Raw genomic sequence first — 461,373 nt, 5'->3', positions numbered from 1 at the left:
TAAACGCCTGAAAACCACTGCGATGCGCGGTGAGGCTCACGTCAAGACCGGCACTCTGAACACCGTGCGCGCGATCGCCGGCTTCAGCCGTGATGTGAATGGCAACACCTGGGCAGTGGTGGCGATCCTCAACGACAAGGCGCCGTTTGGTGCATCGTCGGTGCTCGATCAGGTACTGCTGGATCTGTACAAACAGCCGAAACTGGCGCAGACCGCTTCGGTCCTGTAACGCCGTTCAAGCAACACCACAAAACCCTGTGGGAGCTGGCTTGCCAGCGATTGCGGAATGTCAGCCACTGAATATGCTGACTGAAATGACGCTATCGCTGGCAAGCCAGCTCCCACAGGGGTTGCGGCGTATTGAAGTCAGCTCATCTGCTCGACGCGATCACGCCCGCGCTGCTTTGCCATATACACGCCCGAATCCGCCCTCAGCAACAGCGCATCCGCGCCCTCCCCCGGTCGCCAACTGGCGATACCAAAACTCGCGGTCACCACGCCAACCACATCCACCGGCGCACTGCGCAAACCCTGCCATAACTCGATCGCCAGCGTGTGCGCATGCTCGCCGTCGATGTCCGGGCACAGCACCATGAACTCTTCGCCGCCCAACCGACAAAACACATCGGTACGCCGCAGACGATGGCCGATGCGCTCGCACACCGCTTGCAGCACCCGGTCGCCCACAGCGTGGCCGTACTGATCGTTGATACGTTTGAAATGGTCGATGTCGAGCATGATCACCGACAACTCGCCGCCGCCGCGCTCGACCCGGGCCATTTCCGTGGTCAGGCGTTCCTGGAAGTAGCGGCGGTTATGGATGCCGGTCAACGAGTCGGTCACCGACAATGCGCGCAATTCTTCTTCCACGCGTTTCAGGTCGGAAATATCCGAGATATAGCCGTGCCAGAGTACGCCGCCGCCCGGCAGTTCTTCCGGCGTCGCCTCACCGCGCACCCAGCGCAGGCCGCGCTCGGGCAGTTGCACGCGATATTCCTCGCGCCACGGGCTGAGGCTGTCGGCCGAGGCGCGAATGGAAGAGCGCACACGAGTAACGTCCTGTGGATGAATGCGCGTGAAGATCGCCTCGGCGTTGAACAGCAGCACGTCCGGCTCCAGTTCGTAGATCTCGCGGATGCCGTCGCTGGCGTAGATCACGCTGAAGCGCCCATCGAATTCCATCTTGAATTGATAAATGCCTCCGGGCACGTGCGCGCTGAGTTTCTTCAGCAACACATCCCGCGCCGCCAGCACCTCGTGCACGCGCTTGCGCTCGGTGATGTCGATGCAGATCGCTAGGTGTCCGACCCACAACCCCTGCTCATCCAGCACCGGCGTGGCGAGCATGTTCACCGGAATATGGCTGCCATCGCTGCGCACCAGCGTCCACTCGCGGGCCTCGTGTCCGCCGACCTCACCGCCCTCGACCAGCATCGCGTGGCAGGTCGGGATGCTTTTCCCGTAGCGCGCACTCAACTCGGCAGCGCGGGCCATCAGCTCACGGGGCAGGTGCAGGTTTTCCAGGGTCATGTGACCGACGACATCGGCGCTGCTGTAGCCGAGCATTTGTTCGGCACCGGGGTTGAAGGTGTTGATCACGCCGCGCAAGTCGGTGGCGATGATTGCCACCTGCGTCGCCGCATTGAGCACGCCGCGCAACTGACCGTGGGTGCCGCGCAATTCCTGTTCGCTGGCGTGCAGCTCCTGCGTGCGCAGTTCGACCATGCGCAAGGCGCGCTGACGCTGACTGACCAACACGTAGAGCAAGGCGCTGAGCAGCAAACTGAGCAAGCTGCCCAGAATGATCACGCTACCGACCGACGAATGATTGGCCTGCGCGAAGGCGTCGCTCGGCAGAATATCGACCTGATAGTCGTGATCGGCCATGCGCAGTAACCGCGTGGCCGACAGGTCGCTCGGCGCCGGCTCGTTGGTCGACTCGAACAACACTTCGTGCTGATCATGGGTCGACATGTCGAGAATGCGCACCGACAGATAGTCATGGAAGGCATCAGGCAGACCGTCGGCCAGCAACTGGCGCATGCTGATTACCGCCATCACGTAGCCAAAGGATTGGCGCTCGCCACTGTGGCTCACTGGCGCCACCAGCAGCACACCGCGCGCATAGGACGGCTCGATACTGACTAGGTGCATCGGTTGCGACACCGCCAGCCCGCCGCGTTTGTCGGCACGTTGCAGGGTGTCCCGGCGCAAGGGTTGCGCCAGCAGGTCATAGCCTAACGGTGAGCCGAGCCGACTTTGCGTCTGGCTATAGAGCACCGGCACGTATTCATCGCGCACGCCAGCCAGTTGCAGCTCGCCCTGAGCACTCAATTCTCGGAGGGAAAAGTTGGTCAGACCTTCATCACGCACCCGCTGCTCGAATGCGGCGCGCTCGGCTCCATTGACCTTGAGGGCAAACGAATAGGCCTGGGTACGCATCAATAAGGGTTGGGTGTAACCGTCGAATTCGGCGCGAGACACCGATTCAGAGTTGGCGAAGAAGCGGCGCAGGCCGTCTAGGCGTTGTTCCTGATCCTGAAAGCGTTCTTCGATGCGGGTGTAACGTTCGTTGGCCAGCAATTGGAAACGCTGACGGGTTTGTTGCTGGAACTGATTGAGAGTGGCCCAGGCGAGCAGCCCCGTGAGAATCCCGCCGGCGAGCAATACCAGCAGCGCGACCAGCCAGGCCGAGACGTCTTCACTGATGAAACCCAGAATCTTTGGGCGCACGGGGTGCAACGACATAAAGACAACTCACACTACGCCAGCATTTACGGGAAAACCCCATTGACCGTGTGTGAGTTATAGCTATTAGCCACTAATTTAGCTAGCGCGGGCAGATCCACGGAGCCTTTAAAAATCAAGGCTCTGTGGATCCAATTGCGCAAAGCGTCAACGAGCCGTGATTTTCCAGGCGCGGTGGATCTTGGTGTTACGGGCGAAATCCGGATCAATGGTCTGCGCGCTGATTTCCTCGACCGCGTAACGCTCGGCGAGGTTTTCTTCCAACTGGAACTTGCGGAAGTTGTTGGAGAAATACAGCACGCCACCGGTTGCCAGACGGGCCATGGCCAGGTCGATCAACTGTACCTGGTCACGCTGCACATCGAAGATGCCTTCCATGCGCTTGGAGTTGGAGAAGGTCGGCGGATCGATGAAGATCAGGTCGTACTCGTCACGGCTGCTTTCCAGCCACGCCATCACATCGCCCTGCTCCAGACGGTTCTTGTCGGAGTAACCGTTCAGCGACAGGTTACGGCGTGCCCAGTCGAGGTAGGTTTTCGACAGGTCGACGCTGGTGGTGCTGCGCGCGCCGCCCTTGGCCGCGTGCACGCTGGCGGTCGCGGTGTAGCAGAACAGATTGAGGAAGCGCTTGCCGGCGGCCTCTTTCTGAATGCGCATGCGCATCGGGCGGTGGTCGAGGAACAGACCCGTGTCGAGGTAGTCGGTGAGGTTGACCAGCAACTTCACGCCGCCCTCGCTGACTTCATTGAACTTGCCCTGTGCAGCCTGACGCTCGTACTGCTTGGTGCCGCTCTGGCGTTCGCGGCGTTTGACCACCACGCGGCTCTTGTCGACGTTCAGCGCCTGCGGAATGGCGGCCAAGGCGTCGAACATGCGCGCCGAGGCTTTTTCCGGATCGATGGACTTCGGTGCGGCGTATTCCTGGACGTGCACCCAATCGTGGTACAGGTCGATGGCCATCGCGTACTCAGGCATGTCGGCATCGTAGACGCGGTAGCAATCGATGCCTTCGCGCTTGACCCACTTGCCCATGGCCTTGAGGTTCTTTTGCAGGCGGTTCGCAAACATCTGCCCGCCTTCGCTCAAGCGCGGTTGCTCGATCACCGGTGCCGGAGCTGGCGTTGGCTTGATCGGGTTACCGTTCTTGTTGAACTTGCGTTCTTGCGGCTCGTCCGGGGTCTGATCGTAAGCCGCTTGCTCACGCTCGGCCTGACGCTGTTCCGGGGTACGACGCTCGCCGGTGACGAACTGATCCGGCAGCACTTTGATCAACAGCAGTTTGCACGGCAGCGCGCCGTTCCAGAACGAATACTGTTTGTGGCTGCGAATGCCCATGCGCTTGCCCAGATCCGGCGCGCCGGTGAACACCGCCGCTTCCCAGTTCAGGCAAGCCTGACGCAGACGCTCGCCGAGGTTCTGGTAGAGATACAGCAGGCTGGCTTCATCACCCAGACGCTCGCCGTACGGTGGGTTGCAGATGACCAAACCTTTCTGGTTCTGATCCGGACGCGGCTCGAAGGTCGCGACTTCGCCCTGGTAGATCTTGATCCACTCGCTCAGGCCAGCACGCTCAACGTTGTTGCGGCCTGGCTGAATCAGACGTGGGTCAGCTTCATAACCACGAATCCACAGCGGTGGCTTGGCCAGACCGGCAGCGGCACGCTCAACGGCTTCTTCATGGAGTTTTTTCCACAGCGCCGGCACGTGACCGAGCCATGCGGTGAAGCCCCACTGCTCACGGCGCAGGTTCGGCGCCATATCAGCGGCGATCATGCCGGCTTCGACGAGGAACGTACCGACACCGCACATCGGGTCAGCCAGCGCGCCGCCTTCAGCGGCAATGCGCGGCCAGCCGGAACGGATCAGGATCGCCGCCGCGAGGTTTTCCTTCAGCGGTGCAGCGCCCTGCTGCAAGCGATAGCCGCGCTGGTGCAGGCTGTGGCCGGACAGGTCGAGGGAGAGAATCGCTTCGCCGCGATCCAGACGCAGGTGAATGCGCAGGTCCGGGTTGAGCTTGTCGATCGACGGACGGTCGCCCTGCGGCGTACGCAGTTTGTCGACGATGGCGTCTTTGACTTTCAGGGCACCGAAGTGGGTGTTGTCGATGCCTGAGCCGTGGCCGCTGAATTCAACGGCCAGGGTGCCGTCGCTGAGCATGTGATCCTGCCACTCGATGTCGAGCACACCGTGGTACAGGTCTTCAGCGTCTTTCATCGGGAAACGCTTGAGTACCAGCAACACGCGGTTGGCCAGACGCGACCAGAGGCACAGGCGATAAGCGGTTTCCATGGTCGCCATGCCACGCACGGCGGAAGTGTGCTCGCGCGCTTCTTCAAGGCCAAGCCCGACGGCTTCCTCGATGAGCAGGCCTTCGAGACCTTTAGGGCAAGTGAGGAAGAGTTCGAAACGGTCGGACATGGTATTTCCAGAGCCTTTGGCTAGTGAATCGGCAACGCATTGCCGATCCGGTTTTCAATCAGGCGCTTTTCTAAAAGAACGCCCGCGTGGCACGAAGGTGTGCCGTTCCATCCCCGCTGCTCGGGTTAAAAGAGCTTAGATGCCGGGACAGATAAAAAAGTTGATGAAACAAAAAGTCTTAAAGCGACCCTTCGTCGCTTTATACCCCAGCGCAAACGTGGGTCATTCTCACTAAAGAATTAACCCCATCATCCAGCGCGGGGCCGATCATACCGGGGTTTGCTGAAAAACCGTGCATGAAACCCGTCGTTACTTATGGCTGTAGCACCAATTTCGTTACGTCCTTATGACAAAACGATCATTCCCTCGGTGTGACTCATTGGTTAGAACTGAACACAGGTTGACGTCGCAACGGCGTCAACACCTTGGCTCGCCACGCCGGCAGCGAGCCGCACCATGGCAGGTTTTTTCTGCCAGACCTCGGTTGAGGTCAACGCGATACAAAACAGTCAACAAGTGAGGGAAACACCCTATGAGAAGACTTAAGCGTGATCCGTTGGAAAGAGCATTTTTGCGCGGATATCAATATGGCGTTGGTGGCAAATCCCGTGAGCTTTGCCCATTTACTCTACCGTCGGTACGCCAAGCCTGGATTAACGGCTGGCGAGAAGGACGCGGCGACAACTGGGACGGTATGACCGGCACTGCGGGAATCCACAGACTCAACGAACTTCACGCCGTCGGCTGACACAGGGCATTAATTCCGACACGACAATCTGAATTTGTAACGACTTACCATGCACGTCCTTCCCGGACGGCGGGCTGCGGCCCAGGGGCTCCTTCGAGGAGCCCTTTTTTATGCCTGTCTGGCTGACACACATCTCGTGTAGGAGCTGCCGAAGGCTCGGGCCGCGTTCGGACGATCTTTTGATCTTGATCTTAAAAACAGGATCAAGAGATCGCAGCCTGCGGCAGCTCCTACATTGACCGGGTCAGCCTGGGTTATGTGCGCAGGGCGGCGATCGCGTCTACCGATTCACGAATCAGCGCCGGGCCTTTATAGATGAAGCCGGAGTAGATCTGCACCAGGCTCGCACCGGCCAGAATCTTCTCGGCAGCATGCTTGCCTTCGGTAATCCCGCCAGCCGCAATGATCGGCAACCGCCCAGCCAGCTCACCGGCCAGCACCTTCACAGTATTCGTGCTCTTCTCCCGGACCGGCGCGCCCGACAGACCGCCCGCCTCGTCGCCATGCTCCATGCCTTCAACGCCAACACGGCTCAGGGTGGTGTTGGTCGCGATCACTGCGTCCATGCCGGTTTCGATCAGCGCTTGAGCAACCTGCGCGGTTTCTTCATCGGTCATGTCCGGCGCGATCTTGATCGCCAGCGGCACATGCTTGCCATGACGCAGGGCCAGTTCAGCGCGACGCGTGGCCAGATCGGCGAGCAATTGCTTGAGCGAATCGCCGAACTGCAAGCTGCGCAGGCCAGGGGTGTTTGGCGAACTGACGTTGACCGTCACGTAGCTGGCGTGGGCGTAAACCTTGTCCAGGCAGATCAGATAATCATCGACCGCACGCTCGACCGGGGTATCGAAGTTCTTGCCGATATTGATGCCCAGCACGCCTTTGTACTTAGCCGCCGCCACACGCGCCAACAGGTTATCGACACCGAGGTTGTTGAAACCCATGCGGTTGATGATTGCCTCGGCTTCCGGCAATCGGAAGATCCGTGGTTTCGGGTTGCCCGGCTGCGGGCGTGGGGTCACGGTGCCGATTTCAACAAAACCGAAACCCAGTTGCGCGAAGCCATCGATGGCCGCGCCGTTCTTGTCCAGACCGGCCGCCAGCCCCACCGGGTTTGGGAATTCGAGGCCCATGACCGTCACCGGCTTCTTCGCCGGCGCCTTGCACAGCAAGCCGTTTAAGCCCAAACGCCCACCCGCGCCGATCAGATCCAGCGACAGATCGTGGGAGGTTTCCGGGGAAAGTTTGAACAACAGCTGACGGGCCAGGGTGTACATGGGCGGCGATGACTCGGGCGGCGAAAAGAGGCGGCGATTATAGCCGGGCATCGACCTGCGGCGCGAGGCGCACGCGCAAATCACTGGCACTGGCATATGCCTTGCACCCTCCAGGCTATCAGTGCGCAGGCCAATGACGGCAGGCGGGCAAGGACAATGGCGTCGTCCCGGGTTTTGCCTGCGCAAAGTCCGCGGCGGCGCTTTTTTTTCGAGGTACGTTGGATGAATGAACCTTCGGTAGGGCCACTGGCCTGGGTCAATGGCAGCGATGCCCCGGAAAAAAGCGCGATCAACCTCGGCTTCATGGCCCTGAGCGATTGCGCGTCGGTGGTGGTCGCAGCCACACAGGGCTTCGCCCAGCCTTACGGATTGACGCTGAACCTCAAGCGCCAGACATCCTGGGCCAATTTGCGCGACAAACTGGTCAGCGGTGAACTGGACGCCGCGCACAGTCTGTATGGGCTGATCTACGCCGTGCACCTGGGCATCGGCGGTATCGCCCCGACCGATATGGCCGTGTTGATGGGCCTGAATCAGAACGGCCAGAGCCTCAACCTCTCCCACGGTCTGCAAAACCTTGGCGTGAGCAGTCCTGAAGCGCTGGACCGCCACGTGCACCAAAGCCGCGCAAAACTGACTTTCGCGCAGACCTTCCCCACGGGCACGCACGCGATGTGGCTGTATTACTGGCTGGCGAGTCAGGGCATTCATCCACTTCAGGATGTCGACAGCGTGGTGGTGCCGCCGCCACAAATGGTCGCGCACCTGCAAGCCGGGCGTATCGACGGTTTTTGTGTCGGCGAGCCTTGGGCCGCCAGCGCGGTGCAGCAGGATCTTGGTTTCACCCTGGCCACCAGCCAGACCATCTGGCCCGATCACCCGGAAAAAGTCCTTGGCTGCACTCGCGAATTTGTCGAGCAGTATCCGAACACCGCACGGGCGTTGGTGATGGCGATCCTTGAAGCCAGCCGCTTCATCGAAGAAAGCCCGGAAAACCGCCGCAGCACCGCGCAGTTGCTTAGCGCGCCGGAATATCTCGATGCGCCAGTGGCGTGCATCGAACCGCGTTTTCTCGGTGACTATGCCGATGGTCTCGGCAATCGCTGGCAGGATCCGCACGCGCTGCGCTTTCACGGTAACGGCGAAGTGAATCTGCCGTATCTGTCGGACGGCATGTGGTTCATGACCCAGTTCCGCCGCTGGGGCTTGCTGCGTGAGGATCCGGATTACCTCGCCGTCGCCCGCCAGGTTCAGCGGCTGGACGTCTACCGCGACGCCGCCACCGCTGTCGGCGTCGCCGCATGGGGCACCGACATGCGCAGCAGTCAGTTGCTCGACGGCAAGGTCTGGGACGGCAGTGACCCGGCCGCTTACGCGCGCAGTTTCAAGTTGCACGCGTTGAACGACGACGCCCCCCTTCTCGCCCGCCGCTGACAGGAGACCGCGAACATGTTGCGCATTCTGTTGATCAACGACACAGCGAAAAAAGTCGGTCGCCTGAAAGCTGCGTTGACCGAGGCCGGTTTCGAGGTGATCGACGAGTCCGGCCTGACCATCGACCTGCCCGCGCGCGTCGAAACGGTGCGCCCGGACGTGATCCTGATCGATACCGAGTCACCGAGCCGCGATGTCATGGAGCAAGTGGTGCTGGTCAGCCGCGACCAACCACGGCCGATCGTGATGTTTACCGACGAGCATGATCCGGGGGTGATGCGCCAGGCGATCAAGTCAGGGGTCAGTGCGTACATCGTCGAAGGCATTCACGCACAACGTTTACAGCCGATTCTCGATGTAGCAATGGCGCGCTTCGAAAGTGATCAGGCCTTGCGAGCGCAGCTGCAGGCGCGTGATCAGCAACTGGCTGAACGTAAGCGTATTGAGCTGGCCAAGGGGTTGTTGATGAAGATGAAGGACTGCAATGAGGAAGAGGCGTACACCCTGATGCGGCGCCAGGCCATGAGCCGCCAGCAGAAGCTGATTCAGGTGGCGGAGCAGATTATTGCGATGAGTGAGTTATTGGGCTGAGGTGTTCTGAAAGCTTAAGAGCCCCTCACCCTAGCCCTCTCCCAGAGGGAGAGGGGACCGATTGGGGGATGCTCACGAAGTACACCGACCTGTGATTTCTGCTGTGAATCCATAATCGACTCGGTCTTTCAGGTCGATGTTTGGCGCAAGACACCTCGGTCAGTCCCCTCTCCCTCTGGGCGGTCCGACGTTTCGGGAGGGCTAGGGTGAGGGGCTTTTGATTTTCCGGCTGTTGGCACAAATCTCGCTAAGTAAAACGCACAGGTAACCAACGGCGGTTGCCCCACCCACGACAAAGACGTCGCTCACCCGTTCGCCCAACCGGCGCATCAGGTAGCGGCGTTTTTGCGTTTTGGCCCCACAGCCCGGGGCCGGTGGTGCGGCCGTGGCGGCGCCCCACCTGCTGTTGCATGACTCCTTTCGAGACTCTTTTCAGCTGAGGTGCGCGATGAATTCAAGCTTCTGGAAATCCGGCCACACCCCGACATTGTTCGCAGCCTTCCTGTATTTCGACCTGAGCTTCATGGTCTGGTACCTGCTCGGCCCGCTGGCGGTGCAGATTGCCGCCGACCTGCAGCTAACCACGCAACAACGCGGTCTCGTCGTCGCCACGCCGATCCTCGCCGGCGCGGTGCTGCGTTTTGTGATGGGCATGCTCGCCGATCGGCTGTCGCCGAAAACCGCCGGTCTGATCGGCCAGGTCATCGTGATCTGTGCGCTGTTCGGCGCCTGGAAACTCGGCATCCACAGTTATGAACAGGCGCTGATACTCGGCCTGTTTCTCGGCATGGCCGGCGCGTCGTTTGCTGTTGCACTGCCGCTGGCGTCGCAGTGGTACCCGCCGCAGCATCAGGGCAAAGCCATGGGCATTGCCGGTGCGGGCAACTCCGGCACGGTGTTCGCCGCGCTGCTCGCGCCGGTGCTCGCCGCCGCGTTCGGCTGGAGCAATGTCTTCGGTTTCGCTCTGATCCCGCTGATTCTGACCCTGGTGCTGTTCGCCTGGCTGGCAAAAAACGCCCCTGAGCGGCCGAAAGCCAAAGCCATGGCTGACTACTTCAAAGCCCTGGGCGACCGTGACAGTTGGTGGTTCATGTTTTTTTACAGCGTGACCTTCGGCGGCTTTATCGGCCTGGCCAGCGCCCTGCCCGGCTACTTCAACGATCAGTACGGTTTGAGCCCGGTGACCGCTGGCTACTACACCGCAGCCTGCGTGTTCGGCGGCAGTTTGATGCGGCCATTGGGTGGCGCCCTGGCTGACCGTTTCGGTGGCATCCGCACCTTGCTGGCGATGTACACCGTCGCTGCCGTCTGCATCGCGGCCGTCGGTTTCAACCTGCCAAGTTCCTACGCCGCGCTGGCACTTTTCGTCTGCACCATGCTCGGTCTGGGCGCCGGCAACGGCGCCGTTTTCCAACTGGTACCGCAGCGTTTTCGTCTGGAGATCGGCGTGATGACCGGGCTGATCGGCATGGCCGGCGGCATCGGCGGTTTTGCCTTGGCCGCCGGTATGGGCGCGATCAAGCAGAGCACCGGCAGCTATCAGTTGGCGTTGTGGTTGTTCGCCAGCCTTGGCGTGCTGGCGTGGTTTGGCCTGCACGGCGTCAAGCGTCGCTGGAGAACCACCTGGGGTTCGGCGGCAGTGACGGCGGCGCGGGTCTGAACCTTCGATGGCCCTGCAACTGAGCTTTGCCGAAGCCAGCGCCACCGGCCCGCGCGCGGAGAATCAGGACGCTTTGCGTCTGGTCACGCCCGCGCCGGCGCTGGCGGCGAGCAAGGGTTATCTGTTCGCTATCGCCGATGGCGTCAGCCAGTGTGCCGATGGCGGACTGGCCGCGCGTTCAACCTTGCAAGCCTTGGCGCTGGACTACTACGCCACACCGGAAACCTGGAGCGTGGCCCAGGCACTGGATCGCCTGCTGCTCGCGCAAAACCGCTGGTTGCAGGCCAACGGTGGTGGGCAACCGTTGCTCACCACGGTCAGCGCCTTGGTCATGCGTGGTCGGCGTTTCACCCTCGCCCACGTCGGCGATTGCCGGGTGTATCGCTGGCACGCCGACAGCTTGCAGCGAATCAGCGAAGACCACGTCTGGGATCAGCCGGGCATGCAGCATGTGCTCAAGCGTGCGCTAGGGCTGGATCAGCATCTGGTGCTGGACTTCCTTGATGGCGAACTGCGCGACGGCGAGTGCTTTGTTTTGCTCAGTGACGGTGTCTGGTCGACACTCGGCGATACCGCTATTGCGGCGATTCTGCGTGATCAACCGGATCTGCACAGTGCCGCGCAGACGCTGGTCAACGCCGCGCATCTTGCGGGGAGCCAGGACAATGCCAGTGCTTTGCTGGTGCGGGTGGATGCTTTGGGTGAGGCCAGTATCGGCGATGCGCTGATTCATCTGCAGCAATGGCCCCTGCCGCCACCGTTGAAACCCGGTCAGTCGTTCGAAGGCTGGCAAGTGCTGGACGTTGTCGCTCAGAGCCAGCAATCGCTGCTGTATCGGGTGATTGATGGACAAGGTCAGACGTGGCTTCTGAAAACCCTACCCACGCGTTCCGCCGATGATTCCTACGCCGGGCAAGCACTGTTGTCCGAGGAATGGTTTCTGAAACGCGTAGCCGGTCGCCACTTTCCTGAAGTCCATGCCTGCCAGCAGCGTCAGCATTTGTACTACGTGATGCGGGAATATTCCGGGGCGACGCTGGCGCAGCTGTTTCAACAGTCAGGCCCGTTGTCGTTGGCACAGTGGCAGGACATCGCCGAGCGCCTGTTGCGTGCGGTCGGGCTGCTGCATCGGCGGCAGATCCTGCACCGGGACATCAAACCGGAAAATCTGCACGTGGGCGACGACGGCGAATTGCGTCTGCTGGATTTTGGCCTGGCGTACTGCCCAGGCTTGTCCGAAGACGCGCCGTCAACGTTGCCGGGAACGCCCAGCTATATCGCCCCGGAAGCGTTTCGTAGGGCTCCGCCGAATGTGCAGCAGGATTTGTATGCGGTCGGTGTGACCCTGTATTTCTTGCTCACCGGGCATTTTCCCTATGGCGAGATCGAAGCGTTTCAGCGGCCGCGATTTGGTGTGGCAGTGAGTGCCAGTCGATTTCGGCCGGATCTGCCGGAATGGCTGGCGCAGAGTCTGGAGCGCGGGGTGGCGGCTGATCCGCAGCAACGGTTTGAAACGGCTGAGGAATGGCTGTTGGTGTTGGAACAGGGCGAGCGGCGCAGTTTGAGTGTGCGGCCCAGACCATTATTGGAGCGTGAGCCGTTGAAGGTGTGGCGGACGATGGCGATCGTGGCTCTGCTGGGGAATCTGGTGCTGCTGGTTTTGTTGTTTCACGGCTGACACCGCATCGCGTCCATCGCGAGCAGGCTCACTCCTACAATTTGAAATGCGTTCCCCTGTAGGAGTGAGCCTGCTCGCGATGACGTCAGCCCAATCACAACAATTCTGTCTGCCTGAATGCCCCACGAACGAGCAACCCGCGTCGATTCGGTGCAAAAAATCCCCGTCAATTACCGCTCCCGCCCAATAAACACGCCATTCCCCCACTTGGCACAACCACTGCATTAACCCAACCAACACACACATAAAGCCCAACCTTCAACGACGAAGGCTGCGCTTCCCGAGAGAACGGGACCAGGACAAAGGCGTCCTCGCTAGGCAACTAGCGGGACGCCTTTTTTTGTTTGCGCAAAATTTGTCGAGCAAGGCCTGACTGCCCACAAGAGGCCAGCCGCAGCTCCCGGAGAACCTGATGAAAAAACTCAAACTGGTGATGATCGGCAATGGCATGGCCGGGGTCCGCACCCTGGAAGAACTGCTCAAGCTGAGCAACGAGCTGTACGACATCACGGTCTTCGGCGCCGAACCGCACACCAACTACAACCGCATCCTGTTGTCGCCGGTGCTGGCCGGTGAGCAGACCTTCGAAGAGATCGTCCTCAACGACCTCGACTGGTACCTGGAAAACAACATCAAGTTGCTGCTCAACCGCAAAGTGGTGGAGATCGACCGGGTCAAACGCCGGGTGATCGCCGAGGACGGCACCGAAGCCGAATACGATCGCCTGCTGATCGCCACCGGCTCGACGCCGTTCATCCTGCCGATCCCCGGCAACACCTTGCACGGGGTGATCGGCTATCGCGACATCGCCGACACCCAAGCCATGATCGACACCGCCAAAACCCACAAACACGCGGTGGTCATCGGTGGCGGTCTGCTCGGTCTCGAAGCCGCCAATGGCCTGATGCTGCGCGGCATGCACGTCACCGTGGTGCACATCGGTGAGTGGTTACTGGAACGTCAACTCGACAAAACCAGCGGCCAACTGCTGCAAAACGCCCTTGAATCCCGTGGCCTGCACTTCCGTCTGTGCGAACAGACTCAGGCGCTGCACGACGCAGGCAATGGCCGGGTCGGCTCGGTGCAGTTCAAGAACGGCGACATCATCCCCGCCGATCTGGTGGTAATGGCTGCCGGTATTCGTCCCAACACAGAATTGGCGGAAAAGGCCGGCATCCCGTGCAATCGCGGGATTCTGGTCAACGACACGCTGCAAACCTACGACCCGCGCATTTACGCCATCGGCGAGTGCGCCAGCCACCGCGGCATTGCCTACGGTCTGGTCGCGCCGTTGTTCGAACAGGCCAAGGTCTGCGCCAACCACCTCGCACAACTGGGTTTCGCCCGTTATCAGGGTTCGGTGACCTCGACCAAATTGAAAGTCACCGGCATCGATCTGTTTTCTGCCGGCGATTTCATGGGCGGCGAAGGCACGGAAACCATCACCCTCTCCGACCCGATTGGCGGCGTGTACAAAAAACTGGTGATCAAGGATGACGTGCTAGTCGGCGCCTGTCTGTACGGCGATACGGCAGATGGCGGTTGGTATTTCCGGCAGATTCGTGAGAATCACGCCATTGGCGAGATCCGCGATCACCTCATGTTCGGAGAAAACGCACTCGGAGACGTAGGACATCAGGGCCAGGACAAAGCCATGGTCATGGCCGACAGCGCCGAAGTCTGCGGTTGCAACGGCGTGTGCAAAGGCACCATCGTCAAAGCCATTCAGGAACACGGCCTGTTCAGCGTCGACGAGGTGAAGAAACATACCAAAGCGGCCAGCTCCTGCGGCTCGTGCGCCGGGCTAGTCGAACAGATCCTGATCAACACCGTCGGCGGCGCGGCGGACGTCAAACCGAAAAGCGAAAAAGCCATCTGCGGTTGCAGCGATCTCAACCACGGCCAGATCCGCCAGGCTATTCGCGAACAGCATCTGCTGACCATCGCCGGGACCATGAGCTACCTCAATTGGCGCACGCCGAACGGCTGCGCAACCTGCCGCCCGGCCCTCAACTATTACCTGATTTCCACCTGGCCCGGCGAAGCCAAGGACGATCCGCAATCGCGCCTGATCAACGAGCGTGCACACGCCAACATCCAGAAGGACGGCACGTATTCGGTGGTACCACGGATGTGGGGCGGCGTGACCAATCCTTCGGAACTGCGGCGGATTGCCGACGTGGCCGACAAGTACAACGTGCCGATGGTCAAGGTCACCGGCGGTCAGCGCATCGACTTGCTCGGCATCAAGAAGCAGGACTTGCCCGGCGTCTGGAAAGACCTCGACATGCCGTCCGGGCATGCCTACGGCAAATCCATCCGTACCGTGAAGACCTGCGTCGGCAGCGAGTTCTGCCGCTTCGGCACGCAAAACTCGACACAACTGGGCATCGAGCTGGAGCATGATCTGTTCAACATGTGGTCGCCGCACAAAGTGAAACTCGCCGTCTCCGGTTGCCCACGCAACTGCTCGGAAGCGGGGATCAAAGACGTAGGAATTATCGGTGTCGACTCCGGTTGGGAGATGTACATCGGCGGTAACGGCGGAATCAAAACCGAGGTCGCTGAGTTTTTCGTCAAGCTGAAAACCGCCGAGGAAGTCCGCGAATACAACGGCGCGTTCCTGCAGCTCTACCGCGAAGAAGCCTTCTACCTCGAACGCACCGTGCACTACCTGCAACGGGTCGGCATGGAGCACATCAAGAAAGCCGTGCTCGAAGACCCCGAGCGTCGCAAGGCCCTGAACGAGCGCCTGCAATTCTCTCTGTCGTTCGAGCAAGACCCTTGGAAAGAGCGTCTGGCGCAGCCGCAACTGAAGAAAGAATTCGATGTGATCCCTGTGAAGAATCTGGAGGTGCCGGCATGAACTGGCTAGATATCTGCGCTCTCGACGAGATCAATGCCCTCGGTTCGCGAATCATTGCCGGGCCGAAAGGTGACATCGCGATTTTTCGTACAAGCGACGATGAGGTTTTCGCCCTCGACGACCGCTGCCCGCACAAGGGCGGGCCATTGTCGCAAGGTTTGATCTACGGCAAACGTGTGGCCTGCCCGCTGCACAACTGGCAAATCGACCTCGAATCTGGCGAAGCTCAGGCGCCGGATATCGGTTGCGCGCACCATCACCCGGCACGGGTCGAAAACGGTCGTGTGCAACTGGCCCTGCGGGACGCCATCTGATGAGCCGCCAGACGACCGCCTCGACCTGCTGTTATTGCGGGGTCGGCTGCGGCGTGCTGATCGAGCATGACGGCGAGCGCATCCTCGGCGTCAGCGGCGATCCGGCGCACCCGGCCAACTTCGGCAAACTGTGCAGCAAAGGCTCGACCCTGCACCTGACCGGCGACCTGGCAGCCCGCGCGCTGTACCCGGAACTGCGTCTGGGCAAAGGCCTGGCGCGCAGCCGAACGGATTGGGATACGGCACTGGAACACGCTGCCAACGTGTTCGCCGAGACCATTGCCGAGCACGGCCCGGACAGCGTGGCGTTCTATATCTCCGGGCAGTTGCTGACCGAGGACTATTACGCCTTCAACAAACTGGCGCGGGCGTTGGTCGGGACCAACAACATCGACAGCAATTCGCGCCTGTGCATGTCTTCAGCGGTGGTCGGCTACAAGCGCAGCCTCGGCGCCGACGCCCCGCCGTGCAGCTATGAGGATCTGGAACTCAGCGATTGCGTGATGATCGTCGGCAGTAATATGGCCTACGCCCATCCGGTACTTTTCCGTCGGCTGGAAGAGGCAAAATCCCGCCGCCCGCAGATGAAAGTCATCGTCATTGATCCACGGCGCACCGATACCTGCGATCTTGCCGATTTGCACTTGGCGATTCTGCCGGGCACAGATGTCGCTTTATTTCATGGGATTTTGCATCTGTTGTTGTGGGAAGACTGGATCGACCGTGACTTCATCAAGGCGCACACCGATGGCCTCGCCGACTTGAAAAATCTAGTCCGTGATTACACCCCGCAGATGGTTTCGCAACTGTGCGGGATCAGTGTCGAGCAATTGCAGCAATGCGCGGAATGGGTGGGCACCTCGCCGAGTTTTCTGTCGCTGTGGTGCATGGGCCTGAACCAGTCCACCGCTGGCAGCGCGAAGAACAGCGCGCTGATCAATCTGCATTTAGCCACCGGGCAAATCGGCCGTCCGGGTGCAGGACCTTTCTCCCTCACCGGTCAGCCGAATGCCATGGGCGGGCGCGAAACGGGCAGTTTGTCGAATCTGTTGCCGGGCCATCGAGACGCGGCCAACCCTGAACATCGCGCCGAAGTAGCGGCATATTGGGGCGTTGATCGGTTGCCGGAAAGTACCGGTCTCAGTGCCATCGAACTGTTCGAGCAAGTGCGCAACGGCAAGATCAAGGCGTTGTGGATTGCCTGCACCAACCCTGCCCAATCGATGCCGGACCAACATGCTGTGCGAACAGCGCTTGAGACCTGCCCGTTTGTGGTTCTGCAAGAAGCCTTTCGCACCACCGAAACCGCTGCATTCGCCGATCTCCTGCTACCCGCCGCCAGTTGGGGCGAGAAAGAAGGCTCGGTGACCAATTCCGAGCGACGCATTTCCCACGTGCGTAACGCCATCCTCCCACCGGGTGAGGCGCGGCCGGACTGGGAGATCACGGTAGATTTCGCACAACGTCTGGAGAAACGTCTGCGTCCCGCTGAGTCGAGCCTGTTTACGTTTAACCAACCTGCGCAGTTGTTCGATGAATTCAAAGGGCTGACGCGTGGACGGGATCTGGATATGTCCGGGATCAGCCACACGCTGATCGACGAGATCGGACCGCAGCAATGGCCCTTCCCTGTCGGAGCGCGGCAAGGAACGCCACGACTGTACGAGGACGGTATTTTTCCTACGGCCAACGGTCGGGCTCAGTTTATTTCCGATCCGTATCGCGCCGCCAAAGAGCAGCGCGATGCTCGCTTTCCACTGACGTTGATCACTGGCCGCTTGCGCGATCAATGGCACGGTATGAGCCGCACTGGCACGGCAGCGCAATTGTTCGGGCATGTCAGCGAAGCGGTGTTGAGCCTGCACCCGGACGAAATGCGCCGGCATCGTTTGCAGCCGGGCGATCTGGTCAACCTTAAAAGTCGTCGCGGCGCGGTAATCGTCGCGGTTGGCAGCGATGACAGCGTACGTCCGGGGCAAGCGTTTCTGCCGATGCACTGGGGCGACCGTTTTCTCAAGGGCGGTGTGAACAGCCTGACCCTGCCGGACTTTGATCCGCTGTCGAAGCAACCGGAACTCAAACACAGCGGTGTGCGCCTCGAGCCGGTCAGTCTGCCGTGGCAACTTTTCGCACTGATCGAGGGTGATGTTCAACGGCATTTCGAGACGCTACGACCGCTCTGTGAGGCATTTTCCTACGTGAGTCTCAGCCTTGTCGGACGTGAACGATCGGCATTGCTGATACGCGCGGCCAGCAGCGAAGCTCCGAATGCGCAATTGCTCGGTGAAATCGACCAATGCCTGTCACTGATCGACGGCCCGGTATTGGCCTATGACGATCCTCGCCGCGCCATTGGCAAACGCGTGCGCATTGAAAACGGCCGGATCACTGCGATCCGATTGGCCGGTGAAACCCTCGCTCAGCATTGGCTGCAAGGGTTGTGGCTGGAAGGCCGTGCGGATGAGCAACTGCGGCGCTGGCTATTGGCGCCAATGAGTGCGCCGCCGGGCAGTGTCGGGGCGCAAATGGCTGTGGATAAAACCCTGTGCAACTGCAAGAACGTCAGCCTCAACGCGGTCTGCGCCGGCATTCGCCAAGGCCTGGATCTGCAGGGCTTGAAAAACCAACTGGGCTGCGGCACGCAATGCGGCTCGTGCGTCCCGGAAATAAAACGTTTACTGGCTGCCGACGTGCAGCCAGCCGCCGTCATCTGATGAGGAAAACACCATGAACGCAAAAGTCTGGCTGGTGGGTGCAGGTCCTGGTGATCCGGAACTGCTGACCCTCAAAGCGGTGCGCGCCCTGCGCGAGGCCGATGTGGTGCTGATCGATGATCTGGTCAACGACGCGGTGCTGGAACACTGCCCTGACGCCCGCATCATTGCAGTGGGTAAACGCGGCGGCTGCCGTTCGACACCGCAAGCGTTTATCCATCGGCTGATGCTGCGCTATGCCCGCCATGGCAAGTGTGTGGTGCGGCTCAAGGGCGGCGATCCGTGCATTTTCGGCCGAGGTGGCGAAGAGGCGCAGTGGCTGCGTGAAAGAGGCGTTGAGGTGGAACTGGTCAATGGCATTACCGCCGGGCTGGCCGGGGCGACGCAGTGCGATATTCCGCTGACGTTACGCGGTGTGGCGCGCGGGGTGACGCTGGTGACTGCACACACGCAGGACGACAGCCAGTTGAACTGGCAGGCGCTGGCACAGGGGGGGACGACGCTGGTGGTTTATATGGGCGTGGCCAAGCTGGGGGAGATTCGCGATCAACTGCTGGCAGGCGGGATGGCGGCGGATACGCCGGTGGCGATGATCGAGAATGCATCGTTGCCAGAGCAGCGCGAATGCCGGAGTGATCTGGCGAGTATGAGTGATGATGCGTGTGCGTTTGGATTGAAAAGCCCGGCGATTCTGGTGATCGGGGCGGTGGCGGCTGTTGTTGAAGATCAAAAGATCGCAGCCTGCGGCAGCTCCTACTTTGGATCTGCATTGGTCCTGTAGGAGCTGCCGAAGGCTGCGATCTTTTAAAGCTGCAAAGCCAAATCGCAGGCAAAGAAAAGCCCGGCCTAAGCCGGGCTTTTCTCAGAGCGGCAGCTAATTACTTAGCTTGAGCTTCAACCTGCGCTTCTACGCGACGGTTTACAGCGCGGCCAGCTTCAGTTTTGTTGTCAGCAACTGGGCGGGATTCGCCGTAGCCAACAGACTGAACGCGGGACGATTCAACACCGTACTGGTTGGTCAGAACTTGCTTAACGGCGTTTGCACGACGCTCGGACAGTTTCTGGTTGTAAGCGTCAGGACCGACGGAGTCAGTGTGACCTTCAACAGTAGTGGTGGTGGATGGGTACTGCTTCATGAAGTCAGCCAGGTTTTTGATGTCGCCGTAGCTGTTTGGCTTCACAACCGACTTGTCGAAGTCGAACTTAACGTCCAGCTCAACACGAACAACTTCAGCAACTGCTGGGCAGCCGTCAGCGTCAACAGTTACGTTGGCTGGGGTGTCCGGGCACTTGTCAACGTTGTCGCAAACGCCATCGTTGTCGCTGTCGGAGCAGACTTCAGCTGGTGCTGGAACTGGAGCAGCAGCAGGCTTGGAGCCGCCACCGAAGTTCACACCGATACCGACGCTAGGAGCCCACTCGGTGTCGCCCTGGTCGATGTTGTACTGAGCTTCAACGCCAGCACGGGCGTAGAAGTTCTCGGTGAAGTACAGCTTGGCACCGCCACCAACGTTAGCGAAGGTAGAACGGTTACGACCGTTCGAACCGTTCTGGTCGATGCTCTGGTCGGAGAAACCGGCCGAGACGTATGGACGCAGCATGTCGCCTGGGTTGTTGAAGTGGTACAGAGCGTCCAGAGCGGTGTTAGCGCCTTTTACGTTCTTGCCATCATCGGCACGTACGTTGTGCACTTCGTCGTAGCCCAGACGCAGTTCAACGTCGTCGGTCAGGAAGTAACCGATCGAGCCGCCGAACAGGTTGCCGTTGTTCTTGAAGTTACGAGCGCTGTCGAATTGTTCTTTCTTTGCGAAGCCTTCGATTTCAACTGCGCCTTGGCCTTGTGCCAGAGCGCCGAACGAAGTGGCGGCAATCAGAGAACCAATGGCCAAGCCCAAGGTGTTTTTCAGTTTCATCCGTTAAATCCCCATCTGGTGATTGTGAAGCAGTCCCGCAAACCGGGGGACAACTCGGCGGCAAGTCTATCAGAACTTGCCTACACGTAAGAGATATTTGCGCTGAACTAAGTTTCAGCAATGCCTGCAAATTTCTCACGCAATTTATCTAGAGCACGTTTGTAACGCATTTTTGTCGCACTCAAACCCATGTGCATGATGTCTGCGATCTCCTGAAATTCCAGCTCTGCGACAAATCGAAGCACCAGAATTTCGCGGTCAATCGGGTTCACATACACCAGCCAGCGATCAAGCCCGCCCTTCTCCTCGGGTTTCGGCGCCTTTTCTTCGGACGCTTCCTCGAGGGGGTCAAGACTCAATGCGTCCATCAAGCGACGCTTTCGTCGTTCCTTCCGATACTGCGTAATACATTCGTTGTACGTGATGCTGTAGAGCCACGTTTTGAACTTCGATTTCCCCTCGAAGTTCTTCAGGCCATACAGCACCTTCAACATGACTTCCTGACAGACATCGTCTGCGTCGCGATCGTTCCCAAGATATCTCGCACAAACGTTAAATAATGTTCGCTGGTAACGCCGCATCAGTTCTTCATAGGCGCGCGTTACGTGAAAAAGCTCGGTATGCGAGCGCGCGACCAACTCCTCATCAGAGAGCTCGCGGGGGTCGTAGCGCGTGGATAGCGTTTGGGCTTTATTCAAAACAAGTCGTGCCGACAGTCAGGTCAATGTCCGCCGCAACCAGCATCAGCTGGCATTTTGCGGCGGCATACATTAGCAGGGTTTGCCGGATTAGCGGCTACTCACATGCTGTTCCAGCAGGATCCGATTGGAAAGAGAGACTAGCTCACCCTCATCGGTCAGCAATGTGGTTTTAACCGTGCCGATCTCCTCGATCTGGCCTTCGACCTCGCCAACACGCACTTGTTGCCCAACCTGATACAACTCACGCACATAGATTCCCGCAAGAATCTGACCGGCAATTTCCCGGCTTCCCAAACCCATGGCCAGCGCAACGGCCAGACCAACGGTAATCAAAACGATGACGATCACATGGTTCAGCAGGTCAGTCTTGACCTCAAGCTGACTGATCGCGACCGAGATGCTGATGATGATCACCAGCCCCTGAGCAATTCGCCCAAGCCCCGAAGCGTAGTCCAGGCCGACGCCTTCTGCCGCCCCGCGCACCAGCCCATTGGCCAGTTGCGCGAGCAAAACACCTACCAGCAACACCAGCGCCGCGCCGAATACTTTCGGCAAATAGAGGGCCAACATATCCAGCGTAGCCGAAACTCGCTCAAGGCCAAGGGATTCTGCTGCAGAAACCAGGAAAATCAGCAGAACGAACCAGTAAACGATTTTACCGATCAGGGTCGAGATCGGAACTTGCAACCCGGCGCGCGACATCAACTTGGTCAGCCCGGTGCCGCCCATCAGGCGATCAAGACCGAGCTTGGCGAGCAGTTTGGACAGCAGGGTATCGAGCAGCTTGGCCACGACGAAACCCAACAGCAGCACGACCAGTGCGCCGAACAGGTTCGGGATGAAGTTGGCGACTTTGGTCCACAACGCAGTCATTGCAGTGACGAGGCTCTGAGTCCAGAGATCAAGTTCCATATTCAATCAGCCTTATCAGCAGTGCGAGCGGTAGGTTTACGAAGACGGGAAACCGGCGAGACATGCGCCGATCCATTATTCAGGGCGATCATCAGCGCGGGCAGCCAGCGGCCCAGCAGGCTGAACAGATCACCGGCGCCAACCTGGCGGTTGGCGGTTTTGAGTACGCGGCCCAGGCACGCATCGTCGTCGCGGCTGGACGGCGAAGCGTTGAGCATGTCGCGCAAAGACTGTTCAAACGGATCGTGCATACGCACCTCTCGTGATGTCTGTGAAAGACGCGGGCAGATTTGGTCGGGTCACATGCGCCATCTTCATACCCAGCGCAAACGACGGAATAACCACCACTGACCGAAGGCCAGGGTGAGCACCGTCAAACAGGCAATCAGGAAACCATAAGGGCTGCTGGAGAACGGAATTCCGCCGACGTTTATACCCAGCAGACCGGTGATAAAACTCATCGGCAAAAAGATGCAGGTGATGATCCCGAAGCGGTACATCGTGCGATTCATACGCTCGCTCAAGCGTCGGTCTTCAGCCTCAAGCACAAGCCCCACGCGCTCTCGGGTCAATTCGAGCTCTTCGAGATAGCGGGTCAGACTGTTGTTCAGTTCGTTCCAGTAATCGGCATCGTCATCGACAAACCAAGGCAGTTTTATCCGCGTGAGTTGTCCGAAAATATCCCGCTGCGGCGCGAGAAATCGCTTTAGTCCGGCCGCCCGGCGACGGATGTGCAAAATGGCGCCATGCTCGGGAGTATACCGTTCGTCGGCATCCATCTTTTCTTCTTCCTCATCGGCGATTTCCGAGAGGCAAGTGACCAGATCCTGCACCTTGTTGGTGAGGAACTGCGCCAGATAAAGGATCAGTTCGGAGGAGGTTTTCGGACCGTTGCCGTCGGCCAATTGCACCAACAGCTCATCAGTGGCGCGCAACGGGCGCAAACGCAGTGAAATCACCCGTTGGGCAGAAGCGAAAATCCGCACCGAGACCATGTCTTCCGGCTCGGCGCCCGGATTCAGATTGACTCCGCGCAGAAACAGCAACAGTTCGGCATCCGGCAGCGGCAACAGGCGCGGCCGGGTGTTCTCTTCCAGCAGCAGATCGCAGGTGAATTCATTGAGCCCGCTGGATTTGCGCAGCCAGGTCTGGGTCTGCGGATGGCTGCGATCCCAATGCAGCCACAGGCTTTCATGGGCCTGCAGCTGCAAATCGTCGAGCTCAGTCCGGGCTATCGAACGCGCACCGCCTTTTCCGTCCAGCACCAGGGCATGCACCAGCCCCCACTGCGCGTTTTCTTCCTCGAACATCCGCATCCCTTTGTCGAAAAGCTTATTCAGGCATCTTCAGCGGACTCGGCGAGATGATCACGCCGTTGTTGTCCGCATAAATGTAGTGGCCCGGGTGAAATGTCACGCCGGCAAACGTCACCGGGACGTTGAGGTCACCAATGCCGCGTTTTTCGGTTTTCATCGGATGGCTGGCCAGCGCCTGCACGCCCAGATCGGTCTGCGCGATGACGTCAACGTCACGGATGCAGCCGTAGATCACCAGCCCTTCCCAACCGTTTTTCGCAGCCTTTTCGGCGATCAGGTCCCCCAGCAATGCACGGCGCAGCGAACCGCCGCCATCGACGACCAGCACCTTGCCGTTACCCTTGAGTTCAGCCTGTTCCTTGACCAGCGAGTTGTCTTCGAAGCATTTGATGGTCACGATTTCGCCGCCGAACGAATCACGGCCGCCGAAATTGCTGAACATCGGTTCCAGCACCTGTACCAGCTCCGGATAGGCGTCGCACAGATCAGGCGTAAGGTAATGGTTCATCGAAAAACTCCTGTAAAAAGGAAAACGATCGAGGATGCTGCGTTCTGAAGAGACGAGTTTCGGTGGTCGCTGTTTACCTTAGTCCATCCCATGGTCGCTGAACGAACCTGAACAAACCCTGAAACGTAATAGCTAAACCGCCACCAAAAATGACCAGATCCGCACATTGCGTCATATCTTAGCCGCAAGCCAACCCGAACGAAATCCCTTCAAGGCCTTCGCACTCACACAGCAGCGGCCAGATCCGGCTTCTCGCCCAGCAATGGCGTGTGCTGATCACTCAACCAACGCGCCACCAGTGGCCACACCTCGGTCTGCGCCGCTTTGCTCACCAACATCTCGACATGGCCGAAATTATCGTTGAAGCCCTGCTCGCGACCCAGATTGATGAACTGCTTGTGCTCGGAGCCGATCTGCTCGAACAATTTGCGACAGGCCCAGGCCGGATCCTGATGATCCCCTGCTGCGGTCACCGCCAGCACTGGCACTTGAACATCGGCCAGCCCCGCCCACCAATCCTTGTCCTTGTCGCCAAAACGACCGAACAAGCCGTACCAGCGCATGCTTTCCAGCGCCAGACCGATCGGCTCATCTTCCGGGCCACGTTTGAGACGCGAACCCGACAGCTGCGCGAAACGCTTGAGAATGAAGCGCCCGCTCCACTCCACCGGCGGAATCTTCAACGGCCAGTAAGTGCGGCTGACTTGTGTGCCGAAAAACGCAGCCGAAGCCACGGCGGGTTCGCCAAGGTACTCACCACCGAGCGCGGCGGCCAGGGTGATGCCGCCCAGCGAATGGCCGATCCAGTGCGGAATCTGCCCGCTCTGCTCTCGCACGAATGCGGCAATCGCCGGCAGATCGTAACGGGCATAGTCGGCGACCCGGTTGCGTCGGTATTCCTCATTGCGCTGCGACAGGCCGTGACCGCGCATCTCCGGAATCCAAACGTCGAACCCCAGTCGCGTCAGATACGCGCCCAGGCCCAGGCCTTTCGGTGAAAACCAGAAGCGTCGATTGGAAAAACTGCCGTGCAGCAAAATCACCGGCACACCGCGAGGCGCCGAGTCATCGGCCATGCCCAAGCGGGTCACAGCGATTTCCACGGACCAGTCGGGACTGTTGCCGGGTTTCAGTCGATACACGTCTTCGCTCAGATCGCCGCGCCGTTCGGCGCTGATCAGGGCGACAGGAAACAGGTTGCTGCTGCTTTGCATAATGCTCTTGCACAAAAAAGGGCGGCATCCGGAGACCCCGCCCTGTTTGAATCATAAGGAACCGAACCGTGTAGGAGTGAGCCTGCTCGCGATGGCGGTGTGTCATTCGAATCGATGCTGACTGTCATGACGCTATCGCGAGCAGGCTCACTCCTACAGGGAGACGCGGCCCGTTCACATGTTGATCAAGCCGGGGCTTGGCCTTCGGCGAGGAAGAACCAGGTTTCCAGCACGGAGTCCGGGTTCAGCGACACGCTTTCGATGCCCTGCTCCATCAGCCACTTGGCCAGATCCGGGTGGTCCGAAGGACCCTGACCGCAGATACCGATGTACTTGCCGGCCTTGTTGCACGCGGCAATCGCGTTGGCCAACAGCTTCTTGACTGCCGGATTACGCTCGTCGAACAGGTGCGCGATGATACCGGAATCGCGGTCCAGACCCAGGGTCAGCTGAGTCAGGTCGTTGGAACCGATCGAGAAACCGTCGAAGAATTCGAGGAACTCTTCAGCAAGGATCGCGTTGGATGGCAGTTCGCACATCATGATCACGCGCAGACCGTTCTCGCCGCGCTTCAAGCCGTTCTCGGCGAGCAGATCAACAACCTGGCTGGCTTCGCCCAGAGTACGGACAAACGGCACCATGATTTCGACGTTGGTCAGGCCCATCTCGTTGCGCACACGTTTCAGCGCGCGGCATTCGAGTTCGAAGCAGTCACGGAACGATTCGCTGATATAACGCGAAGCGCCACGGAAGCCCAGCATCGGGTTTTCTTCTTCCGGCTCGTAGAGCTTGCCGCCGATCAGGTTGGCGTATTCGTTGGACTTGAAGTCCGACAGACGCACGATGACTTTCTTCGGTGCGAACGCAGCCGCGAGGGTGCTGATGCCTTCAACCAGTTTCTCGACATAGAAGCCGACCGGATCGTCGTAACCGGCGATACGCTTGTCGACGCTGTCCTTGATTTCCTGCGGCAGACCGTCGTAGTTCAACAGCGCTTTCGGGTGGACGCCGATCATGCGGTTGATGATGAATTCCAGACGGGCCAAACCCACACCAGCGTTCGGCAGTTGCGCGAAGTCGAAGGCGCGGTCCGGGTTGCCGACGTTCATCATAATCTTGAACGGCAGCTCTGGCATGGCGTCGACGGAGTTCTTCTTGATGTCGAAGCCCAGTTCGCCTTCGAAGATGTAACCAGTGTCGCCTTCGGCGCAGGACACGGTCACGCCTTGGCCGTCCTTGAGCAGTTGGGTAGCGTTGCCGCAACCAACCACTGCCGGAATCCCCAACTCACGGGCGATGATCGCCGCGTGGCAGGTACGGCCGCCACGGTTGGTGACGATGGCGCTGGCGCGCTTCATCACCGGTTCCCAGTCCGGGTCGGTCATGTCGGAAACGAGCACGTCGCCCGGCTGGACTTTGTCCATCTCGGAGACGTCTTTGATGATGCGAACCTTACCGGCGCCGATGCGCTGGCCAATCGCACGACCTTCCACCAGCACGGTGCCGGTTTCTTTCAGCAGGTAACGTTCCATGACGTTGGCCTGGGTGCGGCTTTTCACGGTTTCCGGACGCGCCTGCACGATGTACAGCTTGCCGTCGTCACCGTCCTTGGCCCACTCGATGTCCATCGGGCAGCCGTAGTGCTTCTCGATGATCATCGCTTGCTTGGCCAGCTCGCTGACTTCAGCGTCGGACAGGCAGAACCGCGCACGATCAGCCTTGTCGACGTCGATGGTCTTGACCGAACGACCGGCCTTGGCCTCGTCGCCGTAGATCATCTTGATGGCTTTGCTGCCGAGGTTGCGACGCAGGATCGCCGGACGACCGGCCTCCAGCGTGCCCTTGTGTACGTAGAATTCGTCCGGGTTGACCGCGCCTTGTACGACGGTTTCGCCCAAGCCGTAAGCGCCGGTGATGAACACCACGTCACGGAAACCGGATTCGGTGTCGAGGGTGAACATCACGCCGGCAGTGCCGGTTTCCGAACGCACCATGCGCTGCACGCCAGCCGACAGGGCGACCAGTTTGTGGTCGAAGCCCTGGTGCACGCGGTAGGAAATTGCACGGTCGTTGAACAGCGAAGCGAACACCTCTTTGGCGGCGCGGATAACGTTTTCAACGCCACGGATGTTCAGGAAGGTTTCCTGCTGACCGGCGAACGAGGCGTCCGGCAGGTCTTCGGCGGTGGCGGAAGAACGCACGGCCACGGCCACGTCAGGGTTGCCGGCCGACAGCGCGGCAAACGCGGTGCGGATTTCGGCATTCAGTTTTTCGGGGAATTCGGCTTCCATGATCCATTGACGGATCTGTGCGCCGGTTTTGGCCAGGGCGTTGACGTCGTCGACGTCGAGCGCATCGAGGGCCGCGTGGATCTGGTCGTTGAGGCCGCTCAGTTCGAGGAAATCACGATAAGCCTGAGCCGTCGTGGCGAAGCCGCCGGGGACCGAAACACCGGCGCCTGCCAGGTTACTGATCATCTCGCCCAGGGATGCGTTCTTGCCCCCCACATGCTCAACATCGTGTTTGCCGAGCTTATCGAGGGAAACTACGTACTCTACCAAGGTGATCTCTCCACTAACTGTGTTGGAAAAGCTCAGAAACCGGCGGCCCGGGGGAGCCTTGGCCGGTTGTATGGCCTGGACCTGGAAAATAAGTGAGAATGCGGGCCAATGGCGGCCGGCAAATCGCGCCTATCATATCCAAGATTGATGACTAGCTTAAGGCCCAAGGTGCAAATGAAACGATCTGCTTTCTTCATCTCCGATGGCACCGGCATCACTGCCGAAACCCTGGGTCAAAGCCTTCTGGCGCAGTTCGAAAACATTACCTTCAGCAAATTCACGCGACCGTACATCGACAGCGTTGAGAAAGCGCGGGCCATGGTACAACAAATCAACAAAGCCGCTGAAACCGACGGCTTTCGCCCGATCATCTTCGACACCATCGTCAATCAGGACATCCGTGAGATTCTCGCAACGTCCAATGGTTTCATGATCGACATTTTCTCGACCTTTCTTGCCCCGCTGGAGCAGGAACTGACCGAGCACTCTTCCTACACGGTCGGCAAGTCGCACTCGATCGGGCACAACTCCAATTACATGGAGCGTATCGAGGCGGTTAACTTTGCCCTCGACAACGACGACGGCGCGCGCACGCACTATTACGACAAAGCCGATTTGATACTAGTGGGCGTGTCGCGATGCGGCAAAACGCCGACGTGTCTGTACATGGCCATGCAGTTCGGCATTCGCGCGGCCAACTATCCGCTGACCGAAGACGACATGGAACGCCTGACCCTGCCGACGGCCCTGCGCGCTCATCAGCACAAGCTGTTCGGCCTGACCATCGACCCCGACCGCCTCACCGCGATTCGCAACGAGCGCAAGCCCAACAGCCGTTATTCGAGCTACGCCCAGTGCGAATTCGAAGTGCGTGAAGTAGAGAATCTGTTCCGCCGCGAGAACATCCCGCACATCAACTCCACGCATTTTTCGGTGGAAGAGATTTCGGCGAAGATTCTGGTCGAGAAAGGTGTGGAGCGGCGGTTCAAGTAGATTTGTGGTGTCTGGGCTGACGCTTTCGCGAGCAGGCTCGCTCCCACAGTTTGATCGCGTTTATCCCGTTGAAATGCGGTCGAATGTGGGAGCGAGCCTGCTCGCGAAGAACGATTACACGGTGTCTGTTAATGCCTTGGCCAGAGCTTCAAAACCTGCCAGCAACAAGCGATCATCCCCCACCGCATTACACACACTCACCCGAATAAATTGCGGCACCGCTGCATGCCCCACCGCAAACGCCTCAGCGGTGGCCACCAGATAGTTGTTCTCCTTCAACTCCGCCGCAATCTGTGACGCCCGCCACAGCTCAGGCACCTCCACCCAGAAGTGCGGACTGTAAGGGTGAGTCTTGTAGTTCAAACCCTGCAGAACAGGCGCCACCAAGGTCTTGCGCCGAGTGATCTCGCTGATCTGCTCGTCCAGTAAACGCTCGGCCATGCCGCTCTCAATCCACAGACTCGCGACTTCCATCGATAACGGATTGGCCATCCAGCATGTTGCGCGGATGGCGGCACTCAAACGCCCGATCAAGGCTTGCGGCGCATGCAGATAACCGACGCGCAGCCCCGCCGAAACAGCCTTGCTCAGGCTGCCGATCAACACCGATCGCTCCGGCGCAAAATAGCTCAGCGGTAACGGGCGTTGGCGATCCAGAACGGCATGGGCCTCGTCTTCGATAATCAGCAGATTGTGTTGACGACAGAGGTCGGCTATCGCCTCGCGCCGTGGGATCGACATTACAGCGGCCGTAGGATTCTGGATCGTCGGCGTGCAATACAGCGCTGAAACACGATGCTGACGACAAATGTCCTCCAGCGCCGACGGTAAAAGCCCTTCGTCATCCATTGCTGCGCCAATGAGTTTTATCCCGAGCTGGCGTGCGACGCCGATCAATCCCGGGTAGGACAAATGCTCGGTCACAACGGTGTCGCCGACCTTGAGCAAGCCCATCAACGTACACAGCAGACCATGCTGGCCACCGTTGACGCACAACACCTGATCGGCATGCGGGACATAAGCCGCATGCTGCAACCACACCGCCCCCGCCACACGATGCCGCGCCAACCCGGCTTCAGCGGTGTACCCGGTCAACTGTTGCAGCACCCGAGGATCGCTGGCCAGTTCCTGCAGACTCTGGCTCATGAACGCCGCTTCCTGTGCGGGAATCGGCTGATTGCGGCTCATATCGAAACAGGCTGACGGCTCATCGCTGACATTACGAAAGCCTTTGTCCTGCGGCCGTTCTATCCCGCGCTGACACACATAAGTGCCATCTCCGACGCGGGCGACGACCAACCCCACGCGCTCCAATTCGCCGTAGGCACGGCTGATCGTACCGATGGTCACTCCGAGACTGTCGGCCAACAACCGGTGCGGCGGCAGTTTGCTACCGGCATCGATAATGCCTTCATCGATGGCTTGCGCGACGGCATTCGCCAGGCGTTTGTACTTCACGCCCACGCCATTGGCGAGACCATCACGGAGGATTGACACCATGGCAATACTTACTTTGACAGTCATTCTCGCCCCGAATAGCGTGCTTAAAACAGGTTCAATCAGAAATAGCCCGTTTTCGCGATCAGGTCAATTCCACCGTTCGGAGTACGCCACATGTCGACAGCCGTCAGCACACCGATGCACATCAGCAAACCCTGGCTCGCCGGATTGATCACCAGCACGCTGTTTCTGATCGTCTGCCTGAGTTGGGGCACGACGTGGCTGGGGATCAAGATTGCGGTGGAAAGCGTGCCGCCGCTGACGGCCGCCGGGCTGCGTTTTCTGATTGCTTTTCCGCTGTTCCTGAGCTTCGCGCTGTTGCGCAAGGAACCGCTGTTGTTTCCTCGACAAAGCCGCTGGTTCTTTGTGTTTGTCACGCTGTCGTATTTCAGCCTGCCGTACTACTTGCTCAACTATGGCGAAATGCACGTGTCGTCAGGACTGACAGCGCTGCTGTTCAGTTGCATGCCGGTGTTTATCCTGTTGTTTTCCGCGTTGTTTCTGCGCGAGAAAATCTACCCCTCGCAGATGCTCGGCATCGCCATCGGTTTTGGCAGTCTGTTGATGATTATTCGCAGTCAGGGTCTGCATCTGGATCAGGCGGAGTGGCTTGGCGTGTTGGCGATTCTGTGCGCAGCGGTGATGCATGCGCTGTGTTACGTGGTGACGAAAAAACATGGCAGCGCGATCAGCGTGATCACCTACAACACACTGCCGATCGGTATCGCCGGGCTGATGTTATTTATTGTCGGCTTGAGCGTTGAAGCCCCTGAGTTTGCGCAGGTGACAGCACGTTCCTGGGGCGCCCTGCTGTATCTCGGGTTGGTGGCGTCGGTGGGCGGATTCATCGTTTACTTTTTACTGCTTAAACGCTTGAGCCCGATCATTCTGTCGTTCGTGTTTATCATTTTCCCGGTGTTCGCCGTGATCATCGGCGCCTGGTACGAGGGACAAACCCTGTCCGAGGAGTTGATGATCTATTCGGCGGTTTTGCTGAGTGGTTTTGCGCTCACCAAATTGCCTATCGAAAGGTGGCGCAAATCGTCCATGTAGGAGCTGCCGCAGGCTGCGATTTTTTGATCTTGTTTTTTTACAATCAAAGTCAAAAGATCGCGGCCTGCGGCAGCTCCTACATGGGTTGGTTTCATTCAGTGAGTTCGATCGTCAGATCACGAACAGGTCGACGAAACGGTTTACCGGGGTGGACTCCAGCTGCGTCCGGTCTTTGCACAACGCCAAGATCTCACCGCTACGCTGGCCGGTGAAACGTGTGGTCAGGTTGGCCTTGAACTTGTCTTCCAGCAATGGAATGCCCTCGACACGGCGGCGACGATGACCGATCGGGTATTCCACCACGACGTTTTCGGTGCTGCTGCCATCCTTGAAAAACACTTGTACGGCGTTGGCGATCGAACGTTTGTCGGCCTCGAGATACTCGCGGGTGAAACGTGGCTCTTCAACGATGACCATTTTCTCGCGCAGCACATCGATGATCGGGTGCGCCTTGTGGAAATCATCTTCGTATTGCTCGGCGACCAGATTGCCAAACGCCAGCGGCACGGCGGTCATGTACTGGATGCAGTGGTCGCGGTCGGCAGCGTTGGCCAGCGGCCCGACCTTGGAAATGATGCGAATCGCCGATTCGTGGGTGGTGATGACGATGCGGTCGATTTCATGCAGACGATTGCGCACTTGCGGATGCAACGTCACCGCCGCCTCACAGGCGGTTTGCGCGTGGAATTCGGCGGGGAAGCTGATCTTGAACAGCACGTTTTCCATCACGTAACTGCCGAACGAGCGCGAGAAACTGAAGGCGCGTTTATTCTCCGGTTTCAGCGCCAGATCGCTGTTGGTGTGGCTGAACAGCACGTCATAAAAGCCCCACTGCTTTGCCGTCAGAACCCCGGGAATGCCCATTTCGCCGCGCATGGCGATGTCGGCCAGGCGCACACCACGACTCGACGCATCCCCCGCTGCCCAGGATTTTCGTGAACCGGCATTCGGTGCATGGCGATAAGTGCGCAGCGCCTGACCATCGGCGAATGCATGGGACAACGCCGACAGCAATTGCTCGCGATTGGCACCCATGAGTTTGGCGGTAACGGCTGTGGAGGCGACTTTCACCAAGATGACGTGATCGAGTCCTACCCGGTTGAAGGAGTTTTCCAGGGCAATCACGCCTTGTATCTCGTGGGCCATGATCATTGCTTCCAGCACATCGCGAATCGTCAGCGGTGACTCACCGTTGGCCAGACGTTTTTGCGAGAGGTGATCAGCCACCGCAAGAATTCCGCCGAGATTGTCAGACGGATGCCCCCACTCGGCGGCGAGCCAGGTGTCGTTGTAGTCGAGCCAGCGGACGATGCAGCCGATGTCCCAGGCGGCCTTGACCGGGTCGAGGCGATAGGAGGTGCCGGGAACGCGTGCGCCGAACGGGACGACGGTGCCTTCGACGATCGGGCCCAGATGCTTGGTGCATTCGGGAAAGCGCAACGCCAGCAGGCCGCAGCCCAGCGTGTCCATAAGGCAGTTGCGGGCGGTGTCGAGGGCTTCGGCGGAGGTGACTTTGAAGGTGAGGACGTAATCGGCGATGTCCTGCAGGACATGATCGTAGTCGGGGCGGTTGTTCAGGTCGACGTTGGCGCTCATTGCGGTACTCCTGTGCGGGAATGATGAGTGGGTGCGGTCTTCCTCGGGGCTTGGCGGGTTTGGTCTGGTTGATTGCAGGTCTGGGGTGCCTGCTTGTTTTGGGTTTCTTCAGTGAGTGGCCCCTCACCCTAGCCCTCTCCCGAGGGAGAGGGAACCGATTGGGGGATGCTGTAGAGGTTCACCGACGTGAGCGATCTGCGCTGAATCCATAATCGACTCGATCTTTCAGGTCGATGTACAACCCCAGACACCTCGGTCGGCCCCCTCTCCCTCCGGGAGAGGGCTGGGGTGAGGGTAAAGCTCTTGGATCAGAACGAATCTCCGGGAATGCGCACGTAACCCTCCATCAGGACACGCGCGCTACGGCTCATGATGGCTTTTTTGACGATCCACTCGCCGTTTTCCAGACTGGCTTCAGCGCCAACGCGCAACGTCCCGGACGGATGCCCGAAGCGCACGGCATTACGTTCAACGCCACCGGCCGCGAGGTTTACCAGGGTGCCGGAGATTGCTGCAGCGGTGCCGATGGCCACGGCCGCCGTGCCCATCATCGCGTGATGCAACTTGCCCATCGACAAGGCGCGCACCAGCAAATCCACATCACCGGCGCCGACCGCTTTACCACTCGACGCCACGTAATCAGCAGGCTTGGCGACAAACGCGACTTTCGGCGTGTGCTGACGTTTGGCCGCTTCATCGAGATTCGATATCAGACCCATGCGCAACGCGCCATAAGCCCGAATCGTCTCGAACATCTGCAGCGCTTGCGGATCGCTGTTGATCGCACCTTGCAACTCGGTCCCGGTGTAACCAATGTCTTCAGCATTGACGAAAATCGTCGGGATGCCAGCATTGATCATGGTCGCCTTGAACGTGCCAACACCCGGCACTTCCAGCTCATCGACCAGGTTGCCGGTAGGAAACATCGAGCCACCGCCACCCTCTTCTTCCGCCGCCGGATCCATGAATTCAACCTGCACTTCGGCCGCCGGAAAGGTCACGCCGTCGAGTTCGAAATCACCGGTTTCCTGCACTTCACCGTTGGTGATCGGCACATGGGCAATGATGGTCTTGCCGATGTTGGCCTGCCACACGCGCACCACCGCAACACCGTTGTGCGGAATGCGGCTGGCGTCGACCAGACCGTTGCTGATGGCGAACGAACCGACCGCTGCCGAGAGGTTGCCGCAATTGCCGCTCCAGTCCACGAACGGCTTGTCGATGGAGACCTGACCGAACAGATAATCGACGTCGTGATCAGCCTTGATGCTTTTCGACAGGATCACGGTTTTGCTGGTGCTCGAAGTCGCGCCGCCCATGCCGTCGATTTGCTTGTCGTACGGGTCGGGGCTGCCGATCACGCGCAGCAGCAAAGCGTCGCGGGTCGGGCCGGGAATCTGTGCCGCTTCGGGCAAATCCTTGAGACTGAAAAACACGCCTTTGCTGGTGCCGCCGCGCATGTAGGTCGCAGGGATTTTGATTTGTGGTGCGTGAGCCATGGTGCTCCTTAACCACAGGCGTGAGACCCAAGCCTCACGCCTGCATCAGTAGATTTAAACGGCAACCGCCGACTCTTCGAGGAAGTCCTGAGCGAAGCGCTGCAACACGCCGCCAGCCTCATAGATCGACACTTCTTCAGCGGTATCCAGACGGCAGGTCACCGGCACGTCAACGCGCTCGCCGTTCTTGCGATGGATCACCAGCGTCAGGTCCGCACGCGGTTTGCGCTCGCCGACCACGTCGTAGGTTTCGCTGCCGTCGATGGCCAGGGTGTGACGGTCAGTGCCCGGCTTGAACTCCAGCGGCAACACGCCCATGCCCACCAGGTTGGTGCGGTGAATGCGCTCGAAACCTTCTGCGGCAATCGCCTCGACACCGGCCAGACGCACGCCTTTCGCCGCCCAGTCACGGGACGAACCCTGTCCGTAATCGGCGCCGGCAATGATGATCAGCGGCTGCTTGCGTTCCATGTAGGTTTCGATGGCTTCCCACATGCGCATGACCTTGCCTTCCGGCTCGACGCGCGCCAGCGAACCCTGTTTGACCTTGCCGTTTTCCACGACCATTTCATTGAACAGTTTCGGGTTGGCGAACGTCGCGCGCTGTGCGGTCAAGTGGTCGCCACGGTGGGTTGCGTACGAGTTGAAGTCCTCTTCCGGCAGGCCCATTTTCGCCAGGTATTCGCCGGCGGCGCTGTCGAGCATGATCGCGTTGGATGGCGACAGGTGATCGGTGGTGATGTTGTCCGGCAGCACCGCCAGCGGGCGCATGCCCTTAAGCGGACGGGCGCCGGCCAGCGCACCTTCCCAATACGGTGGACGGCGAATGTAGGTGCTCATTTCGCGCCAGTCGTACAGCGGCGTGACTTTCGGACCGGTGTCTTCATGGACAGCGAACATCGGAATGTAGACCTGACGGAACTGCTCAGGCTTGACCGAAGATTTCACCACGGCGTCGACTTCTTCGTCGCTCGGCCAGATGTCCTTCAGGCGGATTTCCTTGCCGTCGACCACGCCCAACACATCTTTTTCGATGTCGAAACGGATGGTCCCGGCGATGGCGTAAGCCACCACCAGCGGCGGCGACGCGAGAAACGCTTGCTTGGCGTACGGGTGAATGCGGCCGTCGAAGTTGCGGTTGCCCGAGAGCACGGCGGTGGCATACAGATCGCGGTCGATGATCTCTTGCTGGATCACCGGATCGAGCGCGCCGGACATGCCATTGCAGGTGGTGCAAGCGAAGGCGACGACGCCGAAACCGAGCTGCTCCAGTTCAGTGGTCAGCCCCGCTTCGTCGAGGTACAGCGCCACGGTTTTCGAACCCGGCGCCAGCGAGGATTTCACCCACGGCTTGCGGGTCAGGCCAAGCTTGTTGGCGTTGCGCGCCAGCAGTCCGGCGGCAATCACGTTGCGCGGGTTGCTGGTGTTGGTGCAACTGGTGATGGCGGCGATGATCACCGCGCCGTCGGGCATTTGCCCGGGCACGTCCTCCCACTGCCCGGAGATGCCTTTGGCCGCCAGATCCGCCACCGCAACGCGCGCGTGCGGATTGCTCGGACCGGCCATGTTGCGCACCACCGACGACAAATCGAAAGTCAGTCCGCGCTCGTATTGCGCGCCTTTCAGGCTGTCGGCCCACAGTCCGGTAAGCCTGGCGTATTGCTCGACCAACTGCACTTGCTGATCTTCGCGGCCAGTGAGTTTCAGGTAATCGATGGTTTGCTGGTCTATGTAGAACATCGCCGCCGTGGCGCCATATTCCGGGGCCATGTTGGAGATGGTTGCGCGATCGCCGAGGGTCAGCGCCGCCGCACCTTCGCCGAAGAACTCCAGCCAGGCGCCGACGACTTTCTGTTTGCGCAGGTATTCGGTCAGCGCCAGCACCATGTCGGTGGCGGTGATGCCCGGTTGCAGCTTGCCGGTCAGTTCGACGCCGACGCTTTCCGGCAGACGCATCCACGACGCGCGACCGAGCATCACGCTCTCGGCTTCGAGGCCGCCGACACCAATGGCAATCACGCCCAGCGCATCAACGTGCGGGGTGTGGCTGTCGGTGCCGACGCAAGTGTCGGGGAACGCCACGCCTTCACGCACCTGGATCACTGGAGACATTTTCTCCAGGTTGATCTGGTGCATGATGCCGTTGCCCGGCGGGATCACATCAACGTTCTTGAAGGCTTTTTTGGTCCAGTTGATGAAGTGGAAACGGTCTTCGTTGCGACGGTCTTCTATAGCGCGGTTCTTCTCGAACGCCTGCTTGTCGAAACCGCCCGCCTCCACCGCCAGCGAGTGGTCGACGATCAATTGCGTCGGCACCACCGGGTTGACCTGCGCCGGGTCGCCGCCCTGCAAGGCGATCGCGTCGCGCAGGCCGGCGAGATCGACCAGCGCGGTCTGGCCGAGAATGTCGTGGCAGACCACACGGGCCGGAAACCACGGGAAGTCGAGGTCGCGTTTGCGTTCGATCAGTTGCTTGAGGGAGTCGGTGAGCGTGGCCGGGTCGCAGCGACGCACGAGGTTTTCCGCCAGCACGCGGGAGGTGTACGGCAGGGTGTCGTAACTGCCGGGCTGAATCGCTTCGACCGCCGCACGAGCGTCGAAATAATCCAGAGGGCTGCCGGGCAGGGTTTTACGGAATTCTGTGTTCATCGGGTCAGGACTCGGGTCACGGTAGTTTCAAAGGGTGGGCAGACGCCAGACTCAAGATTCACACCGTCCCTTGTAGGAGTGAGCCTGCTCGCGATAGCGGTAGATCAGTCGACATCAATGTTGAATGTCAGTCCGTCATCGCGAGCAGGCTCACTCCTACAGGGTTTGCGGTGGCTTTCGGGATCGGGTCAGCTCACCATTTCAGCGACGTTCGATTGGCACGAACTTGCGCTGTTCAACGCCGACATACTCGGCGCTTGGACGAATGATGCGGTTGTTGGCACGCTGTTCGAACACGTGCGCGGCCCAACCGGTCAGGCGCGAGCAGACGAAGATCGGCGTGAACAGCTTGGTCGGAATGCCCATGAAGTGGTACGCCGAGGCATGGTAGAAATCGGCGTTGGGGAAGAGTTTTTTCTGCTCCCACATGGTTTTGTCGATGGCTTCGGAAACCGCGAACAACACCTTGTCGCCGACCTCGTCTGCGAGTTTTTTCGACCAGCCCTTGATCACCTCGTTGCGCGGATCGCTGTCCTTATAGATCGCGTGGCCGAAGCCCATGATCTTGTCCTTGCGCTCGAGCATGCCGAGAGTGCCCTTGATCGCCTCTTCCGGCGACGAGAAGCGCTCGATCATTTCCATCGCCGCTTCGTTGGCGCCGCCGTGCAACGGGCCACGCAGCGAACCGATGGCGGCGGTCACGCAGGAATAAAGATCAGACAGGGTCGAAGCGCAAACGCGCGCGGTGAAGGTCGAGGCGTTGAATTCGTGTTCGGCGTAGAGGATCAGCGAAACGTTCATCACTTTGACGTGCAGTTCGCTTGGCTTCTTGTCGTGCAGCAGGTGCAGGAAGTGACCGCCGATAGTCGGCTCGTCACTGACGCAGTTGATGCGTTTGCCGTCGTGGCTGAAGCGATACCAGTAGCACATGATCGCCGGGAACGCGGCCAGCAAGCGGTCAGTCTTGTCGCGCTGCTCGGAGAAGTCTTGCTCCGGCTCGAGGTTGCCAAGGAACGAGCAACCGGTGCGCATCACGTCCATCGGGTGGGCGTCGGCGGGGATGCGTTCAAGCACTTCTTTCAGCGCTTGCGGCAGGTCGCGCAGCTTGCTCAGTTTGCCTTGGTATTCGTCGAGTTGCGCCTTCGTCGGCAGCTCGCCGTAGAGCAGCAGGTACGCGACTTCTTCAAATTGCGCATCGGCAGCGAGTTCGCGCACGTCGTAGCCGCGATAGGTCAGCCCGGCACCGGCCTGGCCCACGGTGGACAGTGCGGTTTGCCCGGCAACCTGGCCACGGAGCCCGGCACCACTGAGTACTTTTGCTTCGGCCATTGTGTTCTCCAATCTTGAATTTGTTAGGGAGTGTGGCGAAAAGATCGCAGCCTCGTTGCACTCGACAGCTCCTACAGGGATCTGTGTAGGAGTTGCCGCAGGCTGCGATCTTTTGATCTTTATTTCTTGGCGGCAAACAACGCATCGAGCTTCTGCTCGAAGGTGTGGTAGTCGATGCGATCGTAAAGCTCCATGCGAGTCTGCATGGTGTCGATGACATTCTGCTGCGTGCCGTCGCGGCGAATGGCGGTGTAGACGTTTTCCGCTGCCTTGTTCATCGCGCGGAACGCCGACAGCGGATACAGCACCAGCGACACATCGGCGCCAGCCAGTTGCTCGGTGGTGTACAGCGGCGTCGCGCCGAACTCGGTGATATTGGCCAGGATCGGCGCTTTTACGCGGTTGGCGAACAGCTTGTACATTTCCAGTTCAGTGATGGCTTCCGGGAAGATCATGTCGGCGCCGGCCTCGATGCATGCCGCTGCGCGATCGAGTGCCGACTCCAGACCTTCCACCGCCAGCGCATCGGTACGCGCCATGATCACAAAGCTGTCATCGGTGCGCGCATCCACTGCAGCCTTGATGCGATCAACCATTTCCTGCTGGCTGACGATCTCTTTATTAGGACGGTGGCCACAACGCTTAGCGCCAACCTGGTCCTCGATGTGAATCGCCGCCGCGCCGAACTTGATCATCGACTTGACCGTGCGCGCCACATTGAACGCCGAGGAGCCGAAACCAGTGTCCACATCGACCAGCAGCGGCAGATCGCAGACGTCGGTGATGCGCCGAACGTCTGTCAGCACGTCGTCCAGACCGGTGATGCCCAGATCCGGCACGCCGAGGGAACCTGCGGCCACGCCGCCACCGGACAGGTAGATCGCCTTGAAACCGGCACGTTTGGCCAGCAGCGCGTGGTTGGCGTTGATCGCGCCGACCACTTGCAATGGATGCTCGCTGGCGACCGCATCGCGGAAACGCTGGCCTGGAGTGTTCAGGTTGGAACTCATGACTCACCTCGTTCAGTGGCTGTCTTATTGTGGGCGCCGTCCTGGTAATGACGGGCGATGTTGCGTTTCGAGGCCCCGATGTGACGGCGCATCAACAATTCCGCGAGTTCGCCGTCACGGTCGGCGATGGCATCGAGAATCCGGTGGTGTTCGGCGAAGGCCTGACGCGGGCGGTTCGGCGTGGTGGAAAACTGGATGCGGTACATGCGCACCAATTGATACAGCTCGCCGCAGAGCATCTGCGTCAGCGTGCGGTTGCCGCTGCCTTGGATGATCCGGTAGTGAAAGTCGAAATCGCCTTCCTGCTGGTAATAGCCAACGCCAGCCTGAAACGCCGCGTCGCGCTCGTGGGTTTCCAGAACCCGGCGCAGCTCGTCGATTTCTTCGACGCTCATGCGCTCGGCTGCGAGACGACAGGCCATGCCTTCGAGGGATTCGCGGATTTCGTAGAGTTCGAGCAATTCGGCATGACTGAGCGACACCACCCGCGCACCGACGTGCGGTACGCGCACCAGCAGGCGCTGGCCTTCCAGGCGATGAATCGCCTCACGCAACGGCCCACGGCTGATGCCGTAGGTGCGCGCCAGCTCCGGCTCGGAGATCTTGCTGCCCGGGGCGATCTCACCTTTGACGATGGCCGCTTGAATGCGCCGGAAGACGTTTTCCGAGAGCGTCTCGGAATCGTCGCCGCTGATGACCGGGGGATCGAGTTGATCCAGCATGATTGTCGACACCTTTAAATCCAATGCGGCAAAAACTAGCCAATTCGCCCGCGTCAGTCAAAGTATAAATAGACATTGTCGACAATCGTCTAATAACCGTAGGCAATCTTCCATTGGTCGATTAACCCCTGTGGAGCCTGCTCGCGAAAGCGTAGTGTCAGTCAGCATCTGCTTGGGATGACGCACCGCCTTCGCGAGCAGGCTCGCTCCCACAGGGAATCCCAAGGGTTATAGACCGGTGCCGGCGCTGGCGCCATAAACCCACCGTGCTAGAATGCCGCCCGCATTTGCTGGCCATTTGTACGGCTTGTCATAAAAAGCTGATAGGCACACGAAGGGCCTTGCGCAAGTTTTGCCAAGGACCTGAACCGAAAACGGAACGCTGCGCACCAGGATTTATGAGACTCAAGCCTTTTCCCACATTCTTTGCCCTGTTTTGCCTGCCCGGCCTCGCCGCCGCGGGGGAAAAAACCGTGTACGGCCTCAACGAATACGCTTCGCTTGACGGCATCAATCTGGAAGTTGCGGCCAAACTCGACACCGGTGCGAAAACCGCATCGCTGAGTGCCCGCGACATCAAACGCTTTAAACGCAACGGTGAGTCCTGGGTACGTTTCTACCTGGCCATCGACGCTGCGCATTCACACCCGATCGAGCGGCCGCTGGCGCGGGTCAGCAAGATCAAGCGCCGCGCCGGCGATTACGACCCGGAGGAAGGCAAGAAGTACACCGCCCGTCCGGTGATCGAGCTGGATATCTGCATGGGCACGGCGATGCGCAGCATCGAAGTGAACCTGACCGACCGAAGTGCGTTCCAATACCCGCTTTTGATTGGCTCCGAAGCGCTGAAACGCTTTGATGCGCTGGTCGATCCAAGCCTTAAATACGCTGCCGGCAAACCCGCCTGCACCATCGCCGCTCATACCGCCGAGTAATTTCCATGCGTTCTCTAACCTTCCACCTGAAAATCCTGATCACCATTCTGGTGCTCCTGGGCGTTTCGGTTACGGCCTATCAGATTTTCGTGCTCGGCATCCCGGTGACCGAAGACGCCACCGACGACTTGTGGAACATCGACGCCAAGGTCGAGTTCGTCGCCAGCACCAAGGATCCGGTGAAGATCCAGATGTTCGTGCCGCCGTTGAGCCGCGATTACGTCAGCCTCAACGAGAGTTTTATCTCCAATAACTACGGTGTCGCCGTCAACCGCGTCGACGGCAACCGCAAGGTTACCTGGTCGGCGCGCCGGGCCAAGGGCAACCAGACCCTTTATTACCGTCTGGTGCTGACCAAGCGTTACACCGCCGAAAAATCCAAGATCAAAGGCCCGACCTTCCGCGACAGCATCGCCATCGAAGGCCCTGAGAAAATCGCCGCCGAAGCCCTGCTCGCGCCGATCCGTCAGCACTCGGCCGACGTCGAAACCTTTATTGGCGAGGCGATCAAACGCGTCAACAACGTCAACGATGACAACGTGAAATTGCTGCTGGCCGGCGATCCGTCGACGCCGCACAAAGCCAAAATCGTCGAACTGCTGCTGTCCATCGCCCACGTCCCGGTGGAAAAAGTCCACACCATCCGCCTCGTCGCCGACCAGCCGCAAACCCCGGAACTGTGGCTGCGCAGCTTCAACGGCAACGACTGGCTGTACTTCAACCCGGAAACCGGTGAGCAAGGCCTGCCGACCGACCGCCTGCTGTGGTGGACCGGCGATGAAAACCTGATCACCGTCGATGGCGGCAAAAAAGCCAACGTGACCTTCAGCCTGAACAACAGCGAGATGAACGCGATTCGTCTGGCCAAGCTGACCGACGAAAACACCGACGCCAACTTCCTCGAATACTCGCTGTACGGCTTGCCGCTGCAGACTCAGCAGACGTTCATGATCATGGTGATGATCCCGATCGGCGTGCTGGTGATCCTGATTCTGCGCAACCTGATCGGCCTGCAGACACTCGGCACGTTCACCCCGGTGCTGATCGCCCTCGCCTTCCGCGAAACGCAACTGGGCTTCGGCATTCTTTTGTTTACCGTGATCACCGCGCTGGGCTTGTCATTACGTTCGTATCTGGAACACCTGAAGCTGCAAATGCTGCCGCGACTCTCGGTGGTGCTGACCTTTGTTGTGGTGCTGATCGCGGCGATCAGCCTGTTCAGCCATAAGCTCGGCCTGGAACGCGGGCTGTCGGTGGCGCTGTTCCCGATGGTGATTCTGACCATGACCATCGAACGCCTGTCGATCACCTGGGAAGAACGCGGTGCCAGCCATGCGATGAAAGTCGCGATCGGCACACTGTTCGCGGCGTCACTCGCGCACCTGATCATGACCGTTCCAGAGCTGGTCTACTTCGTGTTCACCTTCCCGGCGATCCTGCTGATTCTGGTCGGCTTCATGTTGGCGATGGGTCGTTATCGCGGCTACCGCCTGACCGAGCTGGTGCGCTTCAAGGCTTTCCTGAAGAAGGCTGACGCCTGATGTTCGGTTTCTGGAAGACCTGGAAGGCCCTGGAAGCGCGGGGCATCATGGGCATCAATCGGCGTAACGCCGACTACGTGCTCAAGTACAACAAGCGCAGCCTGTACCCGATTGTCGATGACAAGATCATCACCAAGGAACGCGCCATCGCGGCCGGCATTCACGTGCCGGAGCTGTACGGCGTGATCTCCACCGAGAAGGAAATCGACAAACTCGACCAGATCATCGGCGGGCGCAACGACTTTGTGATCAAACCGGCCCAAGGCGCTGGCGGTGACGGCATCATCGTGATTGCCGACCGTTTCGAGGGCCGCTATCGCACGGTGTCGGGCAAGATCCTTGCCCATGAAGAGCTTGAGCATCACATCTCGAGCATCCTCACTGGCCTGTATTCGCTGGGCGGCCACCGTGATCGGGCGCTGATCGAATACCGCGTGACCCCGGATCAGATCTTCAAAAGCATCAGCTACGAAGGCGTGCCGGACATCCGCATCATCGTCTTGATGGGTTATCCAGTGATGGCGATGCTGCGTCTGCCAACCCGGCAGTCCGGCGGCAAGGCCAACCTGCATCAGGGCGCCATCGGTGTCGGTGTTGACCTGGCCACGGGTCTGACGTTGCGCGGCACCTGGCTGAACAACATCATCACCAAACACCCCGACACCACCAACGCGGTGGACGGCGTGCAACTGCCCTACTGGGACGGTTTCATGAAACTCGCCGCCGGCTGCTATGAGCTGTGCGGGTTGGGCTATATCGGTGTTGATATGGTGCTGGATCAGGAAAAAGGCCCGCTGATTCTGGAGCTGAATGCGCGGCCGGGGCTGAATATTCAGATTGCCAATGATTGCGGGCTGACGTTGCGTACCCATGCGGTTGAAGCGCGACTGGAAGAGCTGAAGGCGCGTGGGGTGACTGAATCGGTTGAAGAGCGGGTGGCGTTTACTCAGGAGATGTTTGGGCATATTCCAGCCGTCGAGGGCTGATCTCCCCCGATGATCGTTCCCACGCTCTGCGTGGGAATGCATCCCGTGACGCTCCGCGTCACAGTGGACGCAGAGCGTCCATGGCGGCGTTACCACGCAGAGCGTGGGAACGATCAAAGCATGATGATCGGCTCCCTTTCCCTCGCCAGCTTGAGATATCGAGCCGAACTCGGATCTTGAAAAGCATGAAGATCTGCTCCCTTTCCCCCTCGCCCCCCTGGGGGAGAGGGTTGGGGTGAGGGGGAGGCTTTTGACTTTGATCTGGCATCGGAGAGGACTACAATCCCCACCCCGCCTCAACGGCCGATCTGCCCCGCCCATGTTGACCTGTTCTGTACACCCACTGCCCTACCGCGCCAATCCCGCCGACTACTTCGCGGCCATCCGCAACGCGCCCGGCGCCGTGCTGCTCGACAGCGGCCGGCCAAGTGCCGACCGTGGCCGTTATGACCTGCTCAGCGCCTGGCCGCTGGAACATCTGGCGGTGTTGCCCGACGAAAGCGGCGGAGTTTTCCTGCAACGCCTGCGGGATAATCTGACCCGTCTGGGCGAGGCTGATTTACCAACAGGTTTCGACCTGCCATTCGCCGGCGGTTTGATCGGCTACCTGAGCTACGATTTCGGTCGGCATCTGGAAAACCTGCCGAGCCAGGCGCTGGATGATCTGCAATTGCCGGATGCCCGCTTTGGCCTGTACGACTGGGCACTGATCAGCGATCACCAGAGGGCCAGCAGCCAACTGGTGTTTCACCCGTCCGTGATCGATAGCGAGAAACAGCGGCTGATCGCGCTGTTCAGCCAGCCGCTTGTCGAATCGATGGCGCCGTTCAAACTGAACCAGCCAATGACCGCCGACCTCTGCGCCGACAATTATCGTCAGGCCTTCGAACGCATTCAGCATTATATCCAGGCCGGCGACTGCTATCAGGTCAACTTCGCCCAGCGCTTCCGCGCTGCGTGTCAGGGCGATCCGTGGCTGGCTTATTGCGCGTTGCGCGAGGCCTGCCCGACGCCGTTTTCCGGTTTCCAGAGCTTGCCTGATGGCGGTGCCGTTTTGAGCCTGTCGCCAGAGCGCTTCGTCAAAGTCAGCGACCGTGAGGTGGAAACCCGGCCGATCAAAGGCACCCGTCCGCGTGGCATGACCCCGGCCGAAGATGCCGCGAACGCCGCCGAACTGCTGGCCAGCCCCAAGGATCGCGCAGAAAACCTGATGATCGTCGACCTGCTGCGCAACGATCTCGGGCGCACCTGCCGCATCGGTTCGGTGCGGGTGCCGGAGCTGTTCAGTCTGGAAAGCTATCCGAACGTGCATCACTTGGTCAGTAGCGTCACCGGTGAGTTGGCGGATGATCGTGACGCACTGGATTTGATTGCCGGCAGTTTCCCCGGTGGCTCGATTACCGGCGCACCGAAGATTCGCGCAATGCAGATCATCGATGAGCTGGAACCGACGCGGCGTGGGTTGTATTGCGGGTCGTTGCTGTATCTGGACGTGCGCGGCGAGATGGACAGTTCCATCGCGATTCGCAGTTTGTTGGTCAAGGATGGGCAGGTGTGCTGCTGGGGCGGTGGCGGAATTGTTGCCGATTCGGATTGGCAGGCTGAGTATCAGGAGTCGATTACCAAAGTCAGAATCCTCCTCGACACCCTGCAGAACCTCTGAATGACACAACCCGTGTAGGAGCTGCCGAAGGCTGCGATCTTTTGATCTTGATCCTGAAAAACCAGATCAAAAGATCGCAGCCTTCGGCAGCTCCTACAGGGGTATTCATTACAAACTCAATTCTCTGTTCGAAGCTTTGATGAACTCCTGCTTCAACTCGGCAAAGGTGTGCACCGCGGGAAACTGCGGAAACTCGCGAATCACATTCTCCGGCGCATGGAACAGAATCCCGGCATCCGCCTCGCCCAGCATCGTCGTGTCGTTATACGAATCCCCCGCCGCAATCACCCGGTAATACAGGCTCTTGAACGCCAATACCGACTGGCGCTTGGGATCTTTCTGGCGCAACTGATAGCTGGTCACCCGCCCGGTTTCGTCAGTAATCAGGCGATGGCAAAGCAACGTCGGGAAGCCCAACTGACGCATCAGCGGCTGTGAGAACTCGTAGAACGTGTCCGACAGAATCACCACCTGAAAGCGCTCGCGCAGCCAGTTGACGAACTCCACAGCGCCGTCCAGCGGCTTCAGTGTGGCGATCACTTCCTGAATGTCCGACAGCTTCAAGCCGTGCTCATCGAGGATGCGCAGGCGCTGCTTCATCAGCACGTCGTAATCGGGAATGTCCCGGGTGGTGGCCTTGAGGGATTCGATTCCGGTTTTTTCAGCGAAGGCGATCCAGATTTCCGGCACCAGTACCCCTTCAAGATCCAGGCAAGCAATTTCCACAAGACACTCCCGTTTGTATTGATTATTTGAGTCGAGCGAGGCCGAACTCTAGCGACTCACATGCAGACGCGCAACGCACAGCACGCCCCCGAGCCGTGCAGCTTTTTGTTACCATCAGCGCCATATAGAGCGCCCAGCGCCACCGACCTGTAGGAAGCCGCCCTGATGAGTGCAACGTTCGACGTCGTGGAACTCGCCACGACCTATGCCAACAAATCCGCGCAAGACATCCTCAAACTCGCGTTCGCCGAGTTCGGCGATGACTTGTGGATATCTTTCAGCGGCGCCGAGGATGTGGTGCTGGTGGACATGGCCTGGAAGCTCAACAAGAACGTCAAGGTGTTCAGCCTCGACACCGGCCGTCTGCACCCGGAGACCTACCGCTTCATCGATCAGGTGCGCGAGCACTACAAGATCGACATCGAACTGGTGTCGCCGGACTACACGAAACTCGAACCGTTCGTGAAGGAAAAAGGCCTGTTCAGCTTCTACAAGGACGGTCACGGCGAATGCTGCGGTATCCGCAAGATCGAGCCGCTGCGCCGAAAATTGTCCACCGTCAAAGCCTGGGCCACCGGCCAGCGCCGCGACCAGAGCCCGGGCACTCGCAGTGCCGTGGCGGTGATGGAAATCGATACAGCGTTCTCCACTCCTGAGCGCACCCTGTACAAGTTCAACCCGCTGGCGCAGATGACCAGCGAAGAGATCTGGGGTTACATCCGCATGCTCGAACTGCCGTACAACAGCCTGCATGAACGCGGCTTCATCAGCATCGGCTGCGAACCGTGCACCCGCCCGGTCCTGCCGAATCAGCACGAGCGCGAGGGGCGTTGGTGGTGGGAAGAGGCGACGCAGAAAGAATGCGGGCTGCATGCCGGGAATATCATCAGCAAGGCCTAACTCCCTGCCGCGCTGATTTCCCCCTTGTAGGAGTGAGCCTGCTCGCGATAGCGGTGTCTCAGTCGATAATTTTTTTGGCTGGTACACCGCTATCGCGAGCAGGCTCACTCCTACAGGGGTTTGTAGCGACTCCAAAAATGTGTACACACGAATGTCACCATCGGTGCCATTTATGTGTGCACTTTTTTGTATCCGCGCCCTGAAAAGTTACATCCCTACCAAAAACCTCTCGCCTCCGCCCGCCAACAAAATCCCCCGCCAAAAATAAATACTTGTTCAATCGGTCAATTTTTAACCAATTATTTTCAGGCACTTAGCGCTCATCGATAACTTTTCGAAATGAGCACGGCTGCGCATAGATCAACGACTGGCACAGATCTGGCTTAGGTGCATACATGTTTTGTATACAAAACTGCAAAACATAAACACTTTCGATCCGCAAGCCTGAAGCGCCCTATCCCGTACAGGCTGCAGATGCCCCGTAACCAGTGATGCTTTCACTGCCGCGACGAAGATTTGTCGAGCCCTGTGGCTTATGCACAGTCATCGCGGCCCTGAACATCAGGAGCCTGCCGGAATGCGTACAAGTCTCTCCAACAACATCGCGCTGAATCTGCCCGCCGCTGCTCTCGACCAGCCGTTACCCGATGACGGGTTGACCGAGCCGTTACAACTGAGCCCCCGCCTGCACAACAGCGACCTGGCGCCAACCAAGGCCGAAGGTCGGCGCTGGGGCAAATACAGCATCTTCGCCCTGTGGACGAACGACGTGCACAACATTGCTAACTACTCGTTCGCCATCGGCCTTTACGCCCTTGGCCTGGGTGGCTGGCAGATCCTGCTGTCGCTGGGGATCGGCGCGGCGCTGGTGTATTTCTTCATGAACCTGTCCGGGTATATGGGACAGAAAACCGGGGTGCCGTTTCCAGTGATCAGCCGGATCAGTTTCGGCATCCACGGCGCGCAAATTCCTGCACTGATCCGCGCGGTTATCGCCATCGCCTGGTTCGGCATTCAGACGTACCTGGCGTCAGTGGTATTTCGCGTATTGCTCACGGCAGTCCATCCCGGATTCGCCGCATACGACCACAACTCGATCCTCGGGCTGTCGACTTTGGGTTGGGTGTGTTTCGTGGCGATCTGGTTCGTGCAACTGGCGATCCTCGCCTACGGCATGGAAATGGTCCGCCGTTACGAAGCGTTTGCCGGGCCGGTGATTTTGCTGACAGTTGCGGCACTCGCTGGGTGGATGTACTTCCAAGCCAACGCGACCATTGCCTGGTCGATCCGCGAGCCACTGACCGGTGGCGAGATGTGGCGCAACATTTTTGCCGGCGGCGCGTTGTGGCTGGCGATCTACGGCACGCTGATTCTGAATTTCTGCGACTTCGCCCGCTCATCGCCGTGCCGCAAGACCATCAAGGTAGGAAACTTCTGGGGTTTGCCGGTGAATATTCTGGTGTTCGCCGCGATTACCGTGCTGCTCTGCGGTGCGCAATTTCAGATCAACGGCCGGATCATCGAGAGCCCGACCGAGATCATCGCCTCGATTCCCAACACCTTCTTCCTCGTGCTCGGTTGCCTGGCATTCCTGATCGTCACTGTGGCGGTGAACATCATGGCCAACTTCGTCGCCCCGGCATTCGTGCTGAGCAACCTGGCGCCGAAGTACCTGACGTTCCGTCGCGCCGGGCTGATCAGCGCAACCATCGCTGTGCTGATCCTGCCGTGGAATCTCTACAACAGCCCGCTGGTGATCGTGTACTTCCTGTCTGGCCTCGGCGCCCTGCTCGGCCCGTTGTACGGCGTGATCATGGTCGACTACTGGCTGATCCGCAAAGGCCGGATCAACGTCCCGCAGCTCTACAGCGAAGATCCCGACGGCGCTTATTACTACAGCCGTGGGGTGAATTTCCGTGCGGTGGCGGCATTTATTCCTGCGGCGCTGATCGCCATCGTCCTGGCGCTCGTGCCGGGTTTCCACAGCGTCTCGCCGTTCTCCTGGCTGATCGGCGCCGGGATCGCCGGAATGCTCTACCTGATCATTGCCAAACGCCATGCGCACTACGCCGACATCAGCGGCGAATCGATCGCTGTCGACAACGTCTGCCATTAATTCCCTCGTGGCCCGGACTTCGGGCCGCAGAACTGCCCGCTATAAGGATTTCCCCATGCGTATTCTCGTGGTCAACGTCAACACGACCGAATCCATCACCGAGGCCATTGCCCGCTCGGCGCAGGCTGTCGCCTCGCCCGGTACCGAAATCGTCGGTTTGACGCCGTACTTCGGTGCCGACTCGATTGAAGGCAACTTCGAAAGCTATCTGGCGGCCATCGCGGTGATGGATCGGGTGATGGCCTACGACCAGCCGTTCGATGCCGTGATTCAGGCCGGCTACGGCGAGCACGGTCGCGAAGGTCTGCAGGAATTGCTCAACGTGCCAGTGGTGGATATCACCGATGCGGCCGCGAGCACGGCGATGTTTCTCGGCCACGCCTATTCGGTGGTGACCACGCTGGATCGCACCGTACCGCTGATCGAAGATCGGCTGAAATTGTCCGGCCTGTGGGATCGTTGTGCATCGGTACGGGCCAGTGGTCTGGCCGTTCTGGAACTGGAACACGAGCCACAGCGTGCCTTGGAAGCCATCGTGCATCAGGCAGAACTGGCGGTGACGCAGGACAAAGCCGAGGTGATCTGCCTGGGTTGCGGCGGCATGGCCGGCCTGGATGAGCAGATTCGTCGGCGCACTGGCGTGCCGGTGGTGGATGGCGTCACGGCGGCGGTAACGATTGCGGAATCGCTGGTGCGCTTGCGCTTGTCGACGTCGAAAGTGCGAACGTATGCGACACCTCGGCCGAAGAACATCATTGGCTGGCCGGGGCGGTTTGCCCGCTAAGCTCATCATCGGAAACCGAGTCGCCCCATTCGCGAGCAAGCTCGCTCCCACAGGGGAAATGCATTCCAAATGTGGGAGCGAGCCTGCTCGCGAAGGCCGCAACTCGGTATCAAGGTTGCTCAAATAGCACTAAACCGCCGCGCCAACCCTCTCTCCGCAAACTGTTCAATCACATAATCGACAAACGCCCGCGTCTTGCCCGGCAACAACTTATGTTCGGCGTAATAAATCGAGATGTTGCCATCATCGACAAACCAGTCCGGCAACACTCGCTGCAACGTACCCGCCTCCAGATACCCCACCGCAAAAGGCATGCTCACCAGTGCAATCCCCAGGCCCTGCGCTGCTGTCGCACACGCGGCTTCGGAATCGCTCATGGTCATCCGGGCCTTGAGCATCAACGGACTGTGCTGCTGATCGCGGTGCGTCAATTGCCATGAACGCACACGCCCGGTTTGCGGTGAGCGAATCAGAATTCCGTCGTGCTGCTTGAGATCGTCCGGATGAGTGATCGCAGGATTGCCGTTCAGATAATCCTGCGAAGCGACCAATACCCGATGCGCTGGCGTCAATCTGCGCGCTACCACACCTTGTGGCAGCTCAAAGCCGCCGCCAATCGCCGCATCGAAGCCCTGCCCGATCAGATCGACCTGACGATTATCGAAATGCCAGTCCGGATTGATCGCCGGGAAGCGCCGCAGAAACTCGCCGAGCAACGGCACTATATAAAGGCGCCCGAACACCGTGCCCATGCTGACTTTCAAGGTGCCGATCGGCTGCCCTTCGGCACTGGCCAGATTGGCCACGGCATTCTGGATCGTGGTCAGGCTGGCACTGACTTCACTCAAAAACAGCTGCCCCGCCTCGGTCAGCGTCAGACTGCGGGTGCTGCGCTGAAACAGCCGCACACCCAGCCGCGCCTCAAGCTTTGCGACACTTTTGCCAACCGCTGCCGGGGTCAGGCTCAAGCGCCGCGCCGCCTCGGCAAAGCTGCCGACTTCAGCACTACGGACAAAGCATTCGATACTGCTGAAGGTTTCCATGGCCGCCACTATAAACTTCTGGTTTACACAGACTATAGCAATCAGGGTCTACACGGTTGCGGATCAGAGGTCGATACTCGGCTCCAACAACAAGGCATCCCGCCTTGAATAGTCTGGAGATCGAACATGACCACTCAACACCTCGGCGGCAAAGTCGCTCTGATTCAAGGCGGTTCCCGTGGTATCGGCGCTGCCATCGTCAAACGCCTGGCCGCTGAAGGCGCTGCAGTAGCCTTCACTTACGTCAGCTCCACCGCCAAAGCCGAAGAGTTACAGAACAGTATCACCGCCAACGGCGGCAAAGCCCTGGCGATCAAGGCCGACAGTGCCGACGCCGCAGCGATCCGCCACGCGGTCAGCGCCACGGTCGAAGCTTTTGGCCGACTCGACATTTTGGTCAACAACGCCGGTGTCCTCGCCGTTGCTCCACTGGAAGACTTCAAACTCGAAGACTTCGACCAGACCCTCGCAATCAACGTGCGCAGCGTATTCATCGCCTCGCAAGAAGCCGCCAAGCACATGGGCGAAGGTTCGCGCATCATCAACATCGGCAGCACCAACGCCGACCGCATGCCCTTTGCCGGTGGCGGTGTATATGCGATGAGCAAATCGGCGCTAGTCGGTTTGACCAAAGGCCTGGCCCGCGATCTGGGCCCACGCGGCATCACCATCAACAACGTGCAGCCCGGCCCTGTCGACACCGACATGAACCCGGCGCACGGTGACTTCGCCGAAAGCCTCATTCCGTTGATGGCCGTCGGTCGTTACGGTAAAGCCGAAGAAATCGCCAGTTTCGTCGCCTATCTGGCGGGCCCGGAAGCCGGTTACATCACTGGTGCCAGCCTGACCATCGACGGTGGTTTCGGCGCCTGATTTTCCGAGTTGCCTGAACGCAAAACGCCGCCCCTCTTTTCACAGAGGGGCGGCGTTTTTTTGTCTCAGACGTTTACACCCATTCCAGCGCCGGCAAACCACAGGCACTTGGCGTGAACGCTTTCAAACTCCGAAGAATCCCGTCAGCGTGTGCGTACTTTTCATCGGCCATGGCGGCATCGGGGATGGCGATGGCCGTCATGCCTGCGGCTTTCGCTGCGGTCACGCCAAACGGCGAATCCTCGAACACCAGGCAATCCTCAGGTGCCACACCCAGACGGCGGGCAGCGGTCAGGAAGATATCCGGCGCCGGTTTCGCCGCGCCGACTTCCGGATCGTCCGCCGTGACAATGAAGTCGAACAGCGCGAACCAGTCGCGGTGCAGCGTGGTTTTTTGCCCGAACGATTGCCGCGATGAACTGGTGCCGACGGCGATGGGGATGTTGTGCGCCTTGAGGTGGCGAATCAGCTCCTCGGCACCCGGCATCGCTTGCGCCGTGGGAAAACGCTCGCGCATCAATGGTTCGCGGATCACCAGAAACTCTTCAGCGGTGATCGGCAGATCCAGCGCCTGCACCACGTAGTTCGCCAGATCGTTGGCCCCGCGACCAATGATGTTCTGCTTGACGCTCCAGTCGAAGGTGCGCCCGTAGCGCTGGGCAATCAGCGAAGTGACTTCGGTGTAAATGCCCTCGGTGTCCAGCAACAAACCGTCCATATCAAAAATCACGGCCTTGATCGGGCCGAACGCCTTCAGCGGTGCATTCATCATCGGATCCGTTAACAAAGACATCCCAAGCGGCAGGTGGACCGCTGCTCGGATCTGATTAAAGGGTTCAGCAGCATAACGAGCGCGACAGACATTGAGCAACGGCCAATGTTTATTGAGCGATGAACTACTCGCAGACATTTAGCGAAATGTCCTACAGGCATCGCCTACTCGCCCGACTTCTTTCCTGTTTGATCCCCCGCAAAGTCCCCGCACCTTTTTGATGTGCGCGAGAGACTGCGAATGCTTCCAACCGATCGGCTTCTGGCCCTGAACAACAGCATCGGCCTGCTCGTTGTTGCTGCTTTGAATCCCGATGAGCCGGACTTCGAACACCTGATCCGCGAGTTCCGCCTGTGCCTGAACCACTACGACGCCTGGGCCGAGCAGTTCTGGACAGGCACCGCGCTGGATGTCGAGCAAGTTTTTACGGTCGGCAACGACGTACGCCTCAGCGCGCCGATCACGTCGCGCCAGCCGCTCAGTTCATCGGTGGTCATGTGCTCGGCCAGCGGGTCGCTGACGCTGGTGCATATGTTCGAGGCCGCGAGGTTTGTGCCGATTGGCAACACCCCGGTAATCCTCGAACCGGTGCTTGCCGATGTCGGCGGCGTGTTGACTTTCGGCGAACCGCTGCATTACACCATCGGCCCCAGCGGCATTCTGCAAGTGACCGACTGCGATCGGGGCCAGCGTTATCGCATCACCTTCTTTCCCGATGTGTCCACGGACCATGTGAAGAAGCTGTACGCCTCCTATCAGGGCATCATCGATGGGCTGGAGGGCTGGTTGCGCGGGGAATGGAGTGAATGTCAGCCGCAGTGGAAGGAATTTTCCAGCGCCGGGTTTCTTGAGCGTTACGGTCAGTTGCAACAGGCCGACTGGCGCGGATTCGAGAAAGCCCTGAATGGCGTCTGGGATGACATCCGGCAAGTGTTCGCCCTGCTCGCCGACCTGCAGGCCAACAGTGAAAAATTGCTGGAATACCTCAGCGAGGCCGAGCTTGAGGCGTTGTTGAATGCCTCCAGCGACGCCATTGCCAACGGCTTGCTGATCCTCAGTGACGAACCGCTGCTGTTCATTCATCTGGCCGCGTTTACCAGTTGGCTGAAGATGCTGCCGCCGCAGTATCTGGCCGAAGTGGTGGCCGAGGTGCGGGCCGAACTGCTGATCAGTTTTCTGCTGATGGGGTTGTCGGGGGGCATCGGCGTGCCACTGCGCTTGAGCAGCAAGGTGCTGGCGAAGATCAAGTCGCCGCGCGCGCGGGAGTGGCTGGCGGCCTCGGCGTTGCGCTTGGCCGAACTGACGTCCTCGGCGGATTTGACGCGGCATGCCAGCGTTTTGAAACCGCTGATGCTCAATGTGCGTGACGTTGAGTTGAAACCGACACCGGCGATACCGCTGAACATTCGTCAGGCCGATTCGCTGGTGTTGACCGTGCCAAACCCGGCGCCTGTTGTGCGGGACAAGTCTGGCGGTTCGAGCCGGATCGAGCGGCATGAGCCGCATGACGATTCGCCGGATCAGGCGAAAAACCCCAACGGCGACAGCGCCGATTGCGTGCCGCGCACCTGCACCAACGGCTGCCCGGTGTCGATGGTCACCGGCGAAGAACTGCTGACCCTGAGCGATGCGCTGCTCGATGGCGTGTTGCCGTTTGAGTTCACGCGGTTGTATCGCAGCAGTGCCGCCGAAATCGATGTTGGGTTGGGGTTTGGCTGGAGTCATTCGCTGGCGCATCGGCTGGAATTTTTCGCTGATGAGGTTGTTTGGGTCGATCACGAAAACCGGCGTACCCGTTTTCCGTTGCCGAGCGTTGAGCGGCCGGCGATTCACAACAGTTTGTCGCGGGCGGCGATTTTTCTGGGCGATGAGCCGGAAGAGCTGATCCTCGCACTGGCCGGGGACACCGCGCGGTTCTATCACTTTCGCGCGGGACGGCTGACGGCGATCAGCGATGCCTATGGCAATCGTCTGACGGTGCAGCGTGATCGCTCTGACCGGGTGCAGCGCCTGGACAACGGCGCCGGGCGTTCGCTGCTGTTGCGCTATGAGCAGGCGCAGTTGGTCGGGGTCGATTACCAGGTGTTTCGCGACGGTGCCTGGAGCACTGAACAAGCGCTGGTCAGCTACCGCTACGACGCTTATCGGCACCTGATCGAAGCGACCAACGCCGTCGGTGACAGCGAGCGTTACGACTACGACGACGCTCACGTGATTCTGCAGCGGCAACTGGCCGGCGGCGCGAGTTTTTTCTGGGAATGGGAGCGCTCGGGGAAATCGGCGCGCTGCGTGCGTCACTGGGCATCGTTTTCGCAGATGGACACGCGTTACGTCTGGAACGGTGACGGCAGTGTCGCGGTGCATTACGTCGATGGCACCGAAGAGACCTACGTTCACGACGAACGTGCGCGGCTGGTGCGTAAAGTCTCGGCGGACGGTGGTGAACAGCTCAAGGTCTATGAATCATCGGGGCGGTTGATCGCCGAGCAGGATGCCTTGGGTGCGGTCACCGAATACCGCTACGACGAAGTCGGACGGCTGATCGCGCTGATTCCGCCGGACGAGGCGCCCACGTCCTACGAGTATCGCAACGGTTTCCTGTTTCGGCGTTCGCGCGGCGATGCGGTGTGGATCTACCGGCGCAATGCCGAGGGCGATGTCACCGAGGCGGTCGACCCCGATGGTCAGGTTACGCATTACTACTACGACACCCGGGGTCAGTTGCTGTCGATCCGTTATCCGGACAGCAGCCGGCATCGGCTGGTCTGGAATAGCCTCGGCCAGTTGACCGAGGAAACCCTGCCCGACGGTGGCGTGCGGCGCTTTTCCTACGACGCACTGGGGCGGCGGACGACAACCGCCGACGAACACGGTGCGGTCACCCGCCAGCATTGGGACGCCGTTGGCCGACTGATTCAGACGACTTTTCCTACCGGCAGCACCCGCGCCTACAGCTACGGCGCCTACGGTCAGGTCACCGCTGAACGCGATGAACTGGGGCACATCACCCGTTATGAATATGACGACGACCTGCATCTGGTCTCGCGGCGGATCAACCCCGACGGCACACGGGTGCAGTACCGCTACGACCATGCGCAACTGCTGCTCACCGAGATTGAAAACGAATCCGGGGAAAAGTATCGGCTGGACTACACGTCCACCGGGCTGATTCGTCAGGAGGTCGGTTTTGACGGCCGCCGCACGGCGTACGCCTATGACCTCAACGGGCATCTGCTGGAGAAGACCGAGTTCGGTGATGACGGTTCGCAACTGGTCACCGCTTATGAGCGCGATGCTGCCGGGCGTCTTCTGCTCAAAACCCTGCCCGACGGGATCAAGGTTTCCTACCAATACGACCGCCTCGGCCGACTGATCGGGGTCGACGACGGCCAGCAACATCCTTTGGCCTTCGAGTACGACCGCCAGGATCGGCTGATCACCGAGCATCAGGGCTGGGGCACCCTTCGTTACCGCTACGACGCCTGCGGCCAGCTCAAGCGCATGCGCCTGCCGGACAACAGCGTGCTCGACTACCGCCACGCCAAAGGTGGCGCGCTGACCGACATCGACCTCAACGGCACGCCGCTGACTCGTCACGTCTACCAGTCCGGTCGCGAACAACAACGTCAGCAAGGCCTGCTGCTCAGCGAATACTCTTACGACGATCAAGGACGATTACTCGCCCACGCCGTAGGCCATCAGCGCGATGCGTTGTACCGCCGCGATTATGCCTACAACGCCAACGGCAATCTCGCGCACATCGCCGACAGCCGCCACGGCCAGCGCACCTACGGCTACGACGCCCTCGACCGGCTGATCCGCGTCCGTCACTCACGCGACGAACTGCCGGAATCCTTCGCCCACGACCCGGCCGGCAACCTGCTGATGCAGGACCGCCCCGGCCCCAGCCAGATCCAGGGCAATCGCTTGCTGATGCAAGGCGATCGTCATTACGACTACGACGCCCTCGGCAACCTGATCCGCGAACGTCGCGGCCGCGCGCAGACACTCGTCACTGAATACCGCTACGACTGCCAGCACCGCCTGATCGGCCTGACCCGCCCGGACGGCCAGACCGCCAGTTACCAATACGACGCCTTCGGCCGGCGTATCCGCAAAACCGTCAACGGCGAAACCACCGAATTCTTCTGGCAAGGCGACCACCTCGTCGCCGAAAGCAGCGAAAACGAATACCGCAGCTACGTCTACGAACCCGGCACCTTCCGCCCGCTGGCGCTGCTCGACGGTAAAGGCCCGAAAAAGGCCTGCCCGTTCTACTACCAACTCGACCACCTCGGCACCCCGCAGGAACTCACCGACTACAGCGGCGACATCGTCTGGTCCGCGCAATACGACGCCTACGGCAAAGTCGCCGCGCTGACCCTGGCTGGCGACGACTACCTGAACCAGCCGCTGCGTTTTCAGGGGCAGTACTTCGACGGGGAAAGCGGGCTGCATTACAACCGCCACCGGTACTACGACCCGCGGCTGGGACGGTATCTGACGCCGGATCCGATCAAGTTGGCGGGTGGGCTGAATCAGTACCAGTACGTGCCGAATCCGACGGGGTGGGTGGATCCGTTGGGTTTGAACTCCAACTGCCCGCCGCCGAATAAGCCTGGGTGTGAGGTGCCGGGTGGAAGTGATGGGGCTCAGGTTGATGAGAATGAGCCGAAACTACCGGAAATTGCTCACAATATAGATCCAAAAACTTTGAAGCGAGTACATACAATAGAGGGAAAAACCTCAACCAAGACAGTCGAGGATTATAAAAATAAAATGCGCAACGGATACGATCCAACAGATCCCATCAAGGTCATAGAACATGACGGCAACCTATATATTCTGGACGGACACCATCGCGCAGCAGCTGCACGGCAAACTTCGACTAATGTGACAATCCAACTCATAACCGATCTCAAAGCGTATAACGGAGCGCTAAGAAGCATTGAAGATATATTAGAGTCAGCAAACAATGTGGGCCTGGACAGATTGGAGCACCGGAGAAGAAGATGAGCGACCAAAATGAAACTTTGGACATCCTGATAAATGACTTCATCTCCATGGTGGAGTCCAGCACCCTGATATTTGAGCGCAAATTTGGCACTCGAGACATTCGAAGGCTTTGGTACACCAAGGTAATAAAGCGACGCGGGAGAGTCACTCGAGGCGTTAAATATGAATTACATGGTATTGGCTGCCGCATCAATTTATCGACAGGAAGCGTAGATTTCGACTATGGCCCTAACGGTGAAATCAATGGATTTGATACTTGGCGCCTATACAACTTTGCCCGTGAAAGACCCTCTAAACATAGAAAATATTGCGATGAAGAAACCATTAAAAAAGAACTCAAAGAATATATAGAGCTAAAAAAAATCAAAAAAATGTCAGGCATAAGTAACCTGTATGTATTGGCTGACTCAAAAGATACCGATTAGACACGACCACAAAAAGGGCCTGCTCACTCAGGCCCTTAAAACCAATTCCAGACTTTCAACCCAACCTATTCCCCTCACTGCTCATCCTCATCCTCTTCATACTCCATATCCGCCTCATCCGAATCATTCAACGGCACCGTCGCATCATCCATCAACGATCCCGGGTCCTCATTCCCCGGGTCATTGATAAATGGCAGTCCACTCGAACCTTTCTCTTCCTTGCCTTCGGTTTCAGGAGTCATGGCAACCTCGTCATTTCAGGGAGTGTATGACGTTCGAAAAGCCCTACAGCCAATCGTTCCAGAGTCTGACGAGCAAATGCAAAAAACCCGGCAAAATGCCGGGTTTCCGTTTAACCCACCATCAATGATGGCGGTTTTTATGTTTGTTTTTGTGTTTATGACCGCCGCCCGAATGAGAGCCACCATCGTCACCCAAGTTATTACCGACCGCACCACCCGCCGCACCGCCCAACCCCGCGCCAATGGTCGAACCCGTAGAGCCGCCGAGGCTGTTGCCAACGACCGAGCCACCCGCCGCGCCGAGACCACCGCCAATGGCGGCTTCGGTTCGGTTGCGTTTATTCGCCCCGACGGCACTCCCGGCCGCGCCGCCAACACCCGCACCTACCGCCGCGCCAGTACTGCCACCGAGTTGTCCACCGACCACATTGCCGAGCGCGCCGCCCAAGCCGCCACCCACAGCGGCGGTGCCATCACCAGCGGCCATCGCCCCTTGTGCTACCAGCAAACCGAAAAACAGTGCAGATAATGACAAGCGCATATGAACCTCACAGTTCCCGAAGAGGGACAGTCCGCCCAGACATGGGCCTATGTGAGATTGGAGACGCAAACGGGAAAAACGTTCAGCCATGAAAAAGCCCGACATCGAGCCGGGCTTTTTCTGACAAGGGATTAGTCTCAGTGACGCTTGTGACCTTTGGACAAGTTACTGCCCACTGCGCCGCCCGCCGCACCGCCCAGGCCTGCACCAATGGTCGCACCGGTCTTGCCGCCCAGGCTGTTGCCGATCACCGAACCACCCGCTGCGCCAACACCGCCGCCAATCGCCGCTTTGGTCCGGCTCCCCTTGCGCGCCGCCACTGCGCTGCCCGCCGCGCCTGCTACGCCAGCACCGATTGCCGCGCCAGTGCTGCCGCCCATTTTCTGGCCGACGACATTACCCAGTGCGCCACCCAGACCACCGCCCAGCGCCGCGGTGCCATCACCGGCAGCCATTGCACCTTGAGCAACCAGAAGCCCCAGAACCAGAGCAGGCAGTGTTAAACGCATGACGAAAACCTCAAAAATTGGGATGACAAAAAGGGCCGGGATTTAATGCCGTCGCCGCGCAAAAGTCCAGACGAAATCAGAGGCTTCGCGTACTCGGCGCCGATTGGACAGCGATTCTGCAAAAGGTTTTATGACAGGCAAAAAAAAGCCCGCTGGGGAGACGGGCTGGAGACTTGCTTTCTAACGGATGGCTTCACCCTACCGCGGTAGACGTGAAAAGTTTGTGAAAGCCCCCCCCCCCCGCATTTGCCACCGAAGTGCGTAGGACATTTCTCTCACTCAATCAGCCATAAAAAACCCCGTTCAATGACGGGGTTATGCAGTGACAGATTATTTTCTGGATCGCGCGCTGACCTTGGGTAGAAATTTTGCCTTCGGTCCTTTCGGTGCTGTGGATTTGATCTTGCCGGTCTGCACCCGGTCCTCGCCAAAGCCTGACTGGTACTCGGTCTGACCGCACCGTACACAGTTATTGAAGGAAAATTCAGCGCCATCGTCTTCGATATACGGATCAGTCATACCATCGCCCCTTCGCCACCGGTCGACACCGGCAAAAACCCATTCGCCTGAAAAAATATCGACCTCCAACGCTTTTGAGACTAGCTGGTCATTCCTGGACTTGTTATTCAGATCTCCTGATGCCCGACGAATGGCCTACAAAAACTCAACGCGATGAAGTGCCATTGGTCCTGCACCGCTAAAGAATTGCAGAGACAGGCCGTTGACCTTTTTCATACAAATGAATCTCAAGGAGAGAACATGCAAATCAACGGATTCCCCAATATGCCTGTCGTAAAACTCACGGACGAACAGATCGCAGCCGGCAAGGCTGGCGCTGAAAAACTCAAGGAAAAGATCGCTTCCGGTGAAATCACCATCAAGTCTCCGGGTCCGGATACACCGGTTCTGCAACCAGGGGTCATTTACCATCCCAGCAAGCCAGTCGAACCCAACCCGCCTTCTGATACACCCCCTCTGGTCGCCATTGATACACCACTGACCTATGACGAAAGAGGCACCGTGATCCTCAAGCCACAAGGCTGATCACACAGAAAGATTGAGCCCGTTCAATCTCTGAATGGGCTCACACACCGTCCAACAAACTCAGCGCAACTTCACCGCTGTACCCGTCGCAAACACCACAACCATCCCGCCCTTCCCGCCGGGCATACTGATCTCAAAGTCCACCCCGACTACCGCATCAGCCTGCAGAGCGCGCGCACGCTCCCGTATTTCTTCGGTCGCCTGAATACGCGCCTCCTTCAAAGCCCGCTCCAGCGTCTGCGAACGCCCACCGAAAAAATCACGCATACCGGCAAACATGTCACGGATCACATTGACCCCCTGCACCGACTCGGCACTGACGATGTCCAGATATGCAGTGATCTGCCGGCCTTCAATGGCGTGAGTGGTGGAAATGATCATGGAGTGTCGTCCCTACAAGGATGAATAAATTCGCGATTGTAATGGCTCAAAGCAGACTTCACGCCGCTGCCAATAAAATCCAGACGCCAGAAACCACAAAACCCCTGACTTCTTTCGAAATCAGGGGTTTTGAGTACTGAATATGGCGGTGAAGGAGAGATTCGAACTCTCGATACAGTTTCCTGTATACACACTTTCCAGGCGTGCTCCTTAAGCCACTCGGACACTTCACCGTATCTCTTCAAACATGTTCTGTCTGTCGAGGCGCGCTAATGTAGTCGAAAGCTTTTCCGATGGCAAACTTTTTTTCAGAATTTTCATGCGGTTAAGAGAAAAAGTCGTTTTGCTCGCTGGTAGGCCATGGCAAACCGGCCAATCTTCGGTGGAGGTGACCCTTCTATATAGAAGCAGAATGCCTCGCCGCGCTGGCTACGCCGTGAAACGGTGACTGGCGAGTCAGTCACGGCGCTTTACCTGGCCTGCGGCGGTGGGTAACGTCTGCCCATCTTTCTTACAAGGAATAGCGTCATGAGTGAGTTGATTTCCTACCACCTCGAAGACGGTATCGCGACCCTGACCTTGAGCAACGGCAAGGTCAATGCCATTTCTCCGGACGTGATTGCGGCATTCAACGCGGCGCTGGATCAGGCGGTGACTGATCGTGCCATCGTGATCATCACCGGTCAGCCAGGGATTCTGTCCGGCGGCTATGACCTGAAAGTCATGACCGCCGGCCCTAAGGAAGCCGTATCGCTGGTAACCGCGGGTTCGACCTTGGCGCGTCGCCTGCTCTCTCACCCGTTCCCGGTCATCGTCGCATGCCCAGGTCACGCGGTGGCGAAAGGCGCTTTCATTCTGTTGTCTGCTGATTACCGCATCGGTGTCGATGGCCCGTTCAGCATCGGTTTGAACGAAGTGCAGATCGGCATGACAATGCATAACGCAGGTATCGAGTTGGCGCGTGATCGTCTGCGTCGCTCGGCGTTCCACCGCTCGGTGATCAACGGCGAGATGTTCGATCCGAAAAGCGCCGTGGATGCCGGCTTCCTCGACAAGGTGGTTGCCGCCGAAGAGCTGCAAGGTGCCGCCCTCGCCGCTGCGCGTCAGTTGAAGAAGATCAACATGCTCGCGCACAAGAACACCAAGTTGAAGGTGCGTAAAGCGCTGCTGGAAGCTCTGGATAACGCGATCATCCAGGATCAGGAGCATCTGGGCTAAGCCCGGCTGATGCGCAAAAGAAGCCCGACCGTCGTGTCGGGCTTTTTCTTGCACGCATGGTTTAAAAGTCTGCGACCGCTCTAGGACAGGTCTGACCCTCCATTCTGAAACATGCGCTTAAACATCGGCTATCTCCGCACTCTATAGCGGCAATTGCCGAAAACAGTGCACATCCGTACACTGCGCCACCTTTTGTCCCGGTGGGGCCTGAAAATGCTGTTCGTGTTTCGTATGTTATTGATGGGCCTGCACTTTATTCTGGCCGGCGTGCTCGGGGTGATTCTCGGGATCTGCCGCCCGTTCAATCCGGACAACAGCCGTCTGTGCGCCCGCCTCTATGCGCTACCAGCGATGTGTATTTTGCGTTTACGGGTGAAATCCGATGTCAGCGGTTTGCTGAACAAACCCGATAGCTGCGTGATCATCGCCAACCACCAGTCCAACTATGACCTGTTCGTGTTCGGAAACGTCGTGCCGCGCCGTACCGTGTGCATCGGCAAGAAGAGCCTCAAGTGGGTGCCACTGTTCGGGCAACTGTTCTGGCTGGCCGGCAATGTGTTGATCGACCGTGGCAATGCGCACAAGGCGCGTCAATCGATGCTCACCACCACCAACACCCTGCAGAACAAAGACACCTCGATCTGGGTGTTCCCGGAAGGCACACGCAACCTCGGCGAAGAATTGCTGCCCTTCAAGAAAGGTGCGTTCCAGATGGCAATTGCCGCTGGTGTACCGATCGTTCCGGTTTGCGTGAGCAGTTACATCAAGCACATGCGTCTGAATCGCTGGCGCAGCGGGAAAATCCTCATACGCTCGTTGCCGGCGATTCCTACAGCCGGATTGACCATGGACGACATGCCCATGCTCATCAATCAGTGTCGCGAGCAGATGCGCGAGTGCATTGAATCGATGGATCGGCAACTGCAAGCTGCCTGAAAAGACAACCCGCCCTGTGCGGGTTTTCTTTTACCCGGTGAACTGTACAGATTTCACTGACTCTCAAGCAGCGACACGGCTAAGCTGAAGCCTTGAATTCCCTGCCACCTGCCAAGAAGAAGTGAATCACCACCATGGGTCGAGTTGTTGCTGCTGCGGTGTACAGCGCAGGCAAGAAAGTCACCAATATTACCCTCGACGAAGGCGCTGCCTGGGCTGCGAAAACCGGTCACTTTGTGTGGATCGGTCTGGAAGAGCCGGACGCTCAAGAGCTGTCCAACCTGCAACGTCAGTTCAACCTGCACGAACTGGCCATTGAAGACGCCCTGGAAAAACACAGTCGACCGAAGCTCGAAACCTTTGGCGACGCTTTGTTTATCGTCACCTACTCCCCCATCCGCGAGAACGGCGTTCTGCAATTTATCGAGACGCACATCTTTGCGGGCAAGGGCTACATCATCACCGCGCGTAATGGCCACTCGGCGTCCTACGCCCATGTACGCCAACGTTGTGAGGCACGTCCACTGCTGCTGGAGCACGGGGAAGATTTCGTACTTTATGCGTTGCTCGATTTTGTCATCGAGAACTATCAGCCAGTCGGCGAAGCGATCCATGCCGAGATCGATGAGCTGGAGCGCAACGTGTTGTGCAGCGCGTTGAATGAGCATGACATTCAGAGGCTGCATGGCTTGCGCCGCGATGTCGTACGCCTGCGTCGGTACGCGGCGCCGATGGTGGAGATTGGCGAGGAACTGCAGAAGCTGAGTTTCCCGTTTATCGACAAGAACATGCGCCCGTACTTTCGTGATGTGCAGATTCACGTCACGCGGCAAATGGAAGACCTGACCACCTTGGCCGACATTGCCAGCCAGACCATCGAGATTGGTGTGTTGCTCGAGGCGTCACGGCAAAGCGTGGTGCAACGCAAGTTTGCTGCCTGGGCGGCGATTCTGGCGTTTCCGACGGCGGTTGCGGGGATTTACGGGATGAATTTCCAGAACATGCCGGAGTTGAGCTGGCACTACGGCTATTTCGGAGTGCTGGGGTTTATTACGGTGGGGTGTGTGAGTTTGTGGGCAAGCTTCAAGAGGTCTGGATGGTTGTAGAGCAGACAGAGTTGTCTGGAACATTCGCGAGCAGGCTCGCTCCCACATTGATCGGTGGCGCACCGGAAATCCAATGTGGGCGCGAGCCTGCTCGCGAAGCTTTTGGCCTTAGACAGTTTCTGGTTTGTGCGCCACAAAACGCATCATCCACTCCGCAACCGTAGCGCCATGGTGTTCCTGCTCCAGGCTCGCCACACCTTTGCTGTAGATTTGCGAACCCAGCGCTTCCTGACGCAGATCCAGCAGCGCCCGCGAATAATCATGGATGAACTCCGGGTGCCCCTGGAAGCACAGCACCTGATCGTTGATGTGATACGCCGCAAACGGGCAGAAATCACTCGAAGCAATGACGGTGGCGTTTTCCGGTAGCGCAGTGACCTGATCCTGGTGACTGATCAGTAGCGTCAGCTCTTCGCGTACCGGGTTCATCCACGGCGCCTTGGCCGCGAGTTTGTAGTTGTGGGTACCGACACCCCAACCCTGGGTCGCGCGCTCGCTCTTGCCGCCGAGCAGCAGCGCCAGCAGTTGATGGCCGAAGCATACGCCGAGCAGTTTGTCGCCGCGCTCGTAGCGGCTCAGCAGGTATTCCTTGAGGGTTTGAATCCACGGGTCAGTGCCGAACGAATCGGCCTTGCTGCCGGTGACCAGGTACGCGTCGAAGGTCTGGTCGTCGCTTGGGTATTCGCCCTGCATCACGTTGTAGACGGTGAACTCGGCGGCAATCGGTTGCTGTGAGAACAGGCGCTGGAACATCTGCCCGTAACCCTGATATTGATCGACCAGTTCTGGACGCAGGATGTCGGTTTCCAGAATGCAGATGCGTAGCGACATAAAAAATACCTGACACGTGATGGGAATAATGAACACCCCAGAGCCTGCCTTGAAACCCCCTGGCAAGGCAAGCCCCGGAATGCGCGTTGTCCTTAGAACATTTCACCTTTTGCCGCTTTGTCCAGCAGCAGCGCGGGCGGTGCGAAACGCTCGCCATACTGCTCAGCCAGATACTGCGCGCGGGCGACGAAATCTTTCACTCCGTATTGGTTGATGAACTGCAACGCACCGCCGGTCCACGGCGCAAAACCGATACCGAAGATCGAGCCGACGTTGGCATCCGCCGTCGAGGTCAGCACGCCCTCTTCCACACAACGCACCGTTTCAATGGCCTGCACGAACAACAGCCGATCACGCACGTCTTTAGGCGAAATCTGCCCGTCGGGCTTCTCGAAGCGCGGCTTCAGCTCGGGCCACAAATGTTTCTGCGCGCCGACCGGATAATCATAGAAGCCGCCACCCGCAGCTTTGCCCGAACGCTTGTACTCGTGAAGCAGCAAGTCAATCACGGCGAAGGCCGGGTGTTCAATCAGCGGTTTCCCTTCTGCCTGTAGGTCCTTGGCGGTTTGCTGACGGATATGGCTCATCAGGCTGAGGGAAACTTCGTCAGAGATCGCCAGAGGCCCGACCGGCATCCCGGCCTTGCGCGCTTCGGTCTCGATCATCGGCGCGCTCACGCCTTCGCCGAGCATGGCGATACCTTCGTTGGTGAAGGTGCCGAAGACGCGTGAAGTAAAGAAGCCGCGACTATCGTTGACGACGATCGGGGTTTTCTTGATTTGCAGGACGAAATCAAAACCTCGGGCAAGCGTTTCATCGGTGGTCTGTGCACCTTTGATGATTTCCACCAGCGGCATTTTTTCCACCGGACTGAAGAAATGCAGGCCGATGAATTTGCCAGGATCAGGCACAGCCTTTGCCAGCCCGGTAATAGGCAACGTCGATGTATTCGAAGCGATGACCGCTTCGGCGCCGACAACTTGCTGGGCGGCAGAGGAAACCCTGGCCTTGAGATCGCGATCCTCAAACACCGCTTCGATGATCAGATCGCAACCCGCGAGATCCGCATCACTTTCGGATGGGGTGATCCGCGCCAACATCTCATCACGCTTCAAAGCATCCATCTGCCCACGGGCGACTTTCTTGTCCAGCAACGCCGCAGAATGTGCTTTGCCTTTCTCGGCGGCAACCAAATTGACATCCTTAAGCACCACTTCAATGCCCACCGAAGCACTGACAAAGGCAATACCCGCGCCCATCATCCCTGCGCCAAGCACGCCGACCTTACGCGTGACATACGGCGCAAAACCCTGCGGCCGCGAACCACCAGCATTGATCTCGTTGAGTTGAAACCAGAACGTGCCAATCAGGTTTTTCGAGATCTGCCCGGTGGTCAGTTCGGTGAAGTAACGGGTTTCGATCAAGTGCGCGGTGTCGAAATCGACCTGAGCGCCCTCGACTACCGCGCAGAGGATTTTCTCCGGCGCCGGCATTGTCCCTTGGGTCTTGCTACGCAGAATCGACGGCGCAATCGCCAGCATCTGCGCGACTTTCGGATTCGACGGCGTACCGCCCGGAATCTGATAACCCTTCACATCCCAGCGCTGCACTGCCGTCGGATTGGCAACGATCCAGGCGCGCGCCTTGGCCAGCAATTCATCGCGATCCGCCGCCAGCTCATCAATCAAACCCGCCTGCAACGCCTGTTGCGAACGCACTTTCTTGCCTTCGAGTAAATACGGCAGCGCTTTTTCGATGCCAAGCATACGCACCATGCGCACCACCCCGCCGCCGCCCGGCAACAGGCCGAGAGTTACTTCCGGCAGACCGAGTTGCACTGATGCATCGTCCAGCGCCACGCGGTGGTGACAGGCGAGGCAGATTTCCCAACCGCCACCCAGCGCCGCGCCGTTGATCGCCGCGACCACCGGTTTGCCGAGGGTCTCTAGGGTGCGTAACTGCGCTTTGAGGGTCAGCACCATGTCGTAGAAGGCTTTGGCTTCGGGCTTGCCGATCTTGATCAGCTCCTTAAGGTCGCCGCCGGCAAAGAAGGTTTTCTTCGCCGAGGTGATGATGACCCCGGCAATCTGGTCTTTTTCAGTCACCAGACGGGCAACGCAAGCGGCCATGGCCTCGCGGTAAACGGCGTTCATGGTGTTGGCGCTCTGGCCCGGCATGTCGATGGTCAGCACGACGATCGCGTCCTGGCCTTTTTCGTAACGAATGGCTTCGCTCATAACAAGGTTCCTTGAATTCGGGGCTCAGAGGCGTTCGATGATGGTGGCAATGCCCATGCCGCCGCCGACGCACAGCGTCGCCAGGCCATAGCGCAGACGCCGCGCTTCCAGCTCATCGAGCAAGGTGCCGAGGATCGCGCAACCGGTCGCGCCCAGCGGGTGGCCCATAGCGATGGAACCGCCGTTGACGTTGACCTTGTCCGGGTCGACCGCCATGTCCTTGATGAACTTCAGCACCACCGAGGCAAACGCTTCGTTGACCTCGAACAGGTCGATGTCTTCAACGCGCAGCCCGGCCTTCGCCAGTGCCTTGCGCGTTGCCGGCGCCGGGCCGGTGAGCATGATGGTCGGATCGGTGCTGGTGACCGCCGTGGCGACAATGCGCGCCCGAGGTTGCAGGCCCAGCGCACGCCCCTTGGATTCGGAGCCGATCAGCATCAGTGCTGCACCGTCGACGATCCCTGAGCTGTTGCCCGGGGTGTGCACGTGATTGATGCGTTCGACATGGCTGTAGACCCGCAGCGCCGTGGCGTCAAAACCCATCTGGCCGATCATTTCGAAACTCGGCTTGAGCTTGCCCAAGCCTTCCAGAGTCGACTCGGCACGAATGAACTCATCGTGATCGAGCAGAATGATGCCGTTCTGGTCCTGCACCGGCACCAGCGACTTGTTGAACGAGCCGTCAGCCCGGGCCCGCGCGGCCTTCTGTTGCGAGTGCAGCGCATAGGCATCGACGTCCTGACGGCTGAAGCCTTCCAGCGTGGCGATAAGGTCCGCGCCAACACCTTGCGGAGTGAAATGACTGTGCAGGTTGGTTTGCGGGTCCAGCGCCCAGGCGCCACCGTCGCTGCCCATCGGCACCCGCGACATCGACTCGACGCCACCGACCACCACCAGGTCTTCGAAGCCCGAACGCACTTTCATTGCGCCAAGGTTGACCGCTTCGAGTCCCGAGGCGCAGAAACGGTTGATCTGCACACCCGCGACACTGACGTCCCAATCGGCCACTTGCACTGCGGTTTTGGCGATGTCCGAGCCCTGATCGCCAATCGGCGTCACGCAGCCAATGACCACGTCATCGACCTGACTGGTGTCCAGCGCGGTGCGCGCTTGCAGCGCGGCCAGCAGACCGGCCAGCAGATTCACCGGTTTGACGCTGTGCAGGGCGCCATCGGCCTTGCCTCTGCCACGGGGCGAGCGTAACGCATCGAATATCAAAGCTTGGGTCATGACGTCCTCGAACCTGTGCGGGGAGTGATTGCTTGTGACTCCACTCTTGACCCGTGCGGCCATGGATTCAATGACCACAGCGCTCAATGCGGTTGACGCACACGCTCAGACGGACGGTCATCGGCAGCTGGGTGAACCGGTTCAGGTCGGCGAGTTGTCTAGCCAGCGGCCGGCAAAGAAGCTGGCAATAAGCCTCATGCCTTTTTTATCGCATCTGGCAAGCATTCCATATGAAATGGATCTAAGCCAAGCGTGACGCGGCCCCTAATGTAGAACATGTACGTCAGGGTCGTCGGGTTTTGCCGAGGCAGACGTTCTTCAACAGGAAGTGCAGCGCTTGCCGTCATGGATATGCAGGCAGGCATCAGGAAATAACAATAAAGGCGGTCAAGCCATGTTCAAACAACCGAAAGTTCGTCAAGCAGGGCTCATTCTTTTCGCCACGACGCTGTTGTTGATTTTGCCGAATCTGACCAAGGTCATCGGCTGAGTCGAGCGGCAGGCGCTGTTCATCGCCACTGAAAATGTGACTGGCCCGCTACCCGGGCCAGCGTGGCTGTGCCAACCTTGGCGCACTCTCACGACATGGACGGCGATCATTTGAAAGCGCTCATTGTGTTCGGGGCCATGCTGCTGAGCATGCCCTTGTCTGCCGCCCAGTTGGATCTGCAACTGGGCGCAAGCAGCCGCACCTGGCAGACCGAGGAATTGCTCAAGCATCCTCAAGTGCAAACCCTGACGATCAAAAACGATGTGTCCTACAAGAAGGACATGACTTATCGCGCCGTGCCTGTGGCCGCATTACTGACAGGGATCAAACCGCAGGATCACCTGCAAGCGGTGGCACTGGACGGCTTTGCCGCCGAGTTGTCAGCTGCGCCGTTGCTTAATACAACAGGTGCGCGAGCATGGCTGGCCATCGAAGATCCGGCGCAGCCGTGGCCACCGCTGTCGGAAGGCAAGCACAGCGCCGGGCCGTTCTACCTGGTCTGGACCGATCCGCAGGCCGGCAATATCAGCCCGGAGCAGTGGCCGTTCGAAGTCGCGAGCATCAAGCGCATGGCGCCGGTGGCCGAACGCTTCCCTGCCCTGCTGCCGGATCCTGCGTTGAAGGCAGATGACCCGGTGAATCAAGGGTTTGCGCTGTTTCAGAAAAACTGTCTGGCGTGTCACCGGTTGAACGGTGCGGGTGATGCGCAATTCGGGCCGGATCTGAATATTCCTTACAGCCCGACCGAGTATTTCGGCGCGGACTTCCTCAAGCGCTACATTCGTGATCCGCAGAGTTTGCGTCAGTGGCCGCAGGCGAAGATGCCAGGGTTTTCGGTGGAGGTGTTACCGGAGGGGGATCTGGAAATGCTGGTGGGATATCTCAAGCACATGGCCGGGCGCAAGGTTAAGCCCTGAGCACATTTCCTTAAAGGAGTGAGCCTGCTCGCGATAGCGGTGTATCAGTCAGCACATTTGTAACTGACAGACCGCTATCGCGAGCAGGCTCGCTCCCACAGGGGTACGGCGTTTACTGTTGTTGCACCGAGATGATCGGAGTTGGCGAGACGAACACTTTCGCATGCATCTGCTCACACCCACCGCCCCGGCGCATACCGCGCACCGGGCAGGCATCCAGATAATCCAGACCTACCGCCAGTTTCAGATGGCGCTCGGGCCGCGCCAGTTCATTGGTCACATCAAAGCTGTACCAGGCGTCATCCAGCCACGCTTCAGCCCAGGCGTGGCTGGCCAGATGCTCGCAATCCTCGCTGTACAGATACCCCGACACATAACGCGACGGAATCCCGAGACTGCGTGCGCAAGCCAGAAACGCGTGAGCATGATCCTGGCAAACACCCGCACGCCCGGCGAAGGCCTCGGCGGCGCTGGTGTCGACCTCGGTGGACCCCGGCGTGTAGGTCATGTGCTGATTCAAGCCGTGCATCAGATCGATCAGCGCTGTGCGATCACGCCGCTGCTTGCAGGATTTCTCGGCGAACGCGCGTAACGCCTCATCCGCCTCGGTCAAACGGGTAAAGCGCAGGAACGGCAGCGCCGACTGGCTCTCATGCTCGGCCTCGCGCAGTTCGTCGATATCGACCTGCCCGCGCGCACCAATGATGATCGCTTCGTGCGGCTCGTCCATGGTCAGCACATGCAGGATATTGCCGAACGGATCGAGTTGCGCACGCACCGGGCGCGGCAGATCGAGCTGCCAGCTCAACACGTGTTGACGTTCGCTATCGTGTGGCGTCAGTCGCAGGTACTGGATGCTCGCCCGCACCTGATCCTCGTAGTGATAGGTGGTCTCGTGGCTTATGGAAAGTCTCATGCAGCCTCCAGGTAGGAACTGTGAATGGCGTTGCCCAACTGGCGCACCAGCGGGATGAATTCGGTCAGCCACGCGTGCAGGCCTTCCTCGAGAATTTCGTTGATGCCGGTGTAGCGCAGGCGCGCGTCCATCTCTGCCGCCAGACGCTGTGCCGGACGGCCATTGGCACCGGGCAGTTGCGCGAGAATCTGATCGATCTCTTCGGTGCAGGCACGCAGTGAACGCGGTACATCGGCACGCAACAGCAACAACTCGGCAACATGCCGGGCGCCGGGCGCATCGCGGTAGATTTCGGTGTAGGCCTCGAATGACGACAAGGCGCGCAGCAAGGCGCTCCACTGGTAGTAGGCGTGGGCCGTACCGTCGCTGACTGCTTCAGCCTGATCGCCAGCCATTTCATAGCGCGCATCGAGCAATCGCAGGGTGTTGTCCGCGCGTTCGATGAACGTACCGAGGCGAATGAAACGAAACGCATCATTACGCATGATCGTGCCGTACGACGCACCACGGAACAGGTGCGAACGTTCCTTGATCCATTCGCAGAAACGGCTCATGCCATAGCGACTGAGGCCCTGTTCGGCGATGCCGCGAATTTCCAGCCACGTCGAATTGATGTTCTCCCACATGTCCGCCGTGATGCGCCCACGCACCGCATGGGCACTGGCCCGCGCCGCGCCGAGGCAGCTGTAAATGCTCGCCGGGTTAGCCGCATCGAGGGCAAAAAAATGCAGCAGACGCTCAGCATGTAGCGCGCCATGGCGCTCGAGGTAATCGTCAAGGGTACCGGTGATCAGCAACGGCATGGCCAATTCGTGCAAACCATCGCCACGACCGTCCTGCGGCATCAGCGACAGCGAATAACTGATGTCGAGCATCCGGGCGAGGTTTTCCGCCCGCTCCAGGTAACGCGACATCCAATACAGATCCGAGGCAGTTCTACTTAACATGGCAAGCTTCCTTCAATCCTCGACCACCCAGGTGTCCTTGGTTCCGCCACCCTGGGAGGAATTCACCACCAAGGAGCCTTCGCGCAGCGCCACACGGGTCAAACCGCCGGGAACCACCCGGGTTTCGCGCCCGGACAAGACAAACGGACGCAAGTCGATATGGCGCGGCGCGATGCCGTTTTCGACAAAGGTCGGACAGGTCGACAGCGACAGCGTCGGTTGCGCGATGTACGCATGGGGTTTGGCTTTGATCCGTTCGCGGAAAGTATCGATTTCCGCTTTCGTCGATGCCGGCCCGACCAACATTCCGTAACCGCCTGAGCCTTGGGTTTCCTTGACCACCAGATCTGGAAGATTGGCCAGCACATGAGAAAGTTCAGACGGGTTGCGGCATTGCCAGGTCGGTACGTTCTTCAAAATCGGCTCTTCGTCGAGGTAGAACCGGATCATGTCAGTAACGAACGGATACACCGATTTGTCGTCCGCTACGCCGGTGCCGATGGCGTTGGCCAGCACCACGTTGCCCGAGCGATAAGAGGACAGCAGCCCCGGCACACCGAGCATCGAATCGGGATTGAACGCCAGTGGATCGAGAAACGCGTCGTCGAGCCGACGGTAGATAACGTCCACCGCTTTCGGGCCGTCCGTAGTGCGCATGAAAACTTTGTCGTCGCGAACGAACAGATCCGCGCCTTCCACCAACTCCACGCCCATTTCCCGCGCCAGGAATGCGTGCTCGAAGAACGCACTGTTGAAGCGCCCCGGCGTCAGCACCACCACGCTCGGGTCATCGATCGGACTTGAGCTTTTCAGGGTGTCGAGCAACAGGTTCGGGTAGTGATCGATCGGGGCAATACGCTGCGCGGCGAACAGCTCCGGGAACAGGCGCATCATCATCTTGCGGTCTTCGAGCATGTAGCTGACGCCGCTCGGTGTACGCAGGTTGTCTTCGAGCACGTAATAAGTGCCGTCGCCGTCGCGCACCAGATCGACGCCGGAGATGTGCGAATAGATATCGCGGTGCAGATCCAGGCCTTGCATCGCCAACTGATATTGCTCGTTGGCCAGCACCTGTTCGGCGGGAATGATCCCGGCCTTGATAATGCGCTGCTCGTGATAGAGGTCGGCGAGGAACATGTTCAACGCCTTGACCCGCTGGATGCACCCGCGCTCGACGATTCGCCATTCACTGGCAGGGATGCTGCGCGGGATGGTGTCGAAAGGAATCAGGCGCTCGGTGCCCTGCTCGTCGCCATAGAGCGTGAACGTGATGCCGGCGCGATGGAACAGCAGATCGGCCTCGCGTCGCCGCTGGGCCAACAGCTCATCCGGCGTATCAGCCAGCCATCGGGCGAACTCCCGATAATGCGGGCGAACCTGGCCGCCGGCATCGTACATCTCATCAAAATAGGTGCGGATCATGCCGTACTCCTTGTCACCCGGACATACAGGCCTTCGCAAGGCCCGTGCCATCGGCATAAACGCTTTGATTTCAATCGGTTGGAAATACACGCAGCAGGCACCGCACCATTCCTGTGCGGCAAATGCCCCAACCGGATTGCCCCCGCTTCATTGCGACGCACTGCATCGCCTATCACCAGCATAGTCAGAGTTGATTTCACTGCCCGGCGCTGCCTGCGGATAATCCGCACATTCGCTGCAAATCTTCACCGGCCCCGGCGCCATGAAGCGGCCAGCTCAACTGATTGGGATCGACTCGGCGGCCCGCCCCGCTGTAACCCTGACCGGTTTCCTCTCCTTATCGGTCTTCCCTTTTAGCCACCCTCTCCGGTGGCTTTTTTTTGCCTCGGTTTCTTGTTTCAGGGTTTTGCCACAGCGTTTTGCTTATGCCGGAAATGACAACGGCCAACCCGAAGGTCAGCCGTTGCTCAACAAATGAAACCAGAGATCAGTTCAAACGGTGGCGGTTGCGCACCTCCTGCTTCACACCCCAGCCTTCGATAATGCCACCCAGAGGTTCAACCACGGCAGAGAATCCCTGCTCGAAGTCGCCGATATCGTCATATGTCGCGTACATCACTTTGCTCAATTCCAGCGCCCACGCACCGTCATCACGCAGGCTGACCTGGGCATTGATGGATTCACCGCGAAATTTGCCTGCCGCCCTGCGCGCCCGCTCCTCGTCCGGGAAAATTGCGTAGAACTCGATGGGATGGAATCGGGAAAAATCGAAACCGCCTTCTTTCATGCGGCGCAGAACATTGCTGCTGATGTCTTCTTGATAGGCTGTGCTCATGAATCGTCCCCCTCGCATAGATGGATAGACTTTCCGTATTCCCGCCCCGGGCCTTTGGCCAAAGTACGACGGCAACGTGGTTGCACGCGGGAACAAGCATGTAGCTGACAAGACCAGACCTTAGCGATCCGTTCGCTGATCTCGCTTGCAGAGTAGCCCCAAGATAGAGCTGCTGCCAAGGCCTGGTGTTGAAGGTGACAAGAAGTATTTCAGATTGGGGTGATGCTGCGGATTTCGATGCTGTTCTGGGTTTTCAGGCTTTTGACGCCAGCATCGGCGGTGCGCCCTTCCAGATCGTTCAGATCCAGTTCGGCGGCGACGGGCAGGAGCCGTGCCTTGATCAATCGAGCGGCCTCATCGTCGCTGGGGCATTCCGCGCGCTCGAACACCTCATCGACAATTTCACCATGATCGTCCACGAAAGTGACTTTCCACTTTTGCATCGGTGCCTCCTCGATCAAACCCGCAAATGGGCTTACACCTATCTCGACTGTGTACGCCGAAAGTTGGTTCAAAAGGATTACAACGGGCGAAGATGAAAAAAACGACATCGACTGTAGGAGTGAGCCTGCTCGCGGTAGCGATTTCTCATCCAACGCTGATGTTGGTAGACAAACCGTAATCGCGAGCAGGCTCACTCCTACAAAGACTTGCAGCGATTATTCAGTCGTTGCTTGGCTTGTTGATCGCCTGCAGCACGTACTGCGGCAAGGCGAACGCACCAATGTGGATTTCCGGGTTGTAGTAGCGGGTGACGATGCCGCTGCCGATGAAGCGCTGTTGCAGGGTTTCACGGCTCAGTTTGCGGTACGCCGGATTGGTCGAGCCCCAGGCGAAAGTCATCGAGCCGCCGATGTAGGTCGGCACGGCTGCCTGGTAGAAGTGCCAGTCCGGGAACAGGCTGTTCAGGCGACCGGCAGTGGTTTTCACTTCGTCAATCTGCATGAACGGCGTACCGTTCTGGGTCACGAGGATACCGCCCTCGTTCAGGCAGCGATGGCACGCCTGATAGAAGTTCTCCGAGAACAACACTTCGCCCGGGCCGATCGGGTCGGTGGAGTCGGAGATGATCACGTCGAATTTTTCCGTGGTGGTGGCGACGAAACGCATGCCGTCGTCAATCACCAGGTTCAGGCGCGGATCGTCGTAGGCGCCGCTGGAGTGGTTCGGCAGGAACTCTTTGCACATATCGACCACGGTGCCGTCGATCTCGACCATGGTGATGTGCTCGACACCGGCATGCTTGGTCACTTCACGGAGCATGCCGCCGTCACCGCCACCAATGATCAGCACGCGCTTGGCGCTGCCGTGGGCGAGGATTGGCACGTGGGTGAGCATTTCGTGATAGATGAATTCGTCGGCTTCGGTGGTCTGGATCACGCCGTCCAGCGCCATCACCCGGCCCATGCGCGGGTTCTGGAAAATCACCAGGTGCTGGTGTTCGGTGCGCACTTCGTGCAGCAGTTTTTCCATGCGAAAACGCTGGCCGTAGCCTTCGTAGAGGGTTTCCAGGTACTCGCTGGTTTTGGTGACGGTCATGGTGAAGTGCTCCGATGAATGCGCGGGCGCCAATCGTGGGGACGATTGCCCGGGAAAGGCGCGCATTCTACGTTGCCGAAGATGACAGGTCGAACCTCACAACCACAATCCCCCTGTAGGAGCTGCCGAAGGCTGCGATCTTTTGATCTTGTTTTTTACAATCAACATCAAAAGATCGCAGCCTTCGGCAGCTCCCACAGGGGTATTGCGGTGTTAGCTGATTCAGATCCGCACGTTGCCCCGCGGTCCGGCAATCGCCCAGATGATCAGGCCCAGCACTGGCAGGAGGATGATCAGCAGCACCCAGACGATTTTCATCCCGGTGGTGGCGCCGCTTTTCAGCACATTGATGATGGCCCAGATGTCGAGGGCGAGGATGATCAGACCGATCAGACCGTTGAACGTGGAACCCATGGTGTCGCTCCAGAATAGTGGCATGCACTTTTAGGATAGACGGTCGCGCGCAGGGTTCCCTTTTATTGCTATCTCGCTCAGACGTGCACGGCTATCTTCAGCGCTTCGAGCGATGGCGCAGCGGCGATACCAACTTCGGCGCACAGCTCCAGCACCCGTGACACGTCGTTACCGTAGACCAGCACCAACTGCAGTTCGTCGTCGAGCAACTGGCTGAAGTCCATCAGCGTGTAACCGCCGTTTTCCTTGTTCATGCTGCTCATTTGCACCTGGATGCGGTTGAGTGCAGTCAGGGCTTCGGTCTTGGCCAGTTGCTTGGGTTTGAGGTTGAAATCCACACCAGGGCCGAACGAGGCGACGATCTGTGCAAACAGGTCAACGTAGGTGTCGGCCTGGAACAGCACGGTTTCCGGCAGGCTGCCGACCACGACCCACTCGCCCAACGCAATCGGGAATGTGTCGTCGTAGTTGATGTCCGGATTGGCTGCCAGAAAGGCATCGGCATCGGCGTAGGCTTGCGCGGCTTCGTCAGCCACTTTCACGATCTCGTCCTCGCCCATGCAGCCAGAGCTGATTTTGCTGATGAGTTCGACGAGTGCGGCTTTCATGAGGGCTGATCCTGTGGCGAAGGTGAATTTCGAGGGCGCGGAGGATAGCGCACAAAGCAAAAGATCGCAGCCTTCGGCAGCTCCTACGTTCAGCGCTCATCCACGGAATGGCAGGCCAACGCGTTCAATGTAGGAGCTGCCGCAAGCTGCGATCTTTTGAGGCCCGTCAGGCCAGCAGTTTTTCCAGCTGCGCGGTGGTATCAACCGCCCCCATCGTGCGGGCCGCATCCAGCGCTGTCACGCCATTGGCGTCCTTGGCTTGCGCGTTTGCGCCTTTGCTAATCAGGTAATCAACGATTTCAACGCGGTTGAACATCGCCGCCATCATCAGCGCCGTACGCCCATCAAACGACGAGCCTTCGATCTCTGCGCCCGCTTCGACCAGCGCCTTGACCACCGGCAGATCGCCTTTGAATGCGGCGCCGGCAATCGGGCTCTGGCCGTTGCCATTGCGCATTTCCGGGTCGGCCTTGTGTTTAAGCAACACCTGCACCGCATCCAGATGGCCGTAATAGCTGGCCAACATCAACAACGTGTCACCCTTGCTGTTCTTCAGGTTGACTGGCAAACCGGCCGTGACCAGGCGATCAAGCATCTCGGCATCACCGTCGCGCGCCTTGTTGAAAACCTGCTCGGTGAATTCGGCAGCTTCTTCAGGGGTCATCTGGCGGCTTTGGTCGGACATGGGGCAACTCCACTTTCGGTCAATCGGAAAGCCGACAGTTTCCCGAGCGAGACGGTGGCTGTCACCCCCTTTTTCTCAAGTCGAGCCATAGCCAGATTCAATAACGATGCTTGCCCTGATGAATTTCCGCCAACACTTCATCGGTGACCCGAACGTAAGTCTGCGTGCCGGGCAGCCATGCGAAGATCGGGTCATCTCCCGTCTGGCCGGGATCGAAGCCCTCGTTCTTGAGTCGGGTTTTCTGGTATTTGAAGGTGCCAGTGGTTTCCATCTTGACCTTCACTCGCAGGAACAACGGCACGGCATAAGCTGGCATGCGCTCCCGGGCAAAAGTCAGCAACTCGGCGAAATCCAGCGTCGCAAGGGATTCCGCCGGGGTGATCGCCGCCATACCGGCGCGGCCGTTGGTATTGCAGATCTCCACGCCATAAGCCACCGCCTCGGAAATATGCGGGTGTTGCAGCAGAAGATTTTCGACTTCGGTGGTCGAGACGTTTTCGCCCTTCCAGCGATAGGTGTCGCCGAGGCGATCGACAAATTGAGCGTGGCCGAAGCCGATGTTGCGTAGCAGGTCGCCGGTGTTGAAAAAACGATCGCCTTTGCTAAACACGTCGTGCAACACGACCTTGGCGGTTTTCTGTGGATCGGTGTAGCCGTCCAATGGAGCTTTTTCATCGATCCGTGCCAGCAAAAGCCCCTGCTCGCCTTTGCCGACCTTGCGCATGAATCCGTCAGGACTGCGGATCGGCTCGCCGCTGTCATGATCGTAGGCGACCAATTCCCAAGCCATCAGGGAGAAACCGATGGTGTTGTCGAAGTTGAGAATGTTGGTGAATCCGATGTTGCCGTCGCTCGCCGCGTACAGCTCACAGATGTGCTCGACGGCAAAACGTGTCTTGAACTCGGCCCAAGCGCCGGGGCGCAAGCCGTTGCCGATCATCTTGCGCACATCGTGACGGCTGTCATCGGCGCTGGCCGGTTGATCGACCAGGTAACGGCACAGCTCGCCGACGTAACCAATGGTGGTTGCACGGTAGCGGCGCACGTCGCTCCAGAACTGACTGGCGCTGAACTTGCGACGGATCGCGAAGCCCGAGGCACCGTTTACCGCCGAACCCCAGCACACGCAAAGACCGGTGGCGTGGTACAGCGGCAAAGTGCAATAGACGACATCGTCTGGACTCATGTTAAGGGCGATCATGCCGAAACTGGCGGAGCTGCGCATCCAGCGCCCATGCTTGAACACCCCGGCCTTGGGCAGGCCGGTGGTGCCGGAGGTATAAATGTAGAAACACGGATCGTCGAAGAAGATCTGCTGGCTGCTCGGCGGATTCTCGCTGGAGGCGTCGGCACTGGCGCTGATCAGATTGACGTACCCGTCGGGCGCAATGCCCGGATGGCTGTAGGTGTCCTGATCGGCGACAAACCAGGTGCGCGGTGCAGTGATCGCTACTTGATCGCGAATCGCCGCATACGCCGCAAGCAGTTCTTCGCCCACAATAATCGCCACCGGCGCCACCAGATTCACACTGTGGACAAGTGTGTCACGCGTCTGCGAGGTGTTGAGCAGCGCGCTGACCGCGCCGACCTTGGCCAGCGCCAGAATGGTCACCAGCAGTTCCGGGCGGTTTTCGATAAACACCGCGACCACGTCGCCCTTGCCGATGCCCTGCCCGTTCAGATAGTGAGCGATGCGGTTGGCCCACTGGTTGACCTGCGCATAGGTCAGCCGCACATCGCCGTGCAATAACGCCGGCCCCTCGGGATTGCGCAGTGTCGCTTGCTCGAATGTCCAGCCAAGGCCACAGCTTTGGGTCGGATCCGTGACGTTGGCCACCTTCATGCCCTTGACCACCCGCGGGATGGCTTTGGCAATCATCGGCAGTTTGCGGAGCATCATGCCCCAGGTAATCGTGTCGCTTGGCGCGTGACTCATGACAACTCCCCGTTCGACCTTGACGTGCAGGTCGATGTTTTTATTTTTCGGGCTTTGACTTGAAGCAACCGGCGCATTCGAGCACAGGTCGAGGTCGAAAATACGTCAGCGCTTCTCGGGCTGTACACGCGGTTTTTGCAATGTTTTGTATCCGCTGCTCTTTAGCGAGCGCAGCGGATCTGCGGATCTGCGATTGGTTCAATCGAATCGATATCGATCCCGCAAAATGCAGGATGCACGATGGCCATTCATGCACTTTGCACGACAACCTGAATTTTCATTATTTTTAACTCTTTGTTTTATAACGATTATTTTATTTTCAAATGCTGGCACAATCGCTGCAACCTCCTCTGCATGCTTGCCATTCAAGTGCATACGGAGCTGAAAGACATGAGCCTGATCCAAGAAAAATTTACCTCCCTGTTCTCCAACTTCGACGTCACCACTGCGCCACGTCCCGATGGCGGGATCCTGCTGACCCTGCGCAGCAGCGACGGCAAAGTGTTCAAACGCGCACTGACTTATCAACAACTGCATGCCGGCGACCAACTGTCGTGGGCGATCAGTGCAATTCGTCGTGACCTGGCAGAACAAGCCAGTGAGTTGCCGCAAATTGCCATGCTGCAGAGCCAGCAGCGTTTTGCTCTGCCGACATATCACTCGCTGTAATTTTTAAAGCGCATTAAACAAAACAGGCCGTGGAGCTTTCGCTTCACGGCCTGTTTTTTGTGGCTTATGCAAAACCTGTGGGAGCGAGCCTGCTCGCGAATAGGGTGTGTCAACCACTGAAAATGCTGGCTGAACGCACGCTTTCGCGAGCAGGCTCGCTCCCACACTAGATCGGTGAGGTCAGAAGGCTTCGGGTTCTATTCCGGTGAACGTGTCGACGGTGATGTGGCTGCCCAACTCCCCGCCTTCGCGGGCTAGGCCGCAGGTTTGCAGGCCTGCCGACTGAGCGGCGTCGAGTTCTTCAACAATGTCCGAGAGAAACAGGATCTCCCCCGGTTCAACGCCGATGGCTTTCTGAATATTGGTGTAGGACTGCGCCTCACGCTTGGGCCCTGAAGTCGTGTCGAAATAACCACTGAACAACGGCGTCAGATCCCCCGCCTCCGAGCAGCCGAAAATCAGTTTCTGCGCCTGAATCGAACCCGACGAGTACACAAATAGTTGATAACCGGCAGCATGCCAGCGCTGCAGCGCTTCAACGGCATCCGGGTAAACATGCCCCTTCAATTGCCCGGCGTGATAACCCTGCGCCCAGACCATGCCTTGCAAGGCCTTGAGCGGCGTGGCTTTGCGATCTTCCTCGATCCAGCTCAAGAGAATTTCAACAACCCGTTCAACATCGGCCTGCGGCGCATTGCTGTCACGGCGCACGGCCTCCAGTTGCTCAGCCACATCGGGGCGCTCGGCGTTCTGGCGGACAAATTCCGGCAGGTGTTTAGCGGCAAACGGAAACAGCACGTCGAAGACGAAACTCACCGCGCTGGTAGTGCCTTCGATGTCCGTAACAATGGCTTTGATCGACATCGAATCAGTCCTCCAGACGCGGGAAGCGGCCGGCGATGTCTTCGCCGGTGAAATTGGCAACCCAGCCTTCAGGGTTGTTGAACAGACGGATCGCGACAAAGTGCGGATGCTCGCCCATGTCGAACCAGTGCTTGGTGCCGGCCGGCACCGAGATCAAATCGTTCTTTTCGCAGAGTACGGCGTAGACGTAATCATCGATGTGCAAGGTAAACAACCCACGGCCGGCGACGAAAAATCTGACTTCGTCTTCGCCATGGCGATGCTCTTCGAGAAACTTGGCGCGCAGCTCGGCTTTTTGCGGGTGATCGCTGTTCAGGCTGATGACGTCGACGGTGATGTAACCGCGCTCGGTCATCAGTTGGTCGATCTGCTCTTTATAGGCGCTGATCACCTCTTCCTGGGTGGCGCCGGGCTGGATTTTCGCGGCGGCTTGCCAGCGGTCGAAGCGCACGCCCTGCTCGGCCAGGGTCGAGGCGATGTCTTCAAAGTGGGTCAGCACCTTGTTCGGAATCTCAGGGCTTGAGACGTGATAGACGGACAGGCTGCTCATTGGGGCAATTCCTCGGTATCGGCCTTGCCGTCCGGTTCTTGCAGACCGGTCGGGCACAGCATTTCATCAGGCAAATGGGCTACTTCTGGTGAAGTCAGCCTTGGCGGTTCATGACGCTGCGGGTTTTCAACTCGCATTCAAACAGAAATTCAAAGGCCTCGATCTGCCGCAGCGCGTCGTTCATCTGCGCGCCCCAGGTGTAGAGGCCGTGGCCGCGAATCAGGTAACCGACACAATCAGGATGGGCGTCGAGCCAAGGCTGCACCTTGGCGGCGAGGCGCGCAATGTCCTGATCGTTGTCGAAAATCGGCACGCGCACCCGCGATTCGTGGGTCGAGATGCCACTGAAGGCTTTTTGCAGCTCGTAGTCTTCGAACTCGATAAAGTCTTGCGGAGTCAGGCGCGACAGCACCGTGGCATTGACCGAATGGGTGTGCAGCACTGCGCCGATCTCCGGCCGCCAGCTATACAGCTGGGTGTGCAGCAGGGTTTCGGCGGACGGCTTTTTGCCCGGTTCCAGGCTATTGCCGGAAAGGTCGGTGGCGAGCACATCGTCCACACTCAACTGGCCCTTGTGCTTGCCCGACACGGTCAGCAGCGCTTCGCTTGGCGAGAGGCGCGTCGAATAGTTGCTGCTGGTGGCCGGCGACCAGCCGCGACCATAAAGAAAGCGCCCGGCATCGACGATTTGCTGGGCGAGTTGTTCACGCGTAAGGCTCATGGCCTGTCCTCTTGCATACGTGTGGCAATGATAACGGCAGCAGCGAGCGCCGCGAGACTGGCAATACTAAAGGTCAATGTCGCGCCGAGGGCATTCCAGCTGTAGCCGGAATACAACGCGCCCATGGCGCCGCCGGTGCCGGCCAGTGCGGCGTACAGCGCCTGGCCCTGCCCTTGCTGGCGCGCGCCGAAGCTACGTTGCACGAAAGCGATGGCAGCGGCGTGAAAACTGCCGAAGGTCGCCGCGTGAAGCACCTGCGCAAACAACAGCACCCACAAGAACTCGGCGAACGAACCTAGCAGCAACCAGCGCAGCGCCGCCAGCAGAAAACTTGCCATCAGCACCCGGCGCAGGGAAAACCGCGCAAGAATCCGGCTCATCGCCATGAACATCAGCACTTCGGCAACGACACCCACGGCCCAGAGCATGCCGATGGTGCCGCGGGTGTAGCCGAGGCGTTCAAGGTGCAAGGTCAGAAAGGTGTAATACGGGCCGTGGCTCAATTGCATCAGCGCCACGCAGCCATAGAACGCCAGCACGCCGGGGTTGCGCAGTTGCTTGAGAAAGCCCTCCCCGCTCGGCCGATTGCCTTGCGGCGGTTGCGCGTTCGGCACCCACAAGCTGCTGAGGACGATGCCAGCCATGATCAGCACCAGCGCCGCCGGGTAGATATCGAGGCTGAGCCATTCGAACAATCGGCCAAGCGCGACCACGGTGATGATGAAACCGATCGAGCCCCATAAGCGGATTTGGCTGTAGCGCGAGGTCTGCCCCTGCAAATGCGCCAGGGTGATGACTTCGAACTGCGGCAGCACCGCGTGCCAGAAGAACGCGTGCAGCGCCATGACCATCGCCAGCCAGGCGTAGGTTTTGCTGACGAAAATCAACGAAAAAGTCAGCAGCGTACACACCGCGCCGAAGCGCACGATGGCCAGGCGTTTGCCGGTGTAATCGCCGAGCCAGCCCCAGATGTTCGGCGCCACACAGCGCATCAGCATCGGGATCGCGACCAGCTCACCGATCCGCGCGGGACTGAAGCCGAGGTGGTCGAAGTACAGCGCCAGAAACGGCGCTGTCGACCCGAGCAAGGCGAAATAGAACAGATAGAAACTGGACAGCCGCCAGTAAGGGAGCGCCGTCACGGTTATGCCGCGACGGCTTCAGAGCCCGCCATCAAAGCTGGCTCAGCACCGGGGTGCTCACGCGCACATCGGCGTTCTGGCCACGGTGACGCAGCAAGTGATCCATCAGCACGATGGCCATCATCGCTTCGGCAATCGGCGTGGCGCGGATGCCGACGCACGGGTCGTGACGGCCCTTGGTGATCACGTCCACAGGGTTGCCGTGGATATCGATCGAACGGCCCGGGGTGGTGATGCTCGACGTCGGCTTCAAGGCCAGATGCGCAACGATCGGCTGACCGGACGAGATACCACCGAGGATGCCGCCTGCGTTGTTGCTGAGGAAACCTTCCGGGGTCATTTCATCGCGGTGCTCGGTGCCGCGCTGGGCAACCGAGGCAAAACCGGCGCCGATTTCCACGCCTTTCACCGCGTTGATGCTCATCAGTGCGTGGGCCAGTTCAGCATCGAGGCGATCGAAGATCGGCTCGCCCAGACCCGGCATCACGCCTTCGGCAACGACAGTGATCTTCGCCCCAACCGAGTCCTGGTCGCGACGCAATTGATCCATGTAGGCCTCAAGCTCCGGCACTTTGTCCGGGTCCGGGCAGAAGAAAGCGTTCTCTTCCACCGAATCCCAGGTCTTGAACGGGATTTCGATCGGGCCGAGCTGGCTCATGTAGCCACGAATGACGATGCCTTGGGTGGCCAGGTATTTCTTCGCGATCGCACCGGCCGCCACGCGCATCGCGGTTTCGCGCGCCGAGCTGCGACCACCGCCACGGTAGTCGCGCTCGCCGTATTTGTGGTGGTAGGTGTAGTCGGCGTGGGCTGGGCGGAACAGATCCTTGATCGCCGAGTAGTCCTTGGACTTCTGGTCGGTGTTGCGGATCAGCAGGCCGATCGAGCAACCGGTGGTGCGGCCTTCGAATACGCCAGAGAGGATTTCGACTTCGTCGGCTTCTTGACGCTGGGTGGTGTGGCGGCTGGTGCCTGGCTTGCGGCGATCGAGGTCGCGCTGCAGGTCTTCGAGGGAGATCTCCAGGCCCGGCGGGCAGCCGTCGACAATGGCGACCAACGCCGGACCATGGCTCTCGCCAGCGGTGGTGACAGTGAACAACTTGCCGTAGGTATTGCCGGACATGCAGGACGCTCCGTGAAATCAAACCCAAATTCGTGATGCGCGCCAGTATACGCAGGCTAACCGAGTAGTTCATCCTCGAACCTTAGTGGTGCTGGCGAGTCCAACCGGCACCTTGGCGAATGATGGCGTGATGATGCTGCGAGTTTTGATCTTGAGTCTTACCCTCTTTACGGGCTTTGCCCAAGCGACGGTCCTACAACGCCCGGTCACTTTGGATACCGGCACCGGCGAACTTTTCGGTTCGCTGCTGCTGCCAAAATCTGACAACCCTGTGCCGGTTGTCCTGATTATTTCTGGCTCCGGTCCTACGGATCGCGACGGAAACAACCCCGACGGCGGGCGCAACGACAGCCTCAAGCGCCTGGCGTGGGTGCTCGCCAAACACAATATCGCCAGCGTGCGTTACGACAAGCGCGGTGTTGCGGCGAGCCTGGCGGCAACGCCGGATGAGCGCAATTTGTCGGTGGAGGCCTACGCGGCGGACGCGGTGGCATGGGGGCAGAAGCTCAAGACTGACCCGCGTTTCGGCAAGCTGATCCTGCTCGGCCACAGTGAAGGCGCGCTGATTGCCAGCCTCGCCGCGCCGAAAGTGGACGCCGCTGCGGTGATTTCCCTGTCCGGCAGCGCGCGCCCGGTCGATCAGGTGATCCGCGAGCAATTGGCTCGCAGCCTCCCACCTCCGTTGATGCTACGCAGCAATGAATTGCTCGACAGCCTCAAGGCCGGCCAGACTGACGACAATGTGCCGCAACCGCTGCAGGTGATTTTCCGCCCGAGCGTGCAGCCGTATCTGATTTCGCTGTTCCGTCAGGATCCCGCGAAAGCCTTCGCGCAATTGAAGATGCCGGCGCTGATCGTCCAGGGCAGCAACGACATGCAGGTCGGCGTTGGCGATGCGCGGGCGCTGAAAGCCGCCAAACCCGACGCCGAACTGGCGGTGATCGACGGCATGAACCACGTCATGCGCATCGTCCACAACGATATGAAGCGGCAATTGGCTTCGTACAAGGATCCGAATTTGCCACTGGCGGCGGAACTTGGCGCGAAGATCATCGAGTTTATTGACGGACTTCGCACCCGTTAAGCGCGGTTTACCCTCTAGTCCTGCAAAAAACGGCCGATAAGCCTTTGTCGCCAGCGCAACGGCTGGCGACAAGCAGGGCTTGGACAGGATCTCGCCGTTATGACTGATACCCCGACTTCACCCGACACCACCGCTGAAAAAGACGCACCGCCAGCGGTCGAGCTGCCGTGGGCGGATGTCCACGTCGAGCACCACAAGATGCTCCGCCTGGCCCCATTGCAGACCGACCGCAACACTGGCGGCCGCCCCTTGCGCTTCGTCGAATTCGGCTATGCCGAGCGCAACAGCAAAGAAAAAAGCCTGATGCGCATGACGATCAAGCTGCCCGGCCAGCGTGTGCGCAAAGAGCAGAATCAGCTGGACGTGTGGGTCGATCACACGACCAAACGTGTGCACTTCGGCCCCGACAGTGGCTTGCAGATCGAACCAATGAACCGTGGCATCGGCCGTTACATGGCCGCGCAAGGCATCAATTGGGCGAAAAAGCGCTGGCCGACCTACACCGTTGACGGCATGGACTTGAACAACAAGGACGCGCTGAACGAAGACACCCGTCTGCGTCGCGATCATTTCCTGCGGGTGCATGGTTTTGATGTGGTGTACGCCGATGCCCAGCACTTGAAGGGCAGCGTCAAGGATGTATTGGTCGGCGATTTGCTCGGCGACTGGAACAGCGAAAAGCTGCAGATCGTCGAGATTCTTGAAGCGGCACAGATGCTGCAGCAGGCCGAACAGAATCTGGCTGAGCAGGAAGTGAAGCTGAAGAAACAGGAAGAGAAGGTCAGCAAGTTCAAGCGTGAAGACGCCGGGCTGCGTTTCACCATTACCTGTCTGGTGGCGTTTGCGGTGTTTCAGGCGGGGCTGCTGATCTGGATTGCTACGCACCGGTAGATCAAAAGATCGCAGCCTTCGGCAGCTCCTACATTGGAATGCGGTAATCCCTGTAGGAGCTGCCGAAGGCTGCGATCTTTTGCTTTTAACGGGTCAGATGCGGGAAGCGAACAAGGCCTGATGATCGCGGCACTGCTCCGCCGTCAACATGAACACGCCATGCCCGCCACGCTCGAATTCGAGCCAGGCGAAATCGACTTCCGGGTACAACGCGTCAACGTGTACCTGGCTGTTGCCCACCTCGACAATCAACAACCCCTTCTCGGTCAGATGATCGGCCGCTTCAGCGAGCATGCGTCGCACCAGGTTCAAGCCATCGTCGCCACACGCCAGGCCCAGCTCCGGTTCATGCTGATATTCGTCCGGCATGTCGGCGAAATCTTCCGCATCCACGTAAGGCGGGTTCGACACGATCAGGTCGAAACGCTGGCCCGGCAAGCCATCAAAGCCATCGCCCTGCACGGTATAGACGCGCTCATCGACGCCATGGCGCTCGATGTTCTGGTTGGCCACTTCCAGCGCTTCGAACGACAGATCGGCCAGCACCACTTCGGCGTTCTGAAACTCGTAGGCACAGGCGATACCGATGCAACCGGAACCGGTGCACAGGTCGAGAATCCGCGCAGGCTCGCTGCCGATCCACGGGGCGAAACGGTTTTCGATCAGTTCGCCAATCGGCGAGCGCGGGATCAACACACGCTCATCGACGATGAACGACATGCCGCAGAACCATGCCTCACCCAACAGGTAAGCGGTCGGAATGCGCTCTTCGATACGGCGCTTGAGCAAACGCTGCAAATTGACCAGCTCGTCGTCTTCCAGCGCGCAATCGAGGTAGCTGTCGGCGATTTCCCAAGGCAGGTGCAAAGCTCCCAGCACAAGCTGCCGCGCTTCGTCCCAGGCATTGTCGGTGCCATGGCCGAAAAACAGATCCTCCCCATGGAAGCGGCTGACGGCCCAACGAATATGGTCGCGCAGGGTACGAAGTCGGGAAGTGATCACGGGGCAGAACTCCAGAAAAAACGACTGGCGATTCTAGCAGCCAAAACGCGCGACGACGACGCAGGAAAAACATCGCACCGACGGTAGGAGTTTTCTGTTTTTTGCATCGGCTATTGAACAGAACGTGTAACTTGACAAGGCTGCAGGCCAATAACGACGGTGCCTACGATGGTAGCGATTCACAGAACCGCTCAGCCAGAGGACAATGTCGCAAAAGCCCCACCCCAAGGAGCCCCAGAATGTCCGTTCCAAAAACGATGTTTCAACTCAGCGGTCGCGGTTACGCAGCGGCCACACTGAGCCATGCCACCGTGGTCATCATCGATGCCCAGAAAGAATATCTCAGTGGCCCGCTGGCCCTGAGCGGCATGGACGCGGCCGTCGCAAACATCAAGCAAGTGGTTGCCGCAGCCCGTGCAGCCGGTCGGCCGATCGTGCACGTGCGTCACCTCGGCACCGTCGGCGGCCTGTTCGACCCACAGGGCGAACGCGGCGAATTCATCCCTGGCCTCGAGCCACAGGGCGATGAAACCATTATCGGCAAACTGCTGCCGAGCGCGTTCCACGGCACCGAGTTGCTGGACCGTTTGCAAAACCTTGGCTCACTGGACCTGATCGTCTGCGGTTTCATGAGCCACTCCAGTGTCAGCACCACCGTACGTGCGGCGAAGAATCTGGGTTTCCGCTGCACTCTGGTCGAAGACGCGTGCGCCACCCGCGACCTGCCATTCAAGGGCCGAGTGCTCAGCGCCGCCGTGGTGCAGGAAGCCGAAATGGCGATCATGGCGGACAATTTCGCCACGCTCGCGTTGACTCAAGACCTGATCTGATCGGCTCTGATGGGCGGCTCGCGGCGCCGCTCATCTGCAAAATCCTCTCATTTGCCGCAAATGCCATAGCCTCAGGAACAACCCGGTCAACTCCCGGTCGAAGGGCCGATACCCATTGAGGAAGGTCGGAATGAAGTTATCCGATGGATTTGACGCACGCCGCTTGCGGCCCAAAGGCCAAAGCAACTGGCGTTTTCGATTCGGCGCGGCGATTGCCGCCATTCTGGCGACGTTCGGTGTGCTGCTGGCGATGGCCGGGGCCGCCAGCCTGCTCGGGCGCCCGCCAGCGCTCGGTGATTTGAATGCCACGCCGATGGGTTCGGCGATCATTCTGGCAGTCGGCTTGCTGTTTCTGTATTTCGGTGTCGCCCTGTGGCGTCGTTGCCGGCGTCGCGCCCGGCAATCGCGGGAACTGAACATGTCCCCGCACCTGATGAAAAAACACGACTGAATCACCGGCCTGGCTTTTTGCCGGGCCGTTTTGTTTCGACTTGGGTAAACTGGCCGCCCTTCGCGGAGGCTGACATGCAAGACGACGATTTTTCCCTGTTCAAAAGTGCGATCCAAGGCGTCAAGCCGATCAAGCACGACCGCGCCGACACCGGCAAACCCAAGGCTGACCGCGCACAGATCGCCAAGCTGCGCCAGTCCGCCACCGTGCGCACCGACACTGCTACCGTGGATGGTCTGTCCGACCAGTTCGTGATCGACGTCGGCCCGGAAGACGAGTTGATGTGGTCCCGTGACGGCGTGCAGGAAAGTCAGATGCGCAAGCTCAAGGTCGGCCAGATCCCGTTCGAAGGCAGCCTCGACCTGCACGGCATGAGCGTGGAAAAGGCCCGCGAAACCCTCTGGGCCTTTCTTGCCGAAGCGACTAAATTCGAAATCCGCTGCGTACGCGTCACCCACGGCAAGGCTGTGCGCCTGGACGGCAAGCGGCCGATGATCAAAAGCCACGTCAACACCTGGTTGCGCCAGCATGCCCAAGTGCTGGGTTTCTGCTCGTGTCAGGCGAAACACGGCGGTGCCGGCGCGGTTTACGTGATGCTCAAACGCACCATGATGGAAGGCCGCGACGAATAATCGCGTTACACCGAACTTGCAGGGTTGTGTCCGCCACCGTACCCTTGCCCTTTGCGAAAATCCCCACAGGTAGTTTCATGTCCCTGGAACAGAATTACACCGCGATTCTCGGCCAATTGGGCGAGGACGTGTCCCGCGAGGGCCTGCTCGACACGCCAAAACGTGCCGCCAAAGCCATGCAGTACCTCTGCCGCGGTTATGAACAGACGCTCGAAGAGGTCACCAACGGTGCCCTGTTCAGCTCCGACAACAGCGAAATGGTGCTGGTCAAGGACATCGAGTTGTACTCGTTGTGCGAACACCACCTGCTGCCGTTCATCGGCAAGGCGCATGTTGCGTACATCCCGAGCGGCAAAGTGCTGGGCCTGTCTAAGGTCGCGCGGATCGTCGACATGTACGCCCGTCGCCTGCAGATCCAGGAAAACCTCAGCCGTCAGATCGCCGATGCAGTGATGCAAGTCACCGGCGCGCTGGGCGTAGCCGTGGTGATTGAGGCCAAGCACATGTGCATGATGATGCGCGGTGTCGAGAAGCAGAATTCGTCGATGATCACTTCGGTGATGCTCGGTGAGTTCCGCGAAAACGCAGCGACCCGCAGCGAATTCCTCAGCCTCATCAAGTAATTCGTTGCGCGAAGAAAACCGGCATTCATCGCCGGTTTTTTTTCGTCCATGAAAAATCGGGTAAGCTGCGCGCCTTTCTCAATTTGCACCGTGAGGCTTTAAACGTGTTCGTCAAAGCGCTTCGTGTCGGCCTCGGCCAACTGGTTATCTTCATCGACTTCATCACCCGCCCGGGCAAGAAACAGCGTCCTGCCGAGACTCAGGCCCAGGTCAACGCCGCCGCGCAAGGCCTGACCCTGTATCAGTTCCATGCCTGCCCGTTCTGCGTGAAAACCCGCCGCACACTGCGTCGCCTGAATGTACCGGTGGCGCTGAAGGATGCGAAGAACAACGAGCAGGATCGTCAGACGCTGCTGGATCAGGGTGGCCGGATCAAGGTGCCTTGCCTGCGCATTGAAGAGAATGGCCAGACAACCTGGATGTATGAGTCCAAGGTGATTATTGATTATCTGGATAAGCGGTTTGCCGCTGTCTGATGATTATGTTGTGGGTTGATTGACGCCTTCGCGAGCAGGCTCGCTCCCACCCTTTGGAATGCATTTCCACTGTGGGAGCGAGCCTGCTCGCGAAGGGACCCTCTCAGCCACCGCAAATCCCAGACAAAAATAAACCGGCCCTCGAGCCGGTTTATTGTTTTCAGGCCGCTTTCTCTAGCAGCGCCTGGCGCACCACCGCCGCCAATCGCTTGAGCCCTTCATCCAGTCGCGCCGGATCAATGTGGCTGAAATTCAAGCGCAAATGCCCATGATGGTTATCCGGATCCGGAAAGAACGGCTCCCCCGGCATAAACGCCACGTCATTGGCCAACGCCTCATTGAGCAACGTTCGCGTATCCAGCGGCTGCTTCAACGTCAGCCAGAAAAACAGCCCGCCCTGCGGCATGTTCCAGTCGGCGAGATCAGAAAAATGCGTTTCCAGCGCCGTTTGGAAGGCATCGCGCCGTTGCCGATAGAAGCCGCGCAACTCACTCAGATGCTGCAGATACTTGTCGCTGCCAATCCATTGCAGGGCCTGCCACTGACCGATGCGGTTGGTATGCAGATCTGCCGATTGCTTGAGTTTGAGCAGATGCGGGAACAGGTCCGGGCTGGCGATCAAGTAACCGACGCGTAAACCGGGCAACAAGGTTTTCGACACGGTGCCGGTGTAGATCCAGCTCGCCTTCTGCAGACGCCCGGCAATCGGCTTGGCGCTGCCGCCATCGAAAGTCAGCTCGCGGTAGGGTTCGTCCTCGATCAGGGTGACGCCGAATTCGTCGAGCAATGCCGCTACGGCTGCACGCTTGGCTTCGCTGTAACGCACGGCGGACGGATTCTGGAACGTCGGGATCAGGTAAATGAACGCTGGCCGGTGCTGTTCGAGACGACTGCGCAATTGCGCCAGATTCGGGCCGTCGGCTTCTTGCGGCACGGTCAGGCAATCGGCGCCGAATAGCTGGAAAATCTGCAATGCGGCGAGATAGGTCGGCGCTTCAAGCAGAATTTCCGTGCCCTTGTCGATGTACAGCTTGGCCGCCAGATCGAGGGTTTGCTGCGAGCCGCTGACCACCAGTACCTGACTTGCGGTGCACTCCAGGCCCAGCGCCCTCGCCTCCGCTGCCAAGGCTTCGCGCAATGCCGGTTCGCCTTCGCTCATGCCGTATTGGCCGAGTGACAGCGGCATGTCAGCCCACTCGACCTTCGGCAGCATCGCTTCGGCCGGCAAGCCGCCAGCGAACGACATGACCTCCGGGCGCTGGGCGGCGGCAAGGATTTCACGGATCAAGGAGCTTTTAAGGCGCGCGACACGTTCGGAAAAGGCCATGGAAGTCACCGGTAGCGAGGCATGGGAATAATGAGTCAAACTGGTTGACTGAAATTACGACAGCTTGAGCGAGTACGTCAATATGCTTGACCTTAAAAACCCCGCGAGCCAACAACAGGCGATGGAAGCGTTTTTCTTCGGCTATCAGGCCTTCACTGCCAAGGCTGATGAAATGCTCGAGCGCCGTGGGCTGTCGCGGGTACATCAGCGAATTGTGTTTTTCATCGCTCGATACCCGAATTTGAGCGTGAAGGAATTGCTGGGATTGCTTGGCGTGAGCAAGCAGGCCTTGAACATGCCGTTGCGACAGTTACAGGAAATGCATCTGGTCGACAGCGTGGCGTCCGAGGCCGACAAGCGAAAGCGTCTGCTGGAGTTGACGGCCGAAGGCGCGAAGTTTGAACAGGCGCTGCGGCGTGAGCAGGTGAAATTGCTGGAGCGAGTGTTTGCCGAGGCTGGCGAGGCGGCGGTGAATGGCTGGCTGGCGGTGAATATGGCGCTGGGGAAAAGTCAGACGGCTCTCGACTGAATGGGACTGCCTCTTCGCGGGCAAGCTCGCACACAGGGGCACGCATTTCAAACGTGGGAGCGAGCCTGCTCGCGAAGGGGCCAGTGCAGGCGATATATCGCTATCGACGGAACTTTCGTAAACAAAACCAAAAACAATATTTGCTTTATTTGTACACAAAAGCATAATCCACAGCGTGCGAGTTCCTGACCGCATGGTCAACAAATTCGCGTATGCCTCAAAGGGCCGCTGCCACCCCTCATGGGTCCGGCCCTGGAAATAACAATAAAACTCTTGAGGAGTACTCGCTGTGGAAAGCCGCAAATCCGAAGCATCGACGCTGGACCTCTCGCCGCCATTACGCAGTGGCTTGCTGGAACGTCTGTTTAAACTCAGCTTGCACGGCACCACGGTGAAGACCGAGCTGATTGCCGGTCTGACAACCTTCATCACCATGGCTTACATCATCTTCGTCAACCCGAACATCATGGCCGATGCCGGGATCGATCACGGTGCAGCCTTCGTCGCCACCTGTATCGCCGCCGCGCTGGGCTGCCTGTTGATGGGCCTGTACGCCAACTGGCCAGTGGGTCTGGCGCCGGGCATGGGCCTCAACGCATTCTTCACTTACACCGTGGTCGGCACCATGGGCTACAACTGGGAAACTGCACTGGGTGCGGTGTTCGTCTCCGGTGTGCTGTTCATGATCCTGACTTTCTCGCGAATTCGCGAGTGGCTGCTGAACAGCATTCCAGTCAGCCTGCGCTTTGCGATGGGTGCCGGTGTCGGTCTGTTCCTTGGCCTGATCGGCTTGAAAACCGCGGGTATCGTCGTCGATAGCCCGGCCACACTGATCAAACTCGGCTCCCTGCGCGAACCTGGCCCACTGCTCGCGGCCATCTGCTTTCTGATGATCGCGATCCTCAGCTACCACCGAGTCTTCGGCGCAATCCTCATCAGCATCATCACCGTGACCCTGGCCGGTTGGGGCCTGGGCATCGTGCACTACGAAGGGATCATGTCGACCCCGCCAAGCCTGGCTCCGACCTTCATGGCCATGAACGTCGCCGGCGTGTTTAACGTCAGCATGATCAGCGTGGTGCTCGCCTTCCTCTTTGTGCACATGTTCGACACCGCCGGCACGCTGATGGGCGTCGCCCAGCGCGCCAATCTGGTGAATGCTGACGGCCGTATCGAAAACCTCTCCCGCGCGATGAAAGCCGACAGTGCATCCAGCGTGTTCGGTGCCGTGGTCGGTGTTCCGCCAGTCACCAGTTACGTAGAAAGTGCCGCTGGCGTAGCCGCTGGTGGTCGGACTGGTCTTACCGCAGTCACCGTAGGTGTGCTATTTATAGCGGCGATGTTCTTCGCACCGCTGGCCGGCATGATTCCCGCTTACGCCACCGCCGGTGCACTGATCTATGTGGCGATGCTGATGATGGGCGGCATGGCCCACATCGAATGGGACGAAGCCACTGACGCGATCCCGGCCATCGTCACCGCGATCATGATGCCACTGACCTTTTCGGTCGCCGACGGCATCGCGCTGGGCTTCATCACCTACGTGGCGTTGAAGGCTGGTACCGGCAAGTACAAGGAAATTTCCGTGAGCCTGTGGGTGCTCTGCGCGATTTTCATCGCCAAGTTCATCTTCTTGTAAGCGTCACGCGGTTCAAGCTTCAACACAGCCTCACCCAATCGGGTGGGGCTTTTGCACATTCTTGAGTACAACAAAAAAAGGAGGAAAGTGATGAGTCTGGAAACCTGGCTGCTGTTCAGCGGCGCTGCATTGGTGGTGATTCTGATTCCGGGGCCACTGTCGTTGTTGATGATCAGCAACAGTCTGAATTATGGGTTGCGCCGTTCTTATCCGGCATTTCTCGGTGGCGTATTCGCCTCTATCTGCCTGCTCAGTGCTTCGGCGTTGGGGCTGGGTGCCTTGTTGCTGGCATCGGAGCAACTGTTCAGTGCCCTGAAAATCGTCGGCGGACTCTATCTGTTCTATCTGGCCTGGCAGAGCTGGCAGCAATCGCGCCAGCCATCGGTCGGCGCCGTCGTGCCACAAGCTGCCGCCGTTCCACGGTTTCGCGCGTTGTTCGGGCGCGCCTTTGTACTGGGCGCCAGCAACCCGAAAGACATCCTGTTCTTCGCCGCTTTCCTGCCGCAATTCCTCAGCGCCGAACAGCCCTTCCTGCCGCAGTTGCTGGTGATGATCGCCACCTGGACCCTGCTGGATCTGCTGTGCAAACTGGCCTACGGACTCGGAGCCCACGGCGCAGCGCGTTACTTGCGCAGTGGCAAAGGACAGAGCTGGTTCAACCGGATCAGTGCCGGCTTGTTCGGAGGCGCCGGCGCGGCATCGTTGCTCAGCAGTCACTGAGACATTTGGATCACAAACTTTTTATTTATCTGTAGCCATCCCTGACTTGAAAAACTCAAGTCAGGGATGGCATTCGCAGCGACCGCTCGTGTTGCTCGCGACATCTCCCCGCCGCAACAACTGCATCCCTCAAGCGCAATACACAGCAACAACCCGTTGATGTACATCGTTCAAAAGGCGACCGTACTATCACGACTCAAATAAATAAAAACCCGCCAGAACAAGGAAGTTCACATGGCCACCCTGATACGTAAAGCGTCATTGGAAACTGCAGAGATCACCGACGCCGTCGTCATCGCCGACATGCGTTTCGAGCGCAATGAACATCATGTTTCGACCATTGATTTCAAACCCGAAACTGATGAAACAACCAGCATCAAAGTAAAAAGCAAAGTCGATCAATTGAAAATAGTCGACTCCGTATTCGGCCCGCTGCAAATCGGCAATATTTCAATAACACGAGTGTCACTTTATGCCTTGGGCGCCACGTTTGACGGCCAACCACTGAGTGGCAAAAGCACCTTTTTCCGGGTACCCAAGCGATCTTTCATCAACGCGTTGCAGTTCAGTGCTGTCGACATTGAACACCATATGAAATCGTCAACAGGCAAGGACAGTTATTTGTTGACGACACTGCTTTTCGAAATGGCCAGCGAACGCCCACTGACGGCCCCTCACCTGATAAGAGAAAGTTCGCAAGCTTCTACAGACGAAGGTAACTACCGTAGCAAATTGGTAAAACTACTGGATTCCGCACAGAAACTGGATCTGTATCACGCAAACCTGCCCAAACATAATCCTCGCTGGGTGTCCCTGGCGAAAAGTTACGCCGCGCTCGGTTCGAGTGTCGGCATCCAAGCTTTCGGCATATTCATGGGTTTACGCGGTGTGGTGGATGCTATCAAAGCAAACAACACCACCGAAGTCGCCATCAACAGCTTGGGTATTGGTACGGAAGTGGGTTCCATTGTTGTTGACATCGCCGTCAGCAAAATTGCGTCGAATATGCTCTCGGCCGGGCAAGGCGCCCTTATGGATTTTGCCAAAACCCGGTTTGCCCTGAGGCTGGGTCGCTCCGGCGGTTTGATCGGCGGCGCACTGACATTGCCGTTCGATATCTTCACCGCTGTCAGATCGATCAATGCCGCTGAAAATGCCGTCGGAAAAGAAGCCATGGACCATTACGTGAGCGCTGGATTGAGTATTACCAGCGCCGCCATGACGATCATCCTCGGTGCGGCAGCGTTGGCAGGCTTTTCATTTGCAGGCCCGGTCGGGCTTGCAGCTGGAGCAATCCTGGCCATCGGATCGCAAATTTATGGCGCGGTACGCGTGGTCGACGACATTGATGACTACATCGAACTGACGCTGGACGAGCGCTGGCGCACAGGCTGGTTTTCGTTCTGCATGATGGACCCTGACCAGGCCGTGCAAAACCGCTATCTGCTGGCAAAAACCAGGCTCCAACACGCGAAACAATTGAAAGAAACAGCCAGAAAACTGTTGGATGGGCAACTAAAGGACACAACCGAAGCCATCGTTAATGGCAAGTTTGAAGTCCACCTCAAACCCTCCCGAGTGCGCAAGCGTAACTGGTGGACCAAACAGGACCGTTGGGAAACGATCCAGGTTCCCGAGATCAAGGGAGGCGATGACATCATTGACGCCCGCAACGGGGTTTCCAAGGATACGCCAGGTGCAGAGTTGGGTACGGTTGGCGAAAACAAGGGCATTCTCTGGTTCATCAGCGAGGGCCAGGACTCAATCAAGGGCGTTGAAAACAAACCCAACAGCTTTCACTACCGATCGGGAAAAAAACAGCTGACCGGGGGTGAGAAAGACGACCGCTTCGTGTTCGAGGGTGCAGGGGATCTGCTTGTACAGGATGCCCAGTTTTCTGAGTATTCAACACTGAAAGGCGGCGCAGGCAACGACACGCTTGTTCTGGCTGGAAGCAATTACACACGCCGCACCGATAGAAAAGGCTATGACGTCGATCTGCTGGCCCAAACCCTGCAGGTAATCGCAACCGATCCGTCTGTAGAAGAGGGTGAAAAATATACTCTCCACAGCCTTCTGGAAAGTATCGAGAATGTTGAAACGGTCAGCGGGGCCATCAGTGTTGTGACCGGTTCGGATAAACGCAACATCATTAATTCGCGCGGCCAGGACACCATCAATGCGGGGCCCGGAAATGATCAAATCCATCTGACATATCCCGGAGCAACAGCCTCGGGTGAGGCTGGCATTGACGAATACATCATTGACCACAAACCAGGCCGTATTGCCATCATCGAAGACGGCACAGAAGAAAGTATTGTTTTGCTCAACTGGAAATACGAACTGATCGAAAGCTGGGCAATCGAGAATGGCGCGCTGATCATCAGTTCCCGGTTCGCATTTGCGGACGACCCGAAAAGTGTCGTGATCATTCAAGGCCTGTATAAGAAAGACGCGAACAACTTCGTATTGCAGAATAATAAATTCACGTTCATGACCGGCGACGGCTACTCGTTAAAACTGCCTGACGCCCCAGACCTGCCCGACAGCATCGAAAATGGCCACAACCTCGAAATCGAAGTAGTCGTTGTAAAAAAAGGAACACCCGAAAGACCCCTTATCCTCCACGCTCCCGAGTGCCTGATCGATCATCAGCGTGATGCGAGTTACTACCTGCCAAGGTCCAGGAAAAACACGACAATCCGGTTGGTGAAACGTGCCGAAGCGGTGGTTCGTCTGCATCTTGATTACGACATCAGCGAACTGACACAGGTTGAAGCGCACTTCACCTCGGGAGAGAAGAAGTCAAATGGAGAACTTTTTGCGGGATGCGACCTGATTTATCACTTCGGCCACAACACACTGAAATTTGGCTTGTTCGCCTATGCGGAAGGTGGACTTGCCCCCAGAAACATGATCAGGATCTTGCGAACCATGGCCGCACGTCCCAACTACCGGGTCGTGCTCATTTTTAAAGGTGGCGTCACGGTCAATTTGCAACTGACACCGGAAACCGATGTTTGCCCCCTTGAAAGCCATAATCCGAATGATTTTGATACTTGGACGACGCAGCTCTCACTACCACTGCCACGGCGCACAGATCAGACTCCTTTTGAGTTACCTGAAACCAAACCCTTCAAATTCGACAGGGCGGGATGCGGTTCGCTTTTTTCCTATCCCGAGCAAACCTCGATCCAGAATCTTGAAGGTACTGGTTCCACCTACCTGATTCACCTGGTTGCCGATATAGCGATCAGATTGTCTACCCCGGGAGCACTCGCAAACGCCCCTGCCAGACTGCCTTACTCTTCCACCTGGGACCTCGACGCGACGAAACTCGGCAAGGTCGAGATCAGGCTGGAAAATAACCAGCTGCACATCGGCACCTGCATTATTCATTTGCCGGAGTACGAAAGCGAAGACCTGATCGATCAGGTCCGAGTCATTACCGAGAAAGGGGTTGTCCATACCGTCGATCTCTCTTTCGACAGGGTTTACCTGGATGGTCTGGATGCCCGCTTCTTTGAAGACCCCGGCTCGGCAAAAGACTTGCCCGAGGCTTTTGCAGCAATGGCCAATCAAGAGATCAAAGTGAGAAACATCGTGCTCGCCGACAACCGTCCCGAGGCGCTGAGTTACAACTTTCCCGCACACGGCTGGATCCTGCGCAGAGACAAATCTCGCGTTGAATACTCAGCACTGCAAGTGGTCAATCGGTGCAGCCATCAAGAACTCCCCCTCTTTGCACAGCCGCCGTTGATGACTGCTCCCTCTGCTTGACGCGCGCACCCCCGTCAAAAACCGATAACCACGTGCGCACTCCGAAGTGCAGTAACCGAACGTGTCCACAGGGATGCGGACGAGTGCGCCTGAAAAATGCGCTGAGGCACGTGCCCGCGCATCATCACTCAACGAGTAACTTCACATGGCCAAACCACCCAAAAAAGTTCCTGTGACAGTGGCAGCAGATACCACTGTTACAACCAGACCTGCACAGTCAGGCTCGGGTACTCGCGTCACTGCAAACCTGCCTGAATCAGCACTGCCTGGCGTCGACTCGACCACGGGACCTCCCGGTATCGCCACCACTCGCCCGCCCGTCGTCATCGTCAGTGATATGCCCGATACCTACCGTGCCGCCCGCAGTGCAATCGCCTGGCCACAGGATCGATTGCACGAGCTGATACCAAGCGGAGAAAACACGGGTCTGTTCACCGGCCCGGATCAACGAACCTACGCGCAAATCGGCAACGAAGGCCGGTTTGTCGTCGAACGGGATCTGCAAGGCAACTATTACGTTCCGCTGACCTTTGCACCCGGTGTTCCCGGCCCGGTACTGACCAGGATTGAAGGCCAGGCCAGCTGGCACATCCAGCGCCCTGGCTGGCAATCAACACAGTCTCGACCCGACACCCCTGCCACGCCACCGTCCCTCACCTACCTTGCGCCCGATGACGCAAAAACGCTGACCAGAGCAGAACTCTCAACGGGGGGACTTCGATACAACAAACTCAAACATACCTTCGTCGATACCGCAGACGGCACAGTCATGGTTCGGAAAAACCAGCAAGGTGAATATCAACTGACCTCGGCAACAAGCAGAGACTTGCCCGATGTATTTTTTCAACAGATTCCCGGAACGGTGCTCTGGCGCCGCAAGCATCCGCACTTGCCAACCCCCGACCATCCCGCTGCAGGCAGGTCGCGGCCAATGGCCGAAGCAGACGAACCGCAACCCGGCCCAAGCAAACGCGCGCGGGTCAACGTCCCCGAACAACCACTAGCACCAATAACCTTCGATGCCAGCGCTCCAGCCGAGCAAACACCGTTTTTCTGGCTACCCTGGGGCCATCTGAACAAACCAGCGCAGGTGGAGTCGGTGCAGCTCGGCTGGTTTCATTATCCGGTGGTGCCGAAGGGTTCCACCCCTCACCCCAAAGTCTACTTTGTGCAACATCCTGACTTTGTGCCAACACACTTCGATGCGTTTGAACAAATGCTCCGTACGGCGCCCTCGATGCAGCCTGTTGCAACATTTCGCATCGGTAACGATCCGGGAGAAATACACCCTGGAAAACGTTTCTTCGATGAACCGATCTCGCAGTCGGTAGCCAAGACATTCCCTGATTTCTCTGATGACACGGCACGGGCCGTCGCCAGAAGGCTGTTCGAACTCGCGGACAACACACCGATGATTACCGGCACCGGGCTGGTCAACATTCAGGCAGTCCTGCATCAGTGGAAACAACGGCCATTTCCCACCGCACCTGCGTATGCCGACCCGCTGAACATGCTAGCAGTGGCACCTTCCACCGATTTCCGCGGTAAAAAACTCATCCGTATGCCCTCCCAGGTCGACGGCGAACTGCAACGACTCAGCTTCGATCCCAAGCATTTTCCCGTCGAGTGGAACCACTACAAAACCTACCCGACCGACCTGAACCTCAGACGCCTGCTTGGCGCCCTGTTGGTTCGCAGCGGCTATGACATATTTCCCCTGACATACGAACACCGCATGCCAACGCTGGTATTCAGGCGCGGAACCAGTGAGCGGATTTATTTTATGAAACTGGGTGTGGTGGATCATGTCGGCCTGTCCCACACCCCGGGCAATGAACTGGCAGAACCCAGCCTGCCGGCCAGGATAGGCAACGAGGCGTTTCACGCCCTGGCCACCGCGACCATGGAAAACAAAGTGGTCTGGCTCATCGGGGGCGTATTGAAGGTTGAGTCGACTCCGGATTCGGTGTTCGTGCTCAGGGAGCGCTGAGATCCCGCTACGACTCGCACCGGCCCTGCCGGCGCGAGTCGGCATGACTTTCGAACGCCTCGAAACACCCTGCAGCACTTGCCCTCATCGCCATACATATATACCGCACGCCGTGGCGAGTTTTTGCCGAACATCACGCCTTTGAAGCCAATGGGTCGGGCAAACACGATGCCGCGCAATTGCACATCGAATCCGCTTCCCGAATATCCGGCCGCATCACTGATCAGCGATTCATCGGAGCAAGTCCATGGCAAAACCACCCAGGAAAATTCCTCGCACGGCGTCACCGGAGGCGTCTAGCCGAGCAACCAATCCTTTACCTGTTCCAGTTGCAGCACTTCCCGGTGAACCGGGTCATTCCACTCCGCACACCGAAGCCACTTCATCACACGCGTTGCCAGAAGCACCCGCCGACCGCCCCAGCGTCATCGTCGGTCGTCCGTTCACCCGGCATCGCCAATTGAGCGAAGCGCGAACCTCTGATTGGGTGAGGCAGCAATCCATCGAAACCGGACCGTCTGCGCTGGCCGGTGCTTCCAGCAGCGAAAGACCAGCGCATCCGGTCTATATCGACCCCGAATCGGCAACCCGACTGAAGCTGCAACCAGGCACTGAAGAAGGGTTTCGCTACGACAAACGCAAGAAATCCTACGTCGAAATGGTCGGCGGCATGGTCATGGTGAGCAAAACTGCGGAAGGCTGGCGACAGACACATGCCGGGGAATCAACCCCGACGGGACAAAGAGTGGAACAGATTCCGGGGACAACACTCTGGCGTGAAATCGACACGCCGCAGCAAGGCGACCCAGCCGTAATCAATCCACTGTCCACCGAAGCGACCGATGCCATACCCGGCCAGAGCAAGCGCCAACGCCTGGACGAACAGAGCCATGTTGCAACCGGTACCAGCACGCTGGTCGAACATCTGTTAGCCCAGCCGGGCGTCGCCCTGGATCTTTCCGCCGGTCAGTGGAGAAACTGGGGGAAGTCCACAAAACCCGATTCAGGCGAGTCGATAGAGATCGACGGGCAACACTTTCGGATCGTCATGCAAGGTGTCAGTGCCGATACCGAACTGGTCTATTTGCAACACCCGGGATTTGCACCGGACCGCTATGACGCGTTCGAAAACATGCTGCGTCATGAGCCTTCGCGCCAACCGAAATGGGCACTGAAACGCGAAGGCCAATGGAAGGTTCTGGACAACGCTCCACCGTTCGAAATGTCCGCCACCCAATATGTTTCCGCCGCCTACAACTATCTGTCCGAGCAGGCGACCAGCAACCTCGCGCGGGCGGTATTCGATCGGCTTTCACTGCCTCAGGGCATCAACGCCCATGGACTTTCGGTGATGGCGCTGACCTTCCGCCACTGGCTGGACAGGGTGAATCACGAGCCCCCGCTACACGGACTGGCGGACCCTTTGATGATGCTGCCAAAACTGCCGACATCGCCCGGCCATCTGGCAGGCGGCCGCTTGCTCACACTGCCTGCGCACAACTCAGCCGTATTACAGCGCCTGGATTTCGACCCACAACGGTTTCCTCAAGAGTGGGCCCCCTATGCAGCAGCGCCGACGCCAGGAAACCTGCGCGGATTGATGGCGACCATCCTGCAACACAACGGCTACAGCATTAATCCGACCACGCGCCGACTCAGTGAAGGTGCATTGATTTTTTACCGCCCGGGCGTTGCCGCTCTATTCGTGTTGAAGCTGCCACCCATCGCTGGCAATCAGGTTACTCGCACCACACCCGCAGGTACCGAACTCATCGACCCCGCCTATCTGACGAGGCTCAGCGTGTCGCAAAAACAGGCGCTTGAGGTGCAGTTGGCTCACACCGAAGTCATCCATCTGGTGGGGGGTATACAACCCATATCCGCTGATTACCCGACGCTGTTCATTGTGAGAGAGGCCTGAGCCGCTGCTGAACGCCTGAACGGTGCGTCCGCAAGTCCGGACACCTGCACACCCACAATCCAAATCAAGAGATTCAGTTAATGGTCAAACCACCAAAGCGTGTGGCCGGTGTTATTGCGCCTGACACACGTCCAAATGCCGCTGGCATTGTCCCCAGAATCCCCGGCGAAAACACCCAACCCTCTGCAGACCTGCCGAGCAATTCCGTGCGTCAACCGCCGGTGCGGGTCCACGAGGCATCCACCGTCTACCCCGTGTCGGTAGCGGCCGCTCTGCGCTCCATCAGCTGGCCTGCCGATCAAGTGCACCTGCTACAAAGGCTGGATCCCGACAGCGGATTGTTCACCAGCCCGGAGGGAAAGCTGTACGCCCATGTTGAAAATGCAGGGCATCTGCTGGTCGAAATCCATCACGATGGCCGCTACCAGATTCCCTTCAACTTCACTCCGCATCTGGCGGGTCCTTTCCTGATCAAAACCGAGCGCCAGCCAGTCTGGACCTTCGAACGACCCAGTTGGCTGGCGCACAACCCAGACAATGACGGGCCAGTTGCAGCCGCTGAGCGTATCCCCGGGGAACAGCCGATCTACCTCGCCCCCGATGCCGCCGCCCTGCTCTCCCCCCGCCTGCAAACACCGGACGGCGTTCGCTACGACAAGCACCGAAAAACCTATATCGATACCGCAGAAGGAACCGTCATGGTGCGTAAAAACGCCAACGGTCACTATCAGCAGACCTCCGCGACGGCGCGCAAAGTATCCGCTCTATTGTTCGAACAGATTCCCGGGACGCGACTGTGGCGCCGCAAGACCGGGCTAACCGATTTGGCTACACAACGCCCGCATCAGGAAGAGGGGACAGACGCCACCCGGGCGCTGACCGAAAGCCTGCTCTCGGACAACCCCGACGCGATCAACTTGAGTTTCGGTTTATGGCGAAACTGGGGACACAGTGTCCGACCAGCATTGGGCCAGCATATCGAGATCGACGGGCAGTATTACCGGGTGATGCAACAAGACCTGAATACCAACCCGCGACTGGTTTACCTGCAGCATCCGTTGTTCTCACCCGCCCTGTATGACGCTTTCGAATACATGCTGCGGGACAACCCGTCGCTGCAGCCTAAGTGGGCGGTTAAACAAAACCACCAATGGACGGTCCTCGACAGTGTCGTGCCCTTCGAGATGCCGATCACCCGGTACATCGCCAGAACCTTCAAATACTTGTCGGATCAATCCGTCAATTCACTCGCCCGGGCCATGTTCAATCAGGCGAACCGATCGGAAATCATCATTGCCCCCGGTCTGGCGCTGATGAACCAAGTGTTTCGTTACTGGGCCAACAGGGATCGGCGCAGAGCACCGAATCGAGAGCTGGCCGACCCGCTCCTCATGTTGCGCCCTCTGTCCGGACCGGAACCAACCCTGGCGATTCCTGCCTCGCTGGGTGAAGGCCTGATGCGCCTGGATTTTGATCCCGGGCGCTTCTCTCGCCACTGGAACGAGTACGCCACGACGCCCACTGCGGCCAATCTGCGAAGGCTGTTCAGGCAGATTCTGGAGGATGACGGTTACGTGGTGAGCAACCCGACAAACACGCTTGCGGAAAACGAATTGTTGTTTCACCGCGAGAAAATCGATCACGTGTTCGTACTGAAACTGCCACCTCTTAACGACGGGCGCCTGCAGCGATTTCGGCCTGAGCCTTTTGAGAACAATGAAGTCGTGCTGCAAACATCCAGCAGCGAATCAAAGCCTTTGTCGACTTACCGCACAGAAAAAAAGATCAGCTACCTGCTCGGCGGCACCCAAACAGATGTTCTGGGGCAGACAACGCTGTTCATTTTCAAAGACCAATGACCGCACAGGACAGTCAACCAAAAAACATGAACAGCTAAGAGACACTTCAATGACCAAACCCACAAAGACTACAGTCCGCCCTGCTTCGCCCGACACCTCCGCGATCAACAGATCTACCGCTGGCAATGGCAGCCTCAAAAACACCCAGGGTTCTGACATTTTTGCGCCAGGTACGAAGCAACCGCCCGACACTTCCACTCCCAATACGTCTGGCAGTGAAATGGCAGGCGCCCCACGCGTGGTGGTGAGTTACATAACGGATCCGCTGCTCACCGAAACCAATGCCAGACTGGCCGAGATATCCCTGCCGGTATTACAAACCGCTCTTCTACAGCCGCACATGTCCGTCGACGGGTTATTCGTGACCCCGGGCGGCCAGATTTACGCGCACCTGGAAGACGGCCGGCATTACCGGGTTGAACTCAACACCGCCGGTCACTACCAGATTCCCTGGCCCGCGGCCCCGGGCGTGACACCACCCATTCTGAAAAAAATCCACGGCCAGTCACGTTGGCGCATCGAGGCACAGTGGTACGCGGCTCACTCCAGACAGAGGAGTCTGTCTGCGCAGCAACGGACTGCCGAACCACTACAAGCGATCATCCTCGTCGACCCGCACCTGGCGACCCTTCTGCCTGCCGCGCGGGAGTCCCTGGACGGTATTCGCAAAGGGCCGCGTGGGAAAACCTATGTCGATATCGCCGAAGGAACCGTCCTGGTTCACAGGAACGAACAAGGCGAATACAAACTGGCTTCAGCAACAACGATCAATGTGCCGGATATAGCGTTCGAGCAGATTCCCGGGCAATTCGTCTGGCGCCGTAAATTGCAGACGACTACAGATACACAACAAGCTCCACAAGCAGGCAGTTCCCGTGCCCTCCCCCGGTCGGAAAGGCCCGGCCCGAGCCCAAGTAAACGCCCTCGACTGCCAGAAGACAGTGATCCTCTCAATCCCTTCGTACTCATGGGCATCAGTGAATTATGGAAAGGCTGGGGAACCACGACGAAACCGTCAGCCGGCGACTCCATCGAAATCGGCGGCAAGCACTTTGCGATACTTGACCAGCCGAGCCACGCCATTGACGCCTTTGCCTTCATCAAGCCGCCACAGTTTTCTGCTACTCGTTTCGATGCTTTCGAACAGTTGCTGCTGACCAATCCTGAGTTGCAACCCAGGGCGGCGGTGAAGTGGGAGGGCAATACGGGGCATGGCAATCCGGCATGGAGAATCGTGGAGAGTCGGCCATTTGAAAAAACCCTGACGCAATATGTCAGCGATCAGTTCCCCTACCTTTCCGATCACTCTGCAAGTAAAGCCGCACGGGAGATGTTCAATCGAGCCAGTCACTCCGAGAAAATAACAGGGTCCGGGATCAGTGCATTGTTCGAGACTTTCAAGTACTGGGAAAATCGCTCTATTTTCACGGGCGATAACAGAGTCGCTCGTCAAGACTTGAGCGACCCGCTGATGCTCCTCTCGCCGCTTGCGACTGACGTAAATGGCTACATGCGTATGCCGCTACCTTCCGCTGAAGGTCTGCGAAGAATCGACTTCAACCCGAAATTGTTCTCCGGCTCGCAACACCAAAGGGGTCGCCGAACAACGCGAACACTGTTCAAAGATCTTCTTAGCGCACACGGCTACTACATTGCCCATGATTTCGGCGCCAACCAGGGGAATGCCTTATTGATCAAGCGAACGGGGGTTGATCCTGTTTTCATCCTGTTCATGGACAGGATTCAAAACAACACTGTTTTTCTCCCTGATCCAGTTGCCTGGCTCAAGAAAAGAGTCTTTGTCGACAACATGGACGTGCAGGTCAAAGACGAGTTGATGGTGCATTTGCACACCAACAGAATCATTTTTTTGCTGGGCACCAACGAGCCTCTCCCCACTCACGAACATAACCTTATTGTCACCCGACACAGCTGAATGAGCTCCGGAGTTCTCTGCAGCACAGGCGGGCAGATTACTCAGGCATAAAAAAGCCCGCAGTGTGAGCGGGCGAAAGACCAAAGAAGCTATATGCGCAGTCGCTTCCCGGCGGGGGGCAGCTGCTTGGGGGTCAACTGCCCCGGTACGTGGAATAGCTGTAAGGCGAAATCAGCAATGGCACGTGGTAGTGATCCTGTTCGGCAGAGATGCCGAAGCGCAGTACAACCACGTCCAGAAATGCCGGCTCCGGCAACTGAACGCCGCGGGCGCGGTAGTAATCGCCAGCGTGGAACTGAACCTGATAAACCCCGGTACGATAATCATCGCCTTGCAGCAGCGGCGCATCGACCCGGCCATCGCTGTTGGTTATCGCACTGGCGACCAATTCCAGGTGCGAACCTTCAACGCGGTACAGCTCGACCTTGATCGAACTGCCCGGGCAACCGTGTGCAGCGTCCAAAACGTGTGTTGTCAAACGTCCCATTGATTCTGCGCGCCTGCCTGCGTGGAAGCAGTCAGACCTCGCGCCTCCCGAAGTCAGATAAAAAGGAGACCGCACCGATTCGGAGCACGAAAAGCTGCGGCGAGCGACTGATTAAGACACTTTTCAAAAAAATTGTACACAATAAAAACGACATTTTTCACACCACCCCCGCCAATCGGGGGTTTCCCCGCGTTCTGCCAGCAACACGCCTATACATTGCACCTTCTATCCATTAACTGACTGGTCAGGCAGGTTTCTTGCAGGCTCACGCCAATACCAGGAAAAGATGACAGTCGGCGAAAAATGCGAAAATTCAGGCTTACAAATTGCGAATAAAGTTGTATACAATCAGCCCATCGCTGTGACGCCAGCCTGCCAGGCCGCCACACCCATCTGTCAACGAATAAGAAGGAAGACTGCAGTGAGCGCTGACTACCCACGCGACCTGATCGGTTACGGCAGTAACCCTCCTCACCCACACTGGCCGGGCAATGCCCGCATCGCCCTGTCTTTCGTACTCAATTACGAAGAAGGCGGCGAGCGCAACATTCTGCACGGCGATAAAGAGTCCGAAGCCTTCCTCTCCGAGATGGTGGCCGCTCAGCCGCTGCAAGGCGCGCGTAACATGAGCATGGAATCGCTTTACGAGTATGGCAGCCGCGCCGGGGTCTGGCGGATTCTGAAACTGTTCAAGGAATTCGACATTCCGTTGACCATCTTCGCCGTGGCCATGGCCGCCCAGCGCCACCCGGACGTGATCCGCGCAATGGTCGATGCCGGCCACGAGATCTGCAGCCATGGCTACCGCTGGATCGACTATCAGTACATGGACGAAGCGCAGGAGCGCGAGCACATGCTCGAAGCGATCCGCGTCCTCACCGAAATCACCGGCGAGCGCCCACTGGGCTGGTACACCGGCCGCACTGGCCCGAATACCCGTCGCCTGGTCATGGAAGAAGGTGGTTTCCTCTACGACTGCGACACCTACGACGATGACCTGCCGTATTGGGAACCGAACAACCCGACCGGCAAGCCGCATCTGGTGATCCCGTACACCCTCGACACCAACGACATGCGCTTCACCCAGGTGCAAGGTTTCAACAAGGGTGACGACTTCTTCGAATACCTCAAAGACGCGTTCGACGTGCTTTACGCCGAAGGTGCCGAAGCGCCGAAGATGCTCTCGATCGGTCTGCACTGCCGCCTGATCGGTCGTCCGGGTCGCCTCGCTTCGCTCAAACGCTTTATCGAATACGCCAAAAGTCATGAACAGGTGTGGTTCAGCCGTCGCGTCGACATCGCGCGTCACTGGCACGAAACTCACCCGTACCAAGAGGCCGCGAAATGAGCCGCTTTCAAACCCTGCAACCGTCGACCCTGAGCCGCGACGCTTTCGTCAACGCCTTCGCCGACATCTACGAACATTCGCCATGGGTGGCCGAGAAGGCCTACGACCTGGGCGCAGATGCCTCGATCGACGAGATCGAAACCCTGCACCAGCGCATGAGCGACATCCTGTTGAGCGCCGATCATGCCAGTCAACTGGCCCTGATCAACGCTCACCCGGACCTGGCCGGCAAAGCCGCCGTCCAGGGCCAACTGACCGAAGCCAGCACCAATGAACAGGCTGGCGCCGGTATTCACCAATGCACGGCCGAAGAGTTCCAGCGCTTCACCGAGCTGAACGACGCCTACAAAGCCAAGTTCAAGTTTCCCTTCATCATGGCGGTAAAAGGCAGCAACCGGCATCAGATCCTCGCGGCGTTCGAAACGCGCATTCACAACTCGGTCGATACCGAATTCAAATGCGCGCTGGCGGAGATCAACAAGATCGCCCTGTTCCGTTTACTGACTCTTTAGCAAGCCTGACCCGAGTACATCAAACGCGGAGAGTACCCAGGGTCCTGCAAGCATCCCCAGCCACTTTTTTAAAGGCAGACAAGAAGAATGAAAGCTTACGCCGTACCTTTCGAAAAATTCGTCAACCTGGCCGATGCCCGTCTGGGCACCAAAATCATTTCGGTCACCGATGACTGGTTCGCAGACGCCAATCGTCTGTTCCAACCGACCCCGGCCGTATGGAAGGAGGGCGTGTTCGATGACAACGGCAAGTGGATGGACGGCTGGGAATCACGCCGCAAGCGCTTCGAAGGCTTCGACAGCGCCGTAATTCGTCTGGGCGTACCGGGCTCGATCAAAGGCGTGGACATCGATACTTCATTCTTCACCGGCAACTTCCCGCCATCGGCCTCTCTGGAAGCGTGCTTCCTGGCGTCGGGCGAGCCTGATGAAAACACCCAGTGGACTGAAGTGCTGTCGGCCGTCGAGCTGCAGGGCAACAGCCATCACTACCACGAAATCAGCAACGACCAAGCTTTCAGCCACCTGCGCTTCAACATCTACCCGGACGGCGGTGTTGCCCGTCTGCGCGTGTACGGCATTCCGTTCCGCGATTGGTCGGCGGTTGGCGACAACGAGCAAGTCGACTTGGCTGCTGCCCTGAATGGTGGCCGCGCCCTCGCCTGCTCCGACGAACACTTCGGCCGCATGAGCAACATCCTCAACCCGGGCCGTGGCATCAACATGGGCGACGGCTGGGAAACTGCACGTCGTCGCACGCCAGGCAATGACTGGGTCATCGTCGCGCTGGGTCACCCGGGCGAGATCGAGAAGATCGTCGTCGACACCCTGCACTTCAAAGGTAACTACCCAGACACCTGCTCGATCCAGGGCGCGTTCGTCAAGGGCGGTACTGACAGCCAGATCGAAACCCAGTCGCTGTTCTGGCGTGAACTGCTGCCAAGCCAGAAGCTGGAAATGCACGCCGAACACACCTTCGTCGAGCAGATCAAGGCGCTGGGCCCGATCACCCACATCCGCCTGAACGTGTTCCCGGACGGTGGTGTGAGCCGCCTGCGCGTTCTCGGCAAGGTCGCTAAATAACAACGCAATGATCGTTCCCACGCTCTGCGTGGGAATGCATCACTGGACGCTCTGCGTCCACTCAGGATGTGACGCGGAGCGTCACGGGCTGCATTCCCACGCGGAGCGTGGGAACGATCACTCAACGAAAAGAAGAACAGCATGCGCACACTAACGATTGAACCGCTGAGCAAAGAAGCCTTCGCCCCTTTCGGTGACGTGATCGAAACCGACGGCAGCGATCATTTCATGATCAACAACGGTTCGACCATGCGCTTCCATAAACTGGCGACGGTCGAAACCGCTCAGCCTGAGGACAACGCGATCATCAGCATCTTCCGCGCCGACGCGCAGGACATGCCCCTGACCGTTTGCATGCTGGAACGCCATCCGCTGGGCAGCCAGGCTTTCATTCCGCTGCTCGGCAACCCCTTTCTGATCGTGGTCGCGCCAGTTGGCGATGAACCTGTATCAGGCTTGGTCCGCGCCTTCGTCACCAACGGCAGGCAGGGCATTAATTACCATCGCGGCGTTTGGCACCATCCGGTGCTGACGATCGAAAAGCGGGATGACTTCCTGGTGGTTGATCGCAGTGGCACAGGCAATAACTGCGATGAGCATTTTTTCAAAGAGGATGAGCGTTTGATCCTCGCCCCCCACCAATAAGAGAAGGTCTGATCACTCGACAACAAGAGTGACAGGCGAGAGGTAAAGACTGTGGAAGCACATCTGTTGGAATGGCTGAACCTGAGCGTGCGCTGGGTTCACATGATCACTGGCGTGGCCTGGATCGGCGCGTCGTTCTACTTCGTCTGGCTGGAGAACAACCTCAACCGCGTCAACCCGAAAACCGGCCTGGCCGGTGACCTGTGGGCGATCCACGGTGGCGGTATCTATCACCTGGAAAAATACAAACTGGCCCCACCGGCGATGCCGGAGAACCTGCACTGGTTCAAATGGGAAGCCTACTTCACCTGGATGTCGGGTATCGCGCTGCTGTGCGTGGTGTTCTACTCCAATCCAACGCTCTACCTGCTGGCTCCGGGCAGCACCCTGAGCGGCCCTGAAGGCGTGGCCATCGGTATCGGCTCGCTGTTTATCGGCTGGTTCATCTACTCCTTCCTGTGCGACTCGGCACTGGGCAAACGCCCTGCTCTGCTCGGCTTCATTCTGTTCGTGCTGATCATCGGCGCGGCGTATGGCTTCAGCAAAGTGTTCAGCGGTCGTGGTGCATACCTGCACGTCGGCGCGATCATCGGCACCATCATGGTCGGTAACGTGTTCCGCATCATCATGCCGGCGCAGCGTGCCCTGGTCGCGGCGATTGCTGAAAACCGTACGCCGGATCCGGCGCTGCCAGCCAAAGGATTGCTGCGTTCGCGTCATAACAACTACTTCACCCTACCGGTGCTGTTCATCATGATCAGCAACCACTTCCCGAGCACTTATGGCAGCCAGTACAACTGGTTGATCCTCGCCGGGATCGCGGTGTTGGCGGTGTTGGTGCGTCACTACTTCAACACCCGTCATGACAGCCACAAGTTTGCCTGGACCTTGCCTGTGGCAGCGGTGGGCATGATCAGTCTGGCGTACGTCACCGGCCCGATGCCAATGTCGACCGCGCCGGAAGTGGCCAAGGCGCCAGCCAAAATCGAGTACCAACCGCTGCCGGAAACGGCACTGGGCGGTGGCGCGAAACCGGCTGAAGCAGCACCGGCAGCCCCTGCCGAACCTGCAGCAGCACCGGCGCAAGCCTCCAACGCAGGTCCGGCCTTCGACAAAGTGCACAACGTGATTCAAGAACGTTGCGCGGTTTGCCACTCGGCCAAACCGACCAGCCCGCTGTTCAGCGCAGCTCCGGCGGGTGTGATGCTCGACACCCCTGAGCAGATCCGCCAGAACGCGGCGCGCATCCAGGCGCAGGCCATCACCACGCAGATCATGCCACTGGGCAACATCACGCAGATGACCCAGCAGGAACGTGACCTGATCGGTGCATGGATCGCCCAGGGAGCACAGACCAACTAAGCAGTAAAAGCTTCGCTGGCAAGCCAGCTCCCACAGGGTTTTGCACTGCCTGTGTGGGAGCTGGCTTGCCAGCGATTCGCCGCAACGCGGTTGTTACCTGATGCACAGAAACAGCTGTGAGCAACCCGGCAGCTGTTCAATCACAAGAATAAAAAGATCCGAGGTGTTGCATGTCCGAGCTGTCCAAAGCGCGCATCCCCGACGCACCCGCCATTCAGCGATTGCCCCTTTTGCAACTGATCCTGGTCGGTTTGCAACATGTTCTGCTGATGTACGGCGGTGCCATCGCGGTGCCGCTGATCATTGGACAGGCCGCTGGCCTGAGTCGTGAAGAAATTGCCTTCCTGATCAACGCCGACCTGCTGGTCGCCGGCATCGCCACCATCGTGCAGTCCATGGGCATCGGCCCGATGGGCATCCGCATGCCGGTGATGATGGGCGCCAGTTTTGCCGCTGTCGGCAGCATGGTCGCCATGGCCGGCATGCCCGGTATCGGCCTGCAAGGCATCTTCGGCGCCACGATCGCCGCCGGTTTCTTCGGCATGCTCATCGCGCCGTTCATGTCCAAGGTCGTGCGCTTTTTCCCGCCGCTGGTGACCGGCACGGTCATCACCTCGATCGGTTTGTCACTGTTCCCCGTGGCCGTGAACTGGGCCGGTGGTGGCGCCGCTGCTGCTCAATTCGGCTCTCCGATTTATCTGGCCATCGCCGCATTGGTGTTGGGCACTATTCTGCTGGTCCACCGCTTCATGCGCGGTTTCTGGGTCAACATTTCCGTACTGATCGGCATGTGCTTCGGCTACATCCTGTGCGGCGCGATTGGCATGGTCGACCTGAGCGGCATGGCCAACGCGCCATGGGTTCAGTTCGTCACTCCGCTGCATTTCGGCATGCCGAAATTCGAACTGGCACCGATCCTGTCGATGTGTCTGGTGGTGGTGATCATCTTTGTAGAATCCACCGGGATGTTCCTCGCGCTGGGCAAGATCACCGGCCAGGAAGTCTGCCCGCGCATGCTGCGTCGCGGCTTGCTGTGTGATGCCGGCGCCTCGTTTGTCGCTGGTTTCTTCAACACGTTTACCCACTCCTCGTTCGCTCAGAACATCGGTCTGGTGCAGATGACCGGAGTACGTTGCCGCTCGGTGACCATCGTTGCCGGTGGCTTGCTGATCGTGTTGAGCCTGCTGCCGAAAGCAGCGTTTCTGGTGGCGTCGATTCCGCCGGCGGTACTCGGCGGCGCAGCGATTGCGATGTTCGGAATGGTCGCGGCCACCGGCATCAAGATTCTCCAGGAAGCCGACATCGGTGACCGTCGCAACCAGTTGCTGGTCGCGGTGAGCATCGGCATGGGCCTGATCCCGGTGGTGCGTCCGGAGTTTTTTGCGCATTTGCCGATGTGGATGAGCCCGATTACCCACAGCGGCATCGCCATGGCAACGCTCAGCGCGCTGACGCTGAACTTGCTGTTCAACATTCTCGGCGGCAAAGAGCGCGCGGCGATCAACGACTGCCACGCACACCAGCACTAACAGCAACACCGATGTACCCCCTGTAGGAGTAAGCCTGCTCGCGATAGCATTTTTTCAGTCAACTGATGTGTTGAATGTCATACCGCTATCGCAAGCAGGCTCACTCCTACAAGGGCAAAAAAAGCTCTGCGCCTCAAACAATAAAAACAAGAGGGAGCAACAGATGATTCGCACACAAACCAACGTTCTGTTGAGTGGCGGCCTGCTGGCCGCGAGTCAGGCCATGGCCGGCGATTTACTGCTGTGGCAGACCAACAGCCTGAGCTATCTGTACGGCAAGAACTTCGCGATCAACCCGTCGATCCAGCAGACGCTGACCTTCGAGCACGCCGACAAATGGAAGTACGGCGACAACTTCCTGTTCGTCGACAAAATCTTCTACAACGGCAAGGAAGACGCGAACAAAGGCCCGCACGCCTTCTACGGTGAATTCACCCCGCGCTTCTCGTTCGGCAAGATCTTCGACCAGAAGCTCGAGTTCGGCCCGATCAAAGACGTGCTGCTCGCCATGACTTACGAGTACGGCGAAGGCGACAGCGAGGCCTACCTGATCGGCCCAGGCTTCGACCTCAAAGTGCCCGGCTTCAACTACGTCACCCTGAACATCTTCCGCCGCCAGACCGAAGGCCCGCGTCCCGGCGATGGCGTCTGGCAGATCACCCCCGGCTGGTCCTACAGCTTTCCCCTGGGCAATTCCGATGTGCTGATCGACGGCTACCTCGATTGGGTAGTCGACAACGATGAGAACTCACGCGGCACCTACCACGCCAACCTGCACATCAATCCGCAGATCAAATATGACCTGGGCAAAGCTTTGGGCTGGAGCCACAAGCAACTGTATGTCGGCACCGAATACAGCTATTGGAAAAATAAATACGGCGTCGAGAACACCCACAACTTCGACACCAATCAGAACACCGCCAGCCTGCTGGTCAAGGTGCACTTCTAAGATGGCCCGCAACCGTGCCCCATGCCTGTCGTCGGTGCTCTGTTGCGGGGCACTTGAGACCTGGCCGTTGAGTCAGTATTCTCCGCGGCCTCTTGAATTCGGTCTAAAAAAAAGCCCGGATTTAATTCCTGACCGAAAAGCCAACTTATCCCGGCCCCGGTCAGTACCGAGGCATCCCGAAAACACACTCAATCGACTGTTTTTCAGCAGCCGAGCGGGTGTTTTTTTGCTTTTCGAAAGCCTTGGCTCGGCTCTTGCTAACAGCAACGAAGCTGACCGATCGGATGAGTTTTTTGCAGCAACGAAAAAAGGCGCCACACCAGAGCGCCGATCTTAAAAAAATAACGTGGAACACCTACTTTGGGAGCAACCGAATGAAACGTATGTGCACCAGCCTGATGCTCGCGGGATCGATGTTGGCCGGCGGCCAGGCCATGGCCGAAGGCCTGCTGCAGTGGCAGAACAACAGCCTGACCTACCTGTATGGCAAGGACTTCCAGGTCAACCCGCGCATCCAGCAGACCGTCACCTTCGAGCACGCCGATGCGTGGAAGTACGGGGACAACTTCTTCTTCCTCGACAAGATCTTCTACAACGGTGGCAAGGACTTCAGCAATGGTCCGAACACCTACTACGGTGAGTTCAGCCCGCGCATCTCGCTGGGTAAAGTGCTCGACCAGAAGATCGAGTTCGGCCCGATCAAAGACGTCCTGGTGGCGATGACTTACGAGTTCGGCGAAGGCGACACCGAGTCGTACCTGATCGGTCCAGGCTTCGACTTGGCGATCCCGGGCTTCGACTACTTCCAGTTGAACTTCTACCAGCGCCACACCCAGGGTGCTCGCGCCGGTGACAACGTCTGGCAGATTACCCCGGCCTGGTCCTACACCATCCCGGTCGGCAAGTCGGATATCCTGATCGACGGCTTCATGGACTGGGTCACCGACAACGACTCCAACTCCAAGGGTGATTACCACGCCAACCTGCACTTCAACCCGCAAGTCAAATACGACCTGGGCAAGGCGCTGAGCTTCGGCGAGAAGCAGTTGTACGTCGGTGTGGAGTACGACTACTGGAAAGACAAGTACGGCATCGACGACACCGGTGCGTTCAAGACCAATCAGAGCACCACGAGCTTCCTGGTGAAGTTCCACTTCTGATGCGGGTGTAAGTGGCGTCTGCGAGGACGCCATCGCTGGCAAGCCAGCTCCCACAAGTTCTTTGGTGTAGACAAAATCTGTTTACGACGCAAGGCCCTGTGGGAGCTGGCTTGCCAGCGATTGCCGCACCACCGATCTCAGGCTGGAACCACCGCTTCGGATAGCCCGAGAAACCGGCACAACTCCTCGCGCTTGGCCAACGCATCACGCCGCCCCAGATCAATCAACTCGCTGCAGTACCCCGCCTCGAACAACAGATAACTCAACACCCCTGCCCCACTCGTCTTGGTAGCCCCCGGCCCGCGCAGAAACAGACGTAACGCCGCCGGCAACTCCTGGCGATGCCGTGCCGCAATCTCATCGATCGGCTGACTCGGCGAAATCACCAACACCTCCACCGGTGCCACGCCCAACTCGCGCGTCGGCGTGCCGGCAGGCATCAAGTTGCTGAACTGGTTGAGACGCTGCAGCAACTCGATGTCGCTCTCGAGGCTGTCAATGAACGTGCTGTTGAGCATGTGCCCGCCAATCTGCGCCAGCGTCGGCTGTTGCCCCGTGTAGGCGCGCTCCAGCGGCTGCTGCGGATCAAACCCGCGCGGGTTGCCGCTGACACCGACCACCAGCACCCGGCTCGCCCCTAAGTGCAGCGCCGGGCTGATAGGCGCCGATTGCCGCACCGCACCGTCACCGAAATATTCATCACCGATTTTCACCGGCGCGAACAACAAGGGAATCGCCGAACTGGCCAGCAGGTGATCCACCGACAGCTGCGTCGGCACACCAATGCGCCGATGCCGCAGCCATGAATCGATCTTGCCGCCGCCCTGATAGAACGTCACCGCTTGCCCGGATTCGTAGCCGAACGCCGTCACCGCCACCGCATGCAATTGCTTGCGCGCGATCGATTCGGCGATACCGGGCATGTGCAGTTTTTCATTGAGCAGTGCGCGCAGCGGCGAACTGTTGAGCAGCGCCACCGGCAGTTGCCGGCCGAGGCCGAGCAGGCTGTGGCTGACAAAACGGCTGGCCTGACGGATAACCCCGGGCCAGTCGCTGCGTAGCACGCGATGGCTGCGAAAGCCTTGCCAGAACAAGGTGAGACGCTCGATCGCAGCGCGAAAATCGGTAGCGCCACTGGCGAGGCTGACCGCATTGATCGCCCCGGCCGAGGTGCCAACGATCACCGGAAACGGATTGTCGGCGCCCAACGGCAGCAATTCGGCAATCGCCGCCAGCACCCCCACCTGATACGCCGCCCGAGCCCCGCCGCCGGAAAGAATCAAACCTGTGACCGGTTCAGTTGGGCTCATCGCAACACTCCATGGTGCTTGAAAGGATGGGGGAATCAACCGCGTTTGGCGTACAGCTTCGGCTCGCCCGGTGGCCGGCTCTTGAAGCGTCGATGCGCCCACAGGTACTGCTCGGGGCAGGCACGCAACGCGCTCTCGACCCACTGATTGATGCGGATGCAGTCAGCTTCTTCGGTTTCGCCGGGGAAATCTTCCAGCGGCGGATGAATCACCAAGCGATAACCGCTGCCGTCGGCCAGACGCTCCTGCGTGAACGGCACCACCAGCGCTTTACCCAAACGAGCAAACTTGGTGGTCGCAGTCACGGTCGCGGCTTGAATGCCAAACAGCGGCACGAAGATGCTCTGTTTGGCGCCGTAGTCCTGATCCGGTGCGTACCAGATCGCGCGACCGGAACGCAGCAGCTTGAGCATGCCGCGCACGTCGTCACGCTCCACCGCCAGCGAATCGAGGTTGTGCCGCTCGCGGCCCTGACGCTGAACATAGTCAAACAACGGATTCTTGTGCTCGCGGTACATGCCGTCGATGGTGTGCTGCTGGCCGAGCAGCGCTGCACCGATTTCCAGCGTGGTGAAATGCGCCGCCATCAGGATCACGCCTTTGCCTTCGCGCTGGGCCTTTTGCAAATGCTCCAGGCCTTCAACGTGGGCCAGCTTGGCCAGACGCTCGCGCGACCACCACCAGCTCATAGCCATTTCAAAAAAGGCGATGCCGGTGGAGGCGAAATTTTCCTTGAGCAGGCGTTTGCGCTCAGCGGCGGATTTTTCCGGGAAGCACAGTTCAAGATTGCGCTTGGCGATGCGCCGCCGGTCGCCGGCCACGCGATACATCAGCGCGCCCAAAACTCGACCGATGGTCAGCAAGGCCGGATACGGCAACTGCACGATCAGCCATAAAAGCCCCAGACCGCACCAGAGCGGCCAGAAGCGTGGAGCAAGAAATGCTTTTCGAAAACGCGGGCGATCCATTAAAGCTTCCGTAAATACAGTGGCCGCGCATTCTACATCGTTCGACCCGGCTTGCGGCCTGCGGGCGTTCTCGTTATAAGTCTCGGCACTTTTAGTGACAAGCCGTTGTATGCCGACATGAGCCAAACCGAACCGTTAGACCAAGATCCCGTATTCCAGCTCAAGGGCAGCATGCTGGCCATTACTGTGCTGGAACTGGCCCGTAACGACCTCGAAAGCCTCGATCGGCAATTGGCCGCCAAAGTTGCCCAGGCGCCGAACTTCTTCAGCAACGCGCCGCTGGTTCTGGCGCTGGACAAACTGCCGCCGAGCGAAGGCGCCGTCGATCTGCCAGGCCTGATGCGCGTCTGCCGTCAACATGGCCTGCGCACCCTGGCGATTCGCGCCAGCCGCATCGAAGACATCGCCGCCGCCATCGCTATCGACATTCCGGTGCTGCCGCCGTCGGGCGCCCGCGAACGGCCGCTGGAAACACCCGAAGCCGAAGTCAAAAAGAAACCGGAAAAGCCGCCTGAGCCAACGGTCAAACCGACCCGCGTCATCACCACGCCAGTACGTGGTGGCCAACAGATATATGCCCAGGGTGGCGATTTGGTCGTGGTGTCTTCGGTCAGTCCGGGGGCGGAACTTCTCGCCGATGGCAACATCCATGTATACGGCCCGATGCGTGGTCGGGCGCTGGCCGGCGTGAAGGGTGACACCAAGGCACGGATTTTCTGTCAGCAATTGAGCGCTGAACTGATCTCCATCGCCGGTCACTACAAGGTTTCCGAAGATTTGCGTCGCGACCCTATGTGGGGCTCGGGCGTACAGGTCAGCCTGTCGGGCGACGTGTTGAACATCATTCGGCTTTAACGGATACTGCCGCATTTTCCAAGCATCTCTAAAACGTAGCGAAAACGGCTCAAACGAAGTAGGAAAAAGGCTCAAAGCCAAATTCCAGCCAAGGCTGTCCGACTGCAGTAGTTTTCAAGAGATGTTTTTCAGGGGCTAAAAAGTCCTTCTTCCTTAGGGGTGAAACACCTTGGCCAAGATTCTCGTGGTTACATCCGGCAAGGGTGGTGTGGGTAAGACCACCACCAGCGCCGCTATCGGTACCGGCCTCGCTCTGCGCGGCCACAAAACAGTGATCGTCGACTTCGACGTGGGCTTGCGTAACCTTGACCTGATCATGGGTTGCGAGCGCCGCGTGGTGTATGACTTCGTCAACGTGGTCAACGGCGAAGCCAACCTGCAACAAGCGCTGATCAAAGACAAGCGCCTGGAAAACCTCTACGTACTGGCCGCCAGTCAGACCCGCGACAAAGACGCGCTGACTGTCGAAGGCGTGGAAAAAGTCCTGATGGAGCTCAAGGAACAATTCGAGTTCGTAGTCTGCGACTCCCCGGCGGGCATCGAGAAAGGTGCTCACCTGGCCATGTACTTCGCTGATGAAGCGATCGTCGTGACCAACCCGGAAGTGTCCTCGGTACGAGATTCGGACCGCATGCTGGGCCTGCTGGCCAGCAAATCGCGTCGCGCCGAACGCGGCGAAGACCCGATCAAGGAACACTTGCTGATCACTCGCTACCATCCAGAGCGTGTTGAAAAGGGCGAAATGCTGGGCGTTGAAGACGTCAAGGAAATCCTCTCGGTAACCCTGCTCGGCGTGATCCCGGAATCCCAGGCGGTGCTCAAGGCATCCAACCAGGGCGTCCCGGTGATTCTCGACGACCAGAGCGATGCCGGTCAGGCCTACAGCGATACCGTCGACCGTTTGCTGGGCAAAGAAAAAGAACATCGTTTCCTCGATGTTACGAAGAAGGGATTCTTCGAGCGCCTGTTTGGAGGTAGGTAATGAACCTTTTTGACTTCTTTCGTGCCAACAAAAAGCCAAGTACCGCCTCGGTAGCGAAAGAGCGTCTACAGATCATCGTGGCGCATGAACGCGGCCAGCGCAGCACGCCGGATTACTTGCCAGCCTTGCAGAAGGAACTGGTCGACGTGATCCGCAAGTACGTCAACATCGGCAACGACGACGTACATGTTGCACTGGAAAGCCAGGGCAGTTGCTCGATTCTGGAACTCAACATCACCCTGCCTGATCGCTGAGTCGATTTGGCAGTCGCTACGGCGGCTCGGACTATTGATGCTTGTGTAGGAGCTGCCGAAGGCTGCGATCTTTTGATCTTCAAAGTCAAAAGATCGCAGCCTTCGGCAGCTCCTACAGGGTTATCAGCAGTTCCGAGCCGCCGTTGGCATTTGTTACGAGGCTGTTTTAATGCCGCTGTCCAACATCCACATCATTCATCAGGACGCCGCCGTACTGGTGGTGAACAAACCGACATTGCTGCTCTCGGTGCCGGGTCGCGCCGACGACAACAAGGATTGCCTGATTACCCGCCTGCAGGAAAACGGCTACCCGGAAGCGCGCATCGTCCATCGCCTGGACTGGGAAACCTCCGGCATCATTCTGCTCGCCCGTGACGCCGACACGCACCGCGAACTGTCGCGCCAGTTTCACGACCGCGAAACCGAAAAGGCCTACACCGCTTTGGCCTGGGGTCAGCCGGAACTCGACAGTGGCAGCATCGACCTGCCCCTGCGTTACGACCCACCGACCAAGCCGCGTCATGTGGTCGACCACGAATTCGGCAAACACGCGCTGACCTTCTGGCGGGTGCTGGAGCGTTGCGGTGACTGGTGTCGCGTTGAGTTGACGCCGATCACCGGCCGTTCGCACCAGTTGCGCGTGCACATGCTGTCGATCGGGCATCCGCTGCTCGGCGACGGGCTCTACGCCCACGAGCAGGCTCTGGCCGCCTGGCCACGTCTGTGCCTGCACGCGAGCATGCTCAGCTTCACCCATCCGCAAACCGGCGAACGCCTGCGCTTCGAGTGCCCTGCACCGTTCTGACCACATCACCGTCCCCTGTAGGAGTGAGCCTGCTCGCGATAGCGCTCTGTCAGTCAATCAATAATGATCTGACACACCGCTATCGCGAGCAGGCTCACTCCTACAAGGGCTCCGGTTCGGATTCAATTGTCCGGCCGATGCGTTAAACTCCCGCCCACTGCTGTCTGGAGTTTCTTATGCGCGAAGAGTTGAACCAAGGCCTGATCGACTTTCTCAAGGCCTCCCCTACCCCGTTCCACGCCACTGCCAGTCTGGTGCAGCGTCTGGAGGCCGCCGGTTTCGTGCGCCTCGACGAGCGCGAGACATGGGCCACCGAGCCGAACGGCCGCTATTACGTCACCCGCAACGACTCCTCGATTGTCGCGATCAAAATGGGCCGCACTTCGCCACTGCACGGCGGCATCCGCCTGGTCGGCGCGCACACCGACAGCCCGTGCCTGCGGGTCAAGCCGCAGCCGGAACTGCAGCGTCAGGGCTTCTGGCAACTGGGCGTTGAAGTCTACGGCGGTGCGTTGCTGGCACCGTGGTTCGACCGTGATCTGTCGCTGGCCGGCCGCGTGACCTTTCGCCGCGACGGCAAGGTTGAAAGCCAACTGATCGATTTCAAGGCGCCGATCGCGATCATTCCCAACCTGGCGATTCACCTCAATCGTGAAGCCAATCAAGGCTGGGCGATCAACGCACAGACCGAACTGCCGCCAATCCTTGCGCAATTTGCTGGTGACGAGCGCGTCGATTTCCGCGCCGTGCTCACCGATCAACTGGCCCGCGAACATGGCCTGAACGCCGATGTCGTACTCGATTACGAGCTGAGCTTCTACGACACGCAAAGTGCTGCAGTGATTGGCCTCAATGGCGACTTCATTGCCGGCGCGCGCCTCGATAACCTGTTGTCGTGCTACGCCGGCCTGCAAGCTTTGCTCACCGCTGAAACCGACGAAACCTGCGTGCTGGTGTGCAACGACCACGAAGAAGTCGGCTCCTGCTCGGCCTGCGGTGCCGACGGCCCGATGCTCGAACAGACACTGCGCCGTCTGTTGCCGGAAGGTGACGAGTTCGTCCGCACCATCCAGAAATCCCTGCTGGTCTCGGCCGACAACGCCCACGGCGTGCACCCCAACTACGCGGAAAAGCACGATGCCAACCACGGCCCGAAACTCAACGCTGGCCCGGTGATCAAGGTCAACAGCAACCAGCGCTACGCCACCAACAGCGAAACCGCCGGCTTCTTCCGCCATCTGTGCATGGCCGAAGAAGTCCCGGTACAGAGCTTCGTGGTGCGCAGCGACATGGGCTGCGGCTCGACCATCGGCCCGATCACAGCCAGCCACCTCGGTGTGCGCACTGTCGACATCGGCCTGCCGACCTTCGCCATGCACTCGATCCGCGAACTGTGCGGCAGCCATGACCTGGCGCACCTGGTCAAAGTGCTGAGCGCGTTCTACGCCTGCCGCGAATTGCCTTAAAAGCTTCGGCAAATTGCGATTCAATGTAGGAGCTGCCGAAGGCTGCGATCTTTTGATCTTAAAAACAAAATCAAAAGATCGCAGCCTTCGGCAGCTCCTACTCAGATCAATAGCGGTCGGCAGAAACCGACCTAGACTTACATCATTCATTTCGACAAGGCAGTCTCCATGATCTCGATGTCTTCGTTCCACGCCATGCTCATTCCGATCCTGAGCGGAATGATCCTGCTGGCCATCGGCTTCAACTTCCGCGACAAGAACGCCGGTGTGTTCGCCATGTGGATCGGCATGCTGACGATCCTCGCCACCGTGGTATACAAGATCCTCGCCAAACTCAACGAATAAATCCGCGCCCGGCTCGCATTGAATGGGTGGGCCTCGTACACTCCAGCGAATCCGCCCCTTGCGAGGTTGACCGCCTAGTGTTCGCTCGTCTTTTTGCTTTGCCCAGTCTGTTCCTTGTCTGCCTGATGACACTGCTGCCGATGGCGTCCGCCCACGCGGTCGGTCTGCCGGGCCTGCTCAACACCAACAAGGCGCAACCCGAAGCCCAGGAACCGCTCGGCCAGTCCCTCGACGAAGTCATCAAGTCGCTGGAAAACGACAAGCAACGCGCGCAACTGCTGACCGACCTGAAGAAGCTGCGCGACGCCACCAAAAAGGCCCAGGCCAGCCCCGAAGAAGGCGTACTCGGCCTGATCGGCGGGACCCTCGCCAACTTCGAAAAGCAATTCACCGGTACCGACAGCCCGCTCAACCGCTGGGGCAACGAGTTCGACCTGGCCAAGGAAGAGCTGAGCGGCATGATGTTGCCGGCCAACGAATGGCTGCCGATCATCTTCGGCTTCGCCATGATCCTCGCGGTGTGGAGTCTGCTTGCCGCCGCGCTGATCTGGCTCGGCCATCGCGTGCGCATGCGTTTCGGCCTCACTGAAGAATTGCCGCAACACCCCAAAGCCCTCGACATGCTGCGCTTCGCCCTGCGCAAACTCGGGCCGTGGCTGATCGCTTTAGTGATGACCGTTTACATGAGCTACGCCTTGCCGTCGTCTCTAGGTAAAAGCCTGGCAATGGTGCTGGCCTATGCGCTGGTGGTCGGCACCTGTTTCTCGGCGATCTGCGTGATTGCGTTTTCCCTGCTCGACGGCCCGCACCGCCATCGTGCACTGTACATCCTCCGTCATCAGGCGTTCCGGCCGCTGTGGCTGATCGGCAGCTTCGCCGCGTTCGGCGAGGCGCTGAATGATCCACGCCTGATCGAAAGCCTCGGCGTGCATCTGGCCCACACCGCCGCGACCATCGCCAATGTCCTCGCGGCGCTGTCGACCGGCTTGTTCATCCTGCGTTTCCGCCGACCGATCGCGCATTTGATCCGCAATCAGCCGCTGTCACGACGACTGACCCGCCGCGCCCTCAGCGATACCATCGAAATCCTCGGCACCTTTTGGTACGTGCCGGCGCTGGTGCTGGTCGGCATCTCGCTATTCGCCACCTTCGTCTCCGCCGGCGACACCAGCACCGCCTTGCGCCAGTCGCTGATCTGCACCGTGCTGCTGGTGTTGTGCATGGTGATCAACGGCCTCGTGCGCCGTCATTCCTTGAAACCGCAACGCGGGCCGAAACGTCACGCGCTCTACTCCGAACGCCTGAAAAACTTCTTCTACACGCTCGCGCACTTGCTGGTCTGGCTGGTCTTCATCGAACTTGGCCTGCGCGTGTGGGGCCAGTCGCTGATCGGTTTTGCCGAAGGCGAAGGCCATGACATCAGCGTCAAACTGTTCAGCCTGATTGGCACACTGGTTTTCTCCTGGCTGATCTGGATCCTCGCCGACACCGCCGTGCACCACGCCCTGACCCGCTCGCGCAAAGGCCTGGCCAATGCGCGGGCGCAGACGATGATGCCGCTGATCCGCAACGTGCTGTTCGTGGCGATCTTCATCATTGCGCTGATCGTCGCGCTGGCGAACATGGGCATGAACGTCACGCCACTGCTGGCCGGTGCCGGTGTGATCGGTCTGGCCATCGGTTTCGGTGCGCAGTCACTGGTCGCGGACCTGATCACCGGTCTGTTCATCATCATCGAAGACTCGCTGGCCATCGATGACTACGTCGACGTCGGCGGCCACCTCGGCACTGTCGAAGGCCTGACCATCCGCACCGTGCGCCTGCGCGATATCGACGGCATCGTCCACACCATCCCGTTCAGCGAAATCAAAAGCATCAAGAACTACTCACGGGAATTCGGCTACGCGATCTTCCGCGTCGCAGTGCCGTACAACATGGAAATCGACGACGCGATCAAACTGATGCGCGAAGTAGGCCAGAAGATGCGCACCGATCCGTTGCAGCGGCGCAACATCTGGTCGCCGCTGGAGATTCAGGGTGTCGAAAGCTTCGAGTCCGGCAGCGCGATCCTGCGGGCGCGGTTCAAGACTGCGCCGATCAAACAGTGGGAAGTTTCTCGAGCCTTCAACCTGTCGCTCAAGCGCCATCTCGACGAAGCCGGACTCGATCTGGCAACGCCGCGCATGAGCGTGCAAGTGATCACTGCCGGTGGCGGTCAGCCGAAGGAATAGCACTCAGGCGCGCGGTAGCAGTCACAGGCAGGGAAGCCCGACAACAATAATCAAGGAGAACCCGATGCAACTGACGCGCATTGCCCAAGCCGTTCTACTGACCCTGTTCGCCAGCCACGCCGGCGCCGCGACGCTGGAAAGCACCCGCACGCAAATCGCCGAACAAGCGCAAAAGCTCGAGCCGGAACTGCTGGAAACCCGCCGCGACATCCACGCCCACCCGGAACTCGGCAACACCGAAAAGCGCACCGCCGAACTGGTCGCCAAACAACTGCAAGCTCTGGGCCTGGACGTCAAAACCGGCGTCGCCCGCACCGGCGTAGTGGCCGTGCTCAAAGGCGCCCTGCCCGGCCCGACCGTGGCCCTGCGCGCCGACATGGACGCGCTGCCGGTCAAGGAAGTCGCCGACCTGCCCTTCGCCTCGAAAGCCAAAGGCACCTACCTCGACAAAGAAGTCGACGTCATGCACGCCTGCGGCCACGACGCCCACACCGCGATCCTGCTGAGCACGGCGAAAATTCTCACGGGCATGCGCGACACCTTGCCCGGCACCGTGGTGTTCTACTTTCAGCCTGCCGAAGAAGGCCCAAGCGACTTCATCCCCGACGGAAAAAACACCTGGGGCGCGAAAATGATGGTCGAGGAAGGCGTGATGAAATCACCGAAACCCGATGCGGTCTTCGGCCTGCACGTCTGGGCCGGTGTTCCCGCCGGCCAGATCGCCTTCCGCCCAGGCGCCACCCTGGCCAGCTCCGACGACCTGCGCATCAAAATCCTCGGCAAACAGACCCACGCCGGCCGCCCTTGGGACGGCATCGACCCGATCACCGTCGGCGCGCAAACTATCGTCGGCCTGCAAACCGTGGTCAGCCGCCGCACCGATATCTCGTCTTATCCGTCAGTGGTCAGCATCGGCACCATCAACGGCGGGACGCGCTACAACATCATTCCCGAATCCGTCGACATGACCGGCACGATCCGCTCCTACGACTACGGCATCCGCCAGAAACTGCATGCCGACGTCCGCCAGACCGTGGAAAAAATCGCCGAAAGCGGCGGCGCCAAAGCCGACGTCACCATCATCGAAAAATACGACCCGACCATCAACAACCCGGCACTGACGGAAAAAATGCTGCCGACGTTGAAGTGGGCGGCCAAGGATGATGTGGTGAATGCACCGCTGGTGGGTGGCGCGGAAGACTTCTCGTTCTTTGCCAAGGAAGTGCCGGGACTGTTTGTGTTTCTCGGCGTGACGCCAAGAGACCAGGACATGAGCAAGGCAGCGCCGAATCACAATCCGGGGTTCTTTGTCGATGAGTCGGCGCTGGTGGTAGGCGTGAGAACATTGGCCTCGTTGGCGACGGATTATCTGTATGCCAATGCGGGGGCGGGCAAGTAGGGATGAGGTGACTGTGGGGGCGCCTTCGCGAGCAAGCTCGCTCCCACATTTGGACCCTGTACAGCCTGCCAGAAACAGGTCGGCTGTCAGGCCGCCATCGCTGGCAAGCCAGCTCCCACGAGGATTGAGCCAACCGGTAAACCTGTATCGCTTCGGCTTCTCACCACTCAACACAATGAGCGCAAGCTCGAGTACCGTTCTTGATCTTGATCCACGGGCGACGTCGGAAGGCTGAGTGGAGGGATTGATCCGGGGGTGGGAGCGCAGCGACCGTTTGGCGCAGCCAAACACAGCGAGAGGAGGTGCAGCGAAGCAAACCGTAGGCGCTGCGCCCGGATCGATCCCGGAGCGAAGGAACCCCGAGCCCCAGCGAGCGGGCCGCACGCAGGAGCAAGCCTTTTTGGTTACTTTTTCGGCGTCTGGAAAAAGTGACCCGCCGTAAGGGCGGAACCCTAATCAGCACCACCCGAAGCAACGGATATGCCCCCCAAAACGATCAAACCACATCAACCCCAACGTGAATCGCATCATGCCGCCAAAACTCCAGATCACAATCAATCAACCGCTCATGCTGATCATAATTGACCCGAGCAATCCGTAACCCCGGGCTCCCCACCGACACCCGCAAAGCCGCCGCCGCATCCACCGACAATGACGTAGGCACAATCTCAAAGCGCACCCGCCCATAGTGCAAATCGTAATGCCGCGCATACAACTCGGTGATCGACTGATTCAAATCAAACTCAAGAATCCCCGGAAAAAACTGCGGATTCAAATAATGCTCCACATACAACACCAACCGCCCATCAATCCGCCGCGACCGGCAAATCTGAATCACGCTCGACAACGCCGGCAACTGCAACCACGCACACACCGCCGCCGACGCCGGCTGCAACCGCGCCGAAATCACCTCGGTCGACGGCACCCGCCCCTGCGCACTGACCATCGCGTGAAAGTGACTGCGCTGCATCAGGTTGTACGCCAGACGCGGCGGCGAGACGAACCAGCCACGGCGCTCCTCGCGATAAATCTGCCCCTGCGCCTCCAACTGCAACAACGCCTCACGCACGGTAATCCGCGTCGTGCCGAACAACTCACTGAGCTTGCGCTCGGCCGGCAACTTGCTGCCCGCCGCCAGCAACCCGTGATCAAGCTGCTCCTGCAACACCTGGCCAATCGCTGTCACCGCTTTTGTTGCCTCATCGCGCATCAACGTTACCTATCTGGACTAGACCAGCACTGTTTCGGGGCAAAACCGCACGGCGATCAAGCCGTTTTCTGATGATGCAAGCCTAGGCAGTGCAGATGACCGAGAGATGACAAAACTACCGAACGGTCGTCTTCACGACTTGCAATACATCGGCCAAGTCCCTTGCCCTGCGGGCCTTTGAGCATGGTCTACGCTTATCTGACACCCGCCAATACCGGGCAAATAAAAGGCCTGCCACAAGGCCGCCGACATCAAAGTGTCATCCAGCCCCCTTAAATTGGCTCAGGTATTGCTGACCTAGACCAACACACACCGCAATCGCAGCGTTGAACACGACCAAGGAGCTTTGGAATGAAACAGCTTTTCCTGGCAACACTGTTAGGCTCGACCATTGCAATGTGCACCTCCGCCATGGCGGCCGGCACCGATCTGAAAACCCTCGAAGCCGCTGCGAAAGCGGAAGGCGCCGTCAACAGCGTCGGCATGCCCGATGATTGGGCCAACTGGAAAGGCACCTGGGAAGACCTGGCCAAGACCTACGGCCTCAAGCACATCGACACCGACATGAGCTCGGCTCAGGAAATCGCCAAGTTCGCCGCCGAGAAAGACAACGCCACCGCTGACATCGGCGACGTCGGTGCGGCCTTCGGCCCGATCGCGGTCAAGCAAGGCGTGGTGCAACCGTACAAGCCAAGCACCTGGGATCAGGTCCCGGACTGGGCCAAGGACAAGGACGGCAACTGGGCGCTGGCCTACACCGGCACCATCGCCTTCATCGTCAACAAAAAGCTGCTGCACGGCTCCGAAGTGCCAACCAAATGGGCTGACCTCAAGGGCGGCAAATACAAAGTCTCGATCGGTGACGTGAGCACCGCCGCCCAAGCCGCCAACGGCGTTCTCGCTGCGGCACTGGCCAACGGTGGCGACGAGAAAAACATCAAGCCTGCGCTGCTGCTGTTCGCCGACATCGCCAAACAGGGTCGCCTGTCGATGGCCAACCCGACCATCGCCACCATGGAAAAAGGCGAGATCGAAGTCGGTGTGGTCTGGGACTTCAACGGCCTCAGCTACAAGGCCAAGATGGCCAACCCGGATGACTACGTGGTGCTGATCCCGTCCGACGGTTCGGTGATTTCCGGCTACACCACGATCATCAACAAGTACGCGAAAAACCCCAACGCCGCCAAGCTGACCCGCGAATACATCTTCAGCGACGCCGGCCAGACCAACCTCGCCCGCGGTAACGCCCGCCCGATCCGTGCCGAGCACTTGCAACTGCCGGAAGACGTGAAGGCCAAACTGCTGCCGAACGAGCAGTACAAAAAGGTCACCCCGATCAAAGACGCCGATGCGTGGGAAAAAACTTCGAAGGCCCTGCCACAGCAGTGGAACGAGGAAGTCATCGTAGAGATGAAATAAACCGGCTTATCACTACTGCGTGATCTGTTGAAGATCCAAATGTGGGAGCGAGCCTGCTCGCGAAGGCGTCGTGTCAGTCGACATCAATGTTGAATGATCTGCCGCATTCGCGAGCAGGCTCGCTCCCACAGGGGATCTCGGCTGAATCTGAAATTTCCTGTTTCGCGGAGTTTTTGCCCCTATGAAGCACAACGTCATCCTTGTCGTGCTCGACGGCCTCAACTACGAGGTCGCGCGTCACGCCATGGGGCATCTGCAGGCTTATGTTGGCGCAGGACGCGCCGCGCTCTACCAGTTGGAGTGCGAACTGCCGGCCCTGTCCCGACCGCTTTATGAATGCATCCTCACCGGCGTGCCGCCCATCGACAGCGGCATCGTCCACAACAACGTCTCGCGCTTGTCCAATCAGCGCAGCATTTATCACTACGCCCGCGATGCCGGTCTGAAGACTGCTGCAGCGGCGTATCACTGGGTTAGCGAGTTGTATAACCGTTCGCCGTTCGTGGCAGCACGCGACCGCCACACCGACAATCTGTCGCTGCCGATCCAGCACGGGCATTTCTACTGGAGCGATCACTACCCGGACTCGCACCTGTTCGCCGACGCGGAAAACCTGCGCCTGCGCCACGATCCGGATTTCCTGCTGATCCACCCGATGAACATCGACGACGCCGGGCACAAACACGGCCTCGACTCTTCGCAATACCGCAACAGCGCGCGCTTCGCCGACATCATCCTCGCCGACTATCTGCAGAACTGGCTCGACGCTGGCTATCAGGTATTGGTGACCGCCGACCACGGCATGAACAACGATCGCTCGCACAACGGCCTGCTGCCGGAAGAGCGTCAGGTGCCGCTGTTTGTCCTCGGTGACGCGTTCAGCCTCGACGCTGACGCCGCACCGAAGCAGACCGAAATCTGCGGCACGGTCTGCGAACTGCTCGGCGTGCCCCATGACAAACCGGTGTGCCGGGAGTTGCTCAAGTGAACTCAATGACTCGCGGTAAATGGCTGGCAGCCCTGTGCGTGGTGCCCTTCGCGCTGTTCTTTATCGTCTTCGAAATCGCTCCGCTGACCTGGGTGATGATCAGCAGCCTGCAATCAGAAGAATTCGGCTGGGGCTTGGCCAACTTCAGCAAGATCTTCAGCTCGAAGTTCTATTTGCAGGCGATCCAGTACAGCCTCGAAATCAGTTTCTGGTCGAGCGTGTTCGGCATCATCATTGCCGTACTGGGTGCGTATTCCCTGCGCCGGGTCGATTCGAAACTGCGCAATTTCGTGAATGCCTTCGCCAACATGACCAGCAATTTTTCCGGCGTACCCTTGGCCTTCGCGTTCATCATCCTGCTCGGTTTCAACGGCAGCATCACGATCATGCTGAAGCAGTCGGGGATCATTCAGGATTTCAACCTGTACTCGAAAACCGGGCTGATCATCCTCTACACCTACTTCCAGATTCCCCTTGGTGTGCTGCTGCTCTATCCCGCCTTCGACGCCTTGCGTGAAGACTGGCGCGAGTCCGCCGCACTGCTTGGCGCCAATGGCTGGCAATTCTGGCGCCACATCGGCTTACCGGTGCTGACCCCGGCGCTGCTCGGCACGTTCGTGATCCTGCTGGCCAACGCCCTCGGTGCCTACGCCACGGTGTATGCACTGACGACGGGCAACTTCAACGTCCTGCCGATCCGGATTGCAGCGATGGTCTCCGGCGACATTTCCCTCGACCCGAATCTGGCCAGCGCTCTGGCCGTGGTGCTGGTGGCGCTGATGACCATCGTCACCGTCGTGCATCAACTGCTGTTGAAGAGGAGCTACCATGTCTCGCGCTGAATCCGGCCCGGCCGGCCTCTACCACCGCGTCGTGGTTTACCTGCTGTTTGCCATCCTCTTGCTGCCACTCGTGGGAACGCTGATTTATTCGATCGCCAGCAGTTGGTCGGCGACCATCCTGCCCAGCGGTTTTACCTTCAAGTGGTACATCCAGTTGTGGAGCGATCCGCGTTTCCTGCACGCATTCGGCCAGTCATTGCTGGTCTGCGTTGGCGCGCTGGTGCTGTCGGTGGTGCTGATCCTGCCGCTGCTGTTCGTGGTGCATTACCACTTTCCGAAACTCGATGCGCTGATGAACATCCTCATCCTGCTGCCCTTCGCAGTGCCGCCGGTGGTGTCTTCGGTGGGACTGTTGCAACTTTACGGTTCCGGGCCGATGGCGATGGTCGGCACGCCGTGGATTCTGATCGGCTGCTACTTCACCGTGGCCCTGCCGTTTATGTACCGGGCGATCACCAACAATCTGCAAGCGATCAACCTGCGCGACCTGATGGACGCTGCGCAACTGCTTGGCGCCAGCACCTTTCAAGCGGCGTTTCTGGTGGTGCTGCCGAATCTGCGCAAAGGCCTGATGGTCGCGTTGCTGCTGTCGTTCTCGTTCCTGTTCGGGGAGTTCGTTTTCGCCAACATTCTGGTCGGCACGCGCTACGAAACCCTGCAGGTTTATCTGAACAACATGCGCAACAGCAGCGGTCACTTCACCAGTGCGCTGGTCATCTCGTATTTCTTTTTCGTGCTGGTCCTGACCTGGATCGCCAACATCTTGAACAAGGACAAAAGCGAATGAGCTATGTCAGCGTCCGACACCTGCAGAAAAGCTACGCCGGCACCACCGTGTTCAGCGATATCGACTGCGAAATCAACAAGGGCGAGTTCGTCACCCTGCTCGGCCCGTCCGGTTGCGGCAAGTCCACCCTGCTGCGTTGCATTGCCGGACTGACGCCAGTGGATGGCGGCAAGATCCTGCTGGATGGCGTCGACATCGTGCCGTTGAGCCCACAGAAACGCGGGATCGGCATGGTGTTTCAGAGCTATGCGCTGTTCCCCAACATGACCGTCGAGCAGAACGTTGCCTTCGGTTTGCGCATGCAGAAGGTCAATGCCGACGACAGCCATAAACGCGTTTCCGAGGTGTTGAAACTTGTTGAACTGAACGACTTCGCCAGCCGCTATCCACATCAACTGTCCGGTGGCCAATGTCAGCGCGTGGCCCTCGCCCGTTCGCTGGTCACCCGTCCGCGTTTGTTGCTGCTGGACGAGCCGCTGTCGGCCCTCGATGCACGGATTCGTAAGCACCTGCGCGAACAGATCCGCCAGATCCAGCGCGAACTCGGCCTGACCACTATTTTCGTCACCCACGATCAGGAAGAAGCGCTGACCATGTCTGACCGGATTTTCCTGATGAATCAGGGAAAAATCGTCCAGAGCGGCGATGCCGAAACACTGTACACCGCGCCGGTCGATGTATTCGCCGCAGGCTTCATCGGCAACTACAACCTGCTCGATGCCGACGACGCGTCGAAGCTGTTGCAGCGCCCGATCAACCACCGCATTGCCATTCGCCCGGAAGCCATCGAATTGAGCCTCAACGGCGAACTCGACGCGCAGATCCGCAGCCACAGCCTGCTCGGCAATGTCATCCGCTACCGGATCGAAGCGCGCGGCGTAGAACTGGTGGTGGATGTGCTTAACCGCTCGGCGGCCGATCTGCATCCCGACGGTCAGCGACTGGCACTTTCCATCGATCCAACGGCCCTGTGTGAGGTAGCCTGATGACTTTGCTGACGTTGAAGAGAGAACTGCACTGATGGCCCTGGCAATTTTTGATCTGGACGAAACGTTGATCCACGGCGACTGCGCCACCCTCTGGAGCGAGCAGATGGGGCGCCTGGGCTGGGTCGATCCCGAGTCGTTCATGCGCAAGAACAACGAACTGATGGACGCCTACAGCCATGGCAAATTGCGCATGGAAGAGTACATGGAGTTCAGCCTCGAACCGCTGATCGGCCGTACGCCAGAAGAAGTCGATCATCTGGTCGGGCCGTGGGTGGAAGACTTTATCGAACCGATCATCTTCAGCGACGCGACCAAGACCATCGCCGCCCACCGCAAGGCGGGAGACCGGATTCTGGTGATCTCGGCGTCGGGCACGCATCTGGTCAGACCGATTGCCGATCGATTGGGCATTGATGAAGTTCTGGGGATTGAACTGGAAGTCGCCCATGGCGTTTACAGCGGCCACACCGTCGGCACCCTGACCTACCGCGAAGGCAAGATCACGCGTTTGCTGGAATGGCTGGATGCTGAAGAGGAAAACCTGGAGGGTGCGAGTTTCTATTCCGACTCGCGTAATGATTTGCCGTTGTTGCTGAAGGTGGATTTCCCACACGTGGTGAATCCGGATCCAGTGCTTCTGGAGCACGCCGAAAAAGCCGGCTGGCCAATCCACCTGTGGAAATGACAAAGATTTAATCTGCAATTGCAGGCTGACATTCCGAACCCGAGTTCGACACCATGTGTCAGGTCGATGTACCTCGACAGAACAACTCAGTCAGTCCCCTCTCCCTTTGGGAGAGGGTTAGGGTGAGGGGCTTTTTGCCCTGGTCTCAGCTCAGACTTTCGTCAATCACCAACACCAGTTTGCCAGCCACCTTGTTGCTCGCCAGCTCCGTAAACGCCGCCTCGGCATCCTTCACCGCAAACGCCTTGGCCAACTGCGGACTCAACCGCCCTTCGGCAAACAACGGCCACACCTGCTGGCCCAGATCACTCAACAGATCCGCCTTGAACTGATCGTCACGACTGCGCAACGTCGAGCCCAGCAGTTGCACACGCTTGGCCAAGACCTGCGCCAGATCCAGTTTGGCCTCACGGCCACCCATCAAACCGATCAACACCCAACGGCCGTCCAGCGCCATCAGTTTGAGGTTCAGCGCCGAATAATTGCCGCCGACCGGATCGAGAATCACATTGAACGGCCCGAAATCACGCAGGCTCTCCAGATCATCGGTGCGCAGCACCCCGCCCTGCGCACCCAGCGCCTCACAGTAGGCCAAACGCTCGGCCGAACCGACGCTTACCCAACATGGATTGCCGAACGCCTTGCACAACTGAATGGCGGCTGAACCGATTCCACTTGCGCCGGCATGCAGGAGAACTTTCTCACCCGGTTTGAGCGCCGCAAGTTGAAACACATTCAGCCAGACTGTTGCATAAACCTCAGGCAATGCGGCGGCCTCGATCAGCGAGACGCCTTCGGGAACCGGCAGCACATGCCGGCCGTCGACGACTACCTCTTCGGCCATCCCGCCCCCGGCCAACAAGGCGCAAACCCTATCGCCAACCTGCCAGGCACTGCCGGCGCCGACCTCGCTGATCACCCCGGAGCACTCAAGACCGAGCACTTGGCTGGCACCTGGTGGGGGCGGATAAAGCCCTGCTTTCTGTAATAAATCGGCGCGATTGAGGCCCGCTGCCGCCACTCGGATGCGGACTTGTCCTACATCGCACGTAGGACTCGGCTCTTCAACCCATGCCACTTGACCGTCAACGCCTTGCAATGCCTTCACAGTGCCTCCATAGTGAGTCTGGACTGAGCCCGAAGCTGTAGCGCCGGGCTTTTTGCATTATGCGACCGGCTCTCGTAGAACCGGCGACTTCAAAGACGGCCTAATATGCGTTATCAATTGTCCCCGCGTCGAATCAGCATGAAGCATTTGCTCCCCAGCACCGCCCTCGCTCTTTTCATCGGTATCGGTTTGTTGCCGGTGTCGGGCACTACATTCGCAGCCAACAGCTGGGACAAGTTGCAGCCTGATCGCGATGAAGTCATCGCCAGCCTGAACGTCGTCGAGTTGCTCAAGCGTCACCACTACAGCAAGCCGCCGCTCGACGATGCGCGCTCGGTGATCATCTACGACAGCTACCTCAAGCTGCTGGATCCGTCGCGCAGCTACTTCATGGCCAGCGACATCACCGAATTCGACAAGTGGAAGACCCAGTTCGACGACTTCCTCAAAAGCGGCGACCTCAACGCCGGGTTCACCATCTACAAGCGCTATCTGGACCGCGTAAAGTCGCGTCTGGACTTCGCCCTTGCCGAGCTGAACAAAGGCGTCGACAAGATGGACTTCACCACCAAGGAGACCTTGCTGATTGATCGCAAGGACGCACCTTGGCTCAAATCCACCGCTGAACTCGACGACCTGTGGCGCAAACGCGTCAAGGACGAAGTGCTGCGGATGAAGATCGCCGGCAAAGAGCCGAAGCAGATCCAGGAAACCCTGACCAAACGCTACAAGAACCAGTTGGCGCGCCTGGACCAGACCCGTCCGGAAGATATCTTCCAGGCGTACATCAACACCTTCGCCATGTCGTACGATCCGCACACCAACTATCTGTCGCCGGATAACGCGGAAAACTTCGACATCAACATGAGCCTGTCCCTCGAGGGCATCGGTGCCGTGTTGCAGAGCGACAACGACCAGGTCAAGGTCGTGCGTCTGGTGCCGGCAGGCCCGGCTGACAAGACCAAACAGGTTGCCCCGGCCGACAAGATCATCGGTGTTGCCCAAGGCAACAAAGAGATGGTCGACGTGGTCGGCTGGCGTCTGGACGAAGTGGTCAAGCTGATCCGTGGCCCGAAAGGCACCGTGGTGCGTCTGGAAGTGATTCCGGCAAGCAATGCGCCGAACGACCAGACCACCAAGATCGTGCCGATCACCCGTGAAGCGGTGAAGCTTGAAGACCAGGCCGTGAAGAAGTCCGTGCTCAACCTGAAACAGGACGGCAAGGACTACAAACTCGGCGTGATCGAGATCCCGGCCTTCTACCTCGACTTCAAGGCGTTCCGCGCTGGTGATCCGGACTACAAGAGCACCACTCGCGACGTCAAGAAACTGCTGACCGAACTGCAGAAAGACAAAGTCGACGGCGTGGTCATCGACCTGCGCAACAACGGCGGCGGTTCCCTGCAGGAAGCCACGGAGCTGACCAGTCTGTTTATCGACAAGGGGCCGACCGTCCTCGTGCGTAATGCCGATGGCCGTGTCGACGTCCTCGAAGATGAAAACCCGGGCGCGTTCTACAAAGGTCCGATGGCGTTGCTGGTCAACCGCTTGTCCGCCTCGGCTTCGGAGATCTTCGCCGGCGCCATGCAGGACTACCACCGCGCGCTGATCATCGGTGGCCAGACCTTCGGTAAAGGCACCGTGCAGACCATTCAGCCGCTGAACCATGGCGAACTGAAGCTGACTCTGGCCAAGTTCTACCGGGTTTCCGGTCAGAGCACCCAGCATCAGGGCGTGTTGCCGGACATCGACTACCCGTCGCTGATCGACACCAAGGAAATCGGCGAGAGCGCACTGCCGGAAGCCATGCCGTGGGACACCATCCGCGCAGCGATCAAACCGGCGGCCGATCCGTTCAAGCCGTTCCTGGCGCAGCTCAAGTCCGAGCATGACACGCGCACCGCCAAGGATGCCGAGTTCGTGTTCATCCGTGACAAGCTCGCCCTGGCGCAGAAACTGATGGAAGAAAAAACCGTCAGCCTCAACGAAGCCGAACGCCGTGCCCAGCACAACGACATCGACGCCAAGCAACTGACGATGGAAAACATCCGTCGCAAAGCCAAAGGCGAAGAGCCGCTTAAAGAGCTGAAGAAAGAAGACGAAGACGCTCTTGCGGCCGCTGACCCGGACAAGGTCAAACCGGAGGACGATGCCTACCTGAGCGAAACCGGGCGCGTGCTGCTGGATTACCTGAAGCTGAGCAATCAGGTGGCCAAGAAGTAAGGTGATGGCAATTTAGTGCTGACGATCCCCGGATCGTCATCAAACAGTCATCATTCTGTCGTGCAATAAAGGACTGGGAGCCATTCTCTTCATCGAGAACGCTCCCAGTCCTTTTTTTATCGCCAGAGATTGCCATGACCACGACCGAACAGCTGAGTGCCTTGAGCTCGATCCTGACTCAAAGCGGTTTACACAGCCTGTTCCAACCGATCATTTGTCTCTCGGAACGGCGCATTCTCGGCTACGAAGCGCTCACGCGCGGCCCTTCCAACAGCCCTCTTCACTCGCCGATCGCGCTGTTCGCCGTGGCCCGTCAGGCCGGGCGTTTGAGCGAGCTGGAAATCGCCTGCCGCCAAAGCGCTTGCCGTCGCTTCAACGAGCAACAACTGCCGGGCAAACTGTTCCTCAACGTCTCGCCGGAATCCTTACTTGAAGCCGCCCACCAACCGGGGCGCACATTGCAGTTGCTGCAGGATTTCGGCATTCCGCCCAGTCAGGTGGTCATCGAACTGACCGAACAGACGCCCATCGACGATTTCCAGTTGCTGCAAACCGCCTTGCATCACTATCGAGCGATGGGTTTTTCCATTGCACTGGATGATCTCGGTGCCGGCTATTCCAGCCTGCGTCTGTGGTCGGAGCTGCGCCCGGACTACGTGAAGATCGATAGACACTTCATCGATGGCATTCATCAGGACGCGCTGAAGAGAGAGTTCGTCGGCTCGATCCTGCAAATCGCCAAAGCCTCTCGCGCACAAGTCATCGCCGAAGGCATCGAACTGCCAGAAGAACTCGCGGTGCTGACGGAAATGGGTGTCGATCTGGTGCAGGGTTACTTGCTCGGTCGTCCTCAGGAACATCCGCCCCGCGACGCCCGCGCCTTGATGCCCAAACACGACAGCAGCAGCGTTGCGCTGAACGACGAAGGCAGCGACCTCAGCGCCCTGCTCAACGACCAACCGGCCGTGCACCGCGACACACCCACCGCCAACGTGCTGGAGGCCTTCCGCCGCCAGGCCAACCTCAACTCACTGGCAGTACTCGACGAACAAGGTCAACCCTGCGGCATCGTCCACCGCCACTCATTGTCGGATGCGTTGCTCAAACCGTTCGCCACCGACCTGTTCGCGCGTAAACCGATCAGCCGTCTGATGAACGACGATTTCCTCGCCGTGGAAATGAGCCAGTCGCTGCAACAAGTCAGCCGCCTGATCACCAGCCGCGCGCGGCAACGCATCGAAGAAGACTTCATCATTACTCTTAACGGCGGCTACCTGGGTCTTGGCCGGGTGATCGACGTACTCAAACTGATTACCGAGCTGAAGATTCAACAGGCGCGGTATGCCAATCCGCTGACTTTGTTGCCGGGGAATGTGCCGATCCAGCAATGCCTGACGCGGTTGCTGCAGCAGGGGCGCGAGTCGGTCATCTGCTACGTCGACATCGACAGTTTCAAACCCTTCAACGACATTTATGGCTACGGGCGTGGTGATGAAGTTTTGCTGTGTTTGGCGCAATGCCTCAACGAGCGCGTCGACCCGAGCCGCGACTTCGTGGGCCATATTGGCGGCGACGACTTCCTGCTCGTCCTCGGCCCGGAAGACTGGCGCAAACGTGTCAATCAACTGCTTGATGACTTCCAGAGCCAGTGCCGACGCTTCTATCGCCCTGAACACCTTGAGGCGGGATGTTTTATTGCGCCGAATCGCCAAGGGGTGCGGCAGGAGTTTCCGCTGTTGTCACTGTCCATCGGTGTGGTGCACCTACACCCCGAAGCCTGCGCACAGCTGGATGCCAGTCAACTCGCGGAAATGGCTTCCCAGGCGAAGCATCATGCGAAGAATATTCCGGGGTATAGCGTGCATGTGATTGATAGTCTTTCCACTCCCGACGTCCATTCACCACAGTTAATCGGACAACGTTGACTTGCACCCTGTGGGAGCGGACTTGCTAGCGAAGTGACAACTTACAAACCAATATCTCTGTAGATCAAAAATGATGAAGGCTCATCCAGGAACACCTAAATGTTACTGCGTGAAGCTTCTCTGAAAAGTACAGAAATGTGCTTTAACCACGCATTTCCGTCTTGCCAGTCATGCCAATAGCAGTAACAACATCCAATTTCCTTCAGTAAGAAATCTCGAAACTTATTTTCTGTCATATTCATCGCCAGCAAGGCATCGATTTCCGTTATCACTCTCTCCACTGCGCTACAGTCTGAATCGGCTAAGAAAGATCTGACAACATCATCTGCGAAGGCAAACTCACACATCCAATCCTCATGAAAATAGGCTCCGAGAAACTGGAAAAGGCTAGGAAAATCTTCAGTTGTCATTTACAAAACCCGTCAAAATAAAGTAACCAAGTGGTGAAGTTGCATCCCGTCGCAGCACTAATCTAATACTAAACAACGGTTCTAGTGTTCCACTCTGTCTCAGAACACCCACACCAGCAGGAGCAGACACTCGCTCATTGATCACAAATTTACTTGCGTTACCTGCTAGAAAATTATCAATATCGACTTTGTTGTTCCTGATAACATTCGAGAGTGCAGCTTCAGCCTCTGCCCTATTAAGAAATGTTGACGCAATAGGTATGTTCGGCTCAGCCATTAGTCTAGCTCTCAGTTGAGCCTCCGATCTATTGACATGTCTTGCAATAGCATGTCCACCTCGAGACTCGTGGGCCTCTAATCCCCCACCTGGAACAATTTCACTATAGGGCCCATCTGCCTGTATCGCTCCAGGGCACGGAGTGCAAGCTAACCCCAACGGATCCACCCACCCCGTCGGATTCGGCACGTACTGGTACTGATTCAGCCCACCCGCCAACTTGATTGGGTCCGGCGTCAGATACCGCCCCAGCCGCGGGTCGTAATACCGATGGCGGTTGTAATGCAGGCCACTTTCCGCATCGAAGTACTGCCCCTGAAAACGCAGCGGCTGGTTCAGGTAGTCGTCGCCAGCCAGGGTCAGCGCGGCGACTTTGCCGTAGGCGTCGTATTGCGCGGACCAGACGATGTCGCCGCTGTAGTCGGTGAGTTCCTGCGGGGTGCCGAGGTGGTCGAGTTGGTAGTAGAACGGGCAGGCCTTTTTCGGGCCTTTACCGTCGAGCAGCGCCAGCGGGCGGAAGGTGCCGGGTTCGTAGACGTAGCTGCGGTATTCGTTTTCGCTGCTTTCGGCGACGAGGTGGTCGCCTTGCCAGAAGAATTCGGTGGTTTCGCCGTTGACGGTTTTGCGGATACGCCGGCCGAAGGCGTCGTATTGGTAACTGGCGGTCTGGCCGTCCGGGCGGGTCAGGCCGATCAGGCGGTGCTGGCAGTCGTAGCGGTATTCAGTGACGAGTGTCTGTGCGCGGCCGCGACGTTCGCGGATCAGGTTGCCGAAGGCGTCGTAGTCGTAATGACGATCGCCTTGCATCAGCAGGCGATTGCCCTTTATCTGGCTCGGGCCAGGGCGGTCCTGCATCAGCAGGTTGCCGGCCGGGTCGTGGGCGAAGCTTTCCGGTAGTTCGTCACGTGAGTGGCGTACGCGGATCAGCCGGTCGAGGGCGTCGTAGCCGTAGGTGCGCTGGCCGTGGCGGCTGTCGGCGATGTGCGCGAGATTGCCGTTGGCGCTGTAGGCATAATCGCGGCGGTACAACGCATCGCGCTGATGGCCTACGGCGTGGGCGAGTAATCGTCCTTGATCGTCGTAGGAGTATTCGCTGAGCAGCAGACCTTGTTGGCGTTGCAGTTCGCGACCGGACTGGTAGACATGGCGGGTCAGCGGCGTGCCGTTGAGGTCAATCCCGCTCAGTGCGCCGCCCTTGGCGTGGCGGTAGTCGAGCACGCTGTTGTCCGGCAGACGCATGCGTTTGAGCTGGCCGCAGGCGTCGTAGCGGTAACGCAGGGTGCCCCAGCCCTGATGCTCGGTGATCAGCCGGTCCTGACGGTCGTACTCGAAGGCCAAAGGATGTTGCTGGCCGTCGTCGACACCGACCAGTCGGCCGAGGCGGTCGTATTGATAGGAAACCTTGATCCCGTCGGGCAAAGTTTTAACCAGCAAACGCCCGGCAGCATCGCGCTCATAAGCGGTGACCAAACAAGAGCCGTCATCACCGAACTCGGTCTTTTCCAGCAGATGCCCATTGAGGTCATAGGCGTACGCGGTACGCCGACCATCAAAACCGCTTTCCTGACGAATCAGCCCGGTCGGCGTGTAATCCAGCCGATACTTTTCCCCGGATTCGTTTTCGATCTCGGTGAGCAGCAGTTGCGCATGGTCGTAACGGTACTGCACCCGCGTGCCGTCGGGGTTGATCCGCCGCGAAACCAGGTGCAGATCGTCGTCATACTCATAACGGGTAATACGCCCGAGTTCATCGCGCTCGGCGGTGACCTGACCGTAGGCGCTGTAGCTGTAGGCGCGGGTGCTGCCGGTAGGAAAAGTCGTCTGAATCAGTCGGCCAAGCGCGTCCCAATGCTGACGGGTGACCGCACCGTGTTCGTCCGCAGTCGTGGTCCGCCGCCCCAGTGCATCGTAGGAAAAGCGCCGCACGCCACCGTCGGGCAAGGTCTCTTCGGTCAACTGGCCGAGGCTATTCCAGACCAGCCGATGCCGGCTGCTGTCCGGGTAGCGGATCGACAGCAACTGGCCCCGGGTGTCGTAGTAGTAATGAGTAACCTGGCCGTCGGGGTCGACCGCTTCGGTGACATCGCCCTCGGCATTGCGCCGGTAGATCCACACCGCCTCGCCGCGCGAACGTCGATGCAGGAAACCGTTGCGATACTCGTAGGACGTGGGCGCCTCATCCGGTGGAATCAGCGCGATCAGCCGTCCGACTTCGTCGTAGCGGTATTCAGTGACAGCGCCTAACGCATCCTGCTCGGCGATCAGCCGCCCCGAGGCGTCATAAGCCTTGAGCTGTTCGCCGCCATCGGCCTCGACCTTGCGCACCAGCCGCGCACGCTCGTCGTGGACGTAGGTCTCTTCAGTGCCGTCGACGTAATGCACCGCCACGCTGCCGTCGTCGTTCCAGACGTAACGCGTGTCCATCTGCGAAAACGATGCCCAGTGGCGCACGCAACGGGCAGCTTTGCCCGACCGTTCCCACTCCCAGAAGAAGCTCGCGCCACCGGCCAGTTGCCGCTGCAGAATCACGTGAGCGTCGTCGTAGTCGTAGCGCTCGCTGTCACCGACGGCGTTGGTCGCTTCGATCAGGTGCCGGTAGGCGTCGTAGCGGTAACTGACCAGCGCTTGTTCAGTGCTCCAGGCACCGTCGCGAAACACCTGGTAATCGACCCCGACCAACTGCGCCTGCTCATAGCGCAACAGCAGCGAACGCCCGGCGCCGTTGTCCAGGCGCTGCACCCGGTCAGAGCGATCACGCTGCACCGTCAGACGATTGCCATAGGCATCGCTGATCGCCGTCAGCCGTCCCGCGCGAAAGTGATAAAACCGCGCGGTGTCCCCGGCCAGTGCGAGGATCAGCTCTTCCGGCTCATCGCCCAGAAAAATCGCCGCCCGCGACAAACTGTTGTGAATCGCCGGCCGCTCAACGCTCGGCAACGGAAAACGGGTACGCCGGTTTTCGTGATCGACCCAAACAACCTCGTCGCCGGCAAATTCCAGCCGATGCGCCAGCGAATGACTCCAGCCAAACCCCAACCCGACATCGATTTCGGCGGCGCTGGAGCGATACAGGCGGGTGAACTCAAACGGCAACACGCCATCGAGCAGCGCATCGTTCAGGGTCAGCAGTTCTTCGCCGGTGACCATCGACACCGGGCAGCCGTTGGTGCAGGTGCGCGGCACGCAATCGGCGCTGTCGCCGTTGGGGTTTTTCGCCTGATCCGGCGAGTCGTCGTGATGCTCGTCTTTCTTCAACAAGGTGTTGCGCTGCGCATCCCAGCGCAATTGCATCCGGCCTTTTTTCACCCCGGCGGCGATGCCACGGGCGGCAACGGTTTTGTATTGATCGACGTATTTGATGAACCCTTCGACGATGCCAAACATCGCCTTCACCAAACGCTTTACCGCCGAGAGCAATTGCACGGCGCGATCCGCCAGACGCAGCGTCAGATAAGCGATGCCTGCGCCACCACTGACGAACGTCAAGACGACGCTGATCAGCACATCGATGAGCAACTGGACCATCATCATCGACGCCGCTTCAGCAGTTTTGCCGGCGATTTCACTGGGTGGCAGCATCTCCAGCCAAAAGCTGGCAGTGCGCAGCAATAGACACAGCGCCGCCTCGTCACTGACCAGCAGTTGCAGCTTCTCCATGACCTCGGGCGCGGTTTTCGCCAGCTCGATCAGATCCGCCGCGCCACTGCCCAAGCGCTCAGCAAACTGACCGGGATCCTTGAGGATGTCCGAGAGCAAACCAATGCTGTCCCACACGCCCTCGATCGCCGCCCAACTCCCGGCCAGCATGCCGTTGCCCGCCGCCGTCGCCACCGACTGCGACCACTGTGGCTTGAAACTCTGCCATTCACTGCGCAGCCAGCCATCCAGCTCCGCGGTCAGGCCGTCATAGGCTTTGAACAGGTCCTCGACCTGACCCGAAGTGACAGCGCTGTGCACCTGCACCCGGTAGAACTTGCCAGGTATTCCTTTGAATGAGCCTTTGCCTTGCGCATCAAGGGTGATGGGGGTGGTTTCGCCACTGTCCATGGCGATCACATCGACCACGATGTTGCCCAGCGGAATGTCGTAGACCGACTCGAATTTGCTCTCGATCAGCATCGGGCCACTCTTCGGGCACTGGACGACACCGGAGAAAAACGCGTTGTCGGTGCTGCTGACGGCAGTGCTATCGGAGCCGAAGCGAATGATCCGCTCCATGCCCATCAGTGACGGCAGATCCGCCGCGTGGCTGACCTCGTCCGCCGCGCGACTGGCCCAATGTTTGAGCTGTTCGCGGTAAACGCTGAGGGTGTCGGGAAAGCTGTCGAGTGCTTGCTCGATGCGGGTGACGGCGTCCATCAACGCACGCGGGTGGGCGAAGTGGACTGGATAAGCGGATCAAACATGGGCGTTCCCTCGCGCAAAAAAATTAGGCGCGGGAACTGTGCGGGGGATCAATCGGGAAAGAAGTCAGGCAAGTAGGCGATGACTGTAGGACTTGTCTGTAAAAAACAGCTCACAGATAAACAGGCGCGCAAAACCGCAAACGCGGCGTGAGGAAAACCTCACGCCGCGTTTGTTCGGGCAGACACAAATGGATTTACAGTGTTGAGTCGCGAGTACTCAGCTCTTTCAATTTGAGCTCCGCCAACGGGTGTCCGGCTTTGGCCGCCATGCCCCACCAGCGGGCGGCTTCGACAGGATCCGGCGGTTTGCTCGGCGTTCCGGCCAAACTGATCACGCCGACCTGATAAGCCGCTTTGCCATCACCCGCGAGCGCGGCCAGTCGCAACAGGCGAACACCTTCTTCACGTGCACCCAGGCCGACACCACGAAAGGTCAGGATGTGCCCGTAGAAGCTTTGTGCACCAACATCGCCAAGGTTGGCCATGCGCGCAAACTGCCCTTCAAGCCAGCGCCAGCCTCGCGGTTGGCGGACAAACCACGACCAGTGAAACAGCCTGCGGGCCAGCCAGTAACTGGCCCGCGCCTTGAGTCGTAAAAACACTCAGGCCTCTGCCGATTCCGGGTACTCGTACTCGAAGACCCTGACCACTTCCGAGGCATGCCAGGAAGCCGCGGCAACGCCGTCGGATGGCCCGGAAAAACGCCCCAGACGTTCAACACATTCGAAGAAACCTGTGCGCGGCAGGCGACTGGCGCCCTGGCTGATCACCAGCGAACTGCGCAACGGTTGTTCGGCCTTGGCATCCAGCGCGGCCAGATGTTCAAGCGCGGCCGTCAGGGTTTGCATGGCCGGCGTCGGCAATTGCAACCGCTCGAGCAACGCCCGATAAGTCAGCAGATGGCGCTGGCGACGCGCCTGATCAAGTTCCCCGAGCAATCCGTCCCAATGTTGACGACTGATGCGTACGCTCACGATTCATCCCTCCACCCTGGCACCGTCAATTCCCAGGCCAGGCTGCGGCGAATCGCGGCGTCGGGCTGACGCTCGCCACTTTCGATCATGGCCAGATAAGACGGGCTGATGCCTACCGTGCGGGCCAGCGCCTCAATGGCGATGCCCTTCCCTTCGCGCAAACTGCGTAGTTGATCCAGACCTGGAAGTATCGCGTCTGGTGAGGCCGTGAGCGGCGTGGCTGCCGGACGCGACGGTGTTTCGTTGATGCCTGCTGCTTTTAGTAGAGCCTGATACTGAGCCCACGGCAGAACCGCGTATTCGGGTTCGCCATCGCGTGCAATTATCTGAATATCCATGACTACCCCGTAGGACAACAACACTTAGCGAGTCGGCACTTTTCCCTAGAAGTGTAATCCTAACAGCGGCCAAGGTCGCGGGGGGTATCTATCTGTAGGTGGGTGCTGAGAATCAGGTTTTTTTCGGCCCCTGTAGTTGCAGTTGTTCGGGGGTATCCGGCAGGCGTTCGACGACTGCCAGTTTTTCCGGTTTCTGACGGTTACGCCACAGGCGAAACGCATTGAGTTCATCGTCGAGGGTTTTCATCAGCCAGGCGAGGACGGCGATGTCGTCGAACATGCCAAACACGGGAATGAAATCTGGAATCGCATCCACCGGACTGAGGAAGTACATCAAACCCGCCACCACCGACACCAGGGCTTTGCCACTGATAGCGCGGTACTCGCCGCGCCAGTAGGCCAGGCACAATGCCTGAAGCAAGCGTAAATCGTCCTTGAGTTTACCGAGACGATTGCCTTGCGCGGCGCCTTTGCTGGCAACCGCAAACAGTAAGGTCGGTAAACGGCCACGCGCCAACAGACGGCCGGCCAAGGGCAGGAATCGAGCGAAATTCCACGGAGCTTTCATCTATTCCTCCCGTTGAAATGTTATCCACACAAATTGTGGATAACCTTGTGAACAGAGCTGCATTTCAGCGCTGAAAGCCCCGTTTCATAAGGGCTGCGCTCAGATCGGGCGTTTTTTACTCACATAAAAAACCCCAATATTTCATTGACTTGGCTGCTCAGGGCGGCTAGCGATGGCAGTCTCATTGGCTATGACTCTCCCGACCGCCATCGGTTCGCTCTGTTTACCCTTGGCAGGGTCCAGATGCAACAACGCCCCGCATAAGCGAGGCGTTGTTGTCAGACCCGTTACCGATTACTTGGCAGCAGCGGCTTCTTTAGCTGGATCCTTGATGGCCAGCAGTTCCAGGTCGAAGACCAGAACCGAGTTGGCCGGGATTGCCGGGCTTGGCGACTGAGCGCCGTAAGCCAGATCGCTAGGGATGTACAGTTTGTACTTCTCGCCAACGTGCATCAGTTGCAGACCTTCAACCCAACCCGGGATCACGCCGCTCACCGGCAGATCGATCGGGCTGCCGCGCTCGACGGAGCTGTCGAAGACGGTGCCGTTGGTCAGCTTGCCGGTGTAGTGAACGGTCACTACGTCAGTCGGCTTAGGCTGTGGGCCATCAGCTTTCTTGACGACTTCATACTGCAGGCCGGAAGCGGTGGTCGTCACACCTGCTTTCTTGCCATTTTCTTCGAGGAATTTCTTGCCGGCGGCTGCCGACTCTTCGCTCATCTTGGCCATACGCTCTTCAGCACGCTTCTGCAGCGCGGCGAAGGCTTCGACCAGTTCTTCATCTTTCAGCTTCTGTTCTTTCTTGCCGACGGCATCTTCGATGCCCTGGGCTACCGCTTTGGAGTCCAGATCATCCATGCCTTCCTGAGCCAGGCTCTTGCCCATGTTCAGGCCGATACCGTAGGAAGCTTTTTGCGCCGGGGTTTTCAGCTCTACGCTGGTCTGCGAATCACAACCCGCGAGGACCAGGCTAACCAGGGCAACCGCCGCCGCCAACCGATGCTGTTTCATGCTATTTCCTTGTTCATGCGCCGAAAGGGCAATCGAGTAAAGCCGCGAGCTTATCAGGCCGCCACGACCAATGGCTACCGGCATGAGAGCAGGAATCTTCCGATAAGTTCAGGGATTAAAACGCATTGGCGCGAAGCGACGATGAAGCTTCTGTCATCTCGTCCCGGCAATCGGCGTCGTTTCTTCTTGCATCATCTGGCGTAATGGCCACTTGCCGCACAGGGCCAGGCTCAGGCATAACAGCGGAACAAATCGACAAGGATGTTTATCTTGCGCCTCTTATTCCGTGTGCTGACTCTGATCGTCGTGCTGCTGGGACTGGTTCTCGCCGTGGTCCTGTATTACGTCGCCAATCCGAAACTGCCCTTCTACACCCCCGCCGAGCAGGTGCATTACCTCGATCAGTGGAGTGACGAAGACCGGCAAACCTACTATTTCACGCCCCAGGGTACGCAGGTCAAAGGCCTGCGCTATGAGTGGTTCCAGGCGCTGGAACTGCCCTTCTCGGCGCAACGTTTCGCCTCGCCTGATTACCTGGCGCGTTTCGGTTTTCTGATCGACCCGCAGCAGAAAGCCACGACGACCAACCCCGGCAACCTCCCCGTCGGTTTTGCCCGACATCAGAACCCCGGCAGCACCGAACAATATCTGGACATCACTTGCGCCGCTTGCCACACCGGCGAATTGCGCTTCAAAGGCCAGGCCGTGCGGATTGACGGCGGTACCGCACAACATGTGCTGCCTTCCAGTGTTCCTACTTTACGCGGCGGCAGTTTCGGACAGGCTTTGGTGGCAAGTCTGACCTCGACTTACTACAACCCATGGAAATTCGAACGCTTTGCCAGAACCTTGTTGGGCGACGAATACGACGCGCGCCACGAGCAATTGCGCAAAGACTTCAAAACCTCTCTGAACACCTTCCTCAAGGTCGCCTGGAACGATACCCATCGCGGCCTCTATCCGACCGAGGAAGGTCCCGGCCGCGCCGATGCTTTCGGACGCATTGCCAATGCGACGTTTGGCGATGCGATTTCCCCCGCCAACTATCGCGTGGCCAATGCCCCGGTGGATTACCCGCAACTCTGGGATATGTGGACGTTCGATTGGGTGCAGTGGAACGGCTCCGCACAGCAGCCGATGGCACGCAACATCGGCGAAGCGTTAGGCGTCGGCGCCACCCTGAATTTTTTTGATACCAACGGTCAGCCGCTGCAAGGCGACGCTCGCTATGCCTCCAGCGTGCGCGTGCGTGATCTGCACAAGATCGAAGAAACCCTGCAAAAGCTCAAGCCACCCACTTGGCCAGAGGAGCTGTTTGGCGCCATCGACAAACCCTTGGCAGCCAAGGGACGCGCGCTGTTTGCCGAGAATTGCGCCGGCTGTCACGTACCGCGCCAGACGCAGGAAGGTGAGCGCTGGGTGCAGCATTTGCACATGCTGCCGGTCGATGTCATCGGCACCGACCCGACCGCCGCCACCAATATCGCCAGCCACCGTTTCGACCTGACCGCCCTGCAATGGGACCTGAAGGAACTTGAAACCATGGACGTCAAACTGCATCCGACGCCCACAGAACCTCTGGATCTGAGCCAGTTGTCAGTGGCCAAAGGCCTGGCTTACGTCACCGCCTTCGTCGAAGATCGTGCCTACCGCGAAGCCAACGTCACCGCACAGGAGAAGCCACGCCTGGACGGCTTCGGCTTGCCCATCGGCGTGCGCGAAAAAGTCGCTTACAAGGCCCGCCCGCTGGCCGGGGTCTGGGCCACCGCGCCATTTCTGCACAACGGTTCAGTGCCGAGCATTTATCAGTTGCTGTCGCCGCAGGATGAACGCGTCACGACCTTTTTCAAAGGCACCGTTGAATACGATCCGCGACATCTGGGTTATCGCACCGAAGCGTTTACCAATGGCTTCCTGTTCGACACGCGCATCACCGGCAACCACAACAGCGGCCATGAGTTCCGCGCCGGCGAACGTGGCAACGGCGTGATTGGCCGGCTATTGCAGCCCGAAGAACGCTGGGCACTTCTTGAGTACCTGAAAGTCCTCGGCGGCCCACTGGAGGCGCAACTGCCATGATCTCAACCTTCAAGAAAGAACAGTCGCTGCTGGCCAGAATCTGGTTGTGGCTGGGTCGTGTACTGGGCAAGGTTCTGTTGATAGCGCTCGTCATCGGCCTGTTCGGCTGGGCCATCGCCACAGCATGGTTTGCCTGGCATCACCGCGGCCCGGTGTCGGCGCTGGAGCAGGTTCCGCCTGGCGAAGCGGCGATGACACAGGACGTGATCCAGACCGCCGTGCGCATCGTCGATCAGCATCGCGAAGGCACCCGTTATCTGCGCGACGCCCATGCCAAGGCCCATGGCTGCGTGAAGGCGCAGGTGCAAGTGCTGCCGGAACTGGCGCAACCGCTGCGACAGGGCGTGTTCAGTGAGCCCGGAAAAACCTGGCAAGCGATGATTCGCCTGTCCAATGGCAATGCCTATCCACAGTTCGACAGCCTGCGCGACGCCCGGGGGATGGCGATCAAACTGCTGGACGTTTCGGGAAAACAGCTGCTCGGCAACCGCCAGTCACAGCCTGAGCAGGATTTTGTGATGTTCAGCCACCCGAACTTTTTTGTCAGCGATGTCGCCGAGTATCGTCAGAACGTGTCGGCGCAGGCTGACGGCAAAAAGGTCATGGCATTTTTTCCGGGATGGGACCCGCGCACATGGCAGGTCCGCCATTTGTTTATTGCGCTGGCAACCCTGTCACCGCCGCCGGACAGTCCGACCGCGACCACTTATTTTTCGGTATCGCCGTACAAATTTGGTGAAGCCAATGCAAAGTTTCGGGTGGCGCCGGCCCCGGACAACTGCCCGGACTACACACTGCCAAAACAGAATCATGATTTACCGAATTTCTTGCGCAGCGCCTTAAACCAGCAACTGTCGACGGACCGGATACCGGCGTGTTTCGTCCTGCAGATCCAGCGTCAGGATGCCAACAAGTACATGCCGATCGAAGACACCAGCATCGAATGGCGCGAGCAGGATTCGCCGTTTGAAACCGTAGCGCGGATCACTCTGCCACCGCAGGACTTCGATACACCGGCGCTGAATCTGGCGTGTGACAATCTTTCGTTCAATCCGTGGTTCGGGCTTGAGGCGCATCGGCCGATTGGCGGAATCAACCGCTTGCGTAAAGCGGTGTATGAGGCAGTGAGCGATTATCGGCACAGCCAGAATGCCGCGCAGTAGAGCGGTGTCAAAGCACCTTTGAGGACATGGAATCAATAAATCCAGGACAGCAAAAAGCCCGCACTAGGCGGGCTTTCTGTGGAATCTGGCGTTCAGTGTTCCAGATTCCGAATATGGCGCAGCGGACGGGACTCGAACCCGCGACCCCCGGCGTGACAGGCCGGTATTCTAACCGACTGAACTACCGCTGCGCGAAACGCTTGAAACGAATGGTGGGTGATGACGGGATCGAACCGCCGACATTCTGCTTGTAAGGCAGACGCTCTCCCAGCTGAGCTAATCACCCTTCGCTTCGTTACGGGACGCATTATGCCACAAGTTTTCGTAAAGTGTTGATTTAATTGAATTTTTTTTCAAATAAATCCGAAAACCAGTAAAACGACACATCCCGCGGGTACAACCTTGGAGCAGAAAAAAACCCGCCTTGGCGGGTTTTTCCGTGGTGACCTGGCGTTCAGTGGTCCAGGTTACCGAATATGGCGCAGCGGACGGGACTCGAACCCGCGACCCCCGGCGTGACAGGCCGGTATTCTAACCGACTGAACTACCGCTGCGCTAAACACTTGAAACGAATGGTGGGTGATGACGGGATCGAACCGCCGACATTCTGCTTGTAAGGCAGACGCTCTCCCAGCTGAGCTAATCACCCTTCGCTTCGGTGTGGCGCGCATTCTACGGAGCGACCCAACCTCTGGCAAGCACTTTTTTAAATAATTTTCTCAGGCCTTCCAAAGGCTTAGAGAAGGGTTGGCCTATGGGACGGCGAAGACAATAATGCCCCCCTTTGTATAAAGGAGAGACTCACCCCATGTGGTTCAAAAACCTGCTTATCTATCGCCTGACCCAAGACCTGCCTGTCGATGCCGAGGCGCTGGAAACTGCACTGGCCACCAAACTGGCGCGTCCATGTGCAAGCCAGGAGTTGACCACCTACGGTTTCGTCGCGCCGTTCGGCAAAGGCGAAGATGCTCCACTGGTGCACGTCAGCGGTGACTTCCTGCTGATTTCCGCGCGTAAAGAAGAACGCATTCTGCCGGGCAGCGTCGTGCGCGACGCGGTCAAGGAAAAGGTCGAAGAGATCGAAGCCGAACAGATGCGCAAGGTCTATAAGAAGGAACGCGATCAGATCAAGGATGAAATCATCCAGGCGTTCCTGCCGCGCGCCTTCATCCGTCGCTCGTCGACCTTTGCCGCTATCGCGCCGAAACAGGGCCTGATCCTGGTCAACTCGGCCAGCCCGAAACGTGCCGAAGACCTGCTGTCGACCCTGCGTGAAGTGATCGGCACCCTGCCCGTCCGTCCGCTGACCGTGAAAATGGCACCGACTGCGGTCATGACTGACTGGGTCACCACCCAAAAAGCCGCTGATGACTTCTATGTACTGGACGAGTGCGAACTGCGCGACACCCACGAAGATGGCGGCATCGTGCGTTGCAAGCGTCAGGACCTGACCAGCGAAGAAATCCAGCTGCACCTGAGCACTGGCAAAGTCGTCACTCAGTTGTCGCTGGCCTGGCAGGACAAACTGTCGTTCATGCTCGACGACAAGATGACGGTCAAACGTCTGAAGTTCGAAGATCTGTTGCAGGATCAGGCGGAGCAGGACGGTGGCGACGAGGCGCTGGGTCAACTGGATGCCAGCTTCACGCTGATGATGCTGACCTTTGGCGATTTCCTGCCAGCGCTGGTTGAAGCGTTGGGTGGGGAAGAGACTCCGCAGGGGATCTAAATCCAACCAGTTCCAACTGATGGAACCGGTTCAAATGTGGGAGCTGGCTTGCCAGCGATAGCGGTGTTACAGATGGCTTATAGGGAGTCTGACACGCCGCCATCGCTGGCAAGCCAGCTCCCACAATGTTTTGTGGTGTAACAAACAATAAGGAACAAGCCATGCGCGCACTGGCTGCACTCAGCCGCTTTGTCGGCAATACCTTCGCTTACTGGGTTCTGATTTTCGCGGTGATTGCGTTCCTGCAACCGGCGTGGTTCCTCGGCCTGAAAAGCGCGATCGTACCGCTGCTCGGGCTTGTCATGTTCGGCATGGGCCTGACCCTCAAACTCGACGACTTCGCTGCTGTCGCCCGCCATCCCTGGCGCGTAGCGCTGGGTGTGGTTGCACATTTCGTGATCATGCCCGGTGTGGCGTGGTTGCTCTGCCAGGTGTTTCATCTGCCGCCGGAAATCGCCGTCGGGGTTATTCTGGTTGGCTGCTGCCCGAGCGGCACCTCGTCCAACGTGATGACCTGGCTGGCCCGAGGTGATCTGGCGTTGTCGGTGGCCATTGCTGCCGTGACCACCCTCCTCGCCCCGCTGCTGACGCCGGCGCTGATCTGGCTGCTGGCCTCGGCATGGTTGCCGGTGTCGTTCATGGAGCTGTTCTGGTCAATCCTGCAAGTGGTGTTGCTGCCGATCATTCTCGGCGTGGTTGCCCAACGCTTGCTCGGCGACAAAGTGCGCCACGCAGTGGATGTGTTGCCGTTGGTGTCGGTGGTCAGCATCGTGATCATCGTCACCGCCGTGGTGGCCGCCAGTCAGGCGAAAATCGCCGAATCCGGCCTGTTGATCATGGCCGTGGTGATGCTGCACAACAGCTTCGGTTATCTGCTGGGTTATTTCACCGGGCGCCTGTTCAAGTTGCCGTTGGCCCAGCGCAAATCGCTGGCGCTGGAAGTCGGCATGCAGAATTCGGGATTGGGTGCCGCGCTGGCCAGTGCACATTTCTCGCCATTGGCGGCGGTGCCGAGTGCGCTGTTCAGCGTTTGGCACAATATTTCCGGGGCACTGCTGTCGACGTACTTCCGGCGCATGAGTGAAAAGGAAGATCGCGAGTCGCTGGCGCAGCAAGCGGCCGACTGAGGCGAAAACTTGATCCCCGGGTTAATGCTCGTCACACTATTGCGTAACGCGGGGACGACCCTGCGGCTCGATCGAGTTATTAATCTGGGGACGACCCCGTCTATCGATGGAGGTCTTTCATGTCCTGGATCATTCTGTTTTTCGCCGGCCTGTTTGAAGTCGGCTGGGCCGTCGGCCTGAAATACACCGACGGTTTCACCCGCCCGCTCCCCACCGTTCTGACCGTTGCGGCCATGGCCATCAGCCTTGGCCTGCTCGGCCTTGCGATGAAGGAATTGCCGTTGGGCACCGCCTATGCGATCTGGACCGGCGTCGGTGCGGTGGGCACGGTGATTGCCGGAATCATCCTGTTTGGCGAGTCGATGGCGTTGATTCGGCTGGCCAGTGTGGCGTTGATCATTACCGGGTTGATTGGGCTTAAGGTCAGCGCTTAAGCCACTACCGCTTTCGCGAGCAGGCTCGCTCCCACAGTTGATCGTATTCCTCTGACGGAACGCGATCGAATGTGGGAGCGAGCCTGCTCGCGAAGAGGACCTTAAAATCGCCGGCTATCTAACTGCCCCGCGCAACTCCCCGACCAACCCCTGCAACTTCGCCGGCTCAGCAGCATCAACGCCCACCGGCGCTCCTGCCACCAACGTCACCCGCGACCACAATCGGTGAAAAAACCCTTTGTTCGGATCGCGACTGAAGAAACTCCCCCACAGCCCTTGCAACGCCAGCGGAATCACCGACACCGGTGTCTCTTCGAGAATCCGCGTGAGCCCGCCCCTGAACTCATTCATCTCGCCGTCCGCCGTCAACTTGCCTTCCGGGAAGATGCACACCAACTCACCGGCCTTCAAATAGTGAGCAATCCGGGTGAAAGCCTTTTCGTAGATCTGGATGTCTTCATTCCGTCCGGCAATCGGAATCGCCCCCGCCGTGCGGAAGATAAAGTTCAGCACCGGCAGGTTGTAGATCTTGTAGTACATGACAAAGCGAATCGGCCGACGCACCGCGCCACCAATCAACAACGCATCGACAAACGACACGTGGTTGCACACCAGCAATGCCGCGCCTTCATCCGGAATGGCTTCAAGGTTGCGGTGCTCGACGCGGTACATGGAATGGCTGAGCAGCCAGATCATGAAGCGCATGCTGAACTCGGGGACGATTTTGAAGATGTAGGCGTTGACGCCAATATTCAGCAGCGACACCACCAGGAACAACTGCGGGATCGACAGCTTGGCCACACTCAACAGCACAATCGAGACGATGGCCGAGACCACCATAAACAGTGCGTTGAGAATGTTGTTGGCGGCAATCACCCTTGCTCGCTCGTTCTCGGCGGTGCGCGACTGGATCAAGGCATACAACGGCACGATGTAGAAACCACCGAAAATGCCGAGGCCGAGGATGTCGACCAACACCGCCCAGGTGTGCACGAAGCCCAGCACGTCAATCCAGCTGTGGCCGCTGACGCTGTCGGGAATCCCGCCGGAATGCCACCACAGCAGCAAACCGAATACGGTCAGACCGAACGAACCGAACGGCACCAGACCGATCTCGACCTTGCGCCCGGACAGCTTCTCGCAAAGCATCGAACCCAGCGCAATCCCGACCGAGAACACGGTGAGAATCAGGGTGACCACAGTCTCATCGCCGTGCATCCATTCCTTGGCGTAGGCGGGAATCTGCGTCAGGTAAATCGCCCCGACAAACCAGAACCACGAGTTGCCGACAATCGAGCGCGACACCGCTGGCGTCTGGCCCAGACCGAGCTTCAGCGTGGCCCAGGATTGACTGAAGATGTTCCAGTTCAGGCGCATCTCTGGGGAGGATGCCGCCGCGCGCGGAATGCTGCGACTGGACAGATAACCCAGCACGGCGATCCCGACGATGGCGCAGGACACCAACGGTGCATAGTGCGAAGAGGACATGATGACCCCGGCACCAATCGTCCCAGCAAGAATCGCCAGAAACGTGCCCATCTCCACCAGGCCGTTGCCGCCCACCAGCTCATCCTCGCGCAAGGCCTGCGGCAGGATGGAATACTTCACCGGCCCGAACAGCGCCGAATGGGTACCCATGGCGAAGAGCGCCACCAGCATCAGCGACAAGTGATCGAAGAGAAAACCGACCGATCCTACGGCCATGATCGCGATCTCCGCGAGCTTGATCAGACGGATCAGCGCGTCCTTGGCGAATTTTTCCCCGAACTGCCCGGCCAGTGCCGAGAACAGGAAAAACGGCAGGATAAACAGCAACGCACACAGGTTGACCCAGATCGAACGGTCACCCTCGATGGTCAGCCGATAGAGAATGGCGAGGATCAGCGACTGTTTGAACACGTTGTCGTTGAACGCGCCGAGCGACTGCGTGATGAAGAACGGCAAGAAGCGCCGGGTGCGCAGCAGGTTGAACTGTGAGGGGTGACTCATCTTCCGTGTTTCCCTGATGTTTAAGGTAGAGAGGCCTGGGTACTGCTTATTGGATTCTCGAACCGCGATCCAGGCCACACCTTACCTAAACTTTTCAGGTTATTTCTTCAAACCTGCGATGCACGGCGAGACAAACAGCTCGCCCCGCCAGGCGCCTTGCACGGTACGTTTGCCGACGATCAGCCACATCAGCGCCAGCAACATCACCAACAGCGTGCCGACGACACTGAAAAACGTCAGGTTCAGGGTGCTCGCCAGTTTCAGAGTTGCCAGCGAATACACGCCCAACGGGAAGGTGAAGCCCCACCAGCCGAGGTTGAACGGGATGCCGTCACGCAAGTAACGCACGGTGATCAGCAGCGCCATCAGCATCCACCACAGCCCGAAGCCCCACAGGGTTATCCCGGCAATAAGCCCCACACCCGAGGCGATTTCACCGATACCGGGCAGACCGTTCGCCGCGAATATCGCCGGCGCATCACCGCCCAACAGCAACATGCCCAGCGCACCGGTGCCGATCGGGCCGAGGGCCAGCCAGCTCGACGCCGCCATATTTTCGTGGGGCAGTTTGTGCAGGGCCATGCGCAGCAGCAGGATGGTCAGAATGCTGAATGCTACCGGTAGGGAAAAGGCCCAGAGCACGTAGCTCGTCGTCAGTATCACCAGTTGTGAGTGGGCATCGGTGAGATGCGGTGCGAGCAAACCACCGCTGGCCGCCGCCACCTCTGCCGCCACGACCGGCAGCAACCAGACGGCGGTCATCTGATCAATGCTGTGTTCCTGACGGGTAAACATCATGTAAGGGATCAACACGCCGCAAGCCAGCGACATGGCCACATCGATCCACAACAGCACTTCGGCGAGGTGAATCACGCCGTCACCCCAGCGCGGCAAGCCAAACACCAGAAAGCCGTTGATGATGGTCGCCAGGCCCATGGGAATCGTGCCGAAGAACATCGAAACCGTGGAGTGGCCGAAAATCCGCCGGGCCTCGTCGAAGAACAGCATCCAGCGCGCGGCGTAGGCGACGGTAAACAGGCTGAATAACAGAATGTTGAACAACCACAAACCTTCGGCGATAGCGTGCAGGCCTGGAATGGCCAATGGCAGTTGCGCCAGCGCCAACGCCAGCACACCGGTGCCCATGGTCGCGGCGAACCAGTTGGGGGTGAACTGGCGAATCACTTCACGCGGGTGCTGAAGCTGGCGGAACGGTTTGATGCCGGGTTTGGCGCTGTTGGGGCAAGTCATCATGGAGTCCTCTCCTCTGGTGAGGTTGAGTCCATGGTAGAACCGAATCGAATATCTATATAACGGGTAATTTCTCTAACTGTTATCTGTTTTACCAATAAGCAGTCAGACGCTGCCTTCGCTCTCGATCACCAGAATCCGCGCTGCGCCTTGCGGATGGGCGACATGCTCGGTGCCGACACTCGCATAGAAGATGTCACCGACCTCAAGCTGCACCTGTTTTTCTTCGCCCAGATCGCGGTAATGCATCAGCACTTGGCCATCGAGCACCACAAATACTTCCTCACCATCGTTGATGTGCCATTTGTACGGCTGATCCGTCCAGTGCAGGCGCGTGGTGATGCCGTTCATGTTGGCGATGTCCAGCGCGCCCCAGGCGCGCTCGGCAGTGAAGGTCTTGCTGCGGATAATCTTCATGGGGCGATCCGTGAGAGAAGGCTGGGCAAGGCTAACCGAAATCGAGGGGGTTATGGAGCGCGGCACACTTTGGCTGCGGCTGGGCGCAGGCTGAGTAACAGCGCACCAATGGCCAACACGATCAACACCACCCCGTAACCATCGGTGGTTGCCAGCAAACCGTAGCTACGCGACAAGTGCCCGGCGAGCAACGCCGGCAGGCAGAACGCCAGATAACTGAGCACGTAATAGGCCGCCATCAATCCTGCCCGCTCATGGGGCAAGGCCAGCGGCACCAGGCTGCGCACGGCGCCGAGGAATCCCGAGCCAAAGCCGCAACCGGCCACCAGCGTGCCGAGGAAAAACAGCGACAGGCTGGCGCTGTGCACGCCCAGCAGAATCAATACCAGACCGATCGGCAGCAGGCTCGCACCCAACTGCAACGCCCGTGCGGCGGGACGATTGCGCATCGTGAAAATCATCAATGCACCGGTCACTGTCAGGGCGGCCACGGTTGCGCCGCCGATCAGATTGGAAGTCGAACCGGTGGCGGTGCGCACCAATGACGGTGCCAACGAGGCGTAGAAACCGCCGAGCGCCCAGGTTGCCGTGTTCAGTGGCAACACGCGCCACAAGGTGGCCCGCGCTTGAATCGGCACGTGCAGTGTCGGCCGCAACGAGGCCCACGCCCCCGCTTGCGGAGTGACGCTTTCCGGTAAGCGCCAGACATAAATGCCTTGCAATACAAACAGTGCGAGCAGCAGCCAATAGGTCAGCTGCATAGGTGCCGGCGCAAACTCCGCCAGCAAACCGCAACCCATGCCGCCCAAGGCCATGCCGAGCAACGGCGCGACACTGTTGATCAACGGCCCCTGCTGACGATCCGTGTCGAGCAGGGTCGCGCTTAAAACAGCGGTGGCCATGCCGGTGGCAAATCCTTGCAGAACACGCGCGCTGATCAGCCACGCCACGCTGTCGGCGTAGATAAACAGCAGCATCGCTAACGCGTTGAGCAACACGGCGGTGAAGATCACCGGTTTGCGTCCCAGGTGATCGGAAAGCGAGCCGACAGTTAATAGCGCCGCCAACAGGCTGAGCGCATAAACGCCGAAGATCAGCGTCAGCATGGTTGCCGAGAAGTGCAGCTGATCCTGATACAGGTGATACAGCGGCGTTGGCGCCGTGGAGGCGGCGAGAAAACTCAGTAAAGTAATCGCTAGAAACCACAGGCTGGATCGATTGGAAGCAAGGCTGGTCATGGGCACACTCCGCAAAAGCTAATTTTTTGCTTTTGCGGAGTGTGCTACTGCCTCGCGCTTAAAGCAAATTCTTTGTGTTAAGGTCTGCGCCATGGCTATTAAAGAAGGTTTGCGCCCCGGCGGCCGCAGTGCCCGGGTGCAAGATGCAATTCATTCGGCAGTCCGTGCGCTCCTGCAAGAACAGGAGCGCTCGAGCGTGACCGTCCCGCAGATCGCCGCGCGTGCAGGCGTTACACCGTCGACGATTTACCGGCGCTGGGGTGACCTGTCGGCATTGTTGGCCGACGTCGCCCTCGCCCGCATGCGTCCGGACAGCGAACCGGCGCAAACCGGCAGCTTGCGCAGTGATATTCGTGCGTGGGCTGAGAAGTATCTCGATGAGATGAGTTCGGAGCCTGGGCGCAATATGATGCGCGACGTGCAGGCCAGTGCTACGCCGGGCTATTGCGTGACGATCATTGGCGCGCAGTTGCAGACGATCATTGAGCGGCATCCGGATGAAGTGGCTCCGAGTGTTGATCGGCTGATCAATCTGGTGGTCGCACCGGTGGTGTTCCGGATTCTGTTTTCGGCGGCGGCGCTGGAGGTGGATGAACTGCATCGTCTGATCGAGATTGCATTGCAGCAGGACTGACGCCATCGCTGGCAAGCCAGCTCCCACAGGGAGCTTCAGCGAATCCGGATTTTGTGCTCACCCGAGTAACTGTGGGAGCTGGCTTGCCAGCGATGAGGCCCGACCGGTCACCGCAAAAACCACCCGGCTCTCGCCCTGCGACACCCCGCCACGCCACGACCTTGGTCGACACTGACTAACCGCCCCGCGCATGCGAGACTGTCCGCCCGGGCAGGATTGCCGGGGAGTCTTTTGTCGGGAGTGTTGCATGTCGCTGTCCACCGGGCTGATCGCCGCCGTCGCCCTGGCCTATATGGCCATCATGTTCGCCATCGCCTTCTACGGCGACCGCCGCAGCGCGCCGTTGCCGCCGCGCGTGCGTGCCTGGGTGTACAGCCTGTCGCTGGCGGTTTATTGCACCAGCTGGACGTTCTTCGGCGCTGTCGGTCAAGCCGCCGAGCAATTGTGGTCATTCCTGCCGATTTACCTCGGACCGATTCTGCTGTTGGTCGGCGCGCCGTGGGTCCTGCAGAAAATGGTGATGATCAGCAAACAGGAGAACATCACCTCCATCGCTGACTTTATCGCCGCGCGCTACGGCAAATCGCAATCGCTGGCGGTGGTCGTGGCGCTGATCTGTCTGGTCGGCGTCCTCCCCTACATCGCCCTGCAACTCAAAGGCATCGTCCTCGGCGTGAACCTGCTGATCGGCGCCGGTGCCGACGCCATGGGCACTCGCGCCCAGGACACCGCGCTGATCGTGTCGCTGGTGCTGGCGCTGTTCACCATCGTCTTCGGCACGCGCAACCTCGATGCCACCGAACACCACCGTGGCATGGTGCTGGCGATTGCTTTCGAATCGCTGGTCAAACTGTTCGCCTTTCTCGCCGTCGGCGCTTTCGTCACTTATGGCCTGTATGACGGTTTCGATGACCTGTTCAACCAGGCCATGCTCGCCCCGCGTCTCGAGGAATACTGGAAAGAAACCATCAACTGGCCGTCGATGGTGGTGCAGACCGGCGTGGCAATGATGGCGATCATCTGCCTGCCCCGGCAGTTCCACGTCACCGTGGTTGAGAACATCGACCCGCAAGATCTGCGCCTGGCCAAATGGGTATTTCCGGCCTATCTGGCCTTGGCCGCGCTGTTTGTCGTGCCGATCGCGCTCGCTGGTCAGATGCTGTTGCCACGCGATGTGCTGCCCGACTCCTTCGTGATCAGCCTGCCACTGGCGCAGGCCCATCCGGCGCTGGCCATGCTGGCGTTTATCGGTGGCGCGTCGGCGGCGACCGGCATGGTGATTGTCGCCAGTGTGGCGTTGTCGACCATGGTCTCCAACGACATGCTGTTGCCGTGGCTGCTGCGGCGCAATAACGCCGAGCGCCCGTTCGAAGTGTTCCGCCAATGGATGCTCTCGGTACGCCGCGTCAGCATCGTCGTGATTCTGTTGCTGGCCTACGTCAGCTATCGCTTGCTCGGCTCGACCGCAAGCCTGGCGACCATCGGCCAGATCGCGTTCGCCGCCGTGACTCAACTGGCGCCCGCCATGCTCGGTGCGCTGTACTGGAAACAGGCCAACCGGCGCGGCGTTTTCGCCGGTTTGGCCGCCGGTACTTTCCTGTGGTTCTACACCTTGATCCTGCCGATCGCCGCGCACAGCCTTGGCTGGTCGTTAAGCAGTTTTCCAGGGCTGGCGTGGTTGCACAGCAATCCGCTGAACCTGCCGATTACCCCGCTGACCCAAGGCGTAGTGCTGTCGCTGGCCGGCAACTTCACTCTGTTCGCCTGGGTTTCGGTGCTGTCGCGTACCCGCGTATCGGAACACTGGCAGGCCGGACGTTTCATCGGTCAGGAGATCAGTGCGCGGCCGAGCGCACGCTCGATGCTGGCGGTGCAAATCGACGACTTGCTGCAATTGGCCGCGCGTTTTGTCGGTGAGGAACGTGCGCGCCAGAGCTTCATTCGCTTCGCCTATCGCCAGGGCAAAGGCTTCAACCCCAACCAGAATGCCGACGGCGAGTGGATCGCCCATACCGAGCGCTTGCTGGCCGGTGTACTCGGCGCTTCGTCGACGCGCGCAGTGGTAAAAGCCGCCATCGAAGGTCGGGAAATGCAGTTGGAGGACGTCGTGCGCATCGCCGACGAAGCCTCCGAGGTGCTGCAGTTCAACCGTGCCTTGCTGCAGGGTGCGATCGAGAACATCACGCAAGGCATCAGCGTGGTCGACCAGTCACTGAAACTGGTGGCCTGGAACCGTCGTTATCTGGAGCTGTTCAACTACCCCGACGGCTTGATCAGCGTCGGTCGGCCGATTGCCGACATCATTCGCTACAACGCCGAGCGCGGCCTGTGCGGCCCCGGCGAAGCGGAAGTCCACGTTGCCCGCCGCTTGCACTGGATGCGTCAGGGCCGCGCGCACACCTCTGAACGGCTGTTCCCCAACGGCCGGGTGATCGAGCTGATCGGCAACCCGATGCCGGGGGGCGGTTTCGTCATGAGTTTCACCGACATCACCGCGTTCCGCGAAGCCGAGCAGGCACTGACCGAAGCCAATGAAGGGCTGGAACAACGGGTCAGCGAACGCACCCAGGAGCTGTCGCAACTCAATGTCGCGCTGACTGAAGCCAAAGGCACCGCCGAAGCCGCCAACCAGTCGAAAACCCGCTTTCTCGCGGCGGTCAGCCATGACTTGATGCAACCGCTGAACGCCGCTCGGCTGTTCTCCGCCGCCCTCTCCCATCAGGACGACGGCTTGAGCAGCGAGGCGCAGAAACTGGTGCAGCACCTCGACAGCTCACTGCGTTCGGCCGAGGACCTGATCAGCGATCTGCTGGATATTTCTCGTCTGGAAAACGGCAAGATCAACCCGGACCGCAAGGCGTTTGCGGTCAATGAACTGTTTGACACGCTCGGCGCGGAATTCAAGGCACTGGCGCAGGAACAGGGTTTGAAGTTCCGGGTGCGCGGCAGCCATCTGCGTATCGACAGCGACATCAAATTGCTGCGGCGCATTTTGCAGAACTTCCTGACTAACGCTTTCCGCTACGCCAAAGGCCCGGTGCTGCTGGGCGTGCGGCGGCGCGGCGGCGAATTGTGTCTGGAGGTGTGGGATCGCGGGCCAGGGATCCCGGAAGATAAACAGCAAGTGATTTTCGAAGAGTTCAAACGCCTCGACAGTCATCAGACCCGCGCTGAAAAAGGCCTCGGCCTGGGTTTGGCAATCGCCGATGGTTTGTGCCGGGTACTCGGTCACACCTTGCGGGTGCGCTCGTGGCCGGGTCGCGGCAGTGTGTTCAGCGTCAGCGTGCCGCTTGCCCGCTCGCAGGCCCAACCGGCAAGCGCTGCAGCCGAAATGAATGGCAGGTTGCCAAGCGGCGCGCGGGTGCTATGCATCGACAATGAAGACAGCATTCTGATCGGCATGAACAGCCTGCTCAGTCGCTGGGGCTGTCAGGTGTGGACAGCGCGCAATCGCGAAGAATGTGCTGCGCTGTTAAATGACGGCGTGCGGCCGCAACTGGCGTTGGTCGACTATCACCTCGACCACGGCGATACCGGCACTGAGCTGATGGCGTGGTTGCGCACGAGCCTGGGTGAGCCGGTGCCGGGGGTAGTGATCAGCGCTGACGGGCGACCGGAGATGGTCGCCCAGGTGCATGCGGCGGGGCTGGATTATCTGCCCAAACCGGTGAAGCCGGCGGCGTTGCGGGCGTTGTTGAGTCGGTACTTGCCGCTATAGAAGCAAAAGATCGCAGCCTCCGGCAGCTCCTACATTGGTATGGCGTACATCCTGTAGGAGCTGCCGGAGGCTGCGATCTTTTGATCTTTATTCAGGAAGTTCGACGAGACCATCGACATCGGTCATCGCCCGCTCCAGCAAATCCGCCGGCAAGCTCTTGCTCGCCCGGGCGCCGAGCAATTTCAGCTGCTCACTGCGACTGACCAGATTACCGCGCCCTTCTGTCAGCTTGTTGCGCGCTGAGCTGTAGGCTTTGTCCAGTTGCTGCAGGCGGTTGCCGACCTCGTCAAGATCCTGAATGAACAGCACGAACTTGTCGTACAGCCACCCGGCGCGCTCGGCGATTTCCCGCGCGTTCTGGCTCTGGCGCTCCTGTTTCCACAGACTGTCGATCACCCGCAAAGTCGCCAGCAACGTCGTCGGGCTGACGATGACGATGTTGCGGTCGAAGGCTTCCTGAAACAGCGATGGCTCAGCCTGCAAAGCTGCCGAAAATGCGGCCTCGATCGGCACGAAGAGCAAAACGAAATCGAGGCTGTGCAGGCCTTCAAGACGTTTGTAATCCTTGCCGGCCAGGCCTTTGACGTGATTGCGCAACGACAATACATGCTGCTTGATCGCGATCTGCCCGAGGGTGTCGTCGTCGGCTGCAACGTATTGCTGATAGGCGGTGAGACTCACCTTGGAGTCCACCACCACTTGCTTGTCGCCCGGCAGATAAATGATCACGTCAGGCTGGAAGCGCTCGCCATCCGGGCCTTTGAGGTTAACTTGGGTCTGATACTCGCGGCCCTTCTCCAGACCGGCGTGTTCGAGCACGCGCTCAAGAATCAGCTCGCCCCAGTTGCCTTGGGTTTTCTGGCCTTTGAGGGCGCGGGTGAGGTTGGTGGCTTCGTCGCTCAGGCGCAGATTGAGCGCCTGCAAACGTTCCAGCTCCTTGGCCAGCGAGAAGCGCTCGCGGGCCTCGGCCTGATAACTTTCTTCCACCCGTTTTTCGAAGGACTGGATGCGCTCCTTGAGCGGATCAAGCAACTGCCCGAGCCGCTGCTGACTGGTCTCGGCAAAGCGCTGCTCGCGCTCATCGAAGATCTTCCCGGCCAGCTCGGCAAACTGCGCACGCAGTTCATCGCGCGAGCCTTGCAGGTCGTTGAGGCGTTGCTGGTGGCTTTCCTGTTGCTCGCGCAGTTCGGCGTTCAGTGAAGCGGCTTGTGCGTCGAGGCGGCGCAGCTCAGCTTCCTTGTTCGCGCGTTCGAGGTTCCAGGCGTGGGAGGCATCGCGGGCGTCATCACGCTCGATCTGCAGCAGCTCGACTTCCCGGCGCAGCGCTGCCAGATCAGCCTGCTTGGCGGCGTTGGCCTGGCCGAGATCGGCAACTTCATCGCGGCTCGCGTCGAGCTGCGCGTTGAGTCCGTCCTGCGTCAGTTGCGCCATGGCCAGTCGCTCTTCGAGCAAGGCGACCTCGGCCTGGCCATTGCTCGCCCGGCGTTGCAGTTGCCAGGCCAGCGCCAGCAGTGGCAATCCCGCCCCCGCAAGCCCCAGCAATACGCTGGTCAAGTCCATCGCCATAGCCACTCCCGCCGATCTTATAAAGCCTGAAGGTTAACCAAGGTGTCAGGTCTTGGACAGCTCAGTCTTCGAGCAGACCGAGTTCCTGTTGCGCACGACGGTCACCGGCGCGAGCGGCCTGGCGCAGCAGATCCTGACCGATGCGACGATCCCGGGCGTTACCGCACTCACGGCACATCAACTGACCGAGGCGGCTTTGCGCAGCCACCACGCCTTCACGCGCCGGTTGTTTGAGCAAACACCCTGCGATGTGTTTGGCATTATGACTGTCGCTCAGGCGCGGGCTGTCGAGCAGCCATTCTGCGACGCGAACAGAAAATCGCTTGGGCGGGGTAACAGGAGAAGGTTGTGAGGTAACAGAGTCTGATACTGAGCGAAACTTCATAAAGCACTGTGGGACGAATCGGAAGGCGCGCCACTCTACTCTCTTTTTCTTACAGGTAAAGTCGAAAAACAACCCGGCACGCCCGTCCTAGAGCAAGCGCTCGGGACAATCCACAGAAGCTGTGGATAACTCAGTGGACAACCGCCCTCCAACCGTCGCAAAGCCTTATGGAATGGGGCTCGCAGTCAAACTGACGATTTTTTCACCAACAAAAAAAAGCGATGTTTTTCATTGACTTAAACTTTCGATGCAGGCAGCCAGTGGAGTCAGGATTGGTATGACAGTGCCGTTACAGCTTGCGCAACTAATGTGCACAAGTACCTGTTACCCGGTTATATCGATGCGCTTTTTCGGGTCGTTTTGCTAACCGGTCTGGGGATAAACCGGTCTGGCACGGGACTTGATGAACAAATCTTCACCGACCGACGGTCACTAGCTGCGCTAAATGCGGGCAATTCATCGCCCCCCCCCAAAGCAGACTCAATCGGCGTCTGCAATGTTTTTCTACACGAAGTTTGCTTTACCCGTTTCGATCCGTTAGTATCCGCGGCGTTAGTACCAAGCTGAAAGTCAATTCCGGTCGAACACATCCCCACGGTCTGCCTTCTTCCAAGAAGCTCTACCGAAAAAAGCGGGAACGACCCCTCGATGGTTTCCAGGTAAATCTTGCGACAACACAGCCTTCCAATGACGTGAAGGGTGTTGCGAAGAACACTTACTCTGACCGAACCAACCTGCAAATTGATCAGGATCTTCACCCCGGGCCCAGAACCTTTGCCCTCGTTGTGATGCCTGCCCTCCTAAGTACCTACCTGCCAGCCCAAGCGCGCCAACTTAATAGCGCTTCAAACTGGCTGCTTTGTTCCAGTCGGGTTCTTCGTTCGACCAATGGTGGTCGACGTTACTGGAACGTTTTAACGTTGCACGGTTCTTATCCGTGTCATTTGTAGGAACACCTAATAACTATGTCTACTCAAATCCATACTCAGGATGCCATTCGCACCCTAACCAACGCTTTTGCACCAATGAACTGCCTGATCATGGCCGCTCGCAAAGGCTGCTTCAGCTTCACACTGGTCAACGAACACGGTATCGCCCGCCACAGCGAGCGTCTGTACCCCGATCAGTACTCCAGCGCTGAACCGCTGCAGGCCGTGATCGATCGTACCCGTCAGGCACTGGTTGCCTGAGAGCCGAAAAGGCTGCAAAAGCAAAAGCCCCGCACACAATGCGGGGCTTTTTATTGCCTGATGTTTCGCTTTTACCCCTCAGCGGCTAAGCACCATCGGATATAACGGATATTCCCCGCAGCGGGAAATATTTTAAAAACAGTCCTTTACGTCGCGAATATGACACTACACTTCAACTCAAGCGGCATGATCCGCTTGCGGCGAGCCTGAACCGATCCATAGCTGCCAAGCCCCCTTTCAGGACTCGCCATTAATAACAAGAACCGAGGGTGTTATGGGTATCGCTGCCAGCGAACTGTGCCGCTACGTGATCCGTCCTACGCTGATTTATCTGGGACGCCACAGCGCGACCGCCGAATCTCTCCTGCTGGGCATCGCCGCCAGCCAGTCTGCCCTGGGGTCCGCCCTCCATGACCGCCGTGGCCACGGCCTCTACCGTATCGCCGAGCATCGCCACCAGGCCCTTTGGGATGATTATCTGGCGCTCGATCCGGAACGTGCCAGCCTGGTTCGTGGCCTCGCCAGTCAGCATGCCTTCCTGACCGGTCCGCACCTGGAATTGACAGTAAATCTGCGTTACGCCACGGCCATTGCCTGGCTGCTGGTAGAAGAACAAAACCCCACACTCCCCGATTCCAGCGATTTACTGGGAATGGCGCGCATCTGGCGCCAGACCTTCCAACCCCAAGGTCGTCTGCGCGACTTCACTTACGCCTGGCACACCTGTGTTTCAACGGTGAATCAGGTCGCTTGCTGACCGTCTGGTTTCAAAAGATCTGCCAACAGGTCGCGAATCTGGTCGGATTGTCCTACAAAACCGCTCTAAATCAAGGCATACGAGCTATAGCGCTAGGGCGAAAATGTTGGTAATTTTCGCCCCGGTGATCACCAGGAGTTCTAATAATGAAAAAAGTCATGCTCAAAACCACCCTTAGCCTCGCCGTTACCCTTGCCTCCACTCAAATTTTCGCGGCCGGCTTTGCCCTCAACGAACAAAGCATCAGTGGGATGGGGACTGGTTTTGCCGGGCGATCTTCTTCTGCAGACGACGCAAGCACTGTTTATGGCAACCCTGCCGGCATGTCGCGCATCAAGCGCGAACAAGTCACCGGCGGTGTAGCCGTTGTCGATGCTCATACCGATATCAGCAACGCCAGCTCCAGCCCCAACGGCGGCAGCAACAAAGGCGACATGGTGCCCTTCACCGCTGTACCTATGGGCTTCTACGTCAAACCAATTGATGAGCACTGGGCATTCGGCCTGGGCGTGTACGTGCCGTTCGGCCTGATTACCGACTACGAAAAAGGCTTTGCCGGCCGTTACTTCGGCAGCAAGTCCGAAGTACAAGTGATCACATTCCAGCCAACTGTCAGCTACGCCTTCAACGACAAGGTATCGATCGGTTTCGGTCCGACCATCAACCGCATCGACGGCTCGCTGGAGTCCAATCTGTCGATTTCTCCGGCGTTCCCGGACGGCAAGGTCAAGATCAAGGGTGACGACACCGCGCTGGGCTACAACGTCGGCGTGCTGGTACAAGCCACTGATACCACGCGCCTGGGTCTGACTTACCACTCGAAAGTCGACTACAAGCTCGAAGGCAACACCAAGGTCAACTACGGTGTGCTCGGCGCAATCGGTCTGGGCGCCAACCAGAAATACGACGCTTCGCTGAAGATCACCACGCCTGAATCCATCGACTTCTCGGTCACCCAGGCAATCAACGATCGCTGGAACGTCTATGCCGGTACCACCTGGACCCGTTGGAGCCAGCTGGAAAAAATCACCGTCAAGAACTCCGGGGTACAGCCGTTGCTGGCCGGTCAGTTCGGTTCGATCAACGAAGACCAGAACTGGCATGACTCCTGGGCCTACGCCGTGGGTACGTCGTATCAGTTGAACAAGGAATGGGTATTGCGTACCGGCCTGACGTTCGACCAGTCGCCGACCAATAACGAAGACCGTTCGCCACGTATTCCGACTGGCGACCGCACCATCTTCAGTATCGGTGCCGGCTGGAGCCCGACCGACGACCTGACCATCGATGTCGCCTACTCGTACCTGAAGGAAGAGTCGGTCAAGATCCGCAACGAAAACAACCGTGGTCAGACCTACGATGCCAAGTATGAAAACTCGGCAAACGGTTTCGGTGTCGGCGCTACTTACCGCTTCTGATGCTGCACGGCGAGGCTAACCCCTCGCCTACAAAAAAGCCCCGCTCTCTTTGCAGAGGCGGGGCTTTTTTGATGCCTTGATTTTGCTCACCACCACAACACACTTCCCGCGTGGGGGCGAGCCTGCTCGCGAAGGCGGTGTATCAACCAATACACCTGTCGACTGGCAGATCGCTTTCGCGAGCAGGCTCGCTCCCACAAAAAAACAGCGCTATGGCTTCAGCGGTTTCGAGGCGATAGCCTTCTCGATCGCGGCGATAAACTCCGGATCATCCGGCTTGGTCAGACTGGAAAAATTGGCGATCACCTTGCCTTGGCGATCGACCACATATTTATAGAAATTCCATTTCGGTGCGCTGCTCTGTGCCGCCAATATCTGGAACAGATGCGTAGCGTCATCACCACGAACCTTCTGCGGCTCGGTCATATTGAACGTCACGCCATAGTTGGCGTAGCAGACCTTGGCAGTCTCGGCGCTGTCCTTGGACTCCTGTTTGAAATCGTTGGAAGGCACCCCGAGCATTTGCAAACCTTGCCCTTCGTAGCGTTTATGCAGCGCCTCAAGGCCTTCGAACTGCGGCGCAAAACCGCAGAAGCTCGCCGTATTGACCACCACCAGTGGCTTGTCGGCGTATTGCTTGCACAGATCAATGGATTCCTTGGCTCGCAACTTGGGCAGTGAGCCTTGCAGCAATTCGGGACAGTCGGCGGCCTGGGCCAGACCAGTCAACGCCATCAGCAACGCGGGAACAGCACACCAGCGCATCAGCATGTCGAGCATCCTTGAGCAGTCGTTCAGGATTCGACGTTACTCGTCATGCCCGCTTCTAGCAAATGCTCATGCCCAACTGCATCAAGGCCAGGCCGCCCTGCTGCCAGCCCCACCACACCAGCGCCAGCACAGCGGCGCCGAGTGCAGTGATGGCCAATCGTCGCCAGAATCGGCTCATGCGGCGCTCGCTGCGGCTTGCAGGCGTGCGACCGGACGCTCGCGCACCGGCCAGTTCAGCGCGGCTGCCAGCAGGCTCAGCAGAACCGCCACTTGCCAGATCAAGTCATAACTCCCGGTTCGGTCATACACCACCCCGCCTAGCCAGCCGCCAAGGAACGATCCCAACTGATGGAAGAGGAACACGATGCCACCGAGCATGGACAGGTTTCGCACCCCGAACAAGGTCGCCACCGTACCGTTGGTCAACGGCACCGTCGACAGCCACAGGAAACCCATGGCCATGCCAAACAGGTACGCCGACGTGGTCGTCACCGGCAGCCACAGGAACAACACGATCACCACTGCGCGCAGCAGATACAACGCGGTGAGCAAGCGCGGCTTGGACATGCGTCCGCCGAGCCAGCCGGCGGTGTAGGTGCCGAAGATATTGAACAGCCCGATCAACGCCAGCACCGTGGTGCCGACACTGGCCGGCAGATGCTGATCGACCAGATAGGCCGGCAAGTGCACACCGATGAACACCACCTGAAAACCGCAAACGAAAAAACCAAACGCCAGCAGCCAGAACCCGGAATGCGAGCAGGCTTCGCGCAACGCTTCGGACAGGGTTTGTTCATGGCCAAGCACCGGCAGCGGCTTGTCCTTGAGCATGCTCACCAGCGGCACGATCAGCGCCACCAGCAAGCCCAATACCAACAACGCCGCCGACCAGCCGAGCCAGCCAATCAAGCCGAGGGTACCCGGCAACATAGCGAACTGGCCGAAAGAGCCGGCGGCGCTGGCAATGCCCATGCCCATGCTGCGTTTTTCCGGCGGCACCGCGCGGCCGACGACGCCGAGGATCACCGAAAACGAGGTGCCGGACAGACCAATGCCGATCAGCAGGCCAGCGCTCAATGATAGCGTCACCGCCGAATCAGACAGGCCCATGCACACCAGACCCACCGCGTAGAGCACCCCACCGACGAGCACCACTTTTGCCGCGCCGAAGCGGTCAGCCAATGCACCGGTAAACGGTTGCGCCAGGCCCCAGATCAAATTCTGCAAGGCAATGGCGAAGGCGAACACCTCTCTTCCCCAGCCGAACTGAGCGCTCATCGGTGACAGAAACAACCCGAAGCCGTGCCGCACGCCCAATGACAACGCCAGGATCAGCGCACTCCCCAGCAACACCCAACCGCACGTACGCCACATCGATGTCATTGTTATTCTCCGCTTGCGGGTATATACCCGCTTGAGTTTGGAAAAAACCGGCCTCAGGCCAGTTCATCCAGCAATCTGAGCAAGGTTTCACGCTTCTCGGCGCCCAGTCGGTCGATCAACCGCTGCTGCGCTGCTTCCCAGGCCGGCAGTGCCGCTGCCAGGCGTTGCACGCCGGTCTCGGTGAGTTTGACGATGCGGTTGCGCATGTCCTCGCCTTCGGCCAGCGCCACCAGCCCCTCGCCTTCCAATACCCGCAGATTGCGCCCGAGGGTGCTGCGGTCCAGACCCATTGCCTCGGCGAGTTCGGAAATGCTCGGTTGATCCAGACGCTGCAGATTGCACAGCAAAGAATACTGGGCAACGTTGATCCCGAAGCCGTCGAGAGCGCCGTCGTAATGCCTGCTGACGCCACGAGCGGCGCGACGCAGGTTGGTGCACAAACACTGAGAAGGAAGCATGATGCGTGTATATACCCGCGACTATGTTAAATCAAGTTACAGATGAGTTTACCCATAACATTTGTGGCGCCTGACACACCGCTATCGCGAGCAGGCTCACTCCTACATTTGCAATGCGATCCCCCTGTGGGAGCGAGCCTGCTCGCGAAGAGGCCAGCACAGACAATCCAAAACTGTCAGATCAAAACCAATCCAACCAACACCACCATCTCCAGCAATTCCAGCAACGCCCCCGCCGTATCGCCCGTCGCCCCGCCCAACCGCCGCATCATTACCTGCCGCAACCAGACAAACACACCGACAGCGATCATCAGCGCAACGACGGCACTGAATCCGGCAATCAGCACGCAGACTAATGCACTCAAGCCCAGCACCCACCATCCGGCCTTGCGCGGCAGATGATCAGCCAACGCCTGCCCCAACCCGCCCGCACGCACATACGGCGTCGTCAGAAACAACCCCAGCAGCGCCGCCCGCCCGAGCAGCGGCACAATGATCAACGCCAGCCCATGCCCTTGCTCGATCAACGCCAGCAGTGCAGCAAACTTGAGCAGCAACACCAACACCAGCGTCACTACCGCAATCGGCCCGCTGCGCGGGTCTTTCATGATCGTCAACGTACGCTCGCGATCACCAAAGCCGCCGAGCCAGGCATCGGCGCTGTCAGCCAGACCATCCAGATGAAGTGCGCCGCTGAGCACCACCCAAACCGTCAACAGCAATGCCGCATGCAGCAACAACGGCGCGCCGCTCAAGGCGAGATTCAGCGCCCACAGGATCACGCCGAACAGCAATCCCACCAGCGGATAAAACAGCAACGACCGCCCAAGTTGCTCCGGCTCGGGCATCCCCGGCAGGCGAATCGGCAGGCTGCTGAGAAATTGCAGGGCGATCCACAGCGGCAACATGTCAGTGACCTTCCTTGAGTGAACCGTCAACCTCGACCGTCAGCGCAAACATTGCGCCATGCCCGACCTCGACATTGAGCAGTTGTTCGCGTGGCAGCCCTCGCGCCTGCGCCAACAGCAGACGCATCACGCCGCCATGACTGATCAGCAAAATCCGCTCACCGGCGTACGCAGTGTGCAGGCGCGCAACCGCTGCCAACACTCGCGAGGAAAACGCGCTGACCGGCTCACCTTGCGGTGGAGTAAAGGAATACGGATCAGCCCAGAACAGCCCCAAGGCCTCGGCGTCCGTTTCCATCAACGCCGCTGCGCTCTGCCCTTCCCATGCACCGAAATGCAGCTCCTGCAGATCCTGGTCCAGCTGCACCGGAAGACTCAGCTGTTCGCCCAGTTCGGCGGCGAAGCGCGCACAACGCTGCAATGGCGAACTGACAATCCGCTGCCACGGCCCGCCTTCGACTACCGCCGCACGCATCTGCGCCCAACCCCGTTCGGTCAGCGCATCGTCGAGGCTGCCGCGCAAACCACCGCCGAGTTCAGTTTCACCATGACGCATCAGATCCAGCTGCAGCGTCATGCCGGACGATCCGCCACCGCCGCTTCGGCGAAGGTCGCCATCTGCCCGTGCAGATCGCAAGCAAGACGCAACAACGGCACCGCCAACGCGGCGCCACTGCCCTCACCCAGACGCAGACCGAGTTCCAGCAACGGCTCAGCTTTCAGCGTTTCCAGCACATGGCGATGGCCCGGCTCGGCGCCCCGGTGACCGAACAACAACCACTCGCGGCAGTCCGGATTCAAGCGCACCGCAACCAGCGCAGCGACCGTGCAGATAAAGCCGTCGACCAATACTGCAACACCTTCTTGAGCCGCCGCCAGATACGCGCCGACCAGCGCCGCGATTTCAAAACCACCAAGATTGAACAGGGTCTGCAAGGCATCGCCCCGTTGCGCGGCGTGCAACGCCAATGCGCGCTCGATCACTTGCGCTTTATGGCTGACGCCTTCGGCATTCAACCCGGTGCCGGGACCCGTCAGATGTGCCACCGGGCAATCGAGCAAAGCACAGGCTAAGGCGCTGGCGGCGGTGGTGTTGCCGATGCCCATTTCGCCACCGATGAACAACTGTGTGCCTGCGGCTTTCGCCCGCAACAGACTGTCGCGACCGGCCTGCAATGCCAGCTCGCCTTGAGCCTGAGTCATCGCCGCGCCCCGCACGAAGTTGGCCGTGCCCGGGCCGATATTCAAGTGGCGCACACCCGCCAGGTTCAGCGCTGGATTCACCGTGCCCAGATCAACCACTTCCAGCTGCGCACCGAGCTGCCGCGCCAACACACTGATCGCCGCACCGCCGCTGACAAAGTTGAGCAGCATCTGCCCGGTGACTTCCTGCGGGAACGCCGAAACACCTTCAGCGACCACGCCGTGATCACCGGCAAAAATCGCAATCCAGACCTGCGCCAGCGTCGGTTTGACCTGGCCTTGCAGACCGGCCAGTTGCACCGCAACCGATTCCAGACGTCCCAGCGAACCTGCCGGTTTGGTCAATTGCTGCTGCCGCGCCGTCGCTTGTTCAACGACGTCCAGATCGACCGGTTTACACGGGTTCAGCCACCAGGTTTGAGTCATAACGCAGGTCCTTTCAGAGTCAGGGGCAGGCCGGCGACAGTCAGGACAACACGCTGACAGCGCTCAGCCAGAGCTTGATGCAGCCAACCGGCTTCATCGACGTAGCGGCGAGTCAATTCGCCCAGCGGCACGACACCCATTCCGGTCTCGTTGCTGACAAAAATGATTTCCCCCGGCAGCAAGGCCAGGCAGTCGAGCAGGGCTTCGCGCTCGGCGGCGAGACGTTCGGCGTCATTGAGCATCAGCAAGTTGGTCAGCCACAGGGTCAGGCAATCGACCAGCAGGCAACGCTCGGTGCTGGCGGATTCGCGCAGGACGCGGGCCAATTCGAGCGGCTCTTCGATCAGCGCCCATTCGACGGGACGGCGCGCGCGGTGGTGGGCGACACGGTCGCTCATCTCACCATCGAGGGGTTGGCTGGTGGCGATATAGGTCACCGCCAGGCCGCTATCGCTGGCGAGTTTTTCGGCCAGACGACTTTTACCGGAGCGGGCGCCGCCGAGGATCAGTTGGAGCATGGGGGATATCCTGAAAATTATGGGTTGAGCCGACTGGCGCTATCGCGAGCAGGCGAAGGCCTACAAGGGATCTCGAGCAACCATGAATTTTGTGTAAAACACATAACCCTGTAGGCCTTCGCCTGCTCGCGATGAGGCCATTGAATTCACCTCAAATCCCACAGAGCTGACGCAACAAGCCGGTATCCAGATGCTTCTCCACCAGATCCGCCAAGCGCTCGATATCACGCTCGCGCAAGCCGTGATAATCCACCTGCTGCACATCGTTCAACCCGGACCAGCGCAGCAACGCTGCACTCGCCGTCGGCGATTCAAACAAGCCATGTAGATACGTGCCGAACACCTGCCCGTCAGCGCTCTGCGCACCGTCGCAACGGCCGTCATCAAGATGCACCGCTGCGTTCTCCAGCGCCGCTCCCGTGGTCACGCCCGCATGAATTTCATAGCCACTGACTTCGGCATTTTCCAGCGCCAGCCACCCACGCACATTGCGCAATTGCTTCTCGGCTTCAAGCGTGGTGTCGAACGCCAGCAAGCCCAAACCAGCACTCGTACCCGGCGCACCTTCAAGGCCGAGCGGATCATGCACCTGCTCACCGAGCATCTGCAGACCACCGCAAATCCCCAGCACCTTGCCGCCGTAACGCAAATGTCGATTGATCGCGGTATCCCAGCCATTGGCACGTAAATAAGCCAGATCACTGCGCACACTTTTCGAACCCGGCAGGATGATCAGATCGGCAGCAGGAATCGCCTGCCCCGGGCCGACGAATTGCAGATCGACCTGCGGATGCAGACGCAGCGGATCGAAATCGGTGTGGTTGCTGATGCGCGGCAGCACCGGCACCACCACTTTCAGCACCTGCTCAGCCTTGTCGGTCTGGCGCTGATCGATGCCGTCCTCGGCCTCCAGATGCAGATCCATCACGTAGGGCAACACGCCGACCACCGGTTTGCCGGTGCGCTGTTCCAGCCAGTCAAGGCCCGGTTGCAGCAAAGCGATGTCGCCGCGAAAACGGTTGATGATGAAACCTTTGACCCGTGCCTGTTCGCTCGGCGACAGCAGCTCAAGGGTGCCAACCAGATGAGCAAAAACCCCGCCGCGATTGATGTCGGCGATTAGCACCACCGGGCAATCCACCGCTTCGGCAAAACCCATGTTGGCGATATCACCGGCACGCAGATTGATCTCCGCCGGTGAGCCCGCGCCTTCGACCATCACCAGCGGATACGCGGCACTGAGTCGGTCATGCGAGGCCAGCACGGCTTGCATCGCGATGGCTTTGTAGTCGTGGTAGGCAACCGCGTTCATCGTGGTGATGGCACGACCATGGATGATCACTTGCGCGCCAGTGTCGCTGTTCGGCTTGAGCAGCACCGGGTTCATGTCGGTGTGCGGTTCGAGATGAGCGGCTTGCGCCTGCACCGCTTGCGCGCGACCAATCTCACCGCCATCAGCGGTCACGGCACTGTTGAGCGCCATGTTCTGCGGCTTGAACGGTACGACCGCAACGCCCTGACGAGTTGCCCAGCGGCACAACGCAGTCACCAGTGTGCTTTTGCCGGCGTCGGAAGTGGTGCCTTGCACCATCAGGGTGGTCATGGGTGGTCCTTGGTGAAGGCTATCAAAGCCTGTTCGAGGCGCGTCTCTTCAGTCGCATCGGCGGGCAGACCAAAACGCAGACTGCTGTTGTGGGTGAAAATGCGCAGGAGGATGCCGCGACGGGCCATGAATGCGTGCAGCGTTTCGGCATGCTCGGTGATCAGCCACTGGAACAGCGCGCAACCGCCCTGGGGCTTGAAGCCGTAGCGCTCCAGCAGCGTTGCCAATCGTTCGCTGGCCTCATCGCTGCGAATGCGTTGGCGGGTGTGACCTTCGGTGTCTTGCAGGCACGCCTGGCCAAGCACTCGGGTTGGCCCGCTCACCGCCCAAGGCCCGACCTGTTCGGCGAGCAGTTTGAGCAACTTGCGCTCGGCCAGGACAAAGCCCAGACGCACCCCGGCCAGACCGAAAAACTTGCCGAACGAACGCAACACGATCAGCCCGACTTGATGCGCATGCGGGGCCAGGCTCAACTGCGGTGTGTTGTCCATGAAGGCTTCATCGACCACCAGCCAGCCACCGCGCCGGGCGAGCCGCGCGTGCCAGTCGAGCAATCGTGCCGGGGTCAGGCTCAAGCCGGTCGGGTTGTTCGGGTTGACCACCACCAGCACGTCGAGGCTGTCGAGAAAGAATTCGATTTCCTGCTCCAGCACTTCGCGCACGATGTAACCACTGCGCCGCCACGCTTCGGCGTGTTCGGCATAACACGGCGACAACACGCCGACCTTGCCGGCCCGGCGCAAACGCGGCAGCAACTGGATGGCCATCTGCGAACCGGCCACCGGCAGCACTTGCGCGGCACCGTAGTAATCGCACGCAGCTTGCTCCAGACCGTCATCGGTTTCCGGCAAGCGCGCCCAGGCGCGTAGCGGGACTTCCGGGATCGGAAATGGCCACGGCGCGAGGCCGCTGGACAGGTCAAGCCAGTCCGCCTCGGCAATGCCGTAATCGTGTGCAGCCTTGCGCAGCCGGCCACCGTGCTCAAGCATAGAATTCAGCCCCCACGCAGAGAATCAGCAGCCATAACCATACCCCGCGCTGGACCAATTGCCAGCCACGGTCGATGGAATCGGCATCCGCTGGAGCGCCTTCGCCGAGTTGCGGACGGTCGTGAAGTTCGCCGTGATAGATCGCCGCGCCGCCCAATTCCACGCCCAAGGCACCGGCCCCGGCAGCCATCACCGGACCGGCGTTGGGGCTGTCCCACTTCGGCGCCTGTGTGCGCCAGCACTTCAACGCGAGTCGGGTTTTACCCAGCAGCGCGTAGGTCAACGCCACCAGACGCGCAGGAATGTAGTTCAACACGTCGTCGATTTTTGCCGCTGCCCAACCGAAACGCTCAAAGCGTTCGTTGCGATAGCCCCACATCGCATCGAGCGTATTGCTCAAGCGGTAGAGGACCACGCCCGGCGCACCCGCCACGACAAACCAGAACAGCGCGGCAAACACCGCATCGCTGCCGTTTTCCAACACCGACTCAGTGGCGGCACGGGCGACGGCGGCGCTGTCGAGTTCATCGGTCTGACGGCTGACCAGATAGCCGACACGCTTGCGCGCCTCGTCCAGATCATCCGCGCGCAACGCGGCGGCGACCGGCGCGACATGCTCGCCGAGGCTGCGCATGCCGAGGGCGCAATACAGCGCGAGAATCTCGACGACCCAGCCCACGTATGGCGCCCAGGAAAACGCCGTGGCGAGCAAGGTCAGCGGCAGCACCGCGATCACCCACGCAGTGACCCCATGGCTGCGCCAACCCCGGCCACCGGCGTTGAAACGTTGCTCGATGCGCCCGGCAAAATTGCCGAACGCCACCAGCGGATGCCAGCGTTTCGGTTCACCGAGCAGCGCATCCAGCGCCACCGCGGCGACACTCAACAACGCCACACTCATTGACTCACTCCCCAATAATTTTCGTACAGCAGCTCATTGAGCGGACGCGCCTGCGCCCACCCTTCGAGTACCAGCATCGGCGCCGGATAGAATTCCTTGACCGGCCCCAGACATAAAACCGCCAGCGGCTTGGCACCTTCGGGCAACTTCAGCAAATCGGCGAGCGCCTGCGGCTCGAATAATGAGACCCAGCCCATGCCGAGGCCTTCGGCGCGCGAGGCCAGCCATAGATTCTGGATCGCGCAGGACAGCGAGGCCATGTCCATTTCCGGCAATGTACGGCGACCGAAAATGTGCTTTTCGCGATCATCCATCAACGCGGCGACCAGCACTTCGGCGCAATCATTGATGCCTTCGACCTTGAGCTTCATGAACTCGTCACTGCGCTCGCCGAGGGCTTCGGCTGTGCGGATGCGTTCTTCTTCCACTAGATTCTGGATCTGCCCGCGCAGGCTGCGGTCGCTGATGCGGATGAAGCGCCAGGGCTGCATCAGGCCGACGCTTGGGGCCTGGTGGGCGGCTTCCAGTAGTCGGCGCAACAGCTCCGGCTCGACGCTGCCGCCGGTGAAGTGGCGCATGTCGCGGCGTTCGGCGATGGCTCTATAAACCGCTTCGCGCTCGGCTTCGGAGAATGTGTTGTCGGTCATGACCTCTTCGCGAGCAGGCTCGCTCCCACAGGGGATTGCATTGCTTCAGTCACCACCGTCTCAACTGTGGGAGCGGGCCTGCTCGCGAAGGCGCCTTCGGAATCAGGCGCAAACAGTGCAGCGACAGCCACAGGATTCGACGGAAAATAAAAGTGCACATAAGAAGCCGTCATCCGCCCCTCACGATAAACCGCCTCGGCGCCACGCCCCCCATTCGGGCTCAAGCCACGCGCAATCGGCGTCAACTCAGTCGTCGTCAACGAATGATGATAAGTGTGCCCGCGCAACGACCCTTCCGGCAGATCCACCGCTTGCAACGCCAACGCCGCCAGACGCTTCTGCATCACCGCATCGCCCTTAAGCAGCCCGACCAATTCAGCGCGGGTACCTTCAACGTCAGTCAACGAATCGAGCAGATACAGCATCCCGCCACACTCGGCGAGCAACGGCTTACCCGCCGCATGATGCGCGCGAATCGCCTCACACATCGCGGTGTTCTGCGACAACGCAACGTGGTGCAGTTCCGGATACCCACCGGGCAAATATAGGCTGTCCGCTTCAGGCAATTGCGTGTCGCGGATCGGCGAGAAGAAACTCAACTCGGCGCCCATCGCCCGCAATAGATCGAGACTCGCGCCGTAGGTAAAAGCAAACGCTTCATCACGGGCGACGGCAATTCGCACATTCTTCAGCAACGGCTCGACAGCGATCACGTCCGGTGCAGCAAACTCCACGGCCGGTGGCAGCGCTACCTCGCAACTGCTGGCCAATGCGTCGGCGGCGGCGTCGAGACGCACATCCAGATCATTCAATTCACTGGCCTGGACCAGGCCGAGATGACGACTTGGCAACTCGATGCCCGTCTCACGGGACAATGCGCCATACCAACGCAGGCCTTCGGTGAGGCTGCCTTCGAGCAATTGCGCATGGCGCAAGGTGCCGACACGGTTGGCCAGCACGCCAGCAAACGGCAAGTCCGGCTGATACCTGGCCAAACCGAGCGCCAACGCACCAAAAGTCTGTGCCATGGCCGTGCCGTCGATCACACCGAGCACCGGCACGCCGAAGTGCCGCGCCAGATCGGCGCTGGAAGGCGTGCCGTCGAACAGGCCCATCACGCCTTCGATCAGAATCAGATCCGCCTCATTGGCGGCTTCCCACAACAGACGACGACTTTCCTGCTCGCCGACCATCCACATGTCCAGTTGATACACCGGCGCACCGCTGGCGCGCTCGAGAATCATCGGATCAAGGAAGTCCGGGCCGCATTTGAACACGCGCACTTTGCGCCCCTGATTGCGATGCAAACGGGCGAGCGCGGCGGTGACGGTGGTCTTGCCCTGACCGGAGGCCGGCGCGGCGATGAGCACCGCCGGGCAGTGACGTGGTTGATTCAAAGTTCGACGCCTTTCTGCGCTTTGATGCCGGCCTGGAAAGCGTGTTTGAGCATGCCCATTTCGGTGACCGTGTCGCCCATCTCGATCATTTCCGGCTTGGCCGCGCGACCGGTGACGATCACATGCTGCATCGGCGGACGCGCCTGCAAATCGCTGAGCACCTGATCAAGATCGAGGTAGCCGTGCTTGAGGGCGATGTTCAATTCGTCGAGCACCACCAGGCCGATCGACGGATCACGCAGCAATTCACGGGACACGGCCCACGCGGCTTCGGCGGCGGCGATGTCGCGCTGACGATCCTGGGTTTCCCAAGTGAAGCCCTCGCCCATCACGTGAAAGCGCACTTGCTCGGGGAAGCGCCGGAAGAACAACTCTTCGCCGGTGCTGTTGCGGCCCTTGATGAACTGCACCACACCGCACTGCATGCCGTGGCCCATGGCGCGGGCGAGCATGCCGAACGCCGAGCTGCTTTTGCCTTTGCCATTGCCGGTGAGCACCAGCACCAGGCCGCACTCGTCGGGCGAGTTGGCAATGCGTTCGTCGATCACGGCTTTTTTGCGCTGCATACGCGCCAGATGGCGTTCGTCGCGCTCGGGGGAATCAGTCATGGGGGAGCTCTCCGTTGAGGCTGGATAACGGCGGGCAGGCACAAGAATAGAAGGCAAAAAGCCTGGCATCGCCCACCGTGATGCCGCTGGATGGATCAGGCCGGTCTCCGGGCTCATGAGCGGCGCATGCCTGACTGCGCGCCTTCCCGCTTCTTTCGAGGCAGTGGCTCAAGGCGCAGTTTTCACTCATTTACCGTTGCGGGGGCAGCGCCGGGATCGTGGTGGTTCTTCGTGCGAAGACAACCCTCACCGGCTTCCCTGTTTCACTCTGTCGACGCAGGTCACAGAGCACCTGAAACAAGCCGCGAAGGTTAGAGGGTTGGGGGTGGAGCGTCAATTAAAGAGGCGGCCATCGGGCGAATAACTGCCGCCGATCACTTATCTGCCGCCAATCTTGTGCCACACTGATACAAATGATATCAAAGAGCCATGCTTTTCTCGAAAAGCCCACTACAACAATAAAGGATGATGACGATGCAAGGCATGATCATCAGCAACCCGCGCCTGGAATTCCTGCGCCCGGTGCTTGAACGCTGGTTTGACTGTATCGACCGCTACAACGCCGTGCGCGGCGACAGCGACACCCCTTACTGGCATGACGAGAAAGCCAATCTCGGAGTGCTCTCGGCCGCAGCCTGGATGGCTGAGCTGGTCACTTTGAACGACACTGCCACGCGCAAGCAGAACGAAGAAGGCGAGCGCAATGCCCGCGCCGATCTGTTTCTCGCCGGTGCCGAAGACCGCGCCTTTATCCAGGCCACTCAGCGCTGGCCAAAGGTTACCAACCTGAATCTGACTCAAGCCCTGCTGGACATCACCAACGACGCCAAACGCATCAGCTATGCCAGCGACCTCAAGCTCGGCTGCCTGTTTGTCGCGCCGCAGAAAGCCCAGCACAGCGCCAGCCCCGAAGAACTGCAAGACATGGTCGACGACCTGCAAAAGGAACACACCTGCGCGGTCGCCTGGTATTTCCCCTACGCCTACCGCAAATTGCGCAGCGAAGCGGGCAACTATCACCCGGGCATCGCCGTGCTGTTCAAGGAAGCCCGCGGCTGAGCAGTTGAACCATCGGGCTTGCGCCCTTCTCTATGATTAGGAATGCATTCATAGGGAAGATCAGCAATGCGCAAGCCCCAGCTCGTTTTTGTCATCGCCTTCGCCGGAGGGCTCGCCGCCTGTGGTGAATCCTCCAGCCTGCAAGTCTCCGACGGCACCGGCCCATCACCGAAATTGCCTGAACCAAACAAGACCCTGATTCCGACGGTTAACATTGCCCCGGCGATCGGCTGGCCCGACGGCGGCAAACCGACTGCGGCGGCTGGCACTCAGGTCGCGTCATTCGCCGAAGGCCTCGATCATCCGCGCTGGCTCTATGTGTTGCCCAACGGCGATGTGCTGGTGGCGGAAACCAACGCTCCACCCAAGCCTGATGACAGCAGCGGCATTCGTGGCTGGGTGATGAAGAAAGTCATGGGCAAGGCCGGCGCTGGCGTGCCGAGTCCGAACCGCATCACCTTGCTGCGTGACGCCGATCATGATGGCGTTGCCGAGACCCGCACGGTGTTTCTGCAGAACCTCAACTCGCCGCTCGGCATGACCCTGGTCGGCAACGATCTGTACGTCGCCGATACCGATCGCCTGCTGCGCTTCAACTACGAACCCGGCGCGACCGAGATCAAGTCGCAGCCAATCAAGGTTGTCGATCTGCCCGGCGGCACGCTGAATCACCACTGGACCAAAAACGTTATTGCCAGCAAGGACGGCAGCAAGCTCTATGTCACGGTCGGCTCGAACAGCAACGTCGGCGAAAATGGCCTGGATAAGGAAGAGGGCCGCGCGGCGATCTGGGAAGTCGATCGTGCAACCGGCAATCACCGGATCTTCGCCTCGGGCATCCGCAACCCCAACGGCCTGGCCTGGGAACCGACCAGTGGCGCGCTGTGGACGGCAGTGAATGAGCGCGATGAAATCGGCAGTGACCTGGTGCCGGACTACATCACTTCCGTGAAGGACGGTGGTTTCTACGGCTGGCCGTTCAGTTACTACGGCCAGCATGTCGATGTCCGCGTTACGCCGCAGAATCCGGACCTGGTGGCTAAAGCCATTGCCCCGGATTATGCAGTCGGGCCGCACACCGCCTCGCTGGGCCTGAGCTTTGCCGAGGGCAACACGCTGCCGGCGCAGTTCAAGGAAGGCGCGTTTATCGGCCAGCACGGCTCATGGAACCGCAAACCGCACAGTGGCTACAAAGTGATTTTCGTGCCGTTTACCGGCGGCAAGCCGAGCGGCAAACCGGTGGATGTGCTGACCGGGTTCCTCGACAAGGACGAGAATGCTTTGGGTCGGCCGGTAGGCGTGGTGATCGATCAGCAAGGTGGTTTGCTGGTGGCGGATGATGTTGGCAATAAGGTGTGGCGAGTGTCGGCCACGAAGTGATGCTGAATGTGACCTGAAACAACTGTGGGAGCGAGCCTGCTCGCGAATGCGGAGTGTCAGTCTCCATTGAGTTGACTGATACACCGCTTTCGCGAGCAGGCTCGCTCCCACATTAGGATTGCTGCGATTTTTACTACGGGTTATGCGCCAGATGCTCCGGCTGCAACACCCGCTTGGCACTCAGATAAGCTTTCTGCCAGTACGCCTTCGACAGGCTGTCCAGCTTCACCGTGCCGCCGGTGGCCGGCGCATGCACGAAGCGCCCTTCCCCGACGTAAATCCCTGCATGACTGACCTGCGAGCCGCCATTGGTGGCGAAGAAGATCAGGTCGCCAGTCTGCAAGCCTTCCTTGCCGACATTCGGCGCCTGCATAACGATCAGCTCACGCGTCGAACGCGGCAAAGAGATGCCCGCCGCATCACGGTAGACAAAACCGATCAGCCCGCTGCAATCAAACCCCGAATCCGGCGTGTTGCCGCCCCAGCGATACGGCGTGCCCACCAGGCCGAGCGCGCGAAACAGCACGTCTTCAGCAGCCGGTGAAAAAGCTTGGGATGGGCCGAACACGACCGGTGCGCGAACCACCGGCGCAGGCGGCGGTGTACGACTGGCGCAGGCGCTGAGCAGCGCTGCGAAGAAGATCAATGTGAGGCGGGCCGTCATCGTCATAAGCAGAACATCCTGATCTGGCTGCGGCTTTTTCTGCCGATGGACAGAAAACAAAACCGCCTGCGTGAGCACGCAGGCGGTTTGCCATCAATATAGATACAGGATTCTAGCGGCTACGCGGCAAACTTCAAGTAAGACTTTAACTTCACCTTGTAAAGTCTACGTCTACTCCATTGCAGGGAGCCTGATTGTCGCCGCGAGCGCAGCGACATCGGGGGAATTACTTGCGAGCAGTGACGACGGTTGGAGCGTTGGCCAGAGCGCGTTTCGCTTCGATGAAAGTCTTGCTCCAGTAGCTATCACCCAGGCTGTCGATGCGAACACCGCCGCTGCGACGACTGCTGGAGTGGATGAACTGGTTGTCACCCAAGTAGATCCCGGCGTGACTGACACGACCGCGACGACCATTGGTGGCGAAGAACAGCAGATCGCCCGGCTCAAGGTTGCTGCGCGAGACCAGCGGCGCATCAACGTTGATCATTTCGCGGGTCGAGCGCGGCAGGTTCATGCCAGCTTCTTCGCGGAACAGATAGCCGATGAAACCGCTGCAATCGAAACCGGCTTCAGAGGTACCGCCGAAACGGTAACGGGTACCGATCAGGGACATGCCGCGTTCGAGGATGCTGTCGGCCAGAACAGGAAGCTGATAAGGCTTCTTGCCATTGAATTCGTTGAGTTCTTTTTCGGTGTCCAGCTCTTCCTGGTAAATAACGGAAGACTGAGCCGTGGCAGAATTTTTAACCTGTTGAGGCTGCTCTTGAACTGGAGAATGAGCAGCGCAACCGTACAACAGGGTGACGAGTGCGAGAGGCACGAGGGGTGCGAAGCGCTTTAGCATGGGCACGACCGTGGCTGATAGTTGTAAAGAAGCCGAGACTATGCCCGCTATCAGCCTCATTTGCAAATTCAATCGATCTTTTTGTGACTTCTCGGTTTCTCGTTTACATCTAAGCGCTTAAGCCCATTTGAACCGATACGCGGCCTGCGCACCTCGCAGGAAAGCGGATTTTCTGGCGCCTGAAATATGCCGAAACACGCTACAAGCCACAGAACCAAAGGGATGGCTACCAGCCAAGGGTTTCTTTCAGGAAGGGAATGGTCAGCTTGCGCTGCGCCTGCAAGGAGGCCTGATCGAGCTGTTCAAGCAAGTCAAACAGCGCACTCATGCTGCGAGTGCCGCGAGTCAAAATAAAATGCCCGACTTCGTCAGTCAGGTGCAGACCGCGACGCGACGCGCGCAATTGCAAGGCGCGCAATTTGTCTTCATCGGAGAGCGGACGCATCTGGAAAATCAGCGCCAGGGTCAGGCGGGATTTCAAGTCAGCCAGTTTGACCGGCAATTCACGCGGAGAGGTGGAGGCGGCAATCAGCAAGCGCCGACCGCTGTCACGTAGACGATTGAACAGATGAAACATCGCCTCTTCCCAGTCAGCCTTGCCGGCAATCACTTGCAAGTCGTCCAGGCAAACCAGCTCGTACTGTTCAAGGTTGTCGAGGATTTCAACGCCGCGGTCCATCAACTCGGCCAACGGCAAATACACAGCCGGCTCACCCATCTGCTCGAAGCGCAAGCATGCGGCCTGCAACAGATGCGTCCGCCCTACGCCGTGTTTGCCCCACAGGTAGATCAGGCTTTCTGTCCAGCCGGCGTCGGCTTCGCATAGACGCTCGACATAGCCGAGTGCAGCGGCATTGGCGCCTGGGTAGTAGTTGATGAAGGTGGCGTCGTCACGCAGACGCACACCTAGGGGCAGCTGAATCGGTTTCATGCTGACTGAACAGTTCTCAAGGAACCGTTAGTGGCCTCTGTGTAAAGTTTGCGAAGTTTATACCCGTGAAGCTGAGCGCACAATGCGACAGAGTCCAAGCAAAATCAAAGGTTTGCGTTAACACGCTGGTTTTATGACAGATTCTTTGGCGCCAGAGCCTGCAGGACACGGGCCAACCCGGCTAATCGCCGGGCCGCCCTGCACCGTTACAACTCCGGCTCGTCCACACCGCTATAGATCTCGGAATCCTTGTACAAGTCATGCACATGGCGCACCAGCACCATGATCACCGCCGCCACCGGCAAGGCCAACAGCACACCGGTGAAACCGAACAGCTCGCCGCCAGCCAGAATCGCGAAGATTACCGCCACCGGGTGCAGACCAATACGATCACCCACCAGCAACGGGGTCAACACCATACCCTCAAGCGCCTGACCAACCATGAACACCGCGACGATCCCGACCATCGGGTACAGATCACCACCGAACTGGAACAACCCGGCAATCAGCGCTGCGCCAATGCCGATCACGAAGCCCATGTACGGCACGATCGCCGCCAGCCCCGCGATCAGTCCGATCAACAGCCCCAGCTCCAGACCGACAATCATCAAGCCTGCCGCATAAATCACACCCAGCGCCAGCATCACCAGCAACTGACCACGAACGAACGCGCCCAGCACTTCATGACATTCGCCAGCCAAGGCGACTACACGCTCTTCACGATCACGCGGCAGCAGGCTGCGGATCTTGGCCATCATCACGTCCCAGTCGCGCAGCAGGTAGAAACTCACCACAGGGATCAGCACCAGATTGGCCAGCCAGCCGATCAGCGCAAGACTGGAGGCCGTTGCCTGACTCAGCACCACGCCGACAATGTCGGTGGTCTGACCCATGTGCTCGCTGATCGCGGCCTTGACCTTATCGAACTTCCAGAACCCGTCCGACAACCCCAGCTTCGACTGCGCCCACGGCACAGCTGTGTGCTGCAACCAGTCGAGCATCTGCGGTGCCAGTTCGTACAGACGCAGCAACTGCTTGGCGAGCATCGGCACCAGCACCAGCATCAGTGCGGTGACGATCAGCGTGAACAACGCAAACACCGCGATCACGCCCCAGGTTCGCGACAGCCCGAGTTTTTCCAGACGATCCACCAACGGATCGAACAGATAAGCCAGCAGCAGCGCCACCAGAAACGGCGTGAGGATCGGGTGCAGCAACCACACAAACGCGCAAAGCAGGACTACCCCACCGAGCCAGAACCAACGCCGCGTATCGGCCATGTACCACTCCTGTTGCTTCTATATAAGGAAAGACTTACCAGCGAAACCGCAACGACGGTGCTGCCGGGGTCGGGGCTGGCGCCGCGACAGGTGTTGCGCCACCAGCCACTGGTTGTGGCGCCGCTACCGGAGCCGGCGCCTCGGCCGGCAACTCCTGCAACTTCGCCAGCGACAGCTGCGCACGCATCTGATCGGCACTGCCATTGACCCGATAAACGATACGATCGCCATCAACACTTTGCAGACGCACGCCAAACGGTTCGAGTAACCGCAGCAGCGCCGCGTAATGTTCAAGATTCATGCCTTGGACTTCCAGGGTCTGCTGACCCGAAGCACCGGGCTTGGCAACAAATCGTGGCGCCAGACGCTCAGCCACCGCCAGCATCACCGCATCAGCGACAGCGGCCTGATCGGCGCCCTGCACACTGCCCGCCTCTTTCTGGTCGCCCAGCCACAAGTGCCACTTGGCCTGCCATTGCCCGCCCTCTTCACGGGCATGCACCGCCAGCAAGGCGTCAGCGTTGTAGCGCTCCGAAGCACCGCGCAGTGGCGCCGGATCCGTGCCCTCAAGCGCTGGCGCAGTGGCAACCAACTGCTCACTCAAATCAGCCAGCGGTAAACGCAACGGCAAGCCGCGGTGTTGCGCAGCCGTACGCAACGGCGCCGCAGCGGCCTGACCGTCACCGACCAGGCTAGAACCTTCGGCCGAATCGTTCAGCCACCAACTCAGGATCGACGGCCGACTGGCGCCCCACAACGACAGGCCGGCCCGACGCAGCGCCTGCTCGGTGGTCGCCGGATCAAAATCGACCTTCAGCACCTCCGGCGGCCCGGCATCGAAACCGAACTGACTGATAATTTGCTGCGGATCCTTGCGAATCGCCGCCAGCCCCGGGTTTTGCGCAGCTTTCGGATCGCCCGTCAAACGCAGCACCAACGTGTCGAGCGCCGCCTGCGTGGCGCGATCACGTTCTTCCGGAGCCTGGCCATTGACCGGCTCACGCACTTGATAAAGGCCTTTGAGATTTTCGGCGTGACTCGCCAGGCTGAGCAGAGACAAACAACCCACAAACAACAATTTACAAAAACGCATGGAAAATTCCCGTCGACAGGAGCGGCTGGAACAGGCCGCGTGAACCGGTTAAGCAAGGCTGTGACAATCTGCCATCGCAAAACATTCACACGGTAGCGGTAAGTTTTTGCACAGTGATAACGATAGACGGTTAATCGCCACACCTTATACAGGCGTTCATACGGCTCAATTGCAAAAAATTTCCGCTGATATGGCCCTGCCCGTCGGTGCGAGGATGGCCGCTGCCCCTCAAGCCTGATAAAATCGCGCGCCTTCGCAGACCGGCAACAGCCGGGCACCTCGAAACTCGCGTGAGGCCATCGCCACCCTCGATTTCGACGTTCCCGCTGAACTCGGTCGTTACCCCTGAATCCCCTCCCCTAAAGGCCTGGATCATGAGCAAGCAACCCTCCCTGAGCTACAAGGACGCCGGTGTAGACATCGACGCCGGTGAAGCATTGGTCGAACGCATCAAGAGCGTCGCCAAGCGCACTGCGCGCCCGGAAGTCATGGGCGGCCTGGGCGGTTTCGGCGCCCTCTGCGAAATCCCGGCCGGCTACAAGCAGCCAGTTCTGGTTTCCGGTACCGACGGCGTCGGCACCAAGCTGCGTCTGGCGCTGAACCTGAACAAGCACGACAGCATCGGTATCGACCTGGTTGCCATGTGCGTGAACGACCTCGTCGTTTGCGGCGCTGAGCCACTGTTCTTCCTCGACTACTACGCCACCGGCAAACTGAATGTCGACACCGCTGCCCAGGTGGTAACCGGCATCGGCGCTGGCTGCGAACTGTCGGGCTGCTCGCTGGTAGGCGGTGAAACCGCTGAAATGCCAGGCATGTACGAAGGCGAAGACTACGACCTGGCCGGCTTCTGCGTCGGCGTCGTGGAAAAATCGGAAATCATCGACGGCTCGAAAGTCGCCACTGGTGATGCGCTGATCGCTCTGCCATCGTCCGGCCCGCACTCCAACGGCTACTCGCTGATCCGCAAGATCATCGAAGTCTCCGGTGCCGACATCGAAAACATCCAGCTCGACGGCAAACCGCTGACCGACCTGCTGATGGCCCCGACCCGTATCTACGTGAAGCCGCTGCTCAAGCTGATCAAAGACACCGGCGCGGTCAAAGCCATGGCCCACATCACCGGTGGTGGCCTGCTCGACAACATCCCGCGCGTACTGCCAAAAGGCGCTCAGGCTGTGGTTGACGTGGCTAGCTGGACTCGCCCTGCCGTATTCGACTGGCTGCAGGAAAAAGGCAACGTTGACGAGACCGAAATGCACCGCGTGCTGAACTGCGGCGTTGGCATGGTCATCTGCGTGGCTCAAGAGCACGTTGAAGTAGCCCTGAAAACCCTGCGTGACGCCGGCGAACAGCCTTGGGTCATCGGTCAGATCGCTGCCGCTGCCGAAGGCGCTGCCCAGGTTGATCTGCAGAACCTTAAGGCTCATTAATGTCCGCAACCTGTGATGTCGTGGTGCTGTTGTCCGGCACCGGCAGTAACTTGCAGGCTCTGATCGACAGCACGCGGACCGGCGACAGCCCGGTCCGCATCGCTGCAGTGATTTCCAATCGCGCCGATGCCTACGGCCTGCAACGCGCCAGTGCTGCGGGTATCGCCACCCGCTCACTGGATCACAAGGCATTCGAAGGTCGCGAGGCCTTCGATGCTGCCCTGATCGAACTGATCGACGAATTCAATCCGAAACTTGTGGTGCTGGCCGGCTTCATGCGCATTCTCAGCGCTGATTTCGTTCGCCACTATCAGGGTCGCCTGCTCAACATCCACCCGTCGCTGCTGCCCAAATACAAAGGGTTACACACTCATCAGCGTGCGCTGGAGGCCGGTGACACTGAGCACGGCTGCTCCGTGCACTTCGTCACCGAGGAACTCGATGGCGGACCACTGGTCGTACAGGCAGTATTACCGGTAGAGTTGCACGACACGCCGCAGAGTCTGGCGCAGCGAGTCCACGTTCAGGAACACCTGATCTACCCGATGGCAGTACGCTGGTTTGCCGAAGGCAGACTGGCACTCGGTGAACACGGTGCTTTGCTGGACGGCCAGTTACTCGCGGCCAGCGGCCACTTGATTCGAAACTAGGAGATATTATGCGTCGCGCCCTGCTCTTCGCTTGCGCTCTGCTCGCCCTGCCCTTCGCGCAGGCAGCGGACCTTCAACCGTTCTCCGCCAGCTACACCGCCGACTGGAAGCAGTTGCCCATGAGCGGCACCGCCGAGCGCAGTCTGGTCAAGGAAGCCAACGGCGTCTGGAAGCTCAGCTTCAAGGCCTCGATGATGATTGCCAGCCTGACTGAAGAAAGCACTCTGACCCTGGACAAGGACACCCTGCTACCGCAGTCCTACCACTTTGAACGTGGCGGTCTGGGCAAAGCGAAAAAGGCTGATCTGGATTTTGACTGGAACAGCAAAATGGTCACCGGTACCGACCGTGGCGACGCGGTGAAGATTCCGCTGAATCGCGGCATGGTCGACAAGTCCACTTACCAGTTGGCACTGCAACATGACGTTGCTGCCGGCAAGAAGACCATGAGCTATCAAGTGGTCGATGACGGTGAAGTCGATACCTATGACTTCCGCGTGCTGGGTTCGGAAAAAGTCGAGACCAAGGCTGGCAAGATTGATGCGATCAAGGTCGAGCGCGTGCGCGACCCGACACAAAGCAAGCGCATCACCGTCCTCTGGTTCGCCAAGGATTGGGATTACCTGCTGGTTCGCCTGCAACAGGTTGAAACCGACGGCAAGGAGTACAACATCATGCTCCAAGACGGCACCGTCAACGGCAAAGCCGTTAAAGGCAGCTGATCCGCCGCAAGAACAAAGAGCCCCGCGAAATGCGGGGCTTTTTTTTGGTTCTTCACGGAATCCCGGGAAACACAGAAACAAGAACGCCGATTTGATTGATGATGTTCGTGCGAGCAAACACATCTAACAAACCGGCGTTCTTATGCGCGATATTAATACTTTCCTTCCTTTTTGGGAGGGCTTTTCTGTCGTCACGATCAAGCCTGATGGTGACGCGCTTCAGATCGACCTGATTCCCCACGCCACCCGATTCCCTTCCTGTAGCGGCTGCCAAAAGACCTGTTCAACCACGCATGAGTATTGCGAGCGAACCGTCCGCGATTTACCGATTCTCGGCCGTGCGGTGCGCCTCAGCGTGTTGCTCAGGCGTGTTGGCTGTCGTGATTGCGGTAAACGTATGGAGGCCGTCAGTTGGCTGGACCGCTATGCCCGCATGACGCGGCGTCTGGCCGAGGCGGTTATTCAAGCCTGCGAGCGCCTTCCCACACTGCACGTGGCTCAACTGTTTGGCCTGCACTGGGACACCGTTCGGTTGCTGGAGCGTCGAGCCTTGCAAGCGGCGTTAAGCGTTTTGCCAAAGGCGCAACCGCGACGTCTGGTGATGGACGAGTTCGCCCTGTTCAAAGGTCATCGTTACGCCAGCGTTGTCCTAGATGCGGATACACGGCGAGTGCTGTGGATCGGTGAAGGTCGCAGCCGAGCAGCGGTCAGGCCTTTCTTCAAAGAACTGGGGCCAGAGGGTTGTGCTCGAATCGAAGCGGTGGCGATGGACATGAACACCGCTTTTGACCTGGAGGTTCGTCAGCACTGTCCCAACGCGCGAGTGGTCTACGACCTCTTCCATGTGGTGGCCAAATATGGCCGAGAGGTGATTGATCGGGTCCGCGTCGACGAGGCTAACCGGTTGCGTCACGACAAGCCTGCCCGCAAGGTTATCAAGCAGGCGCGATGGCTGTTGCTGCGCAATCCGCAGAACTTGAAAACGCCGGAACAACAGGTCCGCCTGGAGGATCTGCTGGCGGCCAACCAAGCGTTGATGACGGTCTACTTGATGAAGGCTGAACTCAAAACACTCTGGCCCCCCAGTACTGCCTGGGGTTGGCGATCGGCCTGGAAGCAATGGCTGCGCCATGCGCATGAAAGCGAAATACCAGCTCTGATCCAGTTCGCCAAACGGCTAAAGGGTTACTGGAGGGGCATCGTGAGCCGGGTTCGCTGGCCGATGCACACCGGTCAGTTGGAAGGAATAAACAATCGAATAAAGGTCATCAAGCGGATGGCGTACGGTTACCGAGATAGCGAATTCTTTTTCATGAAGATCAAGAGCGTCTTTCCCGGTAATCCGTGAAGAACCTTTTTTTTGCCTGCGTTTAACTCGACTTTTTGTGTCACCTTCGCCCCTCACCCCAGCCCTCTCCCGAGGGAGAGGGAGCCGACCGAGATGTCTGGCGCTGGGCATCGACCTGAAAAACAGAGTCGATTATGGATTCACCCAAGCAGTTTCAGGTCGACGTATGTGCAGCGCATCGCACGGTCAGTCCCCTCTCCCTCCGGGAGAGGGCTAGGGTGAGGGGCTTTTGAAGGCAAACCTCAAACCGAGAACTTGGCGACCATGCTGTTCAAATCCACCGCCAACCGCGACAGTTCCTGACTCGCCGCGCTCGTTTGATTGGCCCCGGCCGATGTCTGCATCGCCAGATCACGAATATTCATCAGATTACGATCCACTTCCCGCGCCACCGCCGCCTGCTCTTCCGAGGCACTGGCGATCACCAGATTGCGCTCGTTGATCAGCGTGAACGCCGAGGCAATCTCTTCAAGTGCAGCCCCGGCCGCCTTGGCTAACTCCAGCGTCGAGCGCGCCCGCACATTGCTCTGCTGCATCGAACTCACCGCCGAATCGGTGCCCTGCTGAATGCCGCCAATCATCTGCTCAATCTCTTGCGTCGATTGCTGGGTGCGATGCGCCAAGGCCCGCACCTCGTCCGCCACCACAGCAAACCCACGCCCGGCATCGCCGGCCCGCGCCGCTTCGATCGCAGCGTTCAGCGCCAGCAAATTGGTCTGCTCGGCAATCGAACGAATCACGTCCAGCACTTTGCTGATGCTATAGACCTTCTGCGCCAGATCTTCTACTTGGCTGGCATTGGCCGTCACATCATCGGCAAGCGATTCAATAGACAACACCGTTTGATGCACCTGTTCACGACCATGCTGGGCAATACGATCGGATTCCCGCGACGCTTCTGACGTTGCCACGGCATTGCTGGCAACCTCCTCCACTGCAGCAGTCATCTGATTGACCGCCGTGGCCGCCTGTTCGATTTCCAGGCTCTGCTGGTGTAACCCGCGCGTAGCGTCTTCCGTGACGCAACTCAGCTCCTCTGACGCTGAGGCCAATTGGCTGGAGGACTCCGAGATTTGCCGAATCGTCTCGCGCAAGTTGTGCTGCATGCTCTTGAGCGCCTGCAACAGCCGCGCCGGCTCGTCCTTGCCGCTGATGTTGATGTCGCCGGTCAGATCGCCACCCGCCACCACCTCGGCCACGCCCAACGACTGCGCCAGCGGCAACACGATGCTGCGGGTCAGCAACAGGGCCAGGCCGATGGTGATCAGCGCGGTCACGCCAATCATCACCCCGACCCACACCCGCGAATTCATGAACACCAACCGCGCAGCTTCGGTGGCGAGATTGGCATTGTGTTTATTCAGCTCAACCAGTTCGCGCAAAAGCACTGCGATTTCGTCGGCCAAGGGACTCATCTGACCATTGAGAATGGTCGCGGCCTCCTCGACCCGATTCTGCGCAGACAACTGCATGACTTGTGCCTGAAACTCCAGATACTGGTGTTCGGCAACCTTGAAGCGATCGAACAGCTTGCGCTCCTCGGGCAACACGATCAGCACGTCATAACGCTGCTGCGCCTCACTAAGCACACCGCGCAATTCATTGAGTTTGGCAACGTTCTGTTCGAGCGCCTGCGGATCACGATTGAGTAACAGACGCATGGTCAACGCTCGCAGGCGCAGCATGTCCTGACTCATCTCGCCGACCGCCATCACGCTCGGCAGCCAATTGTTATCGACCTCGTCGGACTGCGCGCGCATGTTTGACATTTGCAGCAAAGCGAACGCCCCGAGGGCAAATACCATCAGCGCCAACAGGCCAAAACCGAGGCCGGCGCGCGGGGCAATATTGAGACTACGGATACTCATTGCTCTGGTTCCTTCCAAAAGCGCTGCATCAACCCTGCAGCTGGTTGCTTTAGAAGGTATCGGCCCGGCGAAAATTTGCGTAAGACGAAAAGGCGATATCAAAAGGCCTTGATCCTTCGAACCGTTGGCATTAACGATTCAGCGTGCTTTTGCCGGACTTGAGCACCGTTCGCGGCAAGATTGCCAGGAAGTTATCCCGAGCGACTTTTTGCGCAACGTCTTCCGGCAGCGCATCAAGGAACGGTTTGAAACTGCGCATTTCTTCACCGAGCTTATTGAAACGCCCGACCACGTCAGAGCCGAGCATGAAGCGTTCCGGGTATTTCTCGACCAGCGCCAGCCACTCCGCGCGCGGCGTGCCCTGTTCGTCCAGCAGGTACGGCGTGAGCATGCTCCAGGACAAGTCGATAAACAGGTTGGGATACGCCTCAAGCATGCGCGTCAGCGTGGGCAGCAAGAACTTCAGTTGTGTCTGATGCCGATGAATTTCGGCACTGGTGCCGGCGTGCGCCCAGATAAATCGTGTATGCGGGTGATTACGCAGCGGCTCTTCGATTTCCTTCAGGTACAGCGGATTTTTCTCACGCTTGGAGGTGATGTTGGAATGCAGCATCACCGGCAGATCGTTCTCGGCGGCCAGATGATAGATCTTGGTCATCGCTTCATTGTTGGCCCGCGGCGTGTCGCCGGAGGTCAGCGCCGTGAGATCGTCATGCCGGGTAAACACTTCGCCGATGCCCTGCCAAAGCCCTGGGTAAAGGTCGAGCATGCGCTGGATATGTGCGGCGGAGTTCTTGTCGTTGGGGTTGAAGCCGGCCAGGAACGGATGAAAGTACGGGCGCTGCTCGGCGCTGAGTTTTTGCACGGCATCAGCAACGATCACATCGGTTGCGCTGTACCAGTAGGCGTCAGCGTCGTCACCCGCGTAATAACGCGGACGCTTGGGTTCGTCTTCGTGCCATTTCTTCGCCACCGGAATGCCGGAAATCATCACATGCTCGATGGAATTGTCCTGCATGGCTGTCAGCAGTTTCGCCATGCCTGCGCTTTCCTGGAAAAAATCCACGTAATGCAGGTGCGCATCGCTGTAGGTGTAATCGCGGGCGCTCGCGCTGCCGGCAACCAGAAGAAGACAGGCAAGACTCAGACGATACAGGGACACAAGTAATCTCCGGGAAGTAGGCATAGCCTAGACCGCACCCTGACGACAAGGGTTCATCCCGCAGGAAAGTGGAACGCGTACCGGTGGGAATGCTCTATAACTGCAAGGTCTTTTTTGATCGAACGACTTTTCCTACTGCCTGTGAGGTTCCCATGACTGTTACCGTCAATACCGTCTCCGCTGAAGGTTTTCGTCACACCGTACAGATTGATGATCACGAACTGTTTGCCGACGTGCCGAAAACCGCCGGCGGCGAAGGCTCGGCACCTGAGCCGCACGACTATTTCGATGCGGCCCTCGGCGCCTGCAAAGCGTTGACTCTGAAGATGTACGCGAAGAAAAAAGACATCCCGCTGACCGGTGTCGGAGTCGAGGTCAAACGCGACAACAGTGAAGAGCAGAAAGGCAAATACGCCCTGCACGTCACCCTCACCCTCAAAGGCGTACTCACCGACGCCCAGCGTGAAGAACTGCTGCGCGTCGCCGATCGCTGCCCGATTCACAAACTGATGACCACCAGCGACGTGACGATCGAAACCCACGCTCCGCAAGGCTTCGATAGCCAGTAACCCTCCTGATGCCAGCGGCGGGTTATGCTTCTGGCATCACCCGCTCAGTCTGGAATGCACCATGGACACGCAACCTCTGATCATCCGCCCGCGCGCCGAAGACGTCGAAGGCCAGCCGATTCTGCGCCCGTTGCCGTCAGCCAAATGCCGCAGCGTCGGGCCTTTCGTGTTTTTCGACCACATGCTCGAGACGGTTTATCCGACGGGCAAAGGTATGAATATCCGACAGCACCCGCACATCGGTCTGTCGACGCTCACGTATCTGTTCGAAGGTCAGATCCAGCACAAGGACAGCCTTGGCTCGGATCAAGTAGTCAGAGCCGGTGATGTCAGCTGGATGACCGCTGGTAGTGCGATTGCACACGTCGAGCGCACGCCGGAACCGTTGTGGGACCAGAGTTTCACGATGCACGGTTTGCAGATCTGGCTGGCGTCGCCCAAGGATCACGAGCAAGGCCCGGGGCATTACAGCCATCACCCGGCAGCGACATTGCCGGTCAGCGATAACCTTGGCGTACAGATCCGCATGATTGCCGGGTCAGGCTTTTGCCTGGAATCGCCGGTGCCGGTGCTTTCTCCTACGTTGTATGCGGAAGTGAACATGCAAACCGCGACCACTTTGCTGATTCCGACCGAGCATGAAGAGCGGGCGGTTTATGTGTTGAGTGGGGATGCGCAATTGAATGGCGAAGCGATTGAGCCGCATGCGTTGGTGGTATTGCCGGCCGGGGAAGAGATGAGTCTGTTTGCCGAAAGTGATGTGCACGCGGTGGTGTTCGGCGGCGCGCCGCTGGACGGGCCGCGGCGGATCAACTGGAATTTTGTCGCGAGCGATCCGGCGGCGATTGATGAAGCACGGCGTAAATGGGCGGCCGGGGATTGGCCGACGGTGCCGGGGGAAGTTGAGCGGATCGAGTTACCGCGCTGAAAAGCACCCTCACCCCAGCCCTCCCGAAACGTCGGACCGCCCGTAGGGAGAGGGAGCCGACGGAGGTGTCTGGCGTCATACATAGACCTGAAAAATCTTGGCGATTATGGATTCACCAAGACACTTTCAGGTCGGCGTAACCCTGAAGCATCCCCCATTCAGTCCCCTCTCCCTACGGGCGGTCCGACGTTTCGGGAGGGTTAGGGTGAGGGGCTTTTGCTTTTCAGGCTTCAGCCCTTGAACACTTCATCCAGCAAATCATGCATCGACTTGAACGCGCGCTTCGCGGTTTTCGCGTCGTACATCATCTTGCCCGGCACATTCGCATGCGGATCAGTGAACGAGTGCACCGCACCGCCATAGCTCAGCAGTTGCCAATCGACTTTCGCCGCGTTCATTTCATCCTCAAACGCCGGCAATTGCTCTTTTGGCACCAACGGGTCTGAAGCACCGTGCAGCACCAGCACCGAACCTTTGATGTTCTGCGCGTCGGCCGGATTCGGCGAATCCAGCGTGCCGTGGAACGACACCGCCGCTTTCACCGGCGCACCGGTGCGCGCCAAATCCAGCGCACAGCAACCACCAAAGCAGAAACCGAACACTGCCAGGTTCGAAGTATCCACCGCCGCTTCGCCCTGCTTCTGCAACTGCTCGAACGCCGCTTGCATACGCTTGCGCAGCAGCGCGCGATCATCCTTCAACGGCATCATCGCCGCGCCGGCCTGATCCGCGTTCTGCGGACGCACAGCCTGACCGTAAACGTCAGCGATCAACACCACGTAGCCCTTGGCCGCGACCGATTTGGCGATCTCTTCGGCACCGGCGCTGACGCCCATCCAGTTCGGCGCCATCAACAAACCCGGACGCGCGCCTTTGTGCTCGGCGTCGAACGCCAGACGACCTTCATAAGGCTGGCCGTCGATCTGGTAGACCACGGAACGTACAGTGACTTCGCTCATTTCTGACTCCTGATTTGCTAAACACCAGAATGAAAAAACCCGCCGAAGCGGGTTTTTCTACGACTTGGTTAAACCGACAGTTCAACCAGCAGCTTGTTCAGGCGGCGCACATAAGCGGCCGGATCTTTCAAGCTGTCGCCGGCAGCCAGGGCTGCCTGATCGAAGAGGATGTGCGACAGGTCGCCGAACCGCTCTTCGCTCTGCTCGCCATCGAGTTTCTCGATCAGCGGGTGGCTTGGGTTGAATTCGAAGATTGGCTTCGAATCCGGCACTTTTTGCCCGCTGGCTTCGAGGATCTGGCGCATTTGCAGACCCAGATCCTGCTCGCCGATGGCCAGAATGGCCGGCGAGTCGGTCAGACGATGCGATACGCGGACTTCAGCCACGGAATCGCCCAGCGCGGTTTTCAGACGCTCAACCAGACCTTCTTTGGACTTGGCGACTTCTTCTGCAGCTTTCTTGTCCTCTTCCGAGTCCAGATTGCCCAGATCAAGATCACCACGTGCCACGTCAACGAAAGTCTTGCCGTCGAACTCGCTGAGGTAGCTCATCAGCCACTCGTCGATGCGGTCGGTCAGCAGCAGCACTTCGATGCCTTTCTTGCGGAAGACTTCCAGGTGCGGGCTGTTTTTAACCTGCGCGTAGGTTTCGCCGGTGAGGTAGTAGATCTTGTCCTGACCTTCCTTGGCGCGAGCCAGGTAGTCGGCCAGACCAACGATCTGCTCGCCTTCGTCGCCGTTGGTCGATGCGAAACGCAACAGACCGGCAATTTTCTCTTTGTTGGCGAAGTCTTCTGCCGGGCCTTCTTTCATGACCTGACCGAAGTTCTTCCAGAAGCCTTTGTATTGCTCAGGCTCGTTTTTCGCCAGTTTTTCCAGCATGTCGAGCACACGCTTGGTCAGCGCGGTCTTCATCGAATCGATGATCGGGTCTTTCTGCAGGATTTCGCGCGACACGTTCAGCGACAGGTCGTTGGAATCGACCACGCCTTTGATGAAGCGCAGGTACAGCGGCAGGAACGACTCGGCCTGATCCATGACGAACACGCGTTGCACGTAGAGCTTCAGGCCTTTCGGCGCTTCACGCTGGTACAGGTCGAACGGTGCGCGGGCCGGCACATACAGCAGCGAGCTGTATTCGAGCTTGCCTTCGACTTTGTTGTGGCTCCAGGCCAGCGGGTTTTCAAAGTCGTGAGCGATGTGCTTGTAGAACTCCTGGTATTCCTCGTCCTTCACTTCAGTGCGCGGACGGGTCCACAGAGCGCTGGCGCGGTTGACGGTTTCCCATTCAACGGCTGGTGCTTCTTCGCCTTCTGCTGCTGCCGCTTCTTTCGGCAGTTCGATCGGCAAAGCAATGTGGTCGGAGTACTTCTTGATGATGTTGCGCAGACGCCAGCCATCGGCGAACTCGTCTTCCGCAGCTTTCAGGTGCAGAACGATGCGGGTGCCGCGCTCTGGTTTGTCGATGGTGGCGACTTCGAACTCGCCCTCGCCTTTCGACGACCAGTGCACGCCTTCGCTGGCCGGGGTGCCGGCGCGACGGGAGTACACATCAACTTGGTCAGCAACGATGAAGGCGGAGTAGAAGCCCACACCGAACTGACCGATCAGGTGCGAATCTTTCTTCTGATCGCCCGAAAGATTTTTCATGAAATCGGCAGTGCCGGATTTGGCGATAGTCCCCAGGTGGGTGATCACATCGTCGCGGTTCATGCCGATACCGTTGTCTTCGAGGGTGACGGTCTTGGCGTCCTTGTCGAAGCTCACACGGATTTTCAGATCAGCGCCACCTTCGAGCAACTCTGGCTTGGCCAGGGCTTCGAAGCGCAGCTTATCGACAGCGTCAGAGGCGTTCGAGATCAATTCGCGAAGGAAAATTTCCTTGTTGGAATACAGCGAATGGATCATGAGGTGCAGCAGCTGCTTTACCTCGGTCTGGAAGCCCAGGGTTTCCTTTTGAGTTTCCACACTCATGGTCATCAAACTCCAATCAGATGGCAGTGGCCGCGACCCGAAATGGTCGACGGCGGGATGTCTTGTGAGTTTGGGGCGCTGTTCAGGATTTCAAGGGCTCCTCGATTTTGAAGTGCGCACGCGCGGTGGCAATCGGTTCGCTTTCAGTGCTTTGCCAGGCTGTGATCGCAACGTTGGCGACGCGGCGTCCCTGACGGCAGACCTGACATTTGGCCCAGGTATCGCGGAACTGCCCGGCGCGCAGGTAATCAAGGGAGAAGTCGATAATCTTCGGCACGCCAGGCGCACCGGTGAAAATCAACAGATGCAGGGCGGCGGCCAGCTCCATGAATCCGGCAATCACCCCGCCGTGGATCGCTGGCAATAAAGGGTTACCAATGTTGTCCTTGTTCGCCGGCAGCTTGAACAACAGTTCATCACCGACTCGCGAACACTCGATACCGATTAGCCCGGCGTACGGGATCAGTTCCAGCAACGGCGCGTAATCACCCTCTGCATGGGCCTGCTGCAATTGTTGCTTGAGGTCGTCAATCACTGACTTTCTCCCTTGATCGCGCCGCCGAAACCTTTGGTGCCTTTGAGGCCCTTGCCCATGCGCATGAAGGTGCCGACCACATGGGCGATGGGCTGTTCGGGATCATCCTGATAAGCAAAGCCTCGGGCGAATATCACATCGGTGGTCACTCGGTAGCACTGGGCAAAGCCATACACATCCTTGTTCGGCTCGGCGGCGTGCATGTAATCGATGCGCAGATCGAGGGTCGGACACACCTCGAACTCCGGCAACACGCACAGGGTCGACATCCCGCAGGCGGTGTCCATCAATGAAGTAATCGCCCCGCCGTGAATGACTCCGGTCCGGGGATTGCCGACGATTTTTTCGCTGTACGGCAAGATCACCGTAAGCCCTTCGGCCGAGGCGCTGTGCACCTGCAAACCGAGTACCTGACAGTGACGCAGCGCCGATAGAAACCGCGTCGCACGCTCAAAAACGGTGTTTTCGGCCATTTGATAATTACTCTCGTTAGAGCCTTTTGCCAGTAGTGAGCAAAACAGCAAAAGTTCCGTGTAAAAACAAACTTATATATCTGAAAGAAATGAGGAACTTAACCTGTAGCGCCGAGTTCTTAAGGCCAGTAGTTATTTTCCATAAGGAGAAACACCCCATGCGTAAGACTTTTGCTATTGCCTTGATGTTGACCGCTTCCCTCGGTCTCGCTGCCTGCGATAAAAAATCCGAGGACAAAGCTCAAGATGCCAACCAACATGCTGAACAAGCTCAGCAAGACATGAACAAAGCTCAGGATAAAGTGAACGACGCTGCGAAAGAAAACGCCGAAGCTGCCAAAGCTCAGGCTGAATCGAACGCTGCTGCACAAGAAGAAGCTGCCAAGAAGCAATAATTCGCTTTTTGCTGCAGAAAGAAGAAAACCCGCCAAGTGCGGGTTTTCTTTTGCCTGGCAATTAACGCCAGAGTCGCCTTAGAGCAAGACAGTTCTAAAAGTCGGACTAATCATTAGCAACAGCGAACACAATACGCCGACTATCCAGACCAGACTGCGCAGTTTGGGAAGATCGGCCAGGTAGAACCACAAGTAGAAGAGTCGCGCGATCACGAAGACGATCGCTAATGTGTCGATCAGCCATCCTGCCGTTTGCGTGGTGTGCGCCATCAACACACCGACTGCGAACAACATGAACGCTTCGATGCTGTTCTGATGCGCCGCCAGCGCCCTCGCGCCGTAACCGGTCAATTGCGCCTGTTGCTGACGCGGCAGGTGATTGTTGTAACCACCCTGCTCTTTCATCGCTTTGCCTACCGGCATACGCGCGATATAGATCAACAGCGCACTGATAAACACACACCAGAACGGAATACTCATCAAGCGACCTCTCTGTTTGTTTCGGGAAGGGGGGCTTCTGTAGGGGTATAGACCATGACATCGAGAACGTCGGAATGAAACTCCCGGCGGTACAGAACCACCACGACGCCGGCACTCATCAGCATGAACAACCATGGACTCACAAACCAGGCCAGCATGCTCATGCCGAAGTAGTAGGAACGCAAGCCGAAGTTGAACTGGTTGGCCGCCATTGAAATCACTCGCGCCGCCCGCAAGGCAAAGGCTTTACGCTCCTGCTCCGACACCTGCCGCTCGCCGATCATCGGCGCCGAACCCACCAGTACGGCAGCAAAGTTGTACTGACGCATGCACCAGCTAAAAGTGAAGAAGGCGTAAACGAACACCATCGCCAGACACAGCAACTTGATCTCCGACATGCCCTGCGACGCCTGTTGCACCATCGGGATGTCCGCCAGCAACGAAACCGCCCGCTCTGACGCGCCAAGCACGGTGAGAATGCCGGCGAGAATAATCAATGTGCTTGAGGCGAAGAACGAGGCGTTGCGTTCAAGATTGCCAATCACGCTGGCGTCGGCGATGCGGTTGTCACGCAGCAACATACGGCGCATCCAGTCCTCGCGGTACAGGTGCAGCACACTGGCCAGACACGCTGTGTCGCGGGCTTTCCAGCCGGCATAACGGGTGTAACCACCCCAGCAGATGACAAACCAGACGGCGGCGAGCAGGTGGATCAGGTTGGCTTGGATGAACGACATGCAATTCCCTGTGGAGTATGGATGCTACCTGTGGGAGCGAGCCTGCTCCGGGCGGCGTTCCGACGAAAGCGGCGTATCACGCAACAGTGATGGCGGCTGACACAACGCTTTCGCGAGCAGGCTCGCTCCCACATTAGGACTTCGGCAACTCTTCGACGTTAGCCTAGGGAAAAAGACACTGCCTGACGCGCATAAAAAATGCCCCGTATCGATTGATACGGGGCATTTCTGTTTAAGCGTTGAAGACCCGCTTATGGCGGGTCAGGCAACGTCAGGCAACCGCTTCGCTGCGCTTGCCCAGCATGCGATCGCAAACCACTGCAACCACCAGCGTCATCACACACGGCACCAACCAGGCCAGGCCCTGCTCGCTCAGCGGCAGGTGGGACAGCTGCGATGGCATCCAGTCGGCCAGACCCGCGCCTTTCAGCGCGTCGATGGTGCCAAACACAAACGATACCAGCATCACCGGACCAAGAATGCGGCCGTGCTCATGCCAGAAGTCTTTGCAGAAGCTCAGCGCTACCAGCACGATGCACGGCGGGTAGATCGCGGTCAGCACCGGGATCGAGAAGGCAATCAGCTTGGTCAGGCCCAGGTTGGACACCAGCAGCGAGAACGCCGCCAGAATGATCACCAGGGTCTTGTAGGACAGTGGCAACACACGGCTGAAGTACTCAGCGCAAGCACAGGTCAGGCCGACCGCTGTCACCAGGCACGCCAGCGAGATCAACACCGCGAGGAAACCGCTGCCCAGCGAACCGAAGGTGTGTTGCACGTAGGCATGCAGTACCGCCGCGCCGTTGGTCGCGCCCACCGCCACTTCGTGGCTGCCGGAACCGAGGCGGAACAGGCTGACATACACCAGCGCCAGACCGACACCGGCAATCAGCCCGGCGATGATCGCGTAACGGGTGATCAGCGCGGGCGACTCGACGCCACGGGAGCGGATCGCGTTAACGATGACAATGCCGAACACCAGCGCGCCCAGGGTATCCATGGTCAGGTAACCATTGATAAAGCCTTGGGAGAACGGTGCCGCCACGTATTCTGGCGTGCCATGGCCGATGTCACCCGCCGGCAAAGCGAATGCAGCGATACCCAGGACCGCCAGCGCGATGATCTTCAATGGCGCGAGGAAACGGCCAACGGTGTCCAGCAACCGCCCAGGGTAGAGCGAGATGAAGAACACCAGCAGGAAGTACACCGAGCTGTAGAGGAACAGTGCCAGCGGGCTTTCGCCAGTGAGCGGCGCTAGACCGACTTCAAACGATACGGTTGCGGTACGCGGGGTGGCGAACAACGGGCCGACCGCCAGGTAGCACGCAGCCGCCAGAATGCCGCCGGCAATCTTGCCGATCGGGCTGCTCAGCGTATCCATCGCCCCACCAACCTTGGCCAGTGCAACGACGGTGATCACCGGCAGACCGACCGCAGTGATCAGGAAGCCCAGCGCGGCCATCCAGACATGAGGTCCGGCCTGCAAGCCCACGATCGGCGGGAAAATAATGTTGCCAGCCCCAACGAACAGGGCAAATGTCATAAAGCCAAGTGCCAGGATGTCCTGACCTTTCAAAACTTTCATTAAGGTAATACCACACTACTGAAATCGGAATTTAGAGGGGGATTGCCCTGTGTAATTAGGGAAATGCTGTCGATCCGTATGGGACTGACCCTTAAAGCGCGTTGCATGCCTTGTGGGCGGCAGACGCAAAAATGGCTGCTAGCCTAACGAATTTGGCGTGTAAACGCACTGTTAGAGGGCGAACTATCCGATACGCGACGTTTCCGTGTCGCGTTTTTGCATGTAATTGGGCGAAAGCCTATAAATCAGCGGATGTCAGAAACGACAAAGGCCACCCGAAGGTGGCCTTTGTTTGGTAAAGCGTCAGTTAAGCGCGAGGCTTACTTGACAGCCCAACCAGTCAGCTCGGCCAGGGCCTTGCCGATGTCTGCCAGCGAACGCACGGTTTTCACGCCTGCGTCTTGCAGAGCAGCGAATTTCTCGTCTGCAGTGCCTTTGCCGCCAGAGATGATTGCGCCAGCATGGCCCATGCGCTTGCCCGGAGGAGCAGTCACACCAGCGATGTAGGAAACAACCGGCTTGGTCACGTGTGCCTTGATGTAGGCAGCCGCTTCTTCTTCAGCCGAACCGCCGATCTCACCGATCATCACGATCGCTTCGGTCTTCGGGTCTTCCTGGAACAGCTTCAGGATGTCGATGAAGTTCGAACCCGGGATCGGGTCACCACCGATGCCGACGCAAGTCGACTGACCGAAACCGGCGTCAGTAGTCTGCTTAACAGCTTCGTAGGTCAGGGTGCCGGAACGCGAAACGATACCGACCTTGCCTGGCAAGTGAATGTGACCTGGCATGATGCCGATCTTGCATTCGCCTGGGGTGATCACGCCTGGGCAGTTAGGGCCGATCAGGACTACGCCCAGCTCGTCGCACTTAACTTTAGCGTCCAGCATGTCCAGGGTAGGAATGCCTTCGGTGATGCAGACGATCAGCTTGATGCCGCCGAATGCCGCTTCCAGGATCGAGTCTTTGCAGAAAGGAGCCGGAACGTAGATCACGCTGGCGGTAGCGCCAGTGGCTTCTACTGCGTCTTTAACGGTGTTGAACACTGGCAGACCCAGGTGCTCGGTGCCGCCTTTACCAGGAGTAACGCCACCGACCATCTTGGTGCCGTATTCGATGGCTTGCTGGGTGTGGAAACTACCTTGCGAACCGGTAATACCCTGGCAGATAACTTTGGTGTCTTTATTGATCAGGACGCTCATTATTTGCCCTCCGCAGCTTTGACAACTTGTTGAGCAGCGTCGGTCAGGCTGGTAGCAGCGATGATGTTCAAACCGCTTTCTGCCAGTACTTTAGCGCCCAGCTCAGCGTTGTTGCCTTCAAGGCGAACAACAACCGGGATTTTCACGCCGACTTCTTTCACAGCGCCGATGATGCCTTCGGCAATCATGTCGCAGCGAACGATGCCGCCGAAGATGTTGACCAGTACTGCAGCGACGTTGGTGTCGGACAGGATGATCTTGAACGCTTCAGTTACGCGTTCTTTGGTAGCGCCACCACCTACGTCGAGGAAGTTGGCTGGCTTGCCGCCATGCAGGTTGACGATGTCCATGGTACCCATGGCCAGGCCAGCACCGTTGACCATGCAACCGATGTTGCCTTCCAGTGCTACGTAGTTCAGTTCGAACTTGGCAGCGTGCGCTTCGCGCGGATCGTCTTGCGACGGATCGTGGAAAGTCTTCAGCTTAGGCTGACGGTACATGGCGTTGGCGTCGATGTTGATCTTGGCGTCCAGGCAGTGCAGATCGCCATCAGCCTTGATCACCAGCGGGTTCACTTCCAGCAGAGCCAGGTCGTGATCCTTGAACAGTTTGGCCAGACCTACGAAGATCTTGGCGAACTGAGCAACCTGCTTGCCTTCCAGACCCAGCTGGAATGCCAGCTCGCGACCCTGGAATGGCTGAGCGCCAACCAGTGGATCGATAGTGGCCTTGAGAATTTTTTCTGGAGTGTCGTGAGCGATTTTCTCGATGTCCACGCCACCTTCGGTGGAAGCCATGAACACGATGCGACGGCTCGAACGGTCAACGACAGCGCCCAGGTACAGCTCTTTAGCGATATCAGTGCACGATTCAACCAGGATCTTGGTGACTGGCTGGCCATTGGCATCAGTCTGGTAAGTCACCAGACGCTTGCCCAGCCACTGCTGTGCGAAGGCTTTGGCGTCTTCTTTGCTGCGAACCAGCTTAACGCCGCCCGCTTTACCGCGACCACCGGCGTGGACCTGGGCTTTGACAACCCACTCGCTGCCGCCGATTTTGTCGCAAGCTTCTGCTGCTGCTTCCGGGGTGTCTACTGCGTAACCAGTGGAAACTGGCAGGCCGTATTCAGCGAACAGCTGCTTACCCTGATACTCGTGAAGATTCATGCTTTTTACCGTCTTCGTTAGGTACTGCGCATTCGGCGCTGCGCTCGTTTGAGTGCCGCGCCACCTGTGACTGCTGCTTGCGTAGCTGAGCTACGCAAGACTGCGTCCAGCGGACATTCCGCGGTGAGACTTGCTCGCAAGGCTCACGACGGGCCGTTACCGCCGTGGTTTCTTATTGTGTCTTAACGCTTCTTGCGGTTGGCAATGTGGATGGCACCGCCATTCACAGCCAGAGCAGCTTCGTGCAAGGCTTCAGACAGGGTCGGATGGGAGAAAACCATCATGCCCAGGTCTTCAGCGCTGGTGCCGAATTCCATACCGATCGCGCCCTGCTGAACCAGTTCTGCAGCGCTCGGGCCAATCACGTGCACGCCCAATACGCGGTCAGTCTTGGCATCAGCGATGACCTTGACGAAACCACCGGTATCGTTAGCGGCCATGGCACGGCCGGAAGCGGCGAACGGGAAGGTGCCGACGTTAACTTCAACGCCTTCAGCTTTCAAGGCCTGCTCGGTTTTGCCAACCCACGCGATTTCCGGGTGAGTATAAATAACCGAAGGGATCAGGTCATAGTTCATCTGGGCTTTGTGGCCCTTGATGCGCTCGACAACCATGATGCCTTCTTCCGAAGCTTTGTGAGCCAGCATCATGCCGCGAACCACGTCACCGATGGCGAAAACGCCCGGTACGGTGGTCGCGCAGTGATCGTCAACGTGCACGAAACCGCGCTCGTCGAGGGTCACGCCACTGTCGGCAGCCAGCAGATCAGTGGTCACCGGACGGCGACCAACGGCTACGATCAGCTTGTCGAAAGTGATGGTCTGTTCGCCGTTGGCATCGGTGTAGTTCACAACGACTTCGTCGCCGTTCACTTTCGAGCCGGTTACGCGAGCGCCCAGTTTGATGTCCAGACCTTGTTTGGTCAGGGTTTTCAGCGCTTCCTTGGAAACAGCGGTGTCCGCTGCCATCAGGAAGGTGTCCAGTGCTTCCAGAACAACGACTTCGGAGCCCAGACGCGACCAGACCGAACCCAATTCCAGACCGATCACGCCAGCGCCGATCACGCCCAGACGCTTAGGTACGGACTGGAATTCCAGAGCGCCAGTCGAATCAACGATGACTTTCTGATCAACCGGAGCCGGTGGAATGTCGATCGGACGCGAGCCTGGAGCCAGAATAACGTTTTCAGCTTCGATGACTTCAACCGAGCCGTCTGGCTTGGTGACTTCGACTTTCTTGCCAGCCAGCAGTTTGCCGTGGCCCTGGATCGAAGTAACGCCGTTGGCCTTGAACAGGGTGGCAACGCCGCCGGTCAGGTTCTTGACGATGCCAGCCTTGCGGCCAACCATCGCAGCGACGTCCATTTTGACTTCGCCAGTCGAGATACCGTGAACGTTGAAGCTTTCTTTCGCTTCCTTGTATTTCCAGGAGCTATCGAGCAGTGCCTTGGAAGGAATGCAGCCCACGTTCAGGCAGGTGCCGCCCAGGGCTTGCTTGCCTTCAGCGTCGGTGTACTTCTCGATGCAGGCAGTGGTCAGACCCAGCTGCGCCGCCTTGATGGCAGCCACGTAGCCACCAGGGCCAGCACCGATCACTACTACGTCAAATTTCTGCGACATTCAAAAATCCTCTTTTTTGCAGCAAGCGTGAAGCCGCAAGCCTCAAGCCAAACTGCGGTTACTCGCAGCTTGCAGCTTGAGACTTGCAGCTGCTTCTATCAAATATCCAGCAACAGACGAGCCGGATCTTCCAGCAGGTTCTTGATGGTCACCAGGAAAGTCACAGCTTCTTTGCCATCGATCAGACGGTGATCGTAGGACAGTGCCAGGTACATCATCGGACGGATAACGACCTGACCGTTGATGGCCATAGGACGCTGGATGATGTTGTGCATGCCCAGAATCGCTGCCTGCGGCGGGTTGACGATCGGGGTCGACATCATCGAACCGAAGGTACCACCGTTGGTGATGGTGAAGGTACCACCGGTCATCTCGTCCATCGACAGTTTGCCGTCACGGGCTTTCTTGCCGAAGGTGGCGATGCCGCCTTCGATTTCAGCCAGGCTCATCAGTTCGGCGTTACGCAGAACCGGAACCACCAGACCGCGATCGCTGGAAACAGCAACACCGATGTCAGCGTAGCCGTGGTAAACGATGTCGCCGCCGTCGATCGACGCGTTGACAGCCGGGAAGCGTTTCAGCGCTTCGGTGGCCGCTTTCACGAAGAACGACATGAAGCCCAGGCGTACGCCGTTGTGGGACTTCTCGAACAGGTCCTTGTACTTCGAACGCAGGGCCATGACTTCAGTCATGTCGACTTCGTTGAAAGTGGTCAGCATCGCCATGTTCGACTGTGCTTCAACCAGACGTTTGGCCACGGTGGCACGAACACGGGTCATCGGTACGCGCTTCTCGATGCGGTCGCCAGCGGCGAACACAGGAGCAGCAGCCGAAGGAGCAGCAGCCTTGGCAGGCGCGGCAGCCGGAGCGGCTTTCTTGGCAGCAACAGCAGCAACCACGTCTTCCTTGGTCACACGACCGCCCTTGCCGGTGCCGGCAACGGAAGCGATGTTGATGCCGTTTTCTTCAGCCAGCTTGCGCGCAGCAGGAGCAGCAACAGGATCGTCTTCGCCTTCGGCAGCAGCTGGAGCAGCGGCAGCGGCCGGAGCAGCAGCGGCGGCTGGGGCAGCGGCAGCAGCGCCACCTTCAACGATGGAGCCCAGCACTTCGTCGGACAGGACGGTCTCGCCCTCGCCCTTGACGATTGCGCCCAGCACGCCATCAGCGGTAGCCAGAACTTCCAGTACGACTTTGTCGGTTTCGATGTCGACGATCAGTTCGTCGCGCTTGACGGCGTCGCCCGGTTGTTTGTGCCAGGTGGCAACGGTGCCATCGGCAACCGATTCCGGGAAAGTGGGGGCTTTGATCTCGATAGCCATTATCTGTGGTTCCTTAAATTCGGTTTCAGGTGCGCGAAGGCGTTAAATGGTAAACGCGTCTTGCAGGAGTTTTTCCTGCTGCTCGGCGTGCATCGATGCGTAACCACAAGCTGGGGCAGCAGAAGCCTCACGGCCCGCGTACTCAAGTACGAGAGACTTGTCGAGGTTACCGATGCTGCGACGCAAGTGGTGCTGGCTGCAGTACCAGGCGCCCTGGTTCATCGGCTCTTCCTGACACCAAACGGCATTTTTGACGTTGGTGTATGGAGCCAGGACTTCTTTCAAGTCGTCCTCAGGGAATGGATACAGCTGCTCGATACGCACGATGGCGATATCTTCACGGCCTTCGGCACGGCGTTTTTCCAGCAGGTCGTAGTAGACCTTGCCGCTACACAGAACAACGCGCTCGACCTTTTTCGGGTCCAGAGCATCGATTTCCGGGATCACGGTCTGGAACGAACCTTCGGCCAGATCTTCCAGGGTCGAGATGGCCAGCTTGTGGCGCAGCAGCGACTTCGGCGTCAGCACGATCAACGGCTTGCGCAGCGGACGAATCACCTGACGACGCAGCAAGTGGTAGATCTGTGCTGGCGTAGTCGGTACGGCAACCTGAATGTTGTGCTCGGCGCACAATTGCAGGTAACGCTCAAGACGTGCCGAGCTGTGCTCAGGGCCCTGACCTTCGTAACCGTGTGGCAGCAACATGGTCAGACCGCAGAGACGGCCCCACTTGTGCTCGCCGCTGGTGATGAACTGGTCGATTACAACCTGTGCACCGTTGGCGAAGTCGCCGAACTGGGCTTCCCAGATCACCAGCGCATCCGGCGTGGTGGTCGAGTAACCGTATTCGAACGCCAGTACCGCTTCTTCCGACAGGAACGAGTCGTACAGGTCAAAGCGTGGCTGACCGTCGTACAGGTGCTGCAGCGGAATGTAGGTGCCCGCGTCTTTCTGGTTGTGCAGCACAGCGTGACGGTGCGAGAACGTACCGCGGCCGATGTCCTGACCGGTCATGCGGATCGGGTGACCTTCGAACGCCAGGGTCGCGTACGCCATGGTTTCGGCGTAACCCCAGTTGATCGGCAGGCCGCCGGCTTGCATCTTCTGACGGTCTTCGTAGATCTTCGAGACCTGACGCTGAACCACGAAGCCTTCCGGAATTTCCAGCAGCTTGGCGGACAGTTCTTGCAGGGTCTTCAGATCAAAGCGAGTGTCGTGACGCGCAGTCCAGGCATGGCCCAGATACGGACGCCAGTCCACGAACAGCTCTTTGTTCGGCTCTTTGACCAGCGATTTCACTACGTGCAGACCGTTGTCCAGCGCGTTGCGGTATTCATCGACTTTCGCCTGAACACGCTCTGCGTCCAGCACACCGCCCTGGGTCAGACGATCAGCGTACAGCTCACGGGTGGTGCGCTGTTTGGTGATCTGCTGATACATCAGAGGCTGGGTACCGCTTGGCTCGTCGGCCTCGTTGTGGCCGCGACGACGGTAGCAGACCAGGTCGATCACCACGTCACGCTTGAACTGCATGCGGTAGTCGATGGCCAACTGGGTCACGAACAGCACGGCTTCCGGATCATCCCCATTCACATGGAGGATCGGCGCCTGGATCATCTTCGCAACGTCGGTGGCGTACTCGGTGGAACGCGAGTCCAGCGGGTTGCTGATGGTGAAACCGACCTGGTTGTTGATCACGATGTGCACGGTACCGCCGGTCTTGAAACCGCGGGTCTGCGACATCTGGAAGGTTTCCATGACCACGCCCTGACCTGCGAATGCAGCGTCACCGTGGATGGAGATCGGCAGAACCTTCTCGCCAGTGGCGTCATTACGACGATCCTGACGGGCGCGCACCGAACCTTCGACCACCGGGGAAACGATTTCCAGGTGGGACGGGTTGAACGCCATGGCTAGGTGAACTTCACCGCCGGCGGTCATCACGTTGGACGAGAAGCCCTGGTGATACTTAACGTCACCGGAACCCAGCTCGACCTTCTTCTTGCCTTCGAACTCGTCGAACAGCTCGCGCGGGTTCTTGCCGAAGGTGTTGACCAGCACGTTCAGACGGCCACGGTGGGCCATGCCGATGACGACTTCCTTGGTGCCGTAGGAACCGGAACGCTGGATCAGTTCGTCGAGCATCGGAATCAGGCTTTCGCCGCCTTCCAGACCGAAACGCTTGGTGCCCGGGTATTTGGTGCCCAGGTATTTTTCCAGGCCTTCACCGGCGGTTACGCGCTCAAGCAGGTGGCTCTTGATGTCGGCGGAGTACGTCGGACGACCACGCACGCTTTCCAGACGCTGCTGGAACCACTGGCGCTGCTCGGAATCGGTGATGTGCGTAAATTCAGCGCCGATGGTGCGGCAATATGTCTGCTGCAACGCTTCGTGAATTTCGCGTAGGCTCGCTTCCTCTTTGCCGATGAACAGGTCGCCGGCACGGAAGGTCGTATCAAGATCGGCATTGGTCAAGCCGTAATGATTGATCGACAGGTCTGCAGGTGCAGGACGCTGCCACAGCCCCAGCGGGTCAAGCTGGGCTGCCTGGTGGCCACGCATACGGTAGGCCTGGATCAATCGCAACACTTCAACTTGCTTCTTCTCGTGCTCACTGCTCACGCTGCCGGCGGAAACCGGTTGGGCGCGGCGCTGGTTCTTTGCCAGCAGCACGAAATGATCGCGAATCGTGGAGTGCGAAACATCAGTGGCAGAGTTGCCGTCGGCAGGCAACTTCTGAAAGTAGGTGCGCCACTCTTCTGGCACAGCGTTAGGGTCGTGCAGGTAGAGCTCATAAAGCTCTTCCACATAGGCAGCGTTTCCACCTGAAAGGTAGGCGCTGTTCCACATGCGCTGCATCACGCTTTCTTGCATGCTTGGTCACCCTCGGTTAGGGGAACACCATCGATGTCGACACCGAGCAAACTTGCAGAAGTCCGAATGCAGCGACTAAAACAAGCCACTTAGGATCACACTGATAGTCCGGGTACCAGCCCGGATGCCCCTGCTTGTCTCATTTCTTCAAAATAAGAGCGGCAGCTTGTGGCTACTGCTCTGGTTATAGCCATGACGCGGGTTGAAGCCCGCGCCACAGCCTCTACGGTACAGCGGTTACAGCAGCTGAATCACACGCCGCTCGAAAGCAGCATGTTACGGATGTGACCGATGGCCTTAGTCGGGTTCAGGCCTTTCGGACATACGTTGACGCAGTTCATGATGCCCCGGCAGCGGAAAACGCTGAACGGGTCATCGAGCGAAGCCAGACGCTCGTTGGTCTTGGTGTCACGGCTGTCTGCCAGGAAGCGGTACGCTTGCAGCAGTGCAGCTGGACCCAGGAACTTGTCCGGGTTCCACCAGAAGGACGGGCAAGAGGTCGAGCAGCAAGCGCACAGGATGCACTCGTACAGACCGTCGAGTTTTTCACGCTCTTCTGGCGACTGCAGACGCTCGATGGCCGGAGCCGGCGTGTCGTTCTGCAGGTAAGGCTTCACCTTCTCGTATTGCTTGTAGAAGATGCTCATATCGACGACCAGGTCACGGATAACCGGCAAACCTGGCAGCGGACGAACGATCAGCTTGTTACCTTTTACAACGGCGGACAGCGGCGTGATGCACGCCAGACCGTTTTTACCGTTGATGTTCATGCCGTCGGAGCCGCAGACGCCTTCACGGCAAGAGCGACGATAGGAGAAACCCTCGTCCTGCTCTTTGATCAGGGCCAGCACGTCCAGCACCATCAGGTCTTTACCACCGGTATCGACCTGGAATTCCTGCATGAACGGCGCAGCGTCCTGATCAGGGTTGTAGCGATAAACACTGACATTCAACATGGCGGTCACCCTTAATAAGTCCGGACTTTAGGTTCGAAAGTCGGAACAGTCTTCGGCGAGAAGTTCACGGCACGCTTGGTGACGCGCTTGTCACCCGGGAAGTACAGGGTGTGGCACAGCCAGTTTTCGTCATCACGATCTTCAAAGTCTTCACGGGCGTGAGCACCGCGGGACTCTTTACGTACTTCGGCCGCGATGGCGGTAGCTTCAGCCACTTCCAGCAGGTTTTGCAGTTCCAGCGCTTCGATACGTGCAGTGTTGAACGCCTGCGACTTATCGTTGATCTTCACGTTGGCGATACGCTTGCGCAGATCGGCCAGCTGAGCGATACCCTTCTGCATGTATTCGCCAGTACGGAATACACCGAAGTAGTTCTGCATGCAGCTCTGCAGCTCGCGACGCAGGGTAGCGACGTCTTCGCCGTCAGTACGGTTGTTCAGTGCGTTCAGGCGCGACAGGGCAGCTTCGATGTCGGCTTCGGTAGCGTCGTCGTATTCGATGCCGTCGGTCAGGGCTTTTTCCAGGTGCAGGCCGGCAGCGCGGCCGAATACCACCAGGTCGAGCAGCGAGTTGCCGCCCAGACGGTTGGCACCGTGAACCGATACGCAAGCCACTTCACCTACCGCGAACAGACCAGGAATGATCTGATCCACGCCATCGGCGTTCTGGGTGATCGCCTGGCCATGGATGTTGGTGGCAACGCCGCCCATCATATAGTGGCAAGTCGGAACAACCGGAACCGGCGCAACAACCGGGTCAACGTGGGCGAAAGTCTTCGACAGTTCGCAGATGCCTGGCAGACGGCTGTGCAGCACTTCCTCGCCCAAGTGGTCGAGTTTGAGCATCACGTGGTCGCCATTCGGACCGCAACCGTTGCCGGCGATGATTTCTTTAACCATCGAGCGAGCAACCACGTCACGACCGGCAAGGTCTTTGGCGTTCGGAGCATAACGCTCCATGAAACGCTCGCCGTGCTTGTTGATCAGGTAACCACCTTCACCACGGCAACCTTCTGTAACCAGTACACCGGCACCGGCGATGCCGGTCGGGTGGAACTGCCACATTTCGATGTCTTGTACCGGTACGCCAGCACGCAGAGCCATGCCGACGCCGTCACCGGTGTTGATCAGGGCGTTGGTGGTGGAAGCGTAGATACGACCTGCACCGCCGGTAGCCAATACGGTGGCTTTGGCGCGGATGTAGGAAGTTTCGCCAGTTTCGATGCAGATCGCGATCACACCGACGAAATCGCCTTCCTGGTTCTTCACCAGGTCGACAGCGTAGTACTCGTTCAGGAACGTGGTACCCGCTTTCAGGTTGCCCTGATAAAGGGTGTGCAGCAGGGCGTGACCGGTACGGTCGGAAGCCGCGCAAGTACGCGCAGCCTGGCCGCCTTTACCGTAGTCCTTGGACTGACCACCGAACGGACGCTGGTAGATACGGCCTTGTTCGGTACGCGAGAACGGCAGACCCATGTGGTCCAGCTCGAAAACCGCGGCCGGGCCTTCCTGACACATGTATTCGATAGCGTCCTGGTCACCGATGTAGTCGGAGCCCTTGACGGTATCGTACATGTGCCAGCGCCAGTCATCGTTCGGGTCAGCAGACGCGATCGCGCACGTGATGCCGCCTTGAGCGGATACAGTGTGCGAACGGGTCGGGAAAACCTTGGTGATCACGGCAGTCTTGTGACCACCCTGCGCCAGTTGCAGCGCAGCGCGCATGCCGGCACCGCCACCACCAATAATGATGGCGTCGAAAGAAATCGTTGGAATGTTAGCCATGACTCAGATACCCCAGAGAATCTGCACACCCCAGACGAAGTAAGCGAACATCGCAACGCCGCATACTGCCTGGAAAAGGAAACGTATCGCCGTTGCGGACTTGCCGAACGCCATCGGCGTCAGGTAGTCAGTCGCGATGGTCCACATGCCGACCCAGGCGTGAGCGCCCAGAGCAACAAGGGCCAGGAGGCTGAAAATACGCATCCCGTTGTGGGCGAACAGTTCATGCCACTGGGCATACTCGAGGCCAGGGTGGGCCACGACGTATCCGATCAGAAAGATGAAGTAAGCCGCGAGAACGACCGCAGACACACGTTGCGCCATCCAGTCATAGAGGCCCGAACGCGACAGGTTCGTGACGTTAGTTACCATATCCAAACTCCTGCCAGAACGATTACCACCACGGAAACGGCGATAACGATTTTCGAGCCCAGTTTGCCGCCTTCCAGCGTCTCACCGATGCCCATGTCCATGATCAAATGGCGCACACCGGCTACCAGGTGATACAGCAGAGCGGACAGGATGCCCCAAATCACTAGCTTGGCTAGCGGACTGGTCAGACACGCTTTCACCTGACCGAAGCCTTCCTCGGAGCTGAGCGACTTGTCCAATGCATAAAGCATGATGGCAAGGCACACAAAGAGGATGACACCGGAGATACGGTGAAGAATGGACGTGTAAGCAGTGACTGGGAGTTTGATGGTCCTTAGGTCTAGGTTTACAGGTCGTTGGCTTTTCACGGCTTTTTTTTCACACTGAAGAGCCCCTAACAATCAGGGCAAAGTTGTTGGGGAGTGCACTGGTCAGGTAACCACCACCCAGGGATGCGACCCCCAATGAAAGCAAGCCCAAAAGCCCTTGGCGGTCGGTGGCCGAGTATAGACAGTTAGGCTACTAATGACAACGCAATCACCTACCCCAAATAGCTGATTGCACAAGTCGTATAAAAGGCGTAAATGGCAGTCAATTTCGAGGAAAAAGTGCGCTTAAAGCCTTCTGGAGCAAGACTTTAGGCAAATTGACATTCGAATTTATCTCACTATAGTGGTGCGGGCCCTGCGTGGGGGGTCTGTCTGATGGTTCAAGCATAAATAGGAGGCCACATGGCTGACAAAAAAGCGCAGTTGATCATCGAGGGCGCAGCCCCCGTCGAGCTGCCCATTTTAACCGGCACCGTTGGTCCCGATGTAATCGATGTTCGGGGCCTGACGGCCACGGGCCGCTTCACTTTCGACCCAGGCTTCATGTCGACCGCCTCGTGCGAGTCGAAGATCACCTATATCGACGGCGACAACGGCATTCTGTTGCACCGCGGCTACCCGATCGAACAACTGGCTGAAAAGTCGGACTACCTGGAAACCTGCTACCTGCTGCTCAACGGCGAACTGCCGACTGCAGAACAGAAGGCCCAGTTCGTCAGCACCGTGAAAAACCACACGATGGTTCACGAGCAGTTGAAAACCTTCTTCAACGGTTTCCGTCGCGACGCCCACCCGATGGCCGTCATGTGCGGTGTAGTCGGCGCCCTCTCGGCCTTCTACCACGACTCCCTGGACATCAATAACCCGCAGCATCGCGAAATCTCCGCGATCCGTCTGGTTGCCAAGATGCCGACCCTGGCAGCGATGGTTTACAAGTACTCCATGGGCCAACCCATGATGTACCCGCGCAACGACCTGACGTACGCGGAAAACTTCCTGCACATGATGTTCAACACCCCGTGCGAGATCAAACCGATCAGCCCGGTGCTCGCCAAGGCCATGGACCGGATCTTCATCCTCCACGCCGACCACGAGCAGAACGCCTCGACTTCCACCGTGCGTCTGGCCGGCTCCTCGGGTGCCAACCCGTTCGCCTGTATCGCCGCCGGTATCGCCGCACTGTGGGGCCCTGCCCACGGCGGTGCGAACGAAGCCGTATTGACCATGCTTGACGAGATTGGCGATGTTTCGAACATCGACAAGTTCATCGCCAAGGCCAAGGACAAGAACGATCCGTTCAAACTGATGGGCTTCGGTCACCGCGTTTACAAGAACCGCGACCCTCGCGCGACTGTGATGAAGCAGACCTGCGACGAAGTACTGAAGGAACTGGGCATCAACAACGATCCGCAACTCGAACTGGCCATGCGCCTGGAAGAGATCGCGCTGACCGACCCGTACTTCATCGAACGCTCGCTGTACCCGAACGTCGACTTCTACTCGGGGATTATCCTCAAGGCGATCGGCATTCCAACCAGCATGTTCACCGTGATTTTCGCGCTGGCACGTACTGTTGGCTGGATTTCGCACTGGAAAGAGATGCTCTCCAGCCCGTACAAGATTGGCCGTCCGCGCCAGTTGTACACCGGCTACGAGTCGCGTGATATTTCCAAGCTGGAAGACCGCAAATAAGACCTGTCTTGCGATAACGTCTTAAGTTGTACCGGGAACGGCCTCTATTTATATAGGGGCCGTTTTTGTTTGTCTGGGGTTTGGGGTTTTGGGATTGGGATTGGGATTGGGGGCATATCCGTTTCTTCGGGTGCTGCCGCTGGCGGTTTCGCTCTTACAGCGAGTCCCTTTTTCAAACGCCAAAAAGGAACCAAAAGGCTTTGCCCCTGGCGTACGGCACTTCGCTGAGGCTCAGTGTTCCCTCGCTACGGTGTCCATCCGGGGGCATCGCCTACGGTTTGCTTCGCTGCACCTCCTCTCGATGTATGCGGCTTCGCCGCACGGCGCTGCGCGCCTACCCCCGGATGAACACCTTCGCTCGGCCTGCCGATGGGGCAAAAGATCAAAAGCCAAAGCCAAAGCCAAAGCAAGATCAAAAGCCAGATCAAGAGCCCCTCACCCTAGCCCTCTCCCGGAGGGAGAGGGGACTGATTGAGGTGTTTGGGAGAGCTACGCCGACGTGCGATACCGCGTTGAACTCAGATTCTGAAAAGCTCACAAATCGGCTCCCTCTCCCTCGGGAGAGGGCTGGGGTGAGGGGCAGCCCCACCACAGAATCAAAGCCCAGCACGCTGTGCTCCTCACCACTCAACAGGATGAGCGTTAGCTCGGCTGCAGCTCTTGATCTGTAAGGCGACGTCGGAAGGCTGAGTGGAGGGATTGATCCGGGGGTGGGAGCGCAGCGACCGTTTGGCGAAGCCAAACACAGCGAGAGGAGGTGCAGCGAAGCAAACCGTAGGCGCTGCGCCCGGATCGATCCCGGAGCGAAGGAACCCCGAGCCCCAGCGAGCGGGCCGCACGTAGGAGCAAGCCTTTTTGGTTACTTTTTCGGCGTCTGGAAAAAGTGACCCGCCGTAAGGGCGGAACCCTAAGCCGCCGTTACCGCAGCAACGGATATGTACACAGCTCTAGCCGATAACCGCCCAATAAAAATGCCCCGATCTCTCAACCGGGGCATTCAGCACAACATTTACAAAACCATCAAACCATCAATGCGAAACCGCCCCACTCGCCCCCAACCCAGTCTGCGAACGCACAAACTGCGGGAAGAACAGCGCCCGCTCGTTATCCGCAGCCGCCGACTTGTCAGTAATCGAGAAGAACCAGATCCCGACAAAAGCAATGATCATCGAAAACAGCGCCGGATACTCGTAAGGGAAGATCGCCTTCTCATGATGCAGAATCTGCACCCAGATGGTCGGGCCGAGGATCATCAGACCCACCGCACTCACCAGCCCCAACCAGCCGCCAATCATCGCACCACGAGTGGTCAGCTTCTTCCAGTACATCGAAAGCAGCAGCACCGGGAAGTTACAGCTCGCCGCGATGGAGAACGCCAAGCCCACCATGAACGCAATGTTCTGGCTTTCGAACAGAATGCCCAAGCCAATCGCCAACACTGCCAAGGCAATGGTGGTGATCTTCGAGACACGAATCTCGTCCTTCTCGTTCGCCTTGCCCTTCTTGATCACACTGGCATACAGGTCGTGAGACACAGCCGAAGCACCGGCCAGAGTCAGACCGGCCACAACCGCCAGAATGGTCGCGAACGCCACCGCCGAGATAAAGCCGAGGAAGATACTGCCACCGACCGCGTTGGCCAAGTGCACCGCCGCCATGTTGTTGCCGCCCAACAGCGCGCCAGCCGCATCTTTGAAGGCCGGGTTAGTGCTGACCAGCAGGATCGCGCCGAAGCCGATGATAAAGGTCAGGATGTAGAAGTAGCCAATGAAGCCAGTGGCGTAGAGCACACTCTTGCGGGCTTCTTTTGCGTCACTCACGGTGAAGAAGCGCATCAGAATGTGTGGCAGGCCAGCCGTACCGAACATCAGCGCCAGACCCAGCGAGAAGGCCGAAATCGGATCTTTGACCAGACCGCCCGGACTCATGATCGCTTCACCTTTGGCGTGAACCTTGATCGCTTCGGAGAACAGCGTGTTGAAGTCGAAGCCTACGTGCTTCATTACCATCAGCGCCATGAACGAGGCACCGGACAGCAACAGCACAGCCTTGATGATCTGCACCCAAGTGGTCGCCAGCATGCCGCCGAACAGCACGTACATGCACATCAGCACACCGACCAGAATCACCGCAACGTGGTAGTCCAGGCCGAACAACAGCTGGATCAATTTGCCGGCACCGACCATTTGCGCGATCAGGTAGAACGCCACCACCACCAGCGAACCGCAGGCCGACAGGGTGCGGATCTGGGTTTGCCCGAGGCGGTAGGACGCCACGTCGGCAAAGGTGTATTTACCCAGGTTACGCAGGCGCTCGGCGATCAGGAACAGAATGATCGGCCAGCCCACCAGGAAGCCGATCGAGTAGATCAGGCCATCGTAGCCGGAGGTAAACACCAGCGCGGAAATGCCCAGAAAGGACGCCGCGGACATGTAGTCACCGGCGATCGCCAGACCATTCTGGAAACCGGTGATCTTGCCGCCCGCTGCATAGTAGTCGGCCGCCGAGTTGTTTTTCTTCGAGGCCCAGTAGGTGATGTAGAGCGTCGCACCGACGAACGCCACGAACATCAGGATCGCGGGAATGTTCAGCGGCTGTTTGGCCACCTCCCCCGTCAACGCGTCAGCCGCCCAGACACCCGGCGCGAAAGCCGCAACACTCAATAAAGCCAGTAGACGCCGGATCATTGCTGAGCCTCCTTGAGAATCGCATTGTTCAGGTCGTCGAACTCGCCATTGGCGCGGCGCACGTAGATAGCGGTGAGGATGAATGCAGAAAGAATGAGTCCGACACCGATTGGAATTCCCCAGGTAATCGAGGATTCCGGACTGAGTTTCGCGCCCAGAATATGCGGCCCGTAAGCGATCAGAAGAATGAAGCCAGAGTAAAGCCCGAGCATGATCGCCGAGAGTATCCAGGCGAACTTTTCCCTTTTTCGCACCAGCTCCTTGAATCGGGGACTGTTTTGAATCGAGAGGTAAATGCTGTCGTTCATTGTTTTTATCCTCGCAGCACAGATTATTGTTGGAACATAGCTAATGTATGCGGCTGCGGGAGCGGTAACAGACGACCTTAGTAGTAGAACGCCATGACACTTTTGCCAATTTCCGGTACGCCACAAAACAACTGTAGGAGTGAGCCTGCTCGCGATGGCGTTTTATCAGTCGATATTTTCATCAGCTGACGGGACGCTATCGCGAGCAGGCTCACTCCTACACGGGTATGGCGGGGTGGCGGTTATTTGGTCCAGTCAGCCACGCGATCCGGGTGCTTGGCGACCCAATCCTTGGCCGCTGCGTCAGGCTTGGCACCGTCCTGAATCGCCAGCATGACTTCGCCGATTTCGTCTTTCGACGCCCACTGGAAGTTCTTCAGGAACTTGGCCACTTCCGGCGCTTTGGTCGCGAGTTCTTTGCTGCCGATGCTGTTTACGGTTTCAGCTGCGCCGTACACGCCTTTCGGGTCATCGAGGAAGCGCAGTTTCCACTTGGCGAACATCCAGTGCGGCACCCAACCCGTGACGGCGATGGATTCGTTTTTCTTCTCGGCACGGGTCAGCTCGGCAATCATGCCGGCGCCGGAACTGGCCTTGAGGGAATACTTGTCGAGGCCGTAATCCTTGATCGCCTGATCAGTCTTGAGCATCACGCCCGAACCGGCGTCGATGCCGACGATGCGATTCTTGAAGGTGTCGTCGGTTTTCAGGTCTTCGATCGACTTGGCTTTCACATACTCCGGCACGATCAAGCCGATTTTCGCATCCTTGAAGTTCGGACCGTAATCGACGACCTGATCCTTGTTTTTTGTCCAGTATTCACCGTGGGTCACTGGCAGCCAGGCCGAAAGCATGGCGTCGAGTTTGCCGGTGGCCACGCCCTGCCACATGATCCCGGTGGCGACGGCTTGCAGCTTCACGTCGTAGCCGAGTTTCTGTTTGATGACTTCGGCCGCCACGTGGGTGGTCGCGACGCTGTCGGACCAACCGTCAACGTAACCGATGTTCAGGGTCTGTTTTTCTGCGCTGGCGAAAGTGGAACTCATCGCAAGCACCAGAGCGGCACCTGCGCCTAAAAGTCGTCGCATCTTCATCGTTACTTCCCCGAAATGCTGCGCCCGACGGATGCCGGGCATCGTCAACGTATTGTTATGGTGCACAGCGCCCCCATCACGCCTGACCGCAAACCAACTCGAACATCAGCGGAGTACTGATGCCCTGATCATCAACCTGACGCCGCAGGCGACCTGCTCTGTCAGCGACCTCAAGGCAACGAGAAACGACATCAGAAGGCCATTAATCGCGACTATATAAATGACGCCAAATAATCCGCCCGAACTTTGCATGTGCAAATCATGCAGGTCACCAACCCCTCTATAAATGCAGGTAACATGCCTCGCTTTGCAGCCACTCGGCCTGACCATGTCCGCGACTTCCCGTTTCCCCGCTCTGCCTTATCTCTTCGCCTGCCTGCTCGGGCTGTTTGCCCTCGGTGGCTTCTGGTACGGCCTCGGCCAACCGGTGATTCTGCCGGATGCGGCGACGCCGACGCATAAATTGCAGTGCGCCTCCTATACCCCGTTCGATAAAGACCAATCGCCGTTCGACGTGCCGTTCAAACTGCGCCCGGAGCGCATGGACGCCGATCTCGCATTGCTGGCGACACGCTTTGAGTGCATACGCACTTACTCGATGACAGGCCTGGAAGCGCTGCCGGATCTGGCGCGCAAACACGGCTTGAAATTGATGATCGGCGCGTGGGTCAACAGCAACCCGGTGGACACCGAAAAGGAAGTCGACCTGCTGATCAAATCGGCCAACGCCAACGCGGATGTGGTCAGCGCGGTGATCGTCGGCAACGAGGCGCTGCTGCGCAAGGAAGTCACCGGCGCGCAACTGGCCCGATTGATCAACAAGGTCAAAAGTCAGGTGAAGCAACCGGTCACTTACGCCGATGTCTGGGAGTTCTGGCTCAAGCATCCTGAAGTCGCGCCAGCGGTGGACTTTCTGACTATTCATTTGCTGCCGTACTGGGAAGATGATCCGTCGAACATCGACGTCGCCCTGCAGCATGTGGCGGATGTGCGCCAGGTGTTCGGTAATAAATTCGCGCCGAAAGACGTGATGATCGGCGAAACCGGCTGGCCAAGCGAAGGCCGCCAGCGTGAGACCGCCCTGCCGAGTCGGGTCAACGAGGCCAAATTCATTCGTGGTTTTGTCGCGATGGCCGAGAAGGAAGGCTGGCATTACAACCTGATCGAAGCCTTCGACCAGCCGTGGAAGCGCGGCAGTGAAGGCGCAGTCGGTGGCTATTGGGGCTTGTTCGATGCCGACCGTCAGGACAAGGGCGTGCTGGCAGGGCCGGTGACCAACGTCCCCTATTGGAAGGAATGGCTGGCGGTCGGTGGTTTGATTTTTCTTGGCACGCTGATTCTTGGCGGTCGCGTTCGCACCACGCGTTCGGCGCTGGTGTTGCCGCTGCTGGGCGCACTCGCCGCTTGCTCGATTGGCGCCTGGGGTGATCTGGCACGGGTAACCACGCGGTTTGCCAGTGAGTGGCTGTGGGTCGGCTTGTTGACGGCGCTAAATCTGTTGGTATTGGCACACGCGGCGTTGACGCTGAGCGCCCGTACTGGCTGGCGTGAGCGGGCGTTCAATCTGCTGGAGCGCCGCGCAGGATGGCTGGTCGCGGCGGCAGGTTTTGCCGCAGCCGTGATGATGCTGGAGATGGTCTTCGATCCGCGTTATCGCAGCTTTGCGAGCATGGCGTTTGTGCTGCCAGCGCTGGTTTATCTGTGCCGGCCGGTCAGCGTGCCGCGTCGGGAGATTGCGTTGCTGACGTTTATTGTCGGCGCGGGAATTGCGCCGCAGCTGTATCAGGAAGGGTTGCAGAATCAGCAGGCGTGGGGTTGGGCGTTGGTGAGTGTGTTGATGGTGGCTGCTTTGTGGCGCTGCCTGCGTGTTCGCAAGGACTGATCAAAAGCAAGATCAAAAGATCGCAGCCTTCGGCAGCTCCTACAAGGTGTACGCCATCTCAATGTAGGAGCTGCCGCAGGCTGCGATCTTTTCCATCAGGCAGTACGAGACTCGCGGACCAACCGCAACCCGGCAATCACCAACGCAAACACCGCAAACGTGGTGTTGTACAACGCCAGTGCCGGCACTCCGACCGCCAGCGCCAGCACCGCCAGCCACCACCCTGCCCGCCCCGGCAATACAAACCCGATCAACGCCGCGCCCAGCGCCGTCCAGCCCAACACCTTGAAATGAATCATCAAGCCCAGGTTCGACCGCACCTGACATTCCCAGCGGCTGGCCTCGTCGACGCAGATGCCCACCCACTTTCCGTCTTCCATAAAGCCATAACGCGCGCCATAACTGGCGGCCAGCCACAACGGCAACAGAACGAGCAGCAAAATCACGGGCAAACGGCGGGACATGAAACACTCCAATCTTCGGAAATCGGCGGCCAGCTTAATCTGCCGCCAGCCGTGTGCAAGAACTAACAACTGTTAACTATTCATTCAGGGCGTGCAAAGTGTATCGTCCAGCTACTATTACTCCGAATTCTGCCTGTTTGGTGCCGCAGCATGGCACTTTGGCGCAACCCCGGTGGTCATAGCCTGCGAACTTCATTCGGCACCTTCCTCTAAGGGATCTAGTCATGCTCCGTTCCTTGCGCTTCGCCGCGCTGTTCAGCGGCCTTATTTTGAGTGCGTCCGCACTGGCGGTGGATATCGATGCCGCCAGTTATGGCTACCCCCTGACCAACCCGTTCGAGGCGACCATCGCCACGACGCCGCCGGACTTGCGCCCGGAATTGCCGCTGGACGACGACATCAATCAGTCGGACCGCAGCCTGACGTTGCGCCCGGAGCGAGAGTTCATCCTGCCAGACAACTTCTGGGCGGTGAAAAAACTCACCTATCGCATCGCCACCCAGGACAAACCGGCACCGCTGATCTTCCTGATCGCCGGCACCGGCGCGCGTTATGACAGCACCCTCAACGAATACCTGAAAAAGCTCTACTACAAGGCCGGCTATCACGTTGTGCAGCTGTCTTCGCCAACCAGTTTCGACTTCATCAGCGCCGCCTCCCGCTTCGCCACCCCAGGCGTGACCAAGGAAGACGCTGAGGACATGTACCGGGTGATGCAGGCTGTGCGCGCGCAGAACCCGAAACTGCCGGTGACCGAGTATTACCTGACCGGTTACAGCCTCGGCGCCCTTGATGCCGCCTTCGTAGCGCATCTGGACGAGACGCGCCGCAGCTTCAACTTCAAGAAAGTCCTGCTGCTCAATCCGCCGGTCAACCTCTACACCTCGGTGACCAACCTCGACAAGTTGGTGCAAACCGAGGTGAAAGGCATCAACACCAGCACCACGTTCTATGAACTGGTGCTGTCGAAGCTGACCCGCTACTTCCAGCAGAAAGGCTACATCGACCTCAACGATGCACTGCTTTACGACTTCCAGCAGTCCAAGCAGCACCTGACCAACGAACAGATGGCGATGTTGATTGGCACCTCGTTCCGCTTCTCGGCGGCCGACATTGCCTTCACCTCGGATCTGATCAACCGCCGCGGCCTGATCACTCCGCCGAAATTCCCGATCACCGAAGGCACCAGCCTCACGCCGTTCCTCAAGCGTGCGCTGCAGTGCGACTTCGACTGCTACCTGACCGAACAGGTGATCCCGATGTGGCGTGCGCGCACGGACGGCGGCAGCCTGCTGCAACTGATCGATCAGGTCAGTCTGTATGCGCTGAAGGATTACCTGCATGACAGCCCGAAAATCGCCGTGATGCACAACGCCGACGACGTAATCCTGGGCCCGGGCGACCTCGGTTTCCTGCGTAAAACATTCGGTGATCGCCTGACCGTTTATCCACTGGGCGGCCATTGCGGCAACCTTAACTACCGCGTCAACAGCGACGCCATGCTGGAGTTCTTCCGTGGCTAAATATCTCCTGCTGATGGCAGCGCTCCTCTGCGCAGGCGTGGCCCAGGCCGACAACAGTAAAGCCAACGCGCCGGTCGTCGTCGACAGCGACGGCTTCAAAGAGCCGCTGTCCAAACTCAAGTTCAACCCGGGGCTGGATCAGCGCGAGTTCGAGCGTTCGACGCTCAACGCGCTGAACGTCTACGACCCGCTGGAGTCGTGGAACCGCCGGGTTTACCACTTCAACTACCGCTTCGACCAATGGGTGTTCCTGCCGGTGGTCGATGGCTATCGCTACATCACGCCGAGTTTTGTGCGTACCGGGGTAAGCAACTTCTTCAACAACCTCGGTGACGTGCCGAACCTGGTCAACAGCCTGTTGCAGTTCAAAGGTCAGCGCTCGATGGAAACCACCGCGCGCCTGCTGCTCAACACCACCATCGGCATTGCCGGCCTTTGGGACCCAGCGACCGCCATGGGCCTGCCGCGCCAGAGCGAAGACTTCGGCCAGACCCTGGGCTTCTACGGTGTACCGGGCGGCGCCTACTTCGTGCTGCCAATCCTCGGCCCGTCGAACATCCGCGACACCGCCGGTCTTGCTGTGGATTACACCGCCGAATCAGCGATCAACTTCCTCAACGTCTCGGAAGTCAGCTCCAACCACCCGGAAATCTGGGCCCTGCGCGCGGTCGACAAGCGCTACCAGACCAGCTTCCGCTACGGCCAGATGAACTCGCCGTTCGAGTACGAGAAGGTGCGTTACGTGTATACCGAGGCGCGTAAGTTGCAGATCGCCGAGTAAAAACGGCAGGCACAAAAAAGGGCCATTCAATGAAAATTGAATGGCCCTTTTTATTGGCACAACACAAATCAACTGTAGGAGTGAGCCTGCTCGCGATAGCGGTGTACCAGCCACCATTTGCAGTGCTGACACACCGCTATCGCGAGCAGGCTCACTCCTACAAAGGGTTTTGTGTTGAATGTCAGTTTTTCAGGGCTTTCCAGATTTTGCCGACAACGGAAACCACCGCCAACACCACAGCACCAGCGATGATCCCCGCCACACCATTGAGCAACATCGGCACCGCAAACCCGACACTGCCGGCCGCCGCGCCAACGCCTTCAATCCAGTGATGCAGCACCGGCACGCCATGGGTGAGAATGCCGCCACCGACCAGGAACATCGCCGCCGTGCCGACCACCGACAGGGTTTTCATCATGTACGGCGCGGCACTGAGAATGGCGCTGCCGATTTTCTTCGCCAACTGCCCAGGCTTTTGCGTCAGCCACAAGCCGAGGTCGTCGAGTTTGACGATGCCCGCCACCAGTCCATACACGCCCACCGTCATCACAATCGCAATGCCGGACATGACAATCACTTGCTGAGTCAGCGAGGCAGTTGCCACGGTGCCCAGAGTGATCGCGATAATCTCTGCCGAGAGAATGAAGTCGGTGCGAATCGCGCCTTTGATCTTGTCCTTCTCGTACGCCACCAGATCGGTCGCCGGATCCGCTACCGCCTCAGTCAGTTGCGCATGTTCGGCTTCATCTTCAGCCGCGCTGTGCAAAAACTTGTGCGCGAGCTTCTCGAAGCCCTCGAAACACAAGTACGCACCACCGACCATCAACAATGGCGTGACCAACCACGGCACGAACGCACTGATCGCCAGCGCCGATGGAACCAGAATCAGTTTGTTGACGAACGAGCCCTTGGCCACGGCCCAGACTACGGGGATTTCCCGTTCGGCACGCACGCCGGAGACCTGCTGGGCGTTGAGCGCCAGATCATCGCCGAGTACGCCGGCGGTCTTCTTGGCGGCCATTTTGCTCATCAACGCCACGTCGTCCAGCACGGTGGCAATATCGTCGACCAGCACCAGCAAACTGCTTCCTGCCATGAATCCTGTTTCCTTTTATGTATGAATGTTGCGAAGCATAACGCGACCTTAGACCACGCGGGGCATTCTTGAGCGCTGCGCGAGGCCGGTGCTACCATGCGCAACCGCCAGAACAGGCAAGGAACCACCGGGTTTATGAGCACAATCCGCGAGCGCAACAAAGAACTGATCCTGCGTGCCGCCAGTGAGGAGTTTGCCGACAAAGGCTTCGCTGCGACCAAAACCAGCGACATCGCCGCCAAGGCGGGATTGCCCAAGCCCAATGTCTACTACTACTTCAAGTCCAAGGAAAACCTCTACCGCGAGGTATTGGAAAGCATCATCGTGCCGATTTTGCAGGCCTCGACTCCGTTCAATCCGGACGGCGTACCGAGCGAAGTGCTGAGCGGCTACATCCGCTCGAAGATCCGCATCTCCCGCGACCTGCCCTTCGCCTCGAAAGTATTCGCCAGCGAAATCATGCACGGCGCCCCACACCTGAGCGCCGACCTGGTCGAGCAACTCAACGGCCAGGCCAAGCACAACATCGATTGCATCCAGAGCTGGATCGACCGCGGGCAAATTGCCCCGATCGACCCTAATCATCTGATGTTCAGCATCTGGGCCGCGACCCAGACCTACGCCGACTTTGACTGGCAGATTTCTGCGGTGACCGGCAAGGACAAGCTGGACGAGGCAGATTATGAAGCGGCGGCGCAGACGATAATCCGGTTGGTGTTGAAGGGGTGTGAGCCGGACTGAAGTTTTGCGGAGACGCCATCGCTGGCAAGCCAGCTCCCACAGGTTTTTGTGTTGAATTCAGATTTAGCAACCAACACAAATCCTTGTGGGAGCTGGCTTGCCAGCGATGGAGGCAACTCCATTCAAAATTGTTAAAGCCAGACTGCATCCCACAGCGGATAGTCGCCAATCTCTTCGACGAGTCCCGCCCGTAAAGGGTTAGCTACGACATATCGCGCCATTTTCACCAGATCCTCTTCCCGCCGCAGCGCACGGTCGTGAAAACCCTGCTGCCAAAGCGGTCCTTTCCGGTGGATGGACATATTCACTTCCCGCGTAACCAGCGACTTGGTTTCGCGCATCAGTTTTTTGAGCGAACAATTTTCCAGTTCGATCAGCCAGTGAAAATGATCCGGCATAACAACCCAGGCCAGTGATTTTGCTAGTCCAAGATTTTGCGCACGACGAAACTGATGAACGACCAATCTGCCCAAAGCGAAATCGGCAAAGATCGGTTCTCGACCAAGTGTGTTGGTAGTCAGTAAATAGATTCGATTCGGCTCGGCATAGCGGCCGGCTCGCAGGCGATGTGAAGCAGGAAGATCAGGCAATCCATTGCCCCTTCATGATGAGTTCATCAAAAGGCTAGACCTCAGCGATCTATTTGGCTGGATCTGTCTTTTTTCATGATGTGTCAGTCTAGCCGCCATCGCTGGCAAGCCAGCTCCCACAGGGTTTTGTATTGGTTACAAAATCTCAATACGACAGAGAACCTTGTGGGAGCTGGCTTGCCAGCGATGACTTTCGGTCAGACGCTAATGATCAGGCAGCCACCCCCGCATCCGCCCGCAACTCCAACGCCTCCACCGCCCTGATCGCCACCTGCTCATCAATATCCGACAAATCCCCGCTGATGCCGATCGCGCCCAGCACATTCCCCGCCTGATCCCGAATCAACACACCACCCGGTGCCGGCACGACGCTGCCTTGGCCCATGCTGTTGAGTGCGGCAATAAACGCCGGGCGTTGTTGTGCATCCAGTGCCAGCAGGCGTGAGCCTTTACCCAGGGCAATCGCCCCCCAGGCTTTGCCGATGGCGATGTTCGGACGTAGCAGGCTGGCGCCGTCTTCGCGTTGCAGGGTGATCAGGTGGCCGCCGGTATCGAGTACCGCGATGGTCAGCGGCGCGGCGTTGATGCCGCGCCCTGCAGTGATGGCTTGGTTGACCAGGTTGACTGCGACTTTCAAGGTTAAAGCGCTCATGGTGCCGTCCTCATTTTGTTATAGGGAAAGTCGTGGGCCTGCGTTTTTCTGCCGCAGCCCGATGCAACAAATAGAACACAATGAGTTATTTTTTTGTATACAATAATTCTAGAAAAGCGCCACATGCGACGAAAAGCCACAGTCAGACAGGCTTCCGACGAATGAAACAGGCGCTTGAGAAAATGGATTGACCTGCGCCGTCCGCCGTGAATACACTCTGCGCAAAGCCACTTGTATACAATTACAAAACGTAAAGAGACACAAAACCATGAGCAAAATGAGAGCAATCGAAGCCGCCGTTCTGGTGATGCGCCGTGAAGGGGTTGATACCGCTTTTGGCATCCCGGGCGCTGCCATCAACCCGCTGTACTCCGCCTTGCAGAAGGTCGGTGGCATCGATCACGTCCTTGCTCGCCACGTGGAAGGCGCCTCGCACATGGCCGAGGGCTACACCCGCACCAAGGCCGGCAACATCGGCGTGTGCATCGGTACTTCCGGCCCTGCCGGTACCGACATGGTCACCGGGCTCTACAGCGCCTCGGCCGACTCGATTCCAATCCTCTGCATTACCGGCCAGGCACCCCGCGCCCGTATGCACAAGGAAGACTTCCAGGCTGTCGACATCACCAGCATCGTCAAGCCAGTCACCAAGTGGGCGACCACTGTTCTGGAACCGGGCCAAGTGCCTTACGCGTTCCAGAAAGCGTTCTTTGAAATGCGCTCCGGCCGTCCTGGCCCGGTGCTGATCGACCTGCCGTTCGACGTGCAGATGGCCGAAATCGAATTCGACATCGACGCTTACCAGCCGCTGCCATTGGCCAAACCGACCGCGACCCGCGTTCAGGTCGAGAAGGCTTTGGCTTTGCTGGATCAGGCCGAGCGTCCATTGCTGGTGGCCGGCGGCGGCATCATCAACGCCGACGCCAGCGATCTGCTGGTTGAATTCGCTGAGCTGACCGGCATCCCGGTAATCCCGACCCTGATGGGCTGGGGCACCATCCCGGACGATCACCCATTGATGGTCGGCATGGTCGGTCTGCAGACGTCGCACCGTTACGGCAACGCGACCATGCTGAAATCCGACGTGGTGTTGGGTATCGGTAACCGTTGGGCCAACCGTCACACCGGTTCGGTTGACGTTTACACCGAAGGCCGCAAGTTCATTCACGTCGACATCGAAGGCACGCAGATCGGCCGCGTGTTCACGCCGGATCTGGGCATCGTTTCCGACGCCGCTGCTGCACTGACCGTGTTCATCGAAGTGGCCCGTGAATGGCAAGCCGCCGGCAAGCTGAAAAACCGCAGTGCCTGGCTGCAAGACTGCCAGCAGCGCAAAGCCAGCCTGCATCGCAAGACCCACTTCGACAACGTGCCGGTGAAACCACAGCGCGTTTACGAAGAAATGAACCAGGTGTTCGGCAAGGACACCTGCTACGTCAGCACCATTGGTCTGTCGCAGATTGCCGGCGCGCAGTTCCTGCACGTCTACAAGCCGCGTCACTGGATCAACTGCGGCCAGGCCGGTCCGTTGGGCTGGACCATTCCGGCAGCGCTGGGCGTGGTGAAGGCCGATCCGAGCCGGAAAGTCGTGGCCCTGTCGGGGGACTATGACTTCCAGTTCATGATCGAAGAACTGGCGGTCGGCGCTCAGTTCAAACTGCCGTACATCCACGTCGTGGTGAACAACTCGTACCTGGGTCTGATCCGTCAGGCGCAGCGCGGGTTCGAAATGGACTACTGCGTGCAGCTGTCCTTCGATAACCTGAACGCGCCGGAACTCAACGGTTACGGTGTTGACCACGTCGCAGTGGCTGAAGGCCTCGGCTGTAAAGCGCTGCGTGTATTCGAGCCCTCGGAAATCGCCCCTGCCCTGCGCAAGGCCGAACAGATGATCGAAGAGTTCAAGGTGCCAGTGATCGTCGAGATCATTCTGGAGCGTGTAACCAACATCTCCATGGGCACCGAGATCAACGCCGTCAACGAATTCGAAGACCTGGCGCTGGTCGGCAACGATGCGCCAACGGCGATTTCGCTGCTCGATTAACTGCTGACCGCTGATCGTTCCCACGCTCTGCGTGGGAACGCAGCCCGGGACGCTCTGCGTCCCAAAGCGGACGCAGAGCGTCCATTGAGGCATTCCCACGCAGAGCGTGGGAACGAGAATCTAGAACGGGAGACCACCATGCCGCGTTTCGCAGCCAACCTGTCCATGCTGTTCACCGAACAGGATTTCCTTGCCCGTTTCGACGCCGCCGCCAAGGCTGGTTTCAGCGGTGTCGAGTACCTGTTCCCGTACGACTTCAGCTCCGCTGAAATCAAGGCCAGGCTCGACGCCAACGGCCTGACCCAAGTGCTGTTCAACCTGCCGGCCGGTGACTGGGCCAAGGGCGAGCGCGGTATCGCGTGCCTGCCGGATCGGGTCGAAGAGTTCCGCGCCGGGGTCGATCTGGCGATTGCCTACGCGCAAGTGCTGGGCAACACCCAGGTCAACTGCCTGGCCGGTATTCGTCCGCAAGGCGTTGACGATGCCACGGTGGAAAAGACCTTCGTCGCCAACCTGAAATACGCCGCCGACAAGCTGCAGGCAGCGGGCATCAAACTGGTGATGGAAGCGATCAACACCCGCGACATTCCGGGTTTCTACCTGAACAACACGGCGCAAGCCCTGTCGATTCGCGAGCAGGTCGGCAGCGCCAATCTGTTCCTGCAATACGACATCTATCACATGCAAATCATGGAAGGCGATCTGGCCCGCACCCTGCAATCGCACCTGGGCGAGATCAACCATGTGCAGCTCGCGGACAACCCGGGGCGCAACGAACCAGGCACTGGTGAAATCAACTATCGGTTCCTGTTCGAACACCTCGATCGCATCGGTTATCAGGGTTGGGTGGGTTGCGAGTACAAGCCGCTGACTACCACCGAAGCAGGCCTCGGCTGGCTGAAAACCCACAACGCAATCTGACGCAGATCCCCTGTAGGAGTGAGCCTGCTCGCGATGAATTCACCTCGGTACACCTGATGTACCTCAGCGCCTGAATCGCGAGCAGGCTCACTCCTACATAAAAGCAGCTCCCTTTTTGCTTGAAGCAGCAATAAAAACAAGAGGATTTTCTCATGGCTAAAATCGGATTTATCGGCACCGGCATCATGGGCCACCCAATGGCTTCGAACCTGCAGAAAGCCGGTCACAGCCTGTTCCTGTCCGCGCACCACGACGCCGCCCCGGCCGACCTGGTCGCCGCTGGCGCCGTCGCCCTGGCCAACCCGCGCGAAGTGGCGCAGGAAGCTGAATTCATCATCGTCATGGTCCCGGATACCCCGCAGGTCGACGACGTACTGTTCCGCGCCGACGGCGTTGCCGCAGGCCTGAGCAAAGGCAAAATCGTCATCGACATGAGCTCGATCTCGCCAACCGCGACCAAGGCGTTCGCCGCCAAGATCAACGAGAAAGGCGCGCAGTACCTCGACGCACCGGTGTCCGGTGGTGAAGTCGGCGCCAAAGCTGCGACCCTGAGCATCATGATCGGTGGCGACGCCGATGCCTTCGAACGCGCGCTGCCGCTGTTCCAGGCCATGGGCAAAAACATCACCCTGGTCGGTGGCAATGGCGACGGTCAGACCGCCAAAGTCGCCAACCAGATCATCGTCGCGCTGAACATTCAGGCCGTTGCTGAAGCCCTGCTGTTCGCTTCGAAAAACGGTGCCGATCCAGCCAAGGTGCGTGAAGCACTGATGGGTGGTTTCGCCTCCTCGAAGATCCTTGAAGTGCACGGCGAGCGCATGATCAAAGGCACTTTCGATCCAGGCTTCCGCATCAGCCTGCACCAGAAGGATCTGAACCTGGCCCTGCAAGGCGCCAAAGAGCTGAACATCAACCTGCCGAACACCGCCAACGCCCAGCAAGTGTTCAGCACCTGCGCGGCCATCGGTGGCAGCAACTGGGACCACTCGGCGCTGATCAAGGGTCTGGAACACATGGCCAACTTCTCGATTCGCGACAACAAATAAGCCACTGCCCCGTCGCTCGTTCCCACGCTCTGCGTGGGAATGCAGCCCGGGACGCTCCGCGTCCCTGCCGAAGCGGACGCAGAGCGTCCATTGAGGCATTCCCACGCAGAGCGTGGGAACGATCATCAGCATTAACCAAGAACAATAAGATTGGGAGCCCGCCATGTCGGTCGATCCGCAACAACTGCTGCGCGAGCTGTTTGCCACAGCCATCGACGCGGCTCATCCGAACCAAGTCCTCGAAGCCCATTTGCCTGCTGATCGCAGCGGTCGGGTGATCGTCATCGGCGCCGGTAAAGCCGCCGCGGCGATGGCGCAAGTGGTCGAGCGCTGCTGGGAAGGTGAAGTCACAGGCCTGGTGGTGACCCGTTACGGTCACGGCGCCCCGTGCGAAAAAATCGAAGTGGTCGAAGCCGCCCACCCGGTACCGGACGCTGCCGGTCTGGCCGTGGCCAAACGCGTGCTGGAACTGGTCAGCAACCTGACCGAGGACGACCGCGTAATCTTCCTGCTCTCCGGTGGCGGCTCTGCCCTGCTGGCGTTGCCGGCCGAAGGCATCACCCTCGCCGACAAGCAATCGATCAACAAAGCCCTGCTCAAATCCGGCGCGACCATCGGCGAGATGAACTGCGTGCGCAAGCACCTCTCGGCGATCAAGGGCGGCCGCCTCGGCAAGGCCTGCTGGCCTGCCACTGTGTACACCTACGCGATTTCCGATGTACCGGGCGACCTCGCCACGGTCATCGCTTCCGGCCCGACCGTGGCCGATCCAAGCACCTCCGCCGAAGCGCTGGCGATCATCAAACGCTACGGCATCGAGATTCCGGTTTCGGTACGCACCTGGCTGCAAAGCCCTGAGTCGGAAACCGTCAAACCCGGTGATCCAAGCCTCGCGCGCAGCCACTTCCAGTTGATCGCTCGCCCTCAGCAATCGCTGGACGCTGCGGCGGTGAAATGCCGTCAGGCCGGTTTCAGCACGCTGATCCTCGGCGACCTCGAAGGCGAATCGCGCGAAGTGGCAAAGGTCCACGCCGGTATCGCCCGCCAGATCATCCATCACGGCCAGCCATTGGCGGCACCGTGCGTGATTCTCTCCGGCGGCGAAACCACCGTGACCGTGCGCGGCAATGGCCGTGGCGGACGCAACGCCGAGTTCCTCCTTAGCCTCACCGACAGCCTCAAAGGCCAGCCCGGGGTTTACGCCTTGGCCGGTGACACCGACGGCATCGACGGCTCGGAAGATAACGCCGGCGCAATCATGACCCCGGACAGCTACGCCCGTGCCGCCGCCCTCGGTTTGAGCGCCAGCGACGAGCTGGATAACAACAACGGCTACGGCTATTTCGCGGCGCTTGATGCGCTGATCGTCACCGAGCCGACCCGCACCAACGTCAACGACTTCCGCGCCATCCTGATCCTTGAGAGCTGCAAATCATGACGCCTGATAAAAAGGTCAAAATCCTCGCCACCCTCGGGCCTGCTGTCGATGGCATCGAAGACATCCGTGAACTGGTCGAAGCCGGGGTCAACATCTTCCGCCTGAACTTCAGCCACGGTGATCACGCCGACCACGCCAAGCGCTATCAGTGGATCCGCGAAGTCGAGCGCCAGCTCAACTACCCGCTGGGCATTCTGATGGACTTGCAGGGACCGAAACTGCGCGTCGGCAAGTTCGCCGACGGCAAGGTGCAGTTGCATCGTGGTCAGGCGTTCCGTCTTGATCTGGACGCAACACCGGGCGATGAACGCCGAGTGAATCTGCCGCATCCGGAGATCATTGCCGCGCTGGAAGCCGGCATGGATCTACTGCTCGACGACGGCAAACTGCGTCTGCGTGTGGTCACCAAATACGCTGACGCGATCGACACCACCGTGCTCAACGGCGGCGAGTTGTCGGATCGCAAAGGCGTCAACGTGCCGCAAGCAGTGCTCGACCTCAGCCCACTGACTGCCAAGGATCGTCGTGACTTGAGCTTCGGTCTGGAACTGGGTGTGGACTGGGTCGCGCTGTCGTTTGTGCAACGCCCGCAAGACATCATCGAAGCCCGCGCATTGATCGGCGACAAAGCCTTTTTGATGGCGAAAATCGAGAAGCCTTCGGCCGTTGAGCAACTGCGCGAAATCGCTGAACTGAGCGACGCGATCATGGTTGCCCGTGGCGATCTCGGCGTTGAAGTGCCGGCCGAAAGCGTGCCGCAGATTCAGAAGAACATCATCACCACCTGCCGCGAACTCGGCAAACCGGTGGTGGTGGCGACGCAGATGCTTGAGTCGATGCGCTTCTCCCCTGCCCCGACCCGCGCCGAAGTGACTGACGTTGCCAACGCCGTGGCCGAAGGCGCCGATGCGGTGATGCTGTCGGCGGAAACCGCGTCCGGTGAATACCCGCTCGAAGCGGTGCAGATGATGAGCAAGATCATTCGCCAGGTGGAAAACGGCCCGGATTATCAGACCCAACTCGACGTCAGCCGGCCGAAAGCTGAAGCGACCGTTTCCGATGCGATCAGCTGCGCGATTCGTCGTATCAGCAACGTGCTGCCGGTGGCGGTGCTGGTCAACTACAGCGAGTCCGGTGCGTCGAGTTTGCGTGCAGCGCGGGAACGGCCGAAAGCGCCGATCCTCAACCTGACGCCGAACCTGCAGACCGCACGGCGTTTGAGCGTGGCGTGGGGCATTCATTCGGTGGTCAACGATCGCCTGCGTCAGGTCGATGAGGTTTGCTCCACCGCGCTGGAAATCGCCCAGGCGCAGGGTATGGCCGAGCGCGGCGACACACTGCTGATCACTGCGGGGGTGCCGTTCGGGCAGCCTGGGTCGACTAACTCGCTGCGGATCGAAACATTGATTTAACCGCCCACCATGATCGTTCCCACGCTCCGCGTGGGAATGCGGCCCGGGACGCTCTGCGTCCCAAGAGCAGACGCAGAGCGTCCTATGAGGCATTCCCACGCAGAGCGTGGGAACGATCAGTATCGAATGACATGCCATGCCTGCCAATCACTTCAACACCCACTGCCCCGACTGGGCCGAGGCTTTGCTCAACGGTTTCAGTCAAATATTCCTCCAGCGCCATCCGCTGTGCGGCCTGCTGTGCCTGTTGGCGATCCTGCTGACCGCGCCGGTGCTGTTCGCCGGTGCGCTGCTCGGTGCCGTCGCCGGTTTGCTCACCGCACAACGGCGCAACTACGCCAAGGCTGATCGCCAGGCCGGACTGTTCAGCTACAACGGCGTGCTGCTCGGCCTGCTGCTGAGCCTGTATTTCCCCTGGTCGCCAATGCTGCCACCGCTGATTCTTGCCGCTGGCGGCTTGAGCGCAATGGTCACGCAGCAATGGCTCAAACACGTCTACAGCAGCCGCTCCATACCGGCCTACACCTCACCGTTCGTGGCCATGAGCTGGATCCTGCTACTGTTCGCCGAGCCGTCGGCGCCGATGGCGCACATCGAGATGAACACGCTGAACCTGCTCGCCGCTGAACTGCGCGGCTTGGGTCAGGTGATGTTCCTCGGTCATCCACTGGCCGGCGCATTGATCGCCGTCGGTTTGCTGATCGCTGATCGCCGTGCATTCTGCTGGGCGCTGCTGGCGTCGGCGATCGGCCTCGGCTCCAGTCTGCTACACCACGAAACCAGCGCTGCACTTTTAGGCCTCGGCAGCTATAACGCCGTGCTCGCCGCCCTCGCCTTCTCCGCGCAACGCCAACAACCGTGGCTGCCGCTGGTCGGCATCGTGTTAGCGCTGCTGGTTACACCGCTGTTTGCCGCCGTCGGCCTCGCCACGTTGACCGCGCCGTTCATCCTCGCCGGCTGGCTGATCCGCGCCGGGATTCAGATGCTCGGCAAAGCCAGCGTCGGGCGTGCGCCTTGCGCTCATGGGGAGAATCAACCTAGGCTGCGCTGATCTTCGATTCAGGCGTTATCCATGGACAGCAGCAACAGTTGGCGCGAACGGCTTTACGTGATGATTTTCCAGAGCGACACCCGCGCCGGGCGTCGCTTCGACGGCATCCTGCTGTTGATCATCCTCGCCAGTCTGGTGATCGTGATGCTCGACAGTATCGACAGCATTCACCAGAACTATGCCGACGTGCTGGCCTACATCGAGTGGGGCTTCACGATCATCTTTCTCGGCGAGTACATCCTGCGTCTGTACTGCTCGCCCAAGCCGTTGCGCTACGCCTTCAGCTTTTACGGGCTGGTGGATTTGCTGGCGATCGTGCCGGGCATCCTCGCCCTGTATTACAGCGATGCGCAGTACCTGCTGATTATCCGGATCATCCGCATGCTGCGGATTTTCCGCGTGCTCAAGCTCAGCCCGTACCTCAAGCAAGCCAATTATCTAATGTCGGCGCTGCGCGGCAGCAAGCAGAAGATCGTGGTGTTTCTGGTCAGCGTCTGCACCCTGGTGACGGTGTTCGGCACCTTGATGTATGTGATCGAAGGCCCCGAGCATGGCTTCACCAGCATTCCCAAAGGCATCTATTGGGCGATCGTCACGCTGACCACCGTGGGCTTCGGTGACATCGTGCCGAAGACCCCGCTGGGCCAGGTGATTTCGTCGCTGGTGATGATCACCGGTTACTCGATCATCGCCGTGCCGACCGGGATTTTCACCGCCGAACTGGCCAACGCCATGCGCGGCGAACAGCTGCAACACGATTGCCCGGTGTGCAAGAAAAACAGCCATGAACATGGCGCCGCGTTTTGCTCGCGATGCGGCAATGCGCTGTTTAAGAAACTGGAATAAGCAAAGAGCTTTTTAATCTTTAAACGACTATGCGCGCGCCGTTATAGTCAGTGGCAATTGAACATCACCCCCGAACCTGTAGGAGCTGCCGCAGGCTGCGATCTTTTGATCTTGATGTTGTAAAAACAAAATCAAAAGATCGTCCGAACGCGGCCCGAGCCTTCGGCAGCTCCTACATAAATAGACAACAAGGAATGCGCAGTGAAAAAACTCTTTGGCGCCTCACTTCTCGCCGCCGGCCTGGCCTTGGCCAACATCGCTCAGGCAGCCCCGACGCTGCTCAACGTTTCCTACGACGTGATGCGCGATTTCTACAAGGACTACAACACTGCGTTCCAGAAACACTGGCAAGCCGAGCACAACGAAAACATCACCGTACAGATGTCCTTCGGCGGCTCGAGCAAGCAAGCGCGTTCGGTGATCGATGGCCTGCCGGCTGACGTCATCACCATGAACATGGCCACCGACATCAACGCCCTCGCCGACAACGGTAAACTGGTCCCGGAGAATTGGGTCACGCGTCTGCCGAACAACAGCGCACCGTTCACCTCGGCCACCGTATTCATCGTGCGCAAAGGCAACCCGAAAGCCCTGAAAGACTGGCCGGATCTGCTCAAGGATGGCGTGCAAGTGATCGTGCCAAACCCGAAAACCTCGGGCAATGGCCGCTACACCTACCTGTCGGCCTGGGGTTATGTGCTGAAGAACGGTGGCGACGAAAACAAGGCCAAAGACTTCGTCGGCAAACTGTTCAAGCAAGCGCCGGTGCTGGATACCGGTGGCCGCGCCGCCACCACGACCTTCATGACCAACCAGATCGGCGACGTGCTGGTGACCTTCGAAAACGAAGCGGAGATGATTGCCCGCGAGTTTGGTCGTGATCAGTTCGAAGTGGTTTACCCGAGCGTTTCGGCTGAGGCTGAGCCGCCGGTATCGGTGGTCGACAAAGTGGTCGACAAGAAAGGCTCGCGTGCAGCGGCGGATGAGTACCTGAAGTACCTGTGGTCGCCGGAAGGTCAGGAGATTGCGGCGGCAAACTACCTGCGTCCGCGTGATCCGGCGGTGCTGGCGAAGTACACCGATCGTTTCCCGAAAGTTGATTTCCTTTCGGTGGAGAAAACGTTTGGTGACTGGCGTACGGTGCAGAAGACTCACTTCAATGATGGTGGGGTTTTCGATCAGATTTATAGCGGGCAGTAAGGCTTGAGCTGACATAAAAAGGCGACCCACAGTGGTCGCCTTTTTTGTGGCCGCCTTACCCTCACCCCAGCCCTCTCCCGGAGGGAGAGGGAGCCAACCGAGGTGTCTGGCGAATTACATCGACCTGAAAGACCTTATCGATTATGGATTCACCACAGCACGTTCAGGTCGGTGTACCTCTCAAGCATCCCCCAATCAGTCCCCTCTCCTTTTGGGAGAGGGTTAGGGTGAGGGGCTTTTACATCGGCGGCGTCACCCCATCCTTACCCGCAGAAATCGACTGCGCCGTCAGCGTGCCATCCCCACTCTGCGTGACGAACGTAACAATCTTCACCCCAACCTTCAGCAAACTCCGATCCCCGGGCACCAGATTGACGATCGGCACATCCTCCGGCACTAGAATCTTCTGCTGCCCGCCCTTGTAGTTCACCGTCAGCACCCGCCCGTTGCTCACCACCAGGTCGCCGACGCTGCCATTGGTCATGCTGCTGCCCTTGGCCAGATCGAACGGCCGATGGCCGTCGCCGCTGCCCGCCAGTTCCGGCGGAAACACATGCACCTCCAGTGCCTTGAGCGTTCCATCCTCCTGAGGCATCGCCGCCGAACCAATGTAACTGCCGGGTTTGATGTCCTCGATATTGGCCAGGGTGACCGCGCGAACTTTGGTGTCACCAGTCAACTGGATCACCACGTTCTCACCGCTGTTGACGTGGACTTTGAGGCTGTCGGCGCTGACCCCGGTGATCTCGCCGCGCACGCCGAGGCGCATCCCCGGTGCGTCGGCGGCCTGTGCGCTCATCGCGCCGAGCAGGCTGATCAGGGCAATCGTTGCGGTGTGGCGAAGCGTCTGTCGAAACATTGCAATCCTCCGGTCATGAATGTTGAACAAGCCAATGCAAACATAAGCACGCTATCGAACAGGATGTAAGTGAATGTATCATCGACCCGCAACGGTCGGACGCAAGGTCCGCCGATGGATGACACGCCGCTAGCACCCCGTCATTGCGCAACGGAATAACTGATATCAACCGAAGGCGTCTTCTGCCCATCCGGTTTGCCCCATAGCCTTAGCGCATTCTTTCGCTGGATCGAGAAACCTTATGACCACCACCACTCACGCAATGACCCGAGGCATGGTGCTGCTGTTCGCCTTTTGCTGCGGCGCCATCGTTGCCAACATCTACTACGCACAGCCGATCATCGGCCTCATCGCGCCCGATATCGGCCTGAGCGACACCATGGCCAGCTTCATCGTCTCGCTGACGCAGATCGGTTATGCGCTGGGCCTGTTCTTTCTGGTGCCGCTGGGTGATCTGCTGGAGAACCGCCGGTTGATGATCATCACCACCGTGGTGGCGATTGCCAGCCTGTTGGCGGCGGCGTTTACCGATCAGCCGAATGTGTTTCTGCTGATCTCGTTGCTGGTCGGTTTTAGCTCGGTGTCGGTACAGATCCTGATTCCACTGGCGGCGCATCTGGCACCGGAAGAATCCCGTGGCCGGGTCGTCGGCGGGATCATGGGTGGTTTGCTGCTGGGTATTCTGTTGGCGCGACCGGTGTCGAGCGTGGTTGCCGACCACTTGGGCTGGCGGGCGATGTTCATGATTGCCGCAGCGCTGATGGCAGCGATCAGCGTAGTGCTGGCGCTGACCGTGCCCAAGCGCCAACCGGATCATAGCGCCACCTACGGCCAACTGATCGGTTCGCTGTGGACGTTGCTGCGCCAGCAACCGTTACTGCGCCAACGGGCGTTTTACCAGGGCTGCATGTTCGCCACGTTCAGCCTGTTCTGGACTGCCGTGCCGCTGGAACTGGCGCGTAACCATGGTCTGTCGCAAAGCGAGATCGCGATCTTCGCCCTGGTCGGCGCCATCGGTGCCATCGCCGCGCCAATCAGCGGACGTCTGGCTGACGCTGGCCACACCCGCATCGCCTCGCTGCTGGCCATGGTCTTCGCCAGCCTGAGCTTCCTGCCCGCCTTCATCCACCCGGCCTACAGCGTGATCGGTCTGGCCGTGACCGGCGTGGTCCTCGACTTCTGCGTGCAGATGAACATGGTCCTCGGCCAGCGTGCGGTCTATTCGCTGGATGCGAAAAGCCGTGGTCGCTTGAACGCGCTGTACATGACCAGCATCTTCATAGGCGGCGCCTTCGGCTCGTCGGTGGCCAGTGCGGTGTATGAACATGGCGGCTGGTTGTGGATCGTGATTGTGGGAAGTGCGTTCCCGCTGTTGGCGTTGTTGCGGTTTTTGAGTGTTTCGCAGCGTGGTTCATTGGCGACGGCATAAGGCGCCAAAAGCTTCGCGAGCAGGCTCGCTCCCACAGGCAATTGATTGAACCTGGAGGAGCGATGAAGCTTAATAGCGAACCAGTTTCTCCATCGCCGCGTCTGCCAGAAAGGAGGAGCGGCTTTTGACGTTGTGTTCGCGCACATAACGATCGATGCGCTGAATCACATAACCGGGCAGCGTTACGTTGACCTTCTCGGTCTTGCCGAGATAGGGCGAAATGTCCAGCTCGAGCATGCCCCATCCCATGTCGGCAAAGTCCGGATTACTGCGATGAGCGGATGCCGAAGTCGGCATAGGAATCGACTCCCCGTCCGCCGCAATCTCCTGCAGCATGATGTGGGCGACTTCAACTGCCGCCTTGTAGGCATCTTCAAAGCTATCCCCTGCTGTAACGGCGCCGGGAATATCGGGGATCTGAATACCGATGGCAGTGTTCTCGTCTCCCCACTCGATACAGATTGGATATTGCATTATGGATCTCCTTCGAAACTGGCTGGCGGGTTGTACAACCCGGCACGTCTCCTGATGCTTTTGACTGTCCCCAACGGCAAATCCTTTTTCGGATGAGGAACGGGAATCGTGTAAGGGTTGTAACGGTGCCTGAAAATGTGATGACTGCCGGTAATCCGGTCCAGCGTCCAACCCGCCTCCTCCAGCTCCTTGATCAATAACCTGCTTTGCACCAATCGCCTCCTTGCCCCGGCCCATTAAAAGTAACCCTAGAGTTATCTTTACTCAAGCACGAAAATCCACAGAGCGACGTCCGGTTGTTTTACAGAGTGTGATTGAAACGCTAGATCCTGAGCTTTACGCAGCACTTCCTTGAGCAATTTCTGTGCGAACCCAACAGGCACACAGCAAAACGGCGATCCGAAGATCGCCGTTTGCATTCACTGCCCGAACTGCTTGCCCAACCCCGGTGGCACGCCGTGGATGTTGGTGTCTTCCCACGGGCCATTGGGGCTGACGGAGCGGCTCCAGCCGTTGTTCCAGCGGTAGTAGGTGCGCTGGCGGTAGAAGGTGTTGGTCTGGTCGTCGAGGACGTAGACGCCGAGTTTCTGGTCCCAGTGGCTGTTGCCGCCCGGTGGTGGGGCGAAGCTGGCTGAGGTGCGCGGGACGGGTTTTGCCGGTTTCGCCGGGATGCTTTTGCCCGGGGTTGGCGAGGTCGACGGCGTCGGGCTCGGTTGTGACGGCGGAATCGGCGGCAGGTTGGTCGTCGGTTCCGGTCGTTGCACCGCACATGCACTCAAGCCCAGGGCCAGTGTGAGGACTGTGATTCGGGCGATGGTGTGCATGGCGGTGCTTTCCTGTTGTGTCCGGTTATTTGTCCGGGCTGTCGATGGTCAGTTTTTGTAGCGCAGTGGTGCTGCTGGCCAGAGGGCCGCTGCGACCGACCCACTCGCCGGCAGTCGGTTGGCCGGCGCGGGAGATGCGCGCAACCAGTTGGACTTCAGGGAAGTTCGACAGTTTCAACTGCGGCATCATTGCGTCGGCATCGCCCAGTTCGACGGTCACCGGTAGATCGGCCACGGTTAGACGCTTGGCGGCCAGCGGTGCCGGCGGGCCAGAGGTGGCGCGGGCGAAGATAAACACGCTGTCACCCGGTTGCACTTTGCTTCTGAGTTCGCTGGCCAGATTGACGCTGACTTTCAACAGCGCGGCTTTCGCGGCTACGGGCGCCTGAGCAACCTTGCCACCGCTGGCTTCCAGACGCTCGGCGGCGCGTTTGATCCCACCTTGCAGTGCGGCGCGGGAGTTGTCCTCCGGCGGCAATTGCGCCAGCAAGCGGTTCCAGTAATCGATGGCTTCCTGATAACGCTCGCCTTCGAACGCAGCGATGCCGAGAAGACCGAGGCTGGTGACTTCTTTCGGATCGGCCTTCAGTGCTTCGTCAGTCAGGGCCTGAATCTTCGCCGACCACTTCTTGCCATCAGCAAAATACTGCGCCTGCGCCCACTGGCCGAGCAGTTCCGGTTGACGACCGGCCAGATTCGCGGCGCGTTCAAACATCTTCGCTGCGTCCGCCGGACGCTCCTGAGCCATGTAAGTACGACCGAGGAAATACAGGCCTTCCGCAGAGTCCGGTTGCGCCGCGACAGCACGTTCCAGACGCTGGGTCATCTCTTCCATGGACTGCGGTGCCTGGGCGAATTCGCGGGTCAGTTCGACTTTGTCGGCAGCGCCGAAATGCAGATAGAGACCCAGGCCCAACACCGGAACCAGCACAGCCGCCAACAACGGCAAGGGTTTACCCAGCTTGGACACACGCGGTGCGGCAACGCCTTCGGTATCCGCCAGCAACTCACGCGCCGCCTCGGCACGGCCGCTGTCCATTTGTGCCGCGTCGAGTACACCTTCAGCCTGTTGCGATTGCAACTCGGCGACACGCTCCTGATACAGCGCGACGTTCAGGGCAGTGCGATCCTCTTCACGCTGGGCGCGACGCTCACGCAAAACCGGGATCAGCAGAAAACTCAGGGCGACCAGAAGCAACAGCCCTGCGGCAAGCCAGAAATCAATCATTCTTGGTTTTTATCCAACAGTTGGTCGAGGCGCTGACGCTCTTCGCTGGACAGCGCTTGCAGGGTTTCGGCGCGCTGGCCGCGACGACGACGGACAATCACCGCGATCACCACCAAACCACCGAGCAACAGCCCGGCCGGGCCGAACCACAGCAGTGCGGTCTTGGCGTTGAGCGCCGGTTTGTAGCGGACGAAATCACCGTAGCGATCAACCATGAAGTCGATGATCTGCTGGTTGTCCTTGCCCTCGCCGAGCATGCGGAAAATCTCTTTACGCAGGTCCGCGGCAATCGGCGCGTTGGAGTCGGCGATGTCCTGGTTCTGGCACTTGGGGCAGCGCAGTTCCTTGGTCAGTTCACGGAAACGCTCGCGATCACCTTCTTTGGCGAACTCATACGTATCGATCGCGGCATGGGCGACGCCGGCCAGACTCAAGCCCAAAACCACGGCAGCCAGAAAGCGCTTCATGGCTTGGCCTCGTCGACCAGCGCCTGATACTTGGCGGCGAGTTTTTCGCGCCAGACCTGCTCGTCGATCACGCCAACGTACTTGTCACGAATGATGCCCTTGGCGTCGATGAAGAAGGTTTCCGGTGCACCGTACACACCCAGATTGAGGCCCAGCGAGCCCTCTTCGTCGCGGATATCCAGCGCATACGGATTGTGGAACTCGGCCAGCCACTTCAAGGCATCGGCGTTGGTGTCTTTGTAGTTGATGCCGTAGATCACCACGCCACGCTCGGCGAGTTTGTTCAGCACCGGATGCTCGACCCGGCAGGAAATGCACCAGGTGCCCCAGACATTGACCAGCGCCGGTTTGCCGAGAATGTCAGCCTTGGTCAGGGTCTTGTCGCCCTGCACTGCCGGCAACGAAAACTCCGGGAACGGCTTGTTGATCATCGCCGACGGCAGTTCCGCCGGATCGAGGTACAGACCGCGATAAAGAAATACCGCCACCAGCAGGAAAATCGCCAGTGGCACCAGCATCAACCAACGTCTCATGCAGCCGCTCCCGTCATGCCCAGTGCTTCACGCACCTTGGCTTTCACCTTGACCCGATAACGTCGATCCAGCGCCGCCAGCAAACCACCCAAACCTGTGAGCAAACCGCCGAACCAGATCCAGCGCACAAACGGTTTGACGTGCACGCGCACCGCCCATGCGCCATTGTCCAGCGGCTCGCCGAGGGCAACGTAGAGGTCGCGAGTGAAACCAGCGTCGATCCCGGCTTCGGTCATCATCGAACTCTGCACGGTATACAGGCGTTTTTCCGGGTGCAGCACGCTGATTTCCTTGCCGTCGCGGATCACCCGAATGGTGCCCTTGTCGGAGGTGAAGTTCGGCCCTTCGAAGTGCTTGGCGCCTTCGAAGATGAAGTGATAACCGGCCAGGTCCATCGACTCGCCCGGCGCCAGACGCAGATCGCGCTCGGCACTGTTCTGGCTCGACAACACCACGCCCAACGCACACACGGCGATGCCGAGGTGGGCGATCTGCATGCCCCAATAGCTACGGGTCAGGGTTGGCAGGCCTTTGATCAGGCCTTTATGGCGAGTCTTGTCGACGATGTCGCGCACGCCCGCGAGCAACACCCACGCGGCCAGCAGGAAGGTCGCGATCACTGCCCAGTTGAAATCGCCGTAAGCGACACCAGCCACCACGGCCAGCGCGACGCTGCCGAGCAATACCGGGGTCAGCATGCCGGCCAGCCATTTCACCGGCGTGTCTTTCCAGCGCACGATCACGCCGATCGCCATCACCACCATCAGCAATCCCATCAACGGGATGAACAGCGCGTTGAAGTACGGCGGGCCGACCGACATCTTCGCGCCGCTCAGGGCATCGAGAATCAGTGGATAGAGCGTGCCGAGCAGGATCATCGATGCAGCAACGACCAGTACCAGGTTGTTACCCAGCAGCAGGGTTTCCCGCGACCACAGGTTGAAACCGACCTGACTCTTGACTACTGGTGCGCGCAGGGCGAACAGCGTCAGCGAGCCGCCGACCACAAACAACAGGAAGATCAGGATGAACACGCCGCGCTCCGGGTCAGAGGCAAACGCATGCACCGAGGTCAGCACGCCGGAACGCACGAGGAAGGTGCCGAGCAGGCTCAGCGAGAACGCGGCAATCGCCAGCAACACCGTCCAGCTCTTGAACACGCCACGTTTTTCCGTGACCGCCAGCGAGTGAATCAGCGCGGTGCCGACCAGCCAAGGCATGAACGAGGCGTTCTCCACCGGGTCCCAGAACCACCAACCGCCCCAGCCGAGTTCGTAATAGGCCCACCACGAACCGAGGGTAATGCCGATGCCGAGGAAGGCCCAGGCGACGATGGTCCATGGACGCGACCAGCGTGCCCACGCCGCATCAAGGCGACCGCCCATCAATGCCGCGATGGCAAAAGCGAACGCCACCGAAAAGCCGACATAACCCATGTACAACATCGGCGGATGCACGATCAGGCCGATGTCTTGCAACAACGGATTCAAGTCGGCGCCATTGCTGGGCATTTGCGGCAGGATGCGTTTGAACGGGTTGGACGTGAGGATCAGGAACAGCAGGAAGCCGGTGCTGATCATACCCATCACCGCCAGGACGCGGGCGAGCATCACTTGCGGCAACTGCCGCGAGAACACCGACACGGCAAAGGTCCAGCCACCGAGAATCAGTGCCCACAGCAGCAACGAACCTTCGTGGGCGCCCCACACCGCGCTGAATTTGTAATACCACGGCAACGCGGTATTGGAGTTGTTCGCCACATACGCGACGGAGAAGTCATCGGTCATGAACGCGTAGGTCAGAATGCCGAACGCGAACAGCAGAAAAGCAAACTGGCCCCACGCCGCCGGCTGGGCCAGGCTCATCCAGAAACGGTCGCCACGCCAAGCACCGACCAATGGCACCACGGCCTGCACCAGGGCAAAACACAGGGCCAGAATCATCGCCAGATGGCCGAGCTCAGGAATAAAAATCGTCGACGTCATCGATCAACCCTCCTTCGCAGGCGTTGGTGCCGATTGACCACTGTCTTTCAAGGCTTTGGTCACTTCCGGTGGCATGTACTTCTCGTCGTGCTTGGCCAGCACTTCATCGGCCACCACCACGCCATCGGCGTTGATCTTGCCGAGGGCGACGATGCCCTGCCCTTCACGGAACAAGTCCGGGAGGATGCCGCGATAGGTGATAGTCACGGATTTGTTGAAGTCGGTGACGACGAATTTGACGTCGAGCGAATCCGGCGAGCGTTGCAGCGAACCCTTCTCGACCATGCCGCCAGCACGGATGCGCGTGTCTTGCGGTGCTTCGCCGTTGGCAATCTGGGTCGGGGTGTAGAACAGATTGATGTTCTGCTGCAGGGCGCTGAGCGCCAGGCCGACGGCAGCGCCGACCCCGACCAGAATGGCCAGAATGATGATCAGACGTTTCTTGCGCAGCGGATTCACTTGCCGTTCTCCCGGCGCAGACGACGCGCCTCTTGTTGCAGATAACGCTTGCGGGCCGCGATCGGCGCCACCACGTTGAGGATCAGCACCGCCAGACAGATGCCGTAGGCCGACCAGACATACAGGCCATGATGGCCCATGGCGAGGAAGTCGCCGAATGAAGCAAAACTCATCGAGCGGCCTCCAGACTGTGCTGCACTTCTTCTTTCACCCAACTGGCGCGGGCCTCACGCTTAAGCACTTCAAGACGCATGCGCAGCAACAGCACGGCGCCGAAGAAGCAGTAGAAACCCAGCACCGTCAGCAGCAGTGGCAGCCACATTTCGGCAGGCATTGCCGGTTTTTCAGTCAGGGTGAAGGTCGCGCCCTGGTGCAGGGTGTTCCACCACTCCACCGAGTATTTGATGATCGGGATGTTGATCACGCCGACGATGGCCAATACCGCACAGGCCTTGGCGGCACTGTCACGGTTGCTGATGGCATTGCCCAGCGCGATCACGCCGAAATACAGGAACAGCAGAATCAGCATCGAGGTCAGGCGCGCATCCCAGACCCACCACGAACCCCAGGTCGGTTTGCCCCAGATCGCCCCGGTGACCAGCGCCACGGCGGTCATCCACGCGCCGATCGGAGCAGCGCATTGCAGGGCGACGTCGGCCAGTTTCATCTTCCACACCAGCCCGACCACACCGCACACCGCCAGCATCACGTAGATCGACTGAGCGAGCATCGCGGCGGGTACGTGGATATAGATGATGCGAAAGCTGTTGCCTTGCTGATAATCCGGCGGCGCGAAGGCCAGGCCCCAAATTACGCCGACGCCGATCAGCAGCAACGCTGCGATGCTCAGCCATGGCAAGAACTTGCTGCTGATGCCGTAGAACCACTTGGGCGAGCCGAGCTTGTGAAACCAGGTCCAGTTCATACTGTTTCCATCACGGGTGCCGCTCATCGGTGTGAGCAGTCTCAGGGTCTTTGCTGGTCAAATTTCAACCAGACCTCATTATTCGCCGACGCTGATCTTCAGGCCAGCAGCTATTGCAAACGGTGTCAGGGTGATCGCCAGAGCGGTCAGGCTACCAAGCCACAGCAGATACCCGGTCGCCGGCATGCCTTGGAGGGCTGCCTGCAAAGCGCCACTGCCGAGGATCAACACCGGGATGTACAACGGCAGAATCAGCAGCGCCAGCAACAGGCCGCCACGTTTCAAACCGACCGTCAGTGCCGCGCCCACCGCGCCGAGCAAGCTCAACACCGGTGTTCCCAGCAGCAACGAAAACAGCAAAACCGGCAGGCAGGCGGCAGGTAAACCGAGCATCAACGCCAGCAACGGTGAGAGCAAAACCAGCGCAAGACCGGAGAAAAGCCAGTGTGCCAGCACCTTGGCCAAGACCAGAAGTGGCAACGGGTGCGACGAAAGGACCCACTGTTCCAGGGATCCGTCTTCGAAATCACTGCGGAACAGCCCGTCCAGTGAGAGCAGGACCGACAACAGCGCCGCCACCCAGACTAACCCGGGGGACAGGTTTTGCAACACTTGAGTTTCCGGGCCGACGGCCAGCGGGAACAACGCGATGACGATGGCGAAGAAAATCAGCGGATTGGCCAGTTCCGCCGGGCGGCGAAACAGCAGTCGGGATTCACGGGCAACCAGCAGGCCAAACACACTCATACTGCCCAGTTCCCCAGATCGATATCGCGATAACCAGCCGGCATCCGGCTCAGCGTGTGATGCGTGGTCAACACCACCAGGCCACCGCGTTCGCAGTGTCCAGCCAGATGCTCTTCGAGCTGCGCCACGCCCTGTTTGTCGAGGGCGGTGAACGGTTCATCGAGAATCCACAGCGGCGGGCTGTCCAGATACAAGCGCGCCAGCGCCACGCGGCGTTGCTGGCCGGCGGAAAGGCTGTGGCAGGGAACATCTTCGAAACCGCGCAATCCTACGGCTGCCAAGGCTTGCCAGATGGCGTCGCGCTCGGCGGGATGATGCAGGGCGCAGAGCCAGGAGAGGTTTTCTTCCGGGGTCAGCAAATCCTTGATCCCGGCGGCGTGGCCGATCCACAGCAGGTTGCGTGCGAGTTCGCTGCGTTGTTCGGTCAGCGGCTGGCCATTGAGCAGGACTTGCCCGGCGGTCGGCTGCATCAAACCGGACAACAGGCGTAAAAGGCTGGTTTTACCGCTGCCGTTGGGCCCGCTGATCTGCACCATATCGCCACTGGCGAGTCTCAATTCGAGGTTTTCGAAGAGCAGCCGCAGATCACGTTCACACGCGAGGGCAACGGTTTGCAGGACAGGACTGGTCAAGGGATCACGGGCCTTATACGGTTCAAGTCGGCTCTGGCGCGGCCGTTAAAGAGATGCAGCATAGATGCATTGACGGCTCGATCTAGAGAGCTGGGTCAAACAATTGCTATGTTTTTTATTCGAAGCGCAAGACGGGCGGCATTATACATGTCGTGCCTTACTCTCAAGAGTGCATTTTCCTCAGGTTGTGTCCGCGTATGACAGGCGAAATAAACATCCTCCCGCTCCCGCCCACCCCCCCGGCGACCGTTCGCCCTCAGGTCGGTGAGCTGCTCAAGCTGCTGACCCCGGTCGAAGGCCTGATCGGCGCCGGGCAAAGCGCCAAGGCCGAGGTGTTATCGCTCAAGCAGGCGGATCAGACTTTTCAGTTATTGCTCAAGGTGACCGTCGACGGCGGACGTCAGACCACCGTGCAAGCGACCAGCAATCTGCCGCTACCCCAAGGCACCAGTCTGGCGATCACTCAGCCCTCGGCGGGCAATCTGGCGATTACTGTGCAACAAGCCATTGCCAACAGCGTCGCCGCCCTCACCCGCATCGACACCGCACAATTGCCGGTCGGCACCCTGCTGCAAGGCAAGGTGCTGACCTCGCAGGCGCTGCCGCAGACGCCGGGGCAGGCAGCGGTGTTCCGCTCGCTGGTCAGTTTGCTCAACACCGCGCAGAGCGGCAGCACACTGACCATCGACAGCCCGCAGCCGCTGCGCATCGGCACTTTGCTGTCGGCGTTGGTCGAAGACGCACAAACCCTGAAATTCCTGCCGATGAGCAGTCGCCAGGAACAACTGGCCGTGAGTCAGCAACTGCTCGGCCAGCAAAGTCGTCAGGCGTCGCTGAGCGGGTTGTTGAACGCGCTGCAAAACCTGCCACCCGCCACCGACCAAACCTCTGCGGATCTACGCGCGGTGGTCGACAAGCTCCTTGCCAGCCTCCCGGACGTGCAACAACTGAGCACCGCCAAAGGCGTGGCCCTTGCCCTGGCCAACAGCGGCGTGTTCCTCGAAGGCAAACTGCTGACCGGGCAGAACCCGACGCTGGCACCGGACATGAAAGCCGATCTGCTCAAGCTGATCGCACAACTGACCCCCGGTTTGCCGAGCAGCACCAGTTTCAACGCAATCATCGCCGCCAACACCCTGGCGCAAGCGCTGCCGAGTTTCGTCCGTAACGCCCTCGGCATGCTCGGCCAGGTCAGCGCCAAACCTGTACCGAGCAGCTTCCCGCTGCCCGACCGCCTGCTGCAAAGTCTGGACGGCGAAGGCGATCTGGAACAGTTGTTGCGCCTCGCTGCTGCCGCTGTTTCGCGCCTGCAAAGCCATCAGCTGTCGAGCCTGGAGCAGACCGGCGTCACCGACGATGGGCGCCTGCTCAGCACCTGGCAACTGGAAATCCCCATGCGCAATCTGCAGGACATCGTGCCGTTGCAGGTCAAGTTTCAGCGTGAAGAAGCGCCGGAGCGAGAACCGCAACCCAACGAACGCCGCGACGAGCGCGAGCCCAAGCAGCAACTGTGGCGCGTCGATCTGGCGTTCGACATGGAACCGCTCGGGCCGATGCAGATTCAGGCGCAACTGATCGCCGGCAGCCTGTCCAGCCAACTGTGGGCCGAACGGCCATACACCGCCGAACTCATCGAAAACAACCTGTTTGCCCTGCGCCAGCGCCTGCTCGATCGCGGGCTGAACGTCGGCGACATCGACTGCCACCATGGCACCCCGCCGCAAGGCAACCAAACCCGTCTTGAACATCGCTGGGTCGACGAAACCGCATGAACGACTCCACTGCCCCACGCCAGGCCATCGCCCTCAAATACGACGGCAACCACGCGCCAACCCTCACCGCCAAAGGTGATGACGAACTGGCCGAAGAAATCCTGCGCATTGCTCGCGATTGCGAAGTCCCAATCTACGAGAACGCCGAGTTGGTGCGCTTGCTGGCGCGGATGGAACTGGGCGACAGCATTCCCGAAGAGTTGTACCGCACCATCGCCGAAATCATCGCGTTTGCGTGGAACCTGAAGGGCAAATTCCCCGAGGGGCAGGACCCGAATGCGCCGATGGTCGAGAAGGATGTTACCGAGCGTGGGGATGATTATTAAGCCCTGAAAGCAAAAGATCGCAGCCTTCGGCAGCGCCTACAGGGGAAACGCTAATCCTGATGTAGGAGCTGCCGAAGGCTACGATCTTTTGATTTTGCTTGCCGCTTGAATCTTCTAGCGACGCGATCGCCCCGGCTCTGACTCGAAGCCCCACCCAGTTATACCGTTCATCGCAACTGTCAGATCTGACAGTTGCGCGAAAAGTCGCGGTTGTCGCCTGATGAAGTGACAGCTCCGATGGAATAGTTCTCGGCGCTGCCCTGACAGGAGCACTCCGATGACTTTGCCCCCCGAGACCGATGAGAACTCCACGGACAGCAATACGCTGGCCCTAGGAGCACCAGATATTCCCGCATGGATTTCACCGATTGGTGGTAATGAGGGTTACCACGGCGGCATTGGCGCCGCCCCCCTTAATGCCGATCTGCTCATCAGCGTTGATCCGTGGCTCGATAACGCAATAGGCCAAAGGTGCCAGCTCTTCTGGGGCGACGACGTAACTCCCGTACTGACGGAAATCCTCGACACCTCCGAAAAACTTACAGCCCCCGTTTTTTTCCATGTACCGGCGGGCCAGATACTGGATGGAAGGGCGTTTCCGGTTTTTTATCGTATTATCCGTTCCAGCCACAACGAAGCCGACTCGTTCAAGCTCAACATTCTGATCAAGCGAACACTTCCGGGTGGTGTGCTCGATAAACCCGAACCACAAGGTCATCCCCGCCTGTTGTATAGCTTCATTCCCGATATCGGGAAGGGTGTCGATGCCGCAATGGCAAAAAACGGCATTGTCATGCTTATCGAACCTTATCCGAACATCACGCCATTCGACCGCATAATGGCGCGATGGGGCAATGAAGAACAGGTGATGTTTTATCCCGTCACTCCTGAGCAAATAAGTGACCCGAAAAACCATCCGATTTTAATCTTGTTCGATGAGAAGCTGATCAAGCGTGCGGGGGATGGTAAGCACTCAATTACCTTCCAGGTGATTGATCGCTGTGGCAACCGTCCACATGCCTTTGCCCCTTGGGCCATTCCCACTGAAGTCAGCGTAAACGTGAATCGCATACCTGCACCCACGGTTACAGGCGAACAAGGAGATGTACTGGATCCTGCTTACCTTTCCAGCATTCAGGTTGTTGCCTCAGGTGCCGGTCTATTGGCCGACGACAGCGTCCGCGTTCATTGGCAGGGGCGAATAGAGCGCGAGACTACGCCCAAGACCTATTCAGGAAACGGAGCACTAGAGTTCCCTATACCGTTGGCTTGGGCCAACGAAAGCGACCAAAGCGCGGTCAATGTCACCTTGCGCGTGGCTCGTGGAAGTGCATCGCCCGAGTCCGAGGCTAAATCCTTCACAGTCAAAACCACAATCATCTTGAAGCCCGCCAAAGTCCTGGAAGCCTATGGCGCGCAAGGTGATCGCCTGAAAATGTCCGACATCTACACTGCCAGGCACATAACAGTTCAGATTGAACAATATGTAGGAATGGCGATTGGGCAGACCATTCGTGTCCGTTACGCGTCCGCGCGCCATGTCTACGACAGTGCAATCACACCGGTGACGGCCGTTGGCGCAATGAACCTGAACGTTCCACGCATGGAAGTTGTGGATTCCATAGGCAGTACCGTTCCCGTCAGTTTCACGGTACGTACCTACCCGAACGGCCCATTGCACCGATCCGATCCGCTCAGCCTGGCGGTAGACGCCCAGGAATTCGTGCTGCCCCCTCCAAGGCTTACCCCCGACCAAACCACAGTGACGGTGCGATATCCGGCAATGACCAACGGATATCAGGCACGCGTCCGTTTCGGCGGAATCATCACCCGCCGGACGCAATGGCAGGATATGAAAACAGGGGTCACTGCAGAGTTTTCAATCCCCGCGGACTGGGTATCAGAAAACAAAGGAAAAACCGTATTGATCAACTACAGCGTGAATCAGATCGGTATCGATGAGCAAAGCCAGTTCTCTCAGGTATTGAGAGTAGAGCTGTAAGCAGTGCAGGCAATCCGCCGCGCACTTGATGTCCCCCAAAAGGAGTTAAAGAGATGAGTACTGAACTCAATGCATTGGACCTTACTGCCCCCAAAGTTCTGGAGGCCTACGGTGCTGACGGTAAACGTCTGAACTTCAACGACGTTTATAACAGCACACATGTCAATGTGCAGGTGCCACACTACGTCGGCATGCTCGGCGGGCAAACCGTGAGGGTACGCTGGACAAATGGCCGTTATAAATATGACACCGAGACACTGACCGTAGGCATCCCCGGAAAGCTGAACTTTAGAATTCCTCGCCTGGAAGTTATCGATTCCATTGACAGCCTTGTCACTGTCAACTATAGCGTCCGCCCGACCCCTGGCGCGCCGCTGCTCATTTCCAAATCACTCTCATTGAGTATCGACCCACAACTATTTGATCTCAGTCAGCCGCGACTTTCCGCAGACAGAAAAAATGTAACCGTCAAGTTCTTGAACATGACTTCCGGTTATACCGTAAGAGTAAGGTGGCATGGCGTGGTGGTCCGGGATACCGAGAGCCAGCCGATTCAAAACAGTTCGTCGATGACCTTTAACATTCCGGCACACTGGGTAACAGAAAATGCGGGCAAGGTCGTGCCGATAAACTACAGCGTTCACCGCTCAGGCTCTAACGATAATCTAATGTTTTCTCGTGTATTGCGCGTCACGCTTTGAATCCCCCCGAAAAAAAAGGCATAAAGTGCAGATAATCCACACCTTATGCCTTTCAACCTCAATCGCGACGAGCGCGCTTAACGTCCTTTCACCGCTGTGGCCTGATCTGCTTCATGAAAACTGAACGCGGCCGCTGCCCCGGGTGCAAGATCCACTCTGATAACAGGCAACACATCACCGGTCATGTTGAAATAGTCCTGCTGGATGTACTTGGCCCCCGTCACCCCTGAACCACCGTCTTGGCGTTGAAGATAGAAAAACGCGTAAAGCGGTAGTTGCTTCGGAATATCCTGGGGCCAAAGAGACATGATTATCTCGTTGTGCTGTGGGCGCTCACCCGCAGGCGGCTCAAAATGAGCTCGCGCTTCAAGGCTGATGGCAAACTGTTCAACACTAGAAGTGAATCCACATTGATGTTTATTTCTGTTTGAAAAAGATCCGGAACCCGCCACTGATCGATAATGTGTTTTCCACTTCTCTAGAGTGGTGACACCTTCTTCGGGGCAGGAACGACTGTTGGCGGGATAGGAACTGTGCGCTCCACAACCACCAACGCCTGCGCGGTACCAACTCGCGGCATCCGTAGGAAACGAGCACAGTAGGCTGATCGGATAGGTGCCCAGCCGCTCTGCAGTGGCGAAGTCCTTGAAAATAAAACCGTGAAGATCTCCCCACGCCAGTGTTGTGATGCCTAAATCCTTACGCAGGTAAGAAAAAGGAACCCCTTTCTTGTTGATTGCCGTAGGGCTTGGATTCCAGGAATGGTAAGACGGCTTGGCCCCAGTGGTACGCACTATCACACCACTGCAATAATACGCAGGCTTTGCGCTACAGTTATTTGAAACATTGTTGTATCGGCTGTTCAGCCTTTCCGCGACCAACTGACCGAATCGTTGATCTTTCGCATCAAAACTGAATATCTGCTTGTTGGCTGCGGCCATATTGATTTTCACAATAGGGACGTACAAAGACGTCTCAAGATAATACTCACGTTGAAATTTCTGTGCGTCCGCCAATTTAGCCGGTGATGAAGCCTCGTAAAACACGGCCTCGACTGGAAGTTTCTCAGGCTTGCTTTCATCCCAGGTTTCAACCAGGACCTCAGTGGGCTTGGCCGTCCACGTTGCATCCATGAGCTTGTGTGCTTCCAGACTGGCCTTGAATTGCGCAGCGACAACCGTACTTAACGAACATTGGTTCTTTGGCAAAGAATCATGTTCCTTGAAATTTTTCAACCATGCCGCAGCCGTAGTGGGAGAGCCCCATAACTTTGCACAATTGGCAAGATCAGGATCCGCTTGTGCCACTTTCGGTGCAAATCCACAACCGTGGTCTGCCCGTTCATTGAGTGATTCGGTCGGAAAAGGGAAAATACAACGCAGACTCACGGCCTTACCCACCGCCAATGCTGAAGTCTGGTCCTTCAAGATAAAGCCGCTTTTTCTGTTTCCGTTAAGTGCAGTACTACCGACATCCGAGCGGATATAAGTGAATGCAACGGAGCCAAGCTTTGTCGCCTGTGAACCATAATCCCAGAATTTGAAAAATGTGCTGTAGTCTACCGCCCGCAAAAGAACACCGGAACAATAATAGGCAGGAGTGCCATTTGAACACTGCGCAACATTGTTTTGATATTTTGCATTCAAGTCTGCCACTAACGCCGGACCCGACACGGCATTAACAGCAGCGGAAAAAACTAAAGTCAAGAACAGTAAGAGTTTCATATTCACACCCTGATGAAGTTGATTTCATCTTGAGTATGTTGAGCATCGAAGATTGTTATCTACTGTCAGATCTGACAGTCCCGACAGGCGGTACTTTATGCATAAATGAAAAGATCGCAGCCTTCGACCGCTCCTACATCAGGATTAGCGTTTCCCCTGTAGGCGCTGCCGAACGCTGCGATCTTTTGATATTGCTTGCCGCTATAAGCTCGAAGCTCTTAGCTGCCCTTATGTAACTTGCGCATCAACTCCGCCTCAGCCTGTGTCAACCCACACGACTGAGTCAGTTCATCCACGCTTGCGCCCATGCCCACCAGTTTCGCCGCCTGGGCGAATGACAGGCTCGACGGGTCGCGTTGTTCAAGCGCGACAATCTTGTCCGGCAACGGATTCACCACCGCGCGCAACTCGTGCAGGGCGTCGCCCATGCGCACGTTGCCGTTCTGGTAGTCGTCGACACGCTTGGCCAAGTCTTTGATGCGCTGGTCACGCAACGCATCGCCCTGAGCCTGTTGCGCAGCGATCACCCGCTGCGCCTTGATGTACGACACAAACATTGCCAGTGTGCCTGCCCAGAAGAGGAACAGGACAATGACCGCGACCTCGAGAATCAATCAGATGCTCTCCAGTTCCGACCATTCTTCTTCGCTCATCATCTTGTCCAGCTCGACCAGGATCAGCAACTCGTTGTTCTTGTTGCACACGCCCTGGATGAACTTGGCCGACTCTTCGTTGCCAACGTTCGGCGCCGTCTCGATTTCCGACTGACGCAGATAAACCACTTCGGCGACGCTGTCGACCATGATGCCGACGACTTGCTTGTCGGCTTCGATGATGACGATACGGGTGTTGTCGCTGATCTCACCGGTGCTCAGGCCGAAGCGCTGACGGGTGTCGATCACGGTGACCACGTTACCGCGCAGGTTGATGATACCCAGCACGTAGCTTGGCGCGCCCGGCACAGGAGCGATCTCGGTGTAGCGCAGTACTTCCTGAACGCGCATTACGTTGATGCCGTAAGTCTCGTTGTCCAGTTTGAAGGTCACCCATTGCAGGATCGGATCTTCAGAACCTTTTGCATTCGTCGCCTGACTACTCATACCCTGACCCCTCGAAAAAACCGCTCTGAGCGGTGTGTGTTCTGTGTGGCGGCATTCAACAATGCCGTCGCCTGATTGTTATGTCGGCTGCTATGTCGGTTTATGTAGCGGCTTGTGGCCGCCGAGGTGCTTTGCCCCACCGCTGGCGATCAACTCGGCCAGTGCGGAAACGTCAAGCAATGCACACATGTGCTCAATCACGGTGCCGGCGAGCCATGGCCGCTGACCCCGGTGACTTCTCCATTTGATTTCATTCGGGTCCAGACGCAACGAGCGGCTGACCTGATGCACCGCCAGCCCCCACTCGTAACCTTGTACCGAAATCACGTACTGCAGGCCCTGACGGAAGTCATCGCGGTAGCGATCCGGCATGACCCAGCGCGCGGTGTCCAACACTTTCAAATTACCGGCCTGGCTCGGCAGGATGCCGAGGAACCATTCCGGCTGACCGAACAGCGGCGTCAGCTCGTGGCCGGCCAGCGAGTAGATCGAGCCGAGGCACACCAGCGGCACCGCGAGGGTCAGCCCGGCGACGTCGAACAGCAGGCATTCGAACGCTTCCGAGGCCCAGGCCGGGCGACCATCGGTTTCCACCGGTGGCGGCGTATTGCTCGGCGGCAGATGTACCTCCACCAGCGGTGGAACCAGCGTCTGTTCGACAGGCGCGGGTGCAACCGGAGCTGGGGCCGGTTCGACCACTGCCGGTTCCGGCGCGGTTTTCAGCAATTGGGTTTGCAGCAGCGGTGCCAATGTCGAGACCGGCGCGCGAACCGGCTCGGCTTCTTCAATCAATGTAACCGATGCCTTGGCGACCGGTGCGGCGGCAGGCGCAACAACCGGTGCGACAGGTTTGGCAGCCTTCTGCGCGTCACGCGCCTGCTCTTCCAGCACTGCGGCCTGAAACTCGTCCAGCGCCTCGGTACTTTCTTCGACAACTTCGACTGGCGTCGGCAACGCGTCAGGAATTTCCTGGAGCAAACTGTCCAGATACGACTGCAAGGCCAACTGCGGCTTCGACGTCAACTTCAAAGGCCGGTTCATGCACAGTCCCCTGTAGGAGCTGCCGCAGGCTGCGATCTTTTGATCTTTTCAGGAGCGCCACTAAGCAAGATCAAAAGATCGCAGCCTGCGGCAGCTCCTACAAGGTTCAACGTCATTCAAGCCACCTGCGGAACAAGTTGTTGCGCCAACAGATGCTTGAGCAGCGCGCGATACGCCAGCACGCCACGGCTCTTGCCGTCGAATTGCGAAGGCGTGACACCGGCACGGCTGGCGTCGCGCAGACGGGTGTCGACCGGGATGTAACCCTGCCAGATCTCGTCGGGGAATTTGTCGCGCAGCACGCGCAAGGTATGCATCGATGCCTGGGTACGACGATCAAACAGGGTCGGCACGATGCTGAACGGCAGCGCCTGTTTGCGCGAGCGGTTGATCATCGCCAGGGTGTTGACCATGCGTTCCAGGCCTTTGACGGCCAGGTGTTCGGTCTGCACCGGGATCACCAGTTGCTGGCTCGCCGCGAGGGCGTTGACCATCAGCACGCCGAGCAACGGCGGGCTGTCGATGACGGCGTAATCAAAGTCCTGCCACAGCTGCGCCAGACTCTTGGCGATCACCAGACCCAAGCCACTCTGTCCCGGCGACTGCCGCTCAAGGGTTGCCAACGCGGTGCTCGATGGCAGCAGGGAAATGCGTTCGTCGCTGGTCGACAACAGCAACTGCCCCGGCAGGCCTTGCGGCACGCTGCCCTTGTGCAGAAACAGGTCGTAATTGCTGTGTTCCAGGCTGTCGGGGTCATAGCCGAAATAGCTGGTCATCGAGCCGTGCGGGTCGAGATCGACCACAACCACGCGCTTGCCCGCCTCCGCCAGCAATCCGGCTAAAGCGATGGAAGATGTGGTTTTACCGACACCACCCTTTTGATTGGCGACTGCCCAGACTCTCATTCGGTTCGTTCCTCCCGGCCGATATGCTCGACCGAGACATAGCTCAGCGTGTTAATGCGGGTGACGGAGAATTGACGGCACTCTCGCGTCCCGGCGTCTTGACCGGGGTCGGTGCAGTTTGTGTGCCAGCACGCTTCAACGCAGCATCCGGTTGCGCATGGGCGGTTCCAGTGCCGGTCAGGCTGCGGCGCACATCGAGGTTTCGCGACACCACCAGTACGACGCGACGGTTCTTCGCGCGGCCTTCAGCGGTGGCGTTGTTGGCCACCGGCTGAAACTCACCGTAACCCACTGATGCCAGGCGACCAGGGTTGACGCCCTGCATCGCCAGCATGCGCACGATGCTCGCCGAGCGCGCCGAGGACAGCTCCCAGTTGGTCGGGTACTGCGCAGTGCGGATCGGTTGATCGTCGGTGAAACCTTCGACATGGATCGGGTTATCGAACGGTTTCAGAATCGCTGCAACCTTGTCGATGATGTTGAAGGCGATGTCACTCGGCATGGCGTCGCCGCTGCCGAACAACAGGCTGGAGTTGAGCTCGATCTCGACCCACAACTCGTTGCCGCGCACGGTCATCTGATTGGAGCTGATCAAATCGCCGAACGCGGCGCTGATGTCATCGGCGATGCTTTTCAGCGGATCGCTGGCACCGGCAATACCGGCGTCAACCTGCTCAGCGTCCTTGACCAGCGGCTTGGCCGGGGTCACGGTCTTCGGTCGTTCATCGCCAATCGGGATCGGTTTGAGCGAGCGGTCGGAGTCGGTGAAGACGCCGATCAGCGCTTCGGAAATGACTTTGTACTTGCCTTCGTTGATCGACGAAATCGAGTACATGACCACGAAGAACGCGAACAGCAGCGTGATGAAGTCAGCGTAGGAAACCAGCCAGCGTTCGTGGTTTACATGCTCTTCCTGGTGGCGACGACGTGCCATGAGGTTATTCCCTTAATCCATGAAGCCTTGCAGCTTCAACTCAATGGAGCGAGGGTTTTCACCTTCGGCGATCGACAAGATCCCTTCCAGCAACATTTCGCGATAACGCGACTGCCGCAACGCGATTGACTTCAGCTTGGCCGCCACTGGCAGCAACACCAGGTTGGCACTGGCCACGCCGTAAATGGTCGCGACGAAGGCCACGGCAATGCCGCTGCCCAATTGCGTCGGATCGGCGAGGTTGCCCATCACGTGGATCAGGCCCATCACCGCACCGATGATGCCGATGGTTGGCGCGTAGCCGCCCATGCTTTCAAAGACTTTCGCCGCTTCGATGTCACGGGCTTCCTGGGTGTAGAAGTCCACTTCGAGGATGCTGCGGATCGCTTCCGGCTCGGCGCCATCGACCAGCAGTTGCAGGCCTTTGCGCGAGTAGTTGTCAGGTTCGGCATCAGCCACGCCTTCCAGACCCAGCAGGCCTTCCTTGCGCGCGGTGAGGCTCCAGTTGACGACGCGATCGATACCACCGGCCAGATCGACCCGTGGCGGAAACAGGATCCACGCCAGAATCTGCATGGCGCGTTTGAACGCGCTCATCGGCGATTGCAGCAGTGCGGCACCGATGGTGCCGCCCAGTACGATCAATGCCGCCGGGCCGTTGGCCAGCGCACCGAGGTGACCACCTTCAAGGTAGTTACCACCGATGATGGCGACGAACGCCATGATGATCCCGATAAGGCTTAAAACATCCATCAGAGACACGCCTCGACAATGTGCTTGCCGATGTCGTCGAGGCTGTACACCGCGTCGGCGAGGTCGGCTTTAACGATGGCCATCGGCATGCCGTAGATCACGCAGCTTGCCTCATCCTGTGCCCACACCGCGCTGCCGCCCTGCTTGAGCAGACGCGCGCCTTCACGGCCGTCGGCGCCCATGCCGGTCAACACCACCGCCAGAACTTTGTCGCCGTAGGATTTCGCCGCCGAACCGAAGGTGATGTCCACGCACGGCTTGTAGTTCAGACGTTCGTCGCCCGGGAGGATTTTCACCGCGCCACGGCCGTCGATCATCATTTGCTTGCCACCCGGCGCGAGCAACGCCAGGCCCGGACGCAGGATGTCGCCATCCTCGGCTTCCTTGACGCTGATGCGGCACAGCTTGTCGAGACGCTCGGCAAAAGCCTTGGTGAACGCCGCCGGCATGTGCTGGATCAGCACGATCGGCGCCGGGAAATTCGCCGGCAATTGCGTCAGCACGCGTTGCAGCGCCACCGGGCCGCCCGTCGAGGTACCGATGGCAACCAGTTTGTAGGCTTTGCGTTTCGGCGCTGGCGACGAAGCGCTGGCGGCCGGAATACGGCTTGGAGCAGGTGCATGCACAGGCGCGGGTGTCGGACGTGCCGGTGCGCTGGTGCTGTGGCTGCTGAAGCTGGATGGCGCCGGAGCAGGCGTCGGTGCCGGCGCTGCGGCTGGAGCCGGCGCACTGTAAGCACTGAAACGACGGTTACTGCGCGAGATGCTATGCACCTTTTCGCACAGCAACTGCTTGACCTTCTCCGGGTTACGCGAGATGTCTTCGAAATTCTTCGGCAGGAAATCCACCGCACCGGCGTCCAGCGCATCCAGGGTGACCCGGGCGCCTTCGTGCGTCAGCGAGGAGAACATCAACACCGGGGTCGGGCAGCGCTGCATGATGTGCCGCACCGCCGTGATGCCGTCCATCATCGGCATCTCGTAGTCCATGGTGATCACGTCCGGCTTGAGCGCCAGCGCCTGATCAATCGCCTCTTTACCGTTGGTTGCGGTGCCGACCACCTGGATGCTCGGATCCGCTGAAAGAATTTCCGAGACGCGGCGGCGGAAAAAACCCGAATCGTCCACCACCAGGACTTTGACTGCCATAAACACTCCATTAGGTGCAGCGGGACGTTGTCGCCCCGCCGCCCCGGATTCAAATACGCCGTGCGGCGTAACGCTTGAGCATGCTTGGAACATCGAGAATCAGCGCGATGCGGCCGTCACCGGTAATGGTGGCGCCGGACATGCCCGGAGTGCCCTGCAGCATTTTGCCCAATGGCTTGATGACCACTTCTTCCTGACCGACCAGTTGATCGACGACAAAGCCGATCCGCTGCGTGCCCACCGAAAGGATCACCACGTGGCCTTCACGCTGCTCTTCGTGAGCGGCGGAGCTGACCAGCCAGCGCTTGAGGTAGAACAATGGCAGCGCCTTGTCCCGCACGATCACCACTTCCTGACCGTCGACGACGTTGGTGGTCGACAGGTCGAGGTGGAAGATTTCGTTGACGTTGACCAGCGGGAACGCAAACGCCTGATTGCCGAGCATGACCATCAGGGTTGGCATGATCGCGAGGGTCAGCGGCACCTTGATGACGATCTTCGAGCCCTGGCCCTTGGTCGAGTAAATGTTGATCGAACCGTTGAGCTGGGAAATCTTGGTCTTCACCACGTCCATGCCGACACCGCGGCCGGACACGTCGGAGATCTCAGTCTTGGTCGAGAAACCCGGGGCGAAAATCAGGTTGTAGCACTCGGTATCGCTCAGGCGATCGGCTGCGTCCTTGTCCATCACACCGCGTTTTACCGCGATGGCGCGCAGGACGTTCGGGTCCATGCCTTTGCCGTCATCGGAAATCGACAACAGGATGTGGTCGCCTTCCTGCTCGGCGGCCAGAACAACACGACCGCCACGGGCCTTGCCCGATGCCTCGCGCTCTTCCGGCGACTCGATGCCGTGGTCAACAGCGTTGCGCACCAAGTGGACCAGCGGGTCGGCCAGGGCCTCGACAAGGTTTTTGTCGAGGTCGGTTTCTTCGCCCACCAGTTCCAGGTTGATCTCTTTCTTGAGCTGACGCGCGAGGTCGCGAACCAGACGCGGGAAGCGCCCGAAGACCTTCTTGATCGGCTGCATCCGCGTCTTCATCACCGCGGTCTGCAAGTCAGCCGTGACCACGTCGAGGTTCGACACGGCCTTGGACATGGCTTCGTCGCCGCTGTTGAGGCCCAGGCGCACCAGACGGTTACGCACCAGCACCAACTCGCCGACCATGTTCATGATTTCGTCGAGACGCGCGGTGTCGACCCGCACGGTGGTCTCGGCTTCGCTAGCCGGTTTTTCCGGTGGCGGCGCAGCGGCGGCACGGGCCGGAGCCGGTGCAGCAGCGGCAGCCGGTTTCGGCGCTTCGGCTTTCGGCTCAGGCTTGGGAGCTGCCTTTGGCGCAGCAGCCGGAGCGGCCGCAGCCTTGGCGGCAGGCGCAGCCACCGTGGAAGCAGCGCCGGCAGTCGCGGCGCCAACGTCAGTGAACTTGCCTTTGCCGTGCAATTCGTCGAGCAGCGATTCGAACTCGTGATCGCTGATCAGATCGCTGCCGGCTGCGGCGGCTGCCGGCGCGGCTGGCGCAGCCGGTGCCGAGGCGATCGCCGATTCCAGTGCTTCAACGGCAAAATTGCCCTTGCCATGCAGTTGATCGAGCAGGGCTTCGAATTCGTCGTCGGTGATATCCGAGCTGTCGCCCGCCGCCGGGGCTACCGCAGCCGCTGCGGTCGGAGCCACGGCATCCGCCGCGAACTGGCCTTTGCCATGCAACTGATCGAGCAAAGACTCGAACTCGGCGTCAGTGATTTCGTCGCTCGCGGCTTCAGCGGCCGTTTGCGCAGGTGCAACAGCGGCCGGGGCTTCAGCTTCAGCCTTGACGGCGTTCAGCGAGTCCAGCAGTTGTTCAAATTCGTTATCGGTGATGTCGCCAGACGCGTCGCCTTCGACGACCAGTTCTTCGATCATCTCGGCCACCGGCGATGCCGGGGCGGCATCCGCCGATTGCGGTTCGGCCAGACGCGCCAGGGCGGCCAGCAGTTCCGGGGTGGCAGCGGTGATCGGTGCACGCTCACGGACTTCGCTGAACATGCTGTTCACCGCGTCCAGTGCTTCGAGGACAACGTCCATCAGTTCTGCATCAACGCGACGCTCACCCTTGCGCAGGATGTCGAACACGTTTTCGGCGATGTGACAGCACTCCACCAGCTCATTGAGCTGAAGGAAGCCGGCGCCCCCTTTTACAGTGTGGAAACCGCGAAAAATTGCGTTGAGCAGATCTGCGTCATCCGGACGGCTTTCCAGCTCGACCAGTTGTTCGGACAGTTGCTCAAGAATCTCGCCGGCCTCAACCAGGAAATCCTGAAGGATCTCTTCATCGGCGCCGAAGCTCATTAATGGGGTGCTCCTACAGGTCTAAAAACCCAAAAAACCTAAAATTCCACAACTCTAGAATCCGAGGCTGGATAACAAATCGTCCACATCGTCCTGACCGGACACAACGTCTTCTCGTTTATCGGCATGAATCTGCGGACCTTCACCCTGCGAGAGATGTTTTTGTGGATCTTTTTCTGCAAGCATCGCGGCGCGGTCATGTTCGATGCCCGCAAAGCGGTCGACCTGACTGGCCATGAGGACGAGTTTGAGCAAATTGCTTTCGACTTCGGTGACCAGTTGGGTCACACGCTTGATCACCTGACCGGTCAGGTCCTGGTAATCCTGGGCCAGCAGGATGTCGTTGAGATTGCTCGACACCGCACGGTTGTCCGTGCTGCTGCGTGACAGAAAACCGTCGACCCGGCGCGCCAGCTCGCGGAACTCTTCAGCCCCGACCTCGCGACGCATGAAGCGACCCCAATCGGCGCTCAAGGTCTGCGCTTCATCAGCCAGACTGTTGACCACCGGCGTGGCGCTTTCCACCAGATCCATGGTGCGGTTGGCCGCGGCTTCTGTCAGCTTGACCACATAGCCCAGGCGTTCGGTGGCGTCGGTGATTTGCGACACTTCCTCGGCCTGCGGCATGTTCGGATCGATCTGGAAGTTGACGATCGCACTGTGCAGTTCACGTGTGAGCTTGCCGACTTCCTGGTACAGGCCACGGTCACGGGTCTGATTGAGCTCATGGATCAGTTGCACAGCGTCGCCGAACCTGCCTTTTTCAAGGCTTTCGACCAGTTCGACCGCGTGTTTTTTCAGGGTCGACTCGAAATCGCCCTGTGAAGATTCGTTATGCTCCATAGCTCCCCCGCGCGTTCATCAGCCGATGCGTTCGAAAATCTTCTCGATTTTGTCTTTCAACGCCTGAGCCGTGAAAGGTTTGACTACGTAGCCGTTTACACCGGCCTGAGCGGCTTCAATGATCTGCTCGCGCTTGGCTTCTGCAGTCACCATCAGCACTGGCAGGTGCTTGAGTTTTTCATCGGCACGCACGTGGCGCAGCAGGTCGATACCGGTCATGCCCGGCATGTTCCAGTCCGTTACCAGAAAGTCGATGCTTCCGCTGTTGAGCACTGGAATGGCAGTCACGCCATCGTCAGCCTCGACGGTGTTGGTGAACCCAAGATCACGCAGCAGGTTCTTGATGATCCGCCGCATCGTTGAGAAGTCATCAACGATGAGGATTTTCATGTCTTTGTTCAATTCGACCTCCAAGCAGTCTTAAACGCGCCCAGCACCTGGACGCGCCACTTCAATCAATCGGCGCAGCACTCGAAGACTGTCTGGAGCACAACAGAGCAAGACCGGTGCCGTTCATCACCGCACCAGCCTCGTTCGCAGTGTCCCCACACTGCCTTCAGCGCGCTCGCCACTCCCCCAAACGCCCCCGCAAACGGGCCGCGCACTGGCTGTGTAACTGGCTGACCCGCGATTCACTGACGCCAAGGACTTCACCGATCTCCTTGAGGTTCAGCTCTTCGTCGTAGTACAGCGCCAACACCAGTCGCTCACGCTCCGGCAAATTGGCAATCGCGTCCGCCAACGCTGCCTGGAAACGTTCATCTTCCAGATCGCGTGACGGCTCCATATGAGCACTCGCGCCATCCTCGTGCAGCCCTTCGTGTTCGCCGTCCTGCAACAGGTCGTCGAAACTGAACAGGCGACTGCCCAAGGTGTCATTCAAAATCCCGTAGTAATCGTCGAGACTCAATTGGAGTTCGGCCGCAACCTCGTGATCTTTAGCATCACGGCCGGTTTTAGCTTCAATTGAGCGAATCGCGTCGCTGACCATACGGGTATTGCGGTGAACCGAGCGTGGCGCCCAGTCCCCTTTGCGCACTTCGTCGAGCATCGCACCGCGGATTCGTATGCCCGCGTACGTTTCGAAACTGGCGCCTTTGCTGGCGTCGTATTTGGTCGAGACTTCAAGCAGGCCGATCATCCCGGCCTGGATCAGGTCTTCGACCTGCACACTCGCCGGCAAGCGCGCCAGCAAGTGGTAGGCAATGCGTTTGACCAGTGGCGCGTAACGCTCGATCAACTCGTACTGCGCGTCACGTGCCGACTTCTTGTAGTAGTTCATACCGCTTGCGGTCATAGCACGGGCCCTGCCGTTTGCTGCACGAGGCGCTCGACGAAAAACTCAAGATGGCCACGCGGGTTGGCGGGCAGCGGCCAGGTGTCGACCTTCTGCGCGATCGCCTTGAACGCCAGCGCGCACTTGGAACGCGGAAAGGCTTCGTACACCGCGCGCTGCTTCTGCACCGCTTTACGCACGCTTTCGTCGTAAGGCACGGCGCCGACGTATTGTAGGGCCACGTCAAGAAAGCGATCCGTGACCTTGGTCAACTTGGCGAACAGGTTGCGCCCTTCCTGCGGGCTCTGCGCCATGTTGGCGAGGACGCGGAAGCGGTTCATGCCGTAATCGCGGTTGAGCAGTTTGATCAGCGCGTAAGCGTCAGTGATCGAGGTCGGCTCATCGCAGACCACCAGCAACACTTCTTGCGCGGCGCGAACAAAACTGACTACCGAGTCACCAATACCCGCAGCAGTGTCGATCACCAGTACATCGAGATTGTCACCGATGTCGCTGAACGCCTGAATCAGGCCGGCATGTTGCGCCGGGCTCAGGTGCACCATGCTTTGCGTGCCGGACGCCGCCGGCACGATGCGAATGCCACCGGGGCCTTGCAACAGCACGTCGCGCAGCTCGCACCGGCCTTCGATGACGTCGGCCAGCGTGCGTTTAGGGGTCAGCCCCAACAATACGTCAACGTTCGCCAGACCCAGGTCGGCGTCCAGCAGCATGACCCGACGGCCAAGCTCTGCCAGCGCCAGCGACAAGTTCACTGACACGTTAGTCTTGCCGACGCCACCTTTGCCGCCGGTCACCGCGATCACCTGTACGGGATGCATGCTGCCCATGTTATTTCTTTACCTTGTCTTGCATAGACGGAGGCCACATTACTGGCTGCGCGTTCACAACCGGAACAATGCATGGCAGACCATCGATGTAGGTACAAAAACTGTTCATGAATACCTCAGCCTACCTGCTTGGTCGGGCTGTGATAGATATCAGCGAACATGTCAGCCATGGCTTCTTCGCTGGGTTCTTCCTGCATTTGCACGCTGACGGCGCGGCTGACCAGTTGATGACGGCGCGGCAGATGCAAATCATCCGGAATCCGTGGGCCATCGGTCAGGTACGCGACCGGCAATTCATGACTGATCGCCAGGCTCAACACTTCGCCAAGGCTGGCCGTTTCATCCAGTTTAGTCAGGATGCAGCCGGCAAGCCCGCAACGCTTGTAACTGTGATAAGCGGCGGTTAGAACCTGTTTCTGGCTGGTGGTTGCCAAGACCAGATAATTTTTTGAACGAATGCCACGCCCGGCCAGACTTTCCAGCTGCATGCGCAGGGCCGGATCGCTGGCTTGCAGGCCGGCAGTATCGATCAACACCACGCGTTTGCGCAGCAGTGGATCCAGCGCTTGCACCAGCGATTGGCCCGGATCGACGTGGGTCACTGGCACATTGAGAATGCGGCCCAGCGTCTTCAGTTGTTCCTGAGCGCCGATACGGAAACTGTCCATGCTCACCAGCGCGACATTCTGCGCGCCGTATTTGAGCACATAACGCGCGGCAAGCTTGGCGAGTGTAGTGGTCTTGCCCATGCCGGCAGGGCCGACCATGGCAATCACACCGCCCTCTTCCAGCGGCTCGACTTCCGGTACGGCAATCATCCGTGCCAGGTGCGCGAGCAACATGCGCCAGGCCTGACGCGGTTCTTCGATATCGGTGATCATCGCCAGCAGATCGCGCGACAACGGGCCGGACAGACCGATACGTTGCAGACGGCGATACAGGTTGGCTTGCGCCGGACGGCTGCCTTGCAGCTGATTCCAGGCCAGGGTGCCGAGCTGAACTTCCATCAGCTCGCGCAGGCTGTTCAATTCAAAGCGCATCGAATCCAGTGCACGCGGATCGACACCGCCGGAGGACTGTGCAGGTGCCGGGGCCGGACGCGCCGGAGCGGCGTAAGTCGGCTCGGTCAGGGGTTCAGCGGCGGTCAGCGGCAGGCCGGCCGTCAACGGCAGCCCGGCGAAAATCTGGCGATTGCTGTTGCCGTCGGCTTCGCCACGCAGGCTCAACTCGGCCTGGGCGGTGACGATGCGCGACTGGGTCTTGCGCAGCTCGTCTTCGAGTTCCATGTTCGGAACCCGTGGCGCCAGCGCCGACAATTTGTAATCCAGTGCCGCCGTCAGCTCGACGCCGCCGGCAATGCGGCGGTTGCCAATGATGGCGGCATCAGCGCCCAGCTCATCACGAACCAGCTTCATGGCCTGACGCATATCGGCGGCAAAGAAACGCTTAACTTGCATAAACCACTACCTCAGCCGTTGGGCCCTACTGTCGCAACGATGGTCACTTGCTTGTTGTCCGGTATTTCCTGGTAGGCCAGCACATGCAATCCAGGGACTGCGAGGCGGCCAAAGCGCGAGAGCATCGCGCGGATCGGGCCGGCTACCAAGAGGATCACCGGCTGACCTTGCATTTCCTGACGCTGCGCCGCTTCGATGAGCGAACGCTGCAGCTTCTCGGCCATGCTTGGCTCCAGCAGAACACCCTCTTCCGAGCCTTGTCCTGCCTTCTGCAGACTATTGAGCAATATTTGTTCCAACCTTGGTTCCAAGGTGATCACAGGCAGCTCGGACTCAGTGCCTACAATGCTTTGGACGATGGCGCGCGATACGCCGACCCGCACAGCAGCCACCAGCGCGGCGGTATCTTGACTCTTCGCGGCGTTGTTGGCGATGGCTTCGGCGATGCTGCGGATATCGCGCACCGGCACATGTTCGGCAAGCAGCGCTTGCAGCACTTTGAGCAGCTGCGACAACGTGACCACGCCCGGCACCAGCTCTTCTGCCAGTTTCGGCGAGCTTTTGGCCAGCAATTGCATAAGTTGCTGCACTTCTTCGTGGCCGATCAGCTCACTGGAGTGCTTGTACAGAATCTGGTTCAAGTGGGTCGCGACCACGGTGCTGGCGTCGACCACGGTGTAACCGAGCGATTGTGCCTGGGCGCGCTGGCTGATTTCGATCCATACCGCCTCGAGGCCGAAAGCCGGATCTTTGGCGTTGATACCGTTGAGCGTGCCGTAGACCTGGCCTGGGTTGATCGCCAGTTCGCGGTCCGGGTAGATCTCGGCTTCGGCGAGGATCACGCCCATCAGGGTCAGGCGATAGGCGCTTGGCGCCAGATCGAGGTTGTCGCGGATGTGCACGGTCGGCATCAGGAAGCCCAGATCCTGCGAGAGCTTCTTGCGCACGCCCTTGATCCGCGCCAGCAATTGCCCGCCCTGGTTGCGATCCACCAATGGAATCAGGCGATAACCGACTTCCAGACCAATCATGTCGATCGGCGTCACGTCGTCCCAGCCCAGCTCTTTGGTTTCCATGGCGCGGGCCGGCGACGGCAGCAAATCCTGCTGGCGCTTGACCTCTTCCAACGCCACGACTTTAGCGACGTTCTGCTTTTTCCAGAACAGGTACGCGCCACCAGCGGCCAGCGCAGCCATGCTCAGGAACGAGAAGTGCGGCATGCCCGGCACCAGGCCCATGACCGCCATCAACCCGGCGGCCACGGCCAGCGCTTTCGGCGAGGCGAACATCTGGCGATTGATCTGTTTGCCCATGTCTTCCGAACCGGAAGCACGGGTCACCATGATCGCCGCCGCTGTTGATAACAACAGTGATGGCAATTGCGCCACCAAACCGTCACCGATGGTCAGCAAGGCATAAACCTTGCCGGCATCGCCGAAGCTCATGTTGTGCTGGAAGATACCCACGGCCATACCGCCAATGAGGTTGATGAACAGAATCAGCAGGCCGGCAATGGCGTCACCACGGACGAATTTGCTGGCACCGTCCATCGAACCGTAGAACTCGGCCTCTTGGGCGACTTCCTGACGGCGCATCTTGGCTTGGTTCTGGTCGATCAGACCGGCGTTAAGGTCGGCGTCGATCGCCATTTGTTTGCCGGGCATCGCATCGAGAGTAAAGCGCGCGCTCACCTCGGAAATCCGTCCGGCACCCTTGGTGACCACGACGAAGTTGATGATCATGAGGATCGCGAAGACCACGATACCGACCACGTAGTTACCGCCGATCACCACCTCACCGAAGGCCTGAATCACCTTACCGGCAGCGGCGTGGCCGTCCTGACCGTGGAGCATCACCACCCGCGTCGAGGCCACGTTCAACGCCAGCCGCAACAGCGTCGCGACCAACAGAATCGTCGGGAACACGGCGAAATCCAGCGGCCGCAGCGCATACACGCAGACCAGCAGGACGACGATCGACAGGGCAATGTTGAAGGTGAAGAACACGTCGAGCAGGAACGGCGGCACCGGCAACATCATCATCGCCAGCATGACCAGCAGCAACAACGGCACGCCCAGATTGCCTCGACTGAGGTCGGCAACGTTTGTGCGAGCAGTGTTGAATAACTGAGAGCGATCCACCGGTTTTCCCCGTTCCTTTAAAGCAAACTTTTGACGCCCAGAGCGGGCTCACGGCGGGTACTGCAAGAAGCTTTCCAACTTTGACCGGGGAGAGAAAACATGACCAATGTAGACCTTCGCCTGCTCGCGGTAGCGGTTTGTCTGGTTCGAATTGATCGACTGAAAAATCCTCATCGCGAGCAGGCGAAGGCCTACAGGGCATTGCATTCCAGATGTCAGATTGAAATGCATTCCAAAATGTGGGAGCGAGCCTGCTCGCGAAGGGGCCCTTATGTCCGGCACAAATTTTTCGATTTAAACGAAGCTGTTTAAAAGACACCTGCAGACACGGTCTCAAGGCTACAAATCCTTGCGCCATTGCCTACAGCCAAGCCAGAATCCGCCGGCTTGTGCGCCTTGGGGTCGGGTTCTATTGTGGTCCGGTCGCTGACGAATCAGCGATCGGGTCTCGCAGCCCGTCGATCTCTGGACGCACAACACCCGCTTTTTTATGGCGGCTGTACGTGGGAGACCTTCGGGTCTGCCGGTTCTAGAGTCCCGGTCTGCGACCCGCGTATAGCTGCCACCTTCATTCGTCTCGCAGCGAACGTTGGCAGCTCCAATGACTCTAGGAGCAGTCGCAGCGCAGGACGCTGCTGGGTATCGCGCAATTGATCATGCTCGGCGAGTTGGCGGTGAATCGGGTGATGGATAATCTGGAATTGCCGAATTAACGCCTGACTACCGTGCAGAAAATCGTTCCCGTACTATGCGCGGGAACGATCCACAGTGATGGCTCCAGAACGGCTTGCCCCGCCCGGAAAGCCGCTGAAAGCGTTGATCGCCGCCACTTTCAGCCATGACGCCTATCTGACTACGTCGGGAAATACCCCATTGCCCGAGAGCGAGTCGCCCCATCAGATAAAAACACGTTGCGACTGCCCATGGCCCCGTTGCTCACCAGCAACGAATGTTCGATTGCATACAAGTGCGGGTATGAAAGATTGACCGACACAAACCGCCCGTAATACAAGCCCCGCCCGCCATAGATGGGCGTCACGTCAACAAAGTTGTTATGCAAAATCCCCCATCCCATGGGTTGTCCACTGTTGTCCATGCTAACGGCACCGAACTGCCTGAACCAGGCGCCGGCCTCAGCTGCAGTCATGAAGGTATTGTTCAATATCAGCCGGTAGACATTCATCACCCGCACCGGATAAGAAACCTGGTTTTCATCGGCATCCGTCACAGTGATAGTGGTTGATTGATTACTTAGCCCCGACACTTTGCCATTGGCATCGACCGATGCTATGCCCGCATTGGCTGAACGATAGGTGTAAGGCGGCCGCCCGCCCGTTGGAACGCGCACTTGCACATTGTTGACAACCTCGCGCTCGCGTAATCCATACGCTGTGCCGCCCAACAGTTTCCAGCCATTCAAAAGCATCGTTTGCGTATCAATTGCCAGTTTTTCTGTGACTTTGACGGTATACCGCGCCACAGGAAGCACCAATGCCGTGTCCTCATCATCCGTGCTTTTCAGTGCTATTTTGCAGGTCAACGCACATCCAGAAAGATCCTTCAGAGAGTAGAACCAGCTTCGCGCCGCCTTGACGCTGATGCCTTGAGTCACTTCTTCGGCAGTCAACGCGGTACCGGGGCGCAATACCAACGGCTCAACGCCCTCGCTGCTGACCATGATCCAGACGCGCTGCCCGACCTCGGCAATCGGCAGCGGCGGCTTGACCACACATGTGAGGTCAGTCTGGATGATTCTCAGATCGATCAGCGGTACAGCACCGGCTTCGACGATATGCGGCCGAGTCAGGACGGGATCACCGTCACTGATTGTCTTGACCGTCAACATCAACGGCCTGGACTGGATCGTCTTGCCATTTCTGATCAGCTCGTAAAGGACTTCAACCAGTTTTCCCAGATTTTCCGCAATGAATGAAGGCCGCAGCACAAAGAATGCAACGTTGTCAGCATTCAACGGTAGAGGAGCAAACGTCGGCGAACCCTCCCCCGGCGCCCCTTTGACCAGCAAACGCACTTGATCACCCGGGCGCGGACTGGCCACATGGACTCGCGCTCGGGCACCGTCATTATTTTCCAGCGGGTCAAGTACGCCATCAGGCGCACGGCGTACAGTTGGCGGCTGCAACGACTGCGCCGGATCGCCGATATACAACTCGAGCAACGCGGATGATTGCGGCAGTTCGTCTGGCCGCTCGATCCACCAGAGCACACTGAAAAACTGCTCCCGATAGAACTTGATAGCTTCGCCGTCCAGCCAAAATTCCAGATCTTTGTCTACCCGGGTTTGATCAATCGGCAACTTGTCCCGAAAAACTACCCCGCCCGCATCGCCCCGCCCCTCCACATGCACCACATCGCCCAGGCGGGTATACGAAGCTGCTGCAACCTGAATATCCGTTCCGTACGGCACATGCGCAGGATTGAGCACACCATCAATGGCGCTAATGACCACCGGCGCAGGCAAGACAGGTTTGAAATCGTCTACACGTGCATACAGCTTTTCCGATACCAACGCAGGATTCAACGTGGCATGGCTGACCTCATACGAGACACCGACCGACCCTCGGATCAATGGAGCGATGTTGTTGCCAGTGACATTAAAGGCAATGGCCTGCCCTACCAACCGGTCGCTGACGTCGCGATACGTCTGATACAGGTGCGGGCGTCCGGAAGCACTGGTCCCCATCCAAGTCAATGTGACTCTGAAACCCTTTTTGATCCGGTCATCGGGACCGCACAACACCACGGTCTGACTTAGCGCAGGATCCAGAGTGCCGCCCACCAGATCCGTCATCCACGGTGCCGGCAGTCGCAACGTCTTTCCTTGCAAGGTGAAAATATAGATCTCTGAACGATCCGGCTCCCCCTCATCTTTGATGCGCCGGTAATCCACTTGCACCTGCCCGGACGCACTGGCAAGCACTATCGGATTGGGAATTTTGAAAGACTGAATCCCGATACGAGTAATCGATTGCTCTTCATTGTGCTCGACCACCTCTCCGCTTTGCGCCGTAGCCGTCCATTGAAGCCGGAGTTTTTGCCCCTTCACAAAACCAGTGCGCGTAATGATCTGAACTTCCAGGTCGTCGAATCCAACCTCATCAAGGCTGACCAGATCTTCATCGGCGAGAGGAACGAATACCGGATCGAGCCAGTTTTTGTCTGGATCGCTGATGACGGTCGTACGCTCCGAAAAGTCGCTGACGTTCTCTACCTGATCTTCGATCTGATAGACCACCACCGCCGGATTTGCGGGGCCCGCATCCCGGATATTCTCTGGCGAAATGAAAACACTGATCTCTTTTCCGACCTCGCTTTCCAGCACCGTGTAGGGCGTGACAGCAATACCGTGGAAACAGAGTTTCAACTTGTCCCCCTTGGCCATGAAGAGCCACGCAGAGATGATCGCCCAGACGCCCTCGGCAGCCACCTCCTTGTCAATGACTTGCCCGGGCTTCAACTGAAGTCGAGCCGGCTTGAGTCGTTGATGGCCGGGCAAGTCCGGCTCGGGATCGTTGCCACCCGGCGGATCGATCTTGAACCAGACTTCGATCTGCGCCCCCTCAGGGGGCTGACCGCTTTTGCGCAGAATCTCGTAGCGCAAGGTATGCACGCCGGCCGGAACCAGCTTCGCAGCGATGTGCATCACCACATCGAGATTACCGTGGTCAGCAGGCAGCACCGACGTGTCAACCAAATTCTCACCGACGTACAGTCGAATGGTGTCGCCTTCGGCCATATTCAGATAGGCCTGTACCAGCACCCGAAGTCCGTTGGCACTCGTATAAAGCAAGGGGCGGTTGACCCCCACTTGCGCCGGCGGAAAATCGATGCCTGTGAACTGCCCGGGGATATTGGGCGGGAACAACGAAAAAAGCCCCATACCTTCGTTGGAGTCAAAAGGGGTTATGTCATGTTGCGTATCGTCGATATCGTCCTCAATCGGCATCACCATCAAACCAATCATCGCCCTGCTCCTGAAAAATTCCGTAGCGGTTTGCCAAGGATCTGCAGAGGCCATTGAAAACCTCACGACAACATTCGACCACTGTCAGAACTAACAGGTGCGCGGGTTTTTCAGACAAACGGCGCTGACACCCGAGGAGGAAAATACAATCTGGCGGATGCGCACAGGGGGACGGATTTATTTAACCAGTGAGCGGGGCTTGATCGAGATTTTTCTGCTGACCGGGATGGCCCATTCGCGAGCAAGCTCGCTCCCACTGGGAAATGCATTCCAAATGTGGGAGCGAGCTTGCTCGCGAAGGGGCCAGTGAAGTCAGCGCAAATCGCCTTTTAAACTCAGGCGTTTAAAAGACACCTCCAGACACGCCTTTCAGGCTACAAATTCTTGCGCCATTGCCTACAGCTACGCCAGAATCCGCCGGCTTGTGCGCTTTGGGGGCGGGTTCTATTGTGGGTCGGTCGCTGACGAATCAGCGATCGGGTTTAGCGACTCGGACCATCTCAGTGCATCAGCGTTCGTGGCTTCGTTGTGGGACTCTTCGCCCGCAATTACGTTATGGCGGCTGTATGCGGGAGACCTTTGGGTCTACCGGGGTGCCTGTGACCGGTTCGCTAACCTGCGTACAGCTGCCACCTTCACTTGTTTAGCGACAGGGAAAGAGTGGCTCCATAACCTCAGGAGCTTCACCATGATCAAACCAACACCCAACCCGCCCGAAACCGACTCCACCTCCCCCTACGAATCCCTCGATTCAAAAAAACTCAACGATGCCGCCGAACGCGCCCTCGATCATTACCTGTGCCCACCCGGCTCTACTCCACCACCGCGTAAAACCCGCCGGATGTACGCCGTGACCGCCGACTTCAAAAACGAAGAACTGCTGGCCGATGCCAGCGAAACACTCGCTTGCGCCAGAACCATCGCCCATGACTTCGCCCACCTCATACCCGCGTCGCAGCGCAGGACGCTGCTGGGGATCGCGCAACTGATCATGCTCGGCGAGCTGGCGGTGAATCGGGTGATGGATAATCTGGAATTGCCGCAATAAAGCGCCGCCACTGATGCCCTCCTGTGGGAGTGAGCTTGCTCACGAAGGCTGACTTACAGGCAACACAGCTTTTCAGGCAAAAAACCGCCGTTCCGAATCAACCCGGACGGCGGTTTTTTTCATCCAGTAAACGACCACTCGTCTGATTATCACCCGAACCTGTCAGATCTGACAGGTGTGCAATCGGCAATTAAGCGTTCTGATGACACCTGACCCTTTCACCGCTCAGGAGCGTCAGTCATGACCACAACCCAGACACCCGACAACGCCGTGTTGGCGCTCTCCCCACCTCGCGCTCCTGAAGCGACTACGCCTGTAGTGGGTGCCCATTATGGTGTGCCCAAACGCGCATATGACCTCAAACCCATGGGCCTGACCATTGACGTCGATCCTCCGCTAGCCGGTACGGTCGATGCGGGCGACGTGATCCGCCTGGTGCTGAACAACGCCAGCACCGAAGCGACAAAAACCATCCAGCCTGGCCAGGAAAATGTCATTCATACCCTCTACCTGCCCAAAGGCTTGTTGCGGCCAAATCAACTCAACACGCTTGTTTACACCATCACCCGCGGCAGCGAGAACAGAGGCACGTCGACGCCGGAGTTGACCTTGCTGTACAACGCCATTCGCCCCGGCAATCAGGATCGCACGCCCGGCGACGGCGCCCACTCCGAACTGCAACTGATCCTGCCGCAGGACGTGATCGATGACGGCATTGATGCCGAGCGCGCCAAACAAGGCGTGCAGGTGTGCTTTACCTACCCCTACTGCCGCGCCTACGACGTAATCCGCTTGAACTGCAACGGCAAGGATGTCGTGCGAACCGTCACCGCCGCTGAAGCCCCGGCCAGCCCTTCAGCCGAACTGACGACAATTTGCGTGATGGTTGGGGAAGATGTGTTCCAGCAGGCCGGGGACAATTCGAAGTTCGTGTTTTCCTACACCGTAACCGATCAGCTTGGCAACGGGCCAGACACCGACTCGCCGTACTCTGGAACGGTGGAGGTCGATGTTCACCTGAAGGAAACCCGACTGGTCGCCCCCGATCTGGCCGAAGACCCGGACGATCCGAGCGATGACCCAAGCACCATCGATCTGGCCAAACTCGGCGGCAAGGATCTCACTGTTCTGGTACACGCCTTCGCGCCGACATGGCAGCCCAACGACAAAATCCGCGTGACCTACACCGCCACCAAGCCAGACGCCCCGGTCGTGTCGCACACCGTTGATGCTGATGTCGGGCGCATTCCGTTCACCTACAAACTGATGGTGCCCAATGCCAAAGTGATCGCCGGCAGCGTGGCGCGGGCGAAATATGAACTGATACGCGACGGCAACACTTTTGCGACCTCCAAGACCACCACGGCCGATGTAATCGGCGGCAGCACGATTGTGTTGTTGCCCCCTTTTCTGGTGGCACCAGCCGTTGATCCGATTGATGTGCTTGCATATCCGAACGGGGTGACGGTGCGCATCGAGTATCTTGGCGCTGTAAAAGGAGACCGCGCACGACTGGTGGAAGTCAATCCACCAGCAGGCTCGCCGCAGTTTCCGTTGGTGGAGTTCAACAGCGAAAAACAGGTGGATACCGTGTTGAGCACGCCGTTTATGGCGGCGCGACATGGAGAGAATATTGGATTTCGCTGGAATTTGAATCGCAATAACGCACAGGCCGGGAAATCGCCAGTGGCGACGTTCAGTATATTAAAGATTGCAAATGGAGATTCGCGGTTGCCGATGCCGGTGGTGGATGGCAAGACTGGTAATGAACTCGATATAACGCTTTTGCAACCCGCCTCGCAGCTCACCGTCGCGGCCTGGCCGCACGTCAAAGATGAAAGACTATGGTTGCAATTCGAAGGCAAGGACAATCAGAACACAACCGTAACATTCGATGACTTGGGCGGTGAAGTGGGCGTGGATGCGCCAGGTTTGAGACGCTTGGTGCCTTTGGAATGGTTGAAAAATCTGAAAAATGGCAGTGTATTAAAGGCGATGCTCAAGGTTAATTTTGATGGGGTAGCGAATGAGGCGACGGCGGTTGTTTTTCCTTGGCGCATTTATACCGTCAGGACCGTGGAGAATGTAGAACCGACAATAGACTCAATCAAAGGCTTACCCAGTAACATCGAAATCCCTGACAATGACGACACAGTAGAAAACTCAATAATTCTCATCGGCACAGCCGCCAAAGGCCAACAAGTTGATGTAATAGAAGGCGACGTATCAAAAGGTAAACCCGTCGCTAGTCCGACAGATGGAGAATGGAGGCTGACCCTTACAGAACTGACCAAGGGCAGGTACACCTTTGTTGCTAAGGCACAATACGCTGACAACCCAACATCAAAACCCAGGTCACTTACCGTTCACCAGCCCCTGCAAATTGACCAATCCAATATGATTCTCAACGGCTACCGGATATACACCGGATGGGCGACCACGGGCTTGGAGTTTTTAAACAACTCCGCAACTCGAACCGCCTCTTATGGAGTAAGCCCAGTCACTTATATGTCCAGCAACACAGCCATCGCTACAGTGGATATGAATGGCAAGGTTATCGGCCTTCGCAACGGTAACGGTAACGTAGTCATCACCGTTCAGGACAAGTTAAGCACTCTTACTTACAACGTATATGTCAGCAACATCTTCCGGCTGGATATAAGTACAGTTGGATATAATTATCAGCAAGCAATCAGCTGGAGAAATACCATCGCCGGCTCAGTACCTTTAACTAATGCACTGACAGCCATGCGTCGCGTTTACGGCCCGGATAACAACTGGCCTTTGGTGCCGGGAGGGGTGTACAGAATGTGCGATGAAGGCGGCTGCCCAAGCGGCTGGGGATCGATATTTGGGTATCGTAATGGAGGAGTCATATGCCATTCGGATTTGAGTAGAAATCTGGTTTCATGGTGTCTCAGACCGTATTGATCAGACGCGCTTGGTTTTAAAAGGCTAAAGGTAAAAGTTAAAAAAAAGGGGGGGGGTAAAAAGAAGCCAGACCTGAATGGCACTGACCGGGATGGCCCATTCGCGAGCAAGCTCGCTCCCACAGGGAAACGCATTCCAAATGTGGGAGTGAGCTTGCTCGCGAAGGGGTCAGTTAAGTCAGCGCAAATCGCCTTTTAAACTCAGGCGTTTAAAAGAAACTTCCAGACACGCCTTACAGGCTACAAATTCTTGCGCCATTGCCTACAGCTACCCCAGAATCCGCCGGCTTGTGCGCCTTCGGGTCGGGTTCTATTGTGGGTCGGTCGCTGACGAATCAGCGATCGGGTTTAGCGATCCGATACCCTACAGACGCTCAATCCCCAGTCTCAATTGCAGCTTTGTCTATCTGCACTTGGCGTCATGGTGGCTGTGCGTGGGAGACCTTCGGGTCTACCCGGGGTTTCTGTGACCCGGATCGCTAACCTGCGTACAGCCGCCACCTTTACTTGTTTAGGGATGAGCCGTGGCGGCTAAATCAACCACGGAGTCTCACCATGATCAAACCAACACCCAATCCACCCGAAACCGACCCCACCTCCCCCTACGAATCCCTCGATTCAAAAAAACTCCACGAAGCCGCCGACCGCGCCCTCGATCACTACCTCTGCCCACCCGGCTCCACGCCACCACCGCGTAAGACCCGCCGGATGTACGCCGTCACCGCAGACTTCAAAAACGAGGAACTGCTGGCCGACGCCAGCGAAACACTCGCCTCAGCCAGAACCATCGCCCATGACTTTGCCCACCTCATACCGGCATCGCAGCGCAGGACGCTGTTGGGGATTGCGCAGTTGATCATGCTCGGCGAGCTGGCGGTGAATCGGGTGATGGATAATCTGGAGGTGCCGCAGTAGCGACACGCGATGATCGTTCCCACGCGCAGCAAAGGAATGCCTCAACGGACGCTCCGCGTTCGGCTTTGGAAGGGACGCGGAGCGTCCCGGGCTGCATTCCTTTGCTGCGCGTGGGAACGATCATAAAAAACCGCCGCCCCGTTTTCAGCGGCTTTGCGAACAGTGGTCAATACCGGAGGATTTTTACTTTTCCATTCTTGCTCTTGGGCAATTCGAACTCGACCTCGCCGCCCACTTTGACGCTCGCCCGCAGGGCATCGGGCAATGGAATGCTGAATCGGTATTCTTTGGCCGTCAGAAAAAACCCCGTGGCTTCGGCAAAGGAAATACATCGTCCCGAGGGCTTCGGCGTGATGGTGCCCCTTCCGGTTTTTTCGTCATAACTGCTGAAAATACCTTTCATTGTCGTGCTCCCTTGCACTCGCCCGCATGACCGCCCCAGGTTCACGGCGCCACCTTGCATCAAACTGCAAAATCACGACGAGCGCACCTGTCAGAGTTGACAGTAAAGGGAGATCTCAGACCAATGGCTGCACAACGACGTCAGGAGTCGCGACGCAGATCCGGCGGAATCGGCAAGTCGTCCTTGAGCGGATCCGGGCGTTTGCCCTTGCCCGCACGGTACTGGCGGATCTGGTAGACGTAGGCCAGGACCTGCGCGACCGCGAGATACAGACCACCAGGAATTTCCTGCTCGAGTTCGGTGGAGTAGTAGATCGAACGCGCCAGCCCCGGCGATTCGAGGAGCATGACGTTGTTGGCTACGGCGATTTCGCGGATTTTCAGGGCGAGGAAGTCGCTGCCCTTGGCCAGCAGCACGGGTGCGCCGCCCTTCTCCGAGTCGTACTTGAGCGCGACGGCGTAGTGGGTCGGATTGGTGATGACCACGTCGGCGTCGGGAATCGCCGCCATCATGCGCCGTTGAGACATTTCGCGCTGGGTCTGGCGGATGCGCTGTTTGACCTCCGGGCGACCCTCCTGATCCTTGTGCTCGTCGCGCACTTCCTGCTTGGTCATCAGCAGTTTCTTGTGGGCTTCCCAGAGCTGCACCGGCACATCGACAGCCGCGATGATGATCAGGCCGCAGGCCAGCCACAATGTGCTCCAGCCGACCAGCGTCACGCTGTGGATGATCGCCATTTCAAGTGGCTCGTGGGCGATCCGCAAAAAGTCATCGACGTCCGCCGACAACACTGCCAACGCCACGCCCAGTGTGATCAGGAACTTGGCCAGGGCCTTGAGCAGTTCGACCACAGCCTTGAACGAGAACATCCGCTTCAGGCCTGCCGCCGGGTTCATCCGGCTGAACTTGGGCGCCATGGAGCCCGCTGCGAACAGCCAGCCACCGAGGGAAATCGGCCCGATCAACGCGGCGAGCAACAGAGTGATCATGATCGGCTGGATCGCCAGCAGCGCCATCTGGCCCGACTGCAACAGAAACGCGCCCATGGAACCCTGATCCATGATCACTTCGCGCGACAGCGTGAAGTTCAGGCGCATCAGTTCCATCAGGTCTTCGGCCAGCATGCCGCCAAACACCAGCAGCGCACCGGCACCGGCCATGGTCACGGCCAGGGTGTTGAGTTCTTTGGAACGGGCAATTTCACCCTTTTCACGAGAGTCCTTTTTACGTTTCTCCGTGGGGTCTTCTGTTTTGTCCTGACCGCTTTCGCTCTCTGCCATGACTCAGCGCGCCCGTGCCAGTTCGCGTAACAACTGCAAGGCCTCGGTGGCCAGCGGCTGGTACTGATTGAGAATGTCCGCCAGACCGACCCAGACGATAAACAGACCGAGCACCAGGGTCAGCGGAAAACCGATGGAGAAAATGTTCAGTTGTGGCGCCGCGCGGGTCATCACGCCAAACGCGATGTTGACCACCAGCAACGCCGTCACCGCCGGCAACACCAGCAACAATGCGGCGCCCAGCACCCAGCCGAGTTTGCCGGCCAGTTCCCAGTAATGCGCGGTCATCAGACCGCTGCCGACCGGTAGCGTGGTGAAGCTTTCGGTGAGGACTTCGAAGACCACCAGATGGCCGTTCATCGACAGGAACAGCAAAGTCACCAGCATGGTGAAGAACTGCCCGATCACCGCCACCGAGACACCGTTGGCCGGGTCGACCATCGAGGCGAAGCCCATGCCCATCTGAATCGCGACAATTTGCCCCGCGACGGCAAAGGCCTGGAAAAACAGTTGCAGGGAAAACCCCAGCACCGCACCGACCAGAATCTGCTCGGCTATCAGCAGCAAGCCACTGAGATCCAGCGGGCTGACCGCCGGCATCGGCGGCAGGCTCGGCGCAATACACACGGTGATGGCCACGGCGAAATACAGGCGCACCCGGCGCGACACCAACGTCGTGCCGAACACCGGCATGACCATCAGCATCGAGGCGACGCGAAACAGCGGCAACATGAACGAGGCCACCCAGGTACTGATCTGGGTGTCGGTCAGCTGAAGCAGCGATTGCATGGCTTAGCCGATGACCATCGGGATGTTTTTGTACAACTGGATGATGTATTCCATGAACGTCTGCACGATCCACGGACCACCGATGATCAACGTCACCAGCATCACCAGCAGACGCGGGAGGAAGCTCAGGGTCTGTTCGTTGATCTGCGTAGCGGCCTGGAACATCGCCACCAGCAAGCCGACCAACAGGCTCGGCACTACCAGAATCGCGACCATCAATGTGGTCAGCCAAAGGGCTTCACGAAAGATATCGACCGCAACTTCCGGCGTCATGGCGAGACACCTCCAAAACTGCTGGCCAGGGTGCCGATGATCAGCGCCCAGCCATCAACCAGCACGAACAGCATGATTTTGAACGGCAGCGAGATGATCAGCGGCGAGAGCATCATCATACCCATCGCCATCAGCACACTGGCCACGACCAGGTCGATGATCAGGAACGGAATGAAGATCATGAAGCCGATCTGGAACGCGGTTTTAAGCTCGGAGGTGACGAACGCCGGCACCAGAATGGTCAGCGGCGCCTGATCCGGCGTGGCAATGTCGGTACGTTTGGACAAGCGCATGAACAGCTCGAGATCGCTGGTGCGGGTCTGCGCGAGCATGAAGTCCTTGATCGGCACCTGGGCCTTTTCGACCGCTTGCTGGGCGGTAAGGGTTTCCGCCAGATACGGTTGCAGCGCATCCTTGTTCACCCGGTCGAACACCGGGGCCATGATGAACATGGTGAGGAACAGCGCCATGCCGGTGAGGATTTGGTTCGACGGCGTCTGTTGCAGACCGAGGGCCTGACGCAGGATCGAGAAGACAATGATGATCCGGGTGAAACTGGTCATCAGAATCACGGCCGCCGGAATGAAGCTCAGGGCGGTCATGATCAGCAGGATCTGCAGACTGACCGAGTACTCCTGCGCGCCATCGGCGTTGGTGCCCAGCGTGATCGCCGGGATCGACAACGGATCGGCGGCGAATGCCAGCGGCGCGGCCAGCAACAGGGCCAGCGTCAAGACGATGCGTAACGCACCCATTACTTCTTATCCTTCTGATCCTTGCCGAGAATCTTCAGCAGATGCTGGGCAAATTCCGGGGTCGCTTTCTCGCTGGTATTCGGCACCTCGACCGGCTCTTTGAGCACATGCAGCGCGGTGATGGTGCCGGGGCTGAGGCCGAGCAGAATCTGCTCGTTGCCGACCTGCACCAGCAGCAAACGGTCACGCGGGCCGAGCGCGCGCGAACCGATCAGCTCGATCACCTGGCCCTTGCCTGCCGGACCTGCCTGCTGCACCCGTCGCAACAGCCAGGCGAGGAAGAAGATCAACCCCAGCACCAGCAACAGGCCGAATACCAGTTGCGTCAGTTGCCCGGCCACGCCGCTGTTGACCATCGGCGCGGTGGCGGCTGGCACTGTGGTCGCCGTTGAAGGGTCGGCGGCCAGCACGCTCAATGGCAATGCCAGCAAAGCCCAGAGAAACCGTTTCACTCAGCGCAGCTTCTTGATGCGTTCGCTTGGGCTGATCACGTCAGTCAGGCGGATGCCGAACTTCTCGTTGACCACAACTACTTCACCGTGCGCAATCAGCGTGCCGTTAACCAGCACGTCGAGCGGCTCACCGGCCAGACGATCAAGCTCGATTACCGAACCCTGGTTGAGTTGCAGCAGGTTGCGAATGTTGATGTCGGTGCTGCCGACTTCCATCGAGATCGACACCGGGATGTCGAGGATCACGTCCAGGTTCGGGCCATCGAGGGTCACCGGATCGTTGTTCTTCGGCACGCTGCCGAACTCTTCCATTGGCAGACGCGAGCCGCTGGATGCGTCGGCGGCCAGCAGGGCGTCGATGTCAGCTTGACCGTCACCGGTTTCTTCCAGGGCCGCAGCCCATTCGTCAGCCAGTGCCTGGTCGTCCTGGGCGTTCATATCGTCGTTCATCATTTGTCCTCGGCGGGCAAAAATTCAGTTAAATGCTTGGGGTAGGAGCGCCGTTTCAGCGACGCTCGATCGGCTCGATCACTTGCAACGCGAGGTTGCCTTTGTGCGAGCCCATCTTGACCTTGAAGGCCGGCACGCCGTTGGCGCGCATGATCATGTCTTCCGGCATTTCGACCGGGATCACGTCACCCGGCTGCATGTGCAGGATGTCGCGCAGTTTCAACTGGCGGCGCGCCACGGTGGCGCCGATGGGTACGTCGACATCGAGGACGTCCTGACGCAGCGCGTTGACCCAGCGCTCGTCCTGATCGTCGAGGTCGGACTGGAAACCGGCGTCGAGCATTTCGCGCACCGGCTCGATCATCGAGTACGGCATGGTCACGTGCAGGTCGCCGCCACCGCCATCGAGTTCGATGTGGAACGTGGAGACCACGATCGCTTCGCTTGGGCCGACGATGTTGGCCATAGCCGGGTTCACTTCCGAGTTGATGTACTCGAAATTGACTTCCATGATCGCCTGCCAGGCTTCTTTCAAATCGACGAAAGCCTGTTCCAGCACCATGCGCACCACACGCAGTTCGGTCGGGGTGAATTCACGCCCTTCGATCTTGGCGTGACGGCCGTCGCCGCCGAAGAAGTTGTCCACCAGTTTGAACACCAGTTTGGCGTCAAGGATGAACAGCGCGGTGCCGCGTAACGGTTTGATCTTGACCAGGTTGAGGCTGGTCGGTACGTACAACGAATGCACGTATTCGCCGAACTTCATCACCTGCACGCCACCGACGGCAACGTCCGCCGAGCGGCGCAGCATGTTGAACATGCTGATGCGGGTATAGCGGGCAAAACGCTCGTTGATCATTTCCAGAGTCGGCATGCGTCCACGGACGATGCGGTCCTGACTGGTCAGGTCGTAGCTTTTGACACTGCCGGGTTCGGCAGCGTTATCGGTCTGTACCAGACCATCGTCGACGCCGTGCAAAAGCGCGTCGATTTCATCCTGGGACAGCAGATCCTGCACGGCCATGTCGTGTTCCTACTGCAGTACGAAATTAGTGAAAAGCAACTGTTCGATCACCACTTTGCCCAGCTCTTTCTGCGCCACTTCCTGGACGCTGGCGGTGGCCTTCTGGCGCAACATCTCTTGGCCGACCGGGGTCGCCAAGGTGGCGAAATCCTGACCGGAGAAGAGCATCACCAGGTTGTTGCGGATCACCGGCATGTGCACTTTGAGCGCTTCCAGATCGGCCTGATTACGCGCCAGCATGGTGATGCTCACCTGCATGTAGCGCTGACGGCCGTTCTGGTTGTAGTTGGCAACAAAGGCCGGCGCCATCGGCTCGAAAATCGCCGGCTGCTTGCCGACAGGCGCTGCATCAGCGGCTTCGGCAGGCTTGCTCTGAGCGCTGTGCATGAAGAACCAGGTCGCCCCCACGGACGCGCCAATGGCCAGCAGCAACGCCAGCACGATCACAATGATCAGCTTGAGTTTGCCTTTGGTTGCGGGGTCTTTCACTGCTGCTGTTTCGCTCTTCGCCATGCCAATAATCCGTCACTAATCGGGTTTTCACAGTCGCACGGCAAGGCAAGAGCAAGTGTTATGCCAGAAGTGTCGGCCGTAGCGCAGACAACGCTAAAGTCAAAGGCACCCTCACCCCAGCCCTCTCCCGGAGGGAGAGGGAGCCGACCAAGGTGTCAGACGCCAAACATCGACCTGAAAGACCGAGTCGATTATGGATTCACAACAGGAGTATCCGGTCGGCGTACTTCGCAAGCATCCCCCAATCGGTCCCCTCTCCCTCTGGGAGAGGGCTAGGGTGAGGGTTTTCAGGGGGCCGACCGAGGTGCAAGACGTCAAACATCGACCTGAAAAACCGAGTCCATTATGGATTCACAACAGGAGTATCCGGTCGGCGTACTTCGCAAGCATCCCCCAATCAGTCCCCTCTCCCTCTGGGAGAGGGCTAGGGTGAGGGTTTTCAGGGGCCGACTGAGGTGCAAGACGTCAAACATCGACCTGAAAAACCGAGTCGATTATGGATTCACAACAGGAGTATCCGGTCGGCGTACTTCGCAAGCATCCCCCAATCGGTCCCCTCTCCCTCTGGGAGTGTATGTACCGGAGACATGGTGGACACATGTTCGGAGACATGGTGGACGGTTTTAGATCTTCTTACCTGCCGTCACGATCTGCAAGTTCAAGTCGATTCGGGCGATACGATGTCTACTCCAGTAGACATCGTGGATGCCGTCCTCCGTCGTTTCCCTGATAGCCACTGACCTCCCGTAAAATGCCTTTCCAACTGTGTATTCACGATTGCCCCAGTAGATCTCGCCCTTCACCTGAACCTTCCTGACCACATCCCCATCATCGTACTCAGGCGCCGCCGGTTGCTCCTGATATTCCCGCGGGCTACTGCTGTAGCGAGTAGCAGGAACCTGCATGCCCAGTGCTTGATGCGGGCGCTTCTGGTTGTAAATCTCACGCCAGATATCAAACGCCCGTTGCGCATCGTCCAGATCGATGAAGAGCTGGCCTTGCAGGACTTCCCTTTTCAGGCTGCGGTGGAAGCGCTCCAGCTTTCCCTGGGTTTGCGGGTGATAAGGTCGGGAGTGGCCGACCTTGATGCCCTGGCTCATCAGCCAGACCTCCAGTGCGGTATAAACACCTGTCTGATCACCCCATGGCGAACCGTTGTCCATCGTCATGCGTAAAGGCAGGCCGAAACGCCGAAAGGTCCTGATTAGATGCTCCTGAACGGTTTGGCGCTGCTCATTAATGCATGCCGCGATGCACAGCGAAAACCGTGAATGATCGTCCAATATCGTCAACGGATGGCAACGCCCCTGAGCCAGGCTGATATGTCCCTTGAAGTCCATCTGCCAAAGATCGTTGGGCGCTTCATGCTCGAACCGGATAAACGGTTTGATCTCAGCGGCCTTTGGATCAACGCGCGAATGACGCTGTAAAACCGCATGCACGGTACTGACCGAAGGCATCACTTTGCCGTCGTCTTCCAGCACACGCTTGAGCTTGCGAGCGCCCCAAGCGGCGTACTCCTGACTCACGGTCAGAATCTGCTGCTCAACATCGTCAGCGCAACGTTTGGGTGATGTCTTTGGTTGTCGAGACTGATCGATCAATCCCTCTGCACCTGAGGTCTCAAACCTGTTGAGCCATTTGTAGGCAGTGCTTGGGCTGATATTGAATCGACGGCAAAGCTGCCGAACATTGGCCCCTTCTTGCCGAGCCAACAGCACGAATTCTGAACGAAGCTGCACGGTGGACACCTCTTCCCAAGACACAGGCCATCTCCTTCGCGATGAGCAATGTGTCTATTAAAATGTGTCCACCATGTCTCCGAACACCTGTCCACCATGTCTCCGGTACATACAGGGAGAGGGCTAGGGTGAGGGTTTTCAGGGGGCCGACCGAGATGCAAGACGCCAAACATCGACCTGAAAGACCGAGTCGATTATGGATTCACAACAGCAGTATCCGGTCGGCGTAATCCGCAAGCATCCCCCTATCAGTCCCCTCTCCCTCTGGGAGAGGGCTAGGGTGAGGGGCTCTTGATTTTGCTCAGGCGTAATAGTCGACCGCGCTGCTGCCAATCACGCTGGTGGTTTGAGCGGCGGCTTCAGCAATGGTTGCAGGCACCAATTCGTCATCCGCCGAATCGAGGCGACCGCCGGCCGCGCTGGTGCGACCACTCTGGCCCTGCTGCGCCTGTTCTTGACCTTGTTGCCCCTGCCAGCCACGGTTCTGGTCGGAGACATTGACGTCGACCTGACCCATGCCCTGCTGGTTGAACATTTCGCGCAGGCGATGCATCTGGCCGTCCAGCGCTTCTCGCACGCTTGGATGCGCGCTCATAAAGGTCACTTGGGTCTGCTGGTCCGGAACCATGTTGACGCGAATATCCAATCGCCCCAGTTCAGCCGGCTGCAGCTGAATGTCGGCCGCCTTCAGATTGGCACTCGACAGATACATGACGCGATTGACCACTTCTTCAGTCCAGCCGCTCTGGTGCATGGCGATCGGCTGATTCACCGGTACCGCGTTCGCAGTCTTCGGCGTGGCCGCCTGCGTCAGTGCCGCCAGACGGTTGGCGAAGTCATCGACGCGGGTATCGCTGGTCGCCGTTTTGAGATCTTTGAGGCCGTCGTCGATCAAGCCGCTGAACGCTTTGTCACCACCCTGGCTGGTGCTGTCCTTGTCGGCTTGCACGTCGAGCATACTGGCCATGCCGGCGGCGAAGGTTTGCGCGGAAGTCAATTCACCGTCGGCCTGAGCCTGAGCCGGCGACGCTTTCGGTTGCGCCTGGCTGGCGGCGGAAATGTGCCCGCCCTGCTCCATCGCCATGCGCACGGCCGGCATTGAGTCGAGCGGATCGGCCGAAGGGTCGAAATCGCTGTCAGTGGCCGGTGCCGGATCTTTGACCGTCCCCGGCAGAGCGGCAAGCGCAGGCGTTTCGGTTTCAGGCTGGTCAGTCGCGACGACCGCCGGATTCTGCACAACTGGCGTCGTGACTACCGGCTGCACAGCGGTTGCCAATGCCGGATCGAGCGTCGGATCAACCGGCGCCGCGTCTACGACTGGCGTCTGGGCGGTGCCTGTGTTGTCGTCGCTGCTGGCGCTGCTGTCATCGGTCGCTGCGGTTTTGTCGGCAGGCAAGTCGTTGCCGCTATCGGCAACCGCCGGTTGTGCAGCGGCAGACGGATCTTTGGCGATGTCCTTTTTGCCGCTGTTGTCAGCGACCTTGTCGCGCGCCGACTTGGGCGAATTGTCAGCGGTGGCGACAGGCTTGTTCGACCCCTGATCGGCGAACACTTTAGCGAAGCTTGAGGCTTTATCCCCGGTGTCTACGGCCATAGCCGACGATTTGGCCGAGGCGGCCTGCGCCTTGGCCTGAGCGGCATTCTGAAGAAGGATGTTGGGGGTCGCAGGCATGAAACGGTCTCCGCTGCACTGGGATCGTAGGTACAGTTGCAGAGATAGTTGCAAGTGCCGGGCCAGATTTGCCCGGCGCTCGTAAAAAGCGCCGGACGGCGGGATCAGTGAGTAGTGGCGTGCTGTCGCTCGTCTTCGTAAACAGTGCGAATTTCAGCGAATTCGACGCTGATATCGGCGACCAGCCTGACGTTTTCTGCCGGACTCTTGTCCCTTGCTTCGCTTTCCAGCTTCTGGCACAGCACGGCCAGTCGAACCGCGCCCATATTGCTGGCGCTACCCTTGAAGCTGTGAGCAACCTCCGATAGCACTTCGGCATCGGCGGTCGTTTGCAGCACCTGCACGCGACTTTCGGAATCTATCAGGAAGGTATCCAGCAAATCCGGATAGTTCTCCTCCATGACGTCACGCAATGTATCGAGTACGTCGCGATCCACATGTTGGTCAGTCACTTGTTCACTCCTTGATCAAGAATTGCGCGAATTATGCCTCAACCTCCCAGGAAAACTCCACGCAGGCACTACGACCTTCGTCCGACCAACTGGCGTTATGCCCCAATTGCCGGACCAGACTGACGCCGCGCCCCGACAAACGGACACCGTCCAGCGGCCTTTCCATGACTCGCGCCACATCAAAACCCTTGCCGCTGTCCTCAACGCGAATCACCAGCCGGCCGCCCCCGCCTTGTGGCTGCACCTGCAGATGCACACGGACAAAGCCATCCTGCAGCGCCTCCAGCCGATCGTTGCGCTGCTGATAATAGCGAGCAAAACCCGCCGCATCGCGCTTGAGGCTGGAGTCCAGACCCAGCACGCCATGTTCCAGCGCATTGGAATACAACTCGGCCAGCACACTGTACAAAGCACCACTCTGCGCCCGCAACCCATGCACCTCAAGCAGCAACTGCAACAGGTACGGCAACGGATTGAAACGCTTTAGTGTGGCACCACGGAATTCGAAGCTCACCGACCAGTCAAGCGGGCACGACTGGCCGCTGTCGGAATACACCGGCGCCGACGGTTTGACCTGCGCCGGCTCCAGCAGGCTAACCTCGACCATGCTGACATCGTCGCGCGCCTCGCCACGAAAATCCCGCAGCGCCTGCTCGATATCCTCGAACAAGCTATCCGGCTCGCGATTGGCGGCGAACACCTGCTGCAAACGCTCGACGCCGAACAGCTGATCACTGGCGTCACTGGTGTCGATCACCCCGTCGGACAACAGAAACACCCGATCACCGACAGCCATCGGATGCACTTCCGTACGATCATCGAACGCCTGCGCACTCAGCACACCCAGTGGCAAGTGCCGCGCTGCCAGCGGTACACGCTCACCACTGGCGATCCGATGCAGATAGCCGTCAGGCATGCCGCCGTTCCACACTTCGACCGAACGCCGCTGAAAACTCAGGCACAGCAACGTGGCGCAGCAGAACATGTCCACCGGCAGGATGCGTTTGAGCTTGGCGTTCATCTCGCGCAGGGTTTCCGCCAGGCCGTAGCCCTTGGCGGTCATGCCATAGAACACCTCGGCCAGGGGCATCGCCCCGACGGCTGCCGGCAGGCCATGGCCAGTGAAATCGCCTAACAGCACATGCATGTCCCCTGCCGGCGTGTAGGCCGCCAGCAGCAGGTCACCGTTGAACAAGGCATAGGGCGATTGCAGGTAGCGGATGTTCGGCGCACTCAGGCAACCGGAATGCGCCACTTTGTCGAAAACGGCTTTGGCCACACGTTGTTCGTTGAGCAGGTAATCATGGTGTTTGGCGATCAGGTCGCGCTGCTGCAGCACGGTTGCCTGCAAGCGGCGCAAGCGATCCATCGCCTTGATTTTGGCGGCGAGGATCACCTGGTTGTAAGGCTTCGCCAGAAAGTCGTCGCCACCGGCCTCCAGACAACGGGCCAGCGCTTCGCTTTCGGTCAGCGACGTGAGGAAGATGATCGGCACCAGCGTCTCGCCCGCCAGCGCCTTGATCTGCCGCGCGGCTTCGAAGCCGTCCATGACCGGCATCATCGCGTCCATCAAGACCAGATCGGGTTGCTGCCGGCGAAACAGATCGACCGCTTCGGCACCGTTGGCCGCCGTCAAGACGTTATGGCCCTGACGACGGACGATGGTCGACAGCAACAGGCGATCGGCGGCGCTGTCTTCGGCGATCAACAGGGTCAGCGGCTCTTGCGCCTGCATGGCCGTCAACTGATGTCGAAGAGTTTGTCGAAATTGGAGATGGCGAGGATCTTGCGCACATCGGAGTTGCTGTTGACGACTCGCACGTCCGAATTATCGCCACCGGCGTGATCCCGCAGCAGGAGCAGCATGCCCAGTGCGGAGCTGTCGAGGTAGGTGGCCTCTTTCAGATCGACCACGATGGACTCAGGTTTCTTTTGGAGTCGCTCATAGGACTCGCGAAACTCCTGATGGCGCCCGAAATCGAACCGCCCCCTGACCGAGATCGTCAGTTTGTGACCATCCGGAGAGACTTCTGTAACGACTGACATTGACTGGCTTCCTTGTCATTGACGAACCTGTACAAGGTTTAGCACTTGCACAGGGTTGCGGCAAGGTTAGAAGACAGATCAAAAGATCGCAGCCTTCGGCAGCTCCTACACTGATCCTCTGTAGGAGCTGCCGAAGGCTGCGATCTTTTGATCTTGCTTTAAAACGGATTCTGTCGTGGCAAACGCTGGGACAGTTCATCAAGCAGCTTCTGCTCGCGCTTGTCTTCAAGGCGTTGCGCCTCTTCGCGATAACGTTGCACCAGTTTGCGCAAACCTTCGACCTTGGCGAACGCCTGCTGCCATTCCTCACGCGCCTTGTCGAGCTTGTTCTGGTGCCAGACCAGACTCTGGCGCTGCTGGTCGACGGCGGTGTCGAGTTGCGCCAGAAAGCCCTGAAAACCGAGCAGCCATTGCCCGCTCACGCCGGTGCTGCCGCGCACGATCCATTGCTGCGAGTAATCCAGACGAAAGGCATTGAGGTCGGCGAGTTTGCTTTCTGCGACTTTGACCTGACCCTGAAAATAGCCCAGCCGTTGCACGGCGGTTTTTTCGGCCTGTTCGGCCATGTCCACCACCGGAGCCAAGCGCGCAGCGCGGCTGACGGCCATGGCCGGTTACCCGCCCGCCGCAGGGGCGAACAAGGTCTCGAGATAGGCCTGGCTTTCACCCATGTTGATTTTGTCGTTGAGGCCCTGACGCTGGTAGCGCACTAACTGCGGTTGCAGGGAAATCGCCAGATCGGTCTCGCGGTCGCCGCCGGCAACGTAGGCGCCGACGCTGATCAGATCGCGGCTCTGCTGATAACGCGACCACAACTGTTTGAAGTACTGCGCGCGCTGCATGTGTTCCGGCGAAACCACCGCCGGCATTACCCGGCTGATCGACGCTTCGATGTCGATGGCCGGATAGTGCCCTTCCTCAGCCAGACGCCGGGACAGCACGATGTGACCATCAAGTACGCCTCGAGCCGAGTCGGCAATCGGGTCCTGCTGGTCATCGCCTTCGGACAACACCGTATAGAACGCGGTAATCGAACCACCGCCCTTCTCCGCATTACCGGCACGCTCAACCAGTTTCGGCAATTTGGCGAACACCGACGGCGGATACCCCTTGGTTGCCGGCGGTTCGCCGATGGCCAAGGCGATTTCCCGCTGCGCCTGGGCGAAACGGGTCAGCGAATCCATCAGCAGCAGGACGTTCTTGCCCTTGTCGCGGAAATACTCGGCAATTCGCGTGCAATACATGGCGGCGCGAAGACGCATCAGCGGCGCATCGTCCGCAGGGGATGCGACGACCACGGAACGCTTGAGACCTTCTTCACCGAGGATGTGCTCGATGAATTCCTTAACTTCTCGACCCCGCTCACCGATCAGGCCAACGACGATAATGTCGGCCTCGGTGAAGCGGGTCATCATGCCCAGCAACACCGATTTACCGACACCGGTACCGGCGAACAGACCCAAACGCTGGCCGCGACCGACCGTCAGCAAACCGTTGATGCAACGGATACCAACATCCAGCGGTACGCTGATCGGGTCACGGTTGAGCGGGTTGATCGTCGGGCCGTCCATTGGCACCCAGTCTTCGGCCTTCATCCCGCCCTTGCCGTCCAACGCACGACCGGCGCCGTCGAGCACGCGCCCGAGCATGCTCATGCCCATCGGCAAGCGGCCGGTTTCAGCCAGCGGCACCACGCGGGCACCGGGAGCGATACCGGCGACACTGCCGACCGGCATCAGGAATACTTTGCCGCCGGAAAACCCCATGACTTCCGCTTCGACCTGGGACGGGTGATAGCTGTCATCATTGATTACCAGGCAACGCGTGCCCATGGCGGCGCGCAGGCCTTCGGCTTCGAGGGTGAGGCCGACCATACGCAGCAGGCGACCTTCAAGAATCGGCGCGCCGGCAATCTCGGTGGCCTCAGCGTAAGTGCTCAGGCGCTTGGCGAAACTGGTGCGTTCAAGGCGCATCGGGTTCGTCCGCGAGCGGCTCGTCAGGCGTGGCCGCCGGTTTTACATCTTCTGGAATGTCCAGAGTCAGATCCGCCTCGGCCGGGTGCAAAGCCTGCTCGTGCAACTGATCGAACAGTTTGGCCATGACCTGAGCGACGCGGGTTTCGATGCTGGCATCGATGCGGCTGTGCTCGGTTTCAACCCGGCAGCCACCCGGCAACAGCGCTTCGTCTTCGACAATGCGCCAGGTTTCCTCATGACGTTCGCGCAAAGCCTTGGCCTGCTCGAAGTCCTGCGGATTGACGTACAGACGCACATTCTCGACGCCCAGCGGCAACAGCTTGAGCGCATCGCGCATGACGTGTTCGATCTGGCTGGAATCGATGGCCAGCTCGCGCTTGATCACCTGTTTGGTGATGTGCTGCACGAGGTCGACCAGTGATTTCTCAATCTGGGTGTCTTGCTCGGCGATCGGCTCGAACAGGTTCGCCATCAGTTGCTCAAGGCTGGCCAGCTTCGCCGCCAACGCCACTTCAGATTCCTGACGAACCTTGAGCGTGGCGCTGTGAAAGCCTTCTTTCTCGCCGATGCCAAAGCCCTCGTTGTAAGCCTCCTGACGGATGCTTTCGAGTTCTTCCAGGGTCAGTGGCTGGACTTCTTCCAGCGGCACCTCTTCCATTTCCGGCGGTTCGGGTTCCGGCTCGGGCTCGGGTTCCGGCTTCGGCGGGTCGAAGCTGGGCATGGCCCAGGATTCGAAACCACGGACATCGCGGGCACGGATCAGATCCGTCACATCGTCGTCGTGCTTGTCCATGGGCTTAGATCATTTCCTCGCCGCCTTTGCCACCGAGTACGATCTCGCCGGCTTCGGCCATACGACGGGCAATGGTGAGGATTTCTTTCTGCGCGGTTTCGACATCGCTGACGCGCACCGGGCCTTTGGCCTCGAGGTCGTCGCGCAACAGTTCGGCAGCACGTTTGGACATGTTCTTGAAGATCTTCTCTTTGACGCCTTCGTCCGAACCCTTGAGGGCCAGCACCAGCACGTCCGAGGACACTTCGCGCAGCAACGCCTGAATGCCACGGTCGTCGACATCGGCGAGGTTGTTGAACACGAACATGAGGTCTTCGATCTGACCGGACAGGTCTTCGTCGACTTCGCGGATCGAGTCCATGAGCTGGCCTTCGATCGAGCTGTCGAGGAAGTTCATGATGTCTGCCGCACGCTTGATGCCGCCCAGGGTGGTGCGCGAGGCATTCGAGTTGCCGGAGAACTGCTTCTCGAGAATCTGGTTCAGCTCTTTCAGTGCTGCTGGTTGTACGGTGTTCAACGACGAGACGCGCAGGATGATGTCCAGACGCACCTTGTGGTCGAAGTTGCCCAGCACTTCACCGGCCTGATCCGGGTCGAGGTACGCGACCACGATCGCCTGAATCTGCGGGTGTTCGTAACGGATCACGTCGGCAACGGCGCGTGGCTCCATCCATTTCAGGCTGTCGAGGCCACTGGTGTTGCCACCGAGCAGGATGCGGTCGATCAGGCCGTTGGCCTTGTCTTCACCCAGGGCCTGGGTGAGCATTTTGCGCACGTAGTCGTCGGAACCGACGCCGAGGCTGGTCTGGTCGCCGACGATGTCGACGAACTCGCTCATGACCTGCTCGACCTGCTCGCGATGGACGTTGCCCATCTGGGCCATGGCCACGCCGACACGCTGAACCTCTTTCGGGCCCATGTGGCGCAGCACTTGTGCGGCGTCGGTCGAACCCAGGGACAGCAGCAGAATCGCGGCTTTGTCGACCTTGGTCAGTTTGACGGTAGCGGCTCGGTTATCACTCATCTGCGTTAATCCACTCTTTCACGACCTGAGCCACGCGACCCGGATCCTCGGCCACCAGACTCTTGATTGCATTCAGTTGCGCGTCATAACCCTCACTTGGGCTCGGCAACAGAATGCTCTGCGGACCACCGAGGCTTACGCGGTCGTTGGCCAGGTCGCCGTCCAGGCCGCCCATCCCACCGAGTTCCACGTCGCTGCCAAGACCGGCCAGCTCCTTGCCTTTGCCGCCGCCGGTGATGTTGTTGAGCACCGGACGCAGCACACCAAACACCAGCACCAGGATGAACAACACACCCAGCACTTGTTTGACGATGTCCCAGAACCATGGCTGGGAGTAGAACGGAATATCGGCAATCACTTCGCCGCGCTCGGCGGAGAACGGCATGTTGATCACGCTGACGCTGTCGCCACGGCTGGCGTCGAAACCGACGGCGTCCTGGACCAGACGGGTGAAACGCGCCAATTCGTCGGCGCTCCACGGCGCGCGTGTGGTTTCGCCGTTGGCCGCGTTGACCTTGACCTGATCGTCGACCACCACCGACACCGACAGACGATTCAGGCGACCCTGCTGCTGTTTGGTGTGGCTGATGGAACGGTCGAGTTCGAAGTTCTTGGTCGATTGTTGACGCTTGTCTGCCGGGTATGGCGCGAGCATCGGCTGGCCGGTGGCCGGGTCCATGATCTGCTGACCGTTGGCATCAACCAACGGCTGGCCTGGCTGCACCATAGCGGCCGGCGCTGCGGCGCCACCGGTGGTTTGCGGCGCCGAGGCTGGCGACGGCGGCTGGTTGCTCAGAGCACCCGGCACACCTTGCGGGCCATTGCTGGCGGTGCGTTGTTCGTTGACCGACTGCTCGCTGCGCAACGCCGGTTGATCCGGGTTGAACTGCTCGGCAGTCGACTCGACGGCATTGAAATCGATGTCGGCCGAGACCTCAGCCTTGTAGCGATCATTGCCCAATACCGGCTGCAGAATGTTGTGCACGCGCTGGGTGAGCATGCTTTCCATGCGGCGGCTGTAATCGAACTGCTTGCCGGCCATGGTCATTTCGGAGTTCTCCGCCTGATCAGAGAGCAGGTTGCCCTTCTGGTCGACGACGGTGATCTGCGACTTGCTCAATTCAGGAACGGAGGTGGCCACCAGGTTGATGATCGCCACCACCTGACCCGGCTCCAGCGAACGACCGGAATACAACTCGACCAAAACCGAAGCACTTGGCTTGCGTTCATCTCGCACGAACACCGAACTCTTCGGAATCGCCAGGTGCACGCGGGCACCCTTGACGTTGTTCAGGCTGGAGATGGTCCGCGCCAGTTCACCTTCGAGGCCACGACGGTAGCGCGTCGCTTCCATGAACTGACTGGTGCCCAGCCCCTGTTCCTTGTCGAGGATTTCAAAACCGATGTTGCCGTCGCTGGGAGTGACACCAGCAGCGGCGAGTTTCATCCGCGCACGGGACAGGTCATCGGCCTTGACCAGCAAGGCGCCGGAGTTCGGTTCGACGGTGTAAGGAATGTCAGCAGAGGCCAGGGTGTCCATGACCTGCTTGGCGTCCATGCCGGCAAGGCTGCCGTACAACGGACGGTAATCCGGCTGCTGCGACCACAGCACCACGGCAAAGCCAATCGCCACGCTCGCAGCCAGGCCGACCAACAGGCCCACCTGACGCAGCATGGTCATCTCGGAGAGGTTTTCCAGGAAGGACAAGCCGAACAGCGGCGGTTTGCCGTCTATTGGGGTGGCCTTGGCCGGAACGTTATCGGCGACTGCTTCTGCCATGACTCAATCTCGTCCTTAAACCGGCATCTGCATGATGTCTTGATAAGCCTGAACCAGCTTGTTGCGTACCTGGGTCAGAGCCTGGAACGACACGCTGGCTTTTTGCGAAGCGACCATCACGTCCGTCAGATCGACGCCGCTCTTGCCCACTTCGAATGCGTTGGCCAACTGAGTCGACGCCTGCTGGGTATCGCTGACCTTGTTGATCGCCTGACCGAGCATGTCGGAAAAGCTGCTGCCCGCCAGTTCAGGGACAGCGGTCGTCGATTTCGGTGCAGACATGGCGTCCAGTTTCATGGCCTTCATGTCCATCATCAACCGATTAAATTCAATACCTTGGCTCATGGTCTACTCTCTTGGGCGGCCCGCAATTTTTTGACACTCACTCGGCGGGTACACAGGTATTAGCAACAAGGGTGCCAGCTCATGGGCACCCCTTTCAGAAAAGCGTTTTCAAATCGTTGCGCCAGACGTCAGGTGGCGAACAGATAACCTTCGACGTCCATTCCGGCATCGCGCATTTGCGCCAGCTTGTAGCGCAGGGTGCGCGGGCTGATACCGAGCTTTTCCGCCGCTTCTTTACGTCGGCCGCGCTCGGCACGCAGGGTGTCGATGATCATCTGAAACTCCCGGCGGCGCAGGTCATCGCCCAGTGCACCGGCCGAATCCGCTTCGATTTCAACCTCGCGAAGCACCGCTGACACCGGCGCGACGACGGGCATCGTGGTGTACGTCACGGGACCGGCCAGACAGAAATCCTGCGGCTGAATCAAGCCGCCCTGCTGCAAGATCAGAGCACGCTGAATGGCGTTATCCAGCTCACGCACATTGCCCGGCCACGGGTAAGCGGTCAGGCACGTCTGCGCTTCAGGCGAGAGTTTCGCCGCCGCGTGCTTCATTTTATTGACGTGTTTGGCCAGCAACCTTTCGGCCAGCGGCAGGATATCGGCAGTGCGTTCGCGAAGTGGACGCCAGGCCAAGGGGAAAACCGACAGACGGTAAAAAAGGTCTTCACGGAACCGCCCCGCCGCCACTTCGCCCGCCAGATCGCGGTTGGTGGTCGCGACCACGCGAATATCCAGAGCAATCGGTTTACGTGCCCCGACGCGCTCGACCTCGCGCTCCTGCAACACGCGCAGCAGTTTGGCTTGCAGGCCGAGGGGCATTTCGGAGATTTCGTCGAGCAACAGCGTGCCACCGTCGGCTTGTTCGAACTTGCCGGCTTGTGCGGCAATGGCGCCCGTGAACGAACCCTTCTCGTGGCCGAACAACGTCGCTTCGAGCATGTTGTCCGGGATCGCCGCGCAGTTAATCGCGATGAACGGCTGACTGGAGCGATGGGATTGCTGATGAATGTAACGCGCCAGCACTTCTTTACCGGTGCCGGATTCGCCAGAGATCAGCACCGTGGAATCGCTGCGCGCCACCCGCGCTGCCAGCTCCAGCAACTGCGCACTGGCCGGCTCGACGGCCACCGGACCGTCGCCGTCGCTTGTACCAATACTGCCTAGCGCATGCCGTGCCACCAGATCCAGCAAGGCCTTGGGTTCAAACGGCTTGACCAGATAGTCGGCCGCGCCCTGGCGCATCGCATCGACCGCACGCTCGACCGCGCCGTGCGCCGTCATCAGCAACACCGGCAATTGCGGTTGGCGGGCCCGCAACAGCGAGAGCAACTGGTGACCGTCCATGCCCGGCATGTTGACGTCGCTGACCACCAGATTGAACGCCTCACGCGCCACCGCCGTCAGCGCGTCTTCAGCGCAACCGACCGCGTGGTAATCGTGCCCGGCCAGCAACAACGTATCGGCCAGCGCCTCGCGCAATGAGCGGTCATCCTCGACCAGCAAAACCTTGATGCCCATGTCTTTTACTCAGCTCCGTGTACAGCGGAAAACAGCGGCAGGATCACCTGCGCGCACGTGCCGCGCCCGACCCGCGAACGCAGCAGCAATTCTCCCTGATGCGCACGGGCCACAGCCTTGACCACGGTCAGGCCGAGGCCGGTGCCGGTGACTTTGGTGGTAAAAAATGGCTCGCCGAGCCGCGCCAGAACCGCAGGCTCGATGCCGCTGCCACTGTCGCTGATACTCAGATGCAGGTTGTTGTCACGGGTGTAGCAATGCACTTTCAGGCGGACGTCGCCGACACTGGCCTGAATGGCGTTTTCGATCAGGTTCAGCAGCGCTCCGACCAGCGTGTCGCGGTTGCACAGCAGCTCACCGACATGACTGTCGCACTGCCAGCGGATGGGCAGATCCTGGACATGCGTCAGCGCCGCCGCTTGCAGAGCCTGCATCAAGGTGTTCGGGGTCAGGCGATCGGTCAGCGGCAACTCACCGCGAGCGAAGACCAGCATGTCGCGCACCTGGTGCTCCAGCTCGTGCAGGCGCTCTTTCAGGCGCCCGGCGAAACGCTGCTGGGTAGCGACCGGCAATTGCTGCTCAGTCAAATGACTGGCGTAGAGCAAAGCAGCGGATAGCGGCGTGCGGATCTGATGGGCCAGCGAGGCGACCATGCGCCCCAGCGAGGACAAGCGCTCGTGGCGTGCCAGTTGATCTTGCAGATGACGGGTTTCTGTCAGGTCGTTGAGCAGCACCAGCTGCCCCGGCTCGGCATCCAGCGAACGGGTGGCGATCGACAGGCGTCGACCATTTTTCAAGGAAACTTCATGACCGTCGTCTTCACGCGGGGCAAAGCAACGCGCAATCACATGGCGCCACAGCTCGCCCTCAAGCGGCAAGCCGAGCAGTTCGATAGCGGCAGGATTAGATTCGCGAACCATGCCGTGACCGTCGATGACGATGACGCCACCGGGCAACAGATCAAGGAGATTTTGCAGGCGGTTGGCCAAGCGTTCTTTTTCCGCCAGCTCCTGCATGCGCTGGGCACTGACGACTGCGAGTTCACCCTTGAGCTCGGTTACCCGCGCTTCAAGCATGCTGTAGGAGTCCGTCAGCTGGCTGGACATCTGGCTGAACAGCTCGAATGCCTGCTCCAGGCCCTGTCGGCTTGCCTGCTCTACGGAGGACGGCTGCCCCTCGGGACTGGAGGCAGTAGACATCTGGGCGTGGGGCATTGTGCTTTCTCGCTTGGCTGACCGTCAGTTAAACGGAACGTTGCGAGGGCTGTAGCAATACCCGTGCCTAAAAAAAACTGCTTATAAATGAAGCAGTTGAAAAACAGGCGTCAATCCTCCGCCTGTTCATCTCCATCGCGCCGGCTCATGCCGTACTTGCGCATCTTCTCCACCAGGGTGGTGCGACGGATACGCAGGCGTTCAGCCGCACGCGCCACAATGCCATTGGCATCGTCCAGCGCCTGCTGAATCAGGCCTTGCTCCAGACCACCGAGGTAGTCTTTCAGGTCCAGGCCTTCCGGCGGCAGCATGGCGTTGGCGGTGAAGTCCGGCGTATGGCCGTTGATCGCCACGCGCTCTTCAAGATCGCTGCGCAGGCTGTCGACCATTTGCTCGTCCTCGTCGTCGACGTAGCGGAATTTCTTCGGCAGCTCGACCACGCCGATCACCCCGTACGGATGCATGATCGCCATGCGCTCCACCAAGTTGGCCAGCTCGCGGACGTTGCCCGGCCAGCCGTGACGGCACAGCGACATGATCGCTGCCGAGTTGAAACGGATCGAACCGCGCTTCTCGTGCTCCATGCGCGAGATCAGTTCGTTCATCAGCAACGGAATGTCTTCGACGCGCTCACGCAGCGGCGCCATCTCGATCGGGAACACGTTCAGGCGATAGTAAAGGTCTTCGCGGAAGGTGCCGATCTCGATCATGCTTTCGAGATTCTTGTGGGTCGCGGCGATGATGCGCACATCGACGCTCTGGGTCTTGTTGCTGCCCACGCGTTCGAAGGTGCGCTCCTGCAGGACGCGCAGCAGTTTGACCTGCATCGGCAGCGGCATGTCGCCGATTTCGTCGAGGAACAGGGTCCCGCCATTGGCCAGTTCGAAGCGGCCGGCACGGCTGGTGATCGCTCCGGTGAAAGCACCCTTCTCGTGACCGAACAATTCGCTTTCGAGCAGCTCTGCCGGGATCGCCCCGCAGTTGACCGGCACGAACGGTGCGTCGCGGCGCTTGGAATGGTAATGCAGGTTGCGCGCAACCACTTCCTTGCCAGTGCCGGACTCACCGAGGATCAGCACGCTGGCATCGGTGTCGGCGACTTGCTGCATCATCTGGCGCACGTGCTGAATCGCACGGCTGGTGCCGACAAGGCTGCGGAACAGATTGGGTTCGCGATGACGGCCGCGCTCGCGTGCCTGGTCGTACATCTCGCGATAGACCTGGGCGCGGTGCAGGGAGTCGAGCAATTTGCTGTAGCTGGGTGGCATTTCGAGGGTCGAAAGCACGCGGCGACGCTGGTCCTCAGGCAAGTCAACGGAAGAATTATCGCCCATCAACAAAACCGGAAGGAACTCATCCCAGGTTGAGAGTGTCTTTAGCAAGCCCAAAAGCGCACCAGGAGCATTAACCGTCCCGATCAGTACGCAAATGACCTCACGACTAGACGACAAAGAGCCGACTGCCTGCTGCCAGTCATGGCTGCCGCAGGGTAAATTTTCTTCGCCAAGAAAATTTAGAATCACCGCCAAGTCGCGGCGGCGGACGCTATCGTCATCGATCAGCAGAATTTTGGTTTCACGCCACATGCAATAGCAACTTCCCTAGTCAACTCAATGCCCAAAATAAGGGGCAAGCGAGACGCTTGCAGGACACCATGTGCCTGTAGACGCCTGAAATCTGAAAACAGCCACTAGTTAAGTCAAAAAACCGTGCACAGTCAAATTTATGGCGCACATGTCTGGATTAACTGGAGGTTAATTAACCAAACAGATGGTAAACCTTTGCCGCCTTTTGCGCTTGCGTGATCTGCGACATCTCATTGGCTATCGCCTGCCGCTCACCCATGGCCACCTCAAGAAGCTCCTTGTAGACGTGGAGCAACTCCTCAAGGTTGTCGCGCAACGCGACCTCGTCCAGCGCAGCCTCAGCCATGACGTCTTCCATGCAGGAACGGCAAGCCAGATCCAGTTCACCAATGGCTTCCCAATTGCGTTCAGCGAGGGCAGTAACCAACGCTTCTCGGGTATCGGCGATTCGCTGCAATACAAGACTCATGACGATCTCCTTTAAAACTGCGGAGCAGGCACAGGGGCAATAGCATCCCAGCCTTCCTTGACCGTGCTCAGCAAGCCGGCAACCTCATCAAGAATGCGCAGGTCGCTGCTGATGTTCGCCTCGGCGAGGCGCTTCATCATGTAGATATACAGCCCATCCAGATCAGCCAGGGTATCTGCGCTGTTTTCCAGATCAAGGCCTTCACGCAGACCGCTGACAATGCCAATCGCCTTGCTGATCGAAGTGCATTTGCCAGGAATGTCCTTGCGCTCGATGGCGCCTTTGGCCTGAGCAATACGGGCCAGACCACCTTCCATCAACATTTGCACCAGACGGTGCGGGCTCGCTTCGGATGTCTGAGCGTGTGCGCCGACTTTCTGATACTGCCGAAGGGCTAACATCGGATTCATGTTCTACCTCATTGCCACAATGACTCGTATAACCAGTGTATCGCCAACGAATCACAGAACTTTAGATCAAAAGACAAAAACCCGGCGCACGCCGATGAAGCGTAGCCGGGTTTTTGTCGTGCCCGCGCGTTACTTCGCGGACTGCTGAGCGTTCAGCGAGCTGAAGAACGACGTGATGTTGCTCGCCGTAGCCTTCATCTGCCCTACCAGCAAGTCCATGGCATTGTACTTGGCAGTCAACGTCTTGGTCAGGTTGGCGACACGCAGATCCAGCGCCAACTGCTGCGACGTGAGGCTGCGGGTGTTGTTGTTCAGAATGGTCATACGCTGATCAAGCAGACCGCTGGTGGTTTTACCATCAGCAGAAGCTTTGAGGTACGGATCGACCGCTTTGCTCATTCGCGCCAACAGACCGTTTTTATCGTCGGTGCCGGAGAACAGCTGCTGCACCTGACCAGTCATGCCTGGCTGAGACATGGCCTTGTTGAAAGCCGTCGCGTCCAGCGTCAACTTACCGGTGTCGCGATCGGTCATGACGCCGATCTGCGACAGCACACCCAGCTCGCCAGGCGACGAAGTGGTCAATTGGGCACGAATGTCTGCAATCAACGTCCGCGGCAGAGAATCACCGGTAAACGCGGCCTGCACCGTCAACTTGCCATCTTCGTCCGGCGTTGCCTTGGACAGGCTATCGATGGTGGTCTTGAGCGTGTTGAAAGCGTCGACGAATTGCTGAACCGAAGCCTGCAAGCCCTTGGTGTTGGTATCGACAGAGACCTTGACCGCGGTGGGGCTGGCTTCCACCAGGTTCATGGTCAAGCCACTGATGGCGCCGCTCACTGTGTTGCTCTTGCTGGTAACGGCAAGACCATCAATGGTCAGCTTCGCATCCTTGGCAATATCGCCCACAGCCCCTGAGTCACCAGCGGCCGGGGTCGCAGACATGACCTTGGTGCCATCGATTTCCAGACCGGCAATACCACTGACCGTCAGGTCGGAGCCCGCGCCCGTCTTGTTGGAGCTGATCACCAGACGCGAAGCGCCCGAGCTGTCGGTCACGATGTTGGCGGAAACACCGTTGACACCCTGCGCCTTGTTGATGGCATCACGGGTAGTCTGCAAGGTGGCATTGGCCGGAATATCGACATTGTAATCAGTGCCATTCTGACTGATTTTCAGGGTACCACTCGGAATGGCACTGGCCGCGCCGCCGGCAAAGGATGCACTAGCTACTTTCGAGCCGGTGGCCAAGTTATTTACCACGACACTGTATGTGCCCGAAACAGCCGTGTTATCGGAAGTAGCGGTCAGCGTTGTCGGGGTAGACGAGGTCGCCGCGTAACCGGCAAACGCAGGGTTAGTCTTGCTGCCCAGATCGGTCATTGCCTTCTGGTAGGCCGCCAATGCGTTTTTCAGCGCACCGACACCGGAAATCTTCAGGGTGTTGGTTTTGGTCGCAGAATCGATCTGCGTCTGCTTCGGCGACTTGTCGGCGTTTACCAGCGCGGTCACGATCGCGCCGATATCCAGACCGGAACCCAGTCCGGAACCCGGTAGAATTGGACTTGCCATGTGCATCTCCCTTCAGATTGTTGCCATTCTTTTGACCGTTACACGCATCTCGAGAACGGACAAACATAATTCATGCCAGCTATCAGACTTTGGCGTCAAACAATACGTGACTGGCATTGGCGAGGCTGTCTGCCAGCTTGAGGGCCTCTGCGGAGGGAATCTGTCGTACGACCTCACCCGTCTCGCTTGCGATTACCTTGACGATGACCTTTCCAGAGTGTTCATCGATGGAAAACTCCAGATTGCGCTTGATCGACTGTACAAACTTTTCGATCTCCTGCACCGCCAGTTTCAATTTGGCGTCGTCCGAATCCTGACTCTTGGCAGCGACCGGCGCTTCAGTCTTGGCAACTTTAGGCGTCTCTGACGGTTTGTCAGCAACCGGCGTTACTGGCTTGGGAGCCGGATAAGACACGTTAAGCTTTACGCTCATGTCCATGCCCATCACCTCCTAACGAAAAAAGCGAGAGAGCGCGACCAGCGCACTCCCCCGCTCAAACTCATTCCGAAATTACTGAAGCAGCTTCAGTACAGCGGAAGGCAGTTGGTTGGCTTGAGCCAGAACAGAGGTCGAAGCCTGTTGCAGGGTTTGCTGCTTGGTCAGGTTAGCAGTCTCTGCGGCGAAGTCGGTATCTTGTACGCGACCTTGTGCAGCAGTGGTGTTCTCGGTGATGTTCTGCAAGTTCTGGATGGTGCTGGTCAGACGGTTTTGCGAAGCACCCAGGCTGGCACGAGTTGCACCGATGGCAGCGATTGCAGCGTCGATCGCGGTGATCGCGTTGTCGATGTTCTGCGAAGCGCCAGTTACGGTAGCACCGGTCAGGGACAGAGTACCGCTACCTACCGACAGGCTTACTGCGTCGAACTTGGAGCTCAGTACCAGGTCGATGTGGTTAGCCGAACCGGTGTTTGCGCCCACTTGCAGGGTCACAGTACCAGCCGAACCGTCCAGCAGGTTTTTGCCGTTCAGGTTGGTCGAAGCCGAGATACGGGTGATCTCGTCGGACATCTGAGCGAATTCAGCGTTGGTAGCGGTCTGGTCAGCAGTGCCGTTGGTACCGTTACGTGCTTTAACAGCCAGTTCACGCATACGCTGCAGGATGTCGGTAGTAGCTTGCAGAGCGCCTTCAGCGGTCTGGGCAACGGAGATACCGTCGTTGGCGTTCTGGATGGCTTGGGTGTTACCACGGATCTGCGAGGACATACGGTTCGAGATCTGCAGGCCAGCGGCGTCGTCTTTAGCGCTGTTGATTTTCAGGCCGGAAGACAGGCGCTGCATCGAAGTCGACAGAGCGTCGGAAGCGCGGTTCAGGTTTTTCTGAACGTTCAACGACGTAGTGTTGGTGTTTACTGTTAAAGCCATGACGAATTCCTCGTTGGTTGGGTACTGCGGCTTCCGGCCCTGGCAACCGCCGGGTATGGCCTAGAGAACCTTCGTAATAGTTATCGTCGGGTTTGCAGGTTGCTTGAGGGCTTTTTGAAAAAAATTTGCCATCACCCTGCCACCCCCGAGAAAACAAAGACTTAGCAGTACGTCAGCCGCGATAAAATGACGTCATAAAACCGACTGCGGCGCAAACCTGCGGGCCAGTGCTGTCGGCCTGCTCAGACCGGAACACTTTCCAGCAACTCGATCAATTCGTACTCCATATAATCAGCCAGCCCCAACCAGTCCTGGCGCTCCTGACATTCGAGCATTTGCATTAACAGCTGCGCCCACACCTGCTGAACCTCTACCGGGGCAGACGCTAAACATTGCTGGGCCTTTTCAAACACATCGACCATCGTCAGCGCCGCCTCGACATCGCGCCCGAGGCGAAACAAACCCGCACACTGGCGACATTCATCCTTACAGAGGCTCAGCGTACTCATTGCACAAACTCCGGGTTGAAGTCGGTTCCGGCGATCAGCGCCCCGGAGCGGCTGCTGTTGAGAAATTCGACCTGTGGATGTGCAGCGATATAGCGCTCCAGCACACACAAATAACCGCGAAAGTTGAGCTGTGTGGTCACCCGCTGACCATGGCCATCGCGCACCCAATGCCGCGCCTGATTCACCGGTGGCCCCAGATCGCCATCGCTCCAGCCCGCGTGAGTCTTGTTCATCGGGAAGGCGAAATCGGCGCCAAATAGCGTGATGCGAGACGCGCCCATTTGCACCGCCAGATCGACCGCCGGATGGATCACGCTGCCGCCGACGTGCAGCAGCGCGCGCGGATGCTGTTCACGCAACCCGGCGTACACCGGACTGGCCGAGTAACCGCCATAGCGCTTGCCCTTCCAGGCCCGCAAAACTTCGGGATCGCTCATGGGCAAATACACCAGCGGGATACCGTCAGACGCCTCGAACGGCAAATGACGGAAGCTGATGCGCTGATCAATGGTCACCACCAGATCCGGAACGATCCCGTGCTCAATCAACGGCCGATACGCCGTGTCGACACAGATGAACAGCGGGCGCTGAGCCTGATTCCGGAGCGCTGCCAATCGTTCAAAGTGCCCTTCCAGAGTCGGCCCGGTAGCGATCACGTAGATCTCGCGATCGGTGCAGGTACCAAACAACTGCGCCACATCGTCATCACCCAGCAGCACCGGCAAGCAGTCCTGCAAGCGCTGTTGAATGAACGGCGACTGCGCGTCGAATTCGCGATTGTTAAAACTCAGATGGACTTCATTGACCAGCCGATCGCGAATCTTCGCGTTGTAGTCATCGGCCAGCAACATCTCGGCAGGCAGGGCAAAAAACGGCGTGAACAAGTCCGGATGATCGGCAGCGTAAAACAACTCGACCCGCGGGTCTTCCAGCCACTGACGCTGATCGAGCAGTTGCACCACCAGCGCAAACAGCGCGCCATTGAGGATGTGCACGTACAAGCGTTGTAATCCCGTCCGCTCAAGCAGCACACCGGGCAAATCACCGAGACCGGTGCCATAGACGTGCAGTTGCGCCTTGTCCGGCAGGCTGGCCGCCTGAATCTGCGCTTCTTGGAGGCGATCGTGACGACTGGTGAGCTGGATGCCGTTGATGCTCAGCGTCGAGCCTAGCCCCTCAACCAATTGAGCCGCAATGGCCGTACTGTCTTGCGCCATCAGTCGTTCGAACAGCGCCGGCCAGCGCCGTTGCAACACCTCGGCATTGGCTTGAAAAAACTCGCTCATGGCGCCTCGCGCTCCCTTCCAGGCAAAAAAATAGCGTTCAAGGTTAACCTTGAACGCTATTTTTGTATCCGCCGTTTTTGCTCGGACTCAAGGGCGATAGATGATCGCCGAGCCCCATGACAGACCGACACCAAAACCGCTCAAGGCAATACGCTGCCAGTCGGAATCGATGACGTGTTTCTCCAGCAGCAACGGAATGCTCGACGACACAGTATTACCGGTCTCGACCATGTCCTTGATGAACTTCTCCGGCTCGCCTTCGAAGCGCCGCGCCACGGCATCGACAATCGCCGCACTGCCTTGGTGAATGCAGAAGGCATCGATGTCATCGGCTTTCAGACCGGAATCGTCGAGCAGTTCGTGCAAGTGTGCCGGGACTTTGAGCAGCGCAAAGTTGAAGACCTGACGACCGTTCATGAAGAACACGCCATCGGTGACTTTCAAGTGCGGTGCACCGGAGCCGTCGGTGCCAAACTTGGCCTTGCCCAGCGCCCAGGTCGGATCTTCACCCATCCACGTAGCGGTTGCGGCATCGCCGAACAGCATGGTGGTGTTGCGGTCTTCCGGATCGACGATTTTCGAGTACGGGTCAGCGGTAATCAGCAGGCCGTTCTTCAGGCCGGCGGCTTCCATGAAGCCCTTGATCGCGTAGATGCCGTAGACATAACCGGAGCAGCCCAGGGAAATGTCGAAGGCCGCCACGTTGGTCGGCAGACCGAGTTTGTCCTGCACGATTGCAGCCGTGTGCGGCAGGCCTTCTTCGTCACCGTTCTGGGTGACGACGATCAACGCGTCGATCGATTCACGTTTCAGATCCGGGTTGCTGGCAAACAGCGCATTGGCCGCTTCCACGCACAGGTCGGAGGTTTCTTGTTCAGCGTCTTTGCGCGGCAGGAATGCCGAGCCGATCTTGCCAAGGATGAATTCTTCATCCTTCTCGAATTTTGCACCTTGTGCGTAATTGTCCACGCCGGCTACAGGAACGTAGCTCGCAATGCTTTTTATGCCAATCATTACGGCTTCCCAATAAAAAACAGCCCAAGACCACCGCTCGCAAGGATTTCGAGGGGCGCCGACAAACAGAAAACGGCCGCCACAACGGGCAGCCACGGGGAGCGCAAAGGGCTATCACTGGAATCGAAAACGAGCCAGGCGCCATCTCCCCGATCAATACAATACAGTGAAGATGCGCGTTATGACTCGCAGGTCACGCTATTTTGCCGAATCGGTGCAGATCGGGTTATTCGACCAACGACCAGTCCAGCGGTGTGCCGCGCTTGATCGGGGCGCGGGCGCGGCGACCAAGAACAGCGTCGGTGTGCTTGGGCGGCAGACCGAGGCCGGGGCGAATGGCGCGCAGATTGTCCCCGGTAAAGGTGTCACCGGCGGCCATGTCGGCCGTGACATACAGCGAACGGCGATAGACCAACGACTTGCGTTCAGCCTCTGTGACACCGTAATGCACTTGGCCCATGGCTTGCCAGGCGCGCTCGGTTTCCACCACCAGACTGGCCATTTCCGCCGGTTCCAGGGAGAAACTCGCATCGACGCCACCTGCTGAACGGTCGAGGGTGAAGTGTTTTTCCACCACGGTCGCACCGAGCGCCACGGCGGCCACGGACACACCAACGCCCATCGAGTGATCCGACAGCCCCACTTCGCAACCGAACAATTCGCGCAGATGCGGGATCGTGCGCACGTTGCTGTTGAGCGGGGTCGCCGGATAGGTGCTGGTGCATTTGAGCAGCACTAGATCCTTGCACCCCGCCTCGCGGGCAGCGCGCACGGCTTCATCCAGCTCAGCGATGCTGGCCATGCCGGTGGAGATGATCAGCGGTTTGCCGGTGGCGGCCACACGACGGATCAACGGCAAGTCAGTGTTTTCGAAACTGGCAATCTTGTAGGCCGGCACATCAAGGCTTTCGAGAAAGTCCACGGCGCTGTCATCGAACGGTGTCGAGAACGCGAGCATCCCCAGTTCCTTGGCACGAGCAAAAATCGGCGCATGCCATTCCCACGGTGTATGGGCTTTTTCATACAAATCGTAGAGCGAAGTGCCGGCCCACAGACTGCCCGGATCCTTGATGAAGAACTCACCTTCAGACAAATCCAGCGTCATGGTTTCGGCGGTGTAGGTTTGCAGTTTCAAGGCATGCGCCCCGGCCTTGGCCGCTGCCTCGACGATTTGCAGGGCCACGTCCAGCGACTGGTTATGGTTGCCACTCATCTCGGCGATGATGAAGGGCGGCGCATCGGCACCGATCAAGCGGTTGCCGATCTTGAAACTAGTCATGCGGGTGATCCTTCAAAACACGGGTGAACGTACAGGCACTCTGAGTGAACCCGGCGTCATGAAACACATTCAACGAGGCACGATTGCCCGGCAGTACCTGAGCGGTAATGCCGGTCAATTGCGGCCAGTGGCGGGTGACGAACGCTTCGCCCCGCGTCAGCAGCGCCTTGCCCCAACCCAGGCCGAAACGTCCCTCAAGCAGGTAGATCGATACTTCGGCAGCAAACCCGCGCAGGTCATAACGCACAACGCCGACCGCGCCGTCGTCCGCCTCGGCGATCAACAACAGGCGTTGCGGATTGCGCAAACTCGCCGTCAACCAGTTCAGGTGCTGCGGCCAATCGATCACGCCGCTGTCCAGCGACCAGCGCCGTACCGTTTCGGCATTGCGCCCATCGAACAGCAACTGCGCGTCATCCAGAGTCGCCGCACGCACCTTGAGCACCGCACCGGCCAGTGCCACCGCGACACGCTCGGCACCCCGCCCGTCGACCAGTTGCCGCGAGCGTTCGGCCAGGCTCTGGCGCAAATAATGATTGCCGCTGACAAAGCCAATTGCGTCGCGCAACTGCTCGACACTGACCTGCTCACGGGCGCCCATGAACACATGCGCGCCCGCCGCGGCCATGACTTCGCCGTTGGCCTGCTGATTGTTCGACACGGCAATACAGATCGTCGGCAATCCCATCGCCGCCCGCTCCCAACTGGTGCCGCCCCCGGCGCCGATAAACAGATCAGCTTCGGTCATGCGCTGGTAGAAGTTGCTGACAAAACTGTGCAGACGCCAGTTCGGCCGTGTCTCGGCCAAGGCCTGCATCTTGGCCCATGCCGGGTTATCGGCGCCTGCGACGAAGTCCACCTGCAACTCGGGAAAGTCCGCCAGCGCGAGCATCGCGTGGTAGGTTTGCCGCGCGGCATCGAAACCACCGAAATTGACCAATACCCTTCGCGCCGTGGGTTTGATCTCGATGGCCGGGCAGCTGAATTCTTCACGCAACATGGCATAGCGTGGGCCGAGCAAGGTGCGACACCCTTCAGGCAACAGCGGCTGATAATTTTCGTGCAGGCCCGAGAGATTCTGATTGAGCAGCAGATCGACGCTGTAGCGCCGCGTAGCAAGATCATCCACTGCCGCAATCCGTGGTGCCCACCGTCGAGCAGCCGTCTGCCATTGGTGATCGAGGCCGTAGTGATCGACAATCACCCAGTCGAATTCGGCGTGCCCCTCGAGCACCGCAGCCAACGCGTCGATGTCGGCCTGCCACGGCAGCATTGATTCGATGGCCTGCTGTGGATCTTCAGCGGCATAGCGCTCAGGCAGCGCAAAAGTCTCGAAGCCCTCGGCGCGCAAGGCATCAAGGCGATGCCCCGGCAGACAGCGGCAGGCAAACGCGACGTGGCTGCCCTGCCCGCGCAACACTCGCGCCAGCGTCAGGCAGCGGGCAATGTGGCCGCTGCCGATGGTTGGCGAGGCGTCGGCGCGAATCAGCACTCTCATTGCAGCTCTCCACCGGCCTTGAGCGCGGCGTATAGGTATTCGGCGCGCTTCCAGTCTTCAAGGGTGTCGATGTCCTGCACCAGATGCCGGGGCAGAATCACCGGCAGGCTGGCTGGCGAATAGAGCACCTCGCCGCGCAACCACGCCTCAGTGCGCCCCCAGTAAAACTGACCGGCGTCCTGAAATGCTTCGGGCAAATCCTGCGAACGTGTATTGCGAAATTCCGGATACAAAGCGCTCAACCCACCCTGCCCGTCCAGCGTCAACGCACGCTGCACCGGAAAACCGAAACTGCACACGGAGAACGCGAAGGACTTGTCTGAACGCTGCTCCAGCAACTCGATGCCCTGGCGCAGATAACGTACCTGCAACAGCGGCGCCGTGGCATACACGCAACAGGCGTAATCGAACGCCGGCAACTGCTGCAAGGCATGCACGATCACTGCCGCCGTGCCGGTGAAATCATCGGCCAAGTCTACCGGGCGCAGAAATGGCACCTGCGCGCCATGGGCTCGCGCCACATCGGCAATTTCAGCATCGTCGGTGCTGACCACGACCTGATCGAACAAGCCCGATTCCAGCGCAGTGCGGATCGAACGGACAATCATCGGCACGCCGTCGAACGGCAAAAGGTTCTTGCGCGGGATGCGTTTGCTACCGCCACGGGCCGGGATGATTGCAACGTTGCTCAAGGGCGCTTTTCCAACAGGAACCAAGTGATGTCGTCCACAGGAAACTGCGGATCGCGGTGATAGACGAAACCATAATCCAGCAAGTACAAATCGGCATAGCGATCGAGCATTTCACCGGCAAAATCGCGCTTGAACAGCTTGCCGCTGTTGCCACGATAGGACACTTCCACCGGTGCCGGATTGTAATACTCGGCGATCAGGATGTAGCGCTGGCTCAACTCGTACAACTGCGCATAAGCGGTCGGCAACAGCTCCGGGGCCAAGTGAATCAGCACGCCTTTACTCAGGGTCAGGTCGTAGCGGCGCTCGCGCGGGAAGTCGAACAGCGAGCCATGCCAGATCTGGGCAATGTCCAACGCCCGTGCCTGAGCACAGGCGCTGTCGTTGATCTCGACGCCGAACAGCTCACAGCGCGGCAGCAGTTGATGCAATGCCTGCAAATTATTGCCGGCGTTAGTGCCCAGTTCGACCAGGCTCTCGATGCCTGCAGCCCGACTCAGCGCTTTGGCAAACAACGCCAGGTTCGCCGCCACTAGCGGCTGACCGACATTGCGCGCGACGTACTGGTTGCCGAAGTCGCCCTGCCAGAACTTTTCCTGCTCACTCAAATGACGCATTGCAGATACTCATCCTTTGCCTCAGCGGCAATTATTCGGTCAGCCGACGCAATTGCTCGACCACGTAATCCTGTTGCGCATCGCTCAATAGCGGAAACAGCGGCAGGCTGATCGCCTCGGCGTAATAACGCTCGGCCTCGGGGAAATCGCCCTCGGCGAAACCCAGGTCGCGATAGTACGGCTGCAGGTGCACAGGAATGTAGTGCAGATTCACGCCAACACCGACAGCACGCAAGCCTTCAAACACTTGACGATGACTGAGGCCGATGCGGTCGGTCTGCAGCCGAATCACATACAGGTGCCAAGCCGATTCCGCCTCAGGCTGAGAGCTGGGCAACGTCACCGGCAGATACGCCAGCAAGCGATCGTATCGCGCCGCGAGGTCACGACGTCGGGCGATGAAGTCGTCGAGTTTGCTCAGTTGCGACAAACCCAGCGCAGCTTGCAGATCGGTCATGCGGTAATTGAAACCCAGCTCGATCTGCTGGTAGTACCACGGGCCGTGGCTCGGTTCGCTCATCTGCTGTGCATCGCGGGTCATACCGTGGCTGCGCAAACGCTGCAGGCGCTCGGCCAGTTGCGGCCGATTGGTCAGCACCATGCCGCCCTCGGCGCTGGTGATGATTTTCACCGGATGAAAGCTGAACACCGTCATCGCTGCGAATTCACCGCAGCCGACCGGCCGCCCGGCGTAGGACGCACCGACCGCGTGAGACGCATCTTCGATCACGGTGAAGTTGTAGCGCTCGGCCAGTTCGGCAATCTTGCGCATGTCGCAGCTCTGCCCGGAGAACGCCACCGCTACTAGCACTTTGGGCAAAGTGCCGTCCTGCTCGGCTTGATCGAGTTTCGCTTCGAGGGCGAACGCATCAAGGTTCCAGGTCAGCGGATCAATGTCGACGAAGTCAACTTCGGCAGCGCAATAACGTCCACAGTTGGCCGAGGCAAGAAAGGTGTTCGGCGTCGTCCACAATCGATCACCCGGCCCCAGGCCAGCGGCCAGACAGGCAATGTGCAACGCCGCCGTGGCGTTGCACACCGCGACGGCGAAGTCAGCCTGGCAACGCTCGGCCATTGCCTGTTCGAAACGCTCAATGCTCGGCCCTTGGGTCAGCCAGTCCGACTGCAGCACTTGGACGACGGCATCGATATCTGCCTGATCGAGGCTTTGCCGACCGTAGGGAATCATACCGAGAGCTTCGCGTGCAGATCAGCGATCTGCCCGACCGAAAGGAAATGCGGATTGGTGTCGGAGCGGTACTCGAAATCCTCGCTCACGGCACGCCCCTGCTCGCCGAGTTTGTCGACGGCAAAATCGACATCGACGCTGGTAAAGCGAATCGACGGCTGAATGGTGTAGTGATCTTCGAACTCGAGGGTCATCCGCGCATCGTCCAGCGGCACCATCAATTCATGGAGCTTCTCGCCGGGACGAATGCCGACGTTCTTGTGCGGCAGGTGTTCAGCCATGCCGCGCGCCAGATCGACAATGCGGATCGACGGAATCTTCGGCACAAACACTTCACCGCCGTGCATCCGCGCAAAGCTGTCGAGGACGAATTGCACGCCGTGGTCGAGGGTGATCCAGAACCGCGTCATGCGTTCGTCAGTGATCGGCAGTTCCTGTGCGCCATCGGCGATCAGTTTGCTGAAGAACGGCACCACCGAACCACGGGAACCGGCAACATTGCCGTAGCGCACCACGGCAAACCGGGTTTCCTGCTCGCCGGCAATGTTGTTGGCGGCGACGAACAATTTGTCCGAGAGCAACTTGGTCGCGCCGTACAGGTTGATCGGGCTGGCGGCTTTGTCGGTCGACAGCGCCACAACCTTTTTCACGCCATTGTCGATGGCGGCGGCAATGATGTTCTCCGCGCCATTGACGTTGGTGCGAATGCATTCGGTCGGGTTGTATTCCGCCGCCGGCACTTGCTTCAACGCCGCGGCATGCACCACGTAGTCGATGCCGCGCATGGCCTGACGCAGACGGTCAGCGTCACGCACGTCACCAATGAAATAACGCATGCACGGCGCGTTGAACGTCTGCTGCATTTCGTACTGCTTCAACTCGTCACGGGAGAACACCACCACGCGCTTGGGCTGGTATTGCTCGAGCAGGCGCGTGATGAATTTGCGCCCGAACGAACCTGTGCCGCCGGAGATGAAAATCGATTTACCGTTGAACATATGCTGATTCCTGTCCGGCGCGCTTAAGCGAGCAACTGTGCCCAGTTGATCGAGGCATTTTCACCCAGGGTGAAACCTTTGCCGCTCAGCGCCAGGTTGGCGTTGTAAGCCGGGTCCTGCGCGAAGACGCCGCTCCATTTCTCACGCAGTGCCGCCAGCGCTTCTGGCGCCTGCGGCAACTCGCCGGTATGCAGCACCTGCACCAACGGCGTCCACACGGTGAGGTAGCCGGCCTGACTCGCCTTGAGGCACAGATCGACATCGGCATAACCCTCGACGAACGTCACTTCATCCAGCCCGCCAAGCGCGTTGAACAGCTCTTTGCGCACCATAAGGCAGACCTTCGACACGGCCGAGTAGTTCTGCTCGACGGCCAAGCGATGCATGTAGCCGTCTGCTGTGTGACTTTCGCCGATGAAGGCCGAACCCACGCCGTCGTTCAGGCCAAGAATCAAGCCGGCCTGGGCCACCTTGCCGTCACGGTCGACCAATTTCGCACCGACGATGCCCACTTCCGGACGCTGGGCGTGGTTGAGCAGCGAATCGATCCAGTTCGGGTTGACGACTTCACTGTCTGCGGCCAACAGCACCAGATACTCACCTTGAGCCTGCTCGCTGGCGGCGTTGTACAGCGCGACTTCGCTCAGCGGCTGATCGGCACGCAACACATTGACTTTGGCGTGGCGCAGCGTGCCCAGCCAGTCGTTGACCGCTGCCGATTGATTGGCGTTTGCCGCCAGCAACACTTCATAACGACTGTAACGGGTTCTGAGCAACACGCCTTCCAGGCAGCGGCGCAGCACTGGCAGATCATCGATGACCGGCACAATGATCGAAACCAGTGGCTGCTCGGTGTGGCGGTAATCGATTTGCCAGGTGCCCGGCGCCGTCGACGTGACCTTGGCCTTGTAGCCGCGATTGCCCAGATGACGCAGCAACGCCTGACGTTCGTGGGCGTTTTCTTCAAGCTCTGCCGCCTGAGTGATCAGCAACGGCTCGTCGAGATGCGCCAGACCGTCGAGGCCACCCTGCTCGATGATGCGCAACAGCAGGTCGAATTCCAGCGCTTTGCTGAAGTCAGCCTGATATCCACCGGCGTCAAGCAACACTTCGCGGCGGATCAACCAATGGCGCGCCATCAGTGCCGGCACGCTTTGCAGCAGATCCAGGTTGAAACCCGGACGGAACACGTCAACCAGCGCGCCATTGTCCTTGCGCTGGATTTCATCGGTGGCCACCGCACGCAAACCTTCGGCCGACATCAGCTCCAGACTGGCGCGCAACAGGCCGCTGGCGGTGAACTGGTCACCCGCTTCACCCAGCAGTAACCAATCGCTTGGCGACTGCTGAGCGCTCTGGTTGAGCTTGTCGACAAAGTTGCTTTGGGTGACACGAACAAAGTGCAGGGTGTTTTGTGCCGTCGTCGCCGCCGGTGCTTCGCCGGTGGTGAACACGACAATCCTGAACGCTTTGCAGTGACCTTCCAGCAGGCTGTCGAGCGACACCTGCAACTTGTCGATGTCGTTGTCCAGATCGAGCAGGAAAATGCCGAATTGCGGGCCACCGCCTTCAGTCGCCAGATGTTGGCCTATCGACTCGAGTTGTTCGATCGTCGGCGCGCGAGCCGCCAGCCACTGCAACAGGCGACCGGACTTCATTTTGCCGAAGACTGGCTGATGATCTTCGACCAGTAGCGCTTCGAGACGGGCGATCCACTCGCGCATGGCTTGCGCAGCGCTTTCGTCGCCGACGATGTCCAGTTGGGTCGCCAGACGTTTGACCACGGTCAGGTTGAACGCATTCAAATCATGGGCCTGCCACAACCGGTCAACCACACTTTCCGCCGTGTCGTTATTGCGCGCCTGCAACAGGTGCGCTTGACGGGCCCACACGCCTTCCAGTCCTTCCAGTTGCATGCGACCGGCCGGCAGGGTGTGCAACATGAATTCGAACTGCTCCAGACGCTCAAAGAATGCCTGGTTGTAGAACGGCATTTCAACGTACTGCAGCGGGCCAAAACGACGATCCGGCGCCTTCAGTTCCTGGTTCCAGGTCGATTCGATAATCAGCTCGGCAGTCAGCGCCCGCCCGGCCTTCAGGCTGTCGGCCATTGCCTCGAAACTCTCCAGGGCAAAGGCCTTGGCCTGCCCTGCATCCAGCCCTTCGATAGCGGTAGGCAGCGAGACGAGAAACTCGGCAAACGCCTCCCGTTCGGCGACCGATTTGGCGTCGACGTAGGTCAGCGAGTGATACACATCGGTATTGTGCTCGGAGACACCGTAGTTGATCTCGCGCACTACGTACGGAATCGGCAGGATGCGGGCCTTGGCACTGGCCAGCAGGTAGTAGACGTGGCCGATTTCCTGCCACTGGAAATTGGTCCCCGGCGGCAACGCCGAGTGCCAGTTTTTCATCAGATCAGTACGGGTCACCGCGTAGAACGGCGGGATGTACTGGTTCATGTAGTCGAGGACGCGATCCTGCGCCCGCTCGGACGCATAGTCTTCCTGGACTTTCTTGTCGCGGCGGTAGTAGTTCACGCCATGGGCCAATGACAGGTACATCAGGCAATAGCCGTGGCACATGCCGTAGTCAGGGTTGGCATGCAGGAAACCGACGGACTCTGCCAGCGAATCATGCAGGATGAAATCGTCGTCGGCCGCCAGCACCATGTATGGCGTGGTCAGTTTCTCCACGCCATACGCCAGTTTGGCCTGCATGCCCCAGTAGGCGAACTGCGGCACATGGTGGTAATCGACGGCGTCAAAGTCGCCTTCAGGTCGTTCGAGTGTCGAATCGAGCACCATGATTCTGCAGGGCAAGCTGCTGTAATACTTCACCGCCCGGCGCAAAAACGCCGGCCGATTGTGAGTAATCAGGACGACGGTCAATAGCTCTTCGAGCGGTAGCGCCAGTTCAGAACTGTACTTGCCTTGCATAACTTCTCTCCACAACCGGCGACTCGCCGAAACAACGCTTGGTGATGTTGCGAATTAACGGACGCGACGCAGATAGCCGTCCGGCGCCACGGTGATCAACAGCTTGTTCTGCAACTGCTGGTCGATCTCGAAATCCTGGTTCTCTTCCAGGTATTTCCACACGGCGGTTTTCGGGTTGTCGCCCGGGCCCCACGGACGATCCGGGAAGAAATCGGCCGGCATGTCTTCAACCACGGTGTCCATGACCACGCAGTAGCTGTCGACCGACACCAGCGGTGCGTACAGACGCAGCTCTTCCAGTACGTGATCGTGGGTGTGGTTGGAGTCCAGAACCAGAATGACTTTCTTGCCTTTGGCCGCCGCCTGCACCTGGGCAGCAATGCCGGCGTCGATGCTCGAGCCTTCGATCATCTTGATGCGCTTGGCCATCGGGTGGCTTTCGATCGCTTCGCGGTTGTGCGGGCGAATGTCGAGGTCGATGCCCAGCACTTCGCCGTGGCCCTGCAGCTCCAGCAACGAGGCGTAGTAGATAATCGAACCGCCGTGAGCGATGCCGCACTCGATGACCAGATCCGGTTTGACCTGCCAGATGATCTCCTGCATCGCCATCATGTCTTGTGGCAACTGGATGATCGGACGGCCCATCCACGAGAAGTGGTAGCTGTATTTGTGCTTGGCCGATTCGTTGAAGAAATCGCGGGCCAGGCCGGTCAGTTTCTGGTCGTCACCCTGCTGGGCAATCTGTTCCCGGCACTCGGCTTCGAAGGCTTGGTTGATGCTGTTGTCGGTCATTTTAATAATCTCAAGGGTCACTGAAACGAAGCGCTGTCGACGGCGTGATAGACGTAGCGTCCACCGGTCATCCGCTTGATCTCTTCGAGGTAATTGGAATTCATCACAAACAGGTTGGCGCCCTCGGGCAGCGCGTCCATGGCCTCTTGCGGCGAGGACACCCGCGCGCCGCTCAACGGCAGATAACGCCCCTGTTTGGCCGGGTTGATATCCACCACACGATCCACCGCCACACCGGCACGTTGCAGGAACAGCGAATAGATCACGCCTTTGGACGAAGCGCCCCAGATCGCCGAACCCTGCTCGGGGGCGGACTGAATGATCTGCACGGCGCGATCGAGGCTGGCGGTGAAGCCGTCAGGCAGGGCCAGGCGCGGCACCGGTTGATCCGGAGTCAGGCGCAAGGTCGACAGGTCGGCGACGATGTACAGGTATTGGCCACCGAACAGGTGACCGGCCTCGTGCACGGTGCCGAACATCCGGCGCAGGTCATCGAGACGGAAATAATTGACGTGCTCGTAGAACAGGTCGAACCAGGCTTTGTGCTCGAGGATCCAGTCAAAGCACGGCACTTCGATGTAGATCTGCCCGCCCTGATTGGCATTGGCGATTTCCACGAGGAAACTGACCGGATCCTGAATGTGCTCCAGCACATGGCGCAGGACGATGGCGTCCGCAGCCAGACCCAGGCCCCGAGTGAAAGGTGCCTTGATCACGTCGGCATTCTCGCCTTCGTACGCCGGATCAATGCCGGTGATCGAATAGCCGAGGCCCTTGAGCAATTCCAGGAAATAGCCTTTGCCACAGCCGACTTCGATCAGCTCCTGGCCCTTGAAGTGCTTGGCGATGATGCCTTCGACGTCACTCAAGTGCTTCTGGAACTGGCCGGAATGCGCCTGCTCGTTCTGGTAATCGGCGTCGTAGCTGAGCTTGTCGGCGTCGAACGCCGCGTTGAAGATCAGACCGCTGCGCTCGTCCTGCACCAACAGCATGTCGGCACTGGCCGAGGCCTGCGCCGACGCGGGATCGGCAAAGGTGCGGTTCTGCAGCACCGGCAGGTCGGTGACCCGGTACAACTCGTGCCTCATTGCGGCTCTCCCAATAACTGTTGCAAGCGCTCGGTCACCGCCCAGAACGCTAAGGGCTCGTGGGTCGGATACGGGTAGTGGCCGAGGTTCAGATTCAGTGTCGCGCCACGTTCGCACAGGCGTTGTTCAACCAATGAACGCACCGACACCGGTTGGCCGCTGGCGCAATTGATCACGCCGTCGAAGTCGTGTCGTTGCAGGATCGCGGCGAGGTAACCCGCAGCGTTTTCAATCGGCAGAAAATCACGCAACTGCTCGCCGGCCGACATGTTGAACGACGGCTCACCGGTATCGATCGCCCGGTCCAGTGCCGCCAACAGGCTGTTGGGGTTCTGCCCTTCGCCATGCAGATAGAACAAGCGCGCCCACTGCAACGTGAACGGCAGTTCCTGCTGCAGGTTTTGCAAAAACAGGTGCAGCGTATGCTTGGCCAGACCGTAAGGGTTGCTCGGCTGCGGCGCGGAGCTTTCGCTGAGCGGGCCGCTTTGCATGCCGTATTCGAAACAGGTGCCGGTGACCAGCACCTGCTGCACGCCCGCCTCGACCGCGCTTTTGATAAAGCGGTAATCGGCCATCAGGTTGTGCTCGAAATGAAACAGCGCCCGATAGTTCGGCAAACCCGGCCAGGCCAGATGCGCCAGTGCATCGACACCTGCGGTCAACGCAGCGACATCGAGATCGGCGGCGTGAATATCCGCGCTCACAAACTCGACGTCGTTGATCCACGGCATGCCTTGCGCGGTTTCTGCGTTGCGCGCCACCGCCCGGACGTCACAGCCACGGGCCAGCAACGCCGCAACCAGATGGCGGCCGACAAAACCGGTAGCGCCGGTAACCAGTACCTTCACAGCACTTTCAACTCGGGCACGGCGATCACAAAGCGGCCGTCCCACTGACGCACTTGCGCCAGTTGCTGACTGACTTCGTGCAGCAGGTTCCACGGCAGCACCAGCACGTAGTCCGGTTTTTCGATGTCGATCTGCGCGGGCGCAACGATCGGAATGCGACTGCCCGGCAGGAATTTGCCCTGCTTGTGCGGGTTGGCATCAGCCACCCAGGCGAGCAGGTCCGGTTTGACCCCGGCGTAGTTGAGCAAGGTGTTGCCCTTGGCCGCCGCGCCGTAACCGACTACCCGCTTGCCGTCGGCCTTGGCCTGCAACAGAAAGCGCAGCAAGTCATGCTTGATGCGTTCAGCGGCAGGCGCGAGGGTTGTGTAGTACTCGGCGGTTTTCACCCCGGCCTCCAGCTCGGCCTGCAACTGTTGTTGCACCGCTGGCTGAACCGGGCGGCGCTGGCCGTCCTTGCGCTGGACGAACACGCGCAGCGAACCGCCGTGGGTGGTCAGTTGGCTGACGTCGAAGACTTCCAGACCATTGCGCTCGCACAGGGTCTGCACGGCGGTCAGCGACAGGTAGGAATAGTGTTCGTGATACAGCGTGTCGAACTGCGCGCCAGCCATCAGCGTCAGCAGTTGCGGGAATTCGAAGGTGGCGACGCCGGTCGGCTTGAGCAGCGTCGCGAAGCCTACAAGGAAATCGTTGATGTCCGGCACATGGGCGAGCACGTTGTTGGCCGCCATCAGGTCAGCGCCCCAACCTTCGCTTTTCAGTTGCGCAGCGGTGTCGCGACCGAAGAACAGCTCACGGATCTCCAGGCCTTTTTCGCGTGCCGCTTGTGCAGTGCTGCGCGTCGGTTCAACGCCCAGGCAGGCAATGCCGCGAGCGGCGACGTATTGCAGCAGGTAACCGTCGTTGGAAGCGACTTCCACCACACGGCTGTCGGCAGTCAGGCCAAAGCGCTCGACCATCTCGGTGACATAGCGCTCGGCATGGGCTAGCCAGGTGCTGGAGAACGAACTGAAGTAGGCGTACTCGGCGTCGAACAGGCTATCGGCGCGGGTGTAATCCTCGGTCTGCACCAGCCAGCATTGCTGACACACCGCGACCTTCAGCGGCACCCATTGCTCGGCCTGCTCCAGGCGATCAGCGTGGACGTAGGCGTTGGACGGTGGCGAGGTGCCGAGGTCGATCAGCGGCAGGCTCAGCGGTGCGGCGCACCCACGGCAGTTCATAGACGCACTCCAGCAAAGTGTTGATCGAGCGCGGGATGGCTGGAGTCACGCGCTGACAAATTATTGACAGGCAACGGCCAGGCAATCGCCAGCCGTGGATCATTTACCGACAGCCCGCCCTCGTGCTCCGGCGCGTAATCGGCGCTGTGCAGGTAAAGCAATTCGGCGTCTTCGGTGAGGGTCTGGAAACCGTGGGCGAACCCGGCCGGAATCAACAGGCTGCGGCCGTCGCCAGCCTTCAGATGCTCGGCGTGCCAGTGCAGAAAGGTCTCGGAGTCTGGGCGCAGATCCACCGCCACGTCCCACACTTCACCGCGCAGGCAAGTGATCAGTTTGGCTTCCGGGGCATTGGCATTCTGATAATGCAGACCACGCACACTGCCCTTTTCACGGGTGCAGGAATGGTTGATCTGACGGATATGGAACTCACTGCCGAACGCACTCAGGCTGCCTTCGCAGAACAGCCGGGCAAAGTGCCCGCGCTGATCTTCGAAGCGTTTGTGCTGGACGCTGAACAGTCCGGCCAGCGGCAATGCCTTCAGGGAGAATTCGCTCACAACGCGCCTCGGTAAAGGTTCAGTTGGCCGAGAGTGACGTTGCGCATGTCATCGCCGTTCTGCCACGCCAGATGCCAGTCGAGGGTCTGGGCCAGACATTGTTGCAAGGTCCAGCGCGGATGCCAGCCAAGTACTTGGCGTGCGCGGCTGCTGTCCAGACGCAGCAGGCCGGCCTCGTGCAGTTCGCTTTTTTCGATGCGCAAACCGCACGCCTGCGGCCAGCGGCTGGCGAGCAATTCGACCACTTCGCCGACACTGCACATGTCCGCTTCACCCGGGCCGAAGTTCCACGCCCCGGCGTATTCCGGGCCTTGTTCGTAGAGACCTGCGGCCAGTTGCAGGTAACCGGCCAGCGGCTCCAGCGCGTGCTGCCACGGGCGCACGGCTTGCGGATAACGCAGGGTCACCGGTTCATCGGCGCTCCACGCTTTGAGCACGTCAGGAATCAGGCGCTCAGGGGCAAAATCGCCGCCGCCCAGGACGTTGCCAGCGCGCGCGGTGGCCAGGGCCAGACCGTGCTCGGCGTACTTGTCCGCCGGGAAAAACGACGCGGCATAAGACTGTGCGAGCAATTCACAGCAAGCCTTGCTGCTGCTGTAAGGATCGTGGCCACCAAGGGCTTCGTCTTCGCGGTACGGCCACAGCCATTCCTTGTTGGCGTAGACCTTGTCGGTGGTCACCAGCACACAGGCGCGCACGCAGCCGACCTGACGAATCGCTTCGAGCAGGTTCAGCGTGCCCATGACGTTACTGGAGTACGTGCCGAGCGGATCGCGATAGCCTTCGCGCACCAATGGCTGAGCAGCCAGGTGCAGAACGATCTCAGGCTCGGTGTCGGCGATGATTTCCAGCAAGGCACCGAGATCCCGCAGATCACCGCGCTGATCGTTGATGCCCTCATGCACCCGCGCCAGTTCGAACAAGCTCGGCTCAGTCGACGGATCCAGGGAAAAGCCGCTGACTTGCGCGCCGAGGCTTTGCAGCCACAGGGTCAGCCAGCTGCCTTTGAAACCGGTGTGTCCGGTGACGAGGACGCGTTTGCCGCGCCAGAAATCCGCACTCAGGCCCATTGCTTCCATGGGGCCTCCCCGCTCTGCCACAACGCTTCGAGATGGTTCTTGTCGCGCAGGGTGTCCATCGGATGCCAGAAGCCTTCGTGCTCGAAGGCTTTCAACTGTTCGTCAGCGGCCAGACGCGCCAGCGGCTCGGCTTCCCAAGTGGTGGCGTCATCGGCGATGTACGGCAGCACTTTCGGCGAGAGCACGAAGAAGCCGCCATTGATCCAGCCACCGTCACCGCGAGGCTTTTCGGTGAAGCCCAGCACTTGATCACCCTGACGCTCAAGCGCGCCGTAGCGGCCCGGCGGTTGCACGGCAGTGACGGTCGCGAGACGGCCGTGGCCTTTATGGAAATCGACGAGTTGCGCAATGTTGATATCAGAAACGCCGTCGCCATAGGTGAAGCAGAACGCCTCTTCATCCTTGAGGTAACGGCCGGCACGCAGCAGACGGCCGCCGGTCATGGTTTCTTCGCCGGTGTCGATGAGCGTGACGCTCCACGGCTCGCTGTAATTCTGGTGCACGTCCATGCGGTTTTCACGCATGTTGAAGGTGACGTCAGAGGTGTGCAGGAAGTAGTTGGCGAAGAAGTCCTTGATCGCATAGCCCTTGTAGCCGAGGCAGATCACGAAGTCGTGAATTCCGTGGGCGGAATACTGCTTCATGATGTGCCAGAGAATTGGCTTGCCGCCGATCTCGATCATTGGCTTGGGCTTGAGGTGCGACTCTTCACTGATGCGCGTGCCGAGGCCACCCGCCAAAATAACTGCCTTCATCGTCTCCCCTCTTGTTCTTCACCGGGCTGCGCATGGCTTTCTTGAGCTTTGCGGGCCGTCTGGCTAAACCTTTTGCCGCTCCGGGCGCCGCTGGAGTGACCGCGAGCGCTCGTTTTATGGCGATTTACAGGGGACTTGCAGGAAACGCGCCAGCTCCACAAGCCCCCTCACCCTAACCCTCTCCCAAAGGGAGAGGGGACTGACCGAGGTGTTTGGGAGAGCTACGCCGACGTGAAATACCGAGTCGAACTCAGGTTTTGAAAAGCACACAAATCGGCCCCTCTCCCCTCCAGAGGGAGAGGGGACTGACCGAGGAAATTGCGAGAAGTACGCCGACGTGCGATACCGAGTCGAACTCAAACCTTGAAAAGCCCACAAATCGGCTCCCTCTCCCTCGGGAGAGGGCTGGGGTGAGGGGAAAACCCACCACAAATCCAAAGCCGACCACGCCCCGCTCCTCACCACTCAACAGGATGAGCGTTAGCTCGGCTGCAGCTCTTGATCTTGATCCACGAGCGACGTCGGAAGGCTGAGCGGAGGGATTGATCCGGGGTGGGAGCGCAGCGACCGTTTGGCGAAGCCAAACACATCGAGAGGAGGTGCAGCGAAGCAAACCGTAGGCGATGCCCCCCGGATCGATCCCGGAGCGAAGGGACCCCGAGCTTTAGCGAGTGGGCCGCACGTAGGAGCAAGCCTTTTTGGTTACTTTTTCGGCGTCTGGAAAAAGTGACCCGCCGTAAGGGCGGAACCCTAATCAGCAACCCCCGCAGCAACGGATATACCCCCAAAACCCCAAGAGCCTGGTCGGCCCAAAGGCCGCCAAGCCCCGCTCGATCAATCCGCCAGCCAGCCGTATTCCCAGTAGCGCAAGTTATCGCCGCGCAACACGTAATCGCGCAACACCACCTCACGCAATTCATCACCCATGCGATAACTGGCATCAGGATCGGCCAGGTGCATACGGATCGCTTGCAGCCATTCATCCGTGCTGTTGGTCTTGATCCGCGTGCACGGCAAATAACCGCGATAGGCCTCGGTATCCGTGCAGATCACCGGGTAACCGCAGGCGCCGTATTCCAGCAGCCGCAAGTTGCTCTTGCAGTCGTTGAAGATATGGAACTCCAGCGGCGCCAACGCGAGATCGAGGTTGAGGCTGGCCAGTTTCGCCGGGTACACGTCCAGGCCGATGACGCCATGGAACTCATGCATGTACGGCCGCAGATCATCCGGGCACATGCCGAAAAACACCCAGTCGACTTCATTGGCCAGTTCACGAACAACCTCGGCGATCACCGCCAGATCACCGTGGTGACTGGTGCCGCCGCCCCAGCCGACCCGCGGTTTCTTCGAGGTCCGACGCTGGCTGCGCAGGTGGCCCCACAAGTCCTTGGCCAACATGTTAGGGACGACACGAATGTCGTGGTGCATGTCCGACAGCACGTTGGCCAGTGGTGCGGTGGATACGACCGCACGATCACACAGCCCGATCGCGCGGCGCACCATGCGCTCCATGTCCTGCTTGCTCGGCATGTTGCGGATGTGCGCATTGCGGTGGGGAACATCAATGACGTAGTCGTCGAGTTCGAAGATCCGTCGAGCGTTGAAGTACTTTTTCAGCGGTGGGATTTCATCGATGGCGTGCTCCGAGTAGCGCCCTTGCAGAACGATCACATCAGGCGACTGACGTTCGATATCGATGATCGACGGCAAGCCGTAGCAAATACGCCCTTCCGCCCGATTGGCCGCTTCCAGCTCGATCATCGGCTGGCTCATGCGGTAATGGCCGATGGCCGAAGCGTTGATCGGCACCACCAGCAGATTGGGCAACTGCGCCTTGGAGAATGCACTCCACCCCGTGCGCAGTCCCGGCTCCAGACTGAAGTTGGTGGCGCCCACGCCCTGCAACGTCAGGTTGACGTTGTAGGCCGGATCGCGCGCCACCAGCGGCAGCCAGCGCTGGTAAAACGTGTCCCTCTCCTCGGCGTGCTGCGCTTCTTCCTCCGGTGTCGCCATCGCATTTGGCCGCGCACCCACAGCCAGGATCGCATTAGGGTTCAACACCACCAGATAACCGTCGCGGCCAACGCGCAGACACAGGTCCACGACATTGAGCGTTTGTTTGAGGTCCTGCTCGTCCAGCCCGCCGGCAGCTTCGAACACCGACTTGCGAATCATCAGGCAATCACTGCCGACGGCACTCAGGTCATGCACCGCCTGCAGGCGATGCATGTACCCTTCCGACTGCATCGGCTGGCCATAGAACGGCAACCCGACCGGCCCGTTCAAGCCAAGAATCAGGCCGGCGTGCAGCACGCCGCCGTCCGGATTGAACAGCTTGGCGCCAACCACCCCGACTTCCGGGCGTTGCGCATGATTGAGCAGTTCGTCGAGCCAGTCGTTCCGGGTGATCACCGCAAAGGCGTTGAGCATCAACACATACTCACCGCGCGCCTGGCTGACGGCATAGTTGTGCACCGCTGCCGCGTTACCCTTTTGCGGGTAGCTCAGCACGCGAATCCGCTCGCTGCCCAGTTGCGCCATACCGTCCAGCCAAGCCAACGCTTCAGCGCTTTCGCTGCCGTTATCGACCAAGAGCAATTCGTACTCGGTGTAGTCGGTCTTTTCCAGCAATGTCTCGACGCAGCGTTGCAAGGCAGCCGTCTGGTCCTGCGTGACAATGACCACCGACACCAATGGGCGCCGGGCATGGTGATAGTCGACACGATTGAGCAGCCCGCCGTTACGGTCGCGAATGTCGTGAGCGATGCCAAGGCGTTGCAGATGCGCTTCGAGGATTCGCGGACTTTGCTGCGCAACGCCAGGATCAGTGAGCCATTGCGACAGATCGAATTTCGACTCCAGCAACACTTCAGCAATGTGCCCGACCACTTGCAGGCCATCGCTTTCAACCATGCGCCAAAGCACATCGTGGGGCGCGAGTTCGGCGAACGTCGAGGTAAAACCACCAAGCGCCAGGAACCGTTCGCGCTGGAACGCCAGCGCTCGCCCGACGTAAGGGTAGCTGCGCATGAGGTCGAGGTTGAAATCCGGCTTGAACGCAGGCTCGGCCGACTCACCATCGCGCAGACTGCCTTCGTCGCTGTACAGGCATGTCAATGAGCTTGCGTGCGCAATGCGATCGGCCATCACCAACAATGCTGGCGCCACCGGGCAGTCACCTGGCTGCAACAGATAAAACCAGTCGGCGCCTTCCAGTTGCGGCAGCAGAGCGTTGATCTGCTCCAGGCCGTCACCCTGCAACGGCATGTGGAACACCCGATCGTCCAGCTTCGCCTCGCTGCAAGCCGTGGACAGCACCAGAACCAGCTCCGGCGGGTAATCCTGAGCGGCGAGTGCCTCAAGGGTGCGCTCCAGGCCATCGCGACTGCCTTGGGCATCAATGATGATCGGCACGATGCGCGGTCGGTGCGGCCAGCCAGCGAGGGTTTCCGGCAGCCATTGGCGCTGCGCCTCGGTCAACACCCGAACCGCCAGCCATTGTGCATAGAGTTCGCCAAAACTGAAGCTGTCGACTCCGACCCCCAGCTCCTGACGGCTCTGCTTGGTGCCGAGGGTACGGCTCAGCGGCAGCTCCTGCCAGACCCGAGGCGACTCATCGGCCTTGGTCAACGGCACATAACGAACCCAGCCCGGCGCCGGCGCCGACTCGCCGCTGCGGACCTTGAGCATTTGCGAGATCCACTCGCGCTCGATCTCGGCCGCGTCTTTCATCGGTTGCTGCGCGCTCAGACGCTCGGGGTAGAGACGCTCGGCACTCAGTACGTTGTTGGAGACCACCAGATTGCCGCGCCGCAACAGACAGACGTACAAGGCAAAATCCAGCGTCGCAACGAAGCAGGCCCCCTCCTCGGTCAAGGCTGGCAAAAGCTCCACAACGTCGCTACGGCGAAACAGCGCACTACTGAATCCACCCAGTACGTTGACCGGGAATTTTTCAAAGATGCTCAGTACATCGTCGCCTTTGAGCAAACCACTGGCCGGCGACAATGAGCTGTTTTCCAGACGTGCGGGCAGGATGATGTCGTTGGCATCCCACAACAACCGTTGCGCTACCACCAGACTGACTTCGTCACGCCGCAGCTCGTGGGCTTGCTGTTCGATACAGGCCGAATACAGCAGGTCATCATCACACAGGAATTTGATGAACTCGCCCCGGGCTTGCTCAAGGCAGGCCTTCAGGTTACCGACCAGCCCCAGCGTTCGTGGGTTGCGCACGTAACGCACGACAAAGCCGGTCTGCTCCGTCACCCGCGTAACGATGTCTTCAATCTCGTTGCCACGATTGTCATCGCACACGATGATTTCAAGATTGGCGTAATTCTGGCTGACAGCGCTGTTCAGCGTCCGCTCGAAGAAGCGCGGATTGAAGGCGGGAATGACAAGACTGACAAGAGGGAGTGAATTCACGGCGGGCTCACAGGCGATACGAGCCCGCTCGGAAAAGCGAGCCCTTGATACCGCTAAAAAACATGACTGAGTGGCAGGGTAAACGGGCGCTTACGCGCCCGTTGAGGATCAGATCTTGTTGAACAGACCCAACTGGCTGATCTTGCTGAACGCAAGCTGCGAAGCTTGCAGCATGGTCTGCTGCAGGGTCAGTCGCGTCATCACTTCAGCCGGATCCGAATCGCGAATGGAACCTTGCGTGGTGGTATTCGCGGTGCTCAGACTGTCATTGGTGGTGGCTTGCATTTCCAGCGCCTGACCACGGGCACCAATCTCGGTCACCGCGGTGCCGATCTGATTGTTGGCCGCGTCGATGTTGCCGAGGCCCGCCTCCATGGCGCCCTGGAATTTCTGCTTGGCCACCGGATCACCATCGATCGGTGTATTCAGAGCAGTAATCATCTGACCGAGGGTGTCGAGCACGTTCTGGGTCTGGTGATCGTTTGGGCGGATCGAGAACTGATCACCCGCTGCCGGTGCGCTGCCCAGAGCAAAGGTCACGCCTGCCGCCGTGGCGTTGCTACCGGCCACAGTGCCCGAGGATACCGGTTTGCTGTCCGCGGTCACCGGCGCAGCATACAGATCGAATGCGGTGGCGCTGGTGAACTTGAGAACGGCGCCGCCCTGCGGGAATGCCGCGGTGTACGCTGCCTGGTCAGTGATGCTCGAACCGGTAATCACGGCGGTCGACGGGTTACCCGGGCTGCGCGTGGTAGTGAACGAGTCAGGCGCGGTAGACAACTGGAAGCTGTGGCCGGCAATGACCGCGTCAGGGTTGGTATCACCAGCCTTCAGGTTGATGTTCAGCTTCATGTCGACGCCACGGAAGCTGACCGTCTGGTTGGCACCGCTGCTGTTGCTGACCAAACCGTTCTGGCTCGCCTCAGCCGTCACGTCGTTGCCAAGGGCATCGGTGATTTTCAGCTGGGTGCTGCTGAGGAAGCTGACGGTATACGGCTGGCCAGCGGTGAACTTGGAGTTGTAAGTGGCTACGGTACCGATCGTGCCGTTGGACAGTACGACGCGACCGTCATCCACTGCCGGTGCGGTCATGGCGACGTTGGTACGCGCGGTATTGATGGTCTGCTGGAAAGCAGCCCAACCGGTGGTGTTGGTGCCGATCGTCATGCCATCGCCGATGCCCAGATTGATCGTGGTCTGGTCACCGTTGTAGCTGTAGGTGCCGTCGGCATTCTGCGAATACGGCGCGGTGTCAGTCTTCGAACCAGAGAACAGGTAGTTGCCGCTGGCATCCTTGGCGTTCATCAGACCCAACACTTGTTGTTGGATCTGGCCCATTTCCGAAGCGTAAGCCTGGCGGTCCTTGTCGGTGGCCGTGCCATTGTTGGCGGCCAGGGCGAGTTCCTTGGCGCGGGCCAACGCGGTGGTGATCGAGTCCAGCGTGGATTCCTGCACGGTCAATGCACTTTTGGTGCTGTCGACGTTGGTCTTGTACTGATCGAGCATCGCGGCCTGCTGGCCCAGTTGCAGCAAGCGCCCGGCACCGATCGGATCATCGGCGGCGGTATTGATGCGCTGCAGGCTGCTCGCCTCGCTGGCGGTGGCGACGGCCTTGTTGAAGTTACGCTGATAGTCCGACGCTTGCGTGCCGTAATACTGGGCGGTGGAAATGCGCATGAATTACGACTCCTTAAAGGCTGTTGATCAGCGTGGCGAAAGTTTCCTGCGCAGCTTTGATGATCTGCGAAGACGCTGTGTAGTACTGCTGATATTTGACCAGGTTGCCGGTTTCTTCATCCAAGTTGACCCCGGACAGCGAATCGCGCGCGCCTTTGGCGTTATCCAGAATCGCCGAGGTCGCGGCGCTGTCGGACTTGCCTTGGGCGGTTTTGGTACCGACGTTGGTCACCAGCTTGTTGTAGGCGTCAGTCAGGCTGATGCCCTTGCTCGCCGAACCGGTATCGACGGTCTGCGCCGTTTGCAGGGCGACCAGCGATTGCGCGTTGCGGTTGTCCGAAGACGCCGCACCGGTGAGATTCATGGTGAAGGTTTCGCCGGACTTCGGCGTGCCGCCAACGGTGGTCTGTACGGAGAATGTCTTCTGCACGTTCGGCGTAACACTGGTGTCCATCACCGGGTTGCCGCTGGCATCGACGATGCCGACTTTCAGGTCCAGCGTGTTCGATTGACCGGGAACGATAGTGCCGCTGCTGATGAGGCCGCCCTTGGCATCCACAAAGGTGTAGGACTGGCTGCCCCCGGTGACCGCACCGAACACCAGCTTGACCGGCGTCGAGTTCTTCAGCGCCGCCTGCATGTCAGCCTGGGCAGTCGGGTTGTAGATATCGATTTTGCTGTTGAGCGTCGGCTGGGTGAAAGTGCCCAGACCGTTGGCGCTGGCTACACCGGTCAACGGACCGGCCGCAGCGATTTTCTTCGGATCGGTGAGCACTGTCTGGATGCTCGCCGCCGCATTGCGGGTCGGCGTGACTTTGAAGCTGTCACCGGCGCTCAACGCACCACCCTTGAGAGCAAGGGTAAAACCGTCGATCACAGGCGGCGGATTGGTCGTGGTACTGAAGGCGCCCATATCGGTGCCATCGGAACGCTTGACGGTGTAGTCAGTGGCGCTGGTGAACGTCACTTGATAATCGCTGGTGGTCAGCTTGCCGGTGTCCTTGATGGTGACATCGAGGTTACCCGAACCGGTGCTGTTGCCCGACTGCGCGATGCTGCGCGAACTGATCAGCGCGGCACTGTTGATGTTGTTGAAAATGGCCGCGCCGAAGTCACCGTTCTTGTCGATGCCCTGGGCTTGCTGACTGTTGACCTGATCAGCGATCACCAGCGCCACGCGGCCCAGCTCGTTGAGCGACGGGTCGAGGACTTCTTTGCGGTAAGTCAACAGGCCGCCGATTTCACCGCCGCTCATCGCCGAGGTGATGTCGATGGTGCTCGAACCGCGATCCATCTGGATGGCCATGCGCGACGGGTCGTCTTTGCTCGCGACCATGCTCAGCGTGTTGGTGGTGTTGCCGATCACCAGAGGCTGACCGCTGCCGATGTAAACGTCGAAACTGGTGCCACGCTCGACGACCTGTGCACCCGTCAGTTCGGAGAGCTGGCGCACGGCTTCGTTGCGGCTGTCGAGCAGATCGTTCGGCGCACCGCCACTGGTGGAGATCTCGCCGATTTTCTGGTTCAGGTTGGCAATCGAGGTGGCCAGTTTGTTCACCTGGGCCGTCATGTCGCCAAGGCTGCCGTTGATGGTGGTGTTCTGGTCGTTGAGCTGTTTGGCGATGGTATTGAAGCGACTGGTCAGCGCCTGCGCACCGGTCAGCACCGATTGGCGGGAGGTGTCATCGGTCGCCGACGTCGAAACGCCCTGCATCGTGGTGAAGAACTTCTGCAGCACACCGGTCAGGCCGGTGTTGGTGTCCGACAGCATCGAGTCCAGCGGTGTGGCCTGCGCCAGGTAAGCAGCCGATTCGCTGTCGAGCGAAGTAGCGGTGTGCAGCTGGCTTTCCAGGTACGAGTTGTACACCCGGCGCACGTCGGCCAGGGTCGTGCCCGTACCGATGAACACGGTGCCGAACTGCTGCGAGGATTTGGTGCCCTGCACGGTTTGCTGACGTGAATAACCGGCGGTGTCGACGTTGGCAATGTTGTTGCCTGTCGTAGCCAAAGAGGACTGGCTGGCCGACAGTCCCGACATCCCGATATTGAGCAAACTCATGGTTCAGACCTTATACCTTGTGCCTTATAAAGGCGTGGTGGATACACCCGCCGCAGCGTAGTTTTGGAAACTGTTCATCTGCTTGGCAATCTGCGAAATCTTGCTTGCGTAGTTCGGGTCGGTGGCGTAACCGGCCTTTTGCAACTCGCGTACAAACTGTTCTGGGTTATCGGCAGACTTCACGACATCTTGATAGCGATTATTGCTCTGCAGCAAAGTCACCAGATCGTGGAAGCTGTCCTTGTACGAGGCGTAGGAACGGAACTCCGCCGTCTCCTTGACCATCTCGCCATTGCGAAACTCGCTGGTGATCGCCCGGGCCGAATCGCCCTTCCAGTTGCTGCTCGCCTTGATGCCGAACAGGTTGTGGCTGCTACTGCCATCCTGGGCACGCATGACCGACTTGCCCCAACCGGTTTCCAGCGCCGCCTGCGCCACCAGATAACGCGGATCGACGCCGATGCGGTCGGCCGCTTCCTTGGCCATCGGCAGCATGGTGTTGACGAATTCGTCGGCGGAACTGAAAGCTTTCTTCGCCGGAGCCAGTGGAATCTGCGCCATGGCGCGACCGTAGACCTGCATCTGTCCGCCCGAAGCTTTTTCGCCCTCGGCGCGGGCCAGCCAATCGCCGTTGTACAGCGGGCCGGCGCCAGTGCTGGCAGCGGTTGTCGCACGCTGCGGCAATGCCGTTGCCGCAGCCGGCGTGGCTGACGGCACCAGCCCGGCGAGCAAACGATCGGCCAGTTTTGGTGGCAAAGCCAGGCGACGCTGATTGATCAGTTCCATATCGTTGCGATGAGCCAGTTGCGTGTTCGGCGCATTCACCGAACGCGACGCCCACAGCGGTCGCTCGCCATTGAGCCGCGACAACGGGCCATTGGTGGCAACGGTGCCGGCGGCAATCGGCGTAGCCACGGCAGCAGCTTTCGCCTTGGCTTCTTCCTGCTTGGCGGCGGACGCGGCAGCGGCCTCGCCCGGCGCCAGCGGTTTGTTCTTCGACATCTGGCGCATCAGCACGTCGGCCAGACCGATACCACCGCCCTCGCGGGACATGGAAACGGCCAGTTGCTGGTCGTACATTTCCTGATACTGCTTGGCCGCCGGCGTGTTCAGCGGATTGTCTTCACCCAAGGCGTTGGTCGCCGAGCGCATCGACTTGAGCATCTCGCCAAGGAACAGCGATTCGAATTCCTGCGCCACCTTGCGCAGGTTTGCATCGCTGTTCTTGTCGCCGACCTTGAGCTGGTTCAGGCGATTGAGGTCCGAGTAGGAACCCGAATCGCTGCTGCTGACCAGACCGCTTTTGCGCATATCCATAAGGGTCGGCCTCAGATCACGATCAGGTCGGCTTGCAACGCGCCGGCCTGCTTCAAGGCTTCGAGGATCGCCATCAAGTCACCCGGCGCCGCGCCGACCTGGTTCACCGCACGAACGATTTCGTCGAGGGTGGTGCCCGGACCGAACTTGAACATCGGTTTGGCTTCCTGCTCGGCATTCACCCGCGAGCGCGGCACGACAGCGGTCTGGCCATTGGACAGAGGGCCGGGCTGGCTGACAATCGGGTCTTCGGTGATGGTCACGGTCAGGCTGCCGTGGGTCACGGCGGCTGGCGACACTTTCACGTTCTGGCCAATGACGATGGTGCCGGTACGCGAGTTGATGATGACTTTCGCCACCGCCTGACCCGGGTCGACTTCGAGGTTTTCCAGGATCGACAGGTAGTCGACGCGCTGGCTCGGATCGAGCGGCGCAGTGACACGGATCGAACCGCCATCGATGGCTTGCGCAACGCCAGGGCCAAGCATGTCGTTGATCTTGTCGACGATGCGTTTGGCCGTGGTGAAGTCGGAACGGTTGAGGTTCAGCGTCAGGCTGTTGCCTTGGTTGAAACCGCTCGGCACCGAACGCTCCACAGAGGCACCGCCGGGGATACGACCGGCCGACGGAACGTTGACGGTGATCTTCGAACCGTCACGGCCTTCGGCGTCGAAGCCGCCGACCACCAGGTTGCCCTGAGCGACTGCGTAGACGTTGCCGTCGATACCCTTGAGCGGGGTCAGCAACAGCGTACCGCCACGCAAGCTCTTGGAGTTACCGATCGAGGACACGGTGATATCGACCTGCTGACCGGGTTTGGCGAACGCCGGCAAGTCGGCACTGATCGACACCGCTGCGACGTTTTTCAACTGCACGTTGCCCGATCCCGGCGGCACCTTGATGCCGAACTGCGAGAGCATGTTGTTGAAGGTCTGCAGGGTGAACGGGGTTTGCGTCGTCTGGTCGCCGGTGCCGTTAAGCCCGACCACCAGGCCGTAACCGATCAACTGGTTGGAACGCACGCCGGAAATGCTGGCGATATCTTTCAGCCGCTCGGCGTGGGCACCAAAGGCTGCGGACATCAGCGCCGCAGCCAGCATGAGGCTCTTGAAATTCAACGTAGCCACCTAGAAAGGGAACAGCGGGCTGAGGAAGAAACGGTCGAACCAGCCTGGCTGACTCGTATCGGCAAACGCGCCGGTACCCGAGTAGGTGATGCGTGCATCGGCGACCCGGGTCGACGACACAGTGTTGTCCGTGGCGATGTCATCGGCACGCACCAGGCCGGCGATGCGCACCAGTTCGTCACCGGTGTTCAGCGTCAGCCACTTCTCGCCACGCACGGCGATGATGCCGTTGGGCAGCACGTCAGCGACGGTCACGGTGATCGAACCGGTCAGGCTGTTGCTCTGCCCGGACTTGGCGTCGCCTTTGGTCGAACGGTCGGCGCTATAGCCGGCGTTCAGACTCAGGTCGTTGCCCCCAATCGGATTGTTAGTGGTCAGGCTGGAGCCGAACAACGAGGTCAGACCGACCTTGTTGTCACTGTTCTTGTCCATCTGCGAGTTGGCGTTCTTGCTCGCCTGCGTGCGCTCGTTCAGGGTGATGGTGATGATGTCACCGACCCGGAAAGCCTTGCGGTCGCTGTACAGGTTCTGCTCGAAGCCGGCCTGATAGATCGAGCCATTATTGGCGGCAGCCGGCAACGGCGTGCGCGGCAACACCGGGGCGTAGTAAGGGTCATTGGGCTTGGGCGTCGGAGCGACGCAGCCCGCGAGCGAGACGACCCCACTCAATGCCAGAACAGATACAAAGCGATTCATGACCCTACCTCACGGTGTTGCAGGCGACCTCATGGCCGCCTCATAGACTTGATTACAGATTCTGCGTTACGAACGAGAGCATCTGGTCAGCGGTGGAGATCACCTTGGAGTTCATCTCATACGCGCGCTGAGTGGTGATCATGTTGACCATTTCTTCAACAGTGCTGACGTTGGAGGTTTCCAGGGTGTTCTGCAGGGTGGTACCGAAACCGGCCAGACCCGGAGTGCCGACTTGCGGCGCGCCGGAAGCGGCGGTTTCCAGGAACAGGTTGTTACCCACTGCTTGCAGACCGGCCGGGTTGATGAAGTCGGCGGTTTGCAGGTTGCCAATCACTTGCGCTGCCGGGTTACCGGCGATGGTCACCGACACAGTACCGTCACGGCCAACGGTGAAGGTCTGGGCGTCGTTCGGGATAACGATGGCAGGTTCCAGAGCGAAACCGCTGGCGTTGACGATCTGGCCGTTGGAATCGAGGTGGAAGGTACCGTCACGGGTGTAGGACGTGGTGCCGTCCGGCTGCAGGATCTGGAAGAAACCGCGACCGTCGATTGCCATGTCCAGCGGCTGCTCGGTGGTTTGCAGGCTGCCGGCGGTGAAGTTTTTCTGGGTGCCGACAATGCGCACACCGGTACCCAGTTGCAGACCCGACGGCAGTTCGCTGTCCTGAGTCGACTGAGCGCCCGGCTGACGCTTGATCTGGTAGAGCAAGTCCTGGAATTCGGCACGATCACGTTTGAAACCCGTGGTCGACACGTTCGCCAGGTTGTTGGAAATGGTGGTCAGGTTGGTGTCCTGGGCGGACAGACCGGTTTTGGCAACCCATAGAGCCGGAAGCATTCGATTCTCCTCGTGCGCCTGTTTTTCGGCGCGACGTTCTGATAATTAGCTGATCTGCAAGACCCGAGCCATGGCCTGGTCGTCGTCTTTGGCGGTGTTCATCATCTTGACGTGCAACTCGAACTGCTTGGCCAAGGCCAGCACCGAGGTCATCTCTTCAACGGCGTTGACGTTGCTCGACTCCAGGAAACCCGACACCAGTTTGACGTTGGCATCGGCCGGCGCAGGCTGGCCGTCCTTGGTGTAGATCGAGCCGTCGAGGCCCTTGTTCATGTTCTTGATGTCCGGGTTGACCAGCTTGATCCGGTCGACCTCCGCCATGACGCGCGGGCCTTCGCCCATCGCCCGAATACTGATGGTGCCGTCTTCACCGACTTCGATCTGCTGCTCGGGCGGCACGGCGATCGGACCGCCATTGCCCATCACCGGCATACCGTTGCCGGCGCGCAATACGCCGAGGGCGTCGACGTTGAGGCTGCCGGTGCGCACGTAGCTTTCGCCGCCGTTCGGGTTCTGCACGGCGATCCAGCCATTGCCGGTGACGGCGACGTCGAGGTCACGACCGGTCTGCACCAGCGAGCCCGGGGTGAAGTCGGTGGCGGGCCGTTCGCTCATGGCAAACGCACGCGCCGGAAAGCTGTCACCGAACACCGGCATCGAACGCGCCTGCTCCAGGTCGCGCTGAAAACCGTTGGTGGAGATGTTCGCCAGGTTGTTGGCATGAGCCTTCTGCGCCAGTGCGTTCTGGCTGGCGCCGGTCATTGCCACATAAAGGTACTTGTCCACACTCTTTCCTCTGCATGCCGGACGTTTGCCGCCCACCGCTGTACTGCTGAGCCATAAGCAATTTGCAGACCAACTTTTTTCTGGCGCACAAAGGCCCGGCAAACAAAGGACTTGGGGGATGGCGAGGGGAAATTTGAAATGTATCGAAGTCGAAAAACCGGCGGTGTTATGCCGCTTGGCGGCAATCCCTCGAATGATCGTTCCCACGCTCCGCGTGGGAATACCTCAATGGACGCTCTGCGTCCGCTTTGGGACGCGGAGCGTCCCGGGCTGCATTCCCACGCAGGGCGTGGGAACGATCACGTGCTGCCCGACTCTTTGCCGACTTCGTATTCACGCAGCTTGTTGGCAATGGTGGTATGCGAAACCCCCAAACGCTTACCCAACTGCCGACTGCTCGGATGCTCGGAATACAACCGCTCCAGCACCGCTTTTTCGAATCGCCCGACAATCTCGTCCAACCCGCCTTCCAGCGAGAAATCGCCAAGCGGCTGACGCACGCCGTAATCCGGCAGACGAATATGCTCGGCCTTCACCGTGCCGCCATCACACAGCGAAACCGCCTGGAACAGCACGTTCTCCAGTTGCCGCACGTTGCCCGGCCAATGGTAATGACTGAGGCGATCCATCGCCGCCTGCGCCAGTTTCGGCAGCGAACAGCCGATCTGCCGACTGGCCTGATCGAGAAAGTGCTCGACCAGCGGCGTCAGTCCGTCGAGGCATTCACGCAGCGGCGGGATGTGCAGCGAGAGCACGTTCAAGCGGTGGTACAAATCCTGGCGAAACTCGCCGCGCGCGCACAGCTCCGACAAGTCGACCTGCGTCGCACAGATGACCCGCACATCCAGATAAACCTCTTCATCACTGCCGACCCGGCGGAAGCAACCGTCCTGCAAAAAGCGCAGCAACTTCACCTGAAGACGCGGGCTCATCTCACCGACACCGTCAAGAAACAGCGTGCCGCCCGCTGTCAATTCCAGCAGCCCGAGCTTGCCTTCAGCGCGTGCACCTTCGAACGCGCCCGGGCCATAACCGAACAACTCAGTCTCGGCCATCGACTCCGGCAGGCCTGCGCAGTTGAGCGCCATCAACGGCGACTGCCCACGCGGACTGGCGAGGTGACAGGCGCGCGCAAGCAATTCCTTGCCGGTACCGGTTTCGCCCTCAATTAATAGCGGAGCGTCGAGCGGCGCCATACGCCGCGCTTCACGCACCACGGCGGCCATCACTTTCGAGCTCTGGAAGATGCTGTCGAAGCCACGCAGCTCCTGCTTGCGCACATTGTAGATGCGCTCGCCTACGCGATCGGCGCGGTGCAAGGTCAACACCGCACCAGCCATGGCCTCACTGTCGTCGTGCTCCGATTGCAGCGGCGCGATGTCGGCCAGAAAGATGTCGCCCTTGACCTTGACCCGCATGCCGTTGATTCGCGACTTATTGGCGCGCACCAACTCCGGCAAGTCGAAATCTTCGGCGTAACGCGACAGCGGAATACCCGGCACTTCATCGACCCGCACGCCGAGCAACTGCGCCGCCGCACGGTTGGCCGCCACGATCGAGCCACCCATGTCGATCGACAGCACCGGAAACTCCAGCGCGCCGAGCAGCGCATTCAACTCCATGTGCCGACGCTCGCTGGGCATCAGCCCAACCCGCTTGACGCCAAACACCCCGGCGATCGCCTCGAATTTCGGGCGCAACGCCTGGAACTGGATGTTGATCAGGTTCGGGCAATGCAGATAGATCGCGTTGCCATGCTCACCGCCGACCTCACCGCGCGCGACGTTGATCCCGTAGGCAACCAGCAGGTTGAGAATGTCGCGCAGGATGCCGATGCGGTTCTGGCAGTGGACTTTGATGCGCATATAAATCGCCCGAATAAACGATGAGAAACCTGTAGGAGTGAGCCTGCTCGCGATGGCTTTGGGTCAGTTGATATTGATGCTGACTGATGCACCGCTATCGCGAGCAGGCTCACTACTACAGGGGGACCGCACCAGACTTTTCTGTAGTGGCACGCAGATAGTTGTCAAGATTATGTGACAGCCACTAGGCTTTTCAAACCTGAAAATCACCGAAAATGCGCACCGGCGGTCAAAGCGTAACGATAACTTTACGAATTAAAGAGAAATTTCCCACGAGCAGGCCATTTAACCTGCTGCACATCAACTCGCTCTCAGGTAATTCTGAATCCATCGCTGGACATAACAAGAACGAATTCCCCTAGCAGGAGAGCAGTATGAAGCAGACGCAATACGTGGCCCGCGAGCCCGATGCGCAAGGTTTTATCGACTACCCCGCCGAAGAACATGCGGTGTGGAACACGCTGATCACTCGCCAGTTGAAAGTGATCGAAGGGCGTGCCTGCCAGGAATACCTGGACGGTATCGAAAAACTCGGTCTGCCCCACGACCGCATTCCGCAACTGGGCGAGATCAACAAGGTGCTCGGCGAGACCACCGGTTGGCAGGTCGCCCGCGTGCCAGCACTGATCCCCTTCCAGACCTTTTTTGAATTGCTGGCCAGCAAGCAATTTCCTGTGGCGACGTTCATTCGCACCCGCGAAGAACTGGACTATCTGCAAGAGCCGGACATTTTCCACGAGATCTTTGGTCACTGCCCGCTGCTGACCAACCCGTGGTTCGCCGAATTCACCCACACCTACGGCAAACTCGGTTTGCAGGCCACCAAGGAAGAACGTGTTTATCTGGCGCGCCTGTACTGGATGACCATCGAGTTCGGCCTGGTCGACACCCCGCAAGGCAAACGCATTTACGGTGGCGGCATCCTGTCCTCGCCAAAAGAAACCGTTTATTCGCTGTCGGACGAACCTGAGCATCAGGCGTTCGATCCGCTCGAAGCCATGCGCACGCCGTATCGCATCGACATCCTGCAACCGGTGTACTTTGTCCTGCCGAACCTCAAGCGTCTGTTCGACGTGGCCCATGAAGACATCATGGCCATGGTTCGCCAAGGCATGCAGCTGGGTCTGCACGCACCGAAGTTTCCGCCGAAACCGAAAGCCGCGTGAACCGCGACTTTTGCTGACAATTGAGCCTGTCCGTCGCCGCCACTTTGGTTTAGCGTGACGGCATTGACAGCTCAAACGTTTTAATAAAAAAACACACTCGATTCAGGAATACACCATGTCCACTTTGAACCAAGCCCACTGCGAAGCCTGCCGCGCCGATGCGCCACAAGTCAGCGACGAAGAACTGCCGATCCTGATCAAGCAGATCCCTGACTGGAACATCGAAGTCCGCGACAGCATCATGCAGCTGGAGAAAGTTTTCCTGTTCAAGAATTTCAAGCACGCCCTGGCGTTCACCAACGCTGTCGGCGAGATCTCCGAGGCAGAAGGTCATCACCCGGGCCTGCTGACCGAATGGGGCAAAGTCACCGTGACCTGGTGGAGCCATTCGATCAAAGGCCTGCACCGCAACGACTTCATCATGGCTGCGCGCACTGACGAAGTGGCCAAGACCGCAGAAGGACGCAAGTAATGCACTTCGACGCCATCGGCCGGGTACCCGGCGACCCGATCCTCGGTTTGATGGAGGCGTATGCGCAGGACACCAACCCGCGCAAATTCGACCTGGGCGTTGGCGTCTACAAGGACGCTCAGGGCCTGACGCCAATCCCGGAGGCGGTGAAAATCGCCGAAGCGCGGCTGGTCGAAAGCCAAGACACCAAGACCTACATCGGTGGCCACGGCAACCCGCTGTTCGGCAAAGTCATCAATCAGTTGGTGCTCGGTGCCGACTCGAAGCTGATCGCCGCACAACGTGCCGGCGCCACCCAGACCCCGGGCGGCACTGGCGCCCTGCGCCTGGCCGCCGACTTCATCGCCCAATGCCTGCCGGGCAAAGGCGTGTGGCTGAGCAACCCGACCTGGCCGATCCACGAAACCATTTTCGCCACGGCCGGGGTCAAGGTCAGTCACTACCCGTACGTGGGCAGTGACAACCGCCTCGACGTCGATGCCATGCTTGCCGTGCTCAACCAAGTGCCAAACGGTGATGTGGTGCTGCTGCACGCGTGCTGCCACAACCCGACCGGTTTTGACTTGAGCCATGACGACTGGCAGCGCGTGCTCGATGTGGTGCGCAGCCGCAATCTGCTGCCGCTGATCGACTTTGCCTACCAGGGCTTTGGCGATGGTCTGGAACAGGATGCGTGGTCGACCCGCTTGTTCGCGGCCGAGGTGCCTGAGCTGCTGATTACCAGTTCCTGCTCGAAGAACTTCGGTCTGTACCGCGACCGCACCGGTGCGCTGATCGTCTGCGCGAAAACCGCCGAAAAGCTCATCGACATCCGCAGCCAACTGGCCAACATCGCCCGCAATTTGTGGTCGACACCGCCCGATCATGGTGCTGCGGTGGTCGCGACCATCCTCGCCGATCCAGAGCTGAAAGCCCGTTGGGCCGATGAAGTGGAAGCCATGCGTTTGCGTATCGCGCAGTTGCGCAGCGGCCTGGTTGAAGCGCTGGAGCCGCATGGCCTGCGCGAGCGTTTCGCACACATTGGCGTACAACGCGGGATGTTCTCTTACACCGGACTGTCGCCGGAGCAAGTGAAACAACTGCGTGAGCATCACAGCGTGTACATGGTCAACTCGGGCCGGGCGAACGTCGCCGGCATCGACGCTACGCGCCTCGCCTTGCTGGCAGAAGCCATCGCCAGCGTCTGCAAATAATCCCTCCCATTGCTCGTTCCCACGCAGAGCGTGGGAACGATCAATCACCACAGCTTTTGCTCCCCCCTGCGGCCATCTGTCGCATTAATTTGAATTAAAAGTCTGATTGTCATTTTTCCTGCTGTATCCTGCGCAGGCTTTCAAGAAGCGCGGATCTACCAGATCTATCAACAGACTTAGCGAGGAGCGCAACCATGCACGAGATTCCTAATCTCCCCTTCCCAAGCCTGCACGTACCTGAGCAGACGACCACGCAGCAAGCCGGAGCCCAACAGCCCGAGCAGAAAGAAGCCGTTGAGAGCCGCCCGGCCGACAACGAAGAGTAAGACCCCGTCGTACAGACCGTGTGGAAAGCGCTAACATGCGCTTTCCACACTGCCTGAACCCCGAGCCCGCCATGACCGACGAATTCTCCGAAAGCCAAGCTGCCGTACTCATCGGCGCCACCGAGAAAATGATCGATATCTGGAACCGTCTCTCCCCCGAGAAACAAGCCGTCCTGCTCGCCCGTTTCGGCAGCGAAGAAAATGCCCTCGCGGCGCTGGTCACCACACAACTGGTTGCCCCGGCCAACCCCTGAAGCGGCCTCCCGGCAAATAGTTTTACTTTTCCCGCCCCAGAAGCCTCCACGCCGGTATCATAAGCAGCCTATCTAATCTGCCGTTCCTGTGGATCGTTACCCATGTCGTCCTCTATGTCCGAGCCCCAGCGCCCCCTGGCGGTCACGCTGCAAGTCGTTTCTATCGTCCTCTTCACCTTTATCGGTTATCTGAACATCGGCATTCCGCTCGCGGTGCTGCCAGGTTATGTGCACAGCGATCTGGGCTTTGGTGCGGTGATCGCCGGTCTGGTGATCAGCGTGCAATACCTCGCCACCCTGCTCAGCCGCCCGTACGCCGGCAAGATCATCGACAACCAGGGCAGCAAACGCGCAGTGATGATTGGCCTGGCCGGGTGTGGCTTGAGCGGTGTGTTCATGCTGATTTCGGCGTGGACACCGAGCATGCCGATGCTCAGTTTGATCAGTCTGTTGATCGGTCGCCTGGTGCTGGGCAGCGCTGAAAGCCTTGTCGGTTCCGGCTCGATCGGCTGGGGCATTGGCCGGGTTGGCGCGGCAAACACCGCCAAAGTGATTTCCTGGAACGGCATCGCCAGTTATGGCGCACTGGCGGTTGGCGCACCGTTCGGTGTGTGGCTGGTCGGCCAGTTGGGTTTGTGGAGCATGGGCGTCAGCATCATCTTGCTGGCGATTCTTGGTCTGGCGTTGGCCTGGCCGAAAACCGCCGCACCGATTGTGGCGGGTGAACGCCTGCCGTTCATGCATGTGCTCGGTAAAGTGTTTCCCCACGGTTGCGGCCTGGCGCTGGGCTCGATCGGCTTCGGCACCATCGCCACTTTCATCACCCTGTATTACGCCACACAGCATTGGGACAACGCCGTGCTGTGCCTGAGCCTGTTCGGTGCCAGCTTCATCGGTGCGCGCCTGCTGTTCGGCAATCTGATCAACCGCCTCGGCGGCTTTCGCGTGGCGATTGCCTGCCTGTCGGTGGAGACACTGGGCCTGCTGCTGTTGTGGCTGGCACCGGACGCACATTGGGCGCTGGCCGGTGCGGCGCTGAGCGGGTTTGGTTTCTCGCTGGTGTTCCCGGCGCTGGGTGTGGAGGCAGTGAATCTGGTGCCGGCTTCAAGCCGTGGCGCAGCGGTCGGTGCTTATTCGCTGTTCATTGATTTGTCGCTGGGGATCACCGGGCCATTGGCCGGGGCGATTGCGGCAGGCTTCGGCTTTGCTTCGATCTTCCTGTTCGCCGCTCTCGCTGCATTGAGCGGATTGGCCTTGAGCGTGTATCTGTACAAGCACACGGCCAAGTACCGCGAAGACTAGAAGTCCACTTTGCCGCGCCCGGCCTTGATGCTGCCGCGCTTGGTTTTCGATTCGAGCCGGCGCTTCTTCGATCCGAGGGTCGGCTTGGTCGGGCGGCGTTTCTTTTCGACTTTGGTGGCGCTGAGGATCAGCTCGACCAGACGCTCAAGCGCATCGGCACGGTTGGCCTCCTGCGTACGGTATTGCTGGGCCTTGATGATCAACACGCCATCGCTGGTGATGCGACTGTCGCGCAACGCCAGTAGCCGCTCCTTGTAGAACTCGGGCAAGGACGAGGCCGGAATGTCGAAGCGCAGGTGCACCGCACTGGAAACCTTGTTGACGTTCTGCCCACCGGCACCTTGCGCGCGGATGGCCGTCAGTTCGATCTCGGCATCGGGAAGCTGCACGTTGTTGGAAATCACCAGCATGGAAAAACGTCCGTAATCAGAGTGCACAGGATACCGCGATTAGCTGCAAAGCGACCTGCGGCCTGCGGGCGCAACTTCCAGCGCACTTATATCGAGCATCATTTCGAGTTACCATTGCGACCTTTAAATTTACCCGTTTAATGCAGGAAGCAGACTTATGAGCAACAAGGCAGTTATCGTTTTCAGTGGTGGCCAGGACTCTACGACCTGCCTGATCCATGCACTGACCCACTACGATGAAGTCCACTGCATTACCTTTGATTATGGTCAGCGTCACCACGCGGAAATTGAAGTTGCCCAGCAACTTTGCAAACAGCTTGGCGTGACCGTTCACAAGGTAATGGATGTCTCTCTGCTGAATGAACTGGCGATCAGCAGCCTGACCCGCGACAACATTCCCGTGCCGACCGTCAACAGCTCCGGAGAAAGTCTGCCCAGCACTTTCGTACCGGGAAGAAACATTCTGTTTTTGACCCTCGCTTCTATCTATGCGTATCAAGTTCAAGCCCGAACAGTCATTACCGGCGTTTGCGAAACCGACTTCTCGGGTTACCCGGATTGCCGCGATGAGTTCGTCAAGGCGTTGAACAACGCGCTTGAACTGGGCATGGATTACAAGTTACGTCTGGAAACGCCACTGATGTGGCTGAACAAAGCCGAAACCTGGGCGCTGGCTGATTACCACAATCAACTTGACCTGATTCGTCATCACACGCTGACCTGCTACAACGGTATAGCTGGAAGCGGATGCGGCGACTGTGACGCGTGCAATCTTCGCGCGAAAGGCCTCAGCGACTTCCTGGAGAACAAAGAGCAGGTAACCAACAGTTTGAAATTGAAACTCAAACTAAAATAAGGCACAAAAAAACGCTCGCCTGGACAATCCAAGCGAGCGCTTCTGCTATTCGATCAAACCTGGCTTCCTGTCAAATACCTCTTGAACAGCGACCGCGCCCCATAAGCGGGCATGATATTAAAGAAAGCAAAACCCACTTTGATCGCGATCTGCACATAGATCATGCTCAAGATCGCACTGTTCTCCATCGTTCCATAGAATGCGATGTAACAGAACAGAAAGCTGTCGATGATTACTGCAAACAATGTACTCAAGAATACTCGCAAGAACAGGAATCTGGAGTTGGTCAGTTCCTTGATCTTGCACAACAGATACGAGTTGATGTTTTCGGACACCAGAAACGATATCGAAGACGCTACCAGAACAGAAGACAATTGACTGATCACGTCATTGTAAGGTCCATCGAGCTTCCACCCCGGCAACCCCGGCAAATGGGTGGTGATCGCCAATAGAATGATAATCGCCGCATTGCTGATGAACGCAAAGAGAATTGCCCGGCGCGCCAACCGCAGACCAAAGGTCTCGTTCAACAGGTCAACGATCAGAAAGGTCAGCGGGTAAAGAAAGGTTCCCGGGGTCACGACAATGTCAAAGTAATCCAGATAGATCGGTTTAGTCGCTGCAATACTGGTGAAGATATAAAGCGTGAACAACATCAAGTTCAGGATAATGTAGATCATCCAGGAACTCTCATGACGATCATTGATTTCGTAAGCCGTCAGCGCCCCACCCTGGGAGTAGAACTTCTTGTAGAGGTTTTTCACTTCGATTTTATTCAGATTATCCATAATCTCACTATTCAACACTTCACTCAGTTTTATTTTAATTATCTTGCCTGTCGCAATGACCATGATAACGGCCAGGCTTTTTCCATTTTCGAACCCCAGCAATTTGTACTTGCTGTTTTCCATTTCAACACTGCAATCCATTAAATCGTTCCTCGATTACATCTCCGATCACGCATACACGATCCGTATCAAAGCTGCCTTCATGGCTTATAGATAACTTCGCTGTGATTTTGTCATACACCAGTTTTTCCCTGTCGCTGGTCGATGCTCCTTTCTGCACGATCAACAGATCGCCGGGTTCGTTCATGCCACTGATTTCGTTTTCCAGAAGCACGCCAATCAGGTTAAAGGACGCGCCAAAATAGTAAGTCAGTGGATGAATCGTGGCCAGTTCACCAATTCTTTTATCCAGACTTTGCAGCAGCATACTTTCCTTGATGACAGGCACCGCCGCCGGATTCATGTTCCCCTGTGGCGAAATACTGCTTTCGATGATTTCCTTCTCTTCAAAATCAATCGTTTCTATTTCCTCGTAAGACACGCCGAAGAAATCAGAAATCTTGCGCACAGTGGACTGTTGTACATTGACCACTTTGCCTTCAAGGATGTTGTAGATGGTGGTACGCGTCAAACCACTGGAGTGACACAAGGACAACTGCGTCTCCCCGCGACTCTTTATCAGGTATTTGATGTTGTTTTTCAGATTCTCCGATCTTTCTCTTCTGTGTATCACATGCTTGCCATCCATTTTTTAACTGCAATCAATGTCACGCCCCGAATGATCATTCCGGACATGCACAAGTGAGGTAGGAAATTGCAGTTATATCCCTGTCAGTGCCGCGCAGGATCATAGCATTCTCCCTCCTTGGGTTCGGTATAAAAAGTCAGCCTTCACGCGATGCCACCCACTGGCAGGATGATTTCAGCCTTTGTACTGACTAGTCAGTTTCGGTTGCCTTTCACCCGGCGTCTGAAAATCGGCATCATGCCATGGCCGTTTTACACCCGCAGCGGCTACAAAAAGAATCATTTTCTTTGAAGAATGTTCATTTTTTTGATTAATTCTGTGGCGTTCCTCACTGAAAAATTTATGATGCGTCAACCCGGCGCTTCATTCTCGAGAGTGAAAGAACGAAAAAACGGGGACCTGTACAGGGTTTAGTTTTGCGCTCACAGCGGTCAAAACACGGATTCGCCTGTACAGATCTGGCAAGCAAGGACATGCGCAAATCTCGCAAAACCAGGGAAGGAATCAAGCAATGGCAGTCATTACTGAACCGCTCAAGAACCAGGCTGACATGTTGCGTCGTGGCCTGGCGGATCTTCGCGCAGAAGACGCCGAACTGGCGGCCATTCTCGACGCTGAAGTCACGCGTCAACAGCACACGCTTTCACTGGCCTCCTCCTCCTGCGCCGTCCAGCCGCGAACCTTGGCGGCCTCTGCTTCCGTGCTGGTCAACGTGACGGCAGAGGGCATGTCCGGCAAGCGCCACAGTGCAGGGTGCGAGAACGTCGAACTGGTCGAGTCGCTGGCCATCCGCCGAGCGCGGCAACTGTTCGGCGCGCAATACGCCAACGTGCAGCCACACTCAGCGTCGAACGCTATATACCAAGTCCTTACGGCCTTGCTGGAGCCTGGCGACACCTTGCTGGGTATGGCAGTGGAACACGGTGGTCATCTCACGCATGGCAGCCTCGCGGCGTTTTCGGGCGCCTACTACAAGGCGATCCAGTACGGCACGACATCCGACGGTCTCATTGATTACGACAAAGTGCGTCTGCTGGCGCTCGCCCATCGCCCACGCGTCATCCTCTGCGGCGCCACCGCCTATTCACGCGTAGTCGACTTCAAGCGGTTTCGCGAAATTGCCGATGAAGCCGGCGCCATCCTGCTCGCCGACATTTCGCATATCGCCGGGCTTGTGGCCACCGGACGGCATCCAGGTCCGATCGACGCCGCACATGTCACCGTCACCTGCACGCACAAGCAACTCGCCGGACCTCGGGGTGGCGTGATCCTCAGCGGTCGGGACGCCAACACCAAGATCCCCGGCTTGAGAACCACCTTCAGTCGCCTGCTGGATCAAGCCGTTTACCCGCGCATGCAGGGCGCGCTCGCCGCCAACATGATCGCAGCGAAGGCTGCCGCGCTGGGTTACGCAATGTCCGCAGAATTCGATGCCTGCATGGCACAGATCCGCAGTACGGCGGATGAAATGGTCAAAGCGTTTCAGGCCAAGGATTATGAGGTGGTCGGCGACTGCAGTGAAAACCACACAGTGCTGGTTCGCTTGCGGGGTGGCATCACAGGGGCTATCGCGGAGGCGGCGCTGGGACACTGCGGGATCATCGTCAACAAACATCGCCTACCCGACGATCCCCGTTCGGCACTTGTCACCAGCGGGCTGCGTATCGGCACCGCGGCTCTAGCGCAACGCCGGGTCGATGTCCACGGCAGCCGCCAGATCGTCGATTTGATCGTGCGGGTTCTGAATACGGTAGCGCCGCTCGGCGAACAGGATTACACGCTGGAACCTCTGCTCCTCGCGCAGTTTCGCTCAGAGGTCGAAACCCTGTGCAGGGACTATCCTCTCGCCGACTATCAATAGCGGTCCAACATTTGCGCCCATAAAAAACCCGGCACTCAGGCCGGGTTTTGTGTTTCTGCGTCAGCGCTTACTTGGTAGCACCTGCCGCGTGCACGGCCTGCTGCGCACCGCGCTTGTTCTTGATCACGTAGCAAACCCACATGAACACGACCCACACCGGAATCGCATACACCGAGATCTGAATGCCCGGGATCAGCAGCATCACGCCCAGGATGAAGGCGACGAACGCGAGGCAGATGTAGTTGCCGTACGGGTACCACAGCGCCTTGAACAGCGGCGTCTGCTGAGTCTTGTTCATGTGCTGGCGGAACTTGAAGTGCGAGAAGCTGATCATCGCCCAGTTGATCACCAGCGTCGCAACCACCAGCGACATCAGCAGCTCCAGCGCGTGCTGCGGGATCAGATAATTGAGCAGCACAGCCACCAGCGTCACTGCTGCCGAAGCCAGGATCGACCGCACCGGCACGCCGCGCTTGTCGATCTTCGCCAGACCTTTCGGCGCATCGCCCTGCTCGGCCATGCCCAGCAGCATACGGCTGTTGCAGTAGGTGCCACTGTTGTACACCGACAACGCGGCGGTCAGGACCACGAAGTTGAGGATGTGCGCGGCGGTGTTGCTGCCGAGCATCGAGAACACTTGCACGAACGGACTGCCACTGTACGAATCACCGGACGCGTTAAGGGTTTCCAGCAGGCTGTCCCATGGCGTCAGCGACAGCAGGATCACCAGCGCACCGATATAGAAAATCAGGATCCGGTAGATCACCTGATTGATCGCTTTCGGGATCACGGTTTTCGGTTTGTCCGCTTCAGCGGCGGTGAAACCGAGCATTTCCAGACCGCCGAAGGAGAACATGATGATCGCCATGGCCATCACCAGACCGCTAACGCCATTGGGGAAGAAACCACCGTGCGACCACAGATTGCTCACCGAGGCTTGCGGGCCGCCGTTGCCGCTGACCAGCAGGTAGCTACCGAGCGCAATCATGCCGACGATCGCCACGACCTTGATGATCGCGAACCAGAATTCGGCCTCACCGAAGACTTTGACGTTGGCCAGGTTGATCGCGTTGATCAGCACGAAGAAAGCCGCTGCAGACACCCAGGTCGGGATGTCCGGTGCCCAGTAGTGGATGTATTTGCCGACCGCGGTCAGCTCCGACATGCCCACCAGAATGTACAGAATCCAGCAGTTCCAACCGGACAGGAACCCGGCAAAGCCGCCCCAGTACTTGTGCGCGAAATGGCTGAAGGAACCGGCCACCGGCTCTTCGACGATCATCTCGCCGAGCTGGCGCATGATCATGAAGGCGATGAAGCCGCAGATGGCGTAGCCGAGGATCATCGACGGGCCGGCGGATTTCAGTACCCCGGCCGAGCCGAGGAACAATCCGGTACCGATCGCGCCACCGAGGGCGATCAGTTGAATGTGGCGATTTTTCAGGCCGCGTTTCAGCTCGCCTGATTGCGAGGGTTGTCCACTCATGAAAAAGGTCTCACGCAAGGTTTGATGATGTTCAGTAGACGTTGCTGCCAGGTTGCGATTTCAAGCAGCCCCGATCAAACCCCAGCGCAGGCACCAGGAGTTCAGCTCATTTACAACGGTCATGCGTCACCTGTTTGTTTTTATCTGTGACGAAATCGAACCCGAAACGCTTGTGGCGCCACGGAGTGAACAAGGCGGATAGCCTTGAGATTTGCGCGATTACGCAGAGGGTCACAGTTAAAACGCGGCGCATTGTACACCGCTAACCCCCTGCTGCCAGACCCCGCTGGATCAGCGTGGCGGTTGCCGGGATTGCGTGTGTCCGCCTCGAGACACTCGAGCGGCTGCAAAAATTGAGTCAGGCCTTTGCAGGCCATCGGCGTGGACGAGGAAAAAACCGTCCCACGGAGAGAGATGGAGATCAATCACGGCGTTCATTGCGCCTCCTTCTTGTTATGCACCTGCACGACAGGCATGGGGCGCATATCACCCTGCAAACGATGCTGAAACAAGCGTGCCAGAGCCTTGTCCGGCCCGCGGCGGAGCAGGCTTCGGCAGCTTTTCCTTACAGCGCTCATGACGGGTTGGTTTCACTCGGTTTTAACGGCTTTTTTGTAAATATTTCTTTACGACGCGTAACGCAGAGTTTCCATTTCAGAAATATCTGTCAGACGTCTGCAAATTGACGGTAGCTAGCTTGCTAATGAAACGTGCCGTTTAGTTTTTTGTTTTCAAATAAAAAAACTGCCGCCGAAAAACAGAATAAAAAGTCTATTTAAAAAATAAATGAATAATTTTTTGCATTACAAAACACCCTGAACTAGGTTCTTCACGTCTTGCCGGCCACCTCGACCGGCCAGTCACAACCGTGAATGTCATCTAGGAGATCGACCATGCAAGCACTGGAAAAAGACTTGGATACCGAACTGCAACTGGACGAATGGTTTGAAGCACCGACCCACGAGGCGGCTGTAGAAATGATGCAAGCCGACGCGGTAGTTCCGTTCGGCACGGCGATGTGGCCTCTGTAAGACATCTCCGGGCAGGCACGATCCGGCCGGTCGTGCCTGCCGCTTTTTACACGGTCAGTCAGGGAGGATTCATGGATAAGCCCCGCGCGATCTCGCATTTCCTTTACTACCTCGAACACCACCCCGCCCTTGCCGGCATCGACTCGGCGAAGGTATTGCTCGGCCACACGGCTGATTACGAAGCGCTGACCGGCGCGATCGCCGAACAGGCAGGCGATCATCCTCGTTTCCAGTTCAGCACCCGACGTCTGGACCTGGACAGCACCGCAACGCTGACCTCGGCAATCACCGACAGCGATCTGTACATTTTTTTCTACGACTCTTCCACCTTGCCCAACCCACGCCCCGACGGCCCGGAGTTCGTGCGCGCGCTGCAAGCGGTGATGGCGGAGAACTGGAAGAAGTCGCTGCTGTTCAAGGATTACGGCGATTATTTCTATGACACCTTCAGCGTCACCCCGCAGCGGATTGCCGGACTGAACAGTCACCTGATCCAGCGTATGTCCCACGCGACCACGCTGAGTTTCAAGGACGATGACGGCTCATGGTTTGAAACGCCGCTGAGCAGCATCAAGAAGTGGACCGATATCAACGGTGTCGGCAACTTTGACCTGGCCCCCGGCGAAATCGCCACGCACAGCGAGGCCATCAACGGCCATGTGAAGTTCAAGGGCACGTTCCTCAGCACCATCCCGTTTGCGCGCAAGTACGGTGTGCTGGAATCACCACTGGAACTGTGGATCGAGAACTCGACCATCAGCCGCATCGCCACGGAGGTGCCGGGGCTGGAGCATGATTTCAACAGGTACCTGGATGCCAACCCATCGAACCGGCGGATTGAGGAGTTGGGGATTGGCACCAATGAAGGCGTGAAGGATTTGTATGCGCGTAATGCCGGGTTTGAAGAGCGGCATTGTGGGCTGCATCTTGGGTTGGGCGGTGGCGCCAAGGGCAGTCATCACCTGGATCTGATCTTTTCCGGCGGGGTGTTGGCGCTGGATGACAAGCCGGTGTTTGATGGGCGGTTTGTGTTTTAGGGCCGGCACCTGATCATTCCCACGCTCCGCGTGGGAATGCAGCCCGGGACGCTCCGCGTCCCTCTAGAGCCGAACGCGGAGCGTCCGTTGAGGCATTCCCACGCAGAGCGTTGGAACGATCGGTGTGCGCCAGACGAAAAAAAACGCCAACCCTGCGGTTGGCGTTTTTTCATTTGGCGCTAAACCCGATCACTCAGGCTTTTTACGACCAAACCCCGGACGCTGACCGGAACCGGCCGGTGCGCCACGACGCTTGCCCGACGGCTTGTCACCGTCAACCAGCTTGATCCCCGGACGCTTCGGCGCAGGTTTGGCCGGGCGCTTGTTGGTGGTGTCCGCTGGACGATCCGCCACAGGCGTGCCACGACCGGCAGGTGCACCACGCTCGCCACGCTCAGTGCGACCGTTGGCCGGACGCGGAGCGCGTTCGCCGTCACGGGCTACTGGCTTGCGACCTGGACGCTCGCCTTCGATCTGCGGTTCACGGCTTGGGCGCGGACCGGTCGGCGCGCCAGCGGCTGGACGCAGCGTACGAACGCGCTCGGTCTTGGCCATCGGCCGCGACGATTTGCGCTGCATGCGCTCAAGCTTGTCTTTGCTCTTGGCGTTCAGTTGCGGCATCGCTACCGGCGTCAGGCCGACTTCAGCACTGAGGATGTCGACTTCGTACTGGCTCATTTCGCGCCAGCGCCCCATCGGCAGGTCGGAGTTGAGGAACACCGGACCGAAACGCACGCGCTTCAGACGGCTGACCACCAGACCCTGCGATTCCCACAGACGACGAACCTCACGGTTACGGCCTTCCATCACCACGCAGTGATACCAGTGGTTGAAGCCTTCACCGCCTGGCGCCTGCTTGATGTCGGTGAACTTCGCCGGGCCATCTTCCAGCACGACGCCGGCCTTCAGGCGCTCGATCATCTCGTCGTCGACTTCACCGCGTACGCGCACGGCGTACTCACGGTCCATCTCGTAGGACGGGTGCATCAGACGGTTGGCCAGCTCACCGTCGGTGGTGAACATCAGCAGACCGGTGGTGTTGATGTCGAGACGACCGATGTTGATCCAGCGACCTTCTTTCGGACGCGGCAGCTTGTCGAACACGGTCGGACGGCCTTCAGGGTCGTCACGGGTGCAGATCTCGCCATCGGGTTTGTTGTACATGATCACGCGGCGGACCGATTCGGCCGCTTCTTCGCGCTTGATCACCTTGCCATCAATGGTGATGGCGTCGTGCATGTCGACGCGCAGACCGAGGGTGGCGTCTTTGCCATTGACCTTGATCCGGCCCTGGCTGATCCAGGATTCCACGTCACGGCGCGAGCCGACGCCGATACGGGCGAGGACTTTCTGCAGCTTTTCGCCTGCTGGGCCGATTTCCTGGTCGTCTTTCTGAATGATGTCGCTCATCTGGGCACCTCCCGGTGTGGTCTGTTCAGGCGGCGCCTGAAGCATTGAAATCTGGGTACTTAGCCGAAGGGATCGGCGAAGGGTCGCGAATCATACGCGGATGTGCGCCATCGCGCATCAGAGACTAGTCGATCAGGCCAAGGTTATTTCTTTTTCCGCCGACCGGCGCCACCGAGTTTGATCAGGCGCAGCGCGGCTTCGGCCAGTACGCTGCGCTTGTCGTCCTTGTCGAGTTTCTTCCAGGCTTTGATTTCGCGCTTGCTGCGGCCGCAGCCGAGACAGATGTCGTCGGTGAATTTGCAGAGGCTGATGCACGGGTCTTTGGTGGAACTCATCGAGGTCTCCGAAAAACACAAATCCCTTGTAGGAGTGAGCCTGCTCGCGATAGCGGTGTGTCAGTCAACATCTTCTTGACAGATACACCGCTATCGCGAGCAGGCTCACTCCTACAGGGGATCGCGGTGTTTGGCAGGGCGGGTCAGTCTTCCAATTCGCGGCGTTCGGCCTCGATGGCTTCGGCCAGGGCACGGGCTTCGGCTTCTTCTTCGCTTAGCTCCGGTTCTGGCGCGGGTTGTTCGAGCGCGGCGACGGCGGCCAATAGTTTTTCGCGGGCTTCGGCGACGCCAAGAATGTCCTCTTCCGGTTCGGCTTCTGGCTCTGCTTCAAGTTCAACTTCAATCGATGGCTCAGCGACTTCGGTTTCAGGCTCGTTCGTCGGCGCGTCACTGTCGCCCGCCTCACCATCCACCGCATCCCGCAGCAAATCATCGAAGTCGGTCTTGATCCCCTCCTCCATGCTGTCCAGCTCCAACAGCAAGGTATGGAAACTGGTCTCTTCCTTCTCCTCTTCCGGCTCGGCGCTGGCATCGGCCAGTTCCTGCAAGCCCTGCGGCACCGGAGCGTCGTCGAAATCAAGCACCGGGTCGGTTTCCATTTCGCGCAATTCGGCCAGCGGCGGCAGGTCTTCGAGGTTCTTCAGGTTGAAGTGATCGAGAAACATCTTGGTGGTGGCAAACATCGCCGGTTTGCCCGGCACATCGCGGTAACCAACAACACGGATCCACTCGCGCTCCAGCAAGGTCTTGACGATATTGCTGTTCACCGCCACGCCACGCACGTCTTCGATCTCGCCACGGGTGATCGGCTGACGGTAGGCGATCAGCGCGATGGTTTCGAGCAAGGCGCGGGAGTAACGCTGCGGGCGCTCTTCCCACAAGCGGCCGACCCACGGCGAAAACTTTTCGCGGATCTGCAAGCGATAGCCCGATGAGACTTCCTTGAGCTCGAAAGCACGGCCCTCGCAGGACTTGCCCAGCAGGGTCAGGGCTTTCTTGAAGACCGCAGGCTCGGGCCGTTCGCCTTCTTCAAACAGTTCAAACAGACGCTCAAGGGATTGCGGCTTTCCCGAGGCCAACAGAAAGGCTTCAAGCAGGGGGGCCAGCTCGCGGGGTTCAGTCAGGTTCATGTTTCGACTCGTTATTCGGCTCGGGCTCGCACGTGGATCGCGGCGAACGGCTCATTCTGCACCAGCTCGACCAAGGATTCCTTGACCAGTTCAAGGATCGCCATAAAGGTCACCACCACACCCAGCCGCCCTTCCTCGGCGGTGAACAGCTCGACGAACGGCACAAAACCGCCGCCCTTGAGCCGTTCCAGCACATCGCTCATGCGCTCGCGGGTGGACAGTGCCTCGCGGCTGACCTGGTGGCTTTCAAACATATCGCCACGGCGCAGCACTTCGGCCATGCACATCAAAATCTCCTCCAGCGCAACGTCCGGCAACAGCTTGCGCGCCCGGGCTTCCGGGGCGTCGAGCTTGGGCACGATCACATCGCGGCCAACCCGGCTCAAGCCGTCGATGCCTTCGGCGGCCGCCTTGAAACGCTCGTATTCCTGCAAGCGGCGGATCAGTTCGGCACGCGGGTCATCTTCCTCGTCTTCGACAGTCTCGGCCCGAGGCAGAAGCATGCGCGACTTGATCTCGGCGAGCATCGCGGCCATCACCAGATATTCGGCGGCCAGCTCCAGACGCACCGACTGCATCAACTCCACGTAGCCCATGTACTGGCGGGTGATTTCCGCCACCGGGATATCGAGGATGTTGATGTTCTGTTTGCGGATCAGGTACAGCAGCAGGTCGAGCGGGCCTTCGAAGGCTTCAAGGAAGACTTCCAGCGCATCCGGCGGAATGTACAGGTCCAGCGGCATCTCCATGACTGCCTGGCCATAGACCATGGCAAATGGCAGTTCCTGCTGAGCGCCGGCCTGCGGATCGACAACGGTTTCCACTGCGGACATTCAGGCCTCGACCATGAACGGCGCGGGGTCGCCGCAACCGACGCGGATCACTTCCGGGTCGTCGCCGGTCAGGTCGATCACGGTGGAGGCTTTAATGCCGCCAAAACCGCCGTCGATGATCAAGTCCACTTGGTGTTCAAGCAGTTGGCGCATTTCGTAAGGATCGCTGAGCGGGTCTTCGTCGCCGGGCATGATCAGGGTCACGCTCATCAGCGGCTCGCCGAGTTCGGCCAGCAGCGCCAGCGCGATCGGATGGCTCGGCACACGCAGACCGATGGTGCGCTTCTTCGGATGCAGCAACAGACGCGGCACTTCGCGGGTAGCGTTGAGAATGAAGGTGTATGGCCCTGGCAAATGCGCTTTAAGAATGCGGAAGGTGCCGGTGTCGATCTTGGCGTAGTTGCCCAATTGCGACAGGTCACTGCAGATCAGCGCGAAGTTATGCTTTTCATCGAGCTGGCGCAGGCGGCGCACGCGCTCAATCGCGGTCTTGTCGCCGATCTGGCAGCCGATGGCGTAGGAAGAATCCGTGGGATAAACCACCACCCCGCCCTTGCGGATGATTTCGACCGCCTGTTTTATCAGGCGCGCTTGCGGGTTTTCCGGATGAATCTGGAAAAATTGACTCACATTCTCTACCTGTTCAGACGGCGGCAATATCTGTGTCATGTTTGAACCGACACCACAGGGGTGGAAGGTCCTCGGGAACCGGCCGGTACTGGCCGATCTCGGACCAGCCGCCAGGGCCATGGAAGTCACTGCCAGCGCTGACCAGCAGACCGAACTCTCGGGCAAGGATTGCCAGGCTGCCGACCTGTTCCGCAGGCTGATGGCCATTGACCACCTCGATCGCATGCCCGCCTGCTTGAATATAGTCGGCAATCAGCTTTCGACGCTTGCTACGAGTGAAATCGTAGTGCCACGGATGCGCGAGGCTGACCCAGGCCCCGGCGGCACGCAGTGTGCCAACGGTGTCTTCCAGCGTCGGCCAGTGCAACTTGACGTCACCCAGCTTGCCGGCGCCGAGCCATTTGCGGAATGCCTCGGCACGATCCTTTACAAAACCTTCACGCACCATCCAGTCGGCGAAATGCGGACGGGCCGGGGCGTTGCCGCTGTCGCCCAGTTCCTGCTGGACCTGCCGGGCACCATCGAGGGCACCGGGCATGCCCTTGAGAGCGAGTTTGCGGCTTATTTCTTCCGACCGCAGCCAGCGCCCATCGTGCAATCTGGCAATCGCTTCGACCAACGGTGCGGCGTTGACGTCGAAACCGTAGCCCAACACATGAATCGTCGCGCCGCCCCAGGTGCAGGACAATTCGACGCCGTTGACCAGTTGCATGCCCAATTCGTTGGCGGCCGTGCGCGCTTCGGCGAGGCCTTCGAGGGTGTCGTGGTCAGTCAACGCCAAGACTCGCACGCCGTTCTCGAACGCACGCGCAACCAGAACCGCAGGCGCGAGGGCGCCATCGGAGGCCGTGCTATGGCAATGCAAATCAACATTCACGGGGAGTTGTAACCTCAAATCAGCTGGCGCTATCGCGCGCCCATATGTTTGTTATTATGCCGCCACATCCAGCTTCTGGCTCTCACTGTGAAACAATTCATCGATTTCATCCCGCTTCTGCTGTTCTTCATCGTTTACAAACTTGATCCACGGGTCGTCGACATCGCTGGCCATGAAGTGACTGTAGGCGGTATTTACAGCGCCACGGCGATGCTGATCATCAGTTCCCTGGTGGTGTACGGCGCGTTGTTCATCAAACAGCGCAAGCTGGAAAAGAGCCAATGGCTGACCCTGATTGCCTGCCTGGTATTCGGCAGCCTGACGCTGGCCTTCCACAGCGAGACCTTCCTCAAGTGGAAAGCCCCGGTGGTCAACTGGCTGTTCGCCGTCGCCTTCATCGGCAGCCACTTCATTGGTGACCGCCTGCTGATCAAACGCATCATGGGCCACGCACTGACCCTTCCGGATCCGGTCTGGACCCGCCTGAACATCGCCTGGATCGCCTTTTTCCTGTTCTGCGGCGCTGCCAACCTGTTCGTCGCCTTCACCTTCCAGAGCTACTGGGTGGACTTCAAGGTGTTCGGCAGCCTGGGCATGACCTTGGTATTCCTGGTCGCACAGGGCATTTACCTGTCGCGTCATCTGCACGATGCCGATACCACAACAACACCAAAAACCGAGGACTGACATGCTCTACGCCATCATTGCCACCGACGTCGCCAACTCGCTGGAAGCACGCCTGGCCGCGCGCCCTGCGCATCTGGAACGCCTGCATGCGCTCAAGGGCGAAGGCCGCATCGTACTGGCCGGCCCGCACCCGGCCGTCGACAGCAATGATCCGGGCGCAGCGGGTTTCACCGGCAGCCTGATCGTCGCCGAATTCGATTCCCTCAGCGCTGCGCAAGCATGGGCCGATGCTGATCCGTACATCGCCGCGGGTGTCTACGCCAACGTGGTCGTCAAGCCGTTCAAGCAAGTCCTGCCTTAAACGTTCGGTGATGAGGGGATTTACCCCTCATCACTCGCGACACTGCCTCACGCAATGAACCTTCCTGGTTCTTGCTGCTCTCAATCGCTCATTATTCTCGTTTGCCTGCCGACAACCTGCCCAATATCCATTTGGAAACAGGTGTCGCGATGCGCAAGGGTCCGTTGTGTCTGATGTTGGTCACGTTGTCGATCATGGCACCCGCCCATGGTGAGGAAACCACCGAAGGCGGCAGTTCCACGCCATTGTCGTTAAGCGCCGGCAGCCAGATCACCGAGTTGCAGCAGCGCCTCAAGGCCAGCGAGCAGCAACGGGAAGAACTGAGCAAACAACTGCAAAATGCCGACAATACCCGTGAAAGCGCCCAGCTCGCCCGGTTGCGCCAGGAGAACCAGCGTCTCAAGCTGCAACTCAAGGAAGTCCAGGCCAGCCCGCTGCCGCGTCTGCTGACTGATCAGCAGCAATGGTTCGTCACGGGCGCCGGAGTAGCGCTATTGGCGCTGCTCTGCGGTATCTTTGCCAGTGGAGCAAGCCGAAAACGTCGGCAATGGCTAAATTGAGTGAGTCATGAGCGAGCTGTTACTGATTGATGATGACCAGGAGTTGTGCGAACTCCTGAGTAGCTGGCTGAGCCAGGAAGGCTTCCATGTGCGCGCCTGCCACGATGGCCAGAGTGCGCGCAAGGCGTTGGCCGAAACGGCCCCGGCGGCGGTGGTGCTGGACGTGATGCTGCCCGACGGCAGCGGTCTGGAACTGCTCAAGCAATTGCGCAACGATCACGCTGATCTGCCGGTGCTGATGCTCTCGGCCCGTGGCGAGCCGCTGGATCGCATCCTCGGTCTGGAACTGGGCGCCGACGATTATCTGGCCAAACCCTGCGACCCACGAGAACTGACCGCTCGCCTGCGCGCCGTACTGCGCCGCAGCCACCCGGCGGCAGTCTCGACGCAGCTTGAGCTGGGCGATCTGAGTTTCAGCCCGGTGCGCGGCGTGGTCAGCATCGACGAGAAAGAACTGACCCTTACCGTTTCCGAAAGCCGCCTGCTCGAAGCCCTGCTCAAGCAACCCGGCGAGCCGCTGGACAAACAGGAACTGGCGCAGATCGCCCTCGGTCGCAAGCTGACCCTGTACGACCGCAGCCTCGACATGCACGTCAGCAACCTGCGCAAGAAGATCGGCCCGCACCCCGACGGACGTCCGCGCATCGTCGCTCTGCGCAGCCGCGGTTACTTCTACAGCCTCTGAACTGCACACATCCCCCGGCCAACGGTAACCGACGCCACCCCCTGTAGGAGCTGCCGCAGGCTGCGATCTGATCGTTCCCACGCTCTGCGTGGGAATGCAGCCGGGGACGCTCTGCGTCCCACAGTCAAAAGATCGCAGCGTGCCGCAGCTCCTACAACGGGATATGTGTAAGGCTGGGCGCGAAGCGTCTTTACCCAAGCTTTACGCAGTGCTGACCGCCGCTGACCTTGATCTCCGTAATCTGAACTCATCCGGAACGTACCGGGAACGAGACAAGGAGATACACCATGCGCAAGACTCTTATCGCTCTGATGTTCGCTGCCGCTCTGCCAACCGTCGCCATGGCCATGCCGCAAGACGGTGGCCCGATGGGTGGCCCGCTCGACGGCCCACGCCACGGCGGTCAGATGCACGGCATGCACGGCAAAGGCCCGTACAGCCAACTCGACCTGTCCCGCGAACAGCGCGAGCAGATCCGCAAGATCATGGGCGAGCAGATGCACGAGCGTAAGCAAGTGGTCGACAAGTACCTGGAAAAACTCTCGCCGGCTGACCAGAAAGCCATGAAGGACGAGATGGCCGCCAACCACAAGAAAGCCGAGTCCGATGTTCGGGCGCTGCTGAAACCGGATCAACAGAAGAAATTCGACGAGATCCAGAAAAAACAGGCCGAGCGTCGCGCCGAATGGGCCGAATTCAAGGCGTGGAAAGCGCAACAGGCGCAAAAGGCGCAATAATGTTCTGACCCCGGACCCGACGGCTAAACACCGCCGGGTCTTTTTCCACCGATCCAATGTAGGAGTGAGCCTGCTCGCGATAGCGGTGTGTCAGTCAACGAATACTTGTCTGACTCACCGCTATCGCGAGCAGGCTCACTCCTACAGGGATTTGCGTTTGTTCTGAGGATTTTCTGTGCGTTCATTGTTCTGGCGTATTCTCGCGAGCTTCTGGCTGGCCATCGCTCTGGTGGCCGGGCTGTCCATTCTGCTCGGGCACATGCTCAACCAGGATGCGTGGATCCTCAGCCGCCATCCGGGCCTCAACACCCTCGCCGGCGAATGGACGCAAACCTACGAAGCCCAGGGCGAGGAAGCTGCTCAGGACATCCTCGAACAGCGCAAACGCCAATATCACATCGATGTTCAGGTGCTGAACGAATCCGGCGACCCGGTGGTTCGCGGCACCTTCCCGCGCCGCGCAGCCGCATTCGAAGCCCGCCAGAACAATGATGACCGGCGCCTGCCATGGCGACGTCTGACCGATGAATTCACCAGCGAAAAAACCGGTGACACCTACCTGTTCATCTACCGCATCCCGCATCCGGAACTCGACTCTTGGCACCGCGAAAGTCTGCTTTGGCCATTGAGTGCGCTGGGCATCGCGTTGGTGGTGCTGACCCTGTTCAGTCTGTTGGTGACCTTCTCCATCACCCGCCCGCTCAGCCGTTTGCGCGGCGCGGTGCATGATCTCGGGCAGACCACCTATCAGCAGAACAGCCTGGCGAAACTGGCCAATCGCCGCGACGAATTCGGCGTGCTGGCCACCGACTTCAACCGCATGGGTGCGCGTCTGCAGAGCCTGATAGGCAGCCAACGGCAGTTGTTGCGCGACGTTTCCCACGAATTGCGCTCACCGTTGGCGCGGTTGCGCATTGCCTTGGCGCTGGCGGAACGGGCCAATCCTGAAGAACGGGAAAAACTCTGGCCACGCCTGACCCGCGAGTGTGATCGGCTGGAAGCATTGATCAGTGAAATTCTGGTATTGGCGCGGGTCGATGCCGACAACGCCAGTGCTGAAGAGGTGGATCTGAATGCGTTGCTCGGCCTCTTGCAGAAGGACGCAATACTGGGATCGCCCGAGCAGATCGTGCGTCTTGATGCCGAACCGCAGCTGAATCTGAAAGGCTGGCCGACCATGATCGAGCGCGCCGTCGATAACCTGCTGCGCAACGCCCAGCGCTTCAACCCGGAAGGTCAGCCGATTGAAATGCAGGCTTCACGTCAGGGTGAAAAAATCATCGTGAGCGTGCGCGACCATGGGCCGGGGGTGCAGGCTGAACATTTGAGCCAGTTGGGCGAACCGTTTTACCGGGCGCCGGGGCAGACGGCAGCGGGACACGGTTTGGGCCTGGCGATTGCGCGGCGAGCGGCGGAACGGCATGGTGGGAGTTTGACGCTGGCAAATCATCCGCAGGGTGGGTTTATTGCCAGCCTGGAATTGCCGTTGGTGCCCGGAGCGGTGGTGCAACTTTAAGAGCCTAAAAGCTACCCTCACCCCAGCCCTCTCCCGGAGGGAGAGGGGGCCGACCGAGGTGTCTTGCGTCATACATCGACCTGAAGAACCGAGTTGATTATGGACCAGGAAGGCACGTGAATCGTCGCCGACTCTGGGTTCGAAATGCACTGGAACCGTTATCGACTCCGAACTCGAAATGCACTGGAGCCGTTATCGACTCCGAACTCGAAATGCACTGGAACCGTTATCGACTCCGAACTCGAAATGCACTGGAACCGTTATCGACTCCGAACTCGAAATGCACTGGAACCGTTATCGACTCCGAACTCGAAATGCACTGGAGCCGTTATCGACTCCGAACTCGAAATGCACTGGAGCCGTTATCGACTCCGAACTCGAAATGCACTGGAGCCGTTATCGACTCCGAACTCGAAATGCACTGGAGCCGTTATCGACTCTGGATTCAGCCGAGCACTTTCAGGTCGGCGTACCTCTACAGCATCCCCCAATCAGTTGATCTGGCTTAATGATTCTGGACACCCCTAAAGGGCGTTAATCTACGCCCAACGACGAGGTGTGATTTGACCAGACGATATTTTTCGACAGATTTCAAACGGGATGCGGCTTGCCTGGTTTTGGATAAAGACTATTCGGTGAGTGAAGCCTGCGAAGCAATGGGCGTGGGCCCTACAGCTCTGCGTCGCTGGGTTGAGCAACTGCGTGCGGAGCGCAGTGGCAAGACGCCTGAGAAGTCCAAGGCCATGACCGTTGACCAAAAACGCATCCAGGAACTGGAAGCAACAATTCGACGGATTGAGCGCGAGAAGGAAATTTTAAAAAAGGCTACAGCTCTCTTGATGTCGGATTCCCTCGATCGGTAAGGCTGGTCGAGGAGTTAAGCGAGCAATATCCAAGATCCGAGTTGTGTGGCGTGTTTGGTATCAACCGCAGCAGTTATTACGAGCGTCTGAAACAGCGGGCGAAAGTGCATGTCGGGCGCGATCGCCTAAAGATCAAGGCTGCCGAATTACATGAGCAAAGTCGCGGCTCAATGGGCGCGCGCAGCCTGTCAAAAGCGCTGTGTAACGAAAAAGAGTCGGTAGGTCGTTACATGGCTCGTAGCCTGATGCGCGAGCTCGGTTTGAAGAGCCAGCAACGGCGCAGGCATCGGTACAAACCCAGCGGTGCGGAGGCGCAATACGCCCCCAATCATTTGGAGCGTAAATTCAAAGTCGAGGCCCCCAATCGAGTGTGGTGTGGCGACGTGACTTACATTTGGGCCGGTACTTACTGGGTTTATCTGGCTGCTGTACTTGATCTGCATGCCCGCCGCATCGTCGGCTGGGCGATGTCCAGAAGTCCGGATTCAGCTCTGACCTGTCGAGCGTTAAAGATGGCTTTCGAGTCGCGAGGACGCCCTGAAAACCTAATGTTCCATTCGGATCAGGGCTGTCATTACAGCAGTAAAGTGTTTCGTGAAACGCTGGCGGACATGCGCATAAAACAAAGCATGAGTCGACGAGGAAACTGCTGGGACAACGCCCCGATGGAGCGTTTCTTTGGCAGTTTGAAATCTGAATGGATACCCAAGGCTGGCTACCGAAACGAAGATGAGGCCAGTACCGATGTATTGCGCTACCTGACCCATTATTACAATCGGATCAGGCTGCACAGTCACAATGGCTACCGAACTCCGGTGGACATGGAGGCCCTGGCGGCATGAAAAAGGGTAAAACCCTATAACCGTGTCCAGTATCGTTTGACCAGATCAAGTCCCCTCTCCCTCTGGGAGAGGGCTAGGGTGAGGGGCTTTTGATCTTCAGGCTTTACCAGGCCAGGCACTGACGAACTCGCTCAGATCGACTTTATCTGCCACACGCGGCTCTTTCTGCGGCGTGCCGAGATACAGGAACGCAATCACCTCTTCACCTTCGGCCAGGCCCAAGCCTTTAGCCACATGCTGCGAATAAGCCAGATCACCCGTACGCCACACCGCACCAATCCCCTGCGCATACGCCGCCAGCAAAATCCCGTGCGCCGCACACCCGGCCGCCAGCAACTGCTCGGCCTTCGGATATTTAACGTGTTCCTGCAATTTGGCGATCACCACAACCACCAACGGCGCTCGCAGCGGACCGTTGCGCGCCTTGTCGATCATCGCTTCGGTGACCTCGCCTTCCTGCTGCTGTGCAGCCTCGGCCAACAACTCGCCCATCTGTTCACGCGCCGCGCCTTCGACCGTCAGGAAGCGATACGGCTGCAAATGCCCGTGATCCGGCGCGCGCAACGCGGCGCCAAACAGGGCTTCGCGCTGCTCGGCAGTGGGGGCCGGTTCGACCAGTCGTGGAACGGAAACACGGTTGAGCAACGCGTCGAGAGCCTGCATCGGCCACCTCCTGAAAAATATGTGCGGCTATTCTAGCTGTATCTGCCAACAGGATGCCGGTTTACATGCCCTGCCCCACGGGTAGAATGGCGCCCTTCCCACATCAGCCCGAGCGGACTTCATGGCGTTGCCGACCTTACGGATCATTGGTTTCATCATCGGCATCTTCCTGATCACCCTGGCCGTGGCCATGGTCGTGCCTATGGCCACCCTGGTGATTTTCGAGCGCACCGGTGATCTGCCGTCGTTCCTCTGGGCGAGCATGATCACCTTCGTCGCCGGCCTCGCGCTGGTGATTCCCGGCCGACCGGAACACATTCACCTGCGTCCGCGTGACATGTACCTGCTGACGGTCAGCAGTTGGCTGGTGGTGTGCATTTTTGCTGCGCTGCCGTTTCTGCTGACCCAGCACATCAGCTACACCGACTCGTTTTTCGAAAGCATGTCGGGCATTACCGCGACCGGCTCGACCGTGCTCAATGGCCTCGACAACATGTCCCCCGGGATCCTGATGTGGCGCTCGTTACTGCACTGGATCGGAGGGATCGGCTTTATCGGCATGGCGGTAGCGATTCTGCCGCTGCTGCGTATCGGTGGCATGCGCCTGTTCCAGACCGAGTCCTCGGACCGCTCGGAAAAGGTCATGCCCCGCTCGCACATGGTGGCGCGCCTGATTGTGGCGGCGTATGTCGGCATCACCATCCTTGGCAGCCTGGCGTTCTGGTGGGCCGGGATGAGTCCGTTCGACGCGATCAACCACGCGATGTCGGCGATCTCCACTGGCGGGTTCTCGACCTCCGATCAATCCCTGGCCAAGTGGACGCAACCGGCGGTGCACTGGGTCGCAGTCGTCATCATGATTCTCGGCAGCCTGCCGTTCACCCTGTACGTGGCGACGTTGCGCGGCAACCGCAAGGCGCTGATCAAGGATCAGCAAGTACAGGGTTTGCTCGGTATGCTGCTGGTGACCTGGCTGGTGCTCGGCACCTGGTACTGGTGGACGACCAATTTGCATTGGCTGGAGGCGCTACGCCACGTGGCGCTGAACGTGACGTCGGTGGTCACCACCACCGGTTTCGCCCTCGGCGACTACAGCCTGTGGGGTAACTTCTCGCTGATGCTGTTTTTCTATCTGGGTTTTGTCGGAGGCTGTTCCGGGTCGACGGCGGGCGGGATCAAGATCTTCCGTTTCCAGGTCGCCTACATCTTGCTCAAGGCCAACCTTAATCAACTGATTCACCCGCGCGCAGTGATCAAACAGAAGTACAACGGCCACCGTCTCGACGAAGAGATCGTCCGTTCGATTCTGACCTTTTCGTTCTTCTTCGCCATTACCATCTGCGTGATCGCCCTGCTCCTGTCGCTGCTCGGCGTCGACTGGATGACCGCGTTGACCGGCGCTGCCAGCACCGTGTCCGGGGTCGGCCCAGGCCTGGGCGAGACCATTGGCCCGGCGGGCAACTTCGCCACTCTGCCGGACGCGGCCAAGTGGATCCTGTCGTTCGGCATGCTGCTCGGCCGACTGGAGATCATTACGGTGTTTGTACTGTGTATTCCGGCCTTTTGGCGTCACTGACCGCACCCGGCGCCTGCAACAACCGCGTCCGGTAATCGCCGGGCGTGGTGTCGAACCAGCGGCGGAACGCGCGAAAGAAGTTGCTCGGATCGGCAAACCCCAACAGATAAGCGATTTCCAGCAAGGTCATGCTCGGCTGCGCCAGATACTGCTCGGCCAGTTCACGGCGGGTGTCGTCGAGCAGTTGCTGAAAACTCGTGCCCTCCTCCTGCAAGCGGCGCTGCAAGGTGCGCTGCGATAGATGCAGGGTCTGCGCGACGGTATCGCGCTTCGGCTCACCTTGCGGCAGCAAACGGCAGAGCACCTGTCGCGCCTTGTGGGTCACGCGGCTTTCGGAAAAACGCGCCAAGTATTCCCCGGCAAAGCGGTCATGCAGCAGCGCCATCGCTTCGTTGGCGGTGGGCAGCGGCGCTTCCATGTCGGCACGCTCGAAGATCAGCGCATCGTACGGCGCGTTGAACATCAGCGGTGCGTGGAAAGCTTGTTTATAGGGTTCCAGGTCATCCGGTTCCGCGCCCTGCACCAGCACTTTGACCGGGTGCAACGTGCGTCCGGTCAACCAGCCGCACAGGCCTAGCGCACAGGCCAGCGAGGCTTCGGCGCTTTGCCGGGTCGGCGGCAGATGGTCACCGTGCACGGTCAGAATCAGCGCATAACCTTCATCAAGCAATCGGAAACTCAGATCGGCGCTCTCGGCGATGATGCGCTGATAGCGCACCAGCCGCTGAAAGCCTTCGGCAAGGGTATTGCTCGACATCAACGCGTAGCCGGCGACATGAAAAGACGCCGGTCGCACCACCTTGCCCATGTTCAGGCCGATCGCGGGGTTGCCAGATAACTCGACCGCCCGTTGCCAGAGACGGGTCATGGAATCTTGCGGGAAGCGCGCATCCGGATCATCCAGAGCCGTGTAATCGAGCCCCAGTTGTTTGAACAGAACCCGGCAATCCAGGCCGTCCATCTCCAATGCTTTGACAATCCCCATCGCCCAGCTTGCAGAAGTCGTTCGTTCGCTCATGGCGTTTTTCTTTTACATGATGGGCCGCATGTTACGGCCCGATTTGCGAAGGATACTAAAGTGGCGCCGATTGTCACTGGCCCACGCCAATGATCACTCTAGACTCAAATAAGCTACCCGCAGCACAACTCGTCGCCAGAACAATAACCACAGAGAACGCGGTCGTGGAAAACATCAAGCATTTCAACAGCTTCGCTGAGTTCTATCCGTATTACCTCAGCGAACACAGCAATAGCACCTGCCGGCGTCTGCACTTCATCGGCACGACACTGGTGATTTTTATTCTCGCGCTGACCATCGCCAAGGGCGCCTGGCTGCTGTTATTGGCCTTGCCGCTGGCCGGTTACAGCTTCGCCTGGGTCGGGCACTTCTTCTTTGAAAAGAACCGGCCGGCGACTTTCCAGCATCCGCTGTACAGCCTGCTTGGCGACTTCGTCATGTACCGCGACATGATTCTGGGTCGCGTGGCGTTCTGAATGAGGGTCAGCCAATGAATGCCAATGCCCGCTTCACCCATATGAAGGACGGTACCCAAGAAGATTGGGCGATCATCGCCGCCGACTTCAGCGCCTACGCCAAACAGTTGCCCGCACGGATCATGACCCACCTGAAATTGCTGGAAGGCGATTTCGGCGGCTTCCCGGTGGATCGCCTGACCCACTCGCTGCAAACCGCCACCCGTGCCTTTCGTGACGGGCGCGACGAGGAATATGTGGTTTGTGCCTTGCTGCATGACATCGGCGACACCTTGGGTTCGTACAACCATCCGGACATTGCTGCGGCGATTCTCAGGCCGTTCGTCAGTGCCGAAAATTTGTGGATGGTCGAGAAGCACGGGGTGTTTCAGGGATATTACTTCTTTCATCACCTGGGCATGGATCGGCATCTTCGTGAGCAGTTCAGGGAGCATCCGCAGTTTCAGGCGACCGCCGAGTTTTGCGCCAAATACGATGCGGCGGCGTTTGATCCTGACTATGACACGCTGCCGTTGAGTTTTTTCGAGCCGATGATGGACCGGTTGTTTGCGCAGCCGAAGAACTCGATTTACAAGGCCGCGATGGAAGAGCACAGCCCGGCCTAAGATCAAAAGATCGCAGCCTTCGGCAGCTCTTACAGAGGTACACATTCCAATGTAGGAGCTGCCGAAGGCTGCGATCTTTTGCTTTTATGCGAGTTCGGCGACTTTGGCCGCTTTCAGCTCCGCCTCCCGCGCCTGCGCATCCGCCAGCCGATACAACTCGATCGTGCCATCCCAGTGTTCGATCAGCGCCGTGCACGACTCCACCCAATCGCCGCAATTGAGGTAATCCACTTCCCCCACCTTGCGGATTTCGGCGTGGTGAATGTGCCCGCACACCACGCCATGCAACTCGCGCTTCACGCACTCATGGGCAATGGCTTCTTCAAAGTCGCTGATGAAACTCACGGCGGTCTTCACCTTGTGCTTCAGGTACGCCGACAGCGACCAATAGCCGTAGCCATAGCGCGCACGCCAATGGTTGAGCCAGCGATTGAGGGTCAGGGTGAATTCGTAAGCGGAGTCGCCGAGAAAGGCCAGCCAGCGGTGATATCGGGTGATCACATCGAACTGATCGCCGTGAATCACCAGCAGATGCCGACCATCGGCCGTGACATGCACGGCCTCGTCGACCAACTGGATATTGCCCAGAATCAGCTTCGAATAACGACGCAGGAATTCGTCGTGGTTGCCGGTGACGTAAATCACCTCGGTGCCGCGCTTGCTCATGGTCAGCAAGCGGCGGATCACGTTGGTATGCGCTTGCGGCCAGTACATGCCGCCGCGCAGCTTCCAGCCGTCAATGATGTCGCCAACCAGGTAAATCTTGTCGGCATGGTAGCCCTTGAGAAATTGCGACAAGTGCTCGGCCTGACAATCCCGCGTGCCCAGGTGCACGTCGGAGATCCACAGGGTGCGCACGCGTTGTTTACGGCTGGGTCTGGCGAGCTCGGCGCTGGTCATGGGCAACCCTCTGCGATGTTTTCGCCACTCTGCGCGCGCTCGGTTAATCGACCATGACAAACATGAGTCAGTCCTGTGACAACGCATCCGGCGTGCGCCGGTGTAGACTGGCGATCACTTCGGAGACCACCTGCCATGCGACCGATCCTCACCTTGCGTCAGTACACCCACGACTTGATCGTCCACAGCCACGACCACGCGCAATTGGTGTTCGGGTTGTCCGGTGCGCTGGATTTCGAGGTCGAGGGTTGTGGCAGTCAGGTGCGCCAGCAAAGCTTTGTGGTGGTCCCGTCCGGCGCTCATCATGCCTGCGGCAGTCCCAACGGCAGCCGCTGTCTGGTACTGGATATCCCGGACGGCCAATGGCTGACGGATTCACTGGGCGAGCATGCCGACGCCAGCCATCGTCTGCTCGATCAACCGGCGCGCTTGTCGCTGGATTCCGGGCAAAGCCAGTTGGTCAGTTGGCTGGCGAACAGTCCGGTCAGCGATCCATTGATTGCCCAGCAAGGCGCGGTGTTGCTGCTGGCCAGTCTGAATCACGCGCAACCTGCGGAACACGCCATTCGCCGCTTGCCCTATGCCGCGCTGGATGCGCACATCGAGCAGTACGCCGCTTATCCATTGCAAGTCGCCGATCTGGCGCGAGTGGCGGGGTTGTCCAGCGCGCGCCTGCATGCACGGTTCATGGCCGAATGCGGGCAGACGCCGATGGATTACATCCGCAGTAAACGCCTGCATCTGGCAGTTCAACTGCTACGCGACACAGCCCTGCCGATCGGGGAAGTTGCCAGTCGCGTCGGCTACAACTCGCAGAGTGCCTTCTCGGCCGCCGTCTTGCGTGAGTTCGGTTCGTCACCCGGCCAGCTTCGGCGCGATTCCTGCGACAAACGACGATAGTCTGCCGACAGACTTTCGACCTTCCCCGGCTCATTATGTGTCCACTGCTGATCATTCCCACGCGCAGCAAAGGAATGCAGCCCGTGACGCTCCGCGTCACTGGACGCAGAGCGTCCCTAGAGGCGTTACCACGCAGAGCGTGGGAACGATCAAGAATTGTGTTTGAGATAGAAGGATTTCGATGACTCCGCGTACCGCCCTCGGCGCTCTGCACATTGGCGCTTTGATGTTTGGCCTGACGGGTGTGTTGGGCAAACTCGCTGCTGCGTCCCCCGCTGTGATCGTCTTTGGACGCGCGGCTTTCGCCGTGCTCGCCCTGGCATTTTTTGCCCGTTTCGCCAGTCAGCACGGCTGGCAAAAACTTCAGGCCGTGGACTGGCGCCGCCTCGCCCTCAGCGGCGTGTTGCTGGCCGGGCACTGGGTGAGTTTCTTCCTGTCTGTGAAGATCGCCGGTGTCGCCATCGCAACATTGGGCTTTGCCAGTTTCCCGGCCTTCACGGTGATTCTTGAAGGGCTGATCTTCCGAGAACGCATCCGTGCCAATGAAATTGTGCTGGTGGTGTTGGTCAGCATCGGCCTGATTCTGGTGACCCCAGCCTTCGACCTGAGCAGCGGCGCGACCATCGGTTTGCTTTGGTCGGTGCTGTCGGGGCTGTTGTTCTCGCTGTTGTCACTGACTAACCGCGCCAGCTCCGGGCGGATTCCGGCAGTGCAGGCGGCGTTGTGTCAAAACGTCGTGGTGGCGCTGTGTCTGCTGCCGGTTGCAGCACCGCTACTCAGCGAAGTGCGCGCACTGGACTGGCTGTGGATCGCCCTGCTCGGGGTGTTCTGTACCGGCGTCGCACACAGCCTGTTCGTCGCCAGCCTGGCGGTGATCAAGGCGCGCACGGCGGCGGTGGTGTTTGCCATGGAGCCGGTCTACGGCATCACCGTCGCCTGGCTGCTGTTCAATGAAAACCCGACGCCGAAGATGTTGCTCGGCGGCGCATTGATCATTATCGCCATCGTTGTGTCAGCACGGATGTCAGGCCACGCCGACAAGAAAGCCGTCGCCGCCGAGGCCGCGTCTCACTGAGTGCGGTCGTTGTGACCGAGGTCGCGGTCAGGATCGATCTGATCGCGAACCCGCTGCTTCAACACCTTGGCCTCGGGAAAACCGCCATCAGCCTTGCGTTCCCAGATCTGCACGCCGTCGCAGGTGATGTGAAATACCCCGCCGGTGCCGGGTACCAGGGAGACTTTGCCGAGGTCATCACCAAAGGTGCTGAGCAGTTCCTGCGCCAGCCACGCCGCGCGCAGCAGCCACTGGCATTGGGTGCAATAGGTGATGACAACTTCTGCTTTTGCGACAGTCATGTTCGCTGAAACTCCTGAGACAGAGGGCGCCGCTATAATAGCCGGCTTTATTGCTTGCCCAGAGACTCACAATGCGCCGTCTGCTGTTCTGCCTGCTGCTTGGTTTGCTTCCACTGTTTGTTCACGCCAGTGACGCGCCGCGACCGAAAGTCGGCCTGGTGCTGTCCGGCGGCGCCGCGCGTGGTCTGGCGCACATCGGTGTGCTCAAAGCCCTGGAAGAGCAAGGCATCAAAATCGATGCGATCGCCGGCACCAGCATGGGCGCGGTGGTCGGCGGGCTGTACGCCTCGGGCTACAAGATCGATGAGCTGGAAAAACTCGCGCTGAACATCGACTGGCAAGCCGCATTGTCCGACGCCCCGCCGCGCGAGGACGTGCCGTTTCGACGCAAACAGGATGACCGCGACTTTCTGGTGAAACAGAAACTCAGCTTTCGCGACGACGGCAGTCTCGGCCTGCCTCTGGGTGTGATTCAGGGCCAGAACCTCGCGCTACTGCTGGAAAGCCTGCTGGCCCACACCAGCGATACCCGGGACTTCGACAAACTGCCGATCCCGTTCCGCGCTGTGGCCACCGACATTGCCAATGGCGAAAAAGTGGTGTTCCGCAAAGGCCACTTGCCTCAGGTGATCCGCGCCAGCATGTCGATCCCGGCGGTGTTCGCCCCGGTCGAGCTCGACGGCCGGCTGTTGGTGGACGGCGGTATGACCGACAATATCCCGCTGGATGTCGCGCGGGAAATGGGCGTTGACGTGGCCATCGTCGTCGACATCGGCACACCGCTGCGCAACCGCAAGCAACTGACCACCGTGGTCGATGTGCTGAACCAGTCGATCACTCTGATGACCCGCAGTAACTCCGAAGAACAACTGGCCGCGCTGAAATCCTCCGATGTACTGATCCAGCCCGCGCTGGCCGCATTCGGTGTCACCGATTTCGGTAAAGCCCAGGACATGATCGACGCCGGTTACCGCGCGACCCGCATCCTCGATGCGCGCCTCGCCGTGCTCAAACCCAAGGAATCCCAAGACGCCGAACTCGCTGCCGCCCGTTCCCCGGGGCAGCGCACGCCGATCATCACCGCGATCCGCGTCGAGAATGACTCAAAAGTCGACGACGACGTGATCCGCTACTACATTCGCCAGCACATTGGCGAGCCGCTGGACCTGGGGCGATTGCACTCGGACATGGGCACCTTGTATGGCCTCGACTACTTCGAACAAGTGCAGTACCGCGTGGTGCACAAGGGCCAGGACCACACACTGGTGATCAGTGCTCGGGGCAAGCGCAGCGGCACCGATTACCTGCGGGTCGGCCTCAATCTGTCCGACGACATGCGTGGCGATAGCGCCTTCAACCTCGGGGCCAGTTACCGCATCAACGGCATCAACCGCCTCGGTGCGGAATGGCTGACCCGCGCGCAGATTGGTGACAAACAAGAGCTGTATACCGAGTTCTATCAACCACTGGACGTCGGTTCGCGCTATTTCGTCGCACCGTACGCCTCGTTTGAAGCACAGAACGTCGAGGCGGTGCTCGATAACGATCCGATCGCACAGTACCGCGTCGAGCGCTACGGTTTCGGCCTTAACTTCGGTCGCCAGATCGGCAACAACGGCGAAGTGCGGTTCGGTGTCGGCGAGGCCTGGGGCAAGGCCGATGTGCGCATTGGTGATCAGGACCTGCCGAGTGAAAACTTCAACGAAGGCTTCTATGCGCTGAAGTATTCGTACGACTCACTGGATAACGTCTACTTCCCTCACGAAGGCAAGGACGTCAGCCTGACGCTGATGCAGTTCGAACCGGGGCTGGGTTCGGATACGCGTTATAGACAGTGGGAGTTCAAACTCGACAAAGCCATGAGCCGTGGCCCGGACACGCTGATTCTCGGAGGGCGCTACGGGCGTACGCTGAACGATGCCAACGTGGTGACGTCGAGCTTTCTGCTCGGCGGCGCGCGGCAATTGTCGGGGTTCCGTGAAGACGCCATTTCCGGGCAAAACGTCAGCCTGATGCGCGCGGTGTACTACCGCCGGTTGACGCCGCGCTCGTATCTGCCGCTGGACTTTCCGCTGTATGCCGGCGCCTCGCTGGAGCGTGGGCGGGCGTGGAACAACGACAATGAGTTCGACAGTGGCTACATCAACGCCGCCAGCGTGTTCATTGGTTTTGACACGCCGCTGGGGCCGTTGAATTTCAGTTACGGGTTGAATGATGCGAATGAGCAGGCGGTTTATCTGAACCTTGGCCAGACCTTCTGACCGGGTCAGGAATTGATGTTGTCTGACCGTCTGTCTTCGCGAGCAGGCTCGCTCCCACAATGGTTCTGCGAATACAGGTCAAATGTGGGAGCGAGCCTGCTCGCGAAAACGATATCAGCGCCACCGCAAATCAATCGGGTATTAGCGAATCCCCGCCAGCAACGTCCGCGCCGTTTGCTTCAAAGGTTCATCGCCCTCTTTGAGCAGCTCATTGAGCAACGCAATCGCACTGTCGATATCACCGTCATCAATGCAGGTCTGCGCCTGTTCGAGTTTTCCGGAGTTTTCGTCGTGTAGCGGCTCAGGTGCCTGCAAGTCCAACGGTTGCAACACCAGAGACGGCTCGGCATCGGCAAACTCATTGAGAAAATCTTCATCCAGCGGCTCGGCGTGCGGCTCAGGGATCCACTCAAGTTCGGCGTCCTCGCCGGCCGCTTCCGGCAGTTCAAAATCCTGAGGCAGTATTTTCAGGCTGGAGCCCAGCGCCGAGGTGTCTGCCGCTGGCTCAGTAGTGGCCGTGCGGCTGTCTTCCAAATCCCAACTGGAATCCATCGACAGCTCGCCCAGATTCAACTCGAAATCATCTTCAGGCGCCGGTTGGGCAGTGACAGCAGGCGCCACCGCAATGATGGGCGCCACCGCGGCCAACGGTTCGGCACCCGCCAGTTTCGGATGTCGAACACGAACATCCTGTAACGTCTGGGCATCAACACCCTGTTCACGCAACTGACTTTCCTGCTGTTCATACACGGCGCTGTCACCCTGACGCCCCAAGACTTCGAGCAACTGCAAACCGATATCGGTGCGCTCCGGCTCTTTGTGCAAAGCGTCGCGCAATAACCCAGCAGCTTCGCCCAAGCGGCCGTAGGCCAGATAGATTCCTACCGCCTCCAGCACATCGCCCGCTGCCGGTTCTTCACGGTGTTGGGTTGAGGTGTGAGCCCTGACAGACTCTGCGTTTTCGACTTCATCTACCTCAGGTTCCTCGCTCTGCGGCAACTGCGGCAGCGGTCGATCAGCCTGTTGCGACTGTTGCCGTCGACGGTGCACAAACAGCCCGGCCAAGGCCACCAACAACAGCAACAGGCCCGCGAACAATGGCCAGTTCAAACCGTCATCTGTGGACTCAACAGGTGCCACAACCGGGGCAGGTGCCGGAGCGACTTCGGTAGGTGGCGGTGCTTTCCTGAGTTCGATCAATTGCGTTTGCAGCTCAGTAATCTGCTTCTTGCCAGCGGCAATCTGCACATCCTGCGTCTGCAGTTTGGCGTTCAGCTCATCGACGCTCTTTTGCAATTGCTGATTCAGCAACGCACTGGCAGCCAGTTGCTCGGCGAGTGCATCGTTGGCCGGCGGATTTGCAGGCGTTGGCGCGGGCACGGCATCGCGTTTGGCCTGAGGTGCCTGCGGCGCTGCGACAACAGGCTCGACGCTGGGAAACGCGGAAGATTGTGCACGCGGATCCGGTTCATCGGTGGCCGGCACGATACCCGGCGACCCCGGAGGGTCGATCAACACCGTGTACTCACGCAGCAAACGGCCATTGGGCTGATTGAGCTGCACAAGGAAATTCAGAAAGGGTTCGTTGACTGGTTTGCTTGACGTGACCCGGATCATCTGGCGATTGCCATGCAGGATCGGGATGAACTTGAGGTCGTTGAGGAAGAACACCCGCTCAACCCCGGCCTCGGCGAATTCATCCGCCGTGGCCAAGCGCACCGTCAGATCGTTTTGCGTCAGCCCGCCGACATCGACCAACGCGATATCGGCCTTGAGCGGCTGATTGAGGCCTGAATGAACGGTGATATCACCTAGCCCCACAGCCATCGACCAGGCCGAATAGCTGAATACGCCAGCGGCCAGCAGCCATTTGGCGCCACCGCGCAGTACCACGTGCCGACTTGCGAGCATGAGCATCCCTTAAATAAGCAAAACCGACTTCTATGCGTTCGCACATCCGGTACGAACACGATATTGCCCAGTAGTTCTTATAGTCGGCTCAGCGCGATCTCTCAAAGATACGGCACGTGGATGTGCCTCAAGATTTTTCCAGGTTGGCCAAAATGTGCCCATGAACCCGCATGCACACTTTCAAATCCGCCTCGTCGACGCCTTCGAACAACTCGTGTCGCAGTTGTGTGGCAATGGTTTCGATTTGTTCGATCAGCGGCAGGGCCGGTGCGCAGAGGACGATTTTTTTCGCCCGGCGGTCTTCCATCACGGACTGGCGTTGCACCAGGCCCTGGCTTTCCAGACTGTCGAGCAAGCGTGCGAGGGTCGGCCCTTCGACGCCAACGCTCTGCGCCAGCTCGCGTTGGGTCGGCGCTTCTTCAAAACGCGCCAGATGCAGCAGCACCAGCCAGCGCGCCTGGGACAGACCCAGCCCGGCCAGTCGGCGGTCCAGTTCGGCACGCCAGCCACGGGACATCTGGGCCAGTTGCATGCCAAAGCGGTGTTGATCGGTTAACGGCATAAAACACTCACGGTTAGACTGAAAATAAAGAAAATCTAATTATTAGCCAGCTAAGCATGAGCTGCAGTTATAGGCAAGTGGCGGTCTGTACTGAATCGTTACATCTTGAGGCTCCCTCACCCTAACCCTCTCCCAAAGGGAGAGGGGACTGAATGGGGGGATGCTTTAGATATTCAGCGACTTGGGAATGCTTTGCTGAATCCGGAATTGGACGGCCCTCACCCTAGCCCTCTCCCAGAGGGAGAGGGGACTGAATGGGGGATGGTTCAGGGTTACGCCGACCTGATCCTGCTTTACCGAATCCATAATCGACTGGTTCTTTCAGGTCGATGTCAAACCTCAGACGCCTCGGTCGGCCCCCTCTCCCTCTGGGAGAGGGCTGGGGTGAGGGTCGAGACCGAATTTCAGATCTCGAATTCCGACTGCAACGCAGCCCTCACGCAGTAAAGCACGCCTTCCGGCACACGTCCGGCAAACAGCTCCGCAACCTCAGCGACCGATGGCAACTCGCCCTCGCCATCAAGGAACGCGTCCTGCACTTCGCCCATCAACTCTTCCGGCAAGTCCAGCGCTTGCTCGAGCGACAACTGCTGCTTGCCAATGGCCTCAGCGAGCATCGTGTACACATTTTTTTCCGAGCACTGCAACTGCCCGGCGATCTGCAGCGGCGTCATGCCGGCGCGGGCCAGGGTGATCAATTCGTGGCGCACATCGGCCACCGCTTTTGGCGCCTCGGCCTCGCCACCGAGCACTTCGAGGAAGGCATCACCGTAGCGCTCCAGCTTGCGTGCGCCGACACCGCTGACCCGGGCCATTTCCGCCAGCGAGGTCGGCTGGCTGCGGAGCATTTCCAACAACGTGGAATCGGGGAAGATAACGTACGGCGGCACGCCATGCTCTTCGGCCAACTTGCGCCGCAGGGCGCGCAAGGCTTCCCACTGTTCGCGCTCTTCGCCGCGCACCAGTTGGCTGGCTGGGCTCTTGCTGGCGGTTTTGGCCGTAACCTGCGGTTTGAGGTCGCGGCGCAGCTCCAGCGTGACCTCGCCCTTGAGCAATGGCCGGCAACTGTCATTCAAACGCAGACCGCCATAACCTTCGTGATCGACATCCGCCAGACCGCGCGCCACCAATTGACGGAACAGCGAGCGCCACTCGCTCTCGCTCAACGCCTTGCCGACGCCCCACACCGACAGATGCTGATGGCCGAAACTGCGGATTTTTTCGTTGTCCTTGCCCAACAGCACATCAACCAGATGACCTACGCCATAACGCTGGCCGGTACGGAAAATCGCCGACAAGGCCTGACGTGCAGGCTCGGTGGCGTCCCAGGTCTGCACGCCGTCGACACAGTTGTCGCAATGGCCACACGGCTCGGGCATGTCTTCATCGAAGTACGCCAGCAGGGTCTGACGACGGCAGCGGGTCTCTTCACAAAGCGACAGCATGGCGTCGAGCTTGTGTTGCTCCAGACGCTTGTGCCGCTCGTCGCCTTCGGAGTTCTGCAGCATCTGCTTGAGCATCACCACGTCTTGCAGACCGTAGGCCATCCAGGCATCTGCCGGCAGACCGTCACGACCGCCGCGCCCGGTTTCCTGGTAATACGCCTCAAGGGATTTCGGCAAGTCGAGGTGGGCGACGAAACGCACGTTGGGCTTGTCGATGCCCATGCCGAACGCCACGGTAGCGACCATGATCAAGCCTTCCTCGTTGAGGAAGCGTTTCTGATTGAAGGCGCGCAGATCATTGGGCAGACCAGCGTGATACGGCAACGCCGGGAAGCCCTGCTCGCTGAGGAATGCCGCGACTTCCTCGACTTTCTTGCGCGACAGGCAATAGACAATGCCGGCATCGCTGCGCCGCTCAGCGAGGAACGCCAGCAACTGCTTGCGTGGCTGCTCTTTGGGCACGATGCGGTAAAAGATGTTCGGGCGGTCGAAGCTCGACAGGAAGCGTTCGGCATTCTGCAGATGCAGGCGCGTGACGATTTCTTCGCGGGTACGCTTGTCGGCGGTGGCGGTCAGGGCGATGCGCGGTACGTCGGGAAACATCTCGGCCAACTGGCCCAGCTGCAGGTATTCCGGACGGAAATCGTGACCCCATTGCGACACGCAGTGCGCTTCGTCAATGGCGAACAACGCAATGTTCAAGCCTTGCAGGAACGACAGCATGCGCGGCTGCACCAGACGCTCGGGCGCCAGATACAACATCTTCACTTCGCCGCGCTTGATCCGCGCTGCGAGGTCACGCTGCTGTTCAGCGCTCAGGGTGGAGTTCAGCGCGGCGGCGGCCACACCGAGCTCTTCGAGGGTGGCGACCTGATCGTCCATCAGCGCAATCAGCGGCGACACCACCACCGCCAGGCCATCGCGCAACAGCGCCGGCACCTGAAAGCACAGGGACTTGCCGCCACCGGTAGGCATCAGCACCAGCGCATCACCGCCACTGGCCACGCGCTCAATGATTGCACCCTGACGGCCACGGAAACTGTCGTAGCCGAAGATGTCCTTGAGGACGCGTTGAGCCTGTTCGAGCATAGAAACTCCAAAAATCTACCGATACATCCCTGCGCAGGCTGGTTCAGAACAGCCGGAGCTGCTTAAACAAAACGTAAGAGCGCATTGCACGACAACCGCAATGCGGGCAGGGATCGCAAAACGCGGCAGTATACCCGAGCCCTCCCCTGCACAGGGCGACACCCGTCGATACAATCGCTGATACCTGTGTAGGAGCTGCCGAAGGCTGCGATCTTTTGATCATGTCTTTATTAAAAGCAAATCAAAAGATCGCAGCCTTCGGCAGCTCCTACAGGGTGTATGCAGGGTATGACAGGTCAAATCTGCCATGCGGCTGGCTTGAGCGCGCAAGAAGGCCTAGAATTCCCGCATTGTTTATTCCCCAAGGTAGCCCCGTAATGTCCTTCGCTGAGCAACTGACCCGCCTGCAAGTTTTCCTCGACGCCGACGAGCTGCATGACGAGGCGCTGGATTACGTGGCCGCTCACGGCTACCTGACCGCGCTGTCGATCTGCGCTGAAGACGTACCGGAGCGTGAGTGGATCGACGCCCTGTTCGCCGAAGAGCCGCATTACAGCAGCGACGCCCAGCGCGAAGAGATCGAAGCCACCCTGATCGGCCTCAAGGCACACATCGCCCGTCAACTGGCCTCGGATGAAGAGTTCGAACTGCCATGCGAACTGGACCTGGGCGACGAGCCTGATGATTCCGAACTGCGCGGCTGGTGCATCGGTTTCATGGAAGGCGTGTTCCTGCGTGAAGCGGCCTGGTTCGAAACCGCCGAAGAAGAAGTCAGCGAAATGCTCCTGCCGATCATGGTCGGTTCGGGCCTGTTCGACGAACAGCCGGAATTCGAAGACATCGCCAAAGACGCCAACCTGATGGACGACATGATCGTGCAGATCCCGGAAGCCCTGACCGCGCTGTACCTGCTGTGCCAGGCGCCAGACGAAAAACCGGCGATCCTCAAGCCACGTCACCACTAAGATCCGGCCTATGGACAACCCCATAGGCAACCGCCCCCTGATGTTGCGCTACTTCCTGCTGGCCATCGGCTGGCTCAGCGTGGCATTGGGGGTGATCGGGATTTTCCTGCCCGTCCTGCCCACTACCCCTTTCCTTCTGCTCGCCGCGGCGTGCTTCGCGCGCAGCTCTGCGCGTTTCTATCAATGGCTGGTCGAGCATCCCCGACTCGGCCCGTGGATCCGCGATTATCTCGATGGCAACGGCATTCCGCTCAAGGGCAAGGTCTACGCGATCGGGCTGATGTGGTCGAGCATTCTGTTTTCCTGCTACCTGGTGCCGTTGCCGTGGGCGCGGGGGTTCATGTTGACGAGCGCGGTGTTGGTGACGGTTTATATTTTGCGGCAGAAGACACTACCCAAATCCTGAAACACACCGTTAGCAGTGAGCATGTATTCACCTGTATTCATTCACAGTAGAATTTGCACCACATCGGTCCCCGCCAATATAGCCACTGCCGTAGCCTGGAATCGGTTCACATGGAGGAAAGTCTTTGAAACTGATCAGGCTCGATCTGGAAAACTACCGCTGCTTCCCCGCGCTGACACTGGAACTCAATGAACAGCTGACGCTGCTGGTTGCGCGCAACGGTCAGGGCAAGACAAGTTTGCTGGACGCTATCAAAGTGGCCTTGTGGCCCTTTGTTCGCGGATTTGATTTGGGTAACGCTCCCTTGACGGGCATTCAGCCTGACGATGTTTTTTTACGCCCCGTCGAGGCGCATCAAATGGAACCTTCTCTTCCAGCTCGCCTGACGGCTCATGCTGATTTTCAGAGTGCTGACATTTCCTGGTCACGCAGTCGAATCAGTATTCGCAAAGGAACGAAAACCCGCAGCGACCAAGGTGCAAGGGCTTTGGAAAACAAAGCTCGTGATTTGCAAGGCTGGATCTTTCATAACGTATTAATGGACGTTACCAAACCGATCGATCTACCTGTGCTGGCCTATTACGGTACGAGTCGCCTATGGAGGGATAACACGCCTACCTCTGAACCCATCGATAACGCCGAACTTTCCAGAACCTATGGTTATCGGGACAGCCTTGACCCTGCCTCCAACTACAAGCAGTTCAGCAAATGGTACACACGAATTTTTCGTACCTATCGTGAAGAGCAAATTCGCAGTCTTGAACGAGGAAAAACAACGTTCGATGTTAAAGACGAGTTTTTGAATCCAGTCAAAGCAGTTCAGAACACAGTCAACTCAATGCTTGAATCACAAACTGGATGGAGAAACCTTGCCTACAGTAGTGAATTCGCAGATCTGGTGTTGGAGCATCCAATACATGGCGTGCTGAAAGTCAGCCAACTCAGCGACGGTATTCGCAACATAGTTGCCTTGGCAGCCGATATTGCCTATCGCTGCGTAAAGCTGAATCCTCACTTCGGCAGCACCGCGCCACGCCAATGCACGGGAGTGGTGCTGATCGATGAAGTCGATATGCACCTTCATCCTGCTTGGCAGCAAACGGTCATACCCGATCTGCTCGGCGCCTTTCCGAACATCCAGTTCGTCGTCACCACACATAGCCCGCAAGTAATTACCTCCGTTCAGGCAACGTGTATCCGTGTGCTGCACACAGTGACTGACGACAATTGCCGCCACGTTAGAATAAGTAATGTCGATCAACAAACTCAGGGAGTCACCAGCTCTCAGGTTCTGGCATACATCATGGGTATTGACCCCACACCAGACAATGAACCCTCTCGCAAATTGAGCGAATATATAGCCTTGATTCAGCAAGATCAGCATGAGTCGGACCAAGGACTATCATTGCGAAAATATCTGGACACGCACTTTGAGACACAACACCCCGTCATGCTTGATTGTGATCGGTTGATTCGCCTCGAAACATTCAAACGCAAACAACTGACACAACAAAAATAAGGAAGTCGGGCGAATGCGAAAACTGATTCGAACTGCGACTCCAAACTGTCTTGCTGGATATAGGCATGGATTACATCAATGGGTTGATGTGACACACGCAGATAGAGACCAAATCCGCCAGTGCCTTCAAGCGATGCAAGATACTCGTTGCGCCTACTGTGAAGCGGATATCAGCGTGCCAAGACTTTCGCATATCGAGCACTTTCGACAAAGACGCAGTTATCCGCAGGGCACCTTCGAATGGACCAATCTATTCCACTCATGTTGTAGGGAGGAAGCCTGCGGAAAATTCAAAGACAATTGCCCTCCCTATGATCACAGAGACCTGCTCAAACCTGACGAAGATGATCCGGATAGCTATTTACTTTTTGTCAGCGACGGCACAATCAGCCCTCTCGCCAACCTCGATGTTCGAGCACGGACACGTGCCGTCGAGACGTTGCGTTTATTCAATCTTGACGCACAAAACGGCGCCCTGCGTGCCATAAGACGAGAGGCTATTCGCCCGCATCTGCAGACTGTCCAGGAGCTGATGGCTATAGCCGATGATTTTTCGCCGGACGACTTTCTAGCGTTTCTGGAAGGCGAAATTCAGAACACCGCACATCTGCCATTCTCTACAGCTATCCGACACACTTTGTCGAAATCTCAGGCTGTTTAAGAGACACCTTCAGACACGCCTTCCAGGCTACACATCCTTGCGCCTTTGCCTACAGCTACGCCAGAATCCGCCGGCTTGTGCGCCTTGGGGACGGGATCTATTGTTGGTCGGTCGCTGACTCATTCAGCGATCGGGTTTAGCGACCCGAATCTGTGTAGGCGCACCAGCGCTCCAAAACTCATTGCAAACGATCTGTCTGCAGTTGATGTCATGGCGGCTGTGCGTGGGAGACCTTCGGGTCTGCCGGGCGCCTACACCCGGTTCGCTAACCTGCGTCCAGCCGCCACCCTTTCTTGTTTAGCGACAGGTTTTGGTGGCCTCACCTGTAGGAGCTTCACCATGATCAAACCAACACCCAACCCGCCCGAAACCGATCTCGCCTCACCCTACGAATCCCTCGATTCAAAAAAGCTCAACGACGCCGCCGAACGCGCCCTCGATCATTACCTCTGCCCACCCGGCTCCCCCCCTCCGCCCCGAAAAACCCGCCGGATGTACGCCGTGACCGCAGACTTCAAAAATGAAGAACTGCTGGCCGATGCCAGCGAAACACTCGCCTCAGCCAGAACCATCGCTCATGACTTCGCCCACCTCATACCCGCGTCGCAGCGCAGGACGCTGTTGGGGATCGCGCAATTGATCATGCTCGGGGAGCTGGCGGTGAATCGGGTGATGGATAATCTGGAGTTGCCGCAGTAGGCCAGACAACCGATCGTTCCCAAGCTCTGCGTGGGAATGCCTCTTCGGACGCTCTGCGTTCGGCTCTGGAGGGGACGCGGAGCGTCCTGGGCTGCATTCCCACGCAGAGCGTGGGAACGATCACGAATGAGCAACGCCATACCATCAGACAGAAAAAACCCGCCGCCCCATCAACCGGGACGGCGGGTTTTGTCGTTTCAGGCCCGAATCAAAAGCCGCTTACACCGTATCCACCTTCAACGAATGATCATTCAGCATGCCGCTGATGATCGTCGCCGTGTCATGCCCGCCGGCCACCACCCCGCCCGCGCCCGGCGTGACGCCGTAGTGGCTGGCCAGATTGACGCCGGCCAGGTCAATGGTCTGGTTCGGCGTTGCACCGGCCATGGCGCTGACGTCGATGCTGGTGAGCACCGAGGCGCCGCTGCCGGTGACGGTGAAGTGCAGGTAGTCATCCAGTGAGGCGGTGGTGCCGTTTTCACCTTGCAGCAGTTGTGACAAATCGAGCTTGTCAGTGCCGGGGGTGAAGTCGGTGATGAGGTCGTGGCCGCTGTTGCCCTTGAGCCACTGGAAGGTGTCGGCCCCTGCCCCGCCCGTCATCGTGTTGTTGCCCAGGCCGCCGATCAGCAGGTCATCACCGCCACCACCGTTGAGGATGTCGTTACCCAGGCCGCCGTTGATCACGTTGTTATTGTTATCGCCGGTCAGGGTGTCGTTGAAGTTCGAGCCGACGAGGTTCTCGATCCCGGTCAGGGTGTCGGTGCCGGCGCCGAGGGTGTTTTGCGCACCGAGCAGGCCGAGGTTGACCGTAACCCCGGCCGTGGCATGGGCATAACTGGCGGTGTCGCTGCCCGTGCCGCCGTCGAGCAGATCATTGCCCGGGCCGCTGTAGAGCAAGTCGTTGCCGGCGCCGCCATGCAGCTCGTTGTTGCCCGAGCCTGCGGTGAGCACATCGTTGCCGTCGCCGGCGTTGATGATGTTGTCGCCGCTGCCGGCCACCAGCACGTCATCCCCCGAGGTACCGGTGAGGGTGTGGCCGTCCTGATAGCTGATGCTCACATTGGCCGTGTCGCTGCCGCCGTGGTTGTCGTTGGCGGTGTAGCTGCCGTGGAAGTCCGGGGTAATGTCATGCGCCCCGGCGTAGTTGAGGGTCATGGTCAGCTGATAGTTTTCCGCCGCGTTGGGGTTACCGCCGCCGCTGGGATTGGCGATGTTGGTGATGTGGATCTGATAGACGCCATCGGCCGACGCGGTGAGGGTTTGCCCGTCCGCCAGGGTTGTGTAGGCGCCACCGTTGATCGAGTACTCCATGGTGACATGACCGGCCGCCAGGTTGTGATCGAGGTTGAGGGTTTCGCCCTGGCGCAGGTTGACGGTGATGCGGTCTTCATCGTTGGCGTTGCTGTTGGTCACCGCACCGAGATAGCCACTGACCACCAGTACGGCAGTCATGGTCGCGGCGTTGGCACTGAACGAATTACGCACGTTGGCCAGGTTCTGGTTGGCGGCGGTGTTGACGTTGGTGCCGGTGAAGTTGATCGCCCCGGTGCCGGTGAAGTCCGCCGCTTTCGAGACCCAGCCGGTGTTGAAACTGGTGGGCGTGGCATTGAGCGTATCGCCGTTCGGATCGGTGTCATTGGCCAGCAGCAGTTCGCCCGGCACCACAATGTTGCCCGACAGCACGTTGGTGATGACGTGGTCGTCCACCGCCACCGGCGGCGCGTTGGGGATGACTTTCACGGTCAGCGTCGAACTGGCGAGATCGCCGTCGTTGTCGCTGACGGTAAAGCCGATGTTCTCGGTGATGACCACAGCGGTGGTTTTCTGCGAGGTGTAGGTGTAGTCGCCGGTATCGAGGTTGATCAGCAGTGTGCCGCCGTTATTGGTGGCGATGCTCAGCGTGTTGTTCACGGTGTTGAACGTCCCGTGATTGGTGCCGCCGCTTGGCGTCAGCGAGCCTTGGCCGCTGAGAGCTTTCGGATCGTAGGTGTAAGTGGTGCCGTCAACCACGATGGATTTGATGAAGCCGCCATCGGCGCCGAAGGTGCCGCCCTCGCCCAGTAACGTACCGGTGACGGGCGCGCCCTGTACGGTGCCCGACAGTACCGAATTGAGCTGGTTGAGATCGGTGACCACCACCGCATTGGTGTTGGTGTGACTGATGCCGTCATAGGCCAGCGGGTCGAGGTTGGCGTTGCTCACGCCGCTGCCGAGGCCGATCGCGTAGTTCTTGATGTTGTTGGCATCGAGGAAGTTTTTCAGCGCGGCTTCGTCAGCGGCGTTGATGTCGCCTTCGTTGGGTTTGCCGTCGGAGAAGAAGTAACCGACGTTCTGTGCCCCGGTGAGTTTGCCCGAGGTATTGAACGCGGTTTGCATGACCGCCACCGCGGCGTCGTAGTTGGTGCCGCCACCCGCCGTCAGGCCGGCGAGAATCGTCTTCGCGGTCGCCACATCGACCCATACCGAGGTTCGGTCGGTGGCGTTGCTGCTGAAGGTGACGAGCTGGACTTTGACGTCGCCGAGGTCGTCGTACTTGTCGAGCAAGGCACTGATTGCCTGCTTGGCCAGCGCCAGTCGCGACAGGCCCGGCACACCGGAGGCGTCAGCCATACTGCCGGAGATGTCGAGAACGATGAGCAGGTTCGAATCGATCTCCACTGCCGCCACCGAACGATCCGAGGCCACGGCTTTTGGTACGTCATCGACGATGTTCACCACAAGGGTGCTGGTGGTGCTGTTGCCCAGTGCATCGGTGGCTTTGTAGGTGAAGCTTTCGCTGAGAGTGTTCGCCCCGTCGTTGGCGCTCGGCGAGGTTTTCGGCGCCGATGTCAGCGTGTAGGTGTAAGTGCCGTCGGCGTTGAGCTGGATCTGCCCGTAGCTGCCGGTTGCGCTGCCGACCAGGGTGTAGGTGATCGCGCCGGTGCCGCCAGTGACTGCGCCGACCAGCGTGCCGGTGGTGGTTTCACCGGTGTTGCTCGGGTCGCTGCCGGTGACCGTACCGGGGGCCAGATCCGCGCCGTCCTTGCTCAGATCGAGAGCTTTCTCATAGACCGTGACGTCCTGATCGACCGAGGCCACCAGTTTGCTGTCGGCGACGTTGATGGTGATGGTCGTGGTGCTTTCATCGCCGTCGCTGTCGCGGACGGTGTAGGTGAAGGTGTCGGTGGCGCCCGGTGGACTCACCGAGTTCGGGTTGCTGTGATAGACGGCGTTGCCCGCCGCATCGAGGGTCAGGTAACCGAAGTTGCCATTGATGTTGCTGTTGAGGCCGCCGATGGCCGAAGTGCCGGTGTTGCTGCCGGCGCGCACGCCGACCACAGTGGCGGCGCCATCGGCACCGCTGATGTCATTGCCGAGCACACTGACATTGACCGTTCCGCCCTCGGCCACCGAGCCGGTGTCGGGTTTGGCGGTCGGCAGATCATCGATGATATTGACGTTGATCTGACCATTGGCAGTGCTGCCATCGGTGTCCGTCGCCACCACGTTGAAGTTCTCGGTGAGGCTGTTGGCACCGTTGGCATTCGGGTGGGTTTCGTTGTCGACCAAGGTGTAGCTGTAACTCACAACACCGGTCGCTGGGTTGTAACCGGTGACGGTGAAGGTGCTGCCCAGCGGCGAGACGACGGATTGCGGGAAGCCTGCGGCGACACCATTGGTGACCACGGCAATGCCCCCAACGGTGAGGGTTTGCAAGCCATCGAGCGCGGTGACGGTAAAGGTGCCGCTCTGGGTCAGTGCCGGGGTGTCGGGGCTGGTGCCGTCGCTGAGGTTTTTCTCGTAAACGGTGAGTTCGCCGCCATTTACGTCAAGGCCGTTGAGCAGCACCGGATCGTCGTTGTTGTGGATGTTCAGCACCAGGTTGGCGGTACTGGTGTCGCCGTCGGCATCGGTCAGGGTGTAGGTGAACGTCTCGCTGCCGTTACCGCCGCCGTGCAGGTTTTTGAAGTCGGCATCGTTGGGGTTCAGCGTGTAGGTGTACGTGCCGTTGGCGTTGAGCAACAGCGTGCCGTAAGTGCCGGTGAACGTGCCGGCGGTGATCGGCCCGGCATTCGGTCCGGTCGCGACCACATCGGCGCCTTGCACATCGTTGGTCAGCACATTGCCGGTCAGGGTCAGCTGGGTTTCCGAGGCGCTGTTGGCGTTGCTGTCGTTCACCGCTTTCGGCACGTCATCGACGATGCTGACAACAATGGTGCTGGTGACGATGTTGCCCAGTGAATCAGTGGCCTGATAGCTGAAGGTTTCGCTCAGGGTGTTGGCGCCGTCGTCGGCATGCGGCGTGGTGCTCGCCGGCGATGTCAGGGTGTAGGTGTACGTGCCGTTGGGGTTGAGGACGATCTGCCCGTAATTGCCGGTGGCGCTGCCGACCAGCGCATAGCTGATCGCGCCGACCGCCCCGGTGACCGAGCCGACCAGCGTGCCGGACGCGGTTTCGCCGGTGCTGGTCGGGTCGCTGCCAGTGACTGTCCCGGGAGCCAGATCCGCGCCGTCCTTGGTCAGGTCCAGTGCTTTCTCGTAGACGGAGACGTCGGTGTCGCTGGTCGCGCACAGTTTGCTGTTGGCGACATCGATGGTGATGGTGGTGGTGCTTTCATCACCGTCGGAATCGCGCACGGTGTAGGTGAACACATCCATTGCGCCCGGCCCGTTCACCGCATTCGGATTGCTGTGGTAGACCGCGTTGCCGTTGGCGTCCAGGGTCAGGTAGCCGTAGGTGCCGTTGATGTTGCTGTTGAGGCCGCCGATGGCCGAAGTCGAGGTGTCGGCTCCTGCACGCACGCCGACCACTGCACCAGTCACCGCCGGGCCGTCGGCGCCGCCGATATCATTGTTCAGAACATTGCCGCTGACCGTGCCGCCCTCCGCCACCGACGCGGCGTCAGGATGGGCGCTGGGCAAATCATCGACGATATTGACGTTGATCTGGCCGGTGGCCGTGCTGCCATCGGTGTCGCTGGCAACGACATTGAAGTTCTCGGTGATGCTGTTGGCACCGTTGGCATTCGGATGGGTTTCGTTGTCGACCAAGGTATAGCTGTAACTCACCACGCCGGTGGCCGGGTTGTAACCGGTGATGGTCAACGTGCTGCCGAGCGGCGTGACGATCGATTGCGGGAAGCCTGCGGCTACGCCACCGGTGACCACGTTGATGCCGCCCACAGTCAGGGTTTGCAGACCGTCGAGGGCGGTGACGGTGAAGGTGCCGCTCTGGGTCAACGCGGGAGTGTCGGGGCTGGTGCCGTCACTGAGATTTTTCTCGTAGACGGTGAGTTCGCCGCCGTTGACGTCGAGGCCGTTGAGGTAGACCTGATCGTCATTGTTGTGGATGTTCAGCACTAGGTTCGCGGTGCTGGTATCGCCGTCGGCATCGGTAATGATGTAAGCGAAGGTTTCCGTGCCGTTGCCACCGCCGTGCAGGTTTTTGAAATCGGCATCGTTGATGTTCAGCGTGTAGGTGTACGTGCCGTTGGCGTTGAGCACCAAGGTGCCGTAGGTCCCGGTGAAAGTGCCCGGGGTTACCGGCCCGGTCGGTACACGATCGGCGCCTTGCACATCGTTGGTCAGGACGTTGCCGGTCAGAGTCAGCAAGGTTTCCGACGCGGTGCCGGCGTTGCTGTCATCCACGGCTTTCGGCAAGTCATCGACGATGTTCACGTCGAGTGTGGCGTTGGCAGTGGTGCCGTTGTCATCGACCACGGTAACGGCGAACTGCTCAGGCAGATTGTTCGCGCCGTTGGCGGTTGGGTGGGCTTCGTTGTCGACCAAGGTGTAGCTGTAGCTGACCACGCCGGTAGCCGCGTTGAAACCGGTGATGGTCAGTGTGCTGCCCAACGGAGTGGTCACCGATTGTGGGAAACCTGCGGCTACACCGTTGGTGACGACGGCGATGCCACCGACAGTCAGGGTCGTCACGCCATCGAGTGCGGTGATGGTGAACGTGCCGCTCTGGGTCAGCGCAGTGGAATCCGGTGCACTGCCGTCGCTGAGATTTTTCTCGTAAACGCTGAGTTCGCCGCCGTTGACGTCGAGGCCGTTGATGATCACCGGATCGTCGTTATTGTGGATTTGCAAAACGAGGTTGGCGGTGCTGGTGTCGCCGTCTGCGTCGGTGATGGTGTAGGCGAAGGTCTCTGTGCCATTGCCGCCGCCGTGCAGATTTTTGAAATCGGCATCGCTGGTATTGAGAGTGTAGGTGTACGTGCCGTCGGCGTTCAAAACCAAGGTGCCGTAAGTGCCGGTGAATGTCCCCGGGGTCACTGGTCCGGTGGGTACGCGGTCAGCACCTTGCACATCGTTGGTCAGCACGTTGCCGGTCAGGGTCAGCAGAGTTTCCGACGCGGTGCCTGCGTTGCTGTCATCCACGGCTTTGGGCAGATCATCGACGATGTTTACGTCGAGGGTGGCATTGGCGGTGGTGCCGTTGTCATCCACCACGGTAACGGCGAACTGCTCAGGCAGGTTATTTGCGCCATTGGCGATTGGATGCGCTTCGTTGTCGACCAGGGTGTAGCTGTAGCTGACCACGCCGGTGGTGGCGTTGAAACCGGTGATGGTCAGTGTGCTGCCCAATGGCGTGGTCACGGATTGCGGAAAGCCTGCGGCTACACCATTGGTGACCACGGCGATGCCACCGACAGTCAGGGTCGTCACGCCGTCGAGTGCGGTGATGGTGAACGTGCCGCTTTGGGTCAACGCGGTGGAATCCGGTGCGCTGCCGTCAGTGAGGTTTTTCTCGTAGACGGTGAGTTCACCGCCATTCACGTCGAGGCCGTTGATGATCACCGGATCGTCATTGTTGTGGATCTGCAGAACGAGGTTGGCGGTGCTGGTATCGCCGTCTGCATCGGTGATGGTGTAGGCGAAGGTCTCTGTGCCGTTGCCGCCGCCGTGCAGATTTTTGAAGTCCGCGTCGCTGGTGTTCAGCGTATAGGTGTACGTGCCGTTGGCATTCAGTACCAAGGTGCCGTAAGTCCCGGTGAAAGTGCCTGGGGTAACCGGTCCGGTGGACACGCGGTCGGCGCCTTGCACATCGTTGGTCAGGACGTTGCCGGTCAGGGTCAGCAGGGTTTCCGAAGCGGTGCCATTGGTGTCGTCAACCGCTTGGGGAACATCGTCGACGATGTTCACGTCCAGCGTGCCATTGGCGGTGGTGCCGTTATCGTCGATCACCGTGACGGCGAACTGCTCAGGCAGATTGTTTGCGCCGTTGGCGGTTGGATGCGCCTCGTTGTCGACCAGGGTGTAGCTGTAACTGACCGCGCCCGTTGCGGCATTGAACCCGGTAATCGTCAGCGTGCTGCCCAAGGGTGTGGTGATTGATTGCGGGAAACCTGCCGCTACACCGTTGGTGACGACGGCAATGCCGCCGACAGTCAGGCTCGTCACGCCATCGAGTGCAGTGATGGTGAAGGTACCGTTCTGGGTCAGTGCGGTGGCGTCCGGTGCACTGCCGTCACTGAGGTTTTTCTCGTAAACCGTCAGCTCGCCGCCTTCGACATTCAAGCCATTGATAACCACCGGATCATCATTGTTGTGGATCTGCAGGACGAGGTTGGCGGTGCTGGTATCACCGTCGGAATCGGTGATGGTGTAGGCGAAGGTTTCCGTGCCATTGCCGCCGCCGTGCAGGTTTTTGAAGTCGGCATCGCTGGTGTTCAGCGTGTAGGTGTACGTGCCGTCGGCGTTCAGCACCAAGGTGCCGTAAGTGCCAGTGAATGTGCCTGGGGTGACTGGCCCGGTGGGCACGCGATCAGCCCCCTGCACATCGTTAGTCAACACGTTGCCGGTCAGTGTCAGCTGCGTTTCAGTCGCCGTGCCATTGCTGTCATCAAAGGCTTTGGGCACGTCGTCGGTGATATTAACGTCGAGCGTGCCGGTCGCGGTGTCGCCATTGCTGTCGCCGGCAATCACGGTGAACTGTTCGCTGAGATTATTCGCGCCATCGCCGGCCGCGTGGTTTTCATTGCCGTTGAGGGTGTAGCTGTAACTGACCACGCCGGTCGCCGAGTTGTAACCAGTGACGGTCAGGGTGTTGCCCAGTTGCGTGGTGATTGATTGCGGGAAGCCGATCGGCACACCGCCGATGATTACGTTGATGCCGCCGATGCTCAGGCTGGTCAGACCGTCCGGCGCCGAGACGGTGAAGCTGCCGTTTTGCGTCAGTGCGCCAGGGTTGGCCGCAGAACCGCCGGGCAGATTGGCCTCATTGACGTTCAGCTCGCCGCCAGCCACGTTCAGGCCAGTGAGGGTCACCGGATTGTTCACCGGAGGCGGCACTACGACTGCCGGGGTGTCATCGCCGTTGTCGATCACCGCGTTATGGCGTTCTTCAGGGAATTCGGGAATACCGCCGAACCCAGCGGTGGGGAAACCGATGATCGGGTCAACACGTCCGCCAACTTCCGTCAGCAGGACAAAACTGTGGCCGCCGCCCGCCTCTCCCGGTGCGCCGCCCGGGGCATTCGGACCGGCCGCGGTGGCTTCAGCGGTTTGGCTCGGGTCGTCACCGGCGGCGATGGCTTTCTGGATCTGCTCAACGTCGGTCAATTGCGCGTCGCTCGGGGTCACTGCCTCAGCGGCATTTACATGCGCCGCCTGACCCGCCAGCAGTTCACCGGTCATGGTCATGCTGCTGCCGCGTCCGAGGGTCAGTTCCTTGCCGTTTTCCAGCTTCACCGCCACCGCGCCTTCCGCGCCAGTAATCAGTTGATCACCTGCTACCAGGCGATCCCCCTCAACCAGTGCGCGCTTAGTGCCGTCGGCTGACTGGGCGAAAACCTGGCCAATGACTTTGGTGACTATCCCGATGAGCGTTGCCATGTGAAATCCTCCGCTGCCGACCACCGTCGGCACTGGTAAGCGAAGCAGCCCATGGCTCAATCGGGTTGTCGGAGGGGACGCTCGCACCCTCGACAGTTCGTTTCGCAGGCGGCCTCTTTCGGAAACATCAGTGCTATCAAGCACTTCCGCATCCTGATCAAAGCCATACGCCCACTAACGCTACGTAACGGTGGTGAATCACTTGAGTGACAAAAAAATGTCGCTCATCAACCGCTACGCGTCCCTCCCCTTCAGCATTACTTCGCCGTATGTCGCAAAGTGAGTGGAACTTTCCTCAAGCCTTTTTGCGCTCCCTAAAGCGCATAAAACAAAGGCTTTCATGCTGAACAATGTGCCGGTTTTTACAAAGCGCATAAGTTTTTTTCGGCATAAGCCTTATGAAAATTTTTTCTTAGCTACGCTTCAGGATGTTCTTAGCTCTGTTGTTACAAGAGTGAAACGCCTACACCTAAAAATATCGTCAAATATTTGGCGACAGTAACACACCATCAGGACTCAGGGAGATGCACCCATGCGCGTTCTAACCCCCCTCTGCAGCGCGGTTTTGCTGGCCATGGCTTGCACTTCTCAAGCCCAGGCCATGAACCTCACCGAGGCCATTCAAAGCACCATCGCCACTCACCCGGAACTGGCCTCGCGCGTGGACGCGCGCCTGTCGGCTGATGAACAAGTCAAAGTCGCGAAGGGCGGCTTCTATCCGTCCGTCGATTTGAACGCCGCCTATGGCCGTGGCTACAGCGACAACACCAATACCCGGGCCTTCGGTAATCACCACACCGAAATCCTCAATTACACCCAGTCCGAGCTGCGCCTGCGGCAGATGCTGTTCGACGGTTTCAACACCGCCAACGAAGTCGAACGCACCAAAGGCGTGTCGAATTCGCGCGCGTACTACGCGCAAGGCACTGCCCAGGATCTGGCTCTGCGCACCATTGAGGTCTACCTCGAAGTGCTCAAGCGTCGTGAACTGGTGACACTGGCCAAGAACAACCTGCAGGCGCATTTGCGCGTCAACGATCAGATCGGCCTGCGCACCGAGCGTGGCGTCGGCAGCACCGCTGACTCCGATCAATCGGTCGCTCGTAAGGCCTTGGCACAGAACAACCTCGACACCGCCGAAGTCGATCTGTCTGACGCCGAAGCCAACTTCTACAGCGTGGTCGGGCGCATGCCCGATGAGCTGGAAACCCCGGCCTCAACCCGTGGCGAACTGCCGACCGAATTGCGTGAAGCCCAGCAGAGCATGGTCGACAACAACCCGTATCTGAAGTCCGCCCAGGCTGACGTGCAATCGGCCGAGAGCCAGTACGAAGTCGCCAAGTCGCCTTTCTATCCACGCTTCGACGCGGAAGCGGCCGTCGGCGCGAACAACAATGTGCAAGGCGATGAAGGCCACGACAACGAATGGCGCGTGGGTGTGGTGATGAACTACAACCTGTTCCGTGGCGGCAGCGACAAGGCGCGCCTGGCCTCCGATGCGCACCAGATCAATCAGGCGATGGACATCCGCAACAACGCCCTGCGTCAACTCAACGAGAACATTCGCCTGGCGTGGAACGCCATGGAAAACGCGAAGAAACAGACCCCGACCGCCCGCGAATACGCGGAAACCACCAAACGTGTACGCGCGGCGTATCAGGATCAGTTCGGCCTGGGCCAACGCACCCTGCTCGACTTGCTCGACAGTGAGAACGAGCTCTACAACGCCAACCGTCGCTACACCGAAATCCGCTACACCGAGGAGTATTCGATGTACCGCGTGCTGGCGAACATGGGCCAGTTGCTGAGCAAACAACGGGTGGTGCTGCCGGCCGATGCGATCGCCGCGACCGAAGTGAAAAACGAAGCGCGCCTGCCCGAACTGAAATAACCAACGCAGGAGTCAGCTTTGCCCTGATCGTTCCCACGCTCCGCGTGGGAATGCAGCCCGTGACGCTCCGCGTCACTCGACGCAGAGCGTCCCTAGAGGCATTCCCACGCAGAGCGTGGGAACGATCAATGAAGCGGTAACAGGGGAGCGATCAATATGACCAGCATGGAACCCGGCCACACCGGGATCGATCCGCGGCTGAGCTTCGATGATCCGTTACTCGACGGTCTGTTGATCCTCTGCAAACTGCATGGCGCGACGGTCAGTCGCGCCAGCCTGAGTGCCGGCCTGCCGCTGAACAAGCAACGCCTGAGTCTGGACCTGCTGCCCCGCGCCGCCGCCCGGGCCGGGTTGCAGGCACGGATTCTGCGCCGCGAGCTGAAAGACATCTCGCCGCTCAATCTGCCGATCCTGCTGCTGCTCAACGACGGCCGCACCGCCGTATTGCGGCGCTTCGGCGACGACGGCAAAGCGCTGATCCTGCCCAGCGAAGCCGATGGCGGCGAGCAATGGATCAGCCGCGAAGAACTCACCGAGCACTACAGCGGCCAGGCATTATTCGCCCGTCCGCGCCACGAACTCGAAGACCTGCGCTCGCCGCTGGTGCCACGGGTGCATGCGTGGTTTCGCGACACCCTGAAGCTGTCGAAATGGTTGTATAGCGATGCGATTCTCGCCAGTTTCCTGATCAACCTTTTAGGCCTGATGGTGCCGCTGTTCGTTATGCAAACCTACGACCGTGTGGTGCCGAATCAGGCCACGTCGACACTGTGGGTGCTGTCGATCGGGCTGTTGATCGGCACCGGTTTCGAACTGGTGTTACGCGTGGTGCGCGCGCACCTGCTGGATACCGCCGGCAAGAAAACCGATGTGATCCTTTCCGCGACTTTGTTCGAGCGCATCACCGGCATGTCGATGAAGGCACGGCCGGCGACCATCGGCGGTTTCGCCCAGAGCATTCATGACTTCCAGGGCCTGCGCGAATTCCTCACAGCGGTGACCCTGACCAGCCTGATCGACCTGCCCTTCGTCGTGCTGATGCTGGTGGTGATCGGCCTGCTCGGCGGCTGGCTGGTGGTGATTCCGCTGCTGGCGTTTCCGATCACCATTATCTTCGCGATGATCATTCAGGTACGTCTGCGTGACACCGTGCAAAAGAGCCTGAGCCTCGGCGCCGAACGTCAGGCGGTACTGATCGAAACCCTCGGCGGCCTGGAAACCCTCAAGGCCTGCAGCGCCGAAAGCGAGCGCCAGCACAAATGGGAAAGCACCCACGGCGCCCTCACCCGCCTCGACAGCCATGCACGCAATCTGTCGGCACTGGCCACCAATGGCACGTTGTTCATTCAACAGTTCTCGGGGATGGCGACGATTGTCGCCGGGGTCTACAGCATCATCGCTGGAAACCTCAGCGTCGGTGCGCTGGTTGCCAGTTACATGCTCGGCAGCCGTGTACTAGCGCCGCTGGGGCAGATTGCCGGGCTGATCACCCGCTATCAGCAAGCGCAACTGACCATGAAAAGCACCGATGCGCTGATGGCCTTGCCGCAGGAACGCGACGGCAAGCAGCGGCCGCTGGAGCGTACGCAACTGCAAGGCGCGCTCGACGTCAGCGGCGTGACCTTTCACTACAACGGCCAGAATGCGCCGGCACTGAGCAATGTCAGTTTCAGCCTGAAACCCGGTGAACGGGTCGGCATCATCGGCCGCAGCGGTTCGGGCAAAAGCACCTTGGCGCGATTGGTCATGGGTTTCTATGAACCCGAAGAAGGCCAACTGTTGCTTGACGGTCTCGACCTGCGCCAACTCGATGTCGCTGACCTGCGCCAGCAGATCGGCTACGTCGCTCACGATCTGCCGCTGCTGGCCGGCAGCCTGCGTGACAACCTGACCCTCGGCGCACGCTACATCAGCGATGCGCGGATGCTCGAAGTCGCCGAACTGACCGGCGTTACCGAACTTGCCCGACAGCATCCGCAAGGTTTCGACCGGCCGGTGGGCGAGCGCGGGCAATTGCTTTCCGGCGGCCAACGTCAGGCCGTTTTGCTCGCACGATCGCTGCTGCTCGACCCGCCGATCATGCTGCTCGACGAACCCACCAGCGCCATGGACAACAGCAGCGAGGACTTACTGCGGCAGAAGCTGCACGGCTGGGTGCAAGGCAAGACACTGCTGCTGGTCACCCACCGCACTTCAATGCTGAGTCTGGTGGACCGCTTGCTGGTGCTGGACAACGGCCGGGTCGTCGCCGACGGCCCGAAAGAAGCGGTCATCGATGCACTGCGCAAGGGCCGTGTCGGCTCGGCGGCGGTTTAGGAGTTGCCCCATGTCTGCTTCCACCGATAGCAAAGAGCGCGGCTACTTCGACAGTTTCGGCAAAAGCGCCGAAGCCGAATTCATGCCGGAAACCGCCGGTGCCTCGTTACAGGATTCGCCGCGCTGGTCGCGGATCACCGTGTGGCTGGCGGCGGCGCTGCTGATCAGCGCGGTGGTCTGGGCCAAATTCGCCGTGCTCGAAGAAGTGACCATGGGCGAAGGCAAGGCGATTCCTTCGAGCAAGATTCAGGTGATCCAGAACCTTGAGGGCGGCATCGTCACCGAAATCTTTGTACGTGAAGGGCAGATGGTGAACAAAGGCGATACCCTGCTGCGTCTGGATGACACGCGCTTTCGCTCGAACAAGGGCGAAAGCGAGGCGGATCGTTATGCGCTGACGGCGCAGGTCGAACGGCTGTCGGCGGAGGCCGAAGGTCGGCCGTTCAAGCTCTCCGATGAAGTGATCGCCAAAGCCCCGCAAGTCGCCGAAGACGAGCGCTCGCTGTATGAACAACGTCAGCGCCGGCTGGCCAGCGAGCAGCGCACGCTCAGCGAACAACTGCGGCAGAAGACTCAGGAACTCGCCGAGTTTCGCTCCAAGCAGGGTCAGTTCAGCTCAAGTCTGGCGTTGCTGCAGCAAGAAATGAACATGTCCGAGCCGCTGGTGAAAACCGGTGCGGTATCACCGGTGGAAATCCTCCGACTCAAGCGCAGCGCGGTAGAAATCCGCGGCTCATTGAACGCGACGACGCTGGCGATCCCCCGCGCCGAATCGGCGATTGCCGAGATCCGCAGCAAGATCGACGAGTCGGAACAAACCTTCCGTTCGGAAGCGGCGAAAGAGCTGAATGAGAAACGCACCGACCTGTCGAAAATCACCGCCACCAGCATCGCCATCGACGACCGCGTCACCCGCACTACGGTGACCTCTCCGGTGCACGGGGTGATCAAGCAATTGAAGGTCAACACCATCGGCGGCGTGGTTCAGCCGGGCAGCGACATGGTTGAAATCGTACCGTTGGAAGACAACCTGTTGATCGAGGCCAAAGTGCGGCCGCAGGATGTCGCGTTCCTGCATCCGGGCCAGAAAGCCATGGTCAAGTTCAGTGCCTACGACTACACGATCTACGGCGGACTGAGTGCCAAACTGGAGCTGATCGGTGCCGACACGATTACCGATGACAAGGGCAACAGCTTTTATCTGATTCAGGTGCGCACCGATAAAAACCATTTGGGCGGGGATGTGAAACCGTTGCTGATTATTCCGGGGATGGTGGCGACGGTGGACATTATTACCGGGGAAAAAAGTGTCCTGGATTACCTGCTCAAGCCAGTGTTGAAAGCGCGGACCGAGGCGATGCGCGAACGCTAGCCAATGATCGTTCCCACGCTCCGCGTGGGAATGCCGCCCGGGACGCTCCGCGTCCCTTCACGACGGTGACGCAGAGCGTCACCGGATGCATTCCCACGCAGAGCGTGGGAACGATCATTTGTCGCCATGGTTACGCTGGAAGGTCTCCTCGCCCATCGCCGCAATCTGCCCCTCGATCAACGCCTCGAACGGCTTGAGCAAAGGCTCGAATGAAGCCGGCGCCTCCAGCGTTTGCAACGCCTGCACAATCGCCTCGATGGTCGACAACGCCCCCGGCCCCGGAGCCTTGCGCAAGCGATACCGCGACACCCCGCCCTCGGCCAGCGTCACCCGTGGCAGCGCCGCCAGCAACGGATTGAGGTGCAACATCTTGCGCGCCTTGCGCCAGGTGCCATCCGGCACCACCAGCAACAACGGTTCCTCGGACTCACCGTAAGCCTGCATCGGCTGCGCGTCATCGGCCGGAAACAACAACCGCGCCTGATACCCCGGGCGGTTCAACAGCGCCGGCAAATCCTCGAACACCTCACCGACGATCAGCTCGGCATTGCTCAACCCCAGCGCTGCCAGACGCGCGGTATTCAACGCGTGATGAACCTCGCTCGGATGCTGCAACAGCAACACCCGCGTGCGACTGTCGAGGCTCGGGATCAGCGGGCACAGGCAATGGGTTTGGGGGCGCAGGCAGCGCGGGCATTGAGGTCTGGACATACTTCTTTTCCCTACAAGCTAAGCCTGATTGAGCTGTGCTTTGAGCAAATCGCGGAAGGTCTGGATCAGCGGTTCACGGCTACGGCCCCGGCGCATGATCATCGAAAACGGTGCCTGATAACCGAAGGTCGCCGGCAGCAACACGCGCAGGTCACCCTTGTCGGCCCAGGCCTGAGCGTAGTGCTCCGGCAAATAACCGATGTAGGCACCGGACAGCACCAGAATCAGCTGTGCCTCCATGCTTTCCACCGTCGCGGCGCTGTGTTTGAAACCGTGCCGTGCGAGTTCCGCCTGACTCCAGTAACCGCGCCCGACCATACGTTGCTGGGTGATGACTTGCTCGGGAATCCGCCGCTCGTTGAATAACGGATGGCGACTGCTGCAATACAACCAGTGCTGCTCGCGGTACAGCGGCATGTAGATCAGGCCGCTCATGCGCGTGGAAAACGCACCGATGGCCAGATCGAGACGGTTGTCCTGCACGCCGAGTTGCAGTTCGTACGGGCTCATCACCGACAGATGCAAATGCACCGCCGGGTGTTCCTGACTGTAGGCGCCGATGGCTTCGGCGAACGGCAAGGCCTTGTCGCTGACGGTGGAGTCGATCACGCCGAGGTTGAGTGTGCCGCGCAGTTCGCCCTTGAGCGCCGCGGCGTATTGCTCGAAACCTTCGAGTTCGGCGAGCAGGCGCAGGGTTTCCTGATGGAACAGCTCACCCTTGCTGGTCAGGCTGAACCCGCCGCGCCCGCGATGGCACAGCACCAGGCCGAGCGCGGCTTCGAGCTGGCTCATGTAGGTGCTGATCGCCGAGGTCGACAGGTTGAGTTCCTGTTGTGCGTTAGCGAAACCCTGATGACGGACCACGCTGACGAAAATGCGTAATAGTTTCAGGTCGGGTAAAGCGTTGGCCATGTCTACTCCAAGGATCGTTCCCACGCTCTGCGTGGGAATGCAGCCCGTGACGCTCTGCGTCACCTGCGAGTACGGCTGGACGCGGAGCGTCCGTAGATGCATTCCCACGCGGAGCATGGGAACGAGCAGGTGTGGAAGTCTGGCATTAGTTTAGAAAAATCTGAACTAAGTTTTTGCCCGTAGCGATTCTTTCCCCTCACTACATTTCGCATCATCGGCCCCACAGCGGCGCCCGAACCTGTGCTCCACGGCGCGCCGACATAAATAAAACAAAGACGATGAGGCCTTACCCGTGGACAAGATTCTTCACCAACCACTGGGCGGCAACGAAATGCCGCGCTTCGGCGGCATCGCCACCATGCTCCGACTCCCCCATGTACCGACCGCTGCCGGCCTGGACGCTGCCTTTGTTGGCGTGCCCCTGGACATCGGTACTTCGCTGCGCCCCGGTACCCGCTTCGGGCCACGCGACATCCGCACCGAATCAGTGATGATCCGCCCCTACAACATGGCCACCGGCGCTGCGCCGTTCGACTCACTGTCGGTCGCCGATATTGGTGACGTGGCGATCAACACCTTCAACCTGCTCGACGCCGTGCGCATCATCGAAGAAGCCTACGACAACATCCTCGAGCACAACGTGATCCCGATGACCCTGGGTGGCGACCACACCATCACCCTGCCGATCCTGCGGGCGATTCATAAAAAGCACGGCAAGGTCGGTCTGGTGCACATCGATGCCCACGCTGACGTCAACGATCACATGTTCGGCGAGAAGATCGCCCACGGTACGACCTTCCGTCGCGCCGTCGAAGAAGGCCTTCTGGACTGCGACCGCGTGGTGCAAATTGGTCTGCGCGCGCAGGGTTACACCGCGGACGACTTCAACTGGAGCCGCGATCAGGGCTTCCGCGTAGTTCAGGCCGAAGAGTGCTGGCACAAGTCGCTGGCGCCGCTGATGGCCGAAGTGCGTGAGAAAGTCGGCGGTGGTCCGGTGTATCTGAGCTTCGACATCGACGGCATCGATCCGGCCTGGGCACCGGGCACCGGCACCCCGGAAATCGGTGGTCTGACGACCATTCAGGCGATTGAAATCGTTCGCGGCTGCCAAGGCCTCGACCTGATCGGTTGCGATCTGGTAGAAGTCTCGCCCGCTTATGACACCACCGGCAACACCTCGCTGCTGGCCGCCAACCTGCTGTACGAAATGCTCTGCGTACTGCCTGGCGTGGTCCATCGCTGAGGGTCGGGTCATGAACGAACGTGATCAGGTTCTGCAAGCGGCCGCCGATCTGGTGGCCGCCTTCGCCCGTAACGATCGCGAAGCTTACTTCGGCGCCTTCAGCGCCGATGCGAGTTTCGTTTTCTACACCCTCGAACAGCCGCTGCTGTCGCGCGATGCCTATCAGGCCTTGTGGGACAGCTGGCGCGCCGAGGATGGCTTCGAGGTGCTTGCGTGCACCTCGAGCAACGCCTTCGTCAGCCTGCAAGGTGATGTGGCGATTTTCATCCATGACGTGGCCACCGAGCTGCGCATGCAAGGGGAGCAACACTTCAGCCAGGAGCGCGAGACGATTGTTTTCAAGAAACAAGCGTCGAGCCTAGAACAACAAGGCCATTGGCTGGCCTGCCACGAACATTTGTCCGCAATGCCGGAAGGGCTGCCATCCCCTTAGCCAAAACAGGTGACGCCTCACGCACGATGAGGCGCGCCTTTATGATCGGAGCAGATCATGAATAACAACAACAACGACCAAAGCCTTACGCAGATTGAAACCCACGGGGTCGAGCAGATCCCGGACCACGAACGCAGCGCAGGCCCGACGGACTTGTTCCGGATGATCTTCGGCGGTTCGAATACCTTTGCCACCGCCGTGCTCGGCAGTTTCCCGGTGCTGTTCGGTCTGTCCTTTCAGGCCGGCGTCTGGGCGATTGTGTCGGGCGTGCTGCTTGGCTCGCTGATTCTCGCACCGATGGGTCTGTTCGGTCCGCTCAACGGCACCAACAATGCCGTGTCGTCCGGTGCGCACTTCGGCGTGCACGGGCGGATCGTCGGTTCGTTCCTGTCGCTGTTGACCGCTATCGCGTTTTTCTCGCTCTCGGTGTGGAGTTCGGGCGATGCGCTGATCGGCGGTGCAAAACGCCTGATCGGTCTGCCGGAAACCGACCTGACCCTGGGCCTGGCCTACGGTCTGTTCGCAATTCTGGTGCTGACCGTGTGCATCTACGGCTTCCGCTTTTTGCTGTGGGTGAACAAGATCGCGGTGTGGAGTGCCAGCCTGTTGTTCCTGCTGGGCATCTTCGCCTTCGCCGGTCCTTTCGATGTGAACTACGCCGGTACGGTGAGCCTAGGTCAGCCGGGCTTCTGGGCCGCGTTCATCGGTGCTGCGCTGGTGGCGATGAGCAACCCGATTTCCTTCGGCGCGTTCCTCGGTGACTGGTCGCGCTACATCCCGCGTGACACCTCCAAACAACGGATCATGGCAGCGGTCGTGCTGTCGCAGATCGCCACGTTCATCCCGTTCCTGTTCGGCCTGGCCACCGCGACCATCGTCGCGATCAAGGCGCCGGACTACATCGCGGCCAACAACTATGTCGGTGGTTTGCTGGCGGTGTCGCCGAGCTGGTTCTTCCTGCCGGTGTGCCTGATTGCGGTGATCGGCGGCATGTCCACCGGCACCACTTCGCTGTATGGCACCGGGCTGGACATGTCCAGCGTGTTCCCGCGGGTGCTGTCGCGAGTGAAAGCGACACTGCTGATCGGCGTGCTGTCGATTGCCTTCATCTTCATCGGCCGGTTTGCGGCGAACCTGGTGCAGAGCGTGTCGACTTTCGCCGTGCTGATCATCACCTGCACCACGCCATGGATGGTGATCATGATCATCGGTCTGTTGGTGCGCCGCGGCTTCTACTGCCCGGATGACCTGCAAGTGTTCACCCGTGGCGAACAGGGCGGACGCTACTGGTTCAGCCACGGCTGGAACTGGCGCGGTCTTGGTGCATGGATCCCGAGCGCGGTGGTCGGTTTGTGCTTCGTCAATCTGCCGGGGCAGTTCGTTGGCCCGTTGGGTGAAATGGCCGGCGGCATCGACATCAGTTTGCCGGTGACCCTGGGCCTGGCTTCGGTGGTGTACCTGACGCTGCTGAGCCTGTTTCCGGAACCGCGCGAAGTGTTCGGCCCCAAGGATGCCCGGCGTGAAGCCGCAGTAAAACCTCAACTGCGTCAGGCCGCCTGACGAAGATCCCTGTAGGAGTGAGCCTGCTCGCGATGACTTCAGCACATCCAATAAAGATGTGACTGACAGACCGCTATCGCGAGCAGGCTCACTCCTACAAGGGAAATGATTTTGGCCTCAACATAAAAAAGACAATCGGAGACACGCCATCATGGCTTTGGATTTATTCGTCGTCCTCATCTACGCCGCCGGCATGCTCTTGCTCGGCTACTTCGGCATGCGCAAGGCCAAGACCAACGAGGACTTTCTCGTTGCCGGTCGAAACCTCGGCCCGAGCCTGTACATGGGCACCATGGCCGCGACTGTTCTGGGTGGCGCGTCCACCGTCGGCACCGTACGTCTGGGCTACGTGCATGGCATCTCCGGTTTCTGGCTGTGCGCGGCTCTGGGTTGCGGCATCGTTGCGCTGAACCTGTTCCTCGCCAAACCGCTACTGAAACTGAAGATCTACACCGTTACCCAGGTCTTGGAAAAACGCTACAACCCGATGGCGCGCTCGGCGAGCGCGGCGATCATGCTGGCCTACGCACTGATGATCGGCGTGACCTCGATCCTGGCGATCGGCACCGTGCTGCAAGTGCTGTTTGACCTGCCATTCTGGGTTTCGGTACTCGTCGGTGGTGGCGTGGTGGTGATCTACTCGGCGATCGGCGGTATGTGGTCGCTGACCCTCACCGACATCGTCCAGTTCATCATCAAGACCGTGGGCCTGATGTTTATCCTGTTGCCGATCTGCCTGTACCGCGTCGGCGGTTGGGACGAACTGGTGCTGAAACTGCCGGCGACTGCCTTCAGCTTCACCACCATCGGCTGGGACACGATCATCACCTACTTCATGATCTACTTCTTCGGCATCCTGATCGGTCAGGACATCTGGCAACGGGTGTTCACCGTCAAGACCGCCAAAGTCGCGCAATACGCCGGCAGCATCGCCGGCATCTACTGCATCATCTACGGCTTGGCCTGCGCGCTGATCGGCATGGCTGCACACGTGCTGATCCCGGATCTGGACAACGTCAACAACGCCTTCGCCGCCATCGTCAAACTGTCGCTGCCGGACGGCATCCGTGGTCTGGTGATCGCGGCTGCACTCGCGGCGATGATGTCCACCGCCAGCGCCGGCCTGCTCGCCGCCGCCACCACGCTGACTGAAGACTTGCTGCCGAAGCTGCGTGGCGGCAAACAGTCGAGCCTGGGCGTCAACCGCCTGTTCACTCTGCTGACCGGTGTCGTGGTGCTGGGTATCGCGCTGGTGGTAAATGACGTGATCAGCGCCCTGACGCTGGCGTATAACCTGTTGGTGGGCGGCATGCTGGTCCCGCTGATCGGTGCGATTTTCTGGAAACGCGCGACCACCGCCGGCGCCATCGCCAGCATGGGCCTGGGTTTCGCCACCGCACTGCTGTTCATGTTCAAGGACGGTCTGGATGCCAATACGCCGATCTACTACAGCCTGGCGGTGGGTCTGGTGAGTTTCGTGGTGGTCAGCCTCGCCTCGCGCCGTCCTGTCTCGGTGGCCCGCGCGATCTAAGCTGAAACATAACGACTTGATGCTTTCTTCGACGAGTGTGGCGTCGGTTGCCACACTCGTTTTTTTACGCTTGGAGAAAAGTACCGATGAAGATCGTTTCTCGTGATCAGTGGTTTGAAGTGCAGCACCTGAGCGATGGCATTCGGTTGATTCACGAGCCGTATATCCGCCCGTTCTACCGCTGCAACCTCTGGCATGTGCAGGGCCGTGACAAAGACCTGCTGCTGGACAGCGGCTCAGGACTGGTCAGCCTGCGCGAACAGTTGCCGTGGATTACCGAGCGGCCACTGGTGGCAGTGGCCAGTCATTGCCACTTCGACCATATCGCCGGGCATCACGAATTTTCTGAACGACTGGTGCATCCGGCCGAAGCGGACATTCTGGCCGCGCCGGATGGCGAAAACGACTTGAGCCGTGCTTTCGTTGGCGACGACATGTTCGAAGCGCACCCGGATTGCCCGTTGTGCTACGCCGAGTACCGGGTCAAAGCCGCGCCGGCGACCGGGTTTGTCGAGGACGGTGATGTGCTGGATCTGGGCAATCGCACGCTGCAGGTGCTGCACACGCCGGGGCATTCGCCGGGCGGCATCAGCCTGTATGAAGCGGCGACTGAAACGCTGTTCAGCGGCGACATCATCTACGCCGGGCCGCTGATCGAAGACGCCTACCACTCCAATCTTGAGGATTACGCCACCAGTCTGCGACGTTTGCAGGCGTTGCCGATTCGCACGGTGCATGGCGGGCACTTCGGTAGTTTTTCCGGGGAGCATTTGCGCTCGATGATTGACGAGTGGTTGCGCGGCCACGCCTGAGGCCTGCTTCACTCAAGCACAACAACAATCAGAAATATCTGCCATGAGAAGAGCTGCCGTGCGTGCCGCCGTGCACCGATATATCCGGCGTCTGTTGGAAACCCGCGAATTCAACGACAACACCAGTCTGGTGCAACTGGGCCTGGAGAAAGCCGATATAGAAGATTTGATCTTTCATCTGGAAGATGAATTCGGCCTGACGGCGTTTACCGCCGAGGAAGACCGCATGCTCAAGACCGCGAAGACCGCGAATGACTTGAGCCGGTTTTTACTGGAGATCGGCCGTCATTAAAAGCAAAAGATCGCAGCCTGCGGCAGCTCCTGCATTAATCCGTGCAGGAGCTGCCGCAGGCTGCGATCTCTTGATCTGAATCCTTTGATCTCGGATCGGGGGGCTTACCGGCGCCGTTGTTGACGGCGGCGCTGCTCGTCATCGGTGCGGATCGGGACAGGTTGCAGAGGCGGTTCGATCAAGCCAAGGGCAACACCCAAGTCGTGCAGCCAGTTTTGAATTTTCTCTTTCATCGTCATGCCCCCTTCAGGGTGGTGCTGAGCGGCCGGAATTCTGAGGCCGCTTCGCACTGATAATAGTCCGAAGTCCTACGTAATGCTCGGCCAAATCCGCAATGATCTGTTACTGAATTGAACAGAATATGCCGCCATTGGTTCAGGCTGTTTCTCGGGTTTCAATCTGAGCCGCAGGATAGACAGCCTGCTGCACCTCAATCCATGCATTGAGGTTGGCGCCGACCATGCCCTTGCGCCACATGAGCCACGTTGTCGCACCCACAAATGGCTCGGCCAATGGATGCACCGCGACGCTGTCACGCCCCGGCAGACTGGCCAGCATCGACTCCGACATCAGCGCCACGCCACTGCCGGCAATCACACAGGCGAGCATGCCTTGATACGACTCGATCTCCATCGCCCGGCCCATAGTCGCGTGATAGTGCGAAAACCACGCCTCCAGGCGCATGCGGTAGGAACAGCCGCGACGAAAGGTGAACACCGAACGCCCTTCAACATCCCGCGCGCTGCGCACCGGCGGATGATCGATTTCAGTGATCAACACCAACCGCTCCTCGCACAACGGCACGCCGTCGAGCCCGGCGAGTTCCAGCGGGCCATCGACCAACGCGGCATCAAGGCGCCCGGTGAGCAACCCCTCCAGCAACTCGCCACTCGGTGCTGACTGCACTTGCAGATTCACCGCTGGATAGCGCTTGTGATACTGCGCCAGCAGCGCCGGCAGATGAATCGCCGCCGTGCTGTACATGGTGCCCAGAGCGAAGTCACCGGCGGGTTTGCCGCCCATCACCGCCGCACTGGCCTGATCGCGCAGGGCGAAGAGTTTGCCGGTGTAGTCCAGCAGGACTTTTCCTGCAGGCGACAGTTGCAAACGCTGACGCTCACGGACGAATAACTCGACACCGAGCTGCTCCTCCAGTTGCTTGAGCCGGGTCGATAGATTCGATGGCACGCGGTGCAGGCGTTCCGCAGCGCGGGTGATGGAACCTTCCTCGGCCACGGCCTGGAAGATCCGTAGTTGGCTGAATTCCACAACCTTTCTCCAGAACAGAACAAGTTACTCACTATTATTCAATTTTAAAGAAAGTCAATCAGTCCTAGCCTGACGGTCATTGAAGCCCTCACGGAATTCCGACCATGTCGCCGCTTATTCGCTTATCTGCCTGCTTCGTGGCCCTGATGATGGCCATGGGCATCGGACGTTTCGCTCTCACCCCGCAAATGCCGCACCTGCTCAGCGAAGGTCAGATCGACCTGACAGCCGCTGGTCTGATTGCAGCGGCCAACTACCTCGGTTACTTGCTCGGCGCGGTGGACGCGATGTTCGCCCATCGCCCGCAGCAGGTTCAGCGGCGCCTGCACGGTGGCTTGTGGCTCTGTGTGCTGCTGACCCTGGCATCGTTCTGGGCCGATGGTTTTTGGTCGCACCTGGTGCTGCGCTTTGGCACCGGGGTGGCGAGTGCCTGGGTGCTGGTGATGATTACGGCTTTAAGCCAACCGTTGGCAGCGGCAGCGGGTCGTCCACGTTTGGGCGCACTGGTATTCGCCGGACCGGGCTTAGGGATTTTTCTGACAGGATTGTTGGCACTGGTCTCACATCTTCTCAACCAGACTTCCGCGACGTTGTGGCTGATTTACGCAGCGGCTGCGTTGGTGATGATGCTGAGCGTATGGCGACTGCTGCCTAAGCCCGTCGCAACGGCTGCAGTTGCTGTGGCGGCAAGCAATCCATCGAATCGCGGCATCGGGCGGCTGGCCGTGATTTATGCGCTGTACGGCGTCGGCTACATCATTCCGGCGACATTCCTGTCGCAGATGGCCAATGAGCAGTTTCACGGACAATGGCAGGCGGACTTGTTCTGGCCGTGCTTCGGTCTGGCTGCGGCGCTTGGCGTGTTGCTGGTGAGTCTACGGCGTCACGATCCCGAAACGACGCGCCACTGGTTGATGGCGACGTTGTGGCTGCAAGCGGCCGGTGTCTTTGCCTGCCTGCTCGGCAGTGGCCTGGGCCTCGCACTGGGCGTGATCCTCTGTGGCACACCGTTCCTCGCCTGCATGCAACTGGTCATGCAACGCTCGCGGGAACTGGCGCCGCATGCCACCCAACGCAATGCCGGCATGCTCACCGCGTGCTTCGCCGTCGGCCAACTCAGCGGCCCGTTGCTGGCGGCGTTGAGCAGCCATTTCAGCGGCGGTTTGCAGCCAGCATTGGTCATCGCCGGCAGCGGATTGTTGATTGCCGGCGGTCTGGCGATGCAGTCGACTAGCGCTGGCCCAGCGCTTTGCGCAAACGCCGACGCAGCCACTGCTCGGCGCTGACAAAAGTGATGCCGAGCAGCACCAGTACAGCGCCAACGACGAAGTTCACAGTCAACTGTTCGCCGAGCAGCAACACGCCAAAGGTCACGCCGAACAGCGGCGTCATGAACGAAAACACCGCGAGGTTGGCTGCCAGATAACGGCGCAGCAACCAGAACCAGATCAGGTAGCTGAAGAACGATACCACCAGGCCCTGGAACAACACGCTGGCCACCGCCACGGTGGTCAGGCTGACGTGGGTGATCTGGCCGCTGAACAGCGCAATCAAGAGCAGCCCGATGAAGCCGACGATCAATTGATAGAACAGGGTCAGCGTCACCGGTGCTTCCGACAGCCGTGATGCGCGCACCACCACCGTAGTCGCGCCCCAACAGGCGCCAGCCAACACGCCAAAGGCATCGCCGAGCAGCATGCGCCGGTCGAGGTTGTCCCACGACACACCGCCGGCAAAGGCAATCGCGATGCCGATGAAGGCGAGCAGGATGCCAAGCCATTGCAGCGGCCGCAGTCGCTCACTGGCCAGCAGAAAGTGCACACCCAACGCGGTGAAAATCGGTGCGGTGTAGAGGAACACCGACATGTGCGCAGCAGTGGTCAGTTGCAAGCCTTCGGCGATGAAAAAAAACTCCAGACCAAACAGCGCACCGGCCAGCAGGCCACCACGCCAGGTCGTACCGACCTGATCCCAGCCACCTTTCCAGCAGATCAGCAAACCGACCAGCAACGCGGAAATTCCCGAGCGCCCCGCCGCTTGCATCACCGGCGCGATGTCCGCTGCGGCCCACTTGATCATCACCTGTTGCACGCCCCAGATCAGGCAGAGGCCGATCATCACTTGCAGGGCAAAACTGTCGGCATTGCGCCGCTCGACGCTCACCGCAACACCTCGAATACACACAACATGGCAGGCCATCCAATGGTCAGAAAACAGTGTCGAGGATTATCAATGACTCGAGCGCAAAAAGCCGTCTGGAAAAGACATTTTGTGCTTCATTGGCGCCAGTGGTGAATGGCTATCGGCTACGCCGCCATTCGCGAACGAGCTCGCTCCCACTTTGGAATGCGTTCGCCTGTGGGAGATTCTATGGTTGAGGGGAAGCCCTCAACTGACTTTTGTCTGGTATTCGCTTTGCCCTTTCAGCAAGGCGAATACCACCCGAGCAAGTTTGCGAGCCAGCATCACCAACGCCTGCGTGGTGCTGAAACCCCGTGCTCTTTGGGCCTCGTAAAACCCTTTCCAGGCTTTCGTACGGCTAGCCGACATCGCAGCGTTGTGCAAAAGTCGGCGGGCCTCGGGGTCTCCGCGCTTGGTCAAGCTGCGGCGACCGTCCTTTTGCCCTGATTTCGATACCCTTAAATCCATGCCCAGGAAGGCGATAAACGCATCCGCGTTGCTAAATTCCCCCCGCTGAAACGCCGTGAGCAGGCGCGCTCCGGTCAGAAATCCAATGCCCTCAACTTTCAGGCAACGCTTCAATTGGCCGAGCAAACCGGCTTGTTTGAGCTGATCGTTGATCGTCTTTTCGATCATCGTTTCAAGCCGCTGCATGGATTTTATTTGTTCAGCAAAAGCTGCCTTCAATAGCGGCTCATTCGACCAGCTCTGCACCAGGCCGACCCTTGCCTGGACCAAAGCCGCGCGGCGGCGGAAAAGGCTCAGGAGCTGGCGGTACAGCGGTGATGGCGGGGTCCAGGGGCGCAACTCCTCGGCTTCGTTCTTCAGGTAACGGGCCAGCAACTTGGCGTCCAAGGCGTCGGTTTTGGCGCGGATCTTCACGCCTTCGCGGTAATGTTTGAGTTCATAGCCGCCCACCATGTAAATCGTGCAACCGGCCGCATAGGCCAAATCAGCGAATTCCAAGTGGTAGATGTTTGTAGCCTCAATGGCAATAGACACGGGGCCGAGCAAGGCCTTCAGCCACTGCTTAATGGATGTTTTGGTGTTGGGAATCGCTTCAAGCAGATCGCTATCGGCCTGATAAATCACCAGTTCATTTTTGGCGACATCCACGCCAACGATCGGATTTGATAGAGCGACTGGCATTGCCACAGGATTTCCTCCGGGATAAGGTTTGAGCACTTGAAGGGCTCACCCAGAGGCGCAGGCTTGTTCCTATCGTCGGTCTAGCCAGATGCATTCTTTATCGGCGCTTGGGTGAAAGGAGGAGGGGCGAAATCTCCCACGGTCTGTGCTGCGTCAACAGTCAGAATCGAGCCTTGTCCCTCCTCCTCCCTTCAAGTCCTACCATACAAGCGAGCCTGCTCGCGAAGAGGCCGGCATTGCCAACCCAGATTACCGATCAGATATGCCAAACCGTTTAGCCAACAAAAACCCGACGCTACAAGCCACAGCAGTAGCAAACATACCCCACGCCCAATCCATCAGCGTCACCTGCACCGACCAGCCGCGCAACGTCGCCCAATTGGTCAGGTCATAGGTGCCATAAGCCACCAGCCCCAACAACGCGCCCCGCTTCGCCGCCCACTGCCAGGTCGCCGCAGGCAGCACCACAAACACCACGCAGCCAAATACATACAGGCAATAAAAAACCGCTGCGGGAATCAGCAGCGGTTTTTCGAGCATCAGCGGGCCGAGCAGTTCGCGATAGGTCGGCGCCATCAACAGGCCGAGCCAGATACCGTCGAGCAACAGAAACGCAATCAGCGTCGCAACATAGGCAACCAGAGACTTCTTCATCACACCCGCCCTCATGTAGGAGCTGCCGAAGGCTGCGATCTGTTGATCTTCAAAGTCAAAAGATCGCAGTCTTCGGCAGCTCCTACATGGGGCCAGCGGTGTCTCAGGTTAGTTCAATACGATCGGCGTGAATGACGATTTTGCCTTCCTTGTACAGCGCACCGATGGCCTTCTTGAAGTTGCCCTTGCTGACGCCGAACAGGCTGCTGATCAATGCTGGATCGCTCTTGTCGCTGACCGGCAACGTGCCGCTGTTGTCACGCAACTTGGCGAGGATCTTCGAGTTCAGGCTGCTCGCCGCTTCCTGGCCAACCGGTTGCAAGCTCAGGGCGATCTTGCCGTCGGCACGCACTTCCTTGATGTAGCCCTTCTCGCTCATGCCGGCGCGCATGAACTTGAAGATTTCGTTCTTGTGAATCAAACCCCAGTGCTTGTTGTTGATGATCGCCTTGAAGCCCATGTCGGTGGCTTCGGCAACCAGCAGATCAACTTCCTGACCCTGACTGTAATTGGCCGGAGTCTTGTCGAGGTAGCGATCCAGTCGCGCAGTGGCGGTGATACGGCGGGTGTGCTTGTCGAGGTAGACATGCACCACGCAGTATTCGCCGGCGGTCATCTGGCGCTTCTCTTCGGAATACGGCAGCAACAAATCCTTCGGCAGCCCCCAATCGAGGAACACACCGATGCTGTTGACTTCAACGACTTTCAGACTGGCAAATTCGCCGACCTGCACTTTCGGTTTTTCCGTGGTGGCGAGAAGTTTGTCTTCGCTGTCCAGATAAACAAAAACGTTGAGCCAATCTTCATCTTCGGTCGGAATATCTTTTGGGATATAACGATTAGGCAAAAGAATCTCGCCATCGGCTCCGCCATCCAGATATAAACCGAAGTTAGTGTGTTTAACCACTTGCAAACTGTTGTAACGCCCGACTAAAGCCATTTCCAGAACCCTCATTGCGTGGGCGGCATTCTACCCGTTTTTATCGTGGCCGTCGGGTGACAGATCGGCACGCGTGTGAAACCGGCTCAACACCTTGATTTTTCTCGGGCGCAGCCGGGCCGAGGTGCCGCTCGTCAGACAGACACGAACGCTCATGACTGAATATTTCAATGCACGCGCACATAAATGTTGTTATTTAAAACAGCAGGTTAGCCGGATATTTCGAATATTGGATCGAGAATAATGCAGCAATGCGGTTGGTTATTCCGGGGGATATTTACCAAGCAATTGTCAAGTTATTCCTGTACGATGCCTGGCCGAGTTACTTTTCTACAGGTTAATGGCCGCCATGCGTGTAAAAGCATCCTCCAGCAAAGCAAAGCCAGCTCCAGCCGTTGAAACCAGCGAATCGATCAACGATCAGATCGCAGCGTTTCTCAAGTCTGGTGGCGAGATTCAGCAAATTGCCAAAGGCGTCAGTGGCCAGACATTCGGCCCGTCCAAGCAGATCAGCCTGGGCAAGAAGTAACACCGGTTTTACACCCGTCCAGAGGCGCTTTGAGCTTTGAAGCGCCTGGACTGGCACCGCGTAACCTCCCTCCTTTTTAAACAAAATTCCTTGTAAATCGACGAACGGCCTTCAATGCCGATCATTCGCCGGTATCCTTGCACGCGTCTAGATCAAGCGTTTCAGCAGGCCCGCCTTCCTGCGCTCGCTGTTCATGGAGTGACGCATGCGCAAATCTTCCTGTTTATTGCTCGTAAGCCTGATAGTCGGCTCGACCGCGCACGCGCAGATTTTCCAGCGTGAACTCGGCGACTTCGATCTCAAACTCGGTACCACGCCCACACGCAGCATGGCTCAAGGCCTGGTCAAACCGGCGGCAGTCGGTTCCTTCCATGGCGGCCTAGACCTGAGCCACGACAGCGGCCTCTATGTCGGCCAGTACGCACCGAGCATGGGCATCTCCCCGGGCAAGAACCTCGAAATCGACTCCTACGTCGGATTTAAACAACCTTTCGATCAGACCCTCGGCTATGAAGTCGGCATGATCCACTACAGCTATCCCAAGGTAGACACTCTCGACAGCCAGGAGCTGTTCGGTGGCCTGACCTTGCTCGGCAGTCGTTTCGGCGTGGCCTTCAGCAATGACCCGGATAAACAGAACAACACGTTGTTTGCCGATCTTGGCGGCAACCAGCCATTCGGCATCGGCGTCAGCATGAAATACACCACCCACCAACTGAACACGCCAGTGGCCGTGGACGGTGGTTATGTCGGCAGTTTTACCGATTGGTCGGTGAAATTGTCCCGACCATTCATGGGCGTCGACCTCGATCTGATCTACAGCGACTCCAGTCTCAGCGGCAGCGATTGTTCGGCCTACTCCGGGCACAACAGCGAGTGCGACGGCCTCGTCACCCTCAAGGCTGCGCGCGCGTTCTATTGATTGGCTGAACTGCCGGGTTCATTCTGCGTTCACATAGGAATCAGTTCCTCGAAGCCAGGCTCACGCAAGGATTCGCCCATGTCTCGCTGGTTCAAACACATCGCCGCACTACTGATTTTCACCCTCGCCCTCGGCGCTTGCAGCCGTGTCGGCCTGGCCTATCGCAACCTCGATGTGATCATTCCATGGACGCTCAGCGACTATCTGGACATGAACGGCGAGCAAAAGGACTGGTTCAACGAGCGGCTCAAGGATCACTTGAACTGGCATTGCACCACACAATTGCCGGGTTACCTGGACTGGCTGGATCGTTTACAAACGATGGTCGAGACCAATCAGGTCAACGATGCCGCATTGCAGGCGCGCACTGCGGAAGCAAAGCAGGCGATTGCCGAAACCGCTCGAGAGATCACCCCGTCGGCAATCGAGTTGCTGCAAGGGCTGGATGACAAGCAAGTGGCCGAGATGAATGACGCGTTTGCCAAGGATCTGCGCAAGCGTCAGCAGGAATACCTTAAACCACCGCTTGATCAGCAAATTGCCGAACGCGGGGCGCGAATGGTCAAACGTCTGAACGACTGGCTCGGCCCCTTGAGTGCCACGCAAGAGCAGCGGGTAATGACGTGGTCGACCGCCCTGGGCGATCAGTACACCCAATGGATTGCCAACCGGGCCCATTGGCAAAAGCAATTCAGTGCAGCCGTCGCACAACGCAAAAGCCCCGAATTCCCACAGAGAATCGAGACGCTTCTGGTCAATCGCGAGAGTTTATGGACAGCCGATTACCGCAAAGCCTTCGCCGAAACTGAAGCGCAGGGACGCTCTCTGGCGGTGGATTTGATGGCCCAAAGTACGCCGCAACAGCGTCAGCGGTTGTTGAAGAAGATCGAAGGAGTGCGCAAAGACTTCAACGACCTCAAATGCCTCAAGGCCGCGCAAAAAACCTGAAGACTCCTAAATCCAATTGTAGGAGTGAGCCTGCTCGCGATAGCGGTTTCCAGTCAACATTGATGTCACTGGAAGACCGCTATCGCGAGCAGGCTCACTCCTACAGGGGATCTGCGTAAACTCAGGCGATCTGGGCTTTCGAAGCCACTTCCTCAAAGGTCGCCTCGGCCAGCGCATCCTCCTGCTCATCCAGCACCTGACGCGGGTGATCATTGCCAGGAATGCTGCTGTCGATCAGGCTCAGCAAGCTGGAACCGCGCGGGGTCAGAACAAAATTGTTTCCGGTGCTGCCCTCCTCATCCGGGCGCGGTGCGATATAGCCGCGCAAGAGCAACAACCGTTCATAGTCGCAAGCCAGCGTTTTCAGATGATCCAGATTCTCGATCGGCTCGCCGGCGCTGGCTTTCGCCGCCGCATAATCTTCGGCGTAAGCCCGAGGGGCAAAACTGTGGCCGGCACTGTTCTGCACTTCGTGCAGTAAGCGTTCAATCAAATCCCAGTTATAAGTCGTCATCCTGATACAACCTCCGGTGCGCATGATTTATGGCGCGTTCATAGGTTGTGACCGGAGTGGCTGTCAGCCGTTCAGCCGCATTTCCCGCAGCGACCGACCGGCGGTCTGTCGATCCTGCGCAGGGTTAAACGACTAGTCTGAAACAGGCTTCAACCCCGCAGGAGAAATCATCATGAACGTTGAGAATCATCCGGTGGTGTCGCGCGAAGAATGGCTCGCCGCCCGTAAGCAGCATCTCGCTGACGAAAAAGCTTTCACCAAAGAACGCGACCGCCTCAGCGCCAAACGTCGCGCATTGCCATGGGTAAAGGTCGACAAGGACTACCGCTTTCAGGGCCCGAACGGCGAATTAAAGCTGGGGGATCTGTTCGGTAAACACAGCCAACTGGTGATCTACCACTTCATGTTTGCCAAGGACTGGAAGGAAGGTTGCCAGGGTTGCTCGTTCCTCAGCGACCACATCGACGGTGCCAACCAGCATCTGGCTCATCACGACATCGCCGTGGTTGCGGTTTCGCACGCGCCGTTCAACGAGTTCCAAGACTTTAAACGGCGCATGGGCTGGAAGTTCGACTGGGTGTCGTCGGAAGGTTGCGACTTCAACTATGACTTCGGCGTTTGTGCCCGGGCTGAGGATGTCGCGGCCGGAAAGGCTACGTACAACTACGAAAAGACTGACAGTGCTGAGGAAGAAATGCCTGGTCTGAGCGTGTTTTATCGTGATGCAAAGGGCGACATCTTCCACACCTACTCAACTTACGCTCGCGGTCTGGACATGTTGGTAGGTGCCTACAACTATCTCGACCTCACGCCCAAGGGCAGGAATGAGGACGAGATCATGGAGTGGGTGCGGCATCATGATCGGTATGACGGGGAAAAAGTGTCCAGTTGCTGCCACGAAAAATAAGTAGCGAGTAGACGGAAATTGTGGGGTGGGAGCGCTCACTAGTGCCCTCTTTCGCATCCTTCCGGGCGCCTGTTCAGGGACTCTGAATTGTTTTGTTGCCCGAGCGGTAAGTATCAATGTTTCCCTGAGGAAGGAACAATCTGGCGGCGAACCAACACGTCGCCAGTGATGCGAAAAACACGCCCGACAACTCCATCAGATAATCCGAAATCCCGCCGCCCTTAATGTCTTCGTCGAACACCACGAGCAGGACGAAACAAAACACCCACCCGGTGGCGACACTGGCACCCGCCAGTGCCACCAGCGAACAGTTCGCCGTCGTCCTCCTGACCTTCAGCAATGAAATTGCCCCTGCCAATATTAAAAAGGGCAGGAGGAAAATCAGTTGCGCAAGAAATGGCGCTAATAGCGGCATCAGAACCAGTTCGCCTCCCCTGACCTCGCCCAAGAGTTTCGGGGTATTGACCAAGTGAGCAAGCAGAGTGATGGTCTTGATGATCCCCCCAATGAATCCCAAAACGAACGGGCATAAAAGAAACGCCAGAAAAACCCTGCGGCGTGGGTACCCCGTCTTACTCATGGTGCGCAACCCTGGCTTTTCGAAAGACCCAGCAATTTACAGCCATATTCGACCCTTGAGTCGTAATTCAAAATAATCACGCCACCATCGACACCCTGTTTGTCGCCAATAAACGGGTTGAGTGATGTATCTGTTGCGTACTTGCCAACCGTTTGAAAGAACGTGTGATCACCCAGAAACCTCTCATGAATGGTCTGCAACAACGACTGCTCGTTCTTCAATTGTTTGATATCCCAGCCAGCCGGATCCGTAGCGTTTTTATTGTAAAGGTCTTTGAAGTTATCAAACCCGCCTGTAATCAACGCATCGCCAGCCGCTTTACGCCAGTCATAAACGGGCGCCAGGAACCAGCCCAGACCAAAGCTGAGGAACGATGCATTGCCATCTGCGCCCAGACCGGTCAACGGCGCTCGGGAAACGGTCTCAGCGCCTCCAAACCATGACGCGCCTATTCCGAGTTGTTGCTCATACACATTGCTCGCACCGAAAAAGTTGGCTCGGTTATCGATCGTGTTCAGATAGGTCACCAGACGATCAGAAGCACCTTGGGTGTTGTAGAGATAGTCAAAGGTCGTTTGCGATGTACGTGCCACGTCTTTGTGCATGACATTCCACGCATCCTGCATGGCAATGTATTTGAGTGCCGAGTTGACCGCCGTGCGGCAGCCATCACTTTGGGGGGCCTTGTCACACATGCTGCGCATTTCCGAATCGAGAAATTCGCTCAGCTTTTCGGCCTTGGCGATGGCAGCGTCTTTCTGTTCCTTCGTCGTGCAGGTTTTGCCATTGAGACAGTTTTCGACTTCCTCGAAGGCTTGGTGAGACAGATAGTTGTAAAGCGTTCCATTGGCGGCCACCGAAGCGGCGATACCCACATCGCTACCGGAAGCGGCAGCGCCCAACACCCCCACTATTTGTGAGACGGCGAGCAGATTGGCCTGCGCCTGAATGTATTCAGGGGTTCCCGGAACATAGTTTTCCGGCAAGAGCTTATCGCCCAGCAAACCGACCAGAAACTCGTTGGCACCACCGGCAAGCGCTCCGGTGCCGAAATCTCCGCCCATGGCTTTGGACACCAGACCGCCGAGTCCGGCGTGCAGGAGAATTTTCTCCAGGCTGCCCTCGGGCAGTTTCAGGTCGCCAATTTCCCCAGCGCCCATGGCTGCGCCGATGCTGGCCAGCGTTCCGGCCGCAGAGCTGACCAGGTTGTCCTTGAAGCTGCCTCCGTAGACGACGGTTTTGATCAACGCATCGGCAGTCACTTTGGTCGCCACGGCCTTGAGCCCCTCCGGCGTCAGAGTGATATTGCCCACATCGAACTTCATTCCCTGAGTAACGCCTGCAGTTGCCGCCGCCACGACGTAGCTTTTCAAGGCATCTTCGGACGTAACGTCCTTGAGCACTTTTCCAAGGTTACCGCGGTTGTCGATCGTGCTGACCGTCGCTTTGGTTGCGGCGGTAATGGCGACTCCCTGCAACATTGCGTTCATGCCGGCCATCATCGGTCCGAGGATGGCCGCCATGGCGATGGCAATGATCAGTTGTGAAGCTGGCCCCAATCCGGAGTTCTGGTATTTGAAAGACTCATGAATCTCCTTGACCTGCCGCCAGTCCACATCGCCACGTTCTTCTGCCTGTTTAAGCCAGGCCATCTGCGGATCGGCCTTGACCATGGCATCAATGGACTCGCTGACCGTTTGCTGATTGACCTGCTTTACATCGATTTTCAGGCCATCGACCGCTTTGATGACGATGTCGCCCTTGGCAAACATCTGCGTCTGACGGAACGTTTCGTCTGTATTGCCCTTACCTTTAGAAGAGTTCCAGAACGCATTATTGTTGGTTTTCGTATGGCTCTCATCGTGCAGATCCTTCACGCCTTCAAAGACAATCTGCCCACCACTGTCCAACAGGATGTCGCCACCGCTGTTGAGTTTCGCGACCTGGAATCGTTGATCGCCGCCACTCACTACAGCCAGGTTTCCACCGGTCGTAATCTCACTGCCAACGTTCGTCACCTGCGTGACTTCGTCATGCTTCAATTTCTTTTTGCCAAAACTGCCTTTGTCTTTTTTGTCGTACAAAGAGTAGTCCGTGTCTTGTGCGGCAAGCACTTGAATATCGTTCTTCGCCACCAGATAGGCTTCATCGCCAGCGGTGATACGACTGGAGATCAGCGCCAAATCATTACCTGCCCGGATCGCGACATCACCACCGGCAGTGATCGTGCTGGCAATCTGTTTAACGTGATCTTCCTGAGTCGTGAGTTTTTTGGTTTTTGAATAGGAGTGACTTTCATCAGCGGCTGAAGCAATCGTCACATCACCCTCTGCAACGAGGGTGAAATTGCGCTTGGCATTCATGTCACTGCCCACGGCGGCAAAGTCACGGCCCGCGCTCATCAGGATATCGCGTCCGGCATTGATGCTGGATCCGTACTGTGTGATGGAGCTGCGTTGTTCCTTGCCGCCACTGTCAACGCTCAGCTGTTGGGCCGAAGCGATGGCGATATCTCGACTGGCCTCGATCCGCGTGTCTCCCCCACTGGACATGGCCCCACCGATGCCAAGCACGTCCCGGCCCGAGAAGATGGTCAGATCATTGGCTGCTTCGATACGTGCAGCGCTATCAACGTAGTCACGTTGCTGGATTTGGCCCTTGTTGTTGAAGACCATACTGTTGACCGTGCGCTCGTTGATGACGTCTCCGGTCAGCGTCACCATAGTGACATCGCGTCCGGAAATGACACCGCCTGATTTATTGATGATGTCATGGGTGGCTAGCAGCCCCAGCCGATTCCCCGCCTCAATCAAGCCACTGTTGGTCAGGTCTTGCCCGGCACTGGCCGCCAGATTGTTGGTAGCGCGCAACGTTCCTGCGTTGGTCAGGTTCTGGCCAGCGATCAGGTCAACATCATTGCCCTGGATCAGCGCACCGTTCGGCGCCAGGCGGTTATCGGCATGGGCTAGATACAAGACAGGCACGAGCACCTTCTCACCGTTCACTTCGTGCTCTTCGAGCCAGACGATGTCGTGGGTCAGTGCCGCCACTTGCTGGGCGGTCAAGGTCACGCCCATCGACAGGTTGAGTTCATTCTTGCTGGCGATGGCGTTGTTCATCAGGTACTTGAACATGGCTTCGTCGGAGGTCTGGCCGTCGATGAAACGCTGGCCGGTGCGGGCGACCACGGCTTGCTGCACCAGACGTTGTTCAAACAGACCATCGCCCAGACGCTTGGCGCTGTTGTCGGGGTCGTAGCCGAGCTTGGCCAACAGATAGTCCGAACTCATGAACTGTTTGAGATCAGTGAGTACCGGGTTGGTCTCGATCAGATACTTGTGCGGGTTGGAACGCACGCTGGTGTCTGGCAGGCCCTGCACGCGCGGTACATCGAAGGCGCCATTGCCACGCGTTGGCAGCAGCACACCGACTGGCCCGTCAGCAGCCGTTGCACCCACGTTGAACTGCGCCGTTCTGTCGTTGAGATTCAGTGAGGCTGCATCACTCAACGCCAGGTCGCGCTTTTTCATCGAGACCGGATCGTCTTTGTCGATCTGGAAATCGGTGGCATGCCTGACCGGCATTCCGCCTGCGTGGCCGGACGGTGCGGCAGTGATCGAGCCGATAGTCCAGTCTTTACCCGCAACAATCGTCTGTTCGCTACCGTCCTTGCGGCTGAGTCGGAACAGGCCGTTATCACCGGTTGGCAAGGTGAAGCCCGGCAGGGCCAGCGGATTGACTTGCTGTTGAGCCAGATCCGGAGGCAGCTGCGGATTCAAGAAAACGACGGTGGGTTTGGCGGAGTTCTTTACCCCGGTGTCGGCCGTGTCTTTTACCGTGCCACCAAAATTGGTGTACGGGTTCAGGTTGCCGTTGTTGATCGTGGTTTTGGCGTTGATCTCGACCGCTTGCCCGGCCTGAACGATAGAGGAGACACTACTTCCGCCATTAGTGAACACTCGGTCGTCGCGCTGCTTGGTGCCCGCCAGAATCTGCGAAGGCACTGCGACTTCAGGTCCAATACCGAACTTGGTATTGACCCTGTTCATGAGTTGCTTGTCCAGCGATTGATAATCCCAGTGAGTCCCTCCCTTGTCGGGTTCGTGCCAGGTATCAATGTAGTCATATTGGTTTTTTGAGTTTCGGTCTGCATAGTTCTGCAGATCGACGCTGACCCAACTGGTTTGTTTATTTGGTAGCCCGCCTAGTTTATAAACGCGCATCCGTGTAAAGCTGCCCGACTGCAACCCGAAGTTATCGAAAGTATCGACGTCGAGTTTGATGTTCCTGCCTGCAGAAATCAGCGACGCAGTATTGGTGAAAGCCCCCACATTGGCAGTCAGATTTCCCGCCACCGAAAGCGATGCTTGCGGCCCTGTGATCGTCGAGGTGGATTCAAAGTTTTCATTGACGTAAAACGTAGTGCCGCTGAAGGTGATGTCGCCGGAGATAAACTTCTCCTCGCCAACTACCCCTTCCGTCTTGTTATTGAAGCTATTGGCCGACAGCGAAAAATCACCATCCACATTGATCGAAGCCGCGAGGTTATTGACACTGTTCGCCCGCCCGCCGTATTGCCCGCCAATCGTCAAATTGCCAATGCTGTAAACGTCACCGGTCTGGTTGGTGAAATCGTTAACCAGCAGACTCATATTGCCGCCGCTGAACACCAGGCCGCGGTTATTCACCAGATTTGCAGTCCTGATCGTCAGATCCTGCGCAGCCCCCAACGTACCGGTGTTGCTCACCGCACCGGCGTTGATCGTCATCGCATAGTTGGACGTCAGTCGTCCGCCGGAATTGTTCAGCAGGCCACCGACGTTAACGGTGGTCAGGCCACCACCTCCAATGCTTGAGGCGCTGGTCAGGCCCAGTTGCGCAGCATTGAAGGTCATATCGCCCAGACTGCTGACACGACCATTACCGCCGTAATTCCCGGACAGCTGGATATCCAGGCTGCCGTCACTGGCGATCAAGCCCTCGTTGCTCCAGTTGCCACCACGCCCCACCAGTTGATTCGAAGCGAGCAACTGCCCGCTCGCGGTCTGCACAAAATTGCCGACATTCACCGTCAACCGCCCCGCCTGAATCACGCTACTGTTGGTCCAGCTGTCCGCGTTGAGCGTCAGGCCGCCACGGGTCACCAGCGAGCCGCCGGCGTTCATCACGTTGGCGGTGGAGATGCCGAACTCGCCCAGACCGACATGCGTCACCGAACCGCCGGCATTTAGGAAGCTCGGAGCGGCCAGTGTGAAATCGGTGTTGGCGGTTTCCACCAGACCGTTGCGGTTGTCGAACTGGCTGCCGATCTGGAAATCGGTTTTGCCGCTGGTGCCGAGCGCGCGCAGCTTGCCGCCCTGGTTGTCGAGATTGGCCGCGCGAATCGCCAGTGTGCCGGCGCTTTCGATCAGGCCGCTGCGGTTACTCAGGTTGCCATCGGCACCCAGCTCGATGCGGCTGCCGCTGATCTGGCCGTTGTTGTTGCTCATCAAACCGGCGATGGTTTTCACCACGCCTTTGGCATAGATCCCGCCGCCGCTGTTGTCGAGGGTGTTGCCGCCAGCGTTGAGCAGGATGTTGCCGGTGTTGGCGGCGATTCGTCCGCCGTCGCTGTAGATGCCGCCCAGCGCTTGCAGGTCGAGGCGACTGCCTTCGATCTTGCCGCCCTGACCGTTGCGCAACACGCCGTTCAGGCGCGTTTGCAGCAGACCTTTGAGGCTTGAAAGCACCCCGCCACGGCTGTCGAGGCTGGCGGCGGTGAGGGTAAGGTCGCCGTTCTGGGCGATGATCTTGCCGCCCTGGTTGTCGATGGCGCCAGTGCCCGTGATCACGGTCAGCGCGGTCATGCTTTGCACCGCGCCTTTGCCGTTGTTCAGTGCGGCGGCGGTGAGGGTTACACCGGCATCGCGGCTGGAAATCAAGCCATCGTTTTCATTATGCAGCGTGCCGCCAGCGGCGATATCCAGTTGATCTTTGGCCGACAGGGTGCCGCGTTGGCTGTTGTTCAAATCGCCGCTGGTAAACAGGCTCAGCAGGGTCTGGCTAATCAATTGCCCGCCGCGGTTATCAATGCTGGTGGAGCGGTTGATCAAGAATGCGCCGGTACTGCCCAGAGTCCCATTGATATTGACGAGAGCACCGAGCAGGTCGAGGGTGACGCTGTCATCGCTAACCAGACTGCCGCTGGTGTTGTTCAGTTGCGTGCCAGTGAAATTCAGGGCTTTTGTGGCGCTGATTCTGCCGGAGGTGTTGTCCAGCGTGGCGGCGCGGATATCCAGTGCGTCGCCACTTTCGATCAAACCACCTGCGGCGTTGCTGATGTTGCCGCCGCTGATCGTCAACGTCTGCTTGCCGCCGCTCGTGACGATGCCGTTGCTGTTGTCCAGACTGGTAGCCTTGATGCTCACCTCGCCTTTGCCGCCCACGCCCCCATTGCTGTGGTTGATCAACGCGCCACTGAGGTCGATGCTGGTGTTGCCGAGCAGACTGGAGACGGTGCCTTCGCGACTGTTATCGAGCGTGCCGCCTGTAAGGGTGACACTCTTCCAGCCCGAAATCAGTCCACCCTGGTTATTCAGTTCGGCAGCCGTGAGGCTCAACTGATCGTTGCTGATCAGGTTGCCGCCGCGGTTATCGAAACGGTTGCCGGTGAGGCTGAAGCTGTTGACGCTGGAGATTTCGCCCTGCTGGTTATTCAAGTCACGCAGGGTGGCGATGCTCAGCACGCCTTTGCTGTTGATCACGCCGTTCTGGTTATTCAGGTCGCGCAGATGGGCAATGCTCAACCCGCCCTTGCTGCTGATCACTCCGTCCTGGTTATTCAGATCCTGTGCGCTGGCGCCCAGATCCATATTCAGGCCTGAGACGCCGACCAGCGTGCCGCCCTGATTGTTCAGGCCGGAGCTGTTGAGGGTCAGTTGTTGTGCGGCGCGAATGCTGCCTTTGTTGCTGTTGTTCAGCAGGCCATCGACAGTGACCTCGATGTCGCTGTCACTGAGCAATACACCGCCATCGCTGTTGTCCAGACTCGCGGCGCGAACCTGCAACGCCGCAGCGGCAATCGTGCCTTTGATCGAGGTCAGTGCCTTGTCGAGGGTCACGGTGAGTTTCTGGTTGCTCAGCAGTTGGCCGCCGCTGTTGTCCAGCGAGTTGGCGATCAGTTCAAAAGCCTTGTCGCTGGAAATCTCGCCGCCACGGTTGTTCACGTCGGAGAGGTTTTTCAGTAGTAACTGGTCCGGCGCGTTGATCACGCCGCCCTGGTTATTCAGCGCGCTGCCGTTCAGATCGACACTGACGGTGCCGCCGCTGAACAGTTTGCCGCCCTGCTGGTCGAGGCCTTGGATATTGGCGGTCAGCGTCTTGCCCGCGCCGAGGCTGCCTGCGGTGTTGGTCACCTGACCGGCATTGATCTCAACGTGGTCGGCCGCGTAAATATTCGCTTGGCTGTTGTTGAACTCGCCAGTGCTGATGTTCAGGCTGGCCTTGCTGCTGATCACCCCTTTTTGCTGGTTATCCAGCGCGCTGCTGTTGAGGGTCAGATCACCATCGGTCAGCAGGCTACCACCCTGATTGCTGACGGCGCCGCGCGTATCGACGGTGAGCGCTTTGGCGCTGGAGACCGTGCCGGCGTCGTTGTTGAGGCTAGCGGCGTTGATCGCCAAGGCGCCTTCGCTGACGACGCTGCCCTGTGCGTTGTTCAGCTCCCCGGAGAGGTTGATCACGAGGTCTTTCTGGCTGGTCAGGCGACCACTGTTTTCCAGTGTCTTACCGGTCAGTGTCAGCCCTGTGTCACCGGACAGCAGGCCTTTATTGCGGTTGATGACGTCGTTGACGGTCAGAGCCAGATTGCCTCCCGCGAGCATGTAGCCGCTGTCGCTGTTATCGAGCCAGGCGCCGATCAGACTGACATCGCTCTTGCTCGACAACTCGCCGCTGCGGTTGTCGACGCGAGCGACGTTGAGGTTCAGCGCTTTTGTTGAGCCGATCAGACCTTCCTGACGGTTATCCAGACTCGCGGCGATGATCGTCAGGCCGTTGTCGGCGATGACCACGCCGTTCTGGTTATCGAACATGCCAGTCACGCTGAAATCGACATCACCGCGTACGCGAATGTCACCGCTGCTGTTGTTCAAACTGTCGCTGCGACTGTCGAGGTTGGCGGAAGCAATCAGACCTTTGACGTTGCTCAACGCGCGCTCGATGACCAGAGTGAGCTTTTCATTGCTCAGCAACTTGCCGCCGTCGTTGTTCAAGCTTTGCGCGTTAACGCTCCAGGCCTTGGCAGCTGAGATTTCGCCGGCGCTGTTGTTGACGTCCTTGAGATTTTTCAGCAGCAGCTGGCCCGGCGTATGGATGTTGCCGCGCTGGTTATTGAGCAGACCGTTGTTCATGTCCAGGGTCAGGTCGCCGTTGCTGAACAGCTCGCCGCCGTCCTGCGCCAGCGAAGTCACCGAGACTTCGAGTTTCTGCTGACTGCCGAGGCTGCCGCCGGAGTTGTCCAGGTGCGCGGCGGTCAATAATAGTGAGCCATCGGTGGCGATACTGCCGCCCTGGCGGTTCTTCAACTCACCGGTAGTCAGGGTCGAATCAGCCTTGGCGCTGATGATGCCGTTGTCGCTGTTATCCAGACTGCCACTTTTAAAGGTAAGGCCTTTCTGCGAAACGATCAGGCCGCCCTGACTCAGCACGGCACCGCTGGCGGTCAGTGCCATCGCTTCAAGGCTCGATAGTTTGCCCAGACGGTTGTCGAGGCTGCCGGCGCTGAGGGTCATCTGCCCTTCGCTACTGATCAGGCCTTGCTGGTTGTCCATGGCCTCGTCGAAGGTCAGCCCGAGCGTGTTCTGGCTGACGATGCGCCCGCCAACGTTGCTCAGGCCGATGCCGCTGAGGGTGCTCGCGCCTTTGCTGAAAATCAGGCCGTTGGTGGCGTTGATGATCTGCGCGACTTTCAGCGCCAGTGTGGTGTCGGACAGCACCTTGCCGCCATCGCTGTTGTCCAGGCGCGAACCGTTGATGTGCAAATCCAGCTGGCTGGACAGTGTGCTGGCGCGGTTGTCGATCTGCTCGACGTTGACGGTCAAAGTCTTGAGCGAACCGACCAGACTGTCCTGATGGCTATTGAGGGTTTTGCCGGTCAGCAGCAGATTGCCTTCGGCGACCAGTTCGCCGTGTTCTTGATTGAGGGTGTCGACGTTGGCGTCGATATCACCTTTGGCGGAAATCCGTCCGCCATCGTTGGTGACTGCTTTGGCTTTGAGGCTCAACAGACCGGTCGAAGTCAGCAGGCCGCCATTGCTGTTATCGAGTGTGTTGCCGTCGAAGCTCAGCGCCGTCTTGCTTTCGAGGCGGCCCTTGTCGCGGTTGTCCAGGTTGTCGATCAGCAGTTTGGCGGCCTGGTCGGCGCGGATCGTCCCGCCGCGGTTGTCGGTGTTGGCGCTGCTGACGGTCAGGGTGTCGAGGCTGGAAATCTTGCCGGCGCGGTTATCCAGGCGCGTGGCCTGCACGTCCATGGCGCCGTTGGCCTGAATCAGGCCCTTGTTCTGGTTGTTCAGTTGCTCGCTGATCCGCGTGGTCAGCGTGCCTTCGCTGGTCAACTGGCCTTGCTGGCTGTTGTCGAGTTGTTGGGCTTTTACCAGCAAGGTCTGTTTGGCGCCGATCTTGCCGGTGCGGTTGTTGATCGCGCCTAGGGCGCTGATGTCGAGCAGACGGCCGGCGCTCATCAGGCCGGCAACATTGTCCAGCGAGGTGACGTTGAGAACCGCGTCGGTCTGGCTGCTGAGTTCGCCGCTGTTGTTGATCAACTGGCCGATGTTGGCGGTGAGGCTGGCGTTGCTGGTGATCACGCCTTGGCTGTTGAGCACCTGCGCGGCGTTTAGGTTCAGGGTGGTGTTGCTCTGCACCTTGCCGGCGTTGCGGTTATCCAGCGTGCCGGCGCTGATCGCAGCGGTTTGGCCGCTGAGCGTACCGCCCTGGTTGTTCAGGGTTTGTGCGGTATTGATGGTCAGATTGCGGCTGGCAGTAAGGCTTTTGCCGGTGTTGTCGAGGTTTTGCGCGGTGAGGCTCAGGTCGCCGTTGGCATTGCGGCTGCCGTCGGCGTTGACGCCGGCTTCGATGGCGCCGGCGTTGGTCAGTTGGCCGCCGGCGCTGAGGGTGAGGCTGTCGCGGGCCGCGAGGGTCTGGCGGTTGGTCAGGTTGCCCTGGGTTTGCACGCTCAGCGCGGTGCCGGCGTAAACCGGGCCGCGTGCGTCGAGGCTGGCCGCCTTGACGTTGACCGCGCCGGTGGCCGAGGTGTCGGCCAGACTCAGTTGGCCGTTGGCGTCGAGCTGGATATCGCCGCCGCTGGCAATCAGCTTGCCGTCGAGTTTCACCCCGACCCCGGCCTCGGTGCCGACCAGTTTGATCGCCCCGGCGTACATGCCGCCGAGTGCCGAGGAGTCGATGGCCAGTTGCGGCTTGGTGCTGCCGTCATCGGCGCGGGCGGTGGCATTCAGGGTTTGTGCGTTGACATCGTTGCGACCGGCGACAATCGTCAGGTTCTGCGCCTGAATCTCGGCGTTGATCTTCGCGCTGCGGGTGATGATTTCGAAGCGGTCGACATTGGTCGCGTTGAGTCCCGCGCCTTCAATAGCGACGCTGCCCTGATCAACTTGAAAGCGATCCAGCCGACCGTTGTCGAGCACTGGTTTGCCGGTGGTCAAAGTCACACGCGGTGAGTTGATGAAACCGCACCCGTTGCACGTGATGCCGTAAGGGTTGGCGACAATCACCCGCGCCGACTGCCCCGCCACTTCGGTGTAACCGCGCAACTGGCTCGGGTTGCCACTGATGACTTCGTTGAGAATCGCCTGTGCCGAACCGCTGTTTTTCAGGTTCGGGTTGTCGATGATGTGCCCGCCCAACTGCGTCAGATTATTCTGCGTCGAACCGTTGTTGAGAATCAGCCCCTGCGCGCCGACGTTGTAGTCGTGGAACTGGTTATGCGACAGCCCGCTGGCATTGGGCGTGGCGATATTGATGATCGGCACGCCGTTGCCGGCGCGATCCAGCGAGGTGTTCGGGTTGGCCACGACAATGCCGTCGGCCTGCGCCCACATCGGTTGCCAGAACATCACGTTCGCCAACAGGAACGCCAGGCCGCGCTTGGGCATGCCAAGGAATGAATCGCGTTTTTTCACGGCAGCGGCAGGCTGACAAGCAAGGAAGGCGTAATGGCGAACGTCCATGTTTAAAGTCTCTTTGCAACGGGCAAGTTGATCGGGGCAATCGACAGGCAAAGCAGTCCCTACCCGGAAAAAAAACAGGCTGCCGGGAGAGTGAAAGAAACAAATGGGGATAAATGCGCGTTTCGGTCAGAACGTCCAAAACGATGCGAAAACAATCGCAGTGCAGACTGCGAAAAGTCGGTTCGATCCCTCGAAAGCGCACATTGATATCAATGTGATGGCGCGATGGTAGATTGCCATCATTCTGGCGTCAATAAGTCGTAACAAGGCTTTTTGGGCAACCGCTCTAGAACGCGGCTTTTCGGGACATAATCGAAATTTTGCCGAAAATAGCGACTTATCGGTCACACAAATCGACACGCATCACGTGCATTGCACTGAACTTTTCCAGGCCAGCAGCCCTCAACCGATCAACTCGCCTTGACCGGAACTGAGGCCGCCCTCCATGAAAATCCTTAACACATTATTGATCGCCACCACCCTTGCCTGCGCCCTGCCCGTCTGGGCCTGCACGCCGGAAGAAGCCACCGCCAAACGCGAACAACTGGCCAAGGAAGTCGCCAAGCTCACCGAACAGAATCCGGCCAAGGCCAAGGAGATCAACGCCGAGTTGCAGAAGATGGATCTGGGCACGGCCAGTGCCGATCTGCCGGATAAATGTCAGTTGATTGATCAACGGTTGAAAGAGTTGGGCACGGCGGAGAAAAAAGCGGAAAGCTAAAAGCCAGATTAAAAGATCGTAGCCTGCGGCAGCTCCTACATCGATCCCTGTAGGAACGGCCGAAGGCTGCGATCTTTTGACCCTGAAAATGCATTTATGCATTTATTTATTTGCATTAACGCATATCTACATCTACGGTTACATCGAGCAACGAGATCGGAACCGGCCATCGGAGATGGCAACCCTTGCACACCGATCGCTCGGCAACACCGCTACACCCACACAAGCTGGACGCTTGTTTTCACTCATGGAGGATTGAAAAATGTTAACCACAGCAGCAACACAATTCACCGGCGAATCACTGCCAAGGTGCCTGGCCAGTCACCTGCTCGACCCACAACTGGTCGAAGTCGAGGCCGCTGAACAAATCAGCGCCCTCGCCGCCGGCAGCCTTAACTTCAACATGCAGAAACAGACCCAGACCAACTGGTGCTGGGCGGCCGTTTCCGCCTCGGTCGGTAACTATTACGGCACCGGCAACTGGACGCAGTGCGGCGTGGCCAGCACTCAGCTCGACCGCAACTGCTGCAATCAGCCGGGGCCGTGCAACGTCTACGGCTATCTGGATTCCGCTCTGCAAACCACTCGCAGCTACAACGGCATGAATCAGGGCTCGCTACAGATGTCGGCCATCCAGAACCAGATCAGCATGGGCCGCCCGGTCGGCCTGCGCTGCGCCTGGTACGGCGGCGGTGCGCACTTCCTGACGATCTACGGCACCAACGGCGATTACGTATTGGTTGCGGACTCGATCTACGGCTATTCGACCCGCGCACTGAACGCGTTCCCCCGCGCCTACAACGGCGGCGGCAATTGGACTCACACTTACTTCACCGTGAAAAACTAGGAGGGCGACATCATGCAACTGACTTATCCAAAGGCGCCTTCCAACGGCGTACAGACCTTGCGCCCGGCGCTGCAAGCGGCACTGCAAACCCAAGGCTTTGGCGCCAATCGCCAGTTCGCCAACGCAGCACCTGCAAAAATCAGCCTCAGCGAAGCCTATCGTGGCTACTCGTTGAACCTGGAAGACCTGAGCAGCGGCAAAGGCCTGAAGGATGCCCGCCTCGGCGACTGGCATTACCTGGTGTTTGCCGACGGCGTGACGATTGCCGATGCGCAATTGGCCGAGGTGCGCGGGCATGTCGAGTTCGCCTCGCTGAATCACGGCGATCACGCCGCCGCGACGGTAGGTGCGCTGAAACTGGCGGAACAAGCGCCGCAATTGCAGGGTAAAAACGTTGAGCTGCGCGTGCTGTTTGTCTCGGCGCTGCATGTTGTGGCGATCTGGCTGCACGCCGACGGTGAGGACGTGCTGATCCCGATCGAGCCGACGCCGAAGGAGCTGGCGGTCACGCGGTTGTACAGCGAGGCAGCCTTGCTCGCAGCATTGAAACCGGTAGCTGATCAGGCCAAACGGCGCTTTGATGCCGACACCAGTGGCCAGCTCGGCAACTGATGGACGAAAAAAAACCCGGACACTGTCCGGGTTTTTTATGCTCGCTAGAAACGCCTTACTCAGCCGCAGGCTCTGCTGGCTTGCGACGCTTGAGCGGTGCCATGCCATCGCTGCTCACCAACGAGTCCGGCTTCGGACGGTTGACGCTCTTGCGCTTGGTCGGCGTCTTGGCGGCCGTTTTCTTCTTGTCGCCCTTGGCGTCGGTCTTTTTCTTCTTCACACCAACGGCTTTGCCCGAGGCCTTGACCTTTTTCGGTCCGCCGTAGGTGCCTTTGACTTCCTTGATGGTGCGGCGCTCGAAGCTCTGCTTCAGGTAGCGCTCGATGCTCGACATCAGGTTCCAGTCGCCGTGGCAGATCAGCGAGATCGCCAGACCGTCGTTGCCGGCACGGCCAGTACGGCCGATGCGGTGCACGTATTCGTCGCCGCTGCGAGGCATGTCGAAGTTGATCACCAGATCCAGGCCATCAACGTCCAGACCACGGGCCGCGACGTCGGTAGCGACCAGAATCTTCACGCCGCCCTGCTTCAGACGGTCGATCGCCAGTTTGCGATCCTTCTGGTCTTTCTCGCCGTGCAGCACGAACGCTTTGTATTCCTGAGCCACGAGACGGCCGTAGATACGGTCGGCCATGGCGCGGGTGTTGGTGAAGACGATGGCCTTCTGATAGGTCTCGTTGGCCAGCAACCAGTTCACAATCTGCTCTTTGTGCTGATTGTGGTCAGCGGTGATGATTTGCTGGCGAGTGGTCGAGTTCAGTTGGCTGACCGCATTGAGCTGCAAGTGCTCAGGGTTGTTCAGCACCTTGCCGATCATCTCGCGCAGGCCGGAACCGCCGGTGGTGGCGGAGAACAGCATGGTCTGCTGACGGTTAGGACATTCGTCGACCAGACGCTGTACGTCTTCGGCGAAGCCCATGTCGAGCATGCGGTCGGCTTCGTCGAGCACCAGCACTTCGACTTCTTTGAGGTCGAGGTTGCCGGCGTTGAGTTGCTCGATCATCCGGCCCGGGGTACCGATGAGGATGTCTGGCACTTTGCGCAGCATCGCGGCCTGGACCTTGAAGTCCTCACCGCCAGTGATCAGGCCGGACTTGATGAAAGTGAACTGCGAAAAGCGTTCAACTTCCTTCAAGGTCTGCTGAGCCAGTTCACGGGTCGGCAGCAGGATCAGCGTCTTGATGCTGACGCGGACCTTGGCCGGGCCGATCAGGCGATTGAGGATTGGCAGAACGAAAGCGGCGGTTTTGCCGCTACCGGTTTGCGCCGTCACCCGCAGATCACGCCCTTGGAGCGCCAGCGGGATGGCCGCGGCTTGCACAGGCGTTGGCTCGACAAATTTCAGCTCGGCCACAGCTTTAAGCAGGCGTTCGTGCAGGGCGAATTGGGAAAACACGGGTGCTACCTCGAAGATATGCAAAAAAACAGCTGCATAGGTTACCGGTTTCGAGCGCTCAGGCCGAGTTTCTTTATACAAACGGACGTAATCAGTGGCTTTTTTGTTGCTCGATTTGTCTTGAACGGTAATACACGGCGTCTTAAATGCTCTAATCGCCCATCGCGTCTTACAGAAGAATCGTTGCTCATATGGATTTCAAACAGCTCTGGCTCAACGCCCAGGACCTCTGGGGCACCCTCGAACAGCATCCACTTTTGCAGGCCGGCCTAGCGCTGATGCTGCTGTTGGTCATCGCGCTAGTACTCGGACGAGTGGCGCGTTACCTGATCCTGCACGCCAGCCGCATGCTCGGCCGCCAGCCGGCGCTGCACTGGATCAATGATTTTCGCCACAACAAGGTGTTTCAGCGCCTGGCGCAAATGACGCCGTCGCTGGTCATCCAGTTCGGCCTGCATCTGGTGCCGGAACTGAGCAAAACCGCGATGACCTTTCTTGGGAACGTGGCGTTGTCGTTCACCATTCTGTTCCTGCTGCTCTCGGTCAGCGCTCTACTCAATGCCCTGCTCGACATCTATGCACGCACCGAACATGCGCGTACGCGCTCGATCAAAGGCTACGTGCAGTTGGCAAAAATGGTTTTGTACGTGTTCGGCGCGATCATCATCGTCGCCACACTGATCGACCGTTCGCCGCTGTTGCTGCTGTCCGGTCTGGGCGCAATGTCGGCGGTGATTCTGTTGGTCTACAAGGACACCCTGCTGTCGTTTGTCGCCAGTGTGCAGTTGACCAGCAACGACATGTTGCGGGTCGGCGACTGGATCGAGATGCCGCAAGTCGGCGCCGATGGCGATGTGGTCGACATCACCCTGCACACGGTCAAGGTGCAGAATTTTGATAAAACCATCGTCTCGATTCCGACCTGGCGGCTGATGTCGGAGTCATTCAAGAACTGGCGCGGCATGCAGCAATCGGGCGGGCGGCGGATCAAGCGCAGCCTGTTCATCGATGCCAGCGGCGTGCGTTTCATCCGTGACGACGAAGAAGAAAAGCTCTCCCAGGTGCACCTGCTCACCGATTACATGAGCCGCAAAAAAGCTGAACTCAAGGCGTGGAACGAAGCGCAGGGCAATGTCGCGGCGATGTCGGCTAACCGTCGGCGCATGACCAATATCGGCACGTTCCGCGCGTATGCACTGGCGTACCTGAAGAGTCATCCGGAGATTCAGCCGAACATGACCTGCATGGTGCGGCAGATGCAGACCACGGCGCAGGGTATTCCGCTGGAGATTTACTGCTTCACCCGCACCACGGTGTGGGCCGATTACGAGCGGATTCAGGGGGATATTTTTGATTATCTGTTGGCGGTGCTGCCGGAGTTCGGGTTGAGCCTGTATCAGCAGCCGAGTGGTGGGGATTTGCGCTCTGGCCTGCTGCCGGCGGTGCTCGGCGCGGCCAGCATTCCCGAGCCGCAAAAACACCTGATGTAACACACGATTCCCGTGTAGGAGCTGCCGCAGGCTGCGATCTTTTGACCTTAAAGATCAAAAGATCGCAGCCTGCGGCAGCTCCTACATGGGTTCATGCAGTGCGGCGGATGCCCAGTCGGCTGATCCATACGGCGGCAAGGATGACGCTGCCACCGAGGAACAATCTTCCAAGTTCCTCATGCTGATTCCAGATCAGCAGATTCAGCAGCAACCCCACCGGCACATGCAGATTGTTCATAACCGCCAGCGTGCCGCCGTTGACCATGCACGCACCCTTGTTCCACCAGTACATGCCCAGCGCGGTCGAGACCAGGCCGAGGAACAGCAACACGCCCCATTGCAGCGGCGCTTCCGGGAGGAAGTTGGCTTTGCCGAACATCAGGAATGCCGGCAGCACCACCGCCAGCGCGCCGAGATAGAAGAAGCCGAAACGCCGATAGTGCGGTAGATCGCTCGGGTGTTTCGCCACCAGATGCTTGTACATCACCTGCCCTGCCGCGTAGGTGAAGTTGGCCAGTTGCAGCAGCAGGAAGCCCATGAAGAAGTCCGGACTGACGCTGTCGAAACGAATCACCGCCGCCCCGCCCACCGCCACTAACGCGGCGATCAGCGCCCACGGGTTGAAGCGTCGGTTCAGCGCATCCTCGATCAACGTCACGTGCAGCGGCGTGAGGATGGTGAACAGCAACACCTCCGGCACCGTCAGCACGCGGAAGCTCAGATAGAGGCAAACGTAAGTCACGCCGAACTGCAACGCCCCGATCATCAGCATGCCGCGCATGAACGAAGGTTCCACCGAACGCCAGCGGGTCAACGGAATGAACACCAGCCCGGCCAGCACCACGCGCACCAGCACCGCGAAGTAACTGTCGACATGACCGGCCAGATATTCGCCGATCAGACTGAAGGAAAACGCCTGGATCAGCGTGACAAAAAGTAGATAGCCCATGCTCGCCCCTAATTTGAATGGCGGCGACGATAGCGGTTTTCTGGTCTCACTGCGAATAGCCCGAAACACAACATTCCCCTGTGGGAGCGAGCAGGCTCGCTCTCACCAGGAGTTTTGCGTCGAAAAAAAATACAGGCAAAAAAAAGCCCGATCTCGCTAATGCGTTCAATCGGGCTACAGCACTCAGGAGCAACAAGTGCAAAGGGAGGTTCGATGCGCGTAGAGCCTTGAAGGGGTTGCGCCAGGTCACTTAAACAATCGGGGATTATCTGGCGATTAACCTATCAAGCAACCTGAGACAGTTTGGCGTTGGCCTGATTCAGGCCCTTTTCCTGGAAGTCGCCACCGAGGTTCATGCCCTCTGCATGAATGAAGGTCACGTCGTTGATGCCGATGAAACCCATGACCTGGCGCAGGTACGGTTCCTGATGGTCGGCCGGACCGCCGGCGTAGATGCCGCCGCGAGCGGTGAGCACGTAAGCACGCTTGCCGCTGAGCAGGCCTTGCGGGCCGGTTTCGGTGTACTTGAAGGTCACGCCGGCACGCAGCACGTGGTCGAGCCAGGCCTTAAGGGTGCTCGGGATGGCGAAGTTGTACATCGGCGCGGCCATCACCAGTACGTCGGCGGCGAGCAACTCATCAGTCAATTCGTTGGAACGATCCAGCGACGCTTGCTCGTTGGCGTTGCGCTGCTCGGCAGGCTTCATCCAGCCACCTAGCAGGTTGCTGTCCAGGTGTGGCACCGGGTTCACGGCGAGGTCACGCACAGTGATCTGATCGTTGGGATGCGCTGCTTTCCACTGACTGATGAAAGTCTGGGTCAGTTGACGGGAAACCGAGTCTTGCTGGCGGGCGCTGCTTTCGATGATCAGAACGCGGGACATGGTGTGTAGCCTCCATCCGAGAATGTTGTAGGTCGATGGAATGAAGGTTAAACAGAGTCGAATCGATGAAAAAGCGCAAATAATTGCTGCAAAGCATCGAATAATTCGTTTAGATGCTGACACACACCTTGTAGGAGTGAGCCTGCTCGCGATAGCGGTGTGTCAGTTAACACAGATGTATCTGACACACCGCTATCGCGAGCAGGCTCACTCCTACAAGGGATCGACCGTTATTTCGGGGTGCAGGTCAGCTTGATGCGCAGCTTGATGATCTCGCGGGTGAACTTGGCCGTGGCGTTTTTATGTTTGCCGGCCGGTACATCGATCGTGCGGGTGCGCGGTGCTTCCGGGCCATTGCTGAACACCGCCTTGCACGTTGCATCGACATCACCGTAGTTGGCCACCCGAATCGAGCCGATGTCGTTATCGGTGTCGAAGGTTTCGTAATCGATCTTCATGCCGTTGAGATCTTTCTGCACATCGATCGGGTAAGCAAAAGCAGTCAGCGGAAGCAGCGCCAGCAGCACACAACAGAATTTTTTCATTCGGCAGTCTCCATGAGGGACGGCCAGCTTAGGACAAGAGGAGCTATTGATGAAAGCGCCCCGCGTGACCCTGGATCAATGGCGAACATTGCAGGCCGTGGTCGACCACGGCGGATTTGCCCAGGCCGCCGAGGCCTTGCACCGTTCGCAATCGTCGGTGAGTTACACCGTCGCCCGCATGCAGGACCAACTCGGCGTGCCGTTGCTGCGCATCGACGGGCGCAAAGCCGTGCTCACCGAAGCCGGCGGCGTGTTGCTGCGCCGCTCGCGGCAACTGGTGAAACAGGCCAGTCAACTGGAAGACCTCGCCCATCACATGGAGCAAGGTTGGGAAGCCGAGGTGCGGCTGGTAGTCGATGCGGCCTACCCGAGCGCACGCATCGTTCGCGCGCTGACCGCGTTCATGCCGCAGAGTCGCGGCTGCCGCATACGTCTGCGTGAAGAAGTATTGTCGGGTGTCGAAGAAGTGCTGCTCGAAGGCGTGGCCGATCTGGCCATCACCGGCCTGAGCATTCCCGGTTACCTCGGCGCGGAATTGAGTGACGTCGAGTTTGTCGCCGTCGCCCACCCCGATCACCCGCTGCACCGGCTCAACCGTGAGCTGAGCTTTCAGGATCTGGAAACCCAGATGCAGGTGGTGATCCGCGACTCCGGCCGCCAGCAACCACGGGACGTTGGCTGGCTCGGCGCCGAACAGCGCTGGACCGTTGGCAGCCTCGCCACGGCGGCGACGTTCGTCAGCAGCGGACTCGGTTTTGCCTGGCTGCCTCGCCACATGATTGAACGAGAGCTGAAGGATGGCTCGCTCAAGCTGCTACCGTTGGACAGGGGCGGCAACCGCAACTCCAGCTTCTATCTGTATTCGAACAAGGACAAACCCCTGGGCCCGGCCACGCAAATCCTCATCGAACTGCTGCGTACCTTCGACACTTTGCCGCTGGACGCACCGTTCGCCGCCCCTGAACAAGCCTGACACGGAGTTCACCGATGGCCTGGTTCGAACATGAAGGTTGCAACCTGCACTACGAGGAATATGGCCACGGCGCGCCGTTGCTACTGGTTCACGGGCTCGGTTCGAGCACACTGGACTGGGAAATGCAGATCCCGGCCCTGGCCGCGCACTACCGCGTGATCGTCCCGGACATCCGCGGCCACGGGCGTTCGGACAAACCGCGCGAGCGCTACAGCATCGCCGGTTTCAGTGCCGATATGCTGGCGCTGATCGAGCACTTGAACCTCGGCCCGGTGCACTACGTCGGGCTGTCGATGGGCGGCATGATCGGCTTCCAGTTCGGCGTCGATCATCCTGACCAGCTCAAGAGCCTGACCATCGTCAACAGCGCACCCGAAGTCAAAATCCGCAGCCGCGACGACTACTGGCAGTGGTTCAAACGCTGGAGCCTGATGCGCGTACTCAGCCTCGCGACCATCGGCAAAGCCCTCGGCGGTAAACTTTTTCCGAAACCGGAACAGGCGGATCTGCGACAGAAAATGGCCGAACGCTGGGCAAAAAACGACAAACGTGCTTATCTCGCCAGCTTCGATGCGATTGTTGGCTGGGGTGTTCAGGAACGACTTTCCCGAGTGTCCTGTCCAACGCTCGTCATCAGCGCCGACCGTGACTACACACCGGTGGCACTGAAAGAAACCTATGTAAAACTGCTGCCGAATGCGCGGCTGGTGGTGATCGCCGATTCGCGCCACGCCACCCCGCTCGATCAACCCGAACGTTTCAATCAAACGCTGCTGGAGTTCCTCGCCGCAGCCGATATTCAATCTCAGGATCACTGACCCATGTTGAAAAAACTCGCCCTCGCCGCTGGTACTGTGCTGTTTGCCGCCAACCTGATGGCTGCCACGCCGGCCAAGGCACCGCACGTGCTGCTGGACACCACCAACGGCCAGATCGAAATCGAACTGGATCCGGTCAAGGCACCGATCAGCACCAAGAACTTTCTCGATTACGTGAACAGCGGCTTCTACAACAACACGATTTTCCACCGTGTGATCCCGGGCTTTATGGTCCAGGGCGGCGGTTTCACTCAACAGATGCAGCAGAAAGAAACCAAGGCTCCAATCAAGAACGAACACAAAAACGGTCTGGCTAACGTTCGTGGCACCTTGTCCATGGCTCGCACTTCCGTACCTGATTCGGCGACCAGCCAGTTCTTCATCAACGTCAAGGACAACGACTTCCTCGACCAGGGCGACGGCTACGCAGTATTCGGCAAAGTGGTCAAAGGCATGGACGTTGTAGACATCATCGTCAACTCGCCGACCACCACCAAAAGCGGCATGAAAGACGTACCTGCCGACCCTGTATTCATCAAGTCGGCCAAAGTCATCGACTAAGCTGTACAGGGCGTATCGAGCGGCGCTGGCCTGATCCCGCGCCGCTCACACCGATAAAAGGAGAGCCCGTGCTCCGGGCGGTTATCTGATGCTCTATCGCCGTTTCGAACAACTGATCGACGTGTTCCGCGACGCCCCCACGGCATCCCCGCCGGATCGCGTGCTGCCCTTCTACACCTATTACCTGAAGCAGGTCTGGCCGAGTTTTGCCGCCCTGCTCACCGTCGGACTGTTCGGCGCCTTGATCGAAGTGGCGTTGTTCAGCTACCTCAGTCGCATCATTGACCTCGCCCAAGGTGCACCGAATCCGAATTTCTTTCAGGAGCATGGCCTGGAATTGGCCTGGATGGCCGTGGTCGCGCTGATCTTGCGCCCGGTCTTTGTCGGCTTGCACGACCTGCTGGTCCACCAGACCCTGAGCCCGAGCATGACCAGCATGATCCGCTGGCAGAACCACAGCTACGTGCTCAAGCAGAGCCTTAACTTTTTCCAGAATGACTTCGCTGGTCGTATCGCCCAACGCATCATGCAGACGGGCAACTCGCTACGTGACTCTGCGGTGCAAGCAGTGGATGCGTTGTGGCATGTGCTGATCTACGCGATCAGCTCGCTGGTGCTGTTCGCCGAGGCGGACTGGCGCCTGATGATTCCGTTGCTGACGTGGATCGCCGCTTACATTGGCGCGCTCTGTTACTTCGTGCCGCGGGTCAAGGAACGCTCGGTGGTGTCCTCCGATGCACGCTCCAAACTGATGGGGCGGATCGTCGATGGTTACACCAATATCGCCACCCTGAAGCTGTTCGCCCATACCAATTACGAGCAGCAATACGCCCGCGAAGCAATCGAAGAACAAACCGAAAAAGCCCAACTGGCGGGCCGCGTTGTGACCAGCATGGACATCGCCATTACCACCATGAACGGCCTGTTGATCGTCGGCACCACAGGCCTGGCCTTGTGGCTGTGGACGCAATCGCTGATCACTGTCGGGGCGATTGCCCTGGCAACCGGTCTGGTGATTCGCATCGTCAACATGTCCGGCTGGATCATGTGGGTGGTCACCGGCATTTTCGAAAACATCGGCATGGTCCAGGACGGCTTACAGACCATTTCGCAACCGGTCAGCGTCACCGATCACGAGCAGGCCAAACCGCTGGAAGTGGCCCGTGGCGAAGTGCGTTTCGAGCACGTGGATTTTCACTACGGCAAGAAGCGCGGGATCATCGGCGATCTCAATCTGAACATCAAACCGGGTGAGAAAATCGGTTTGATCGGGCCGTCCGGCGCCGGCAAATCGACGCTGGTCAATCTATTGCTGCGCCTGTACGACGTCGAGGGTGGGCGGATTTTGATTGATGGCCAGAACATCGCCGAAGTCGGTCAGGAAAGCCTGCGTGCACGGATCGGCATGATCACCCAGGACACCTCGCTGCTGCACCGTTCGATCCGCGACAACTTGCTGTACGGCAAACCGGATGCGACCGACGCAGAACTGTGGGACGCGGTGCACAAGGCGCGCGCCGATGAGTTCATTCCGCTGTTGTCGGACGCTGAAGGTCGCACGGGTTTCGATGCGCATGTCGGTGAGCGTGGGGTGAAATTGTCCGGTGGTCAGCGTCAACGCATTGCGATTGCGCGGGTGCTGCTCAAGGACGCGCCGATTTTGATCATGGACGAAGCGACCTCGGCGCTGGATTCGGAAGTCGAGGCGGCGATTCAGGAAAGCCTGGAAACGTTGATGCAGGGCAAAACCGTGATCGCGATTGCGCACCGACTCTCGACCATTGCCCGTATGGATCGCCTGGTGGTGCTGGAGAACGGCAAGATTGCCGAGAGCGGCACCCATGCTGAACTGCTGGCCCATCGCGGTTTGTATGCACGACTTTGGGCGCACCAGACCGGAGGGTTTGTCGGCATCGATTGACCTTCCCATGATCGTTCCCACGCTCTGCGTGGGAATGCAGCCCGTGACGCTCCGCGTCACTGGACGCAGAGCGTCCCTTGAGGCGTTCCCACGCAGAGCGTGGGAACGATCACCGCCACAGCCCGCAAACCACGGGCGCTGGCGGTTTTTTGTGGCCGCTGGAAATCCGCAGAAAGCCTGCTGTACTCAGCCAAGGTTTCGGCACGAAACCTGTCGTAAATCTGCAGGGATGCACAACTCGATGCAGTCTCGATAGCAGGGCTATCAAGGACGCCTCTCATGTCTCTGTTCAAACGTTCAGTCACTGAGTTGTTGGGTACGTTCTGGTTAGTATTGGGTGGTTGCGGCAGCGCGGTGATCGCCGCGTCTTCACCGTTGGGAATCGGGGTGCTGGGGGTGGCCCTGGCGTTTGGTCTGACGGTGCTGACCATGGCATTCGCCATCGGTCACATCAGCGGATGTCACCTAAACCCGGCCGTGTCGGTCGGTCTGTTCGTCGGCGGTCGGTTTCCGGCCAAAGAGTTGCCCGCCTACATCATCGCGCAGGTGCTCGGCGCGATTCTCGCGGCGTCGCTGATTGCGCACATTGCCAGCGGCAAGGAGGGTTTCGATATCGCCGCCGGCCTCGCATCCAATGGTTATGGCGAGCATTCGCCGGGGAAGTATTCCATGGCGGCGGGGTTTGTGACCGAGCTGGTGATGACGGCGATGTTCGTGATCATCATTCTGGGCGCGACCGATAGACGCGCACCACCGGGGCTGGCACCGATCGCCATCGGCCTGGGCCTGACGCTGATTCACCTGATCTCGATTCCCGTCACCAACACCTCGGTGAACCCGGCTCGTAGCACCGGGCCGGCATTGATGGTCGGCGGCTGGGCGATTGCGCAGTTGTGGATGTTCTGGGTCGCGCCGTTGATTGGCGCGGTGGTCGGTGGCGGGATCTATCGCTGGTTGGGCAAAGAGGAAACCTGAGGTGTGCCTGAGATCCCCTTGTAGGAGCTGCCGAAGGCTCCTACAGGGGATCTATGTCTGGCGGTAGGGCAAGGCTGTTTTCGCTTCTTCGGCATACGCGAGGATGCCGGCGCGTTCCTGATGCAGGAAATCCTTCACCGCAGCGTTCAGACCTGGGTGCCGCAGGTAATGCCACGAATGGGTGATCACCGGTTCAAACCCGCGAATCAACTTGTGCTCGCCCTGAGCGCCAGCATCGAAACGCTGATAACCCTGCGCGATCGCATAATCCATGCCCTGGTAAAAACACGTCTCAAAGTGCAGCCGATCAAACTCCGCCAGACAGCCCCAATAGCGTCCGTAGAAACTGTCGCCCCCCACCAGACTGAAGGCCATCGCCACCGGCCGTGAGCCTTGTTTGGCCAGTACCACGCGGATCGCCTCGGGCATACGCTCGGCCAGCAGACTGAAAAACTCCCGCGTCAGATACGGCGTCTGGCGCCGCACCGCATAGGTGTTGGCGTAACAGGCATAGACAAAATCCCACTGCGCCTCGTCCAGCTCGCGCCCCTCCCGCCATTCAAATTCAAAACCCTGCCCCGCCACTTGCTCGCGCTCCTTGCGCATCTGTTTGCGCTTGCGCGAACTGAGTACGTCGAGGAAATCCTGAAAGTCGCGATACCCGCGATTCTGCCAGTGATACTGACAGCCAATGCGTTGCAGCCAACCCGGTTGTTCGGCCATCGCCGCGTCGGTAAACGGGTCAGTGAAATTGATGTGCGCGCTGGAAAGCCCTTCGATTTCCAGGTAACCGGGCAGGCTCTTGAGCAGCTCGAAACCGTCTTCGACATTGGCCGCCAACAAGCGCGGGCCGCTCACCGGACTGAATGGCACGGCGGTCAAAAGCTTGGGGTAGTAATCGATGCCGGCGCGGGCGCAGGCGTCGGCCCAGCCGTGATCGAACACGTACTCGCCGTAGGAATGCCACTTGCGATAACTGGGCAGTGCGGCGATCAGTCGATCATCTTCAATATGCAGCAAATGCTCAGGTTGCCAGCCGGTATGAGGGCCAACGCTGCCACTGTCTTCCAGTGCACTGAGAAAAGCGTGGCGCAGAAATGGCTGGCTTTCAGGCACCAGCGCATCCCAGGTTGCCGGAGCGATTTGCGACAGGTTTTGCAGGCATTGCAACGGCATCGACAGCTCTCCACAACAGGACTTCAGCGCCCGGCGAGTATCGCCGATTGCGCGCCATTGCACACCCGCAATCGGCCGACAGCGCTCTAGATCAATAGTTCAGGCCAAATCGATATCGTCATCAACCTGCCATCACTGTGCCACTGGTCTGTCATAAACCATCGCGATACTGGCGCCTGTTTTTAGAGCGCCGGGTTCTACCCGGACACTGTTTTCCGACGTTCGAATCGTCGGTTGTGCCCCGGATGGTTGTGCCATCCCCTCTCATCTTCGGAGATTGCTATGCGTCTTGCTTCCACGAAAACTGCGGCGGCCCTGTGCGGTGGCTTGTTGCTGGCCATGAGTGTTCCGGCCAGTGCTGCAGTCGACGCCAAACTGCTCGACATGCTCAAGGCTAACGGTTCCATTTCCCAGGCGCAGTACATCGAACTGCAAACTGAACTGGCCAAGGATCAGAAGGCTCAGCAAATCGCGCAGCAGGCGCAGCAAGAGACCAACGAACAAGTCGCCGCTGTTGCGAAGAAAACCAACGAACAAAGCGTCTTCGACCAGAAACTCGCCTGGGCGGCCAAGACCCAGTTCAAGGGCGATGTGCGTATCCGCCAGGAAACCATCAAGATCGACGGCGAGCCGAACAACGGTGGCCGCGACAAGGACCGTCAGCGCATTCGTGCCCGTCTGGGTGCCTACACCGAGATCAACCCGCAAGTCGACACCGGTATCCGTATCGCCACCGGCGGCGGCGATGATGCCCGTTCGACCAACCAGGACCAGGACAACTACTTCGACAAGAAGCAGATCTGGCTGGATCTGGGCTACATCGACTACCACCCTGACCAGATCAAGAACCTGCACATCATCGGCGGCAAGATGCTCCAGCCGTGGGTCAGCATGGGCGACGTGATCTGGGATAGCGACATCAACCCGGAAGGTCTGGCCGTTACCTACAAATACCCGTTGGGCAGCAGCGCCGAACTGTTCGGCAGCCTGGGTAACTACAACCTTAAGGACAACGTTGACGGCGATGGCGTGCAATTCCGTCACGACCTGCGTCTGACCGCCGGCCAGTTGGGTAGCCGCTTCAACATCACCGACAACTTGAAAGTGACTCTGGGCGGTAGTGTCTACGCCTACCAGAACGACGAAGACAGCCGCTGCACCGGCACGTCCACACCGTGCGCCCTGGCAGTCAATGGCAACTCGGCCAACAACGAATTCCGTCTGTATGAAGGGTTCAGCCAGGTCGACATCGGCGGTCTGCCAATGCCACTGTCGTTCTACGGTCAGTACGTGAAGAACAACGATGCCGTGACCGATCAGGACACTGCGTGGCTGTTGGGTGCCAAGTCGAAAGTCTTCGGCCTGAACCTCGATTACAACTACCGCGACGTGCAGCGCAACGCTGTGGTCGGCGCCTTTACCGACTCCGACTTCGCCAACGGCACCACTGGTTCGCGCGGTCACAAGTTCAAGGTCGGTTACGACATCGACAAGAACTTCGCCATCGGTGCCACGTACTTCCTGACCAAGGCTGACTTCGCCAGCCGTACCCAGCGTGACGCTGACGCCAACACCTTGCAGCTGGACGCGGAAGCCAAGTTCTAAAACGCTTCACCCTATAGCCCTGTGCGGGCGGGACGATCCCCATCATCCGTTCGTTTCACCCGCACTGGGTTATTTCTGCAGGATGCAAAAACCCCATGTAGGAGCTGCCGAAGGCTCGGGCCGCGATCGGACGATCTTTTGATCTTGAAAACAAGATCAAAAGATCGCAGCCTCGTTTCACTCGACAGCTCCTACAGGGGGTTATCTTTTCGTCGTTGCTCGGCCAGGCGTTCGGCCAGTTCTTCGACGCCTTCCAGCGGTGGTTCCGGCATCGCCTTCAAGGTCGCTTGCATCAAACGCATCTGGCGAATGAAACGCCGACAGTTCGGGCAGAACATCAGATGATGACGCACCATCAGCTTTTCGCGAAAGCTCAATTGGCCATCGAGATAATCGCTGGAGCGCGCCACTTGTTCCTTACAGGTCAGCATTCTCCGGTCTCCTCAAAATGCTCCACGGTCGCGAAGACTTTCAGCCGCGCACGATGCAGCAGCACACGGACATTGGAGAGCGAGATCTCCAGAAGATTACAGATCTCCTCCAGCTCCAGCCCCTGGCGTTCGCGCAACAACAAAACGCTGCTTTGCAGTTCCGACAGGTTCAGCAGGGTGTGCTCCAGACAGTCACGCAATTCACCTTCGGTCAGCAAGGCTTCCGGGGTGTCCTGATGCCAGGCGAACGGGGCAACCAGCCAATGGCCGTCACCGGGAGAAAAGCGGTCATCGTCGATCGTGCCATGGGGTGACGGCAGATCATCCATCAACACTTCCCGGCGATTTTGTTTATAACGGCTTTTGGCCGAGTTGGCCGTGATGGTCAGCAGCCAGGTCTTGAGACTGGAGCGACCTTCGAAACTGGCGATGTGGCGCACCACCGATAGCCAGGCATCCTGCACCACTTCTTCGACATGACGCTGGCCGACAATCGCATACGCCACGGCGCGCATAGCGCTCTGATACGTCGTCACCAGTTCCTTGAAAGCCTTTTGCTCACCCGCCAGCAGGCGCGCAAGCAGTTGGGTGTCGTCAGCCGCCATCCAAAAATCTCCTTGTGCCGATTCCGAAAATGATAGCGGCAGGTCTTCACCTGCCGCCATTTCCGAAAAATTACAGCGTTTGAGCCGATTCGGATGTAGGAAAGGTCGGCGCGATTAGGAGGAAATTAAACCGATTTTCAACGCTTGCGCAGAATCACGCTACCGATCGAATAGCCTGCACCGAACGAACTCAACACCGCCAGCGAACCGGCAGCCAGATCATCCTGATACTTGTGGAAAGCAATCACCGAACCCGCCGAGCTGGTGTTGGCGTAGGTGTCGAGAATCACCGGGGCTTCTTCTTCAGTGGCTTCGCGACCCAGCAACTTGCGCACGATCAGGTGGTTCATGCTCAAGTTGGCCTGGTGCAGCCAGAAGCGCTTCACGTCGCCGACGTTAAGCTGGTTCTCTTGCAGATGTTCGCCGATCAGCTCGGCAACCATCGGGCAGACATCCTTGAACACCTTGCGGCCTTCCTGCACGAACAGTTTGTCGCGGGCACCAATGCCCTCTTCCGCCGCGCGGTTGAGGAAACCGAAATTGTTGCGGATGTTGTTGGAGAACTTGGTCAGCAGCTTGGTGCTGACCACGTCGAACTGGTGTTTGGACGTCGCGGTCTCAGCGCGCTCGATGATCACTGCCGTCGCGGCATCGCCAAAGATGAAGTGGCTGTCGCGGTCACGGAAGTTCAGGTGACCGGTGCAGACTTCCGGGTTGACCATCAGGATCGCCCGGGCCTGGCCCAGCTGCACGCTGTTGGCAGCAGCCTGGATGCCGAAAGTCGCCGAGGAACAGGCCACGTTCATGTCGAAACCGAAACCCTGAATGCCCAGAGCTTCCTGGACTTCGATGGCGATGGCCGGGTAGGCGCGCTGCAGGTTGGAACAGGCAACGATGACGCCGTCGATGTCGGCAGCAGTTTTGCCGGCACGTTGCAGGGCCTGTTCGGCAGCGCCGATAGCCATCTGGCAAAGCACCGACCATTCGTCGTTGGAACGCTCCGGCAGACGCGGGGCCATGCGTTGCGGATCGAGGATGCCGTCCTTGTCCATGACAAAGCGGCTCTTGATGCCTGAAGCTTTTTCGATGAACGCGGCGCTGGATTCAGTCAGGGCCTGGACCTCGCCGCTGGCAATGGCCTCGGCGTTGTCGGCGTTGAACTGGGCGACGTAGGTATTGAAAGACTGCACCAGCTCTTCATTGGAGATGCTGTTGGCCGGGGTGTACAGGCCGGTGCCGCTGATGACGACGTTATGCATGGTCGTTTCTCTAATCTGTTCAGGCAGAAAGTGCTGGAACCGTCGTACCAACACACAAAGGGTCTATTCCCATCCGGGGGACGCAAACCTGGCATCGCTTTATTCCGTCGCGCGAACCGGCCGAAGGCTCTGGGTCGCGAAACCGGCGTTTATGGTCGCGAAGTTTGCCATAAACGCGGGGTTTTGGCGCCTTTCTCAAGATCAACACGGATGATCGTTCCCACGCTCCTGCGTGGGAATGCAGCCCGTGACGCTCCGCGTCACTGGACGCGGAGCGTCCCCAGAGGCATTCCCACGCAGAGCGAGGGAACGATCAGCGTTACGGTTCGACCTGGCTCCACTGCTTGTTCAGGCGTTTGTCGGAGATCGGAACTTTCGTCCCCAACTGCTGGGCGAACAGCGACACCCGGTATTCCTCCAGCCACCAGCGATACAGCTCAAGCTGCGGATCGCGTTTGCCTTCCTGGGCATGTTTCGCCGCACGAGTCTGGTATTGCCCCCAGAGGCCGGCGAGTTCGCCGCTCCAGACCCGATCCTTCTGCACCTGCGCGCCGAGCTTTTCGAAACGCTGCTCGACCGCTTTCAGGTAACGCGGCAACTCCTTAAGCCACTGCATCGGCGTTTCGCGGACAAACCCCGGATACACCAGATTGTTGATTTGCTGCTTGATGTCATTGAGCGCCACGGCCTGGGCCAGATCGATCTTGCCCTTGAAGCGCTTTTGCAGGCCGTGCCACAGCTTGAGAATCTCCAGGGTCAACCGGGCCACGCGCTCGGCGTGCTCGGTCCAGTTGCCGCGTTTGCGCTCGGCCAGTGCCGCCAAACCGGCGCCGTCGCGGGGCAACGGGTCTTCGCCTTCGAGAATGCAGCTGTCGAGGCTCGCCAGCAGAATGTCTTCGACCAGCGCATCAACCCGGCCCAACTCGCGATAGAGCAAGCCCAGCTCAGTCTGCCCCGGCAACTTGCCACGCAGGAACTTGGCCGGTTCCGCAAGTTGCTGCATCAACAACCGCTGCAAGGCGCGACGATGCTGGAATTCGGCTTCGGCCGGGGTCGAGAAGCGCCCTTCCTTGACCGTGCCGCCCTCTTCAACCAGCGCCGGATATACCGTCATCGACAGCCCGGCGATCTTCTGTTGAGTCTTTTCTGCCACCGGGGCGAAGACCTTGGCCTCCACCGGTTGCTGACTTTTCGCACTCTGCGGCACCGCCAGCGCGGCCTGACTGGCTTCGGCAAACCGTGCGGTCAGCTCGGCCAGATCGCGACCTTCGCCGAGGAATTTGCCTTGGCCGTCGACAATTTCCAGGTTCATCCGCAGATGCCCCTCGACGCCTTGCTCGGCTTCGGCCCACGCCTCGTCGCTGACCCGCGCGCCAGTCATGCGCAGCAGTTCGCGACCGAGCGCTTGCGGCAACGAACCCTCGGCAAAGGTCATGCGTTGCAGCGCAGCTTTGATGAAGTCCGGCACCGGCACGAAGTTCTTGCGCAGGGCCTTCGGCAGGTTGCGCACAAGGGCGATGCACTTGGCCTCGATCAGCCCCGGCACCAGCCATTCCAGGCGTTCCGGTGGCAGCATCGGCAACAGCGGGGCCGGCACGCGCAGAGTCACGCCGTCGCGCGGATGATTGGGTTCGAAGTGGTAGGTCAGTGCCAACTCCAGATCGCCGATGTGCAACGTGTCCGGGTAATCCCGCGCGGTGACTTCACTGGCTTCGCGGGCCAGCACGTCTTCTTCGCGCATGATCAACAACTGCGGATTCTTCTGGCTGTTGATGCGGTACCAACTGTCGAAGGTCGCGGTCTGGTGAATCTCCGCCGGCAACCGCGCGTCGTAGAACGCGTACAGGGTTTCTTCATCCGCGAGAATGTCGCGACGACGGGCTTTTGCTTCCAGTTCGTCGAGCTGTTCAAGCAACTGTTGGTTGGCGGTCAGGCACTTGGCTTTCGATTGAATCTCGCCACGCACCAGACCTTCACGGATAAACAATTCGCGAGAAACCACCGGATCCACCGGGCCGTAATGCACCGGCCGGCGGCCGACCACGATCAGCCCGAACAGAGTGATCTGCTCGTAGGCCACGACCTGGCCGCGCTTCTTTTCCCAATGCGGTTCGAAGTGGTTTTTCTTGATCAGGTGCCCGGCCAACGGCTCGATCCAGTCGGCGTCGATCTTGGCGACCATGCGTGCATAAAGCTTGGTGGTTTCCACCAGCTCAGCGGTCATCAGCCATTGCGGTCGCTTCTTGCCGATGCCCGACGACGGGTGAATCCAGAAACGTCGCTGACGCGCGCCGAGGTAATCCCCATCCTCGGTTTTCTGACCGATCTGGCTGAGCAAGCCGACCAGCACCGCTTTGTGCAGTTTCGGGTAATCCGCCGGCTCTTTGTTGAGGCTCAGCTGCATGTCGCGGCAGATCAGGCTCAACTGCCGATGCGAGTCGCGCCACTCGCGCAGACGCAGATAGTTGAGGAAGTTTTTGCGGCACCAGTTGCGCAGCGGGCTCGCGGTCAATGCTTGGCGCTGCTCTTCGAAACCGCGCCACAGATTCACCAGTCCGGCGAAGTCAGAATCAACGTCTTTCCATTGCGCGTGGGCTTGATCAGCGGCTTGTTGACGCTCCGGGGGACGCTCGCGCGGGTCCTGAATCGACATCGCACTGGCGACGATCAGCACTTCCTGCAAACTGCCGAGCTTGGCCGCTTCAAGCAGCATGCGGCCCATGCGCGGGTCGACCGGCAGGCGCGCAAGTTGACGACCGAGCGGGGTCAACTGACTGTTGCGATCCACCGCCGAGAGTTCTTGCAGCAGATTGAAACCGTCGCTGATCGCCTTGCCATCCGGCGGCTCGATAAACGGGAACGCGGTGATCTCGCCGAGACGCAGATGCAGCATCTGCAGAATCACGGCAGCGAGGTTGGTGCGCAGAATCTCTGGATCGGTGAATTCCGGGCGCCCGTTAAAATCTTCTTCGCTGTACAGCCGAATACAAATGCCCGGCTCAACCCGCCCGCAACGACCTTTACGCTGGTTGGCGCTGGCCTGGGAAATCGCCTCGATCGGCAGACGCTGGACCTTGGCGCGATAGCTGTAGCGGCTGATGCGCGCGGTGCCGCTGTCGATCACGTAACGAATGCCCGGCACAGTCAACGAGGTCTCGGCGACGTTGGTCGCCAGCACCACGCGACGGCCCGGGTGCGACTGGAAAATCCGCTGCTGCTCGGCGGGCGACAAGCGCGCGTACAACGGCAGGATTTCAGTGTGTTTGATCTGCGCCTTGCGCAGCATGTCGGCAGCGTCGCGAATCTCGCGCTCGCCGGGCAGGAACACCAGCACGTCACCGGGGCTGCGACGCTCGCTGCGCTCGTAAGCGGCGATTTCATCAAGGGTCGCGAGAATCGCCTGATCCACCGTCAGGTCGTCTTCGACGCGGTTGCCCTCTTCGTCCTGCTCCAGGGTCAGCGGGCGATACCAGGTGTCCACCGGGAAGGTGCGGCCGGAGACTTCGACAATTGGCGCATCGTCGAAGTGCTTGGAGAAGCGCTCCAGATCGATGGTCGCCGAGGTGATGATGACTTTCAGGTCCGGGCGACGCGGCAGCAGGGTTTTCAGGTAGCCGAGCAGGAAGTCGATGTTGAGGCTGCGTTCGTGGGCTTCGTCGACGATGATCGTGTCGTAGCGTTCGAGGTAGCGATCGTTCTGGGTTTCCGCCAGCAGAATACCGTCGGTCATCAGCTTGATCAGGGTGTTGGAATCGCTTTGATCCTCGAAACGCACCTGATAGCCGACCAGCGCACCGAGCGGCGTAGCGAGTTCTTCGGCGACCCGGCTGGCGACGCTGCGCGCAGCGATTCGACGCGGTTGGGTGTGGCCGATCAGACCATGCTGGCCGCGACCGATTTCCAGACAGATTTTTGGCAACTGGGTGGTTTTACCCGAGCCGGTTTCGCCGGCGATGATCAGCACTTGATGCTTTTCCAGCGCCTTCTTGATCTCGTCGCGCTTGGCCGCAATCGGCAAACTGTCGTCGTAACGAATCACCGGCAGGCTAGCGCGGCGGGCCAGCACCTGATCACAGGACGCCTGCATGCGCGTCACCCACTGGGCCAGTTTGGCCTCGTCGGGTTTCTTGCGCAGCTCAAGCAACTGCCGCCGCAGCCGGTGACGGTCGGCGAGCATGGCGTGATCGAGGTTCTTCAGCAGTTTGTCGATGGAGGGCGATTCGTCGGTCATCGGGTAGGCAATTCGGTCGTCTATTTATGCAGGGGGCGGATTGTCGCAGATTTGGCGGATTTGTGGCGTGTCAGGGGGATTGCAGCCCTCACCCTAGCCCTCTCCCAAAGGGAGAGGGGACCGATTGGGGGATATTCCAGAGGCCCATCGACCTGAAAGAAATTTACCGAATCCATAATCGCCAAGGCCTTTCAGGTAGGCGTTCGACTTGAGGCACCTCGGCAGGCCCCCTCTCGCTCTGGGAGAGGGGACCGATTGGGGGATGCTGAAGATGTTCAGCGACTTGAAACTGCTTTACCGAATCCATAATCGCCAAAATCTTTCAGGTCAATGTTTGGCGCAAGACACCTCGGTCGGCCCCCTCTCCCTACGGGCGGTCCGACGTTTCGGGAGGGCTGGGGTGAGGGTGTTTTTTTAAAAGAGCTACTCGTTGTCGAGGCCTTTACGCCGATACGGGAAAACATCAATGACCTTCCCCGCCCGAATCGCCTCTTGCAGGCTCTTCCAGTAATCCGCGTTATACAGCTCGCCATGCAACTGATCGAACAACTTGCGCTGCCCCGAATCGGCAAACAGAAACGGCGGAAACTCCTCAGGAAAGACATCCAGCGGCCCGATCGAATACCACGGCTCCGACGCCATTTCATCCTCCGGTGTGCGCGGTTGCGGGATGTGGCGGAAGTTGGCTTCGGTCAGGAAGCAGATTTCGTCGTAGTCGTAGAACACCACGCGCCCGTGGCGAGTGACGCCGAAGTTCTTCAGCAACATGTCACCGGGAAAGATGTTCGCCGCCGCCAGTTGCTTGATCGCCAGGCCGTAATCCTCCAGCGCCTCACGCACCTGCGCATCGTTGGCGTTTTCCAGATAGAGGTTGAGCGGGGTCATCCGCCGCTCGGTCCAGCAGTGACGGATCAACACCGTGTCGCCCTCGACCGACACCGTCGACGGCGCCACCTCCAGCAGCTCCTCCAGGCACGCCGGATCAAACTTGCTCAACGGAAAACGGAAATCGGCGAACTCCTGGGTATCGGCCATGCGCCCTACCCGGTCGACGCTTTTCACCAGTCGGTACTTCTCGATCACCGTGGCGCGGTCGACGTTTTTCGACGGCGAAAAACGGTCTTTGATGATCTTGAACACGGTGTTGAAGCCCGGCAGCGTAAACACGCTCATGACCATGCCGCGCACGCCCGGCGCCATGATGAACTGATCATCGGTGTTGGCCAGGTGATTGATCAGCGCGCGGTAAAACTCGGACTTGCCGTGCTTGTAGAAGCCGATTGAGGTGTACAACTCGGCAATGTGCTTGCCCGGCAGAATGCGTCGCAGGAAGCCGATGAACTCCGCCGGCACCGGTACATCGACCATGAAATACGAACGGGTGAACGAGAAGATGATCGATACATCAGCTTCGTCGGTGATCAACGCGTCGATCTGAATCCCGCGCCCTTCCCGGTGCAGCAGCGGAATCACCAGCGGCCACTGTTCGTCGCGGGTGTAGATGCGTCCGACCAGATACGCGCCCTTGTTACGGTACAGCACCGAGGAAAACAGCTCGACGCTGAGTTCCGGGTCCTTGCACACCCAGTCCGGCAGGTTCTCGCGCAGTTGCGCTTCGAGGCGGCGTAGGTCACCCGGCAGATCGGCGTAATCCTCGCTGAAACGGTAATCGGCAAAAATACTCGCGAGCATCCCCGACAACTGCCCCTGCGGTTTGTAGGTGCGGGTTTGCGCGGCGCGGGCTCGGCGCAGGCTCGGGCGGGTGGTGTGAATGAACATGCAGCCGTCGCTGATCAGGTCGTGGCTGAACAGCCCGCAGAAAATCGAGTTGTACCAGGTCTCGGACAACTCATCATCGAAGCGCAGGTCGATGACGCTGATGTAGGCACTTTTCACCAGCGGCCAGCAGCTGACGTTCATCAGCGTTTCATCATCGAAGTATTCGCGCAGGCGAGCGATGGTTTCGCCGACCTTTTCTTCGTAGAGATTGATCCGTGCCGCCGACGCCGTTTGCGTCTCCTGCCAGCGCGCCTGCTCGAAACGCTCCCGGGCGCCGTCGGTGATTCGCCGGAAATGCTCGCGGTAATCGTCAAAGCCATCGAGGATCATGCGGGCGATATCGGTGGCGGGCCATTGCTGCGGCATAGATAAGACCTCTGCGTGCATGGGAAATCTGTGCTGAGCTTAGCCACGCAAGCGTGTGCGCGTGAAGTGCAATTTCGGCCAATTCTGCGTCGGGGTTGTACAACGGCACAGTTTTCAGCAAAGTTTTTTTAATCGACCGTTCGGTCAGTTAATCGCCTGAGCGGTTCTTCTTGTCGCCCCGCGCCAGCCCGCGAATTCGCTGGGTTTCGGCTCCAATACTGACCAGACGCGTCTAGCTCGTTGCTTTGCTGCGCATGCGTTTACCGACAGCGACGCTTCCAGATTGGTCTTACCAAAATAGTGGCGCTTTGATATACAGCCCGCCATTACCCCCTTCATAACAAGATCCTCGCTGACGAGGACGACCTCCCCCCCCTCAAAGATCAAGGAGCACACTGATGTCTATCCGGAATCTGCGCATAGGTTTGCGCGCCAGTTTGAGCTTTGCCGTTTTGGCCGGTCTGCTGGTGGTGGTCGGCCTGTTCGGGCTGGGCCAGATGAAAACCCTGCGCGAGAGTGCAGCAGTGATTGAAGAATCATGGATGCCAAGCATCGAGAACATCCATGTCGCGGCGGCGAACATCGCCAGCATTCGCCTCGAATCGTTGCGCCTGATCACCAGCACCCAACCTGCCGTGCGCGACAGAAGCAAAGGCATCATCAAAGCGCAGCGCGAAGAATTGCTCAAACGCCTCGCCGATCACAAAACCCTGCTCTCCAGCGAAGAAGAACGAGTGATGCTCGACGGCTTGAATGCCAACACGGCCAAGTACATGAACATCCTCGAACAGATCATCGGCCAGATCGACGCCGGGCAAAGTGAACAGGCCTACACGCGGCTTAACAATGAACTGGCGCCACAGGGAACGCTGCTCGACAAGGCCCTGGAACAGATGATCTCGTTCAATCAGCAAGGCGCCAATACCGCCGCCGCTGCCGCCGCAACGATATATCTACGGGCATTGTGGATCGTCGCGACCATCATCGTGGTTGCCCTGATTGCCACGCTGCTATTGGCCTGGCAGTTGACGCGTAGTATTACCACCCCGATCAATCAGGCGCTGAATGTCGCAAGGCGCATTGCTGCCGGTGATCTCAGCGCACAGATCGTCAGCACTGGTAAAGATGAGGCTGCAGATCTGCTCGACGCCTTGGCCGAGATGCAGGGCAATCTGCGCTCGACTATTCGCGGCATCAGCGAATCGGCACAGCAACTGGCTTCCGCGGCCGAGGAAATGAGTTCGGTGATGGAGCAAAGCACTCGCGGCCTGCAACAGCAGAACGATCAGATCGAACAAGCCGCCACCGCAGTCACGGAGATGAGCACCGCGGTGGACGAAGTCGCGGCCAACGCGGTGTCCAGCGCCGAGGCGTCCGCCGCGTCGAACGAGGACAGCAAGCACGGCCATGTGCAGGTCAGCGAAACCATCAGTTCGATTCAGGAACTGGTCGATGCGGTACTCGGTGCTTCCGAACAAGCCGAAGGCCTGGCCACGCAGGCACAGGACATCAGCAAAGTGCTGGAAGTGATTCGCGGGATTGCCGGACAGACCAACCTGCTGGCGCTCAATGCGGCGATCGAAGCGGCCCGCGCCGGTGAAGCCGGGCGCGGCTTTGCGGTGGTCGCCGATGAAGTGCGTTCGCTGGCACAACGCACGCAGAACTCCACTGAGGAAATCGAGCTGATGATCAGCAGCATCCAGCAAGGCACAGGCGCTACCGTGGGCGCATTGCAAAGCAGCGCCGAGCAGGCGGGTCAGACGCTGCGCCGGGCCAACAGCGCAGGTCAGGCGCTGGAGAAAATCACCGCGTCGATCTCGCAGATCAACCAGCGCAATCTGGTGATCGCCAGTGCAGCCGAGCAACAGGCCTTGGTCGCTCGCGAAGTCGATCAGAATCTGGTGACCATCCGCGACCTCTCGACCCAGACCGCCGCTGGCGCCACCCAGACCTCGGCCGCAAGCCAGGAGCTGTCGCGTCTGGCCGTCGACTTGAACGGCCTGGTTACACGCTTTGTGATCTGAACGAACAGTTGCATGCCCGATTAGCGGTTGCCTTCGGCAGGGCGCTCGGCAACACTCTCGTCCCGATCAAGGAAGGAGACCCGCCGTGAGCCCTGTCGATATTTTCCGTATGTTGTCGCTGGCGGCCATCTGGGGCGCGAGTTTTCTGTTCATGCGCATTATTGCACCGGTGGTCGGCACGATCCCGACCGGATTCTTTCGCGTGTCGATTGCGGCCGTCGGCCTGCTGGTGATCCTCGGGCTGATGCGCGTACGCTGGGATTTCAAAGGCAAACTGAAAACCGTGATGCTGCTGGGTGTGATCAACTCGGGGATTCCGGCGACGCTGTATTCGGTCGCGGCCCAGGTGTTGCCGGCCGGCTACTCGGCGATCTTCAATGCCACCACGCCGCTCATGGGCGTGCTGATTGGCGGGTTGTTCTTCAGTGAAAAACTCACCGCAGCCAAACTAGGCGGGGTGTTCCTCGGCTTGTTCGGCGTTGGCGTGCTGACCCGCGCCGGTCCCGTGGCGTTCGATCTGCAATTGTTGATGGGCGCCCTCGCCTGTTTGCTGGCGACCACTTGTTATGGTTTTGCCGGTTTCCTCGCGCGACGCTGGCTGGATCAGGCCGGTGGTCTGGACAGTCGCCTGTCGGCGCTGGGCAGCATGCTCGGTGCGACGTTGTTTCTGTTGCCGTTGTTTGGATATAGCGTGATCACCGCACCGCCGGCCAGTTGGGGCGGCTGGAATGTCTGGCTGTCGCTGTTGGGCCTGGGTCTTGGCTGCACGGCGTTTGCCTACATCATTTATTTCCGCCTGCTCAGTTCGATCGGGCCGGTGAAGTCGATGACCGTGACCTTCATGATTCCGCCATTCGGCGTGCTGTGGGGGGCGTTGCTGCTGGATGAGCCGTTGTCGATGGCGCATATCTACGGCGGGGTGTTGATTGCGTTGGCGTTGTGGCTGGTGTTGAAGCCGGCGGTGGTGAAACCGGCTGAGGCGCCGGCCCGATAAATTTGTGCGGTGCCGAAAAGGCCATCGCGAGCAGGCTCACTCCTACAATTGGAATGCGTTCCTCTGTAGGAGTGAGCCTGCTTGCGATCGGCGGCCTAAAAGCCGCCACCTGACGATCTGTTAGCTGGTTTTACGGAACACAAACGCCAGACCGACAATGATCAACAGCATCCCCAGCACACTCAACGCCGCCAGGCGATTGCCGAAAATCAGATAGTCCATCACTGCCGTCACCGCCGGCACCAGGTAGAACAGACTGGTGACATTGACCAGATTGCCCCGCGCGATCAACCGATACAGCAACAGCGTCGCCAGCACCGACACCACCAGCCCCATCCACAACACCGGCACGATAAAACCTGTGCTGTGCTCAAAGTGGAACGGCTGGAACGGCACGAAAATCCCGCATAACAACAGACCGGCCAAGTACTGCACCGGCAGCGTACCGAGAGGATTGTCGGTGATGCGTTTCTGCATGATCGAGCCCAGCGTCATGCTCGCCAGCGCCAGCAGACCAAACAGCATCCCCGCCAAGGACATCCCGGCCAAACCGATGCCTTGGTAAACCACCATGATCAGCCCCGCCAACCCCAAGGCCAGACCAAACATCCGGCTCGCCGAGCGCTGCCGCTCCATCAACACCACGGTGAGAATCGGCTGCACACCCATGATGGTCGCCATCACCCCCGGAGTGACTTTGGTGTTGAGCGCCAGTAGATAGAAAATCTGATACGCCCCCAACAACACCACGCCGGTGGCAACCGCAAACAGCATTGGTTTGCCGCCCTTGGGCAACTTGAGCTTGAGCAGCGGCGCCAACAACAAGAGGCCGCACAAGGCAATCGCGAAACGAATTAGCAGAAAGGCAAATGGTGACGCGTGGGCCAGCCCCCATTTGGAGAAGATCGCGCCGCTGCTCCACAGCAGAACGAACAGGCTCGTGGACGCGGCCGCGAGCGCGGATTTTTTCGACAGGACAAACATGATTACCACCTGTAGTCAGGCAAGAAGCCAACTCAGCCGAAGCTGAAATTCAGTAGGTTTTTCTGGCGGGCGCAGGGGTCAGCAGAAACTGCCGATCAGCCCGAAACGCCAACGCCCGGCGGTGATACGACTGCGCACACCGGCGTGCTACTGACAGGTGGGGGGTAATGACTGATCTGCTTGGGCTGCTGATTCCCGCACGGCACGACGCCAGCGTTGACCGCTGAATCGACTACCGCGTTGATGAGGGATGCAGGCATTTGCGCAGATCTTTTTTGAGAGGGTGGAAGGTGAGGCTTACGACTCACGAGCGCCGACTATAACCAGCGGGCGACATGGATTGCAATGATTTGGACAAAGGGCCAGTAGCGACGGATGCATGAGAGCTGAATAGGCTTTTGAGCAACCGCAACACCTATCGATGGGGAGACATGGAATGCTCGAAATCATATGCCAAGGGAACGGAGTTATCTGCGATATCAGTTGTATCGGTCGCTGGCCAGGAAGCAGGCAAGCATCGCCACTGCTCTGTTGCAGCTACCAGCGGGACAAGACTTGTCGAAAGTACGCTTTGAACCTATCGATGCCAAAGCACTAGATGCGTTTGAGCTTTGGGATGATCCGCATTTTTGCTGGCGAGAGATTGCCGAATGGAAGTCACGAGAACCTTTATCCCTGGATATCGCGATCTGGTTTGAAGAACAGCTGTGCGGGCTGTGTTTCGTCAATCCGAACAAAAGCCGCCAGCGAATTCGGATCGTACGATTGGAGGGGCGGTCCGGAGTGCCTCACCCGCTTAAAAAGCGTATTGCGCTTTTGTCGATGGTGGCCATTGATGAGTTTGCGCAAATAATCGGCAGTAAGTGCATTGAAGTCCAGGAACCGATACCAGGAGCAATTCCTGTTTATACAAAACTCGGCTTCAAATTTGATTTTGAAGGCCGCCTTGTCCTCGCAGTGGAGAGTAAAGTATCGTGAAAACTGTTCAAGTAATGATCAACGAGGGCGGGAACATGCGTAAATCCGTGAAAAAATCCCCTACTAAGAAAAGATCAATCAAAACGGACGAAAAGTTTATCTCCTCCGAGCTATCAGCCAATCAGCAGCGCTTTCTTCAGCTACTGATTACAGGCATCGAAGACGAACCCGACGTTCTCGCTGGGCGGCGCTGACTCGCAGATAATAAAAAACCGCTCACAAGGAGCGGTTTTTCTACAATATCCAGCCTCAGCCAAACAGCCAATACCCCAACAACGTCAACACCACCACCGCCAGCACCGGCCGCATCACGCGGTAGGCCTTCGGATGACGACGTTTCCACTGTTTGACCACGCCACTGAACTTGTCACTGAAGCTCTTGCTCCAGGCGTAGGCCTGGTTGATCCCGCCGACGCGTTCATCATCAAGGTTCTGCGGTGCGGTGGCACGGCCGAGCCAGGCGCTGATCGAGCGGTTGATGCGGGTCATGAGGCGGTTGCTCAGCGGACGCTCAACGTCGCAGAACAGGATCACGCGGGTCTTCTCGGTTTCGTTCTTGACCCAGTGCACGTAGGTCTCGTCGAACATCACATCCTCACCGTCACGCCAGGCGTAGACCTGGCCATCGACGAAGATCCGGCAATCGTCGGAGTTCGGCGTCGACAATCCCAGGTGATAACGCAGGGAGCCGGCGAACGGATCGCGATGCGGGTTCAAGTGGCTGCCACCCGGCAACAACGCAAACATCGCGCCTTTGACGTTGGGAATCGCACTGACCAGCGCCACGGTTTTCGGGCACAGGGTTTCAGCCGACGGCAGCGGTTTGTCGTACCATTTGAGGTAGAAACGCTTCCAGCCCTTCTTGAAGAACGAGCCGAAACCGGCGTCGTTGTTCTTTTCCGCCGCGCGAATATAGCCTTCGTCGAACAGGTGCATGGCCTCGTCGCGAATGGTTTCCCAATTGTCGCGCAGCACGTCCAGTTCCGGAAATTTGCTGCGATCCAGGTACGGCTTGGACGGCACACCGGAGAACAGGTACATCAGGGCGTTGTACGGAGCAAACAGCGCCGAGTGGTTGACGAACTGGCGCAGAACCGGCAAACGCGCCTTGCCGCGCAAATGCACATAGAGCGTGCTGCCCAAAAAGAGCAGCAGCACAAACGCCTTGGCGGCAAACGAAAAGGTCATCAACAACTCCTTGAATAAAGACAACGCTGCGCAATGCCTTTTACCCGGCATGGCAGCCGGCCATGATAAACACTACCGGCTTCGGGAAAAACCCGCCTGACACAAGATTCAGTGTTAAGAATTGCGCAACAAAGCATTTATTAGCATAACGTTCCTGAACCCTGGCTGACCTGAATCAACTGGATTACTGCTGAGTCTCCTGCTCAGTGAACAGATCGCTGAACAACATGCTCGACAGATAACGTTCGCCCGAGTCAGGCAGAATCACCACGATAGTCTTGCCCTGCATTTCCGGCGTCTCCGCCAGACGTACTGCTACCGCCATCGCTGCACCGCAGGAGATACCGCACAAAATCCCTTCTTCCTGCATCAAGCGCAGCGCCATGGCCTTGGATTCGTCGTCGGTGACCTGCTCGACCCGGTCGACCATCGACAGATCCAGGTTCTTCGGCACAAAACCGGCACCGATCCCCTGAATCTTGTGCGGACTCGGTTTGATCTCTTCGCCCGCCAGCGCCTGGCTGATCACCGGCGAGGAAACCGGTTCCACCGCCACCGACAGGATCGGTTTGCCCTGGGTATTCTTGATATACCGCGAAACGCCCGTGATGGTTCCGCCGGTGCCGACGCCGGCCACCAGTACATCCACCGCACCATCGGTGTCGTTCCAGATTTCCGGACCGGTGGTTTTTTCGTGAATCGCCGGATTGGCCGGATTATCGAACTGCGATGGCATAAAGTACTTGTCAGCATCGCTGGCAACGATCTCGGCGGCTTTCTCGATGGCGCCTTTCATGCCTTTGGCCGGCTCGGTCAAGACCAGTTCGGCGCCCAGAGCCTTGAGAACCTTGCGACGCTCGATACTCATTGAGGCCGGCATGGTCAGCATCAACTTGTACCCACGGGCCGCGGCAACAAAGGCCAGACCGATCCCCGTGTTGCCCGACGTCGGTTCGACAATGGTCATGCCCGGCTTGAGTTTGCCGCTGCTTTCGGCGTCCCAGATCATGTTGGCGCCAATCCGGCACTTGACCGAGTAACCGGGGTTGCGCCCCTCGATCTTGGCCAGAATGGTCACGCCACGCGGCGCTATGCGGTTGATCTGCACCAGCGGCGTATTACCGATGGAATGGGCGTTGTCAGCAAAAATACGGCTCATGGCTGGGTCCTTATGCAGCATTGAATTCAGCCTTCAAAGGTATGCCTGTTGCCCATCACAGTCCAGTCGGGTCGAACGTCTGCGCGACGTAACAGTCAATCGCTTACATCGTCAGGGAATTGCCGTCATGAAGCGTCGCTACAGTTGGCCACTAGGGATTTTCGCCGTCGTCGTTGTGCTGCTGATCGTGCTGCACATCGCCCTGCCCTACATGGTGCGCGACTACCTGAACGGCAAGCTGGCGGACATGGGTGATTATCGGGGCCAGATCACTGATGTCGACCTTGCCCTATGGCGCGGCGCCTACAAGATCAATGGGCTGAAGATCGTCAAGGTCGACGGCAAGGTACCGGTACCGTTCGTCAACGCGCCGCTGATCGATCTTGCGGTCAGCTGGCATTCGCTGTGGTACGACCATGCTGTGGTGGCGCAAGTGAAATTCGTCAATCCCGAGATCAATTTCGTCGATGGCGGAGCCAACAAGCAGAACTCCCAGACCGGTCAGGGCACTGACTGGCGTGCGCAACTAGGCAAATTGCTGCCGATAACCCTCGACGAAGTGCAGATTCACGACGGCAAGATCAGCTTCCGCAATTTCAACTCAAAACCGCCGGTGAACATGAACGCGACCAACGTCGACGCGAGCATCTACAACCTGACCAACGTGGTCGACAAACAGGGCAAACGCGACGCCCGTTTCGAGGGCAAAGCGCTTTTGCTCGGGCATGCCCCACTGGAAACCACTGCCACCTTCGACCCGCTGAGCAATTTCGAAGACTTCCAGTTCCGCCTGCGCGCCAAAGACATCGAACTCAAAAGCATGAACGACTTCGCCTCGGCCTACGGCAAGTTCGACTTCAACGCAGGCCACGGTGACGTGGTGATCGAAGCCCAAGCCAAAAAAGCCCAGGTCAACGGCTACATCAAACCCCTGCTGCGCGACGTCGAAGTGTTCAACTGGCAGCAGGACGTGGAAAACAAGAACAAGAGCATCTTCCGCTCGGTCTGGGAGGCCATCGTCGGCGGCTCGGAAACCGTGCTGAAGAACCAGGCGAAAAACCAGTTCGCCACCAAGGTCGAACTCAGCGGTAACGTGCATCAGCAAAACATCAGCGCGTTCGAAGCGTTTTTGCAGATTTTGCGCAATGGATTCGTACAGGCATTCAATGCCCGCTATGAACGGCCTAAGCCGGATGCGGGTTAGAGTTCATTTCTGGAAAAGCATCCAGATATAGAGTATCGGCGCCAATCTGAATGTCCGGGGCCGGCCATTCAACGGTCCAACCTTTATCGCCCAAGATGGCAGTCGCAAAGACTTGGGGATCAAGCAAGGGCTGCAACTGCTTACACGTTTGAATATCTCGACTCAAATCGAGTGTCAGCGCTCGACCATCAACAAAGTCCAGTGCAAGCCGGCAATCAGAGAGTGCAGTAACTGCGGCCAAGCGTGGTCGTTTCATGGATAGCATCAATTCAGCGCCTCCAGGCATATGGGGACTGCTTCGCAGCCCAGCGGGAGCAAGCTCCCTCGCCACAGATTCAGTGGACATCCTGAAGGCTATCGTCAAATCAACGAGGCCTGAATACTGGCCATCAGCCGAGACTGAGTCAACATGTGACGCCCCATTCAGAGACTGAATAAGCCGTCTGCGTTCACAGTCGACCGGGCTGCGCGTTATAGTCGGGCATCCGATTATTTCGCCCCCGCCCTGCCCGTCAGGTCGGCGTTACCGTTCGAGGATTAGCAGATGAAGTTCGAAGGCACCCAGGCCTACGTCGCCACCGATGACCTGAAGCTGGCGGTCAACGCCGCCATCACCCTGGAGCGGCCGCTGCTGGTCAAGGGCGAGCCGGGCACCGGCAAGACCATGCTCGCCGAGCAACTGGCCGAATCGTTCGGCGCCAAGTTGATCACCTGGCACATCAAGTCCACCACCAAGGCCCATCAGGGTCTGTACGAATACGATGCGGTCAGCCGTCTGCGCGACTCGCAACTGGGCAATGAAAAAGTCCACGATGTACGTAACTATCTGAAGAAGGGCAAGCTCTGGGAGGCGTTCGAGTCAGAAGAGCGGGTCATTCTGTTGATCGACGAAATCGACAAGGCCGACATCGAGTTCCCCAACGACTTGCTGCAAGAACTCGACAAGATGGAGTTCTACGTTTACGAGATCGACGAGACCATCAAGGCCAAGAAGCGCCCGATCATCATCATTACCTCCAACAACGAGAAAGAGCTGCCGGACGCCTTCCTGCGCCGCTGCTTCTTCCACTACATCGCCTTCCCCGACCGTACCACCCTGCAAAAAATCGTCGACGTGCACTACCCCGACATCAAGAAGGATCTGGTCAGCGAAGCGCTGGACGTGTTCTTCGACGTGCGCAAGGTGCCGGGCCTGAAGAAGAAGCCGTCGACCTCAGAGCTGGTCGACTGGCTGAAACTGCTGATGGCCGACAACATCGGCGAAGCGGTGCTGCGCGAGCGCGATCCAACCAAGGCGATTCCGCCGCTGGCCGGTGCTTTGGTGAAGAATGAACAGGACGTGCAATTGCTTGAGCGCCTGGCGTTCATGAGCCGTCGCGGCTCTCGCTAAGCACTTGTAAGCAGGGGCCATCGTTATGCTGCTCAACCTCTTCAATGAAATGCGTGCAGCCAAGGTGCCGGTGTCGGTGCGTGAGCTGCTCGACCTGATCAACGCGCTGAAACAGCGCGTGACCTTCGCCGACATGGACGAGTTCTATTACTTGTCGCGGGCGATTCTGGTGAAGGACGAACGCCATTTCGACAAGTTCGACCGCGCGTTCGGCGCCTATTTCAATGGCCTCGAAAAGCTCGACGATCACTTGCAGGCATTGATTCCCGAAGACTGGCTGCGTAAGGAGTTCGAGCGTTCATTAAGCGACGAAGAACGCGCGCAGATCCAGTCTCTCGGCGGCCTCGACAAACTGATCGAAGAGTTCAAGAAGCGTCTGGAAGAACAGAAGGAACGCCACGCCGGCGGCAACAAATGGATTGGCACTGGCGGCACTAGCCCGTTCGGCTCCGGTGGCTTCAACCCGGAAGGCATTCGGGTCGGCGATGCTGGCAAGCGCCAGGGCAAAGCCGTGAAAGTCTGGGATCAGCGCGAGTACAAGAACCTCGATGATTCGGTGGAATTGGGCACGCGCAACATCAAAGTCGCCCTGCGCCGACTGCGCAAATTCGCCCGCCAAGGCGCGGCAGAAGAGCTGGACATCGACGGCACCATCGACCACACCGCCAAGGATGCCGGTCTGCTGAATATTCAGATGCGCCCGGAACGGCGCAACACGGTGAAGTTGTTGTTGCTGTTCGACATCGGCGGCTCGATGGACGCGCACGTGAAGATCTGCGAGGAACTGTTCTCGGCCTGCAAGACCGAGTTCAAGCATCTGGAGTATTTCTACTTCCACAACTTCGTTTATGAATCGGTGTGGAAGAACAATATGCGCCGCACCTCGGAGCGCACTTCGACCCAGGACCTGCTGCACAAGTACGGCGCCGACTACAAAGTGATCTTCATCGGTGACGCCGCCATGGCGCCGTATGAAATTACCCAGGCCGGCGGCAGTGTCGAGCACTGGAACGAAGAGCCGGGTTACGTGTGGATGCAGCGCTTCATGGAGAAGTACAAGAAGCTCATCTGGATCAATCCGTACCCGAAAGACACCTGGGGCTATACCTCGTCGACCAATATCGTACGGGATCTGATCGAGGATCAGATGTATCCGTTGACGTTGCGCGGGCTTGAGGAAGGGATGCGGTTTCTTTCCAAATAACCTGCTTTGTCTGGACGGACGCTATCGCGAGCAGGCTCACTCCTACATTTGGAATGCGTTCCCCTGTAGGAGTGAGCCTGCTCGCGATGCTTCTAGCTATCTTTGAAGCGCTGCAGATAATTGATGTGCTCACGGTGCGCGACGTCTTGCACCACCGGCCGCAACCGTATCTGCGCCCCCGGCAGACACTGCGCCAACCGCGCTAACGCCAACGGCGTCAACGCGCCCAGCCGTGGATACCCGCCAATCGTCTGCCGATCATTGAGCAACACAATCGGCTGGCCATCCGGCGGCACTTGCACCGCGCCCAAGGGAATCCCCTCGGAAATCATCGGCTGGCCCTGATACTCCAACGCTTTGCCCAACAAACGAATGCCCATGCGATCGGCGCGACTGTCGAGCGTCCAGGCACTGTTGAACACATCAAACAGACTCTGCCCGCTGAACTGGCCGATCTGCGCGCCGAGCACCAGATCCAGCGGTGCAGTCGATTTCAGATCCGGCCGCAACGCCAATGGCACTTCGCGAACCAATCGCGCTTCCCCGTGATAACTCAGCGTCGAACCCTTGGCCAACGGCAAGCCCATGCCATCGAGTCCGCCGAGTTCTTCGCGCACCACCGTCGCACTACTGCCCAAGACCTTCGGAGCGTCGAAACCGCCGGGCGCCGCCAGATACGCCCGGGCACCATGCAGCGGTTGCGTGAACAGCAACTTCTGTCCTTTACCCAACTTGAAACTGCGCCACGGCGCCAGCGGTTGACCCTCAATCTGCGCGCCAAGATCAGCTCCGGCCAGCGCCAGCAAGCAATCGTCTTCAGCGACTACGGCAAAGCCGCCAAGCGTGATTTCGATCACCGGCACATCCAGTCCATTGCCGAGCAGCCAGTTGGCCCAACTCATCGAACACCAGTCTGCCGCGCCGCCCTGGGTCACGCCCAGATGCCGTACGCCGAAACGGCCCGCGTCCTGCAACAGGCACAGCGGTGTACTCGCTTCAATCCTCAGTCGGCTCATGCCAGCGCCTCCAGTGGTGTGTCATCGCCGCCCAGATTGATGAACTCGGCATGACTGACCGCCTCGAATCGCACGGTGTCGCCCGGTTGCATCAGGCTGTAGCCATCACGTGTGCGATCGAACAGTTTCGCCGGGGTGCGGCCGATCAGGTTCCAGCCACCGGGCGAGACCACGGGATACGCAGCGGTTTGGCGCTCGGCAATGCCGACACTGCCCGCAGCGACTTTCTTGCGCGGCGTGTTAAGACGTGGCGCCGCCAGAACCTCTTCGACCAGCCCCATAAAGGCGAACCCCGGTGCGAAACCAAGGGCGAATACCTGATATTCACGTCCGCTGTGACGACGGATCACCTCCTCCACTGCCAGCCCACTACGCTCGGCGAGCAGGCTCAATTCTGGCCCGACGCTGAGGTCATACCAGACCGGCAACACATGACATTGACCGCCAGTTCGCGCATTCGGCGACAGGTCGATCAACGCCTTGGCAATCAATTCCCGCGCCTGGCTCGGGCTCAGTGCAGTCAGATCGTAATGCACCATCAACGTCGTATAGGACGGCACCAGATCGATCAGTTGCGCGCCGAATGCCCCGCGCAAACACTCACTGGCAGCGAGCATCCACGGCATGTTGGCTTCGGCGATCTCATCAAACAGACGCAGCATCAGGCAATCCAGTGCCACCACTTCAATCCTTGGGTTCATGAGGCACGCTGCTGACTCAAGGCCTCGCGAATGCGCTGCACGGCAGCCACCGAACCGGCATTGTCGCCGTGTACGCAGAGGGTGTTGGCGTGCAGACGCAAGGCGCTGCCGTCGCTGGCGGTGAGGTTGTCGCCACGGGCAATGGTCAGGGCTTGTTCAATGATTTTTTCCGGGTCGTGATGCACCGCGCCCGGTAATTGTCGTGAAACCAGTTTGCCGGCACTGTCGTAAGCGCGGTCGGCGAAAGCTTCGAACCACAGGATCACGCCATACTCATCACCGATCTGCTGCGCGGCGGCGTTGTCGCGGGTGGCCATCAGCATCAGCGGCAGGTTGCGGTCGTAAGCGGCCACCGCCTGAATCACCGCACGCAATTGTGCCGGGTTGGCCATCATGTCGTTGTACATCGCGCCATGGGGTTTGACGTAACTGACGCGCCCACCCTGGGCTTTGCAAATGCCGTCGAGAGCGCCGATCTGGTAATGCAGGATGTCTTGCAGCTCTTGCGCGGAGTACGCCATGGAGCGGCGACCGAAACCGACCAGATCCTGATAGGCCGGGTGTGCGCCGATCTGCACGCCGTGGCTCAACGCCAGGCTGACGGTCTTGCGCATGATGCTCGGATCGCCGGCGTGGAAACCACAGGCCACGTTGGCGCAATCGATGAAGGGCATGATTTCGGCGTCCAGACCCATGGTCCAACTGCCGAAGCTCTCGCCTATGTCGCAATTCAATAGCAGGCGGCTCACGGTGAACACTCCTGTAGGTGCTTGTCTTTTTATCTGTAGGACTTTGCTTTGCAGGTTATCAGTTACTGCGCATCGAGTTGCTTGCCACGGGTTTCCGGCAGACTCAGTGCCGCGATAATCACCACGCCGTAGGACACCGCCGCAAAGGCGCCAATGCCTACGCTCAACGGAACTTTCTGGCTAAGCAGACCAATCAGCAGCGGAAACAATGCCGCCAGCGCCCGACCGATGTTGTAGCAAAAGCCCTGCCCCGAACCACGAATTCGCGTAGGAAACAGTTCAGTCAGAAACGCGCCCATGCCGCTGAAAATCCCCGAGGCAAAGAAGCCCAGCGGGAAGCCCAGCCACAGCATCACGCCGTTGCTCACCGGCAGTTGCGTATAGAGCAGAACGATGGTGAACGAACCGACAGCGAAGAGGAT

Annotated in this window: 405 protein-coding genes, 5 tRNA genes, 1 pseudogene and 1 riboswitch (2 of these 412 running past the window's edge); of the genes and pseudogenes, 167 read left to right on the top strand and 244 right to left on the bottom strand. The window is 59.0% G+C overall.

Annotation, left to right across the window (positions count from 1 at the left end):
* Nucleotides 1-229, top strand: partial view of a D-alanyl-D-alanine carboxypeptidase/D-alanyl-D-alanine endopeptidase gene (gene dacB, locus J0G10_RS10330; protein ID WP_116255233.1) — the 3' portion only. Its footprint begins 1,232 nt before the window's first position; the window shows 229 of its 1,461 coding nt (coding positions 1,233-1,461); its start codon lies off the left edge, out of view; its stop codon occupies nucleotides 227-229.
* A gap of 137 nt (nucleotides 230-366) precedes the next feature.
* Here the strand turns inward: dacB and J0G10_RS10325 are convergent, their stop codons facing one another.
* Entirely contained in the window at nucleotides 367-2,748 is a 2,382-nt protein-coding gene (locus J0G10_RS10325) for a sensor domain-containing diguanylate cyclase (protein WP_095047737.1), read from the bottom strand.
* 147 nt (nucleotides 2,749-2,895) lie between these two features.
* Nucleotides 2,896-5,166, bottom strand: a complete 2,271-nt coding sequence (gene rlmKL, locus J0G10_RS10320) for a bifunctional 23S rRNA (guanine(2069)-N(7))-methyltransferase RlmK/23S rRNA (guanine(2445)-N(2))-methyltransferase RlmL (RefSeq protein ID WP_095047738.1) — start codon at nucleotides 5,164-5,166, stop codon at nucleotides 2,896-2,898.
* Nucleotides 5,167-5,698: 532 nt separating this feature from the next.
* Here rlmKL and rmf point away from each other — a divergent pair.
* Nucleotides 5,699-5,914 carry a ribosome modulation factor gene (rmf, locus tag J0G10_RS10315; protein ID WP_003223300.1) on the top strand — a complete coding sequence of 72 codons (216 nt, stop codon included), beginning with the start codon at nucleotides 5,699-5,701 and terminating at the stop codon, nucleotides 5,912-5,914.
* A 254-nt stretch (nucleotides 5,915-6,168) separates the two neighbouring features.
* Here rmf and J0G10_RS10310 read toward each other — a convergent pair whose 3' ends face one another.
* The gene (locus J0G10_RS10310) at nucleotides 6,169-7,191 is read right to left on the bottom strand and encodes a quinone-dependent dihydroorotate dehydrogenase (protein WP_095124891.1); all 1,023 of its coding nucleotides are present in this window, start codon (nucleotides 7,189-7,191) and stop codon (nucleotides 6,169-6,171) included.
* A 222-nt stretch (nucleotides 7,192-7,413) separates the two neighbouring features.
* On the opposite strand from J0G10_RS10310, the gene J0G10_RS10305 reads away from it, so the two are divergent.
* The 8 genes from J0G10_RS10305 to cobA all read left to right on the top strand — a co-directional run bounded on the left by J0G10_RS10305 (nucleotide 7,414) and on the right by cobA (nucleotide 19,229).
* The gene (locus J0G10_RS10305) at nucleotides 7,414-8,625 is read left to right on the top strand and encodes a CmpA/NrtA family ABC transporter substrate-binding protein (protein WP_220558388.1); all 1,212 of its coding nucleotides are present in this window, start codon (nucleotides 7,414-7,416) and stop codon (nucleotides 8,623-8,625) included.
* A gap of 15 nt (nucleotides 8,626-8,640) precedes the next feature.
* The gene (locus J0G10_RS10300; protein ID WP_007916390.1) at nucleotides 8,641-9,216 is read left to right on the top strand and encodes an ANTAR domain-containing response regulator; all 576 of its coding nucleotides are present in this window, start codon (nucleotides 8,641-8,643) and stop codon (nucleotides 9,214-9,216) included.
* Between the two features lie 448 nt (nucleotides 9,217-9,664).
* A complete protein-coding gene (locus J0G10_RS10295; RefSeq protein WP_095047741.1) occupies nucleotides 9,665-10,876 on the top strand; it encodes a nitrate/nitrite transporter in 1,212 nt (403 codons plus the stop codon).
* Nucleotides 10,877-10,883: 7 nt separating this feature from the next.
* Nucleotides 10,884-12,554 (top strand): bifunctional protein-serine/threonine kinase/phosphatase, encoded by a 1,671-nt coding sequence (locus J0G10_RS10290; protein WP_095124895.1) that lies wholly within the window; start codon nucleotides 10,884-10,886, stop codon nucleotides 12,552-12,554.
* Nucleotides 12,555-12,966: 412 nt separating this feature from the next.
* Nucleotides 12,967-15,420, top strand: a complete 2,454-nt coding sequence (gene nirB / locus J0G10_RS10285) for a nitrite reductase large subunit NirB (protein WP_095124897.1) — start codon at nucleotides 12,967-12,969, stop codon at nucleotides 15,418-15,420.
* Nucleotides 15,417-15,734: a nitrite reductase small subunit NirD gene (gene nirD / locus J0G10_RS10280; RefSeq protein ID WP_016985592.1), complete on the top strand. Its 318-nt coding sequence runs from the start codon at nucleotides 15,417-15,419 to the stop codon at nucleotides 15,732-15,734. Before nirB ends, nirD begins: the two co-directional genes overlap by 4 nt.
* Nucleotides 15,734-18,448, top strand: coding sequence for a nitrate reductase (locus tag J0G10_RS10275; RefSeq protein WP_220558387.1), 2,715 nt, complete (start codon nucleotides 15,734-15,736; stop codon nucleotides 18,446-18,448). Before nirD ends, J0G10_RS10275 begins: the two co-directional genes overlap by 1 nt.
* A 13-nt stretch (nucleotides 18,449-18,461) precedes the next feature.
* A complete protein-coding gene (gene cobA / locus J0G10_RS10270; protein ID WP_095124900.1) occupies nucleotides 18,462-19,229 on the top strand; it encodes a uroporphyrinogen-III C-methyltransferase in 768 nt (255 codons plus the stop codon).
* 97 nt (nucleotides 19,230-19,326) lie between these two features.
* On the opposite strand, the gene J0G10_RS10265 is transcribed toward cobA, so the two are convergent.
* The 8 genes from J0G10_RS10265 to ppsA form a co-directional block, all read right to left on the bottom strand.
* Nucleotides 19,327-20,361: an OmpA family protein gene (locus tag J0G10_RS10265; protein ID WP_095047746.1), complete on the bottom strand. Its 1,035-nt coding sequence runs from the start codon at nucleotides 20,359-20,361 to the stop codon at nucleotides 19,327-19,329.
* Nucleotides 20,362-20,468: 107 nt separating this feature from the next.
* On the bottom strand, nucleotides 20,469-21,059 hold the full coding sequence (sigX, locus tag J0G10_RS10260; RefSeq protein WP_011333251.1) for an RNA polymerase sigma factor SigX: 591 nt from the start codon (nucleotides 21,057-21,059) through the stop codon (nucleotides 20,469-20,471).
* 90 nt (nucleotides 21,060-21,149) lie between these two features.
* Nucleotides 21,150-21,974 carry a mechanosensitive ion channel family protein gene (locus tag J0G10_RS10255; protein WP_007916401.1) on the bottom strand — a complete coding sequence of 275 codons (825 nt, stop codon included), beginning with the start codon at nucleotides 21,972-21,974 and terminating at the stop codon, nucleotides 21,150-21,152.
* Nucleotides 21,975-21,976: 2 nt separating this feature from the next.
* Nucleotides 21,977-22,225, bottom strand: a complete 249-nt coding sequence (locus tag J0G10_RS10250; protein WP_008076827.1) for a hypothetical protein — start codon at nucleotides 22,223-22,225, stop codon at nucleotides 21,977-21,979.
* A 63-nt stretch (nucleotides 22,226-22,288) separates the two neighbouring features.
* Entirely contained in the window at nucleotides 22,289-23,284 is a 996-nt protein-coding gene (locus J0G10_RS10245; RefSeq protein WP_220558386.1) for a zinc transporter ZntB, read from the bottom strand.
* 22 nt (nucleotides 23,285-23,306) lie between these two features.
* Nucleotides 23,307-23,798, bottom strand: a complete 492-nt coding sequence (gene rraA, locus J0G10_RS10240) for a ribonuclease E activity regulator RraA (protein ID WP_220558385.1) — start codon at nucleotides 23,796-23,798, stop codon at nucleotides 23,307-23,309.
* Nucleotides 23,799-24,022: 224 nt separating this feature from the next.
* On the bottom strand, nucleotides 24,023-25,012 hold the full coding sequence (locus tag J0G10_RS10235) for an alpha/beta fold hydrolase (protein ID WP_220558384.1): 990 nt from the start codon (nucleotides 25,010-25,012) through the stop codon (nucleotides 24,023-24,025).
* A 185-nt stretch (nucleotides 25,013-25,197) separates the two neighbouring features.
* A complete protein-coding gene (gene ppsA / locus J0G10_RS10230; RefSeq protein WP_095124901.1) occupies nucleotides 25,198-27,573 on the bottom strand; it encodes a phosphoenolpyruvate synthase in 2,376 nt (791 codons plus the stop codon).
* Between the two features lie 174 nt (nucleotides 27,574-27,747).
* Between ppsA and ppsR the strand changes: the two genes are divergently transcribed.
* Complete coding sequence (gene ppsR / locus J0G10_RS10225) at nucleotides 27,748-28,566, top strand: posphoenolpyruvate synthetase regulatory kinase/phosphorylase PpsR (RefSeq protein WP_016773826.1); 819 nt, start codon at nucleotides 27,748-27,750, stop codon at nucleotides 28,564-28,566.
* A 114-nt stretch (nucleotides 28,567-28,680) separates the two neighbouring features.
* Here the strand turns inward: ppsR and J0G10_RS10220 are convergent, their stop codons facing one another.
* Complete coding sequence (locus J0G10_RS10220) at nucleotides 28,681-30,090, bottom strand: aminotransferase-like domain-containing protein (protein ID WP_220558383.1); 1,410 nt, start codon at nucleotides 30,088-30,090, stop codon at nucleotides 28,681-28,683.
* A 114-nt stretch (nucleotides 30,091-30,204) separates the two neighbouring features.
* On the opposite strand from J0G10_RS10220, the gene J0G10_RS10215 reads away from it, so the two are divergent.
* Nucleotides 30,205-31,119: a DMT family transporter gene (locus tag J0G10_RS10215; RefSeq protein WP_220558843.1), complete on the top strand. Its 915-nt coding sequence runs from the start codon at nucleotides 30,205-30,207 to the stop codon at nucleotides 31,117-31,119.
* A 111-nt stretch (nucleotides 31,120-31,230) separates the two neighbouring features.
* Here the strand turns inward: J0G10_RS10215 and prpD are convergent, their stop codons facing one another.
* From prpD to J0G10_RS10185, 6 genes are all read right to left on the bottom strand, one after another.
* Nucleotides 31,231-32,715, bottom strand: coding sequence for a 2-methylcitrate dehydratase (gene prpD / locus J0G10_RS10210; RefSeq protein ID WP_220558382.1), 1,485 nt, complete (start codon nucleotides 32,713-32,715; stop codon nucleotides 31,231-31,233).
* 308 nt (nucleotides 32,716-33,023) lie between these two features.
* Nucleotides 33,024-34,214 (bottom strand): 2-methylaconitate cis-trans isomerase PrpF, encoded by a 1,191-nt coding sequence (gene prpF, locus J0G10_RS10205; protein ID WP_220558381.1) that lies wholly within the window; start codon nucleotides 34,212-34,214, stop codon nucleotides 33,024-33,026.
* A 54-nt stretch (nucleotides 34,215-34,268) separates the two neighbouring features.
* The gene (gene acnD, locus J0G10_RS10200; RefSeq protein ID WP_220558380.1) at nucleotides 34,269-36,863 is read right to left on the bottom strand and encodes a Fe/S-dependent 2-methylisocitrate dehydratase AcnD; all 2,595 of its coding nucleotides are present in this window, start codon (nucleotides 36,861-36,863) and stop codon (nucleotides 34,269-34,271) included.
* Between the two features lie 201 nt (nucleotides 36,864-37,064).
* On the bottom strand, nucleotides 37,065-38,192 hold the full coding sequence (gene prpC, locus J0G10_RS10195; RefSeq protein WP_220558379.1) for a bifunctional 2-methylcitrate synthase/citrate synthase: 1,128 nt from the start codon (nucleotides 38,190-38,192) through the stop codon (nucleotides 37,065-37,067).
* A 119-nt stretch (nucleotides 38,193-38,311) separates the two neighbouring features.
* A complete protein-coding gene (prpB, locus tag J0G10_RS10190; protein ID WP_095047757.1) occupies nucleotides 38,312-39,202 on the bottom strand; it encodes a methylisocitrate lyase in 891 nt (296 codons plus the stop codon).
* Nucleotides 39,199-39,921, bottom strand: coding sequence for a GntR family transcriptional regulator (locus J0G10_RS10185; protein WP_172828118.1), 723 nt, complete (start codon nucleotides 39,919-39,921; stop codon nucleotides 39,199-39,201). The genes prpB and J0G10_RS10185 overlap by 4 nt, the downstream gene beginning before the upstream one ends.
* Nucleotides 39,922-40,322: 401 nt before the next feature.
* Between J0G10_RS10185 and rloA the strand changes: the two genes are divergently transcribed.
* From rloA to pabB, 4 genes are all read left to right on the top strand, one after another.
* A complete protein-coding gene (rloA, locus tag J0G10_RS10180) occupies nucleotides 40,323-40,859 on the top strand; it encodes a retropepsin-like aspartic peptidase RloA (protein ID WP_053116866.1) in 537 nt (178 codons plus the stop codon).
* Nucleotides 40,860-40,864: 5 nt separating this feature from the next.
* The gene (gene rloB / locus J0G10_RS10175) at nucleotides 40,865-42,400 is read left to right on the top strand and encodes an osmotic stress tolerance membrane protein RloB (RefSeq protein WP_093431750.1); all 1,536 of its coding nucleotides are present in this window, start codon (nucleotides 40,865-40,867) and stop codon (nucleotides 42,398-42,400) included.
* On the top strand, nucleotides 42,400-43,386 hold the full coding sequence (locus tag J0G10_RS10170) for an alpha-L-glutamate ligase-like protein (protein WP_220558378.1): 987 nt from the start codon (nucleotides 42,400-42,402) through the stop codon (nucleotides 43,384-43,386). The genes rloB and J0G10_RS10170 overlap by 1 nt, the downstream gene beginning before the upstream one ends.
* Nucleotides 43,387-43,705: 319 nt before the next feature.
* The gene (gene pabB, locus J0G10_RS10165; RefSeq protein ID WP_220558377.1) at nucleotides 43,706-45,049 is read left to right on the top strand and encodes an aminodeoxychorismate synthase component I; all 1,344 of its coding nucleotides are present in this window, start codon (nucleotides 43,706-43,708) and stop codon (nucleotides 45,047-45,049) included.
* Between the two features lie 108 nt (nucleotides 45,050-45,157).
* On the opposite strand, the gene thrH is transcribed toward pabB, so the two are convergent.
* On the bottom strand, nucleotides 45,158-45,775 hold the full coding sequence (thrH, locus tag J0G10_RS10160) for a bifunctional phosphoserine phosphatase/homoserine phosphotransferase ThrH (protein ID WP_108226653.1): 618 nt from the start codon (nucleotides 45,773-45,775) through the stop codon (nucleotides 45,158-45,160).
* Nucleotides 45,776-45,940: 165 nt separating this feature from the next.
* Between thrH and J0G10_RS10155 the strand changes: the two genes are divergently transcribed.
* From J0G10_RS10155 to J0G10_RS10145, 3 genes are all read left to right on the top strand, one after another.
* The gene (locus J0G10_RS10155; RefSeq protein ID WP_093431738.1) at nucleotides 45,941-46,675 is read left to right on the top strand and encodes a phosphoadenylyl-sulfate reductase; all 735 of its coding nucleotides are present in this window, start codon (nucleotides 45,941-45,943) and stop codon (nucleotides 46,673-46,675) included.
* A gap of 577 nt (nucleotides 46,676-47,252) precedes the next feature.
* Nucleotides 47,253-48,791 carry an NCS1 family nucleobase:cation symporter-1 gene (locus J0G10_RS10150; RefSeq protein ID WP_220558376.1) on the top strand — a complete coding sequence of 513 codons (1,539 nt, stop codon included), beginning with the start codon at nucleotides 47,253-47,255 and terminating at the stop codon, nucleotides 48,789-48,791.
* A 55-nt stretch (nucleotides 48,792-48,846) separates the two neighbouring features.
* Entirely contained in the window at nucleotides 48,847-49,575 is a 729-nt protein-coding gene (locus J0G10_RS10145) for an aspartate/glutamate racemase family protein (protein ID WP_095047763.1), read from the top strand.
* 119 nt (nucleotides 49,576-49,694) lie between these two features.
* Here the strand turns inward: J0G10_RS10145 and J0G10_RS10140 are convergent, their stop codons facing one another.
* Nucleotides 49,695-50,618, bottom strand: coding sequence for a LysR family transcriptional regulator (locus J0G10_RS10140; RefSeq protein WP_095047764.1), 924 nt, complete (start codon nucleotides 50,616-50,618; stop codon nucleotides 49,695-49,697).
* Between the two features lie 126 nt (nucleotides 50,619-50,744).
* Here J0G10_RS10140 and J0G10_RS10135 point away from each other — a divergent pair, with 126 nt between their 5' ends.
* The gene (locus J0G10_RS10135; protein ID WP_095047765.1) at nucleotides 50,745-51,491 is read left to right on the top strand and encodes a 3-oxoacyl-ACP reductase family protein; all 747 of its coding nucleotides are present in this window, start codon (nucleotides 50,745-50,747) and stop codon (nucleotides 51,489-51,491) included.
* Nucleotides 51,492-51,564: 73 nt separating this feature from the next.
* On the opposite strand, the gene J0G10_RS10130 is transcribed toward J0G10_RS10135, so the two are convergent.
* Nucleotides 51,565-52,260 (bottom strand): HAD-IA family hydrolase, encoded by a 696-nt coding sequence (locus tag J0G10_RS10130; RefSeq protein WP_116255218.1) that lies wholly within the window; start codon nucleotides 52,258-52,260, stop codon nucleotides 51,565-51,567.
* Nucleotides 52,261-52,503: 243 nt separating this feature from the next.
* Here J0G10_RS10130 and J0G10_RS10125 point away from each other — a divergent pair, with 243 nt between their 5' ends.
* Both J0G10_RS10125 and J0G10_RS10120 read left to right on the top strand, forming a co-directional pair.
* Entirely contained in the window at nucleotides 52,504-57,279 is a 4,776-nt protein-coding gene (locus J0G10_RS10125) for an RHS repeat-associated core domain-containing protein (RefSeq protein WP_220558375.1), read from the top strand.
* The gene (locus J0G10_RS10120) at nucleotides 57,276-57,704 is read left to right on the top strand and encodes a DUF6896 domain-containing protein (RefSeq protein ID WP_220558374.1); all 429 of its coding nucleotides are present in this window, start codon (nucleotides 57,276-57,278) and stop codon (nucleotides 57,702-57,704) included. Before J0G10_RS10125 ends, J0G10_RS10120 begins: the two co-directional genes overlap by 4 nt.
* A 74-nt stretch (nucleotides 57,705-57,778) precedes the next feature.
* Here J0G10_RS10120 and J0G10_RS10115 read toward each other — a convergent pair whose 3' ends face one another.
* The 4 genes from J0G10_RS10115 to J0G10_RS10100 all read right to left on the bottom strand — a co-directional run bounded on the left by J0G10_RS10115 (nucleotide 57,779) and on the right by J0G10_RS10100 (nucleotide 59,515).
* Entirely contained in the window at nucleotides 57,779-57,946 is a 168-nt protein-coding gene (locus tag J0G10_RS10115) for a hypothetical protein (RefSeq protein WP_007914082.1), read from the bottom strand.
* A 121-nt stretch (nucleotides 57,947-58,067) separates the two neighbouring features.
* Entirely contained in the window at nucleotides 58,068-58,487 is a 420-nt protein-coding gene (locus J0G10_RS29960; protein ID WP_007914081.1) for a YMGG-like glycine zipper-containing protein, read from the bottom strand.
* Nucleotides 58,488-58,624: 137 nt separating this feature from the next.
* On the bottom strand, nucleotides 58,625-58,996 hold the full coding sequence (locus tag J0G10_RS10105; protein ID WP_007914079.1) for a glycine zipper domain-containing protein: 372 nt from the start codon (nucleotides 58,994-58,996) through the stop codon (nucleotides 58,625-58,627).
* Nucleotides 58,997-59,326: 330 nt separating this feature from the next.
* Nucleotides 59,327-59,515, bottom strand: a complete 189-nt coding sequence (locus J0G10_RS10100; protein ID WP_095050941.1) for a hypothetical protein — start codon at nucleotides 59,513-59,515, stop codon at nucleotides 59,327-59,329.
* Nucleotides 59,516-59,755: 240 nt separating this feature from the next.
* Here J0G10_RS10100 and J0G10_RS10095 point away from each other — a divergent pair, with 240 nt between their 5' ends.
* Nucleotides 59,756-60,040, top strand: a complete 285-nt coding sequence (locus J0G10_RS10095; RefSeq protein WP_095050937.1) for a hypothetical protein — start codon at nucleotides 59,756-59,758, stop codon at nucleotides 60,038-60,040.
* A gap of 60 nt (nucleotides 60,041-60,100) precedes the next feature.
* On the opposite strand, the gene J0G10_RS10090 is transcribed toward J0G10_RS10095, so the two are convergent.
* Nucleotides 60,101-60,421, bottom strand: a complete 321-nt coding sequence (locus J0G10_RS10090) for a YbjQ family protein (protein ID WP_016985528.1) — start codon at nucleotides 60,419-60,421, stop codon at nucleotides 60,101-60,103.
* A 143-nt stretch (nucleotides 60,422-60,564) separates the two neighbouring features.
* Nucleotides 60,565-60,654, bottom strand: a tRNA-Ser gene (locus J0G10_RS10085).
* A 295-nt stretch (nucleotides 60,655-60,949) separates the two neighbouring features.
* Between J0G10_RS10085 and J0G10_RS10080 the strand changes: the two genes are divergently transcribed.
* The 3 genes from J0G10_RS10080 (at nucleotide 60,950) to J0G10_RS10070 (ending at nucleotide 63,681) form a co-directional block, all read left to right on the top strand.
* Nucleotides 60,950-61,639, top strand: coding sequence for a crotonase/enoyl-CoA hydratase family protein (locus J0G10_RS10080; RefSeq protein WP_093441795.1), 690 nt, complete (start codon nucleotides 60,950-60,952; stop codon nucleotides 61,637-61,639).
* A 213-nt stretch (nucleotides 61,640-61,852) separates the two neighbouring features.
* Nucleotides 61,853-62,575: a lysophospholipid acyltransferase family protein gene (locus J0G10_RS10075; RefSeq protein WP_220558372.1), complete on the top strand. Its 723-nt coding sequence runs from the start codon at nucleotides 61,853-61,855 to the stop codon at nucleotides 62,573-62,575.
* Nucleotides 62,576-62,709: 134 nt separating this feature from the next.
* Nucleotides 62,710-63,681, top strand: coding sequence for a magnesium and cobalt transport protein CorA (locus tag J0G10_RS10070; RefSeq protein ID WP_220558371.1), 972 nt, complete (start codon nucleotides 62,710-62,712; stop codon nucleotides 63,679-63,681).
* A gap of 108 nt (nucleotides 63,682-63,789) precedes the next feature.
* On the opposite strand, the gene J0G10_RS10065 is transcribed toward J0G10_RS10070, so the two are convergent.
* The 3 genes from J0G10_RS10065 to J0G10_RS10055 all read right to left on the bottom strand — a co-directional run bounded on the left by J0G10_RS10065 (nucleotide 63,790) and on the right by J0G10_RS10055 (nucleotide 67,979).
* On the bottom strand, nucleotides 63,790-64,512 hold the full coding sequence (locus J0G10_RS10065; protein ID WP_095050934.1) for an amidotransferase: 723 nt from the start codon (nucleotides 64,510-64,512) through the stop codon (nucleotides 63,790-63,792).
* Nucleotides 64,513-64,604: 92 nt separating this feature from the next.
* Nucleotides 64,605-66,749 carry a 3-hydroxyacyl-CoA dehydrogenase NAD-binding domain-containing protein gene (locus tag J0G10_RS10060; protein WP_220558370.1) on the bottom strand — a complete coding sequence of 715 codons (2,145 nt, stop codon included), beginning with the start codon at nucleotides 66,747-66,749 and terminating at the stop codon, nucleotides 64,605-64,607.
* A 24-nt stretch (nucleotides 66,750-66,773) separates the two neighbouring features.
* Entirely contained in the window at nucleotides 66,774-67,979 is a 1,206-nt protein-coding gene (locus tag J0G10_RS10055) for an acetyl-CoA C-acetyltransferase (protein ID WP_220558369.1), read from the bottom strand.
* A gap of 585 nt (nucleotides 67,980-68,564) precedes the next feature.
* Between J0G10_RS10055 and J0G10_RS10050 the strand changes: the two genes are divergently transcribed.
* The gene (locus J0G10_RS10050) at nucleotides 68,565-69,386 is read left to right on the top strand and encodes a c-type cytochrome (protein WP_093441765.1); all 822 of its coding nucleotides are present in this window, start codon (nucleotides 68,565-68,567) and stop codon (nucleotides 69,384-69,386) included.
* Between the two features lie 112 nt (nucleotides 69,387-69,498).
* On the opposite strand, the gene J0G10_RS10045 is transcribed toward J0G10_RS10050, so the two are convergent.
* The 10 genes from J0G10_RS10045 to J0G10_RS10000 form a co-directional block, all read right to left on the bottom strand.
* The gene (locus tag J0G10_RS10045) at nucleotides 69,499-70,302 is read right to left on the bottom strand and encodes a transglutaminase family protein (protein WP_007914065.1); all 804 of its coding nucleotides are present in this window, start codon (nucleotides 70,300-70,302) and stop codon (nucleotides 69,499-69,501) included.
* On the bottom strand, nucleotides 70,299-71,249 hold the full coding sequence (locus J0G10_RS10040; protein WP_016982907.1) for an alpha-E domain-containing protein: 951 nt from the start codon (nucleotides 71,247-71,249) through the stop codon (nucleotides 70,299-70,301). The genes J0G10_RS10045 and J0G10_RS10040 overlap by 4 nt, the downstream gene beginning before the upstream one ends.
* 12 nt (nucleotides 71,250-71,261) lie before the next feature.
* Nucleotides 71,262-72,671 carry a circularly permuted type 2 ATP-grasp protein gene (locus J0G10_RS10035; protein ID WP_220558368.1) on the bottom strand — a complete coding sequence of 470 codons (1,410 nt, stop codon included), beginning with the start codon at nucleotides 72,669-72,671 and terminating at the stop codon, nucleotides 71,262-71,264.
* A 487-nt stretch (nucleotides 72,672-73,158) separates the two neighbouring features.
* Complete coding sequence (locus tag J0G10_RS10030; protein ID WP_093441760.1) at nucleotides 73,159-73,506, bottom strand: ribonuclease E inhibitor RraB; 348 nt, start codon at nucleotides 73,504-73,506, stop codon at nucleotides 73,159-73,161.
* Between the two features lie 209 nt (nucleotides 73,507-73,715).
* On the bottom strand, nucleotides 73,716-73,949 hold the full coding sequence (locus J0G10_RS10025) for a hypothetical protein (RefSeq protein WP_007914057.1): 234 nt from the start codon (nucleotides 73,947-73,949) through the stop codon (nucleotides 73,716-73,718).
* A 220-nt stretch (nucleotides 73,950-74,169) separates the two neighbouring features.
* On the bottom strand, nucleotides 74,170-75,045 hold the full coding sequence (gene speE / locus J0G10_RS10020) for a polyamine aminopropyltransferase (protein ID WP_016982904.1): 876 nt from the start codon (nucleotides 75,043-75,045) through the stop codon (nucleotides 74,170-74,172).
* Between the two features lie 222 nt (nucleotides 75,046-75,267).
* The gene (locus J0G10_RS10015; RefSeq protein ID WP_007914053.1) at nucleotides 75,268-75,459 is read right to left on the bottom strand and encodes a PLDc N-terminal domain-containing protein; all 192 of its coding nucleotides are present in this window, start codon (nucleotides 75,457-75,459) and stop codon (nucleotides 75,268-75,270) included.
* Between the two features lie 77 nt (nucleotides 75,460-75,536).
* A complete protein-coding gene (locus tag J0G10_RS10010; protein ID WP_220558367.1) occupies nucleotides 75,537-76,067 on the bottom strand; it encodes a hypothetical protein in 531 nt (176 codons plus the stop codon).
* Nucleotides 76,068-76,233: 166 nt separating this feature from the next.
* Nucleotides 76,234-76,752: an ankyrin repeat domain-containing protein gene (locus J0G10_RS10005; RefSeq protein WP_095050929.1), complete on the bottom strand. Its 519-nt coding sequence runs from the start codon at nucleotides 76,750-76,752 to the stop codon at nucleotides 76,234-76,236.
* A 97-nt stretch (nucleotides 76,753-76,849) separates the two neighbouring features.
* Nucleotides 76,850-78,688, bottom strand: a complete 1,839-nt coding sequence (locus J0G10_RS10000) for a long-chain-acyl-CoA synthetase (RefSeq protein WP_095050928.1) — start codon at nucleotides 78,686-78,688, stop codon at nucleotides 76,850-76,852.
* A gap of 390 nt (nucleotides 78,689-79,078) precedes the next feature.
* On the opposite strand from J0G10_RS10000, the gene J0G10_RS09995 reads away from it, so the two are divergent.
* Nucleotides 79,079-79,357, top strand: coding sequence for a DUF3509 domain-containing protein (locus J0G10_RS09995; protein ID WP_008080936.1), 279 nt, complete (start codon nucleotides 79,079-79,081; stop codon nucleotides 79,355-79,357).
* A 180-nt stretch (nucleotides 79,358-79,537) separates the two neighbouring features.
* Here J0G10_RS09995 and mtnC read toward each other — a convergent pair whose 3' ends face one another.
* From mtnC to aroC, 5 genes are all read right to left on the bottom strand, one after another.
* Nucleotides 79,538-80,221: an acireductone synthase gene (gene mtnC / locus J0G10_RS09990; RefSeq protein WP_095050927.1), complete on the bottom strand. Its 684-nt coding sequence runs from the start codon at nucleotides 80,219-80,221 to the stop codon at nucleotides 79,538-79,540.
* Nucleotides 80,222-80,225: 4 nt separating this feature from the next.
* Nucleotides 80,226-80,771 carry a 1,2-dihydroxy-3-keto-5-methylthiopentene dioxygenase gene (locus J0G10_RS09985; RefSeq protein WP_122594921.1) on the bottom strand — a complete coding sequence of 182 codons (546 nt, stop codon included), beginning with the start codon at nucleotides 80,769-80,771 and terminating at the stop codon, nucleotides 80,226-80,228.
* Between the two features lie 94 nt (nucleotides 80,772-80,865).
* Nucleotides 80,866-81,492 (bottom strand): methylthioribulose 1-phosphate dehydratase, encoded by a 627-nt coding sequence (locus tag J0G10_RS09980; RefSeq protein ID WP_095050925.1) that lies wholly within the window; start codon nucleotides 81,490-81,492, stop codon nucleotides 80,866-80,868.
* On the bottom strand, nucleotides 81,489-82,634 hold the full coding sequence (locus tag J0G10_RS09975) for an MFS transporter (RefSeq protein WP_095050924.1): 1,146 nt from the start codon (nucleotides 82,632-82,634) through the stop codon (nucleotides 81,489-81,491). Before J0G10_RS09975 ends, J0G10_RS09980 begins: the two co-directional genes overlap by 4 nt.
* Before the next feature lie 31 nt (nucleotides 82,635-82,665).
* Complete coding sequence (gene aroC, locus J0G10_RS09970) at nucleotides 82,666-83,757, bottom strand: chorismate synthase (protein ID WP_095050923.1); 1,092 nt, start codon at nucleotides 83,755-83,757, stop codon at nucleotides 82,666-82,668.
* 130 nt (nucleotides 83,758-83,887) lie between these two features.
* On the opposite strand from aroC, the gene J0G10_RS09965 reads away from it, so the two are divergent.
* On the top strand, nucleotides 83,888-84,841 hold the full coding sequence (locus J0G10_RS09965; protein ID WP_220558366.1) for an alpha/beta hydrolase: 954 nt from the start codon (nucleotides 83,888-83,890) through the stop codon (nucleotides 84,839-84,841).
* 99 nt (nucleotides 84,842-84,940) lie between these two features.
* Nucleotides 84,941-85,732 (top strand): hypothetical protein, encoded by a 792-nt coding sequence (locus tag J0G10_RS09960; RefSeq protein WP_093441710.1) that lies wholly within the window; start codon nucleotides 84,941-84,943, stop codon nucleotides 85,730-85,732.
* Nucleotides 85,733-85,825: 93 nt separating this feature from the next.
* Here J0G10_RS09960 and prmB read toward each other — a convergent pair whose 3' ends face one another.
* Nucleotides 85,826-86,734 carry a 50S ribosomal protein L3 N(5)-glutamine methyltransferase gene (gene prmB / locus J0G10_RS09955; protein WP_220558365.1) on the bottom strand — a complete coding sequence of 303 codons (909 nt, stop codon included), beginning with the start codon at nucleotides 86,732-86,734 and terminating at the stop codon, nucleotides 85,826-85,828.
* Nucleotides 86,735-86,973: 239 nt separating this feature from the next.
* Here prmB and J0G10_RS09950 point away from each other — a divergent pair, with 239 nt between their 5' ends.
* The 5 genes from J0G10_RS09950 to J0G10_RS09930 all read left to right on the top strand — a co-directional run bounded on the left by J0G10_RS09950 (nucleotide 86,974) and on the right by J0G10_RS09930 (nucleotide 89,746).
* Complete coding sequence (locus J0G10_RS09950; protein ID WP_007914026.1) at nucleotides 86,974-87,564, top strand: cysteine hydrolase family protein; 591 nt, start codon at nucleotides 86,974-86,976, stop codon at nucleotides 87,562-87,564.
* Between the two features lie 130 nt (nucleotides 87,565-87,694).
* Complete coding sequence (locus J0G10_RS09945) at nucleotides 87,695-88,015, top strand: hypothetical protein (RefSeq protein WP_007914024.1); 321 nt, start codon at nucleotides 87,695-87,697, stop codon at nucleotides 88,013-88,015.
* A 74-nt stretch (nucleotides 88,016-88,089) separates the two neighbouring features.
* Nucleotides 88,090-88,647: a Smr/MutS family protein gene (locus J0G10_RS09940; protein ID WP_038366959.1), complete on the top strand. Its 558-nt coding sequence runs from the start codon at nucleotides 88,090-88,092 to the stop codon at nucleotides 88,645-88,647.
* Nucleotides 88,648-88,724: 77 nt separating this feature from the next.
* On the top strand, nucleotides 88,725-89,270 hold the full coding sequence (gene folE / locus J0G10_RS09935; protein WP_003442011.1) for a GTP cyclohydrolase I FolE: 546 nt from the start codon (nucleotides 88,725-88,727) through the stop codon (nucleotides 89,268-89,270).
* A gap of 104 nt (nucleotides 89,271-89,374) precedes the next feature.
* A complete protein-coding gene (locus tag J0G10_RS09930; RefSeq protein WP_093441696.1) occupies nucleotides 89,375-89,746 on the top strand; it encodes a glutathione S-transferase N-terminal domain-containing protein in 372 nt (123 codons plus the stop codon).
* A 160-nt stretch (nucleotides 89,747-89,906) separates the two neighbouring features.
* On the opposite strand, the gene J0G10_RS09925 is transcribed toward J0G10_RS09930, so the two are convergent.
* Nucleotides 89,907-91,073, bottom strand: coding sequence for an aminotransferase-like domain-containing protein (locus J0G10_RS09925; RefSeq protein WP_095050920.1), 1,167 nt, complete (start codon nucleotides 91,071-91,073; stop codon nucleotides 89,907-89,909).
* 82 nt (nucleotides 91,074-91,155) lie between these two features.
* Here J0G10_RS09925 and J0G10_RS09920 point away from each other — a divergent pair, with 82 nt between their 5' ends.
* The 8 genes from J0G10_RS09920 (at nucleotide 91,156) to J0G10_RS09885 (ending at nucleotide 105,447) form a co-directional block, all read left to right on the top strand.
* A complete protein-coding gene (locus J0G10_RS09920) occupies nucleotides 91,156-91,602 on the top strand; it encodes a MarR family winged helix-turn-helix transcriptional regulator (protein ID WP_093441687.1) in 447 nt (148 codons plus the stop codon).
* A gap of 289 nt (nucleotides 91,603-91,891) precedes the next feature.
* Nucleotides 91,892-93,241 carry an NCS2 family permease gene (locus J0G10_RS09915; RefSeq protein WP_007914003.1) on the top strand — a complete coding sequence of 450 codons (1,350 nt, stop codon included), beginning with the start codon at nucleotides 91,892-91,894 and terminating at the stop codon, nucleotides 93,239-93,241.
* A 90-nt stretch (nucleotides 93,242-93,331) separates the two neighbouring features.
* A complete protein-coding gene (locus tag J0G10_RS09910) occupies nucleotides 93,332-93,961 on the top strand; it encodes a LysE family translocator (protein ID WP_038366975.1) in 630 nt (209 codons plus the stop codon).
* A 234-nt stretch (nucleotides 93,962-94,195) separates the two neighbouring features.
* Nucleotides 94,196-97,741, top strand: coding sequence for a calcium-binding protein (locus J0G10_RS29955; RefSeq protein WP_245398031.1), 3,546 nt, complete (start codon nucleotides 94,196-94,198; stop codon nucleotides 97,739-97,741).
* 145 nt (nucleotides 97,742-97,886) lie between these two features.
* Nucleotides 97,887-99,731 (top strand): hypothetical protein, encoded by a 1,845-nt coding sequence (locus J0G10_RS09900; RefSeq protein WP_220558364.1) that lies wholly within the window; start codon nucleotides 97,887-97,889, stop codon nucleotides 99,729-99,731.
* Between the two features lie 247 nt (nucleotides 99,732-99,978).
* Entirely contained in the window at nucleotides 99,979-101,652 is a 1,674-nt protein-coding gene (locus tag J0G10_RS09895) for a hypothetical protein (RefSeq protein WP_220558363.1), read from the top strand.
* Nucleotides 101,653-101,732: 80 nt separating this feature from the next.
* Nucleotides 101,733-103,511 (top strand): response regulator, encoded by a 1,779-nt coding sequence (locus tag J0G10_RS09890; RefSeq protein ID WP_220558362.1) that lies wholly within the window; start codon nucleotides 101,733-101,735, stop codon nucleotides 103,509-103,511.
* Nucleotides 103,512-103,560: 49 nt separating this feature from the next.
* Nucleotides 103,561-105,447, top strand: a complete 1,887-nt coding sequence (locus J0G10_RS09885) for a hypothetical protein (protein ID WP_220558361.1) — start codon at nucleotides 103,561-103,563, stop codon at nucleotides 105,445-105,447.
* A gap of 133 nt (nucleotides 105,448-105,580) precedes the next feature.
* Here the strand turns inward: J0G10_RS09885 and uraH are convergent, their stop codons facing one another.
* Complete coding sequence (gene uraH / locus J0G10_RS09880; protein WP_003223171.1) at nucleotides 105,581-105,934, bottom strand: hydroxyisourate hydrolase; 354 nt, start codon at nucleotides 105,932-105,934, stop codon at nucleotides 105,581-105,583.
* A 421-nt stretch (nucleotides 105,935-106,355) separates the two neighbouring features.
* Here uraH and puuE point away from each other — a divergent pair, with 421 nt between their 5' ends.
* The 8 genes from puuE to J0G10_RS09840 all read left to right on the top strand — a co-directional run bounded on the left by puuE (nucleotide 106,356) and on the right by J0G10_RS09840 (nucleotide 114,522).
* On the top strand, nucleotides 106,356-107,282 hold the full coding sequence (gene puuE / locus J0G10_RS09875; protein ID WP_093441662.1) for an allantoinase PuuE: 927 nt from the start codon (nucleotides 106,356-106,358) through the stop codon (nucleotides 107,280-107,282).
* Entirely contained in the window at nucleotides 107,279-107,794 is a 516-nt protein-coding gene (gene uraD, locus J0G10_RS09870) for a 2-oxo-4-hydroxy-4-carboxy-5-ureidoimidazoline decarboxylase (RefSeq protein WP_047292945.1), read from the top strand. The genes puuE and uraD overlap by 4 nt, the downstream gene beginning before the upstream one ends.
* A gap of 87 nt (nucleotides 107,795-107,881) precedes the next feature.
* Nucleotides 107,882-108,877 (top strand): allantoicase, encoded by a 996-nt coding sequence (alc, locus tag J0G10_RS09865; protein WP_007913974.1) that lies wholly within the window; start codon nucleotides 107,882-107,884, stop codon nucleotides 108,875-108,877.
* Between the two features lie 141 nt (nucleotides 108,878-109,018).
* Nucleotides 109,019-109,522 carry an ureidoglycolate lyase gene (locus J0G10_RS09860; protein ID WP_034151759.1) on the top strand — a complete coding sequence of 168 codons (504 nt, stop codon included), beginning with the start codon at nucleotides 109,019-109,021 and terminating at the stop codon, nucleotides 109,520-109,522.
* A 51-nt stretch (nucleotides 109,523-109,573) separates the two neighbouring features.
* Nucleotides 109,574-110,884 carry a urate hydroxylase PuuD gene (locus J0G10_RS09855; protein WP_095050914.1) on the top strand — a complete coding sequence of 437 codons (1,311 nt, stop codon included), beginning with the start codon at nucleotides 109,574-109,576 and terminating at the stop codon, nucleotides 110,882-110,884.
* Nucleotides 110,885-111,054: 170 nt separating this feature from the next.
* Nucleotides 111,055-112,413, top strand: a complete 1,359-nt coding sequence (locus J0G10_RS09850; protein WP_095114338.1) for a nucleobase:cation symporter-2 family protein — start codon at nucleotides 111,055-111,057, stop codon at nucleotides 112,411-112,413.
* Between the two features lie 163 nt (nucleotides 112,414-112,576).
* Nucleotides 112,577-113,362 carry an outer membrane protein OmpK gene (locus tag J0G10_RS09845; RefSeq protein ID WP_016982869.1) on the top strand — a complete coding sequence of 262 codons (786 nt, stop codon included), beginning with the start codon at nucleotides 112,577-112,579 and terminating at the stop codon, nucleotides 113,360-113,362.
* 374 nt (nucleotides 113,363-113,736) lie between these two features.
* Nucleotides 113,737-114,522 (top strand): outer membrane protein OmpK, encoded by a 786-nt coding sequence (locus J0G10_RS09840; protein ID WP_220558360.1) that lies wholly within the window; start codon nucleotides 113,737-113,739, stop codon nucleotides 114,520-114,522.
* Between the two features lie 137 nt (nucleotides 114,523-114,659).
* On the opposite strand, the gene J0G10_RS09835 is transcribed toward J0G10_RS09840, so the two are convergent.
* Both J0G10_RS09835 and J0G10_RS09830 read right to left on the bottom strand, forming a co-directional pair.
* Nucleotides 114,660-115,832, bottom strand: coding sequence for a patatin-like phospholipase family protein (locus tag J0G10_RS09835; protein ID WP_220558359.1), 1,173 nt, complete (start codon nucleotides 115,830-115,832; stop codon nucleotides 114,660-114,662).
* Between the two features lie 35 nt (nucleotides 115,833-115,867).
* Nucleotides 115,868-116,800 (bottom strand): lipid A biosynthesis lauroyl acyltransferase, encoded by a 933-nt coding sequence (locus tag J0G10_RS09830; protein WP_095050911.1) that lies wholly within the window; start codon nucleotides 116,798-116,800, stop codon nucleotides 115,868-115,870.
* Between the two features lie 117 nt (nucleotides 116,801-116,917).
* On the opposite strand from J0G10_RS09830, the gene minC reads away from it, so the two are divergent.
* From minC to J0G10_RS09790, 8 genes are all read left to right on the top strand, one after another.
* On the top strand, nucleotides 116,918-117,655 hold the full coding sequence (minC, locus tag J0G10_RS09825) for a septum site-determining protein MinC (protein WP_026000431.1): 738 nt from the start codon (nucleotides 116,918-116,920) through the stop codon (nucleotides 117,653-117,655).
* 169 nt (nucleotides 117,656-117,824) lie between these two features.
* A complete protein-coding gene (minD, locus tag J0G10_RS09820) occupies nucleotides 117,825-118,637 on the top strand; it encodes a septum site-determining protein MinD (protein ID WP_220558358.1) in 813 nt (270 codons plus the stop codon).
* Nucleotides 118,637-118,891 (top strand): cell division topological specificity factor MinE, encoded by a 255-nt coding sequence (gene minE, locus J0G10_RS09815; RefSeq protein WP_003223146.1) that lies wholly within the window; start codon nucleotides 118,637-118,639, stop codon nucleotides 118,889-118,891. Before minD ends, minE begins: the two co-directional genes overlap by 1 nt.
* A gap of 169 nt (nucleotides 118,892-119,060) precedes the next feature.
* On the top strand, nucleotides 119,061-119,696 hold the full coding sequence (locus tag J0G10_RS09810) for an RluA family pseudouridine synthase (RefSeq protein WP_034151766.1): 636 nt from the start codon (nucleotides 119,061-119,063) through the stop codon (nucleotides 119,694-119,696).
* 176 nt (nucleotides 119,697-119,872) lie between these two features.
* Nucleotides 119,873-121,162, top strand: coding sequence for a M18 family aminopeptidase (locus tag J0G10_RS09805; protein ID WP_123374692.1), 1,290 nt, complete (start codon nucleotides 119,873-119,875; stop codon nucleotides 121,160-121,162).
* Nucleotides 121,163-121,330: 168 nt separating this feature from the next.
* Nucleotides 121,331-121,507, top strand: coding sequence for a hypothetical protein (locus tag J0G10_RS09800; RefSeq protein WP_163004785.1), 177 nt, complete (start codon nucleotides 121,331-121,333; stop codon nucleotides 121,505-121,507).
* Nucleotides 121,508-121,584: 77 nt separating this feature from the next.
* Nucleotides 121,585-123,738: a mechanosensitive ion channel family protein gene (locus tag J0G10_RS09795; RefSeq protein WP_095050910.1), complete on the top strand. Its 2,154-nt coding sequence runs from the start codon at nucleotides 121,585-121,587 to the stop codon at nucleotides 123,736-123,738.
* A 64-nt stretch (nucleotides 123,739-123,802) separates the two neighbouring features.
* Entirely contained in the window at nucleotides 123,803-125,137 is a 1,335-nt protein-coding gene (locus tag J0G10_RS09790) for an amidohydrolase (protein WP_220558357.1), read from the top strand.
* A gap of 496 nt (nucleotides 125,138-125,633) precedes the next feature.
* Here the strand turns inward: J0G10_RS09790 and J0G10_RS09785 are convergent, their stop codons facing one another.
* Complete coding sequence (locus tag J0G10_RS09785; protein ID WP_064121017.1) at nucleotides 125,634-126,347, bottom strand: UTRA domain-containing protein; 714 nt, start codon at nucleotides 126,345-126,347, stop codon at nucleotides 125,634-125,636.
* Between the two features lie 351 nt (nucleotides 126,348-126,698).
* Here J0G10_RS09785 and J0G10_RS09780 point away from each other — a divergent pair, with 351 nt between their 5' ends.
* The 6 genes from J0G10_RS09780 to J0G10_RS09755 all read left to right on the top strand — a co-directional run bounded on the left by J0G10_RS09780 (nucleotide 126,699) and on the right by J0G10_RS09755 (nucleotide 132,057).
* On the top strand, nucleotides 126,699-127,766 hold the full coding sequence (locus J0G10_RS09780; protein ID WP_007916337.1) for an ABC transporter substrate-binding protein: 1,068 nt from the start codon (nucleotides 126,699-126,701) through the stop codon (nucleotides 127,764-127,766).
* A 181-nt stretch (nucleotides 127,767-127,947) separates the two neighbouring features.
* Entirely contained in the window at nucleotides 127,948-128,754 is an 807-nt protein-coding gene (locus J0G10_RS09775) for an alkaline phosphatase family protein (protein ID WP_127926394.1), read from the top strand.
* Nucleotides 128,755-128,759: 5 nt separating this feature from the next.
* Entirely contained in the window at nucleotides 128,760-129,596 is an 837-nt protein-coding gene (locus J0G10_RS09770; protein WP_410479219.1) for an ABC transporter permease, read from the top strand.
* The gene (locus J0G10_RS09765; protein ID WP_038367024.1) at nucleotides 129,583-130,383 is read left to right on the top strand and encodes an ABC transporter permease; all 801 of its coding nucleotides are present in this window, start codon (nucleotides 129,583-129,585) and stop codon (nucleotides 130,381-130,383) included. The genes J0G10_RS09770 and J0G10_RS09765 overlap by 14 nt, the downstream gene beginning before the upstream one ends.
* Nucleotides 130,380-131,369 carry an ABC transporter ATP-binding protein gene (locus tag J0G10_RS09760; RefSeq protein ID WP_220558356.1) on the top strand — a complete coding sequence of 330 codons (990 nt, stop codon included), beginning with the start codon at nucleotides 130,380-130,382 and terminating at the stop codon, nucleotides 131,367-131,369. The genes J0G10_RS09765 and J0G10_RS09760 overlap by 4 nt, the downstream gene beginning before the upstream one ends.
* Before the next feature lie 34 nt (nucleotides 131,370-131,403).
* Complete coding sequence (locus tag J0G10_RS09755) at nucleotides 131,404-132,057, top strand: HAD family hydrolase (RefSeq protein WP_095124942.1); 654 nt, start codon at nucleotides 131,404-131,406, stop codon at nucleotides 132,055-132,057.
* A 145-nt stretch (nucleotides 132,058-132,202) separates the two neighbouring features.
* Here the strand turns inward: J0G10_RS09755 and J0G10_RS09750 are convergent, their stop codons facing one another.
* Nucleotides 132,203-133,165 (bottom strand): zinc-binding dehydrogenase, encoded by a 963-nt coding sequence (locus J0G10_RS09750; protein ID WP_095050905.1) that lies wholly within the window; start codon nucleotides 133,163-133,165, stop codon nucleotides 132,203-132,205.
* Nucleotides 133,166-133,303: 138 nt separating this feature from the next.
* Between J0G10_RS09750 and J0G10_RS09745 the strand changes: the two genes are divergently transcribed.
* Together J0G10_RS09745 and J0G10_RS09740 are read left to right on the top strand one after the other, a co-directional pair.
* A complete protein-coding gene (locus tag J0G10_RS09745; protein WP_177409296.1) occupies nucleotides 133,304-135,388 on the top strand; it encodes a carboxy terminal-processing peptidase in 2,085 nt (694 codons plus the stop codon).
* Between the two features lie 134 nt (nucleotides 135,389-135,522).
* Nucleotides 135,523-137,313, top strand: coding sequence for a bifunctional diguanylate cyclase/phosphodiesterase (locus tag J0G10_RS09740; protein WP_220558355.1), 1,791 nt, complete (start codon nucleotides 135,523-135,525; stop codon nucleotides 137,311-137,313).
* Nucleotides 137,314-137,408: 95 nt separating this feature from the next.
* Here the strand turns inward: J0G10_RS09740 and J0G10_RS09735 are convergent, their stop codons facing one another.
* From J0G10_RS09735 to J0G10_RS09705, 7 genes are all read right to left on the bottom strand, one after another.
* Nucleotides 137,409-137,723 carry a contact-dependent growth inhibition system immunity protein gene (locus J0G10_RS09735; protein ID WP_099758414.1) on the bottom strand — a complete coding sequence of 105 codons (315 nt, stop codon included), beginning with the start codon at nucleotides 137,721-137,723 and terminating at the stop codon, nucleotides 137,409-137,411.
* Nucleotides 137,713-142,359, bottom strand: a complete 4,647-nt coding sequence (locus J0G10_RS09730; RefSeq protein ID WP_220558354.1) for an RHS repeat-associated core domain-containing protein — start codon at nucleotides 142,357-142,359, stop codon at nucleotides 137,713-137,715. Before J0G10_RS09730 ends, J0G10_RS09735 begins: the two co-directional genes overlap by 11 nt.
* Before the next feature lie 241 nt (nucleotides 142,360-142,600).
* On the bottom strand, nucleotides 142,601-143,008 hold the full coding sequence (locus J0G10_RS09725; RefSeq protein ID WP_095051101.1) for a tetratricopeptide repeat protein: 408 nt from the start codon (nucleotides 143,006-143,008) through the stop codon (nucleotides 142,601-142,603).
* Nucleotides 143,009-143,380 (bottom strand): hypothetical protein, encoded by a 372-nt coding sequence (locus tag J0G10_RS09720; protein ID WP_003223109.1) that lies wholly within the window; start codon nucleotides 143,378-143,380, stop codon nucleotides 143,009-143,011.
* Nucleotides 143,377-143,718: a helix-turn-helix domain-containing protein gene (locus J0G10_RS09715; protein ID WP_095051100.1), complete on the bottom strand. Its 342-nt coding sequence runs from the start codon at nucleotides 143,716-143,718 to the stop codon at nucleotides 143,377-143,379. Before J0G10_RS09715 ends, J0G10_RS09720 begins: the two co-directional genes overlap by 4 nt.
* A 112-nt stretch (nucleotides 143,719-143,830) precedes the next feature.
* Entirely contained in the window at nucleotides 143,831-144,286 is a 456-nt protein-coding gene (locus tag J0G10_RS09710; protein ID WP_220558353.1) for a YkvA family protein, read from the bottom strand.
* 294 nt (nucleotides 144,287-144,580) lie between these two features.
* Entirely contained in the window at nucleotides 144,581-145,297 is a 717-nt protein-coding gene (locus J0G10_RS09705) for an FKBP-type peptidyl-prolyl cis-trans isomerase (protein WP_007919751.1), read from the bottom strand.
* A 270-nt stretch (nucleotides 145,298-145,567) separates the two neighbouring features.
* Here J0G10_RS09705 and J0G10_RS09700 point away from each other — a divergent pair, with 270 nt between their 5' ends.
* Nucleotides 145,568-147,376, top strand: coding sequence for a di-heme-cytochrome C peroxidase (locus J0G10_RS09700; protein ID WP_220558352.1), 1,809 nt, complete (start codon nucleotides 145,568-145,570; stop codon nucleotides 147,374-147,376).
* A complete protein-coding gene (locus J0G10_RS09695) occupies nucleotides 147,373-148,539 on the top strand; it encodes a catalase family protein (protein ID WP_095051097.1) in 1,167 nt (388 codons plus the stop codon). Before J0G10_RS09700 ends, J0G10_RS09695 begins: the two co-directional genes overlap by 4 nt.
* A 114-nt stretch (nucleotides 148,540-148,653) precedes the next feature.
* Here the strand turns inward: J0G10_RS09695 and J0G10_RS09690 are convergent.
* The 4 genes from J0G10_RS09690 to J0G10_RS09675 form a co-directional block, all read right to left on the bottom strand.
* Nucleotides 148,654-148,730, bottom strand: a tRNA-Asp gene (locus J0G10_RS09690).
* 19 nt (nucleotides 148,731-148,749) lie between these two features.
* Nucleotides 148,750-148,825, bottom strand: a tRNA-Val gene (locus J0G10_RS09685).
* A gap of 191 nt (nucleotides 148,826-149,016) precedes the next feature.
* A tRNA-Asp gene (locus J0G10_RS09680) sits at nucleotides 149,017-149,093 on the bottom strand.
* A gap of 19 nt (nucleotides 149,094-149,112) precedes the next feature.
* Nucleotides 149,113-149,188 (bottom strand) — tRNA-Val (locus J0G10_RS09675).
* Nucleotides 149,189-149,347: 159 nt separating this feature from the next.
* Here J0G10_RS09675 and rdgC point away from each other — a divergent pair.
* The 3 genes from rdgC (at nucleotide 149,348) to sugE (ending at nucleotide 151,829) form a co-directional block, all read left to right on the top strand.
* Entirely contained in the window at nucleotides 149,348-150,268 is a 921-nt protein-coding gene (gene rdgC, locus J0G10_RS09670) for a recombination-associated protein RdgC (RefSeq protein ID WP_064390914.1), read from the top strand.
* A gap of 161 nt (nucleotides 150,269-150,429) precedes the next feature.
* Nucleotides 150,430-151,395: a bile acid:sodium symporter family protein gene (locus tag J0G10_RS09665; protein WP_220558351.1), complete on the top strand. Its 966-nt coding sequence runs from the start codon at nucleotides 150,430-150,432 to the stop codon at nucleotides 151,393-151,395.
* Between the two features lie 119 nt (nucleotides 151,396-151,514).
* Nucleotides 151,515-151,829, top strand: a complete 315-nt coding sequence (sugE, locus tag J0G10_RS09660; RefSeq protein ID WP_003223093.1) for a quaternary ammonium compound efflux SMR transporter SugE — start codon at nucleotides 151,515-151,517, stop codon at nucleotides 151,827-151,829.
* Between the two features lie 114 nt (nucleotides 151,830-151,943).
* Here sugE and J0G10_RS09655 read toward each other — a convergent pair whose 3' ends face one another.
* The 4 genes from J0G10_RS09655 to J0G10_RS09640 form a co-directional block, all read right to left on the bottom strand.
* Complete coding sequence (locus tag J0G10_RS09655; protein ID WP_220558350.1) at nucleotides 151,944-153,818, bottom strand: MFS transporter; 1,875 nt, start codon at nucleotides 153,816-153,818, stop codon at nucleotides 151,944-151,946.
* A 99-nt stretch (nucleotides 153,819-153,917) separates the two neighbouring features.
* Complete coding sequence (locus J0G10_RS09650; protein ID WP_220558842.1) at nucleotides 153,918-155,069, bottom strand: TDT family transporter; 1,152 nt, start codon at nucleotides 155,067-155,069, stop codon at nucleotides 153,918-153,920.
* Nucleotides 155,070-155,174: 105 nt separating this feature from the next.
* Nucleotides 155,175-155,486 (bottom strand): cupin domain-containing protein, encoded by a 312-nt coding sequence (locus J0G10_RS09645; RefSeq protein ID WP_095051094.1) that lies wholly within the window; start codon nucleotides 155,484-155,486, stop codon nucleotides 155,175-155,177.
* Nucleotides 155,487-155,536: 50 nt separating this feature from the next.
* Nucleotides 155,537-156,724 (bottom strand): MFS transporter, encoded by a 1,188-nt coding sequence (locus tag J0G10_RS09640; protein WP_220558349.1) that lies wholly within the window; start codon nucleotides 156,722-156,724, stop codon nucleotides 155,537-155,539.
* Nucleotides 156,725-156,815: 91 nt separating this feature from the next.
* Between J0G10_RS09640 and J0G10_RS09635 the strand changes: the two genes are divergently transcribed.
* Nucleotides 156,816-157,358 carry a TetR/AcrR family transcriptional regulator gene (locus J0G10_RS09635; protein WP_220558348.1) on the top strand — a complete coding sequence of 181 codons (543 nt, stop codon included), beginning with the start codon at nucleotides 156,816-156,818 and terminating at the stop codon, nucleotides 157,356-157,358.
* Nucleotides 157,359-157,605: 247 nt separating this feature from the next.
* On the top strand, nucleotides 157,606-161,076 hold the full coding sequence (locus J0G10_RS09630; protein ID WP_220558347.1) for a hybrid sensor histidine kinase/response regulator: 3,471 nt from the start codon (nucleotides 157,606-157,608) through the stop codon (nucleotides 161,074-161,076).
* An 87-nt stretch (nucleotides 161,077-161,163) separates the two neighbouring features.
* On the opposite strand, the gene J0G10_RS09625 is transcribed toward J0G10_RS09630, so the two are convergent.
* Nucleotides 161,164-162,528 (bottom strand): DNA recombination protein RmuC, encoded by a 1,365-nt coding sequence (locus J0G10_RS09625; RefSeq protein WP_177409299.1) that lies wholly within the window; start codon nucleotides 162,526-162,528, stop codon nucleotides 161,164-161,166.
* Between the two features lie 175 nt (nucleotides 162,529-162,703).
* Entirely contained in the window at nucleotides 162,704-163,027 is a 324-nt protein-coding gene (locus J0G10_RS09620; protein ID WP_095051090.1) for an SEL1-like repeat protein, read from the bottom strand.
* Between the two features lie 965 nt (nucleotides 163,028-163,992).
* Here J0G10_RS09620 and J0G10_RS09615 point away from each other — a divergent pair.
* From J0G10_RS09615 to J0G10_RS09605, 3 genes are all read left to right on the top strand, one after another.
* Nucleotides 163,993-164,217, top strand: coding sequence for a hypothetical protein (locus J0G10_RS09615; RefSeq protein WP_003214941.1), 225 nt, complete (start codon nucleotides 163,993-163,995; stop codon nucleotides 164,215-164,217).
* A gap of 274 nt (nucleotides 164,218-164,491) precedes the next feature.
* Nucleotides 164,492-164,974, top strand: a complete 483-nt coding sequence (locus J0G10_RS09610; protein ID WP_095051089.1) for a hypothetical protein — start codon at nucleotides 164,492-164,494, stop codon at nucleotides 164,972-164,974.
* A 146-nt stretch (nucleotides 164,975-165,120) separates the two neighbouring features.
* Nucleotides 165,121-166,392 carry an OmpP1/FadL family transporter gene (locus tag J0G10_RS09605; protein WP_095051088.1) on the top strand — a complete coding sequence of 424 codons (1,272 nt, stop codon included), beginning with the start codon at nucleotides 165,121-165,123 and terminating at the stop codon, nucleotides 166,390-166,392.
* A 210-nt stretch (nucleotides 166,393-166,602) separates the two neighbouring features.
* On the opposite strand, the gene J0G10_RS09600 is transcribed toward J0G10_RS09605, so the two are convergent.
* The 14 genes from J0G10_RS09600 to cobO all read right to left on the bottom strand — a co-directional run bounded on the left by J0G10_RS09600 (nucleotide 166,603) and on the right by cobO (nucleotide 178,204).
* The gene (locus J0G10_RS09600) at nucleotides 166,603-167,163 is read right to left on the bottom strand and encodes a glutathione peroxidase (RefSeq protein ID WP_095051087.1); all 561 of its coding nucleotides are present in this window, start codon (nucleotides 167,161-167,163) and stop codon (nucleotides 166,603-166,605) included.
* Nucleotides 167,164-167,218: 55 nt separating this feature from the next.
* Nucleotides 167,219-167,341 carry a hypothetical protein gene (locus J0G10_RS30130; protein ID WP_256573964.1) on the bottom strand — a complete coding sequence of 41 codons (123 nt, stop codon included), beginning with the start codon at nucleotides 167,339-167,341 and terminating at the stop codon, nucleotides 167,219-167,221.
* Complete coding sequence (locus J0G10_RS09595) at nucleotides 167,338-168,546, bottom strand: MFS transporter (protein WP_093440060.1); 1,209 nt, start codon at nucleotides 168,544-168,546, stop codon at nucleotides 167,338-167,340. Before J0G10_RS09595 ends, J0G10_RS30130 begins: the two co-directional genes overlap by 4 nt.
* Before the next feature lie 53 nt (nucleotides 168,547-168,599).
* Nucleotides 168,600-169,004 carry a MarR family winged helix-turn-helix transcriptional regulator gene (locus tag J0G10_RS09590; protein WP_007919794.1) on the bottom strand — a complete coding sequence of 135 codons (405 nt, stop codon included), beginning with the start codon at nucleotides 169,002-169,004 and terminating at the stop codon, nucleotides 168,600-168,602.
* 176 nt (nucleotides 169,005-169,180) lie between these two features.
* Complete coding sequence (locus J0G10_RS09585) at nucleotides 169,181-169,912, bottom strand: adenosylcobinamide-GDP ribazoletransferase (protein WP_095051086.1); 732 nt, start codon at nucleotides 169,910-169,912, stop codon at nucleotides 169,181-169,183.
* A gap of 1 nt (nucleotide 169,913) precedes the next feature.
* A complete protein-coding gene (gene cobC, locus J0G10_RS09580) occupies nucleotides 169,914-170,489 on the bottom strand; it encodes an alpha-ribazole phosphatase family protein (RefSeq protein ID WP_095051085.1) in 576 nt (191 codons plus the stop codon).
* Nucleotides 170,486-171,541 (bottom strand): nicotinate-nucleotide--dimethylbenzimidazole phosphoribosyltransferase, encoded by a 1,056-nt coding sequence (cobT, locus tag J0G10_RS09575; protein WP_095051084.1) that lies wholly within the window; start codon nucleotides 171,539-171,541, stop codon nucleotides 170,486-170,488. Before cobT ends, cobC begins: the two co-directional genes overlap by 4 nt.
* A complete protein-coding gene (cobU, locus tag J0G10_RS09570) occupies nucleotides 171,538-172,059 on the bottom strand; it encodes a bifunctional adenosylcobinamide kinase/adenosylcobinamide-phosphate guanylyltransferase (protein WP_220558346.1) in 522 nt (173 codons plus the stop codon). Before cobU ends, cobT begins: the two co-directional genes overlap by 4 nt.
* Nucleotides 172,060-172,210: 151 nt before the next feature.
* Nucleotides 172,211-173,662 (bottom strand): cobyric acid synthase, encoded by a 1,452-nt coding sequence (locus J0G10_RS09565; RefSeq protein WP_220558345.1) that lies wholly within the window; start codon nucleotides 173,660-173,662, stop codon nucleotides 172,211-172,213.
* A complete protein-coding gene (gene cobD, locus J0G10_RS09560; RefSeq protein WP_220558344.1) occupies nucleotides 173,659-174,651 on the bottom strand; it encodes a threonine-phosphate decarboxylase CobD in 993 nt (330 codons plus the stop codon). Before cobD ends, J0G10_RS09565 begins: the two co-directional genes overlap by 4 nt.
* Nucleotides 174,644-175,552, bottom strand: coding sequence for an adenosylcobinamide-phosphate synthase CbiB (gene cbiB / locus J0G10_RS09555; RefSeq protein ID WP_220558343.1), 909 nt, complete (start codon nucleotides 175,550-175,552; stop codon nucleotides 174,644-174,646). Before cbiB ends, cobD begins: the two co-directional genes overlap by 8 nt.
* Complete coding sequence (gene bluB, locus J0G10_RS09550; protein WP_093440025.1) at nucleotides 175,549-176,199, bottom strand: 5,6-dimethylbenzimidazole synthase; 651 nt, start codon at nucleotides 176,197-176,199, stop codon at nucleotides 175,549-175,551. Before bluB ends, cbiB begins: the two co-directional genes overlap by 4 nt.
* Nucleotides 176,196-177,596, bottom strand: coding sequence for a cobyrinate a,c-diamide synthase (locus J0G10_RS09545; RefSeq protein WP_220558342.1), 1,401 nt, complete (start codon nucleotides 177,594-177,596; stop codon nucleotides 176,196-176,198). Before J0G10_RS09545 ends, bluB begins: the two co-directional genes overlap by 4 nt.
* Entirely contained in the window at nucleotides 177,593-178,204 is a 612-nt protein-coding gene (cobO, locus tag J0G10_RS09540) for a cob(I)yrinic acid a,c-diamide adenosyltransferase (RefSeq protein ID WP_003223053.1), read from the bottom strand. The genes J0G10_RS09545 and cobO overlap by 4 nt, the downstream gene beginning before the upstream one ends.
* Nucleotides 178,205-178,285: 81 nt before the next feature.
* Nucleotides 178,286-178,515, bottom strand: a riboswitch (cobalamin riboswitch).
* Nucleotides 178,516-178,678: 163 nt separating this feature from the next.
* On the opposite strand from cobO, the gene J0G10_RS09535 reads away from it, so the two are divergent.
* Together J0G10_RS09535 and J0G10_RS09530 are read left to right on the top strand one after the other, a co-directional pair.
* Complete coding sequence (locus tag J0G10_RS09535) at nucleotides 178,679-179,263, top strand: hypothetical protein (protein WP_095051078.1); 585 nt, start codon at nucleotides 178,679-178,681, stop codon at nucleotides 179,261-179,263.
* Between the two features lie 66 nt (nucleotides 179,264-179,329).
* A complete protein-coding gene (locus J0G10_RS09530) occupies nucleotides 179,330-180,643 on the top strand; it encodes a PQQ-dependent sugar dehydrogenase (RefSeq protein WP_220558341.1) in 1,314 nt (437 codons plus the stop codon).
* Nucleotides 180,644-180,776: 133 nt separating this feature from the next.
* Here the strand turns inward: J0G10_RS09530 and J0G10_RS09525 are convergent, their stop codons facing one another.
* The 5 genes from J0G10_RS09525 to J0G10_RS09505 all read right to left on the bottom strand — a co-directional run bounded on the left by J0G10_RS09525 (nucleotide 180,777) and on the right by J0G10_RS09505 (nucleotide 185,455).
* On the bottom strand, nucleotides 180,777-181,313 hold the full coding sequence (locus J0G10_RS09525; RefSeq protein WP_095050233.1) for a C40 family peptidase: 537 nt from the start codon (nucleotides 181,311-181,313) through the stop codon (nucleotides 180,777-180,779).
* A gap of 220 nt (nucleotides 181,314-181,533) precedes the next feature.
* Nucleotides 181,534-182,151: a C40 family peptidase gene (locus J0G10_RS09520; RefSeq protein ID WP_007919826.1), complete on the bottom strand. Its 618-nt coding sequence runs from the start codon at nucleotides 182,149-182,151 to the stop codon at nucleotides 181,534-181,536.
* Between the two features lie 226 nt (nucleotides 182,152-182,377).
* Entirely contained in the window at nucleotides 182,378-183,082 is a 705-nt protein-coding gene (gene hda, locus J0G10_RS09515; RefSeq protein WP_007919828.1) for a DnaA regulatory inactivator Hda, read from the bottom strand.
* A gap of 206 nt (nucleotides 183,083-183,288) precedes the next feature.
* Complete coding sequence (locus tag J0G10_RS09510; protein WP_093440003.1) at nucleotides 183,289-184,362, bottom strand: AI-2E family transporter; 1,074 nt, start codon at nucleotides 184,360-184,362, stop codon at nucleotides 183,289-183,291.
* Between the two features lie 34 nt (nucleotides 184,363-184,396).
* Nucleotides 184,397-185,455: a DUF2066 domain-containing protein gene (locus J0G10_RS09505; protein WP_095050232.1), complete on the bottom strand. Its 1,059-nt coding sequence runs from the start codon at nucleotides 185,453-185,455 to the stop codon at nucleotides 184,397-184,399.
* A 374-nt stretch (nucleotides 185,456-185,829) separates the two neighbouring features.
* On the opposite strand from J0G10_RS09505, the gene purM reads away from it, so the two are divergent.
* From purM to J0G10_RS09485, 4 genes are all read left to right on the top strand, one after another.
* Entirely contained in the window at nucleotides 185,830-186,888 is a 1,059-nt protein-coding gene (gene purM, locus J0G10_RS09500; protein ID WP_099758397.1) for a phosphoribosylformylglycinamidine cyclo-ligase, read from the top strand.
* Nucleotides 186,888-187,538 carry a phosphoribosylglycinamide formyltransferase gene (purN, locus tag J0G10_RS09495; protein WP_095050230.1) on the top strand — a complete coding sequence of 217 codons (651 nt, stop codon included), beginning with the start codon at nucleotides 186,888-186,890 and terminating at the stop codon, nucleotides 187,536-187,538. The genes purM and purN overlap by 1 nt, the downstream gene beginning before the upstream one ends.
* 8 nt (nucleotides 187,539-187,546) lie before the next feature.
* A complete protein-coding gene (locus J0G10_RS09490; protein WP_095050229.1) occupies nucleotides 187,547-188,260 on the top strand; it encodes a DUF3108 domain-containing protein in 714 nt (237 codons plus the stop codon).
* A gap of 142 nt (nucleotides 188,261-188,402) precedes the next feature.
* Nucleotides 188,403-189,608, top strand: coding sequence for an ISL3 family transposase (locus J0G10_RS09485; RefSeq protein ID WP_220558340.1), 1,206 nt, complete (start codon nucleotides 188,403-188,405; stop codon nucleotides 189,606-189,608).
* A gap of 242 nt (nucleotides 189,609-189,850) precedes the next feature.
* Here the strand turns inward: J0G10_RS09485 and J0G10_RS09480 are convergent, their stop codons facing one another.
* Together J0G10_RS09480 and J0G10_RS09475 are read right to left on the bottom strand one after the other, a co-directional pair.
* Complete coding sequence (locus tag J0G10_RS09480) at nucleotides 189,851-191,476, bottom strand: methyl-accepting chemotaxis protein (RefSeq protein WP_095124973.1); 1,626 nt, start codon at nucleotides 191,474-191,476, stop codon at nucleotides 189,851-189,853.
* A 130-nt stretch (nucleotides 191,477-191,606) separates the two neighbouring features.
* Entirely contained in the window at nucleotides 191,607-192,662 is a 1,056-nt protein-coding gene (locus tag J0G10_RS09475) for an amidohydrolase family protein (protein ID WP_095124975.1), read from the bottom strand.
* A gap of 128 nt (nucleotides 192,663-192,790) precedes the next feature.
* On the opposite strand from J0G10_RS09475, the gene J0G10_RS09470 reads away from it, so the two are divergent.
* Both J0G10_RS09470 and J0G10_RS09465 read left to right on the top strand, forming a co-directional pair.
* Nucleotides 192,791-193,207: an OsmC family protein gene (locus J0G10_RS09470; RefSeq protein ID WP_095050226.1), complete on the top strand. Its 417-nt coding sequence runs from the start codon at nucleotides 192,791-192,793 to the stop codon at nucleotides 193,205-193,207.
* Between the two features lie 61 nt (nucleotides 193,208-193,268).
* Nucleotides 193,269-194,135: a pirin family protein gene (locus tag J0G10_RS09465; RefSeq protein WP_095124977.1), complete on the top strand. Its 867-nt coding sequence runs from the start codon at nucleotides 193,269-193,271 to the stop codon at nucleotides 194,133-194,135.
* A gap of 230 nt (nucleotides 194,136-194,365) precedes the next feature.
* Here the strand turns inward: J0G10_RS09465 and J0G10_RS09460 are convergent, their stop codons facing one another.
* The 4 genes from J0G10_RS09460 to J0G10_RS09445 all read right to left on the bottom strand — a co-directional run bounded on the left by J0G10_RS09460 (nucleotide 194,366) and on the right by J0G10_RS09445 (nucleotide 198,075).
* A complete protein-coding gene (locus tag J0G10_RS09460) occupies nucleotides 194,366-195,094 on the bottom strand; it encodes a dienelactone hydrolase family protein (protein WP_095050224.1) in 729 nt (242 codons plus the stop codon).
* A gap of 68 nt (nucleotides 195,095-195,162) precedes the next feature.
* Nucleotides 195,163-197,067: a molecular chaperone HtpG gene (gene htpG / locus J0G10_RS09455; protein WP_077572237.1), complete on the bottom strand. Its 1,905-nt coding sequence runs from the start codon at nucleotides 197,065-197,067 to the stop codon at nucleotides 195,163-195,165.
* Nucleotides 197,068-197,149: 82 nt separating this feature from the next.
* Nucleotides 197,150-197,602, bottom strand: coding sequence for a PaaI family thioesterase (locus J0G10_RS09450; protein ID WP_220558339.1), 453 nt, complete (start codon nucleotides 197,600-197,602; stop codon nucleotides 197,150-197,152).
* Nucleotides 197,599-198,075 (bottom strand): PaaI family thioesterase, encoded by a 477-nt coding sequence (locus J0G10_RS09445; RefSeq protein ID WP_095050222.1) that lies wholly within the window; start codon nucleotides 198,073-198,075, stop codon nucleotides 197,599-197,601. Before J0G10_RS09445 ends, J0G10_RS09450 begins: the two co-directional genes overlap by 4 nt.
* Before the next feature lie 158 nt (nucleotides 198,076-198,233).
* Here J0G10_RS09445 and J0G10_RS09440 point away from each other — a divergent pair, with 158 nt between their 5' ends.
* Nucleotides 198,234-198,470: a hypothetical protein gene (locus J0G10_RS09440; RefSeq protein ID WP_007919867.1), complete on the top strand. Its 237-nt coding sequence runs from the start codon at nucleotides 198,234-198,236 to the stop codon at nucleotides 198,468-198,470.
* A gap of 78 nt (nucleotides 198,471-198,548) precedes the next feature.
* Here the strand turns inward: J0G10_RS09440 and J0G10_RS09435 are convergent, their stop codons facing one another.
* From J0G10_RS09435 to sdhC, 12 genes are all read right to left on the bottom strand, one after another.
* Nucleotides 198,549-198,950 carry an MAPEG family protein gene (locus J0G10_RS09435; protein WP_220558338.1) on the bottom strand — a complete coding sequence of 134 codons (402 nt, stop codon included), beginning with the start codon at nucleotides 198,948-198,950 and terminating at the stop codon, nucleotides 198,549-198,551.
* Nucleotides 198,950-199,687 carry a DUF599 domain-containing protein gene (locus J0G10_RS09430; protein ID WP_095050220.1) on the bottom strand — a complete coding sequence of 246 codons (738 nt, stop codon included), beginning with the start codon at nucleotides 199,685-199,687 and terminating at the stop codon, nucleotides 198,950-198,952. Before J0G10_RS09430 ends, J0G10_RS09435 begins: the two co-directional genes overlap by 1 nt.
* A 271-nt stretch (nucleotides 199,688-199,958) precedes the next feature.
* On the bottom strand, nucleotides 199,959-201,272 hold the full coding sequence (gene brnQ, locus J0G10_RS09425; RefSeq protein WP_095124981.1) for a branched-chain amino acid transport system II carrier protein: 1,314 nt from the start codon (nucleotides 201,270-201,272) through the stop codon (nucleotides 199,959-199,961).
* A 320-nt stretch (nucleotides 201,273-201,592) separates the two neighbouring features.
* Complete coding sequence (sucD, locus tag J0G10_RS09420) at nucleotides 201,593-202,474, bottom strand: succinate--CoA ligase subunit alpha (RefSeq protein ID WP_008082972.1); 882 nt, start codon at nucleotides 202,472-202,474, stop codon at nucleotides 201,593-201,595.
* On the bottom strand, nucleotides 202,474-203,640 hold the full coding sequence (gene sucC, locus J0G10_RS09415; RefSeq protein ID WP_007919879.1) for an ADP-forming succinate--CoA ligase subunit beta: 1,167 nt from the start codon (nucleotides 203,638-203,640) through the stop codon (nucleotides 202,474-202,476). The genes sucD and sucC overlap by 1 nt, the downstream gene beginning before the upstream one ends.
* A 182-nt stretch (nucleotides 203,641-203,822) precedes the next feature.
* A complete protein-coding gene (gene lpdA, locus J0G10_RS09410) occupies nucleotides 203,823-205,259 on the bottom strand; it encodes a dihydrolipoyl dehydrogenase (protein WP_007919881.1) in 1,437 nt (478 codons plus the stop codon).
* Nucleotides 205,260-205,357: 98 nt separating this feature from the next.
* On the bottom strand, nucleotides 205,358-206,578 hold the full coding sequence (gene odhB, locus J0G10_RS09405) for a 2-oxoglutarate dehydrogenase complex dihydrolipoyllysine-residue succinyltransferase (protein ID WP_134175178.1): 1,221 nt from the start codon (nucleotides 206,576-206,578) through the stop codon (nucleotides 205,358-205,360).
* A gap of 42 nt (nucleotides 206,579-206,620) precedes the next feature.
* Nucleotides 206,621-209,452, bottom strand: a complete 2,832-nt coding sequence (locus tag J0G10_RS09400; protein ID WP_093439917.1) for a 2-oxoglutarate dehydrogenase E1 component — start codon at nucleotides 209,450-209,452, stop codon at nucleotides 206,621-206,623.
* A gap of 251 nt (nucleotides 209,453-209,703) precedes the next feature.
* Nucleotides 209,704-210,408: a succinate dehydrogenase iron-sulfur subunit gene (locus J0G10_RS09395; protein ID WP_095050238.1), complete on the bottom strand. Its 705-nt coding sequence runs from the start codon at nucleotides 210,406-210,408 to the stop codon at nucleotides 209,704-209,706.
* Between the two features lie 11 nt (nucleotides 210,409-210,419).
* Nucleotides 210,420-212,192, bottom strand: a complete 1,773-nt coding sequence (gene sdhA / locus J0G10_RS09390) for a succinate dehydrogenase flavoprotein subunit (RefSeq protein ID WP_093439913.1) — start codon at nucleotides 212,190-212,192, stop codon at nucleotides 210,420-210,422.
* 3 nt (nucleotides 212,193-212,195) lie between these two features.
* Nucleotides 212,196-212,564: a succinate dehydrogenase, hydrophobic membrane anchor protein gene (gene sdhD / locus J0G10_RS09385; protein WP_003222999.1), complete on the bottom strand. Its 369-nt coding sequence runs from the start codon at nucleotides 212,562-212,564 to the stop codon at nucleotides 212,196-212,198.
* Nucleotides 212,558-212,932: a succinate dehydrogenase, cytochrome b556 subunit gene (sdhC, locus tag J0G10_RS09380; protein ID WP_016773673.1), complete on the bottom strand. Its 375-nt coding sequence runs from the start codon at nucleotides 212,930-212,932 to the stop codon at nucleotides 212,558-212,560. The genes sdhD and sdhC overlap by 7 nt, the downstream gene beginning before the upstream one ends.
* A 363-nt stretch (nucleotides 212,933-213,295) precedes the next feature.
* Here sdhC and gltA point away from each other — a divergent pair, with 363 nt between their 5' ends.
* Nucleotides 213,296-214,585 carry a citrate synthase gene (gene gltA / locus J0G10_RS09375; protein WP_007919904.1) on the top strand — a complete coding sequence of 430 codons (1,290 nt, stop codon included), beginning with the start codon at nucleotides 213,296-213,298 and terminating at the stop codon, nucleotides 214,583-214,585.
* Nucleotides 214,586-215,613: 1,028 nt separating this feature from the next.
* On the opposite strand, the gene J0G10_RS09370 is transcribed toward gltA, so the two are convergent.
* The 3 genes from J0G10_RS09370 to J0G10_RS09360 all read right to left on the bottom strand — a co-directional run bounded on the left by J0G10_RS09370 (nucleotide 215,614) and on the right by J0G10_RS09360 (nucleotide 218,674).
* Nucleotides 215,614-217,272: a cation acetate symporter gene (locus J0G10_RS09370; RefSeq protein ID WP_095050218.1), complete on the bottom strand. Its 1,659-nt coding sequence runs from the start codon at nucleotides 217,270-217,272 to the stop codon at nucleotides 215,614-215,616.
* Nucleotides 217,269-217,580, bottom strand: coding sequence for a DUF485 domain-containing protein (locus J0G10_RS09365; protein ID WP_007919908.1), 312 nt, complete (start codon nucleotides 217,578-217,580; stop codon nucleotides 217,269-217,271). The genes J0G10_RS09370 and J0G10_RS09365 overlap by 4 nt, the downstream gene beginning before the upstream one ends.
* A 242-nt stretch (nucleotides 217,581-217,822) precedes the next feature.
* Nucleotides 217,823-218,674: a glycine betaine ABC transporter substrate-binding protein gene (locus J0G10_RS09360; protein ID WP_095050217.1), complete on the bottom strand. Its 852-nt coding sequence runs from the start codon at nucleotides 218,672-218,674 to the stop codon at nucleotides 217,823-217,825.
* Nucleotides 218,675-218,960: 286 nt separating this feature from the next.
* Between J0G10_RS09360 and J0G10_RS09355 the strand changes: the two genes are divergently transcribed.
* Nucleotides 218,961-220,556 carry a glycoside hydrolase family 17 protein gene (locus J0G10_RS09355; protein WP_220558337.1) on the top strand — a complete coding sequence of 532 codons (1,596 nt, stop codon included), beginning with the start codon at nucleotides 218,961-218,963 and terminating at the stop codon, nucleotides 220,554-220,556.
* Nucleotides 220,557-220,651: 95 nt separating this feature from the next.
* On the opposite strand, the gene J0G10_RS09350 is transcribed toward J0G10_RS09355, so the two are convergent.
* Nucleotides 220,652-221,020 (bottom strand): hypothetical protein, encoded by a 369-nt coding sequence (locus J0G10_RS09350; protein ID WP_095050215.1) that lies wholly within the window; start codon nucleotides 221,018-221,020, stop codon nucleotides 220,652-220,654.
* Nucleotides 221,021-221,244: 224 nt separating this feature from the next.
* Between J0G10_RS09350 and J0G10_RS09345 the strand changes: the two genes are divergently transcribed.
* Entirely contained in the window at nucleotides 221,245-222,543 is a 1,299-nt protein-coding gene (locus J0G10_RS09345; RefSeq protein ID WP_007919928.1) for a serine protein kinase PrkA, read from the top strand.
* Nucleotides 222,536-223,324, top strand: coding sequence for an MlaA family lipoprotein (locus tag J0G10_RS09340; RefSeq protein ID WP_034151542.1), 789 nt, complete (start codon nucleotides 222,536-222,538; stop codon nucleotides 223,322-223,324). The genes J0G10_RS09345 and J0G10_RS09340 overlap by 8 nt, the downstream gene beginning before the upstream one ends.
* Before the next feature lie 181 nt (nucleotides 223,325-223,505).
* Here J0G10_RS09340 and J0G10_RS09335 read toward each other — a convergent pair whose 3' ends face one another.
* Complete coding sequence (locus tag J0G10_RS09335; RefSeq protein ID WP_220558336.1) at nucleotides 223,506-224,420, bottom strand: DUF808 domain-containing protein; 915 nt, start codon at nucleotides 224,418-224,420, stop codon at nucleotides 223,506-223,508.
* A gap of 135 nt (nucleotides 224,421-224,555) precedes the next feature.
* Here J0G10_RS09335 and J0G10_RS09330 point away from each other — a divergent pair, with 135 nt between their 5' ends.
* Nucleotides 224,556-225,161 carry a TetR/AcrR family transcriptional regulator gene (locus J0G10_RS09330; protein ID WP_007919931.1) on the top strand — a complete coding sequence of 202 codons (606 nt, stop codon included), beginning with the start codon at nucleotides 224,556-224,558 and terminating at the stop codon, nucleotides 225,159-225,161.
* A 131-nt stretch (nucleotides 225,162-225,292) separates the two neighbouring features.
* Here the strand turns inward: J0G10_RS09330 and J0G10_RS09325 are convergent, their stop codons facing one another.
* Both J0G10_RS09325 and J0G10_RS09320 read right to left on the bottom strand, forming a co-directional pair.
* Entirely contained in the window at nucleotides 225,293-225,751 is a 459-nt protein-coding gene (locus tag J0G10_RS09325) for an REP-associated tyrosine transposase (RefSeq protein WP_095050213.1), read from the bottom strand.
* Between the two features lie 211 nt (nucleotides 225,752-225,962).
* On the bottom strand, nucleotides 225,963-226,403 hold the full coding sequence (locus J0G10_RS09320; RefSeq protein ID WP_095050212.1) for a GlcG/HbpS family heme-binding protein: 441 nt from the start codon (nucleotides 226,401-226,403) through the stop codon (nucleotides 225,963-225,965).
* A gap of 268 nt (nucleotides 226,404-226,671) precedes the next feature.
* Here J0G10_RS09320 and gcl point away from each other — a divergent pair, with 268 nt between their 5' ends.
* From gcl to J0G10_RS09280, 8 genes are all read left to right on the top strand, one after another.
* Nucleotides 226,672-228,447 (top strand): glyoxylate carboligase, encoded by a 1,776-nt coding sequence (gene gcl / locus J0G10_RS09315; protein WP_007919935.1) that lies wholly within the window; start codon nucleotides 226,672-226,674, stop codon nucleotides 228,445-228,447.
* 138 nt (nucleotides 228,448-228,585) lie between these two features.
* Nucleotides 228,586-229,368, top strand: a complete 783-nt coding sequence (hyi, locus tag J0G10_RS09310; RefSeq protein WP_095050211.1) for a hydroxypyruvate isomerase — start codon at nucleotides 228,586-228,588, stop codon at nucleotides 229,366-229,368.
* A gap of 152 nt (nucleotides 229,369-229,520) precedes the next feature.
* On the top strand, nucleotides 229,521-230,414 hold the full coding sequence (locus J0G10_RS09305) for a 2-hydroxy-3-oxopropionate reductase (protein ID WP_007919937.1): 894 nt from the start codon (nucleotides 229,521-229,523) through the stop codon (nucleotides 230,412-230,414).
* A 163-nt stretch (nucleotides 230,415-230,577) separates the two neighbouring features.
* Nucleotides 230,578-231,852 carry a glycerate kinase type-2 family protein gene (locus J0G10_RS09300; RefSeq protein WP_095126518.1) on the top strand — a complete coding sequence of 425 codons (1,275 nt, stop codon included), beginning with the start codon at nucleotides 230,578-230,580 and terminating at the stop codon, nucleotides 231,850-231,852.
* A complete protein-coding gene (gene pyk / locus J0G10_RS09295; RefSeq protein WP_095050209.1) occupies nucleotides 231,849-233,264 on the top strand; it encodes a pyruvate kinase in 1,416 nt (471 codons plus the stop codon). Before J0G10_RS09300 ends, pyk begins: the two co-directional genes overlap by 4 nt.
* Nucleotides 233,265-233,400: 136 nt before the next feature.
* Nucleotides 233,401-234,315, top strand: a complete 915-nt coding sequence (locus J0G10_RS09290; protein WP_095050208.1) for an urea transporter — start codon at nucleotides 233,401-233,403, stop codon at nucleotides 234,313-234,315.
* 21 nt (nucleotides 234,316-234,336) lie between these two features.
* Nucleotides 234,337-235,161 (top strand): ion transporter, encoded by an 825-nt coding sequence (locus J0G10_RS09285; protein WP_007919942.1) that lies wholly within the window; start codon nucleotides 234,337-234,339, stop codon nucleotides 235,159-235,161.
* A 201-nt stretch (nucleotides 235,162-235,362) separates the two neighbouring features.
* On the top strand, nucleotides 235,363-236,361 hold the full coding sequence (locus tag J0G10_RS09280; RefSeq protein WP_007950301.1) for a sulfate ABC transporter substrate-binding protein: 999 nt from the start codon (nucleotides 235,363-235,365) through the stop codon (nucleotides 236,359-236,361).
* Nucleotides 236,362-236,599: 238 nt separating this feature from the next.
* Here the strand turns inward: J0G10_RS09280 and J0G10_RS09275 are convergent, their stop codons facing one another.
* On the bottom strand, nucleotides 236,600-237,220 hold the full coding sequence (locus J0G10_RS09275) for a DUF5666 domain-containing protein (protein WP_220558335.1): 621 nt from the start codon (nucleotides 237,218-237,220) through the stop codon (nucleotides 236,600-236,602).
* 241 nt (nucleotides 237,221-237,461) lie between these two features.
* Between J0G10_RS09275 and J0G10_RS09270 the strand changes: the two genes are divergently transcribed.
* Nucleotides 237,462-238,649 carry an MFS transporter gene (locus J0G10_RS09270; protein WP_095050206.1) on the top strand — a complete coding sequence of 396 codons (1,188 nt, stop codon included), beginning with the start codon at nucleotides 237,462-237,464 and terminating at the stop codon, nucleotides 238,647-238,649.
* A 69-nt stretch (nucleotides 238,650-238,718) separates the two neighbouring features.
* Here the strand turns inward: J0G10_RS09270 and J0G10_RS09265 are convergent, their stop codons facing one another.
* From J0G10_RS09265 to ccmA, 12 genes are all read right to left on the bottom strand, one after another.
* Nucleotides 238,719-239,123, bottom strand: a complete 405-nt coding sequence (locus tag J0G10_RS09265) for a type II toxin-antitoxin system HicB family antitoxin (protein ID WP_064390887.1) — start codon at nucleotides 239,121-239,123, stop codon at nucleotides 238,719-238,721.
* A complete protein-coding gene (locus tag J0G10_RS09260) occupies nucleotides 239,123-239,335 on the bottom strand; it encodes a type II toxin-antitoxin system HicA family toxin (protein WP_095050205.1) in 213 nt (70 codons plus the stop codon). The genes J0G10_RS09265 and J0G10_RS09260 overlap by 1 nt, the downstream gene beginning before the upstream one ends.
* Nucleotides 239,336-239,542: 207 nt before the next feature.
* Complete coding sequence (locus J0G10_RS09255) at nucleotides 239,543-239,947, bottom strand: hypothetical protein (RefSeq protein ID WP_016987493.1); 405 nt, start codon at nucleotides 239,945-239,947, stop codon at nucleotides 239,543-239,545.
* Nucleotides 239,948-239,972: 25 nt separating this feature from the next.
* Nucleotides 239,973-241,175 (bottom strand): c-type cytochrome biogenesis protein CcmI, encoded by a 1,203-nt coding sequence (ccmI, locus tag J0G10_RS09250; RefSeq protein ID WP_220558334.1) that lies wholly within the window; start codon nucleotides 241,173-241,175, stop codon nucleotides 239,973-239,975.
* On the bottom strand, nucleotides 241,172-241,642 hold the full coding sequence (locus J0G10_RS09245; RefSeq protein WP_220558333.1) for a cytochrome c-type biogenesis protein: 471 nt from the start codon (nucleotides 241,640-241,642) through the stop codon (nucleotides 241,172-241,174). The genes ccmI and J0G10_RS09245 overlap by 4 nt, the downstream gene beginning before the upstream one ends.
* Entirely contained in the window at nucleotides 241,639-242,175 is a 537-nt protein-coding gene (locus J0G10_RS09240; protein WP_093439831.1) for a DsbE family thiol:disulfide interchange protein, read from the bottom strand. Before J0G10_RS09240 ends, J0G10_RS09245 begins: the two co-directional genes overlap by 4 nt.
* A complete protein-coding gene (locus J0G10_RS09235; RefSeq protein WP_220558332.1) occupies nucleotides 242,172-244,160 on the bottom strand; it encodes a heme lyase CcmF/NrfE family subunit in 1,989 nt (662 codons plus the stop codon). The genes J0G10_RS09240 and J0G10_RS09235 overlap by 4 nt, the downstream gene beginning before the upstream one ends.
* A gap of 3 nt (nucleotides 244,161-244,163) precedes the next feature.
* Nucleotides 244,164-244,619, bottom strand: a complete 456-nt coding sequence (gene ccmE / locus J0G10_RS09230) for a cytochrome c maturation protein CcmE (RefSeq protein WP_053118425.1) — start codon at nucleotides 244,617-244,619, stop codon at nucleotides 244,164-244,166.
* Nucleotides 244,616-244,792, bottom strand: coding sequence for a heme exporter protein CcmD (gene ccmD, locus J0G10_RS09225; protein ID WP_003222944.1), 177 nt, complete (start codon nucleotides 244,790-244,792; stop codon nucleotides 244,616-244,618). The genes ccmE and ccmD overlap by 4 nt, the downstream gene beginning before the upstream one ends.
* Complete coding sequence (locus J0G10_RS09220) at nucleotides 244,789-245,544, bottom strand: heme ABC transporter permease (protein WP_095050201.1); 756 nt, start codon at nucleotides 245,542-245,544, stop codon at nucleotides 244,789-244,791. Before J0G10_RS09220 ends, ccmD begins: the two co-directional genes overlap by 4 nt.
* A gap of 78 nt (nucleotides 245,545-245,622) precedes the next feature.
* Complete coding sequence (gene ccmB, locus J0G10_RS09215; protein ID WP_008083427.1) at nucleotides 245,623-246,291, bottom strand: heme exporter protein CcmB; 669 nt, start codon at nucleotides 246,289-246,291, stop codon at nucleotides 245,623-245,625.
* On the bottom strand, nucleotides 246,288-246,923 hold the full coding sequence (gene ccmA, locus J0G10_RS09210; RefSeq protein ID WP_034151524.1) for a cytochrome c biogenesis heme-transporting ATPase CcmA: 636 nt from the start codon (nucleotides 246,921-246,923) through the stop codon (nucleotides 246,288-246,290). Before ccmA ends, ccmB begins: the two co-directional genes overlap by 4 nt.
* Before the next feature lie 197 nt (nucleotides 246,924-247,120).
* On the opposite strand from ccmA, the gene fliK reads away from it, so the two are divergent.
* The 4 genes from fliK to J0G10_RS09190 all read left to right on the top strand — a co-directional run bounded on the left by fliK (nucleotide 247,121) and on the right by J0G10_RS09190 (nucleotide 251,724).
* Nucleotides 247,121-248,695, top strand: a complete 1,575-nt coding sequence (fliK, locus tag J0G10_RS09205) for a flagellar hook-length control protein FliK (RefSeq protein WP_095050199.1) — start codon at nucleotides 247,121-247,123, stop codon at nucleotides 248,693-248,695.
* The gene (locus J0G10_RS09200) at nucleotides 248,692-249,021 is read left to right on the top strand and encodes an EscU/YscU/HrcU family type III secretion system export apparatus switch protein (RefSeq protein ID WP_095050198.1); all 330 of its coding nucleotides are present in this window, start codon (nucleotides 248,692-248,694) and stop codon (nucleotides 249,019-249,021) included. The genes fliK and J0G10_RS09200 overlap by 4 nt, the downstream gene beginning before the upstream one ends.
* A gap of 277 nt (nucleotides 249,022-249,298) precedes the next feature.
* Nucleotides 249,299-251,023: a hypothetical protein gene (locus J0G10_RS09195; protein WP_220558331.1), complete on the top strand. Its 1,725-nt coding sequence runs from the start codon at nucleotides 249,299-249,301 to the stop codon at nucleotides 251,021-251,023.
* Nucleotides 251,024-251,076: 53 nt separating this feature from the next.
* Nucleotides 251,077-251,724, top strand: a complete 648-nt coding sequence (locus tag J0G10_RS09190; RefSeq protein WP_095126512.1) for a hypothetical protein — start codon at nucleotides 251,077-251,079, stop codon at nucleotides 251,722-251,724.
* 77 nt (nucleotides 251,725-251,801) lie between these two features.
* On the opposite strand, the gene J0G10_RS09185 is transcribed toward J0G10_RS09190, so the two are convergent.
* The 15 genes from J0G10_RS09185 to flhA all read right to left on the bottom strand — a co-directional run bounded on the left by J0G10_RS09185 (nucleotide 251,802) and on the right by flhA (nucleotide 268,220).
* Nucleotides 251,802-253,448, bottom strand: coding sequence for a hypothetical protein (locus tag J0G10_RS09185; RefSeq protein ID WP_220558330.1), 1,647 nt, complete (start codon nucleotides 253,446-253,448; stop codon nucleotides 251,802-251,804).
* A 218-nt stretch (nucleotides 253,449-253,666) separates the two neighbouring features.
* Nucleotides 253,667-254,062: a DUF2802 domain-containing protein gene (locus J0G10_RS09180; RefSeq protein WP_220558329.1), complete on the bottom strand. Its 396-nt coding sequence runs from the start codon at nucleotides 254,060-254,062 to the stop codon at nucleotides 253,667-253,669.
* Nucleotides 254,063-254,548, bottom strand: coding sequence for a chemotaxis protein CheW (locus tag J0G10_RS09175; protein WP_095050193.1), 486 nt, complete (start codon nucleotides 254,546-254,548; stop codon nucleotides 254,063-254,065).
* A gap of 90 nt (nucleotides 254,549-254,638) precedes the next feature.
* Complete coding sequence (locus J0G10_RS09170; protein ID WP_095050192.1) at nucleotides 254,639-255,589, bottom strand: CheW domain-containing protein; 951 nt, start codon at nucleotides 255,587-255,589, stop codon at nucleotides 254,639-254,641.
* Nucleotides 255,590-255,705: 116 nt separating this feature from the next.
* Nucleotides 255,706-256,494, bottom strand: coding sequence for a ParA family protein (locus tag J0G10_RS09165; protein ID WP_008077691.1), 789 nt, complete (start codon nucleotides 256,492-256,494; stop codon nucleotides 255,706-255,708).
* A gap of 43 nt (nucleotides 256,495-256,537) precedes the next feature.
* A complete protein-coding gene (gene motD, locus J0G10_RS09160) occupies nucleotides 256,538-257,428 on the bottom strand; it encodes a flagellar motor protein MotD (RefSeq protein ID WP_093439795.1) in 891 nt (296 codons plus the stop codon).
* A 12-nt stretch (nucleotides 257,429-257,440) separates the two neighbouring features.
* Nucleotides 257,441-258,181: a flagellar motor protein gene (locus tag J0G10_RS09155; RefSeq protein ID WP_003222929.1), complete on the bottom strand. Its 741-nt coding sequence runs from the start codon at nucleotides 258,179-258,181 to the stop codon at nucleotides 257,441-257,443.
* Nucleotides 258,181-259,329, bottom strand: a complete 1,149-nt coding sequence (locus J0G10_RS09150) for a protein-glutamate methylesterase/protein-glutamine glutaminase (protein ID WP_220558328.1) — start codon at nucleotides 259,327-259,329, stop codon at nucleotides 258,181-258,183. Before J0G10_RS09150 ends, J0G10_RS09155 begins: the two co-directional genes overlap by 1 nt.
* A gap of 49 nt (nucleotides 259,330-259,378) precedes the next feature.
* Nucleotides 259,379-261,655, bottom strand: a complete 2,277-nt coding sequence (locus J0G10_RS09145; RefSeq protein ID WP_095050190.1) for a chemotaxis protein CheA — start codon at nucleotides 261,653-261,655, stop codon at nucleotides 259,379-259,381.
* A 54-nt stretch (nucleotides 261,656-261,709) separates the two neighbouring features.
* Entirely contained in the window at nucleotides 261,710-262,498 is a 789-nt protein-coding gene (locus J0G10_RS09140; protein ID WP_007920000.1) for a protein phosphatase CheZ, read from the bottom strand.
* Between the two features lie 18 nt (nucleotides 262,499-262,516).
* Nucleotides 262,517-262,888 carry a chemotaxis response regulator CheY gene (locus J0G10_RS09135; protein WP_161986607.1) on the bottom strand — a complete coding sequence of 124 codons (372 nt, stop codon included), beginning with the start codon at nucleotides 262,886-262,888 and terminating at the stop codon, nucleotides 262,517-262,519.
* 166 nt (nucleotides 262,889-263,054) lie between these two features.
* Entirely contained in the window at nucleotides 263,055-263,795 is a 741-nt protein-coding gene (fliA, locus tag J0G10_RS09130) for an RNA polymerase sigma factor FliA (protein WP_093439777.1), read from the bottom strand.
* Nucleotides 263,792-264,622 (bottom strand): flagellar synthesis regulator FleN, encoded by an 831-nt coding sequence (gene fleN / locus J0G10_RS09125; RefSeq protein ID WP_003222917.1) that lies wholly within the window; start codon nucleotides 264,620-264,622, stop codon nucleotides 263,792-263,794. The genes fliA and fleN overlap by 4 nt, the downstream gene beginning before the upstream one ends.
* Nucleotides 264,623-264,738: 116 nt before the next feature.
* A complete protein-coding gene (flhF, locus tag J0G10_RS09120) occupies nucleotides 264,739-266,079 on the bottom strand; it encodes a flagellar biosynthesis protein FlhF (RefSeq protein WP_007920012.1) in 1,341 nt (446 codons plus the stop codon).
* Between the two features lie 11 nt (nucleotides 266,080-266,090).
* The gene (flhA, locus tag J0G10_RS09115; protein WP_093439768.1) at nucleotides 266,091-268,220 is read right to left on the bottom strand and encodes a flagellar biosynthesis protein FlhA; all 2,130 of its coding nucleotides are present in this window, start codon (nucleotides 268,218-268,220) and stop codon (nucleotides 266,091-266,093) included.
* A gap of 617 nt (nucleotides 268,221-268,837) precedes the next feature.
* Here flhA and J0G10_RS30285 point away from each other — a divergent pair.
* Nucleotides 268,838-268,933, top strand: a pseudogene (locus tag J0G10_RS30285) (DUF6124 family protein); the annotation flags it as partial.
* A gap of 140 nt (nucleotides 268,934-269,073) precedes the next feature.
* Here J0G10_RS30285 and J0G10_RS09110 read toward each other — a convergent pair.
* Entirely contained in the window at nucleotides 269,074-272,205 is a 3,132-nt protein-coding gene (locus J0G10_RS09110; protein WP_220558327.1) for an Ig-like domain-containing protein, read from the bottom strand.
* Nucleotides 272,206-272,893: 688 nt separating this feature from the next.
* Here J0G10_RS09110 and J0G10_RS09105 point away from each other — a divergent pair.
* The 3 genes from J0G10_RS09105 (at nucleotide 272,894) to J0G10_RS09095 (ending at nucleotide 277,098) form a co-directional block, all read left to right on the top strand.
* The gene (locus J0G10_RS09105; protein ID WP_095050188.1) at nucleotides 272,894-273,253 is read left to right on the top strand and encodes a DUF6124 family protein; all 360 of its coding nucleotides are present in this window, start codon (nucleotides 272,894-272,896) and stop codon (nucleotides 273,251-273,253) included.
* A 240-nt stretch (nucleotides 273,254-273,493) separates the two neighbouring features.
* Nucleotides 273,494-276,184 carry an Ig-like domain-containing protein gene (locus J0G10_RS09100; protein WP_220558326.1) on the top strand — a complete coding sequence of 897 codons (2,691 nt, stop codon included), beginning with the start codon at nucleotides 273,494-273,496 and terminating at the stop codon, nucleotides 276,182-276,184.
* 554 nt (nucleotides 276,185-276,738) lie between these two features.
* Entirely contained in the window at nucleotides 276,739-277,098 is a 360-nt protein-coding gene (locus tag J0G10_RS09095; RefSeq protein ID WP_217868267.1) for a DUF6124 family protein, read from the top strand.
* 166 nt (nucleotides 277,099-277,264) lie between these two features.
* Here J0G10_RS09095 and J0G10_RS09090 read toward each other — a convergent pair whose 3' ends face one another.
* The 54 genes from J0G10_RS09090 to J0G10_RS08825 form a co-directional block, all read right to left on the bottom strand.
* Nucleotides 277,265-277,501 (bottom strand): hypothetical protein, encoded by a 237-nt coding sequence (locus J0G10_RS09090; RefSeq protein ID WP_095050185.1) that lies wholly within the window; start codon nucleotides 277,499-277,501, stop codon nucleotides 277,265-277,267.
* A 140-nt stretch (nucleotides 277,502-277,641) separates the two neighbouring features.
* Nucleotides 277,642-278,781: a flagellar biosynthesis protein FlhB gene (gene flhB, locus J0G10_RS09085; RefSeq protein ID WP_093439755.1), complete on the bottom strand. Its 1,140-nt coding sequence runs from the start codon at nucleotides 278,779-278,781 to the stop codon at nucleotides 277,642-277,644.
* Nucleotides 278,782-278,784: 3 nt separating this feature from the next.
* Nucleotides 278,785-279,570 (bottom strand): flagellar biosynthetic protein FliR, encoded by a 786-nt coding sequence (gene fliR / locus J0G10_RS09080; RefSeq protein WP_093439752.1) that lies wholly within the window; start codon nucleotides 279,568-279,570, stop codon nucleotides 278,785-278,787.
* A gap of 3 nt (nucleotides 279,571-279,573) precedes the next feature.
* Entirely contained in the window at nucleotides 279,574-279,843 is a 270-nt protein-coding gene (gene fliQ, locus J0G10_RS09075) for a flagellar biosynthesis protein FliQ (RefSeq protein WP_038363854.1), read from the bottom strand.
* A complete protein-coding gene (gene fliP, locus J0G10_RS09070) occupies nucleotides 279,840-280,598 on the bottom strand; it encodes a flagellar type III secretion system pore protein FliP (protein ID WP_095050183.1) in 759 nt (252 codons plus the stop codon). The genes fliQ and fliP overlap by 4 nt, the downstream gene beginning before the upstream one ends.
* Nucleotides 280,598-281,050 (bottom strand): flagellar biosynthetic protein FliO, encoded by a 453-nt coding sequence (gene fliO / locus J0G10_RS09065; RefSeq protein WP_220558325.1) that lies wholly within the window; start codon nucleotides 281,048-281,050, stop codon nucleotides 280,598-280,600. The genes fliP and fliO overlap by 1 nt, the downstream gene beginning before the upstream one ends.
* On the bottom strand, nucleotides 281,051-281,500 hold the full coding sequence (gene fliN, locus J0G10_RS09060) for a flagellar motor switch protein FliN (protein WP_008077656.1): 450 nt from the start codon (nucleotides 281,498-281,500) through the stop codon (nucleotides 281,051-281,053).
* Between the two features lie 55 nt (nucleotides 281,501-281,555).
* On the bottom strand, nucleotides 281,556-282,524 hold the full coding sequence (fliM, locus tag J0G10_RS09055; RefSeq protein ID WP_003222890.1) for a flagellar motor switch protein FliM: 969 nt from the start codon (nucleotides 282,522-282,524) through the stop codon (nucleotides 281,556-281,558).
* A 9-nt stretch (nucleotides 282,525-282,533) separates the two neighbouring features.
* Nucleotides 282,534-283,037, bottom strand: coding sequence for a flagellar basal body-associated protein FliL (gene fliL / locus J0G10_RS09050; protein ID WP_007920033.1), 504 nt, complete (start codon nucleotides 283,035-283,037; stop codon nucleotides 282,534-282,536).
* A 623-nt stretch (nucleotides 283,038-283,660) separates the two neighbouring features.
* Nucleotides 283,661-284,803 carry an IS481 family transposase gene (locus tag J0G10_RS09045; protein WP_220556126.1) on the bottom strand — a complete coding sequence of 381 codons (1,143 nt, stop codon included), beginning with the start codon at nucleotides 284,801-284,803 and terminating at the stop codon, nucleotides 283,661-283,663.
* Between the two features lie 277 nt (nucleotides 284,804-285,080).
* Nucleotides 285,081-286,451 (bottom strand): flagellar hook-length control protein FliK, encoded by a 1,371-nt coding sequence (locus tag J0G10_RS09040; RefSeq protein WP_220558324.1) that lies wholly within the window; start codon nucleotides 286,449-286,451, stop codon nucleotides 285,081-285,083.
* A gap of 104 nt (nucleotides 286,452-286,555) precedes the next feature.
* Nucleotides 286,556-286,903: an Hpt domain-containing protein gene (locus J0G10_RS09035; protein WP_095050181.1), complete on the bottom strand. Its 348-nt coding sequence runs from the start codon at nucleotides 286,901-286,903 to the stop codon at nucleotides 286,556-286,558.
* A gap of 31 nt (nucleotides 286,904-286,934) precedes the next feature.
* Nucleotides 286,935-288,638, bottom strand: coding sequence for an ATP-binding SpoIIE family protein phosphatase (locus J0G10_RS09030; RefSeq protein WP_220558323.1), 1,704 nt, complete (start codon nucleotides 288,636-288,638; stop codon nucleotides 286,935-286,937).
* A 5-nt stretch (nucleotides 288,639-288,643) separates the two neighbouring features.
* On the bottom strand, nucleotides 288,644-288,949 hold the full coding sequence (locus J0G10_RS09025; RefSeq protein ID WP_095050179.1) for an STAS domain-containing protein: 306 nt from the start codon (nucleotides 288,947-288,949) through the stop codon (nucleotides 288,644-288,646).
* Nucleotides 288,950-289,107: 158 nt separating this feature from the next.
* The gene (gene fliJ / locus J0G10_RS09020; RefSeq protein WP_093439724.1) at nucleotides 289,108-289,557 is read right to left on the bottom strand and encodes a flagellar export protein FliJ; all 450 of its coding nucleotides are present in this window, start codon (nucleotides 289,555-289,557) and stop codon (nucleotides 289,108-289,110) included.
* Between the two features lie 6 nt (nucleotides 289,558-289,563).
* Nucleotides 289,564-290,922, bottom strand: a complete 1,359-nt coding sequence (fliI, locus tag J0G10_RS09015) for a flagellar protein export ATPase FliI (protein ID WP_116254413.1) — start codon at nucleotides 290,920-290,922, stop codon at nucleotides 289,564-289,566.
* Entirely contained in the window at nucleotides 290,912-291,718 is an 807-nt protein-coding gene (gene fliH / locus J0G10_RS09010) for a flagellar assembly protein FliH (RefSeq protein WP_220558322.1), read from the bottom strand. Before fliH ends, fliI begins: the two co-directional genes overlap by 11 nt.
* A gap of 4 nt (nucleotides 291,719-291,722) precedes the next feature.
* A complete protein-coding gene (gene fliG, locus J0G10_RS09005) occupies nucleotides 291,723-292,742 on the bottom strand; it encodes a flagellar motor switch protein FliG (protein ID WP_016771079.1) in 1,020 nt (339 codons plus the stop codon).
* On the bottom strand, nucleotides 292,735-294,522 hold the full coding sequence (gene fliF / locus J0G10_RS09000) for a flagellar basal-body MS-ring/collar protein FliF (RefSeq protein ID WP_095050177.1): 1,788 nt from the start codon (nucleotides 294,520-294,522) through the stop codon (nucleotides 292,735-292,737). Before fliF ends, fliG begins: the two co-directional genes overlap by 8 nt.
* A gap of 15 nt (nucleotides 294,523-294,537) precedes the next feature.
* Nucleotides 294,538-294,867 carry a flagellar hook-basal body complex protein FliE gene (fliE, locus tag J0G10_RS08995; protein ID WP_038363826.1) on the bottom strand — a complete coding sequence of 110 codons (330 nt, stop codon included), beginning with the start codon at nucleotides 294,865-294,867 and terminating at the stop codon, nucleotides 294,538-294,540.
* 128 nt (nucleotides 294,868-294,995) lie between these two features.
* Nucleotides 294,996-296,387 (bottom strand): sigma-54-dependent transcriptional regulator, encoded by a 1,392-nt coding sequence (locus J0G10_RS08990; RefSeq protein ID WP_095126506.1) that lies wholly within the window; start codon nucleotides 296,385-296,387, stop codon nucleotides 294,996-294,998.
* A 5-nt stretch (nucleotides 296,388-296,392) separates the two neighbouring features.
* Entirely contained in the window at nucleotides 296,393-297,586 is a 1,194-nt protein-coding gene (locus J0G10_RS08985) for a sensor histidine kinase (protein WP_176471350.1), read from the bottom strand.
* Nucleotides 297,587-297,711: 125 nt separating this feature from the next.
* Nucleotides 297,712-299,187 carry a sigma-54 dependent transcriptional regulator gene (locus J0G10_RS08980; protein ID WP_007920053.1) on the bottom strand — a complete coding sequence of 492 codons (1,476 nt, stop codon included), beginning with the start codon at nucleotides 299,185-299,187 and terminating at the stop codon, nucleotides 297,712-297,714.
* Between the two features lie 172 nt (nucleotides 299,188-299,359).
* Nucleotides 299,360-299,656 carry a hypothetical protein gene (locus tag J0G10_RS08975; RefSeq protein ID WP_016984299.1) on the bottom strand — a complete coding sequence of 99 codons (297 nt, stop codon included), beginning with the start codon at nucleotides 299,654-299,656 and terminating at the stop codon, nucleotides 299,360-299,362.
* An 11-nt stretch (nucleotides 299,657-299,667) separates the two neighbouring features.
* The gene (gene fliS, locus J0G10_RS08970; protein WP_093439698.1) at nucleotides 299,668-300,066 is read right to left on the bottom strand and encodes a flagellar export chaperone FliS; all 399 of its coding nucleotides are present in this window, start codon (nucleotides 300,064-300,066) and stop codon (nucleotides 299,668-299,670) included.
* 129 nt (nucleotides 300,067-300,195) lie between these two features.
* Complete coding sequence (fliD, locus tag J0G10_RS08965; protein WP_095126505.1) at nucleotides 300,196-301,638, bottom strand: flagellar filament capping protein FliD; 1,443 nt, start codon at nucleotides 301,636-301,638, stop codon at nucleotides 300,196-300,198.
* Between the two features lie 82 nt (nucleotides 301,639-301,720).
* Complete coding sequence (locus tag J0G10_RS08960) at nucleotides 301,721-302,077, bottom strand: flagellar protein FlaG (RefSeq protein ID WP_007920057.1); 357 nt, start codon at nucleotides 302,075-302,077, stop codon at nucleotides 301,721-301,723.
* A 72-nt stretch (nucleotides 302,078-302,149) separates the two neighbouring features.
* Nucleotides 302,150-303,001 carry a flagellin domain-containing protein gene (locus J0G10_RS08955; protein ID WP_007920059.1) on the bottom strand — a complete coding sequence of 284 codons (852 nt, stop codon included), beginning with the start codon at nucleotides 302,999-303,001 and terminating at the stop codon, nucleotides 302,150-302,152.
* A 242-nt stretch (nucleotides 303,002-303,243) separates the two neighbouring features.
* Nucleotides 303,244-303,510 (bottom strand): hypothetical protein, encoded by a 267-nt coding sequence (locus J0G10_RS08950; protein ID WP_095050173.1) that lies wholly within the window; start codon nucleotides 303,508-303,510, stop codon nucleotides 303,244-303,246.
* Nucleotides 303,507-304,796, bottom strand: a complete 1,290-nt coding sequence (locus tag J0G10_RS08945) for a motility associated factor glycosyltransferase family protein (RefSeq protein ID WP_095126504.1) — start codon at nucleotides 304,794-304,796, stop codon at nucleotides 303,507-303,509. Before J0G10_RS08945 ends, J0G10_RS08950 begins: the two co-directional genes overlap by 4 nt.
* 87 nt (nucleotides 304,797-304,883) lie before the next feature.
* Nucleotides 304,884-305,810, bottom strand: coding sequence for a ketoacyl-ACP synthase III (locus J0G10_RS08940; RefSeq protein ID WP_007920064.1), 927 nt, complete (start codon nucleotides 305,808-305,810; stop codon nucleotides 304,884-304,886).
* 226 nt (nucleotides 305,811-306,036) lie between these two features.
* Nucleotides 306,037-307,089, bottom strand: a complete 1,053-nt coding sequence (pseI, locus tag J0G10_RS08935) for a pseudaminic acid synthase (RefSeq protein WP_095050171.1) — start codon at nucleotides 307,087-307,089, stop codon at nucleotides 306,037-306,039.
* Nucleotides 307,082-308,587, bottom strand: a complete 1,506-nt coding sequence (pseG, locus tag J0G10_RS08930; RefSeq protein WP_220558321.1) for a UDP-2,4-diacetamido-2,4,6-trideoxy-beta-L-altropyranose hydrolase — start codon at nucleotides 308,585-308,587, stop codon at nucleotides 307,082-307,084. Before pseG ends, pseI begins: the two co-directional genes overlap by 8 nt.
* Nucleotides 308,584-309,279 carry a pseudaminic acid cytidylyltransferase gene (gene pseF / locus J0G10_RS08925; RefSeq protein ID WP_095050169.1) on the bottom strand — a complete coding sequence of 232 codons (696 nt, stop codon included), beginning with the start codon at nucleotides 309,277-309,279 and terminating at the stop codon, nucleotides 308,584-308,586. The genes pseG and pseF overlap by 4 nt, the downstream gene beginning before the upstream one ends.
* On the bottom strand, nucleotides 309,276-309,896 hold the full coding sequence (locus J0G10_RS08920; protein ID WP_220558320.1) for a pseudaminic acid biosynthesis-associated methylase: 621 nt from the start codon (nucleotides 309,894-309,896) through the stop codon (nucleotides 309,276-309,278). Before J0G10_RS08920 ends, pseF begins: the two co-directional genes overlap by 4 nt.
* A gap of 31 nt (nucleotides 309,897-309,927) precedes the next feature.
* Nucleotides 309,928-311,085, bottom strand: a complete 1,158-nt coding sequence (gene pseC, locus J0G10_RS08915; protein WP_220558319.1) for a UDP-4-amino-4,6-dideoxy-N-acetyl-beta-L-altrosamine transaminase — start codon at nucleotides 311,083-311,085, stop codon at nucleotides 309,928-309,930.
* Entirely contained in the window at nucleotides 311,082-312,083 is a 1,002-nt protein-coding gene (gene pseB, locus J0G10_RS08910) for a UDP-N-acetylglucosamine 4,6-dehydratase (inverting) (RefSeq protein ID WP_095050167.1), read from the bottom strand. The genes pseC and pseB overlap by 4 nt, the downstream gene beginning before the upstream one ends.
* Nucleotides 312,084-312,106: 23 nt before the next feature.
* Nucleotides 312,107-315,022, bottom strand: coding sequence for a TIGR00180 family glycosyltransferase (locus tag J0G10_RS08905; RefSeq protein WP_220558318.1), 2,916 nt, complete (start codon nucleotides 315,020-315,022; stop codon nucleotides 312,107-312,109).
* 54 nt (nucleotides 315,023-315,076) lie between these two features.
* Entirely contained in the window at nucleotides 315,077-315,814 is a 738-nt protein-coding gene (locus tag J0G10_RS08900; protein ID WP_093439633.1) for a cephalosporin hydroxylase family protein, read from the bottom strand.
* A 17-nt stretch (nucleotides 315,815-315,831) separates the two neighbouring features.
* Nucleotides 315,832-316,902 carry a class I SAM-dependent methyltransferase gene (locus J0G10_RS08895; protein WP_095050165.1) on the bottom strand — a complete coding sequence of 357 codons (1,071 nt, stop codon included), beginning with the start codon at nucleotides 316,900-316,902 and terminating at the stop codon, nucleotides 315,832-315,834.
* Nucleotides 316,899-317,750, bottom strand: coding sequence for an NAD-dependent epimerase/dehydratase family protein (locus tag J0G10_RS08890; protein WP_095050164.1), 852 nt, complete (start codon nucleotides 317,748-317,750; stop codon nucleotides 316,899-316,901). The genes J0G10_RS08895 and J0G10_RS08890 overlap by 4 nt, the downstream gene beginning before the upstream one ends.
* A complete protein-coding gene (locus J0G10_RS08885; protein ID WP_220558317.1) occupies nucleotides 317,747-318,973 on the bottom strand; it encodes a class I SAM-dependent methyltransferase in 1,227 nt (408 codons plus the stop codon). The genes J0G10_RS08890 and J0G10_RS08885 overlap by 4 nt, the downstream gene beginning before the upstream one ends.
* On the bottom strand, nucleotides 318,970-319,530 hold the full coding sequence (locus J0G10_RS08880) for a dTDP-4-dehydrorhamnose 3,5-epimerase family protein (protein ID WP_093439614.1): 561 nt from the start codon (nucleotides 319,528-319,530) through the stop codon (nucleotides 318,970-318,972). Before J0G10_RS08880 ends, J0G10_RS08885 begins: the two co-directional genes overlap by 4 nt.
* Nucleotides 319,527-320,609, bottom strand: coding sequence for a CDP-glucose 4,6-dehydratase (gene rfbG, locus J0G10_RS08875; protein ID WP_095050161.1), 1,083 nt, complete (start codon nucleotides 320,607-320,609; stop codon nucleotides 319,527-319,529). Before rfbG ends, J0G10_RS08880 begins: the two co-directional genes overlap by 4 nt.
* Complete coding sequence (gene rfbF, locus J0G10_RS08870; RefSeq protein ID WP_093439605.1) at nucleotides 320,591-321,364, bottom strand: glucose-1-phosphate cytidylyltransferase; 774 nt, start codon at nucleotides 321,362-321,364, stop codon at nucleotides 320,591-320,593. Before rfbF ends, rfbG begins: the two co-directional genes overlap by 19 nt.
* Nucleotides 321,365-322,198: 834 nt before the next feature.
* Nucleotides 322,199-325,792, bottom strand: coding sequence for a glycosyltransferase (locus tag J0G10_RS08865; RefSeq protein WP_220558316.1), 3,594 nt, complete (start codon nucleotides 325,790-325,792; stop codon nucleotides 322,199-322,201).
* Between the two features lie 108 nt (nucleotides 325,793-325,900).
* Nucleotides 325,901-327,469, bottom strand: coding sequence for a flagellar hook-associated protein 3 (locus J0G10_RS08860; protein WP_095050159.1), 1,569 nt, complete (start codon nucleotides 327,467-327,469; stop codon nucleotides 325,901-325,903).
* A gap of 13 nt (nucleotides 327,470-327,482) precedes the next feature.
* Nucleotides 327,483-329,528 (bottom strand): flagellar hook-associated protein FlgK, encoded by a 2,046-nt coding sequence (flgK, locus tag J0G10_RS08855; protein WP_095050158.1) that lies wholly within the window; start codon nucleotides 329,526-329,528, stop codon nucleotides 327,483-327,485.
* Nucleotides 329,529-329,552: 24 nt separating this feature from the next.
* On the bottom strand, nucleotides 329,553-330,845 hold the full coding sequence (gene flgJ, locus J0G10_RS08850) for a flagellar assembly peptidoglycan hydrolase FlgJ (protein WP_220558315.1): 1,293 nt from the start codon (nucleotides 330,843-330,845) through the stop codon (nucleotides 329,553-329,555).
* Between the two features lie 11 nt (nucleotides 330,846-330,856).
* On the bottom strand, nucleotides 330,857-331,945 hold the full coding sequence (locus J0G10_RS08845) for a flagellar basal body P-ring protein FlgI (protein WP_176091703.1): 1,089 nt from the start codon (nucleotides 331,943-331,945) through the stop codon (nucleotides 330,857-330,859).
* Nucleotides 331,946-331,972: 27 nt separating this feature from the next.
* The gene (gene flgH / locus J0G10_RS08840; RefSeq protein WP_038363773.1) at nucleotides 331,973-332,668 is read right to left on the bottom strand and encodes a flagellar basal body L-ring protein FlgH; all 696 of its coding nucleotides are present in this window, start codon (nucleotides 332,666-332,668) and stop codon (nucleotides 331,973-331,975) included.
* Nucleotides 332,669-332,720: 52 nt separating this feature from the next.
* A complete protein-coding gene (gene flgG / locus J0G10_RS08835; protein ID WP_095050156.1) occupies nucleotides 332,721-333,506 on the bottom strand; it encodes a flagellar basal-body rod protein FlgG in 786 nt (261 codons plus the stop codon).
* 45 nt (nucleotides 333,507-333,551) lie between these two features.
* Nucleotides 333,552-334,292, bottom strand: coding sequence for a flagellar basal body rod protein FlgF (locus J0G10_RS08830; RefSeq protein WP_093439577.1), 741 nt, complete (start codon nucleotides 334,290-334,292; stop codon nucleotides 333,552-333,554).
* 299 nt (nucleotides 334,293-334,591) lie between these two features.
* A complete protein-coding gene (locus J0G10_RS08825; protein WP_220558314.1) occupies nucleotides 334,592-336,157 on the bottom strand; it encodes a sigma-54-dependent transcriptional regulator in 1,566 nt (521 codons plus the stop codon).
* A 374-nt stretch (nucleotides 336,158-336,531) separates the two neighbouring features.
* Here J0G10_RS08825 and phhA point away from each other — a divergent pair, with 374 nt between their 5' ends.
* The 6 genes from phhA (at nucleotide 336,532) to J0G10_RS08800 (ending at nucleotide 340,870) form a co-directional block, all read left to right on the top strand.
* Nucleotides 336,532-337,323, top strand: a complete 792-nt coding sequence (phhA, locus tag J0G10_RS08820; protein ID WP_220558313.1) for a phenylalanine 4-monooxygenase — start codon at nucleotides 336,532-336,534, stop codon at nucleotides 337,321-337,323.
* A 115-nt stretch (nucleotides 337,324-337,438) separates the two neighbouring features.
* Nucleotides 337,439-337,795, top strand: a complete 357-nt coding sequence (locus tag J0G10_RS08815; protein ID WP_003222798.1) for a 4a-hydroxytetrahydrobiopterin dehydratase — start codon at nucleotides 337,439-337,441, stop codon at nucleotides 337,793-337,795.
* Nucleotides 337,795-338,988, top strand: a complete 1,194-nt coding sequence (locus J0G10_RS08810; RefSeq protein ID WP_099758328.1) for an amino acid aminotransferase — start codon at nucleotides 337,795-337,797, stop codon at nucleotides 338,986-338,988. The genes J0G10_RS08815 and J0G10_RS08810 overlap by 1 nt, the downstream gene beginning before the upstream one ends.
* Before the next feature lie 194 nt (nucleotides 338,989-339,182).
* On the top strand, nucleotides 339,183-339,314 hold the full coding sequence (locus tag J0G10_RS30125; protein WP_256573958.1) for a hypothetical protein: 132 nt from the start codon (nucleotides 339,183-339,185) through the stop codon (nucleotides 339,312-339,314).
* Between the two features lie 35 nt (nucleotides 339,315-339,349).
* The gene (locus J0G10_RS08805; protein WP_245398030.1) at nucleotides 339,350-339,568 is read left to right on the top strand and encodes a hypothetical protein; all 219 of its coding nucleotides are present in this window, start codon (nucleotides 339,350-339,352) and stop codon (nucleotides 339,566-339,568) included.
* A 114-nt stretch (nucleotides 339,569-339,682) separates the two neighbouring features.
* The gene (locus tag J0G10_RS08800) at nucleotides 339,683-340,870 is read left to right on the top strand and encodes an MFS transporter (RefSeq protein ID WP_176471293.1); all 1,188 of its coding nucleotides are present in this window, start codon (nucleotides 339,683-339,685) and stop codon (nucleotides 340,868-340,870) included.
* Here J0G10_RS08800 and arfB read toward each other — a convergent pair.
* Complete coding sequence (gene arfB / locus J0G10_RS08795; protein WP_220558312.1) at nucleotides 340,867-341,280, bottom strand: alternative ribosome rescue aminoacyl-tRNA hydrolase ArfB; 414 nt, start codon at nucleotides 341,278-341,280, stop codon at nucleotides 340,867-340,869. The genes J0G10_RS08800 and arfB overlap by 4 nt on opposite strands.
* A 157-nt stretch (nucleotides 341,281-341,437) precedes the next feature.
* Between arfB and queC the strand changes: the two genes are divergently transcribed.
* Nucleotides 341,438-342,136: a 7-cyano-7-deazaguanine synthase QueC gene (gene queC / locus J0G10_RS08790; RefSeq protein ID WP_220558311.1), complete on the top strand. Its 699-nt coding sequence runs from the start codon at nucleotides 341,438-341,440 to the stop codon at nucleotides 342,134-342,136.
* Between the two features lie 53 nt (nucleotides 342,137-342,189).
* Here queC and J0G10_RS08785 read toward each other — a convergent pair whose 3' ends face one another.
* A complete protein-coding gene (locus tag J0G10_RS08785; protein WP_220558310.1) occupies nucleotides 342,190-343,065 on the bottom strand; it encodes a queuosine precursor transporter in 876 nt (291 codons plus the stop codon).
* A complete protein-coding gene (locus J0G10_RS08780) occupies nucleotides 343,049-343,672 on the bottom strand; it encodes a helix-turn-helix transcriptional regulator (protein WP_176471290.1) in 624 nt (207 codons plus the stop codon). The genes J0G10_RS08785 and J0G10_RS08780 overlap by 17 nt, the downstream gene beginning before the upstream one ends.
* 511 nt (nucleotides 343,673-344,183) lie before the next feature.
* On the opposite strand from J0G10_RS08780, the gene J0G10_RS08775 reads away from it, so the two are divergent.
* Nucleotides 344,184-345,533, top strand: coding sequence for a serine hydroxymethyltransferase (locus J0G10_RS08775; RefSeq protein WP_095125534.1), 1,350 nt, complete (start codon nucleotides 344,184-344,186; stop codon nucleotides 345,531-345,533).
* Between the two features lie 67 nt (nucleotides 345,534-345,600).
* Here the strand turns inward: J0G10_RS08775 and J0G10_RS08770 are convergent, their stop codons facing one another.
* Nucleotides 345,601-347,019: an amino acid permease gene (locus tag J0G10_RS08770; protein ID WP_220558309.1), complete on the bottom strand. Its 1,419-nt coding sequence runs from the start codon at nucleotides 347,017-347,019 to the stop codon at nucleotides 345,601-345,603.
* Nucleotides 347,020-347,912: 893 nt separating this feature from the next.
* Here J0G10_RS08770 and J0G10_RS08765 point away from each other — a divergent pair.
* Entirely contained in the window at nucleotides 347,913-348,050 is a 138-nt protein-coding gene (locus J0G10_RS08765; protein WP_003222780.1) for a hypothetical protein, read from the top strand.
* 71 nt (nucleotides 348,051-348,121) lie between these two features.
* Entirely contained in the window at nucleotides 348,122-349,087 is a 966-nt protein-coding gene (locus J0G10_RS08760; protein ID WP_220558308.1) for a M29 family metallopeptidase, read from the top strand.
* Nucleotides 349,088-349,276: 189 nt separating this feature from the next.
* Here J0G10_RS08760 and rluB read toward each other — a convergent pair whose 3' ends face one another.
* The 6 genes from rluB to J0G10_RS08730 all read right to left on the bottom strand — a co-directional run bounded on the left by rluB (nucleotide 349,277) and on the right by J0G10_RS08730 (nucleotide 354,302).
* Nucleotides 349,277-350,497, bottom strand: a complete 1,221-nt coding sequence (gene rluB / locus J0G10_RS08755; protein WP_095050147.1) for a 23S rRNA pseudouridine(2605) synthase RluB — start codon at nucleotides 350,495-350,497, stop codon at nucleotides 349,277-349,279.
* A 143-nt stretch (nucleotides 350,498-350,640) separates the two neighbouring features.
* Nucleotides 350,641-350,832, bottom strand: a complete 192-nt coding sequence (locus J0G10_RS08750; RefSeq protein ID WP_034153249.1) for a DUF1289 domain-containing protein — start codon at nucleotides 350,830-350,832, stop codon at nucleotides 350,641-350,643.
* 143 nt (nucleotides 350,833-350,975) lie between these two features.
* Complete coding sequence (gene scpB, locus J0G10_RS08745; protein WP_220558307.1) at nucleotides 350,976-351,962, bottom strand: SMC-Scp complex subunit ScpB; 987 nt, start codon at nucleotides 351,960-351,962, stop codon at nucleotides 350,976-350,978.
* Between the two features lie 11 nt (nucleotides 351,963-351,973).
* Nucleotides 351,974-352,672, bottom strand: coding sequence for a segregation and condensation protein A (locus J0G10_RS08740; RefSeq protein ID WP_172828192.1), 699 nt, complete (start codon nucleotides 352,670-352,672; stop codon nucleotides 351,974-351,976).
* Nucleotides 352,673-352,795: 123 nt separating this feature from the next.
* Nucleotides 352,796-353,425, bottom strand: a complete 630-nt coding sequence (locus J0G10_RS08735) for an L-threonylcarbamoyladenylate synthase (protein WP_093440143.1) — start codon at nucleotides 353,423-353,425, stop codon at nucleotides 352,796-352,798.
* 13 nt (nucleotides 353,426-353,438) lie between these two features.
* The gene (locus J0G10_RS08730; RefSeq protein ID WP_095050145.1) at nucleotides 353,439-354,302 is read right to left on the bottom strand and encodes a PHP domain-containing protein; all 864 of its coding nucleotides are present in this window, start codon (nucleotides 354,300-354,302) and stop codon (nucleotides 353,439-353,441) included.
* An 87-nt stretch (nucleotides 354,303-354,389) separates the two neighbouring features.
* Between J0G10_RS08730 and J0G10_RS08725 the strand changes: the two genes are divergently transcribed.
* From J0G10_RS08725 to J0G10_RS08695, 7 genes are all read left to right on the top strand, one after another.
* Entirely contained in the window at nucleotides 354,390-354,989 is a 600-nt protein-coding gene (locus J0G10_RS08725; RefSeq protein WP_007919675.1) for a septation protein A, read from the top strand.
* A 1-nt stretch (nucleotide 354,990) separates the two neighbouring features.
* Complete coding sequence (locus J0G10_RS08720) at nucleotides 354,991-355,290, top strand: YciI family protein (protein WP_095050144.1); 300 nt, start codon at nucleotides 354,991-354,993, stop codon at nucleotides 355,288-355,290.
* A gap of 149 nt (nucleotides 355,291-355,439) precedes the next feature.
* Nucleotides 355,440-355,850, top strand: a complete 411-nt coding sequence (locus J0G10_RS08715; RefSeq protein WP_220558306.1) for a translation initiation factor 2 — start codon at nucleotides 355,440-355,442, stop codon at nucleotides 355,848-355,850.
* 7 nt (nucleotides 355,851-355,857) lie between these two features.
* Nucleotides 355,858-356,535 carry a response regulator transcription factor gene (locus J0G10_RS08710; protein ID WP_095050143.1) on the top strand — a complete coding sequence of 226 codons (678 nt, stop codon included), beginning with the start codon at nucleotides 355,858-355,860 and terminating at the stop codon, nucleotides 356,533-356,535.
* 287 nt (nucleotides 356,536-356,822) lie between these two features.
* Nucleotides 356,823-357,272, top strand: coding sequence for a Spy/CpxP family protein refolding chaperone (locus tag J0G10_RS08705; protein WP_007919681.1), 450 nt, complete (start codon nucleotides 356,823-356,825; stop codon nucleotides 357,270-357,272).
* Nucleotides 357,273-357,447: 175 nt separating this feature from the next.
* Nucleotides 357,448-358,788, top strand: coding sequence for a sensor histidine kinase (locus J0G10_RS08700; RefSeq protein ID WP_095050142.1), 1,341 nt, complete (start codon nucleotides 357,448-357,450; stop codon nucleotides 358,786-358,788).
* A 563-nt stretch (nucleotides 358,789-359,351) separates the two neighbouring features.
* Nucleotides 359,352-360,493, top strand: a protein-coding gene (locus J0G10_RS08695) for an IS3 family transposase (protein WP_425355398.1) whose coding sequence is annotated in 2 segments (ribosomal slippage) — nucleotides 359,352-359,613 and nucleotides 359,613-360,493 — 1,143 coding nt in all. Because the reading frame shifts where the segments join, the coding sequence is not laid out codon by codon here.
* A 96-nt stretch (nucleotides 360,494-360,589) separates the two neighbouring features.
* Here the strand turns inward: J0G10_RS08695 and J0G10_RS08690 are convergent.
* On the bottom strand, nucleotides 360,590-361,156 hold the full coding sequence (locus J0G10_RS08690; RefSeq protein ID WP_095050141.1) for a nitroreductase family protein: 567 nt from the start codon (nucleotides 361,154-361,156) through the stop codon (nucleotides 360,590-360,592).
* 121 nt (nucleotides 361,157-361,277) lie between these two features.
* On the opposite strand from J0G10_RS08690, the gene J0G10_RS08685 reads away from it, so the two are divergent.
* Nucleotides 361,278-362,732 carry a TrkH family potassium uptake protein gene (locus J0G10_RS08685; RefSeq protein WP_095050140.1) on the top strand — a complete coding sequence of 485 codons (1,455 nt, stop codon included), beginning with the start codon at nucleotides 361,278-361,280 and terminating at the stop codon, nucleotides 362,730-362,732.
* Here the strand turns inward: J0G10_RS08685 and J0G10_RS08680 are convergent.
* Nucleotides 362,689-363,750: an AraC family transcriptional regulator gene (locus J0G10_RS08680; protein WP_218251785.1), complete on the bottom strand. Its 1,062-nt coding sequence runs from the start codon at nucleotides 363,748-363,750 to the stop codon at nucleotides 362,689-362,691. The two genes, J0G10_RS08685 and J0G10_RS08680, sit on opposite strands and share 44 nt — an antisense overlap.
* A gap of 164 nt (nucleotides 363,751-363,914) precedes the next feature.
* Here J0G10_RS08680 and J0G10_RS08675 point away from each other — a divergent pair, with 164 nt between their 5' ends.
* Nucleotides 363,915-364,226, top strand: a complete 312-nt coding sequence (locus tag J0G10_RS08675; protein WP_093442638.1) for a DUF962 domain-containing protein — start codon at nucleotides 363,915-363,917, stop codon at nucleotides 364,224-364,226.
* A gap of 14 nt (nucleotides 364,227-364,240) precedes the next feature.
* Entirely contained in the window at nucleotides 364,241-364,831 is a 591-nt protein-coding gene (locus J0G10_RS08670) for an HD domain-containing protein (RefSeq protein ID WP_220558304.1), read from the top strand.
* Between the two features lie 84 nt (nucleotides 364,832-364,915).
* On the opposite strand, the gene J0G10_RS08665 is transcribed toward J0G10_RS08670, so the two are convergent.
* Nucleotides 364,916-365,731: a UDP-2,3-diacylglucosamine diphosphatase gene (locus tag J0G10_RS08665; RefSeq protein WP_007919701.1), complete on the bottom strand. Its 816-nt coding sequence runs from the start codon at nucleotides 365,729-365,731 to the stop codon at nucleotides 364,916-364,918.
* A gap of 135 nt (nucleotides 365,732-365,866) precedes the next feature.
* Between J0G10_RS08665 and J0G10_RS08660 the strand changes: the two genes are divergently transcribed.
* Nucleotides 365,867-366,631: an AraC family transcriptional regulator gene (locus J0G10_RS08660; RefSeq protein ID WP_220558303.1), complete on the top strand. Its 765-nt coding sequence runs from the start codon at nucleotides 365,867-365,869 to the stop codon at nucleotides 366,629-366,631.
* A gap of 181 nt (nucleotides 366,632-366,812) precedes the next feature.
* Complete coding sequence (locus J0G10_RS08655) at nucleotides 366,813-367,706, top strand: DMT family transporter (RefSeq protein ID WP_095050136.1); 894 nt, start codon at nucleotides 366,813-366,815, stop codon at nucleotides 367,704-367,706.
* Here the strand turns inward: J0G10_RS08655 and J0G10_RS08650 are convergent.
* The gene (locus tag J0G10_RS08650; protein ID WP_093442622.1) at nucleotides 367,700-367,987 is read right to left on the bottom strand and encodes an Rdx family protein; all 288 of its coding nucleotides are present in this window, start codon (nucleotides 367,985-367,987) and stop codon (nucleotides 367,700-367,702) included. The two genes, J0G10_RS08655 and J0G10_RS08650, sit on opposite strands and share 7 nt — an antisense overlap.
* 71 nt (nucleotides 367,988-368,058) lie before the next feature.
* Between J0G10_RS08650 and J0G10_RS08645 the strand changes: the two genes are divergently transcribed.
* Complete coding sequence (locus tag J0G10_RS08645) at nucleotides 368,059-370,248, top strand: patatin-like phospholipase family protein (RefSeq protein WP_095050134.1); 2,190 nt, start codon at nucleotides 368,059-368,061, stop codon at nucleotides 370,246-370,248.
* A gap of 141 nt (nucleotides 370,249-370,389) precedes the next feature.
* Here J0G10_RS08645 and J0G10_RS08640 read toward each other — a convergent pair whose 3' ends face one another.
* The 3 genes from J0G10_RS08640 to recQ form a co-directional block, all read right to left on the bottom strand.
* Entirely contained in the window at nucleotides 370,390-372,159 is a 1,770-nt protein-coding gene (locus J0G10_RS08640; protein ID WP_220558302.1) for a FimV/HubP family polar landmark protein, read from the bottom strand.
* A gap of 127 nt (nucleotides 372,160-372,286) precedes the next feature.
* Entirely contained in the window at nucleotides 372,287-372,721 is a 435-nt protein-coding gene (locus J0G10_RS08635; protein WP_007919713.1) for a MarR family transcriptional regulator, read from the bottom strand.
* Nucleotides 372,722-373,125: 404 nt separating this feature from the next.
* Nucleotides 373,126-375,255, bottom strand: coding sequence for a DNA helicase RecQ (recQ, locus tag J0G10_RS08630; RefSeq protein WP_220558301.1), 2,130 nt, complete (start codon nucleotides 375,253-375,255; stop codon nucleotides 373,126-373,128).
* Between the two features lie 377 nt (nucleotides 375,256-375,632).
* On the opposite strand from recQ, the gene J0G10_RS08625 reads away from it, so the two are divergent.
* From J0G10_RS08625 to J0G10_RS08605, 5 genes are all read left to right on the top strand, one after another.
* Nucleotides 375,633-376,220 (top strand): UPF0149 family protein, encoded by a 588-nt coding sequence (locus J0G10_RS08625; RefSeq protein ID WP_016984205.1) that lies wholly within the window; start codon nucleotides 375,633-375,635, stop codon nucleotides 376,218-376,220.
* Between the two features lie 10 nt (nucleotides 376,221-376,230).
* Nucleotides 376,231-376,626: a YbaN family protein gene (locus J0G10_RS08620; protein WP_220558300.1), complete on the top strand. Its 396-nt coding sequence runs from the start codon at nucleotides 376,231-376,233 to the stop codon at nucleotides 376,624-376,626.
* Nucleotides 376,627-376,750: 124 nt separating this feature from the next.
* Nucleotides 376,751-378,145, top strand: a complete 1,395-nt coding sequence (locus J0G10_RS08615; RefSeq protein ID WP_095049308.1) for an AAA family ATPase — start codon at nucleotides 376,751-376,753, stop codon at nucleotides 378,143-378,145.
* 13 nt (nucleotides 378,146-378,158) lie between these two features.
* On the top strand, nucleotides 378,159-378,806 hold the full coding sequence (ptuB, locus tag J0G10_RS08610; protein ID WP_095049307.1) for a retron Ec78 anti-phage system effector HNH endonuclease PtuB: 648 nt from the start codon (nucleotides 378,159-378,161) through the stop codon (nucleotides 378,804-378,806).
* 339 nt (nucleotides 378,807-379,145) lie between these two features.
* The gene (locus J0G10_RS08605) at nucleotides 379,146-379,505 is read left to right on the top strand and encodes a DUF6124 family protein (RefSeq protein WP_220558299.1); all 360 of its coding nucleotides are present in this window, start codon (nucleotides 379,146-379,148) and stop codon (nucleotides 379,503-379,505) included.
* 219 nt (nucleotides 379,506-379,724) lie between these two features.
* Here J0G10_RS08605 and J0G10_RS08600 read toward each other — a convergent pair whose 3' ends face one another.
* Nucleotides 379,725-388,328 (bottom strand): retention module-containing protein, encoded by an 8,604-nt coding sequence (locus tag J0G10_RS08600; RefSeq protein WP_220558298.1) that lies wholly within the window; start codon nucleotides 388,326-388,328, stop codon nucleotides 379,725-379,727.
* 532 nt (nucleotides 388,329-388,860) lie between these two features.
* Between J0G10_RS08600 and J0G10_RS08595 the strand changes: the two genes are divergently transcribed.
* From J0G10_RS08595 to J0G10_RS08585, 3 genes are all read left to right on the top strand, one after another.
* Entirely contained in the window at nucleotides 388,861-390,219 is a 1,359-nt protein-coding gene (locus J0G10_RS08595; protein ID WP_095125547.1) for a TolC family outer membrane protein, read from the top strand.
* Between the two features lie 156 nt (nucleotides 390,220-390,375).
* Nucleotides 390,376-392,535 (top strand): type I secretion system permease/ATPase, encoded by a 2,160-nt coding sequence (locus J0G10_RS08590; protein WP_220558297.1) that lies wholly within the window; start codon nucleotides 390,376-390,378, stop codon nucleotides 392,533-392,535.
* Between the two features lie 10 nt (nucleotides 392,536-392,545).
* Complete coding sequence (locus J0G10_RS08585; protein ID WP_095049302.1) at nucleotides 392,546-393,907, top strand: HlyD family type I secretion periplasmic adaptor subunit; 1,362 nt, start codon at nucleotides 392,546-392,548, stop codon at nucleotides 393,905-393,907.
* Nucleotides 393,908-394,021: 114 nt separating this feature from the next.
* Here J0G10_RS08585 and J0G10_RS08580 read toward each other — a convergent pair whose 3' ends face one another.
* A complete protein-coding gene (locus J0G10_RS08580; RefSeq protein ID WP_095049301.1) occupies nucleotides 394,022-394,618 on the bottom strand; it encodes a tRNA-uridine aminocarboxypropyltransferase in 597 nt (198 codons plus the stop codon).
* 18 nt (nucleotides 394,619-394,636) lie between these two features.
* Nucleotides 394,637-395,530, bottom strand: coding sequence for a LysR family transcriptional regulator (locus J0G10_RS08575; protein WP_007914510.1), 894 nt, complete (start codon nucleotides 395,528-395,530; stop codon nucleotides 394,637-394,639).
* A gap of 292 nt (nucleotides 395,531-395,822) precedes the next feature.
* On the opposite strand from J0G10_RS08575, the gene speB reads away from it, so the two are divergent.
* The 6 genes from speB (at nucleotide 395,823) to J0G10_RS08545 (ending at nucleotide 401,401) form a co-directional block, all read left to right on the top strand.
* The gene (gene speB / locus J0G10_RS08570; protein ID WP_003222717.1) at nucleotides 395,823-396,773 is read left to right on the top strand and encodes an agmatinase; all 951 of its coding nucleotides are present in this window, start codon (nucleotides 395,823-395,825) and stop codon (nucleotides 396,771-396,773) included.
* Nucleotides 396,774-396,783: 10 nt separating this feature from the next.
* Nucleotides 396,784-397,206: a YybH family protein gene (locus tag J0G10_RS08565; RefSeq protein ID WP_064119611.1), complete on the top strand. Its 423-nt coding sequence runs from the start codon at nucleotides 396,784-396,786 to the stop codon at nucleotides 397,204-397,206.
* Between the two features lie 57 nt (nucleotides 397,207-397,263).
* Nucleotides 397,264-398,766, top strand: coding sequence for a purine-cytosine permease family protein (locus J0G10_RS08560; RefSeq protein WP_095049300.1), 1,503 nt, complete (start codon nucleotides 397,264-397,266; stop codon nucleotides 398,764-398,766).
* Between the two features lie 151 nt (nucleotides 398,767-398,917).
* Nucleotides 398,918-400,297, top strand: a complete 1,380-nt coding sequence (locus tag J0G10_RS08555; RefSeq protein WP_095125550.1) for a sodium:solute symporter family protein — start codon at nucleotides 398,918-398,920, stop codon at nucleotides 400,295-400,297.
* Between the two features lie 86 nt (nucleotides 400,298-400,383).
* The gene (locus tag J0G10_RS08550) at nucleotides 400,384-401,109 is read left to right on the top strand and encodes an MBL fold metallo-hydrolase (protein ID WP_095049298.1); all 726 of its coding nucleotides are present in this window, start codon (nucleotides 400,384-400,386) and stop codon (nucleotides 401,107-401,109) included.
* A 43-nt stretch (nucleotides 401,110-401,152) separates the two neighbouring features.
* Entirely contained in the window at nucleotides 401,153-401,401 is a 249-nt protein-coding gene (locus tag J0G10_RS08545; protein ID WP_034153223.1) for a phosphopantetheine-containing protein, read from the top strand.
* A gap of 104 nt (nucleotides 401,402-401,505) precedes the next feature.
* Here J0G10_RS08545 and J0G10_RS30120 read toward each other — a convergent pair whose 3' ends face one another.
* Together J0G10_RS30120 and ptrR are read right to left on the bottom strand one after the other, a co-directional pair.
* Nucleotides 401,506-401,634 carry a PA1414 family protein gene (locus J0G10_RS30120; RefSeq protein ID WP_007914492.1) on the bottom strand — a complete coding sequence of 43 codons (129 nt, stop codon included), beginning with the start codon at nucleotides 401,632-401,634 and terminating at the stop codon, nucleotides 401,506-401,508.
* 142 nt (nucleotides 401,635-401,776) lie between these two features.
* Nucleotides 401,777-402,670: a putrescine utilization regulator PtrR gene (gene ptrR / locus J0G10_RS08540; protein WP_095125552.1), complete on the bottom strand. Its 894-nt coding sequence runs from the start codon at nucleotides 402,668-402,670 to the stop codon at nucleotides 401,777-401,779.
* 104 nt (nucleotides 402,671-402,774) lie between these two features.
* On the opposite strand from ptrR, the gene J0G10_RS08535 reads away from it, so the two are divergent.
* Complete coding sequence (locus J0G10_RS08535) at nucleotides 402,775-403,956, top strand: MFS transporter (RefSeq protein WP_095049296.1); 1,182 nt, start codon at nucleotides 402,775-402,777, stop codon at nucleotides 403,954-403,956.
* Here J0G10_RS08535 and J0G10_RS08530 read toward each other — a convergent pair.
* The 4 genes from J0G10_RS08530 to J0G10_RS08515 all read right to left on the bottom strand — a co-directional run bounded on the left by J0G10_RS08530 (nucleotide 403,901) and on the right by J0G10_RS08515 (nucleotide 407,594).
* On the bottom strand, nucleotides 403,901-404,833 hold the full coding sequence (locus tag J0G10_RS08530; RefSeq protein ID WP_099758297.1) for a DMT family transporter: 933 nt from the start codon (nucleotides 404,831-404,833) through the stop codon (nucleotides 403,901-403,903). The genes J0G10_RS08535 and J0G10_RS08530 overlap by 56 nt on opposite strands.
* Nucleotides 404,834-405,058: 225 nt before the next feature.
* Complete coding sequence (locus J0G10_RS08525) at nucleotides 405,059-406,000, bottom strand: IS110 family transposase (RefSeq protein WP_220558825.1); 942 nt, start codon at nucleotides 405,998-406,000, stop codon at nucleotides 405,059-405,061.
* Between the two features lie 249 nt (nucleotides 406,001-406,249).
* Nucleotides 406,250-406,654, bottom strand: a complete 405-nt coding sequence (locus J0G10_RS08520; protein ID WP_220558296.1) for a DUF2177 family protein — start codon at nucleotides 406,652-406,654, stop codon at nucleotides 406,250-406,252.
* A gap of 103 nt (nucleotides 406,655-406,757) precedes the next feature.
* Nucleotides 406,758-407,594, bottom strand: a complete 837-nt coding sequence (locus J0G10_RS08515; protein ID WP_095049293.1) for a CvfB family protein — start codon at nucleotides 407,592-407,594, stop codon at nucleotides 406,758-406,760.
* 340 nt (nucleotides 407,595-407,934) lie between these two features.
* On the opposite strand from J0G10_RS08515, the gene J0G10_RS08510 reads away from it, so the two are divergent.
* The 3 genes from J0G10_RS08510 to J0G10_RS08500 all read left to right on the top strand — a co-directional run bounded on the left by J0G10_RS08510 (nucleotide 407,935) and on the right by J0G10_RS08500 (nucleotide 409,993).
* The gene (locus J0G10_RS08510) at nucleotides 407,935-408,123 is read left to right on the top strand and encodes a hypothetical protein (protein WP_170844885.1); all 189 of its coding nucleotides are present in this window, start codon (nucleotides 407,935-407,937) and stop codon (nucleotides 408,121-408,123) included.
* A 205-nt stretch (nucleotides 408,124-408,328) separates the two neighbouring features.
* The gene (locus J0G10_RS08505) at nucleotides 408,329-409,045 is read left to right on the top strand and encodes a TorF family putative porin (protein ID WP_093438058.1); all 717 of its coding nucleotides are present in this window, start codon (nucleotides 408,329-408,331) and stop codon (nucleotides 409,043-409,045) included.
* Nucleotides 409,046-409,123: 78 nt separating this feature from the next.
* A complete protein-coding gene (locus J0G10_RS08500) occupies nucleotides 409,124-409,993 on the top strand; it encodes a DUF6279 family lipoprotein (RefSeq protein ID WP_095049292.1) in 870 nt (289 codons plus the stop codon).
* Between the two features lie 121 nt (nucleotides 409,994-410,114).
* Here J0G10_RS08500 and J0G10_RS08495 read toward each other — a convergent pair whose 3' ends face one another.
* A complete protein-coding gene (locus J0G10_RS08495; RefSeq protein ID WP_220558295.1) occupies nucleotides 410,115-410,507 on the bottom strand; it encodes a transcriptional regulator in 393 nt (130 codons plus the stop codon).
* A gap of 172 nt (nucleotides 410,508-410,679) precedes the next feature.
* On the opposite strand from J0G10_RS08495, the gene J0G10_RS08490 reads away from it, so the two are divergent.
* Nucleotides 410,680-411,414: a DUF899 domain-containing protein gene (locus J0G10_RS08490; protein WP_220558294.1), complete on the top strand. Its 735-nt coding sequence runs from the start codon at nucleotides 410,680-410,682 to the stop codon at nucleotides 411,412-411,414.
* 73 nt (nucleotides 411,415-411,487) lie between these two features.
* Here the strand turns inward: J0G10_RS08490 and J0G10_RS08485 are convergent, their stop codons facing one another.
* Both J0G10_RS08485 and J0G10_RS08480 read right to left on the bottom strand, forming a co-directional pair.
* Nucleotides 411,488-411,994: a hypothetical protein gene (locus tag J0G10_RS08485; RefSeq protein WP_220558293.1), complete on the bottom strand. Its 507-nt coding sequence runs from the start codon at nucleotides 411,992-411,994 to the stop codon at nucleotides 411,488-411,490.
* Nucleotides 411,991-423,216 carry a two-partner secretion domain-containing protein gene (locus tag J0G10_RS08480; protein WP_220558292.1) on the bottom strand — a complete coding sequence of 3,742 codons (11,226 nt, stop codon included), beginning with the start codon at nucleotides 423,214-423,216 and terminating at the stop codon, nucleotides 411,991-411,993. Before J0G10_RS08480 ends, J0G10_RS08485 begins: the two co-directional genes overlap by 4 nt.
* A 445-nt stretch (nucleotides 423,217-423,661) precedes the next feature.
* Between J0G10_RS08480 and J0G10_RS08475 the strand changes: the two genes are divergently transcribed.
* From J0G10_RS08475 to J0G10_RS08465, 3 genes are all read left to right on the top strand, one after another.
* Entirely contained in the window at nucleotides 423,662-423,937 is a 276-nt protein-coding gene (locus J0G10_RS08475) for a hypothetical protein (protein WP_038358513.1), read from the top strand.
* Nucleotides 423,938-424,199: 262 nt separating this feature from the next.
* Entirely contained in the window at nucleotides 424,200-424,784 is a 585-nt protein-coding gene (locus J0G10_RS08470) for a papain-like cysteine protease family protein (protein WP_095049288.1), read from the top strand.
* A gap of 12 nt (nucleotides 424,785-424,796) precedes the next feature.
* On the top strand, nucleotides 424,797-425,396 hold the full coding sequence (locus J0G10_RS08465; protein ID WP_220558291.1) for a hypothetical protein: 600 nt from the start codon (nucleotides 424,797-424,799) through the stop codon (nucleotides 425,394-425,396).
* Nucleotides 425,397-425,451: 55 nt separating this feature from the next.
* On the opposite strand, the gene J0G10_RS08460 is transcribed toward J0G10_RS08465, so the two are convergent.
* Nucleotides 425,452-426,792 (bottom strand): DEAD/DEAH box helicase, encoded by a 1,341-nt coding sequence (locus J0G10_RS08460; protein WP_038358505.1) that lies wholly within the window; start codon nucleotides 426,790-426,792, stop codon nucleotides 425,452-425,454.
* Between the two features lie 191 nt (nucleotides 426,793-426,983).
* Here J0G10_RS08460 and J0G10_RS08455 point away from each other — a divergent pair, with 191 nt between their 5' ends.
* Nucleotides 426,984-428,282, top strand: a complete 1,299-nt coding sequence (locus J0G10_RS08455; protein ID WP_095049286.1) for a mechanosensitive ion channel family protein — start codon at nucleotides 426,984-426,986, stop codon at nucleotides 428,280-428,282.
* Nucleotides 428,283-428,373: 91 nt separating this feature from the next.
* On the opposite strand, the gene J0G10_RS08450 is transcribed toward J0G10_RS08455, so the two are convergent.
* The 3 genes from J0G10_RS08450 to J0G10_RS08440 form a co-directional block, all read right to left on the bottom strand.
* On the bottom strand, nucleotides 428,374-429,231 hold the full coding sequence (locus J0G10_RS08450) for a carboxylate/amino acid/amine transporter (protein ID WP_095049285.1): 858 nt from the start codon (nucleotides 429,229-429,231) through the stop codon (nucleotides 428,374-428,376).
* Nucleotides 429,232-429,515: 284 nt separating this feature from the next.
* Complete coding sequence (locus tag J0G10_RS08445; protein WP_095049283.1) at nucleotides 429,516-430,115, bottom strand: FMN-dependent NADH-azoreductase; 600 nt, start codon at nucleotides 430,113-430,115, stop codon at nucleotides 429,516-429,518.
* 230 nt (nucleotides 430,116-430,345) lie between these two features.
* Nucleotides 430,346-430,660 carry a 3-phosphoglycerate kinase gene (locus J0G10_RS08440; RefSeq protein WP_077571578.1) on the bottom strand — a complete coding sequence of 105 codons (315 nt, stop codon included), beginning with the start codon at nucleotides 430,658-430,660 and terminating at the stop codon, nucleotides 430,346-430,348.
* A gap of 49 nt (nucleotides 430,661-430,709) precedes the next feature.
* On the opposite strand from J0G10_RS08440, the gene J0G10_RS08435 reads away from it, so the two are divergent.
* The 5 genes from J0G10_RS08435 (at nucleotide 430,710) to aqpZ (ending at nucleotide 435,908) form a co-directional block, all read left to right on the top strand.
* Nucleotides 430,710-431,633 carry a LysR family transcriptional regulator gene (locus tag J0G10_RS08435; RefSeq protein ID WP_220558290.1) on the top strand — a complete coding sequence of 308 codons (924 nt, stop codon included), beginning with the start codon at nucleotides 430,710-430,712 and terminating at the stop codon, nucleotides 431,631-431,633.
* Between the two features lie 14 nt (nucleotides 431,634-431,647).
* Entirely contained in the window at nucleotides 431,648-432,451 is an 804-nt protein-coding gene (locus J0G10_RS08430) for an alpha/beta fold hydrolase (RefSeq protein ID WP_095049281.1), read from the top strand.
* 3 nt (nucleotides 432,452-432,454) lie between these two features.
* On the top strand, nucleotides 432,455-433,012 hold the full coding sequence (locus J0G10_RS08425; protein WP_095049280.1) for a peptidylprolyl isomerase: 558 nt from the start codon (nucleotides 432,455-432,457) through the stop codon (nucleotides 433,010-433,012).
* An 88-nt stretch (nucleotides 433,013-433,100) separates the two neighbouring features.
* Entirely contained in the window at nucleotides 433,101-434,933 is a 1,833-nt protein-coding gene (locus J0G10_RS08420; protein WP_093438109.1) for an ABC transporter ATP-binding protein, read from the top strand.
* Nucleotides 434,934-435,212: 279 nt separating this feature from the next.
* Nucleotides 435,213-435,908 carry an aquaporin Z gene (gene aqpZ / locus J0G10_RS08415; RefSeq protein ID WP_220558289.1) on the top strand — a complete coding sequence of 232 codons (696 nt, stop codon included), beginning with the start codon at nucleotides 435,213-435,215 and terminating at the stop codon, nucleotides 435,906-435,908.
* Between the two features lie 51 nt (nucleotides 435,909-435,959).
* On the opposite strand, the gene J0G10_RS08410 is transcribed toward aqpZ, so the two are convergent.
* Nucleotides 435,960-437,084, bottom strand: coding sequence for a GNAT family N-acetyltransferase (locus J0G10_RS08410; protein WP_220558288.1), 1,125 nt, complete (start codon nucleotides 437,082-437,084; stop codon nucleotides 435,960-435,962).
* Nucleotides 437,085-437,366: 282 nt separating this feature from the next.
* Here J0G10_RS08410 and J0G10_RS08405 point away from each other — a divergent pair, with 282 nt between their 5' ends.
* Entirely contained in the window at nucleotides 437,367-438,689 is a 1,323-nt protein-coding gene (locus tag J0G10_RS08405) for a putative porin (RefSeq protein ID WP_007914428.1), read from the top strand.
* Nucleotides 438,690-438,880: 191 nt separating this feature from the next.
* Here the strand turns inward: J0G10_RS08405 and J0G10_RS08400 are convergent, their stop codons facing one another.
* From J0G10_RS08400 to aceK, 5 genes are all read right to left on the bottom strand, one after another.
* Nucleotides 438,881-439,120: an anti-sigma factor family protein gene (locus tag J0G10_RS08400; RefSeq protein WP_095049277.1), complete on the bottom strand. Its 240-nt coding sequence runs from the start codon at nucleotides 439,118-439,120 to the stop codon at nucleotides 438,881-438,883.
* On the bottom strand, nucleotides 439,114-439,725 hold the full coding sequence (locus J0G10_RS08395) for an RNA polymerase sigma factor (RefSeq protein ID WP_093438125.1): 612 nt from the start codon (nucleotides 439,723-439,725) through the stop codon (nucleotides 439,114-439,116). Before J0G10_RS08395 ends, J0G10_RS08400 begins: the two co-directional genes overlap by 7 nt.
* A 137-nt stretch (nucleotides 439,726-439,862) precedes the next feature.
* A complete protein-coding gene (locus J0G10_RS08390; protein WP_095049275.1) occupies nucleotides 439,863-440,984 on the bottom strand; it encodes a beta-ketoacyl-ACP synthase III in 1,122 nt (373 codons plus the stop codon).
* A gap of 319 nt (nucleotides 440,985-441,303) precedes the next feature.
* Complete coding sequence (gene hrpA, locus J0G10_RS08385) at nucleotides 441,304-445,215, bottom strand: ATP-dependent RNA helicase HrpA (protein ID WP_220558287.1); 3,912 nt, start codon at nucleotides 445,213-445,215, stop codon at nucleotides 441,304-441,306.
* Nucleotides 445,216-445,638: 423 nt separating this feature from the next.
* Entirely contained in the window at nucleotides 445,639-447,360 is a 1,722-nt protein-coding gene (gene aceK, locus J0G10_RS08380) for a bifunctional isocitrate dehydrogenase kinase/phosphatase (protein WP_095125562.1), read from the bottom strand.
* 398 nt (nucleotides 447,361-447,758) lie between these two features.
* Between aceK and J0G10_RS08375 the strand changes: the two genes are divergently transcribed.
* Together J0G10_RS08375 and J0G10_RS08370 are read left to right on the top strand one after the other, a co-directional pair.
* Nucleotides 447,759-449,384: a methyl-accepting chemotaxis protein gene (locus J0G10_RS08375; RefSeq protein ID WP_220558286.1), complete on the top strand. Its 1,626-nt coding sequence runs from the start codon at nucleotides 447,759-447,761 to the stop codon at nucleotides 449,382-449,384.
* Nucleotides 449,385-449,469: 85 nt separating this feature from the next.
* Nucleotides 449,470-450,378: a DMT family transporter gene (locus J0G10_RS08370; RefSeq protein WP_095049271.1), complete on the top strand. Its 909-nt coding sequence runs from the start codon at nucleotides 449,470-449,472 to the stop codon at nucleotides 450,376-450,378.
* 120 nt (nucleotides 450,379-450,498) lie between these two features.
* On the opposite strand, the gene J0G10_RS08365 is transcribed toward J0G10_RS08370, so the two are convergent.
* Together J0G10_RS08365 and J0G10_RS08360 are read right to left on the bottom strand one after the other, a co-directional pair.
* A complete protein-coding gene (locus J0G10_RS08365; RefSeq protein WP_220558285.1) occupies nucleotides 450,499-451,362 on the bottom strand; it encodes a DMT family transporter in 864 nt (287 codons plus the stop codon).
* A gap of 95 nt (nucleotides 451,363-451,457) precedes the next feature.
* The gene (locus J0G10_RS08360; RefSeq protein WP_162835961.1) at nucleotides 451,458-451,622 is read right to left on the bottom strand and encodes a hypothetical protein; all 165 of its coding nucleotides are present in this window, start codon (nucleotides 451,620-451,622) and stop codon (nucleotides 451,458-451,460) included.
* Nucleotides 451,623-451,917: 295 nt separating this feature from the next.
* On the opposite strand from J0G10_RS08360, the gene J0G10_RS08355 reads away from it, so the two are divergent.
* Together J0G10_RS08355 and J0G10_RS08350 are read left to right on the top strand one after the other, a co-directional pair.
* Nucleotides 451,918-452,340 (top strand): hypothetical protein, encoded by a 423-nt coding sequence (locus J0G10_RS08355; protein ID WP_309475315.1) that lies wholly within the window; start codon nucleotides 451,918-451,920, stop codon nucleotides 452,338-452,340.
* Nucleotides 452,337-452,534 (top strand): hypothetical protein, encoded by a 198-nt coding sequence (locus tag J0G10_RS08350; RefSeq protein WP_220558902.1) that lies wholly within the window; start codon nucleotides 452,337-452,339, stop codon nucleotides 452,532-452,534. Before J0G10_RS08355 ends, J0G10_RS08350 begins: the two co-directional genes overlap by 4 nt.
* A gap of 55 nt (nucleotides 452,535-452,589) precedes the next feature.
* Here J0G10_RS08350 and J0G10_RS08345 read toward each other — a convergent pair whose 3' ends face one another.
* Nucleotides 452,590-453,528: an aspartyl/asparaginyl beta-hydroxylase domain-containing protein gene (locus J0G10_RS08345; protein WP_220558283.1), complete on the bottom strand. Its 939-nt coding sequence runs from the start codon at nucleotides 453,526-453,528 to the stop codon at nucleotides 452,590-452,592.
* Nucleotides 453,529-453,712: 184 nt separating this feature from the next.
* A complete protein-coding gene (gene cysK, locus J0G10_RS08340) occupies nucleotides 453,713-454,687 on the bottom strand; it encodes a cysteine synthase A (RefSeq protein WP_095119080.1) in 975 nt (324 codons plus the stop codon).
* 127 nt (nucleotides 454,688-454,814) lie between these two features.
* Here cysK and J0G10_RS08335 point away from each other — a divergent pair, with 127 nt between their 5' ends.
* The gene (locus J0G10_RS08335; RefSeq protein WP_220558282.1) at nucleotides 454,815-455,891 is read left to right on the top strand and encodes a DUF748 domain-containing protein; all 1,077 of its coding nucleotides are present in this window, start codon (nucleotides 454,815-454,817) and stop codon (nucleotides 455,889-455,891) included.
* Here J0G10_RS08335 and J0G10_RS08330 read toward each other — a convergent pair.
* Nucleotides 455,872-456,147, bottom strand: a complete 276-nt coding sequence (locus J0G10_RS08330) for a DUF2442 domain-containing protein (RefSeq protein WP_245398029.1) — start codon at nucleotides 456,145-456,147, stop codon at nucleotides 455,872-455,874. The two genes, J0G10_RS08335 and J0G10_RS08330, sit on opposite strands and share 20 nt — an antisense overlap.
* A gap of 288 nt (nucleotides 456,148-456,435) precedes the next feature.
* Between J0G10_RS08330 and J0G10_RS08325 the strand changes: the two genes are divergently transcribed.
* Nucleotides 456,436-457,281 carry an AAA family ATPase gene (locus J0G10_RS08325; RefSeq protein ID WP_025110627.1) on the top strand — a complete coding sequence of 282 codons (846 nt, stop codon included), beginning with the start codon at nucleotides 456,436-456,438 and terminating at the stop codon, nucleotides 457,279-457,281.
* Nucleotides 457,282-457,306: 25 nt separating this feature from the next.
* The gene (locus tag J0G10_RS08320) at nucleotides 457,307-458,485 is read left to right on the top strand and encodes a vWA domain-containing protein (protein WP_007911295.1); all 1,179 of its coding nucleotides are present in this window, start codon (nucleotides 457,307-457,309) and stop codon (nucleotides 458,483-458,485) included.
* Nucleotides 458,486-458,577: 92 nt separating this feature from the next.
* On the opposite strand, the gene J0G10_RS08315 is transcribed toward J0G10_RS08320, so the two are convergent.
* The 4 genes from J0G10_RS08315 to J0G10_RS08300 form a co-directional block, all read right to left on the bottom strand.
* Nucleotides 458,578-459,501: a 5-oxoprolinase subunit C family protein gene (locus tag J0G10_RS08315; RefSeq protein WP_095049263.1), complete on the bottom strand. Its 924-nt coding sequence runs from the start codon at nucleotides 459,499-459,501 to the stop codon at nucleotides 458,578-458,580.
* Nucleotides 459,498-460,202: a 5-oxoprolinase subunit B family protein gene (locus tag J0G10_RS08310; RefSeq protein ID WP_220558281.1), complete on the bottom strand. Its 705-nt coding sequence runs from the start codon at nucleotides 460,200-460,202 to the stop codon at nucleotides 459,498-459,500. Before J0G10_RS08310 ends, J0G10_RS08315 begins: the two co-directional genes overlap by 4 nt.
* Nucleotides 460,199-460,951: a 5-oxoprolinase subunit PxpA gene (locus J0G10_RS08305; protein ID WP_220558280.1), complete on the bottom strand. Its 753-nt coding sequence runs from the start codon at nucleotides 460,949-460,951 to the stop codon at nucleotides 460,199-460,201. Before J0G10_RS08305 ends, J0G10_RS08310 begins: the two co-directional genes overlap by 4 nt.
* Nucleotides 460,952-461,013: 62 nt before the next feature.
* Nucleotides 461,014-461,373, bottom strand: partial view of an MFS transporter gene (locus J0G10_RS08300; protein ID WP_034153180.1) — the end only. 927 nt of this gene lie beyond the right edge of the window; the window shows 360 of its 1,287 coding nt (coding positions 928-1,287); its start codon lies off the right edge, out of view; it ends in the stop codon at nucleotides 461,014-461,016.

This window comes from Pseudomonas germanica (genome assembly GCF_019614655.1).
In the GTDB taxonomy this organism is placed as follows: Bacteria; Pseudomonadota; Gammaproteobacteria; order Pseudomonadales; family Pseudomonadaceae; genus Aquipseudomonas; species Aquipseudomonas neuropathica.
The sequence above is the reverse complement of the archived record's forward strand: the minus strand, read 5'-3'. Positions and strand labels throughout refer to the sequence as shown.

What these genes read in the sequence shown, in the direction of transcription:
- fliH (WP_220558322.1), bottom strand. Translation starts at nt 291,718, where the DNA reads ATGGACAAGCACGACGACGATGTGACGGATCTGATCCGTGCCCGCGAT.
- folE (WP_003442011.1), top strand. Translation starts at nt 88,725, where the DNA reads ATGTCCCTGGAACAGAATTACACCGCGATTCTCGGCCAATTGGGCGAG.
- J0G10_RS09485 (WP_220558340.1), top strand. Translation starts at nt 188,403, where the DNA reads ATGCGCGATATTAATACTTTCCTTCCTTTTTGGGAGGGCTTTTCTGTC.
- fliG (WP_016771079.1), bottom strand. Translation starts at nt 292,742, where the DNA reads ATGAGTGATAACCGAGCCGCTACCGTCAAACTGACCAAGGTCGACAAA.
- J0G10_RS09745 (WP_177409296.1), top strand. Translation starts at nt 133,304, where the DNA reads ATGAAGCATTTGCTCCCCAGCACCGCCCTCGCTCTTTTCATCGGTATC.
- bluB (WP_093440025.1), bottom strand. Translation starts at nt 176,199, where the DNA reads ATGACCGACAACACATTCTCCGAAGCCGAGCGCGAAGCGGTTTATAGA.
- J0G10_RS08680 (WP_218251785.1), bottom strand. Translation starts at nt 363,750, where the DNA reads ATGAGCGAACGAACGACTTCTGCAAGCTGGGCGATGGGGATTGTCAAA.
- J0G10_RS08560 (WP_095049300.1), top strand. Translation starts at nt 397,264, where the DNA reads ATGAATAACAACAACAACGACCAAAGCCTTACGCAGATTGAAACCCAC.
- J0G10_RS08805 (WP_245398030.1), top strand. Translation starts at nt 339,350, where the DNA reads ATGCGCTTTCCACACTGCCTGAACCCCGAGCCCGCCATGACCGACGAA.
- prpC (WP_220558379.1), bottom strand. Translation starts at nt 38,192, where the DNA reads ATGGCCGAAGCAAAAGTACTCAGTGGTGCCGGGCTCCGTGGCCAGGTT.
- J0G10_RS09800 (WP_163004785.1), top strand. Translation starts at nt 121,331, where the DNA reads ATGATCTCGATGTCTTCGTTCCACGCCATGCTCATTCCGATCCTGAGC.
- J0G10_RS09535 (WP_095051078.1), top strand. Translation starts at nt 178,679, where the DNA reads ATGCAAGGCATGATCATCAGCAACCCGCGCCTGGAATTCCTGCGCCCG.
- J0G10_RS08810 (WP_099758328.1), top strand. Translation starts at nt 337,795, where the DNA reads ATGCACTTCGACGCCATCGGCCGGGTACCCGGCGACCCGATCCTCGGT.
- J0G10_RS10100 (WP_095050941.1), bottom strand. Translation starts at nt 59,515, where the DNA reads ATGACTGATCCGTATATCGAAGACGATGGCGCTGAATTTTCCTTCAAT.
- sdhA (WP_093439913.1), bottom strand. Translation starts at nt 212,192, where the DNA reads ATGGCTAACATTCCAACGATTTCTTTCGACGCCATCATTATTGGTGGT.
- J0G10_RS09940 (WP_038366959.1), top strand. Translation starts at nt 88,090, where the DNA reads ATGCAAGACGACGATTTTTCCCTGTTCAAAAGTGCGATCCAAGGCGTC.
- J0G10_RS09920 (WP_093441687.1), top strand. Translation starts at nt 91,156, where the DNA reads ATGCTTGACCTTAAAAACCCCGCGAGCCAACAACAGGCGATGGAAGCG.
- cobT (WP_095051084.1), bottom strand. Translation starts at nt 171,541, where the DNA reads ATGACTCAAACCTGGTGGCTGAACCCGTGTAAACCGGTCGATCTGGAC.
- J0G10_RS09290 (WP_095050208.1), top strand. Translation starts at nt 233,401, where the DNA reads ATGCCTGCCAATCACTTCAACACCCACTGCCCCGACTGGGCCGAGGCT.
- J0G10_RS09185 (WP_220558330.1), bottom strand. Translation starts at nt 253,448, where the DNA reads ATGAAACTCTTACTGTTCTTGACTTTAGTTTTTTCCGCTGCTGTTAAT.
- J0G10_RS08655 (WP_095050136.1), top strand. Translation starts at nt 366,813, where the DNA reads ATGACTCCGCGTACCGCCCTCGGCGCTCTGCACATTGGCGCTTTGATG.
- J0G10_RS08535 (WP_095049296.1), top strand. Translation starts at nt 402,775, where the DNA reads ATGTCGCCGCTTATTCGCTTATCTGCCTGCTTCGTGGCCCTGATGATG.
- scpB (WP_220558307.1), bottom strand. Translation starts at nt 351,962, where the DNA reads ATGAACCTGACTGAACCCCGCGAGCTGGCCCCCCTGCTTGAAGCCTTT.
- purN (WP_095050230.1), top strand. Translation starts at nt 186,888, where the DNA reads ATGTCCGCAACCTGTGATGTCGTGGTGCTGTTGTCCGGCACCGGCAGT.
- J0G10_RS09605 (WP_095051088.1), top strand. Translation starts at nt 165,121, where the DNA reads ATGAAAAAAGTCATGCTCAAAACCACCCTTAGCCTCGCCGTTACCCTT.
- J0G10_RS09645 (WP_095051094.1), bottom strand. Translation starts at nt 155,486, where the DNA reads ATGAAGATTATCCGCAGCAAGACCTTCACTGCCGAGCGCGCCTGGGGC.
- sucC (WP_007919879.1), bottom strand. Translation starts at nt 203,640, where the DNA reads ATGAATCTTCACGAGTATCAGGGTAAGCAGCTGTTCGCTGAATACGGC.
- J0G10_RS10150 (WP_220558376.1), top strand. Translation starts at nt 47,253, where the DNA reads ATGCGTACAAGTCTCTCCAACAACATCGCGCTGAATCTGCCCGCCGCT.
- J0G10_RS09480 (WP_095124973.1), bottom strand. Translation starts at nt 191,476, where the DNA reads ATGAGTATCCGTAGTCTCAATATTGCCCCGCGCGCCGGCCTCGGTTTT.
- J0G10_RS10220 (WP_220558383.1), bottom strand. Translation starts at nt 30,090, where the DNA reads ATGACTGTCAAAGTAAGTATTGCCATGGTGTCAATCCTCCGTGATGGT.
- J0G10_RS09095 (WP_217868267.1), top strand. Translation starts at nt 276,739, where the DNA reads ATGATCAAACCAACACCCAATCCACCCGAAACCGACCCCACCTCCCCC.
- J0G10_RS08410 (WP_220558288.1), bottom strand. Translation starts at nt 437,084, where the DNA reads ATGCCGTTGCAATGCCTGCAAAACCTGTCGCAAATCGCTCCGGCAACC.
- J0G10_RS10070 (WP_220558371.1), top strand. Translation starts at nt 62,710, where the DNA reads ATGGGTCGAGTTGTTGCTGCTGCGGTGTACAGCGCAGGCAAGAAAGTC.
- J0G10_RS09300 (WP_095126518.1), top strand. Translation starts at nt 230,578, where the DNA reads ATGTCGGTCGATCCGCAACAACTGCTGCGCGAGCTGTTTGCCACAGCC.
- J0G10_RS09330 (WP_007919931.1), top strand. Translation starts at nt 224,556, where the DNA reads ATGAGCACAATCCGCGAGCGCAACAAAGAACTGATCCTGCGTGCCGCC.
- rmf (WP_003223300.1), top strand. Translation starts at nt 5,699, where the DNA reads ATGAGAAGACTTAAGCGTGATCCGTTGGAAAGAGCATTTTTGCGCGGA.
- J0G10_RS09285 (WP_007919942.1), top strand. Translation starts at nt 234,337, where the DNA reads ATGGACAGCAGCAACAGTTGGCGCGAACGGCTTTACGTGATGATTTTC.
- J0G10_RS09245 (WP_220558333.1), bottom strand. Translation starts at nt 241,642, where the DNA reads ATGAAGCGCTTTCTGGCTGCCGTGGTTTTGGGCTTGAGTCTGGCCGGC.
- J0G10_RS10095 (WP_095050937.1), top strand. Translation starts at nt 59,756, where the DNA reads ATGCAAATCAACGGATTCCCCAATATGCCTGTCGTAAAACTCACGGAC.
- J0G10_RS09525 (WP_095050233.1), bottom strand. Translation starts at nt 181,313, where the DNA reads ATGACGATGACGGCCCGCCTCACATTGATCTTCTTCGCAGCGCTGCTC.
- J0G10_RS09470 (WP_095050226.1), top strand. Translation starts at nt 192,791, where the DNA reads ATGACTGTTACCGTCAATACCGTCTCCGCTGAAGGTTTTCGTCACACC.
- J0G10_RS10215 (WP_220558843.1), top strand. Translation starts at nt 30,205, where the DNA reads ATGCACATCAGCAAACCCTGGCTCGCCGGATTGATCACCAGCACGCTG.
- J0G10_RS08345 (WP_220558283.1), bottom strand. Translation starts at nt 453,528, where the DNA reads ATGACCTTTTCGTTTGCCGCCAAGGCGTTTGTGCTGCTGCTCTTTTTG.
- J0G10_RS08620 (WP_220558300.1), top strand. Translation starts at nt 376,231, where the DNA reads ATGGACAACCCCATAGGCAACCGCCCCCTGATGTTGCGCTACTTCCTG.
- J0G10_RS10140 (WP_095047764.1), bottom strand. Translation starts at nt 50,618, where the DNA reads ATGGAAACCTTCAGCAGTATCGAATGCTTTGTCCGTAGTGCTGAAGTC.
- ppsR (WP_016773826.1), top strand. Translation starts at nt 27,748, where the DNA reads ATGAAACGATCTGCTTTCTTCATCTCCGATGGCACCGGCATCACTGCC.
- J0G10_RS09025 (WP_095050179.1), bottom strand. Translation starts at nt 288,949, where the DNA reads ATGTCAGTCGTTACAGAAGTCTCTCCGGATGGTCACAAACTGACGATC.
- J0G10_RS08325 (WP_025110627.1), top strand. Translation starts at nt 456,436, where the DNA reads ATGAAGTTCGAAGGCACCCAGGCCTACGTCGCCACCGATGACCTGAAG.
- J0G10_RS10125 (WP_220558375.1), top strand. Translation starts at nt 52,504, where the DNA reads ATGCTTCCAACCGATCGGCTTCTGGCCCTGAACAACAGCATCGGCCTG.
- J0G10_RS08590 (WP_220558297.1), top strand. Translation starts at nt 390,376, where the DNA reads ATGACCAGCATGGAACCCGGCCACACCGGGATCGATCCGCGGCTGAGC.
- J0G10_RS09505 (WP_095050232.1), bottom strand. Translation starts at nt 185,455, where the DNA reads ATGCGTTTTTGTAAATTGTTGTTTGTGGGTTGTTTGTCTCTGCTCAGC.
- J0G10_RS09465 (WP_095124977.1), top strand. Translation starts at nt 193,269, where the DNA reads ATGGACACGCAACCTCTGATCATCCGCCCGCGCGCCGAAGACGTCGAA.
- aqpZ (WP_220558289.1), top strand. Translation starts at nt 435,213, where the DNA reads ATGTCTCTGTTCAAACGTTCAGTCACTGAGTTGTTGGGTACGTTCTGG.
- J0G10_RS29955 (WP_245398031.1), top strand. Translation starts at nt 94,196, where the DNA reads ATGGCCACCCTGATACGTAAAGCGTCATTGGAAACTGCAGAGATCACC.
- purM (WP_099758397.1), top strand. Translation starts at nt 185,830, where the DNA reads ATGAGCAAGCAACCCTCCCTGAGCTACAAGGACGCCGGTGTAGACATC.
- odhB (WP_134175178.1), bottom strand. Translation starts at nt 206,578, where the DNA reads ATGGCTATCGAGATCAAAGCCCCCACTTTCCCGGAATCGGTTGCCGAT.
- J0G10_RS09445 (WP_095050222.1), bottom strand. Translation starts at nt 198,075, where the DNA reads ATGGCCGAAAACACCGTTTTTGAGCGTGCGACGCGGTTTCTATCGGCG.
- J0G10_RS09635 (WP_220558348.1), top strand. Translation starts at nt 156,816, where the DNA reads ATGGCTATTAAAGAAGGTTTGCGCCCCGGCGGCCGCAGTGCCCGGGTG.
- J0G10_RS09090 (WP_095050185.1), bottom strand. Translation starts at nt 277,501, where the DNA reads ATGAAAGGTATTTTCAGCAGTTATGACGAAAAAACCGGAAGGGGCACC.
- flhB (WP_093439755.1), bottom strand. Translation starts at nt 278,781, where the DNA reads ATGGCAGAGAGCGAAAGCGGTCAGGACAAAACAGAAGACCCCACGGAG.
- J0G10_RS09320 (WP_095050212.1), bottom strand. Translation starts at nt 226,403, where the DNA reads ATGAGCGCTTTAACCTTGAAAGTCGCAGTCAACCTGGTCAACCAAGCC.
- J0G10_RS08360 (WP_162835961.1), bottom strand. Translation starts at nt 451,622, where the DNA reads ATGCCTGCATCCCTCATCAACGCGGTAGTCGATTCAGCGGTCAACGCT.
- J0G10_RS08765 (WP_003222780.1), top strand. Translation starts at nt 347,913, where the DNA reads ATGCAAGCACTGGAAAAAGACTTGGATACCGAACTGCAACTGGACGAA.
- ccmD (WP_003222944.1), bottom strand. Translation starts at nt 244,792, where the DNA reads ATGAGTTTTGCTTCATTCGGCGACTTCCTCGCCATGGGCCATCATGGC.
- J0G10_RS08440 (WP_077571578.1), bottom strand. Translation starts at nt 430,660, where the DNA reads ATGAAAAAATTCTGTTGTGTGCTGCTGGCGCTGCTTCCGCTGACTGCT.
- J0G10_RS10015 (WP_007914053.1), bottom strand. Translation starts at nt 75,459, where the DNA reads ATGGGTTCCACGTTCAACGGTCTGATCGGTCTGATCATCCTCGCCCTC.
- J0G10_RS08405 (WP_007914428.1), top strand. Translation starts at nt 437,367, where the DNA reads ATGCGTCTTGCTTCCACGAAAACTGCGGCGGCCCTGTGCGGTGGCTTG.
- J0G10_RS08650 (WP_093442622.1), bottom strand. Translation starts at nt 367,987, where the DNA reads ATGACTGTCGCAAAAGCAGAAGTTGTCATCACCTATTGCACCCAATGC.
- J0G10_RS09740 (WP_220558355.1), top strand. Translation starts at nt 135,523, where the DNA reads ATGACCACGACCGAACAGCTGAGTGCCTTGAGCTCGATCCTGACTCAA.
- J0G10_RS09040 (WP_220558324.1), bottom strand. Translation starts at nt 286,451, where the DNA reads ATGCCTGCGACCCCCAACATCCTTCTTCAGAATGCCGCTCAGGCCAAG.
- J0G10_RS09810 (WP_034151766.1), top strand. Translation starts at nt 119,061, where the DNA reads ATGCCGCTGTCCAACATCCACATCATTCATCAGGACGCCGCCGTACTG.
- J0G10_RS09175 (WP_095050193.1), bottom strand. Translation starts at nt 254,548, where the DNA reads ATGAGTAGTCAGGCGACGAATGCAAAAGGTTCTGAAGATCCGATCCTG.
- J0G10_RS10040 (WP_016982907.1), bottom strand. Translation starts at nt 71,249, where the DNA reads ATGTTAAGTAGAACTGCCTCGGATCTGTATTGGATGTCGCGTTACCTG.
- pyk (WP_095050209.1), top strand. Translation starts at nt 231,849, where the DNA reads ATGACGCCTGATAAAAAGGTCAAAATCCTCGCCACCCTCGGGCCTGCT.
- J0G10_RS08940 (WP_007920064.1), bottom strand. Translation starts at nt 305,810, where the DNA reads ATGATTGGCATAAAAAGCATTGCGAGCTACGTTCCTGTAGCCGGCGTG.
- fliQ (WP_038363854.1), bottom strand. Translation starts at nt 279,843, where the DNA reads ATGACGCCGGAAGTTGCGGTCGATATCTTTCGTGAAGCCCTTTGGCTG.
- J0G10_RS09370 (WP_095050218.1), bottom strand. Translation starts at nt 217,272, where the DNA reads ATGATCCGGCGTCTACTGGCTTTATTGAGTGTTGCGGCTTTCGCGCCG.
- arfB (WP_220558312.1), bottom strand. Translation starts at nt 341,280, where the DNA reads ATGCTGGTGATTTCCAACAACGTGCAGCTTCCCGATGCCGAGATCGAA.
- J0G10_RS09565 (WP_220558345.1), bottom strand. Translation starts at nt 173,662, where the DNA reads ATGACCACCCTGATGGTGCAAGGCACCACTTCCGACGCCGGCAAAAGC.
- J0G10_RS09730 (WP_220558354.1), bottom strand. Translation starts at nt 142,359, where the DNA reads ATGGACGCCGTCACCCGCATCGAGCAAGCACTCGACAGCTTTCCCGAC.
- J0G10_RS09945 (WP_007914024.1), top strand. Translation starts at nt 87,695, where the DNA reads ATGAAGTTATCCGATGGATTTGACGCACGCCGCTTGCGGCCCAAAGGC.
- J0G10_RS08645 (WP_095050134.1), top strand. Translation starts at nt 368,059, where the DNA reads ATGCGCCGTCTGCTGTTCTGCCTGCTGCTTGGTTTGCTTCCACTGTTT.
- J0G10_RS09665 (WP_220558351.1), top strand. Translation starts at nt 150,430, where the DNA reads ATGCGCGCACTGGCTGCACTCAGCCGCTTTGTCGGCAATACCTTCGCT.
- cobD (WP_220558344.1), bottom strand. Translation starts at nt 174,651, where the DNA reads ATGCTTGAGCACGGTGGCCGGCTGCGCAAGGCTGCACACGATTACGGC.
- acnD (WP_220558380.1), bottom strand. Translation starts at nt 36,863, where the DNA reads ATGAACACAGAATTCCGTAAAACCCTGCCCGGCAGCCCTCTGGATTAT.
- J0G10_RS08390 (WP_095049275.1), bottom strand. Translation starts at nt 440,984, where the DNA reads ATGCATAACGTCGTCATCAGCGGCACCGGCCTGTACACCCCGGCCAAC.
- J0G10_RS09895 (WP_220558363.1), top strand. Translation starts at nt 99,979, where the DNA reads ATGGCAAAACCACCCAGGAAAATTCCTCGCACGGCGTCACCGGAGGCG.
- J0G10_RS08465 (WP_220558291.1), top strand. Translation starts at nt 424,797, where the DNA reads ATGCAACTGACTTATCCAAAGGCGCCTTCCAACGGCGTACAGACCTTG.
- cbiB (WP_220558343.1), bottom strand. Translation starts at nt 175,552, where the DNA reads ATGAGTGTGGCGTTGTTGAGTGTCGCCGCGGTGGCGCTGGATGCGCTG.
- rfbF (WP_093439605.1), bottom strand. Translation starts at nt 321,364, where the DNA reads ATGAAGGCAGTTATTTTGGCGGGTGGCCTCGGCACGCGCATCAGTGAA.
- J0G10_RS30125 (WP_256573958.1), top strand. Translation starts at nt 339,183, where the DNA reads ATGCACGAGATTCCTAATCTCCCCTTCCCAAGCCTGCACGTACCTGAG.
- J0G10_RS08900 (WP_093439633.1), bottom strand. Translation starts at nt 315,814, where the DNA reads ATGACCGACAACAGCATCAACCAAGCCTTCGAAGCCGAGTGCCGGGAA.
- J0G10_RS08450 (WP_095049285.1), bottom strand. Translation starts at nt 429,231, where the DNA reads ATGGGCTATCTACTTTTTGTCACGCTGATCCAGGCGTTTTCCTTCAGT.
- J0G10_RS09925 (WP_095050920.1), bottom strand. Translation starts at nt 91,073, where the DNA reads ATGGCCTTTTCCGAACGTGTCGCGCGCCTTAAAAGCTCCTTGATCCGT.
- flhF (WP_007920012.1), bottom strand. Translation starts at nt 266,079, where the DNA reads ATGCAAGTTAAGCGTTTCTTTGCCGCCGATATGCGTCAGGCCATGAAG.
- sugE (WP_003223093.1), top strand. Translation starts at nt 151,515, where the DNA reads ATGTCCTGGATCATTCTGTTTTTCGCCGGCCTGTTTGAAGTCGGCTGG.
- J0G10_RS08435 (WP_220558290.1), top strand. Translation starts at nt 430,710, where the DNA reads ATGAAAGCGCCCCGCGTGACCCTGGATCAATGGCGAACATTGCAGGCC.
- J0G10_RS09650 (WP_220558842.1), bottom strand. Translation starts at nt 155,069, where the DNA reads ATGACTTGCCCCAACAGCGCCAAACCCGGCATCAAACCGTTCCGCCAG.
- J0G10_RS09265 (WP_064390887.1), bottom strand. Translation starts at nt 239,123, where the DNA reads ATGCAATATCCAATCTGTATCGAGTGGGGAGACGAGAACACTGCCATC.
- minC (WP_026000431.1), top strand. Translation starts at nt 116,918, where the DNA reads ATGAGCCAAACCGAACCGTTAGACCAAGATCCCGTATTCCAGCTCAAG.
- J0G10_RS09850 (WP_095114338.1), top strand. Translation starts at nt 111,055, where the DNA reads ATGTCCGAGCTGTCCAAAGCGCGCATCCCCGACGCACCCGCCATTCAG.
- J0G10_RS09985 (WP_122594921.1), bottom strand. Translation starts at nt 80,771, where the DNA reads ATGAGCAGCCTGTCCGTCTATCACGTCTCAAGCCCTGAGATTCCGAAC.
- J0G10_RS08495 (WP_220558295.1), bottom strand. Translation starts at nt 410,507, where the DNA reads ATGACGACTTATAACTGGGATTTGATTGAACGCTTACTGCACGAAGTG.
- J0G10_RS09510 (WP_093440003.1), bottom strand. Translation starts at nt 184,362, where the DNA reads ATGGCCGATACGCGGCGTTGGTTCTGGCTCGGTGGGGTAGTCCTGCTT.
- J0G10_RS08580 (WP_095049301.1), bottom strand. Translation starts at nt 394,618, where the DNA reads ATGTCCAGACCTCAATGCCCGCGCTGCCTGCGCCCCCAAACCCATTGC.
- rfbG (WP_095050161.1), bottom strand. Translation starts at nt 320,609, where the DNA reads ATGGAAGCAATGGGCCTGAGTGCGGATTTCTGGCGCGGCAAACGCGTC.
- J0G10_RS08420 (WP_093438109.1), top strand. Translation starts at nt 433,101, where the DNA reads ATGCTCTATCGCCGTTTCGAACAACTGATCGACGTGTTCCGCGACGCC.
- pseI (WP_095050171.1), bottom strand. Translation starts at nt 307,089, where the DNA reads ATGACTAGTTTCAAGATCGGCAACCGCTTGATCGGTGCCGATGCGCCG.
- J0G10_RS10075 (WP_220558372.1), top strand. Translation starts at nt 61,853, where the DNA reads ATGCTGTTCGTGTTTCGTATGTTATTGATGGGCCTGCACTTTATTCTG.
- ccmB (WP_008083427.1), bottom strand. Translation starts at nt 246,291, where the DNA reads ATGAGTGTGTTTGGCCTGCTGGTTGCCCGTGAATCCCGACTGCTGTTT.
- J0G10_RS09995 (WP_008080936.1), top strand. Translation starts at nt 79,079, where the DNA reads ATGAGCCTGATCCAAGAAAAATTTACCTCCCTGTTCTCCAACTTCGAC.
- aroC (WP_095050923.1), bottom strand. Translation starts at nt 83,757, where the DNA reads ATGTCCGGCAATACCTACGGCAAGTTGTTCACTGTCACCACCGCTGGC.
- rluB (WP_095050147.1), bottom strand. Translation starts at nt 350,497, where the DNA reads ATGAGCGACATCATTCAGAAAGACGACCAGGAAATCGGCCCAGCAGGC.
- flgH (WP_038363773.1), bottom strand. Translation starts at nt 332,668, where the DNA reads ATGAATCGCTTTGTATCTGTTCTGGCATTGAGTGGGGTCGTCTCGCTC.
- J0G10_RS10305 (WP_220558388.1), top strand. Translation starts at nt 7,414, where the DNA reads ATGAATGAACCTTCGGTAGGGCCACTGGCCTGGGTCAATGGCAGCGAT.
- J0G10_RS08720 (WP_095050144.1), top strand. Translation starts at nt 354,991, where the DNA reads ATGCTCTACGCCATCATTGCCACCGACGTCGCCAACTCGCTGGAAGCA.
- J0G10_RS08365 (WP_220558285.1), bottom strand. Translation starts at nt 451,362, where the DNA reads ATGTTTGTCCTGTCGAAAAAATCCGCGCTCGCGGCCGCGTCCACGAGC.
- J0G10_RS29960 (WP_007914081.1), bottom strand. Translation starts at nt 58,487, where the DNA reads ATGCGCTTGTCATTATCTGCACTGTTTTTCGGTTTGCTGGTAGCACAA.
- J0G10_RS09360 (WP_095050217.1), bottom strand. Translation starts at nt 218,674, where the DNA reads ATGAAGATGCGACGACTTTTAGGCGCAGGTGCCGCTCTGGTGCTTGCG.
- speE (WP_016982904.1), bottom strand. Translation starts at nt 75,045, where the DNA reads ATGACCGTCACCAAAACCAGCGAGTACCTGGAAACCCTCTACGAAGGC.
- prpB (WP_095047757.1), bottom strand. Translation starts at nt 39,202, where the DNA reads ATGAGTTCCAACCTGAACACTCCAGGCCAGCGTTTCCGCGATGCGGTC.
- J0G10_RS09435 (WP_220558338.1), bottom strand. Translation starts at nt 198,950, where the DNA reads ATGAGTATTCCGTTCTGGTGTGTGTTTATCAGTGCGCTGTTGATCTAT.
- J0G10_RS09615 (WP_003214941.1), top strand. Translation starts at nt 163,993, where the DNA reads ATGTCTACTCAAATCCATACTCAGGATGCCATTCGCACCCTAACCAAC.
- J0G10_RS09220 (WP_095050201.1), bottom strand. Translation starts at nt 245,544, where the DNA reads ATGAACTGGACCTGGTTTCACAAGCTCGGCTCGCCCAAGTGGTTCTAC.
- alc (WP_007913974.1), top strand. Translation starts at nt 107,882, where the DNA reads ATGAAAGCTTACGCCGTACCTTTCGAAAAATTCGTCAACCTGGCCGAT.
- J0G10_RS09165 (WP_008077691.1), bottom strand. Translation starts at nt 256,494, where the DNA reads ATGAGAGTCTGGGCAGTCGCCAATCAAAAGGGTGGTGTCGGTAAAACC.
- phhA (WP_220558313.1), top strand. Translation starts at nt 336,532, where the DNA reads ATGAAGCAGACGCAATACGTGGCCCGCGAGCCCGATGCGCAAGGTTTT.
- pseB (WP_095050167.1), bottom strand. Translation starts at nt 312,083, where the DNA reads ATGTTCAACGGTAAATCGATTTTCATCTCCGGCGGCACAGGTTCGTTC.
- J0G10_RS08600 (WP_220558298.1), bottom strand. Translation starts at nt 388,328, where the DNA reads ATGGCAACGCTCATCGGGATAGTCACCAAAGTCATTGGCCAGGTTTTC.
- J0G10_RS08480 (WP_220558292.1), bottom strand. Translation starts at nt 423,216, where the DNA reads ATGGACGTTCGCCATTACGCCTTCCTTGCTTGTCAGCCTGCCGCTGCC.
- J0G10_RS10120 (WP_220558374.1), top strand. Translation starts at nt 57,276, where the DNA reads ATGAGCGACCAAAATGAAACTTTGGACATCCTGATAAATGACTTCATC.
- J0G10_RS10265 (WP_095047746.1), bottom strand. Translation starts at nt 20,361, where the DNA reads ATGAAACTGAAAAACACCTTGGGCTTGGCCATTGGTTCTCTGATTGCC.
- J0G10_RS09395 (WP_095050238.1), bottom strand. Translation starts at nt 210,408, where the DNA reads ATGTTGAATGTCAGTGTTTATCGCTACAACCCTGATCAGGACGCTGCG.
- J0G10_RS10275 (WP_220558387.1), top strand. Translation starts at nt 15,734, where the DNA reads ATGAGCCGCCAGACGACCGCCTCGACCTGCTGTTATTGCGGGGTCGGC.
- J0G10_RS10295 (WP_095047741.1), top strand. Translation starts at nt 9,665, where the DNA reads ATGAATTCAAGCTTCTGGAAATCCGGCCACACCCCGACATTGTTCGCA.
- J0G10_RS08760 (WP_220558308.1), top strand. Translation starts at nt 348,122, where the DNA reads ATGGATAAGCCCCGCGCGATCTCGCATTTCCTTTACTACCTCGAACAC.
- J0G10_RS08845 (WP_176091703.1), bottom strand. Translation starts at nt 331,945, where the DNA reads ATGCTGGCTGCGGCGCTGATGTCCGCAGCCTTTGGTGCCCACGCCGAG.
- J0G10_RS10250 (WP_008076827.1), bottom strand. Translation starts at nt 22,225, where the DNA reads ATGCACGATCCGTTTGAACAGTCTTTGCGCGACATGCTCAACGCTTCG.
- pseC (WP_220558319.1), bottom strand. Translation starts at nt 311,085, where the DNA reads ATGATTCCCTACGGTCGGCAAAGCCTCGATCAGGCAGATATCGATGCC.
- fliS (WP_093439698.1), bottom strand. Translation starts at nt 300,066, where the DNA reads ATGAATCCGATGTTAGCCCTTCGGCAGTATCAGAAAGTCGGCGCACAC.
- J0G10_RS09105 (WP_095050188.1), top strand. Translation starts at nt 272,894, where the DNA reads ATGATCAAACCAACACCCAACCCGCCCGAAACCGACTCCACCTCCCCC.
- J0G10_RS10090 (WP_016985528.1), bottom strand. Translation starts at nt 60,421, where the DNA reads ATGATCATTTCCACCACTCACGCCATTGAAGGCCGGCAGATCACTGCA.
- J0G10_RS09610 (WP_095051089.1), top strand. Translation starts at nt 164,492, where the DNA reads ATGGGTATCGCTGCCAGCGAACTGTGCCGCTACGTGATCCGTCCTACG.
- recQ (WP_220558301.1), bottom strand. Translation starts at nt 375,255, where the DNA reads ATGCTCGAACAGGCTCAACGCGTCCTCAAGGACATCTTCGGCTACGAC.
- flgJ (WP_220558315.1), bottom strand. Translation starts at nt 330,845, where the DNA reads ATGGATATGCGCAAAAGCGGTCTGGTCAGCAGCAGCGATTCGGGTTCC.
- J0G10_RS08945 (WP_095126504.1), bottom strand. Translation starts at nt 304,796, where the DNA reads ATGAGCGAGTTTTTTCAAGCCAATGCCGAGGTGTTGCAACGGCGCTGG.
- J0G10_RS10170 (WP_220558378.1), top strand. Translation starts at nt 42,400, where the DNA reads ATGTTCGGTTTCTGGAAGACCTGGAAGGCCCTGGAAGCGCGGGGCATC.
- J0G10_RS09705 (WP_007919751.1), bottom strand. Translation starts at nt 145,297, where the DNA reads ATGAAACAGCATCGGTTGGCGGCGGCGGTTGCCCTGGTTAGCCTGGTC.
- J0G10_RS08545 (WP_034153223.1), top strand. Translation starts at nt 401,153, where the DNA reads ATGAGAAGAGCTGCCGTGCGTGCCGCCGTGCACCGATATATCCGGCGT.
- J0G10_RS09620 (WP_095051090.1), bottom strand. Translation starts at nt 163,027, where the DNA reads ATGAAGTTTCGCTCAGTATCAGACTCTGTTACCTCACAACCTTCTCCT.
- J0G10_RS10290 (WP_095124895.1), top strand. Translation starts at nt 10,884, where the DNA reads ATGGCCCTGCAACTGAGCTTTGCCGAAGCCAGCGCCACCGGCCCGCGC.
- J0G10_RS09440 (WP_007919867.1), top strand. Translation starts at nt 198,234, where the DNA reads ATGCGTAAGACTTTTGCTATTGCCTTGATGTTGACCGCTTCCCTCGGT.
- J0G10_RS09805 (WP_123374692.1), top strand. Translation starts at nt 119,873, where the DNA reads ATGCGCGAAGAGTTGAACCAAGGCCTGATCGACTTTCTCAAGGCCTCC.
- J0G10_RS09785 (WP_064121017.1), bottom strand. Translation starts at nt 126,347, where the DNA reads ATGCGCGATGAGGCAACAAAAGCGGTGACAGCGATTGGCCAGGTGTTG.
- J0G10_RS09780 (WP_007916337.1), top strand. Translation starts at nt 126,699, where the DNA reads ATGAAACAGCTTTTCCTGGCAACACTGTTAGGCTCGACCATTGCAATG.
- J0G10_RS08375 (WP_220558286.1), top strand. Translation starts at nt 447,759, where the DNA reads ATGTCTATCCGGAATCTGCGCATAGGTTTGCGCGCCAGTTTGAGCTTT.
- J0G10_RS09350 (WP_095050215.1), bottom strand. Translation starts at nt 221,020, where the DNA reads ATGTCCCGCCGTTTGCCCGTGATTTTGCTGCTCGTTCTGTTGCCGTTG.
- J0G10_RS10300 (WP_007916390.1), top strand. Translation starts at nt 8,641, where the DNA reads ATGTTGCGCATTCTGTTGATCAACGACACAGCGAAAAAAGTCGGTCGC.
- J0G10_RS09235 (WP_220558332.1), bottom strand. Translation starts at nt 244,160, where the DNA reads ATGACGTCGACGATTTTTATTCCTGAGCTCGGCCATCTGGCGATGATT.
- fliR (WP_093439752.1), bottom strand. Translation starts at nt 279,570, where the DNA reads ATGCAATCGCTGCTTCAGCTGACCGACACCCAGATCAGTACCTGGGTG.
- motD (WP_093439795.1), bottom strand. Translation starts at nt 257,428, where the DNA reads ATGGCACGTCGTCGCCACCAGGAAGAGCATGTAAACCACGAACGCTGG.
- J0G10_RS08395 (WP_093438125.1), bottom strand. Translation starts at nt 439,725, where the DNA reads ATGGCGGCTGACGACACCCAACTGCTTGCGCGCCTGCTGGCGGGTGAG.
- J0G10_RS10145 (WP_095047763.1), top strand. Translation starts at nt 48,847, where the DNA reads ATGCGTATTCTCGTGGTCAACGTCAACACGACCGAATCCATCACCGAG.
- J0G10_RS09790 (WP_220558357.1), top strand. Translation starts at nt 123,803, where the DNA reads ATGCAACTGACGCGCATTGCCCAAGCCGTTCTACTGACCCTGTTCGCC.
- J0G10_RS09755 (WP_095124942.1), top strand. Translation starts at nt 131,404, where the DNA reads ATGGCCCTGGCAATTTTTGATCTGGACGAAACGTTGATCCACGGCGAC.
- J0G10_RS10055 (WP_220558369.1), bottom strand. Translation starts at nt 67,979, where the DNA reads ATGACCCAAGCTTTGATATTCGATGCGTTACGCTCGCCCCGTGGCAGA.
- J0G10_RS10130 (WP_116255218.1), bottom strand. Translation starts at nt 52,260, where the DNA reads ATGAATGCACCGCTGAAGGCGTTCGGCCCGATCAAGGCCGTGATTTTT.
- J0G10_RS08950 (WP_095050173.1), bottom strand. Translation starts at nt 303,510, where the DNA reads ATGAGTACGCTGAGCCTCTGTAAGGATGAATGTCGCCAGTGTGCGGGT.
- J0G10_RS09765 (WP_038367024.1), top strand. Translation starts at nt 129,583, where the DNA reads ATGTCTCGCGCTGAATCCGGCCCGGCCGGCCTCTACCACCGCGTCGTG.
- J0G10_RS08665 (WP_007919701.1), bottom strand. Translation starts at nt 365,731, where the DNA reads ATGACCAGCGCCGAGCTCGCCAGACCCAGCCGTAAACAACGCGTGCGC.
- J0G10_RS09155 (WP_003222929.1), bottom strand. Translation starts at nt 258,181, where the DNA reads ATGGATGTTTTAAGCCTTATCGGGATCATCATGGCGTTCGTCGCCATC.
- J0G10_RS08505 (WP_093438058.1), top strand. Translation starts at nt 408,329, where the DNA reads ATGCGCAAATCTTCCTGTTTATTGCTCGTAAGCCTGATAGTCGGCTCG.
- J0G10_RS09520 (WP_007919826.1), bottom strand. Translation starts at nt 182,151, where the DNA reads ATGCTAAAGCGCTTCGCACCCCTCGTGCCTCTCGCACTCGTCACCCTG.
- J0G10_RS09980 (WP_095050925.1), bottom strand. Translation starts at nt 81,492, where the DNA reads ATGAGCCTTACGCGTGAACAACTCGCCCAGCAAATCGTCGATGCCGGG.
- J0G10_RS09530 (WP_220558341.1), top strand. Translation starts at nt 179,330, where the DNA reads ATGCGCAAGCCCCAGCTCGTTTTTGTCATCGCCTTCGCCGGAGGGCTC.
- J0G10_RS08860 (WP_095050159.1), bottom strand. Translation starts at nt 327,469, where the DNA reads ATGCGCATTTCCACCGCCCAGTATTACGGCACGCAAGCGTCGGACTAT.
- J0G10_RS08750 (WP_034153249.1), bottom strand. Translation starts at nt 350,832, where the DNA reads ATGAGTTCCACCAAAGACCCGTGCATCAGCCTCTGCAAATTCACCGAC.
- J0G10_RS10025 (WP_007914057.1), bottom strand. Translation starts at nt 73,949, where the DNA reads ATGCAAAAGTGGAAAGTCACTTTCGTGGACGATCATGGTGAAATTGTC.
- J0G10_RS08640 (WP_220558302.1), bottom strand. Translation starts at nt 372,159, where the DNA reads ATGCTCGCAAGTCGGCACGTGGTACTGCGCGGTGGCGCCAAATGGCTG.
- fliN (WP_008077656.1), bottom strand. Translation starts at nt 281,500, where the DNA reads ATGAACGACGATATGAACGCCCAGGACGACCAGGCACTGGCTGACGAA.
- J0G10_RS09100 (WP_220558326.1), top strand. Translation starts at nt 273,494, where the DNA reads ATGACCACAACCCAGACACCCGACAACGCCGTGTTGGCGCTCTCCCCA.
- J0G10_RS09910 (WP_038366975.1), top strand. Translation starts at nt 93,332, where the DNA reads ATGAGTCTGGAAACCTGGCTGCTGTTCAGCGGCGCTGCATTGGTGGTG.
- rraA (WP_220558385.1), bottom strand. Translation starts at nt 23,798, where the DNA reads ATGAACCATTACCTTACGCCTGATCTGTGCGACGCCTATCCGGAGCTG.
- J0G10_RS08635 (WP_007919713.1), bottom strand. Translation starts at nt 372,721, where the DNA reads ATGCCGTTAACCGATCAACACCGCTTTGGCATGCAACTGGCCCAGATG.
- sucD (WP_008082972.1), bottom strand. Translation starts at nt 202,474, where the DNA reads ATGAGCGTCCTGATCAATAAAGACACCAAAGTTATCTGCCAGGGTATT.
- J0G10_RS10105 (WP_007914079.1), bottom strand. Translation starts at nt 58,996, where the DNA reads ATGCGTTTAACACTGCCTGCTCTGGTTCTGGGGCTTCTGGTTGCTCAA.
- cobO (WP_003223053.1), bottom strand. Translation starts at nt 178,204, where the DNA reads ATGACTGATTCCCCCGAGCGCGACGAACGCCATCTGGCGCGTATGCAG.
- J0G10_RS09170 (WP_095050192.1), bottom strand. Translation starts at nt 255,589, where the DNA reads ATGAACCGGCCTTTGAAGTTGACGTCGAAGCCGCAGTTGGCCTTGCAG.
- J0G10_RS08670 (WP_220558304.1), top strand. Translation starts at nt 364,241, where the DNA reads ATGAATGCCAATGCCCGCTTCACCCATATGAAGGACGGTACCCAAGAA.
- J0G10_RS09630 (WP_220558347.1), top strand. Translation starts at nt 157,606, where the DNA reads ATGTCGCTGTCCACCGGGCTGATCGCCGCCGTCGCCCTGGCCTATATG.
- J0G10_RS09640 (WP_220558349.1), bottom strand. Translation starts at nt 156,724, where the DNA reads ATGACCAGCCTTGCTTCCAATCGATCCAGCCTGTGGTTTCTAGCGATT.
- J0G10_RS08825 (WP_220558314.1), bottom strand. Translation starts at nt 336,157, where the DNA reads ATGCGCATCAAAGTCCACTGCCAGAACCGCATCGGCATCCTGCGCGAC.
- J0G10_RS09355 (WP_220558337.1), top strand. Translation starts at nt 218,961, where the DNA reads ATGCAGGTAACATGCCTCGCTTTGCAGCCACTCGGCCTGACCATGTCC.
- J0G10_RS08585 (WP_095049302.1), top strand. Translation starts at nt 392,546, where the DNA reads ATGTCTGCTTCCACCGATAGCAAAGAGCGCGGCTACTTCGACAGTTTC.
- J0G10_RS08980 (WP_007920053.1), bottom strand. Translation starts at nt 299,187, where the DNA reads ATGTGGCGTGAAACCAAAATTCTGCTGATCGATGACGATAGCGTCCGC.
- fliP (WP_095050183.1), bottom strand. Translation starts at nt 280,598, where the DNA reads ATGGGTGCGTTACGCATCGTCTTGACGCTGGCCCTGTTGCTGGCCGCG.
- J0G10_RS09195 (WP_220558331.1), top strand. Translation starts at nt 249,299, where the DNA reads ATGACTTTGCCCCCCGAGACCGATGAGAACTCCACGGACAGCAATACG.
- J0G10_RS10045 (WP_007914065.1), bottom strand. Translation starts at nt 70,302, where the DNA reads ATGAGACTTTCCATAAGCCACGAGACCACCTATCACTACGAGGATCAG.
- fliE (WP_038363826.1), bottom strand. Translation starts at nt 294,867, where the DNA reads ATGAGCCAAGGTATTGAATTTAATCGGTTGATGATGGACATGAAGGCC.
- J0G10_RS10115 (WP_007914082.1), bottom strand. Translation starts at nt 57,946, where the DNA reads ATGACTCCTGAAACCGAAGGCAAGGAAGAGAAAGGTTCGAGTGGACTG.
- prpD (WP_220558382.1), bottom strand. Translation starts at nt 32,715, where the DNA reads ATGAGCGCCAACGTCGACCTGAACAACCGCCCCGACTACGATCATGTC.
- sdhD (WP_003222999.1), bottom strand. Translation starts at nt 212,564, where the DNA reads ATGGTAACTAACGTCACGAACCTGTCGCGTTCGGGCCTCTATGACTGG.
- J0G10_RS10310 (WP_095124891.1), bottom strand. Translation starts at nt 7,191, where the DNA reads ATGTACACCCTGGCCCGTCAGCTGTTGTTCAAACTTTCCCCGGAAACC.
- J0G10_RS08780 (WP_176471290.1), bottom strand. Translation starts at nt 343,672, where the DNA reads ATGGATGGCAAGCATGTGATACACAGAAGAGAAAGATCGGAGAATCTG.
- J0G10_RS08470 (WP_095049288.1), top strand. Translation starts at nt 424,200, where the DNA reads ATGTTAACCACAGCAGCAACACAATTCACCGGCGAATCACTGCCAAGG.
- hyi (WP_095050211.1), top strand. Translation starts at nt 228,586, where the DNA reads ATGCCGCGTTTCGCAGCCAACCTGTCCATGCTGTTCACCGAACAGGAT.
- J0G10_RS08525 (WP_220558825.1), bottom strand. Translation starts at nt 406,000, where the DNA reads ATGCCAGTCGCTCTATCAAATCCGATCGTTGGCGTGGATGTCGCCAAA.
- queC (WP_220558311.1), top strand. Translation starts at nt 341,438, where the DNA reads ATGAGCAACAAGGCAGTTATCGTTTTCAGTGGTGGCCAGGACTCTACG.
- J0G10_RS08515 (WP_095049293.1), bottom strand. Translation starts at nt 407,594, where the DNA reads ATGGCTTTAGTCGGGCGTTACAACAGTTTGCAAGTGGTTAAACACACT.
- rdgC (WP_064390914.1), top strand. Translation starts at nt 149,348, where the DNA reads ATGTGGTTCAAAAACCTGCTTATCTATCGCCTGACCCAAGACCTGCCT.
- J0G10_RS10155 (WP_093431738.1), top strand. Translation starts at nt 45,941, where the DNA reads ATGAGTGCAACGTTCGACGTCGTGGAACTCGCCACGACCTATGCCAAC.
- J0G10_RS10005 (WP_095050929.1), bottom strand. Translation starts at nt 76,752, where the DNA reads ATGTCCGACCAAAGCCGCCAGATGACCCCTGAAGAAGCTGCCGAATTC.
- uraD (WP_047292945.1), top strand. Translation starts at nt 107,279, where the DNA reads ATGAGCCGCTTTCAAACCCTGCAACCGTCGACCCTGAGCCGCGACGCT.
- J0G10_RS08555 (WP_095125550.1), top strand. Translation starts at nt 398,918, where the DNA reads ATGGCTTTGGATTTATTCGTCGTCCTCATCTACGCCGCCGGCATGCTC.
- J0G10_RS08430 (WP_095049281.1), top strand. Translation starts at nt 431,648, where the DNA reads ATGGCCTGGTTCGAACATGAAGGTTGCAACCTGCACTACGAGGAATAT.
- flgK (WP_095050158.1), bottom strand. Translation starts at nt 329,528, where the DNA reads ATGAGTTTGCTCAATATCGGGATGTCGGGACTGTCGGCCAGCCAGTCC.
- J0G10_RS10000 (WP_095050928.1), bottom strand. Translation starts at nt 78,688, where the DNA reads ATGAGTCACGCGCCAAGCGACACGATTACCTGGGGCATGATGCTCCGC.
- J0G10_RS08785 (WP_220558310.1), bottom strand. Translation starts at nt 343,065, where the DNA reads ATGGATTGCAGTGTTGAAATGGAAAACAGCAAGTACAAATTGCTGGGG.
- nirB (WP_095124897.1), top strand. Translation starts at nt 12,967, where the DNA reads ATGAAAAAACTCAAACTGGTGATGATCGGCAATGGCATGGCCGGGGTC.
- J0G10_RS08895 (WP_095050165.1), bottom strand. Translation starts at nt 316,902, where the DNA reads ATGAGGCACGAGTTGTACCGGGTCACCGACCTGCCGGTGCTGCAGAAC.
- J0G10_RS08475 (WP_038358513.1), top strand. Translation starts at nt 423,662, where the DNA reads ATGAAAATCCTTAACACATTATTGATCGCCACCACCCTTGCCTGCGCC.
- cobC (WP_095051085.1), bottom strand. Translation starts at nt 170,489, where the DNA reads ATGACGCTGCAGCTGGATCTGATGCGTCATGGTGAAACTGAACTCGGC.
- rloB (WP_093431750.1), top strand. Translation starts at nt 40,865, where the DNA reads ATGCGTTCTCTAACCTTCCACCTGAAAATCCTGATCACCATTCTGGTG.
- J0G10_RS10325 (WP_095047737.1), bottom strand. Translation starts at nt 2,748, where the DNA reads ATGTCGTTGCACCCCGTGCGCCCAAAGATTCTGGGTTTCATCAGTGAA.
- rlmKL (WP_095047738.1), bottom strand. Translation starts at nt 5,166, where the DNA reads ATGTCCGACCGTTTCGAACTCTTCCTCACTTGCCCTAAAGGTCTCGAA.
- minE (WP_003223146.1), top strand. Translation starts at nt 118,637, where the DNA reads ATGAACCTTTTTGACTTCTTTCGTGCCAACAAAAAGCCAAGTACCGCC.
- J0G10_RS08660 (WP_220558303.1), top strand. Translation starts at nt 365,867, where the DNA reads ATGCGACCGATCCTCACCTTGCGTCAGTACACCCACGACTTGATCGTC.
- J0G10_RS10010 (WP_220558367.1), bottom strand. Translation starts at nt 76,067, where the DNA reads ATGAAAGCCGCACTCGTCGAACTCATCAGCAAAATCAGCTCTGGCTGC.
- J0G10_RS09775 (WP_127926394.1), top strand. Translation starts at nt 127,948, where the DNA reads ATGAAGCACAACGTCATCCTTGTCGTGCTCGACGGCCTCAACTACGAG.
- J0G10_RS09830 (WP_095050911.1), bottom strand. Translation starts at nt 116,800, where the DNA reads ATGGATCGCCCGCGTTTTCGAAAAGCATTTCTTGCTCCACGCTTCTGG.
- cobA (WP_095124900.1), top strand. Translation starts at nt 18,462, where the DNA reads ATGAACGCAAAAGTCTGGCTGGTGGGTGCAGGTCCTGGTGATCCGGAA.
- J0G10_RS09240 (WP_093439831.1), bottom strand. Translation starts at nt 242,175, where the DNA reads ATGAGACGTTGGTTGATGCTGGTGCCACTGGCGATTTTCCTGCTGGTG.
- J0G10_RS09840 (WP_220558360.1), top strand. Translation starts at nt 113,737, where the DNA reads ATGAAACGTATGTGCACCAGCCTGATGCTCGCGGGATCGATGTTGGCC.
- J0G10_RS10065 (WP_095050934.1), bottom strand. Translation starts at nt 64,512, where the DNA reads ATGTCGCTACGCATCTGCATTCTGGAAACCGACATCCTGCGTCCAGAA.
- J0G10_RS08500 (WP_095049292.1), top strand. Translation starts at nt 409,124, where the DNA reads ATGTCTCGCTGGTTCAAACACATCGCCGCACTACTGATTTTCACCCTC.
- J0G10_RS08975 (WP_016984299.1), bottom strand. Translation starts at nt 299,656, where the DNA reads ATGAGTCTTGTATTGCAGCGAATCGCCGATACCCGAGAAGCGTTGGTT.
- pseG (WP_220558321.1), bottom strand. Translation starts at nt 308,587, where the DNA reads ATGAGAGTGCTGATTCGCGCCGACGCCTCGCCAACCATCGGCAGCGGC.
- J0G10_RS09335 (WP_220558336.1), bottom strand. Translation starts at nt 224,420, where the DNA reads ATGGCAGGAAGCAGTTTGCTGGTGCTGGTCGACGATATTGCCACCGTG.
- J0G10_RS09365 (WP_007919908.1), bottom strand. Translation starts at nt 217,580, where the DNA reads ATGAACGACAGCATTTACCTCTCGATTCAAAACAGTCCCCGATTCAAG.
- fliF (WP_095050177.1), bottom strand. Translation starts at nt 294,522, where the DNA reads ATGGCAGAAGCAGTCGCCGATAACGTTCCGGCCAAGGCCACCCCAATA.
- hda (WP_007919828.1), bottom strand. Translation starts at nt 183,082, where the DNA reads ATGAAACCGATTCAGCTGCCCCTAGGTGTGCGTCTGCGTGACGACGCC.
- J0G10_RS08775 (WP_095125534.1), top strand. Translation starts at nt 344,184, where the DNA reads ATGGCAGTCATTACTGAACCGCTCAAGAACCAGGCTGACATGTTGCGT.
- J0G10_RS09400 (WP_093439917.1), bottom strand. Translation starts at nt 209,452, where the DNA reads ATGCAAGAAAGCGTGATGCAGCGCATGTGGAACAGCGCCTACCTTTCA.
- fliJ (WP_093439724.1), bottom strand. Translation starts at nt 289,557, where the DNA reads ATGGCCGTCAGCCGCGCTGCGCGCTTGGCTCCGGTGGTGGACATGGCC.
- fliL (WP_007920033.1), bottom strand. Translation starts at nt 283,037, where the DNA reads ATGGCGAAGAGCGAAACAGCAGCAGTGAAAGACCCCGCAACCAAAGGC.
- J0G10_RS08710 (WP_095050143.1), top strand. Translation starts at nt 355,858, where the DNA reads ATGAGCGAGCTGTTACTGATTGATGATGACCAGGAGTTGTGCGAACTC.
- J0G10_RS08520 (WP_220558296.1), bottom strand. Translation starts at nt 406,654, where the DNA reads ATGAAGAAGTCTCTGGTTGCCTATGTTGCGACGCTGATTGCGTTTCTG.
- J0G10_RS09710 (WP_220558353.1), bottom strand. Translation starts at nt 144,286, where the DNA reads ATGAAAGCTCCGTGGAATTTCGCTCGATTCCTGCCCTTGGCCGGCCGT.
- J0G10_RS08445 (WP_095049283.1), bottom strand. Translation starts at nt 430,115, where the DNA reads ATGTCCCGCGTTCTGATCATCGAAAGCAGCGCCCGCCAGCAAGACTCG.
- J0G10_RS10080 (WP_093441795.1), top strand. Translation starts at nt 60,950, where the DNA reads ATGAGTGAGTTGATTTCCTACCACCTCGAAGACGGTATCGCGACCCTG.
- J0G10_RS08815 (WP_003222798.1), top strand. Translation starts at nt 337,439, where the DNA reads ATGTCCACTTTGAACCAAGCCCACTGCGAAGCCTGCCGCGCCGATGCG.
- gltA (WP_007919904.1), top strand. Translation starts at nt 213,296, where the DNA reads ATGGCTGACAAAAAAGCGCAGTTGATCATCGAGGGCGCAGCCCCCGTC.
- hrpA (WP_220558287.1), bottom strand. Translation starts at nt 445,215, where the DNA reads ATGACCGACGAATCGCCCTCCATCGACAAACTGCTGAAGAACCTCGAT.
- J0G10_RS08330 (WP_245398029.1), bottom strand. Translation starts at nt 456,147, where the DNA reads ATGAAACGACCACGCTTGGCCGCAGTTACTGCACTCTCTGATTGCCGG.
- J0G10_RS08685 (WP_095050140.1), top strand. Translation starts at nt 361,278, where the DNA reads ATGGCGTTGCCGACCTTACGGATCATTGGTTTCATCATCGGCATCTTC.
- J0G10_RS09760 (WP_220558356.1), top strand. Translation starts at nt 130,380, where the DNA reads ATGAGCTATGTCAGCGTCCGACACCTGCAGAAAAGCTACGCCGGCACC.
- J0G10_RS10135 (WP_095047765.1), top strand. Translation starts at nt 50,745, where the DNA reads ATGACCACTCAACACCTCGGCGGCAAAGTCGCTCTGATTCAAGGCGGT.
- fliD (WP_095126505.1), bottom strand. Translation starts at nt 301,638, where the DNA reads ATGGCAAGTCCAATTCTACCGGGTTCCGGACTGGGTTCCGGTCTGGAT.
- J0G10_RS09475 (WP_095124975.1), bottom strand. Translation starts at nt 192,662, where the DNA reads ATGCCTACTTCCCGGAGATTACTTGTGTCCCTGTATCGTCTGAGTCTT.
- J0G10_RS09885 (WP_220558361.1), top strand. Translation starts at nt 103,561, where the DNA reads ATGACCAAACCCACAAAGACTACAGTCCGCCCTGCTTCGCCCGACACC.
- J0G10_RS09275 (WP_220558335.1), bottom strand. Translation starts at nt 237,220, where the DNA reads ATGTTTCGACAGACGCTTCGCCACACCGCAACGATTGCCCTGATCAGC.
- J0G10_RS10060 (WP_220558370.1), bottom strand. Translation starts at nt 66,749, where the DNA reads ATGAGCGAAGCCATTCGTTACGAAAAAGGCCAGGACGCGATCGTCGTG.
- J0G10_RS09860 (WP_034151759.1), top strand. Translation starts at nt 109,019, where the DNA reads ATGCGCACACTAACGATTGAACCGCTGAGCAAAGAAGCCTTCGCCCCT.
- J0G10_RS09900 (WP_220558364.1), top strand. Translation starts at nt 97,887, where the DNA reads ATGGCCAAACCACCCAAAAAAGTTCCTGTGACAGTGGCAGCAGATACC.
- J0G10_RS09150 (WP_220558328.1), bottom strand. Translation starts at nt 259,329, where the DNA reads ATGGCAGTCAAAGTCCTGGTGGTGGACGATTCGGGTTTTTTCCGCCGC.
- J0G10_RS09270 (WP_095050206.1), top strand. Translation starts at nt 237,462, where the DNA reads ATGACCACCACCACTCACGCAATGACCCGAGGCATGGTGCTGCTGTTC.
- J0G10_RS08605 (WP_220558299.1), top strand. Translation starts at nt 379,146, where the DNA reads ATGATCAAACCAACACCCAACCCGCCCGAAACCGATCTCGCCTCACCC.
- J0G10_RS08625 (WP_016984205.1), top strand. Translation starts at nt 375,633, where the DNA reads ATGTCCTTCGCTGAGCAACTGACCCGCCTGCAAGTTTTCCTCGACGCC.
- aceK (WP_095125562.1), bottom strand. Translation starts at nt 447,360, where the DNA reads ATGCCGCAGCAATGGCCCGCCACCGATATCGCCCGCATGATCCTCGAT.
- J0G10_RS08770 (WP_220558309.1), bottom strand. Translation starts at nt 347,019, where the DNA reads ATGAGTGGACAACCCTCGCAATCAGGCGAGCTGAAACGCGGCCTGAAA.
- J0G10_RS09595 (WP_093440060.1), bottom strand. Translation starts at nt 168,546, where the DNA reads ATGACATCGATGTGGCGTACGTGCGGTTGGGTGTTGCTGGGGAGTGCG.
- J0G10_RS10255 (WP_007916401.1), bottom strand. Translation starts at nt 21,974, where the DNA reads ATGGAACTTGATCTCTGGACTCAGAGCCTCGTCACTGCAATGACTGCG.
- ptuB (WP_095049307.1), top strand. Translation starts at nt 378,159, where the DNA reads ATGCGAAAACTGATTCGAACTGCGACTCCAAACTGTCTTGCTGGATAT.
- pabB (WP_220558377.1), top strand. Translation starts at nt 43,706, where the DNA reads ATGTTGACCTGTTCTGTACACCCACTGCCCTACCGCGCCAATCCCGCC.
- J0G10_RS09655 (WP_220558350.1), bottom strand. Translation starts at nt 153,818, where the DNA reads ATGAGTCACCCCTCACAGTTCAACCTGCTGCGCACCCGGCGCTTCTTG.
- J0G10_RS09835 (WP_220558359.1), bottom strand. Translation starts at nt 115,832, where the DNA reads ATGAGCCCAACTGAACCGGTCACAGGTTTGATTCTTTCCGGCGGCGGG.
- fliI (WP_116254413.1), bottom strand. Translation starts at nt 290,922, where the DNA reads ATGCGCCTTGAACGCACCAGTTTCGCCAAGCGCCTGAGCACTTACGCT.
- J0G10_RS09490 (WP_095050229.1), top strand. Translation starts at nt 187,547, where the DNA reads ATGCGTCGCGCCCTGCTCTTCGCTTGCGCTCTGCTCGCCCTGCCCTTC.
- J0G10_RS09890 (WP_220558362.1), top strand. Translation starts at nt 101,733, where the DNA reads ATGGTCAAACCACCAAAGCGTGTGGCCGGTGTTATTGCGCCTGACACA.
- J0G10_RS08800 (WP_176471293.1), top strand. Translation starts at nt 339,683, where the DNA reads ATGTCCGAGCCCCAGCGCCCCCTGGCGGTCACGCTGCAAGTCGTTTCT.
- J0G10_RS09135 (WP_161986607.1), bottom strand. Translation starts at nt 262,888, where the DNA reads ATGAAAATCCTCATCGTTGATGACTTCTCAACGATGCGGCGGATCATC.
- cysK (WP_095119080.1), bottom strand. Translation starts at nt 454,687, where the DNA reads ATGAGCCGTATTTTTGCTGACAACGCCCATTCCATCGGTAATACGCCG.
- J0G10_RS09110 (WP_220558327.1), bottom strand. Translation starts at nt 272,205, where the DNA reads ATGATTGGTTTGATGGTGATGCCGATTGAGGACGATATCGACGATACG.
- J0G10_RS08905 (WP_220558318.1), bottom strand. Translation starts at nt 315,022, where the DNA reads ATGCAAGGCAAGTACAGTTCTGAACTGGCGCTACCGCTCGAAGAGCTA.
- J0G10_RS09345 (WP_007919928.1), top strand. Translation starts at nt 221,245, where the DNA reads ATGCTCCGTTCCTTGCGCTTCGCCGCGCTGTTCAGCGGCCTTATTTTG.
- J0G10_RS09200 (WP_095050198.1), top strand. Translation starts at nt 248,692, where the DNA reads ATGAACGACTCCACTGCCCCACGCCAGGCCATCGCCCTCAAATACGAC.
- rloA (WP_053116866.1), top strand. Translation starts at nt 40,323, where the DNA reads ATGAGACTCAAGCCTTTTCCCACATTCTTTGCCCTGTTTTGCCTGCCC.
- J0G10_RS30130 (WP_256573964.1), bottom strand. Translation starts at nt 167,341, where the DNA reads ATGAGCCGATTCTGGCGACGATTGGCCATCACTGCACTCGGCGCCGCT.
- J0G10_RS09255 (WP_016987493.1), bottom strand. Translation starts at nt 239,947, where the DNA reads ATGCACACCATCGCCCGAATCACAGTCCTCACACTGGCCCTGGGCTTG.
- htpG (WP_077572237.1), bottom strand. Translation starts at nt 197,067, where the DNA reads ATGAGTGTGGAAACTCAAAAGGAAACCCTGGGCTTCCAGACCGAGGTA.
- J0G10_RS09590 (WP_007919794.1), bottom strand. Translation starts at nt 169,004, where the DNA reads ATGCTTCCTTCTCAGTGTTTGTGCACCAACCTGCGTCGCGCCGCTCGT.
- J0G10_RS08960 (WP_007920057.1), bottom strand. Translation starts at nt 302,077, where the DNA reads ATGGACATGAGCGTAAAGCTTAACGTGTCTTATCCGGCTCCCAAGCCA.
- J0G10_RS09030 (WP_220558323.1), bottom strand. Translation starts at nt 288,638, where the DNA reads ATGCAGGCGCAAGAGCCGCTGACCCTGTTGATCGCCGAAGACAGCGCC.
- J0G10_RS08490 (WP_220558294.1), top strand. Translation starts at nt 410,680, where the DNA reads ATGAACGTTGAGAATCATCCGGTGGTGTCGCGCGAAGAATGGCTCGCC.
- prpF (WP_220558381.1), bottom strand. Translation starts at nt 34,214, where the DNA reads ATGGCTCACGCACCACAAATCAAAATCCCTGCGACCTACATGCGCGGC.
- J0G10_RS09430 (WP_095050220.1), bottom strand. Translation starts at nt 199,687, where the DNA reads ATGTCGTTCATCCAAGCCAACCTGATCCACCTGCTCGCCGCCGTCTGG.
- uraH (WP_003223171.1), bottom strand. Translation starts at nt 105,934, where the DNA reads ATGGGACGTTTGACAACACACGTTTTGGACGCTGCACACGGTTGCCCG.
- J0G10_RS09140 (WP_007920000.1), bottom strand. Translation starts at nt 262,498, where the DNA reads ATGGAGCATAACGAATCTTCACAGGGCGATTTCGAGTCGACCCTGAAA.
- J0G10_RS08990 (WP_095126506.1), bottom strand. Translation starts at nt 296,387, where the DNA reads ATGGGCATCAAGGTTTTGCTGGTCGAGGATGACCGCTCATTGCGCGAG.
- brnQ (WP_095124981.1), bottom strand. Translation starts at nt 201,272, where the DNA reads ATGAAAGTTTTGAAAGGTCAGGACATCCTGGCACTTGGCTTTATGACA.
- J0G10_RS09960 (WP_093441710.1), top strand. Translation starts at nt 84,941, where the DNA reads ATGACTGATACCCCGACTTCACCCGACACCACCGCTGAAAAAGACGCA.
- J0G10_RS09460 (WP_095050224.1), bottom strand. Translation starts at nt 195,094, where the DNA reads ATGAGCGAAGTCACTGTACGTTCCGTGGTCTACCAGATCGACGGCCAG.
- J0G10_RS08575 (WP_007914510.1), bottom strand. Translation starts at nt 395,530, where the DNA reads ATGGCCAACGCTTTACCCGACCTGAAACTATTACGCATTTTCGTCAGC.
- nirD (WP_016985592.1), top strand. Translation starts at nt 15,417, where the DNA reads ATGAACTGGCTAGATATCTGCGCTCTCGACGAGATCAATGCCCTCGGT.
- J0G10_RS09965 (WP_220558366.1), top strand. Translation starts at nt 83,888, where the DNA reads ATGATGCTGCGAGTTTTGATCTTGAGTCTTACCCTCTTTACGGGCTTT.
- J0G10_RS08920 (WP_220558320.1), bottom strand. Translation starts at nt 309,896, where the DNA reads ATGCGTCATTTGAGTGAGCAGGAAAAGTTCTGGCAGGGCGACTTCGGC.
- J0G10_RS09585 (WP_095051086.1), bottom strand. Translation starts at nt 169,912, where the DNA reads ATGTTGCCGCTGTGGATCGCCCTGCAATTTCTCAGCAGCCTGCCGATT.
- J0G10_RS08510 (WP_170844885.1), top strand. Translation starts at nt 407,935, where the DNA reads ATGGCCGCCATGCGTGTAAAAGCATCCTCCAGCAAAGCAAAGCCAGCT.
- J0G10_RS08705 (WP_007919681.1), top strand. Translation starts at nt 356,823, where the DNA reads ATGCGCAAGACTCTTATCGCTCTGATGTTCGCTGCCGCTCTGCCAACC.
- J0G10_RS08690 (WP_095050141.1), bottom strand. Translation starts at nt 361,156, where the DNA reads ATGCAGGCTCTCGACGCGTTGCTCAACCGTGTTTCCGTTCCACGACTG.
- J0G10_RS09145 (WP_095050190.1), bottom strand. Translation starts at nt 261,655, where the DNA reads ATGAGCTTCGGCGCCGATGAAGAGATCCTTCAGGATTTCCTGGTTGAG.
- J0G10_RS08885 (WP_220558317.1), bottom strand. Translation starts at nt 318,973, where the DNA reads ATGAACTGCCGTGGGTGCGCCGCACCGCTGAGCCTGCCGCTGATCGAC.
- gcl (WP_007919935.1), top strand. Translation starts at nt 226,672, where the DNA reads ATGAGCAAAATGAGAGCAATCGAAGCCGCCGTTCTGGTGATGCGCCGT.
- flgG (WP_095050156.1), bottom strand. Translation starts at nt 333,506, where the DNA reads ATGCTTCCGGCTCTATGGGTTGCCAAAACCGGTCTGTCCGCCCAGGAC.
- J0G10_RS08595 (WP_095125547.1), top strand. Translation starts at nt 388,861, where the DNA reads ATGCGCGTTCTAACCCCCCTCTGCAGCGCGGTTTTGCTGGCCATGGCT.
- J0G10_RS09305 (WP_007919937.1), top strand. Translation starts at nt 229,521, where the DNA reads ATGGCTAAAATCGGATTTATCGGCACCGGCATCATGGGCCACCCAATG.
- J0G10_RS09190 (WP_095126512.1), top strand. Translation starts at nt 251,077, where the DNA reads ATGAGTACTGAACTCAATGCATTGGACCTTACTGCCCCCAAAGTTCTG.
- J0G10_RS08565 (WP_064119611.1), top strand. Translation starts at nt 396,784, where the DNA reads ATGAACGAACGTGATCAGGTTCTGCAAGCGGCCGCCGATCTGGTGGCC.
- lpdA (WP_007919881.1), bottom strand. Translation starts at nt 205,259, where the DNA reads ATGTCGCAGAAATTTGACGTAGTAGTGATCGGTGCTGGCCCTGGTGGC.
- J0G10_RS09600 (WP_095051087.1), bottom strand. Translation starts at nt 167,163, where the DNA reads ATGCTGATGCGCTGGTGTGCTGTTCCCGCGTTGCTGATGGCGTTGACT.
- J0G10_RS08320 (WP_007911295.1), top strand. Translation starts at nt 457,307, where the DNA reads ATGCTGCTCAACCTCTTCAATGAAATGCGTGCAGCCAAGGTGCCGGTG.
- J0G10_RS08550 (WP_095049298.1), top strand. Translation starts at nt 400,384, where the DNA reads ATGAAGATCGTTTCTCGTGATCAGTGGTTTGAAGTGCAGCACCTGAGC.
- J0G10_RS09695 (WP_095051097.1), top strand. Translation starts at nt 147,373, where the DNA reads ATGATCTCAACCTTCAAGAAAGAACAGTCGCTGCTGGCCAGAATCTGG.
- J0G10_RS10245 (WP_220558386.1), bottom strand. Translation starts at nt 23,284, where the DNA reads ATGTTCGAGGAAGAAAACGCGCAGTGGGGGCTGGTGCATGCCCTGGTG.
- J0G10_RS10035 (WP_220558368.1), bottom strand. Translation starts at nt 72,671, where the DNA reads ATGATCCGCACCTATTTTGATGAGATGTACGATGCCGGCGGCCAGGTT.
- J0G10_RS08955 (WP_007920059.1), bottom strand. Translation starts at nt 303,001, where the DNA reads ATGGCTTTAACAGTAAACACCAACACTACGTCGTTGAACGTTCAGAAA.
- ccmI (WP_220558334.1), bottom strand. Translation starts at nt 241,175, where the DNA reads ATGATTGATTTCTGGCTTGCCGCAGGGCTGTTGCTTCTGGTCGCCCTG.
- fliM (WP_003222890.1), bottom strand. Translation starts at nt 282,524, where the DNA reads ATGGCCGTGCAGGATCTGCTGTCCCAGGATGAAATCGACGCGCTTTTG.
- J0G10_RS08485 (WP_220558293.1), bottom strand. Translation starts at nt 411,994, where the DNA reads ATGAGTAAGACGGGGTACCCACGCCGCAGGGTTTTTCTGGCGTTTCTT.
- J0G10_RS09950 (WP_007914026.1), top strand. Translation starts at nt 86,974, where the DNA reads ATGTCCGTTCCAAAAACGATGTTTCAACTCAGCGGTCGCGGTTACGCA.
- fleN (WP_003222917.1), bottom strand. Translation starts at nt 264,622, where the DNA reads ATGGGCAGCATGCATCCCGTACAGGTGATCGCGGTGACCGGCGGCAAA.
- J0G10_RS10030 (WP_093441760.1), bottom strand. Translation starts at nt 73,506, where the DNA reads ATGAGCACAGCCTATCAAGAAGACATCAGCAGCAATGTTCTGCGCCGC.
- J0G10_RS08335 (WP_220558282.1), top strand. Translation starts at nt 454,815, where the DNA reads ATGAAGCGTCGCTACAGTTGGCCACTAGGGATTTTCGCCGTCGTCGTT.
- J0G10_RS08985 (WP_176471350.1), bottom strand. Translation starts at nt 297,586, where the DNA reads ATGTCTACTGCCTCCAGTCCCGAGGGGCAGCCGTCCTCCGTAGAGCAG.
- cobU (WP_220558346.1), bottom strand. Translation starts at nt 172,059, where the DNA reads ATGCTCCAACTGATCCTCGGCGGCGCCCGCTCCGGTAAAAGTCGTCTG.
- J0G10_RS08310 (WP_220558281.1), bottom strand. Translation starts at nt 460,202, where the DNA reads ATGAACCCAAGGATTGAAGTGGTGGCACTGGATTGCCTGATGCTGCGT.
- mtnC (WP_095050927.1), bottom strand. Translation starts at nt 80,221, where the DNA reads ATGTCGATCAAAGCCATTGTTACGGACATCGAAGGCACTACCAGCGCG.
- J0G10_RS09770 (WP_410479219.1), top strand. Translation starts at nt 128,760, where the DNA reads ATGACTCGCGGTAAATGGCTGGCAGCCCTGTGCGTGGTGCCCTTCGCG.
- J0G10_RS09845 (WP_016982869.1), top strand. Translation starts at nt 112,577, where the DNA reads ATGATTCGCACACAAACCAACGTTCTGTTGAGTGGCGGCCTGCTGGCC.
- fliK (WP_095050199.1), top strand. Translation starts at nt 247,121, where the DNA reads ATGACAGGCGAAATAAACATCCTCCCGCTCCCGCCCACCCCCCCGGCG.
- J0G10_RS09715 (WP_095051100.1), bottom strand. Translation starts at nt 143,718, where the DNA reads ATGGATATTCAGATAATTGCACGCGATGGCGAACCCGAATACGCGGTT.
- fliA (WP_093439777.1), bottom strand. Translation starts at nt 263,795, where the DNA reads ATGACCGCAAGCGGTATGAACTACTACAAGAAGTCGGCACGTGACGCG.
- J0G10_RS10235 (WP_220558384.1), bottom strand. Translation starts at nt 25,012, where the DNA reads ATGCAAAGCAGCAGCAACCTGTTTCCTGTCGCCCTGATCAGCGCCGAA.
- J0G10_RS09735 (WP_099758414.1), bottom strand. Translation starts at nt 137,723, where the DNA reads ATGACAACTGAAGATTTTCCTAGCCTTTTCCAGTTTCTCGGAGCCTAT.
- J0G10_RS08425 (WP_095049280.1), top strand. Translation starts at nt 432,455, where the DNA reads ATGTTGAAAAAACTCGCCCTCGCCGCTGGTACTGTGCTGTTTGCCGCC.
- J0G10_RS08315 (WP_095049263.1), bottom strand. Translation starts at nt 459,501, where the DNA reads ATGAGCCGACTGAGGATTGAAGCGAGTACACCGCTGTGCCTGTTGCAG.
- J0G10_RS08455 (WP_095049286.1), top strand. Translation starts at nt 426,984, where the DNA reads ATGGATTTCAAACAGCTCTGGCTCAACGCCCAGGACCTCTGGGGCACC.
- J0G10_RS30120 (WP_007914492.1), bottom strand. Translation starts at nt 401,634, where the DNA reads ATGAAAGAGAAAATTCAAAACTGGCTGCACGACTTGGGTGTTGCCCTT.
- J0G10_RS08400 (WP_095049277.1), bottom strand. Translation starts at nt 439,120, where the DNA reads ATGCTGACCTGTAAGGAACAAGTGGCGCGCTCCAGCGATTATCTCGAT.
- J0G10_RS10050 (WP_093441765.1), top strand. Translation starts at nt 68,565, where the DNA reads ATGGACGGCGATCATTTGAAAGCGCTCATTGTGTTCGGGGCCATGCTG.
- J0G10_RS08715 (WP_220558306.1), top strand. Translation starts at nt 355,440, where the DNA reads ATGCGCAAGGGTCCGTTGTGTCTGATGTTGGTCACGTTGTCGATCATG.